A 461,373-nucleotide genomic window follows, 5' to 3' on the forward strand; every position below is an offset into this window, starting at 1 on the left:
GATACACCGCCTGCAAATTCCGGATCGGTTCCGGACTGCCGTTCATTCGATCGACGAGCTTCTCGATCTCTTCGCGAATGACCATGCTCTCACCTCATTGTTGTTCTCAAGTTGGCATGCTCTCTTCCTCCGCTGCTTCCGCGTCTTTCCCCTCGGCTTCCTCCTCCGCCAGCGCCCGGCGCAGAATCTTGCCGATGAGCGATTTGGGCAGCGTGCTGCGGAATTCATACTGCTGCGGCACCTTGTAAGCGGCCAGCCGCTCCCGGCACCACCGGTCGAGCTCCTGCTTGCCGGCTTCGCTGCCTTCCTTCAGGACGAGATAGGCCTTGACCGTCTCGCCCCGGTAAGCGTCCCGGACGCCGGCCACGACTGCCTCCACCACCTCCGGATGCTCATACAGTACCTCTTCGACCTCCCGCGGATAGATGTTGAACCCTCCGGCGATGATGAGGTCTTTTTTGCGGTCCAGCATCGTAAAAAATCCGTCTTCGTCCATCTTCCCAAGATCCCCCGTGTACAGCCATCCGTCCTTCAGCACCGCCGCCGTCTCCTCCGGCCGGTTCCAGTAGCCCTTCATCACCTGGGGCCCCCGCACGATCAGCTCGCCGACGCTCCCGGCCGGCAGCGCCTCGCCCGTCTCCGGATCCACCACGCGCGCGTCCGTATCCGGAAAGGGAATGCCGATGCTCCCCGCCTTGCGGGTGTCCCAGATCGGGTTGGCATGCGTGACCGGGGAGGCCTCCGTCATGCCGTAGCCTTCGATGAGCCGGCCGCCCGTCAGCGCCTCGAAGCGCTGCTGCACCTCCAGCGGCAGAGAGGCCGCTCCGCTTACGCAGACCGACGGCGCACGCCCGCGGAACCGCAGCGAACGGGGATCGTTCAGGAACGAGATATACATCGTCGGTGTTCCCGGGAAGACCGTCGGCCGGGTCCGTTTCATCGTGTCGAAGAGCAGTTCTAGATCAAACCGGGGCAGCAGGGCCAGCGTGCCGGCCAAGGCGACCGACTTGTTCATAAGCACGGTCAGCCCGAACACATGAAAGAACGGCAGCGCCGCGAGGTACACCTCCTGGCCCGGCCTGCACCGGTAGGCCCACAGCCGGTTCTGGATCGTCGCCGTCACGAGGTTCATGTGGGTCAGCATCACCCCCTTGGGCTTCCCCGTGGTGCCGCCTGTGTACTGGATCAGCGCGAGATCTTCGTCCGGATCGACGTTAGGCCAGCAGGGCTCGGGAGAAGCCGACTTCAGCAGCTTCAGCCACGGGTATACGCCTTCCCCGTAATCGACGCTCCGGTCGAGTCCCTGCCGCCTGGCGAAGATCGGATACAGCAAGCCTTTGGGAAAGGGCATATAGTCCTTAAGCGAGGTGACGATAATCCGCCGCAGCCCCGAAGCCTCAGCTACTGCCGCTACCCGCTTATACAGCAGGTCGAGCGTGACCGCCGTACGGATGCCCGCATCGCCGAATTGGTGCAGAAGCTCGCGGGGGGTATACATCGGATTCGTCATGACGACGATCCCGCCGAGCAGCAATGTGCCGTAATAGGCGATGACCGCCTGGGGACAGTTCGGCAGCATGATCGCCACCCGGTCTCCCGGATGAACGCCCAGATGGCGCATCGCATTAGCGAACCGGTAAGCAGCCTGCAGCAGGGCGGCATACGACATGCGGCCCCCCATGAAATCAAGCGCAGCCCGCCCGGGGTAGTCCCGGGCCGCATCGAGCAGGAACTGGGCGGCATGCTGCTTCGGATAGTCGTAACTCGGCGGCACCTCGGCAGGGTAATGGGCCAGCCAGGGCTTAGCGGACATAGGTGGGCACCTCCCAAGATAGGATGCGGTGGCTCGGACGGAGAGGAGGCGGCAGCCGTAGTGCAAGGGCGGCCTTCCCCCGCAGGGCTCCCGCACCAAAGCCAAACGTTCGCGCGGTAAAGGAATCGAAGATAGGCAAAAGCATAGAGGTTGTCCGAAAACGCTTACATTTGCTTTGTACTCCATATAATATGACATCGATCGGCAAATGATGCCAACAGAACCCTCATCCCTGTCCGCAGGTCTACATTCCTGCGGCGCTAGTGATGAGGGTCTTCCCTATGAGCGGCTTGCCCTTCGGCCGCATAATAGACGATCGCCATCGGCAGGCCGGTCGCATCCCGGCTGTCCGCCTCCGGCACCCGGCTCAGACGCTCCCTGCTGCCAGCGGCAGCGGCAGCAGCCGCAAGCACGAGCGCGTCGACGATATCGTCGCGGGCCACAAGCTTCCGCGGGTACCGCGCCATGAGCTCGGCTACGATAAGATCCGCCTCCGGGAGGAAGCCCCGCAGCACCTCCATTCGCTCCGTGAAGCCCTCCGCCGTCTTTTTGCGGCTCCGCATGGGCGCCCCTGCAAGACCCGCGAAGCTGAGCTCGGGATGGGCCTCGAAGATCCGCTGTCCGGCCGCGGGTTCCCGCTGAAGCAGGGCATCCAGCTCTCGGATCTTGGGTACCAGCGCCCAGGATTGGCGCGAGAGGCCGCGGCCGCTGAGCTCTCTGTGACTCCGATTCGCTTCCGTATAAGATGCTGCCGCGAGCACCCCCCGCACAGGCGCCGGGAATATGCTCGACGCCCGCCATGGCTTCAGCAGCCGGCGGGCCCCGCCATCGCAGGGTCGGGGCTCCGGCCCCTCCGGCAGTCCGATCGGCATATCGATCAGGAGCATCTCGGCCCCGGCATAGGACTCCCACAGCTCCTCGAGCTCCGGGTAGACCCCACCCCGCCAACGTCCGCCGCTCCCGAGCTCTATGGCGACCCAGCCGCCTGGACAGCCGTCAACTCCGGCGAAGCAGCCTTTTCGCTCCGTGCCCGTACTCTCCTTCTCCTGGTCCACATCGCCAGCACCCAGCTCCTGCCCCATGCACGCATTCTCAGGGTACAACTGCGTTGTTTTCTCCCCTATCTCCGTCAATCGCCGCTCCTCCATGCTTTCCTCCTCCATCCCTTCTTTACCGGACTGACGCCGCTTGTTCCGCTCCCATGTCCTTCTTTGCGCTTCCATTATACGACGCTCCCCCTCCCGTGTCTCCCATGTCATGACAGATGACCAGGGGCAAAGGTACAAGCAACAGGGCTCAGACACACATACAGTAGTAAGGGCATAGTGATACTCGTTGGAACGGGTTGGCCCTCCTGCCTCATGGGGGGGCTGGTCTGTTCTGCGGCCGGGTCAAGAATGAGAGAGTGGGGAGAGGATACTAATGGCCTACGGCATAGTGGATATTTCCGTCACCGACGGAGCCGATGAGACATCGGCGATACTGGTTATCGAGTGCTACAACAGTTTTCCGCATGACCTTGGCTCCATCCGAAACGGCACCTCGGTTGCCTTGAAGAATAACGGTGCGGAGCGCACGGTACGTCTTTACCGGGAACGGGGAGACGAATGCGGCTTCCCCTACCTCGAGCTCGGAGCCAGTACGGCCAAAGCGCTCGGTCTGAAACAGGGAACCCGCTACCAGATCGATTACAATGAGATGAACGACACATTGACTTTCCGGCGGGTCACACTCAGCCGGGCCAGCGTTCCGATCGATATCGGCACGAACCGCAGCACAGAACCTACCATCACCATCGGCTACTCTATCCTCAGGATGCTGGGGTTCCCCGAATCGAAGTCTTCCTACGTATCGGTCAAAAGAGGCAATACGGTTCATAAGCTGCGACTGATCGTCCCGGAGAACGAACTGGACGAAGAAGTCCGGCTCTCCCCGGCAGCTGCAGCCAAACTCGGGATTCCGGGCGGCCAAGAGCACCTGCTCGAATACAGTCAATCCGCCAAAGTCCTATATCTCGACGGCGCCACTCCCTCGGAGAGCAGCATCGCCGGAAAGCGCAGCAGGAACCGGCGTCCAAGGAATGGGGGATCCGCGGGCGCGGCGGCCCTGCCCCAGCCCTCCCTGTTCAAGAGGGGCAAAAGCGTCCGGACGCTTCGTCTGGACGGTAAGCCTGCTCCCGCCCGCCCCTCCGCAGCCCCCGGGCCGAAGGGCAGAAGATCCTCCCGTCCGAAGGGGCAGGGAGCATGGCTCAGCAGCAGCTTACTTGCTCCCCGCAAGCGCTGACCACCGCCCCTGGGCTCTGCCGCCAAACACACCGGAAGCCTTGGCCATCCGCCGTTCATCGGGGCGGACACCAAGGCTTCCGGCGTTGGATGGGGCTCCCTCTCGGCGGCCCGATGCCAGATCTGCGCGGCTTGGCAGCCCGGCCGGGTTGACAGTCGGCACCACTTAGCCGGACGAAGCGGCGGCCCGCTGCCCGAGATAAGCCAAGCCCTCACCCCTGCGCTATCCGTGCTATGCGGGATCACGGGATCAGAGCATCCGCTCCGCCGCGATCCAGCCCGGCATCGCCCTGCCGAGCGTTCCCGGCGCCGGGATACACCGCGCGCACAGATATACGCCGGACAGCCGGATCGGGCCGAGCAGATCCAGCGGGCCCTGCGCCACCTTCCCCCTTCTCCGCTGCGTATAGCGCCCGAAAGTGACGGGTCTGCCCGGCAGCAGCCTCCGCCAGATCGAGGGCAATGCCGTCTTAAGCCCAAAAAAATCCCGCCGGTCCAATGGACCAGCGGGATTCCTGTCAGGGTATTAGGACAGCTAACCTTACTGCTTCAGCACGCCCACCAGTCGCTTGGCTTCGCCGGTAGCGGTGGTGATCGTTTCGTAGATATTCACGGTCAGCGGGTAGTACTGCTCATCGGTCTTGAGATTATCGAACGTAATGAACTGCTTGCCCGAGATCACACGGTTCATGCCGGTGAACGGCAGGGTGCGGACCGAGATCAGCTTGCCGGTCGAGTCGACGAGCTCCAGCGACATCTTCGAGAAGTTGGAATCCACGACGACATGCTCTTGGCGGGTGATGTCCATCGACAGGCCGAGCTTGTACGTATACGTCATCGGCGAGTACGGATTGAGCGCGCTCGGCATGTTCGTACGGAACCCGAGTTCCCAGTCATTCAGCTTCACCTGGAACGGATAGAACGCCATGTTCTTGAGGTCCATCGTTTCCTTCTGTACGGCTACGCGGTACGAACCAAGTGTTGTAACCGCCGGAGCGGCCGTCTTCACGTCGCTAAGCTTCAGTACGAACTCCTCGTCCAGCACTTCCTCCGGCATATTGAACGCATAGCTGACGACATAGCTCGTCTGCGGCATGATCTCCGTGACCGTGCCTGCTTGGCGGCTGCCGCTGTAGGTCATGCCCGACTTCGTGACGAGCTTCGTGCCGAGGCTCGGCAGAGGGATCGGCAGTTCGCCGCTGTTCGTCAGCATGACCTTCGCGATCGCCGTCTGGTAGCCTTCGCCTTCGTTCACGTGCTGGTGCAGCTCGACGAGCGATACCGACAGGTTCGGATCGACGACGTCGCCTGCCCCCTGCAGCGGGAACGGCTTGCCGTTCTCGACCTTGACGGCCGAAGCGAACTCCGCGATGCCGTTCACGATCGGCAGCTTCATGCCGAAGCGTCCGACCGAATACGCGCTGGCCGACACTTGGCCCTTCGCGTCCACCTGCCGGAAGGTCTCCTGCGTCAGCACGTTGAACGACTTCAGCACGGTACCTTTATCCGTCGGGATCGCGAAGTGGATGTACCGCTGCTCTCCGGCTTCGAGCACAAGCGGAGAAGCTTCCACCCGCTTGCCGCTGTAGACGGTCTTATCGGTGCCTTCGACACCTTCAGTCCGGCCGTCCAGCGAGAACTCCGGCAAGGCTTCTTTCTTCGCCGAAGGGTTCTTGACGAGTACCTTCACGGTTGTGACCGGTCCGGTCGCCGTGTTGTCCGTGCTCACCGATTCGGGTGTGTACACAAGCGGGGAATCGATCGCCGGCGACAACCGGAACGGCGTCCCCCACGAGAGGGAAGCCTCACCGAATCCCGCTGCCGGGCCGCTCCACGCTTGGCCTGCTACCGGTACGGCCAGCTTCACCGTCTCCTGCTTCGGATACGAGTACCAGTCGACGGCATACCAGGCGAGCTCCGAGAGATCGAGCGGCACCCGGCTGTCGACCGTCACCATGTAGTTCAGCTCTTCCGTCGTGCCGGGACGAATCGCATGGGCATTGAACACACTGGCCTGCAGCGGATATTCATAACCGTCCGAGGTCCGCGCACGCAGCTCGAGATCCGGAATCTTCGCCACCTTGGCGGCTGTGCTTCTCATCCGGACCACGACGCCGATCTTCGTGCCTTCACTGGTCGTTTCGTTGAGCAGGCTCTTCACTTCCACCTGCAATTGATCTGTCAGATTATAGGAAGCCGTCGCAGCCGTACCGGTTATGCCGTCTGCGGCAGGCGATGTCACAGCAGCATCCGCCAGAGCCAGGCGGGCCGTATCGGGCACCGCGCCTGTCATCAGCATTGCGGTCGTCAGCAGAGCGGCCAGTGTAGTGCGGGTCCATATCTTGTTGGTTGGTCTCATGCCATAATCTCCCCTACTTGCGTTGTTGTATGCACGGCTGCCGGTGCGGCAGCCTCTTGTTGTGGCGCAGCCGTAAGCTCTGCGCTGGTACCTGCCGAGGCTAACTTCCTTGTCTCTCTCCAGATCAGCAGACCGACAATCAGCGAGAACACGCCGATCATAGTCACGAACACGCCCAGTTCACTGGTGAAGTACTTCAGCTCCCCGCCCCGGTACCCCATGCCCCGGATAAACTTGAAGAGCCAGGTCAGCGGCAGCAGATTCGAAATGAACTGAATCGGTGCCGGGAACATGATCGTGGCCACCTGCACGCCGGAGAGCATGAAGGAAGGGGACACGATCGCAGAGGTCCTCCCCGATACTTTGGCAGGCTCGGAAGCGGTCCAGCCGACCGCCATGCCCATCAGCGCGGACGTCAGCGCATAGAGGAAGAGCGGCACCAAGAACGATACCGGATCAGCGACGAAGCGGAGCCCCCCGATCTGCTTCAGCATCCCGAAGGCCAGCAGCAGCGAGATCGTATTGATCACCGCATAAGGCAGCACGCGAAGCCACAGCCCGATCGGGGAACGCAGCGCTTCTTGCAGCAGCCCCTCTTGGCGGAGCCGCGGGACGATAGAACCCGCAGCGGTCAACGTGATCGCAAGCGCCGCTACACTCACGAAGCCGATGACCATGAAGGCAATAAAGTCTGAGGTCGGATTGAAGAGCAGGCGCTGCTGCATCGAGAGCGGCGAAGCGGTGCCGAGCGCCGCTTCATCGCCCATCCCCATCACCTTGAGCTTGCCTACGGTCAGCGAAGTGTTCTCGATCGTGATCAGCTCCTGCATCCCGGAGCGGATGTTACCAACCGCCGACGGCATCGAGTTGTCGATGAGGAAGCCGACGTTGATCGATTTGCCCTGGAAGCGCAGCTGCTCCATGCCTCTGGGCAAATACACGACAGCCATATACTTCTCATTGGTCAGCAAGGTCTCAGGCGGGATGGCCTCATGGAAGACGCTGGCGACTTCCATATACTGCGAAGCATTAATCTTGTCTGTGAACTGGCGGCTGTACAGCGAATTGTCTTCATCGACAACGGCAATCTGTGCTTCATTGATCTGCCCGTTCTGAAAAATGTATCCGAACATGGCCGCCATAATCAGCGGTCCAAGCAAGACTAGAGGAATGAACTTGCTCGACAGCACATGCTTCCACTCACTGAGCTGCGACTTCATCAACATGCACCTCCGCCGTCATACCCGGCAGCAGCTTCTCCGTACGGTCTACATAGACCCGGACCTGGAACGAGTTCAGATCGGCGGTTCCTTTCTCTCGGCTCATCCGGAGCGCAGCGAACTGTGGAGCGGCCGTCACGAATTGAACTTTGCCGTCCACCACGTCGCCAAGCGCCGCGAAGTGCGTCGGCACTGCGGAGTCCGGGTGGAACTTGCTTACCTGCGTCTCATCAACGTACAGGTCATAGAACAGTTTGCCGGTTTCGAGCAGAATCACCGGTGTTCCTGCGCCGACGTTCTCGCCCGCTTTCGGTACGACCTTGACGATCTTGCCGTCGGCCGGTGCCTTCAGCGTGAACCGATCTTTCTGGATCTGCAGGGACTGCAGCAGAATATTCTGCTGCTCGAGCTGCTTCTTCAACGCGTCGATCCCGATCTTCTGGTTCGAGATATCCCCGCCGGCAAGCTCCTGCTGCTCGACTACCGCCGCTGCCCTGTCCGCCTGGAGGGTAGCCTGCTGGCGTTCCTTCTCCGTAGCGCCGTTCAGCATCTTATCCAGCACTGCCTGCTGCTGGTTCTTGGCGTTCTCGAGTGTCGCCACTTGGGAGCGCGCATTCTCGACCGCATCCCGGTGGTCTTTATAGTTGTATGGATTGTCGTCGTAACTCTCTTCCATGTTCATGAGCTGGTTATACAGCTTCACGGCATGTGTATATGACTCTTCAGCCGCGGCCACCGCCAGCTTCTGGCGTTCGATATCCTCTGCCCGCGCGCCTTCCGCCACCTGCGCCTGCTGGGTCTGCGCCTGCGACAAGCCGATCTGCGCCTGCTTGACCGCATTGCCCAGCTTGCTCTCGGCGACACGAATGCCGTCTTCCGCCTGGGCGATCTTCAGCGAGGTCACTTCGATATCCGCCTGCGCTTTCTTCAGCTGCAGATCGATATCCGTCGGGTCGAGCGTCATCAGGACGTCGCCCTGCTTCACGTTCTGCTCCTCTTTCACCGGCAGATCGATAATCTTGCCTGCCGCGCCCTGGAACGAGACGTTGACTTGTTCCGCCGTCAGAATGCTGGCCTTCTTGGCCGCGGACAGCGTCACCGCGTCCTTCCCTTCCGCCCGGAGCATATACCCTCCTCCGCCGAGTGCGAGCGCCAATACCACAATAGCCGCCACTTGTTTCTTCATTTCCTTGTTGACCCCTCTCCGATAGTTGCTGCCCTAAGCCTGACGGCACTGCAGGGCATTCATGATGAACGCGGTCGCGTGACCGACCACTGCCGCCTCGTTCTCCGAGGACGGCAGCTCCTCGCCCGCTTTGATGAAGACCGGGTCCATGAACGTGGTGACCCGTGCGAATACCAGGGTCCCGATGATGGATTGGACCGTATGCCGCAGCGAATCATAGTGAAACCATCCGTCTCTCTTGCCCTTCTCCAGGATCAGAATGAGCTGGCGCCACAACCCGTGCACGACGGATTGGACGCGCTCGAGCCGGGGACTCTGCATCATGATCTCCTGCTGAAGTATGTTGATCAGGTCCGGCTCCGCCAAGCGGAACAAAGTAAAATCCCGGATGAGCGCGCTCAAATCTTCCACGGGATGCTCCAGCGTATATTCCGTCTGCAGGAAGGCCGGCGCGAACGTCTCGAAGAGCGCGAAGAACACATTCTCCTTGCCTCCAAAGTGATAAGACACGAGCGCAAGCGCCACACCCGCTTCATCGCAGATCTGCCGCACGGTCGTCCCTTCGAATCCTTTTTTGGCAAACAGCTTCTTGGCGGCATTCAATATCTTCAGCTTGACGTCTTCCTTGCTTTCCCTGCATACGACTTCCCGTTTCAAACCGAGCCCTCCTTTGTTCCTTCGCGGCCAGGCGAATTCCACCTGGAGTTGAACGAATGTTTTGAACGTACGTTTTGAACACTTGTTCAAATGTTCTTCGGTAATTATTTTACTACTGGTTAATTCGGTATGTCAATCGAAATTATGTAGATCCGGCCATTGGCAGATTCTCACTGCCGCTCCCGGCCCGTCCGGACTGAATCAGCGGTGCCGGACGGCCAGAGGAGCCTCACCAAGCAAGATACGAGAACAGCAAAAAAGCAGAGCGCGCCCAAACGGCACTCCCTGCTTCTATGACTTACTCAACCCATCCAATCGGAAGAGGAATTCTAGGAAAAAACTAGAATAATACAAAAATGATCCATTATTTTGTTGAAGGCGGGATTACTCCATTGAGAACAACTCGAAAACCAAAATATGAGATAGACCATTTTTTCCCGGAACTAGCCCCGTACCGAAAAAAAACAATACGGCTTCATCCGGTTCGAATCACTGGAAGTATGCAAACTCCCCCGCCTGTTCCCCGCGAGTTGCTATGTGAAGAACACCAGGAGCCGCTTATCCCTATTCTTCAATTGGCCAACGCGGATTACCCGGAAATCGATTTTCCCGATGGTCGGTCTTTACTGCGTATTGTATGGTGCCCGAGGGACCATGGAGAGATCTATGAACCCTATGTCAAAGCATACTGGGGCAGTTCTTCGGAACAGAATCCTTGGAATTCGGCGATTTCACTGAACCCGGAGACCGTTATAGAGTACCCGCACATGGAGGATTTACTCGCTATGAACGAGCCATTAGCTCATTCGATTATGGAATGGCAGGAAGAACTAGGTGAGGAAGATGAAGAGGATGAGGCCATATACGAGTATCAATTAAGTGTGGCGGATGGCACCAAAGTCGGCGGATATGTAAATTGGATTCAATTTGACGAAACACCAACATGCCACTGCAGCAACGCAATGGAACATCTCCTCACCCTATCCGAAGCGGAGTTTGATGGCGGTACATACAGCCGGTGGTGTCCTGAAGAACTGGGGGATGTTTGGAATCTTCCATACCAGGAAAGGGCTGTACTCCAATCTCCTCTTGGAGTTTCACTCGGAGATATGGGGAAAATCTACGTGTTTATATGTCATACATGCACATCGAAGCCTTTACAAACGGTCTTTCAGTGCAGTTAACCCAAAGGAACAAGAAACTGCGCCTCGGCTATTTCATACCAAAATGCTACTCGGCCAGGCTGCCTCCCGCTACGGCCTCCTGGCTGCTGCACTTGCATCGGGCGAAAAAAGGAGCCCCGACATTGCCGTCAATGGGCTCCTACTTGATTACAGAAACGTATGAATTTTATCGAGTACATCCTAAGTTATGTCTGTTGGCGCTTGCCCTTCGATTCTGAGCTGCCGCGATCGCCAGTCCAGGCTCTTTACCTGATCGCAAAGAATCACACCAGTAATCGGCAGACCGGGAAGCTCAACTTCAAAAGGATAGCCCTTCTTCTGATTTGTGACCGGGCAAACAACCGCAAACCCGGCAATATGGTTAAACACTGCTGGGGAAAGAACGGTCCCCGGCCTCCACCCAGCCTGTTCATGGCCGGATTGAGGATTGAAATTGATCTTCACCAGATCACCGCGATCTGGGACACCACTGAGACTCCCCAAATTTCATTCCCTTCTGGTTTACCGAAATCAACCTTATGGTGACGGTTATCATCAGTAATCCCTGCAAGAAGCTCTTCTAAAGCTGGCTTTTGGCGTTTTGGCCGTATAACCATTTCGCGCTTCATAAGAAGCAAGTCTACCTCCGAACCATAGGTGATGTTGAGTTGCTCAGCATAAGCAACAGGGATCCTCACTCCCAGACTGTTACCCCACTTTTGCACCTTCACAGTGATCACCCTTTTCACGTGTGGTTCCCACATTATACCACGCCCGTTCCCTTTATGTTTTTGACAAAAAAAAGGAGCCCGAAGGCTTCACTTTTCATGACTGCAAAACAAAGATTTTCCGAAGCGGTAACGATATGTTATCTTTATTTTGTAGTCTTGTGTTTCAATATTACTTGGGTCCTCTTTAATGAGTGAATGTTAGATTGAAAGCACCTTTATAAGGTACATGCTCTACGGTTATGACGATTTCATTTCCATCTTGATCTTTACCTTTTCTTTTATACGCAAATTTATTCGTATTCAGCTCTGTAAGCTCAAGAACGGCACCATATTTCATTCCTTCTGAAATATGGGATCTTAGCTTATTTCCATGAACGACATCGTAATACCCATAGTCACCGCGGCTTTGTCCTGTTTTAGCATCGAAAAATTCGTATTTGTTTGTTTTAAAATCATATTTGGCCAGACCTAAAAAATTCGCATTATAATTCGAGACATCCTTACCCTTCTCATCTAACACCACTGTACCTTGCCATAAGCTGTAAGACAAAATTTTGTCCCCATCCACGTCTGTTACTACTTTTCCTGTGTAGGTTTCCAAATTCTTATCCGGGGTAGTAAAGGAAAGTTCGGTCTCATGGTAGGGAATATGATCCACAAACACCTCTGTATCCTTACCAGCAGCATCTTTGCCCATTCTTTTATAGGTAAACATATCATTTGTCAGCTTTGTGATTTCCACAACAACTTGGTAGCCCTTCGATTCGGAGATTAATCCTCTGATCTTCCCATCATTTGTAATAAAAAATGTTCCATAGTCGCCGCGGCTTTGTTTTGTCGTTTTATCGTAAAATTCATATCTGGCTGTTTCATCGTCATATTTCGCAAGACCAACAAAACTTGCATTTTCTTTTGTTAAGTCATTTTTATCTTTATCATAAACCGTGGTCCCTTGCCAATTTGTACTGTCAAGAATTTTTGCCATTTTCTGTCCTGCCGTAACTTCTCCATCTTGTTCAACATACCCATCCGCATTGGACAAGGAGGGAAAGGCCAAAAGTAGAGCGAGACTTGCAATACATAAAGATACCATTCGGTTTTTCACATGCATTCCTCCGTATATTAACTTTCTCAAAATCAGTTATATCTTCCTTCAATTCCCTTAAAAGTATTCATTACTGTTCAACAATCATCAGCAGGAGGAATAACATGTATCAATTTGTAGCACTTAATGATCAAAACTTATTAGGCGGTTCATTCTTTACAGATCCGGGAGTTGAATATGGGAAAGAAAGTGCAAAGTTTAGATTCAAGTCAAAGACGACAATCAAAATTCATGGATTTTCACGATTTATGAAGGACCTAGCGGAACAGCAATTGGATATAATGGCACGGGAGATCAGGAAACGGAAAGAGCAGCGGAAGCTTTGATCAACGAAATTAAAATGACGATACCTAGTGACTTTGAAGAAGCAGTTTTTTATCATGATTTTGGTAATAAAATCACATATGGATGCAGTAATGGGGTTTGTTATTTTAATGAAGAATTAGGTTAGGTTAAGAAAAGGCAGCCCAATTACCCGGATCAGATCACCTCAGGAGGGGCTGATCCTGTTCCCGTCAGAGCAACGGCCTCGATAATTTTAATATGCATTATTATATACACCAAGCATACAACGAATAAGGCGGAGGATTATGTACAGCGAAGTATCTAAGGGCAGGATAGAAATCAACGCCAACCTATCCGAAGTGGAAGTAAAGGAACTGCTTGCCAATCAAGACCTGGAGGTCATCCAGTTCAAGGACCCCGTAGAACCCGGCACATTTCAGCTATTAAATGATCTTTTGTTCCATGACCGGGATGACGTGGAGCTGAGGGCGTACGGCTTCTATAATAAGACATGCGATCTGAGCTTTCTCTCCTTGCTTCCTAATGTGACTCGTTTTACGGTGGATTGCATTACAGAGGTTGATCAGTTGGATGCCATCCTCCATCTTCACAAATTGAAGGACCTGCATCTTGGTATTCATCATTTGGACAGCTTTGACATACTCCATAGTGTACCTGCGACGCTCGAGAGTATCATGTTGGAACAGACGAAATCGAAGAAACCCGATCTAGTGGTTCTGGAACGGTTTAGCGGATTGAAAAAACTCTATATCGAAAGCCATACCAAGAATATCGATGTGATCGGCAAGCTTCATGGGCTGGAGGATGTTACTTTGAGGTCGGTCACAACGAAGCACCTAGAATTTTTGGCCCCGCTAAAAAAGTTGTGGTCGCTCGATATCAAGCTAGGCGGAATTCATAATTTCTCGGCCATCGAAGGAATGGACAACATCAAATATCTGGAGCTATGGCAGATACGCGGATTAAAAGATCTGTCGTTCATCTCCACTTTAACCGGACTACAATACTTATTCCTTCAGTCGCTCAGGAACGTGGAAGCACTTCCGGCATTCAACGGCCTGACTAAGCTCAGAAAGGTCCACCTGGAGCACATGATGGGCTTAAAAGATATAAGCAGCCTGGGTCATGCGCTATCGTTAACCGAGTTCACGCATTGGTCAGCAATGAATATGAGTATGGAGGATTACACTTCGTTATGGAGCAATCCAGCTGTACAAAGAGTCAAGGCTAACTTCGATAACGTTACACGGAATAAAGAGTTTGAAACCACGGCCGAACGGTACGGCAAAAAGACTGAACTGCTGTGGAGGGACGAGTTCCCTTATGAGTAAACGAATGAACTGGGCATCAACAAACCGCACGAAGAACCTTGGTACAAAGTTCAGGGAGCAGCTGCACAGCTGCTCCCTGAACATGAACGAGAATGGGACCGCAGCTTTCGGGTCATCCCATGTCCACCCCGCCCGCAATGGCTTCCGCGCTTTTTTTGCTAGTCCCCTACGCTTCTACTCTTCTACTCTTCTACTCTTCTCAGACGAATCAGCACGCTCTCAAAATCCCCCTGCTGCACAGGCAGCGACAACCCGGCATGCATCAGCTCATCGCCCCCGTACACTTCGCCCGTATCCGCGTGGCGGTAATCCGCGGCGGGATCCAGCCCTTTCAGCTTCAGCCTCTTGTAAGGCTCATTCGGTTCGGCCAGCACATTGAAGTAGCAGGCCAGCACATCCTCCCCGCTCGCCGAGACGAACATCCAGGCCGCCTCCAGTTCTTCGAACGGCGAGATCAGGCGGTAGAACCGTCCGAACTGCACGAACTCCCGCAGCTCCTTATAGAGCGCCACCTGCCGCTTCGCCAGCTCCTGCTCCTCGCCCGTGAACTTCGTGAGATCGAGCTCATAGCCGAAGTTGCCGCTCATTGCCACGTCTCCGCGCATCTGTAGCGACGTCATCCGGTGCACCTGATGGTTCGGCACCGCGGAGACATGAGCCCCCATCGCGGAGACCGGATACACGATACTCGTTCCGTACTGGATCTTGAGGCGCGAGACGGCATCCGTGTTATCGCTCGTCCACGTCTGGGGCATGTAGTGAAGAATGCCCGGATCGAACCGTCCTCCGCCTCCGGAGCAGCTCTCGAAGAGCACGTGCGGGAAGGCGGAGGTAATCCGCTCCAGCACCGAATACAGGCCGAGCATGTAACGGTGTGCCGTCTCCCGCTGGCGCTCCGGCGGCAGCGCGGCAGAGCCGATCTCCGTCATGTGGCGGTTCATGTCCCATTTGACGTAGGAGATCGGCGCACTAGCCAGCACGCCCGATACCGTCTCGACGATATAATCGCATACTTCGGGACGCGAGAGATCCAAGACGAGCTGGTTGCGGCCTTCGGAGCGGACGCGTTCCGGCACGTGCAGGCACCAATCCGGATGACGACGGTACAGCTCGCTGTCCACCGATACCATCTCCGGCTCGAACCAGAGCCCGAACTGGAGGCCGAGTCCGTTCACCCGCTGAGCGAGATCGGCGAGACCCTGCGGCAGCTTGGCCGTATCCACGAACCAATCGCCCAGCGAGGTGGTATCGTCGTTGCGCTTGCCGAACCAGCCGTCGTCGAGCACGAACAGTTCGATGCCGAGCTCCCGTCCGGATTTGGCAATATCTTCGATCTTCTCCGCCGTGAAGTCAAAGTACGTCGCTTCCCAGTTGTTAATGAGCACCGGTCTCGGCTTGTCCCGGAACTCCCCGCGGCACAGCCGGGTACGGTACAGCTCGTGATACGTCTGCGACATGCCGGTCAGCCCTTCGGCGGAATAGACCATGACCGCCTCCGGCGTCTGGAACGCCTCACCCGGCTCCAGCCTCCAGCTGAAGTCAAACGGATTAATGCCTAGGGATACCCGCGTCGTATACCACTGGTCTACTTCGACCGAGGCCAAGAAATTCCCGCTGTATACGAGGTTGAATCCATAGACCTCGCCCCGGTCTTCCGTCGCGCTCTTCTCGAGAAGGGCGACGAACGGATTCTGCTGGTGGGAGCTTGCTCCCCGGCGGCTCTCCACGGACTGCGTGCCGCTGGCCAGCGCCCGGCGCTCGATATATCGCTCCCTCGCCCACGCGCCAGGCAGCGTCAGGAGATCGAAGCGGTGATGCGGAAAGTCTACGCTGGCGCTCAGCGCACGCAGCAGGCGCAGCTCTTCGCTTCCCCCGTTGACCAGGCGGCTGCTGCGCGTGATGACATTCCGGCTCCGGTAAGCCGTATAGGCCAGCTCGACGCGCAGGCCGGTGAGCGAGTCTTGAAGCGCAATGATCAGCGTATCCGCTTCATCCTCCGTCTCGACATATGCGGACGGGAGTCCTTCCAATGCCGGCTTGCCCGGTATGATCGTATGCGATAGGTAGATCAGGTCGCTGACGGTGGTTCCGTTAGCCAGCTGTACTTGATAGGCAGGCTGACGGAAGTCCGAGTTGCCGTACCCCGGGTATTCGAGTGGAAGCGCATCGAGCGAATAACTGCGGTCCGGCGGATTCGGATTCGGAGAGAAGGCACGGTCGCGCGTGCGGATGACATGATCCATCGGCAGCGATCTTACCTTGGCTCCCCAGTATATGTGAACGAGATGCCCGCTCGGATAAATCTGGAGAATATAACTGCTGCCTCCGGCCTGCAGGTGAAATTGGCGTTGTGCCTCATGGTATTGAATGCTCATCCCTATTCTAACTCCTCTACATACGGTTTCCTTTCATGATACTGTGCGTCCGGCCGGACGCCTATGGACGGATGATCTCATTTGGGCTCCCCGTATGGAGAAATGTAGGATGTTACCCGTACGGGCCTTTTTCCGTTAAACACCAGTCCGTTGCATTCGACATTTTCATCATTACGTCTTAAGGGTATGCTATACTGGGTTATGATCTTACGGAAGAGAGGACACCTTTACGCTTATGACCGATCATCCACCGCACCAATCCTTGCTGAATTCAAAAATGCGCTCTTACCAGGCCTTATTTTCGGCTGCCACCAAGAGCTGTATCCTCATCCATTCCCTATGGATGGTCTTATTCTGGGGACTCGGCGTGCTGCCAATGGTTATCTATAATGCCTTAAGTACGGCCTTTTTCATCGGATCCTTTCTGTTTCTTCTCCAAAAACGTCCTACCCTCTGGGCACTCCTTCTCCACTTCGAGATCCGGCTGCACATGGTTCTCGCCTCCGTGATGGTAGGCTGGGGCACCGGGTTTCATTATTATTTCTTTATCCTGGTCTTCGCCACCTTCATGATTCCCATGTACGCTCGGGGGATGCGCGTCTTCCTGCTAGTATCCGACGTGGTGATTTACCTTCTGCTGTACACCTATACCGCTGTACCCCGGTATTCCATAGAACCCTTGTATATGGAGCTTCTCAACTTACATAACATCCTGCTGGTCACGATCACGATAGCCCTGCTCTCTTCGGTCTTCCACAAGCGGATTAACGAAACCGTCGGGGATCTCGAGAGTGCGGCCAGTACCGATCCGCTCACCGGGCTGCTCAACCGCAGATCGATGGTGGACAGGCTCGAGAGTGAACATGCCCGGTACCATACCCACGGAGTCCCTTACTGCATCCTCTTGTGCGATATCGACAATTTCAAAATGTTCAATGACCTGTACGGTCATGACTGCGGCGATTATGTGCTGCGCGAATGTGCCGACTCCATCCGGGCGCTGGTCCGTTCCGGCGACTCCGTATCGAGATGGGGCGGTGAAGAGTTCCTCATTCTCCTTCCCGATACCGGACAGGAAGAGGCTCATGGCATTGCCGAGCGAATCCGATCCCATCTCAGCCAGGCCGTTCATTCGTATAAAGAGCGAGAGCTGCGGATCACGCTGACCTTCGGTCTGTCCGCCTGCCAGCCCGCCGATGCATTGGCCGTATGCATCAACCGTGCGGACCAAGCCCTCATGAGCGGCAAACAGCAGGGGAAAAACTGTGTAGTCGGGCTCTGACCCGTAACGTTGCCGCTGTCCTGTCAGCTGCCTCCTGCCTTATTCCCTGTTCGGTGAACCAGGGGGTAAGGCAGTTCTTGTTGTCCCTGTACCTCCTAGCGCTTCTTCCCGCGAGACGGTACCCTGCGGTGCTGCCAGCCAGACTCCACTCTCCTTGGCTAGCTCGTAGCCCCCTTCCTTCATCCCGGACTCTTTCCCATTATCCATAGCTGCGAAATAGAGGCAGCCCCCGCCAGCATGATCGCTCCAGCCGACAACCGTGCTCTTCGAACCCGCGACCTGACTTGCACCGGCTCGTTGTGCTCCTAGCTTGGCTGGGCGCGCTATATTAAAAAAACCAGGATTCCAAGCGGTTCGCTTGAAATCCTGGCTATGGTCTTCGGGAAATAATCTTACTTGCCGAGCTGGTGAATCGGATGGCCGAGCGCGCCTTCAGCGGCGTCCATCGTGATTTCGCCCAGTGTAGGGTGGGCATGAATCGTGAGAGCGATATCCTCCAGGGTAGCGCCCATCTCGATGCCAAGTGTAATCTCCGCGATCAGGTTGGAGGCTTCGGCTCCTACAGCGAATCCGCCGACGAGAACGCCGGTGTCTTTGTTCGCGATGAGCTTCACGAAGCCGTCGGTCGCGTTCATCGACTGGGCACGGCCGTTGGCGCCGTAAGGGAACTTGCCCACTACGGTGTTGATGCCCTGCGCCTTCGCTTCGGTTTCGCTGAGGCCTACGCCGGCAATCTCCGGATCGGAGAAGACGACAGCCGGGATGACCTTGTAGTCTACAACGCTCGGCAGTCCAGCGATCGACTCTGCCGCTACTTTGGCTTCATAGGAAGCTTTGTGCGCCAGTGCCGGACCTGGAACGATATCACCGATCGCGTAGATGTGAGGCACGTTCGTCTGGCCCTTCTCGTTGACCTTGATCAGGCCGCGCTCGCCGATTTCGATCCCTGCGAGTTCGAGGGACAGATCGCCGTCGGTGTTCGGGCGGCGTCCGACCGTAACGAGGACATAGTCGGCCGTTACTTTCTTCTCTTCGCCTTTGACCGTGTACGTGACCGTTACGGAATCGCCGGACTGCTCGGAGCCCTGTGCCATCGCTTCCGTTACCACTTCCACTTCAAGCTTCTTGAGGTTGCGTGCCACGAGGGAGGACAGATCCTTCTCGAAGCCCGGCAGGATGTGGTCGGAGCCTTCGAGCACGGTTACCTTCGTACCGAACTTCGCGAACGTCTGGCCGAGCTCGATACCGATGTAGCCGCCGCCGATGACGACCATGCTCTTCGGAATCTCGCTGAGCTGCAGAGCTTCCGTCGAGGACAGGATGCGTCCACCGAACGGGAATGTCTTGAGCTCGATCGGACGGGAGCCGGTCGCGATGATGCAGTAGTTAAACTTGTAACGTGCCGTTTCGTTATCGTTGAAGACGCGGGCTTCATTCTCGTTGATGAACAGCGCCTCGCCGTTGAATACTTGAATCTTGTTGCCCTTGAGCAGCATGCCTACGCCGCCGGTCTGCTTCTTCACGATGCCGTTCTTCCACTCTTGGACCTTCGCGAAGTCGACGGATACGTTATCCGCCGAGATCCCGATGGAGGAGCTGTGCTTGGCTACCTCGTAATGGTGGGCTGCACTGATCAGCGCCTTGGATGGAATGCACCCGCGGTTCAAGCAGACGCCGCCGAGCTCGGCCTTGTCCACTATCAGTACGCTCTTGCCCAGCTGGGCGGCGCGGATGGCCGCCACGTAACCGCCGGGACCGGCACCAATGACGAGAACGTCAATTTCTACCGATGCGTCACCTACTACCATAGCGGATTACACCTCCATGATCAGCAGCTCAGGATCTGCGAGCAGCTGCTTGATGTAGTTCATAAAGTTCTGCGCCGTAGCGCCGTCGATAATACGGTGGTCGAAGCTCAGGGAGAGGGCCATGATCGGAGCGATCACAATCTCGCCGTTCTTCACGACAGGCTTCTCTGTGATGCGGCCGGTTCCGAGGATGGCCACTTCAGGGAAGTTGATGACCGGCGTGAAGAACATGCCGCCAGCCGAACCGATGTTGGTGATCGTCAGCGTGGAGCCCTTGAGTTCCGTCGGCCCGAGCTTGCCTTCGCGTCCGCGGGCAGCCAGGTCCTTGATGCTCGCTGCGATCGTCCAGATGTTTTTGCGGTCCGCATCCTGGATGACCGGCACGAGAAGGCCGTTATCCGTGTCGGTAGCGATACCGATGTTGTAGTACTTCTTGTAGACGATCTCCTGCTTCTCTTCGTCGATCATAGCGTTCATAACAGGGAACTGGCGTGCTGCTGCTACGAGAGCCTTCACGATGAACGGCAGGTACGTCAGCTTCATGCCTTTCTTCTCAGCCATCGCTTTGTTGGCACGGCCGCGCAGAGCCACGAGCTCCGTTACGTCGACTTCGTCCATCAGCGTAACGTGAGGAGCCGTGTACACGCTCTTCACCATCGCGTTCGCGATGGCCTTGCGGATACCTTTCAGCGGCACGCGCTCTTCGGTGCGGTCGCCGCTCACAGCTGCTGCTGCGGAGGCCGCCGGAGCGGATGATGCTGGAGCTGCCGTGCTTGCCGCAGGTGCTGCAGTAGCAGGAGCCGCTGCTGCGCCCGGCGTGAAGCCAAGCACGTCCTCGCGGGTGATGCGGCCGTTCTTGCCGGTCGCCGTCACTTCGGCGAGGCTCACGCCCTTCTCGCGGGCGAGTTTGCGCACGCTTGGGGTAGCCAGCACGCCGCTTGGCGTTACCGCAGGCTGGGCTGCCGCTGCAGGAGCGCCGCCTGCCATCGGCGTGTCGATCTTGCTGTTCGCGACGTTCGCCGCGATGGAGCTGCCGACCGGCTCGATGCCGCCCACAGCCGCTTCAGCTTCGGTCTTCGCTGCGGCCGGCGTTGCCGCCTCGGCTGCGCTTGGCGCTTCGCCATGGCCATGTGCCTGTTGAGGCACTTCGCCGGTAACTTCCATGATGGCGATGACGTCGCCAATCGTACAAACCGTGCCCTCGCCGACCTTAAGCTCGACGATGGTGCCTTCTACGGGAGAAGGAACTTCAACGGTGGATTTATCGTTTTGAACGTCCATCAGGATCGTTTCGTCATTGACTTTATCGCCGGCTTTTACATGCCACTTGACAATCTCGCCTTCGTGGATGCCTTCGCCCAGCTCCGGAAACCGGTACTCAAACTTTGCCATGGTCGCTCACCGTCCTTATTGATGACTTCGATTTAGAAATCCAGTACTTTGTTCAAGCCTGCGATGATCTTCGCCGCGTTAGGCAGCCACTGATCTTCGACTTGGGCGAACGGATACACCGTATCCGGCGGAGCCACACGCAGTACAGGCGCTTCCAGGTGAAGGATCGCCTTCTCGTTGATCTGCGCGATTACTTCTGCCGCGATACCCGAAGTCTTCTGTGCTTCCTGCACGACGATAGCGCGGTTCGTTTTCTTGATGGACTCGACGATCGTGTCGGTGTCGAGCGGCATCAGGGTACGCAGGTCGATGACTTCGACCTTCACGCCGCGGGTTTTCTCGATCTCTTCCGCAGCCTTGAGGGACGTATGAACCATCGCGCCGTACGTAATGATCGTAACGTCGGAGCCTTCGCGGACCACGTTCGCCTTGCCGATCGGCACAGTGTACTCGCCCTCAGGCACTTCGGCACGGAACGAACGGTACAAGTTAAGATGCTCCATGAAGAAGACCGGATCGTTGTCGCGGATCGCGGAGATCAGCAGGCCTTTCGCGTCGTAAGGGTTCGAAGGCACGACTACCTTGATCCCCGGCGTCTGTACCAGCAGACCCTCGAGCGGATCGGTATGCAGCTCGGCCGCTTTGACGCCGCCGCCGAACGGCGTACGGATCGTGATCGGCGCGTTGTACTTGCCTCCGGAACGGTAACGCATCCGGGCAGCCTGTACGGCGATCTGGTCGAAGGCTTCGTAGATGAAGCCGACGAACTGGATCTCCATGATCGGGCGGAAGCCCTGGGTCGCCATACCCACAGCCATACCGCCGATAGCGGCTTCGGCCAGCGGCGTATCGAATACGCGCTCTTCGCCGAATTCGCCTTGCAGGCCTTCCGTCGCACGAAATACGCCGCCTACCTTACCTACGTCCTCACCGAAAATTACCACGTTAGGATCACGCTGAAGCTCGACGCGCATCGCGTCTTTTATCGCTTGAATCATTGTCATTTGAGCCATGGCTGAATGTCCTCCCCTTTACGCTAAGTAATCCGCTTTTTGCTCTTCGAGATGCTGCGGTGTCGTTTCGAACATGGAATCGATCAGGCCAGGAACCGTCATTTTCTCGGTTGTTTCGGCCTTCTTGATCTGTTCTGCCACCGTGTTCTTCGCGTCTTCTACAACAGCCGCTTCTTCGGCTTCGCTCCACAGGCCCTTGTTCACCAGGAACGTGCGGAAACGGTTCAGCGGATCCTTCTGCTCCCATTCAGCCGTTTCTTCTTTCGTACGATACTTGGACGGGTCGTCGCCGGACATGGAATGCGGCAGGAAGCGGTACGTCAGGGCTTCGATCAGCGTCGCGCCTTCGCCATTGCGGCCGCGCTCGGCTGCATCTTGTACAGCCTTCACGACAGCAAGAATATCCATGCCGTCTACCTGTACGCCGGTGATGCCTGCGGCAACCGCTTTGTGCGCTACCGATTTGGCTGCCGTCTGCTTCGCGAACGGCGTCGTAATCGCATAGCCGTTGTTCTGAACCATGAAGATCGAAGGCAGCTTGAAGGCGCCTGCGAAGTTCAGCGCTTCGTAGAAGTCGCCCTCGGAGGACCCGCCGTCGCCCGTGTAAGTGATCGAGACGCGCTTCTCGCCCTTCTTCTTGAAGGCCATCGCTACGCCCATCGCATGCAGGTACTGCGCGCCGATGATGATTTGCGGCATAAGCACATGCACATCATCAGGAATCTGTCCGCCGTGCTGGTGTCCGCGGGAGTACAGGAACGCCTGGTACATCGGCAGGCCGTGCCATACGATCTGCGGCATGTCGCGGTAGCCCGGACAGATGAAATCGTCTTTATTGAGAGCGAACTCGGAACCGATCATCGTCGCTTCCTGGCCCGATACCGGCGCGTAGAAGCCGAGACGGCCTTGGCGCGTCAGGTTGACGGCGCGCTGGTCCCACGTGCGCGTGAAGACCATGCGGCGCATGAGCTCCTTCAGCTGCTCGTCGGAGAGCTTCGGCATCTCGTCCGGGTTCACGATCGTACCGTCAGTGCCGAGCACGGACAAAGGCTTTACTTCCTGCACTGCCACTACATATGACTTGTCTTGCACGCCCGCTACAGATGGCTTGCTCATAAGTATAGTCACCTCGAAGATAGAATTTGGAATTGAAGTTGGTGCTGAAGATCCTGCCCGGTGTGGAGAAAAGGAAAGAACTTCTGTTATAGTAGTATTATAAACCTGTTTTTGTGCAGAACACAAGAACTTACTTGAAAAATGCCGCATCCTTTCAGGTATATCATTGATACAGTTTTACAAAATAGATAGTACAGTTTCGCGAATTGTTAAGAAACTATTATAATACAACGGCCAAAGGAGATTTTTCCCATGGATGAAAACCTGTATCTCAAACGCACGATTGTCAAAGAACTGGTACCCTCCGCCTTCCTCGACGCCCCGAGGCCGCTGCGGATCTACCTCCCGCCCGGCTATAACGAGCTGCTCTCCTACCCGGTGGTCTACTGCCAGGATGGAGAGGATTTCTTTAATTTCGGGCGTATCGCCACAACCATGAACCGGCTGATCTATGACGACAACGTCGAACCGGCCATCATCGTGGGCGTGGACGTGGACAAATCCGTCCGTACCGCGGAATATGCGCCCGAGGGGGACCGCTTCGCCGCTTACTGCCGCTTCTTTGCGGAGGAGCTGCTGCCTTTCGTCGAAGAACGCTACCCCGTCCGAAGCTCCGCGGACGACCGGATCCTGGCCGGCGACTCCTTGGGAGGGACCGTCTCCCTTCATCTTGCCTTAGATTATCGTAGCCTGTTTTACCGGGTCCTATCCTTGTCTGGCGCATTTTTGGAGGGTACCCGAAGCCGCATAGAACAAGAACCGGATCTCTCCTGGCTGCAGATCGACATGGTGATCGGCACCGAAGAAACGGAGGTGACGACGGAGCGCGGCGCGTTCGATTTCCTGGAAGCCAACCGGCAGGCGCAGGGGCTCCTCGAGGCCAGGGGTGCCAAGCTGCATTATGAGGAAAAGCCGGGCCGCCATGTCTGGGGACTGTGGCAGCAAGAGCTGCCGGCTATGCTCAAGCGCATGATGGATTAGCCGACGCTCGCACCCGGGCACAAGCAACGCGAGGTATGTAGGCAGACAACGGCCCCCGGCACGTTGACTTAGAGGGCTTGCAGGCCTGTGGATAAAAGCGAGAAACAGCCCGGCCATCGATGGCCGGGCTGTTGTTGTATCGACAGAGCCATATGCTCACGCCAATGGCAGAGCGGCCTTCACTGAGCGTAATGGATGATGGAACGGCGCTGTTTTGCTTGCGGAGCGCCAACCCGTGCAGCGGTGCGGCATACGGAAGCGGGCGGCGGCTTCAGCCATGCCCCCCGGCAGTCCGCTTGCCGCGCGATCCCGTACCGCTTGCGAAGCTCCGCGGCCATCTCCCGCACGGCGGCCGCCTCCGGCATACGGAAGCGGGCGGAAGCTCACGCCATCCCTCCGGCAGTCCGCCTACCGCGCGATCCCGTACCGCTTGCGAAGCTCCGCGGCCATCTCCCGCACGGCGGCCGCCTCCGGCATACGGAAGCGGGCGGCGGCTTCAGCCATGCCCTCCGGCGTCTGCCGGGCGCGGATGACGCGCTTCACCGCTTCGGTGAAGCGCTCCGCCCCGCGGCCTGCCGGCTCGCCGGCGCCGAGGCCCGTAAGCTCCTGCAGCGAAGCCATGCTTCCCTCGGCCACGTCCGGATGGCCGAGACCCGCCCGGCCGGCGGCCGCGCGGTCGTAGAAGCCCCGGGCGAGCCGGGCCATCTCCGTGCCCGAGCCCTCCACAATGACGAAAGCCTGTACGACGTAAGCGTGCGCCTGCCTCCGCTGTGCGATGCCGCAGAATTTGCGCCCCCCGATAGAAAGATCGAAGTCACCCGGACAATAGGCTCCGAGGATCTCCCCTTTCTCCACGCGGCACCCGGTCTCCCGAAGCGCTTCGGCCAGGAGCAGGTACATCCGCTCAAAGTCATCGCGGAAGTCGATCTCCCCCGCCCGGCGCTTCGGCAGGATCAACGAGACGTTGACGACCCCCGGATCCAGCGGCACCGCGGCACCGCCCGAATTGCGCACGACGGCCGAATAGCCCTGCCCCTCTAACCAGGATGCGGCCTCCGCCGCTCCCGGCAGCCGCGAATCCCGCAGGCCCATGACGAAGCCCTTCGGATGCCGCCACAGGTGGCACAACGGGGCTCCCCCCTCACCTACGTGCCTGCACAGCAGCTCCTCCAGCGCGAAGTGATACAGCACATCGCTCTCCTGCAGCTCCTTCGTCCGGTCGAGGAGCAGCAGCTCCGGCCATCCGAGTCCCCCGTCTCCTCCTGCAGGCCGTTCATCCGCAAGCTCTTCTTTCATCCCATTTCCCGCCCTTTACACCAAGGTGCCCGGCTTAACCGCCTGCACGCTCGCTTTTTGTCCCCCATTGTACGAGGTGAAGGCCTTGCGATGCAAGACCCGGCCTGCTGTCCAGGCCATATAGCACAAAGAAGACCCTCTGCCGAGAGCCTTCCGTCCTGAGTCATTCCCTACCTGGTTCCTGTCTGCCCAGACGGTTCCATCTTGCTGCCGGGCTGAGCCGGGATTCAGGATTCCCGCTGGGAGGCCGCACCTTCCCCGCTCTGCAGCCCCTCGATGCTCTCGATCACCGGCTGCCCCCAAGGGGCCGACTTGACCCGGACCGTCAGATGAGCGGCCTGCTTCTCCAGTGCCTTCCCCGTTCCCTCCGGCACGTAATACCGCTCGATTCCGTAGCGGACGGAGAAGTTCTCATGAAAGCTCTCATTGAAGTTCTCATCAGAGCTGTTCCCATTGCCCTTCACCCAGCCGTACTGCACGATTCCCTTCAAAGCGGTCTCGCCTGCGGCAAGCGCAGGTTTCGACCTGTACGCCGCCACCGGCACCGAGATCCCGTCCGAGCCCGGCTTCACGACGACATAGGCTGTGTCTCCCCGCTTCGGCGGCTCTGCCTCTTTCCACAGAGTCCCCTCCAGCCGGCTGATCTCGTAGCTTAAGGTGACATAATCGCCGTAGAAGATATCCCTCGGATCGACCGGCACCGTACGAAGACGCAGTTCCTGGCCGTACCAGCCCACCGCATAGTAGGAGAGGGCGATTCCCGCGAGGACCAGCGCCTGCGCCGCGGTGAAGGCGATGATCCACAGCCGGCGCGCCCGGCCCTGCACCTTGTTAACCGGCATCGGAATCCCCTCCTTTCGCTTCGTCTAAGATTTGGTTCTTCCGCCGGTTGAGGAACCAGCCCAGTGCGAGCAGAATCAGTCCGCCCAGAATGAAGAACAGCGATTTGTCCATAAAGTCCCACGTCAGCTTGCCATAAGCCACCAGCGTGCTGCAGATGAAGAGCAGTGTGCCAAAATTGATTTTGAAACGGAATTCCTCCGCATAGCCCCTCCAGAGAACGTAGAAGGAAAAGAAGAATAGCGCGAGCAGGTACAATACTCCATGCCCGGAAGGAAGATACACGTAAGGCACGAGCAGTATCCACTCGAACGCGCTGGAGGCCCGATTCTGGCGGAATTTGCCTGCAAGCGACACCGCCAGTACCAGAATGAGCGCCGGCACGTAATACTGTGGCTCCGCCCTAAGCTCCTCCAGCATGCGGCCGTCCCATTCGGACTGGAACAGCGCCATGAAGACGGCAAAGCCGTAAGCGGCTGCCAGCGGGGCGGTCTGCAGCGCGTAGCCGCCCTCCCTTTGGCGCAGCCAGTCCCCCGCCGCATAGAGCGCCATGGCCGGAACGAACATCCAAAGGAAGGAGAGGTCTTCGGAGACGGCCCACATCAGCGAGTGCACCGTCCAGCTGAGAGCGCCGCACCACGTCAGCAGGGCGCTGTTCCACTTCATCACGGGCACATACAATGCGGCGGCCATCAAGAGGAAGGCCGCGTAGCTGAACCCGCTGAACTGCGACACGCTGTACCACTGGGCGATATCGAACAGCAGCAGGGCGAGAAGGGCGAGGTACCGGGAGCGGTACAAATAGGCAGCCGCAGCCCCCGCCAGAGCCCATAGTATGAACGAACCGGCGTGATGAGCGACGAGGTGGAACATCTGGCCGACGAGGATGATTCCTCCCCCGAACGTCATGACGCCAAGGCCGGCCAAGGCCGTAGCGAGCTTCTCCTGTCCCCGGCGGCGCAGTACTTCGGCCGATGTATAGAAGCCTCCCATGAACACCATAAGGATGAACAGCCTAAGCAGCTCCGGCAGCTCCTGCCAGTTCGCCGCAATGAAACTCAATATGCCGAGGCCGACGAGAATACTGCCCAATATGGGCAGCAAACCTGCGGCATGGCGTTTATCCTGATAGAGCGCCAGAATTCGGCTGGCCTGCTCCCTTGTGACGATCCCCTGCTCCACCCACTGCGGGGCTTCCTTCTCCACCCACTTGCGGCTCATGGTCCACTCACCTCTTGTCCCCTGCGCCTATGGAGAGGCGGCAGGCATCTTCTTGTTTTCAGTATATCCGCCGGCCTGATCAGTACCAAGTACTAACTTTCCCTAGTACCCCGCCAGCCGCCCCCGGGGGCGTGCTTTTCTGCTTGCTCCAAGACAAAGTTCCTAACCGAATTGCCCGTTTCCGGGCATCCCTCCTTATTTCTATTTACCCCGGCCTCCCTTATAATAATAAGTATTCCGTCCTCCCTGCAGGACGACCCGGAGGGATGAAGCTTTACCATGATATCCAGACGCCTCTTTGTCAAACAGATGCTTGCTTTCCTCGCTATGGCCGCCGGCAGCGGCGCCTCCGCGGTGCGCGTGTTCGGCCCGGGCTCCGAAAAGGATACCGTTCCTCACGCAGAAGCCGCCGGCGCTCCTGCGGAAGACCCCGCCGGGCCTTCCCAGCCGCTCCTGTCCCTGTTCCTGCTCAGCGACCTCCATCTCTCGGCTGTCGATCCGTCCATGGCGGATAAGCTTCACCTGGCTCTTCAGGATATCACCGGCTTCGATTCCAAAGTGGATGCGATCATACTCGGGGGCGACCTGACCGATTTCGGGCGTACCATCGAATACGAGCAGCTGCGCAAAGTGCTCGGCAGCTACAAGCTGCCTCCCGTATACGGCAATATGGGCAACCACGATTACTACGATGTCTGGCTGACGCCCGAGGGCGCTTTCTCTACCGAAACAGTGCCGAACGGCAAGACCGATGCCATGGCCCGCGCGCGGTTCCAGCAGTTTTTCGGCGGCCAGCCGAAGCCTCACCGGGACGTATGGATCGGGGGCAACCACCTGATCCTGCTGTCCCAAGAGGCGTATGTGCAGGAGCGCCCCGATGTCGGCGAAGGGGCCTGGTATTCCGACGAGCAGCTCGCCTGGTTCGAGGAAGTGATGAAGACGCACACGTACAGCCAGCCGGCCTTTGTCTTCATCCATCAGCCGCTGCCGGATCCCGGTATGGACGGGGGGACCCACCGCCTGATCCGGGCCAAGCGCTTCCGCGAGATTCTGGCGCCTTATCCCAATGTATTCGTCTTCTCGGGTCATACGCACCGGAATTTCATCGGGGAGGATCATTATAACCGGCAGAATACGTTCCACTGGTTCACCAACGCCTCCGTCGGCAAAACGCGGGCCAAGCCGGGCGGAGCGCCCGGCTCCCAAGTCCAGGGGATGCACGTGCAGCTCTTCTCGGATCAAGTCGTGGTCAGAGGCCGGGAATTCACGAACCGAAGCTGGATCGACGGCGCCTCGTGGACCGTCCCCCTGTCCCGGCCCGGGGTCCCCGCAGCCCAGTCCAAAGCTTAAGGCCCAAGGGTCCCGCTCCCCCATGCGTTTCACCGCCGCCCCGAACGGGTAATGAACCGGTTGGAGAGATCGAGCGCGATCGTAGTGCGGTCCGGCATAGACGGATATCCAAATAAGCCAAGAGAACAAGCCCGAACCGCGGACTGCTATCTTGGCTTATGGCGCGGGCGGGCCCGAAGGAGACCCTTGCCCGCTAGTACGCTGTCACATCTGCTAACTTTTAACTCCTCTTGCTTCATTTCATCTTGTCATAACTTGAAGAGGTCTCGAGATGGATGAACTGCAGCTTGGCCGCTTCCTTCGCATCCCCCGCCTTCGACCTGGACGAGACGGCGAATACCGCAAGACCTTTGCTCTGGTACTGGCGGACAAGCTCCACGCGCTTGGCTGTCCACTCATCCTGGCGCCACTCTCCGCGCCAATCCTCCCACAGGAAGCCCTGGATGTACGGAGCCGCGAGCGGAAGCGAGTCGAAAGCGCGGTTCTGGATCAGTGACAAACCGGCGAAACGGGTGTGAATCTCGCCCAGGAAGGTTACATAGGCCTTGCGCATTTGCTCTCTTGTGAGCCGATCCGGTATATATTCGTCAATATCTCCGACCGTGTCCAGGAAGAGGACAGGGAATCCTTTGTCCACCATGAGGCCGATTTCATCCAAGAGCACCTTGCGGTATGCCGGCTGCCGCAGATCCATCAGATAGGAATCCCAAGCTTTGAAATGGACGCGTGCCCCGTTCCGGAGCAAAAAATGCCCGGGCTTCAACTGATCCATCCGTATGCGGTTCCAAGCCGGCGATTCCATTACGCTCAGGTAGGCGGCGGGCAGCGTACCCGCTTTTTTCAGTGCGGCAATCTGTACAGACGTATAGTGCTGGGGCTCTATCACCGCCATCCCGTACTTCCGCAGGGAGGCCAGTGCGGACGCCGTCGGCTCCGCGTAGTAGATCTGATACGTTTTGATCTGCTGCAGAGGGCCCTTGGCCTGCGCCAGGCCGTTCCACAGCTGGAAGAATGCGGTCCCCACACACAAGGCAGTGACAGCGGCAAGTCCTTTGAACTTCATGGCGGTTCCTTCTTTCAGGTAGTTTACGGATAAGGGCGGCCGCCGTTATCAATATTATAGAGTGAACAATCTTGTTCGCTGCGGTGAAGGGAGCTGTGCACACCGCACAGATTCATTGGGATAAGGAGGGCATACGTATGAACCGTTTGGCCCTGATTGACGACGATACCGTGCTGCTGTCCGTCCTTAAGGAAGTGTTCGAGCTTCGCGGCTTGCAGGTAACGGCGTACAGCGACCCCCTCCTGGCACGCGAGGAGCTCCCTGCCGATCCGCCTCACGCCGTTCTTACCGATGGTCTGATGCCGGGTCTTGACGGCTTCGAGCTCTGCCAACAACTGCGCGGGATGGAGGGCTTCGGACGCACCCCTATCTTCATTATGAGCGCCAAGCATTCCATCGCCGAATTGTCCAAGGCCATGATGGCGGGCGCGGACGAATATATCGTGAAGCCCTTCCCGCCCGAAGAGCTTCTGAAGAAGCTGATCTCCACCTACGACAAAAAGAACAACCCCGTCCGAATCAAATCCGGCGAAGGGTAATGGAGGAATCCCCCTTTGATCTACACACAGGAACGCCGATGGATTCCCTGGGTGGAGCTTGCCGCCCTGTTCCTCTTGCTTGCGGCGGCATCGTACGGAGGGCCGGTCCGCTTCACGGCATGGACCCCCAATCCGCTCTTGTTCGCGGTCCTCTACTTTGCCCTGCGCTACGGCACCCGGCTCGGCCTGCCTGCGGCGGCGGGAGCCGCCTTGCTCCATCTCTGGGAGTACAGCCGGTCGGGCCGGGATCCGTACTTCCTCTTCAACCAGTGGAGCGAATACCAGTGGCTGGCCGTATATGCCGGGCTGGCTCTCTTCGTCGGGCATTACTCCTCCAACCAGCGCTACCGGTACCGCAGACTCGCCGAAGAGCATGAAGACCTCCAGGACCGGATGGAGACAATGGAGAAAAGCTACAGCGATCTCACGCGGGTCAAGGACGCGTTGGAGAACCGGATCGTGGGAGCCCAAGAGAGCTTGTTCACCCTCTACAAGATGGCCAGGGCCTTGGACTCCGACGACCCGGAGATGATCTTCACCGACGCGGTCCGTCTGTTCCGCGAATTGATCCATGCCGAGTCCGTCGTCATCTACCGGATCGATCCGACCGGGAAGGTGCTGCGCCTGAAGGTAACGTACGGCACCCATCCGGGGGACTATCCCGGATCCGTGTTTCTGGAGAATCCCTCCTTGTACCGCCGCGTGTGCGAGAGCCGGCTCATCCAGCTGCGGGACGCTGCCGATCCCCCGGAAGACCCGCTGATGGCAGGTCCCATCCTGGGGGAAGAAGAGGAGCTTATAGGCATTATCGGCCTGAGCGGGCTTGATTTTAAGACACTGAATAAAGCCACCGTGGATCTGTTCAAACTCATCCTCGTCTGGATGGGCGAGAGCTGTGTCAAAGCCTTCCGCGAAACCGCCAAGCGGAGGGGGGAACGCTACTTCCCGGACACCCTGATCCTGCGGCCCGAAGCATTCTACAACCGGCTCGAAGAGGAGACGCTGCGGGCCTCCGATTTCTCGCAGAAGTTCACGCTCTTCCAGCTGCCGATCGACTTCGAAGGGATCGAGACGGATGAAGCCCTGCTGGAGATCGACGGACTGCTGCGCCACACCTTGAGGAGCGACGATGTCTTAAGCTACGACGCCTTCCGCCGGGAGCTCCTGTTCCTGCTTCCGGCCACCGCGCCCGAGCTCCGGGAGCAGATCGAAGCGCGGATCCGAGGGCGGTTCGGGAAGGGAAGCCTCTCATGAAACGCACCCGTTCCTCCCTGCACCGCGATCTCCCGCCATCGGCGCCCGGCGCCGCCCTGTTCCTGCTCGCCGCCGGCGTCCTGGATGCGCTGCAGACCATCTCGCTGCCCTGGGTCCTGGATCCCCCAGGGCACCCGGGCGCGTCATCCTGGGCGTGGGCCGCGGTGCTGGGGGGGCATCTGCTGTTGTGCGCCGCCGTCTATGTCTCTTTCCAAATCTCACCCTACCGGGTGCACGACCGCGTCAGCCTCCAATGGATCTACACCCTCGGCCTGTTCCTGCCGGGAGCCGGCCTGCTGTGCGGCGGAGTGATCGTATCCGCGCTGTGGCTGACCCGCTACGACGACGATTTCTCCCGCGAATATGAGAATTATGTCTACCATGTGCCGGACTCGCTGGAATCGTTCCACGTGAATGTGCAGCAGCAGACCGCTCTGGTTCCCTTCCGCGAAATTCTGCTCGGGGGAGCCTATGGCACGAAGAAAGAAGCGATGTTCTCGCTTCTCCAATACGAGGGGGGCAATAAGGCGGTTCTGTTCCAGGAGGCGCTCCGCGACGAGGATCCGGAGGTCGTCCACTATGCGGCAGCCACGCTGAACTATCTCAACGAACAATTCATACGGGAGATCCAGCAGGGAAGCCAGGAGCTGCAGGCCGACGAAACCTCGCTCCCCTCGTGGAAGGCCCTGCTCGAAACCTACGTCCGCTATCTCGACTCGCGGCTGCTTCAGGGCGAGCTTGCTCTGGAAGTCCGTACCGCTTTGAAGCAGCTGATCCGCCGGGGAAGCGAGCGGTTCCCCTCCGAACCGTTCTTCACCGAGAAGCAGTGCTACGCGGCCCGGTCCGAAGGCGACTATGCCTTGGCCGACGCGCTCGCCCGCTCTCTGGAAACTACGGCCGAATACCGCTACGTCGCCTATCTCGCCGCGGCCGAGCGCCTGTATCACGAAGGCCGCTTCGAGGAGCTTCGCCGGCTCGCGGCGGACTGGTGGGACAGCGGCGTAACGATTCCCGAAGCATACCAATCCGCCGTCAGGCTGTGGAAGGAGATGAAAGAGACCGGTGTTCCGCAAACGGATGATACTCAGCCTCGTTATCGTTAGCGGGCTTCTGCTGGGCGGGCTTCTGCAAGTGGCGCGTTCCCCTTACTGGAACTTCTTCTCCGGAGACAGCCGCTACACGGAGACGGAATTTGCACTCGGGAACTCCTCCGGGGAGAACGCCGGCGCCGTCCCCGCGGAAGGAGAACCGCTGCGTCTTCTTCTCTTCAGCGCTCCCGGCGATACCGAAGGCCAGCATGTGAAGGCTAACCTTATCGAAGCGCTCGACCTGGCCAAGCTCCCATGGGAAGATATGGCCGCAGAGAAGCTCCCGGCCCTCGTGCCGAACCCATGGCAGGTCTTGGTCCTCACCGGCCAGAATAACGAGGCGCTGGATACCGCCGCCCTGACCCGCTATGTGGACCGCGGCGGCCGGCTGGCTGTCCTGACCCGCTTCTATGATCCCCGCCTGAACGAATTGTTCGGCATCCGGGAGAACCGGGGGTTCCTGCAGGGGACGGTCCAAGGGATCACCTCGGTGAAGCCGCTCTTTCCCGGTTACCCGGACCTGCCCTCGACCTCCCTCATGTTCTCCCATTCGATGATGGATGTGTTGCTGCTGCCGGGAAGCAAAGTGTACTTAACCGCAGGCGGCGTGCCCCTGCTGTGGACCAGCGGGTTCGGAGATGGCCGGGTGGTGTTCTGGAACTCCACGGCGGGTGTCCAAAAAACGGGCCGGGGCCTCCTCGTCCACTCCCTGGGACTCGCTGCGGACAGCCTCGTGACCGCGCAGGCGGGCATCCGCACTCTGGAGATCGACGATTTCCCTTCCCCGCCCCCTGAAGCGACCAATCCCCTCGTGAGGCAGGAATACGGCCTGAGTACGAAAGACTTCTACGAGCGGATCTGGTGGGCGGATCTGAGCCGCTTCGCCATCAAGTACGGATGGAAGTACACCGGCCTGATGATCGGCACCTACGACAGCCGGACGGCACCTCCGCTGCCTCCGCTCACCGGCGAGAATCCGGAGACCGTCCGCTTCTTCGGCTCCCGGCTTCTGAAGCTGGGCGGCGAGCTTGGCCTGCACGGATACAATCATCAGCCGCTCGTTACGCCGGAGGAGCCTCTTCCCTCCTCCCTCCAGTATGTTCCCTGGCCTAACCGGGAGGCCATGGGGGAAGGACTGGTCCGTTTGACCGCCGTCGCCGGTTCTTATTTTCCGTCCCATGACCTGCGAACCTACGTCCCCCCTTCCAATATCATGGGACCGGAAGGCAAGATGGCATTGGCCGAAGCGGTGCCTTCCGTCGGCATCATCGCTTCCCTCTATTCCGTTGAGGGAGCGGACCCCGGCTTCCTGGAACAGGAGTTCGGGGAAGATCCCGACCATAAACGGTTCTACGACTATCCGCGGATTACTTCGGGGTATTTGCTCAGTGAGGAGGACCTGTTCTTCCAGACAGACGCCATCGCCAACTTCGGACTCGTCAACCACTTTGTCCATCCGGACGATGTACTCGACGAACAGCGCTCCCAGGGCCGCGGCTGGTCCTTCCTCAGCCGCAAGTTCGAGGATTGGATGGGTCAGCTGACGCAGGCGTACCCCTATCTCCAGCCGCTGACCGTGCGCGATGCCGTCAAGAAACTGACCTTGTACCAGAACAGCCGCATTCAAACCCGGTACGGCCCGGGAAGCATTACAATCCTGGCGGAGGATACGCCTCTTCCCGCCGTCTACACGCTGCGGCTGCCGGCAGGCCAGACCCCGGACCTGCCGCAGGAGCAGGGTACGGTGCTCTCCTGGGAACCGGCTTCCGGGCTCTGGCGGATTGAAGCGAAGCAGGCAGCCCTCCGGATCAAGCTGAAGGACGGAGGAACGACACCATGAAGATCGCTCTGATCGTGGAGGGCAGCTATCCTTACGTCTACGGCGGCGTTGCGAGCTGGGTCCAAATGCTCGTCACCACGCTTCGGGAGCATGAGTTCGAGATCATCGCCATCTCCTCCTCCCGCCGGGAGATTGGCGAGCCCCAATACAAGATGCCGGTGAACGTTTCGGGGGTCCACGACGTATTCATTATGGATTACTTGGACTTGACGGAAGGCAGAGGACCGCGTCTGAGCCGGGAAGAAGCCCGCCTGTGCCTGGACTGGTTCGCCTTCAAGGAAGGCTCGGAGGGGGCACTGCCGGTGATTGCCGACCCCGCGCGGCTCGGCAATCCTATCTCCTTCCTGAAGAGCGAAGCCTTCTGGGACCTTCTCGTGGAGTCCTACCGGCAGGAGATGCCGACGAAGTCGTTCAACGCTTACTTTTGGACATGGCGCTCGATGTACCTGCCCGCCATCTTCCTGCTGCAGCAGGAGTATCCTCAAGCGGACGTCTATCACGCGGTATCCACCGGGTATGCCGGCCTGATCGCGTCCTTCCTGCGGCAGAAGCACGGTACGCCCTTCCTCTTGACGGAGCACGGCGTATATGCGCGCGAACGCGAAGAGGAGATCCTGCAGTCCGCCTGGGTCGAACCCGGCTTCAAGCAGCGCTGGATCGATTACTTCTATCACCTGTCCCAAGGCGCCTACCGGACCGCAGACCGCACGATCGCCCTCTACGGAGGGACACAGAACATTCAGCGGGACCTCGGCGTGCCGGCGGAACGCTCCCTGATCGTCCCGAACGGGGTCGATTATGAGCCGCTCTCCCAGCTTCCCTGCCGGAGCAGCGAACCGGGCATGACCATCGTCTTCGCCGCCATCGTGCGGCTCGTGCCGATCAAGGACGTGAAGACCCTGCTGTATGCCGCCCGCCTCGCTTCCCGGCAGATTCCGGACATGGAGCTCTGGATTATGGGCCCGACGGACGAGGATCCCGATTACTACCGGGAATGCCTGGCACTTGCGAAGCATCTCGGCCTGGAAGCCATCGTGACCTTCACCGGCAAGGTGCGGATCGCCGAGCGGCTGCCCCAGGTGGATGTGCTGCTGCTCAGTTCCATCAGCGAAGGACAGCCCCTGGCCGTGCTCGAAGGCATGGCTGCCGGCATTCCCTGGATCTGTACCGACGTAGGCAGCTGCAGGGAACTGCTCGAAGGCAGGGACGAGCATGATGCAGGGATCGCGGGCTATGTCGTCCCGCCGGTGAATCCGGCGGCGATGGCGCAGCGGATGGTGCAGCTGTACGAATATCCGGAGGAGCGGAGCTATATGGGACAAGTCGGACGCCGGCGGGTAGAGGCTAACTACCAGATCGGCCATTTTATCGGCATGTATCGCAAGCTGTACCGGGAGGCGGTGGACGGATGGCCGGAATAGGATTCAAGCTGCAGAAGCTCTTCCGCGAGGACTATGCCTCGCTTCAAATGAAGGCCTATGCCTACGCCTCCTTCATAGCGGCCGGGCCGTGGCTGATCTCCGTGCTGACCGTCGCGGTCATCAGCCATCTGATCCGCGAATACGCCGGACTCGGCGAGCTCGAATCCCAGCTCTTCGTCGTGACGGTATCGTACTGCTTCATCTTCTCCCAGATTCTGTCCGGCGGCTGGCAGCTGGTCGTCACCCGCTTCCTGGCGGATCACTTCTATCTCGGTAAGCTGGACATCATCACGCCCGTGTTCACCGGCATCTCCCGTCTGGTTCTGGCGGTATCGGCAGCCGCCTCCGTCTGCTTCTACTGGAACTCCCCGCTTCCCTTCAGCTATAAGCTGGTCTCGACGGTGCTGTTCCTGACGATCGGACAGATCTGGCTGTCGATGGTGTTCCTCTCCGCGGCCAAAAACTATAAGGCCATCTCCTGGGCCTTTGTGGGAGGAAGCGTGCTCTCCATTGCCTTCGTGCTGCTCCTGCTCCGGTACCCGCTGCCCTTTGCCGTCCACCGGGAAGCTTCGAATATGCTGCTCGGCTTCACGTTCGGCATGCTCATCACCCTTTGTATGCTGGCCGTAGTGCTGCTGCGCACCTTTCCATCCAGAAGGATGGAGAATCCCTACGGATTTTTGCATTACGCGGACAAATTCCCTTCCCTGCTCGTCATCGGCTTCAGCTATAACCTCGGCGTCTGGATGGACAATATCCTGATCTGGTTCGGCCCGGCAAGCGTAACGGTAGAGGATACGTTCCGCTTCACACCGGTATACGACAATGCGGTATTCCTGTCCTATCTTACGGTCATTCCCTCTCTGGTGCTCTTCGTCGTGTCGGTGGAGACCCGGTTCTATGACAAATACCGTAGGTTCTACGGATATATCATGAACGGCGGCACGCTGGAGATGATCCTGCGGGCCAAGACGCGGATGGTCGAGGTGCTCTGGCACGAAATGATCCGGATGACCAAGCTGCAGGGCATCATCACCCTGTTCCTGATCCTGGTCTCCCGGTATCTGCTGAGCGCCTTGGGCTACGACTCCCTGACCGTCGAGATCTTCCGCATCTACAGTCTCGGGGCCATGGGGAGTACGCTCATGCTCACCCTGATCTTGATGATGCTGTACTTCGAAGACCGCCGGGGAGCCTTGACCGCCTCTCTGCTCTTCTTCTCGCTGAACAGCCTGTTCACGGCCGGCGTGCTGCCGCCGGGGCTGGATTATTACGGATTCAATTATTTTCTGGCCTCCTCCATCGCCCTTGCTTACAGCGCATGGAGACTGCTCGGCTTTCTTCACCGGATCGAAGTGCAGACCTTCGTCAGCCAAGGCCTGCTGGAGCGCAGCCCCAGGGGATTCTTCACCCGTCTCGGGGAGAAGGCCCATCACTGGTTTTAAGACGCCTGTCCATCCCAAAAACCTCTTCTCTTCCGGATTCGGTCCATGTACCCGGAGAAAAGAGGTTTTTTTGGCAGGCTTGTAGGAAATTAGAGGAATTTGTCGAATACATAAGATAACGAATCCGTTATTCACTTACTCACTCTATAAGGCAAAGGTGGTTCCCTTGAATCTTGTGAATGTTCTGCTGCTCAACGTGCTGGCTCTGGCGTCTGCCGTCATGCTGTATCAACTGCCATGGCCCGAACGGCTGCACAAGGGCCAAGAGGCCAAAAGCCGCATGCTCACCGCGGCGCTCTGTGCGCTGGCTTCCTTATTCGCCTCGGCTCACCCGCTGGCGCTGGACGCTTGGCCTCCGCTCGACTTCGGCATGATTCCGCTCGCCGTCTGCTTCTTCACGGCGGGTCCCCTGTACGCTCTCGGCGCAGGCGCGCTCATGCTCGCCTTCCGGTTCGGAGCCGGCGGCCTCGAAGCCTGGACCTTCCCGGTCGTTCTCGCCCTCGTGCTGGGCGGACTATGGCTTGTCCGGCGCCGGCTCCGGAGTCCCGGCGCGCTGCTTCATCCGTTGAACGGCGCACTGCTCGGTCTCGCCGGCTCCGCCGTGATCGTACTTGCCGCCGCCGGCACCATCCTCGCCGAGGGGCAGGTGCCCCCGGGCCGACTCTACGCGCTCTGGGCGGCCTATGCCGCCGCTCAGGCCTGTGCCGCCGGGCTCGTCTCCTACCTGCTCGCCCAGACGCGTCTGCGCAGCGTCCAGCAGGGGGCCGGCCTGCGGGAGCTCGATACGTCTGCGGCAGCCGCCGAGCTGGCCGCGTCCATCAGCCGCGAGGTTCGTCCTTCCCTGACAGCCGCCAAGGGCTTCGTGCAGATGCTCGCCGGAGTGGAGCTTCCGGATACCAAGCGCCAGGCTTATGCCAAGATGGCGCAGGAAGAGCTCGACAAGGCGCAGACGGTCATCGGGGATTTCATTACCCTCTCGAAGCCGCCGCTCTCCGAGCTCGAACTGCTCGATGCGAAGCAGGCGATCCTGAAGGCGCTCGAGACACTCCAGCCTTATGCCGCCCTGCAGAAGATCGAAGTCCAAACGCAGCTGCAGGATAATCTCATCATCAGCGCCAATGCGGATCACTTCACCCAGTGCATGCTGCATCTGCTGCGCAACGGCATGGAAGCCATGCCGGGTGGCGGACGGCTGCATATCGTCGCCGCGCGCCAGAACCAGACCGTCTGTATCGACATTATCGACGAAGGGGCGGGCCTGTCTCCGGATGACGTGGGACGGCTCGGTACGCCGCTCTACACCGCCGGAAGCAAAAGAAACCGGCTCGGCATGATCGTGACCTACCGTACGATCCAGAACCTGCAGGGCCGCATCGATGTGACCAGCGAGCTCGGCAAGGGCACCTGCTTTTCGATTCTGATCCCTTCCCTGCCGGCCTCCACCTATCATTAAGAGGGCGTTGGAACCTCCTTCGTCTTCGCCGCCTTAGCCTTAGCTTCAACTTCAGCGAGCACATCCATGACTTCTCGGAAGAGAGTCAGGGATGTGTTTTTTTGTCCTTCCGGCACTTGACCGATCAGTACGGCTGCCGTATAACGGGGATGCTCGGCCGGACCGTACCCGACGAACCAGTGATTCTCGCCCGGCCGGCCGTTCTTCATCGTGATCTGGGCGGTGCCGGACTTCCCCGCCAGCTTCCACTTCGCCCGCTGCAGCGGCTGGCCGGTGCCTTCCGCCACTACCTCCTGCATCCATGCCAGCAGCTTCTTCGCGATAGCGGGACGGATGCCTTCCGCGGTCCGGGAATCCAGCGGGCGGGGCGCGAACCCCTCGTACAGCCTGCCGCCGCGGAAGCGGATCTCGCTCGCGATCCGCGGCGAGCCCACTTCCCCCTGCCGGAGCAGCGTGACGACCAGGTTGGCGGCGGCCAGCGGGGTCACCTGCACATCCCGCTGGCCGATCGAGGTCTGGGCGACCGCGCCGGCATCCTTCGCCGAAGCCGGGTTCCGGTACACGAGGCCGCTCTCTTCGCCGTCCCACTGGTGCAAGAGCCCGTACCCCGGCACCTCCCCGCTCCAGCCGACCGGCATCGTCAGCCCCAGCTTCCCGGCGTAGCGCTCCAGGGCCTCTCCGCCCAGGCGCTCCGCCACCTTGGCGAAGACGACATTGCAGGACTGCGCATACGCCTCCTCCAGCGTCAGGCGGCCGTGCCCCCCTTCCTTCCAGCAGGAGAGTCCGAAGCGTCCGAGCTCTCCCTTGCATTCGAATGTCTCGCCGGGGCGTACCGCATGGGACTCCAGCGCCGCAGCGGCGGTCACCGTCTTGAAGATCGAACCCGGCGTCGCCGCCTTCACGGTCCGGTTGCTCCATCCGCCTCCGCTAAGGTCGACATGGTCCGGGTGGAATGCGGGCCTGCTGGCCGCCGCGACCGTATCCCCGGTCTGCGCGTCCAGCACGACCACCGCCCCTTCCCGGATGTGCAGCGCCTCCATCCGCTTCTCGATCTGCTGCTGGATCTCCCCGTCCAGGGTCGTAACGACCTGCAGCGGATAATACGGGTTGTCCGGCGCGATCTTCCGCACGTCGAGTCCCGGAAGCGGGCGCTTCGTCCCGTCCGTGAACAGGGACACGGAAGTCGTCCCCAGCCCCTGCAGCCAAGGCTCGAACGTCTTCTCTAGACCGGCATTGCCGATCTTGCTCGTGAGCTGAAGCTCCCCCTTGTGGAACTGATCGGTGAATTCCTTCGTGATCCGCTCGGGATTCTGACCGATGAAGCCGATGAGCTGGCCCGCGGTCTGGTTCTCTGTGTAGCGCTGCTTATAAGGCAGGATCCTCACGCCCGGAAGTCCAAGCGTCTCCAGCAGACGTACCTGATTATCGCTCAGGGCTGCCGGAACCCCCGCTTTGCGCCAAAGCTCGGGCGATCGCAGCCCGGCAACATACGACAGCCACTCTCCCGCAGGCACTTTCAGAATCTGTGCCGCTTCTGCGTAAGCCTCCTTCGCAGGACCTTCCTCCTCCAGCTCCTGTCTGCTCACGGGGAACAGCACCAGGACGCGCAGCTCCCTGCCCGTAAGCGGCTGCAAGCGGCGGTCCAGGAAGTCGCCCCGGCCCGAATCGAGCACGATCCCTTCCGCCCGCTGAATCACGGAGTTCACGGCCAGGTCGATATCCCGGCCTCCAAAATGATGGACAGCCCCCGCCTGGATCCAAAACAAGCGGAGGTTCCACAGCAAGAGCACGGCGGTAATCCCTATCAATATGACAAACATCCGGTGTTTTTTGATTCTTGCTGTCTTCATGCCGGCGCACCTGCCGCTCTCTCGAAGGATGGGTCCATTCTCCTCTAAGTATGATCCTGCGTCTACGCATCTAAACGGAGCTCCTGCGGCGGCGGCCTTCGCGCATGCCAAAAGACGTCTTCTCCCCTGGAAGGAAAAGACGTCCTTAAACTGCTTATACATGAAACTACTTATACATGAAACTACTTAGACATGAAACTTGGTGAGCGACTCCTTCAGCGAGTTCGAGAGCTGCTCCAGCTTCTCCGAGAGCCGTACGAGGCCTGTAGAGACGCCGAGCTGCTCCGAGCTCAGCGAAGCGACCTGCTCGGAAGTAGCGGACGACTCTTCCGCCACCGCGCTGACGTTGGCCATCGCGTCGGTGAGCACGAGCTGCGAGGCTTCCAGCTGGGAGATGGACTCCGTCACCTCGTAGAGGCGCCCGATGAGTCCGCCCATCTGCTCATCCACCTGCTCGAAGATCGAGCCGGCTTCCTTCACCGAGGAGATCTGCTCCTGGAAGATCGGATAGGCCTGGGACAGCACGCCTACCGTCTCTTCGATCTCCTTCTGAATCTTGGCGGTAATCTGGCCCACGATATCAATGGACTGCTTCGACTGGTCCGCCAGCTTGCGGATCTCATCGGCGACCACCATGAAGCCTTTGCCCGCCTCTCCTGCACGCGCAGCCTCGATTGTCGCATTGAGCGACAGGATATTGGTCTGCTTGGTCATGCTGCGTAGCACATCGAGAATCTTCACGATGGAGCCCGTGCTTTCCTTCAGGTTATCTACCTTCTCGACCATCGAGCGGGTCATGGATTCCGTCGTATTCGTCTTGCCGATCAGCTCCGACATATACCGGGTTCCCTGTTTGCTCGATTGCTGCACGTCGGAGGCGGAAGTGCCCATGATCCCATTGGCTTCGACCACACTCTTCATTTGATTGGAGATCTGGTAGGTGAGCTCGTTGCCCCGTTCCGATTCCATGGCGAGCGATGTCGCTCCTCCTGCGATCTCTTCCGTCGCGACGGCGATCTCCTTCGCTGACGCCGCCGTCTTCTTCGATACGTCGGAAAGCTCTGCGGCCGTGTCCAGCACTTCCTGCGCCGAGTGATTCGTCTGCCGCACAAGCACGGTGATCTTCTCCATCATCTCATTGAAGCTTCTCCCGAGCTGACCGATCTCGTCCTCGCTCTTCACTTCCATGCGGACCGTCAGGTTACCTTGCTCGCCTTCCTTCATAAGATTGCGGAGCAGCACCAGCGGGCGGCCGATCATCCGGATGATGAAGAAGCCGATCCCCACGGCCATCACCATGGCAATGACCGCCATCACCCAGGTCATCGTGAAAATTTTCTTGGCATCCTTCACCAGCTCGTTGACCGGCATCGATCCGACGAGCAGCCATCCCGTTTTGGCGGACTTGAAGTATACGATCTGCTGGTCTTCCTTGTCACTCAGCACACTGTCCTTATCCTGGTCGAGCCGTTCCTTGGCGATGCCAAGCCCGCTGTCTTGGCCGATCAGAGCGGTGTCTACCGCCGATATCGTCAGCAAGTCGGGGTTGACAATGACCGTGCGTCCGCCCGTCCCCATATTGATCTCCGCGACCTCTTTACTCAGGGTCTCCCCTTGGATCTCCAGCATCAAGATCGCGTGTACGCTGCTCGACGATGTGTCCCTCAGCAGACGGCCCAGACCATAGGTCGGCGTGCCGCCGAATCCGATTCCGTCCGAATAGCCCTTGGGATTCGTCTCCAGCCAGAACGGCCGGCCGCCAGCCTCCACGGTCTTCTTGAACCAGGCTTCCTCCGATACCTTCTTCGTCGGCGACATGCTGCCCCCAACGGAACTGAGCAGTTCCCCCTTCTCATCGAAGAGATAGATGGCCTTCAGGGTTTTGTTCGAAAAAGCGAACATATTGAGCCGCTCGCCCAAATCCCGCCGCAGCTGGAGGAAATCAAAACTGCTCTTCTCCATAGTCGATGATTTAGCTAACGCCTCTTTAATATTTTCATCAAGCATGAGCTGCATCGAGAGATCCTCGTATACGGCATACATGAGATCGAGTTTTTGTCCCGCTTGGGCAATTGTCCCTTCGGAGGCTTCGCCTACTTTCGTCTGAATGATGCCTTTAGAAATACTATAGGAGGTAAGCCCGACCGTCAGCACGAAGAATAGAATCGATACGAAAAAAATCAAAAACAGCTTGGTTCCCACAGACTTGACCATCTGGTCTAAGCGGACCTCCCGCTTGGAGCCCACCGCTTTCAGGACGGCCGCCGTTCCTTTGATCGTTCCGTTGACCGCTCCCTTTGCCACTCTTCGCGTTTTGTCTCCGAGCCCGCTTTCCTGCAGCTTCATCCGGGCCTTACGCCCGCCCCCGGACAGCTTGGATTTCAATTTGGATTTCAATTTGGATTTCAATGATGTCCACTGGTCTTTCACATGTACCCACCCCTGTGTAAGATATATTTCATGGAAGGATAGAGAAAATCAGTCATAGCAATGTAATCGCATACAAACATTATTCGACATATTTTCTTTCTTTCCTTCCCGACCTTACAATAAATTAAGAAAATAGTCCTGATATTTTGGGCGCAACCCTAGTTCTCCTAACCCCCTTGGAAAGAGGTTCCAACGTCTCTTCTTTATATCGGGCCTCCTATCTTCAAATGTTAGATCTTGGAGCATAAAAAAAGCCGCAGCGTCCGCTGCAGCTTCGTGTTGCCTTCCTTATTGCTTGCCGAATTTTTTGCGCATCATATCGAGGGGCTTCACCGGCGCCTCCACTTTCATGCGGATGAGCTGCAGCGGATGTCTTGCAGCATCCAGCGGCTGGCCTTCCTCGCTGTGAATCTCCGGCACGGTCATCTTGAAGAACGTACCCTTCGGTCCGAAGAATTCGACCTCCTGGCCCGGCTTGAAGTGGTTGCGCTGTTGAATCAGCGCCATCCCGGTGGCCTCGTCGTATTCCATGACGACGCCGACAAAATCATACGGGGCCGCTTTCTCTTCCGGCTCGAAGATATGATCCTCGTGGCCCGGGGAATCGAAGAAGAACCCCGTATTCAGCGGCCGGTTCGCGGCCTTCTGAATTTCATACAGCCACTGCGGATTCATCTCGTAATTCTCCGGGTCGGCGAAATAAGCATCGATAGCCTGACGGTAGGCATTCACGACGGTAGCTACGTAATGCACGCTCTTCATCCGGCCCTCGATTTTGAAGGAATCTACGCCTGCCCGGATGAGCTCCGGCACCGATTCGATCATACAGAGATCCTTGGAGCTCATCGAGAACGGGTTATCCCCCTCCTGGAACAGCGGGATCTCCTTAATTCCGATCTGCGCCGCGTCATCTTCCGTCGTGAACAGGTCATACTTCCAGCGGCAGGACTGCGAGCAGCCTCCCCGGTTGGAGTCACGGTCCGTGAAGTGGTTCGAGAGCACGCAGCGGCCCGAATACGAAGAACACATCGCCCCGTGCACGAACACCTCGATCTCCATATCGACCGTTTCCTTGATCTCACGAATCTCTTCCATCGTCACTTCCCGGGCAAGTACGACACGGTCGATGCCTTCTTCCTTCCAGAACTGCACCGCTCCCGCATTCATCGTGGACTGCTGGGTGCTCAGATGGATCTCGAGCTTCGGCGCCGCCCGCTTACAGGTCTCGATGATAACCGGATCCGCTACGATGATCGCGTGGACGCCGGCATCCTGAATTCCTTTGAGATAAGCTTCGATCCCTTCGATATCCTCATTGTGGGCGTAGATGTTGGTTGCCACGAACACCTTCGCACCGTATCTCTCCGCGAACTCGACACCCTCGCGCATCTCCTCGAACGTAAAGTTGTCCGCATTGGAGCGCAGCCCGTACTGCTGACCGCCGATATATACCGCGTCCGCACCGTAGTGCACCGCGAATTTCAGCTTCTCGAGGCTGCCGGCCGGCGCGAGGACTTCCGGTTTCTCGAAGCGTACGCGCTTGCCGAGCAGCTGCTCTCTCATCAAGGTCATGATGACACCTCTCTATTCGTTCCTTGGATTTAGTACACTTGCTCTTTGAAGAAAAATCCGTAGCTCAGCTCGCGCTTCGGATCCTGGAGCGCCCGGATTCCCTCGAGCCACTCTTCCTGGAATTCGTACCCTTGCGGATCGGTCGTGTAGGCATCAATGACCTTGCGGTAGCTGCGGACTACTTCTTCGTTGTACGCCGGAGATTTCAGCAGCGACTCGACCTTGAGCGAATCGATGCCGCCTTCCATCAGTTCATGAAGGGAGTCCAGCATACACATATCGTCCGAGCTCATGATATGCGTTCCGTTCTCATCCTCATATACGGGGAAGCGCTCGCCCGGACGTTCCTGTTCGATGAGGAACAGGCCTTCCTCCTTGCCGAGTTCCTCGCGGGAGACCGTCTCGAAGCGGCCCTGATGCTCCTTGTAGTTCTGCAGCAGGCTGCGCTTCGAATGGTAGATGTTCGTAATGCCGTGCACCTGAACCTGCACTTCCATCGTACCCTGGAGCTGCCGTGCAATCTCCAGCGTCTCCTCCAGGTTCAGCTCGCGCGCGAGCACCATCCGTACGGCTCCCTTGGAGCCCCAGTAGCGCGCTGTCTCATAGTTCGTGGAGGTCATCTCCGCATTCCAGTGCAGCTTCAGGCCAGGTGCCGCCTGGCGGGCCGCCAGCAGCACCGCAGGGTCGCCGAACACAACGCCGTCCACTCCCTTCTCCTGCAGCACGGCCATATAGCTTCTCAAGTCCGGCAGCATGCGGTTATCCATAATATTGTTGACCGCCGCATAGACCCGTGCCCCGCGCGCATGGGCCCAGCCGATCAGGTCCCCGAGTTCTTCCGCGGGCACTTCGCCCGGCAGGCGCATGCCGAAGCGGTGCTCGCCGACCAATACGCTGTCTGCCCCCGCTTCCATATACCGGCGTGCTTCCTCTGCGGAGCCGGCCGGGATCAGCAGTTCCGGTTTCTTCACCATCGTACTTCCCTTCTTTTCATCCAAATGTAGCGTTACGGATTGCCGGCTTTGTTGCTCTCGGCAATATTCTTCTTGTGCTGCTCGAACGTCTCGGCGAACAGGTGGCCCATCGTGCCGTCCTTCTTCGTGACATAGAACAAATAAGCGGTTTTCTCCGGATAAAGCGCCGCTTCGATCGATGCGAGCGAAGGGCTGGCAATCGGTCCCGGAGGCAGGCCTTTATTGAGATAAGTATTATAAGGGCTGACTACTTCAAGGTCCTTGTGCAGGAGCCTCTCCTTCGGCTTGTCCAGCAAATACTGCACCGTCGCGTCGATCTGCAGGGGCATGCCCTGCTCCAGACGGTTCTGGATCACGCCGCTGACGATCTTCCGCTCCTCATCGACCACCACCTCGCGTTCGATCAGAGAGGCGATTGTGAGTACCTCATGGAACGTCAGGTTCCGCTGCTTCATCGCGTCCTGCCATCCGTCCGGCAGATCCTTCAGCCTTCTGCCCAACTCGCGTACCATCGTATCGACGATCTCCTGCGGCTTCGCATCCTTCTTCCATTCGTACGTCTCGGGGAACAAGTATCCTTCGAGCCGGTGCCGCAGCTTGCTGTCCGCCGCCGGCAGAGGAGGCATGCCTTCGGTCTTGCCCGCCGGGATATAGCTGTCCGCTGCGGCAAGGAGTGCATCGGCCTTCACGGCTTCCTGCTCCGCCAGCTTCTGCGCGATCTGCAGCACCGTGAAGCCCTCCGGCACGGTCAGCCGCAGTCCGGCTTCCTTCACCGTCTCGCCGCTGTTCAGCTTGGCGATAATCTCCTCCGCGCTAGCGCCCGGCGACCATTCGTACTCGCCGGCCTGGAACCGGCCGCCTTCCCCCTTGAGCCGGAGATACAGGGTGAAGATCCGGCTGTCGCGGATCAGCCCCTTCGTCTCCAGCTCCTCCGCCAGCTGTGCTGTGGAAGTCCCTGGCGGATAGGAGATCCGGACCGCGGAGGATGTGGAAGCCGGCGGCTTCATCGCACTGCCGATATAGAACAGACCGGCAGCCGCCGCTGCGGCCAGAATCAAAATGAAGCCCAGAACGCCCCATCCCCGGGAGCGTCTGCGCCCTGCTGTATTGTCCACGTTGCGTCTGCTGCTCCCCTTTCCCTGCTTGCCCGGCTAGAATACGCAAATATACGTTCCGTCCTATCAAAATAAAAAGAGCGGATTGTCTCCGCTCCAGGCTTCCCTGCTTGCTCCCTTCGGCTCCAGACGCGCAGCGGCACTCCTGCTGCCTTAAGCGTACCGGCAGCGGCATACAGAGCCGGGGAATTCCGGCAAGGGCCACAGGTTACAACGTATTATAGGGTTTCATCCGCCGGGAAAGTCCATTCATCGAAGAGTTCGGAGACCAGCTCCCACTCATCGTCATCGTCGATCGTCTCGAGCTCCAGCTCCCCGTCGTCCTTCGCGGCGACGCGGAAAATCTCGGGCTCGTCTTCCTTGCCCGGCTTCGCCTTCTCGAGCATGGCATAGCCCTGGCCCTTCAAGATGAGCTCGGAGGCAATCCGGTATACGACGGATTCCTGCTTCTCATCATACAAAATAATATCATCTCCGAACACGTCCCGCAACTGGCGTGTCGGCTGAGCTTCCGGTGCAGCGCTCAAGCGGTAGCCTCCTCAGCAGACAGCCTGTGCCCCGTCTTGGCGGCACAGGCTCTGTATGAATTAGGATTTGGATTCTTCTTCTTCCTCTTCGTCGAACTCTTCCATCAAGGTGTTGAACGTTTCTTCGACGATATTCCACTCTTCTTCGTCATCGATCGTATAGAGCTGCAGGTCGTCGCCGTCTTCCTCATAGCGGAACGCATACACTTCGTCGGATTCCTCTTCGGCATCGACAGGAACAACCATCATGTACTTTTTGTCCGAGCCGTCCACTTCGAATTTCATGATGACTTCGAACTCTTCTTCGTTACCTTCTTCATCCGGAATATAGATGATTTCAGGCTCTTCTTGCTGTTGTTCTTGGATTTGGTCTTTGTCTGACATGTTCCTTCACCTCTTTACCTGGAATGAGAATCCATATAGTTTTGCAAAATGAGCGCAGCCGCCATCTTGTCGATGACCTGCTTCCGTTTCTTGCGGGAGACGTCCGCCTCGAGCAGCGTACGTGTGGCCGAAACCGTCGTCAGCCGTTCATCCCATAGGTGGACGGGCATCCCTAGTGTTTCTTGCAAAGTTTGGGAGAATGCAATGCAAATTTCTCCACGGGGGCCAATCGTATTGTTCATATTCTTCGGCAGACCGAGCACAATGTCGGTTACACCGTACTGCCCTGTAATTTCCCGAAGGCGCGCGAGATCGCGTTCCTGCGTCGTCCGGCGGATCACTTCCAGCCCTTGAGCCGTCCAGCCGAGCTCGTCGCTGACTGCCACGCCGATCGTTTTGTCGCCATAATCGAGTCCCATGTAACGCATAAGTAATGCTCTCCTTGCAGCGGCAGCGGCCCAAGGCCCGCCTCCTGCCGCCAGTGCCCGCGGCTGCTTAAGATTTGTAGTTCTGGAGATAGGAGCGGACGAGTTCTTCGATCAGTTCGTCCCTCTCCCTCTTGCGGATCATGCTGCGCGCATTGTTATGGCGCGGGATGTAAGCCGGGTCGCCGGAGAGCAGATAACCGACGATCTGGTTGATCGGATTATACCCCTTCTCCTGGAGGGCATCATACACGGCGAGTATGACTTCTTTGGGCGAAGTCTCGATCTCCTCCGCTTTTACGTTAAACTTCATCGTTTTATCCATCGAACTCACGTTGAGCACCCCCTGCCATCATCTTACACTCTCTTATTCGCCATTTGTCGAAATATTCCTCTTGACAAAGCAAAAATTTTATTTGGAACCGAGCAGCCCTTTCACGCTCTGCAGCGCTTCCTGGAGCTTCGAGGCATCCTTGCCGCCCGCCTGCGCCATATCCGGACGTCCGCCGCCGCTGCCTCCGCAGCGCACGGCCACTTCCTTGATGAGCTTGCCGGCATGGTAGCCCTGAGCCACCAGGTCCGGCGTGACGGCCGCTACGAGGTTCACCTTGTCTTCGGCCGGTGCGCCGAGGACGATCACGGCCGAACCCAGCTTCGATTTCATCTGGTCGACGATGTTCCGCAGGGATTCCATATCCCCTGCCGTAACCTGAGCCGCGAGCAGCTGGACGCCGTTCACGGTCCGGACCTGACCCTCCAGGGAACCGGCTTCGATGCCGCCGAGCTTTGCTTTCAAGGACTCGTTCTCGCGGGAGAGCTCCTTGATCTGGCCGAACAGGGCGTCGATGCGCTTCGGCACGTCGCTGATGTTCGACTTGAGCAGTCCCGAAGCGTCGCGAAGCAGCTGCAGCTGGCCGTCGAGATACTGGTACGCGTTGCGGCCTGTCGTCGCTTCGATCCGGCGCACGCCCGAACCGATCCCCGATTCGCTGATGATCTTGAAGAGGCCGATCTGGCTCGTGTTCTGCACGTGGCAGCCGCCGCACAGCTCGAGGCTGTAGCCGCCGACCTTCACGACGCGGACCACATCGCCGTACTTCTCGCCGAAGAGGGCCATCGCGCCCATCGCCTTCGCTTCCGCGATCGGCTTCAGGGAGATATCGACCTCCGTCGTCTTCCAGATCTGGGCGTTCACGCGCTGTTCAATCTCCTGCAGTTCTTCGGCCGAGATCGACCCGAAGTGCGAGAAGTCGAAGCGCAGACGCTCCGGAGCCACCAGGGAACCGGCCTGATTGACGTGCTCGCCGAGCACTTCCTTCAGCGCCTTGTGGAGCAGGTGCGTCGCGGTATGGTTCTTGATGATATCCTCACGCACATCCTGCGTGACTGTCGCCTGGACGGAATCTCCTTTGCGGAGCACGCCGGCTTCCACCACTACGGTATGCACGTGCTGGCCGTGCGGTGCTTTCGTTACGTCTTCCACTTTGAGCACCGTATCGCCGGCCGTAATGTAGCCGTGGTCGCTGACCTGACCGCCGCTTTCGGCATAGAACGGGGTCACGTCCAAGATTACCTGGCAGGTTTCGCCCGTGCCCACGAGATCCACGAACTGGTTCTCATGGACAACCGCGATCACTTTAGCAGGTGTTACCAAATCAGTATAACCAACAAACTGGGTTTTAACCGTGAAGTCGGCCAGCGGCCCGCCCTGCGTCTGCATGCTGCCCGAATCTTGGCGTGCGGCACGGGCGCGGTCGCGCTGCTCCTGCATCGCGCCATCGAAGCCCTCGCGGTCGACGGTCATGCCCTTCTCGGCAGCGAAGTCTTCCGTGAGGTCGAACGGGAAGCCGTAGGTATCGTAGAGCTTGAACGCATCCGGTCCCGAGATCTGCGTAGAACCGTTCTGGCGCGCCTTCTCCGCCATCTCGCCGAGAATCGCCAGCCCGTCGGACAGCGTCTCGTGGAAGCGCTCTTCTTCCGTACGGATGACCTTCTCGATGAACTCGCGCTTCTCGACCACCTCCGGATAGTAGATGCCCATCACGTCGCCCACGATCGGCGTCAGCAGGTACAGGAACGGTTTCTCCATGCCGAGCACCTTGCCGTAGCGGACCGCGCGGCGGAGCAGGCGGCGGATGACGTAGCCGCGGCCTTCATTGGACGGCAGCACGCCGTCGCCCACGGAGAACGCCACCGTACGGATATGATCCGCGATGACCTTCAGCGCCACGTCGAACTCTTCGTTCTCCTTGTACTTCACGCCGGCGAGCTCGCAGGTCTTCTGGATCATCGGCTGGAACAGGTCCGTGTCGAAGTTCGAGTCGACGTCCTGCAGGATCGAGGCGAAGCGCTCCAGACCCGCGCCCGTATCGATGTTCTTGTTCGGCAGCGGCGTATAAGAGCCGTCCTTGTTGTGGTTGAACTGCGAGAAGACGAGGTTCCACACTTCGAGGAAGCGCTCGTTCTCGCCGCCCGGCCAGCACTCGGGATCGCTGAGATCGCCGTACTTCTCGCCGCGGTCGTAGAAGATCTCGGTACAAGGTCCGCACGGGCCTTCGCCGATATCCCAGAAGTTCTCTTCCAGCTTATAGATACGCTCCTCCGGCAGTCCGATCTTCTTGTTCCAGTAGTCGAACGCCTCGGTATCTTCGGGATACACGGTGACCGACAGACGCTCCGGATCGAAGCCGATCCACTCGGGACTCGTCAGGAACTCCCACGCCCACGTGATGACTTCTTCCTTAAAGTAGTCGCCGATGGAGAAGTTGCCGAGCATCTCGAAGAACGTGTGGTGGCGGCGCGTCTTGCCGACGTTCTCGATATCGTTGGTGCGGATGCACTTCTGGGAATTCGCGATCCGCGGATTCTCCGGTACGACACGTCCGTCGAAGTACGGCTTCAGCGGAGCCATCCCGGCATTGATCCACAGGAGCGACGGGTCGTTATGCGGGACGAGCGGGGCGCTCGGCTCGATTTTGTGTCCTTTGCTTTCGAAGAACTGCAGCCACTTGGAACGGATTTCACTGGCTTTCATGAAGGTTACTCCTTTTATTGTGGGTTTGGGGGAACAGGCCTCGCGGACCGGTCCAAAAAAAACAAAAAAACGCCCCTGAAAACAGGGACGATTTGCTCGCGGTACCACCCTGGTTATTGCGCAGCAGGCCTGCAGTCCGTGCAGCCTCTTGGCAATCTCCTTTAGACAAGACGATAACGGGTCTTGGGGCCGGCGGAGTTCGTCCGCGCTCCGAAATGAGCGTTCAGTCATTCTTCATCAGGAAGGCATTCGCAGCAAGGAACGGGACTCTCCGAGGTTCCTTAGCCTTCTCTCTGGCTAATGGGCTATGACTTACTGAATTTCATCTGCGCTTTGGGAAGATTTCATGTCAAGGTATTCCTTACCAAAGTATACCCGCCCTGGGGCAGGCATGTCAACTTGGGACCCCCTCCGGTCCGGCGGACAGCCGTGCCGCCTCTCCCCGTCTTAGGCCAAGACCGGCCTCCAATGAGCCCATGGCTTACTTCCAGGTCATCGTCGTAACGAGCCGGTGTTTGAACAAGCTGAGTATAAAATCCAGATAGTAATCCTTGCGGACGATCCACTGATACTCCTCGTGATCGTGCGCATAGAACAGCACATCCGTGATCACGTCGTTCTCATTGAATTCGTCGCGGATCCGCTTCACCGCTTTCTCGAGTTCCGCATCCGGGCGGTGCATCTTCATCCGGAATTCGATATCCTGGCCCGTCGCATCCTCCTCGATGGTGAGCAGCTCTGGGTTGTATTCATAGCGAAGCATGGAACTGCCTCCTTACCGTTCTGCATCAAAAATCGCATTCGCTTACATGACGGCCCGCTAGGTCAGGCCCGCCTTCCTTACTAACTATCTCATAGGAAGGTACGCCTTGGCAATCACCGGACGCCGATCTCTCGCTGACCGCTGCCTCACATACCGAAGAAGAGCGCTGCACAGGACAGGCTCTTCCGCAGGCAGACCGTACTTCCGCGCTCTCAGGTTGGCGTACGGCGGTGGATGTAATAGGTGAACACATGCTGCAGGATCACTTTCATTACGGCAAAGAACGGCACAGCCAAGATCAGGCCCGCAATCCCGGCGATCTCCCCGCCAACAAGCAGCGCGAATATGATGAAGAGCGGATGCATCTTAAGCGAGCGTCCGACAACCTGCGGAGAAATGACATTGCCCTCGAGGATCTGGCAGGCCGTATTGACGAGAATGACGAAGAGCAGCATTTTGACTGAGATGGTGGAAGCCACGATCAACGCGGGGGCCGCCCCGAGGAACGGACCGAGGTACGGAATGATGTTGAATACCGCCACCACGCAGGCAAGAAGCAGCGCATAAGGCATGCCGATCAGCCAGTAGCCGACATAAGCGAGCAGCCCTACGATCATGCACACTGTGAACTGCCCCCGGATGTAGTTGCCGAGCGCGGTATCGATATCCATCAGCATCGAGACGATTTCCTTGCGGTGATGGCGGGGCACGATCGCCAGCGTCGTTTTCTCCAGCAGTTGAAAATCCTTGAGAATGTAGAACGCCACGAACGGTATGATGAAGATGAGAAACAGCGTGTTGATCGTGCTCCCGATGGAATTGATGTAATTCGCAATCGCCAGCGAGACGCCGTTCTCCAGCTTCGAGAGAGATTGGTTGATCCCGGTCCGCACGCTGTCCGGCAGGAACTGCAGGTCGTTCATATTCTCTACCACGCTCTGCGCTTTGAACGCCACATCCGGCATATGCTCATTGAGCTCGGCAAGCTGGCGCACGAACATCGGAATGACATTCATCAGCACGACGGTCGTCGAGGTGATGAAGACCGCGTAGATCAGCAGGACGGCGATGGTCCTCGGCACCTTCCTTGCCCCGAGCAGGGTCACTACGGGATTGAGCACATAGGAGATGATCATCGCGATGATGAACGGCGTCAGAATCTCCTGCAAAAACTGATAAATCCCTACAAACAAAGGACGCAGCTGCTGCAGCATGAAAAGAATGATCAAGGCGAGCAGCATATAAACCATCCCGAGCAGCAGACTGTTCTTCGTAAAACGGTCCATCCTCGCCCTCCCTTATCTATTAAAAAGTCTGCGCTCTCCGGGCTGCTCGCACAGTGCCGGATACGGTCATCGCCATCTATTGGGTAAGCCTCTGCACCGGCTCATCGATCAAGCAAGCGTGCGGCACGGATTCCCTTAAAACTTCACCGCCTGTTACAGTATATGTAAGAGTTCTCCCGCTTAATCCTCCGGCCCGTCCGCGTCCCCTATCCTACATAAGCCGCCATGACCACGAATACAATGAAGGAGTAAGCCTTCGCCGCAAACTGAAAAACACCGCTCCCGCGAAGCCCGGAGGCCTGCGTCAGAAGCGGTGTCGATGACCGGAAGCCCTGAGCGGGTCCGGCATTAATTCGCGTGAACTTGCGGCATTTCTTCTTCAAAGAACAAATCATCCAGAGAGCTGAGCGTGCCGTCCTCTTCCACTTGGAAGACCGACATTTTCTCTCCGTTCACGGTCAATTCGATAAAGCAGCCCCAGCAGTAAAACTGATGGGAACCGATCTTGCCGATATCTTTGGAATTGCAATTTGGACAACGTAGCATCGGTATCACCCTATTCTTCTTTTGATTCGAAGATTTCTTGTAATGTATCGCTTGCATGGACGGGAACAATGAGTACATCTTCCCCGGCTTTCACCGGATCCGGAAGCGGCAGCCACTTGCGCCCTTCTCTTAAGTCCGTCAGGAAACCCTCGCTAAGCTCGTAACCTATTACCTTTATACCCTGATCCGCTCCGAGATAAACATCCTCGACAACCCCCAGCTGCCGGCCGTTCGCCGTCAGGACGGGGATCCCCTTCACCTTGCCGTCCCCGCAGAGCAGACTGCGGTAAGGCACTTCGTCCGGCAGCAGCTGCACGACGTCCCCGCATGGGATCATGACCGCGTCCTCGCCGAAGGCTGCGACATCCTCGGCCCGGATGCACATCGGATCGGAGTACCAGTGCTTCGTCTCCAGCAGGAGCATCCGCACCTGCCACTGATCATCCAGCAGGAGGTCTTTGACTTCGCCGGTCTGCTTCCCGGATTCGAGGCACATGACCGGCAGACCGATGACATCGCGCGCTCTTCTCAAGACTCGCTCACTCCTCTATCTAGCTGTGATTCCACGGAGCGGGAGGAGCGGATGCGTCCTGGCCTGGAACGCGCGGGCCCGGCACCGGTCCGGCAGCTAGGCCTGTCTGCGCAGACGGGTTACGATCCTCTCTACCTGCTCCGCCGCGGCTGCGACCTGCGCTTCGTCGTTGGTACGTCCGAAGCTGAAGCGGACGGCCGAAGCCGTGACCTCCTCGGGCAGCCCCATGCTGCGCAGTACGTGGGATACTTCCAGAGAACCGGAAGTGCACGCGGAGCCGCTGGCCGCCGCAACCCCCGCCATATCCAGATTCATCAGCAGGCTCTCGGTCGATACCCCGGGAAAGCTGACATTCAGGATGTGCGGGAGCCTCTCGCTCTCGTGGCCGTTGACGACATAGCCGCCGGGACCGAGACGGCGACCGAACTCCATTACCATTTCTTGACGTAGTTTTTCCAACTTTTGTTGCATTTCATACCTTGCGCCCTCAAAAATCTTCACCGCTTCTGCAAACCCGACGATGCCCGCCGTATTCTCCGTGCCGGCACGGCGCTTGCGCTCTTGAGAGCCGCCGTACAGCAGCGGAGCCACACGGGCGGTCCTTGCTATATATAATGCACCAGTCCCCTTGGGACCGCTGAGCTTATGCGCGGAAAAACTCATGAAATCGACAGGAAGGCTGCCAAGATCGATGGGAACATGCCCGAGCGCCTGAACGGCGTCGACATGGAACAAGATCCCCTTCTCTCTGGCCAGGGCACCGATCTCCTGGACAGGCTGCAGCGTGCCGACCTCGTTATTCGCGTACATGACGCTGATGAGGATGGTGTCCGGGCGCACGGCCGCTTCCACATCGCGGACCGACACCCGGCCGGCCGTGTCGACGGGCAAGTAAGTCACCTCGTAGCCGAACTTCTCCAGACGTTCGCACGCATGCAGCACCGCGTGGTGCTCGATCTGAGTCGTAATGATATGGCGCCCCCGGCCGGAGGCCGCTTCCGCCGCACCAAAGATCGCGGTATTGTCGCTCTCCGTGCCGCTTCCGGTGAACACCAGCTCCGCCGGTGAACAGCCGATGAAAGCGCTGATCCGATCCCGGGCCGCATTCAGGGCCGCGCGGGCATCCCTGCCTGCGCGGTGCGTACTGGATGCGTTACCAAAATATTCCGACAAATAGGGCAGCATGCGCTCCACCACCTCCGGGTGGACGGGAGTTGTGGCCGCATGGTCCAAATAGATAGGATTCAAGTCAAGTCACCGCATTCTCGTGAAAATTCGCAGGGTCAGATATAGAACATATAGTTGTCGCCGCTGCCCTCATCCTTGAAGTTAATGAGATCGCCCAAAGTCGTCGAATCCAGCACTTCGGCGATGCCGTCGCGGATCCGCATCCAGAGGTGTCTCTTCGCCGGATCGTCCTCTTCGGTGAAGTCTACCGGAGAGATCGGACCTTCGAGCACCCGGATCACATCCCCTGCGGAGATTTCTTCCGGGGCTTTTGACAGAATATAGCCGCCATATGCGCCGCGGATGCTTTTCACCAGTCCTGCGTTGCGCAGAGGGGCGACCAATTGCTCCAGGTAGTGCTCCGAGAGCTGATGCTTTTCCGCGATGCTTTTGAGTGAGGTAGGGCCTTCTCCGAACTTCGTCGCCAGCTCCATCATGATGGTTAGCCCGTAGCGGCCTTTGGTGGAAATCTTCAATTCAAAGCACCTCGTTTTGGATTCAAAAAGTGCAGGTTCTTTACCAGCCGCCAGGTGGCGCCGGACAAAAACCCGCCTCGAACGGATTCATCGGAGAACGACCGGCTGTGCCGGAACTTTCCCAACAATCCATACATTAGTGTATCGTTTCTATGGTAACATAAAACCTTCTATTATGGGAGAAATTCCGTGACATATTGTTGAAAATTTTTTCCGCTTTGGAGCTTGGCCCTATCCCGTGTATAATGGGAAACAGATGTACGGATGTACAGCCACAAAGCGAGGTAATGATGATGACACACAAGACACGCGTCGTATTGGGCATGTCCGGCGGCGTCGATTCTTCGGTCTCGGCTCTCCTGCTGAAGGAGCAGGGCTATGACGTCATCGGCGTGTTCATGAAAAACTGGGACGACACCGATGAGTTCGGCCACTGCACCGCCGAAGAAGATGCGGAGGATGTGCGCCGCGTCTGCGACCAGATCGGCATCCCCTATTATACGGTAAATTTTGAAAAACCATACATGGACAAGGTATTCGCTTACTTCCTCGACGAATACCGCAAGGGCCGCACGCCGAATCCGGATGTGATGTGCAACCGCGAGATCAAGTTCGGCGAGTTCCTGAACAAGGCACTCGAGCTCGGCGCCGACTATATCGCTACAGGCCACTATGCCCGCGTCGAGCATACGGACGGCATGCACCGTCTCCTGCGGGGCGTCGACGGGAATAAGGATCAAACCTACTTCCTGAACGCGCTGAACCAGTATCAGCTCTCGAAGGCCATGTTCCCGATCGGCCACCTGCCGAAGCCGGAAGTCCGCGCGATAGCAGAGAAAGCCGGCCTTGCGACCGCGAAGAAAAAAGACAGTACCGGCGTCTGCTTCATCGGCGAGCGCAACTTCAAGGAATTCCTGAGCGGCTATCTGCCCGCGAAGTCCGGCGAGATGCGTACGCTTGATGGCGAGCTGAAGGGCCGCCACGACGGACTCATGTACTACACGCTCGGGCAGCGTTCGGGCCTCGGCATCGGCGGCGGCTCCGGCAGCGGCGAGCCGTGGTTCGTCGCCGGCAAGGACCTGGAGCGCAATATCCTCTATGTGGTGCAGGGCGAGAAGCATCCGGCCCTGTACACGAAGGGGCTGCTCGCGACCGACCTCAACTGGATCGGCGGCGGGGTGCCGGCAGCTCCTCTGCGCTGCACGGCGAAGTTCCGCTACCGCCAGCCCGACCAGGGCGTGACGGTAACCTTCGGCGAGGGCGGTACGTGCGAGATCGCCTTCGACCAGCCGCAGAAGGCCGTGACGCCAGGCCAGTCGGTCGTGTTCTACGACGGCGAGGAGTGCCTTGGCGGCGCAACGATCGACAAGCTGATCATGCTCGACGAAGCGGCTGCGACGCCGAAGGCCCCGGCAAGACGCTAAGCGCGAGGAGCGCCCAAGCCAATGTGCAGGCTGGTTGAGGCATAGATTATGCTTCCCGGCAGATGGCCGGCTGCGTATAGGACACCATGAACGAGCTCTGCGAGTTCATGGTTCTGCAAAGGGCAACCCAAAAGGACAAAGCAAGCAGCTACGCGCTGCCGGCTTTGTCCTTTTTGGATTCGGGGAGGCCCGCGCCCGGCGGCGGCGGTACGGCGGGGGTGGTACGGCGGGGGCAAGCGACGCCGATCCACGCTTTCTCTGGAGCAGACGGCCAGCGAATGCCGTCCTGCGCAGCTCCTTTTTGCCAGCCCTCAGCCCCGCTCGTGACCGATCCGCCGGGTCATGCCTCTCGTGCGCAAGCTCCCTCCTCATCCCCGGCCTGACAGCGGCGGCTCCCGGTTGTCCCTCGCGCGCCGCTTCACCAGGATGCGGGTGATGCGCAGGTGGTCCATCTCCTCAATCAGGAACTCGGCCTTCTCGTTCCAATTGATGCTCTGGTGCTTCTTCGGCGGCATCTCCACCTGGGAGTAGATCCACCCGCCGATCGTATCGAAGTTGTCGGACTCGATGTTCAGCCCGAAATAAGAATTCACCTCTTCGATCAGCAGCCGGCCGTCGATCGAATACGTCTCCTCGTCCCTCCGCTCGATCTGCGGCTGCTCCTCGTCGAATTCGTCCTGGATCTCTCCGACAATCTCTTCGATAATGTCCTCGAAGGTCACAAGCCCCGAGGTGCCCCCGTATTCGTCGATGAGCAGCGCCATCTGGGACTTCATCTTCTGCATGAGCTTCAGCAGCGCGCTGATCTGCATCGACTCGGGCACCTTCAGGATCGGACGCATGACACGCTGCAGGTCCGGCGCCTCCCCGTCCGCCTTCAGCAGGTCTTTGATATGCACGAACCCGATCACGCTGTCTTTGTCGGGGTCGCAGACCGGGTAGCGGGTATGCATCTCGCTGACCGCGATCCGCTTGTTCTCCTCATACGAGCGGAAGGCATACAGGCAGACCATCTCCGTGCGGGGGATCATAATCTCCCGGGCATGCGTATCCGCAAAATCGAATATATTGTCCATCAGCGTCATCTCCGCCGCATCGATATGGCCGCTCCGGGAGCTCTCCTTCATCAGCACACGAATCTCGTCTTCCGTATGGGCGGAGGAATGCCGGTCCGAGGACCGAATGCCCGCGAGGCGGAGCATCGCGCCGGAAGCCCCGTTCAGGAACCAGATAAAAGGGTACATGAGCTTGTAGAAGCCGGCCAGCGGGACCGCCGAGAGCAGCGTAACCTGCTCCGGTTTGCGGATCGCATAGGTTTTGGGGAACTGCTCGCCCAGCGTAATGTGGAATACCGTAATCAGTGTGAAAGCGATCACAAACGAGACGGTCTGCATCACCGGCTGCGGCAGGCCAAGCGGCGCAAATAAGGGCTCTAGCACAGAAGCCACAACAGGCTCGCCGAGCCACCCGAGACCGAGCGACGTCAGCGTAATGCCAAGCTGGCAGGCGGACAGATAGGCATCCAGATTGCCGACCACCCCCTGCGCGAACCGGGCCCTGCGAGAGCCGGTTCCAGCCAGAATCTCGAGCCGCGAGGATGATACTTTCACCATGGCAAACTCGGCAGCAACGAAGAAACCGTTCAACAACACCAGAAGAAGCACCAAACTCATGTCGGTCACGAGCATCAGAGGATCGCTACTCACCCATTACCACCCATCCGCCGGGAGCGGGCGGACAGGCACACCTCCCCCCGGCTTTACCAGATTTTAACGCTTCGGCGGCGATGCCAAGGACTATTCCCGCAGCAGTATTAATACAATATAAGCGCGAACCTTGTTCCAATATGCCTGTTTTCGCACAATTAGGACAAAGTCCGGCTTGTATCCCACCAATTGAAACACCCCAAAACCGCAATGGCGGCTTTGGGGTGTTCTTGCGTTCCCTGCTTATGCGTTCATCAAGTGAGCTGAGCTTGGCTTACGCCCTCTTCGCAAGCCGGATGACGTTCCAAGACGCCTTGCCGAGTCTTGCGAACAGCCGGCCTCCGTCGAGCTTCGCGGAACCGCCGCTGTGCGGCTTCACTTTCTCTTCCTGCAGCGTATTGGCGGCTTTGAGATCCTCATGCTCGAGCACCAGATGCTCTACCACATGGTAGCCCTCGAATTGACGCAGATCGCATTCGAGCTCCAGCGCGTCGGACAGATCGCGGTTGACGGCGAAGACCGTCAGCGTCTCTTCTTCCTCGTTGTAGGTCACAGCCGATTCCAGGTGAGGCACATCCGTGAAGTCCTTGCTGTCGTACTTCGACGAGCGAATGACGGGCTTCAGCGAGACGCCGCGGCCGTAGACGGAAGCGTGCATGTACGGATAGAAGATGGTCTGCTTCCAGCTGCCGCCGCCTGTCTCGGTCATGATCGGAGCGATGACATTAACCAGCTGCGCCAAGCATGCGATCTTGACACGGTCCGCATGCTTCAGCATGGAGATCAGCATGCAGCCGACGAGCAGCGCATCCTCGAAGTTGTAGTGGTCCTCGAGCTGCGGAGGGGCGATGGTCCATGGCTCGAGCTTCTTGTCGGACTCGTGGGAGTGGTACCATACGTTCCACTCGTCGAACGACAGGTTGATCGTCTTCTTGCTGCGGTGCTTCGCCTTGATATAGTCGGCGATGGCCACCACGGATTCGATGAAGGCATCCATGTCGAGCGAGCGGGCCAGGTAGTTCCCCGGGTCATTCTCCTTGTTGCCGTAATACGTGTGAAGTGAGATAAAGTCCACGTGCTCATAGGAAAGATCCAGCACTGTAGCTTCCCATTCCGCGAAGGTCGGCATACCGCGGTTCGAGCTGCCGCAGGCCACGAGCTCCAGCGAGGAATCGTACATCTTCATCATGCGCCCGGTCTCTGCAGCGATGCGGCCGTATTCCGCCGCCGTCTTGCTGCCCATCTGCCAAGGACCGTCCATCTCGTTGCCGAGGCACCAGGTCTTGATGTTATGCGGGTCCTTATAGCCGTGCGAGATCCGCAGGTCACTGAAGTAAGAGCCGCCCGGATGGTTGCAGTATTCGAGCAGTTGGCGCGCTTCTTCCGGACCCCGGGTGCCTAGGTTGACCGCCATGTTGATCTCGGTACCGGCCTTGCGGCACCAGTCCGCGAACTCGTTCGTACCGATCCAGTTCGGCTCGACGGTCTTCCATGCGAGATCCAGGCGGCGCGGGCGCTGGTCCACCGGACCTACACCGTCTTCCCAATTGTATCCGGATACAAAGTTACCGCCCGGGTAGCGAACGATCGGCACCTGGAGCTCTCTTACAAGATCCAGTACGTCTTGGCGGAAGCCCTGCTCGTCAGCCGTCGCATGCTCCTTCTCATAGATCCCGCCGTAGACGGCGCGTCCCAGATGTTCTATGAAGGATCCGTAGATCCGCTTGTCGATCTCGCTGATGACGAACTCTTTATCCACTACCATTGTCGCTTTTTTAGGATCGGCCATGATGGGTTGTGTCCCTCCCAAGGAAAGTTATTAATATATGTATTAATAACTTAATATTATTATTTACACCTAGGGACTGTCAACCTAAATTTCATATAAATATAAACTTCTTTAAATTTCTATAGAGTGAAGCCCCTTCCCTGCTTCTCCAGCCCAAAAAGCAAATAAGCGTCCGGAAGCCCGAACGGTATTCTATAATAACTAAAAAACCGTCCGGTTGTCCGGACGGTCTAGGTATCCTTATTGCATTATGCTCAGCTTTTTCTCGTGAACAGCGAAGCTCATTCCGCCCGTAAGGTCCGCGAAGAATCACGGACGTCTATTCAGTCCATCGTGCCCGCACCCTCGCTGTCCGCGGCGTGTTCACCCACCGCCTACAGAGACGTCGGGGTTGTTCCTGAGAGTGACGGTGACGGAGGGAACCTCCCGCGGCCTTCTACTTGCGCGGGCCCCCATGGCGCTTCTCCTGGTTCTGCCGGATCTTGTCCTCCATGCCCTGGTTCGTCGCCTCGTAGAACCGGGCGGTGCGGATCGCATCGGGAAGATACTGCTGCTCGACATAGTGATTCGGGAAGTTATGGGGATACTGGTACCCCTTGTGTCCGAGCTTCTCTGCCCCCGCGTAATGACCGTCACGCAGATGCAGGGGCACCTCGGCGCTGCGCAGCCGCTCGATGGCCTGGCCCACCCGGCCGAGCGCCTGGGGGATCGCATCGGACTTCGGGCTCTCCACCGCGAACAGAATGGCCTGGGCTACCACATATTTTGATTCGGGCCAGCCGATCTTATGGTAGGCGTCCATGGCCGTGACCGCCTGCACCATCGCCTGCGGGTTCGCGAGCCCAATGTCCTCGCTGCACATGACGATCAGCCGGCGCAAGAACGTCATGGGGTCCATGCCGAGCTGCTCCACGGCGTAGACGAACCAGAACAGCGCCGCGTCGCTCGAGCCCCGCAGGCTCTTGTGGAAGGCTGAGAGAACGTCGTACTGCGTGGACTCGTCCGCCTTCAGGGTCGGCCTGCGGATCGACTCCTCCGCCACCTCGAGCGTGATGCGGATCGTGCCGTCCTGCTCGGGAGGCGTCGTTAAGGCCGCCAGTTCCAGTGCATTGAGCGCCCGCCGGATATCCCCGCCGGCCATCTTGGACAAGTGATCCAGCGCCTCTTCTTCCGCCTGGATGGGCAGGAACCCGAGCCCACGCTCCGAGTCGGCGAGGGCCCGCCGCATCGCCAGCAGCGAGTGCTCATGCGTAAGCGACTGGAGCTGGAACAGCGTCGAACGCGATAGAAGCGCCCCGTTCACATGGTGGAACGGGTTCTCCGTCGTCGCGCCGATGAAGATAATGATACCCTGCTCGACCGCCGGCAGCAGGGCGTCCTGCCTGGACGTGTTGAAGCGGTGCACCTCGTCCAGGAACAGAATGGTCTTCTTGCCGTAGAGCGAACGGTTCTGCTTCGCCTGGTCGATGACCTCCCGCACGTCCTTCACCCCGGCATCCACCGCATTCAACTTCACGAAGATGCCCGAGGTACGGTTAGAGATAATGCCGGCCAAGGTCGTCTTCCCCGTTCCCGGCGGGCCGTAGAGGAGAATCGAGGTCACCTGATCCGCTTCGATCGCCCGTCGCAGCAGCTTGCCGGGACCGACGATCTGCTCTTGCCCGATATATTCTTCCAGTGTGCGGGGACGCATCCGGTCGGCCAGCAGCCGGCCTTCCGGGCTCTGTTCCGCCGCCATGGTAAATAAGTCCATCGTTATTCACAACCTTATCCGCTTGGGATTCATGAGATGCTTCATGGAATATTCGGGGCGCCGCCGCAGCAACGGGTGTGTGCAGCCGTGTGTATCTTCCACCCCTTCCTCCATTATAAGCCCCCGCCTGCAGATTACAACGTGCAGCCCCAGGAGCGCCTCTGCGGGGGGGCATCAGAGCATCTTGCCTGCAGCGGCTGGACCGCGCATCGCACTCTCTCCTACGATGAATCATCGCCGCATTCCCTCCGGCGCCCCGCGAGCCTACGTCAAACACCCCGCCGTCCAGAGGACGGCAGGGTGTTATGACTGATTCCGCGGACCGGGCCGGCCTCAACCGGCCGGGTCCCCGCGTACGCACTATGACTTGATGCCCGCCTTCGCGAGCAGGTCGCGGACCGCGACACTGACCATGATGAGGCCGGCCACCGGCGGCACGAAAGCATTGCTTGCCGGAGGCTGCTGGGCCTTGCGGATCTCCGGCGCGTTCTCCGGTACGATCTTCTGCGTGACATCCTCGCGGGGCTTCATAGGCACTTCCGTGGAGAAGACGACCTTGACGCCCTTCTTGATGCCTTCCTTGCGCAGCTTCAGACGGATCACCCGGGCCAGCGGATCTACCGACGTCTTGGAGATGTCGGCGACCTGGAACTTCGTCGGGTCCATCTTGTTGGCGGCCCCCATGCTCGAGATCAACTTGATCTTCCGGCGCAGGCACTGCTTGATGAGGTGGATCTTGTACGAAATCGTATCGGAAGCGTCCAGCACATAATCGAGCGGATACTTGAACAGTTCCTCGTACGTCTCCTCCGTGTAGAACATCCGGAGGGCGATGACCTCACACTCCGGATTGATCTGCAGGATGCGCTCTCTCATCAGATCGACCTTCGGCTGGCCGACGGTGGTTGTCAGCGCATGGATCTGGCGGTTGACGTTCGTGATGTCGACGACGTCCTTATCGATCAGGATCAGGCGACCCACACCGGTACGGGCCAGCGCCTCGGCGGCGATCGAACCGACGCCGCCGATCCCGAGCACCGCGACCGTGCTGTTCTTCATGACTTGAAGCCCTTCCGGCCCGATGGCGAGTTCCGTGCGGGAGAACTGGTTCAGCATGGCGGAACACACTCCTTGTCGTATCGGTTATTTCGGCGAAGGCTGCTTCACGGCCGTACGGATCGACAGCTGCTCGAGCTGCTTGTCGTCTACCGTGCTTGGCGCATCCATGAGAAGGTCCGTCGCACTCGCCGTCTTAGGGAAGGCGATCGTCTCACGCAGGTTGGTGCGGCCGGAGATCAGCATCACCAGACGGTCGAAGCCGTAGGCCATCCCGCCGTGCGGCGGCGTGCCGTATTCGAAGGCATCGAGGAGGTAGCCGAACTGCTCCTTCGCTTCTTCAGGCGAGAAGCCCAGAGCGCTGAACATCTTCTCCTGCACGTCGCGCTGGTAGATCCGCATGGAGCCGCCGCCGACTTCGTAGCCGTTGAGCACGAGGTCGTACGCCTGCGCCCGGATTTGGCCCGGGTCTGTGTCGAAGAAGTGCAGGTCTTCATCCTTCGGACGCGTGAACGGATGGTGCTCCGCCACATAGCGCTTCGCTTCTTCGTCGTAGCCGAGGAGCGGGAAGTCGACGACCCATGCGAACTTGAACACACTGTCGTCGATAAGGCCCAGCTGGCGGCCGATCTTCAGACGCAGGTTGCCCAGCACATCGGCAACGACCTTCTTCGTGTCCGCGGAGAAGAGGAGCAGGTCGCCTTCTTCAGCTTCGAGGTGCGACTTCAGGGCTTCGAGCTCTTCCGGCGTGAAGAACTTCACGATCGGGCCTTTCAGCTCGCCTTCCTTGTAGGTCATCCACGCCAGGCCTTTGGCCCCGTAGCGGGCCGCATAGACGCCGAGGTCGTCAATCTCCTTGCGGCTCCACGTGCCGCAGCCCTTGGCGTTGAGCGCCTTGACTTGGCCGCCCTTCGATACGACGCTGGCGAACACCTGCACGCCAGAGCTCTTCACAATGTCCGATACATCCTTCAGCTCGAGGCCGAAGCGCAGGTCCGGCTTGTCGGAGCCGTACTTGCCCATGGCGTCGGCGTAGGAGATACGCTGGAACGGAGTAGGGATCTCGACGTTCGCCGTCTCGCGGAACAAGCGGACCACGAGCTTCTCCATCAAGTCGAGGAGCTGGTCCTGGGACAGGAACGACGTCTCGATGTCCACCTGCGTGAACTCCGGCTGACGGTCGGCGCGAAGGTCCTCGTCGCGGAAGCAGCGGGCGATCTGGTAGTAACGCTCGAGGCCGGCCACCATCAGCAGCTGCTTATAGATCTGCGGCGACTGCGGCAGCGCGAAGAATTCGCCCGGATGCACGCGGCTTGGCACGAGGTAGTCGCGCGCGCCTTCCGGCGAGCTCTTCGTCAGGATCGGCGTCTCGACGTCGATGAAGCCGTTCTCGTCGAGGTAGTCGCGGAACACCTTCGCTGCCTTCGAACGGAGCACCAGCGTGCGCTGCATCTCCGGACGGCGCAGGTCGAGGTAGCGGTACTTCAGGCGGAGCGACTCGTCAATCTCGATACCGTCTTCGATGAAGAACGGCGGGTTCTTCGCCTGGTTCAGGATCTCGATCTCAGTGATCTGCACTTCGATCTCGCCGGTCGGCAGGTTCGCGTTCACCGTCTCCGCGTCGCGCTCGACGACTTTACCGCGTACGGCAAGAACGAACTCGTTGCGGGCACGGTCTGCTGTCGCCAGCGCTTCGCCCGAGAATGCCGGATTGAAGACGATCTGGACCAGGCCGCTGCGGTCACGCAGGTCGATGAAGAGGACGCCGCCAAGGTCGCGCCGGCGCTGCACCCATCCGTTCAGGGTTACGGTCTCTCCGACGTTCGCTTTCGTCAGGGAGCCGCAATGATGCGTTTTGAGCATAGTAGTCATGGCTTGTTCTACCTCCAAGTGTTATTCGGTATGGGGAAATCTATACATTCCGGATCCGGTCCGCCAAGGTCTGCACGAAGCCGGATAGCGGTAACGTCTCTTGCTCGCCGGTCAGCATGCTCTTCACGCTGATCTCGCCTTTGGCCAGTTCGTCGTCGCCAAGGATAGCGACATAGGCGGCCTGCTGACGGTCCGCCGATTTCATCTGAGCCTTCATCTTACGGCTTAGGTAGTCCTTCTCGCCGCTGAGGCCGGCGGCCCGAACCTGCTGCAGGAGCCGTACGCATTCCTTGTCGGCGGCTTCGCCGAGGCCGATCAGATAGACGTCCAGCGGCTTCGCCGCCGGGATCTCAACACCCTGTGCGGCCAGCACAAGCAGGATGCGCTCCATCCCGAGGCCCAGGCCCACGCCCGGCTTGTCGTTGTTCCCGCCGGCGATCTGGCCGACGAGTCCGTTGTAGCGTCCGCCGCCGCCGATCGTGTCGATAGCGCCGATCCCGCCCGCTTTGTACTCGAATGCGGTGTGCGTGTAGTAATCCAGGCCGCGGACGAGTCTTGGGTTGAGGCGGAACGGAATGTCCATCGCCGTCAGGTAGTCCTGCACCGCCTGGAAGTGCGACCGGCATTCCTCGTCGAGGTGCTCGGTGATCGTCGGTGCGCCTTCGCAGAATTTCTGGTCGATCTTGCAATCGAGAATCCGCATCGGATTACGGTCGTAACGGGACTGGCAGTCCTTGCAGAGCTGGTCCTTCACGGGGGCGAAGAACTGCTGGATGTGCTCGCGGTAAGAGGCGCGCACGGACGGCGTGCCGACCGAGTTGACCTCCACCACAACATCCTTCAGACCCAGCTCCTTGTAGAAGGTGTAGCCGAGCGCGATCACTTCCGCATCGATCCCCGGGTCGACGGCGCCGAACGCCTCGATGCCGAACTGGTGGAACTGGCGGTATCGGCCCGCTTGGGGCTGTTCGTACCGGAACATCGGCCCGATGTAATACAGCTTCGTGACATCCGGTTCGCCGTACAGCTTATTCTCCACATAGGAGCGCACGACGCCCGCCGTGCCTTCGGGACGGAGCGACATGCTCCGGTCGCCCTTATCGATGAAGGTATACATTTCCTTCTCGACAATATCCGTCGTCTCGCCGACGCCGCGTTGGAACAGCTCTGTGCTCTCGAAGACCGGCGTGCGGATCTCCTTGTAATTGAATCTCAGGCACAGCTCGCGCGCCTTGTTCTCAATATACTGCCACTTCTCGATTTCACCGGGCAGCAGGTCCTGCGTGCCCTTTGGTTTCTGAATGCTCATCGTAAGCTCTGACTCCTTTCCTTCTGCTCACCTGTTTCTGCTTCTAAAAAACAAAAAACTCCCGCCCCTGAACTTGTTCAGGGACGAGAGATTGAGCTTGCAGCTAGTCTCCCGCGGTACCACCCACGATTCGAAAGAGCCCGGACACCGCCTTCGCGGCACGCCTGCTTCTCTTTCACACTTCATGCGGATAACGCCCGCCTGCGCGTGCGGCTACTGTCCGGTACCGGTAAATGGCCTTGGGCCATACGGATACGGCGGAGTTCCCCGACCGTCCTCCGGGAGGTCTTTCGTGCGATTCGCGCAAGGAAGCTTACAGCCTCGGCTTCCCTCTCTGGTATACGCAAGATTCGTACTACTCTTTCCCATCGATGGATCGACATGTTTTGGCAATGGTTAACACTCATTGTAATGATCTCTCTGCCGGAAGTCAAGCGTCCCGAACACCGAAATCGGGAACTTGGGCTCCCAACCAGGAATACGGCTTAGGATTCCGCTTTGACCGCGTTATATACGTCCCGGATCAGGAGGAATGTGTCTCCGTTGGTCAGCTCCGCCTTATTGCCGATCGCCTCGATCGTCTTCGGCTGAAGCAGCCCCTTGCCGGTCAGCACCGATACCGCGTTCTCCGGCCCGGCTTCCGCTTTCACAAGCAGCGCGATCATGTGGGCGGCGGTATCCAGCGTCAGCGGAAGCGACTTTGGATCGGAGCCCTTCGCAAGAGCTCCGGCAGGACTGCCGGCCAGAACAGCCGGTTTGAACTTGCGCATCCCTTCGAGCTGGTTCACGAACCGCTGCTGGTTGCTCTTCGCATCCAGCCCGAAGTCATTGTTGTAGCCTCCGGTAGCCAGACCGAGCGTAACCGCCACCTTCAAGCCCTCGTAGGCCTTGTGCTCCATGAACGGCTCCGGCTTCAGCGTATACGACTCCAGGACCATCCCCTGCTTCTTCAGCGTATCATGAAGCGCGGCGATGCTTTCCTTGGATGCCGCCATCTGGCGGAACGTCATCCCGTTCTCCGCTGCGATCTTGGCGGCTGCGCCGGCCGCTTCCGCCGCCGCCATGCCGACCGGAATCACGCGGGCCGTCCCGTGCGGCAGCGAGTCATACGAGGCTGCGCGCCCGACGACCAGCAGCCCGTCCACCTTCAGCGGCACGAGGCTGCGGAACGGAACCGCGTACTGCTTCGGTCCGGTAACGACCGCCCCCGTGTCCGCCGGCGACATCCGCTGGATGTCTACCGGGTAGGAACCGAATCCGACGCGGTCCCACTGGTCACGGTTCTCCAGTACATCTACGATGCTCAGGCGGTACTCGCCCTGGATATGCCGCGTCTCGCGCACATACAGCTCCGGCGCCGTGGCATCCAGTTCAATGCCGGATAGCTCCGGGTACGTCTTTCTCATATGCTCGACCACGTGCGGCAGCTCCGCCTTGGCCAGCTCGAACGCCTCTGCCTTCGACTTCGGATCCGTCCCGTCCACGTCGAAGATCTGCAGCGCATTGATTAGGATCGTATTGTCGTTCTGGCGGCCGATGTTGAGCCCGCGCATGCGGATGCGTTCTTTGTTCACGGCCGGGTAATCCTTCATATCTTTATATCCCCAGATGCTCATCTCGTTGGAACCCGTACCGGCGTCGTTATCGTCCTCCGCCCGCTGGCGCATCTTCGCCCATACGTCCGGCGTGACGTTCTTCAGCCGGAAGACGAGGGTGACGGCCATCCGCGACTTTTTGTCCCCGAGGTCCTCGCGCCCTGTCGTGTAAGGTACGCCCGCGGCCGCCGCGATATCCGCATCCTGCGTCGCATCGATCACCGATTTCGCTGCCACCGTCATCTCGCTGCCGTCCGCCAGCGTCAGCTTCATCCCTTTGACCACGGACGCGGTATCCCGCTTCTCCGTGACCGGTTCCATCGACTTCACCTGAAGCAGCACATCGATATTCTTCTCTGCCGCGACCATCCGGTTGAAGGCATTGGCCGCCGTCACGACATCGAAGGAATCCCCTTCGATCTGGCTGTACCAGGCGGAGAAGAGCCCTTTGTTCAGGAGCACCTTCTGGTGCAGCACGCCTTCTCCCGGCCCGTAGTTCATATCGAGCGAGTTCAACCATCCGAGCGTCATCAGGCCGCCGAGAATCTCCCGGTTATGCCCGTCCACGAGCAGTGTACGCTGCCCGTTCTTCGCCGCCGATACCGCCGCCGCTACGCCTTCGGGATCGGTTCCCGCCACGATGACATCATAGCTTTCCTGCGGCTTCTGTACCGTCTTCACCTTCTCGAGCTTCTGTGCCGCTCCCGGCTTGACACCAAGGCTGCGCTTCGCACTCTTGGCATAGCTGTGCAGTCCGTAAGCCCCTGCTGCAATCAGGAGCAGCACAATAGCCAGCAGCATATAGCCTTTGGAGCTTCCGCCCCCGGCCCCTTTCTTGTTCGACGCCATAACACACCTCTGCTTCAATAAGTATAAATGATAAAGTACATTCCCCGGATTCGCCGGAGTACGGCTGCCTTGCGCCGGAGTGAATTATGATCATCCCGCCTGCTTCCCGGGCTCGTTCACCGCTTGGTTCTTCCGCCAACCTGATTGTCTATATGCGCTCTCCCGTTAGTTAACCGGATCCCGAGCGTTCTCCTAGCCGGTCCCTTCTCCCTGAGCCCCCCTTCTGTTCCACGGCACCGTCAACCAGTGTAGCATATTTCCATATCGCAGGTAAAACAAACAGACCGCTTCCCGGGCCTCGTGCCGGGAACGGTCTGCCGCAGCTTACCGGTATGGTTTGCGGGGGGTCCGCTTGAGCTGCTCGCTGCCTGAAGTATAGACGCTAAGCAGTGTGCTGTCCGCCCCCTCCGCCGACAGCAGGGCCATCGCTTCGGCCGGGCTGCCGTGTCCCAGCAGCTGATCCGGCTGGGCGGCGAGGACTTCCTTCGTGGAACGGTACATGGCGTGACGGCTCCTTTGGGAGTTAGACTGAGAGATGATCATGCTCTCTCCCATTGTTCCCCAGAATCCGTCCATCCAATCCTGCGGTCAAGCCGGGGGGCTCTCCAGTATCAGTGTGACCGGTCCGTCGTTGACCAGCGACACGTCCATCATCGCCCCGAACTTGCCCGTCTCTACCGTAAGCCCAAGCTCCCGGAGCAGCGCATTGAAGCGCTCGTACAGTGGCTCCGCCAGCTCGGGCTTGGCCGCGCCCATAAAGTTCGGACGTCTGCCTTTGCGGCAGTCGCCATACAGCGTGAACTGGGAAACCGAGAGAATCTGCCCTCCGGTTTCGAGCACCGAATGGTTCATTTTGCCGTCCCCGTCTTCGAAGATGCGCAGGCCCGCAATCTTATCCGCCAAGTACTTCGCATCCGCTTCGGTATCCTCAGGGGCTATACCGACCAGCAGCACCAGTCCTTGTGCGATCCTGCCTACCGTTTCGCCCTCTACGGTCACTTGCGCCGCTTTGCTGCGCTGGAGTACCACTTTCATCGCATTCTGCCCCGCTTCTGATTCAAGTCTGGTCTTCTTCCTCCGTTCGGAGCCTCGTTCAAGCAGACCTTACGCCTGCATGATGCGCTGCACCGAATACACATCCTTCACCCGCTTGATCTTCTCCACCACGGAGTGCAGATGATCGATGTTGCGGATGAGAATTGTCATATGGATGGTGACCATCTTGTTCTTGTCCGACCGTCCCGAGACCGCCGAGATGATCGTCTTGCATTCCGAGACCACCTGCAGCACTTCATTCAGAAGGCCGCGCCGGTCGTGGCCCGTAATCTCGATCTCGACGTTATAGTTCGCCTCCACATCATCGACCCACTCCACTTCGATGACGCGGTTGCCTTCATCGCTGCATTCGGGCGACGGGATGTTCGTACAGTCCAGCCGGTGCACCGACACGCCGCGTCCCCGGGTAATGTAGCCGATAATCGTATCGCCTGGGACCGGATTGCAGCAGCGGGCGAACCGGATGAGCAGATTGTCCACTCCCTTGACCCGGACGCCCCCGGTAGGACGGCCCCGGCGCTCTTTGTCCGGCGACTTCATCTCCTTGACTTCAGAGGTCAGCTGCATGGCCTGGGCCTGGGCTTCCTCCGCTTCCCTGCGGAGCTTCTCCGTCAGGCGCGTGACGATCTGGGCCGCGGTAATGCCGCCGAACCCGACCGCCGACAGCATATCTTCCACCTCTTGGAAGTTGAACTTGCGCGCAACCTCCATCAGTTCGTCTTCCTTCATGAGCGGAGACACTTCGTAGCCGAGACGCTTCAGTTCGCGCTCGATGAGCTCCTTGCCCTTGAGGACATTCTCCTCGCGGCGTTCCTTCTTGAACCACTGGCGGATCTTCGTGCGGGCGTGGGACGATTGCGCAATCTTCACCCAGTCCTGACTCGGACCGTACGAATGCTTCGACGTCAGGATCTCGACGATATCGCCCGTCTTCAGCCGGTGGTCCAGCGGTACGATGCGTCCATTCACCTTGGCTCCGATCGTGCGGTTGCCGACCTCGGTATGGATGCGGTAGGCAAAGTCCAGCGGCACGGAACCGACCGGAAGCTCAATGACTTCCCCCTTGGGCGTAAAGACGAACACGAGATCGGAGAAAAAGTCCATCTTGAGCGATTCCACGAACTCCTGCGCATCCTCCGCCTCGTTCTGCAGCTCGATGATCTCGCGGATAAAATGCATCTTGTCCTCGTAGCTGCCCGCCGGCACATTCGTGCCATCCTTATAAGCCCAGTGTGCCGCCACCCCGTACTCGCTTGTCCGGTGCATTTCGAAGGTGCGGATCTGCACTTCGAGCGGCTCGCCCTTCGGGCCGATCACCGTCGTATGAAGCGACTGGTACATGTTCGGCTTCGGCATCGCGATATAGTCCTTGAAGCGCCCCGGCATCGGCTTCCACAACGTGTGAATGATGCCCAATGTAGCGTAGCAGTCCTTGATATTGTCCACGATAATCCGCAGCGCAAGCAGGTCGTAGATTTCGTTGAACTGCTTGCTGCGTACGGTCATCTTCTTATAGATGCTGTAAATATGCTTCGGCCGGCCGGAGATGTCGCCTTCGATGCCCATCTCGTGCAGCTTTTCCTTCACGCCGAGGATCACATCGTTGATATACTGCTCCCGCTCCGTCCGTTTCTTCTGCATGAGATTCACGATCCGGTAATACTGCTGCGGGTTCAGATAACGCAGCGCAATATCTTCCATCTCCCACTTGATGGCCGAGATACCAAGCCGGTGAGCAATCGGGCAGAAAATTTCCAGCGTCTCGTCGGCAATCCGTCGCTGCGCTTCTTCCGACTGGTGCTTGAGGGTGCGCATGTTGTGCAGCCGGTCCGCGAGCTTGATGAGGATGACGCGGATGTCCTGGGCCATGGCCACGAACATTTTGCGGTAGTTCTCGTTCTGGTGTTCTTCCTTGCTCTTGAACTTGATCTTCTCGAGCTTCGTCAGTCCGTCCACGATCATCGCACAAGTCGCACCGAATTTCTCATGCACGGTCTCCAGGGATACGGTCGTATCCTCCACCACATCATGGAGCAGCGCAGCAATAATCGAGATGGTATCCATCTGCATGTTCACGAGAATCTCCGCTACCGCCAGCGGATGCAATATGTAAGGCTCCCCGGACTTGCGGACCTGCCCGAAGTGGGCTTGATCGGCAAATTCGTAAGCTTCCCGGATTCGTTTGAGATCTTGTTCCTTCACATAACTGGATGCCTTCTCAAGAAGCTGCTCTATCCCCATCCGTTCATCCATTCCCTTAAATCGATTTTAATCCATTATGCCCCCGATGGGGGCTCTGCGTCAAGAATATGCGGGAAGAACCGACATTTTGCGCGGCCGGTGCGGAGGTCCCGAACCTTGGTCTTTCCTGCCCGGAGAGAGCAGCCCACGAGGGTCCGTGCGCTGCTGCGCTGCCCCCTACAGCTCCCGGAGCCCCTCGGCAATGAGCCTGCGCCGCTCTTCAATATAGTGGCGGATAAATTCAGGCTCTCCTTCGAACGTCGAGAAGGTCCACTTGCGTTCCGTGTCGCGGTATACGTAAGGACGAATCGATTCATGCATGCTTTTCACCACAGGGAGAATCCGCTGCTCCGTAAAAGAGGTGCGAAGCAGCCGCTGAAGCAGCGCCTTGTACTGCCTCCGCACGCTTCCATATTGCATAAGCCGCCCGGTCAGCCGGTTGTATCCCTTTATTCTCACAAGGTCGCTGCCGCAGGCTTTGCCGTAGCAGTTGCGCCCCCATGTTCCTTCGTAATCCCAAGGGATAATCCGGTACTTGCCGGTCGGCTTATGCCGGTAGACGGCGTAATTCTGGTCGAAGCCGTCGTAATTCCCCGTAAGGACCGCTCCCGCCAGCCATCTCAGGTAATTGTCGATATCGAGTCTCCGGGTCAAATAGCCGTGCAGCTCCTTGGAAGCGGACGCCCCCTTGCCGTTCAGCCTGCGGACGAACAGCACCAGTCTCCGACGGTCGGCCCCGGTGCCTATCATCTGCTGGTACCCATCGAACAGGGAAGTCTTGCGCCGGGAAGAACCCGCAGCCGTAAGGCCGAAATTCGCATGATCGTTCACCGCGTAGAACAGCGATTCCACTGCGATTCCCCGTTTACGGAAGAAGGGCTTCTCCACCCCCTCGAGCTCGAGATACACCCCCAGGCTTCGGCCATTAAGCAGGAGCTGCACATGCCTGGTCTTCGGACTCGGGACCCCGATCCATTCAAAAAACTGAAACGACAACGCGTTGCGGATCAGCGAAGGATCGTCGAATTCGGCATTATAATGGTAAGTCTTCCCTCCGCACACCACTTCATATGATCGTTTGGAATAGCTCCTCGTGTGTCCTCCGCGGTAACGTACCTTAGCATTCGCGCGCCCCCGACTCCCCGCCAGCTGGCAGCTGACGAATTTGTCGCTCCATACATCCTTCTCCAGCCGCTTCATCTGTTCCTCTCCCACCATCAGGTGCCTGACCGGCAGTTCCGCAGCCATCCCTCTTCCGCCTTTCCCGTCCGATTCCGCGAAGCGCATACGTCCCGCCTGCGGCGACCGATACAAGCAAAAAGCCTATCCCTAAGGATAGGCTTTTTGTTACTTTACGTTATGCCGGGAAGACGCCGGAGGCAACGGCAGCTGTCCTGCAGGTCGTTTCGCCCTCCGGCATACATTTTAACGACGGCCGCTGCGGTTCCCCTGCGTACGGTTGCCGCCCGTCCGGTTCCCCTGCGTACAGTTGCCGCCCGTCCGGTTCCCCTGCGTACGGTTGCCGCCCGTCCGGTTCCCCTTCGTACAGTTGCCGCCCGTCCGGTTCCCCTGCGTACGGTTGCCGCCCGTCCGGTTCCCCTGCGTACGGTTGCCGCCCGTCCGGTTCCCCTGCGTACGGTTGCCGCCCGTCCGGTTCCCTTTCGTACGGTTGCCGTCCGTCCGGTTCCCTTTCGTACAGTTGCCGCCCGTCCGGTTCCCTTTCGTACAGTTGCCGCCCGTCCGGTTCCCCTGCGTACGGTTGCCGCCCGTCCGGTTCCCTTTCGTACGGTTGCCGTCCGTCCGGTTCCCCTGTGTACGGTTGCCGCCCGTCCGGTTCCCCTGCGTGCGGTTGCCTTGGCCGCTTTCATTGCTGCCTCCACCGCAAGGATAGCAATCTCCTTGTACGTCCGCGTTCAATCCCTGTTCCTGTTTCGGCATCTCTCAAACTACCTCCTTTTAATAGAGCTAATTCAAGATATGTAGAATGCTCCCGCTCCGTGAGGGACAACCGTCAACCCTCGGCTCAAATTCCGCGTATGCCCTGACGTCCTATCAACTAAACGATTGTCCCCCAGACAAGATAGGAGTGGAATTTGGAAGAAAACTAGATTCCAGACTATACCGGTTCCAGCGTTATACATATACATATATTACGAATCGACCCCATCGACAAATGCACGGAAGCCGGTCGGCGCCCCTGCGGCAGGGTAACCGGTAAAAGCCAGCTCTTTGCTTCCGAAGCTTGTTCGATAGGAGGTTCGCAGCGAATCTATTTTGTGAGAGGGGAATGCACCATGTCTCAGAACAGCCCGTTAGGCGCACTGATCGGATCGGAGATCAGAATCAACCGCGGCGGCCCCGATGCCATCGCCGGCAAGCTCATTGCCATCCAACATGGATATCTCGTCCTCCAGACAAAGGACAGCCTTGTGTATGTCAATGCAGCCCACATCAAGAGCATCACCGATGCCCTTGGCAACAAGAGCACCAACCTGAGCGGAACGACGCCGACTTATATTATGGCCGGTTCCTTCACCGGTGTCCTGCAGCAGCTCCGTCATCAATTCGTACAGATCAACCGCGGCGGTCCCGAAAAAGTCGAAGGCGTCATTTCGGAAGTAACGGGGGAGTATGTGCTGCTGATTGTGAACAGAGAACTCGTCCGGATTCCTATCTTTCATATTAAAAGCGTATCGGTCGGCTACAAGAACGCCAACCGCAGCGGCAATCGCAGCGGGCAAAACCAGAACCAAAACCAAAACCAAAACCAAAATCAAGGTCAAGGCGGCAATCGCAGCGGGCAACAGAACGCGAACCGCAGCGGGCAGCGTAACAACAGCTCCGGCGGACAGCAGAATGCGAACCGCAGCGGACAACGCAACAACAGCTCCGGCGGACAGCGGAATGCGAACCGCAGCGGGCAGCAAAATGCAGGCCGCCGCAACCGCAGCGGACAGCAAAATGCGGGTGCCAACACCCGCAGCAAACAAAACAGCAAGTCCGTTAAAACCCCGGTCTACAGCCTCAAACGCACTTCACGCCGCTAACCCTTCTTCTCAGGGGCCGATTCTCGAATATTGTTATCTTTCGTAATTCATACACCCCCATGGAGAAGCACAGGAACTACTTCCATCCATGGGGCTTTTTTTTACTTGACTCCGGCAACCGGAAGGAGGTGTTACCATGTTAACGATGCGCTCCTATCTGAACCGGCCCGTCGAACTGCTCGTATCCGGCAAAAAAGAACCCGTCCGCGGAATTCTTGTCGATACCGGCGCCGACATCCTTGTCGTTCACGACGGCAGCCGCTTCCTCTATGTCCCCGCCCTTCACCTGCAGGAATTTTCACTTTCCACGGCCATCCCCGGATCGGATCTGTCCCCAGCCGCCTTTGTCTGGGAATCCTCGCCCGATCTTTCTTACCGCAAGGTCCTGATGCATTCCAAAGGGATCTTCAGTGAGATGTACATTACCGGTCAACAGTCGATTCATGGATATGTCACCTCGCTCATGACCGACTTTTTCGCTTTTCAGTCTCCCGTCTACCATACGGTGCTGGTAGCCATGCGCCACCTCAAGACGCTGATTCCGTACGGACCGAACATCACGCCTTATTCGATGAACCCGGCTGCGTTCCCCGTCTCTCCGAGCACCATGCCCCTATCGAGGACGATGGACCAGCAGCTCAAAAAACTCGAAGGCGAATTCGTTGTACTGAATCTTGGCGAGAAGCCGAACCATATCGGTCTGCTGAAATCGGTGGAACCTCCTATTGTCGAACTGATTACCTCGGGCGGCGCGTCGGTGTTCATGCATATCGACCATGTGAAAACCTTACACAAACCGTAATTCCCCTCGGGATTCCCCGGTATCCCCACTTAAAACGAAAGCAGGGCAGCCCCCGAAAGGGCTGCCCTGCTGTGTAGTAGCCTGCCGATCTTAGTACTGCACGAGAGAGATCACGTCGATGTCTCCCAGTTTCTCACGTCCGTTCAGGTCCTGCAGTTCAATGAGGAACGCTGCACCCACCACTTCGCCGCCCAGCTGTTTCACCAGGTTAATGGATGTGGCGATCGTTCCGCCTGTGGCGAGAAGATCGTCCGCGATAAGCACCTTCTGGCCCGGCTTGATGGCATCATCATGCATGGCCAGCTTGTCCTTGCCATACTCCAGCGCATAGTCCGCTTCTATCGTGTTGCCCGGCAGCTTGCCGCTCTTGCGGATCGGCACGAAGCCGATGCCAAGGGCCACAGCCAGCGGAGCGCCGATGACGAAGCCTCTCGCTTCCGGACCCGCGATGAGATCGATGTCCTGGCCCTGCAGGCGCGAGGCCAGTTCGCGGATGACTTCACTGTATACTTTGCCGTCGCCCAGCAGGGTCGTAATGTCTTTGAATGAGATGCCCGGCTGCGGGAAGTCTTCGATCACGCGGATATATTCTTTGAAATTCATAGGATTCCCTCCATCATTATGGTTGTGTGGTGAGCTGTGGACGACAGGATGCCCAGCAGCTCTCTTGCTGTAGTATATAGCAGTCGTTCTTCTACTTCCGAACGGTCCATCCTGCTGCGGTACAGCAGCGAGGCCGTCAGATCCTTCTTCTCCCGTACGGGAAGGAGCCGGCAATTCTCTCCCTGTACTTCCACGAATCCGAGTTCAGTGAAGACATCCAGTATAAACCGGACAATCTCCGGAGCCAGGCGCGTCCTTGCCGTCAGGCTTGGAATCGTGCCGCTTCCTTCCCCCGAGCCCGCCAGTGCCCCATAGACCAGCTTGAACTGGCTGCGGTCCGGCAGCTGGGATGCATTCTTGTCTTCCGCGCCTCCCCACGCCGCGTAATACCGCTCTGCAGCCCCGGCCTGTACGGCAACAGCATGCAGCTGCTCCAACCGTTCGGGAAGGTGATAGAGTACGATATCCCTCGCTTCATGAAGCGGAAGACTGCCGGCGAGACCGCCGGCGGGATGCAGATGCCCCTCCAGATCGCAGTACCAGAGGGCGCAGCCTTGTGCTGCCTCCCGGAGTTCGGCGGATATCCACGAACGGAACACCACGACGGCCGGCGGCAGGTGGTCATGACCCTGCGGACGGCGCTGAAGCCTCTCGCACAGGTCGGCCACCTTGCGCCCCGGCTTCGGGGTTCCCCGCCAATCGAACAGCTGAGGGTCCGTCACCTGCAGATCCTGCATCAGAATCTGGGGACGGCGCACCCCGTTCCACTCGTTAACCGAGAGCTCCCCGAGCAGATCGATCCGGGCATTCGGCGTAATCCAATCGCTCAGCGTCCCTTTGTTGAAAGCCACGGCTTCCAGAGCGGACGCCGTCTCCCCCGCTCCCTTCAGAGAGAGCTTCAGGTGCTGCTGTTCCTTGCCCATCGTCCGCAGATCGCTGAGCTTCACCCCGCGGAAGACAAAACGAGGGGAGGGATTGCCGGTGCCGAACGGACCGAGCTTCTCCAAATCCAGAATGCTCTCGAGCGTGATCTCGCTGAAGTCGCACTCGGCATCCGCTTGAAGCAGCGGCAGGAAATCCTGCGGTTGCAGCCATTCCCCGGCCAGCTGGTCCAGCCTGCGCGCGAATTCGCCAAGCTGTCCGCTGTCCAGCGTCATGCCGGCGGCCATATAGTGGCCGCCGTAATGATCCATGAGATCCTCACAGTGCGTCAGCGCTTTGTGCATATCGAAGCCGGCGATCGACCTGGCGGAACCTTTGGCCATCCCGCTCTCCCGGTCAATGCCCAGGATCACCGTCGGACGGTAGTAACGGTCGACAATCTTCGATGCGACGATCCCGATCACGCCGACGTTCCAATCTTCCTGAGCCAGAACAATGGCCCGGGGCAGTATCCCGCTCTCCTGCCGCTGCCGTTCGACCTGGGCGAAGGCTTCCTTCGCCATCTCGTCTACGATGCGCTGCCGCTCTTTGTTGAGCAGATCGAGCTCCCCGGCCAGACGCTCGGCTTCCCGGTCATCCTCTGTCGTTAGGAGCTTGACTGCCGTATCCGCGCTGAGCAGCCTGCCGCTGGCATTGATCCGGGGGCCCAGGGCGAACCCGATGTGCGTCGAGGTGACCTCGCGCAGCGGAATACCGGCGACCGCCAGAAGCGCCTTGATGCCGCTGTTCGAGGTGGTGCGCATCTGCTGCAGCCCCATCTTCACGATCATCCGGTTCTCTTCCGTCAGCGGCATAAGGTCGGCCACCGTACCGATCGCGGCATAAGGCAGGAGCTCCTCCGGCCAGCGGCCAAGGAGGGCCTGCGCAAGCTTCAGGGCTACGCCGACACCGGCCAAGTGCTTATATGGATAAGGACAGCCCGGCTTCTTCGGGTTGATCAGCGCGAAGGCTTCCGGCAGCACTTCCGGCGGCTCGTGATGATCCGTGACGATCACGTCGATCCCGAGCGACGCGGCATGCGCAATCTCCTCTACGGCGCTAATCCCCGTATCCACCGTAATGATCAGGCCTATGCCCTGCTTATGGGCCTCATTCATCGCTCCTATATTCAGTCCGTAGCCTTCGGTTACCCTGTGGGGAATATAATAATCGAACGTGCAGTCCAGCTGGCGCAGCAGATAGACCATCAGCGTTGTGGAGCTGACCCCGTCGGCGTCGTAGTCCCCATAGATCCGGATACGCTCTCCGCTCTCCAGGGCCTGGCGAATCCGGCGGACCGCCCGTTCCATTCCATCCAAAAGATACGGATCATGGATGTGATCCGTTCCCCCGTCCAAAAATTCGGCAGCATGCGTGGTGTCTGTCATTCCCCGAACCACCAGAAGACGCGAAAGCAGCGGTGAGAGACCGAGCTGCTGCGAGAGGGTCTTCACCGCTGGTTCATCCGCTTCCCCGATGTTCCATCTTGCCTTGGCTTGTAGCATGCTTGCCTTTCCTCCTCTCCCGCCGGACAGCGCCGCCGGGCATTCCTTATACAGCTTAGGTGCAATAAGACGCTTGCTTAATGAAGAAGCGTGGGAATCTCATCCTGTTCCCGGCCCGCGCTCTTGTACGGGTAGCCCGGATCATAAGGATTCACCTGTGTATGGACATCCGTCACATGGCTGAACCGCTTCATCAGCGTTTGTTTGACGATCCGGGCAATCTCGCTGCCCTCCTGGATCGTAATCCGGGGGTTCACGCTGATCTGGACGTCAACCGTAACATAATGGCCTTGTTCCTTTGCCTGAAGGGCATCCACTGCGATGACCCCTTTGACCCGCTGCACCGTCTCCAGCAGATCTGCCGCATCCTCCTGCTCCAGTACCTTCGCGGTACGGCCTGAGAGCGAATCGACGACAGCTAAGTATCCCATACGGAGCACGAAAAAAGCAATCACGATTCCCGCTGCGGGGTCGAGATACGCCGCATATTTATTTCCCAGGTAATCCCCGAGCTGCGCCCCTGCGATTCCTGTGAATGCGGCTATGGCGGTGTACCGTCCGGAGCGACGCTCCCGCATCCCCGCTGCCCGCGGCAAGTTGGTCCCCGGGCCGCTTGCGGTCCGCAGTCCGTATTGATATAAGGATTCACTGGCGAATACCGATACGATAAGAACAATGAGTGCATAAGGCCCGGGCGCCTCTACCTCCCCCGAGTATATCGTCCTTAGCGAAGACACACCGATCTCGATCCCCATCACAAGCAGAAGAACGGAAAGAACAACGCCCGATACGGTCCGGATCCGTTCCTGCCGTCCTCCAGCCTGCGAACCCAACAACGCTGCAAGCGAGCAAAGCGCGCCTGCAGCCGAATGGAGCCCGTCCGCAATCAATGCTTTACTTCCTGCCGCCATACCGGCCGCCGCCTTCAACACCGCCAAAGCAAGCGTGCTTACGATGGCGATGCGCACCGGAGCCTCAGCCTGCCTGTCACGTTCATCGGTCATGGGGTCACTCCTCCATGAAATTCAGGATCCATCTCGCTTCCGATTCATTGATAAAGGCCGCCGAAACTGCCGTTTCGAGCGGCCGATACTATGCTGGCTGCAGCGGAGTGGTGCCGATTCGTCGAATCAGCCGTTCTGTGCTGCGGCCTTGGGTTTGGATGCTAGGGATTTGCTCTTGAGCAGAAGCCAGAGCGGGCTCGCAATAATGATCGAAGAATACATCCCCGCCACGAGCCCCATAATCATGGCCAGCGAGAAAAGGCGAATCGCCTCGCTCCCCATGACGCAAAGGAGGACCGCTGCAATCAAGACGGTAAGCACGGTATTGATCGAACGGGTCATCGTCTGCCAGATGCTCTGGTTGACGACCAGGGACAGATCCTCGTACGTCTTCACTTTGGCGAACCGCATATTCTCGCGGATCCGGTCGAAGATAACGATCGTATCGTTGATGGAATATCCGACAATCGTCAGGATCGCCGCCACGAACGGAAGATTGACCTCGAGCCGGAAGATCGAGAACAAGCTGACAACGATGAACGCATCATGCAGCAGGGCCACAACCGCCGCCACGGCGAAGCGCCATTCGAAACGGATCGACACGTAGATGATAATCCCAAGGCTGGCGGCAAGTACCGCATAGATCGCCTTCACAGCCATTTCGTTGGCGAGCTCCGTATCGACGGTATTCTCTTCTTTGGACACGCCTTCACCGAAGGCGGCCTTGAAGCCCGCTTCCACCTTGCTTACTTCCTCGGCATTCAGGACATGGTCAAAGCGCATCGTTACCCGGTCGCCGGCATCGCCGCCGATGATCGGATTGCCGGCCGGCTCGAAGCCGGCTGTCTTCGTAATTTCCAATGCCTGTTCCTGGGTTACCGCCTTGCCCCCTGTGGATATATCCAGCGTTGTTCCCGCTTTGAAATCCACGCCCCGGTTCAGGCCGAACACCGCCAGGGTCAGAATTCCCAGCAGCGTAATAACGATGGAGAACACGTAGAACTTCCGGCGGTGCTTCATGAAGTCGAACTTGCTGGCATCATAGCGCATGAATCTCGGACTCCTTTACTCCAAAATACTCCGGCTTCTTAACCAAGTTGCTTCGAACCAGGAGGTGCAGCAGCCATCTGGAGAAAAAGACGTTCGTCAGAATGCTGACGAAAATCGTAAGAATCAGCGTCAGCGCAAAACCCTGAATAGCTCCCGTTCCAAGGAAATACAGGACCGCTGCAGCGATGACCGTTGTCAGCTGCGCGTCTACGATCGTCCGGAACGAGTTCTTCGAACCGGCCTTCAGCGCGGAGAACAGGCTCTTGCCGCTGCGCAGCTCGTCCTTGATCCGCTCATACGTGATGATGTTGGAGTCGACTGCCATCCCCACGCCAAGCACGAAGGCCGCAATCCCCGGAAGGGTCAAGGTCGCTTTCATTAAGTACATAACGCCCAGCATCGCCCAGATGAAGGTCACGATGGAGATCGAAGCCATGAGACCCGGCACACGGTAAATGATCAGCATGAACAAGATTATAAGAACCGAAGCGATCGCGCTCGCCTGCACCGTCTGGTGAAGGGATTGAAGTCCGAGCGATGCGCCCACGGACTGCGTATACTTCTCGGTGAGCTTGAGTGGAAGCGCGCCCAGATTAATCGTATCCGCAATCTGCTTCGCCTCTTCATATGTATAGCTGCCCGAGATCGTCGCCTTGCCGTCGGTCAGCACGTTTCGAACGACCGGTGCCGACAATTCCTTCTCGTCCAGGTAGATCGCCAGCGGCTTGTCGAGGAGCTTCTCCGTCACTTTGCGGAATTTCTCGGCGTCCTTCACCTCGATGTTGATCTGTGGACGGTTGGACTGATCGTAGCCGATCTTGGCGGCGCCCACCGCGAAATCGCTTCCCACCATCTCTTTGGTGCCGTCCGGACCGCGGAACGTCAGCTCGGCCGGTTTCTTGAGGATTTCCCTTACCTGAGCCTCGTTGGCTACGCCGGCTACCCGGACGCGAATGCGGTCCTTGCCTTCGGTCGTAACTTCCGGCTCGGCCACCTTCTGCGCGTTCGCCCGCGACTCAATGCTTCGTGCCGTCTCCAGCAGTGACGCTTGGGTCACCGGCTGTCCCGCTTCCAGCGGCTCGGCTACATACAGGATTTCAAATCCGCCCCGCAGGTCGAGTCCGAGTTTGATGCCGCCAAGCAGCGCAGGGCTTGTCAGCCCGATCGACGCGAATACGATCAGGACGATGCCGAGTAAGGCGGCCAATCTTTTGATGTCCATGATAAATCTCCCTCCACACTCAATATTCCCATTATACCTACCTGCCAAAAACGAGTCAATTTGGAATCCCTTAGGCAGGATAGGTGCGAATATCTTAGCTTAACCACAAAAAAAGAAGCCCATTCAACGGAAATGGGCACCTTTGAACGCGCTCATCGTCAGCCAATTCATAAAATTCGTTACCCGCAGAGATAAGATGTCGTTGACGATCCGGTGCAGCGGCGGTACCCCGTTCTTGCGGTACTTGTCGCTGACGCAGTCCCAGATATCTTCCGGCGTGACGTGCTCGTAGCCCAGCATATGGTATTCCTCGGCTTTGCTCCGGCACATCTCCTCGATAACAAGGCTGAGTTCGTCGTCATCCAGCCCTTCCTGCTCCGCTTCTCCCGCGAAGGCTTCCGCCCGCTCGATCAACGGGATCGACGGATCTTCCTCGTATACCGAGGGGGCGTCCGCATCCGCCGGCTCCGTTACTGCTTCTGACAGAGGAAGCGACGGCTCCTCCACTTCCTCAGGTTCGGCACTTCCTGCGGACGGCGCCTCTTCCACTTCCCCTTCGGTCAGTGCGGCGGCGGATTCGGCCTCCGCAAAGTATCTTTCCATATAAGGAACACCGCCGCCGGCGTCTCCGTTCCCGGCGGCCGCCTGGCTCCCTTCCCCTCCGGCAGCGGCAGGATCCTCGTCCGGCTCCCCTTCGCGTAGCTCTGTTCCTTCCGGTTCGTCCCTATCCGATTCCGTTCCGTTGCTGCGGTCTTGTTTCCAATCGTCTTTCTCCATCCGGTAATCCCTCCCGCGTACGCAGCTCGCTAGTTATCCTAATTCGATGTCTGGCGCGTTTTTCCTGCATGTGCACCCGTGCCCCTCCTCAAAATTATAGCATGCGGCCGGACAGGTTCCGCATATTCATGAGATAAGGATCTACGGCTTGGCCGCCCTTCCGGACCGGCTCAAGGACGACCGCCCAGCACAGCATCACATTCCCTTGGAGGGAGAAAGAGGTTATTCCCTTGACCAAACAATCGTTCATCAAAGGAACGCTCATCCTGCTGGCTGCCGGCATCATCAACCGCATACTCGGCTTTATTCCCCGTATGACCTTGCCCCGGGTCATCGGGGCGGAGGGAATCGGGCTGTACCAGATGGGCTGGCCCTTCCTCGTCGTCATCCTCACGCTGGTCACCGGCGGCATTCCGGTTGCCGTAGCCAAGCTGGTGGCTGCGGCGGAGGCGGAAGGCAACGAAGCGCGCATCCGCAGCATCTTCCGCATCTCGCTGGCCTTATCCGCGGCCCTCGGCCTCTTCTTCGGAGCAGCCATCCTCTATGCGGCCCCGTGGATTACCCGCCATGTGTTCACGGATCCCCGGGTCTATTACACGTTCTTATGCATGACCCCGATCGTTCCGATCGTGGCCGTCTCCTCCGTATTCCGCGGGTATTTCCAGGGTCGTCACAACATGATTCCTACAGCCCTGTCACAGGTGATCGAGACGATGATCCGGATCGTGACCGTACTGCTCTTCGCTTATTGGATGATTCCGTACGGCATCGAATACGCGGCAGCGGGCGCGATGGTCGGGGTCACCGTCGGCGAGATCGGCGCCATGCTGGTATTGGCCGGGATCTATCTCCACGGGCGCCGCAGCCAGCCGGGCAAACCGCGCGCCCGCATCGGCAGCAACCATGCGCCGAACCGATGGACCAACCTGAAGAATCTGCTCAAGCTGGCCCTCCCCATCACCGGCAGCAAGCTGGTAGGTTCGGGCTCCTACCTGCTCGAGTCGATCCTTATTGTGCACTCGCTTGCGGCGGCCGGCATTGCCACCGGGGTTGCCACGGCACAGTACGGCGCCCTCCAGGGCATGGTCATTCCCGTCCTGCTCCTGCCAAGCGCCTTGACATTCTCTCTGGCCATCTCGCTGGTTCCCTCGTTATCCGAGGCTGCGGCACGCGGGGATATGAAGACGATCCACATGCGCCTTCATCAATCGCTGAAGCTGGCTCTGGTAACCGGAGCTCCCTTCGCCGTATTAATGTATGTGCTGGCCGAACCGATCTGCCTCTATATGTACAATCAGCCGGGGGTGGGCGCTATGCTCCGGATGATGGCCCCGGCGGCTCTCTTCATTTATTTACAGGCTCCGCTGCAGTCCGCCCTCCAGGCGCTCGAAAGACCCGGAAGCGCCTTGCTCAATACGCTCATCGGGTCTACGGTCAAACTGGCCCTGATCTGTCTGCTCGCCTCCCGGCCGGAGTTCGGCATTCTTGGAGCCGTCGTGGCGATCACCGTGAATATTATGCTCGTGACCGTCCTGCACTGGAACAGCATGGTCCGGCTGCTGCAGTTCCGCATGCATTCCTCCGAATTCCTCAAGGTAGGGGTCAGCATGGCGGCAGCCGGGCTCTCGAGCTATTCGGTCATGTCCTCCGGCTGGCTGCCGGACGGCTTCGGCAAATTCGCATCCGCCTGCTTCACCGGCCTCGCCATCTACCTGGTTGCGGCGGTCGTGCTGCGCCTGATCGAGCGCGACGACGTATGGCGTATCGTCATGCTCGGCAAAAAGCTCGTGAAGTAATGGCAGCCGGCTTATCTTTTTTTGTCAATAAACCAGCGGCCCCGATGGTCCAGCGAGCAGAAGAACACTTCCTTGAAATCCTTGATCCCCCGGCTCTGCAGCTCGCCCTTCAGCCAGAACCGCGTCTTGGCGAGCTTCTCCAGACTGTCGTCCTGCACCTTCCCATCCATGATCAGGGGCAGCGGCAGCCCTTCGTACCGGATGGATGGCGGCGGACAGGGCGCCTGTTCCTCCTTGGCCGGTTTCTGCTGAACGGTCAGCTTGCCGGAGGACTCGAGCACCGCGAATTCCACATCCGCCACATTGAGCACCTTATTCTCCCTCAGCTGCAGGAGCAAGTCGTCCAGATTATAGCGCTGGCGCCGCATTTCTTCCCGGTTCAGCTGTCCGTGCTCGATCAGCGGGGACGGCTCGCCTTCGAACAGGCGGCGAAGCTTCTGGCTCTTCAGCGAGATGAACGCAATCATAACTTGAACAAGCACCAGCGTGAGCATGGGGACGATCCCATGAATCAACGGCTTCCGGAGATCCTCCAGCACGAATACGGCTATTTCGGCAATCATGATCGATATCACGAGATCAAACAGTGACAGCTTGCCGATCTCCCGCTTTCCCATGAGGCGCATCGTCAGGAAGACGACCACATAGACCAGCAGGGTACGGAAAAAGAGGACTAACAACACTTCCATAGCTCAACCTCCCGGCGACGGTTCCCTGCCTATTGTAGCCTCAGCAAATGGTTGTCATGCGGGAGAATTGCTGGTAAAGCCGCAGCTCGCATCCCTGTACTATTTTGCCGTACAGGCCCATACAATGGAGACAAGATCAGGTTACGGGAGGATGGGAACCATGAAAGGATCACCCCTGCTATCGGGTTTGACGTACGCCGTCTTATTCATGCTGGCCGGCACGCTGGCTGCTTCGCTGGTGCTGCTCGGCACCGAGGTGGCCGAAGGGTCGTGGCTGAGTGCCACGCTGACGGTCCATGGGCTCTCCCTGTTCATCGGTGGAATGGTGTCGGGCAGACGAAGCGGCAGCAAAGGATGGTATCACGGAGGGCTCCTCGGCCTGCTGTATACCCTCGTCATCTGGATGATCGGCTTTCTCGCTTACGATGCCGGCTTCACCCGGGAGATGCTGGTCCTCGGCGGCATCGCCCCCCTGGCCGGGGCACTAGGCGGCATGATCGGTGTGAATCTCAAGAAGTGACCGGGGAATGACGGAACATCGCAGCCCCTCCCCCGCTGCGATGAAGCGCTGCGGTGTACACTTGGATCCAGGCGCGGGGCGCGGACGGAAGCCGTACGAAACAAAGAAAGGTCCTCTCCGCTGCTGCGGAAAGGACCTTTCTTTGTTGGGCTTGCGGTATATGCCGGCGCCGTCTTGACGGCTTCAGCCTCTAGGCACAGCGCTTACTTTTTCTCTTCGCTGCCTGCGCTGCTCGTCACCGAGTTAATGGCCGAACGCTCGAACGTCATCTTCGTGACATCGTTCACACGGAGAATCACGGTGTCGTCCGTCAGCTCCAGAATCGTTCCGTGGAGGCCCCCGATCGTGACGACCTTATCGCCCTTCTTGAGGTTCCCGAGCAGCATGTTGCGGGACTTCTGCCGCTTCTGCTGCGGACGGATCAGGAGAAAGTAAAGTACGACGAACATAAGAACAAGCGGACCATAGGTATAGAGGTACGCAATTGGCCCGGTCGGCTCTGCCGCCGGAGTGCCTGCTGCTGCCAATTCCCACATATCAGAATTCCCCTTTCTCTCTTACGGATATCTATGAAACTTTGGTTAAAACCCTTTGCTGTTCTCGTCAATGCCGTAAGCCGCGAAGAATTCGTCGCGGAAATCGAGCAGCCGGTCTTCCCGGATCGCCTGACGGACCCCCCGCATTAATTCCAGAAGAAAATGCAGATTGTGGTAGGTGGTCAGACGGATGCCGAAGGTCTCGTCCGCCTTGATGAGATGGCGGATATAGGCCCGCGAATAGTTCTTGCAGGTATAGCAAGAGCAGGCCGGATCGAGCGGTCCAAAATCGTTAGCGTATTTCGCGTTGCGGATCACAAGCCGTCCTGCGCTGGTCATGATCGTCCCGTTGCGGGCAATACGCGTAGGAAGCACGCAGTCGAACATGTCGATGCCGCGGATGGAGCCTTCGACCAGGGCATCGGGCGAACCGACGCCCATCAAGTAGCGCGGCTTCTGCTGCGGAAGCAGCGGAACCGTGTAATCGAGCACCTCGTACATGAGGTGCTTCGGCTCCCCTACGCTGAGTCCACCAATAGCATACCCCGGAAAATCAAGGGAAGTCAACTCGGCCGCGCTCTGTCTGCGCAGGTCCTCGTACATGCCTCCCTGGATGATGGCGAACAGCCCTTGGTCCTCGGGCCGGCTGTGCGCCTTCAGGCAGCGTTCGGCCCAGCGGGTCGTCCGCTCCAGCGATTGCTTGGCGTAGCTGTGCTCGGCGGGATAAGGCGGGCACTCGTCGAACGCCATCATGATATCGGAGCCGAGGGCATTCTGGATCTCCATCGCTTTCTCCGGCGAGAGGAACAGCTTGTCCCCGTTCAAGTGGGAACGGAACTCGACGCCTTCCTCGCTGATCTTGCGCATATCGCTCAGGGAGAATACCTGGAAGCCGCCGCTGTCCGTCAGGATCGGCCGGTCCCAGTTCATGAACTTGTGCAGGCCGCCTGCGGCCTTGACCGTCTCGTGTCCCGGACGCAGGAACAGATGGTACGTGTTGCTCAGAATGATATGCGCATCCATCGCTTTGAGCTCTTCCGGAGCCATCGTCTTGACGGTAGCCTGCGTGCCGACCGGCATGAAGGCGGGCGTCTCGATGACGCCGTGGGGCGTATGCACGCGGCCGAGCCGTGCGCCGGACTGCTTGCAGGTTTTGATAGGTTCGTAAGTTACTGCTGGCATGATGTGGTCACTTCTTTCCATCCGTATGAGAACCGTCTCTTGCTAGAGCCGGTCAATAAATAAACATAGCGTCGCCGAAGCTGAAGAACCGGTACTTCTCCTCCACCGCTTCCCGGTATGCGGCCAGCACAGGCTCCCGGCCCGCCAGAGCGGAGATCAGCATGAGCAGCGTCGACTTCGGCAGGTGGAAGTTCGTCAGGAGCGCATCCACCGCCTTGAAGCGGTACCCCGGGTAGATGAAGATGCCGGTGCTGCCGTTGCATGCCGTCATGCTGCCGTCTTCCCGGGCCGCCGTCTCCAGAGTCCGGGCCGAGGTGGTGCCTACCGCTACGACGCGCCGGCCTTCCCGCTTCGCGGCGGTCACGAGCTCGGCCGTTTCCTGCGGCACTTCGTACAGCTCCTCGTGCATGTCGTGCGCGTCCACGGTATCCGCAGAGACCGGGCGGAACGTGCCGAGGCCGACATGCAAGGTGACATAGGCTAATTGTATACCTTTTTGTTCCAGCCTATGCAGGAAGGCTTCCGTGAAATGAAGCCCGGCCGTCGGGGCCGCCGCCGAACCCTCATGCTTCGCATACACGGTCTGGTATCTCTCCCGCTCGGGGAGCTGCTCCTTGATATAAGGAGGCAGCGGCATATGCCCGAGCCGGTCCAGCAGTTCGTTGAAGATGCCTTCGTACTGGAAACGCAGCACGCGTGCGCCCTGGTCTCCATGCTCTTCTACGGTCGCCGTCAGCAGCGGTTTCAACGGATTTGCCCCCTCGGGGGAAGACGCTTCCCCGAAATGGATGACAGCGCCCTCGCGAAGCCGTTTGCCCGGCTTCACCAAGGCTTCCCAGCGGTCTCCCTCCAGCTGCTTCAAGAGGAGGATCTCCGCCTTGGCCCCCGTGTCCGCTTTCACGCCAAAAAGCCGGGCTGGTATGACCCTCGTGTTGTTGAGCACGAGGACATCGCCGGCTTGCAGGTACTTCTCAAGGTCTTCAAATGTATGATGAGCGATCTCCCCGCTCGTCTTGCTCAGGGTCAGCAGTCTGGAAGCCGTACGGCTCGCCAGCGGCGTCTGGGCGATGAGTTCTTCGGGAAGATGATAGTCGAATAAATCCACCTGCATCGGTCTTAAACATCCTTCTATGATTGGATTTGCGCCCTGCGCGGAAGGTGGACAGCGGACTGCTTCCACCTTAGGGCTTGGCAATCGCCGTCCCTGTATAGTAGGTCTGCAGAATAGCTTTGTAGTCCAGCCCTTGCTCCGCATAACCCTTGGCTCCCCATTGGGACATGCCGAGGCCGTGGCCGAAGCCCGTCCCCTTGAAGACGAAACGTGCGTCCTCCGTAGCGGCCCGTACCTGCCCCGTTCCGTTCAATACGAACAGTGGAGCCGTACCGCCGGATTGCTGCGGGGATGCCGTGCCGCCCGCCATATACACGGGTCCTGAGCCGGGCGTACGGTTACGTACCGTACCGCCTGCCCCCTGTATAGTATACCTTCCCGTTTCCTCGATTTCAAACCGGGTCGAAGGCAAGCCGCCGAGCAGCGTGCGGAGCGAATCTGGGTAAGCCGCCTTCACGGGCTGGCCGTTCACGCTGATGCCGGTCGCCCGGCCCGAGGGCCCCCGCTCGGTCACTTCCAGGGACTGGACGCTGCCCTGAACGGCCGCGCCCAGCTTCTCCTTGAGCGTGCGGGCATCGAACGGCCCCCGAAGCCAGGTATAGGCGTTGGATTCCACCGTCTCACCGATCACGACAAAACGGTCGCCGATATCCACCTTGAACAGCGAAGGATTCCCCGCGTCGTCCACATACGGCGCCCCGCGCACGTTGGTTCCTGTCGTATTGCCTTCGTAATAAGGAAGACCTGCAGGATTCTTCTCATCCATGGCCCGCGCGTAATCGGAGCGGATATAACCCATGCGGCCGTCCGGCGTTACGATGCGGTACCACATTTTCTTGCCGCTCTGCGCTCCTTCATCCGGTGAAGCGGCGCTCTTCAGGTAGGGCACGGGATTCCCCCACACTTCGGTCGATTCCGCCGTCTTCCCGCCGGCATTGGAGTAGAACAGCGGATCGATCAGCGCGCCTCCATAGGTCAGCACTTCCCCCTGCGTCGCTTTCACGGCCTCCAGCGCCCCTGGAAATTCCACGCTGATGCCTTTATAAGCCTGGTCGGTCGTCGTGTCCGAAATATGGGCGATGCCGTACTTCATCCCCTGCTTCAGCGCATAGGTGCGTGCCGCTACGGCCTGCGCCTTCAAGGCTTCGGCCGGCCAGGCCGCCCCGAGCTCGGAGCCCAGCACCGCATACAAATACTCTTCGAACGGAAGCTCATTGATTACCGCCAGCTTCCCGTTGTGCAGGGACACTTCGATCCCGCCCCGGTAAGCGCGCTCGTAACGCTCTTCGACCTTGATGCCCGCAGGCGCGCCGCCCGCAGGCTCGGCCCAGAGCTTCGCGCCGCCGCCGACGGCATAGGCATCCGCCGGCGCTGCGCCGGACAGCCCGCTGCGCCGGATCGCGTAGCCCTGCGAGGCGTCGACGGGCGTCAGCGCCAGGCCCGGCACAGCGGCAGCGATCTGCGCCTTCAGCGCCTCGAGCGATGCCGGATCGGCCGTGCCGCCGACGAAGACGGCGTACCCGGTGCCCGTCAGCGCCGGGTCGGCGTCGAAGCCGGCCTGCCCGATGGCGGACACGGCCGCCTGCGCCTCGGTTAGGCTGGCGTAGCTGCCGGCGCTGGCGTAGTGCGGCCCGGCGACAACGGCGCCCGGCTGCTTCGCGGCCGCGGCTGCGGCGGCTTCCTTGGTCGGGAACGGACCAAGGTAAGCCCGGTAAGCCGCAGCGCCGCGCTTCGCGTGCTGCACGACGCCGGCTCCCGCGCCGCCCGCCGCCAGACGGGCCGCCTGCGAAGAGGCTTCCGCCGCCGAAGCGGTCTCCGGCAGCTGCGCGTAGTAGCCGTCGGCGTAGACGCGGACCGCGCCGCCGGCCGTGCCAGGCGCCGGCCGAGGCAGCGTCCCGCCGCCGGAGCCGCGCAGGCTCAGCTCAAGGCCCGCCTCAGCCGACAAGGTGACGGCCGAGGCCGGGCTGACGTACTTGCCCGTGTCGATGAAGAGCGCGACACGGATCCGCTCCGGCACGGGCGTAAGGGCAGGTGCAACAGCCGCCTGTACCGCCGGTATGCTGCCCGGCAGCGTCTGGCCGGGAACCAGCCCCAAGCTGCCGGTGACGGCCAGGACGGCCGCCGCAAAGGCGGCTCCTGTCCCTCTCTGCGTACGGCATACGGTCCGCCATACCGGCCGTTCCTTATTTCGTCCCTGCGGTGCGGCCGCCTCCGCTCTCCGCTCCCGCGGTCGTTTCCCTTCCCTCATGCTCTATGTTCCCCTCTCCCTTGCCCAAGGGACGGCAGGCACTTGAGCAGCCATCCCTTCGTCCCCTGGCGATATATTCGGAACTATATCGGATACATTTGGAATTATTTTCAGTAGGAATGGTTTCAGCAGGAACTGATTCCGTAGAAATTGTTCCAGTAAAATAACAATTCCCCGCTCCCGCATCGTACTCCTGCCTCCTGCTCTAGGAGCGGCTCGGCATAGGAAGCCCCAGGTGCTGGCACGCACTGGCCGTAATCATCCGCCCCCGCGGCGTACGCTGCAGGAAGCCGATCTGGAGCAGATACGGTTCGTAGACGTCCTCGATCGTCTGGCTTTCTTCGCCGATCGATGCCGCGATGGTATCAAGACCGACAGGCCCCCCCTGGAAGCTGAGGATGATCGCCCGCAGCATCTTGTGGTCAATCTCATCGAGCCCGAGCGGATCGACCTGGATGCTCATCAGCGCCGCCTGTGTAATCTCCTGCGTGATGACACCGTCGCCCTTCACCTGTGCAAAATCCCGCACCCGCTTCAACAGCCGGTTCGCAATCCGCGGCGTACCTCTCGAGCGCATGCCGATCTCGCGGGCAGCTTCCCCCACAATGCTCACCTGCAGCAGGTCCGCCGTACGCGATACAATATAGGTGAGCTCGTCGACCGTATAGTATTCGAGCCGGCTGACGACCCCGAAGCGGTCGCGCAGCGGAGCGGAGAGCAGCCCGACCCGGGTCGTCGCCCCCACCAGCGTGAACGGCGGAAGGTCAAGCCGTACCGAACGGGCGCTCGGTCCCTTGCCGATGATAATATCGAGCGCATAATCCTCCATCGCCGGGTACAGCACTTCCTCCACCGTCCGGTGCAGGCGGTGGATCTCGTCGATGAAGAGCACATCGTTCGCCTGCAGGTTCGTCAGGATAGCTGCGAGGTCTCCGGGACGCTCGATCGCAGGTCCCGAGGTCGTACGCAGATTGACGCCCAGCTCGTTGGCGATGATATTCGAGAGCGTTGTTTTGCCGAGACCCGGCGGTCCGTACAGCAGCACATGATCGAGAGCCTCCCTGCGCATCTTCGCCGCCTCGATATATACCTTCAAGTTTTCCTTCGCCTGCGCCTGGCCGATATACTCGGCCAAGTACCGGGGACGCAGGCTGAATTCCGCTACCTGGTCCTCCATCATCAGATGGGCGGAGATGATCCGGTCATCCATAAGACACGCTCCTTTCTCTTCCCTTACCCCTATAAAAAGCAGAATTCCCGCAAAGCCTCCGGTAGGCTCCCAAGGAGACCTGCCGGCGGTCCGCCGGATTCCGCCGTTCTTACCTCATCATCGAATCCTGGAACAACGCCTGCAGCGCCAGCTTGATGACGGCATCCGCCGTCTCGCCGCCCTTCAGCTTGCTCTTGATGGCACTGCCGGCCCGGTCGGCCTCCGCCTCCGTATAGCCGAGCGCCATGAGCGCCGCTTTGGCTTCGCCCCATACCCCCATGCCTTCCTGCACGGAGAGCGGTTCGCTGGGTGCGAACAGCCCCTCGTCCAATCCGCCAGTGATGGCCCCGAGCTTATCCTTCAGGTCGAGCACCATCCGCTGCGCCGTCTTCTTGCCGATGCCCGGCAGCTTCGTCAGGAACGTAAGATTCTCCTGCCGGATGGCTCCCGCAATCGTCTCGGGCTTCCCGCCGGCCAGCACCCCGATCGCGACCTTCGGCCCGATCCCGGATACATCGAGCAGCAGCCGGAACAGCGACTGCTCCTCCCGGGTCGTGAAGCCGAAGAGCAGGTGCGCGTCCTCGCGGACGTGGTAGTGGATGTACATCGTCACATCCCCGCCGCCCCGTCCGTCCTTGGAAGGCGCAACCCCGTAAGGGTTGGCACAGAAAACGCGGTACCCCACGCCGTTCACATCCAGAACGACATACTCCGTATCGCGGAATACGACAGGGCCTCTCAAAAAGTCGATCATCGTTTGTATGCTCCGTTCAATTGTTGTTGTAGGGCCGAGGAATGCGCATGGCAGATCGCCACCGCAAGGGCATCCGCCACGTCATCGGGCTTCGGCACGGCGGAGAGGTGAAGGAACAGCTTCACCATCTCCTGCACCTGCTTCTTCTCCGCCTTGCCGTAACCCACGATTGCCTGCTTCACCTGCATCGGAGTATATTCCGCGATGGGCAGGCCCTTCTGCTCGGCCGCCAGCATGAGCACCCCCCGCGCCTGGCTGACGATCATGGCCGTCGTCACGTTGCGGTTGAAGAACAGCTTCTCGATCGCAACCGCATCGGGTTTGTATTTGTCTATGAGCTGCACGGTCGCTTCGTAGACCTGGCGCAGCCTCAGGCTGTCCGACGTATGCGCCTCTGTCTGGATACATCCGTACTGTACCGGCACGAGCTTGTGCCCCTGTTTATCAATAAAACCGAATCCCACGATGGCAATGCCCGGGTCGATCCCCAAAACGCGCAAGCCCAACTCCCCCATCCGCACCGTTCCGGGAACATAGGCATCCCGAACATATGTATTCATTTCATTATAGCAGATTCTCCCCCGGATGAATACGGTTTTGGGACGCAGCCGCCCCGCTTCTTCCTTCCTTGCCCGCAAAAAACGGGGCCCCGCCCTGTGCCGGCTGCCCCGTTGTATCCGCTTCAGCTCATCGTTAGACGCTTCCGTCGCCAGCCTGCGGGACCCTCCGCACGGCTACACCTTCTGCCGCTCGCGCGGCCCCTTCATGAACTCGTCCGCATCCTGGTCCGCCTTGCTCTGGTTGCAGGCGTAGCAGGAACAGACGCAGTTGACGGGCGTCGTGTGCCCGCCCTTGGCCCGCGGAACGATGTGATCGATCGTGTCTCCGTATTCGCCGCAGTACCGGCAGATGTAGCGGTCCCGCTCCAGGATCATGACCCGAAAATCGTCGTTGCTGTACAGTCTGCGGATCATATAGGGCGTCAGCACGACAGCTGCCCGCTCTTCAACCAGCAGCACCGCCAGCGCCCAGTCGATATCCTGCATCCATCGTTTGCCGTTATTGCTGCGGCCCTTCATCCGGATGAGGCCGTCGCGGTCCTGCCGCAGCAGACGGCCGGCCCCCGGCTTCCTGCGGGCAGGCGGCACATGCACAGGCGATGCCGTATTGCGCGGCACCCGTACGGCCTGCCCCGTCTCTGCCGCCCTCCCGGACGATGAGGCGGGCGCCGGCCCGTCCTGCCCGGCCGGTGCGGAAGCCTCTGCGGCAGGGGCCGCCGGCCTGGGCGGCACAGGCGCCGTCATCGTCCCGGCTGCGGCAGCCGGACCCGGCACGGCGGCGCCCCCCTGGACGGGAAGCGCTTGCTGAATCGCCGTCAATTCGCCCATAACCGCGCCGTCCGCAGCCGGCATCAGCCTGGCCTTCGATTTTCGGCGGGTACAAGTACGGCATATGTTTTTTCTCGATCCATTCTTCGAGCGTTTGACGCCCTTGGTCGGAAATTGAAGGTAATATTTGGTCTTCCCGCATCGGCTGCAGGCTTTGTGCAGCAGGCAGTGCGCTCCCGTATCCATGGTTGTTCTCACCCTTCCGGACGATGTTCTGCCGTCCCTCCCGGGGAGCCGCAGCACGCCAGCTTTTCCCCATTATATCAGACTTCGCCGCCAGCGCCATAGGTGCGGGAGGATAAGACACCGTTCGACTCGGGCGCGGGCGGACACAAGCAAACGGACCGGCCACGTAGGCCGGTCCGCCTCATCTTCACCTTTTTGGACTTACGACCCGGGCTGCACCTGCATGACCTTCTCGGTTTCTTCCACCGCAAAGTCGCTGAGGGTGGAGAGCACGCTGTTATAGTCGTCGAGATCCCGCACGCGGATACCCTGGTACAGCTGCTTCACCGTTTCGCGGGGCAGACTGCTCTCCAGGTATTGAATATTGAGCTGGAAGAACGTACGGATCACGTTCTCTTCCCCGCCGGCCGCCGGCAAGCCGCCGAACAGGGAGAGATTCCCTTTGGCATCGAGACCGAAGTAGGCGTTGTCCTTGCACTGCGGCGAGAGGTCGTCCACTTCCTCCGTGAACAGCACCGTTCCGTCCGGTTTCACGGAGACGGTCAGGGCCGGATGATCTTTGTAATAGCTCAGAATATCCGACGAACTCATCATCCCGATCCGCTGCAGCTCTTCGCCGCATACATAAGCCTTCTTGGCAAAAGCTTCCCTCTGTCCGTCGATCCCCTTCACGAGCCCGCGCACCTCGTTCTCCTGCTGTTTTGGCTGCTGCACTCCGCGGGAGAATACCGCGCGGTCCGCCGGCCGCTCGGGCGTCAGCCCCGGCAGCGTCCGCAGGCCCATTATCCAAGCCCCCGCTCCGAACAAACCCGCCGCCAGCAGGATCAAGGCCAGTCCCAGCCATCTGCGCTGCGAGCGCAGCTTTTTTTTCCATTGCTTCTTGAGTTGGTTCCAGAAGTTAAGAAGTATCATGCGATCCCCTTCTGTCTATGGCAGCTTTTTTACTATATTTGCCACAGGGATCGACGTTTATACGTTCGGTATGTATACTTGAAGGATAATCCCATTCATGACTTATCGTCACAGGAAGGAAGGTATGATTCCATTGCATCCAATCGTCAAAGAAGTGTGGGCTTGGATCCGTTCCCTTGCCGCAGCTTTTGTCCTCACCCTGGCCATCGGGATGTTCGTATTCCAGCCGACCAAGGTGCTCGGCCATTCCATGGATCCCACGCTCCACAACGAACAGCGCATCTATGTTTCGAAGCTGTCGCACACGTTCCGCAGCGAGCCGGAATACGGTGATATCGTAATTATCGACTCGCGCGTCGAACGGGATCGGACGCTGAAGGACGACGTGCTGGAGCACCCGCTGCTCCGTCTGGTCCTGGGCAACGAAGATCCGAACATGTACGTCAAGCGCGTCATCGGCAAGCCGGGCGACGTCATTGAGCTGAAGGATGCCAAAGTGTACCGCAACGGAACCGCGCTGGTGGAACCGTATATCAACGGGACCATGCAGATCCGCGAAGAGCGTACATGGACTGTGCCCGAAGGCCACATCTTCGTCATGGGAGACAACCGGAACAACAGCCGGGACAGCCGGGATATCGGATTCATCCCGTTCGATCATGTGCTCGGCATCAAATTCTAAGGGAGGCCTCCCTCTCTTCCTGTCTCGAATGCCATGCCAAAACAGCCTGAAACGGACCCTCCTCCGCTTCAGGCTGTTTTGGCATGCATTGGCAGTCCCGAAAGTTCCGGGGGAAGGAGCTGCGCGCCCTATCCACGGCTCCTCCCCCCAGAACAGGCCTGGGCCCTGCCGGCAGTCAGGCTCCCCGCATGCCTCCGCTTCGCCCGTGCTTAATCGTTCAGCCAGGGCCTCGCTTTGCGGCTCGATTCGGCACGCTGCGAACGGCGGTTGCTCCGCTCGATGAGCGCTGCAAGAGCGGCACGCGCCTGGCTCTCACGGGAGCGCCGTTTCGGCGCAGGAGCCGGTTTGGCCGCAGCCTTCGCCCGGGCGCCCTCTTCCACCACATCCTCCAGCTCTACCTCGCGGACCGCAGCAGCGCCTGTGCTCTGCGCGATGACCGCCCGTTCCTCACCCCGTTTTCCTTTGGCGGCCGGCAGCTCGGCGCTGCCTTTGCCCTTCTTGCCTTTGCTCTTCCCGTCCTTCGGCAGATGCTCTTCCGGGTGCCCGAAAGGGGCTTCGAAGTTATACGGCAGCTCCGCCGCCGGTCCGGCCCACTGGGGAGGGAAGGGTGCGAGACCGGGGTAGCCCGGAAGGTGGGCGTAAGGGTCGATGCACGGGAACGGAGCGCCATGCATCGGCCCAGCGCCATAGCCGAAGGGTTGGGCGGCATACGGTTCGTACGAAGGTACGGGCGGAAGCCCATAGTACGCCGGGAACGCCGCATCCGGCACCGGGGGTACGGGAGGGAACCCCTCCTGCGGAAGAGCGTAGGGCAGATTCAAGGTCCCGCCGCAGCCGCAGTCTCCGGCCGGAGCCGCCCATGGTTCAACGGCCTGCGGATAGCCCGGGAAGCCGGACTGGGGCGCCGAATAGAAGGGCAGCTCGGCAGCAGGCTCAAGGTCGAAGGGAAAAGGAGCATTCGGCAGCTCGGGCTCATGCCAGTCATTCTCTTTGCCCTTGCCGTGAGGCGCAGCCATCACCTCGGCAGCAGGCATCTGAAACTGTTCGAAAGGGTGCATGGACGCCTGCGGCACGCCGAAGTCGATCGCTCCCCAATTCGGCTGCGGCGCATCGTACGCTGGCAGCACGCCCGCATTCGGCTGCGGCATCATGTCGTATGACGGCAGCACGCCCGCATTCGGCTGCGGCATCATGTCGTACGACGGCAGCACGCCCGCATTCGGCTGCGGCATCATGTCGTACGACGGCAGCACGCCCGCATTCGGCTGCGGCATCATATCGTACGACGGCAGCACGCCCGCGTTCGGCTGCGGCATCATGTCGTACGACGGCAGCACGCCCGCGTTCGGCTGCGGCATCATGTCATACGACGGCAGTACGCCCGCGTTCGCGTTGGGCATCGGAGCCGGTGCTTCTACCGCAGGCGCTTCGTACGACGGCATGGCGTTCTCATTGGGCATCGGAGCCGGCGCTTCTACCGCAGGCGCTTCGTACGACGGCATGGCGTTCTCATTGGGCATCGGAGCCGGTGCTTCTACCGCGGGCGCTTCGGCTGCCGGTGATGGCACGTTCGGCAGCTCCGGCAGTTCGAGATTCGGCGCAAGCGGCACTTCCGAGATCGGCGCCGCTTCGACGGGAAGAGGCGCTTCGGGCGTAATGACCGAGGTATCCTTCTTCGGATGGCCGGCATTCTCCGCCCCTTCGGGTTTCATCTTCGGAATATACACGACATCGCCGGTCATCAGCACGTTCGGATTTTTGAGATGCGGGTTGGCCGCCACCATATCCGACAAGGGAATACTCCATGCTTTCCCCAGCTTCCAGAGCGTATCCCCTTGCGAGACCACATGCTTGTAAAGATAGTCGGAGGGCGGGTCGATCGGCTTCGGTGCCAGGGGAATCTTCACCTTGGCCCCCACCATCAGCTCATTGGGGTCGGCAATCTGGGGATTGGCGGCAATCAGCTTCTCCAGCTCCACGTTGTATTTTTGAGAGAGCGCGTAGAGCGAATCGCCATTCTTCACAATATGAATCTTCAATGCGGTAACCTCCTTCGGTTTGCGGAAGTCCATCAGCCCGGCTGCGCTTCGCTATGTATGGTGCCCTGTCTGCCTCCCTATTCCGGGAGGCCGTACAACCCTGGACGACCAGGCTGCCCCTGGAGCACCATAACCAAATGACATTACAGTTTATGCAGCAACCTAGGCATATGACCATCCCGCCGCGAAAAAATCCCGCCCGCCTGCCGCTCTACCCCCGGTCGCCGGCTCCCTGCAGCCCGTCCTTGCCTTGGGAGGCAAGGCTTTGCGCAGCTCCTTGTCCCTTGCCCCGCACCCTCTCTCTCTCTGCCTTCTCCGCCTCGCGGCAGGCATGCCAAGAAGCCGGAGATGCTCCGGCGCCCGCATACGGTACTATCCCCCTGCTTTTATCTCCCACTCACGGTCCCCCGCTCAAGGTCTCCCGTTCACGATCCCCCGCTCTCTCGTCTGCTAGGGGCTGACGTCCTCCACTTCGACGTGGAGCACCTGCTTCAGCCGCTTGATATTGTAATACATGGCGGTCGTGCTGCGGGTAGCGGGAGCAACGACATAAAAATGCACGCGCTGCCGGTCTCCCTCGATATCCTTGATCTTCAGATGCTTCAATCCGTATTCGCTGTCCATATAGGCCACCAGCCCGCTTAATTCCTCGCTGCCCAGCGCTTCCACCTTCACCGAGACGTATTTCTCCCGCAGGCGCCGGGGACCGAGGAGCTTCACCACGACGGGGAACAAGTTCACGGCGAGCATGATCATAGCCACCGCCGTGAACGCCTCCTTGTAGAATCCCGCCCCTGCGGCAATGCCGAGCGCTGCGGACGCCCAGACCATGGCGGCCGTCGTCAGCCCGCTGATGACGTCGTTGCTGCGCCGCAGAATGGCGCCCGCCCCAATGAAGCCGATGCCGCTTACGATCTGGGCCGCCAGCCGCATCGGGTCCATCTGGGTGCGGCCGTCGATGCTGAATTTGTCGACGGAATAAATAGAAACGATCGTAATCAGGCAGCTTCCAACCGCAATGACCATGCTCGTCTTCATGCCGAGCGGCTTCTGGCGAAGCTCCCTGTCGATCCCGATGAGCAGTCCGAGGAACAGGGCAAACCCGAGTCGCAGAATCAATTCACTGTCCATTCCCATACCAGTCCCCTCTGCGATAGATTCGCTTCCCCTGCTCCCGCGGAGCGAAGGGTATCCCCATTTACCCGGTTTGTCCCGCCCTGTATCACCTCCGTGGCCCAATGCAAAAAGAGCCCGCAAAAGCGCGGACTCTTCCTCCTATAGTAACGAACGTGCTCTCGGCCTCTCTAGGAGAGCGAAGCCGGGCCGCGGTACTCGAACACGGGATAGCAGCCCATGATGCGCACCTGGCACCCGATGGCCTCGATCTCCTGGAAGGCCGCAGGCAGCAGGACCGTATCGAGGGATTCCTCGATATCGATATAAAAGAAATAGCTGCCGAGCTTCTTCTTCGTAGGCCTCGATTCGATCTTCGACAAGTTGATGCGGCGCCAAGCGAACGCGGACAGTACCTGATGGAGCGCCCCCGGGTAATCCTCCGGCAGTGTCACCAGGATGGTCGTCTTCGTCCTCTCGGCCTCCCGGAGCTTGGGCGCTTCGGGACCGACGAGCACGAAACGGGTAAAGTTGTTCTGGTGGTCCTGCACCCCGGCCGCCAGCGTCTGCAGTCGGTACAGATCACCTGCTCCCAGCGGGGCAAGCGCCGCGACTGACGGATCTTCCGTCTCCCGGACAAGCCGGGCCGCTTCGCCGTTGCTCCCTACGGGCTCGAGCTCCACATGGGGCAGATACTGCCGGAGGAACTGCTGGCACTGGGCCAAGGTGACCCCATGGGAGTACACCTTGCGAATCCGGGAGCAGGCGTCCGCAAGATCCTCGCCCTCTTCTCCCGGCAGCCTAAGCAGATTGATCGAGATGGGGTATACCCATTCGGCCTGGATCGGCAGATCCACTTCATGCACCAGCGTATCGACATGCAGGGAGACCGAGCCCTCGAACGTATTCTCGATCGGGATCACGCTGTAATCAGTCCGCCCCTGCTCCGTTGAACCGAATACATCGGGAATGAGCTTATAGTTCACGAACTCGAACGCTTCCCGGCCCAGATAGTACAGAGCCGATTCTTCGGTATACGTCCCGGGACCGAGAAGGGCGACTTTCTTCATGCGCCCACCCCGCTCTGCAGGGACTTCACCCAATCGGCCAGATCATCGCCGGACGGTACGCTAGAGGCCGTGACGCCCTGCGGCTCCGGATTCAGCCACAAGGTCGTGCACTCGATGCCTTCCTGCCGCAGCGTCTCCTTCAGATAAGCTTCCAGCTCCGCCTTGCGGGAGCTCGAACGGTCGACGAGCGTGAAGATCGTCGGACCCGCTCCGCTCAGGGCTACGCCCAGGGCGCCGTGCTCCGTCGCCTCGGCGAGGATGGCGGCCAGACCGGGCACCAGCGGAGCCCGGAACGGCTGATGCAGCGCGTCTTTCATCGCGCGCGGGATCATATCGAGCCGCCCGGTGCAGAAGGCGGCGACCAGGACCGAGGAGTGGCCGACGTTGAAGACGGCATTCTCCAGACTCTGCTGGCGCGGCAGCACCCCCCGCGCCTTCTCGGTTGAGAGCTGGAAGTGCGGGATGGCTACCAGCACTTCCAGCTGTTCGTGGGGCTCGACGCGGATATGCTCGGCCCGCTTCCCGTCCCAGAACGCGACGACCACGCCGCCGAAGAGCGACGCGCCGACGTTGTCCGGATGCGCTTCGAGCTCCGTCGCCATCTGGAACAGCTCGTCGTCGCTGAGCGGGCTGCCGATCAGGGCATTGGCGCCGGCCAGCGCGCCGACGATCGCCGAGGCGCTGCTGCCGAGGCCCCGCGTCAGCGGGATATCGCTGTACATCGCGATCTCCAGCTCGGGATGGGAGACGCCTGCCCGCTTGAACACCGACTGCGCCACCTTGTAGATCAGGTTGTTCTTGTCTGTCGGCACACCAGGCATGCCTTCGCCGATCAAGCGGATGGAAGTCCGCTCCGCAAGGGCGATATCGATCCACGCATACAGATTCAGTGCCATGCCGAGCGTATCGAACCCGGGCCCGAGATTGGCCGTGGAAGCGGGAACCCGTACGCGTACTTTCATTTTGCCGTTCTCCACTCTAACTGCTCCCCTATTCTTATATGCTACCCGATGGCTGTTAGCCCTCCACCCGGTACACGCTCTTGATTGACTTGACGGAATCCATCGAACCGAACTGCTCCAGCACTTTGTTCACAGCCGCTTTATTGGCGTCATGCGTAATGATGATGATCTCGGCGAACGGGTTCACCGCATTCGGATGCTGCAGCACCGATTCGAGCGACACGCCGTGCTCGGCGAATACTTGCGTAATCTGGGCCAGAACGCCCGCCTTGTCCTCTACATGCAGGAGGATGAAGTTCTTCGATGCGATCTGTTCGTCGGTCTTCAGCTTCTTCTCCTTGTATGGCACGAATCCGCGCCGGCCGACGATATCAAGGTTCAGGTTGCGCACAACGGCCACGAGGTCGGCCACAATCGAAGTGGCGGTAGGCAGCTCACCCGCTCCTGCTCCGTAGAACATCGTTTCGCCTACGGCTTCGCCGTGCACATAGACGGCATTGAACACGCCGTTGACCGAAGCGAGCGGATGGGATTTCTTCACCATCGTCGGCTGTACCGAGATAGAGATATGCTCATCCTGGCGCTCCGCGATGCCGAGCAGCTTCACTTCGTAACCAAGCCGCTTGCCATATGCGATGTCCTCTTTGGAAATCTGCGAAATCCCCTTCACAGATACGTCACCCAGCGCCACTTCCGCCCGGAAGCCGAGCGTGCTGAGAATCGTCATTTTACGCGCCGCATCGTAGCCTTCCACATCGGAGGTCGGGTCCGCTTCGGCGTAACCGAGCGCCTGGGCTTCCTTCAGCACTTCGGCATAATCCGCGCCCTCCTGGCTCATCTTCGTCAGGATGAAGTTCGTCGTCCCGTTGACGATGCCCATGATCTTCGTGATGCGGTCGGAAGCGAAGCTGTCCGTCAGCGTACGGATAATCGGAATGCCGCCCGCCACGGCCGCTTCATAGAATACGTCGCAGCCCTTCTCCGCCGCTTTGGCCATAATCTCGGGCCCGTGAAGCGCCATGAGATCCTTGTTCGCCGTCACGATATGCTTGCCGCGTTCGAGACCTGTGAGAATGAGCTGTTTGGCGGGCTCGATGCCGCCCATGACTTCTACGATCACATGGATATCCGGGTTCTCCACGACATCCCAAGCGTTATCCGTGAGCAGGTGCGGCGGCACGCTGATCCCGCGGGCCTTATTCTTGTCCTGCACCAGGATCTTCGTGATCTCGATTGCCGAGCCCGACTGGCTGTGCAGATCGTTCTGGTGGTTCTCCACAATCCGGACTACCCCGGTTCCAACGGTTCCAAGACCGAGCAGTCCTACATTAATCTTCTTCATGATCTTCCTCCTGCAACTGAAATTCTGTGTATTATCCCTGTCCTACGAGTCCTGCCCGGCTTACGCCATCCTGGCTGCGCAGCTTCTCGAGCAGCGAGGTCACCGTCTCGTTCATGACGGAAGTTTCTACGGAGATCACGACGTTCGCGACACCTTGAAGCGGGATGCTCTGGTGTATCGTAAGCACGTTACCTTCAAGGCCGGCGATCATCGTCAGAACCTTCGATAGAATGCCGGAGCGGTGCTCCAGATCGATCGAGATCGTAATGATCCTCTCCCGGTCAAGCTTGCTCAGCGGGAAGATGCCGTCCTTGTACTTATAGAAAGCGCTGCGGCTCAGCTCCACCTGCTCTACAGCCTCGTGCACCGTCTTCACTTCCCCGCGGGCGAGCAGCTCTTTGGCTTGCACCGTCTTGATCAGCGCCTCGGGCAGGATGTCCTGACGTACCAGGTAGTAACGTTCCATGCCATGGGGATTCCACTCTGAAGTCTCTTTGTCCGGCACTGAAACCGTCCTCTCTACGTAGACGATTGTTTTTCCTTAGTGGACATTATAACGCAGTCTTTGCCATGGTAGCAATAGGCTTTCTCCAATAAAATGTGTTAAAGTTGTAAATGGAACATGAGCCGCAAAGGAGAGAATGTCATGATTCGCGCCCGGATGCTCGCTACTGCTGTTTTGTTTCACGAAGGGGATCTTCTGATGATGAAGCGGTCGCCGAACCGCACCTTGTCGCCCGGCCTGTGGGCCGCCGTCGGAGGCCATCTCGAACCCCACGAGATCAACGACCCTGAGACCGCCGTGCTCCGGGAGATTCAGGAGGAGACCGGCCTTCTTCCTGAGGATATCGAGAATCTCCGCCTGCAGTATATCCTGATCCGGCTGAACGAGCAGGAAGTGAGACAGCAGTTCATCTATACCGCACAGACCAAGAGAAGAAACCTGAACCTCACAGAAGAGGGCGAGCTGCACTGGATTCCGCGGGCGAAGGTCATGGACCGGACGATTCCTTTTATTTTCCGCCGCGTGCTTCAGCACTATTTCGATAACGGCCCCCATCCCCATGTCTGGGTCAGTACCGCCGGCTATGACAGCGATGGGGCCGCTACGGTCCACTTTACGGAGCTCATCGACCCGCAGCAAATTTAAAAGTTCAAGGAATCCCGCCGGGTAAGAACGAAGGGATGGAAGGCGTCCTGTCTTGCTGTCCGGGCCGCGACCCGGGCGGTACGGAGCCCTTTCCTTCTCCGACTGGAAGGCCCCGTACCAGAACGGACGGCTTCCAGTCCGCCTTCTTCCGGGCATCGCCCCCCTTCCGTACAGACCGGAGGGAGGGCTTTTGTGCTACACCACCATAAGCGTAGGAGATGAGCAATCATGCACGAACGGCACGAAGAAGCATCGGAGGACAACTATGCCCTGCGGATCCGGGGCGTGCGTTATGTAAGAGAGGGCAGGGAACTGCTCGGAGGGATTGACTGGGAGGTGCGGCGCGGGGAACACTGGGCCCTGCTGGGCCTCAACGGCTCCGGCAAAACAACGCTGCTGAACATGATCTGCGGCTATACTTGGCCTACGAAGGGGAGCATCGAGGTGCTCGGGGAAACGTACGGGAATGTCGATCTCCGGGAGCTGCGGCGCTCGATCGGCTGGGTCAGCTCCTCTCTGCAGGAGAAGCTGTACGCCAGCGACAACACCGAGGCCGTCGTGCTCAGCGGCAAATACGCCACCATCGGGCTCTATGACCGGCCGGAGGAAGAGGATGTGCACAAGGCGCATGCGCTTATGGAACAGCTCGGATGCCGCCATCTCTACGGACGGCCTTACCAGACCTGCTCCCAAGGAGAGAAGCAGAAGGTGCTTATCGCCCGGGCGCTGATGGCCTCCCCCCGCCTCCTGATCCTGGACGAGCCCTGCAACGGGCTCGATCTCTTCGCCCGGGAGAACCTACTCTCCGCGGTGGAAGCACTGGCGGCAGGCAACGAGGCCCCTACGCTCTTGTATGTCACGCATCACACAGAAGAAATACTCCCCCTCTTCTCGCATACGCTGCTTCTGCGGAGAGGGGAAGTATTCGCGGCAGGACCGACCGGGGCCCTGCTGACGGCCGGCCCTTTGACAGAGTTCTTCGAGCTGCCCGTGGATGTATTGAAACGAAACGGGCGCGCCTGGCTTGCGCCGAGCGAGGGAACGGCATAAGGGCGGCGGATGAGGCGGGCCGTGACACGCTGCAGCATACGCAGCCTATCCTCTCCGGCTCCGGCTCCCCTCCCTGCCAAGCCCCTTTTATCCGTTCGCCTGCAGACGCGGCGGGAAGCCGCTGCGGGCGCTGAGCTCCTGCCACTTGCTGAGGAGCTTCTGCGCCTCCTTGCGCTGAAGCAGCGACCGGGCCAGCCCGAAGCCCTCTTCGTACGAGGCGACTTTGTCGAACCAATACAGCCGCAGCCCCGCGTTGAAGATCACATGATCGCGCTCGTTGCGGATTTCCGGCGCCTCGTCGCCCGCGATAATGCGGCGGAGCAGCTCAAGCTGCCGTTCCTTCGTGCATTTCTCCAGAGGCTCGCCGCTGAACCCGAAAGTACCCGGATCGATGGTGCTCGACTCGTCTCCCCACGGGGTCACTTTGCGGATCGCGCTGTGCTTGTAGATCGGCAGGTCTTCGGACCCTTCGATGCCCTGGACGATATATGCGGTCTCGAATCCCGATTTGGGCAGCAGATGAATGAGATGGTCCATCGCGGTCTTATGGTTGACCCCGATCATCATATTGAGCGAATGGACCGGGTTGATCACCTTCTCCACCGTATTGAGGAAGGTACGCAGGCCTACCTGCTGCCGGATATGGCGGACCCGCCCGAACGGCGGGCAGATGAGATCCGTCCAGATGAAGCCGATCCCGAGCGTGAGGAAATTCTTCTCCCATTCCTTGGCTTCCACCTCCACCTGCACGCCGAGTCCCTCCAGTAGCTCCTTCAGCGACTGGCCGAGCTTCGGCGGCAGGGATTCGCTGCCGTGCAGCACCTGCGGGAATCCGACGGAGGCAAGCAGCAGACTGACCGGGATGGTCACCGGGAAGTAGAGCCGCCCGTCATAGGGCCCCGCACAGTTCAGCGAATGGGAGAACGAGCGGTACGGCAGCGAGTATTTGCGGAACACATCGATAAAGCCCATCATCTCGTCTTCCGCTTCGCCTTTCATCCGCATCGCCATCAGGAAGGCGGCGGTCTGGGCGTCCGTCGATTCGCCTCTGGCAATGGCGTGGGCCGCAGCCACCGCTTCGTCGTAGGTCAGATGCCGGGAACCGAGCCTGCCGGTACCGACAATTTTGATCCACTGCTTCATGAGGATCACCTCCGGGAGAAATGTAATAAGAAGAAGCATGAACCGCCAGCGGACGCCGCCAAATGGAAAAAGAGCGCGTGGGTACGCGCTTAAAAAAAGAGACCCCGGGCGGCTGGCCGCCGGCTTAATTCGGCGTAATCTGGACGGCGCACACCTTGAATTCCGGCATGCGGCAGACGGGATCCATCGCCGGGTTCGTCAACCGGTTGATGCACTGGTCGCCGCCCCAGTGGAAGGGCACGAAGACCGTATCCTGCCGGATCTTCGCGGAATACTTGACCTTAAGACGGATCGTTCCGCGCTTCGAGCTCACCTTGGCACGGCCTCCGTTCACCAGCCCGATCTCCACGGCGGTATCCGGATGAATTTCCAGCAGCGGCTCCGGATATTTCGAGTTGAGCTCCGAGGTATGGCGCGTCTGCACCCCGGACAAATAGTGCTGCAGCACCCGGCCTGTCGTCAGCAGGTACGGGTATTTGCGCGTCGCCACTTCCTTCGGGTTCTGGTGTTCGACCGGCGTCAGCCTCGCCCTGCCATCCTCATGCGCGAATCCGTCCTCGAACATCCGGGGCGTGCCCGGATGCCCTTCCTCCGGACAGGGCCAGAACATCCCCTCCGACCGCTCGATCTCGGCATACGTCATGCCGTAATAATCCGCCTTGCCGCCCTTGGAAGCCAGGCGCAGCTCCTGGAAGATCGCTTCGGCGCTCCCGTAACGGAAGTAGCTTCCTTTGCCGAGCACCTCGGCAATATCGCACAGGATCTTCCAGTCGAGCCTCGCCTTGCCGGGAAGCGGACGGATCGCCCGCCGCACCAGCACGCGTCCTTCGAGCTGCGTCATCGTCCCCTCGTCTTCCAGATACGAGGAGCCCGGCAGCACCATGTGGGCCAGTTTGGCCGTCTCGGATTCGAACAGGTCGATCACCAGCAGAAAATCCAGTTTCTTCAGTGCCTGTTCCACAAGCTCCGCGTTCGGATTGGATACGATAGGATTCGATCCCAGAATGATCAGCCCCTTGATCTCCCCACGGTGGATGCTCTCCATCATCTCATAAGCGGACACACCCTTGCGTGGCAGCGAATCCTCCGGGACGCCCCATACCTGCGCGATATACGCCCGGTGCTCCTCGTTCTCGATCAGCCGGTACCCGGGCAGCTGGTCGGCCTTCTGTCCGTGCTCTCGCCCTCCCTGGCCGTTCGCCTGCCCTGTCACCGCACCGTAGCCGCAGCCCGGTTTGCCGATCTTGCCCGTCAGGAGCACCATGTTCAAGAAGTTGCGCACATTCGCCACGCCGCTGGCATGCTGCTCGACCCCCCGGGCCGTGAAGATCATGCCGGTCTCGGCGCTGCCGTACATTCTCGCCGCCTCGGCGATCAGCTGGGGAGCAATTCCGCAGAGCGCCGCCGACTCGGCAAGGGATACGCCCTTCAGGTGCTGCTCCAGCTCGGCGAAGCCGTTCGTGCGCTCCTCCACGAAAGTCCGGTCCACATAGCCCTCCTCGAGCAGTACCTTGAGCATGCCGTTCACCAGCGCGGCATCGTAGCCGGGCTTCACCCTCAGATGAAGGTCGGCGATGGAGCACGTGGCCGTTTCTCTCGGATCGATGACGATGATCTTGCAGCCTTCCTGCCTCGCCTTGCGGAACGTCTGCATAATCGTCGGCTGGCATTCGGCGATATTCGTCCCCGCCAGAATAATGCACTTGGCTAAGGGAACTTCCGAGAGCGGATTGGTCAGCCCGCGGTCGATCCCGAAGGTCAGATTCGATGCTCCGGCCGCAGCCGACATGCAGAAGCGCCCGTTATAATCGATGTGCTTCGTTCCGAGCGCCACCCGGGCGAACTTGCCGAGCAGATAGGACTCCTCATTCGTCAGCGAACCGCCGCCGTAGACTCCCACCGCATCTTTGCCGTGCTTTCTCTGAATCTCCTGGATTTCGTGGCGGATCCGCCCCAGCGCATCCTCCCAGGTAATCGGGCTAAGCGAGCCGCCGAGGCGCAGCATCGGATAACGGAGCCTGCGGTCGTCCACAGCATGCGAGTGGGCATTGAGACCCTTGACGCACAGCCTGCCATCCGTCACCGGGTCTTCCTTGTTCGGCGTTACGGAATAACGGCTGACCCGCAGCGTTTTCTCCTCATGGAGGTTCATCGTACACTGCACGCTGCAATAGGGGCATTCGGTTTTAGTGGTCGTCTCTCGTGGAGCGAGGGAGGCCTGCTGTTTTTGAAAATGTTTTAAAAAATCACTCATAGGACTCACTCACCCTTACTGTTTCCAAGGTAGTTATATTTTTAGAAATTGACGCCCGAATCCGCTGTAGCCCATTCCTTGCGCCAGCCGCGGGTCACCGCATAGAACACCAGCGTAACCACCAGGACGAGCGAAGCAACAACGAGAAAACCTGTGACATGGGAACCGGTCGCTTGTTTGAGCGGTCCGAGGATATTGTTCGGCAACAGGAACCCGCCGAGCCCCCCAGCCGCTCCGACAATCCCCGTCACCACGCCGATTTCTTTGGAGAAGCGCTGCGGTACGAGCTGGAAGATGGAGCCGTTGCCCATCCCGAGACAGGCCATCATCACGCTAGTCATGGCCAGCATCACCATGAAATTGGAAGGCATCGTCGATACCGCGAAGGCACACAAGCAGATCACCGTGTAGAGCACCATCATGAACTTCATGCCTCCGATCCGGTCCGCGATATAACCGCCGATCGGCCGGAAGAAACTGCCCGCGATGACCGTAATCGTCACGAGATACCCGATCTGGATTCGGGTCAGACCCCCATCCATCGCCTGGTCGCCATAGACATCGTAGAAGAAGATGCTGAAGTAACTGGAGAATCCGACGAACCCGCCGAACGTAATCGCATAGAAGATACTGAACCACCAGGTGTCGATATTCTTCATCACGGCAAGATAGTCGCGAATCTTTTTCGGTGCGGGCTGATTCGGAGCATCCTTGGCCATGAGGCAGTAGGCGACGAAGACCAAGAGCAGCGGAATGATCGTCATGCCGAAGACGTTATGCCAGCCGAACTTCGCAGCCAGCTGCGGACCGAAGAAGGTGGCCAGTGCCGTTCCGCTGTTGCCCGCGCCGGCGATCCCCATGGCCAGCCCTTGGTACTGCGGGGGATACCAGCGGCTTGCGAGCGACAAGGAGACGGCGAAGCTTGCTCCGGCGATTCCGAGCAGGAAACCCAGGGCCTGCACCTGGCTGAGGGACGTACCGCCGAGCCAGCCCCAGAGCAGAGGGATGACCGTGAGCCCCATCCCGATCATGCCCGCCTTACGGGAGCCGATCCGGTCCGCCAGAATCCCCATGGGAATCCGGAAGATCGATCCTCCCAGTGTCGGGATCGCCACCATCGTGGCCTTCTGGGCATCCGTCAGGTTAAAATCCTTCGTGATGTACAAGGAAAGCGCACCGCACAAAACCCAAATCATAAAACTGACATCAAAGTAGAGAAATGCTGACAGTAAACTCGGGAAATGACCTGCCTTACGAAAGTTTTTTACATCCACTCCACTAACCTCCCATAATTTTAACTCTTTCTCTGCTTTTCTGTCCAGTTCGTGTTAGGATTAATTACATGTTTATAATATACAGGCGAAAATCGGAAAGTTCAATCCCTTTTCATAAAAAAAGTTCACCTTTTGGTATAGAACCTGACACATATTTCTTATTCGGTCGCTATTATACCAATAAAAGCGAACAATTAATTATAATTATCATAATATCGTTCGTTAATTAAGCACTTTCACGAAAATAAAAGCACCAACCTCACATGTAAATTACATGTAAAAGTTGGTGCCTTATCTTCATTGGATTCTGTTACCCTATTCGTGCTCCACGAACTCGAACTCGAAGTCCCCAATCCGTATGGTTTGTCCGTCTTTGGCTCCCCGGTCTCTCAGAGCTTTGTCAATGCCCCTCTTCCGCAGGATGCGGGCAAAACGCATAACCGACTCATGAGTGCTGAAATTCGTCCGCTTGATGAGTTTCTCGATGCTAGGCGAATCGACCACGAAAGCCTCGTTATCCCGGCGGATCGTGAAGTCCTGGTCCTCATCTGCTTCGAGACGGTATACCTTGCGCTCGGTGATCTCCGGCAGCTCTTCCACGACAGGCATGTCCGGAATCGTCTCCAGAAGGCCCATCACCTTATAGAGCAGCTCCTGAACCCCGCTCTTGGCTACTGCGGAGATGCCCAGCACCGTATGCTCCTTACCAGCTTCTGACAGCTGGCGGCGGAATTCAGCCAAATTCTCCTCGGCCTCCGGAAGATCCATTTTGTTCGCTGCAATGATCTGCGGCCGTTCTTCCAGCTTGGCATTATAGAGCTTGAGCTCATCGTTAATCTTGACCCAGTCGTCGAACGGGTCGCGTCCTTCGGTACCTGCCATATCGACGACATGGAGAATGACCCGGGTCCGCTCCACGTGGCGGAGGAATTCGTGACCGAGCCCCACGCCTTCGTGCGCCCCTTCAATCAAGCCGGGCAGATCCGCCATCACGAAGCTGCGTCCGTCCCCTACATCCACCACACCGAGGTTCGGCGTCAAGGTCGTGAAGTGGTAAGCGCCGATCTTCGGCCTCGCCCCGGAGACCACAGACAGCAGTGTGGATTTGCCAACGCTCGGGAATCCGACGAGGCCAACATCGGCCAGCACTTTCAATTCGAGCACCAGCCAGCGCTCCACGCCTTCCTCCCCGTTCTCGGCAATCTCCGGCGCCGTATTGTTCGTCGTGGCGAACCGGGTGTTGCCCCGGCCGCCCCGGCCGCCCTTGGCCACCACTACTTCTTGGCCGTGCTTCGTCAGATCCGCAATGATCTCCTGCGTATCGTCATCCACCACTACGGTTCCCGGCGGTACCCGTACGATCATATCGTCCGCGTTGGCGCCGTGCTGGCTCTTATTGCGCCCCTTCTCCCCGCGGTCAGCCTTGAAGTGCTTCTGGTAGCGAAAATCGACCAGCGTCCGAAGCCCCTCATCCACGCGGAAGATGACATCTCCCCCGTCTCCTCCGTCTCCTCCGGCCGGTCCGCCTTCAGGAACATACTTCTCCCGGCGGAAGGCCACGAGTCCATCGCCGCCGTCGCCGCCCTTAACGTAAATCTTCGCTTTATCTACAAACATTGTCCTTCACCCTCTTATCGGTCACTTACGCATAACGCCACTCGGACGTCCATACAGCCTTGCCTTCCCCATACGTGCCCACGACTATCGTGCCGCCATGGCTTAATTCATTATTCAGCGCCGACTCCCTGTGCTTCAGGCGTTCGATCCTATAGGGTCCTTCGTACTGAAGCGTAACCGTCAAGAACGAGTCTCCCTCCCGCCGGTTGAACTGGAGATCGAGAAGCCCCTGACCGTCCGTGAAATCCCGCGCTTCTTCTTTGAACCCTTCCAGAGAGCGAACCAGCGCGGCCGCGGCAGCCACCGGCTCCCGAAGCTCCGGCAGACGGATTTCCTCGTTCATGGAGATCTCCAGCTCCAGTTCCTTTACTTCCGACTGAAAAGAGAGCAGGTATACGATCAGCGACGGTATGCCCAGCTTTGAGACATAGCCTTCCTGACGGACCTTCTCTTTTATTTTTTCCATTAATGGAGGAAGTTTATCATATTTTTTTAACTGGACATACGCCATGAGAATTTGAATATCATTCATCCAATCATGACGGTAATGATTGAACAACCGGAGCAGCCGGCCATCCGGGTCCGCGAGATCCGCGGCCATCCGCTCATCTTCCAGCTGTGTCAGCTCCGAATCTTCCCTTTGCCTGTAACGGACACTTTCCTGTCCCTTTGCGTTCGACATACCTTGACCTCTCCGTTCCGGTACAAGTGATATGCATAACAGTATAGCACGAGAATCTTCCCAATTCACGGTCCAGCCCGTATCTTACGGCCCCCTTGATACGAAGAAACCCCGGCGAACTTCAATCGCCGGGGTTCATATCCATGGATGGATGAGTCTTACACTTCCACCGCTGCAGCCACCGGAGCAGCTGCCACAGGGTAGACACTTACTTTCTTGCGGTCGCGGCCAAGACGTTCGAATCTCACTACGCCTTCGACTTTCGCGAAGAGCGTGTCATCGGAACCGATGCCCACGTTGTTGCCCGGGTGAATCTTCGTCCCGCGCTGACGCACGAGAATGGATCCTGCCGTTACCGTTTGGCCGTCCGCACGCTTCGCGCCAAGGCGCTTCGAATGGGAATCACGACCGTTCTTCGTGGAACCTACACCCTTCTTGGATGCGAACAACTGAAGATTTAATTGTAACATGTCTGTCTACCTCCTTACTTGTCGGATGTGGTGATTGCTATATATGCACCGTATGATTGTTGAATCGACTCCAGCATCACTGCCATACCTTCCAGCAGGAGCTGAACTTTCTCATCACGATCCGCCGGCTCCAGGGAAGGCACCTTCACATGCAGCAGCCCATGTTCCATGACCGCTTCCAGTTCCAATCCCGTCAGCGCTTCGACGGCGTTCACCGTTCCGACGGTCACAGCGGACACTCCGGCACAGACAATATCCTTGCCCGGGTCGTCGTAGAACGCGTGCCCCTCTACCCGGTAACTCGTAATCCGACCATCAGCATTTCTCTGAATCGCTATGCGAATCATCGAATTAACCTTGGATCTTCTCGATCACGACTTTCGTGTATGGTTGACGATGACCTTGCTTGCGGCGGTAGTTCTTCTTCGCTTTATATTTGAAAACGATGATTTTCTCGCCTTTGCCTTGCTTCTCCACTTTGCCGGATACGGATGCGCCGGAAATAACCGGAGCCCCTACCACGAGGCCGCTTTCCTTGGATACAGCCAGAACACGGTCAAACACAACCGCTTCGCCTTCACCTGCAGTCAGCTTCTCGATGTAAACTACATCGCCCTCTTGCACTTTGTATTGCTTGCCACCAGTTTCAATAATTGCGTACATATTGTTGCACCTCCCCATGTCTCAGACTCGCCTAAGCCAGGTGGCTTGGCCCCGAAAGACCCAGCACTTCAGACCCGCTTCGAGCGGTTACAGCATGCTATAGCAACGCACTAAAATATATTACCACAGACAATTGCCTAAAAGCAACCTTATTTTGAAGAAGCATGGAGAACCCCGCGGCCTCCGCAGGCCTGGCAGCAGAGCGGAGCCGTCGCTTCCATGCTGTCCCGCACCTTTTTGCGGGTCATCTCCACCAGTCCGAGCCGTGTCCAGCCGGCCACCACCGTCTTGGTCCTGTCTTTGCGCACTTCCCGCTCCAGCTCGGCCAGTACCCGTGCCCGGTTCTCTTCGGACTCCATATCGATAAAATCGATAATGATCAGGCCTCCGATATCACGCAGCCGCAGCAGCCTGGCAATATCCCGGGCCGCCTCCAGGTTCGTATCGAATACCGTCCGCTCCAAATCCACGGATCCGGTATACCGCCCGGTATTTACGTCGATCACGGTCAGCGCCTCCGCAGGGTCAATGATGAGATAGGCGCCGTTATCGAGCCACACTTTGCGTCTGAGGCTCATCTCCAGCTGCCGCGACGCCCCGTAATCGGCCATCGGATCGAGATCCTGCCGCAGCCGGATCCGCTCCGCGAGCCCTTGGGCGCCCGGAGAAGCCACCAGCCCGCGGATCACGTGCTGCAGCTCCTCCGAATTCACCACGAGCTCCTCCACGTCGCTCTTGAATAGATCCCGCATCAGCCGAGGCAGCATCTGCAGATCGCTGTAGATTTGGCGGGGGACCGGCCCCTTCCCGGCCCCGGCCTCCGCCAGCCTGCTCCACCGGCTGCGCAGATCATCCAGATCGGCCGCCAGCGCCTCCTCGCCTTCTCCGAGGGCCGCCGTACGGACGATGAACCCCTCGCCCTCCTGCAGATGCTTCTCGGCCATGCGTTTGAGCCGGTCCCGGTCGGAAGAGCTCTCGATCTTCCGCGACACGCCCACATAATCGGCTTTCGGCATATAGACGCCGAACCGTCCCGGAAGCGCATAATGGGTCGTTACCCGGGCCCCCTTGGTGCCTACCGGTTCTTTGACGACCTGCACCATAATCTCCTGCCCCTGCCGCACCAGCTCATGGATCGAAGGCTTCTCCTTGGGCTGCTTGTCCAGATGTGCCGGGAGCAGATCGTCAATGTAGAGGAACGCGTTGCGTTCGAGACCCACATCGACGAAGGCCGACTGCATGCCCTGCAGCACGCGCACGACCCGGCCGATATAGATGTTGCCGGCGAGCTGGCCTTGGTTCCGTCCGCCTTTATAATATTCCACAAGCTTGCCGTTCTCCAGGACGGCAACCTCGGTATGCTCTTCATCACTCTTCACAAGAATTCGTTTCATATCGGGCAGCACCTCTGCCCTATTGTACCATATCCCCCCGCCCTTAGGCGAAAACCTCCGCCACGGTACGGGCCCGGCGCGCTTCGTCAAAATAGCATTCCAGCACCTTCTGCTCCGGCACCACATGAAGGATCCCGCCCTGCCCGTCCATCACGTACACCAAATGATACCGGTCCCGCATGAACAGAGCCACAACGTCAGAGATGCGTCTGGTGCCCGGCACCACCAACGGCCCCGCAAGCACGCCGCCGGCCTGTTTGCGGTCGAAACTGGTCCCCCGGTGTACGAGAAATCGCAGGAACCGGTAAGGCAGTCCCTTGAGTTCATACCAATTCGAGTAGAACAGGAAGATGCCGATGAGCAGCCAGTTGAGCTGAAGGCCTCCCCGCTCGCTGAAGAGGTGAACCACGGAGGCGGTCACGAGCAGTCCGCTCAGGATCAGGGATACGGAAGCGGCCGCTTGGAGGGTCCGCTGGTAGGGCAGCCACAGCCCGAGCAGCACCTGCATGACTTTGCCGCCGTCCAGCGGCAGTACGGGGAGCAGATTGAAGAGCGCAATGAGCAGATTCGCACGGATAAAGTAATGCCCCCACTCCGGCGGAAGCAGGCTTAGGGAGATCAAGCCGTACGCGAGCGCCATCATCCAGAGGTTCTGCAGGGGGCCTGCCAGCGCTACCGCGAGCTCCTCCCGTGCCGGAGCCCCGCCTGTCTCCTCCACCACCGCCACGCCTCCGAAGGGAAGCAGCTGCACTTCCCTCACCCGCCAGCCGAAGCCGCGGGCGGCCGCTATATGGCCGAGTTCATGAATGAAGACGATGCCGAACAGCGTGGCCATCTCGAGCAGATACCCCGTCACCGCCGACAGCAGCAGCATGATGGAGAACAAAGGGTGAAAGCGCAGCCGGATGCCGAACCACTCGTTCCAACGGAGCCTCCGTCCTTTATTCAAACGCGATCACATCCGCGGGATTGAGCGCCTTGCCATCTTTGGACACCACGGCGAAGAACAGCGTGCCGTCTCCGGCTGCTTCCGGCGGATCCGCCACCGTCCCGATCGTCTCCCCGCCCTTAATCCAGTCGCTGGCCCGGACTGTGCCGGGCTTCAGATGGCCATAGATCGACTGGACACCGTCCGCATGCCGCAGGATGACCGTGAACCCGCTGTCCTCCTTCGTGCCGGCAAACTCCACCCGCCCCGTATCGAGGGCCGCTACCGGAGCCCCTGCGGGAGCCGAGACCAGCACGCCTCCCTGGACGGGAGTGAAGGGAGCGATCAATTTGCCCTGCTGCAGCGGAACAAAGTAGTGCTTCGGCACCGAGTCCACCTTCTCCGCTTCCTGGTGCTTGGCTGGATTCATTGCCGGAAGAAACGAAGGAATGCTTCCGAAGCTCTCCTCGTACCATGCCGCGATGGCATTCACATCCATCGACTGATTCAACTGGGTTGTGACGAATCCCTTGCCCTTCTCGGCCCAAGGATGATCCCAGCGGTACATGCCCCACACCGCGGCGAACAGCAGTCCGCTCAGCAGCAGCTTGAGCGCAAACCGGCTGCCTGCCCCATCCTGCCGCCCCCCTCCCCCGCGGCCCTCATAAGGTGGCTCTGCGCCGTAACGCGACCACTCCTGCTGCCATTTGCGGTTCCATTCGACCTCGGGATCGGGGCGCAGCTCCGGATCCCGGTCGTCCCGTATCCATGGCGGGACCGGGGCTTCTTCCCGCCCCGTCCGCGTCTCTCTCCCTGGAGCCGGTTCCCGGAGTTCGGGGAAATCCCAATGCCCTCCCTCCGGCCCCCATTCCGCACGGCGGCCCGTTCCCTGCTGCAGCCGGCGGAGCTTCTCCGACCGGCGCTCCCGAATATTGGTTCTCTTGTCCATGAACCCCTCTCCTCCTGCCGCCATCGCTTCTCCCTACCATCCTATGAGCTTGTACGTCCAAATATACGGAGGTAGACGGCTGGGGCAGCGCCGATAGGCGGGAGAGGCGGGATCTCAGGGGACATCGCCCCTGAAATACGTTTCGAGCGTGATGGATCCCCAGCCGGACCGCAGGGAACGAAGATTCTTATCGGCAAAAAAAAGGACACCCCTGCGGGTGTCCCTCGTTCTAGTCTTCATCGAGCAGCATATCGTCATGAACCTTGATGCTCATGACCAGGCCCATCGCAATCATATTAATGAGCAGGGAAGTTCCCCCGTAACTGATAAAAGGCAGGGTAATCCCCGTCAGCGGCATGATCCCGATCATCATCCCGATGTTCTGAAAGATCTGAAACACCAGCATCGAGACGATCCCGATCACAATGTAGGACCCGGAGTAGTTCTTGCAGTGCAGCGAAATCAGAATCATCCGGTAGATGAGCACGAAATACATCAGGAGCAGGGCCGAAGAACCTACGAATCCGAACTCTTCCCCCACGACCACGAAGATGGAGTCGGTATAGACCACCGGAATGAAGTTGCTGTGCACCGATGACCCGTGAAGGTACTTCTCGCCCGTCAGCGATCCGGAGCCGATAGCCCGGATTGCATTCTCTACATGGTATCTTGCATTGGAGGAAGCTTCCGCCGGATCGATCAGCGTCAGAATCCGGGGCATCCAGTGCGTGGTAATGTCTTTGGCTTCCAAATAAGCCTTCAGCGGGTCGTAATAATGCTGGAACAAGTAAAGGAATACCGCAGCAGAACCGGCGAATACCGTCGTGCCGATGAGCACGTAAGAGAGCCGCACATTGCCGATCCAGAACATGCCTAGCAGGATGACGCACAGGATAATCGCATTCCCGATGTCCGGCTGGATGATGACGAGTCCGATCGGAAGTGCAGCAAGCAGTCCTACCGGAATCACGTCCTGTACCAGCTGCAGCGTTTCCCCCCGCCGTTTGGCCATGAAGGAAGCGAGCGTTACGATCAGGACGATCTTCACCAGTTCCACGGGCTGGAAGTCAAGCCCGAAGCCGAGACGGAACCAGCCGCGGGCCCCGTTCAGATTCACCCCGAGAAAGTAAACCGCAACGAGCAGCACAATGCCCACGCCGTACAAATAATACGAAACTTTGGTGAGCACACGGTAGTCCACGATCATCGCCGCACAGAAACCGAGCAGAGAGACGACATAGATTAAGGTAAGCTTCTTCGGGTCGAACGTGAGCTCCGCATTGCCGGTCAGGGTGGCGCTGTAAACCAAAGCGGTGCTGATGGCCATGAAACAGAGCAGTAGGACAACGATGGGCACATCGATTTTCTTCAGTTTATGCAGCACTTACCTTCAACCGCCCATTCCCAGAAACTTTTTCATCTTACCGAACATACCGGCCTTCTCTTCGAGTGGCATGAGCGGCACGGTATCCCCCAGCATCCGGCGGGCGATATTACGGTAAGCGATCGCCGCCCGGGAACTCGGGTTCATGACGGTCGGCTCGCCGATGTTGGCCGCCTTGATCACATACTCGTCATCCGGCACGATTCCCAACAGATCGATGGCGAGCACCGAACAAATCTCGTCGATGTCGAGCATCTCGCCCTTCTTCACCATATTCGGACGAATCCGGTTGATGACGAGCTTCGGCGACTCGACGCCAGGCTCCTTCTCGAGCAGTCCGATAATCCGGTCCGCATCGCGCACGGCCGCATTCTCGGGGGTCGTGACGACGATGGCCTTATCCGCGCCGGCCACGGCGTTCTTGAAGCCCTGCTCGATCCCTGCGGGACAGTCGATAATCACATAGTCAAAATCGCGCTTGAGCTCGAGGATGATCTGCCGCACCGCTTCCGGCGTGATCGCACTCTTGTCTTTGGTCTGCGCTGCCGGCAGCATGTACAGTTCGTCGAACCGCTTGTCCTTCACGAGTGCCTGCGGCAGCCGGCACCGCCCTTCCGCCACATCGATGAGATCATAGATGATCCGGTTCTCCAACCCCATGACCACATCGAGGTTGCGAAGACCGATATCGGTGTCCACCATAACCACTTTCTTGCCCTGCAGGGCCAAAGCCGTCCCGATGTTGGCAGACGTTGTCGTCTTGCCGACACCGCCCTTCCCCGAAGTGATGACGATTGCTTCTCCCATAGGTTTCACTCCTACTCCCTTGAGATAAACGGCTGCACGGTCTCTTAGAGACGGGCCCACGTTTATATAAAATGAAAGATGACGGAAACGTACACTGGATGGTTAAAATTCTTCAAATTCCCTAAAATGTCAAGAATACTGGTTCAACCCGAATTTGTGCAGATGGTGGATTTTGTCTATCTCCATCTTCCCTTCCTTGACGAAGGCAAATTCCATATAGTTATCGAAGGACTCCCCAAGCTCCCATTCATCGGGCGGCCGGGAGATAACCCCGGCAATCCGCAGCTGGGTAGGCCTCATATGGGATGCGGCGATGATCGCCCGCTCGTCCCCGTCCACCCCGGCATGCGCAAGCCCGCGAAGCGAACCCATAATATATATGCTCCCGGTAGAGACAATCGTCCCCCCCGGGTTCACGTCACCCATAAACATGACGTTCCCCTCATGGGTTATCGTCTGTCCCGACCGGACCATGCCGCGAACCATCCGTACCTCTGCCGGGTCCGGTTCCGCCTTCTGCACCGTAGGGTCCAGGGTCTCGACGGACTGAATCAGCAGGTTCCCTTTGCGGGAGATAATGTCCCGGACCTGGTCCTTCTGCTCATCGGTCACCTTCCGGCTCCCCAGCTTCACATGCACGTGAATGATGGGCCCGGTCAGAATCTGCTGATGGGTTTTCTCCAGCTTGTGCTTCAGCTCGGCGAGCACCTCCGAGAATTCGCAGGTATCGTCGAGGAGGAAGACCAGCCCTTCTTTCACGCCTTTGATCGTCACATGATGTTTTGCTGCCGCCATAAACGCTCCTACCTTACTGCTTAAGATAAACGGCTGTGCCGCCCAAGGAAAGCGGACGCTCGTCCCGGCTGGCAGAGAACCGGATGCGGACTCCCATCCGGCGGCTGCTCTACCAGAAAAACGTATCATCGCCACAGCTTCCAAGGTAATGGGCAAAGGGCGGGCCGCTTCCTGGACAGACTTAAACTTCCGGCCCGGGAGCCCGCCGGCCTCCCCGCCGCAGAGCAAGGCGCCGATGCCAGCCTTCTGCGCTGCACCGCCGCCTCCGCCCGCTCCGGAATTCCGCGGGGACGCATGACATGCCGTTCTATTCCCTTAAGCCTATACATTTCGGCTTCGCCTGCCCGTTCTCCTGCTGCCCCGAAGGAAAATTATTGCGTCTCCGGCTTCGGGAATACCGGCAGACTCTCGAACAAGCGGCGCGCCGGAACGTAGATGGCCAAGGCAAACAACAGATTGATCAGCATGCTCGGCAGCATCTGGTGAAAGAACATCCATTGAAAGTCCACATGGGTCACCCGGAACAGACGGTACAGGGCGAAGAGCACCCCATCGTAGAACAGGTTCCCGATCCCGATGACCAGCATGCTGATGAGGATCGAAGAATAGATCCTCCCCTGCATCAGCCCGGCTACATAACCCGCCAGTCCCATGCCGAAAGCCACGGGACCGAGCATAGGCGAATAGTGGATAAAATCATGCAGGATGCCGAACACCAGCCCGAAAGCCAGAGCCGTATGGCGGTTCATGTAGAGACCGATATAAATGACGATAACCAGTACAAAGTGCGGAATAATCTGAATGTGGCTCTGCCAGGCTTCCGGTATGAGCCAAGGCATCAGAGTGCTTTCGAGCAAAAAGAGAAGGAAGAGAATCATCCATAATTTGGGGTATCTCATGGCGGCTACTTCGCCTCCGGCACATCAACGACGAATACCTCGCGAAGGTGCGTAAAGGATGCGAACGGCTGGATGGTCGCCACGTAGGTGATACCGAAATCCCCCTGCCGCTTCTCCACCACCTTGCCAACCTCGATGCCGTACGGGAAGACCAGGCCCTTGCCGGAAGTGATGACCGTGTCGCCGGGCTGAATGTCGTCTCCCGGTTCGATCTTGGTCATGAGCAGCAGGCCGGTGTCGGCATCGACGGTCTCGAGTACGCCGAACGACTTCTCTTCCTTGCCTTTCACCGTCAGCGCGATCGCTTTGGAATATATCCCTGCGCCCGCATCCGCATCGACGGAAGCCTTATCGTCTATTCCCGTGATGAGCTGTACATCCGAATAGAAGTTCGCCGTGGACACGACCCGACCGACCAGTCCGTTGGTGACGGAAACGACCGCCATATTGGCCCGGATGCCGTCTTTCTCGCCCAGATTGATCGTTACCATTTTCTGAGCCTGCTTATAGTCGACAACCTCCGCAATCCGGAAGTTCGTTTTGTTCATCTGCTTCTGCCGCTCGGTGAAACCAAGTGCCTCCTCCAAATCTTTGTTCTTCTCGAGAAGAGCGTTGAGCAGCGTCGCATCCCGCGCATATTTCGTTACGGTCTGACGCAGCACTTTGTTCTCCTCGTATACTGTACGAAATTCCCGGATGTCCTCGAACAATCCGGCTATGTATCCGACTGGCTTGTAGATCATTCCCTGAACCCAGGAAACCGTGTCCTTCACGAACCTCTCCGGCCATGTCTGGTAACCGCGGTTTCCGAACGTCAATCCCATCAGCGCAATGAAGAGGATCAGCCCCAGCATCAAAATGAGCAGCCTCTTATTCCCGAGTAATTTCACTTCTTCCGCACCTTCCAACCTTCCCTTCCGAATGGGCCCTGCCTGCCTGTCATGCCATGTTGCCAGCACCTTAAGGTGGAAGCCGGACGAAGTCGGTTACACCCGCTCCACCCGGCTTCTAAGGGACAATTCTTCAGCGTCTGGCTCTGGAGGTCGGACCCGAACGCGTCTTGAACAAATGGATGTTCTCGAGCGCGCGGCCCGTACCGATCGCTACGCAGTCCAGCGGGTTCTCCGCCACAAGCACCGGCATGCCGGTCTCGCGGGAGAGCAGCTTGTCGAGGTTGCGAAGCAGCCCGCCGCCGCCGGTCAATACAATCCCGCGGTCCATGATGTCCGCCGCAAGCTCGGGCGGGCACTTCTCCAAGGTTACCTTCACGGCTTCCACGATGCTGAACACCGTATCGGCGAGCGCTTCCGTGATCTCCTCCGAGGTGATCGCCATCGTCTTCGGCAGGCCGGAGACGAGGTCGCGTCCGCGGATCTCGAAGCGGGTAGGCGCGTCCATCTGGAGCGCCGATCCGATCTCCATCTTGATCGCCTCCGCCGTCCGCTCACCGATCATGAGGTTGTACGTGCGCTTGATGTACTGGATGATCGCATCGTCCATCTCGTCGCCCGCCACACGGATCGAACGGCTCGTCACGATGCCGCCGAGGGAGATGACGGCGACTTCCGTCGTACCGCCGCCGATATCCACGACCATGGAGCCGGTAGGCTCCCATACGGGAAGGTCGGCTCCGATAGCGGCCGCGAACGGCTCCTCAATCGTATAAGCGTCGCGTGCGCCCGCCTGGCGGGTCGCATCTTCCACCGCCCGCTTCTCTACCGCCGTGATGCCGGAAGGGACGCACACCATGACGCTCGGATGACGCTGGAACAGATAGCGCTGCTTCTGCGCCTGGCGGAGGAAGTACTTGATCATCGTCGAAGTCGTTTCGAAATCGGCAATGACGCCGTCTTTCATGGGGCGGATGGCACGGATGTTGCCCGGCGTACGGCCGATCATCATTTTGGCGTCGTTGCCGACCGCCTCGATGGTCTTCGTATCCGTGCGGATCGCGACAACGGAAGGCTCGCGAACCACAATCCCCTTTCCCTTGACATAAACGAGCGTGTTGGCCGTTCCGAGGTCAATCCCCAGGTCTTTCGTAAATCCACCGAACATATTTATGGTGCTCCCTTCTGTATTTGAACGCGAAATTACTCGGTATAGGTGAGATAAGCTTAAACGGCTTCACCGTTATGTAAAGACGATATGCTCTCCTTAAAAGTTCCAAGCCCGTCATAAAAACACGGCGCACACCGGCATAAGCCGACATGCTCTGCGAAGGCGGGCCAAAAAACTTGCACTTTATTATATTACATTAATCCGAGCTCCTTCAAACTTACGAAGCGCTGGTCTCCGATGACCAGATGGTCGAGCACCTCGATACCCACGATCTCGCCGGCTTCCGCCAGCCTTCTCGTCAGGGCGATGTCTTCCGGACTCGGTGTCGGATCTCCGCTGGGGTGGTTATGCGCGCATACGATAGAGGCGCTGCTCCGCTTGATCGCCGAACGGAATACTTCCCGCGGATGAACGATCGAAGCATTCAGGCTTCCCATCGAGAGCGTCTCCTGCCCGATCACATGGTTCTTCGTATTGAGGAAGAGGCAGACGAAATGTTCTTTCTGCAGATACCGCAGATCTTCCATAAGGAGAGCCGCGGCATCCTGCGGCGAGCGGATGGTTACGGTCTCGTTCATGCCGCTGCGCGCCAGGCGCCGGCCAAGCTCGATACCGGCCTGGATCTGGAGCGCTTTGGCCGCGCCGATCCCTTTGATGCCGGTCATCTGTTCCATGCTCATATCCGTCAAGCTCCGCAGGCCGCCGGCTTCGCGCAGCAGCTGCTGGGCCACATGGACCGCCGATTCCCGGTATGTACCGGTACGAAGCAGAATGGCGAGCAGCTCCGCATTGCCGAGTGCTTGCGCCCCATACTGCATCATGCGCTCTCGTGGACGATCCTCTTGGTGTAATTCGCGCAATGTCGTATTGGGCGATTCCATGATGTTCCCTTCTTTCCTCCTTCTGTAGTACGAACCATCATTATAGCATGTCCGCGTACTAAATGACAGCGACTCCCAGCCGTTCCAGAAGGCTTGACAAGAGGGATAGCGGCAGGCCCACGACATTGAAATAATCGCCTTCGATCCGGTCGATCATCGTGGCCCCGAGCCCCTGGATCCCGTACGAACCCGCTTTGTCCATCGGCTCGCCTGTGGCGATATAACGCCGGATCTGTGACTCCTTGAGCACCTTCATGAAGACCTCTGTCACCCGGTGAGACACATGCCGCTCGCCCGAATCCAGGTCGAAGCAGGCTACTCCGGTATATACCTGGTGTCTGCGCCCCTGAAGCGCGCTCAGCATGCGGAAAGCGTCCTCCTCGTCCTGCGGCTTGCCCAGCACCTGCCCATCCAGCACGACGATCGTATCGGAACCGATGACAATGCCGCTCGCCTCCTCTGCCTTACAACGTTCGCAGACCGCGCCCGCTTTACGGGCGGACAGCTCTTCTACAATCTGCGCGGGCGTCAGTCCCGGCTCCGTCGTTTCGTCGACATCGCTTACGCGGATCGCATAAGGAAGCCCCAAGGAGCCTATAAGTTCCTGGCGCCGCGGCGAAGATGAAGCCAGAATCAGTGTACGGTTGTCGGATATTGTCATAAAACAGTCCCTCGTTTCGAATAAGTTCTCGTGGCCATCCCTTTACAGCTTGCGGAAAATCCAGAACCCGAGCGCAATGCCCAGAATGCCGATCAGATTCAGCCGGATCTGCAGATCGAGATCGTAACGGACAACCAGAAGGTCCGCCTTGGGCTGCCAGGACAGCGCCACCGTCTTCGTCAGGAAGCCGAGGTACGGATAAGGTGCCAGAAGCTGGCCGATGAGCGTGCCCGCAATCAGGCAGACCATCAGCAGCACTATCAAGGTGAGCGTATTCTTCTTCAAGATGTAGGATACCTCTTTCGGACGGTAGTCAATTCACGAAAAACGCCAAAGTCAAAAATTATTATAGCATATTTTGCCTTGGCTTCATGGTGATTTTGACAGCAGGGGTGACGGGGAAAACGCTCTATCCCCCCGCCTGCCGGGGTGGGGAAAGTTGCTTGCTTACAGGGGCCCGGCCGACCTATAAAATGAGTGGAGATGAGGAAGGAGTGACAGCTTTGAAAAGCAATTGGACACGCGCCGCGCTGCTCGCGCTCGGCCTGCTGGTCCTGCCCGGCCACGCCGGTGCTGCCAAAGTGGTGCTCGATGCGGGACACGGCGGCACCGATCCCGGGGCGATCGGCGTGAACGGACTTCAAGAGAAAACGGTGAACTTCGACATCACCCGCCGCCTGCGGGACCTGCTCGCGGAGCAGGGCTACGAGGTGGCCCTGTCGAGGGAAACCGATGAATATATGTCGCTGCAGGACCGCGTAGCGTTCAAAGACGCCCAATCGGCGGACCTGTTCGTCTCGATCCACGCCAATTCCTACGGCAGCCCGGATGTGAGAGGCGCCATGGTCCTCTACTACGACGAGGCCTACCCGCAGGAAAGCTACCCGGCAAGTGCTGCCATGGAGAAGCTCACGCCGCAGAGCCGGGCCCTTGCGCAGGCAGTGCTGGATGCCTTCGTCTCCGCGACCGGCATGCAAAACCGCGGACTTGATCCGAGTGCGGTCTACGTCGTCCGCAACGGTACCATACCGAGCATCCTGGTCGAGACCGGGTTCCTCTCGAACGCCGCGGATGCCGCGCTGCTCGGCAAGGACAGCGTCCGCCAGACGATGGCCCGGGGCATCGCCGCCGGCATCGCGGCGTACCTGCCCCCGGGCACGGTGTTCCCGGACCTTACGGGACACTGGGCCCGGGAAGCGGTCCTGCGGCTGAAGGCGCAGAGCCTGGTGGAGGGCGGCGCGGGCGGCCGGTACGAGCCCCAGCGCGTGCTGACGAGAGCGGAATGGGTGACGCTGCTCGGCAGACTCTTCGACCTGCCGGCGGCTGCGGCAGGGAGCGGTTGTTCCGCCGGCGGAGCGGGCAGCACCGTCACGGGCGCGGTGTACCGCGAAAGTGCGGGCTGCGGGCCGGAGGCCGCGCGGGGGGCTGCCGCGTTCAAGGACGTGAACGCGGGGCACTGGGCTTTCGCCGCCCTGGACGCGGCGGTGAAAGCGGGCGTGCTGGAGGGCTACCCGGACAGCACGCTGCGGCCCGACCGCCCGGTGACCCGGGCGGAAGTGGCTTCGCTTCTGCAGCGGCTGGCGGGGGCAAAGCCTGCGAAGAGCCATCCGTTCCGCGACGTGCCGGCCGGCTACTGGGCCGAAGGCGCGATAGCGGGGCTTCGCCAGGCAGGCTGGATCGACGGCGTCAGCGTGTCCGCCTTCGCGCCGGAGCGGGAGATGACGCGTGCCGAGGCGGCCGCCCTGCTGGACCGCTATACGGCCTCGAAGGGCCGGAGAACCGCGGGCACGTCGTCCGGTAAGCCGACCGGCACAGCATCTGTCCCTGCGGCCTCCAAGACGGCTGCCGGTACCGCAGCCTCCAAGAACACGCAGGCTGCGGTACCGGCAAGCAGCGTCCCGGCATCGGCAGCCGCTTCAGGTGTCAAGATCACGGTGCGGTAGGCCATCTATCTGCCGCGCCGCGCTGCATCAGGTCATGCGGCCACGTAAAAGAAGCCCGCTCCCACGCTGCACCGGCTGCCGCGGCGGGAGGAACGGGCTTCTTTAGCGTTTACTGCAGAGCAGCCGCCTTCAGCAGCTCCTTCTCGGCTACGAGATACTCCAGCAGCGCCCCCTGCGCCTGCCAGAGGATCGCGTGCGACGGATTCTTCTTATACTCGTCCAGCGAAGCGACAGCGGTGTTCATCGCCTTATTCAGCTTCGGCAGCGAAGCTTTGCCTGCTTCTCCCAGCCCGTCGCTGACGGCGGAGGCCGCCCCCGTCCAAGCCTGGTGCGCCTTCTTGATCGCCTGCAGCGCTTTGTCGTCGATCGGCCCCGCCTCCGTCTCCTTCAGCTTTGCAGCCGTCTGGGAAGCCACCTGCTGCACCAGTGACGCCCCCTGCGTCATATAGGTCTGGAAGACGTCCGCTTGCTTGCCGTTCCAGCGAACCTGCTTTGCGCCCGGCACCTCGTAAGCCTTCACGATCACTTCCGTCTGCTTCGCCTCGAAGCCCTGGGCCAAGCCGAGCGCGTCATCCCGGTTGGTGGCCAGGCCTACATAGACGATATTCTTCTCGCCCAGCTCCGTGACCGCCTCCATGCCCTTCTTGCGCAGCTCGGCTGCGGCGGATTCGGCACTGGCCGCAGAGCTGAAGACCCCGCCCTGCAGAATCGTATAGGAGCGGGCAGGCAGGTCGACGGCTGCCGAGGTTCCCGGTATCGCACCGGCCGCGGCCGCCGGCTCCGTACCTGCTTGGGCTCCGGCTCCTTTGGACACAGCCCCCTGCGGCGTCATCGCCGCCTGATCTGCGGCCGGCCCCTTCGCCGGATCACCGCCCGTGAACATCGACAGTACCAGAAAACCGAAGGCGACCCCGGTAACGACCGCCCCGGTAACCGAAGCCGTGATCCTCAGCCACGAGCCCTGCCCGGGAGGACGGGTGTAATAGGCGCTGCCCTCCGGCTTCCCGGAGCGGTAGGCGGGCTCCGCTTCTTCGCGCTCTCCCGCATAACCGGTCTCTCCGTTGTATGCCGGCTTGCCCGCATTCGAGCTGCTGCGGATGAGCTTCTCCACCCGCTCGATCTCCGGATCGAACGAGCTCTGCCAGGCGCCGAATTCGCTGCCATAGCCCGGTTGGGGCTCGGCATCGGGCTCGAGCAGCAGCCAGCCCTTGGAGGAGATGGGCGGTGCGGCCGGCTCCGCTGGCTGCGGGCTGCCGGACTCCCCTTTCCGGGACAGGTCCGGGGCGCCCTCGGAGAAGGAAGAGGAGGACCTGCGTCCTTCGCCAAGCCCTCCTGTCTCCGGTCCCCGCTCTGTCGCACCCGCACTGCGCGGCTCTTCCTCCACCACCTGATATTCTTCCCTGCGCAGAGGGATCACACGGTCGCGCTCCCCTTGTTCCCGTACTCCGTCCGGCTTCGCTGTATGGTATCGGAATGTCATTTTGGCTTTAGTCATACGATCCAGCACTCCCTTGTCCCATTATCGTATTACTAGACTATGAGAGTTCCGAGAGAAGTAGAACTGGGGAATAAGCCGGCATGCAGCGGCGAAGAATAAGAGAGCACTTCATCCTGCATCATGACCCTGCATCATGACCCTGCAGCCTATCTATGCCGCTGCCGTAACAACCAAAAAACCGGCCCCTCTGCAGGGAACCGGAATTTTCAAACTTGCCTATAACCGGATGACTTTTACGCCCCCCGGGCTTCCAACGCTTTGGCCAACCCGTCGGCCGCCTTCCAGATGTCGCCCGCCCCCATCGTCAGCACCAGATCTCCGGGCTGGACGGAACCGAGCAGATAGTTCTGTACTTCCTCTTTAGTCGGTACATACGTTACGTTCGCATTGCTGTTCTGACGAATGAGCTCCACCAGCTTCGCCGAAGTAATCCCCTCGATCTGCTTCTCGCCCGCAGGGGAGTAGATGTCGGTGATGATCACTTCGTCCGCGTCGGGGAACGCCCGGCTGAACTGTTCGAACAGGAAGTAGGTCCGAGTGTACCGCTGCGGCTGGAACACGGCGACAATCCGTTTGCCAGTCGCTTTGGCCGCCAGGATGGTCGCTTCGATCTCCGTCGGATGGTGGGCGTAGTCGTCGATGACGAGAATATCGTTCACTTCTCCGAGCACTTGGAACCTGCGCTTGGCGCCGCGGAACTCCGTGATGGCTTCCGCCACCTGGGCGAAGCTCAGTCCGGCCTCCATACACGTAATGAGCGTCGCCATCGCATTGTACACGTTGTGCTTGCCGGGCACCGACAGCCGGATCGTGCCCAGCACCGCTCCGCCCCTCATCACCTCGAAGCTCACCTTGCGGTCGCCGAGCACAATATTGTGGGCGGTTACGTCTGCCTCGGAGTGGATACCGAAAGTAATGACCTCGCTCTTCACCTCGGGGATCATTTCGGCCAAGAACGGGTCATCAAGACATACGACCGCTTTGCCGTCCGTCTTCACCTGGCTCAGGAACTGGGCATAGGCCTTCTTGAGATTCTCAAAATCCCCGTCATAGTTTTCGAGATGGTCCGCTTCAATATTGTTGACGAGCGCAATGGAAGGATGGTACTGAAGGAACGAACCGTCGCTCTCGTCCGCTTCCGCAACCACCCAGTCCCCCTTGCCCGCTTTGGCGTTGCTGCCGACATTCATAATCTCTCCGCCGATGATGAAGGTCGGATCCGAACCGCATTCCTCCAGCACCAGTGCGATCATGGAAGAGGTCGTCGTCTTCCCATGCGCCCCTGCGACGGCTATCCCCTTCTTCGCGTTCATCAACCGGCCCAGCATCTGGGAACGGTGCAGTATCGGAATATTGAGTTCTCCGGCTGCCGCCATCTCCACGTTATCCTTGGACAGCGCCGTCGAGTAGACGACCACGTCCGCCCCTCTCACATTCTCCGCCTCATGTCCGATGAACACCTGCGCCCCTTTGGCAGCCAGCTTCTCCGTCAGTTCCTGCTGCGCCAGATCGGATCCCGAAACTTGATAGCCCATCTCCAGCATTACTTTGGCGATCGCGCTCATGCCGTACCCGCCAATGCCGATAAAATGGATATGCTCCGATGTATTCATGCTCGTTTCACCAGCCTTTTTCAGAATCGGATTGATGCTTCACCCAGGAACGGACGTCCCCGATCAAATATAAGGTCCCGGAGACCACGGCGAGGTCTTCCCCCTCCGCGAGGCGCTGCGTCAAGTCCAGTGCAGCCTTCCAGTCCGGCTCTACGATCACATCGACATCCGTCCGCCCCAGCTCTTCCAGCAGAGTCCGTGCCAGGGCCGCAAGGTCGGAGGCTGACGCCTTTTTATGCCAGTCGGGCTCGGTCAGGATCAAAGTATCCACTAGAGGTAGTATATGCCTGAAATAGCCAGTATGATTCTTATTCGACAGCATCCCCATCATAAAATGAAGCCTGCGGTACCGGTACGTCTCCCGCAGGGCGGCGGCCAGCATCTGCGCCCCCTCCGGGTTGTGCGCACCGTCGATAAGCAGACGCGGGGACTCCGACAGAAGTTCCAGCCGCCCCGGCCACTGGGTGCGGTGCAGCGCGTTCAGGAGCGCCTCATCATCGATGATCAGCGCATAGTACTGCCGCAGCACTTCGAGCGTCATCAGGGCCGTCGCCGCGTTCTTCACTTGGTGAGGCCCGTTCATGGAGATGACGGCATCCGGGATGCCCCGGAACACGCCATGGAACGAGAACATCTGCCGGTTCTCTTCGGAAGACAGACTCTCGTACCGATAATCGCGTCCGAGCAGGTAGAGCGTACTCTGCTTGGCCTTGGCCGCGCCAGCTACCACTTCGATCACTTCCGGCTGTTCCACCGCGCTGACGACAGGAACGCCCGCCTTGATGATCGCCGCTTTCTCTCCGGCGATCTCAGGCAGCGTCTCCCCGAGGAAGTCCATATGGTCATACCCAATATTCGTAATGACCGAGACGAGAGGGGTGACGATATTCGTGGAATCGAGCCTTCCGCCCATCCCCGTCTCCCATACGACGAAATCCGGACAAGTGATGCGCGCAAAATACTCGATGGCAATCACCGTCGATATCTCGAACATGGACGGCTGGCCGTGTTCCTCCGCCACCCGGTCGATCACCGGCTTCACTTTGTTCACGACCCGCAGCAGATCCTCATCGCTGATATTGATGCCGTTCACACGGATCCGCTCGTTGTAAGACTCGATATAAGGGGACGTGAAAGTCCCTACATCATAGCCTCCGCTGCGGATCGCCTCCGTCAGGAAGGCGCACACCGAGCCCTTCCCGTTGGTTCCGGCCACGTGGATGAACTTCAGCCGCCGGTGCGGATTCTCCAGATATTCCATCAGCTTCTCCATCCGCTCCAGCCCCGGCTTGATTCCCGCCAAGGGAATGAAGCGGACGATCCAGTCGACCGCTTCGCGCGCGGTTTCGAAAGGAGCCCCTTCCGTTACCTGCGCTTTCTCTTCCTCTTCCCTCATGCTGCCCTCATCCTTTCAGCTCGGCGATGCGTGCCGTGACTTTGTCGCGCTTGTCGGCATAGTCGGCCAGCTTCGCTTTTTCCTCTTCGATGACCTTCGCCGGCGCCTTCGCTACGAACCCTTGGTTCGAGAGCTTCTTCTCGATCCGCTCCACCTCGCCGTGCAGGGTGGAGAGCTCCTTCTCCAGGCGGGCCACTTCTTGGCCGATGTCGATCAGGCCGGCCAGCGGCAGGAACAGCTCCGCTCCCGTTACGATCCCCGTCATCGCCTTGTCCGGCGTGGCCAGGGAGGTACCGATCTCAAGCATGGATGTATTGCAGAAGCGGCGGATGTACTCCTCATTGCGCTTCAAGATCGACTCCGCCTCTTCGCCCGCCGGCTTCACGAGCAGCTCAATCTTCTTGCTCATCGGCACGTTCACTTCGGCCCGGATGTTGCGCACCGTGCGGATCATGTCCATGAGCAGCTCCATCTCGCGGACCGACCCGGCCGCTTCGAAGCCCGCTTCGTACACCGGCCAGGATGCCAGCGTAATCGTCTCTCCTTCGTGCGGGAGATGCTGCCAGATTTCCTCGGAGATGAACGGCATGAACGGATGGATGAGACGCTGTGTGCGGTCTAGCACATAAGCGAGCACGGATTGCGTCTTCTTCTTCGCCGCTTCGTCCGTTCCATACAGGGACAGCTTGCTGAATTCGATGTACCAGTCGCAGAGATCGTCCCAGATAAAGTTGTAGAGCAGGCGGCCCGTCTCGCCGAATTCGTAGACGTCGATGAGGCGCGTCACTTCGCGCACGGTTTCGTTCAGGCGGTGCAGGATCCAGCGGTCGGCCGTGCCGAGATTGCCGCTGAGGTCGATGTCTTCGAAGCGGAAGCCTTCGAGATTCATCAACGCAAAGCGCGAAGCATTCCAGATCTTGTTCGCGAAGTTGCGCGCCTGTTCGACCTTCTCCCAGCGGAAGCGCAAATCCTGCCCCGGTGTAGAGCCCGTCGAGAGCATGAAGCGCATCGCATCCGCGCCGTACTTCTCGATCACCTCGAGCGGATCCACCCCGTTGCCGAGCGACTTGGACATCTTGCGGCCTTCGGCATCGCGCACGAGCCCATGAACAAGGACGTCCTTGAACGGGATCTCGCCCTTGTACTCGAGCGAACTGAAGATCATCCGCGATACCCAGAAGCCGATGATGTCGTACCCGGTAACGAGCAGGCTCGTCGGGAAGTAGCGCTGCAGATCCCCGGCAGCCTCATCCGGCCAGCCGAGCGTGGAGAACGGCCACAGCGCGGAGGAGAACCAGGTATCGAGCACGTCTTCGTCCCGCTTCAGCTGTGCGCTGCCGCACTTCGTACACACGGTCGCATCCTCGCGGGAGACTATGGTTTCGCCGCAGCTGCCGCAGTGCCAAGCCGGAATGCGGTGTCCCCACCACAGCTGGCGGGAGATGCACCAGTCGCGGCTGTTCTCCATCCAGTGCAGGTAAATTTTCTCGAAGCGGTCCGGTACGAAGTTCGGGCCCTTGCCGGACTTCTGCACGTCTACGGAGTGGTCGGCCAGCGGCTTCATCTTCACGAACCACTGTGTCGACAGATAAGGTTCTACGACAGCCCCGCTGCGCTCGCTGTGTCCGACCTGGTGCACATGCTCTTCGATCTTGATCAGCACGCCAAGCTCTTTCATGTCGGCTACGATCTGCTTGCGGCAGTCGAACCGGTCGGTTCCCTGGTACTTGCCCGCATTCTCGTTCATCTTGCCGGATTCGTCCATGACGAGAATCTGCGGCAGGTCGTGGCGTTTGCCGACTTCGAAGTCGTTCGGATCGTGCGCCGGCGTAATCTTCACCGCTCCGCTGCCGAACTCCTTCTCCACATATTCATCGCCTACGATCGGAATCTCGCGGCCAAGGATCGGCAGCACGAGCGTCCGGCCGATGAGATGCTTGTAACGCTCATCCTCCGGATGAACCGCCACGGCCGTATCGCCGAGCATCGTCTCGGGACGTGTGGTCGCCACCACGATGAATTCTTCGCTGTCCTTCACCGGGTATTTCAGGTGATATAGCGCGCCCTGCACTTCCTTATATTCAACCTCGATATCCGATAGCGCCGTCCGGGCCGCCGGGTCCCAGTTGATGATATATTTGCCGCGGTAGATGAGTCCCTTCTCGTAGTAGCGGACGAATACTTCGCGCACCGCTTTCGACAGGCCTTCATCCAGCGTAAAGCGTTCGCGGGAGTAGTCGAGAGAGAAGCCCATCTTCGCCCACTGCTCATGAATCGTCGCCGCGTAATGATCCTTCCATTCCCATACCTTCTCGAGGAACTTCTCGCGGCCGAGATCGTAGCGGGTTACCCCTTCTTCGCGCAGCCTCTGTTCCACCTTGGACTGCGTTGCGATGCCCGCATGGTCAGAGCCCGGCAGCCAGAGGGCGTCGTATCCCTGCATCCGCTTTACGCGGACCATGATATCCTGCAGCGTACAATCGAGCGCGTGGCCGATGTGGAGCATGCCCGTTACGTTCGGGGGAGGAATGACGATCGTATAAGGTTCCGCATCCGGGCGCTGGCCCGCTTTGAAGAACTCGTTCTTAAGCCAGTAATCGTACCATTTTTTCTCGGCTTCTTTCGGATCATACTGTGTCGGCATCGTTGTTTCGGGTGCCCCCGCTGCTTTGGTTTCTTCCATTGCTGCTAACCTCCAGTAGGTATCTCAAATTTGGTCTTCGCTTTTGGTGTTTAACTTGGAATTGGGTCCGGGGTGTAACAGCGGCCGGAGGCAGATACCCCGAACGAAACAAAAAAACCCTCCGTCCGCAAAGGACGAAAGGGCTTAAGCTTCCGTGGTACCACCTTTATTCCGCAGCTTCCCCGGGACGAGTCCGAGCGGAGATCCGGCCGGGGTCCCGTGACAAAAGCACGGCTCTTGGGGCAGATAACGGCTGCAGGCCGGCCGAATCTAGGCGTTCGTTCAATTCGGCAACTCCGGGGCGACTTCGACAGGTACGTCCTGCGGAACCTTCCAGCTTCATGCCGGCTCCGCTCTCTGAAGGGTTCACTGCCTACTATTCCCTTTCCAAGTCATTAGGGGATGATCTATGCGTACTATGATAAACAATCGCAGGTAGAGAGTCAATATTTAGTATAGCCCAAAAAGCCCCCGCTCAAGCCCTTTAGGGCCGAATCGGAGGCTCTTTTTTCAAAAAATGGGTTAGAACAGGTTATACCTTCGGAATATAGACGATCTGTCCCTCGGATACGCCCACATCTCCGAGCCGGTTATGAAGCGCAAGCTCCCGCGTGCTCAGATTGTACCGCTCCGCGATGGACTCCAGCGTCTCGTTTTTTTGGACGATACACAGGCGGACCTTGCGGAACTCCTGCTGCTCATCCCTTGAGTTCAGCAGCAGGTTCTTCCACTCGACCTTCTCTGACGGGGAGACGGCCGGCAGAGGCGGCGGCTCGGGCTGGCTGCGGGTCTCTCTCCTCGCGGAGGACCGGTCGATCAGGGAAGCGACGCCGAAGGAACGCGGGGGTGCCGGCACTTCCGCAGCTGGCGGTGCCTCCGGCTCGGCAGGCTCTGCCGCAGCCCGGCCGAACGATACCTTCGGCTCGCGCGCCGCTTCTTCCGGGGGTTCTTCGGGAACCGTCCGCTCCAGCAGAAAGAACGGCTCGGCCTCCTCGGCCTCCTGCTCCTGCGGTTCCATCCAGCTTACAGGAGCCGACTCGGGAGCAGCCTCCTCATTGGCCTCAAGATCCGGCTTGGTATTGTCCGGGACGGCAGACTCAGACTCCACAGCCGGAGGAACGGCGCCCGGAGAGACATCCCCGTAGAAGGCCGGCTCCTCCGTCCGTTCCGCACGCGCTTCGTGGACGAAGAGCACTTCTTCCTCTTCGCGGTCCGAGCGCCAGGTATCCTCCTCGGGAGAAGATACCACCTCCAGTCCCCCAAGGGACAAGACCCCCGTGATGTTAAGGCTGCGGCCCGACAGCAGGTCGATATCGAAGTTGTCGATCTCTACAGCGATATCCTCTACCCGGTGCACCCGGTTGAGCGGCAGGGTAATCTCCACAGGGATCAGGTGCTCCAAGGTCTGGCCCGTGCGGTCCTGCTCGTCCACATACGTGCCGGTCAGCAGCAGATTCCCGCGCAGTAAAGCCTGCTCTCCTTGACTCAGCACCTGAATATGCGGAACCAGCTCCACCTCTTCGAGTTCCTTAATGCCGAGCACCCCTTCGGACAAATGCACACGTTCATAGATATCGAATCGCAATCCGCTTCTTTGATTCGTCAATGAAATAATCCTCCCTCCGTACGTTTACCCGCCTGTTCCGGCAGGTTCGCGAGAAGCCCAGATGAGCCTTTTTGTCTCTACAATTTATATGGCTGGGCCGGAAGGAGCATGACTACTATTTTTTCGAAAACAGAAGACGCTCATACAGCGAGCGAAAATCTTCAGGCCAGGGGGAGTCCGCTTCCACGTTCTCTCCTGTCAGCGGATGGGCAAACGTAAGGCGCTCCCCATGCAGCGCCTGCCGCCTGAACTCCCCGTCGGCCGGACCGCCGTACAAGCGGTCACCGATCAGCGGGTGGCCGAGATGCGCCAGGTGTACCCGGATTTGGTGCGTCCGTCCGGTCTCCAGCCGGAGCCTGACCAACGTGGCGTCCTGCAGCCGTTCCGCCACCTCGTAATGCGTGACCGCCCGCTCTCCCGTAGGTGATACGCGGCGGCGGGTCGCATGATGGCGGTCGCGTCCGATCGGCGCATCCAACGTGCCGCGGGCCCGCTCCACCCGCCCCTGAACAAGAGCGCAATACTCCCGGGTAATCCGCTTCTCGCGCATCTCTTCATCCAGCTTGACTTGGGCCCATTCGCATTTGGCGATAAGGACCGGGCCGGTCGTATCTTCGTCCAGCCGGTGGACCGGGCGGGCTCGCACGCGCTGCCCCGAAGCTTCGAGATGCCATGCGGCCGCGTGCAGCAGCGTTCCTTCTTCCCCCTCCTGCGTCGGATGCACCTTCATCCCCGCCGGCTTGTCCGCGACAAGGCAAAAGTCGTCCTCGTACAGCACCTCCAAGGGAAGCCATGCTCCCGCAACGATGCCGGATTCCTCGGGGAACATGCGGAGCAGCAGCCGCCTCCCTTTAACGGACGCGCTGCCGGATGCCTCCCATCTCCGCAGCCATTTCTCCCCCAAGCGCTCCAGCCAGGCCGGATCCGCTTCCCGGACGGAGGACAGCTCGGCAGGAGCCGTCCATTCCAGCCATTCGCCTCTGCGTTTCCATCCCTTCATACCTCTTTCTCCTCATCTGCCGCCAATTTCTGCTTCCTCGTCTGCCGGACATGGGCTCCTGCCGCCAGAACCACGATGAGCAGCAGAAGCGCCGCAAAGCCCCCTGCCACTGCAAGGAGCTCCAGCGTAACGCCGAAAAAACTATATCGTTTAAGCATCGTGAATTCCTCTCTAAGCTTTCTGGCCCGCTTCGACGGCCGCGCAATAGCTCTTACATTGATTCATTGATTGTATCAAAAAGCGGGGATTACCTCCAATTCCGCTCCAGGTTCCCTGCCAGAGCTGCCTCTATCTGACACTAGCAAAGTCTGGTGCATCCTCTGCCCGTATGATAGAATATGAGAGTGAAAAAGAGAAAATTCGACAGCGTATGCCTGACCCTTCGGCATCCATGCCCGCAATTCTACTAAGCACACTGCCGGCCATGCCGGCTATCATAAGCAAATGGGAGAGGACTGCATTGCATTTGATTCGCAGTATCGGATCGTTCCGGACCTGGGGCGGGATTAAGAAGACGCTGTTTTCCGTGGCGTTGTTTACTTTTATGACGTCCAGCTTTTTATACTTTACCGGTCCCGGCGGCGATATCCGCCAGAAACTCGCCGAAACCGTCATTACCACCCAGCACCGCAGCTGGGCATGGATCTTCGTCGGCGCCGAGCGCCGGGATCAACTCGTGCAAGAGACGCGGGATGCCATCGAACGGGCCTCGAAGGAGAAGCAGGACATGAGCCTGCTCAAAATCCGCGGTACCCACGGCAGCGCCCGTTCTGCAGATGAACTCGTCAAGGTCGAGGACATCTCGGGCACGTTCTGGACAGGCAAGAAAATGTATGTGTACGATCCCAAGACGATCCGGGTCATGACTCCGTCGAAGGTGGGCGAAGGCGAGAAAATCACTTCCATGGTGGACCGGACCGGAGCGGTTGCCGGCGTCAACGGCGGAAGCTTCGACGACCCCGAGGGACTCGGCAACGGCTTCGCCGCCATCGGCATGATCATCTCCGGCGGAGACATCGTCTTTACGGACCAGGACGGCAGCATTCCCCAGCATATCGTGGGCTTCACCAAAGAAGGCGTCCTGGTGGTCGGCAAGTATGATGCCTTTGAACTGAGAAAAATGGGCATCTCCGAAGCGGTATCGTTCTATCCGCGCCTCATTGCCAACGGCAAGCCGCTCATCACCAGCGGCGACGGCGGATGGGGCCGCGCACCCCGTACCGCTGTTGGCCAGAAGGCCGACGGTACGGTGATCTTCATCGTGATCGACGGCCGCCAGAAGCACAGCGTGGGCGCTACGCTCAAGGAGGTTCAGGACCTGTTCCTCAAAGAAGGAGTTATCAATGCGGGGAACCTGGACGGCGGTGCCTCTTCCGAGCTCGTATACAAGGGAGACGACGACCAAAGCCAGCTGCTCTCGAAGCCGTCGAGCCGTTATGGCGAGCGCAGACTGCCCTCCGCGTTCCTGGTGTATGACGATCCCGAATCGGTGCAGGCTATCCGGATCTGGGATGGTGTGGACAAGATCGATGCCGGTGGATCGTACGACCATCCGGAATTCCTGAAGGAACAGGCGGAGAAGAAGGCGAACCAGCCTGCGACGACGACCAAACCGGCAGCGGAGAAATCCAAGACGACGGCCGAACCGCAGCCGACGAATACCGGCAGCAAAACCACGGATCCCAAGAAATCAACGGGCACCCCGCCAACCGACTCCAAGACGGCGCCTTCGAAGACCGATCCGAAGGGGACTACGCCGGCATCCGGAGGCGGCACCGGCAAGACGGGTGGAACCGGTTCAGGCACAACAGGGAGCGGTACAGGTTCGGGCACGACGGGCACCGGTACGCAGGAGCCTTCCACGGGTAAGCCGGCCGGAGCGAATGCCTCTACCGAGGAGAAGCAGTCGGAGGATAACGGAACCGGCGGCACGACGAACGGCAGCGGTCCCCCTGCAGCGGGAACCCCGGACAGCAGCAAACCGGCGGCCCCTAGTGCGCCCGCTTCCGGTACGAAGTCCGATACCGTCTCCCCGCCAGCCCAAGGGACAGCCGGGGAGACGACCCCCGCTCCGGCTACGAAACCGGCCGTGCCGGTGGAACCGCCGCCGGCGTCCGCTCCGGTCTCCACGGGAACGGCGGCAGAAGGACAGGCCAAACCATAAACTCTTATGGTAATAGCTGAGGCATCTTCGAACTTGAACCCAAACGCACTTTAAAAGCAAAAAGGCACGGTCCCCTCCCAGATGAGGAACCCGTGCCTTTTTTTATACCCTTTTCAATGCTTCGCGATTCGCTTCTATCGTAGCTTCGATATCTTCGTCGGTATGGGCCACAGAGACGAACATGCCTTCGAACTGGGACGGCGCGATCGAGACGCCTGCATCCAGCAGCCCTTCGAAATAACGGTTGAACGCACCCAGATCGGATGTCTTCGCCGTCTCGTAGTTGATGACCGTCTCGCCGGTGAAGAACGGGCAGACCATCGACCCGACCCGGTTGATGACCGAAGCGATCCCGCGCTCCTTAGCGTTGGCTGTGAAACCCTCTTCCAGCCGTGCCGCTTTGCGTTCCAGTTCTTCGTACACGCCCGGTTCGCCCAGCAGCTTCAGCGTAGTATACCCTGCAGCCATCGCAAGCGGATTACCGGATAACGTGCCTGCTTGGTAGATCGGTCCCGCCGGAGCGATCCGCTCCATGATCTCCCGCTTGCCGCCGTAAGCGCCTACCGGCAGACCGCCCCCGATGATTTTGCCCATGCAGGTCAGGTCCGGCGTGATGCCGAAGCGTCCCTGTGCACTGTTCAAGCCCACACGGAAGCCGGTCATCACCTCGTCGAAGATAAGCAGGCTGCCATAGGCCGTCGTAATCTCCCGGAGCCCCTCCAGGAATCCTGGCAGCGGAGGCACGACGCCCATATTCCCGGCCACGGGTTCGACGATGACCGCTGCAATCTCCTCGCCGAATTTCTCGAAGGCCATCTTGATGGAGTCGGGATCGTTGTACGGCACGGTAATCGTGTTCACAGCTACGCCTTCGGGTACGCCCGGGCTGTCCGGCAGCCCCAGTGTCGCCACGCCCGATCCTGCTTTGATCAGCAGGGAATCGGCATGACCGTGATAGCAGCCTTCGAACTTGAGGATTTTGCTGCGGCCGGTATAGCCCCTCGCCAGACGCAGCGCGCTCATGGTCGCCTCCGTACCGGAGTTCACCATGCGCACGAGCTCCATGGAAGGCATCCGCTCGGTCACCAGCTTGGCCATGCGGGTTTCGAGCTCGGTCGGTGCGCCGAAGCTCGTGCCGAGCTCCGCCGTCCGCTTGACTGCTTCAATGACTTCCGGATGGGCATGACCCAGAATAAGAGGTCCCCAGGAACCGATATAGTCGATGAATTCATTGCCGTCGATGTCATAGACCCGAGAGCCTGCTCCTCGTTGGATGAATAATGGCGTCAGCCCGACGGATTTGAAGGCACGGACAGGAGAGTTGACTCCGCCCGGAATGTATTGTTTCGCTTCTTCGAAAGCCTGCGCAGACTGCGCATCGGACCGTTTACGCTGTTCTTTCATCCCTCTCACACCTTTACCGGGTAATATCCAGCAGGCAGGCGCCGGACTAACGGGGGAACGTATTCCCTTCCGATACCGGCGCACTTCGCCGCTCGATTACTTCGTTACGAGTTGTTCGTACACCGATTCGCTGAGCGCTTCCATGTAGAGCGGATCCGTATTCAAGGAACGCGTACGCTCCAGATGCAGGCCCAGCTCACGGGCGGTCTTCTGCGCTTCGATATCGAGATCGTAGAGGACCTCCAAGTGATCCGACACGAAGCCGACCGGACAGACGAGGACTTCCTTCGTCTGGCCTTCTTCCTGTAGGGTCTTCATGACCTCCAGGATATCCGGACCAAGCCAAGGCACACCGGTTTGACCCGCACTCTGCCAGCCGAACTGCCAGCGTGACAGACCCACTTCATCGGCAATCGCCTTGGACGTGGCGAGCAGCTGCTCCGGATACGGATCTTTCATCTCCAGAATTTTCTCCGGGAGGCTGTGCGCCGTGAACAGAACCTGCACCCGCTCCTTAGCCCCCTCGCCGAACTTCCCAAGCGCCTCTTCGACTCGGATGCTAAGGGCTTCGATGAGTGCCGGATGCAGATGATAGCTCTGCACGAAGCGGATCGGCAGACCGAGCGCCTCTGCCTTTTCTTTGGCACGCTTGATGTACCCGCCGACGCTCATGACCGAGTAATGCGGAGCAAGGACGATGCCCACCGCTTCCGCCACTCCATCCTGCGCCATCCGCTCTACTCCATCTTCGATGAACGGAGCCGCATGCTTCAAGCCCTGATAGCAGACGAATTCCGTATCGGGATATTTCTCGTTAAGACGGGCCTCGAGCGCCTGCACCTGCTTGTCTGTATTCTCTCTCAGCGGGAACACGCCGCCTACAATCGCTTCGTACCGGCTGCGCAGATCTTCGAGCTGTTCGGCCGTTGGCGGGTGGCCGCGGCGGATATGCGTATAATAAGCTTCGATGCCTTCCAGACTCTCCGGTGTTCCGTAGGACATGACGAGCACGCCTACTTTTTTTTGCTCATTCCCGCTCATGGTCAGACCCCGCTTTCCTGTTTGAACGCCCCTCGCGCCTTGATCGCCTCACGCGAGTAGTCGTGAATATAGTCCGTCAGTTCCTTCAGTTTCTCCAGCGAAGCTTCGGGGAAGAGGCCGTGTCCGAGGTTAAATACGTACCCCGGCTCCTGAATGCCTTCGTCAATAATGGCCTTCGCCTGCTCTTGAATCACTTTCATCGGTGCCGTGAGCACATAAGGGTCCAGGTTGCCCTGTACCGCGTAACGCGGGCCTACCCGGCGCCGGCCCTCGTTGATCGGCACTCTCCAGTCGAGGCCGATCACATCAGCTTCGATGCCCTGGAGATGGGGCAGAAGTTCGCCCGACGCTACGCCCGGGAAGTAGATCTTGGGCTGCTCCAGATGCTTCAGCTCGGCGAAGATCCGCTGGATCGTCGGCAGCACATAGACGCGAAAATCCGCAGGAGACAGTGCGCCAATCCAGCTGTCGAACAGCTGCACAGCCTTGGCTCCGGCGGCGATATGGCTCTTCAGGTAGGTGATGACCATGTCGCCCAGCTTGTCCATCAGCTGGAACCAGACCGCCGGTTCGCCATACATCAGCCCCTTCGTACGGATATAACTCTTGGACGGTTTGCCTTCGATCAGATAAGAGGCAAGCGTAAATGGCGCTCCCGCGAACGTGATCAAGGGCACCTGCAGATCCGCGCTCAGAATCTCGATTGTCTTCAGCACATGGGAGAGGTCCTTCTCCACTTGAATCGGACGCAGTCTCTCCACATCCGCTGCGGAACGAATCGGGTTGTCGATGACCGGACCGATGTTCTTCACGATGTCAAAATCGATGCCGATGGAGGCGACCGGATTCATGATGTCGGAGTAGAGAATCGCGGCATCTACGCCCAATTTGCGTACCGGCATCAGGGTAACTTCCGCGGCAAGCTCCGGCTGCTGGCAGATTTCGAGCAGGCTGTATTTTTCTTTGATTTTACGGTAATCGGGATCGTAGCGCCCTGCCTGACGCATATACCAGACGGGCAGCGTGTCTACGGATTCTTTCTTACAAGCACGGATAAACCGATCGTTATAGTTCATGAGGATTCCTCTTTTCCGCTTACTTCCATAGTCTACTTCTCATTATGCCCTATTTGAAAGCGGGTAACAACTTCCGCCCGCCGCTCTTTCCGACGAATTGTTGACATGGCTCCGCAAGAAATTCGAGCAGATCATCTTGCGGCTGAAACCGCCCCGGCATCCTATGTAAGCAGCTTGAGTATGGGTCTTGATCTGTTCAGAGCGAGAGCACTTCACCCAAAAAAACCGCCTTGCCCCCTCAGCGGGATGCACGGCGGTTCGGCCATCGGGTGTCAGGCACGGGTGATCCAGCGAGCGATATCCTTGGCGAAATACGTGATGATCATATCGGCCCCGGCACGCTTGAATCCGACCATCGTCTCCAGCACGATCGAACGCTCGTCGATCCAGCCTTGTGCCGCCGCCGCCTTCACCATCGAATATTCCGCACTGACGTTGTACGCGCAGATCGGCAGATCATAACGGTCACGCAGTGTCCGGATGATGTCCATGTAGGCCAGCGCCGGCTTCACCATCAGCATATCGGCGCCTTCCGCCACATCGGCGTCCGCTTCCCGCAGGGCTTCACGACCGTTGGCCGGATCCATCTGGTACGTCTTGCGGTCGCCGAATTGCGGTGTGGAATGTGCGGCATCCCGGAAAGGGCCGTAGAAGGAAGAGGCATACTTGACCGAGTACGACAGAATTGGCACATTCTCATAGCCTGCTTCATCGAGTCCCTGCCGGATGGCATAGACGAAGCCGTCCATCATGTTCGAGGGCGCAATCACATCGGCGCCTGCTTCCGCCTGGGAGACCGCTGTGCGGGCGAGCAGTTCGAGCGATGCGTCATTCACCACATCCGCGCGCTGCTTCGCTTCGTCGTAATGCACGACGCCGCAGTGGCCGTGGTCTGTGAATTGGCACAGACACGTATCCGCGATCACCAGCAGCTCCGGATCCCACGACTTGATCAGCCGGGTCGCCTGCTGCACGATACCGTTCGGGTCGAATGCCGAGCTGCCGTGGGCATCCTTCTCATGCGGCACGCCGAACAGCAGCACGGCCGGCAGGCCGAGAGCGGATACTTCCGCAATCTCTTCCTGCAGACGGTCGAGCGAGAAGTGGTACACGCCGGGCATCGACGGGATCTCTTCTTTGATATTCGTACCGTGCGTGACAAAGATCGGGTAGATGAGATCGTTAAGCGTGACGTCGTTCTCTCGAACCAAGCGGCGCATCGCGGCTGAAGAACGGAGACGACGGTTGCGTACTAAGGGAAAAGCCATGTTATTCTCCTCCTGACAAGGGACACCGCCGGCCAAGTAGCCGGCGGGAGCCCCCTACTCGTATAGTGAAGCTACCAAGGAAGCTACCGTAGCTTCCTTGGCCATATAATCCACCTGCAGCCCGGCTTCAACCGCCGTGTGGGCAGTAACCGGACCGATGCAGGCAATCTTGCAGCCGCGGAGCAGCTCCAAAGGCTGGGCTTCGCCCGCTTCGCGCAGAGCCTGGATCAGATTCGTGACGGTAGACGAGCTCGTGAAGGTAACCGTATGAATCGCCTTCTGTCTCAGAAGCTCGAGCACTTCAGCACCGCCCTCCGTCTCGAGCACGGTCTCATAAATGTCGATCTTCCGGACATGCAGCCCCCGGTCGCGAAGACCTGCAGGCAGGTCATCCTTGGCAATATCGGCGGTAGGCAGAAGCACCTGCTGCCCCGGCTGCAATTCACCCGCCAGCTGTTCCAGCAGAGCCGAGCCTTGGAATTCGGCAGGTACCGTCTCGACAACGAGCCCCCGCTGTTCCAGGGCAGCCGCTGTCTTGGGGCCCACGGCAGCGATACGTGCTTTCCCCATCGAACGGACATCCACCTTGAGTTCACGGAGCCGCTCGAAGAACGATTCCACGCCGTTCACGCTGGTGAAGAAGATCCAGTCGTATCCGCCAAGGTTACGCAGCGCTTCATCGCGAAGCGACTGGGCTTCCGGACGGCTCGAGGGCTGAGTCCGGATGACCGGGAACTCGACGGCTTCGCCGCCCAGCTCATCGATCTGCGCGGACAGCTCGCTGCTCTGACTCCGGGCCCGCGTAACGAGAACGCGGCGTCCGAACAGCGGCTTTTTCTCGAACCAGGCGAGCTTCTCCCGGAGCCGGACCACTTCGCCGACAATCGTAACTGCAGGTGACTGGAAGCCGGCCGCACGGACCTTCTCCACGATATCCGTCAGGGTTCCCGTCAGGGTCTCCTGCTCCATCCAGGTCCCCCACCGGATCAGCGCCACCGGCGTATCGGCCGATTTGCCCCCCTGCATGAGCTGGGTACAGATATGCTCCAGATTGGCTACGCCCATGAGGAAGATGAGGGTTCCCGACGCCTGGGCCAGGTTCTCCCAGTTCACGTTGTTATACGTTTTATTCTTATATTCGTGTCCTGTCACAATCGAGAAAGAAGACGTAAAATCTCTGTGCGTCACCGGAATCCCCGCATAGGCAGGTACGGCGATAGAGGAGGTAATCCCGGGCACAATCTCGAACAAAATATCATTCTCGGCAAGCAGCTCCGCCTCTTCCCCTACCCGTCCGAAGACACTCGGGTCGCCGCCCTTCAGACGGGTAACGGTTTTGCCTTGCAGCGCCAAATCCACGAGCAGCTGATTGATCTCCTCCTGCTTCAGCATATGCTTGTCAGGCAGCTTGCCTACGAAGATCTTCTCCGCTCCCGGTTTCATATGGCTGAGCAGCCTTGGACTTGCCAACCGGTCGTACACCACAACATCCGCTCTTTGAATCGCCTCCAGCCCCCGAAGCGTAATCAGCTTCGGATCCCCGGGCCCGGCACCCACCAAATAAACGACACCCTTCTTCAACCGAATCTCCCCCAGTCCTGACTCTGCTGCGCAGGTTCAGATATTCCGCTGCAGGCACGCGGAGGATAGAACGCTCCGTCTATACCTGCATCCCATGAAATCAGTGCCCGCCGGCTTCTCTCTATTCTTCTCTTGCTGCAGCAAGCAGCTCCGCTGCTCCCTGGGCAATCAAAGCCTCTGCGAGCTGGCGTCCAAGCTGGTCCGGATCGGTTCCGGTCCGTGTTTCTTTGAGCATCGTCTTGCCGTCCGGCGAACCGACCATGCCGGTCAGCTTCACGTGCGGTCTGCCGTCGGTCTCTTCCCCGGTCAGCTCCCCATAAGCGCCGATCGGCACCTGGCAGCCGCCATTCAAGCGGCCGAGAAAGCTGCGCTCGGCCGCAACGGCTACAGCCGTCGGTTCGTGAAGATACTTTGACAGCAGGTTCAGTACAAACTCATTATCGCTTCGGCATTCAATGCATAGCGCACCTTGCCCTACGGCAGGCAAGCACAGCTCCGCAGGAAGGTAGCTCGAGATCCGGTCGCTCCACCCGATCCGGTGCAGGCCCGCTGCCGCCAGCAGAATGGCATCGAAGCCTTCGGTCTCCAGCTTGCGCAGCCTCGAATCGATATTCCCGCGGATCGGCTCGATCACGAGATCGGGCCGGTAGTTCTGGAGCTGGGAAGCGCGCCGGAGGGAGCTCGTACCTACCTTCGCTCCCTTCGGCAGATCGTCAATGGTCTTCCCTTCCCTCATGATGAGACAGTCTCTCGGGTCTTCCCGCAGGGGCACCGCTCCCACAATCAGCCCTTCAGGCAGTTCGAAGGGCATGTCCTTCATGCTGTGCACGGCCAGGTCCACTTCCCCGTCAAGCAGCGCCTGTTCGATTTCCTTCACGAACAAGCCCTTGCCGCCGACCTTGGACAAGGTAACATCCAGAATCCGGTCTCCCTTGGTCACGATCTTCCTCAGTTCAAATTCCGCTTCGATACCGTGTTCTTTGCACAGTGCCCGGAGATGGTCGATGACCTGCCCGGTTTGCGTCAGCGCCAAAGCGCTCTGCCTGGTTCCTACCACAATGGTGCGCATGCGATTGTCAGCCCCTTTATCTGTCCTTTATCCTTATCCATCCTTTATCTTCCTGCCGGACCAGCTCTATGTATTCTCTTGTCTCTCATCCCGGCTGCTGTCTTGGGTAAGGAGCCATTCGCCGGCCCGTCTTACTCCGAAGAGCGTCGGTTCCTTCCTCAATCGCTCCAGCAGGCCCTCTCTGAGTCCGTCTCTCCCAGCCGGATTCCGCTGAAGAACTTCCAGCAGGGGCCAGTGCAGCATCTCGCGAAACATCTCCTGCCTGACCTGCGTATCCGTCTCCCCTTCGCGGACCGCCCCACGCAGATCGTGCAGCAGGTCCAGGTATGGTTCATAGGCGGCATCGAATATGTCCTCTATCTTCCGTTTGAGTGAGGCTGCGAGAGCCGGACTCGCTCCCGATGTGGAGACGGCCACGGTCAGACGGCCGCGGCGGACGACAGCCGGCACCAGGAATCCTCCGGCGCTCTGCTCATCTGCCATGGAGAACAGCTTGTCCATCTGCTCCGCTTCTTTCTTGACCTGTTCATTGACCTCGGCCTGGTCGGTCGCCGCGAACACCAGCCGCGCTTCCCCCAGCTCCGGCAGCCCGGGCCTGTATTCCTCCCGGCGAATGCCTAAGCTCCCCTCTTCCCTCCACGCTTCGAGCTGCGGCGTAACCTCCGGGGAGATCACCCATACTTTCGCTCCCGCTTCGATCAGGGAGCCTGCCTTCCGCTGTGCTACGTTCCCCCCGCCGACAATGACGCACACCCGGTTAACCATATCGAGCATGATCGGATAGTAGGCTTTGCCGCCCATCCCGCTGCCCCCTTTTGCCCCTAGGACCACTGGTGAAATGAAGTATAATAGTTTGCCAGCACAAAGTTCAAAAAAGTAATGGCAAACGCCGCCAGATTCCATTGGGCGAGCCGATTGCCCGGTGCCTTCATCCACAACCGCTGCAGAAGATAGAAGATGTATGCCAAAAATACAAACCAGGAATTAATAACTTTCGGATCGTAGAACAGCGAGGTGTCGCCCTCCAATGAAATCCAGACGATACCCAGCATGATCGTCAGCAGCAGCAGGGGGGCCCCAATAACCACAGCCACCATAGCATACTGGTCCGTCTTCTCCAAGCTCGGCAGCCGCTGCATCAACTGGCTCCACTTCTTCTCTTTGAGCTTGCGGTGCAGGAACAGGTACATCCCCGAAAAAACAGCGGATACGACGAAAGCCGCATATCCTGCGGCGGCCAGTGTAATGTGAATAAACAGCAGCTCGTCATTGATGTCCCAATGCGAAAGCGTAGGGGACATGCCCGGCTTGCTGAATATATTGAGCGCCAGCGTAGCAAAACCAAACACATTCACTACGAAAACGAACAGTTCGATTCGGATGAACCGATTGACGATCAGCGAGATCGTTACAAGCAGCCAGGAAACCAGGAAAAGCGTCTCTCCCGTCGATAAAGCCGATAAGGAGGTGTCCACCGCCAGACTGTAACCCAGGTAGACGGTCTGCAGCACCCAGACAAACAAAAGCAACCCTGCGCCCATCCGTTTGGCACTTCGGTTCGGACCGACGAAGTCCGAGAAGTAGAACAGGAGGCTCAGGGCGTAAATATAAAGAATGGCATCGTACAGCCAAGTTTGAGTGACCATGATGTTCCTTTCCGGTCAGGCTTTGGCCAGCGCATCAACAGAGGCAGGCACTCTCACTTTGCTCAGCAGTTCTTCTTTGATCCGCTCGCCGGCGGCTTCCGCTTCCTGCTGGCGCATCGCCCGTTCCACCTGTTTTTGCTCGGCCAGCTGCTCCTCCAAAGCGAAAATTGTTGTGAACATCTCGAGCGCCTCATCCCCATGACGCTCGGCAGCCATTTCTTTGATACGGACAATCGGATCCCGCAGCATCTGGTTGACAATGCTCTTCGTTAACTTGCGGATGACCTTCAATTCCCGTTCGTCGAGATCCGGCAGTTTCTTCATGAGGCTCTCCATCGTATCCTCATGAATCGAGGCAGCTTTCGTCTGCAGGGCCTGAATGACCGGTGTTACCCCCAGCGTCTTCGTCCATTGTTCGAATGCCGCCATCTCCGCCCCGATCATGTCTTCGATCTGAACCGCAGCCTTATGCCGCTCTTCCATATGCGAATTCACGAGCGATTGGAGGTTATCGATATCGTAGAGGAATACATTGGGCATATCTCCAAGCCGCGGATCAAGATCCCGCGGTACCGCAATATCAATCATGAACAGCGGCCTCGAACGACGCCGCTGCAGAATACAGGATACCTGCTCAGCGGTGAGGACGTAGCCGGACGCTCCGGTGGAGGAGATCACAATATCGGCCTCTTCGAGATGATCCAGCAGCCGGTCCATCGTGCTCGCGACGCCATCGAATTTATCCGCGAGTTCCTTCGCGCGGCCCAGCGTGCGGTTGACGACGATCACTTTGTCCGCACCGTTCGCGTACAAATGCTTGACCGTCAGTTCGCTCATCTTCCCGGCACCGATAATCAGGACCTTCTTGCCTTTATAGGTGCCGAAGATCCGCTTCCCGAGCTCGACAGCCGCGTAGCTCACCGAAACCGGATTCTCGCCGATGCCGGTCTCCGTGTGGGCGCGCTTGGCCATCGTTACCGCCTGCTTGAACAAGGTGTTGAAGAGCACCCCGGTCGTCTTCTCCTTCTGTGCCAGCAGGAACGCATCGCGGACCTGTCCGAGTATCTGGGTCTCCCCGATCACCATGGAATCGAGTCCGCTCGTTACCCGGAACAGATGATTAATGGCTTTCTCGTTCTCGTAAACGTACAGGTGCTTGTTAAATTGATCCTTAGGCACGCCGAACCACTTTTCCATAAAACTGCGCAAATGATGGCCGCACAGCTGCTGGGTGTCTACTGCCACGTACAGTTCCGTCCGGTTGCAGGTGCCCACAATCACGCACTCCATGATACTGCTTGTTGCCTTCAGCTCCTCGAGCGCCCGTGGCAAATCTCCTTCGGCGAATGCAAATTTCTCTCTGATGGCTACTGGTGCTGTACGATAATTCAGACCCGCCACGACGATATGCATGTGGTTCACCTGCCTCCTCCTTTGATGTGTTGTCATCTATTATAACATACTTGTCCGACCTGCTTCGACAAGATTTATGAACTTTTTTTGAGCATGGAGCACTCCCCCTAAATCCCCCACAAGCCTATGCTTGCGAAGCAAGTTGTGCTGTGCAAAACTCTCAGGGGTCCCAATGGACCCGCCCCCTAGCCCCCACAGTCTTCGAAGGAGGGCGTGTGCTGGGATCGCTTTTCCTCCTTGCGCGAAGACCGGCTCCGGCTAACGCCTCGCCGTCCGGACAAGGATACGCTATACGCCGTGCGGTAACATCGCAGGAACGAGATCCGGGGCACAGACGCATGGCTGCGCGGGTGCGTGCCGGGATCGCGTCCGTACCTGGGTGATGTTATGCTTCCTCGCAGAAGCATAACATCACCCAGGTACACGCTTTACGCAGTCGCAGAGCGATGGCTGCCTCGCAGCGCTCGGTGGCCGCAGGGACGGCCGACTGGCTCCTCCGGTCGCCAGCGGCCGACACCTGATGCATAGCGGCCGGCTCCCCGGCGGGAAGCGGCCCTTAGAACCTATAACGAGTTAATTTAGATCTAGTCCAAATCTTATATCTCTACAATACAACAAATCGCCTGCTGTATCATGAACGTCTAATGAAAAAAGCATGAAACTTCGTCCACTGTCCGAAAACGGCATCCAGCTTACACCCTACCATGGATCAACCTATTCGGACAGTGACCAAGGTCACGGGATGCGACAAGCCCACCGTTGTTAGTTTTTTCCCAGCCGTGAACCCGATATACAAACTAAGGCAGTTTTTTCTTCAAAAATTCGGTCAACGCCTCGTCCGCCTCGGCCATACGGTCGTTTTTCGAACCCGCTATCGATCCATTCGAAGAAACCAGCTCGCCGTACGAAGCATAAAGCTCACCATAGAGCCGCCCCGCAGCAGCCAAGGTCTGAAGCTCATCCGGCTTCAAGGGACGGCTCCCGCCGACCTGCAGGCGCAGCAGGTACTGCATCAGCGTCTGCAGGGAAGACAGCGGCGACATCTCTTCTTCTCCATAAGCAAGTGCCAGATGCCCATGGGCGAACTGCGCGGAATACAGGGCCTGACGCAAAGCGTTGAGCTCCTCGGTATTCTGACTCTCGGTACTCTCCAGCAGGTAACTGTTCAGCCGCTCCATCTGGAACAGCGATACCTGGTAGAGCAGCTTCTCTGCGGGTTCTTGGGGCGCTTTCGCACCCAGCAGTTCCGCGATTTGGAGCAGCGGCCATAGGATCAACAGGGCAACCACCGTATACATAAACCATTTCTTTCGTGTCCGCTTCATTCCCTCTCCCCTTTTTTCATGCTCCGCGGCAAGGAACTCCTGAGAGCATTGTATGGGACAGGGATAAAAGAAATAACCACGGATTGCTCCGTGGTTATCTTATGTTCATTGTTTATTATTTGACGAGTTGTTCTTGTTTCAGCGCAGGTGTTTCCACTTGCAGTTCACCCATGCCCCGAACCAATTTCTTTGCATGTGTCGTAGCCGGCTTCAGCACGGACAGCATGTGTTCGATAGCGATTTGAGGATCAACAGTCTCACCACATGTGTAGCAGTCAAGAGCTGCAAAACCTCTCTCAGGATACGTGTGAATGGAGAGATGACTTTCTGACAGCAGTACCAGTACAGTTGCCCCTTGGGGTTCAAATTGCTTGGACTGAACGGACAATACAGTTGCACCACAAACCTCAGCAGCTTCTACCATTTGTGCTTGCAGCCACTCTGCATTATTCAGTAGATCAAAATCTACTCCCCAAGTGTCTACAGCTACGTGTCTTCCGAAAGTTGAATATTCCATCTTCCGGTTCCCCCTTCCTAGGAATAAAATGTTGTAAAAATTTCATCCGCTAGGACCTACGTCATTCACTTCCCGAGGGATAAATCTCTCGCAACATAACATGTCCTGAGTGAATCCTGGTTCCTATTTTGTTTTCATCCTTGTGACTCTCGCTTGCAATCAACGAAAATAAAAATAACATCTCTAGATCAGAATTGCAATACTTTTTTCAAAATGAGCTGTAAAGTTTTGTCGAGAGATTCCAATACATGAACAAATTATGTCCGCTGCTTGTCTGTTGTGTTTAGGCATCCGCCCATCTTTAGGCCCCGCATCAGTAATTCGCTGTTCAAATCCGCCATGGAGGGACGCCCAGCGGCAAATCAAAACCCCGCAAGCCTGGGCCGCGGGGTGGGAGGTGTTATATTAGGCTTCGAGTACAAACAGGCGGTGAGTGAGCTTCTGCAGCCTCTCATCGATATGCTCGCGTAACGAGACGTCCTTCAGCTCGTTTCTTAAGTCCAGCAGTCCGTTCACCTGGAACCGGAGCGACTGGATTTCATGTTCCACATTGTTCTTGAGGAACATCTGCTGCAGCTCGCCGAGCGTATCTTTATATTCATAAATGAGTTTATCGGATAGGTCTGTTTTTTCTACGATTTTGACTACTGCACCTTGCTTGTACGTATACTCCATCGTATAAGCCGGATAAATCCGGTTGACTACGGCATCACCTTTGTATGTCGATACGGCTTTGCGCATCAAATTCACGAGGTCTTTATTCCGGATGCGGCATGTGCCCTGGCAGATGTACAAGTTGTTTTTGCGCTCGAACGACAGGTTAATTTCCTCTCCCGAATCGTCCGGCAGTACCACCTCTTGGTTTCCGTTTTCTAATACTTTGACTTGCAGGGAGGCTCCTTGATCCACAAACATCTGAATAAAACCAACCATCTCGGCTTCCGTTAACTGTAGGCAGGTTTTGACGTATTCGGTCGCTAACCTATTTGCCATAAAAATCCCTCGATTCATTTTTTTCGAACCTTGCAGCCTCAATATTTCTTCAGTTGTTCTATATACATTATACTACATATTTATTTAATATTCCTGCTGGACATTCATTGATTTTCGCCGGAATTCAGAAAATTTCGCTTTCTCCGTTGAAGAACACGAAGTAACTTCCAAATCCCTCGCTTTCCCACCCAAGTTTGTACGGTTCCCTACGGGATTCCCTTCGCTTGCAACGAGAATGGTGGGCCTGTCCTCTATAGCATCCATTACCCCGAACGAACCCTTTTGAACCGATCCAACCCGGTCCAAAAGCAAAAAAACCGTCTCCGGCGGCAGCTGCCGCAGAAACGGTTCCTAGGTTTGAAATCAGTAAATTACGCTTCCGTACCGTCCGAGGCTGCAGCCGCTTCTTCCTCAACGGCAGATTCTGCAGTCCGAGCAGGATCCGGTTCCGTTCCGGGTGGCACGTATCCGATCCGGTTCTCGATCAGGCCCCACAGCTCGTCCTTGCCGACTCCGAGCTCGGAAGAGAACAGGATCATCGGATCTTCCTTATCGGTCCCGAGCGTCTCCCTGACGATCTTCAGATGCTTCTGCCACTTGCCGCGCGGGATCTTGTCCGCTTTGGTGACAACGATGCACATCGGCACGCCGTTATGCTTCAGCCAGGAATACATGGCCTGATCGTCCTTGGAGGGCGGATGGCGCACATCGATAATGAGCAGAACGAGCTTCAGCGGCTCGCGCTCCGTCAAATACTGCTCGATAAATTTGCCCCACTTCGCCCTCTCCGTCTTGGACACCTGCGCATAACCGTATCCCGGCAAATCTACGAAGAATAAGTCCTGGTTAATCCGGTAATAGTTGAGCTGCTGGGTCTTGCCCGGCTTGGACGACGTACGTGCGAGGTTCTTGCGTTGAATCATGCGGTTGATGAGCGAAGACTTGCCTACATTAGAACGCCCTGCCAGAGCAATCTCCGGCAAGGCATCGGCAGGATATTGGCTCGGACCAACCGCACTGATGACGAATTCAGCTTGATTGACTTTCATGACATATCCTCTCTGTGAACCAGGTTACAGTATTAGACTCGGGCCGGCTTCACCAGCGCGTACTCGAGGACTTCATCCATGTGCGAGACCGGATAGAACGTCAGTTCGCTGCGCACGCTCTCGGGAATATCATCGATATCCTTGGCATTATCCTTCGGCAGAATAATCGTCCGGATACCGGCCCGGTGCGCGGCCATGGATTTTTCTTTGAGACCGCCGATCGGCAGCACCCGTCCCCTGAGGGTAATCTCGCCGGTCATCGCCACGTGGCGGGAGACAGGAATGTTCGTGAGCGCGGAGATCAGCGCCGTACCCATCGTAATGCCGGCGGAAGGACCGTCCTTCGGAATGGCACCCTCAGGGATATGAATGTGAATATCGAATTTCTCGTGAAAATCGGGCTGGATCTGGAACTGCTCCACCCGTGAACGGGTATAGCTGAAAGCAGCCTGGGCCGATTCCTTCATGACGTCTCCGAGCTTGCCCGTCAGGGTCAGCTTGCCGTTGCCCGGCATGACGGTCACCTCGATGACCAGCGTTTCGCCGCCCACCTCCGTCCAGGCGAGACCTGTCACGGACCCTACCTGGTCCCGCTCCTCGGCCATGCCGTAGCGGAATTTCGGGTTGCCGAGGAAATCCTTCAGGTTCTCCGCCTGCACATGGACGCTCGGCGCACCGCCGACGATCTGTTTGGCCGCTTTGCGGCAGATCGAGGAGATCTGCTGCTCCAGGTTCCGTACACCCGCTTCGCGGGTATACTCCCGGACCGTCTTCATTAGAGCGGCCTCGTCCACGGCGAGCTGGCTGTCTTCGAGTCCGTGATCGCGCTGCTGCTTCGGCAGCAGGTACTTCTGGCCGATGTGCAGCTTCTCGACCTCCGTGTACCCCGGAATATAAAGCACTTCCATCCGGTCAAGCAGCGGGCGCGGGATATTCTGAATGACATTCGCGGTAGTTACGAACATCACGTTCGACAGGTCGAACGGCACTTCGATATAGTGGTCGCTGAACGTCCCGTTCTGCTCCGGATCGAGTACCTCCAGCAGAGCGGATGCCGGGTCTCCGCGGAAGTCCATCGCCATCTTGTCGATCTCGTCGAGCAGAAAGACCGGATTGTTCGTACCCGCCGTCTTCATCCCTTGGATGATGCGTCCGGGCATGGCTCCCACATAGGTGCGGCGGTGTCCGCGGATCTCCGCCTCGTCCCGTACGCCGCCGAGCGAGATCCGGACGAATTCGCGCCCAAGCGATCTTGCGATGGAGCGGGCGATGGAAGTCTTGCCGACTCCTGGAGGCCCCGCCAGGCACAAGATGGGACCCTTGAGCTTCTTGACGAGCTTCTGCACCGCCAAGTACTCCAGCACGCGCTCCTTGGGCTTCTCGAGTCCGTAATGGTCTTCGTTCAGGATCTCTTCGGCCTTCTGGATATCGAGGTCGTCTTCGGTCTCCAGATTCCAAGGCAATCCGAGCAGCCAATCGATATAGTTGCGGATCACGGAGCCTTCCGCCGAAGTCGACGGCATCTTCTCCAGCCGGTCGATCTCCTTCTCGATCTTCTCGCGGACTTTCTCCGGCACGTTGTTCTCGCTGAGCTGGTTGCGCAGATCCTCCACTTCGCCGGCCCGGCCTTCCTTGTCGCCCAGTTCCTTCTGGATCGCCTTCATCTGCTCGCGCAGATAGTACTCCTTCTGGGTCTTCTCCATCTGCTTCTTGACGCGCTGTGAGATCTTGCGCTCGAGCTCCAGCACTTCCCGCTCGTTGTTCAGAATCGCCAACAGCTTCTCGAGGCGGTCTTTGACATCGACGGTTTCGAGGATTTCCTGTTTATCTTTAATCTTAAGCGACAGGTGACTGCAGATCACGTCCGCCAGACGTCCCGGTTCATCGATATCGGATACGGCCGCGAGGGTCTCCGGCGTCACTTTCTTCGATAGGTTGATATAATGCTCGAACTGGCTAAGCACCGTCCGCATGAGGGCATCAATCTCGGGGTCGGAGGTCTCCTGCTCGGGAAGCTCCTTCACCGTCACTTCGTAATACTCTTCATTGGTCAAAAATTCGGTAATCTCGGCCCGTACGACTCCCTCGACTAGGACACGGATCGTCCCGTTGGGCAGTTTCAGCATCTGCCGTACTTTGGCGATGGTGCCGACGCGGTAAATGTCTTCGGTCTTCGGTTCCTCGATGTTCACTTCCGACTGCGAGCAGAGCAGAATCATGCTGTCGTCGACCATGGCTTTCTCCAGGGCGCGAACCGACTTCTCCCTGCCTACGTCCAAGTGGAGCACCATACTCGGATATACGAGCAGCCCCCGAAGCGGCAGCAGCGGCAGACGCCGCATTTTATGTTTACTCGGTCCCATCCCGCGAGCACCTCCAGACTTAGGGTTCAATGCTGTGAATCCCATTTTAACAAAATCCATTTCAAAACACCAATGGGCCCCTTGCTCCCAGCCGGAGAAAAAAGAGAGACGCCGGACGCCCCCTTAAGGGGCATCGGCGTGCAGAATCGTAACGGAGGCGGGAGAGAGCCCATCTTGGGGCAGGGCCACCGTCTCCTCCGACAGCATAAATTCCTGGCCCAGCGCATGATGCAGCGCCTCTTCGATCGTCTCGACCGGAATGACCTGCAGTCCGTTCAGATCCGCGAAGATCTCCTGCCAGTTCTCTTTGGGGATAATGACCTTCGTCGCTCCTGCCTGGAATGCGGCCTCCACTTTGGCGATCACGCCTCCAACCGGTTTGATCCGGCCGTGAATCGAAATCTCGCCGGTCATCGCCAGGTGGTTGTCAACCGGCACCCTCCGGATGGCGGATGTGATGGCGATCGCCATCGACACGCCCGCGGACGGACCGTCGATCGGGGTTCCTCCCGGAAAGTTGATATGAAGATCGTAATCATACGGCTTGATGTTAAGCCGCCGGAGCACGGTCAGCACATTCTCGACGGAACCGCGGGCCATGCTCTTGCGCCGCAGCGTCCGGGACCCTCCCCCCATCTCCTCTTCGTCCACCACCCCGGTGATCGTGAACTTCCCAGCTCCGGTGGCCGCGGGAATCGCGGTGACCTCGATATCCATTAGGGTGCCAAGGTTCGGCCCATACACGGCCAGCCCGTTGACCAGCCCGACTTCCGGCTGGCCGGCAATCTTCTTCTCGGGCCGCGGGGGAATCTGGGAGGAGTTCACCACCCACTCGATGTCCGCCGCGGTGACTTCGCGCCGCTGGTCCGTCAGCGCCATCCCGGCTGCAAGCTGAATGACATTGACCGCTTCGCGGCCGTTGGTGGCGTATTTCTTGACCACTTCAATGGCCGGCTCGCTCACAGGGAACCCGATCTTCTGCAGTGCCTTCGAAGCAATATCCCCGATCTCGCCGGGCAGCAGCGGACGGAAGTAGATCTCCATGCAGCGCGAGCGGATAGCCGGCGGCAGCTCCTGGGGATTGCGGGTTGTCGCGCCGACGAGACGAAAGTCCGCCGGAAGCCCGTTCTGGAACACGTCGTGAATGTAGCCCGGGACATTCGAATCCTCGGAATTATAGTACGCGCTCTCCAGGAAGACCTTCCGGTCCTCCAGTACCTTTAATAATTTATTCATCTGATGCGGATGCAATTCACCGATCTCGTCAATAAACAGAATGCCGCCGTGGGCTTTGGTTACCGCCCCCGGCTTGGGCTGGGGAATCCCCGCCACCCCCATCGCTCCAGCTCCCTGATAAATCGGGTCATGCACGGAACCGATCAGCGGATCCGCTATGCCGCGCTCATCGAAGCGGGCGGTCGTCGCGTCGATCTCGTTGAACTTCGCGTCCGGACGGAACGGCGATTCCGGATTCTTCTTCGCCTCTTCCAGCACCACTCTCGCGGCGGCAGTCTTCCCGACTCCGGGAGGGCCATAGATTATGACATGCTGAGGGTTCGCCCCGCAGAGAGCGGCTTTGAGTGCCCGCAAGCCTTCCTTCTGCCCTACGATGTCTTCCATCGCCGAGGGTCTCGTCTTCTCCGCAAGCGGCTTGTTCAGGGAGATGGAACGAAGCTTGCGCAGCTTCTCCAGCTCCTTCTTCGATTCTTTATCCACTGCCGTGCGGTTCGTCTGTTGGTTCCGCAGCAAATTCCAGAAATACATCCCGATAACAATGGCGAAAAACAGCTGAACGACCATCATTACAACCGTGATACTCAAGGACATCAGGCCTCCCATCGTCGCAGCGGAACAGCATAGCTGTACAGCCGCAACCATTCAATTAATATAATTGGTAGTATTGCCCTCTCATGGAAGCATTAATCCCGCAGCGGGGAGAAACTTTTTGGGGGAAGCTACTAGAGCAGGAAGTCGGAGTGAGAATCATTGGAGCAACATGACGCAGAGGAGGAAAGATATCATGGAGAGACACCGACGCTTACGAAGATGGCTGCTGAGACTGCTGCTGGGCGGACTGGCGGCCGGGATCCTTCCCGCGTTCGAACCCCCATCGGCCGCTGAGCAAGAGCAGCCCCCTGCTATCGACCAGCTGCTGCTGCCGGAGATTCGCACGGACTACCCCGCCCTATCCCAGACGGATATCCTGATTGATGTCGGACATGGAGGCGTTGACGGGGGAACCGTATTCGATCATATACTGGAGAAGGACATTAACCTGGCGATTGCCCGCAAAACCTATGAGGCCCTGCGCAGCAGCGGTTATACCGTACTGCTCGACCGGGTGGGAGACTATGCGCTGAGCAGCGACAACCGCTGGCTGAACAATCCTTCGAGGCATATCAAAGACCTCGCCCAGCGCAGCCATCTCGCCAAAGAAGTGGAGCCCAAAGTCATGGTCTCCCTGCATGTCAATTCGGCCAAGCGGCCATCGAAGCGCGGGGCCCTGCTCATCCACCAGAAAGGAGCCGAGAGCCGTAAGCTCGCAGGCTGCCTGCAGGAGGCCTTGAACCCGCTCTACGGAACGGATACGAAACCGGTCTACGGCCGCAGCTACTACCTGCTGAAGCATGTCCGGGCGCCGTCCGTCATTGTGGAAATGGGCTTCCTGACGAATGCGGAGGACCGCAGGCTGCTGACGGAGGAGGCCTCCCAGCAGCAGATTGCCGAGCGGATTGCCGCCGGGATCCGGACGTATCTGGATGTGCATTCGCGCTGAGAACCGAACCGCAAGCAAGAGCTCTGGCAGCCCCTAATTTCGGACATGCCCAAAGAGCCGGATTCCCCTGGAACCCGGCTTCAGTACGTCTGCCTTCTCTTTTGGATTCAGGGAATCCGCATCAGCTCGGACACGGGAACAAACTGCGCCCCCTGGGCTTCCCATACCGAAATAGATTCTCTTAGCACAGCGGCCGTATGCTTGCCCGGCGGCCCCACATGGCCGATGAGCACGGTAACCTCGTGGCTTTTGACGTGCTTCTGTACTTTCATTGCCTGCTTCAAGACATGGCTCCGCGTATAGATATCGTCCATGAAGATATGGTTCTCGGCCGTCTTCACGCCCATCTCCTTGGAGAGCTTGCGGATCACACTTTTATCCGTTGTCCGGCTGTCCAGGAAGAACAGCCCCCGCTCCGCGCATACCTTAAGGATCACCCGCATCACCCGTTCGTCCGCCGTGGCTCTGGACCCCATGTGGTTGTTAATGCCGATCGCATGCGGGACATCCTCAATGGCCGCAATGACCTTCTCCCGGATCTCGTCGTCGGTTAACCGCGTCGTAATCGCTCCCGGTCCCAGCCAGCTCGCCTTCCCTTTGCGGGGCTCCATCGGGAGATGGACGAGCACCTCTTTGCCCTTCTCATAAGCCCTCTCGGCATCCGCTTTGGTCGTGGGAAGAAACGGCATGACGGCCGCCGCAAAAGGAATCGGAAGTTCAAACATCTGCTCCGTTCCGTTCATGCTGTTGCCGAAATCGTCGATCACCACGGCAATCCGTTTACGCCCCGCTTCCTCAGCAAAGCCATCCGGAGCCAAGGCCGCCGTCACCAAAAGAAGCGTCGCGGTGAGGGCGATCCATCGTTTTCTCATGCCATCCACTCCCGTCAGGTCATAGCTAATCCTTGTTGGTATGTACCATCCCTGCCTCCTTTATGCATAAAAGAAAAGCCCTGCGCGGAAAGCACCCTACTTCGGCACTCTCGCACAAGGCTTGATTCTATTCCGTCTTACACTCCGGCGTGATTCTTGCGACCCGGAATCTCCCCGGTCCGCTCGAAGTGCTCGACGATGATGTCGATTTCTTTCTTGAGCTCGCTAAGCAGATCCGCTTCCGGTACCTTACGGATCATCTCCCCGTACCGGAACAGCATCCCTTCGCCCCGCGCGCCAGCAATGCCAATATCCGCTTCCCGCGCCTCGCCGGGACCGTTCACGGCGCAGCCCAGCACCGATACCTTGATCGGCACCTTGAGCTTCGAAATGTAGGCTTCCACCTCATTGGCAATCGAGAAGAGATCGATATCGAGTCGGCCGCAGGTCGGGCACGAAACCAGCGTAGCCGCATTCGTAATGAGCCCGAAGCTCTTCAGGAGCTCGCGGCATACTTTGACCTCTTCGACCGGATCGGCACTAAGCGAAATCCGGATCGTCGAGCCAATCCCCATACTTAAGAGAGCACCAAGGCCTGCGGCGCTCTTCACCGTTCCGGAGAAGAGTGTACCGGCCTCGGTAATCCCCAGATGAAGCGGATAACGGAAAGCCGCCGCGGCTTTGGTGTAGGCAGCTATCGCCATCGGCACGTCCGAAGCCTTCAGGGAGACGATGATGTCTCTAAAATCAAGCTCCTCGAGAATACCGATGTGGTAGAGGGCGCTCTCCACCATCGCATCCGGGGTTGGATAACCATACTTCTCCAGGAGATGGTTCTCCAGGGAACCGGCATTCACGCCGATCCGGATCGGAATCCCGCGTTCTTTGCAAGCCTTCACGACCGCTTCCACCTTCTCGCGGCGTCCAATATTGCCCGGGTTGATGCGGACCTTGTCAATGCCGTTCTCAATGGCCATTAAGGCAAGCCGGTGGTCAAAGTGAATGTCGGCCACAAGGGGAATCGAGATCTGTTTCTTGATCTCTTTGATCGCTTCGGCCGCTTCTTTGTTATTGACCGTCACCCGGACGATCTGGCACCCCGCTTCTTCGAGGCGGTGGATCTCGGCGACCGTTGCGGCTACGTCAGCTGTCTTTGTTGTACACATACTCTGGATGATTACTTCATTGCTGCCGCCGATCGTCAGGTTCCCGACCCGGACCGGTACCGTCTCTGTTCTATGGAACATGTATGGTTTTCTCTCCCATGATACCAAACATCCTCCACTCCGAAGACATGTCCCGGGGGGCTCCCGGGACACCGAACCGCTTCGGATGGAGGTGCTTGGTCTTATAGTATCTCTCGCTTACGCGCTTTCTTCCTTCTTCTTCACGGACTGGGCGTCGAGAGCGGTGATTTGCGGAGCGATCTTCGCCTGTACCGCCTCTTTCGTGACGACACACTTGGAGTTCTCGCCGCGGGATGGCGCTTCGTACATGACTTCGAGCATGATGCCCTCGATAATCGCACGCAGCCCCCGTGCTCCCGTATTGCGTTTGATCGCTTCTTTGGCGATTTCCTCCAGCGCTTCCGCATCGAACTCGAGCGTCAGGTTATCCATGTCAAGCAGCTTCTGGTACTGCTTCACAAGGGCGTTCTTCGGCTCGGTCAGAATACGGACGAGTGCTGCTTCGTCCAGCGGCTCCAAAGTCGAGATGACCGGGAGACGGCCGACGAACTCGGGAATAAGACCGAATTTCAGAAGGTCTTCCGGCAGCACCAAAGAAAGGTACTCGCCCGGCTTCAGGTCGGCCTTGAGGCCGTCCGTACCGAAACCGATGACTTTCTTGCCGATCCGGCGCTTGATGATCTGCTCGAGGCCGTCGAAGGCGCCGCCGCAGATGAACAAGATGTTCGTCGTATCGATCTGGATAAATTCTTGATGCGGGTGCTTGCGTCCGCCCTGCGGTGGAACGGAAGCTACCGTACCTTCGAGGATCTTGAGCAGCGCCTGCTGCACGCCTTCGCCCGAGACGTCGCGGGTAATGGACGGGTTCTCGGATTTGCGGGCCACTTTATCGATCTCATCGATATAGATAATGCCGCGCTCGGCCTTCTCGACATCGTAATCGGCTGCCTGGATAAGCTTCAGCAGGATGTTCTCCACGTCTTCGCCCACATAGCCGGCTTCCGTCAAGGAAGTGGCATCCGCGATAGCAAACGGCACGTTGAGAATCTTGGCGAGGGTTTGCGCCAAAAGCGTCTTCCCGCTCCCCGTAGGACCGACCAGCACGATGTTGGACTTCTGAAGTTCCACATCTTCGACCTTGCCCTGCTGGGTGTTGATCCGCTTGTAATGGTTATATACGGCAACGGAGAGGGATTTCTTCGCCTGTTCCTGACCGATGACGTAAGAATCCAGAATCGCACGGATTTCCATCGGCTTCGGTACGTCTTTCAGATCGAGTTCTTCCTCATGACCGAGCTCTTCCTCTACGATTTCCGTGCAGAGTTCGATGCACTCGTCGCATATATATACGCCGGGACCGGCAACCAGCTTGCGTACCTGCTCCTGTGATTTGCCGCAGAAGGAGCATTTCAGCTGACCTTTTTCATCGTTAAATTTAAACATGGGATCACTCCTTTTCTAGGTCAAGTCACTGCGAGTGATAACCGCATCAATGAGCCCGTATTCCTTGGCTTCCGCCGCGCTCATGAAGTTGTCTCGGTCCGTGTCGCGTTCGATTTTTTCGTAAGGCTGTCCCGTACGCGCCACATATATTTCATTGAGCTTCTGCTTCGTCTTGATGATCCAGTCAGCGTGGATCTTGATGTCCGAAGCCTGGCCGCGAACGCCGCCCAGCGGCTGGTGAATCATCACTTCGCTGTTCGGAAGCGCGAAGCGCTTGCCCGGCGCGCCGGCCGTCAGCAGAAGGGAGCCCATGCTGGCCGCGAGGCCTACGCAGATGGTCGAAACGTCCGGTTTAATAAATTGCATTGTATCATAAATACCCATCCCGGCGGTTACCGAACCACCCGGCGAGTTAATGTACAGATGGATGTCTTTATCCGGATCCGCTGCCGCCAGAAACAGCAGTTGGGCAATGACCAGGTTAGCGACGTCATCGTCAATCGCGCTGCCCAAAAAGATGATACGGTCTTTGAGCAAACGCGAATAAATATCATATGAGCGCTCGCCGCGACCTTCTTGTTCCACAACCATTGGTACCAGAGTCATCTATTCCAACCCCTTTACTTCATGAAATGCAGTACGTTAAAGTGCCTTACTATCGTATTGTAGCATAAATCTTCCGCAAAAGCCCAATCCTCCCCCTAAATCCCCCTCCCGAGGGGGACCCCATGGGCTGCACCCCTGGACCCGCTGAATTGCGGGGGACCTGAGCGGACAAAGGGAGCTTCGATGGAGGGGCGGCGGAGGGATCGCGTTCGTCCGTTTCCCGTGGCTGCCTATAGGCAGCCACGGGAAACGGACACGCTGAACAGAGGGACGGGGAACGAGAAAACCGGCGGCTCCAAGCTCCGGGAGCCGCAAAGGGCTTAAGGAGCCTTTAAGAGCTTAAAGGCTTAAGAACTTAAAGGCTTAAAACTTAAAGACTTAAAAACTTAAGGGCTTCATTGCCCCTCCAAGGTCGGGGCTCGAAGCCGCAAACAACAACAACAACAACAACAACAACAACAACAACAACAACAACAACAACATCATCACACTTACAGTAAAACGATACAACCACACGCGGACGGTAAATCAGTAGAGACAAAAATGCTGCTGGGCGACACATCCCTGTCGTGGGCGGACGAACAGCAGAAAACGGCCAAACCTATGTCTTCCTATGTACTACGGGTATTTCATATGTATGGATCAGTATGGCTCAAGTGCCTATGTTCTATGTACCACATTTTGCGACACTTGAAACGATTGTGAGCAAGCTATACCGTTCCAAGCCTTGCATTTGTGCTTATCCGCGTTTTTAGGGTAAAACAAAGGCACGCTTGTGAATCACACGTGCCTTTGTCTCTTGTTCTATAGTACGCGGTAAGCGTTAGGTAACCTAAGGCTTAAGCCGATTTGCTGTTGTCAACCAGGAATGCTACGGTCTTGCGGGTAATGATGTCCGACAGCAGGGAGGACAGGTTGCCGTTGGAAGTGAAGATGCTGCGGATCTCTGCTGCAGAACGGCCGTACATGCCGGCCAGGTTCTCGAATTCCGCGTTGATCTCTTCCTCGGATACCTCGATGCCTTCCTTCTTCGCGATGGCTTCCAGAACCAGGTTGTTGCGAACACGCTTCTCGGCGTCTTCACGCATTTGGCCCTTCAGGTCGTCAGCGCTTTGGCCCGTGAACTGGTAGTACATATCAATGTTCATGCCTTGCGTACGCAGACGGTTTTCGAATTCCTTCAGCATTTGCTCGGTTTCATCAGTGATCATGACTTCCGGAATGTCCACTTGCGCGGATGCGGCGATTTTCTCTACCGCTTCGGCTTCCTTCTTGCTCTTCGCTTCGTTCTCCTTACGCTCTTGGAGCTTCGTTTGGAGATCCGCTTTGTACTCGTCCAGCGTTTCGAACTCGCTTACGTCTTTGGCGAACTCGTCGTCCAGCTCAGGCAGGTTCTTGCGCTTGATGTCGTGCAGTACAATCTTGAATACTGCTTCTTTGCCTTTCAGCTCTTCGGAGTGGTAGCTCTCAGGGAAGGTTACCGTAATATCCTTCTCTCCGCCCTTCTCAAGGCCGACTACCTGCTCTTCGAAGCCCGGGATGAAGCTGCCGGAGCCAAGCTCGAGGGAATATCTCTCGGCTTTGCCGCCTTCGAATGCAACGCCGTCCACGAATCCTTCGAAGTCGATGACAACGACATCGCCGTCTTGTGCAGCGCCTTCTTCTACCGGTACCAGCTCGGCGTGACGGTTTTGCAGTTTTTGGAGTTCTTCTTGCACTTCTTCAGCCGTAACTTCGGAAGATACGGACTCGAGTTCGATGCCTTTGTATTCGCCGAGTTCCACTTCAGGCTTCACAATAACCTTCGCTTTGAATTTCAGCGTCTGGCCTTTGGCGAACTGCTCGACATCCACTTCGGGACGGTCGACCGGCTCGATGCCCGTCTCGTTCACTGCAGCTACATAAGCATCGGGAACGATGAAATCCAGAGCGTCTTGATACAAGCTTTCCACACCGAATTTGGATTCAAAGATGGCGCGGGGCACTTTGCCCTTGCGGAAACCCGGGACGTTCACTTTTTGTACGACTTTCTTGAATGCCTTGTCCAGAGCGGCGGCCACCTGTTCCGCTTCCACTTCAATATCAAGAACTCCAAGGTTCTTCTCTATCTTTTCCCAGCTTGCTTTCATTTTATGCTTTCCCCTCCAAAAATTATCCATCGCAATTTTGTCACGCGGCAGCGCCATGAAACTGCCACGGACGAGCCTGCCCATATAACCATTCCATTATAACCATATTATAACGCCTTTTCAAGGCTTGTCCTTAAGCAGCGGCCGCAGCTCCGGCCTGCAAGCTTCACGGCCTGCGGGTAAATATGGACGCCGCGAACAGCTGCATCGTACGGTAAGCCTGCTCCCACTGGAACATGAGATCACTCGTAATCCCGTACAACTCAAAAATCTCCGCCCGGTCCCCTCCGTCGAATACCTTCTCGAGAAGGGTCAGGTGGAGTGCGGCGGCCCACAGGTCCACACAGGCGGGGTCCTGCTTCAGCATCTGCCGGTAAGCCGCAGTGCCGTAGACGAATGCAAGGAACTCGTTCCAGGTTTCGGCAGCAAAATAAGATAAGGCCGGATATTGGGTTTCGCTGATTTCCTGCACTCTTGCAATAATTTCCTGGATCTGCGACGGAAACTGGTCGAAACCCGCCGGCGTTTCTTCAATCTCCATCACGGCGGTTTCGCAGTTCTTGGCAAGCTCCAGCCGCCCGCTCACTCCCCGTTTGCGCAGCGTCTGCAGGGTCTTGAACTGGATCAAGGGATGCATCGGCCGCTCCGCGATCCATTCGAGCAGCGCGTCGTCAATGGCCGGATGGTTGAGGAATGCGAGCTGGTCCAAGGCCAGCAGCTGCTTGTCCACCGCTTCCTGGTGCATGAGATGCTCGAGCAGCTTCTCCGCATATTCCCCTTCCTCTTGCTTCCCGCTCAAATGCTGCCGCAGCAGCTCCTCTTCGCTCCACGAATCTTCTTCGTCCGTTCCCTCGCGTCCTTCGCCGTGAAAGGCGATGTCCGGGAACATCATTTGAAGCCAGTCGAGCAGCGACTGCCATTCTTCCCTTGCTTTCTCGTCTTCTGAACGGCAGGAGAGCAGAAACCGCAGCAGCCCGATCGCTTCCGCATACCGCTCGGTCTCCAGCATCCGGGTCAGCTCGAACTGATAGAATTCAACCGTCTTCGGAAACAGAATGACGTTGTCGCTTGGCTGCCCGCTCATAGTACACCGTCCTTCCCGTCTTGGGCTTTATGAAAGCCAGTGTAACCGAAATGGCAAGCGAAAGCAAAGCACCGTACCGCCTGCCGCCGGTTCCTGACCGGTGCAAATAAAGCTATTAGTCCGCATCAGATTCCTCCCGCGGTAACCGTTGGAATCCCCTTCGAACCAACCATCTGCCTGCCGCCGTACCTACCGCGATGTATACCTCTCCAGCGTATACTTGCCTCCCGATACGATATAAGGCTTGACGCGGACATGCCTCAGCGAGCCCTCCTTCAGCCTCACGGCAGCCAATGCAGCCTTCTGCCGGGGGGGCAGGACGACGGCGCTCCGGTACTGGTGCTGCTGCAGGCCGTACAAATCCGCCTTCTGCTTCAGTCCAGCCAGATACGTCCCTCGGATTTCCTTCTCGATCACAGCGGTAGCCTTGGCCGTTAACTCCTCCTCCGTCAAGGGTCGCTTCAGCTCGGATACGGTGCCCTGCACGGATACCTCGAGATCATAAACTGGCGTCCCCTGCTCCTGCGCCTCGACGATTTCATAGCGGGGGTTGCGCATCCGCAGGATTGCGATCTCTTCCCCTTCCTCTTCGATCTCAAGCCACGCCCTGTGTGTCGTCGGTTCGAGCCAGTGAAGCCCTTGGAGCTGATCCATAGGCAGCATTCCCAGAGTCTCCTGTCCCTGGATAAGATAGGCTCCGCTAATGCGCTGGGAGGCGACCGGCTCCCGACTTTTCTTCCAATACTCCTTGGTGAGCGATAACGCGGGGAGCAGCACGCAGCGGTAAGGCTCGTAGTACCCGGCCATGAAGCGGCTGAGACGGATCGGCCGGATGCTCGAAGAGGCGAAATAATTGTCTTCCGGCGAATGCAGGATCATCCCAAGCCGGGTCCGTTCGAAATTCGGGGAAGCGATGAACAAGGCCGGGATGCTGTCCCGGGTGCCGAACACCCACATCGTATACCGCATCTCGTAGTAACGGAAAAAGGATTCGAGCACATCGGCCACATTCCTCGTGCGCAGGAGCGTATCCCCGAGCAGCAGGGAGGTCACATGTCCCCAGTACAGCTTGTGCTCGGAATTCGCGTTAATGTGCGCCACCGCCTCCATATAACTCTTGCCTCGCCCTTCGGCGATCCAAGCCGGCAGAGGCTTGACATCCTGATTCCCTTCTCCCTTGGCCACCCGGGTGAAGGAAATCAGCTGAGCGTACACCACATACTGCTTAGCATCCGGAAGATAGTCGATTCCCACGGCATTCACATAGTCCAACTCGTCCACATCGTTGGCGTTCCAGCAGCCGGATAGCAGAGGGATAAGCAGAAGCAGAGCTGGCAGAAGCAGACAAGATAACCCTCTTTTCCTGATCCCGCTCACCCCTGTCCCTCCCCCACCCCGTCCCTTTTGCTCGGAACCTTGTATTTCAGTGCCTCGGGCCGCCTGCGTTCCTCTCCTCTCGGCATTCGTGTGAAGACGAAGCGAAGATCCTTCCATACCGGCGGAGAGAACGGAGTAAGGAAGGGGACGCCGAAGGAGCGCAGATTCGCCAGGTAAACCAGCACCGAGAAGGCTCCCGTGAAGAAACCGAACAGCCCAAAGACCGCCGACAGCAAAAAGATGTATATGCGGATGAGGCCCATCCCTACTCCGAAGAGGCCCCCGGAGAGGACAAACTGCGAGATCGAGGTCACAGCCGCTACCACCAATGAGGCCGGGGAGGAAAGGCCCGCATCGATAATCGCATCGCCGATGATCAGCCCCCCCACAACGGAGATCGAGGGCCCGAGCGTGCTCGGAAGGCGGATGCCCGCTTCGAAGAACAGGTGGAACATGAACATCATGAGCATCAGCTCCAGCGGCCCCGATATCGGCGTCCCCATATTCTGTACGGAGATCGTCGCCAGAAGGGAAAACGGAATCTGATCCTGATGATAGGTCGTCAGCGCCGTCCAGAAGCCTGGGAGCAGCAGCGTCACCACGAAGCCGAATCTGCGCATGAGTATACTTACATAATTGAAGGCCGGCGGCATGTGGGCATCCTCGGCGCCGGTCATTAGAAACGAGAGATTCACGGGGGCGATCAGCACGTTCGGGATCCCGTCCATCAGCAGGACGAACCGGCCGTTCATCAGGCTTTCGACCGCCATGTCCGGACGCGTCGTAATGTACATCATCGGCAGAAAGCTGAAGCCCGGCCGCTGCAGCAGCGCCTTCAGCTCCTCGTTGGTCATAAGCGCTTCGGTGTCGATGGAATGCAGGCGTTCGCGCACCTGCAGCAGGGTGCTCTCTTCAAGAAGGTCCTCCATATAGAGCAGCGCGACGCGGTTCTTGCTCCGGGTGCCGATGGTCAGCTGCTCGCAGGCCAGCTTCTCTGTCTTGAGCCGCTTGCGGATCAGCGCCACATTCACCGTCAGCTGCTCGATGAAGCCGTCCTTCGGTCCGTAATTGGTCGGTTCCGTAGTCGACTCCTGCGGCGTCCGCTCCGGCCTGTCGGCGCAATCCACGCTGTACAAGGCCCCCGAAGCGTCAAAATAGAGCAGCGCTTTGCCCGAGAAGATCCGGTCCGCCAGCGCATCTCCCGTGATGCCCGGAGACAGCCGCTCCACCGGCAGTGGAAGGCCCCGGCGGTCCTCCCTGATCCGCTCCTCAAGGCCCGCCGACAGGTTCTCGGCGATTCGTTCGAATCCCGCCAGCCCTTCGCAGTACAGCAGTACGCCTTCTTCCCCGGGCAGCCTATGCGATTGGACGTCCTGACAGCGCCCGAACAGCGCCTCCAGCCGCTCCTTATTCCACGGTTCCGTGATCACGGGTACGCCTCTCCTTTCGCTTCGGGAAGAATGCTGCGCCGAGCAGCAGCAGCGTCAGCAGCCCCCAGCCGGCGAGCGAACCCGGTAGATAGTAGGTTTTGAGCCAGTCGTAGAACAGCACATCCGGCCATGGAAACGCACAAAGCGCGAGAAGGCCGCCCGTCAGCCCCAGCAGCAGGATATCCTCCGACCGCTGCCGCTTCACCGGCAGCAGTTCAATCAGCATCGTCAGATAGGTCGATACCCGAATGAATGCCCCTGCGAACCACTGGTAAATGGACAGGAAATCCAGCCGTTCCACGTTATCACGGAAAACCACCAGCTTCCACTGCTCGAAGGCGGGGTACCGCTGTTTGGCGGCCTCCACAGGGCCGAACTCTGCGATGGAGCCCGTCACGGGGCCCAAGGTCAGTCCCACGAGGATCACCACGAGCAGAGCCAGATGCCACCACCGGATCGAGGTGCGGATATGATGCTGTAAGAAGACGAACAGGACCACTTCAGCCTGTGCCCCCAGCGAGAGGGTCATACCATGAAGAAACGGTTCCGTCCCTTTCTCAAGCACAGGGAGGAGCAGCGTATAATCCTTGTTCGGCACATTGCCGAAGGCCACGAACCAGCCCAGGAGAACAATGACAGGCAGCAGAATGCCTGTCATTACCGCAATACAGAGCATGCCGGAGCGGGCTGCCACAAAGCACAGAAGCAGCAGCAGAACGGCCAGCGACAGCACGGGCGTCTCAGGCAGATAGGACACCGTCGACCAGACCACCGTGTCCTTCACCGTAACGAAGACCGCCAGCAGCAGGTACAAGATGAGCAGCAGACGAAGCAGGCCGGAGACAGCCCGGCCGGTCCGCTCCCGGATCCACTCCAGCAGCGGACGTCCGCCGCTGCGCTTCACGATGACGATGAGGCAGACGGTCCACAGCAGGAGGACGGGCAGACACACCAAGGCGGAGAGCCAGGCGTCCCGGCCTGCCGTATCGAGCACGGCCGGGATCACGAGCACGTGGTTCATCAGCCCTACCGACGCCATAAGTATCATCGCCACCTGTAGCATCGAAATCCCAGTAACCATCTGCCTCCGCCTTCCCGCTGCGCTATCCATAAAGTTCCTCTTACCGTGTAGGATGCCGGAATCGTGAAATTCCTATGCGTCCCTCATGACGTGAGCACAGTTGTTCCCCCGATCTCCTAGCAAAAAGAAAGAAAAGCAGCCGGGATGCTGGTTCTCAGCATCCCGGCTGCAGGGATTCGGTCGGCATATGTAGATATGTAGCCAAAATAAAATCAATTAGTTCTAGTTCATATTCATGGCCGCTTGGATGAGCTGGGCCTTAATGTTCGGGTTCTGGTCGATGAATGCGTACATACGGTCTACCGCATCCTTGTTCTGCAGGTAGTCCTTCTCTTTCTTGATCATCTCTTTGGACCACTTCAGCAGATTGGATTCGGCGGCACCGAGACGGTTGAGCGCGGTGTGCAGACCCGTATCTTCCACCAAACGCTCCATGGTCTCCTGGTTGACAGTACCGAGCAGCTTGGTTGCTGCAAGCTTCTGCTCGAAGTCCTTGTTCGTTTGTTCAAAGTGTTCTTTGGCTTCTTTATATTCTTTTTGCTGTTGAGACAACGTTTTTTTCATACGTATATCCACCTTTGCGTGTTTGATGATCCCTTGCGCTCTTCAGATAGTGTAACTTTTCTTCGACGGTTTGTCCATTTCTTCGCCAAGTTTTTGGGCGGAGGGACGGGGAAGGACAGACATGTTCGGCATCCCGGCCGCATAACCTTTATCATCTTGCTGTCGCATGCAGCCGTAGGGCCGAGACATTCTAGAGAGCAGAGAGGATGAAGGCTATGTGTGGAATCACGGGATGGATCGATTGGAACAAGGATTTGACCCAGCATCCGTCCGTTCTCGAGAATATGACGGATACGCTGGCGCCGCGCGGCCCGGATGCGTCCGGAACCTGGATTGTACCCCGCTGCGCGCTCGGCCATCGCCGCCTCAGCGTCATGGACCCTGCGAACGGCGCCCAGCCGATGACGCGCAAAGTAGGCGAGAACACCTTCGCCCTTGTGTACAACGGCGAGCTGTATAACGCCCCCGAGCTCAAGAAGGAGCTCGAAGGCCGCGGCCACCGGTTTCGGACGACCTGCGACACGGAGGTGCTGCTTGCGGCTTTCGTCGAATGGGGGCCGGGATGCGTGGACCGCTTTAACGGCATCTTCGCATTCGCCGTATGGAACAACGAAGAGCAATCGCTGTTCGCAGCCCGGGACCGGCTTGGCGTCAAGCCGTTCTTTTATGCGTATACGGAAGGCCGGCTGCTGTTCGGTTCGGAGCCGAAGGCGATTTTGGCGCATCCGGACTTTCCGGCCCAAATCAACGGGGAAGGCCTCGCAGAGATCTTCGCCGTCGGTCCGGCCCGCACGCCGGGGCACGGGATCTACAAGAACCTGTCCGAGCTGAAGCCCGGCCATTGCCTGTCGCTCGATGCCAACGGCCTGCGCATCCGCGCCTATTGGAAGCTCGAGAGCAAGCCCCACGAGGATGATGTGGAGGGGACGGCAGCCAAGGTGCATGAGCTGCTGCAAGATACCGTCATACGCCAGCTCGCCTCGGACGTCGGCGTCTGCACCCTGCTCTCCGGAGGCCTGGACTCCAGCGCGCTGACCTCCTTCGCCGCATCGTACTACAAGGAAGAGGGACTCGGCGCGCTCCATACGTTCTCCGTCGACTACGTGGACAACGACAAACACTTCAAGGCAAACGCCTTCCAGCCGAACGCCGATGCCCCGTGGATCCAGCGGATGACAGACCATCTCGGAACGGTGCATCACCCGATCGAATTCGATACGCCTGAGCTCGTCGATGCGCTGCGCAAGGTAGTCAGCGCCCGCGACCTGCCGGGCATGGCCGATGTCGACGGCTCTCTCTACCTCTTCTGCCGCGAGATCAAAAAGCAGGCGACCGTTGCCATCTCGGGCGAAGCGGCCGACGAGATCTTCGGAGGCTATCCCTGGTTCCACCGCGAGGAAGCGCTGAACGCCGACACGTTCCCTTGGTCGCTCGCCACGCCGGACCGGGTGAACTTGCTCTCCCGGGACTTCGTGGACTGGGTGAAGCCGGAGCAGTACGTCAAAGAAAGATACCGTCAGGCCCTGTCGGAGGTCCCCCGGCTTGCAGGCGAGAACAAGCAGCAGAACCGGATGAGGGAGATGTCTTACCTGAATATCACCCGTTTCATGCCGACGCTGCTCGACCGCAAGGACCGCATGAGCATGGCCGTGGGCCTGGAAGTCCGTGTTCCGTTCTGCGACCACCGGCTCGTCGAATACGTGTGGAATATCCCTTGGGAGATCAAGACGAGCGGCGACCGGGAGAAGGGCATTCTGCGCAAAGCGCTTCGCGGCATCCTTCCCGAGGATGTGCTGACACGCAAAAAAAGCCCCTATCCGAAAACGCACAACCCGAACTATCTGGCTGCGGTCCGTTCGTGGGTGCTCGACATTCTGGACGACTCGTCCTCCCCGCTGCTGCAGTTCATCGACGTGGCCAAAATCCGGGCATTGGCCGAAGACGACGGCGGAAAGTTCGATCTCCCCTGGTTCGGCCAACTCATGACCGGCCCCCAGCTGTTCGCCTATCTGGCGCAGGTGGATACGTGGCTGCGCCAATACAAAGTCGCGATCCGGTAAATCGTGCACCGGCCGGCGTATACAACAGGGAAAACCCGCAGCGATCACCACTGCGGATCAAGCTTCCCCAGCTTCAGCCTGCGGTATGGATGCCGCAGGCCTTTTTGCGTACGGCCACGCACAGGAGCGGCCGTACGGCTTCAACCAGATGCGGGCTCTTGCGCCAGCGCAGCCATCAGCTTCCGCAGGGCCTGCCCCCGGTGGCTGAGGCGGTTCTTCTCCTCCATCGACAGCTCGGAGAGCGTGCGGCCGAGCTCCGGCACGAAGAACAGGGGATCGTAGCCGAAGCCTCCTCCGCCCCGCGGCTCGCTGGTGATGGCACCTTCGCAGGAGCCTTCGACTTCGGCGACAGGCCGTCCCGCCGCATCGACCAGCGCCATAGCGCAGACGAAGCGGGCAGAGCCCAGCAGCGCCGGGCCGCCCTCCGCAGCCGGAGGCAGGGTCCCGAGCCGGTCAAGCTCCGCAAGGAGCTTGCGGTTGTTCGCGGCATCATCCGAGGGCTCGCCGGCATAACGGGCCGAATAGACGCCCGGCGCCCCGCCGAGCCGGTCGACGCAGAGCCCGGAGTCGTCGGCCAGCGCCGATACGCCGAGATGCCGGGCGACCGCCTGCGCTTTGATGAGCGCGTTGGCGGCGAACGTCTCCCCGTCTTCCGGAATATCCGGAATCGACGGATAATCCAGCAGGCTCTTCACCGCGATGCCCCGCTCCCCGAAGAGCACGGCGAATTCCTTGACCTTCCCGGCATTGCGGGTCGCGAGGACAACCTCATTTCCGAGCTGCCGCATGGGAAGCCCCCTTGATCTTGTCCGCGATCGGGCCAAGCACCCGCTTCTGCTCCTCGATCAGCCCCAGGATCCCGCCTTCGGCCAGCCCGAGCAGCTCGTCGAGCTCCCGCCGGGTGAACGGCGCTTCTTCGCCTGTGCCCTGTACTTCCACGAAGGCGCCGCCGCCGGTCATGACGACGTTCATATCGACCTTCGCCTTCGAATCCTCCTCGTAGTTGAGGTCGAGGTAAGGGGTCTCCCCGATCACGCCCACGGACACGGAGGCAAGAAAGTCATTCACCGGGAAGCGGCTCAGGTTCTTCTCGCGCGAGAGCTTGTCCAGCGCGAACACCATCGCTACGAAAGCGCCGGTGATCGAAGTTGTACGGGTGCCCCCATCAGCTTGGATCACATCGCAGTCGAGCGTAACGGAACGCTCGCCGAGCGCTTCCAAGCTGACGACGCTCCGCAGCGCCCGGCCGATCAGCCGCTGAATTTCCATGGTGCGGCCGCCGAGCTTGCCCCTTGCGGCTTCACGCTGGTTGCGGACGTTGGTAGCACGCGGCAGCATGGAATACTCCGCCGTGACCCAGCCCTTGCCCTGCCCCTTCATGAAAGGCGGCACCCGCTCCTCCACCGTGGCGGTGCAAATGACTTTGGTATCTCCCATTTCGATCAGAACCGAGCCTTCGGCATGTTTATTATAATGGGCGGTAATCGTTAGAGGTCTCGTTTGATCCGCTTGGCGTCCATCGTTTCTCATGTGCTTCCTGCACCCTCCTTTAACTTGACGATTCCCATTGTAACAGAGGCCCCACCGAATTCCAAACCGCATCTCCCGCTCCCCCGCGGTACAAAAAGCGCCTTTCTGCAGGGATCCCCCGCGAAAAGGCGCTTGTATCCGAATACTTGCCTGTGTCACCCCGTTAGAGCTTGAGCGGGTTGACGGCCGCCGGTCGGGCTACCGGCTTCGCATAATTCTGGTTGTCCGAGGCGCTAACCTTCGCTTCCCCGTTCACCAGAATCTGCACCTTCGCCCCCGCTCCCGCATTCTCCGTCAGCGAGAGGACGACGGCCTTCAGCGCTTCCGCAGGCGCCTTCTTGTCCTTACCGAGCATGGACTCCGAGAAGTTGACCGTAATGAGATCATCGGCCCGGCTGACCTTGAGCAGCTGCGCCCCCTGCATGACGGCGGTCAGACCTTTCTTCTGGTCCGGTCCGGCAATCAGCTGTTCCACTACAGCTTCGTCGATCTGGTCCGTCCGCTTGACAAGACGGGTGACAGGCACGTAATAGTTGAACTCCTCTTGGTTCTGGTTCAGGAAATACAGCGTAACCGGCGTCGATTGGCCGTATTCCACTCCATCCGGCTTCTCGAGATTGATGCCCATCGCCCGGGTCAGCGTATCGTCCACCGGTGTGCCGCCGACCGGCATTTCCGTGATCGCCTTGCCCTCGACGCGGATCCGCACTTTCTCGACCGATGGGAAATTCGTCAGCGTCCAGGTGAGGCCCTCCAGAATTTTCCGTTCGTCCGCGAGGTTATAATCATTGAACATTTTGGAGAAATCAACAGTAGCCAGTTTTTGTTCCTTGTTGATGTCGATATCCTTCACCTCGGTCCCCTTCGGCAGGAGACTGGTGAAGCCCGCGGGCAGCTGTCCCTGCACCGCACCCCCGTCCACCATGTACTCCAGCGCCCGGCGGGCAGTGCTCTCGGTCTTTTCCACCTGAAGCGCAATCGGTGCGACGAAGCCTTTCTCATCCTTGGCGTAGATTGTGATCTGCATGGGATTCGCAATCGTCTGGACGGTCGCCTTGCCGCTGGTCGGCACGGCTTCCATTCCGGTCGTCTGGGGAGGATCGATCTGCAGGGACTGGTTTTTGGATTCCAGCAGCGAGCAGCCGGATGTCAGCAGGACGACCAGACCGGCGGCAGCGGCAAGACGGGTCCATTGGTACTGTTTCATGGCGTTTCCTCCTTGGGTTACGGGGTGTTGTCCGTTTTACTTCATGTATACGGGGAAGAGACAAGTTTATGACAAGTATTTGTGCCAAGCCCTCCCTGCCGGGCCCTCTGCAGCCCCGGGTATTCTTGATTTGGAACGGATCCGGCGCCTATAATATAGATGTGTTTTTCCAAAAAGAGGTGAACGGCCATGGAAAACCGTCTGCATGAACGCATTCCGGAAGCCTGGTACAAGCAGGCGTGTTACCAGTCGCCGGATTGGCTGTGGTTCGTGGATCATGATGGAAGTGAACCCTTGGGGGTGGCGCCCGCCGAGAATGCCGGCGCCCCTCTGTCCGGCTGGGTCTATCCCGCAGACCTTCCGGTGCTGGAGCGTGCCTGTCTTCTGCTGGCGCACGACCGCATACGGTTCACGCTCTCTTTCCGGGTGGTGCTTCGCAGCGGAACGCTATTGTGGCTCGAGGGCAAAGGGTACCCATCGGACGAAGATGGGCATGCGGTGATTGCCGCGCGGGATATTACGGCTTACAAGGAGCAAGAGGAACGCCTGAGCCGTCTGGCTTATTATGATGCGCTGACGGGTCTGCCCAACCGCAGGCTGTTCCAGGACCGCTTCATGCAGGCCCTGTACATGGCTAGACGCTATCATCATAAACTGGCCGTGCTCTATCTCGATATGGATGATTTCAAACAGGTGAACGATACATACGGCCATGCGGCGGGGGACAAGCTGCTGACCGTCGCGGCTTCCCGTCTATCCCACTCCATCCGTGAGCCGGATACCGTATGCCGCCTGGGCGGGGACGAATTCGTGCTCCTGCTCCAGCAGTTCGAGGAGCGGGAAGATATTCTAAAGATCGGCCGGCGCATCGTCGAAGTGATGGGACACCCCTTCGAGATCGGTGGCCGGAGCATCCGCATCACCTGTTCTGTCGGAGCTTCGTTCTATCCGGAGGATGGAGGGGATCTCGATTCGCTCCTGCAGGGGGCGGATGCCGCCATGTATGCATCGAAGCAGCACGGCAAGAATCACATGCAATGCTTCTCAGAACCGTAAGGAGGCCTTCAGTCCATGAACCCCTACAGCTTGAACAGCAAGAAGGTTGAAGAAGCTTCCCGGGCCTGGCTTCAGGAACGGGGCGTTACGGTACAAGATATTACGGAGCTCACCTTCCTCCTGCAAGAAGCTTATTATGAGACATTGACTCTCGAGGAATGCCGCCTGAGCGTAGAACAGGTTCTCTCCAAGCGGGAGGTACAGAATGCCATCCTGACTGGAATCCAGCTCGACAGGCTGTCGGAGGAAGGCAAACTCGACTCCCCCCTCCAGGAGATGGTCGAGCATGATGAAGGCTTATACGGCTGCGATGAGATCCTTGCCTTATCGATCGTCAACGTCTACGGCAGCATCGGCTTCACGAACTTCGGCTATATCGACAAAGTGAAGCCCGGCATTATCGGACGGCTGAACGACAAGAGCGGGCCGCGCAAGCACACGTTCCTCGATGACATCGTGGGTGCGGTAGCCGCCGCGGCCGCCTCCCGGATTGCCCACCGCAAGCAGGCGGAGAAGGAATTGGCGCTGGAGCCGGCGACCTGACCGCAGGCTCGGACTTTCAGCGGCATGGGGGTTGAGCCCCGCGCATAAGAGGCATAAAAAAAGACGTCTAGGGCCCCAAGGGGCTCTAGACGTCTTTTGGTTTATTAGACCAAACCTTTATACCAAACGATTAGGACTGGACGGCTGTATCCGTGTCAACGGCTGCGGATGCATCCGTATCTGTCGTAGTCTCAGCAGCTGTGTCAGCCGCTGCATCGGTCGAAACGGCCGCTTCCCCGGATACGGCAGAGGCGTCTGTTGTCGTTTCTGTTGTCGTTTCTGTTGTCGCATCTGTCGTGTCGGCTGCAGCATCAGCAGCGGTTTCTTCCGTAGCAGCCGCTGTCTCGTCTACGATGACAACGCTCTGGGATTCCGGCTCCCACTGCACGTCGGCTTTCAGCGATTCGCTAACGAATCGGACAGGAATTACAGTGGAGCCGTTCTCGATCTGGGCCGCCACTTCGAGTGCCACTTCTTCGCCGTTCACGACAGCCGTCGTGCTGCCGATGAAGAGCTTCACTACGGTGTCGCCGCGCGTCACGGTAACGGAGCGCTCTTCCGCGTTCCAGGCTACCTCCGCCTGCAGGGACTCGGCGATCGCACGGAAAGGCACCAGCGTGCTGCCGTCTTTAATGAAAGGAGCCACTTCGAATTTCGGCTCTTCGCCGTTGACGAACGCTTTGATGCCATCCGCTTGGCCGAGTTTCTTCTGGAGCTGGGCCAGCTTCTTGTAGAGCTGCAGGTTCTTCAGGTCCGCCTTCAACGCTTCCTTCTGCACTTCTACAGCCGTTGCAGCATCTCCCTGCTCAGCGAGTTCCGCCGCCAGCGAAGTCAATTCGGCAGAGCCTTGCACTTCCTTGCCGTACTTCTCCAGCAGGGCGCCAAGCACGGCACCGGACGGCTTGTCCTTGTTCTTCTCATAAGCGCGCTGCAGACCCGGAGGGACTTTGCCTTTGCCCTTCCCCTTGCCTTCTTCGCCATAAGTGACGCCGGTTACTGTAGCCGCAGCCTCGTCCTTCAGCTTGACCTTAACCTGCTTGTCCTTCTCGGCACCGCGGGCTTCCTTCTTGCTCTCCTGCTTCTGGCTGCTCGCCCCCTGGGAGTGGCCTTTTCCTTCTTTCGGCGCTGCAGCAGCGACTGAAGCGATCATGGAGGCAGCAACAACGGACGACAGTACAGTGAAAGTCAGCTTCTTCATATTCGTATAATTCCCCCTAGGATGTATGAGTGCCTTGCTGTGGGTCTATGATATATCATTCGACAAGCATTTGTCGATTGGGTGGGTTCAATTACCTAAGTGGTCGAAAAATATCGAAAAAAATAGGAATGCCCCCATAAGGGAGACATTCCTATTCTCAGCGCGGCCCGGAAGAGCAGCCGGAAACGCCTTTCTTCTATTGAAGCGGCGCCATCGTATCGGCAATGGCCTGCAGTTCGCCGTGGGAGAGACCCTTGGCCGAAGTCAAGGCCATGAACGTGTCCTCTACTTTGAAGTAGAGCGTATCCTGCCCACCGGCCGTTACAAACTTGCCGGTGCCCGTCTTCAACTTCACATCCTGCTCTTTCTCCACCGTTCCCGCCGGCTTGATCTCCGTAGCAGATTCGGTCACGCTCATTTTGGCAAAGCGGAGCGTCACCTGCTTCTGTCCGCCGCCCACTTGATCGAACTTCTCGTCAGCTGTGCCCTGCTGCGGAATATAGACCTTGCCGAGCCCCTGGATCTTCGCCACGTCCGCGATCGCTTTGCGGTCGGGATCGCTGTAGGTGATCGGCGTCAGGCTGACGGTTTGGGCAGGCTTCTCCGCGGCGGCGTCACCCTTCTGCCCTTCCTTCGCCGGATCGGTCGCAGCACCTGTGCCCCCTGGCGTCTGGGTCTGCTGGTTGTTGTCTGTCGCTGGCGGAGCGGCTTCATCCTTGCCGCATCCCGTCACGAGGGACAAGGCCAGAACGGCTGCTGCGAGCCAGGCTGCTGTGCGCCGGCCGGTGTGGGTCTGTGTACTGGGTTTCATTGTGGCACCTCCGGTTGATTGATGAAGTGATGGTTTATTTTTCCCGCTAAGGAGCAAAATATCCACCCTTCTTCTCTTACCCGTCCCAACGCCTCGCTTCCCACCCAAATCCAGGAAGGGCCTTCTAATAGGATCTTCTACCTGGAAAGCTTCGGATCCATCTCTCCCTTAACCAACCCAGCTATTCGGGGCATACTAGCCCTACAGCAAGGTGCGATGCGCGGCCGAGTAATCCCATTCGCTGGTGCTCCGGTCCGCCCAAAAAAGAGCAGGGCATCCTCGCCCAGTTCCGGCATGAGCCAAAAACCAAGCTTGGACGCCCTGCCCCTTCCTATAGAAGGAACGGTTCCCCTAGACGGAGCGGAACCGCACGATTCCGTTCCGCTCCGTCTCCTCCAGTTGTCCCGCTTCCCGGAGCCAGATCAAGTGCGCCAGCGTCTCCGCCAAGGCGAAGCGCAGCTGGTGCAGCGTCAGCCGGTTGCCGAACGCGGCCCGGCACACCCCGTAGGCCGTGTCTCCCGTTCCGAGGAGGCCGCGCATCGTGTGCAGGCGGTCTCCATGATGCGCGATGAGCTCCTGTGCCCGGCGCGATACCTGTGCGAACGGCTCCCGGTGGCCCGGGAATGCGATACGCACCTCATATCTCGAGATCTGCTCCAGACTGGCCAAGTAGCTGGCCAGCGGATTCTCGTCGATCCCGCCAGGCAGGTAGCTCACGTTCGGCGAGATCTGCGGCAGCACATGGTCCCCGCAGAACATCGTCCCGCTCTCGCGCCGGTAGAAGACGAGATGCCCTGCGGCATGTCCCGGGGTCTCCATCGTCTCGTAGAGCTCGTCACCCAGCCGGAACGGCTCTCCGGCACGGATCACCGTCACCTCCGGCTGGGGCGACACGGACGGGACGAACCCGTCCATGTGCTCCCGCATCGGCTCCTCCAGCTCTTCCGGCAAGCCGTGCCGGCGGAACAAGGCCATCAGCATCCCCGTCATCGGCTGATCGACCCCCCAGAGCAGACGCGCCTGCGCGAGGCCCGTCTCGGAGAGGAAGACCGGCGCGCCGGTGCGCTCCTGGAACCAGCCGGCGAGGCCGTAGTGGTCCGGGTGGTGATGCGTCAGCACGATGCGCTCGATCTCCCCCCACGCGATGCCGCGCTCCGCCAGCACGGTCTCCCACAGGGTCTCCGCCGCCTGCGTACGCAGGCCAGGATCGATCAGCGTCCAGCCGGAGGCTCCCGGCACAAGATAAGCGTTCACCCACCGCAGCGGGAACGGCAGGGGCACTTTGACCTGCAGCACCCCGTCATGGGAGGTCACCGGCGCCGCAGCGCCGCCTGTATGCAGTCCTTCCGTCATCCTTCCGTTCTCCTCCGTCCCACGAAGATCATCCGCTTGGACTGCGCGGCTTCGTACGGTCCCGCATCGTAACCTCCGTAGACGGCATCCACTTCGAGGCCGGCCAGCTCCAGCATCTGGAGGAACCGGTCCTGCGCAATCAGGCGCACTTGTTCCTCGTATACCCTCTCCGGGCTTCCTTGCTGTGGATCCCGAAGCACGATGGTCTTTTTGACGAAGCCGTCATGAATGCGCCGCGTCTCCTCGATGCGCAGTCCTTCTTCCTCGCGCACCGAAGCGGGAACCAGATGCGCCTCCACATAGGCCGGGTTCAGAAAATCGATAATGAACCGGCCTTCCGGCGCAAGCAGCCGGTGAATCTCACGCAGCACCCGCATATTGTCCTCCTCGTCATCGAAATAACCGAAGGACGTGAAGAGATTCACTACCGCATCGTACGGCCCCTCCAGCGGCACATCCCGCATATCCCCGCGGAGCCAGCGGACCTCGCCTTCCGGGTCCCCCTTCACCGCTTCTTCCAAGAGCACCCCGGACAGATCAACGCCCGTCACCCGGAACCCGAAGGAGCGCAGCGCCATCGAATGGCGGCCCATCCCGCAGCACAAGTCGAGCACTTCCGAGCCTTCCGGTAGCTCCAGCCATTCCATCATCCGGCGCACTTCCTCGTAGGCGCCCTGCATATCGCGATGCTTATAGACGAGCAGGTAATCCTGCCCGAAGCTTTTTTCATACCATTGTTCCTGTCCCATGACGCGTAGGATTCCCCTCTCCCGACAAACTAAGCCCTATTGTACCAGATTTGCCTTCCCTATAGGAACTCCCTTCCTGCAGGGACCCGGGTGCAGCCGTGCCTCCCGGCAGCGGAATTCCCTGATGCGGGATCAGCAAGAATAGGTTACTATAGGATTAACCGACTAAGGCACCCGGATTTGGAGGATAAACGCATGGCACAAAAGGAACAGACGACCATCGAACAGCGGATCGCCGGCCGCAAGCATAAAGAAATCTTCGAGAGCATCCGGCGCACGGGAACGGTCTCGAAGATCGAACTGCTCGACAAGAGCGGGCTTACCGGAAGCACGTTGACCCGCACGCTGGAAGAACTGACGGCCCAGGAGCTCATCCTGGAGGCAGGGTTCGGGGAGTCGACCGGCGGACGCCGCCCGATTCTCTATGAGATCAACCCCCATTACGCCTACGTGTTCGGGCTTGATATATCCAGGATCCACTCGAGGCTCATTCTCTTCGACCTCCGCATGAACAAGCTCGAAGGCCGGCGCTGGACGATGACCGAGGAGCTCACCCCGTCCCTGCTCCTGGACGATATCGCCCGCACGGCGCTTGCGATGCTGGAGCGGCACGCGATCCCGCACGACAAGGTGCTCGGTCTCGGGCTTGGCGCCGTAGGCCCCCTGGACCGTGCTGCCGGCTCGCTGATCGAACCGCTCCACTTCCCGACCGGCGGCTGGGGCCACCTTAGCATCGCACCCTACCTCGAGCAGCGGCTCGGCTTCCCCGTGATCCTCGAGAACGGGGCGAATGCCGCCCTCATCGGCGAATCGTGGTCCGACCGCGAGCGGGATTACCGTCATATGCTGTACATCCATGCCGGCGTCGGCCTTCGCTCGGCCATGATGACCAACGGCCAGGTCGTCTACGGCGCTGTCGATATGGAAGGGTCCATCGGACAGATGATCGTCCAGAGTGACGGTCCCCGGCTGTGGGGCCAGGGCAACTACGGCGCACTCGAATCCTATGCTTCGATCCCGGCGCTGGAGCACCAGGCCCAGTCACTGCTGAAGCAGGGACGCGACAGCCTGCTGCAGCGGCTCGAGCCGGATCCCGAGCGGATCACCTTCACCCATCTGCAGACGGCGCTGCAGGAGAACGACCCTCTGACCGTGGAACTGTTCACGCAGGCAGCGACCTTCTTCGGCATTGGCCTGGCGAACCTGCTCAACATTCTTCACCCCGAGAAGGTCATCCTGGGCGGCCCCCTGATCAGCAGCTATCCCGGCTTCTTCCATACCGCCACCCGGGTGGCCATCCAGCGCACCTACTATTATCCGACGTACCAGGTCGTGTTCAGCCACGGCTCTCTCGGCGAGGAAGCGATCGTAACCGGCTCCGCACTGCTCGTCGTGAACCGGCTGACAGCCCACTAACCCCGGGCACAGCGAGCAACTTGACTGTACCTGTTAAACCAAAGCACCGCCCCATCTCCAGACCCGGAGATGGGGCGGTGCTTTGTTGGCTTCCGGACCGCCGGGAAGGCGGCCGGTATCTACAGCGAGGCTTACGCCGATGCTTCGCCGGCCTCGTCCTCTGCCACCGGTTCGCCCTTCAGCTCCTGGAAGAATTGGACGAGCTTGCCGTGCTTGCGCAGCGACTTCTCGTGGATTAGGTTCAGCTTGCCGTTGTCGAGCACGCCGAACCTCTCCACCAGCTCCTCGTTCTCATGGGTCCAATCGAACCCTTCGAAGATGCTGAGACATGAGGTCCAGTTCTTCGTATACTTCCCGTCCGTGAAGAGGTAGCGGTTCGCATAGAGCGCAATGCTCTCCTGCATCGCACGGGCGGACGAGCTGAACTGCGGCAGTCCCGGCTGCTCGGGCATCAGCGGAATGAGCGTCGTGTAGAACTGGTGGAGGATCTCGATGTACTGCGAAGGATCCTGCTTGATCCGGCGCGCCAGCTCGTAAGACGGCTGCATCTTGCCCGTGAAGAGCATGGTGGCCGTCGAATAGAGCCACGAGAACGACGTGAAGTTCTTGTTATAGGCCGTAAGGTTCGCACGGCGCTCCACACCGGCCCCCTTCAGGAACACGTTATGGTCCACCGCCTGCTGAATCACTAGGTTCAGCGGATCGATCGAGTCGAACGAATGGCCGAGCTCCTTGCTCACGAGCTGCACTTTGGAGTTGATGTCGCCGAAGAGCTGCTTCTCTTCCTCTTCGGTGAGCCCGATGTAGATCTGCACGGCCAGCTCGCTCTCCATGAGCTCCAGCCGTCGGCGTTCGAGCTGCTCTACCTGGCCTTCGAGCTGCTCGAGCTCCGCTGCAACCTCCGCATCTTCCGGCAAGCGGCGCGCCTTGACTTTCATGGCCGCCAGCTTCCGCTCCAGGGAGCGCGATTCCTTCAACATCTGCTCATTGACGTAGCCCAGCGCCAGAATCCGGTGCTGCCCGTCTAGGATGCTGAGCTTCGAGCCCGGCCGCAGGAACAGTCCGTCTTCGGTCTTCGCCAGCGAGCTGACATCCCGCAGGCTCAGCGTAACCGGTCCGAAGAAGACCCGGTCGAGCTCGCGCTCCTGCAGGTAGTTCGCGATCTTGCGGCGCTGGCCTCCGCTGAGCTTGCGCTGGACCATCGGATCGATGGCCGTATAGTTGAGCAAATCTTTGACTTCCACGGGAACCGTAGCCAGACCGTAGCGGTCACAGAACGGATGTATCGTCATTTGCAGGTTTAAGCCGTCCATTAGCTGGCATCCTCCTCGGAACCGGATTCGTAAGGATCCTGATCGGAGCGGATCAGGAACAGGTGGTGCTCGTCATAGAAGTCACGGACGAATTGGTACGCCTTCATAATGCGGGAGCGCCTAGGCAGACGGTCCTTCTCGTCACCGGTGTAGATCGCATTCCAATCGATATGCGGAAGGATCTTCAGAGCGTGGTCCAGCGCGTATTTATTGAATGTGCCCGTCTTCGTCACTTCATCGTGGAAGAACATCGCGAGGGCGATCTGCAGGTTCTCGGACCAGCACAGCTCGCCTTTCTCCGGTTCCGGCAGGTACTTCAGCAGACTCTCAAAATACAGGGACGCCAGCTTCAGATGCTCTTCGATATCCTTGTCCTGGAAGTAGTATCCATTATTGCGCGCTGCGGACTTCAGGCGGCCTTCGAACAGCCCGATCATCACCTCGATCAAGAGATGATACGAGAACAGATACTCCGGCCCCTTGCCCCGCTCCGTGAACATATCTACCGGAATGCGCTTCATGACAGGGGCGTCTTCGGCCAGACGCGAGGCCAGCACATGATAGAACCGGCGCTGCTCGCGGAGCACGGCCAGATTGCCGCCGATCTTGCGCGGGAGCTTGTTGATGTCCGAGAACAGCTGACGTTCTTGGCGGGCATTGATATCAAGGTAGATCATGGTAGACATAGGGAAAGAGTAGAGCTTGCTGAGCTTCGCGCTGATCTCTTCCATCCGGTCGTATTCGCGCCGGTCCTTCGCCCGTGCCATAGCGCTCTGCAGCGTTTCCATCAAGCGGCGGAAAGCGGCCAGGCGGTGCTGCCCGTCGACAACGTAAAGCTTCTCGATCGCCTGAAGGCGGTATACCTTCGCAGTGTTGTCATACTCCCCTGCCCCGCGTGCGGACAGAATGATGCCCGGGAAGTAGATGCCCTGCCCATGGTCCAGATAGAGCATGATATAATCCATCATCTTGGACAGGTTCTGCGGCACGATGGCCCGCTGCACTTCCAGATCCACCTCATAGATGGCGAACAGCTTGCTCATGGGCAGCGTGGTGGAGAGCGTCGTTTGGCCGAACGTGCGGGATTTCACGCCGGGAATTTCTATATAGGATGACGCTTTCTGCTCCGCCAACAGCTCGGAAAGAGATGAAATTTGATCCATAACCGGTTCCTCCTCGTTTCAACTCATAGTGAGGCATTTGTTGATCCATTTTACTATAATAGGTTCATATAATTCCATTATACACCGATTATGGCCGAAACATTCAGCACGGATACAGAAAATCCAATACAAAATCCCAGGTCAAACTCCCATACAGCCCCCTACTTTTCCTTTACACTCACCGGAGCTTCGTTTTCTGCTGAAGCTGCAGGAACCGGTCTACCGCCTGCGCCCGGGAGCGGACGCCGAACTTCTCGTAGATCCGCCTCAAATAGTTGTCCACGGAACGCTTGCTCATCCGGATCTCCCGGGCGATCTGCTCGTTGGTCGCCCCCGCGATCACCATCGTCATGAGATGCACTTCGTCCTCGGTGAGCGGCTGCGCCTCTTCCGGTCCGGAGGCGAAACGGATCTTGCGGAAATAATCCTGCGGCAGCAGGGTCTGTCCGTGAAGAACGGCACTGACCATCAGCTTGATGACCTCCGGGCTCGATTCCTTGCTGAGGATGCCGCTTACCCCGATGCGGATGAAGTGGGTGTACAGCTCCGAGATGTCTACGCCCGTAAAAATGATAATATGCACGGACGGATAGCTTTCCTTGATGCCGGCAGCCAGTTCGTCGCCAAGACGGTCCGGCAGATGAAAATCAAGCAGCACCACGTCGGGGAGCTCCCGCCCGATCGCTTCAAGGCATCCGGCACCGGTGCCCTCTATGCCGATGACCTGTATATTCTCCAGCCCGCGCACCAAATCGGCGGTGGCCTGCGCTATCAGCGGATGATCGTCCACAATCAGGACTTTTTTCGTGTTGTTCATACGGCATGTACCTCTTTCACGGGAATCTGTATCGTTACTTCCACACCGCGGCCCGGCGAGGATACCAAGTCGAAGGTACCCTCCAGGAGCAGAACGCGGCTGCGCATCTGCAGCAGCCCGAGGCCCGGGGAGGCGATGCCCCTGCCGGCGCTCTCCGCTGCGCCCTCCGGATCAAATCCGGCTCCATCATCACGGTAGTGCAGGCGGATGCATCCTTCCTCCGCCTTCAATTCGAGGCGGATCCGGGTAGCCCCGGCGTGTTTTCTTGCGTTGTTAAGGAGCTCCTGCGCCAGACGGAACATGCCTGTCTGCATGGCGAGTGGCAGCCCTTCGAGCCGTCCCGCCCCGTCGGCATGGAACTCCACCTCCGCCTCCTGCATGCCGCTCTCCAGGCCGACCAGCTTGTGCAGCGCGCCGGCCAGTCCCAGACGGCCCAGCTGCAGCGGATTGAGCTCGAAGAGGGTCTGCCGCAGATTCTCGTTCATCAGCTCGAGGTGGCCTACGGCACTGGCCGCAAGCCTTGACTCTTCCGAGCCTTCGGGCAGCTTCCCCAGCAGGGGCAAGAGCCGGCTCCGTACGAAGAGAAGGTCCTGCACCGTCGTATCGTGAAGATCCGAAGCAAGCCGCAGCCGCTCCCGCTCCTGTCCTTCGGTCAGCGCCCGGCGCAGCAAGCCGCAGCCCTCTTCGCCAGGCAGGCGGGCCGCCAGCTCCTGCAGGCTGAGCGACAGCCCCCTCGCCAGCACGATGTTCTCCAGCGCAAGCTTCAGGGAAGAGAACAGCAGCCCGAGCTGTTCCCCGGCTTCCCGGGAGCAGCGCAGCTCCCTCCCGGGTCCCTTCAGGATCACATAACCGGACAAGGGGCCGTCCTGCAGAAGGGGACTGCACACATACCCGCTGTGTACGCCGGATTCGGCCGCCTCCAGAGCTTGCGCCGCCTCGTCCGCCCCCATGCCTTCCCCGATGAATTCAGCCTGCATCTGCGCGCCGTGTCCGGCGTAACGGAGCAGCACGCCGGCCCCCCCGCCAAGGAAGCCGGCGATCTGCCCGAGCAGCGGCCTCAATGCGCCCAGCCCCCCAGCTTCCTCTCCCGGCGCGCGGCCGGCCGCCTCGATCTCACGCAAGGCTTCCCCCAGCGTCCGGCTTCCGGCGGGAGCGGTCCGGGACTCCACCGCTTTCCCCCGCAGAAGCAGGATCAGCAGCAGGGTGAAGGAACACGCGCCGGAGAGAAGCGTATGCAGTCCGGACCCTCTGCCCAGGAGCCAAGGCAGGAGGCTCAGTCCGGCGGGCACCGCCGCAAGAACGGCAAGAAGCCGCAGAGGCTGAATCTCCGCGTCCCGCCTATCGTACGCGGAGTCCCGCGGACTGGGACTGCCTGTTAACTTATGGAAGTGGAGAATGAAGCCCCCCAGCGCGAAGGCTCCTGTCGCGAGGACGGCACCATACCAGAACAGCTCCCCCCTTGCGGCGGCCCCCTTCGGCTCCAGCGCCAACATGAGGGCCATTCCGGCCCCCGCACATAGGACTAACAGCATGGCTATACACCACGTGTACCCCTTATTTATGATCGTTCGACCTCCGGATCAACTTACGCTTTTTGCGCTTATGTACAATCTAAGATGTTGTGTTGCACAAATAACGTTTCGTTGTGTCATTATAACATGATGCACAAACCTTTAATATAAGAATGTCTATCTCCTGGCCCCTAAGTCTTCCTTCGAAGCCCCAATGGAGCAGCATCTTCATGCCAAGGCCCGGCGGATCCCCGGAATGAGCTTAAGCGCTTATCTTCTGACGCAGGTTCCCCCGCTCCCCATCCTATGGCGGCCCGACGATATCGCGTAAGCGATTCCATAATATGGAACGCTTGACATTCCTGCTCAGGCCTTCGCAGCCTCAGCCTCTCTCTATGGTACCATGTCCTCTCCGCAAGAAAAAGGGCCATTCCTGCTCCTTCCCCCGTTTATCCCAGAATATACTTCGGAGGCTGTTCGGCCGGAATGTCCGCATGCCTCAGCATGCGCGGCCCAATGAATGCTGACTTTCCGTAAAGCGTACCCGGAGAGAGCTCATCTTCTATTTTAGAATTAAGGATGAAGAGGCAGGATTTGGGAAGCCCGTATCGAATATGCGAGGTACAGAGGAGGGAATCTCTTCTTAAGCAAACGAACTTCCCGGCATGTGAACCCTTGACTACCACCGCAGAAAGGAACGATGCCGCTCATGCAGCCTTCCCGAGTCTCCGCCCCTTCCGGCAGGCCCCGCCGTGGAGCCGCTCTGTATCTGTCGCTGCCCATCCTGGCCTGGGCGCTGTACGATTTTGCCAATACGATCTTCGCCAGCAATATCATTACGATCTTTTTTCCGTTCTATCTCAAAGACACGATCGGCGGGAGCGAAACCGCGAACCAGATTGCGGGCACGTTCATCACGTATACGAATGCGCTTTCAAGCGTGTTCCTGGTTCTGCTCTCTCCCCTCTACGGCGTTTGGATCGACCGGACCGGCCGCAAGAAAGCCTACCTCGTCCCATTCACGCTTGCCTGTGTCGTCTCTACCGCCTTGATGGGGGCGGCTGCAGGGTATTGGCAGACGGACCGTACGATCGCCGGGCTGCCCCTTCCTCTGGCCGCCGTGCTGCTTCTGTTCATGATCGCGAAATTCACGTACAATTCGTGCCTCGTCTTCTACGATGCCATGATCTCGGATCTGGGCCGGGAACGCGAAATTCCGCTGATCTCGGGCTTCGGTGTAGCGACCGGCTATATCGGCACCCTGGTGGGCCTGTGCGTCTACCCGCTCGTCGGCGAGAACCTATACCACCGTTCCTTCCTCCCGAGCGCCCTGCTCTTTCTGCTCTTCTCGCTGCCGATCTTCCTATGGTACAAGGAGCCCCGCCCGGAGTCCGCTCCGGGACCGAAGCCTTCCTTCTTCAGCGGCTACCGGGAGATCGCAGCGACGTTCAGGGAAGCCAGGGACTACCGGCCCCTGTTCCTGTTCATGATCGCTTACTTCTTCTTCAACGACGCGGTGGCTACCGCCATTACCGTGATGGGCGTCTATGCTACGACCGTGATCGGATTCACGGCCAAGCAATTCATCCTGCTCTACCTCGTCTCCACAGTCTCCAGTATTATCGGCTCGTTCGCGTTCGGCTACGTCACCCGGAGCCTCGGGTCCAAACGGTCCGTCAGCCTCGTGGCGCTGGTCATGATCGCCGCCATCGCGCTGGCTTCGCTGGCCTTCAGCGAAGCCGTATTCTGGGCGGCGGGAAGTCTATACGGCGTAGCTATGGGAGCGATGTGGGTCGCCTCCCGGACGATGATCGTAGAGCTGAGCCCGCCGGACAAACGCGGCCAATTCTTCGGCCTCTTCGCCTTCTCCGGCAAGGTATCCTCCATTGTCGGTCCCCTGCTCTACGGCTCCGTCACCTGGGCCCTGGCCGGGTACGGGAACATCGCCAGCCGCATCGCACTGGGTTCACTGCTCGTGCTCGTCATGATCGGCCTGCTGTTTCACCTGCGGGTCCCTTACGGGCCGAAGCGGTCCTCGTAACGCCGGATAACAGGCGGCCCCGGAGCAGCAAGCAGGCCTGGGCCGGCGGCATGCGATCCCATGTTAGGAAGAGTGAGGATAGCCCCTGTTATACCGATTCTAGCAGCTGCCGCAATCTAGCAAAATATGCGCTTCACTCCCTCCAGCCCCCATTCCCTCCAAGTCCGGCATGCATATGCTGATACACAAGGAAGAGGAGTGAACAAGCCATGCCGCGCATCCTGGTCCCTCCCCCCGGGAATAAACGGCAAACAGCCTTCCCGTTAGACCCCGGGAAGGCTGTTCTTTGGGGGGCGCCGGGATGTTCCGGCCGTCCTACTGGCTCTCTGCCTTCTGATTCAGCCAGAAGACGCCGGTCGGACGATAGCCTTTCTCTTCGATCTCAACGAAATCGACCCAGTCCCACTCGCTGATCTTCTTCAGCGCTTCGCCGGTAGCGATGCCCTCCAGCTCGGTGATGAAGAAGTTCTCCCTCTGCTTCTCCCCCAGAATCTTCCGGATGAGATCCTTATCGGTCTGGAACCAGCTGTAGGTCGTACGCTCGTCGGTCTTCTTCTCTTTGTAGCTTTCGGCATAATACTGGGTAATCTGGACGCCGAGCTCATCAAGCGATTCCGATCTCAGCTCCGAATCCAGCAGGGACCTATCCGCCTTCGCCGTAATGGCAAAATGGTACTTCTGCGAATCCGAAGCCTCCTTCAGCTTCCGGCTCTGCCCGGTCTTATACAAGTCTAGCGCTTCGCGGGAGTTGATCCGCAGATAATCGCCCTTCACCGGCAGGATATTCTCCACGGACTCGTACCAGACCGGGAAGAAGGGCAGCGCGTCGGGGTCCAGCGGAATCTTCGTTTTCCATGAGGCCTTCTCCGCCCCGCTCCACTTCAGCGTGCTGAGCCGGTCGTCCGTCGCCGGCAGATCCGTGAGCTTCGACCCCGGCATATAGCTGGTATACCGGACCTGCGAACTTAACGCTAGCGACGGGTCGCCCGTGCCGGCCTTGCGCCAGGCCGAATAGAACCGGTAAGGCTTGCCTCCGAGCAGATCCACCGCCCCGGTTACGGTCACCCGCACAGCTTCGCCCTGCTTGTCTCCCGCGGGGATCAGATCGAATTTGGCACCCGGCAGCGTCGTCGCCAGGACGGCGCTCTTCAGCTCATTCTCCACATCCGCCGTCATCTTCAAGGCCGGCACGTAAGTGAATACTTCTTTATTCTTCTCCCTCTCACGCAGCTTCTCCTTGGTCCACTCCACGGAAGTGTCCACCGTCAGATATCCTTCATCCATCCGCTTCGACTCCAGCTTCCCTTGGGCGGGAAGATCCCAGTTCGCCGCGTCCCCATTCGTGAACTCCGCTGTCTCGGCCAGTGCGCTCGTCCCGAACAGCAGCTGCAGCGACAAGAGGGCGGCCATGGTTCCTGTTTTTTTCATGAGCAGCTCCTTCGTTATGAATAGAAATAATTGGTAATTATAATTCCAGTATACTCCATACTTGCCAGCGATTCAAGAAATCTCCCTTCGCTGCTTCCACCACCCCAATCCTTCACTCCCGTGCATAAATTGCCTTCCTCCGGCAAAAAATGGGTAAGTCCACGATACGACAGGAGGCACACGATCCATGACACCGAATAACAACCAAGACCAAGACATGACGCTGACCAACCGGCAGGGCCATCCCATTACGGATAACCAGAATATCCGCACGGTGGGCAGCCGCGGTCCGTCCACGCTCGAGAATTACCACTTCATCGAGAAAATCTCGCACTTCGACCGCGAGCGCATTCCCGAGCGCGTAGTTCACGCCCGCGGAGCCGGAGCGCATGGCTACTTCGAAGCTTACGGCAGCGTAGGCGACGAGCCGGCATCGAAGTATACCCGGGCCAAGCTGTTCCAGGAGAAGGGCAAACGCACCCCGCTCTTCGTGCGGTTCTCTTCCGTGGTCCACGGCGGGCACTCGCCCGAGACGTTCCGCGACCCTCGCGGCTTTGCGGTCAAGTTCTATACCGAGGACGGGAACTGGGATCTCGTCGGCAACAACCTCAAGGTGTTCTTCATCCGCGATCCCCTGAAATTCCCGGACATGGTCCATGCGTTCCGCCCCGATCCGGTGACGAACCTGGCGAATCCCGAACGGTTCTTCGACTTCGTCTCGAACTCCCCCGAGGCGACGCACATGGTCACCTTCGTATACTCTCCTTGGGGCATCCCGGCGAACTACCGCCAGATGCAGGGCTCCGGCGTCAATACATACAAGTGGGTCAATAAGGACGGCGAAGCCGTACTCGTGAAGTATCACTGGGAGCCGCTGGGGCAGGGGATCAAGAACCTGACCCAGAAGGAAGCCCAGGCCATCCAAGCCAAGAATACGAGCCATGCTACACAGGACTTGTATGAAGCGATCCAGCGCGGCGACTACCCGGAGTGGGAGCTCTGTGTGCAGATCCTCAGCGACGACGAGCACCCGGAACTTGACTTCGATCCGCTCGATCCGACGAAGCTGTGGGATCACGAGAAATTCCCGTTCTTGAAGGTCGGCAAGATGGTGCTGAACAAAAATCCGGAGAACTACTTCGCCGAAGTCGAACAGGCTGCCTTCGGCACCGGCGTGCTCGTCGACGGGCTGGACTTCTCCGACGACAAGCTGCTCCAGGGCCGCACCTTCTCGTATTCGGATACCCAGCGGCACCGTGTGGGAACGAATTACCTGCAGCTGCCGATCAACGCGCCGAAGACGCGGGTAGCGACGAACCAGCGCGACGGGCAGATGGCCTTCATCGTCGACCGGGCCCCGGGCCAAAGCCCGCATGTCAACTACGAGCCGTCGACGATCGGCGGGCTGAAGGAAGCGGCGCCATCCGGCAAGGAGCATGAACCGGCGTACAACGCGAGGCTCGTCCGGGCCAAGCTCGAGCGCACGAACGACTTCGGCCAGGCTGGCGACACGTACCGCAAGTTCGAGGACTGGGAGCGCGACGAGCTCATCGCGAATCTGGCGGCGGACCTCAGCGTATGCCGTCCGGAGATCCGCGAGCGCATGATCTCCCACTTCACGCAGGCCGACGCCGACTATGGCAGGCGGGTATCGGAAGGCGTCGCAGCTCATCTGGCGAGCTCGCCCCACCTCGGTTCCGTCTCCTCCCAGGAAGGCGCCGCAACCGCCAAGAATGCGGGCAAAGGGACGGACGGCTACTAAGCTCCGCCCGTCCCCGCTCCACCCGGCCTTCCCCTGCCGCGTCCGCGGGCACGCTTCACCGACCACCGCCAGACAAAGAAACTCTTGCATGCGGGAGCCCAAAATGGTTACAATAAAGACCGCTTTGCAAGGAGGTGTGCCTTATGGACGTGCAGCAGGAAGAAACAAAACCTGAACTAAAACCAACCGTCATATGGAAATGCAAGAATGCGGACTGCAAGGCATGGGTCCGTGAAGAGTTCGCCGCAGCCGAATACCCGGAATGCCCGATCTGCAAGGGACCGACGATCCGGAGCTACAAGCATCTGCCGGCGGTAGCCAAGGCCAAGAAACCCAGAAAAAAAGCATCGAAGTAACGTAACCGCAGCGGGGTCACCGTAATCCCGGGCAGGTTCTGACGGCTCTCCTCTTGGAGCCGGCGGATCTGAGCCTGCCCGTATTCATGACCGCCGGGCCCGCCGTGCAGCACTCTATACCCGGGTGAGAGCGCTCCGGGCCCGCCAACCACAAACCAAAGAGCCTTTTTCGAACGCTTCCCGGAAGGGAGGGCGCCGAAAAAGGCTTGTTGTGGTTTACGGTGTGCGTGGTCAGATCTGCAGTTCCCCAAGCTTGATAAGCTCGACTACAGCCTGCGAACGGCCCTTTACGTTCAGCTTTTGCATCACGTTAGAAATATGGTTACGCACGGTTTTCTCGCTGATAAAAAGCTGCTGCGCGATATCCTTCGTCGTTTTGTCCTGCACCAACAGTTCAAAAACTTCGCGTTCGCGGCTTGTGAGTAAGAACTTGCTCTTGTGATCGCTGCCCAAGTGTCACCCCTCCTTGCCTGGGTTTTTGTATCATTACAAGGTCTAGGGATACAGTCAAATCCAGTTTATGAAAAGAGGAATGCGGTGGTGCGTCCATACGGATAAAATGGGCGGTCCCTGCGGAATTTTGTCTCCGCCGCTGTCCTGCGGCCGGTGCAGACGCTTTCGCAGCAAAAAGGAGCAGGTCCCATGGACCCGCTCCTCTTGCTTTTAGAGCAGATAACGCAGATAGATATAACCGGTGGAGAGCACGATCGACAGCAGCATCAGCGGAAGACCGTATTTCATGTAGGTGAGGAACTTCACCGGATGCCCTTCTTTGCCCGCGATCCCCGCTACAATCAGATTGGCACTGGCGCCGATCAAGGTACCGTTGCCGCCGAGGCAGGCGCCGAGCGCCAAACTCCACCACAGCGGCTCCAGGTTATCCATGCCCCGGACGCCCATCTCCTGGATCATCGGAATCATGGTCGCTACGAAGGGGATGTTGTCGAGGAAGGCCGAGGCGATGGCGCTCAGCCACAGGATCAGCATCGAGGTCGCCACCGGATCCCCGCCGGTCAGCAGCATCGCCTGCTCGGCCATGCTGGCGACCACGCCGGTGTCGACGAGCCCGGAGACCAGAACGAACAGCCCGACGAAGAAGAAGATCGTCGTCCACTCGACTTTCTCGAGAGCCTTCTCCATCTTGTGTTCGCCGGTGAAGAGCAGCAGCCCGAACGCGCCCGCGAGCGCCACCGTGGCCGACTCCAGATGCAGCAGCTGGTGCAGGAAGAAGCCGAGGATCGTCAGCCCCAGGAAGACAAGAGAGAGCCGCAGCAGCTTCCGGTCCGTAATCAGCGGGGCGGCCTCCACCGCCATGACCATCCTCATCCGCTCGGGGGTGGTAACCAGCGACCGGCGGAAGAGAACCACGAAGATCGGAAGGTATACGAGCAGGATGAGGGCCGAGATGGGCGCCAGGTTATAGATGAAGTCCATGAAAGATAATTCTTCGACGGCGCTCCCTATCATGATATTGGGCGGATCGCCGATCAGCGTGGCGGTGCCGCCTACGTTAGAGGCCATAATCTGCGTGATAAGATATGGCAGCGGGTTCACCTGCAGCTGCCGGGCGATACTGAAGGTGACAGGCACCATGAGCAGGACGGTCGTCACGTTGTCCAGAAAAGCGGAACAGACCGCGGTAAGCAGCACCAGGTAGATCATAATCCGCACGGGATTCCCGCCCGCCTTCTGTGCGGCGATGACGGCGATGTAGGCGAACAAGCCGGTCTCGGCTGTAATCCCTACCAGGATCATCATGCCGATAAGCAGGCCGAGCGTGTTAAAGTCGATATGGTGCAGTGCCGTCTCCTGCGTGACGATCCCGAAGACGATCATGAGGACGGCCCCGAGCATGGCCACGATGGTCCGGTGGATCTTCTCGGAGATGATGAGCGCGTAGATCAGCAAGAAGATCACGATTGCCGCGTATGCTTGTTGTTCCATAACAGCCTCCCTTAGTTAAAGTTAATGTAATCAGTATCCCCTGCAGACAAAAAAAGCCTGCCCCGCCGGCTGCTGCAAAAAGACGCAGCAAGGCCGGGGTGACAGGCTCCTCCAATAAAAACAGTATGGGATTGTACAAGGTACTACGCTCCGGCTCGCCCAAGGTTTCAAGCGGGCCGAATTATTTTTTGCGGCAGACGTAGACGAAGGCAGGCGGCACGTTCAGCGGAACGAAGCGGATCGCCTCGATCTCGAATGCCCGGGTGAGCAGGGAGCGCATCTGCAGGGAGTACTGGAAAGCGATGAAGCTGCCGCCCGGCCTCAGGGAATCCACAATCTCCCTGAGCAGCCTCGCCCTAAGCTGCGGCGGGAAGTTGAAGAACGGCAGGCCGCTGATTATCGCGTCGAGCCCCTCCACCCCCTCGCGGGACATGGCCTCCTGGATCAGGCAGGCATCCGGGTGGCAAGTGAACGACGGGAACCGCTCCTTGAGCTGGCTGCGCAGCGCAGGCTCCCTCTCGAAGAGCATGACCTTGGCCTCCCGGCCGGCCGCCTGCTCGATATACTTCGTCAGGGCGCCCGTTCCGGCGCCAAGCTCCGCCACGTGCCGGGTCTTATCCCAATCGAGCGAACGGGTCATCGCCTGCGCGAGATACTTGGAGCTCGGCATGACGCTGCCCACTTCCTTGGGAGATTGAATGAATTTATGTAAAAAGACCAGCTTCTCCTGGACGATAGCGCTCAAATTCATACGAACCGTTCCTCCTCACTCAATTATTACTAGGTTACCCAATCTTTCTTTAGATAGAAGCGGGAATTTCCTGAATATTTTCTTAAGCGAGGGGGACTGCTGACGCCGGAACCGGACAGAACCGCGCCCCTGGGGTACGGTCCTGCCGCCTCGTATGGTTAGGTCTGAAGGCAGGAACTCATGCTGTCTACGAAACGGATCAGCCTCTCTCAACGCTCATGGATTCGAGCTGGGCCGTACAGTATTTGCAGCGGGTGGCCTTGCGCGGAATGTCGGACAGGCACTCGGGGCATTCCTTGATGTTTCCTTTCGGATCGGGCTTCGCTTCCTCTTTGCGCCGCAGCCGGTTGAGCTGCTTCACCGCGATGAAGATGACGAACGCTACAATGAGGAAGTCGAGCATGGTACTGATGAACAAGCCGTAGTTTAACGTGGTTATTTTGTTGGTTTGTGCCTCTGCCAAGGTAGGATAATGCGCCCCGTTCAATGCAATATACAGGTCTTTGAAATTGACCTTCCCGAGCAGCAGCCCGATGGGCGGCATGACGAGGTCGTTCACGATCGAAGTCACCACTTTGCCGAAGGCGCCTCCGATAATTACCCCGATCGCCAGCTCGATCATATTCCCCTTGATCGCGAACTCTTTGAATTCCTTAATAAACTTAGACGCCATGAAACGTTTTCTCCCTTCACATTTCCAGTCATTCCCTAAGAAGTATCTTCTATTGTACAACACGGAGGGGACAAGGGTAAACGTCACCCGTTTCTCCACGGCTGCCTCCCTGCATCCCAGCATAAAAATCCCCGAAGCCTCCGCCCCGGGGATCGACCTTGCGCACCTTCCGCTTACTTGCCGATGAACTGCTGCGTGAACATTTTGCCGCACGGACCTCCGTTCACGATCCCGATGCCGATATGCGTGAAGTCCTTATTCAGAATATTCGCCCGGTGGCCCGGGGAGTTCATCAGCGCCGTATGCGCCGCTTCCACGCCTTGGTTGCAGGCGATGTTCTCGCCGGCGGTCCGGTACGTGATGCCGAACTTCTTCATCATATCGAACGGCGAACCGTAAGTAGGCGATTGGTGGGAGAAATAATTGTTATTCACCATATCCTGGCTCTTCAGACGGGCCACCTTGGACAGCGGCAGATCGACGGAGAGTGCCGGCAGGCCTGCTGCAGCTCTGGCTTGGTTGACCAGCGTCACCATCTGCTGTTCCTCGCTCGTGAGCTGGTAGCCGGATGGCTGAGGCGCCGGGGCAGGTGTTGGTGTTGGCGTCGGTGCAGGTGTTGGCGCCGGTGCTGGGGCAGGCTTCTTCGGAATCTTGAGATTGCCGTAAGCCCACAGGATGGACTGAAGCGTATCATTGTCGACCGCACCCGTCACCGGAAGTCCGTAGGCCTTCTGGAACAGCTTCACGCCGTTCTCGGTAACCGGGCCGTATGTACCGGTAATCGTACCGGAGAAATAGCCCAGCGACTTCAGCATCCCCTGTACCGCATAGACGTCCGGGCCTTGAGAGCCCCGTCCGAAGGCGAAGACCGTGCCGGATGCCGTCACGCCGATGATCAGGCACAGAGCAAGCAGGAACGCCGTTTTCTTCTTGTGCAGCTGTTGAAACATGGTTAGAAACCTCCCTGTACATAGGTCAAGATGGATAGTCCGCCGCCCGGCTCCGGGATGCTCCGTTTCCGGCGCCCGAAGGGACGGAGGCTGCGTTTGCGGGCAGGGCAAAGGCGCGTCCGAAACGGCTACTTCCATCTTCCCCCGCACTTCCCCTTTTTATCAAAATTTCTGAGAAGGGGGCCACCCCATACCCATTCCCTTTCTACTCTACTCTCTGCTTGGTTCCTACCTTACCCAGAACAAAAACAGGGTGGAAAACAAGCTCCACCCCGAAAGTTTATAATCTATCCAAAAAGCCCCCAGTCCGGCACAAGCGTGCCGAAGCGGGAGCCCACAAGAGCGGATGCGCATTATCCCTTGCGGCGCATCAAGGATACGAGCAGCGATGCGGCGCCGAGCACCACGGCCAGGACCGACAGATAGAGCGGGGTCTGCGAAGGCGCCCCCGCAGCCGGCTGTGCTCCGGCGGCTGCTGCGGCCGGAGCGGTCGCATTGCCGTGGCTGTCCGCCGCGGCGCCTGCCGGCTTGGCGTTCACTTTCGTCACCGAAGCCGGCTTGTCGGCGCCTTCGGCACCCGTCCACTCGACGACGCTGCCGTCCTTGTAGGTCTGGTAAGCTTTCCACGAGATCGCGGCCGCATTGTCCGCCACCTTGCCGGACATATAGAACTCGCCGAACTCGGTCGGGCCGAGGCCTTCACCGCTGGCGGTCCAGACGACGCCGGTGATCTTCTTGTCCGCGTCGCGCTTGACTTCATAAGTCCAGCCCGGTTTCGGCTCGAAGCGGGATACTGTCACGGCATCCAGCGGAAAGCGGACTTCCACCTTCACTGTAGGCACGTCTTTTTCTGTAGGCACGCGCACCGCGAACTTCTCGTACGTCCCCTGTATCGTTTCTTTCGGAAATACCGTCACATGGGCGCTGGCGATACTTCCCCCGAGCAGGGTCATCAGCAGTCCCGCCGCAAGCGCGCTCTTCATTCGATTCATCGTGGTCTTCCCCCTCATGTTCTCTCTTCACGCTCATCTTATCCAAAGTAACTGTACTGTAAATGCGCGAAGAAGAAAATGACTCGACCGGGCTATTCTCCGGGGGAAGTATGACCGATCTGTGTCAGCCCGTGCCTAACCGCATAGGCGGTCAGCTGCACCCGGTTCTCAAGCGACAGCTTCGCCAGGATGTTCTTGATGTGGTTCTTGACCGTATGCTCGCTGATCACCAGCGTCAGGCCGATCTGCCGGTTGCTCTGTCCGCTCGCGACACAGCCGGCAATCTCCCGTTCGCGGGCCGACAGGACGGAGGGCGCCGGATCTCCCTGCGCGGGCACCTGTGCCGGGCGGAACGAGTGGAACAAGCGGTCGGCCAGTCCGCGTGAGACTTCGCTCTCGTCACCCAGCAGCCCGCGGAGATAAGCCATCCACTCGTCGGGGTCCATATTCTTCAGAAGATACCCTTGGGCTCCGCAGCGCACGGCCGTGAAGAGATCCGCGACATCATCGGATACCGTGAGGATCACCACCCGGATGTGGGGGTGGAGCGCCTTGATCCGCTTCGTCGCCTCCAGTCCGTTCATGCCGGGCATCTGAAGATCCATGAGCACGAGGTCCGGCAGCAGCGTGCCGCAGGCCTGCACTGCCTCTTCTCCGCCTTCCGCTTCCCCAATCCATTCGAAGCCCGGTTCCCCTTCGAGCAGCTGGCGTATCGCCCGCCGGGACAACGGATGGTCATCTGCCACTAGTACTCGGTAATTCATCGTCTCTCCCCCTCCATACGCTCTCTCCTCCGGCCGGTCAGGGTAATCGTAAGGCCTTCGCCGTCCTCTCCGCTCATGACACAATCCGCTCCCAGCTCCCGGGCCTGCTTGCGTATGAGCCGGAGGCCGTAGCGTCCCGCCTTGTCCGCGGCCCCGGGCGCCAGGCCCAGACCGTTATCCGCAATGCGCAGATGCCAGCCGGAACTGCCCTCTTCCCCGCTGACCAGCTCCAGCGAAGCGTGGTCGGCGAGCGAATGCTTCCGGATGTTCGTGAAGGCCTCGCGGATGATGGAGAACAGCGGGACTTCCGCCGCAGGGGGCAGGGCGCCGCCCTCCATATCGATGCGGTGCTCGACCCCGATGCCGGTGAGCACGCTCCACTCCTCCAGCCAGGTCTGCAGCCGGGCCACGAAGGTAGCGCTCTCCTCCGGCAGCGTCCGCAGGTTGAAGATCGCCTGCCGCAGATGGTGGTCGATCTCCGACACGGCCGAACGGGCTTCTTCGAGCTGCCCTTTCTTCAGCTGCACGTTCAGGAAGAACAGGGTCTGGGCGATGTTGTCGTGCAGCTCGCGCGCCAGCCTCTCCCGCTCCTCGTATACCGCATGCCGGGACTGTTCCCGGGCCAGCCGCAGATTCATCGCCTCGATCCGGCGGAACATCCAGGTGGCGAACAAGTAGGAGAGCAGCAGGGTCAAGAGCGTAATGTACACATTGCCCACTTCCATCGACAAGCTCTCCAGCAAATAATCGTGCCGTACATATTCGAAGCCGCCGATCAGCAGCGGGGGCAGTAGAATCGTAAGCACCTTCAACATTTTCATCGACATGTTGGCATCACACTTTCCGTTATACTGAGCGGCCTTCACTCCGCGCCTTTCTCTCCGGGCCGCGGCCGCATCGCTCCCGTGCCGGACGGGCAGACTATCGTCATTCGCCGATCTCTGCCTGCGGCAAAAGTACGGGTGTCCGGGCTATGCCCTTCATTATACACCCCAGGTCAGCCCCCTTACGAGTCAGTCATAAAAATGGGCAGAGCTAGTACTTTTCTAACATATGTCAAGTACGATAAAGCATGATCCCCATCCGGACAGGATTCTCTGTACATCGCCTTGTCCCTCATCACCGCTGCCAAAGGAGCTCTCTTATGAATAATACGGCCCAGCCGTTCCGGGCGCAGCAGGACCGCGCCCTCTCCATCACCAACTATGCTTCGACGAAGCGGCAGAGAACGATCGCCCTTGGCCTCTGCGTCCTCTTGGCGGGCGTCGTCGCCTTCACCCTGCCGCATGCGCGGACCGCAGCACTCGCGGTCCAGCCGTTCCTGCCCGCCTTCATCGCGGCGGTCTTCTTCTGCGAGCTGGTGACCGGGTACCTGATACTCAGCGAGTTCGTGGTGACCCGCTCGCTTCCGCTGCTCGTGCTGGCCTGCGCTTATCTCTTCACGGGCCTGATCACCATCCCGCATATCCTCACCTTTCCCGGCGTCTTCTCCGAGAAGGGGCTGCTCGGTGCCACGACGCAGACAGCGACCTGGTTCTGGGTGTTCTGGCACAGCGGCTACCCTCTGATCGTCATGGGCTATGCGGCCTCCGACCGGTGGTATGGACAGGTGCAGCTGGGGCAGAAGGCAGTCCGCCTTCTGATGCCCCTGGCCCTTCTCGGCGTAGCCCTCCTGATCGCAGGGCTGACCCTGCTGGCCCTGTACGGCACAGAGCACCTGCCTACGATCATCCAGAAGGATAACTTCCGCATCCTGATCACCTCGGGCGTCGGCCCCATCGTATGGCTCCTCAATCTGGCCTGCTTCCTCTCCCTGCTGCTTATGCACAGGGGTCGGACCGTGGTGAACCTGTGGTTGACCGTAGCCGTGCTCGCCATGCTGCTCGACGTCACGCTCACCCTGTTCTCCGGCAGCCGCTACAGTATCGGATGGTACGTCGCCCGCCTGAACAGCATCCTGTCCGCTTCGCTCGTCCTCGGCACGCTGCTGTACGAGTTCCGCAGCCTCTATTACCGGATCGTGCAGCAGGAGCGGATCTTCCGGACCGTATTCGAATTCGCCGCGGTCGGGATTGCCCGGATCGACCTTGCCAGCAAGCCGATCGAAGCGAATCAGGCGTTCCAGCATATGCTCGGATTCAGCGAGGAGGAACTGCAGAGCCGGCATATCCCTGACCTAACGCACCCTGAAGACATAACGAAGGACGAGCTCCTGATGAAGGAGCTGCTCGAAGGCAAACGCAAAAATTATTCTGTCGAGAAACGGTATTTCAACAAGGAAGGCCGGCTCGTCTGGGGCAACTCGATCGTCTCGCTGGTCCGCGGCGTATATGACGAACCGGAGTTCTTCGTCGGGATGGTCGAGGATATCACGCGCCGCAAGGAATACGAGGAGCAGATCAAATTCCAGGCTTACCATGACGCACTGACTTCCCTGCCGAACCGGATCCTGTTCACTGACCGGCTTAACCTGGCCCTGATCCAGGCCCGGCGCAACAACGAGAGGCTCGCGGTCTGTTTCCTCGACCTCGACGGGTTCAAGCAGGTGAACGACACGCTGGGCCACGATATCGGCGACGGACTGCTGCAGGTTGTCGCCTCGCGGTTGACCGACTCCGTGCGCAAGGGGGATACCGTCGCCCGGATGGGCGGGGACGAATTCACGATGATTCTCCCCGAGCTCTCCGATCTGTCGGATGCCAAAGTGGTCGCGGACAAGGTGCTGCAAATCTTCGGCTCCCCCTTCGACATCGAAGGCCACGCCGTGAGCGTCACCACTTCCGTCGGCATCGCCCTCTACCCTTATCACGGGGAAGACGTCCAGTCGCTGATGAAGTATGCGGATATCGCTATGTACCGCGCGAAGACGCAGGGCAAGAACCGGTATGTGCTGTACGATCCGCTGCCGGAGGCGTGAGAAGCGGAACTGTCCCTTTCCCGGACAGGAAGAAGAAAATGCGAGGGAGGCACTTGGTGCCTCCTGGGCTGCGGGCTGCGGCCCCCTTGGTAATCCAGCCGGAAGCAAGAGGCGACCATTGGGCAGCAGGGGGATTGACAGGGGACGCCGCATGATGTATTTTTATTTTAGTACCAGGTACTATATTCAGGTCATTAATACAGATTGTCCGATTCACCATCCTATGGTTAGAGGTGATCTTATGTCCACCGGTATATTTCCCGCTGCCGCCCCTTACCGGCCGCGGATTACGGCCATCGGCAGCTATACGCCCGAACGCCGCCTGACCAACGCCGACTTGGAGCGAATGGTCGAGACGAACGACGAATGGATCGTCCAGCGCACCGGCATCCGGGAGCGCCGGATCAGCGCACCGGAAGAGACGACGAGCGGGCTTGCGATCCAGGCGGTGCAGAACCTCGTCGACCGTTACGGCGCAGCCCTGGACGATGTCGATCTGTTGATCGTCGCGACCAGCACGCCCGACTTCGCGTTCCCCGCTACGGCGTGCTTGGTGCAGGCCCACTTCGGGATCTCGGCCACCTTGGCCTACGACATCAGCGCCGCCTGCGCCGGCTTCGTACACGGGCTGCATACCGCCTCCGGCCTGATCGCCTCGGGGCTGCACCGCAAAGCCCTGATCATCGGCGCCGATGCGCTCTCGAAGATCACGGACTATACCGACCGCTCCACGTGCATCCTGTTCGGCGACGCCGCGGGAGCCGTCCTGCTGGAGCGGGACGAATCGGAGCAGGCGCAGAGCTCGCTGATGGCCTATACCCTGGGCACCGACGGCCGGGGCGCCCCGCACCTGTACCGCGCCGTGACGGCGGAAAGCTGGAACGGCCAGCCGCTCCCTCCTGGCGGGAAGCTCGTGCAGAACGGCCGGGAGGTGTACCGGTTCGCGGTGCAGACGGTCCCCCGGGCTTCGGCCGAGCTGCTCGAGGCGGCGGGCTTGTCCGCCGATGAGGTGGACTGGTTCGTCCCCCACAGCGCGAATCTGCGCATCATCGAATCCGTCTGCGAGAAGCTCGGCATCCCGCTGGAGCGGACACTGCACACCATCGAGGATTACGGCAATACTTCGGCGGCGACCATCCCGCTGGCGCTGGACCTGGGCGTACGCAGCGGCAAGTTCAAGGAAGGCGACAAGCTGCTTCTCTTCGGCTTCGGCGGCGGCCTCGTGTACGGCGGGCTGCTGCTCCGGTGGCAGGAACTGCAGGCCCGGCCGTAAATCACGGCCTGCCTGCTGCAGCTCCACCCAAAAGCCGGCCCGTGTACAACAGGGCAGCATCGGGCGGAACCCGGCAGGATTCCGGCGTTATGCCGGGCAACCCCAAGATGACTCCTGCAGCGACCAGCGGCTGGGAGTCATCTTTGTTCTTCTAAGTACCCTCTTCATCAAAAGCTCGCACGGGTGTCTGCGCAGCGCCTCACGCCTCCTGCTTCAGCAGGAATAGCGCAGCCAGACGGTCCACTCCATCGCTCATGGCCAAGAAGAATACATCTCTGACCCTGGGGCTTGGCGTAAGCAGGTACGTATCGCGGAACTGCCTGACCGCTTCCCGCTCCATGCCGATCGCCTCGCGCAGACCCTCCCGGTACGAGACGGCATGGGATTCGGACGGCTCGATCTCCGGCTCCACCCCTTTCAGCTCCACATACAGCCCGCGGACCATAGCAAAATGCCCCCTGGCCTGCAGCAGCAGCCTCTCCAGCTCTTCGGCCTCCGCTTCCCCGGGAGCCAGCTTCCCCAGGGCGGAATAAATGCGAATCGAACCTGCAATATGGTTGAGACTCCACTGCAGACTCTCAAAAAAACGGAGCACATCCCGGTATTGCAGCTTCATGGCGGTGGCCAGACGGCTCGAAGCCTCCAGCGAATACGTCTTCATGCGGCCTTCTCCCCTTTCCCCTTGGCAGGAACGATGCTCCTGCCCTACCTAACCAGGATATTCGCCCAGCCGCATCCTTGCTACCGGTATGGCTTGTCCTTGAGAAAAAATAGTCCTGCAGCGGACATCCGCTGCGAGAGGGAACAGCCTGAAGAGGACGATTCTATAAAAAATCGTCCCGGTGCCCACCAGGCCCTCCTCACCTCTTGAACCGCACACGTCTGCTGAGCCAAGGCGCACCCGGCACGCCGCGCCTCGTTTTGCGGATGCGCAGTCCGACCATCTTAACCGCCAGTGCCCGTTGGTACCCGGCCATGGTCCGGACCGCAGCAGACAGCTCGCTTGCCGTCGCCGGCGAGGTATCCACCACTTGCGCCATGCTCTCCAGCATGCGCGCCAGAGCCCTCTGGCTTCGGGCCAGAGAATGAAGAAGATGCAGCTTCACCTTGTTCTCTTCCTCGGTCCAGTTCATTTGGAGTCGTCTCCCCCGTAGGAGAAGAAGTCGCCGTCGCCGCCTCCGCCCAGTCCTTGGCCGCCTCCATCTTCCTGGCCGGCAAGCAGTAATTGCATGTGGCGGGCCAGCGCCTGCTCCATCTTCGTCATGGAATCGATAACTTCAAGAATCTGTTCATGCACCTCAATGGTCGTCTTCACCTGTTCCCCGTGATCCCGGAAGTGCTCCTCCGAGAGATGCCCGCACAGCCACTGGCACGAACGCGCCGCTTCAACGGCTTTGGCCTCCAGGATCAGCGAGATGTTATACTGAAATTTCGATGCCGACTGCAGCATATGATAGTAACTGTCTTTTCTGCTCACGTTCTACCCCTCATTTCCCAGGTACTCACCCGGCAGCCGCCCGGTTGAAGATCATATCTACTCTTCATCCTCCGGAATCTCCACGAGCTTCGTTATTACCGCTATATGTTCCGCCAGAGCCTCCTCCAATTCCGCCAGTGAACTGAGATAAGCGGCCAGATTCTTGGCTACGCCCAACGAATGCTCTGTCAGCGCTTCAATCCCCTCGAATCCCGGATTCTGCGGCGGAATACTATGGGTCAGCTGGGCCATACGTACGGCCACATGACGCTTCGCTTCGAGAATATTGGCCATCTCCTGCTGGGAGGAGGCCATGTGTTTGACAATCTGGGTTACCTGCTTGTGCATGGAGCACCTCCTCATTGAACTGCCTCTCCCGCCAACATATGCGATTCTTTGCCGCAAAGTCCCGCGAATATCAGCCCAATTCAGATAAAATCATGGGGATCCGCGTTCCACTTCCGGATGAATTTCTCCCGGTTGGTCCGCAGAAGGGACTGTACCTTCTCCTCCCGCTCCCGTTTGAAGCTGGCGCTGCCTTGGTGATAGACAAAAGCATCCCCTGCGATTTTGAGCTTATAGCCCGCCTGCCGGGCACGATAGCAATAGTCGTCGTCCTCGAAGTGGCCTGGGGAAAACTGCTCGTCAAGCTCACCGATCCGCTCCATAAGCTCCCGCCGGAACAGAAAGCACAGGCCGACGACCCGAAGGGTGTCCCGCCATTTACGGCTGTCCGGCCGGTTCATTCGCTCCGCCGTCTCATCGATGGTCGTGAAGGTCTCCTTCATCTGCTGCTTTCCACTCGCATAGTTGCTCATGGGCCCTACAATCCCCGTATCCTCGCTTCCATACAAGCACCGCATCAGATTGTCGATCCCGCCCCGGGTCACCTGGGTATCGTTGTTGAGCAGAAGCAGTGCATCCCCCGAGGCCAGCCGCATACCAAGATTGCACGCCGCGGGGAACCCCCGGTTGTCGGGCAGCGAAATAAGCTTCACGCCACTGCGGATACAGAGCCCGAGCGAATCGTCATTCGATCCGTTGTCGACGACAATCGTCTCATGAGGAAGCTGCACATGCCGGGAGATGGACTGCAGGCAGGCATCGAGCAGGGGCGCCCCATTGTAATTCGGAATGATGATGCTGACGCTTTGCATCATTCCCCACCTCCTGCGTAGTCTCGTTTGCGTAGGGTATCTTCATAGAACAAGCGGACACCGGCAGTATCCCCGGCACGACGGAGCGCTTCGATGTGATCCCCTAGGATGAGCCCGGCGACCGGCGAAGACCTGCCCCGGTTGGTCCGGCGCCGCTTGTTGCCTCGGATCACATTCACCCGGCCGGCAGCCGCGACCTTCAGTCCGGACAGGATCGCAAGGGCTTGCGCCTTCGGCGGAACGGACAGCGCCCCCGCCCCCAGCGTCTCCACCGTCCGGCGGGAGAGCGCATGCGGGATCGCGGTAAGTGAACTAGCGGCCAGCTCCGGCCGGTTCAGTCCCAGATTGAGGAACTGCTTCATCACGCTCACCCCATCCTGCCGGGGGAAGCTGCCCAGATACGGAGTGATGTCATTCAAGGCGACATCCAGACCACTCTCCACCCCCCACACGAACGAAACGAGTTCCTCCGCAGGGACGGGAATGTCCCCATCCAGGAACAGTAGTATGTCAGCCCGTGCCAGCTTCGCTCCAAGCGACCGCCCCACATCATGCCCAAGTGCTTCCGGACAGGATACAACCACCGCCTGCGAAGCGTGACGAGCCCGGGCCGCGCTGCCGTCCGTCGACCCGTTCACGATGACATACGTCTCCGACACCATCAGCCTGTTCACCTCTGCGAGCACCCGGCTGATCGTATCCGCTTCGTTCTTGGCCGTGATGATCACCGCGACCGACTTCGGTGTCGGCAGCGGCACCCAATCGGGCGCCCTGCGGCCCAGCGCACGGAAATAGCCAACCAGGTAGCTCCTGGCCATGCTATGGTAACGCGCACCGAGCGCTTGGGCGCCGCTGTCCGCCAGTCCCAGCTGCCTCACCCGGGCTGCCCAGCAGGCATTCAGCCGCTGCCGCAGCTCCGGCTCCGCAAGCCCCATACTCCCGGCCGCATCCTGCTCGCCCCAGCGTCTGCTAGGCCCATCCGCCCGGCTGCCCATGCGCAGCTGCCGCGGGGGACGCTTCAGCAGCGGGGACGCCGGCGCGGCAGTCCGGCGCCGCGGGCGCCTGCCGGCTGCGGTCCCCGTCCGGGATGCTTTGGGCCGGCCGGACGGCACGGCCCGCTTCGCGCGGCGGCGCCGTCCGTGCGCTGCCGACACGGCAGCCCGCCGCTTCACTTTCACCCGCTTCCGGCGGGTTCCCGCTTCTTGCCGGATGACGCTGCGGCCCGCAGCCTCCGGCCTTGCGGACATCGCTGCACCGTCCACCGGTCCGCGCAGCCGCCTGCCCGTTTGCTTAGCACTGACCCGCACCCATTCCATCGTCCATCACCTCACTGCATGTCGCATCCGGTTCAGGTCGGTGAACCCGCCGCGCATATCGGTCGCCTCCGTAAGCCAGGCTACCGCTTCCAAATGGTCGCCCACGATGAGCCGGCCCACCTCGTCCTGCCCCTCGGCGGCGCCGCGTCTGCCCCGCAGGCGGTTCAGCTTCCCTACCGGCACCAGCGCTGCAGGTTCCACGCGCAGGCCGTGGTGCACGGCCATCGCCTGCGCCTTGGGGGGAACCGCCAGCGCTTCGGCGCCGACCGCTTCCAAGGCCCTGCGAGAGAGGGCATGCGGTACCGTCGTCAGGGAAGCCCCCCGCAGGTCCGGCCGGCCCAGAGCCAGATTCAGCGCATGCTTAGCCAGCACCACCGGATGTGTGTGCCTCCTGCGCAGGGGGCCCAGATAGGCATTGAGCGCGACATCCGTGCCGCTGCCCACCGCGCGGATGAAGGGCCTCAGCTGCCGGGCAGTGAGCACCATGTCCGCGTCAAGGAAGAGCAGGATATCCCCTGCCGCATGCCGGGCCCCGATGCTTCGGCCTACATCATGCCCAAGCGCTTCTTCGTAGAAGAATACCCGGGCTCCCGCACGCTCGGCGATCTCCCGCGAACCATCGGTCGATCCGTTGACAACCACAAGAATCTCGAGGAGCGACGGCTTCAGCTTCTTCACCTCGCGGAGGAGTGCCGGCAGGGTAGAGCCTTCGTTCATCACCGGAATGATGACGGAGACCCTCGCCAGCGGTGACGCCGGCCGGACGAGACTCCGATGCGCGGCCCTGCTCCCCGAAGGATCTCGCCGCCCCGCCGTTCGTCGATGCATCGGTCTCCGCTTCATCGGCTTCCGTCTCACCGCTTTCCGTTTCACCGGTCTCCGTTTCATCCGTTCCTCCCCCTTCCCGTCGGCCTGACGGATCTTCCTGTGCTCTATCCTATGCTCGCCCGCAGGAAGGGGTTAAGGCTGAAGCACAGCTTCCTCCAAAAGTCGTGTGCCGGCTTGTCCTACTTCGCCCCTCTTCAACTAACCTTCCCGTTCGGGGTCGAGGAGCGGACGAGACCCGCCCCTTGACGGAGGGGCGCTGCCGTCACTCCGCTCTCCCCTCAAACACAACTTGCAGCAGTTCGGACAGACGAACTTCGTACGTGTGGAAGCGAAGCGTCCGCTGCATCCCGGCCAGGGCAATCCGGCGCCGGTGCTCTTCATGCTCCAGGTAGTAATCGAGCTTCTCCTTCAGCTCGTCTGTCGAGCTGAAGGTTTCGATCTCCTTGCCCGGCACATAACTGCGGGGCAGATCACTGCGCCAGTCCGTCATGACAAAAGCTCCGCACGCGCTCATCTCGAAGATCCGGTTGTTGATCGACAGCGGGGGAACTCTTGCCGCATTGAGCGGTTCGTGTTCTGTGCTCCGGTGAAAATTCAGGCAGACTGCCGCACCGTTATAGTAGGCGTTCGTTTCCCCGGGGCTCAACCAGGACGGGATTCTCAGAGTATCCTGGCGGATGGAGGATGCCAGCAATCCATACTGCTTCAGCCGGTCCCATCCCCATCCGGAGATCGCCGTCTTCTTGCCCGCGAGATACGGAGCCATTTCATCGACGATCTCCAGCCGTACAGAATAGGCCGTGCCGATGAACAAGATATCGGAGCGGTACCGCTCGGAGACCGCTTGCGGATAGAATAGATTCCTGCCGGCTGCCAGCGGCATATAGTACGAACGGGCGCAGCCATGACGCTGCAGAACCGGTGGACAGCTGCTGTCCACCGTGAAGACGTACTCGAAATGAGGAGCGATCTGGATATCCAGATCAATCCGGTAGGGCGAGTCAAAAAACCACACCGCCGTAGGAATCCCCCGCTCGCGAAGGGCCAGCATCGCCTTCAGCAGCGCCTCTTCCTGGCGATCCAGAACGAGCACGAGATCGAGAGGATAGGCTGCGACGAACCTCTCGAGTTCCGACGCATCCGCGAACACGTAGACTTCCTTAGCGATATTCATCAGCCCGGCAGTCACTCCATGGTCGATGGTGGCCATGCCGCAGTGCAGCAGGCCGATACGCTTTCTCCACACAGTAGACCTCTCCTGCATGTGCATTAGCTCCCTCCCATGACAGGACGGCCGCTGTCAGACTCCCCCAGGCCACCCTAGTCATGAACGATAAACTTCATTACTTTATCAAACTCCCCATCCCACTCCGGGTGAACCCTCGATGTCTCGAGCGCTCCCTGAACGACCCGTCTGCGCAGTTCATGGTCCGTCAGCCCCTGGATCACGCGGTCCGCCACACTTGCGGCCGTCGGCTCGGTTAACAGACAGTTGACGTTGTCCTTGAGCAGCCATGTTTTCCAACGGGACGTGTTGGTTACGACAGGACAGCCGCTGGCCATGAGCTCAATCGGCAGATAGGACGTATGCCGCGTCATCATGAGCGACAGACCCAGGTCGCAGGAGCGGTAGAACTCTCCCGTCTGCTCATAAGGCAGCCGCTCCAGATTGGAGATGATGCCCTCCATCCCGTACTGGGCGACATCCCAGGGCCCGCCGGCGCTAATGATCTCCACCCGGTCGCCCATCTGCTGCTTCACCCGGCGCAGAGCCTCGATCCCGGTCTCAAAGCAGTTGCGGATCCCAAAGGGGCGGCCGTAGAACACAATGCGGTACCGTTCCTTCTCCCCGATGGGCGCCGTCCCGGGATAGAAGATCCGCCGGTCAAAAGCAGGTGTGAAGCCGATCGCCCGTCCGCCGAACTCGTCATAGCTTTCTTTGAGCGCCATGGTGTTGCAGACAGCCTTGAAACCGAAGCGGTATGTTGCTTCCGCCAGACCGAAGATGGTTCCCGCCGGATAGAAGTACGGTTCGTAGTCCTGCATAAAGTAAAGCTTCTGCCGGACTCTGTTGAACTTCAGCAGCGGATACGCCGTCTGCCAGGCCGTGCAGAAGGCCATATCGTGCGCAGGAATATGGGAGAGCGTGTAATCTTCATTGGCTACGGCATAAAAACTGCTGTCCGCCAAAAGAGGGAAGGCTTCGGCAATCAGCTGGGGCTGGTTCGTTACTTCAGCTACGCCTACGATCGCAAACGAATTGCGGATTCCGTGCCGGCGGGCCAAATAATCGGCAAACCGGAAGATCGTATGAATCCCGCCGTAGAAGGCGTAGATGAAGTGCGGAATGAACCAAAGTGCCGTGCGGTACTCTCCACCCGGGGTAAGCCGCTGCATGAGATTAATGCTCTCCTGCAGCTCCGCCGCCGTATAATCATACGTACGCGCATGGTAGGCCGCATCCTCAAAGTAACGCTCGACTACGATGCGTCCCGGTTCTTGCACTGCGGGAGGTGCGGCGGGCTGCGGCCGCAAAGGATTCAGCCACCGCCGGCTTCGCTTCAGCCGTCTCCGTTTGCCTCTTGCGCCCTGCCCGCGCTTATTCAGCAGGCGCAATTCTCTGCGGATTGCCTGTTTCAACTGGCCTACGGTACGAAACCGGGGACGAAGCTTGAGGAGCTTTCCCGTAACCCGTTTCAGCCTGCTTGTGGAACGGGGCCGGACGGCCAGCTGCCTTCTTATGACCCTCACCCGCCTTACTCCTGGACGGGAAGCGTTCTTGGCGGAACGCCTCTTTACTGTTCTCATCACCATCACTCCTGGCTCATGAATTCCCTGCCAGTGTATTCCGACCCAACCATGAGAAATACGGACATTCGGCTAGAGAACGCGAAAAGGGCGCGCCCGAGGCCCGCCCTTCCGTACGATGACTGCGACGAACATACCTCTTATTACGCCTTCCTCGCCCCTCTTTTGCTATAGCCACTGCGTACTTGGCAGCTTGTCCCGCCAGACTTGAGCGCCAGGCTGCAAAGGAGCCACTCCGGCCTGTCGGCCATGGAGCGGTTCCTGCACCAAAAAAGGAATCACACCGGCTGCAGCTGCAGCTGCTGCTCCCCTTCCTGCAGCCCTTGGGCGTAGCCCTCGCCGAAGCCTTCGTTATACGCCAGATTGAAGGCCTTATTATAAGCCGCCGTGTAGCCGCTCCCCTTACGCCCGGTCCTTCTCCGGACCTTACCGGCCTTTCTGCGCCGCAGTCCACCTTTGCCCCGCCGTCCGGCCTTGGCAGCCAAACTTCGCGGCCTGCGCCTGGTTGCCGTTGCGGAACGCTTCCGCGCTCTGCGCATCGTCCGGCCGGCCCCCTGTCTGGCCTTCAAGCCTTTGCGGGACCTGGCCCCGCCCGGGTTCCGGCCGCGTTTCTTCCTCTTCTTCATTCCCGCTCCTCCTTGCCTGCGCCCGTCTGCATACTATAACGTATGCAGGAACAGGAAAAACGCTCGGACGGCAGGAGCCTATTTCGTGGTGGGGGCACAGCCGCTCCTACCCGAACAGGAGACGGAGCATCTGGGCGAGCCGCTGGGGATACGTATGCTCGGTCATAGTCCGCCTCAGCGCATTCAAGGCGATAGTACGCCGCTCTTCCTCACGGTTCAGATAGTAATCGATCTGATGCACGAGCTCTTCCGGCGACCCGTAGGTGACAATCTCGAGGCCCGGGGTATAAAACCGCGGAAGGTCACTTCTCACATCGGTAAGCAGCAGCGTCCCGCAGCCGGCGATCTCGAAGGTGCGGGGGTTCGGTGACACCGCCCCGACCAGACGGGAGTTGTTATTATACGTCGCGTCGTCCACCGCCCGGTGCAGATTAATAGCTATCTTGGTACCGTTATAATAGGCTGCCGTCTCTTCCGCTCCCATCCACTTGTTCAGCCGGATTTTGGAGCCGAGGGTATGGAAATGCCGGAGCCGGTCCCACCAAATTCCCGAGATATAGGTGTGCCGTCCGGCCAGATAAGGCGCCACCCGGTCGAACAGTGCCACCCGGTTCCAATAGGCGGATCCGATGAAGCTGACTTCCGAGCGGTACTCCGCAGGCACAGGCTTCGGGCGGAAGATCTGGGCATTCGAAGCAAACGGCATATAATGGACATCCGCGCAGCCATGCTGCCTGTAGAACTCCACGCATTCGAGCTCAAGGGTGAACACGGTATCGTAGTGAGTGACAATGGGCAGGGTGAGATCCGTATAATAGGGATCGTCTGTCAGCCATACCGCCGTTCGGATGCCAAGCTGCCGAAGGGCGTCGACCTTGGATACGGCCAGGTTCAGGCCGTCTAGGGCCAGCATCAGGTCGGGACGGGCCCGTTTTGCCGTTTCCGTCAGATTATGGGTAGGATTCACTACGATCAGTTCCCTTACCAGTCCCCTCATCCCGGTGATTATCGACTCATCCAGAGGGGAATAAGGGAAGCCCTTGCCCGATGTCACGTACATCACCCGGATATCCCACCATCCCGGCGGGCTGTCCGGGAGCTGCCTCAGCACCGCATCACAGCGTCCGAGGTGATACCCGCTGCTGCGGCCAAGTTGGTACCCCTGTTCCCATCCCCGCCCCCAGCCTCTCCGGTAACGTTCACGGACCGGCTTGCGTTGTGCTGTTTTACCGGGCATGTGCTTCTCCTCCTTCTCTCTAATATCCCAATAGCCGTAAGAGACGGTTGATTCTGTAATGGAACGCATGCTCTTGCAGCGTCCGCTGCAGGCCCTGGTAGGCCAGGACTCGGCGCTGTGCGTCATGCTGCAGGTAATACTCTATCTTGTCTGCCAATTCACCGGGCGAGTGATATATATCCAGATCCTTGCCCGGCTTGTAATAGGCGGTCAGATCCTCCCGCACATCGGTCAGCTGCAGCGTACCGCATGCTGAAATCTCATATGTCCGCGGATTAATGGACCGGGCGGGAAGCGCCCGGGCGTTCCGGTTATCCCCGGCCGCATCGGTTCCGCGATGAAGGTTAATGACGATCTTCGCCCCGCTGTAATATTTCACCGACTCCTCGATGGGAATCCATCCTGGCCGGACGCTCCGCTTCAGCAGCGCAAAATGACGCATCCGCTCCCAGAGGCCGCCGCCAATGAACACCCGCTTGCCCGCCAACAGCGGGGCAAGCCGGTCGAACACCTCGATCCGGTTCCAGAATCCCATGCCGATGAAGCAGACATCGCTTCGGTACTTATCTTCTACCGGTACCGGCCGGAAGAGGGCCGTATCGACGGCCAGAGGCAGATACTCGACGCAGGAACAGCCGAGCGAGCGGTAGAAGTCCAGACAGCTCAGTTCGTGAGTAAAAACGGCATCGTACTGGGGTGCGATGGAAGCCGTGTCATTCGTAAAGTAAGGATCATCCGCGAACCAAACCGCCGTCCGGATGCCCAGCTTCCGGATCCCCTTGATCTGCTGCAGATGGTCCGCCGGGAAGACATGGAGCCCGTTCATCACCAGCACGAGATCCGGCAGGTGCTGGCGGGCCAGCTCCAGCATCCCGGCCGGCGTACCGGTCACGAGCTCCGATACGATGGACTTCAGGGCAGCAGCGATCCCTCCGTCTATCGCGGGGAACCCTTGAGGGATAAAGAGCACTTTCATCTTCCGGACAGAGACCGACGGCGGCAGAACAGCGCTGCGCACCGCCTGGCAGCGGCCCAGATGATATCCGTCGGCATAACCTTGCGGGCGGCCGGCGCGAAGTCCCGCCGCACGGCCTGCCACAGCCCTTGCCGCACTTTTACTCGGGCGCACCCCGATCCCCTCCTTGCTCCCGCTTCGGTTAACTACCGAAATTTGGTCGTCCAGTCGAAGCCGATAGCCGGATCGTCATAATCAATCCGGTATTCGTCCGGCTGCTTGGGGTCATAGGCCATATTGGTGAAATACACGATGGTCGCCGGCTTGCCGCCCAGCACCCGGTAGCCGTGGGCTACGCCCCGTGGAATGAACAGCAGATACACATTGTCCTCCCCCATATAGAAGGCGTTGGTGACGCCGTAGGTCGGCGAATCGGGCCGCATGTCGTGCAGTACGACTTGAGCATGCCCGCTAGGGAAGAACCAGATGTCGTCTTGCAGCTTGTGATAATGAAATGCCTTGATGACGCCCGGGAACGACATGGACAAGGACGCTTGACCGAAACGGCCAAAAATCTCGTCATCCTCCCTAAGAATCTCCATAAAATAACCCCGGTCATCGTTGTGCTTGACCAAAGACTTGCGCGCTACCCCTTCGATGATCTTCATTGCTCTCGCTCCTTCTCTCGTTGTGGAAGTAAGTCCTCCTGCAGGAACGATGCCAAGGCGGACTTCCAGTCTCTCATGGGAGAAAATCCGCTTCGCCGCAGTCCGAGATCCCGGAAAGCGGAATGCTGGGGCCGAGGAGCCGGCAGCGTAAAGCTGCTCGAGGGCACCGGGCGCACCTGCGTGCCGGTACATCCGGCAAGCTCCAGGATCGCTTCGGCGAAGGCCGATCGGGAACAGAAGCCCCGGTTAGCCGTATGGTATACGCCGTAGCGGCCTGATCCCAGCATCTCGCCGATGCAGGCGGCCAGGTCGTACGTATACGTCGGCGAGCCGAACTGATCGCCGACAACCGTTAACTCCTGACTCTTCTCCGCGAGGGAAAGCACCTTCGTTACGAAGTTGTTCCCCTCTCTGCCGTAGAGCCAAGACGTCCTCGCGATATAACTTCTCGGGCACACGGCCCTCACCAGCTGCTCGCCGAGCAGCTTCGACCGGCCGTAGACGCTAAGCGGGTTCGTCTGATCTTCCTCCGCATAGGGCTCCCCCTTCGTACCGTCGAAGACATAGTCGGTGCTGACATACACCATCTCCGCCCCGGCAGCTTCGGCCGCCATCGCCACATAACAAGAGCCAATCGCGTTGATCCGGTAGGCATCCGCTGTGTCGGTCTCCGCTTGGTCCACTTTCGTGTAGGCGGCGGCATGCACGACAGCATCCGGTGCCTCGGCACGAACGATCCCGTATACCGCCTTCTCATCGGTGACATCCAGCTCCTTGCGGGTATAAGCGGCACACGTATGGTCCTCTCCAAGCACCCGGATCAGATCCCAGCCAAGCTGTCCTCCTGCACCTGTGATCAGCACTTTCATGGACGGTTGCCCTCCAGCAGCCTGCGCCACCAAGATGGGTTCTCCAGATACCAGGCTACCGTCCGCTTAATCCCGCTCTCGAGCCCGTGCTGCGGCTTCCAGCCCAGCTCTCCCATGATCTTGGCCGGATTGATCGCGTATCTGCGGTCATGTCCCAGCCGATCGTCCACGTAAGTCATCAGCGACTCCGGTTTGCCGAGCTCTCCGAGAATCGCACGCACAATATCGAGATTCGTCCGTTCGTTGTGGCCTCCAATATTGTACACTTCGCCCGGGACTCCCCGTTGAATCACCAGATCAAGGGCAGAGCAGTGATCCTCCACATAGAGCCAGTCACGGATGTTCAGCCCATCGCCGTATATCGGAATCGGCAGATCCCCAAGCGCCCGGGTAATGATCGTCGGGATCAGTTTTTCCGGAAATTGATACGGGCCATAGTTATTCGAACAGCGCGTAATGAGAACCGGGAACCCGAAGGTCTCATAATAAGCACGGGCAAGTAAATCAGACCCCGCCTTACTGGCTGAATAAGGAGAGTTCGGAGCCAGCGGCGTGTCTTCAGTGAAATATCCCTCATCACCGAGTGTCCCGTACACTTCGTCGGTAGAGACGTGCACGAACCGGCCAATCCCGGCTCTCCTGGCCTCCTCCAGCAGACACTGCGTGCCCAGCACATTCGTCCGGACGAAGGCCCCCGGATCGAGAATGCTCCGGTCCACATGGGACTCGGCAGCAAAGTGAACGACGAGATCCACGGCTTCTTCCGCAAATACGCGTGCTACCGAAGCCGCATCCGCAATGTCGCCTTGAACGAACCTGTAGTTCGCCGCATCCTGGACATCTGCCAGATTCATCGAATTGCCTGCATAGGTTAACAAGTCAAAGTTCACGACACGGTCTCCCCCATGCCGCTGCAGCCAGTATCGAATGAAATTCGAGCCTATAAATCCCGCTCCTCCGGTAACGAGAAGAGTTCTCATGATTGTTCACGCTCCATCAGCCGAAGGCCCGCTTCCAGCAGTGACCGGTGGGTCCCCGCATCGGTCCACCATCCGCTGAGCATGCTGTAGCCCAGAAGCCCCTGCTCCGCATAGGCGTTATTCACATCCGTGATTTCCAATTCTCCGCGGGCCGACGGTTGTAATGTCTTGATAATATCGAAGACATGAGCATCATACAAATACATGCCGGTTACAGCATAGGTGGTCGGAGCCACCTGCGGCTTCTCCACGATGCGCACGATCCGGCCGCCGGCCAGCTCCGGAACGCCGTAACGCCGGGGGTCGTCTACCTTCTTCAGGAACACGTGGGCCCCCTCTTCCTTTCTCTCAAAACGTTCGGCCGCTTCCTTCAATGAGTCGTCGAACAGATTGTCGCCGAGGAGCACCATCAGCTTCTCGCCCGGCTTAACGAAGCTTTCAGCCAATCCAAGCGCCTCGGCGATGCCTCCCGCCGCCTCCTGGATCCCATAGCTTACCTTCATGCCCCACGGCTTCCCGCTGCCGATATAATCGGTGTAAAGACCCGCAGACTGCCTGCCGGTCACCAGCATCACTTGTTCGATCCCAGCTTCCGCCATTTTGTCCAATGCATAATGGATCATAGGGTACTTACCGACGGGCAGCAGATGTTTGTTCACGATATTCGTCATCGGCCTCAGTCTCGTACCGGTGCCTCCCGCCAAAATTACGCCTTTCATCGCGCTTCCCCTTTCCGCATTCATGATGATTGTTTATCGATGATGAATGAATGCCATAGTGCTATGATATGCACCCTCCGTCATAGTCTAGTGGACGAATACCGCCTCCAGGCATAAATTGGCGGATGCCCCCTTCGCCCATACCAAAGAGCCGCCCCCCTTAGGGAGACGGCATCCAGTAAGACACGCTTCATCGATTATCCCTTATACTTCAAAAACAACTCGATTGCGTCCGCATCGAACTTTTTATCCTTGGGGGCAAGCAGGCCTAGTCCGTGATGGTACGGGGTGCTGTGAAAGCTTATCGCCAGTTTCGTTTCGGCCAGAAAGTCTTCTACAGCTGTCATCACGCCGTTGCGCGGACCGAATTCATGCAGGGCATGATAACTGCCTGCGTTGACTCCGCCTTCGGGCACCAATGAGCTTAGGCCGCGGACTATTCCAAGCCTGGCATACGGATGCCGGAATGCGGGAGGAACCGTCTCCGGAAAATAATAGAGGTCCCGCCGGCCATACGGCCAGTCGATATCATGGAGGAAGACGAGCGGGAACTTCCCGCTTCGAAGCGCTTCCCTCTCGATTGCCTTCAGTTCGTGATAGACGGTAAACCAGTTATGATCCCCGTCGATGAAGACTGCATCATAATCCCTCAGCTCCGGAAGCACATGCAGGCTGTAGTCCCGTAAGTAGTTAAACCGCCCTTGGTATTCCGTCTTGAACTCCTCCCATGGCGGGAAAACGCCGGGATCGATCACAAGCAGTTTACCATTAGCCTCATGGCAGTATGCCAACAACTGCCTTGTGTTCTGCCCGTCCAGCGCCCCGATCTCGACCAATCTCCGGACCTTCTTCTTCCGCAGCAAAGGCAGGACTACCTCATTCCAAAAAATAAACAATTTCTCATACCCCCTTCGTTCATTAAACCCTTTGGTCGTCTATCGTGAAATAACGCTGTATTGCGGGCCAAACTTCACTGTGCGATATAACAGTAGAGGGCGTGCCCATCCCGGTGATCGCCGCAAGAACGGCTGCAGCTCGGGTCGGGACGGTAATCGTGCCCTGATGGGTTACAGCTATAATATTCATTTACTTCTACTAAGCTTGTATCTTCGTCCAGTCAATTCTCAAAATAGACATGGGTCCCTAAGCAGCAACAAAACCTCAAGCTCCTGCTAAAGTGCAGGGCTTGAGGTTGTATTTGGGCTTGAGGCTGTATTTGAGCTTGAGGCTGATAGAGCAATTGCTTCTTACTTGGCTGTCCTGCCCATAGCAATCCAGTTCACATAGCCTTCGCACTCTGGCGAGAAGCCGCTGCGAACAATCTCCAGGATCGCGCTCTCGCGTCCTTTCGACTTGATGACCGCGTAGCAGTCCTGGTGGCTCGTCGTAGCAACAAGCGCATAATGCTCATCAGCGAATGGCTGGTCAAAAGTTATGCCCACTTCTACCTTAGCCGCTTCATCTGAGAACAGGAACAGGCTGAGCCCGAACTGCTGCAGAGGGACTGCGGCTGGCGGGATGATCGCCGGTGCTTCGCCGACTTCCTGCTTTGGCAGCATGACGGCTGCTTCAGCTTCCAGCGTCTCTGCTGCTTCTTCTGTATGGGCTGCCTGCTCCAGAGATTCCCCAAGGAAACCGGCATCCATAGACGCATCTTCCTCGGCCGCAGCCTCCGAGCTTGCAGCAGACAAGGTCTCCGGGGATCCCGTGTCTTCCCATTGCGCTTCGGTGAGCTCCCGCGTCAGGACTTCAAGCTCCGCCGACACTTCTGCCTCAGCCGTATCGGCCGCTTTCGTCTCTTCGACTGCCGCCGGTTGCGGCAGCGGCACATCCGTCACAGCCGTCACAGCCGACTCCAGAGCCTGAGCCGATGCCATCCCCGCCCGCGCTCCGAGCAGTGCCTGCAGCGAAGGCTCCAAATGCAGCAGGGAGATGCTGCCCGGCAGCAGGTGGTAACCGGAAACAGATTCCTGCTTGATGTGCAGACCGTCGATGGAACCGTCCGTAATATGCGTGCCGGAGACCGAGGCAAGAGCGAGCTTGTCGCCAGTGACGGATCCGCTGGCAAGCTTCTCCGTCGTTACGGATTTCGAAGCCATCTTATCGCCGGTTACCGAGCCGGACGCCAGCTTCTCCGCCGTCACCGACTTCGTTCCGAGCTTCTCTGCGGTTACCGACTTCGGTGCGAGTTTCTCTGTCGTTACCGATTCGACCGCAAGCCGCTCTGTGGTCACCGAAGCCAAGGCAAGCTTCTCTGTAGTAACCGTCTCGTCAGCCAGCTTCTCTGCGGTCACCGACACGGCAGCGAGCTTCTCCGCCGTCACCGATTCGGCCGCAAGCTTCTCTGCCGTAACGGATTCCGCTCCCAGCTTCTCCGTCGTCACCGACTCCGCGGCCAGCTTCTCCGCCGTCACCGACACGGCAGCCAGCTTCTCGGCGGTCACGGATTCCGCCGCAAGCTTCTCGGCCGTAACAGATTCCGCTCCCAGCTTCTCCGACGTCACCGCCTCCAGTGCCAGCTTCCCGGCTACCACCGACTCCGCGGCCAGCTTCTCCGATGTGACCGCCTCGGCCGCCAACTTCTCGGCCGTCACCGCCTCGGCCGCCAGCTTCTCCGTCGTCACCGACTCGGGTGCCAGCTTCTCCGTCGTGACGGACTCCACAGCCAGCTTCTCGGATGTGACCGCCTCGGCCGCCAGCGTGCCGGAAACCACCGCCTCAGGTGCCAGCTTCTCCGTCGTCACTGCTTCCGGCGCCAGCTTGGCGGTGACTACCGACTCCGCCCCAAGCTTCTCCGCCGTCACCGCTTCCGGTGCCAGCTTCTCGGTCACCACCGACTCCGATGCCAGCTTCTCCGTCGTCACCGCCGATGCGGCCAGCTTTCCTTCCGATACGGACTCCGGTGCCAGCTGTTCTGCCGTCACCGACTCACCCGCCAGCTTTGCCGTAGTCACCGACTCCGCCGCAAGCTTCTCCGTCGTGACCGAATCGGCAGCCAGGATCTCCGCCGTGACCGACTCCGTCGCAAGCTTCTCGGTGATGACCGCCTGGGGTCCGAGCTTCTCCGTCGTCACCGACTCGGCCGCAAGCTTCCCTGTCACCACGGACTCCGATGCCAGCTTCTCGGTCGTCACCGCTTCCGCTCCGAGCTTCTCCGCCGTCACGGACTCGGCTGCCAGTTTCTCGGCCGTCACCGCTTCCGCGGCCAGCTTCTCCGACGTCACCGCCTCCGGCGCCAGTTTCCATGTCACCACGGACTCCGCTGCCAGCTTCTCCGACGTTACCGATTGCGCTGCCAGCTTCTCCGTTACAACCGACTGGAATGCGAGCTTATCCGCGGTCACCGACTCCGTTGCCAGCTTCTGCGATGTGACCGCCTCGGGAGACAGCTTCTCGGCCGTCACCACTTCGTCCGACAGCTTCTCCATCGTCACGCTTGCCGCAGCCAGCTTCTCGGCCGTCACTGCTTCTGCAGCGAGCTTCTCCGCTGTAACCGACTCCGATGCCAGCTTCTCCGTCGTCACGGCTCCCGGAGACAGCTTCTCCGCCGTCACGCTTTCTTCGGCCAGTTTCTCCGCCGTCACAGCACAAGATGCAAGCTTCTCCACCGTTACGGCTTCCACGGACAGCTTCTCCGCCGTGACCGCCTCCACAGCCAGCTTCTCTGTCGTCACGGACTCCGCAACCAGCTTCTCTCTCGTCACGGACGCCGAGGCCAGCTTCTCTTCTGTTACCGACTCCGCCGCCAGCTTCTCCGCCGTGACCGCATTCGCCGCGAGCTTCTCCGCCGTCACCGCGTCGGGCGCCAGCTGCTCTCCGCCAACAGCCCCCGTCGCCAGATGGGACCCTGTAACGGTACCTAGTGCAATCCGGCTGCCTTCCACGGCCCCCTCAGCCAGGTGCTGGTTCCGCACGGCTCCAGCTGTAAGATGCAGCGAGGTCACTGCCCCTTCGGCAAGCTTCTCGGCCGATACGGACGCATTCTCCAGCTTATCACGGGTTACAGCCCCGGTTGCCAGCTGCTGGGACTTCACGGCTGACTTGGCCAGATGCGCGCTGCCTACCGATCCTGGGGATAAGTGCTCGGACTGTACCGCTTCCCGGGCCAGCTTCTCCGAGGTTACGCTGACATGGGCCAGCTTCGCGGAAGTCACTGCAAGGTTCGTCAGCTTGTCGGTCGAGACCGATTCCACCGAGAGCTTCGACGTCGTGACGCTCTGATTGCCCAGATGCATGGAATGCACGAGATTCTCCGTCAGATGCTGGGACTGCACCGATCCATTCGCCAGATGTACAGCTGTCACCGAACGGTCCTGCAGCTTCTCGGCCGTGACGCTGCGGTCCTGCAAATGTTCGGAGTCTACGGCTCTCGGCCCCAGGTGGCCCGCCTGCACGACCTTGGATTCCAGGTGGACGGAGAGCACCGATCCCGGCGCCAGATGCCCCGCTTGCACAGATTTCGGGGAGAGCTTCAGTGAAGTCACTACCCCATTGCCCAGCTTCTCCGTCGTAACGGCACCGTCAGACAACTGGGATGTGCCGATGCTCGACGGCACGATTTTCTCTGCGGACACAGCATGGGAGGCCAGGTGGTTTCCCTCGATCCCTCCCGCCTGCACATGCCTGCCTTCGACACTGGATTCGGTGAGGTGAATGCTCTGAACGGCATTCTTGGACAGTTTGCCGGAGGTTACGGAACCGTCCTTGAGCTGTTCGGACTGCACTGCTTCATCAGCCAGGTGAAAAGCTTCGATCTGCTTCGAAGCGATATTCGTCCCGCGTACACTGCCGGGGGCCAAATGATCATGGACGATCGAACTCAGCTTGAGATGTTCGGAAGCGATGCTCCATGCCGCCAGCTTCTCTTCGGTCACGGATTCATTCGCAAGCTTCTCCGTCGATACCGCACCGTCGGCCAGCTGGGAAGAACCGACACTGGACGGAGCAATCTTCTCGGCCGACACGGCATGGGGGCTCAGGTGGCGTCCCTCGATCCCTCCGGTCTGCACGTGCCTGCCCTCGACACTGGATTCACTCAGATGCTTGCCCTGAACGGAGTTCTTGGCCAATTTACCGGAGGCCACGGAGCCATCCCTGAGGTGGAGAGACTGCACGGCATCTTCTGCCAAATGATAGGACTCTACCTGCTTCGATGCGATATTCGTGCCCCGGACGCTGCCTGGAGCCAGATGATCATGCAGAATCGTCTTCAGTTTGAGATGCTCGGCAGCGACACTCCACGGCGCCAGCTTTTCCTCGGTCACCGCTTGGAGGGCCAGTTTCTCGGTTGTAATCTCACCGTCGGCAATCTTTGGCGCGGTGACCGCCCCATCCCGAAGTTTATCGCTGCCAACCGCCCCGTCGGCCAGCTTCGCCGTATTCACGCTGCCATTGGCGAGCTGCGCGCTCTGGATGGCTCCGCTTTTGATTTTGTCCGAGGTAATCGATTGATACTGGATCATCTCGCCAGATATCGCCTCGTCGGCGAGATGCTTCGCATGAATCGAGCCGTCGGCAATCTTCATCGCGTCAATCGTCTTATCGGCGAGTTTCTCCGAAGTAATGCTGCTGTCGAGCAGCTTCTCGCCGGATATCGAGCGGTCGCGCACCTTATCCGACGTGACGGCGCCGGGAGCCAGGATATCCTCGGTTACCGAACGGGGAGCGAGCTTCTGCCCGGTAATGGAGCGGTCAGCCAGCTTGGTGCTGTCCACTGCGTAATCCGCGAGGTTCTCCCGGCTGACTCCCCCGCGCCTGATCCGGGTGCCGTCTACGGCATAACGGGCAATCTTCTCCGTAGTCACCGACTCATCGCCGAGATCGTCGGTATACACATTCGCTCCCTGGAATGCCCGCCGGTTCTCCGGCTTCGGCTGGATCGTCAAGAGTCCGGGCACGGGCGGTTCCGCCGGCAGCACCGTCGGTTTCGATACTGCGGCCCTTTTCGGCGGCGTTGGAATTTCCTCGGGTTCTACGACGCTCTCCGCCTCGCTGTAATTAAACTCCTCTTCGGCTGTCTCCGGCGTCAGAACCTGCGATATAGAAGCATCTTCCTTAGGTACTCCCCGAGCCCCCAGCTTGCTTGGCTTCTCATCCAGCCAGCTGAGCTCATTGATATAGGTTCCCATACGCTGCGTGCGGGGTTTATACTTGCCGACTGAGCGGCGGCTGTCCTTTTTCATGAGGGTCCTCCTAAATATAAATTCATGGGCTCTTATGCGATCAGGCAGGGTGTCTTGAGCCTGCGGTCATTGATAACATATGCATATACCTAGGAAGTGGTCATTCGCCTTCTGCAAAATAGGCTGAAAGCCAGCTAAAAGCCCGTGCCTCCCCCATGGTTCCGGGCTATCGCTGCCGCACGGCCGGTCCCTGTGACGGCTCGGCCGCGCTCCGCCTCAAGCCGCCTCCCCAGACGGGAAGCGAGACAGCCGGCGCTCCTCCAATATAAGAGCTTCTTGTGACAAGCTCCGCAGGTTCCCTCTTGATGCCATGCCAAAAAAGCATCCGGCCTCCTCCGGAGAGGAACGGATGCTTCCACTTTGATATACTGCAGATGCCCCAAGGTCCCGCTGAGAACGGAGGGCGACCTTGCATGGCTGCCTGTCAAGAAGGTCAGCAGCCTACTCGGGTGTGCCCCAGGTCCCCGGCCTGCCGTGCCTAAGCTCCTCATACAGGTCCAGCCACCGCTCGGCAGTCCGCTCCCACGTAAAATGCTCCCTCACCCGCTCCACACTGTGGATCCCCATGCGGTAAGCGGCGCCTTCGTCCCGGAGCAGCCAGGATAGACGGTCCGGCAGCTCCTCATGGATCGAGGTCAGCTGGACGGTCAGGCCCGTCACGCCTTCCTCGATAATCTCCGGGATCCCTCCGCAGCGGGTCGCGACCACCGGCACACCGGCCGCCATCGCCTCGACGTTCACGAGCCCGAACGCTTCCCTGCGCCCCGACGGCACCACCAGCACATCCGCGAGCCGGAACCAGTCCGCGATCTCGTTGTGAGGGACATACGGAATGAAGCGGACCGGCAGCTTCATCCGCTTCGCCATCCGGTGGAGCCGTCTCACGTAAGGTGTCGTCCGCTTCGAGCCGTAGAAGGCGCTTCCCACGATGACAAGCACCGTATCCGGCACCTCCGCCAGAATGCGGGGCATCGCCTCCATCACGTGGTGTACGCCTTTGATGGGAATCAGCCGGCCGATATAGAGCAGAATCCGCTTCCCCTGCAGCCCAAGCTGTGCGAGCATCGCTTCCCGGCGCACCGCTTCTTCGCCGTGCCAGCGGGAAGCGAACTTGCCTGTATCCACGCCGAGATGGTTGACGACCAGCTTGTCTCGGGATCCCGGATCCCTGCGCTCCATCTCCTGCCGGATGAATTCCGAGTTGACGACGATCCGGTCCGCAGCCGCGAGGCAGCGCCTCAGCTCCCCCAGCCGGATATGCGGCCGGGAGACGAAGGTGACCGAATGCAGCGACAGGACAATCTTCGCCCCGGGGTGACGGCGGCGCAGATACCGGACGAACCGGGGCCGGTTCTCCACCTGGATGATGTCCGGGCGCAGCTTCTCGAGCCGGCGGGAGATACGGCGGATGTATCCGCGGGGGGAGGGCGCCGGCACCCGGGCATACCTCACTCCCCCGCGGATTTCTTCCGCCGGGAGCACCCGGCTTCGGCGTCCCAATACCGCCAGCCGGAGCCCGCGGCCGACCCGGGCCGCGACTTCCTCTACCACCAGCTCTACGGAACTGCTCCGGCTGGACGGGATGACGAAAGATCCCGGTGTTACGACAGCCACATCGATCCGCGGTTTCATGCGCAGCCCCTCCTCCTACATGCGTTCGCATACTGCAGTATATTCAGCAGGGAACGCAGACGGATGGGCCCTTCGTCCATAGGCCGGCGCCCAAATTGGGAAGTGATGGACGCCGGGCTTGCTCCCTCTTCCGATTTGGGCGCCCCGGTCCCTGAGAGCCTGTCCCAGCTCTTCCATGCGTGGATTCGCACCGCTATCCGCTCCGGCCGCCGGGCAGGTTCATGCTCCAAGATGTCTCCCGGCCAGAGCCCTGGCCCTCAGCCAGGCAGATGGCAGGACAGCTCGGAGCAAAGCACCGGCCGCCCTACTCCGCCAGTTCCTTGTAGCGGAAGCAGTCTAACGTATGGTCCATCACCATCCCCGTCGCCTGCATGAACGCATAACAGATCGTCGATCCGACGAAGGTGAAACCTCGCTTCTTGAGATCCTTGCTCATGGCGTCCGACACCGGGGTTTGCGCCGGCACGTCGCGAAGCGTGCCCCAGGCGTTCCTTATGGTTTCTCCGCCTGTGAACCGCCAGATATACCGGTCGAAGCTGCCGAACTCGTCCTGCACCCGAAGGAAAGCCTGCGCGGAGGCAACGGCTCCCCGGATTTTGAGCCGGTTGCGGATAATGCCGGGGTCGGCCAGGAGCTCCCCGATCTTCTCTTCGCCATAAGCCGCAACGACCCCCGGATCGAAGCCGTCGAATACCTCACGGTACCTCTCTCGCTTCTTCAGCACCGTATACCAGCTCAGTCCCGCCTGAGCGCCTTCCAGAATCAGCATCTCGAACAGCTTCCGGTCATCGTGCACCGGCACGCCCCATTCTTGGTCGTGATATTCCTGATACAGCGGGTCTTCGTTGACCCACCCGCAGCGGCATGTCATAACAGCCTGCGCCTCCTCTTCTAATTCCATCCTGGGAACTCTCCGGCCGACCTTCTACGACATTCTCCCTCTCCTGAAGCCTATTGGGCTGATCTCCCGTATAACGTATAATAACATCAAGATATTCCCCGCGGCGAGAACCCAAGAGAGGAGCCGGAAGCTCATGAACGAAGAATGGAGCGTATACGAACACCAGGTAAGCCGGCAGCTGGAGCGGTGGCGTGCAGATCTGCTGAAGCCGCCGGGACGGCTGGAGCGGACATCCAAGGCGTTGCAGACGCGCGTGAACCAGGCGATCCCGGAGAAAGTGCATGCGGCCATCACCTCCACGGTCAAAGGGATTGTGCAGACCGCCTTGTTCTCCATGGATTATATTCCGAAGAGCGATCCTGCCGCCGGGCTGTCCCTGGCCCTGCGCGACAAGGCTGCGGAAGAGAAGCTCGCCTTCTACAAGAAGCTGGCCGCCGCCGAAGGCGCCGGGGCCGGGGCCGGCGGGTTCCTGCTCGGCATGGCCGACTTCCCCATCCTCATCGGGATCAAAATGAGGTTCCTCTTCGAGCTGGCTCATATCTACGGCCATTCCACCTACGACTACCGGGAGCGGCTGTTCATCCTTCAGATCTTCCAGCTCGCCTTCTCGGGCCGGGAGGCGCGGCCTCCCTTGTATGAAGCGGTCGCCGCCTGGCCGCGGACGGTGAAGTCCCTGCCTCCGGCGAGCAGCTATGCGGAGCATATCGATTGGCGCAAGCTGCAGCAGGAATACCGCGATACGATCGATTTTCGCAAAATGCTCCAACTCGTGCCGGGCATCGGTGCGGTAGTCGGCGCCTGGGCGAATTACGGTCTGCTCGAAGAGCTCGGCGGGACGGGAATGAACTGTTACCGTCTCCGCTGGCTGGAGGAGGCCGCGCAGCGCGGGCCGCTCCCCCGCTCCACTGGGGGGTGGCTCGAAGGAACAACGATCGAAGACACGACGATACAGAAAGAAGGCGATCCCCCTGAAGATCAGCAAACGTGACGCGGAACATTATGAATGGGGCGCCGGCTGCGACGGATGGCATCTCGTGAAGCAGCCCGGGCTCAGCGTCATCCATGAACGGATGCCCTCCGGCACCGAAGAAGTGCGGCATTATCACGGAGTGTCGCGGCAATTCTTCTTCATGCTCTCCGGATGCGCCGAACTCGAGGTGGACGGTACGGTGCATGTTCTGTACCCGCAGGAAGGCTGTGAAGTCGCCCCCCTCGTGCCCCACCAGATCAAGAACACATCGGGCGAAGCGGCCGAGTTTCTCGTCATTTCCCACCCGCAGTCGCGCGGCGACCGGGTGGAGGCGTAGGGGAGGCTGCCTAGTCTGGTTAGAGTGCGCAGGGATTCCGATCGCTTCCCCCCGCAGAGATTGATTACCCGTCCTCTATTCTGGAGGGCAGCCAGGAATCAAATGCACGGACGGGGTGCACCCTATAACGGACAGCATCCCTTCTTGTGATCGATTACAAGATCGAGTTCTGTGAGATATATAATCCTGGATTATAAAAAAAGAAACGCCCGTTCTATACGGACGCTTCTTTGGCTAACCTTTGTATTAATACGTAATCGTCACGATTCTTGTCGCATCGTTATACTTGACGTCGGCACCGAGCACCTCCGAGAGCAGCCGGACCGGAATCAGCGTCAACTCGTTCTCCAAGCGCGCGGGCGCACCTGTCGTGTACTCCTTGCCGTTGATCTCGTAAGCGCCCCGTCCGGTGAAGAACGTCACCGTCCGTCCGTTCTTCGTGTACACGGCCGCCTTACGGCTGTCGTCCCATGTCACCGTGGCGCCCAGCGCAGCGGACAAGTCGCGTACCCACAGGTACGACGAGCCGTCCAGCAGGAACGGCGCGCGCTTCATCGGGAAGCGGAGACCGTCCAGACTGTATTGGTCGTTGTCCAGCTTGAAGGTGACCACATGCTTGGCAGGTACCGGAAGCTGCGCCTGCTTCACATAAGCCGCCGCGTCGGAGTGAAGCTTAGTCTTGCCGATCCCGTCCGCCGGCTCCGTGCGGAAGCTCCACGACTTCTCCAGTACCGACGGCACTCCGTTACGGGACACGTTCAGCTTCACGTATGCCTTATACTCCATATCAGGCTGCAGCGGTGCGGCAGGAATCAGGATCGCCGCGTTCTTCAGGTGATCGTCATTGGCAGCTGAATTCTTCAGCAGCTCCACCTCGGCCCCAGAGGCGTCGGTCAGCTTCGCACCGGCCAGTTCCACGGCCGTAATATTCGCCCCGTCAGCCACAGCCATCAGCGGGTAGCCTACCGGGTATTTGGCTGCCGTGTGCATCCGGATCGGATCCGGGTCTTCATAGCCCTCGAAATTCACCGGCACGTAAGGATCCCCGGGAGCGGGCGATACGACGAGATTCAGGTCTCCCGTTTCATCGCCGAACCCGAACTCCATCACCACGTAATCCCCCACCATCTCGATGCCGAGATCCCGGGCGTCCGGATTCAGGAACGGGGAGCGGTGATAAGGGGCATCGAAGAGCGAGTCGATCGAATCGATCAGCGTGCCCGTATGGAACGAGACATCTTCGCCAATCCCTTTGTAATACCCGGCATAGACAGAACGCTCACCGGGCCCTTCGCCGATGAATCCGGGCAGGCCCGCCTGCTGCTTGTGCAGCGACAGGCCGCTGTTCGCCGCCTTATTGCCGGCCAGATACGAAGCATGCAGTTTGGCGGCCAGGGTCAGGTTCGCATTGAGCTTCAGCGGCTGCAGTCCGTATAAGATCCGGTAGTCGTTAATGGCCTGAAGCCCGTCCTGCTGGTTCTTCCCATAGTCCGCTTTGACCTCACTCACGGCATTCTCCGCCACCCGGAAGGTCCAGGAGCTATTGATCGCTTCATAGCCGTCGAACTGCAGCGTTACCTCAACGGTATGCTCTCCCGAAGCCAGCGGTTCGGACGGCGTATAGATGTAGCTCATCTCCTCCCCGTCCAGCGTGCCGGCGATCATCCGTCCGTCGACCTTCATGTTGAAGGCACTGAACCGCTGGGCGGCGTCGGTCTCGCCCACATCGAAGCCGATAACGGGCTTCTGGATCCCCACCGTTCCTTTGGGATAGGCGGCATAAGAGAACGAAGCCGCATCTACAGAAGGAGCAGGCAGCACCCACACCGTCATCGCAAGGGTCAGGCTCAGCAGCAGCTTGCCTGCCCGGTGATTCTTCATTCGGAACATGTCAGCAGTACCTCCATCGAGTAATAGTAGGATTGATTGATATAAATTCTGTGCGGTCTACCTACATGTACGAGTCCCGCCTACAAAAAGTTCTGCGCCCAGCGAAATTTCCCTGCCGGGTCCGGCTCTCCTGCCGCAAGCAATATCTGGGCCGCTTACCGGTTATGTATATACAGGTCCCGATCCAGAGTCCCGAGTCCCGGACAGGATGCAGGCTATCTGGTGCCCATACGGGGTTGACAAACCGGCCGTTCTGGATTACCTTTAATTCAAGATATATAGTATGATCGCAATGAGCAGGAGGCATCACCCCATGACAGAAGAACTGGACGAATCGCTGCATTTGTTCATCGTCTTATCCCGGGCCAGCGAATGGGTCATGGCTCATGCCCACCGGGATATCCGCCGGCACGGCCTCAACCCGACCGAGTACGGGGTGCTTGAGCTGCTGTATCACAAGGGGCCGCAGCCGCTTCAGCAGATCGGCAGCAAGATTCTCATGACGAGCGGCAACATTACCTATGTCGTCGACAAACTCGAGGACAAAGGGCTCGTGAAACGAAGACCCAGCGAAGAAGACCGCCGCGTTTCTTATGCCGAGATTACAAGTCTTGGGCGCTCGTTCCTGGACCAGGCGTTCCCTGCACACCGCGAAGCCATTGCAGATGCTGTATCCGCCCTCTCCGCGGAGGAGAAGAAGATCGCCATCGCCCTGCTTCGCAAGCTTGGTCTGGCCGCCCAGGAGCAGTTCAAATACGGAGGCGGGACAGGGGCCCCGAAGCCGTAGCAGGGGGGTGTCCCCGCCGGCTTCCCTGGCGGAAGCCGGATCTGTCCTGCCGGCTGGTGCTTTGCCAGTTATTTATCTTAGTTTTAAGAGATTAATCCGATATCTGAGGAGGAACAAGACTATGCAAATTCTCATCTATCCCCCATCCATGCAGGCCGCCGGAGCTTTCGACGGAGGCCGCATCACCGAGCGGAAGCCGATCGGGTTCCCCGGCGAAGGCTAGGTCGTCCGCCGCGTCGGCCCTCTCTTCTACTGGGCCTGGGCGCAGGCCCAAGAGGAAGGCTATATCGGCCTGCACCCGCACCAAGGCTTCGAGATTATGACCTATGTGCTCCAGGGCCGCGCCGAGCACGGCGATACGCTCGGCACCCGCAGCACGGTCGGCCCCGGAGGGGCGCAGATCATGCAGACGGGCTCGGGCGTCTCCCATGAGGAACGGTTCATCGGACCGGACATGGAGGCGTTCCAGATCTGGTTCGAGCCGGAGATCCAGGCCGCGCTGCGCAGGCAGCCTACCTACAGTCAGGTCGAGCACGAGGAGTTCCCGGCCGAGTCAAGGGAAGGCTATGTCCGTAAGACCGTCATTGGCGAAGGGTCGCCGGTAGAGCTCGTTACGGACGTGCTCATGTGGGATGTGGCGATCGAGCCCGGCGGCACCTACCGCCATACCATCGCCGCCGGCCGTACGCTGGCGGCCCTCGCCGTCCGCGGCGGCGGATCGGTGCATGCGGCAGACGTGCCCGGGAAGACGGACAGCTTCCGCGAGCAGGACTTCCTGCTGCTCTACTCGCATGAGGATGCGGAAGCGGTGATAGACTCTCCTGCAGATACCGGGCTGCGGCTGGTTCTGATCGAAGTGCCGTCGAGTGTGGACTATCCCCTGTATTCCAAACGCTGATCGCCGCCCGTTCCCCTACCGCTGAATCTCAGGGTAACCGGAGCCCCCTTCTGTAGGCCGGCCTCACGGCACAACAAACGCCCCCTATCCTGCCTTCTTGGCGGGACAGGGGGCGTTTGTTGTGATATGGAGCGCTGTAAAAGACTTTCTTACTTATCCAGCGTCCGGGAGCCGGCGCCGGGCTTGAACTTGTCTTTGCGGGCTTTGGTTACTTGGCCCCCCACTGGCAGCCCCGTCTCTTCCGGCTTGATCCCGGTATTGGCCTGCACGAGAATCTCATCGAACTTGTCGCTGTGCTCCTGCGTTACCTTCGCGCTCGAGGTCAAGAGCGTACCGATGATCGCCCCGAGGAAGCCGAGCGGGATCGAGACGATCCCCGGGTTCGCGTACGGGAAGAGCGGCGTGCCGACGAGGATCGCCTTGCCCGCTTCCGGCGCCCAGACGCTCGGCGAGAAGAAGACGAGCAGCAGGGCGGAGAGGAGGCCCGTGAGCATCCCGGCCACGGCGCCCGCCGTGTTGAAGCGGCGCCAGAAGATCGTGAAGAGAATGACCGGCAGGTTGGCGCTCGCCGCGATGGCGAAGGCTACGCTGACGAGGAACGCCACGTTGAGCTTCTGGGCGAACAGGGACAGGAGGATCGACAGGACCGCCACGCCCACCGAAGCATAGCGGGCCACTTTCACCTGCTCCTTCTCTGTCGCCTGCCCCTTGCGCAGGATGCTGCTGTAGAAGTCATGGGAGAACGCCGACGCGGCGGATAGTACGAGACCGGTAACAACCGCCAGAATGGTGGCAAAAGCTACAGCCGAGATGAAGGCGAAGAAAAAGTCGCCGCCGAGGGCTCTGGCCAGCAGCGGCGCCGCCATATTGCCGCCCTTATCCTGCGCGACGATGGCGTCATAGCCTACGAACGCCGCCGCGCCGAAGCCGAGGAAGATCGTCATGATGTAGAAAGCGCCGATCAGCCACGTGGCATAGACGACCGAGCTGCGTGCCGTCTTGGCGTCCTTCACCGTGAAGAAGCGGATGAGAATGTGGGGCAGCCCTGCGGTACCGAGGACCAGCGCCAGGTTCAGCGACAGCGTATCGAGCGGCACCTTGTACTTGTTGCCGGGATTCAGGAAGCTGTCCTGCAGAGGCGTGGCGTTCTTCATCGCTTCGAACATCGTGACGAGCGAGAAGTCGAACTTCGCGAATACGATCAGGGAGATGATGAACGTACCGGCCATGAGCAGCATCGCTTTCGTGATCTGGACCCAAGAAGTCGCCGTCATGCCGCCGAACACGACATAGACGGTCATCAGGACGCCTACGATAAGGACCGACACGGTATAGTCCAGGTTGAGCAGCAGCTTGATCAGGGAGCCTGCCCCGACGAGCTGCGCGATCATATAGAAGATCGATATCGCAATCGTATTGAGCGCCGCAATGCCGCGGACCCGCGAGTTATTGAACCGGGCGGCGATCATGTCGGCCATCGTGTATTTGCCGAGGTTGCGGAGCGGCTCGGCCACCAGATACAGTACCACCAGGTATGCCACGAGGAAGCCGATGCTGTAGAAGAAGCCGTCGAAGCCGGCCAAGGCGATCGTCCCCGCAATCCCAAGGAACGAAGCGGCAGACATATAATCGCCCGCAATAGCGAGGCCGTTCTGCCATCCGGTCAGACTTCCCCCGCCGGTGTAGAATTCGCTGGCGGTGTTCGTTTTCTTAGATGCATAGTATGTAATGATCAAGGTCAAGCCTACAATGCCGAGAAACAGCAAGAATGCGGTCGCGTTCATGGAATCCCTCCGTCAGCTATGAGTATATCGGTTCAGCCCTCTTCTCTCTTACACATGCTCCTCCCGGATCTCGTCGATCATGCGGTCGTAATCGGCGGCTTTGCGGGAGTACAGCATGCAGAGCGCCCACGTCATGATGAACTGCGAGAAGGCAAAAATCCATGCCCATGTGACCGGCCCGGCAGCAGGCTGGTTCAGCACCTTCGAATAGGAGGTAAGCAGGGGCAGCGTGAAATAATACGCCAGAAAAAACAGGCTCAGCGGCAGGAGAAACTTCTTCTTCCTTGCCATCAGAGCTTGGAACCGGGGGGTGCGGGCAATGTCCGCATAGCGCTTGACTTGGGCTTTCATAACATCTCCTCCGTTTCAAAATGGGCATTATTGGGTAGTAAGCGCTTTCAATTGTAATCATTCTTATTATATCGTTTCACCGCAGCGGCCGTCTAGGGGTAAAAAAATGCACAGCCCGGGGGCTGTGCACTAGGGACCCTGATCCCCGCTTAACTATACAGGCCAAGCTTCCTTGCGGTAAGCCATGTCCCAGAACATATACTCGTAGCGGCTGCTCGTCACAAAATGGCGTTTCATCCGTTCGCGGTCTCCCGCAGATGCCGTCTCCGCCAGCTCATCGAGCCTAGTGATCTGCTCCTCCACGAGCTCTCTGAACCAGTCGCCCCCGTAGGCGGCGATCCACTCACGGTAGATCGGTTCTTCGGGCGTGCAGCCGGCCAGCCGCTCGCCGATCTCGTAATACAGCCAGTAGCACGGCAGGATCGCCGCGACAATGTCGCCGAGCCCTCCCGCATAGGCGGCCCGCAGCATGTGCGAGGTATAGGCATAGGCGGTCGGTGCAGGTTCGAAGGCCGCGCGTTCCTCTTCGGTAATGCCCAGCTGCCCGGCGAATTTCTCGTGCAGCGACAGCTCCGCCCCGTACGTTCCCTGGGCGTGGACGGCCATCCGGTTCACGGTAAAGAGGTCGTCCGCCTTCGCGGCCCCCAGTGCTTGGACCCGGGCGAATTGGGACAAATAATACGCGTCATTGAGCACATAATGGCGGAAGGCATCGAGCGGCAGGGTGCCGTCGCCGATCCCCCGCACGAACGGATGATCGAAGCTGGCCTGCCAGCTGGCATCTGCGGCTTCCCGGAGTTCTTGCGAGAATGTCATGTGAATGTACCCTCCAATAGGCGGTAGTATAGTCTTGGCTATCCGGCTGCTCTGCAGAGGCAGCTCTCGGCTTTGGGTCCCGGTGGTCCTCCCGGCGGCAGCCCCGCCCGGCCCGTGGCTGCCCTCCGGCTAACGGACATCCGTGACCGACAGGAAGGGCAGATGACCGCCGAGCAGCAGTCCTGCGGTCCAGACCGCCACGGCGGCGGCCGCCAGGATGGCATCGCTTGCCGACCAGCCGATCACGTAGTAATAGGTTCGCCGGCTGTCCGAGGAGAAGCGCTTCGCCTCCATGGCGACCGCGATCCGCTGCGCACGCCGGATGCTCTGGGCGAGCAGCGGGATCGCATGCCGCTTGATCGAGTCGACCCATCCGCGGATTCCCTTGGCGCGCTTCACGCCCCGCACCTTCAGCGCCATCTGAAGCGCCTGATACTCGGAGACGACCATCGGCAGCAGCCGGAGCGCCGCCATGAAGCTGTAGGCATAGCGGGCCGGCAGCCGCGTCTGCTGCATCAGCGAATAGAACAGCCTCACGGGGCTCGTCGTCAAGCCGAACAGCAGCCCGAGCACCGCCATGTTGACGGTCTTGAGGCCGATATGCAGAGAACGGAAGAAGCTCTCCTCCGTGATATGAACCAGTCCCCACTGCAGCCAGGTCGTCTCTCCCTTGCCGAAGAAGAGCATCGAAGTCGAGGAGGAGACGAGCATGAGCAGGAAGGGCAGGGAGAGCAGCAGCAGCCGGCGCGCCGGCAGCCCCGTTGCCGTATAGAACAGAAGCAGATGCATCCAGGTCACGTGCAGGAGCACGTTAATGTTATGGGTGAAGAGAACCGCGAGGAACATCAGCACGGATAACCCGATCTTGAAGGCGGGGTTGGCCCGGTGCAGCCAGGTCTCGCGGAACGTCCAGGTCAGCGGCAAAGCGGTTCAGTCTCCTTTCCTGCAGAACGCCGTACGGAATGGGAGGCCCTGTAGGCTTCCGGAGATATCTCCGCCGTCAGGGCGCCTCCGCGCACCTCCCACACCCGCGTGGCGAACCGCGCTACAATCTCGGGATCGTGGGTCACCATCACGATGGCGCTTCCCCCTCTCCTCCACTCCTCCAACTTCTCCAGAAGGGCGAACGTGTTCGCCGCATCCTGGCCGAAGGTCGGCTCGTCGAGAAGCAGCAGCCGCCTCGCCTTGCCCGTGGCCGAGGCCACGCTGAGCCGGCGCTTCTGGCCGAGGGAGAGCTGGTAAGGATGCAGGTCCCCCTGCTGCTCGAGACCGTACCACTTCAGCAGCTCTTCCGATTGGGCCCGTACTTCGGCCTCCGGCAGCCCCTCCTGCCGGTAGGCCCAGGCCACCTCGTCGAAGACGGAGTGGGTCACGAACTGCAGCTCGGGGTTCTGGAACACATACGAGGCTTCGTCCCTTACCTCATCGAAGCCTCTAACGGAGCATGTGCCGAGCGTATAGCCGCCCTGCGTCGGGATCAGCTGCATCAGCGCCTGGAGCAGCGTGCTTTTGCCTGCCCCGTTCTCCCCCACGATGGCGATCCAGTCATCCGCGAACACGTCGGCCGCCGGCACCTGGATCTTCTGCTCCCGTCCATGGAATCCGCGGAACTCCCGGAGGCTCGCCAGAGGCTGGACTCCAGCGGCCCCGCGGAAGGCGGACACCCCTTGGCCGGGCAGCCTGCCCGGCTGCAGATCGTAATCCTCCCATACGCCAGGGTACCAGATGCCGTATTCGCGGAGCTCGCTGCGGTGCTCGCGGAATACGGTCTGCGGCGGCCCGTCGGCCAGGATGCGGGCATCCGGGCCGAACAGCACGACCCGGTCGACGAAGCCCGCCAGCTCCTCAATCTTGTGCTCGACGATCAGCACCGTCTTGTCCCGGGTCAGCTCCTTGACCGTCTCCCACACCTCGCCCGTCCCTTCAGGGTCGAGCAGGGATGTCGGTTCGTCAAGGAACCACACGTCCGGTTCGAGCGCAAGCAGCGAAGCGATCGCAAGCCTCTGCTTCATGCCGCCGGAGAGGGAGGCGATCGGCACGTGGATGTCTTCCAGATGCAGCCCGACCCGCTTCAGATATATGCGGATCCTCTCCTCCATCTCCTCCCGGGGAACCCGGAGATTCTCCAGCACGAAGGCCAGTTCCTCATCCACGAAGGGCATGCAGAACTGGGTTTCGGGGTCCTGGAACAGATAGCCCCATGCCTCTGGAATGAGAAGGCTGTCGGCCTTCATCGGCACTTCGATGGACTGCGGGATCAGGCCCGAGAACACCTGCAGCAGAGTGGACTTGCCGCATCCGCTTGGGCCCAGCAGCAGCACCTTTTGCCCGCGCGGCACCTCCAGGGTCAAATCTTCGAACAGCAGCGGGGCGCTGCCCGGGAATTTGAGCCGCAGCCCTCTGACGGCGGCCGCAGTCTCCCTAGGCTCCGGCACCCTTACGCTGCCGCCGTTCGCTATTTCATCCTGCATGCCGTTCATTAGAGCGTCTTCTTCCGGTCGAGGGCTTGATAATCGCGGGCGCTTGCCGGACGCACGAGCTGGGTCACTCCCGTTTTCTCCAGCGCCTTCACGATGACATAAGCCAGCGGGCCGGTCAGCAGGAACGCCCCGATGAGCCGGAAGACGATGTAGAGAGTGAGGTTCCAGGTCTCGAGCTCGGAGAGATACAATTTGAAGTAATCATAAACAATCGAGCCCAGTCCCGAGGCCACTCCGGCCAACCCGGCCACGAGGGCCGTATGGCGCTTATATCCGAAGGCAGCGAAGACCAGCTCGGCCAGCAGGCCCTGCACCAGTCCGTATGTGAAAGCCTCTACGCCGTATGCGGAGCCCATGATCATTTCCCCTGACGCAGCCGCAGCCTCCGCCAGGAAGGCTACGCCGGGCTTTCTCAGGATGAGGAAGGCCGCCGTACCGGCAATGAACCACATGCCGTAGCCGATCTGCTCGAGCTGAAAGCCCGGGAGCTTAAGCACGTTATATACTTCGTTCCATAACCGGTACACCACAGCAAACACTACGGCAATGACGACCGTGACGAGAATATCCGTGAGCTTCAGACCTTTTGACACGATGAATCCACTCCTTTAGAAGTATAATAATAGAAGAAGCTGAAGCGGCGATGCCGGAGCGGGTATGACAGCAGGGGCGCAAGCGGCGGCAAATAAATCAAAAAAGCCGCCCCCGATGCTCGGAAGCGGCCTTGTAAGCACATAAAAGATCAACAGCGTGCTACGCACTCCACTTCCCTACGCTGGTATCATCCAGATCAGGTTCAGAGGGTTTAGGATCTATTGATCCAATCTCAGCCTGTGCGGCTCCCCTAGTGACATTTCTCATCTTATCACGAAAGACCCATTTGTCAATGAGATTTCATCTTTCTGAATATTTAAAAAAGTACACGTACCCCCTAGCCTTCTCTACCTGATTCTGGTACACTAATTCTTGCTCGCTCTTCACGGATTCTGCACACGTCAGAGAGTACTTCATCAGGGACCGCGGCATCTAACATTGGAAGCGCTATCTTTAAAGAGAAAGAAGGAACGCGACGAATGAATGAAACCGTAACCGTACCGTTTGAATCTACTCCTCCTTTCCTGACAGGGCTCACCGCCGAGATGGTGTCGAACTGCTCCTACTGCACGATGATTTCCCCGGATCCCGCCTACCGCACGCCTGTATCCTGCACGAAGCTGTCGGGCTCTTGCTGTCCGATTCTCGTTAACCTGGCAACCTGCCTGACCTGCGGCGAGTACAAGAACACCTGCGGGACTGGCGTAACGTTCGACGTCTAAGAGATACAGAGCGCCGATACCGGCTGGCCGGACTTCTTCCTGCCGCCCCGACACGAGTCTTCACCGCTGCTGCTCCGCCACGGCCGCATCCGCAAGGCGCCGCCTGATCCGGAGCTCTATTCCGATATCATCCGAGTCCAGGCTCCACGCCACGATGCCAAGCCTCCACAGGGGGCTTTTCGTGCTGTCCGGACACGTTTCTTGGTTGATTTGTGGCCTCTCTTATGTCAAGATAAGCGTTAGATTCCGAATACTTACATTCAAAGAAACAGGTGAACCCAGAAGCATGAAGATATCGTTCTTTCGGCTGCTGACTGAGCTTTCGTCCCGCAAGTCGGTGTCGCAGCTCACCGGCGCCTTTGCCAAGTCCAGGGCCTCCCGCTCCCTCATTCCCCATTTTGCCAAAACATACGGCATTCCGGTAGAGGACGCGGAGAAGGCCGTCCATGAGTACGCCTCGCTCAACGACTTTTTTACCCGGCGCCTGAAGAGCGGCCTGCGGCCAGTAGATGCGTCGCCGCAGACCATGGTGTCCCCGGTCGATGCCCTGATTACCGGTATGGGCCCCATCCGGGAAGGATCCATCGTGAACGTGAAGGGACAGGACTACACGATCGAGGAACTGCTCAACCACAGTCCCCGGATGGTGAATTACAAGAACGGCTTCTATTATGTACTGTATCTCAGTCCGACCGACTACCACCGGATTCACTCGCCCGTGGACGGCACGATTATCGAGAAAGAGCATGTTCCGGGCAAAGTGTATCCGGTCAACGACTTTGGCCTGAAGCATATGCGGCGGGTCCTAAGCCGCAACGAACGCCTCATTACCTACGTGGAGCACGAGGGCGGCGAAGTGGCCGTCGTCAAGGTAGGCGCCCTCAATGTCTCCTCGATTCAATACGTCGCTCCGCTGCCCGACCTTCTCGAGCGCGGAGGAGAGCTTGCCTACTTCGAATTCGGCTCCACTGTGGTTCTGCTCACCGAGAGCGGGACGTTCGAGAGCCGCAGCGATCTGGCGGAAGGCAGCAAAGTCCGTATGGGCGAGAAGCTCGGCATCTTCAAGCGCCGGGAGTAGCCTCCTCTGCCCTGCGGCATGTCCCATCCTACCTCACCCGGCCGCAGGTCTTGCCTGCGGGGTGCGGCCTGTTTGTCTTCGCCCTGGCTTCACATGCGGTGCATGCGCGCCGAACTGACCGAGAGGAGCCCTGTCCATGCAGATCCAATCCGGGGCCGCCGCGGGCCCAGCCGCGAAACCGGCGCCCCAGCCGGATGTCCGGCCGACCTTATTCCGAATCTTGTTCGCTATCTCGCTCGTCCACTTGTTCAACGATACGATCCAATCGGTCATTCCCGCGATTCTGCCGATCATCAAGGACTCGATGAAACTCTCCTACATGCAGTCGGGGATCATCGTCTTCGCGCTGAATATGACCGCCTCCGTCATGCAGCCGGTCGTCGGCCTGTATTCCGACCGAAAGCCTATGCCGTATATGCTGCCCGTCGGGATGGGCCTTACCTTCCTCGGCGTGCTGGGGCTCGCTCTCGCCCCAAGCTATCCGCTCGTGCTGCTCTCCGTCCTGTTCATCGGCCTGGGCTCAGCCGTCTTCCATCCGGAAGGCTCCCGCGTCGCCTACATGGCCGGCGGCTCGCGCCGGGGACTGGCCCAGTCGATCTTCCAGGTCGGCGGCAATACCGGCCAATCGCTGGCATCGATCATGACGGCCCTGGTCTTCGTGCCGCTGGGGCAGTTCGGCGCGATCTGGTTTACGGCGGTAGCGGGCATTGCCATCGTCGTCCAGCTGTACATCTCCCGTTGGTACGCCGGGTACCTGTTGGCCCATCCGAGACCGGCCAAGTCGGCCGTGGCCCGGAAGATCGACCCTCTGCGGCGCAGGCAGATCTCGTTCGCCATCGGGATGCTGATCTTCCTAGTCTTCGCGAGATCCTGGTACCATGCGGGGATTACGATTTATTATCCGTTCTATCTTATGGAGAAGTTCAGCCTGACGCTCGAACGCGCCCAGCTCTACATCTTCCTGTTCACGGCCGCCGGCGTGCTCAGCACGTTCCTCGGAGGCCCGCTCTCCGACCGGATCGGCCGGCGCAACGTCATCTTCTTCTCCATGCTGGGCTCGGCGCCGCTGGCGCTCGTGCTGCCGTATGCCAATGAGTTCTGGACTTACGTCATTCTGCTCGTCAACGGATTCATCATCCTCTCGAGCTTCTCGGTCACCGTAGTCTACGCCCAGGAGCTCATCCCCGGCAAGGTCGGAATGGTCTCCGGCCTGATCACGGGGCTCGCCTTCGGGCTCGGCGCCCTCGGAGCAGTCGGGCTCGGCGGACTGATCGACCGGCTGCACCTGCCCTTCGTCATGCAGCTTGTGAGCTACCTGCCGCTGATCGGGCTGCTGACCTTCTTCCTGCCCCGGGACCGGACGCTGAAGGAATGGTCAGCCGAATCCGGCACTGCTTAGTCCGGCGCCTGCAAGACGTAAGCTCAGGCAGGCGGGCCGCTAGTACACAAAAAGCCGCGAAACGTGCGCATCCTGCGCTTCGTTTCGCGGCTTTTCCCTATGTCGCTGCGGCATCTGCTCGAGAGATAGCGACCGTCCCCGGAGCCTCACGGGGTCCGCAGGCCCATCGTCTCCTCGAGCACCCGGCCGAGCAGCACCCTCGGCTCCCCCTTCCGGCTGAGTTCTTCCACTTCCAGCCAGCGCCCTTGGGGGATTCGCAGGAAGGCAGCCACCACCTCCGGACAGAACTGCGTGCCGCAGCAGCGTTCGATCTCCGCTCTCGCCTCCGCATAGCCCCAGCCTTTGCGGTAAGGCCGGTCGGAGGTCATCGCGTCATAGCTGTCGCACAGGGCGAAGATCCGGGCGTACAGCGGAATCTCAATCTCGCGCAGCCCGTAGGGATACCCTCCCCCGTCCCAGCGTTCGTGATGATACCGGACGACATCCAGCGAAGGGCTCAAGAAGGCGATATGCTTCAGCATGCGATAGCCGATTTCGACATGGCTTTTCATGACCACCCACTCTTCCTCGGTCAGCTCCGCCGGCTTCAGGAGAATGGCATCCGGCACTCCGATCTTCCCGACGTCATGAAGCAGGGCGCCGCGAGCCAAATACCCCAGCTCCTTATCGGTCAGCCCCAGCTCCATTCCCAGCCGCAGGGCATACGATGTCACCCGGAAGGAATGGCCGTGTGTTTCGTTATCGCGTGAATCCAGCGCCGAAGACAGCGCCTGCAGCGACTCGTCATACGTCCGCTCGATCCGGCTCACCATATCGCGAAGTTCCCGGTTCTTGCGGTCGATCATGCCCGCGGAATTGCGGTACACATGATGAAGCGCCAGAAACAGGCCGAGCATACCGAGTACGATGATCGTCATCAAGATGCCCTCGAGCCAGCCGATCTGGCGGTTCTGCTCGCTGATATCCCGCTTTACTTCGATTATGCCTGCCACTTGGCCATCCTCCCGCTGGATTGGCATCCACAGGTGAAGGATATGACCGGCCAGACGCTCTTGCACCACTTGGGCATTCGTCGCCGCTTTCTCGAGGCTGCTCCGCATCGCTGCTTCGACCTCCAGCCCGATCGCCTCCTTGTTGTAAGAAAACACGATCCGGCCCGACGGATCATAGAAATTCGCGTCGAGGATAGAGTACAGGTCAAAGTGCATCCTGACCAGCGGCAGCATCCGGTCGTAGCTCTGCAGAAGGTCGGCTGAAGTCTCCAGCTTCCGCAGCCCCTCCGCCCCGGTGGGCTCCAGCTCTGTGCTCCCCGCCGTCGCCCCTGCAGGAGCTTCCGGGAAGATGGCCGCCAGCTGCGGCAGCTTCGCAAAATGCTTCACGATGGCCGCCCTCGTCAATTCAACGGTATATCTCGTAACGAAGCTGCTGCAACCCCATAGGGTTACTGCCGACAGCATCACGCCGATAAGGCAGACCGAGAATCCCAGCGTTATCGTAAACCTCCGGCAGGGCGTGAGCACATAGGAGGTGTTCTGGCCCATTTCCCTTTCCTCCGTTTCATGATGGAGCCGTGACAGCCGGCAGCATGGTATCGTGATGGTATTCCAATTCGCGGTGTTTCCAAGTCCAAGGAAATATTCGACCCCCCGAGGCGGTTTTCCTGCCGGAACCCTAACTTCTTTGGAGGAGCCGCTCCCCCGCGAGGGCCATCCGGCGTACGCCTTCCCGGATTTCCGCTTCGGTCAGATGCGGGAAATTCAAGTACAATCCGTACCGGCGGACGCCGCCATGCTCCGTCACCGCTTCCGACCAGCGGACCCCCTCCCCGGCGCATGCGCTCCGGTAGGCGAGATACGCCTCCTCTTCCCCGCGCCACCAACCGAACAAATGCAGGCCCGCGTCGCTCTCCGTCCATTCCAGGAGGGAGCCGAGCTGCCCTTTGGCCGCTTCCGCCAGCAGGTTGAACTTGCGGCCGTACGTCCGCTTCATCCGGCGCAAATGCCGCTCGTACGCTCCGCCGGCCATGAATGCGGCGAGCGCTTTCTGCTCGAGCAGGTTGACCGGATACGGCTCGTACAGCGCCTGCGCACTGACGAAGGGCCCGACCAGCGGCTGGGGCAGGACCGCGTAGCCGATGCGCGTGGGGGGGAGCAGCGACTTCGTAAAGGACCCTACATAGACGACCCGCCCCTCCCCGCCGAGCACCCGCAGCGGTTCGAGACTTTTGCCACCGTGGCGGAACTCGCTGTCATAATCGTCTTCGATGATGACAGCCCCCTGCGCGTCGGCCCACTCCAGCAGACGCTGCCGCCGCTCCAGCGAGAGCACCGCGCCGGTCGGGAACTGCCGCGTCGGCGTCACGAAGAGCACCCGGGCGTCCCACAGCGCCGGCACGATGCCTTCGCTGTCGACGGGCGCGTCGATGCACCGCCCTCCGGCGGCGCGGATGGCCCGGCGGAAGCCGCCGTAGGCCGGCGTCTCCGCCACGGCAGCCTCGCCCGGGCCGATCAGCAGCTGCGCCAGCAGCGCAATCGCCTGGCCGGAGCCCCCGGTAATGGCGATCTGGCCCGGCTCGGCCGCCATGCCGCGGGCTCGGCGCAGGTACTGGGCGATCGCCTCGCGCAGCGGGGCCCAGCCCTGGGCCGGCTCGTCCCGCAGGCGTGCCGCGGGCTCTTCCCGGACCGCCGCGTGCAGGCACCGGTTCCATTCTTCGCGCGGGAATCCGGTGAGGTCCGGCGCGAAGTAGTGGAAGTCGATGCACCCGGCGGCGGCAGGCGAGCTTGGAGCCTCGCCGCCGTGTATCGGTTCCTTCGGCGGGGCACCGAGCCTGCGGCTCCACGGGGACAGCGGGTATGCCATCTCCCCCAGCGGCCCGGCGGCTGGCACGGCCGCGGCTCCGGCGCGCAGGGTCCGCCGGAAAGCGACATACGTGCCGCTGCCGGCACGGCAGTCGACATAGCCTTCGGCCGACAGCATGTCGTAGACCTGGTTCACCGTGCCGCGGGAGAGGCCGTACTCCCCGGCCAGCTCCCTAGTGGAGGGCAGGCGCATACCGAACCCCAGCACCCCGCCGACGATCCCGTCCCTCAGCGCGTGGTAGAGCGCCAGGAGCTTCGTGGGATAACGGTCCAGGTTCGAATGATAGGAGATATGAAAATGCATCAGGTCGGACTCCTTCAAGTGGTCTATTCTTTCTAATCATAATTGGATCTTTTCGCTTGTCAATCCGAACGGTATGATACCCCATATCACTTCATGCCAGTGTTCCTGGTCATCCGAAAGGAGCTTCAGCCATGACATTATCGTCTTCTCTCATCCATGTGGTGACCGCAGGTCCCGCCGATCTGGACGCGGTGGCCCCGCTGTTCGATGCCTACCGCCAGTTCTACGGCCAGCCCTCCGATCCGGAGGGAGCTAGGGCCTTCCTGCAAGGGCTCCTGCAGCGGGGCGACTCCGTGATCCTCCTCGCCTATGAGGCGGGCAGCCCGGAACCGGCCGGCTTCACCCAGCTCTACCCGGTCTATTCCTCCGTCTCCATGAAGCGTCTGTGGACGCTGAACGACCTGTATGTGCGGCCGGAGGCGAGAGGCCGCGGCGCTGCGGCGCTGCTCTTGGAAGCCGCCGAACGGCTGGCCCGGGAGAGCGGGGCCAAAGGACTCCAGCTCGAGACGGCCCCGGACAACCGGACGGCCCAGCGCTTGTACGAACGGATGGGCTACGTCCGCGACGATGCGTACTATCATTATTTCCGCAGCACCGAGGAGGAGGAATAATCCCATGAGCATGAGACGCAAGGAGTTTTCCGTAGAGGAACAGGGAGAAATCGAGGCTTTTCTGAACGAAATGTCGTATGGTTACCTGGCTACCGAGGGCGCCGACGGCTGGCCCCATCTTACGCCGTTGAATTATGCCTATTACCGGGGGCACATCTACTTCCACGGGTCTAGGGCCGGCAGCAAAATGAAGGAGATCGCCTCCTCGAGCAAGGTCAGCTTCGCGGTCTCCAAGGAATTCGCCATCGTTCCTTCTTACTACACGGATCCGCGTCAGGCCTGCCCCGCTACAGCCTTTTTCAAATCCGTCCACATCCGCGGCACCGCCGAGCCGGTCGAGGATCTGGACGAGAAGGCGGGGGCCCTCTCGTCCATGATGGAGAAGCTGCAGCCCGAGGGAGGCTATGCGCCGATCTCCGCCGAAGACCCCGAGTACCGCGGCGAGCTGCGCGGCGTCTCGGTTGTCCGCATCACAGTCAGCGAGCTCACCGCGAAGTTCAAGTTCGGGCAGAACTTGACCGAGGAGCGCCGCACCCACATCGCAGACGCCCTGACGGAACGCGGACGCCCGGACGACGCCGACACGGCCGAGCTCATGCGCAAGTACTGTCCTTTCCATCAGAGCTGATCGCCGGAAGCGATCACCGTATGACAAGCCGGCCCCATCCGCAGCAGTCATGAGCTGCGAAGGTACCGGCTGTTTGGGTATACAGGATACGATGGCACTTCGAACCTGTTCACGACAGCATCCAGGGGGCCGGCATCCGGTCCAGCTTCCGCCTCAGTCTCCACCGTCTCCGCAATCTCCGAACTTCTAGCGGTTCAGGCCGCCCGGGTCCCGGTTATCCCCGGGCACGTCTGCAAGCGAACCGCGCCTCTGTCCTCGGTGACACCGTAGACTAGAGGCAAGGCCTCTCCCGGCCGCCAGGCCGGCCCGCTCCAGCCCCGTAGTCCCCCCCCCTCCTGCGCCTGCCGATATGCCGCCTCCGCTTTTCTTCCAGCCCAAAAAACGCTATGCTAGTACATAAATAACGAACACCGGATGGAGGCACACGGATGAACCCGACTGATCTTACTCTCATCACCGAGAAATTGCCGGAGTGGCTGGAGGAAAGCCGCAAGTACACGGTACTGGGCAGGCCCGCCTCCTACATTCCCGAACTCGCCTATGCGCCGGCGGATGCCCTGGGCGTCACCGTGATGGGGGCGGGCGGCACCGAGATCACCCTGGGCGACTGCGGGCTTTCCTTCACCATGCAGAGCATCTCCAAAGTGTTCACCCTGCTGCTCGCCCTCATGGATCACGGCGAAGAAGGGGTGTTCCAGAAGGTAGGCATGGAGCCGACCGGCGACGACTTCAACTCGATGCTGAAGCTCGAGCTGGTACCTCCCGGCATCCCGTTCAACCCGCTGATCAATGCGGGGGCCATCGCCATCTCCTCGCTGATCCACGGCGTGTCGCAGGCGGACAAGCTCAGCCGTATACTCGCCTTCTTCCGCGAAGTGTCCGGCGACCCGGAGCTGACCTATAACGAATCGGTCTACCAGTCCGAATCCGCCACGGCGCACCGTAACCGGTCGCTCGCTTACTTCCTGAAAGACAACCACGTGCTGGACGGAGACGTCGAGGAAGTGCTCGACTTGTACTTCAAGCACTGCTCCATTGAAGTGACCTGCAGGCATCTCGCACGCATGGCCTTGGTGTTAGCCCTGAACGGCAAGGATCCGGAGACCGGACGGGAACTGATCCCCAGGCGCTATGTCGCCATCGCCAAGACGTTCATGATCACCTGCGGCATGTACAATGCCTCCGGCGAGTTCGCCATCCGGGTCGGCCTGCCTGCGAAGAGCGGCGTGTCCGGAGGGATACTCGCTATCGTGCCCGGACAGTACGGCATCGGCGTCATCGGCCCCGCGCTGAACCACAAGGGCAACAGCACGGCGGGTGTCCACCTCCTGCAGACCATGTCGGAGGCCATGGACTGGGGAATCTTCTAGAGTCACACTCCTATAGGCAGACAAGCGGCGGCGATCGTTTCCGGTTATAGAACCGGGGAGGCCGCCTTGTTTTATTGGGTGAGAATCGACGTGCTCCGTCGAAAGCAGCCTCCGTCTTTTTTCCACCCATGTCAAAAAAGGCCCCGGGACTCCAAGTCCCGGAACCGATTCTGTGCCAGCCCTATAGCTGTGCCTAAAGTGAAAAGTGCCCTATTGCCGGTCAGCTGACGCCTTTGTTCTTATTATAAATATCGAAGCCTACGGCGAGCAGCAGCACTAGGCCCTTGATGCCCTGCTGCCAGTCGATGCCGAGGCCGACGAGGGACATCCCGTTGTTCATGACGCCCATGACGAGGCCGCCGACCATCGCGCCGATGACCGTCCCGATCCCGCCCGAGGCGGATGCGCCGCCGATGAAGCAGGCTGCGATCGCGTCGAGCTCGAAGTTCACGCCGGCCTTCGGCGTGGCGGAGTTCAGACGCGCCGCGAAGATGAGGCCCGACAGGGCCGAGAGCACGCCCATATTGACGAACACCCAGAACGTGATCCGCTGCGTCTTCACCCCGGAGAGCTTCGCCGCTTTCTCGTTGCCGCCGAGCGCATAGATGTGGCGCCCGACAATCGTCCGGTTCATCACGAACGTGTAGATCACGATGAGCACGAACAGCAGAATGAGGATGTTCGGAATCCCTTCGTACGTTGCGAGCACATACGTGAAAATGTTCAGCACGGCGGCCATCGCAACCAGCTTCACCGCGAACAGCGTGCCGGATCCCACTTCGAAGCCGTACTTCATCTGCGTGCTGCGCTTTCTCCATTCGGAGAAAATAAGGATCAGCGACAGAACGATACCGATAATGATCGTCAGCATGTGAATCTTGCCGCCGAACGCATCAGGCAGGAAGCCGGAGGAAATCTTCTGGAACGCCTTCGGGAACGGCGCAATGGACTTGCCCTGCAGCACGATCATCGTCAAGCCGCGGAAGAGCAGCATGCCCGCCAGCGTCACGATGAACGACGGGATTCTCACATACGCGACCCAGAACCCCTGCCATGCGCCCACCAGCGCGCCGATGAGAAGCGAGATCAGCATCGCAGGCACGAAGTGCATCTGCATATCGACCATCAAGATCGCGGAGACCGCCCCCACGAAGGCCGCTACGGAACCAACCGACAGGTCAATATGTCCGGTGATGATGACGAGCAGCATGCCGATCGCCAGTACGAGAATGTAAGAGTTCTGGAGAATAAGATTCGTAATATTCAGCGGCTTGAGCAGAATGCCGTCCGTTAGAATCTGAAAAAACACCATGATGAACAGCAGCGCGATCACCATGCCGTACTGCCGGATGTTGCCCCGGAAAAGCTCCTTTACCGTATTCATGCCCTACCCCCTGGTCTTCGTCATAAATTTCATGAGCTTCTCCTGCGTCGCCTCCGCACGCGGGAACTCTCCCGTCATCCGGCCCTCGCTCATGACATAGATCCGGTCGCACATCCCGAGCACCTCCGGCAGCTCCGAGGAGATGATGAGCACGCCCTTCCCTTCACTGGCCAGCTGCTGAATGATCGTGTAGATCTCGTACTTGGCCCCGACATCGATCCCGCGGGTCGGTTCGTCCAAGATGAGCAGATCGGGCTGCGTGAACATCCACTTGCTGAGCACCACCTTCTGCTGGTTGCCCCCGCTGAGGTTCCCCGTCTTCTGCAGGATGCTCGGCGACTTGATGTTCATCTTCTTGCGGTAGCTCTCCGCCTCGACCACTTCCCGGTTCTCGTCCACAACGCCGCGCTTCGAGATCTTGCCGAGGTCCGCCAGCGTGATGTTCTGCTTGATATTATCCATAAGGACCAGGCCGTAGTGCTTGCGGTCCTCCGTCACATAAGCGATGCCGCTGCGGATCGCCTCGGGAATGCTGCGCAGCCCGATCTCCCGGCCTTCCTTGATCATCGTGCCGCTGATCTTCTGCCCGTACGACCGCCCGAAGATGCTCATCGCCAGCTCCGTGCGGCCCGCGCCCATCAGTCCCGCGATGCCCACAATCTCGCCCCGGCGGATCTGCAAGTTGATGTCATGGAGCACCTGCCGGTCGCTCTGCTGCGGATGGAACACGTTCCAGTTCTTGATCTCGAAGATCGTCTCCCCGATCTTCGGCTCGCGCTCCGGATACCGCTGGGTCAGGTCGCGCCCGACCATGCCTTTGATGATGCGGTCCTCTGTAATATTGTCCTTGCGCATATCGAGCGTCTCGATCGTCCGTCCGTCCCGCAGGATCGTGATGGAGTCCGCCACCTTCGAGATTTCGTTCAGCTTATGCGAGATGAGGATCGAGGAGATCCCCTGCTTCTTCAGCTCGAGCAGCAGCTGCAGCAGGTTCTCGCTGTCATCCTCGTTGAGTGCCGCTGTCGGCTCGTCAAGGATGAGCAGCTGTACGCGCTTCGCCAGCGCCTTGGCAATCTCGACGAGCTGCTGCTTGCCGACACCGAGCTGGCCGATCTGCGTGTTCGGGGACTCGTGCAGGCCTACCTTCTCCAGCAGCTCCTTTGTCCGCACGAACGTTTCGTTCCAGTCGACCACGCCGCCCTTCGCCCGTTCATTGCCGAGGAAGATATTCTCCGCTATCGACAGGTACGGGATCAGCGCCAGCTCCTGGTGAATGATGACGATGCCCAGGTTCTCGCTCATCTTGATGTCCTTGAACTCGCAGACGCTGCCTTTGAACAGGATGTCGCCCGTATACGATCCGTGCGGATAGACCCCGCTCAGCACCTTCATCAAGGTGGACTTGCCGGCACCGTTCTCGCCCATGAGCGCGTGGATCTCGCCCTCCCGCACCTGCAGGTTCACCCGCTCCAGCGCCTTCACGCCGGGGAACTCCTTCGTTATGTTCTTCATCTCCAGGATGATGTCCGTCAATTCTCTCACCACGCCTTCTCTATGATCCGGCCCCAGGTCCCTCGCCCACAAAAGGGATGGGGCGACAGGGACCGGCCGCCGTCACTCCATCCCTTGCTTTGTACCTCAGCCCGGCTGTTTTATTTCGCCAGCTGATCCTTCGTGTAATAGCCGCTCGCTACCACAATCTGTTCATAGTTCGTCGCGTCTACGGATACCGGCTCGAGCAGGAAGGAAGGCACCACTTTCACGCCGTTGTTGTAGGTCTTCGTGTCGTTGACTTCTGCTTCTTTGCCCTTCAGCACCGCATCGGCCATCGCCACGGCCTTCTTCGCCAGCTCTCTCGTATCCTTGAATACCGTCTGCGTCTGCTCGCCGGCGATGATCGACTTCACGGAAGCGAGCTCTGCGTCCTGCCCGGTGATCACCGGAAGCGGCTTGCTGCCGGAGCCGTAGCCTACGCCCTTCAGCGAGGACAGGATCCCGATGGAGATGCCGTCATACGGCGAGAGGACCGCGTCCACTTTCTCCGTCGCATAGTTCGCGCTCAAGAGGTTATCCATCCGCGCTTGTGCGGCTGCGCCGTCCCAGCGCAGGGTCGCTACCTGCTTCATGTCCGTCTGCTTGCTGCGCACCACGAGCTTGCCGGAATCGAGGTAAGGCTTCAGGATCGACATCGCGCCGTCGAAGAAGAAGTACGCGTTGTTATCATCCGGGGAGCCTGCGAACAGCTCGATGTTGAATGGCCCTTTGCCTTCCTTCAGGCCCAGCTTCTTCTCGATATAGGAAGCCTGCTGCACGCCGACCTTGAAGTTGTCGAACGTCGCATAGTAAGCCACATGCTCGCTCTTCTTGATGAGACGGTCATACGCGATGACCTTGATGCCCGCCGCATTCGCCTTCTCGAGCGCGTCTGTCAGCGCTTCGCCGTCTACGGCCGCGATCACGAGCACCTTCACGCCTTTGGTGATCATGTTCTCGATCTGGGACACCTGGTTCTCGACCACGTCCTCCGCATACTGCAGGTCCGTCTGGTAGCCGAGCTTCTCGAACTCCTTCACCATGTTGGCGCCGTCGCTCACCCAGCGCTCGGACGACTTCGTCGGCATTGAGATGCCCACCTTGCCACCCTTGCTGTCGCCGCCGCTGCTGCTTCCGCCGCTCTCCGTCTTCTGGGCACTGCCGCCTGCCGGCTCCGACGCGCCGCCACCCCCGCATGCTGCCAGACTGAACAGCAGGACCAGGAACATCATCATTGAGACCGCTTTCTTCATCCTTAGAAATCCCCTCTCTACAGGTACATGAAGTATTGTTTTGCTATGTCTTCACTCTACCATCCCGTCCGGGCGGGAGTCTTTTGACAGAACCGCACACTTTTTATACAAATCCGACTTTTGGGTTGCTCATTCTATGCATTTGACATGACATACACAAAAGCCCAAAGGACAACCAGTCCCTGGGCTTATAATCCAATGCTTCATAATGATCTGGGAAGATGCTTTTACCTTAGATACCCCATTTACATGCCATGACATCATATTAAGAGGTTTTGTACGACAATGGAAATGTAGGAAACAGGGTATGCACCATCTTCATCCCTCCCCAGTTTTTAAAGAGCTGGCTTGTCATATTTTCAATTTCTTGTACCGTCTTAAGGGAGCATACGCTTTCACTGCTTTGGGGAAAGATGATGTATAGGATCCCGTCCTCAACTCCGCCTGACTTGGGACTCGGATTCATTTTTAATTTTTCCGCGAGAGCAATTGATCCGATTCCCACTGAATCCCCCGGCCATACGTCCCCTAGAATGGCATAGCTCCATTCTTTGTTCTTTGTGTTGATTACAACACAAAAGTCTCCCAGTTTGGCGCCCAGCATGTGGAAGGCGGGAAGTGCAATATAGGGAATGACCAATGCGTCCAGATACCTGTGGGGATCGCTCGAAGGCAATTTGCAGTTGTTTAAGGCTGTTTTCGAAATATAGTATCCTTCGGCTGGATCTTGCTTGCCTTGCTTTAAAGGAGTTCCGGATTCATCGGTAGCCAATCCCCACCAATACCCCTCAATGCCAGCTGTGCTCAAGAAATCAAGGGCTGCACTAGAATTTTGGTGATAGGTTTTGTGAGCACCGGCACCCGTAACGGCCAACTTACTGACAAAGAAGATGGGGCTTACCCCGTTGCCGTTACTCTCCTTCCACACCTTGATGGGTGCTTGCAGGCCGGTATCGTATATGGTCTTATATGCTATCTTGTAAGGCGTGGCTGCAAAAGATGACGAATGACTGGGAGCTGTAGGAGATTGTATACGTACGCTGCCTTTGGGATTTACAGTCAGCTTCTGTCCTGCGATTACCTTCTCATCCCCAAGCTTATTTAACTCCATAATGGTTGACTTGGGTATCCCGAGCTTAGCAGAGATGCTATCGAGAGTGTCTCCTATTTCTACCGTATAGGTTGCTTCGTCTGTAGGACGTATAGAGAATTCCAGCGGCGTGACGCCGTTCAGCGGTTGTTCGGTTCCCCCTGTAATGTGACTGTCAAAAAAAGGCGGGTGGCCGGCTTGGGAGCTGGCTGACGGTATGGTTGGGCCGGCGGAATCTACCCTGACATCTATATACAGCACTTGACCTAAATATACTTCATCATTAGTTAGGCCATTTTGCTGCATAATGACTTGTTTGGTCGTGTGGAACATCTGGGCGATGGAGCCCAAATTTTCCCCCGGCTGGACAATATGCTTCTTCCGTTCCCTTGAAGGATCGACTGGAATATATAACTCTTGTCCTATATAAATCACACCATTGTATATAGCGTTTACTTGAACTAATGTTTCTATAGGGACCCCGTATTTACGGGAAATCAGGAAAACAGTATCGCCTCTTTGAACGATGTACCGCATCATCCTTCCTCCTTGTACCCTTATATGTCAATATTGTAATGTCTTTTAAGCAGATATTGGGCTTGAGGCCATCCGCCCCACATCTTGAATGCATTGTGACCTGCTATATTTATTTCCTCAACACTTGAAATTGGCTTCACTCCTTTGGTGGTGTTTGGGAATATAATATAAACGACACCGAAAGGCTCAAATCCATTAAGGGGGTTCGGTTTAATCCCTGTAATGTCGAGTTGTTTGCCAAGATGGACCGAACCTTCACCGATATGTCCTGAGAACCTAGTCCCCTCTGTCAGTACGGTGTTGCTGTGCTTAGGACCCCAATCTGCACAAATCGCATACGTTGCTTTTTTGGTTCTTGTATTTATAACCACACCGTAATCTCCGAGTCTCCCCCATTCGGTATTATGCGGCAGAACATAAAACGGGACGTTTTCACTTCTGATACAATTCTGGCACTTAGCTCCGCAGATTGCGAAGCATCCCGTCTGCTCCACTGCCATTTTACTCATGAAGAAGAAGGCCGCTCTAGAGACATAGATGGGAATGGTGACCTCTTTATTAAGTATTCTCTCTTTAAATACAGCAATCGAGTGACCCGGCATATCAGGGAGCCAGGGTTGACCAGGAATGGGCTTCGTCTCTTGAGGAGGGAGCACAGGACTAGACGGACTTGAATCCACCTCGTCACTACGCCACTCCTCACTTCCGCTCCATTCCCCCGATGGAAGGGTACGGGAAGTCTTTCTAGACTTAACCATATTCAGAGGAGTATCGGGGATCATCAATGGTTGCCCTGGTCTAACGAAAGGAATGGTCAATTGATTGGCGGCCATCAGCTGATCCGGAGTTAGTTGGAACGCTTGACAAATTTGAAAGAACGCATCCCCCGGACGTACGGTATAAATCATCTAACCAACACCTCCATAGGAAATATACTTCGGGGGAATTTCATTTATTCAAATTTATTCATCATTATACAAATAATACCATAATCACATCCACGGTATTGCCTGTCTTATCATTCAGGATCCCGCTACTCCCCCAACCCAGATAAATAAGATTACAGGATTGAGCCCTGGCGAGATATCCATTCTTAGATATGCAAAAAACAGACGGATCATTCGATCCGCCCGTCCGGGTACACCGCGCCTCTGCGGTACTGGTTGGGGGAGACCCCCATGACCTTCTTGAACGCCGTGCTGAAGTAATGCTGCGACTCGTAGCCCGCCCGCTCCGCGATCTCGCCTATGCTGAGATCCGTGCCGCCGAGCAGCTGGACGGCCAGATGAATGCGCATCTGCGTCACCAGGGACACGAACGGCATGCCGAGCTCCTGCTTCAGCAACCGGCTGAGGTACACCGGCGACATCTGCAGCTCCGCCGCCGCAGACTCCAGCGTGAGCGCCCCCTCCGTGAAGTGGTCGCGGATATACTGGCGCGCCCGCCGCACGATCGGGGAGATCTGTGACTCCTCATACACCTTCGTGCGGCAGAGACGGTAGGCGGCCGCTACCTCGGTGACGCTGTGCTCCACCTGCTCGAAGCGCAGGTGGACGGTCAGCTTGAGGAACTCCTGCACCGCCCGCTCGATCTCCGCATAGACGCTCTCCGGCACGGCTTCCCACAGGCACACGACCAAGAGGCCCATGCCGTCGCGGAACATCGCATGGAGATAAGGCTCCAGCAGCTCCGACACGATATTCTCGATGGCAAACAGCAGCAGCTGCCGGTCGCTCTCCTTCATGAGCCGCTGGGGCGCGGACGATTCCGGCCAGCGGATGACGCCGAGCTGGGCCGGCACCGCAGCAGGCAGGTCCAGGAAGTGCAGCTGCTCCAGGATTTCCTCCTCAGTCATCGTGCCTTCGATCCACTCGAGGCAGAAGCGTTCCCGAAGCAGCGGGAAGTTCTTCGTGATCTGCTTCGAGGCCATCGCCAGATAGCCATGCTGCTTCTCGGCGGATTCCAGCTTCCGCCTGACATTCCCAAGCACCGTATGCAGCTGCTTCGGGTCGGCCGGCTTCAGGATATAATCATCCACCTCGAGGCGGATCGCTTCCTGGGCGAAGACGAATTCGTCATGCCCCGTGATGACGATGATCCGGCTCTCCGGCAGCTGCTCCCGCACCCGCTTCATGAGCTCGATGCCGTTCATGATCGGCATGTTAAGATCGACGAGCAGCACCTGGACTCCGTGTTCGAGCGCCAACTCCAGCGCTTCCTCGCCATCTTCGGCCTCAGCCGCCACGGTCATGCCAAGCGATGCCCAATCGACCGCATCCCGGATGCCCTCGCGGATCACGGGCTCGTCGTCGGCTATGAGCACTTTCCATACCGTTTCCATTGCGCCATTATCCCCCTTCGCTTGTACGCCTTACCGGCTGCAGCCCGTCCCGCAGCAGCGGGTGGACGATCGTCACCGTCGTGCCCTGCCCCGCTTCGCTCTCGACCGTCAGCCCGTACGATTCGCCGAAGGCGAGCTGAATCCGGGCCTGGACGTTCATCATGCCGTAGCTTGCCGGCTCGCGCGGTTCCCCCTGCTCCTGATCCGTCACAGGCCGGGCTGCCAGCCGCTCCTGCAGCGACCCGAGCCTCTCGGCCGTCATGCCCGCTCCGTCGTCGCGGACCCGCAGGAGCAGCATTCCCCACCGCTCCTCCGCCTCGACGGCGATGTGCCCCGGTCCCCGCCGCTCCTTGATCCCATGGTAGATGGCATTCTCGACAATCGGCTGCAGCACGATCTTCAGCACCGAGACGTTCATGAGACGCTCCGGCACATCGATCGTGTAGTTCAGCTTGTCCTTATACCGCGACTTCTGAATGGTCAGGTAAGAGCAGATGTGCTCGATCTCATGGGCCAGGAAGATGCGGTCGCCGCCTTTGCTGAGGCCGATGCGGAAGAGCCGGGACAGCGACTGCACGACTTCGGCGACATCTTCGGCCCCTTTTTTGCGGGCCATCCAGTGGATCGTATCGAGCGTATTGTACAAAAAATGCGGCTTGATATGCGCCTGCAGGCTCCTCAGCTCCGCCTCCCGCTTCTGCCGCTCCTGCCGTTCGGTGAGCGTAAGCAGCTTGTCGATCTGCGCGATCATGGTGTTGAAGCTGCGTCCGAGGTTCCCGACCTCGTCCATCCGGTCCCCGCGGTACCGCACGGTGAGATCCCCTGACTCTGCGATCCGCATGAACGACATGAGCTGCACGATCGGGCGGGAGATCGAGTGGGACAGGTAGTAGGAAGCCGCCAGCCCCAGCAGACAGACGATGAACACGAAGCAGACCACATAGAACCCGATCTCCTGCGCCTCCTGCGCCGACTCCTCCATGGAGAACACCCCTACTGTCGTCCAATTCGTGAACGGCGATTCCCGGTAGATGAACTGCAGCTTCTCTCCGCCGACCTCTTGCGAGAAAGTGCCGGAGCCATGGTCCCCGAGCCACTCCGCCGGAATCCGGTTCACCAGAGGGCGCGGCGGCGCATAGATGACATCCCCTTGATCGTCGATGATCGTGAGATAGCCGGTTTTGCCGAGCCGTACGTCCTTGGCCGTCTCCGCGATCACCCGCAGCTTCAGGTCGATGAGGACGACCCCTTCCACCGCTTGGGTCTGCGGATCGAGGATCGCCCGGACGGCCGACACCACCTCGCTGTCCTTATAATTGACGTGGGTCGTCACGTTCCTGCCGTGCGGATGCCCCACCATGGTGAAAATCCCCTTATTCTCCACCGCCTGCTTATACCAAGCCTCCTCCGTCAGGCTGCGGCTCGAACGGGCATACATTTCATTGGAAATATAGTCCCCCTGCGCGTTCACCACCAGCACGCCGGCCACCTCGGGATACAGCGTCGTGAAGCCCTGCATGAACTGCCGGATCTCGTACGCTTCCTCCGCCGCACCGCGCTGGGCCTCCCCTCTCCCTTGTTCGAGGAACCGCTTCACCTGCGGCTGGAACGATAGGAAATACGTGATATTCTGCATATTCCCCGCGTACGATTCCAGCGTCTTATTCACCTTGCCGATGAGCTGCAGCGTATTCTCGCTCACCTGCTTCTCGATGATCCGGTCCACCGTCCACAGAATGCTCCCCCCGAGCGCCACGGAAGGCAGAATGATGATGAGCAAAAAGTGGAGAATGAGCTTCGAGCGGATCGGCAGATCGTTCATCCGGTACCTTCCCGGGTTCGGCCTCCACCTGGCCAGCATGCGCCCTATGCCGTTATTTCGCATAATATTGCTCCACATTCTCGGCGGTCACGACCGTAATTCCTGTGTCGACATGCTGCGGCAGCGCAGGCAATGGCGATGGAGTTCCCCCGTCCTGCTCCCCCACCCCGTGATGCCGATGGAAGAGGAACTGCAGGGACCAATACCCCATGTTCCATGTGCCCTGCGCCAGGGTAGCCGAGATCGTGCCTTCCTTCACCCTGTCGAGCGTGTCCTTGTCCGTATCGAACCCGATGATCTTCACCCGGCCGTCAGGACCGCCTGCTTCCTTCACGGCTTCGCCCACGCCTACGGCCCCGTTCGCTTCCGTTGCGAAGATGCCTCCGACCTCCGGGAAGGCCTTCAGGATATCGGCCGCCGCCAGCCTCGAATAGATCCGGTCGCCGCGCCCGTCCTGGACGGACACAACCCGGATCGCCGGAAACTCGCGGGTCAGCGTGTCGACGAAGCCCCTTTTGCGCTCCTCGTGATTCTGCTGGCCCGGCAGCGTCACCACCGCCGTCTCGCCGCTCCCTCCGAGCAGCTCCGCCATTTTTCGTGCCGCCGTGACGCCTGCGTTGTAATTGTTCGTGGACAAAAAAGAAAGCGCCTTGCTCTCCGGCGCGCCCGAATCGAACAGCACGACGGGAATCCCGGTGTCCACCGCCTTGTTGATCGCCGCCGTCAGCTTGTTCGGATCCATCGCCGACAAGGCAATCCCTTCCGGCTTCTTTGCAATCACCTGCTCCAGCACGGTGATCTGCTCGTGCACGTCGTACTGCGTCGCCCCGCGGTATTCCACCGACACGTTCAGCGCCTGGGCGGCGTCCTCGAAGCCCTTCAAGGAGGACTTCCAGTATTCCATTCCGGATTGGAAAGTCACCATGACATACTTCTCGCCGATCTCCCCGCGAAGCCCCTCATGGGCGCCTCCGGCGGAAGACGATACTTCCCGTGTATGATACTGAACGACATACAGAATGAAGGTGCCGATCAGGAGGGCATAAATCCACAGCAGCTTTTTCATAAGATGAATTGAAACCCCTTTCAATGAAATCCGGATGCCGTGCGAACGATAAGGTACCGGCCCTCATTGTAGCGCCTTCCGGGCTGCGGGGCAATGAGGAAACGCGTGGATGTCCCATCTAATACAAGATAAACGGCTTCGCCGTCCTTTCGGGACGATGCGCGTTTAGGAGATAGATAAGATTACGGGATCGAGCCCTGGCGAGATATAAGTTCTTATATATCAAAGAAGCACCCCCGAGTGGAGTGCCCATTGTGTGATCATCATACGTATGGATCATAGCGCCAATCTCAAGGAGAAGCATGGCATGCGTTGGACGACCTTACATGGTTTTGAGAAGGTCACGTTGCAGGCGATGCTAGTTTTTGCATCCATGAATTTTAAGAAATTAGCCGTCTGGCTTTGAAATTCTGGCGGCACGTAGGCTTACTTGTTCACTCTTAAGGCAGCTTCAGTTCCTTGATCTCTCCGCCTGCCGCCGAGATGAAGAGGAGCCGATCCCCATAAGCCCATGCGCCGGCGACCGCATCGGCCACCGCTAAGCGGAGCTCGCCGCTGCCGCCCAGGATCTTGAGTCCGTAATCGCCTCCCTCGGCAAGGTTGCAGAGAATGGTGCCGTTCAAGAACTGGACGCTGACTATGCCATCCCCCAACACCAGTTCGTCCGCTCTGGATGATTCCGCCTTGTATAACTTCAGGGTGTCGTGCGTACCTGGTGAGGTATAGAACAGATTGCCGTCCACGACCTCGAACATCAGGACTCCTTGATCGGATTGCTTCTCTTCGCCTGATCCGTCCAGTTGGGCTGAGTACAGAAGTTGATCCCCGGATTTTACATAATAGAGCTTGTTATCGATAATCTTGAAGCTTTGCACATCTGCGTCCACCACGCGTACGGTCTTGTTCGTCTTGAGATTGACCCGGTAGATTCGATTCAGGCGGTCCGGCTGGTCCGGGTCCGGAGAAGCCATTACATACACCTCATCGCCGATAACCGTAGTTGAAGTATCGCCGCTGTAAGAACGACCACCGTCATTGGAAGAAATATGCCAGCCGTAGTAGAGCTTCGGATCCCCTGCGGCATGATCGTAAGTCCTCTGCTCTCCTTGGGGCATGAGGTACAATCCTCCCGCCTGCGGCGGTACTCCATGGCTGATCACCAGCGTTCCTAAGGAGGTTTCCCTGTAATCCAAATATCCCTGTTGCTCTACATTCCCCTTGCCATCCGGACCCACCCTGCCATATACGTCCGATCCCATAATGGCTCCGCCGCTGTGGTAAGAGAAATGCAGCTCCTCTTTCACTACCCGGAACCTCAGCGACTTGTTGATCCCGTAGCCCGTATCGGCCTTATAGGAATAAACCGGCTCTCGAGCCTTCAAGTCCGTTTCCGGGCTGCGGTAGATGTGATAGTACTTATCCTTGAGCTCGGTGTAATAATAATACCCTTTGAAAAAAGCCACTTCCTGTTCCCCTGCCGATGCGGGAAGGTTCAAGACCTCCACCTTCGGATTATCGGAAGTGATCGAAAGTCCCGCCACGGCGTCCCAGCGGTAATCCCAGCCGAATTCGTCATGAGCGAATTTCCAGGTCAACGGGAAGTACGTGATGTTGTTGAATAGGAGAAGCGGATACGCTTCTTTGGCATTATCCACCTCTTTGCCGTTGATCGTTACCGGGAAAAAGGGTACGGCGGCTTTCGCCGATGCACGACTGCGGGTGTCCGAGGCATAAGGCGCGTACGAGGAGGTGACGCTTCCTTTACCGATGCTCAGCCCCTTCTGGGCGCTCCACCCTGTCTCCAGGCCGAGCAGCCGGCTGTCATACCAGGTGATCGGAACATAAGTGATATCCTTGTATACCAGAAGCGGGTACTGTCTATATTCACTCTTTACCTCGCTGCCGTTGAACTTCACGGTGAACTTCGGCAGTGTAACTGTAACATGGGAATCCTCCGCCCAGCCCTTGCTCGGAAACCCGACCAGACTCAACCCCACTACCGTGGCTGCGATTGTCATTGTCATCTTGCTTTTCACCTGATCTCGCTCCTTTCGCCTGATCTCGCTGTACTTCAGACGCAGGCGTTGGAGCTTTTGTTTCGGCAGGGCCGGAATTGAAGTTTGCAAAAAAAGAACCGCCGGTGTAAGCACCGACGGCCCTTCGCAAAATCCTTATACGATCCTGTAGCCTTTCCCTTCAATAGCATCCCGGATCGAGTTCATATCCACACGGCTTTCGTCATATTCCACCCGTACAGTCTGGCTTGCCAGATCCACCTGTCCCTCGGCCCCGATATTCCGCAGTGCACCTTCCACGGAATCCGCACAGCTCTCGCAGGTCATGCCCGCTACCCTCAATCTGGCTTCACTCACTCGTTCTTCGCTCCTTTGGCTTGCTTGTTTTTTCCACCATGCCTTAGTGTAGCTCGAAGGGCTCTTCCCCATTCATCGGGTCGGACAGGAATTGGTACCTGTACCTGCACCATCTGCCGATACGTTCCCGGTGAGGAAATTGAGCTTGAGCGGTGCGCCGTAGGTTACTGTGAATCGGCGCGATTGCTTCTGAGCACGCCGCAACCAAAAAAACCGTCAGCCCAAATGGCCGACGGTCCCTACTTCATCTATGTTACTTCAGATCCTGCATCGCCACATGGTCCATGTCGGAGAACTCTTGATTCTCACCGGCCATAGCCCAGATGAAGGTGTAGTTGCTTGTGCCTACGCCGCTGTGGATCGACCAGCTCGGGGAGATCACGGCCTGCTCGTTGCGCAGGACCACGTGGCGGGTTTCGGTAGGCTCGCCCATCAGGTGGAACACGACGCCGTCTTCCGGCATATCGAAGTACAGGTATACTTCGGAGCGGCGGTTGTGCGTGTGGCATGGCATCGTATTCCACATGTTGCCCGGCTTCAGCAGCGTCATGCCCATTACGAGCTGACAGCTTTGTACGCCGTTCAGGTGGATGTATTTGTAGATCGTACGCTCGTTGGAGTTCGTGATCGAACCGAGATGCGCCGGCTCCGCTTCGGAGATCGCGACCTTCTGGGTAGGGTAGTTCTTGTGCGCCGGCGTGGAGCTGAGGTAGAAGCGGGCAGGATTCGCCGCATCCGCGCTCTCGAAGAGCACTTCCTTGTTGCCGAGGCCCACGTACAGGCAGTCTTTGCTGTCCAGCGCGTACTCCGTGCCGTCCACCGTGACTTTGCCTGCCGCGCCGATGTTGATGATCCCGATCTCGCGGCGCTCGAGGAAGTAGTCCGCCCCCATATCATGCTTGTCGGCTTCGAGCTTGATCGGCTCTCTCGTCGGAATGACGCCGCCCGTAATGAAACGGTCCACGTGGCTGTACACCAGGTTGAGCTGGCCTTCTACGAACAGGCTCTCGATCACATATTCGCTGCGCAGACGCGCGGTATCGTACGTTTTGGCTTCTGTCGGGTTCGTGGCATAACGGATTTCCATAGACATGAATGATTCCTCCCGGGTATGTAATGCTTTCATGAGTTCATTATAATACGAATGTTCATTTCAGTTCAAATAAAATATATGTGAACCTATTCGAACCGATCTAAGCATAGCAAGCGGCCGGTCAGAACCCGGCTGCCGCCCGAGCGGTATCCCGCTGTTCACCCCCGCTGAATCCGTACTCCCGCCGCCGCGTACCTCGCCGCCGTGTCTTCCGCCAGTCCCTCGTCCGTTACAATCGTCCCGATCTCGCCCAGCTTCGCGAAGGTCATGAGCGCCGCCTTGTCGAACTTGCTGTGGTCGGCCACGCAGAACGCTTCCTTCGCCGAAGCGATCATCGCCCGCTTTTGTTCCACATGCGAGTGGGTGAATACGGTGAAGCCGTATTCCGTATGGATGCCGGTCGTCGACAGGAACGCCTTCTGCACATTGAGCCGGCGCAGGAACGCGCCCGCCTCTTCGCTCACGAGCATGTTGCGGCTGCGGAATCCGCCCGGCACCACGAGCCGGATCTGATCTTTCTTGATCAGTTCGGCGATAATATAGAGATCATTCGTGATGACGGTCAGCGGCGCGTTATCCAGCATCCGGGCCATCTCGAGCGTCGTACTGCCGCTGTCGAGCGCGATGATATCGCCCCGTTCGACAAAACGCAGCGCCGCCACGGCCGTGCCGTGCTTCTCATCCGAATGGCGGCCGGTCGCCGGCTGGCTGCCGAGCAGCCCGGAATACCCTTCGTTCGCGAGGACGGCTCCCCCGTGGGTACGGTGAAGCAGGCCTTTTTCCTCCAGCTTCTCGAGATCCTGGCGGATCGTCTTGCCGGTAACCTCCAGCCGGGCGGCCAGATCCGCCACCGACACCTCGCCGTGCGCCATGAGCAGCTCCATGATTTTTTCGTACCGTTTGATGGCTGTCACTACCCAGCGCACTCCTCTCCGTCTTAGGTCTAGCAGACTCTCCGGACTCTCAAATGAACCCAAATGAACCATACCGCACCCTAGTGCCTCCTATGGTAACACAGCTTGCAGCCCAAATCCATGATAAATGCCAAAACGACCGTGACGCTCCCCAGCTAAAGTGCTATAATATGGGCTAGTTAAAATCGAGTACAAATCCAGAAGATCGATGGAAGGATGGACCGTCATGAACCCTCTTGCCCAAAAGCTGAATGAGACGATTTCCAAGGAGGCTCCGCATGTGTACGACATGCTCTCCGATCTCGGGAAGCAGATTTATTTTCCAAAGGAGGGCATTCTGAGCCAATCCGCCGAAGCCAAGGCGAAGGCTAAGAAATTCAACGCAACGATCGGTACGGCGCTCGAGAACGGCCAGCCTATGCACCTGAAGGTCATCCAAGATACCCTGTCCGCGTACAACCCGAAGGACATTTATGAATATGCCCCTCCGGCGGGCAAGCCGGAACTCCGCACCGCCTGGCGCGCGAAGATGATCGAAGAGAATCCGTCGCTGAAGGGCAAAAGCCTTGGCAACCCAATCGCGACCAACGCCTTGACCCACGGCCTCAGCATCGTGGCCGACCTGTTCGCCGGCCCTGGCGACGCCGTGGTGATCCCGGACAAGAACTGGGAGAATTACGAGCTGACCTTCGGCATCCGCCGCGGAGCGGAGATCGTGACCTATCCGCTGTACGACAGCGGGCGCCGCTTCAATGCCGAAGCGCTGAAGGAAGCGCTCCTCGCGCAGAAGTCCAAGGGCAAGGCCATCGTCGTCCTCAACTTCCCGAACAACCCGACAGGCTATACGCCGGATGCCGAAGAAGGACGGTCCATCGTCGAAGCCATCCAGGAAGCGGCGGAAGCCGGCATCAACGTCGTAGCCGTAACAGACGATGCGTACTTCGGCTTGTTCTTCGAGAAATCCCTGCAGGAATCGCTTGCGGGTGCCCTCTCTAACCTGCATGAGCGTGTACTGTCGATCAAAGTGGACGGCGCGACGAAGGAAGAATATGTATGGGGCTTCCGTGTAGGCTTCATCACCTATGTCGGCCAACCGGAAGCGACGCTCGCCGCACTGGAGCAGAAGACGATGGGCATCATCCGCGCCACGATCTCGAGCGGTCCGCACCCTTCACAGACCTTCGTGCTGCACGCCCTGAAGTCCCCGGACTTCCCGAAGCAGAAGCAGGAGAAATTCGACATCATGAAGGGCCGCGCCAACAAGGTCAAAGCCCTGCTCGATTCCGGCAAATTCGGAGATGTATGGGACTACTACCCGTTCAACTCCGGCTACTTCATGTGCCTGCAGCTCAAGACCGTCGATGCTGAGACGCTCCGCGTCCACCTGCTCGACAAGTACGGGATCGGCACGATCGCCCTCGGGGCAACCGACCTGCGCGTCGCCTTCTCGTGCATTGAAGAAGAGAACCTCGAAGAGCTCTTCGAGACGATCTATCAAGGCGTGAAGGATCTCGGCAAGGTATCGGTGTAGCCGATAGCAGCGGGCCGGCCGGTAGATGAGCCGTCACGTGCGAACGGAATAACAACAAAAAGGAGTAAAGGACTCGTCGTCCTTTACTCCTTTTTTGTTGTTGCGCAGGGTTGCTGCGCGGGCTGCAAAAGAATCTCCCTGCAGCCAGCCGGGCTTCTGCTGTTCTCCTGCCGCTCCGCAAGTCTCCGGCCTTGGAACTTACGGCCAGCTTGCTTGCAGCTTGCACGGTTCAACGGTGCATTCCCCGAAGCTGCCCTGTCTGTCTCCCCTAGCACACCCCGGTTTCTACACCTATGCCGTGCTTGCCGTAGGCCGGACGACCATTTCGCTCACAAGAACATCGTCCGGGAGCTGCTGGCCGGCGGCCGCTAGACATACAAACGGCTTTAGGCAGTTTCAGGCTATGCAGAACCGGCAGGGGGGCCGCTTCTACTCTGCCGGGGAGCAGGCGCAGACAGCCCAAGCGGCATCCCCCGAAAATTCAGGAATGCCGCTTGTCGTGCTCTTGGGACAGGAGCGCTTTATTCCCCCGCCCCCGTATATCTCTCCGCCAGCCGGAGCAACTCTTCTTTGCCCCTGCTGCCGGTCAGCTCCAGCACGATAACCTGCCCATCGCCCGTCTTGTAGGCCAGGTGGAGCTGATTCTCTCCTTCGGCAGCCAGGAACAGGCCCAGCTGTCGGTCGGTCTCGATCACTCTCTCCCACCCGCCGACATAGTTCATAGATAGCGTATGCGACTTCCGGACGGCTTGGGTCATAGGCAGATCCAGACTCTGCCGGACCACCGTCCACTCGCCTCCCTGCTCATAGAGATCATAGACCCCGCCGAGCCACGGAGCCTCCTTCGGCGAACCCGGTGCCGCTCCACTCCCGGGCCCGGCAGCCGCAGGTACGACAGCAAACGAACGAAGAGGCGCCTCGCCCGGAGAAGACGGCCGCAGATAAGGATTAAGTGACCGTCTGGCCTCCTCCAGTGACACTGCTTTCCAGGCTGCCGAACGGTTCTCGAGCACCTCCCGCAGAAGTTCCCTCAGCACCGGTCCCTCCTTCCCCGGCTGCGCAGGACTCTCGCCGCTCTCCGTCACCTTGACCGGGATGCCGTTCCAGCGGGTCTCGTATACGGCCGCCGCGCTTACCGTTACTGCGGCTATCAACAGAAGTCCCAGCGCTATCCCCCCTGCCCTGCGGGTAGTCCGGCCCAGCCCGCGCGTCACGCCAGCTGAGGGATTCAGGCCATCCCTATGCGAGTGCAGGGCATGTATTCTCCGCATGACGCGGTCCGTGACATCGACCTCCGGCAGTTCGGTTCTTCGCAGCTCCTTCTCCAGCTCATTGCAGTTCGTATCGATGCCCATATCCCTTTTCCCCCTCCCGTATTCTCTGCTCCTTCACCTTGGCTCTCACCCGTTCGAACCGCTTGCGTGCGGCAGCCGCACTCGATCCCAGCAACCGGCCGATGTCCTCGAAGGACCGGTCCTCGAATACCCGGAGAATCAGGATCTCCTTCTCCTTGGCGGACAGCCCCTGCAGAAGCTCCAGCTGGCTCTCTGCGCTTCCGCTGTATACCGCTTCGGCACTCTTCTCTTCGGATCGGCCTCCGAGCAAAGGCATAAGCAGACGCCAGCGCTGCTTTCGCCGGAGCAGACTCCGGCAGTGGTTCGAAGCGATAGCATACAGCCACGTGCCGAACGAGCCGTCATACCGGTACGACTCCAGATGAAGATACGCTTTGAAGAAAATCTCCTGGAGGGCATCCTCCGCTTCCAGCCGGTCGCCGAGCATCCAATAGCAGAATCTATGGATTCGCCGCTGATACTTGCCGATGACCCCGGCAAAGGCATCCGGTTGGCCTCCCCGCACCTTCGCAAGCAGCCCGTCCACGTCCCATTCGTCTCCCGGCTCCATCCTTGGCCGCCTCCCTTCTCTTTTTGAACCAAGCTTCACCTTATATAACTCCCGGCGCACCCAGAATGTGACATAGTGACAGGCAGCACAAAAAAGACCAAGCCGTATTGCTCCCTGCGGCTTGACCTTCGTTCGCCTGGGCCACGGCTCTATCCCCGTCTGGGGTCCAGCCCGTTGTCGGACCTTCGGCTGTTTTGTATTCCTTCTGCGGACGGCATAATGGAGGAAAAGGTACCGAAGAGGAGATGAGAATATGAATAAAACGATAATATCTTCCCTGCTTTCCGCCATACTCGCTGTAAGCGCTGTCGGTGTCTCCATGCCTGCTGCTTCCGCCGCCCCTGCTGCAGCACCCGCCGGCAGCAATGAAGGCAGCAATATCCCCGCCTCCAAGGAAGCAGGCAAGACCGTCCTGCCCGCGCTGGACCTTGCCTTGGTGAGCCGAGCCATGGCCGGGCTGCCCAATAAGGATGCTACGGCGGCCCTCGTCTTCGTGGGAACCCCGTCGGAGAGCTGGATGGGAGCCTCGGGCGTATCGGATATCCGCACGAAGACGCCCGCCCGGGCGGACGGGCGATTCCGCATCGGCAGTATCACCAAGGTCTTCACCGCGGCCGTCGTTCTCCAGCTCGCCGCCGAAGGCAAGGTCGATCTGGAGCAGCCGATCCAGACCTATCTGCCGGGCCTGCTGCCCGAAGCTTATCCGCCCGTCCGGGTAGGCCAGCTGCTCAATCATACGAGCGGCCTTCCCAGCCCCAAGCTGCCCGAGGGTATCAAGGAATCGGATCTGCCGGGCATCCACTGGACCCCGAAGGAGGTCGTAGGGCTGGCCGTGAATCAGCCCATGGAATTCGAGCCGGGAACCCGGCAGCATTACGTCAATATCAATTACTTCCTGGCCGGTCTGCTCATCGAGGAAATCACGGGGAACACTTACGAAACGGAAGTGGAGTCCCGCATCATTGCTCCTCTCCACTTGTATGACACCTACCTGCCGGGCAGCGATATCCGGATCCTCGGGACGCACGCCATGGGGTACCAAGCGGTAGAGCAAGACGGCGTGACGCAGCTCGAGGATGTGACCGAAGGCAGCCAATCGTTCACCTGGGCCGCCGGTCAGATCATCTCCACCACCTCGGACCTCGATAGCTTCATGACTGCGCTATTCGGCGGGCATGTGGTTCCTGCAGCTCAGCTGGAGCATATGTTCACCGTACCGGAAGTACCCCTATGGAGTGCGGACGGTAAGGATGCGGGGCCGGCGACGATGAGCATGGGAATGTCCCGCGCCGTCATCCAGGGCATCGCCTTCTGGGGCAAGACGGGGGCGAGGCCCGGCTACGCGAACGGCATGTTCGCCACCCGCGATCTCGAGCGGCGTGTCGTCTATTCCGTGAATTCGACAGATGCCAAGGGAGCCGGCGAGAACAAGCTCGGGCTGCGGATCGCGATGTCCGCCTTCGGCGCCCAGCCCAAGCCTGCGCCTTAATCCCACCACAATATGAGATAGCCGGCTTCACCGATCAGCTCTTCTAATGCCTCCAGGCTGCCCACGCCCTGATCGACAATATCGGGGCAGAATTCGTATAGTTCCTGGCAGAAGGCCGGGAGATCATCCGGGATGTGCAGAAGATCGAAGCCTACCGTATCATTGGAAGCTTCCAAGATCCGGATACCATAGCGAGCATGGAACGACTTCAGCTTGCGGATAATTTCTTCCGTCGTCATGTCGTAGTTGCCCGCGTCCGTTCCCGCATGCTCTACGATGGCGAATGGATCGCTGCCAGGGCCGATCACCACTTCGGTACCTTTCCTCCCCTCTCGATGAGAGGCGTAATGCCTGGTTCCCGCGAAGGCCACCAGTCCCGGCCCGAGCTTAGCCTGAAGCCCGTAGACCCAGCGCAGGGCCTCGGCATGGTCCGCGATGACCGACAGGCAGCCCGTGTTCCGGTTACTGCCATACCACGCCTTAGTCACATAGGCTGCCGGCTCTTCACCGCTCAGCTGCTTCAGCACCTTCGCGCCTTCTTCTATCGTACGTATCTCACCCTTCCCGGCAAAAAACTCGGGCGACCCGCGCCGGAACGCCGTGAGGCTCCCGGCAGGACATGGCCATCCTTACCGCTCCAGCCATGATGATCTTTCATATATCCGATCAGCCATGCACCGCCCCAAACGATGAACGTTAGGGCGATCCACATCGTCATTGTCCACGTCGTCATTTCTGTTCTCCCATCCCTAAGTCGTCTAACCAACAAAGACCCTCCCGGCTCCATCTGCCGGAAGGGTCTTCTGCTGCCAAATGTCCTACATCAACCGCCGCCGCCGCAGCGCCGCATTGCGGTCGCGGCAGGCGCCGTGCAGCCCGCCGGGACGCCAGCGGTCATCGTCGTCATCGAGATACTCCTCGTAGTCCTCCAGCAGCGTATCGGTTACCGGTTCCTGCTTCTCGTCGATCGGCATGCCTCGTTCATCCTCCCTGCACGCTGGACCCAATCCGGTCAGATCAACAGATTGAACAGATTCGGATCCTTGTTGATTTCGCTGAACTGCAGGCCGCGCTGGATCATCCGTTCGGTCAGCGGGCCGTAGTCGTCCTTGTGCTTGAGCTCGATACCCACCAGCGCGGGCCCGTTCTCTTTGCTCGTCTTCTTCGTGTACTCGAAGCGCGTAATATCGTCGCTGGGGCCGAGCACATATTCGAGGAATTCGCGCAGGGCGCCGGCGCGCTGCGGGAAGTTCACGATGAAATAATGCTTCAGTCCTTCGTAGATCAGCGAGCGCTCCTTGATCTCCTGCATCCGGTCAATATCATTGTTGCCGCCGGAGATAATGCAGACGACCGTCTTGCCGGCGATCTGCTCGCGGTAGAACTCCAGGGCGGCAACCGTGAGTGCGCCAGCCGGTTCCGCCACGATCGCATTCTCGTTGTAGAGCTCGAGGATGGTCGTACATACCTTGCCTTCGGGCACGACGACGATGTCGTCAACGACGCTGCGGGTGATGCCGTACGTGAGCTCGCCGACCCGCTTCACCGCGGTGCCGTCCACGAACTTGTCGATCTCGCCGAGCGTGACGACCTCGCCCGCTTGGAGCGACTGGGTCATCGACGGGGCGCCGGTCGTCTCGACACCGATCACCCGGGTCTGCGGCGAGATGCTCTTGACGTAGCTGCCGACGCCCGAGATCAGGCCTCCGCCGCCGATACCCGCGAAGACAAAGTCCACCTGCTCCCGCAGGTCGTTCATCAGCTCGAGGCCGACGGTTCCCTGCCCGGCCACTACCTTGTGGTCGTCGAACGGATGGATGAACGCGACGCCTTCCCGCTGGCCGTAAGCCACTGCCTCGCGCAGCGCATCGTCGAACGTATCGCCTGTCAGCACCACTTCGACGAAAGCCCCGCCGAACAGCTTCACCTGCGAGATCTTCTGCCTCGGTGTCGTCGCCGGCATGAAGATGTGTCCCGGAATGCCCAGTGCTTTGCAGGAGTAGGCCACGCCTTGGGCATGGTTGCCCGCGCTGGCGCAGACGACGCCCTTCTGCAGCTGCTCCTGAGAGAGACCGCGGATCATATTGTAGGCGCCGCGGATTTTGAACGAGCGCACGACCTGCAGATCCTCCCGCTTCAGATAGACATTGCAGCCGTAGCGTTCGGAGAGGATAAAGTTCTTCTGCAGCGGGGTATGCTGTACGACGTCCTTGAGCACATGGCTGGCTACGAGGATATCTTCAAGTTTGATGGGATTCGGATTCATGTGAGCGGATTCGTTCATAACGCGGGTTCCTCCAGCCGTTCCATATTTCATGTAGATGTCGGTTCATGCGAATTTCTATTCATTATACACCGAACCCTCCCCGTGTCCACCTTTTCCGCCCGATTCCCGGTGCCCATTTCCCCTGACATGGCAGAACAGCCCTCCCCGGGTGCCTAAGCGGCACCGGAAGAAGGCTGTTCCCGGCAGTTCTGCCTATTCTATAGGGAGAGAACCGTCTCTATCCAACTGGAGCTTATTGGATAATGAGCGTGTTCACTACGGAATTCTTGCCTCTCAGCTCGATGGAACGGCCGTTCACGAGCAGGCTGAGGTCCCCGGAGATGTAGAGATTGTTCGATACATTGTAGACGGCCGTCTGCGTCCCGCCATTCACCGATTGGTTGATGCTCACGGTGGCAATCTCGCCCTGGTTGTTCAGCGTGTAGCTGTTCAGGGTGCCCGTTACGCTGAAGTCGGAAACCGGGTTTGTCGTACCGTTCGCCAGCTTCGTCACTTCGACGTAGATTGCTTTGGAATTATACGTACGGATCATCACCTGGTCGCCGGCCAGCAGCGCGGATGCCGCTACACGTGCGCCGTTGCGGAAGATGAACGCACCTGCATCCAGCTCCACATTCACCGTCGTGTTGTTCGACAGCTTCACACCGATCACGTTGTTGCTTACGGCTGCCGTAACGGTCCCTTTGACGGATGCCTGATCCGGCAGCTGGGTGCCTGTACGGTCGAGCAGGGCAGCCAGCTCGGCACGGGTGACCGGCTTGTTCGGACGGAACGTGTTGTCCTCGTAGCCGTCAATGAGGTTCTTCTCGATCGCTACGGCGACATAGCCTACCGCACCGGCCGGGATCTGCGACGCATCCTTGTAAGGCAGCTTCGCGTTCATCTTCGTCTTCGCCTCACCCTGCAGCTTCAGCGCTTTGACGAGCAGCGTCGTCGCCCACAGGCGGTCCGCTTCCTTCTCCGGCTGCACCATCGTATCCGTCTCGGTGAAGAGGTCGTTCTGCAGCGCTACCGATACGTAACCCACCGCCCAAGGATATTTCGCTTCGAGCTTGTCGCTGTCCTTGAAGTTGAGGTCGGCTGACTTCGCTTCCGCCGATTCGGCTTGGTCGCGCAGGCCCATCAAGCGGACAGCTGCGGTAATCGCCTCGATACGGGTAATCGTCTTACGCGGTTGGAAGGTGCCGTCCTCGTAACCTTCGAATACCTGCTTGGAGGCCAGGGAGGCGATGTAACGCTGAGCCCATTCGACGTCGGAGCCTTTGAGATCGTCGAAGCTCAGTTTAATGTTGACGTTCACATCTTTGGAAGCCTTTACATTCCATGTCTTGTCATTATGCTTATTATCATTCTCATGCCCTTTGCCCTTGGAATCGGCAAAAGCCGCAGTAGAACCCCCCAGTACCATGGCCAGGGTCAAACCGGAAATAACGGACTTCTTGAATGTCTTCTTCATCGTCATTCTCCTCTTATATGAAGTTGGGGTTAAGTATGATGGAACTTGATTCAGAACGACCTTCGCGAAGTGTTCCGTGCTATACTACAGGATTTCGCCGGGGCGGAATGCTTTTGGGGGGTGCTTTTGATCGGGTACCGTAAAAATGTTAGACTGGTCTTCAGATACGCCAAGCGCCGCTCTGTCGGAGGCTTGGCGAGTAAGGGGAGCGTGGAACGGCAGCAATGAAGAAAAAAAGAAGCATGTTAACCGTCGGACTGCTCCTGCTCGCCTTGGTGGCTGTGGCCGCTGTAGCTTCGGTGATGTCCGGGCGGTTCGGCAGCAGCCCTCCGCAGACCGCGGCCGAACCTTCGGTAAAGGGGCAGAGCGACGGCGGCCGAACGGCGGGAACCTTGCCGGACGGACAAATGGATTCGGCCGGTACGGCCAAGGAAGCGGATCTTCCGGAGGAGAAAGTCGACATCGCCGTGATCGGCAGCGAGCTCGAAGGGCTCTACCTGGCGCGCGCCGCAGCGGATGAGGGTCTCAAGGTCAAGATCATCGATCCCCGGCCGGCCTTCGGCGGGCAGGTGCTCCAAGGCGAGATGCTCTTCCTCGACGAAACCCGGGATGAGCAGCACCGGCTGATGGTCCAGGGACGGGCGAAGGAGCTCTTCGACGGATTCCGGGCGGGCAAGATCCGCAAGCTGTCCGAATTCGGGCAGTATTTTGACAAATTGAAGAAGGACATACCGGTGGAGCAGGGCGTGAAGATCGATGCCCATCGGCTGACCGCAGGCAAGTTCGGCGGTGAGAGCAAGCTGGCGAGTCTCGATTACACGACAAAGGACGGCGCCAAGAAGCGCCTTACGGCCGCTTACTTCGTGGAGAACACCGATTACGCCGCGATCGTCTCGAAGCTCCAGGGCGCCGTACGGATGCCTGGCCTCGAAGCGTTCTATGGCCAGAAGGACATCGAGTACATGAGCGCCGGGTATATGATGAAGTTCAAGAATGTCGACTGGGCCAAGTTCCAGAGCAGCTTCGAGGCCATGACACCCAAGGAGCGCAGCGCCAAATACGGCTACGGCTCCGTCGACCACAGCTATGCCATCGGTCTCTCGGGCATGACCTCGAAGTACAAGCCGTCCAGCGACAGGCTGTTCCTGCGGGGCTTCAATGCCGTGCACCAGCGGGACGGCGAGGTGCTCATCAATGCCTTCCTCGTCTACACGGTGAATCCCGCCGATGACCAGTCCGTAGCCGAAGCCATGGAGCTGGGCAAGAAGGAGATGCCGCTGCTTCTGGAGCACTTCCGCCGCAACATCACCGGGTGGGAGCATGCTGAGTTGAACGGCTATCCGAGCTATCCGTATATCCGCGAATACAATCATTACGAAACGGATTATGTGCTGAAGGTGTCCGATATGCTCGGAGCCAGGATGTTCTGGGATAACGTCTCGATCGGCGGCTATCCGCTGGATCTCCAAGGAACCTCCGCGAACAAATGGGGCATCGAGATGGGCCGCCCCGACAAATACGGGATGCCGCTGCGCAGCTTCCTGCTGAAGAACTATGACAACGTCATTCTCGCCGGCAAGAACGTCGGCTCCTCCGCCATCGCTTACGGCAGTGCGCGGATCCAGCCGAACACGAGTCTCGCGGCCGAGTCCATCGGCGTAATTCTCGGACAGATTCAAGGCAAGAAGACGCTGCGGGACGTGGGCGAAGCGGATATGCCGGCCCTGCACGCCTACCTGGCGAGCAAGTATGCGATCAAGCTTACCGGCGTTACCGGCCGCAGCAAGATCGAAGGCTGGACCGCAGAGGAGATCGCGAAGCTCGATACCGGGGAGATCGTATATCCATCCTATATTCAAAAAAGGAAGAAATAAGCAGCATTCAAGGGATTTCCAAGGAATACCGAAGGTTCCGCATCGCTCATACTGTATAGAGCGGTGTGGAGCCTTTTTTAGCGATCCTAGAATGTATATCTCGCCTGAGCTCGACCCCGTAATCTGCTATTTTTTAATAAACGCGCATCGTCCTTTCAAAGGGATGCGAAGCCGTTTTTCTTGTTTTTGACAGAGCTTCCCTGCCTGCAGTACAATCAATTAGTTCAAACCTTAAATTATTCAATCAATGAACTATTAAAAGGTTAATACATTAGGGGACACCGCGTCCCCTGCAGCCTTGAGAATCTGGAGGTTTCCCCTGCATGCTTGAACCTTCTTCCCGCTCCGAGATCGAAAAATGGACCCGGCTGACGATGCGCCGCTGGTTCGCGGATATCGGCAGCGCTTTGCGCAGCAATCTCTCCAGCCAGCAGTACTACGTGCTGGAGGTGCTTCGTGCCGACGGTATACGCCGCTCCTCCGAGATCGCCGATACGCTGCAGATCTCGATGCCGGCCGTCACCAACCTGGCCAACAAGCTGGTGGCCGGCGGCTTCGCCGAACGGGTCCCGCTGGAGTCCGACCGGCGGGTCGTACAGCTGCGAATTACCCCGAGGGGCTTGGAGGCCCTGGAGGAGCTCGATGAGAAGGCGGCGGTCCAGGTCGGGCGGATGTGGAAGGGACTGGACGCCGCCGAGACGGCCGAGCTGACCCGGCTGCTCCGCAAAGCCATGGAATATCGAGAATAAGGCACTGCCATACAAAAGGAGAGATCAACCCATGTCTACCCCGCTTCCCCCGCTTGAGGGCCGGGACAAGTCGATTGCGTTCTGGCCGGTCATGATCGGTATTTTTTTCGGCTCGTTCCTGGCCATCCTCGGCGTCTCTACTATTAATGTGGCGATTCCCGTATTGATGGAAGACTTCGACACCGGTCTCGATATGGTCCAGTGGACCCTGACCGGCTTCATGCTCGCTACAGGGATCATCGCCCCGATCACGGGCTACCTCGGCGACCGCTTCAGCACCAAGCGCCTCTACGTCCTCGCGCTGGTCGGCTTCACGCTGATGTCGGGCCTCTGCGCCGCCGCGTGGAACATCGAGTCGCTGATCGCCTTCCGCATTCTGCAGGGCGTCTTCAGCGGCATGGTCATGCCGACGACGATGACCATCATCTATCAGGTCATTCCGAAGGATCGCCAGCCGTTCGCCATCTCGATGTGGAGCTTGTCGGCCATGCTCGCCCCTGCGCTCGGCCCCACGATCGCCGGCTGGCTGATCCAGCTGTTCGACTGGCACTCGCTGTTCTTGATGAACCTGCCGTTCGGCCTCATTGCCGTCTATGTCGCCATGCGTAACATCCCGTACTACCGGATGGCGCAGCCGAAGACCTTCGATCTGTCGGGCTTCGTTACCGTCGTCCTCAGCAGCGCCTCCCTGCTCGTAGCGTTCAGCAATGCGCACGCCTGGGGCTGGACGTCCTGGCAGACGCTGTCGCTGATCGGCATCGGCCTCCTCTCGCTGGTCCTCTTCGTCCGCCGGGAGAACCGTGTGGCGGAGCCGCTGCTGAATCTGAAGGTGCTCCAGTATCCCCGGTTCACGTATACCTTGATTCTTAGCTGCATCATCACCGTCAGCTTGTATTCGGGCACTTACCTCACGCCGGTGTTCCTCCAGAACATCCAGCACGTCAGCGCGCTCGACACCGGGCTCATTCTGCTTCCGGCTTCGCTCGCTATGGCGATCTTCATGCCGATCACCGGCAAGCTGTACACGAAGATCGGCCCGATGCCGCTCGTGATCACGGGCATCCTTCTGATGGCGGTAGGCACACTCGCTATGGCGCATCTGTCGGTCGGCGTATCGCACACGTATATCATCCTCTGGATGACCGTCCGCAACATCGGCATTGCCCTGTCCACGATGCCCGCATCGAACGCGGGGATGGAAGTCATCCCCCGGGAGCTCTCGGGACATGCCTCTTCGGTCAACAACTGGATCCGTCAGGGCCTCGGGTCGTTCTCCATCGGCCTGTTCACCTCGATGCTGGCATCCCGGGTCAACGTGCACTCGGCCGATCTGGCCCAGAGCGGTGCCGTAGCCCAGACGGCGATCGGTCCTGAGGCCTTCACGATGAGCGTCAACGATGTGTACTGGGTAGCCACCATTGTCGTGCTGATCGGCCTGCCGTTCACGCTGATTTTGCGCCGCAAGGACAGCCAAGGCGGCAAGGGCAAGCGGATACCCAAAGGCGGCCTGCAGAAGGCATAAGCGGCTGTGCAGAGCATTCGATACGGCTAAACCAGCCGGGACGCTTAGTCCAGCTAAGATAAACGCGCATCGTCCTTTAAGGACGATGCGCGTTTATAAAATAGATAAGATTACAGGATCGAGCCCTGGCGAGATATACATTCTTATCTATCCAAAAAGAAGAAGCCTGATTCCCAAGTGGGGATCAGGCTTCTTCTTTGGGTTGGCATACAGAGTGCCGGGGCAGGTGCGACTGCGGATGAGACCATTCCCAGCCGGACTACAGGCCGCCCGGGGACACCGGCGGTCAGAACGGCTTCCGGAGCCGGAAGCCCACGCGGACGCCCTTCTCTTCGAAGTGGAGATCACGGATGGACGCCGCTTGCGGCAAATAGCTGTTGAGCTCGGCCTGCAGCGGGTCCAGCTCCCACATGCCCGCTGGCAGACGGAATCCCCGGATCTCCGTCCCGGTGTGGACGGCGGTAAGATAGGGATCCTGCCAGACGAGGTCAAAATACAGACGCCCCTCCGCCTCCCAGCGGTCCCGGTAGAGCAGCCTTACGTCAGCGGACAAGGCGGCCCCTTCCAAGTGGAAGGCGGCACCAGTCATTCTCACGTTCGGAGATACCTGGGGCCTGGCGGCCACCGCCTTTTTCAGCAGATCGTTCACTTCCCCTTCGGTCAGGACCACCTCAAGCTTCCGGCTGCGGATCATGTCTGCCGCCTTCTCCTTCAGCGGGAGCTCCGAGTACGTCAGATCCAGCGGCTGCTGCGGCCGCACGAACCATAAGAGCAGCGCTGCAACGAACACGAGCAGCACTCCCGCCAGGAAGAATGTCCTCACCAGTACCCTCATGGCTCCTGCGCCCCCCTAGGCTTTCGGCTTGTCCTGCTTCTCCTTCAGCCAGCGCGGAGCGCCTTTGTTCTTGCGGTCACGCTCCCGGTCGGCCTTGCGCTTGTCCGGCGCCGGCTGCGGAGTCCGCGGCCCGCGGGCTGCCGCTCCTGCCGGCTTCGCAGCCGGTGTGCTCCCGGCACTCCGGACCTCGGACCGCCTGGCCGTGCCGGTCTGCCCTGCCCCCGCGCCCTGCGGGGCACCGGGAGTCCGCGGATCCGCCTGCCCTTCGGTCCGCGCGGCTGCCCGCGCTTCGGCCCGCGGCGCTCCCGCCGACTCGGCGGGGGTTCCGGTCCGGGACACGCGCGCTTCCCGCGCACCGCCCTCGCCCGGCACCCGCCGCTCAACCAGCTTGCGCTTGCTGCTCTCCTGCCGGATCGCGCGCTCCTGCTCGGGATCGATCAGGCGGCCGTGCGACATCATGCGCCGTTCGATCGTAATGCCGAGCGCCTTCTCGAACTTCTCCATAATGAACTGCTGCCTCGGCGTGATGATCGACACGGCCATCCCTTTGCGGCCCATCCGGCCCGTCCGGCCCACGCGGTGCACATAATGATCCGCGTCGATCGCCGGATCCAGGTTGATGACGTGCGTCACCTGCGGCAGATCCAGGCCGCGGGCAGCCACGTCGGTGGCAAGCAGCAGTTGGAAGCGGCCGGCGCGGAAGCCCTGCATCGTACGGGCCCGCTCCTGCTTGAACGAGTCGCCGTACAGTCCTTCGACCGACAAGCCAGCATACTGCAGCTTCGATACCGCCTCGCCGATGTTGTCCGTCTCGTTGATGAAGACAATCGCCGCACGCGGATTATACAGGCGTACGAGCTTGCGGAGCGTATCGATCTTCTCGCGCTCTTCGCTCACGAAGTACACATGCTCAAGCGTCTCCGAGGTTCGCTGCGCCGGATTCACCCGCACGTATTCCGGCTCGTTCATCCAGCGGTCGATGACCGCCTGGATCGGCGGAGGGAACGTCGCGGAGAAGAAGAGCAGCTGGCGGTCGCGCAGCATGCCCTTGAACAGCGCCTCCACATCCTGCATGGAGCCGAGCTCGAACACCTGGTCGACTTCGTCCACGACCACCGTCTTGATGCCGTGCAGCTTCAGCTTGCGCTGCTTCACGAGCTCCTGTACCCGGCCCGGCGTGCCGACGACGATCTGCGGCTTCGTCCGCAGCTTCTCGATCTGGCGGTCGATGGAAGCTCCGCCGATGAGCTGCTGGACGCGAAGACCCGTGCCCTTCGTCAGCTGCTCCACCGTCTGTACGATCTGCATCCCGAGCTCGCGGGTCGGCACCAGCACCAGCGCCTGCACTTCCCGCAGGTTCTCATCTAACTTCTGCAGCACCGGCAGCACATACGCGAGCGTCTTGCCCGTGCCTGTCTGCGACTGGGCGACTAGGTCCTTGCCCGCCAGCGCCGGCGGAATCGCGTCCGCCTGGATCGGCGAAGGCTCGGTGATCTCGAGCTCCTCCAGCCGGTTCACGTAATGGGGATTAATATGTAAAGATGCGAATCCCGTAGTCATGCCATCATCCCTTCTCTTTCCTTGCCATGCTCCTAGTATACCAAAATCGGGAAGGTTTTTCTCGCCGGGGCTCAAAGGGGGATATGATGGGCGCGAGAAAGGGGCAGGAAGGAATACAAAAAAAGGCATCCGCGGATCGCCAGGCCCTGATCCGGAGCAGAGGCAGCGCCCTCCCGTCCGGCTGCCGGGCCGTTACCGGAACAGGCACAGCCCCACCGTACCGCTGTCCAGGCAGCAAAAAAGAGGGCGCCGCACGGCATCCCTCTTCCAAGATGAACTTCACTCGTTATCCTTCGTTCAACGTAACCCTGGTGTGCAGAAGTCCGGACAAATGCCCATTCTCCAGAAGCACGCGAGCACAATTCCCTCAGGGAATCGACTTCAAGGCGAGCTGATACATGAACTCGTGGGCCGATACGGGCTTGCGCCCCGGTCCCCAGCCCACCTTCTCCCGGTAGCCGCCGAGCAGCCCTTGGGCAGCCAGGGCCTCTTCGGTCACTTCCGCTGCCGCTTCGGCGTCAGGCGAGACGTACATGGCGTCGGCCGGGCAGTACAGCTCGCACATGAAGCAGGTCTGGCAGTCGCTCTGCCGGGCGATGACAGGGACGCCATCCGCCCCCTTGTCGAAGACATTGGTCGGGCATACGTCCACGCAGCGGTTGCACTGGACGCAGCGGGACTCGCTGATAAGCTCGATCACTGCACGACCGCCTCCTTCCCGAGCGGTTCGGGCCGGACCCATACGCGGTCGAGCCCGCCGGAGCGCAGCCGGTACTGCTGGCGGCTGTCCAGCTCGGGAAAGTCCTCGCGCTTGTGCATGCCCCGGGTTTCGGTGCGGGCCAGCGCGGAGCGGTACATCCAGCGGGCCGTGGCCGTCATAGCGGCCGCTTCGCGCGCGCCGACCGCGGATGTGCCCAGCTCCGCCGCACCGCTGCGGATATCGCTCCATACCTCGTCAAGCCGTCCGAGCGATCCCTGCAGACCCGCTTCCGTGCGGAACAAGTTGCGGTCGTATGGCATGACTTCTTCTTGTACGGCGCGGACATGCTCTTTTGCACGGTTCGGATGCTCTCCTGTCCTCTTCGCGGTCAGCGTCGTGGAGGACAGGCCTCTGAGCTCGCGCCGGCCGGCCTGCGGTCCCAGGCTGCGGGCATAGGCGGCCGCCCCTTCGCCGGCGAAGGAACCCGAGGACATCGCCCACGCCGCATTATGGCTGCCGCCTCCGGTGAAGCCCCCGCAGATGAGTTCCCGTGTAGCCGCATCCCCGGCCGCATAGAGCCCCGGCACCTCCGTGGCGCAGCTCTCGTCCACGATACGGATCCCGCCCGTACCGCGTACCGTGCCCTCCAGGCGCAGCGTCACCGGGAAGAGATCCGTGAACGGGTCGATGCCCGCCCGGTCGAATGGCAGGAAGAAGTTCGTCTGCCCTACGCGCAGCAGCGGCCTGACCTCCTCCGGCGCCTTGTCCAGACGCGCGTAGACCTGCCGGTTCTGCAGCAGCTGGCGGGCGATCACCGACCGGCCGCGCGTCGATCCCGCCCCTTCCACTTCCGTCCCGTCCTCATAATAGAAGGTGGCATAGCGGTAATACGCCGTCTTCGTCACGGAAGAGAATGTCGGCGAGAGGCCGTAGGCATTCGAGAACTCCATGCCGGACAGGTCAGCTCCGGCCTCCGCCGCGAGCAGGTACCCGTCCCCGGTCAGCACATTGGTGCCGAGCGCTTTGCTCAGGAAGGCGCAGCCGCCGGTAGCGATAATAACAGCTCCGGCCCGCACCTCCCAGCTCTCTCCGGTCTGGGTACGGACGCCCCGGGCCCCCCCGATGCCATGATCGTCCCCGAGCAGTTCCAGGGCGGGACTATGGTCCAGGATCGTCACGCCCGCTTTCTGCACAAGCCTGCGCATCAGCTTCATGTACTCGGGTCCCTGCAGTCCCCGGCGGTAGGCTTGGCCCTGCTCGTCCTTGGGGAACGGGTAACCGAAGCCGCTCAGCCGGTTCATGTTCTCATAAGTCCGCTCGAGCACGCGGTTCATCCAGCTATTGTCCGCTAGCTGGCCTCCGAGTCCATACCGGCTCAGCTTCGCCTCTTCCCGCGCCTTCGCTTCGGGCTGCACATACCATACGCCCGTCCCGGACGGGGCCGTTGCGCCGCTTGTGCCGCAGTAGCCTTTATCGGCCAGCACCACTTTGGCTCCCGAAGAGGCCGCCGTCAAGGCCGCCCAAGTCCCCGCAGGTCCGCCCCCGATTACGAGCACGTCCCCCTCCAGCCGCAGGCCTGCCCTCTCTCTTGCTTCTGCTCCGGTTATCGTCATCCATCTCATCCTCCTTCAGGAAGTCCAAGCGAGTCATAACAAAAAAAAGAGGCCCCCTCCAGTTCAAAGGGTGCCTCCGTACAAACGGTGGGCGCTGTCCGCCATCCACTCTATCCCCTCCTTAAGGGAGGGGATATAAATAAGAGACATCCCGCCGATCGGCCGATGTCTCCAGGTGTCTGGTAGAGTCGTATTATAATTCATACTTCATTCATAGGAATAAAAGGATTTTAGCATCCCCTCGCCGCGTCTGTCAATCCCCCTGATTTCTTGGCCGACAACTCCCCTCAGTAAAGCCAGAAGCAGGAAAATCTGCAATGATTCGAAAGACCTTGCAAAAATGCTATTAAAAATCCATTCCCCCCATCCGATAAAATTCCTAAAGAAACCAATTACCGATACTAAAGATATATAGATGAAGGGCGGGTATCTCTATGAACGTCGAAAAAGCCGAGTATATCATCTCCCACAACCACCGCCGCATTGAACAGCTGATCACCACCTTCGGACTCCGGCTGTCGGACCCCGTTGTCGTCGAACTCAGCCAGGAGATGGATACGGCCGTGGTGTACCTTCAAAAGATGCTTAAAGCCGCCCGCCCGTCGCGGCGGTGCGGCTCGGTACGCCCGGGCTGTTGGCACTTCGCCGGTTTGCTCGAAGAAGTGGCGGCCGAAGTAGGCTGACGCACCCGCCCAGGGGGAGGCGCTCTCCCACAGAAGAGGCCCTGTAGATCGCAGGGCCTTTTTTGTTATGCTCAGACATTCACCTCTAGTTACCATAATAGAAAAAGTATGGTCGCTTCTCCCCATTCCCTATACAATGAAGGCATGCAAGACCATCACTGCTTCTGCCTGAGGAAGGAGTCCGCCCAATGGAAGCTCAAATCATTGCGCTCAATATCGCATTGCCCGAGAAGCTGGATTACCGCGACCGCGAAGTGATCACAGGCATTCGCAAGTCGCCCGTGCACGAGAGTCTGCCGCTGCGACGGGAAGGAGTGGAAGGCGACGGTCAAGGGGACCTCGTGCACCACGGGGGACGGGACAAAGCATTGTGCGTCTATCCTTACGGTCATTACTCGTATTGGGAAAAGGAACTGCAGCAGCCTCTGCCCTATGGCGCTTTCGGTGAGAACTTAACCCTGCGCGGTCTCGACGAACAATCGGTCTGTATCGGCGATATCTTCCGGCTCGGCTCCGCCCTCGTACAGATCAGCCAGCCGCGCCAGCCCTGCTTCAAGCTGTCGGTCCGCTACGGGCGGACCGATATGCCGCTGCTCATGCAGCGGTCCGGCTTCACTGGATGGTATTTCCGCGTGCTGGAAGAAGGGAACATAGAGGCGCCAAGCCCGCTTCCGCTGGTTGAGCGGCCTTATCCGGCATGGCCGGTAGCCGAGGCCAACCGCATTATGCATGGGGACCCCGGCGATCTCGAAGGGGCCGCCGGACTGCTGGAGGTTCCCGCCCTGTCGGTGAGCTGGCGGAAGACGCTGGAGAACCGGCTGGCGGGAAGCCGGCCGGATTCCGACGCCCGGCTGTACGGTAGCTCCTCGTAAGCTGCTCCGCAGCCAGCGCCAAGAGCCCTGCTACGGTTCGCAGGGCTCTTGGCCTAACCATCCATGGCTGATGCGCCGACAGAGCGGGCCTTTGCTTCAGGCTCCAGAGCACCGCGAGCCCTTGCGCTGCACACCGCCCTGGGCAGCAGGGCCACAGTTCAGAAGAGCCGCTCCATCAGGCCCGGCTCTTCTCCAACTCCCGGCGGCCCTCCGCCAGCTTGTCCGTGATCCAGGCGAATACGGCATCGAGCGCCCGCTCGTCTTCTTCTTTCGGAAACCGGTGGTCAAGCCCGTCATACAGTTCCATCCGGTATTCCTTGCCTGCCGCTTCGAGCGCGGTCCCCAGCTTGCGGGCCTGTTCCACGCTTACCTGCGTGTCCGCCGTGCCGTGCACGATCAGCACCGGTACGCGGATGTCCCCGATCCAGTACACCGGCGACCGGTCCTCGTACGCTTCCGCCTGTTTGCGCGGATGGCCGACGACCCGCTTCAGCATCCGCCTCAGGTCGACCCTCTCTTCGTACGTATCGAAGAGGTCGCTGACGCCGCTCCAGGCGACGACGGGGCCCGCCTGGTCGCACTCCCGTGCGGCGAGCAGCGCCATGAGTCCCCCGCGCGAGAAGCCGATCAGCGGGACGGGACCGGGTGCCACCTCCGGAAGCGACTGGACGAGCGAGATCGCGCCGCAGACGTCGTGGCGGTCCTCCCCGCCGAAGTCTTCGCGTCCTTCTCCGCCTTCGTTGCCGCGGTAGAACGGCGCGAAGACCGCATAGCCGCGGCGGGCCATCGAGAGAATGCGGCGCTTGCGCACCATGCCCACTTTGCGGATCCCTCCGCGGCAGAAGATCAGTCCCGGCACGGGAACCCCACCCTGCGGAACCGCCAAGTAGCCTTTGACCTGCAGTCCTTGACTGGCATAGGTGAGCAGATGCAGCCCAATGCCTTTGACCGGGCTGCGGATCTCCTCGCGGCGAATCAGCGTGCCGTCCGACAGACCTGCTGCCGCCCCGGTTTCTTCGATCGTTTCCGTATGCATCCCAAGCCCCCCTGCTTTTGACATCCCCTCGCCCCGGCAGTACACTAGGAATTAGTATGACCGGAACGAAAGGTGGTCTTTCATTATGAACCCTCAAGCCCTCGACGAATTCGAAGGCCTTGTCTCCAAATTCAGCGAGCTGCTCATCGGCGACACTTCCGCCGAGCATATCGAGAAGATCAAGATCTGGGCGGTATACAGCCATATTCACAGAACGATGCCGGCCCTGACCAGCCATTGGAATCAGCTTCATCCCGGGATCAAAGCCGAGATGCGGACGCTGTTCGAAGAAGTCCGCAGCCTGAACCAGAAGCTGAAGGAGGATAATCAGAAACCGCAGGACGGACAGGAAGGATCGGGATCCGCGGCCGCTCAGGAATCCTGATTGGAGCATCCCTGTACCTCTGTGCCTGTACCGAACAGCCAGCCCTACACCATACATACCCTCAGACCGGAAAAGCAAACGCATTCCGGTCTTTTTTTCATACCGCCGCGAAAAAGCTGTCAGAATCATGCGGCCGTCGGCATCTATCCCTACAGGAGCCAAAACAGACGGGAAGGAGGAATCGCGATGCGGACCGTATCGGACTCAAAGGAAGAGCAGACAGCGGAGCGAGAGGAGCAGGCTTCGGTCTCCTCAGCCTCTGCCGAAGAAGAGAACGGCGCCCTCTTGGACCGGGCCCGGCACGGGGATGCGGAAGCCTTCGGCGAGCTGATGCACCGGCACCGCACGCAGGCTTACCGTCTCGCCAGCTCCCTGGCAAGGGACGCCCACCTGGCGGAGGATATCGTCCAGGAGGCCATGCTGCGCGCCTTCCTGCGCCTCGGTACGCTCGCGGACCCCAGCCGCTTCGTCCCCTGGCTGCAGCGGATCGTGCGCAACGAGGCTTATATGAAGCTGCGCCGCGGCGGGCCTTACGCCAAGGAGCAGCCCTTGGCCTCCATGTGCGGCGGAGATTCTGGCGCCGGCGCTTCGGCAGAGGAAGCCGGACTGCTCGACCGGCTCCATGCACAGTCCGGCAAGCATGCGGATCCGGAGCAGCCCTACGTTCTGCCGGAGGCGTCCCTGCTGCGCCGGGAAACCCTGGATACGGTGATGGGGCTGCTCGGCTGCCTGACACCGAAGGAGCGCTGCATCCTGGAAGCCGCCGTACTCGAAGAACTGTCTCCGTCCCAGCTCTCCACGCGCTTCGGCAGTTCCACGGCCGCCATCTACAAGGTTCTCTCCCGCTCCCGTCAGAAGCTCCGGGAGGCCCGGCTGGACCAGCGGATCAGCCAGTATACGGAGGCGCGCCGGGACCGCGGCTGCCCTCCCCGGCGCTCTCTGGATGCAGGCAAGCTTATTTTTTGAATGACCCCGACTGAGCACTGTTCTTGCTAATCCCAATGGAGAGGATGATGGATACTAATGGAAGTTACATTAAAGGAAACCCAGGAGCAAACGCCCCCCTGCATGACGTGGACCAGCGCCGCCCAAGCGATCTGGAATGTGGTCCGGTATACGGACCGGGGAGAACTGACACTGACCGAGGTCATGGGATATACCTCCCACGCCTTCCGGATCAATATCAATCCAGCCAATGTGGATGTGGCCGGCCCTACTTCGTTCCCTTGGCAGCGCCTCTTCTCGGAGGGCCTGGCCCAGCTGGGCTACCGCAGCGCCTGCGCCGAGTCGGCCCCCCTGACGCCGCCGACCGACGATGAGCTGGAGAAGGCACTGGTGCTCGCCCAGCGGAGCATTGACCGCGGCATCCCCGCCATCGCGTGGGATCTCTTCATTCCCGAGTTCGGCGTCCTGTATGGCTACGATGACGAGAAGCGGGAGTTCCAGGCCCGGGATGTGCAGCAGGACGGGACGCTGCCCTATACCCTTCTCGGCAGAGGCCGGATCGGCGAATTATTCGTCCTGACGATAGAAGAGCCCCTTCCCCTCACGCTGGACCGGCGGGCTATGCTGCCCGGAGCACTGAATATGATCATCCGCCACGCCAAAGAAGACGACAACGGTGAGCACGCATGCTCTCACCGTAACGGGCTGGCGGGCTACGACGCCTGGATCGAAGCCCTCGGCAGCGGGAACGTCAGCCCAATGGGCAACGCTTACAATGCCGCTGTCGTCTGCGATGCCCGCTTCCATGCCGCAGCGTTCCTCGGCGGGCTGGCGGACGTCTGGACCGGGGATTCCCCGCTGCACGGGACGGTCCGGCGCCTTGCCGGCGAAGCGGAAAGACACTACCGCCGGGTTCACCGTGCGCTGGCCGGCCTGCTGCCGCTCTTTCCTTTCCCGCAGGGGGGAACGCCGAACGATCCCGCGGTTGCGGCTGAGGCCGCCGGTCTGCTGCGCGAAGCCCAATCGGCCGAAGCGCAAGGCGTAGCGCTGCTGGAGGAGCTGCGGGCCGCGCTGCATGCGGACGCACCGGCGGGCGGTAAGCAGCGGCGGTAAGGGCGCTGAGCCCAGGCCCACCGGCACGCCGCTATCGGCATTAGTCCATGGCACGAGCACGCCTCCATCAGCATTTGCACGGGCACGCTGCCCTCAGCATTAGTCAACGGCACCGGCTCGGCGCCATCGGCATTTGCACACGGCACCGTACACTGCCATCGGCATTAGTCCACGGCACGGGCACGCCTCTGTCAGCATTTGCATGGGCACGCCTCCGTCAGCATTTGCATGGGCACGCCTCCAACGGTACACCGCCCAAGACAACACTGCGCACCGCAGCGGAGCCGCAAGGGAAAGGTACCGCCCCCAGGCACCGTCGCTTCGCACCCCGCCACGCCCCATATGCAAGCGCAGCCCTACGGCTTTCTCCCGCTTACGCACAATAGCCGGGCCTGTTCAGCCCCAAGTGCTTTTCCTTGGGCTGAACAGGCCCGGCTTCTCTTTTTGCCGCCCGTGCTCACTTCTTGTTGAGCAGCTTGAACGCCACCCGGTCGAAGAGGCCCGGGAACAGCTGGAACATCTTCACTCCCGCTGCTCCTACCCACGGCAGGTTAATCTCCGGGGTGCGCCGCTCGATAGCCCTCAGCATCCGGTCGACGACCACTTCGGGCTTCAGCATGAACCATTTGATGTTCTTGACGTACCCGCCGCCCGGATCGGCCCGGTCAAAGAACGGCGTATCGATCGGACCGGGATTAACCGCCGTCAGGTAAACGCCCGTACCGACCAGTTCCTGCCGCAGGCTGTTCGTCAGTCCGAGCACCGCATGCTTCGTCGCCGAATACCCGCTGGATTTGGCCGATCCGATCTTCCCCGCCATCGAAGCGATGTTGACGATATGCCCGCTGCCTTGGCCCAGCATCGCCGGAAGCACCGCTTTCGTGCAGCGCACGGTTCCCATATAATTCACATCCATCATGCCTTCGAACTCCTCCAGCGGCGCGTCCACGAAACGGTCGAATACGCCGTAACCGGCGTTATTAATGAGAACATCAATGCGGCCGTATTCGGCAAGCACCCCTTCCATGACGCGGCGGACCTCCTCCGATGAAGTTACGTCGAGCACGTGGATGCCATGTCTGCCCCGGATCGACTTCGCCGTCTCGGCAAGCTTCGCTTCGGAGCGTGCCATGAGGACGGGCACCGCCCCCCGCTCCGCCAGCTTCTGCGCCATCAGCGCCCCGAGCCCGCTCGATGCCCCGGTAATCACGGCAATTTTCCCTTCCCAGTTCATGCTCTGCCTCCTCAACCGCTCCTATTCTCTACTCCATTCTACCCTCTATCCTGCCGATAACCAAATAGGCTGCCTTCTCCCCGGGGGAAAATGCAGCCTTAGCGATAAGTCGGATAGGATGGAGAACGGCAGGAACAGGGGAAATCAAATTAACCGATCAATACTTGAATATCCAGCTCGCCGATGCCTTCCATAATGAGAGGAATCGTCAGAGCCTTCTTCGATTGCTTCGCTGCCTGCAGCATTAGTTTTGGAGGCGTGATATCCACGACTACGCCCTGGTTGAAGAGCATCGTGCTCGCATTGCCGCTGATCATGTTACCCAGCTCAGAGATCGCGCTCTTGCTCATCTCGTCCATCTCGGTAACGGAATAGCCGCCCATCATAGCGGAGACGACCTTCTTGGCTACATCTTCGTGCAGTCCGAATACGATATCTCCTTCCATTTGGCCCGTCATGCCGATTTGAATCCAGATATAATTCTCGTCGATCACGACTTCTTTGACTCCAAGCTCACCTGTGGATGGGCGAACATTTGCCACCTGCTCTATGACTACGCGGGCCGATTCCAGAAACGGATTAATAAGTTCTGCCTTCATATGATGACCGGTCTCCTTTTTAGGCGATTCTACTTTTTAGTTACCCTTAAGCACTATATTGTTATTCCATTATACCTATTATCGGCACATCCGCATAGTTTGTTTATGGGTCTTTGGGTAGAAAAGCCTGGAAAAAGAGACTTGTATAATGATGTCGTTGCCGGGGGCAGCGGCGGATCGTGCATCATGATGGCATGGTTATCGGATACATGCTGCACCAGAGGTGTTCAGCAGATTCATACGGAAGCTCCTTTCCTAATGTCACGTGTCATGACCGGAGAACAGGCGGTTATTTCGCGCGCCGTCGCGGCATACTAGGCCCAGCAAAATAGACGGGAAACCCGACGTCGGCGTCAGCGGTGACGACAGGGGCAGCAAGCCGACATGCCGTTGTCTTCCGTCGACGCATGCTCCAAGCCAGCAGCGCAAGATATGCTCCCCCAAGAAGAGCTCCGGAAACCGCAGCCCCCGGTTAAGCTTGGGACTCCCAGCCGTAACTGTCATAGACTACGCCGCCGCGCACATGGTTCACGGCCAGCCTGACATGGGCAATCGTATCGTCGGGGAGAGCATCCAGCGGGACCCACAGCAGCTCCGAGCATTTGTCCGGCTCCTTGTTGAAGGGTTCGCCCTGCCAAGACTTCACGGTAAGAAAAAAATCGATCCACTCCCCCGTATCCGACCAGCGGTGCAGGACAGTAGCTACTTCGAGCGCATCCGCATCCACCTCTACGCCCACTTCTTCGAGCGCTTCCCGCCGGGCGGCCTGCCGGACCTCTTCCCCGCCGTCCAGTTTGCCGGCGACCAGACTCAGTCTGCCGTCCTCGTATCCCGTGTTGCAGCGTCTCAGCATCAGCAGCTGCCCTTCCTTCACGAAGAGCAGATATACTGCGCTGTGGACCCTGAACCAAGTTTGGCTCATCATCGCACCTTCTTTCCGCTTCGACTATTCGCACATCCATCCGCGAGGTTTCGACATCCTTCTTCATATGTATTCCCATGCGGAAGCATCCATTCGGAGGAATGATCCAGAGATCAGACGTGTCCGGGGGAACAATATTCTGCCCAGGCTCGGCACGCTGCCTTGCTGTGTAAGCCCCAAGCCCGAGCTTTCCGGACACATCCACCTGTCACAGCTCCCATTTACATCCGCATTCCGATGCCGTTGCCCGACGTATACCGCCGCAGTCCCCTATGGAATACCCCGGTGCCGATGGCCGCGAGCAGCAGCGCCATCCCCAGCGCCTGCAGCGTAAAGCCAAGGTCGGCCTCCCGCAGGAGCCCGATTGGCAGATATGAGATGAAGCCCGCGGGGATGACGGTGAACAGAATCAGCCGTCCCCAGCCGCTGAAGATACCCGTCGGGTACGTGGAGAAGGCGAGAATCGCCTGGAACAGCTGCTGCCCGATCCCTTCCGCCTGGCCGATGTAGAAAGCCAGAGACTGCACAGCCACGACGAAGAACAGCAGGATCAGCATTGCGATGAGCAGCGCCAAGGCGAACCTGAGGAGGCCGCCCGGGGACAGGCTGCCGAACATGCCGTACAATATCAGCGCAAACAGCACATCGCCGATCGCGGACAAGGACATCCGCGACACGAGCAGGTGAAGCAGGACCGGCTTCGGCTGGGCCAGGTACACATCGAGCTGGCCTCCCGCTACCAGGGAGGCCAGCCGGTAGGCGTTGCCGAAGAACACGGCCGACAGACCGAACCCGCCCGCGCTCACCGCCCACATCATCATGACATCCTGCATCGTCCAGCCGTTCACCACGGGGAAGCGCTGGAAGTACAGCCCCCAGAACAGGATCCAGACCGTATTGTTGAGCATCATCATGCCCGCCGTCATCAGGAAGCTCATCCGGAACTCCATCGCTCCCGCGAGATTCAGCTTCCAACAAGTCCATACCCAAGCGGCAAGCCCTCTAGCCCGGTTTCCTCCCATGCCGCCTCAGCCCCCATTCATATTCAGTTTGCGTACGCCGCGGCCGTACAAGATGGATACGAGCACGGTCAGCACGACAATCCAGCCGAGCTGGATCAGCAGCATGGAGGGCAGATTCACGCCCTGCCAGTCGACAGCCGTCTTGGCCGGGAAGTACAGCACGGCCTGCATCGGCAGCCAGCGGCACACCTCCTGCAGCCTCTCCGGGAACAATTCGAGGGGCATCAGCATCCCACCGACCGTGAAGAGCAGCTTGTGGTACACGAACTCAAGCCCCCGCGTCTCTTCTACCCAGAATGCGCAGAGCGCCAGCATCATGTTCATGAGGAAGTTGACGGTCACCGCACCGATGCCCACCAGGAAGAATCCCGCCCAGCCGAGACCGAACTCCGGCCATCCGAACACGGCCACCCCCAGCGTACAGCCCACGGCCAGATTCACGAGCACCCGGACGGCCACTTCGCTGATGTAGGAGGCGTAGTGATAGCCGATATAGCTGAGCGGACGGGTGAGCCGGTACGCGACGTCGCCGCTCTTCACCTCCTCCTCCACCCGGGTCGTCAGGCTGGGGAACGCCATCGCCAATGATTCGGCGAAGAGGATGTACCAGAGAATGCCCTCCAGGCTGTAGCCCGCGATGGTCCCGCTGCCTTCTCCGCGGTAGGTCGTCTGCCACAGCTGGAGGAAGATGTACATGATGATGACGAGAAAGATCGTCCGCAGGAGAAAATCGGCCACATACGCTACATGGTTGCGCAGAGAGATTTGTCCGACCGCCGCATATTTAAGCACTTTAGCCCGCATGGATCCCGCCCCTCTCCCGTTCGTAAATGTGCGTAATCACCGCCTCCATCGGCGGGTCCTCGACCGTGATATCCGATACGCGGTACGCTCCGACCAGATGGGTCAGCACCTCCTGCGTGGAGACGGCGGCTGTATCCACGGCGAGCTTCAGGACGGCTGCGGTCTGCTCCAGCACTTCCACGCCCCGGTAGGAGAACGGCTTCCCGGGCTCCATGAGCTGCAAGGAGATCGTCTTGCCCGTAAGCAGGTCCCGCTTCATGGAGTCGACCGTATCGTCGAATATGACTTCGCCATAGTTAATGACGACGGCCCGGCGGCACAGGAGCTCGATATCGCCGGGATCGTGGGACGTCAGGAAGACGGTCGTGCCCTCTTCCCGGTTCATCTCCAGGATGAGCTCGCGGATCTTCGCCTTGACGACAACATCGAGGCCGATGGTCGGCTCGTCGAGGAAGAGAATCTGCGGGCGGTGCAGCACCGCCGCGGCGATCTCGCAGCGCATCCGCTCGCCGAGCGACAGCTTGCGCACCGGTGTATGCAGGTAAGGCTCCAGCTCGAAGCGCCGGACGAGGTCGTCGCGCCGGGCGTAATAATCGCTGCGCTTCAGTTCATAGATGCGGCTCATGAGCTCGAACGAGTCGGCCGCCGGCAGGTGGTACCACAGCTGCGACTTCTGGCCGAACACCGAGCCGATCTTGTAAGCGAGCCGGCTGCGGTCCGTCCAAGGGCAGAGGCCGAGCACCTCGGCGGTTCCGTCCGACGGATGGAGGATGCCGGTGAGCATCTTGATCGTCGTCGATTTGCCCGCCCCGTTCGGGCCGAGGAAGGCGAGCGTCTCCCCCTGAGCGACCTCGAGATTGATGCCGCCCACCGCCACCTTCTCCGCATAGCGGGGCCGTACCAGGGAACGGAGGCTCGCCGCGAGCCCTTCCTCCTTCCGCTTGACGGAGAAGCGTTTGCTGAGATCCTGCACTTGAATACAAGCCATACCCATACCGTCCGCACTCCTCTCGTTCTATTGCGATTGCTGGGGGCGCCGATGCTTGGGGGAGCGACTCCTCTGCTCCGATAAAGCAAGATAAACGGCTTCGCTGTCCTTTAGGGACGATGCGAGTTTATAAGATATATAAGAAGACAGGATCGAGCCCTGGCGATATACATTCTTAGTAGAGTAAAGGGCTGGCTCCCCAGCCCCTCCTCATCAAACCGGACGTGAGGTTTTCCCTCATCCGGCTTTCCGATGTTCTTCTTCCTTCAGCATGCGGATCTTTCCTTAGACTGCAAGTTTCCTAAGTCCGGCTAGTCTGGCTGCCATGCCTGGCCCCCTCCGACTCCCTTCCCGCAGCTCCCCCCTTCGCCTTTCGGGCTTATAGGCTCGCTTGTTACGAAAAAAAATTTTCGTGCAGGGTAGGGTCTCCCTAGTTCCAGACACAACGTTCCCGACATGCCGCTCCCCTTACACCGGAAGGTTCTTCCGCGCTGCGATTCCAAGGTCTTCACGCGTTCCATGGCCTTCGCCCAAATACACGGGGCTCGGCTCCTTCTTGTCCTTAGCAGGTGCTTTTTGACGATGCGGCAGGATTCACTTCATGTTACGGCCTGTCGGTTTGCTCGCTCCCTTTGCAGGGTTACTTTGTCACAGGGCTTCAGCCTTAGGATCTCTCCACCAGCTGCCTGTCAGCTACGAGGCGACTTGGCTCTTACCTCGACCGGACTTGCACCGGCTCGTTGTGCCTAGCTTGGCTAGGCGCGCTATATCAAAAAAAGACCTCGTGCATCCCCGCCCTGCCGGCGAGGAACTTGCACGAAGGTCTTTTATCCCTACGGTGTAGCGCCCCTATTGGACCGCGCCGGCTTCGCTTGGTTCGCCCGGATGAAGGCTGGTGCAGCCTGTCATGCGTCGGATCCCTAGAAGCCCTTCCCCAACAAAATCGCAATATCTTACATGGGATATTACCACGGGATGTAAGGATTGGCAATACTGGATTTTGTTAGTTGGTTGACTGCCGCAAGCTATCAAGTGCTCCCTGCTGTTCTAGCGTGCTATACCTGGGCCGCAATCTCCTCTTTGAACTGCAGCAGCGCTTCGTCCGTATCCGCCGTGTAGCCGCACTCTAGCCCGACATAGCCGTCGAACCCCGTATCGCGGATCGCCCGGAGGATATTCACGTAGTTCAACTCGCCTGTCCCCGGCTGATTGCGCCCCGGGTTGTCGGCGATATGATAGTGGTTGATCCGGGACGCATGGGCGGCCGCATTGCGGATGACATTACCCTCGGTGATCTGCTGGTGATAGACGTCGAAAACGAGCTTCACCCGGGAGCTGCCAACCCGGTCGATGATCTCGGCCGACTCCCCGGAAGCCTGCAGGAAGTGGCCCGGATGGTCGACGAGCCCGTTCAGCGGCTCGACCTCCAGCACGATGTCCGTCGATTCGAGCAGCCCGGCGCACCGCTTCAGCGTCTCGACCATGGCGGCGCGCTGCTCCTCGCGTGAGACGCCTTCGCGGACGCTGCCCGTCTGCGTGATAATCGAGCGGCAGCCGAGGATCCGGCACGCCTCGATCGTCTCCTGCAGGCCGGCGAGATAGTCTTCGCGCTTCGCCGGGTCGACGAGGTTGAACTCCTTGGTGCAGGTGGCGATGATCCCTGCGCCGATCTTCTCCTGCTCCCGCGCGAAGACGCTGAGGTCGCCGAGCTGCCACCAGGCGTACAGCTCCAGGCCGCCGAAGCCGTGCTCTTGGATTTTGCGGAGATGGTACAGGGCATCTTGGCCCGGGTAAGCGCCGATACACAGCGAATACTTCATGGGGGGTCTCCTTTGGAGTGCGTGTTGTGGTAAGGCTGGTAAGATCCGGACTATAGGATCATGGCCAAGCAGGGGGGGCCCCGGCGCTTCGCCGTTCTTACTCCTGCGGCTTATGGATGGTACCGAGGAAGAGCAGACTGCCGGTCTCCGAGCTCTGGATGGCGAGCAGGAAGGGGCGGTTGACAGTCATGTGGAAGGATTCACCTTCAACTTTCTCTGCTGATACCTTGACTACAGCAATGGAAGTCACCGCCGCCGCCTCCGTGCCCTGCTCGTCTACACGGAGATAGGTCTTGTGGGCGACCTCGGAGATCATAACGGGCTTATCCGATATGCCCTTGAAGTCCGCGCGGTCCCCGAAGGCTTCCCTCATTCCCAGGCCCTGCAAGGAGGGAATAAGATCATAGGAGGCTTCCTGCTTCAAGCGCGGAAGCTCGATCGTCCCTCCGGCATCAGGCATCTGCCGTGTCCAGAACGCCGCATCGTTCCACAGCTTCTCCTGCAGCCCCGCAAGGCTCCAGCCTTCGTCCGGGAGCACAATCAGCATGTTGATCTTATCCCCTTGATACGGCAGGCGGATGGCCTGATACCCGTCTTCCCGCTGATACGCGAACCTGCCGCTTTGCTTCATCATCATCACTTCAGCGGGTGCGTCCGGAGAGGAATAGAAGGGGGCCTGTTCGGTATCCCCCTTCAGGAAGGGCAGTGCCCAGGTTCCGTGGAAGTACACCGCGTTGATCAGATACATAACCTGATCCTCGGAGATCGGCGCCTGGACGATGCCCTGGATCTTCTCCTCCGTGCGCCTGCGCACCCACTCGTTGATGGTATCGGCAGCTGAGTCCTTGGTGAAATCCAGTACGGACACTTCCCCGCCGTATTCCTCCCGATTGCGATTGATGAATTCCTCCCGGACAGGGAAGCCTTCCCGGATCCAGACGGAGTTCGCGATGTTCAGCCGGTTCCCCGTCCCTGAATGCTCCAGCAGGTCCTTCAGCACCCGGCTGCCCCGGCTCCACTCTTCCAGGTTCATCCCTTCCGCCTGCAGCACCCGGCCGATCTCCTGCCGCGTCGTCCCCTCCGCGCCGTGATAGACCATGGAAAGCGCCGAAGCCACGCTGTACGGAGAGACGAATACGTTCTCGGCCTGGTGCTCCGCGGACAGCTGCCGGTGCAGGTTAAGGCTGAAGGCATTCTGTGCGGTAACGACGGCCCTGTTCAGATCGGACAGTCCTAAGGTGCGCTTCGCCTCCGAGGAATCGAACGCCGCGGGCGCCCCCCTCCCCTCTGCTCCCCCCTGCTGCCCCGGCACACCATCTGCCTGAGTCACAGGCTTGCCGCCGCAGGCTGCCAGAAGTGCTGCCGCCGTCAACGTCAAAGCCAACGTCCCTGCCAGCGCCCTTTTCCTGCTCCGTATCCTCTTCCCCTTCATGCCCCTCGCCTCTTTCCATCCATTTTTATCCATATGGACGCAGCAGCATTGCCAGAGGTTGCATAAGACAGGGAAGCCGCTTACTCCTGCGGCTTGTAGATCGAGCCGAGGAAGAGCAGGCTGCCGGTCTCCGCGCTCTGGATCGCAAGCAGGAATGGACGGTTGACGATCATATGGAAGGGCTCATCCTGGGGCGGGGCCGAGCCGGTCATCCCGATAGAAGTGACAGCCGCCGCTTCCGTACCTTCCTCGTCCACCTTCAGGAAAGTCTTGTGCTTCACCTTACTGATCGAGAGCGGCGTATCGGAGACCCCTTGGAAATTCGCTTTGACGGGATCGAAGGCTCCCGGCATGCCAAGCGCGGACAGGGCGTCATTCAGGTCGTAGTCCCCCTCCAGCTGGAACCTTGGCAGCTCCAGCGTTCCCAGCAGCGGAGGCATCTCCTTGCGCCAGAATCCGGTATCCATCCACAGCTTCTCCTGCACTTGTTCCAGCGTTGTCCCTTCATCCGGCAGTACGATCAGCATATGCAGCCGGCCGCCTTCGTAAGGGAGGCGGACTGCCTGGTAACCGTTCTCCCGCAGGTACGGATAGCTGCCGCCTCCATGCAACAGAGGCACGGACAGAGCAGGCCCGTCCGGCGTCGGATGGAATTCGCCTTGCACCGTAGCTTTCTTCTCGAAAGGATCGGACCAGCGCCCGTTGAAGTAGACGGCGTTAACCAAGTACATGAGGATGCTGCCGGGAATGGGATCGTCGACAATGGCCGGAATCCGGCCCCCGGTGTTCTTCTTCACCCAGTCGTTGATGGTCCGTGCGGCCTTCGGCTCGCTGAAGTCCAGCTCCTTCACCTCGGCTCCGTAGCTCTCCCGGTTCCGCTCCAGGAAGCTCTCGCGGAGCGGAATGCCCTTGCGGGACCAGACCGAATTCGCGACGTCCAGCCGCACCGCTTCCCCGGAATGCTCCAGCAGGTCCTTCAGACTCAGACTCCCCTTGTTCCATTCGTCCAAGGGAAGGTCCGCGGCGTGCAGCACCCGGCCGATCTCGCCGCGCGTGCCCCCTTCCGCCCCATGGTAGACCATGGATAATGCCGCGGCCACGCTGTAGGGCGACAAGAAGACATTCTCGCCCGGGTGCTCCTCCGCCAGCCGGCGGTGAAGCTGGAGCCCGAACGTATTGTGGCCGGCCGCGATCCGGGGATCGAGCTCCTCCACGCGGTGGCTGCGCTTCTCCACCGCGGCTTCCGCCCGGCGGTCCCCATCCTTGCCGCAGCCGGCAAGCAGCAGTGCAGCCGCCGACATCAGGATGAGCAGACCTTGGGTCAATGTATATGTACGCGTTTTCTTATCAGGCATATTCAGGGCGCCTCTCTCTCTTCTTCCTTTCCTTAACGGGCCGGCAAGAAGAATTGTTGCATAGGAGCAGACTCCTGAAGAGTCAGCCTGAGGGGTCAGCCCCACTGGCTGCGGATCCATTCGACCTCCCGCCGGAAGTGGTCGCCGCTTGTGTGGTGCCCGTTGAACGGGAACACATGAATCTCCTTCGGCACGGTGATCCGGTTGTACACCGCATAGACGGTCTCCGGCAGGCAGACTGTATCCTTCAGCCCGACGGAGACGAAGACGGGAGCGTGCAGCCGGGACGAGAGATGCAGCAGGTCAAAATACCCCAAGGTCTGCAGCACCTGATCCAGGTGCTCCGGATGCCGCGATACGAACTTGGCCGCTTCGGTCAGCGAGCCGGTCGAATTCAGGATGCCGTAGTCCATGTGGCACAGGTTCGGCAGATCGGCCAGCACCAGCGCCGGCACCGCACTGAGCGCGCCCGTCAGGAGGGCCAGGCCGCCGCCTTGGCTCACGCCCGCCGTGATGATGCGCTGCCCGTCCACCTCCGGCTGCGCCGCCGCCCATTCCACGGCCCGGACCGCATCGACGGCGGCCGCCCGGTAATAGCTCTGGCGGGGATCGAGCAGCCCCTGCGTGATCCAGCCGGAGCTCATGCCGTGCGTCTGCGGCAGCGCATTGCCGCTCTCGCCGCCCTGCCCGCGGACATCGACCGCGAAGACCGCGTAGCCCATCAGCAGCCAGGGAGCATGCTGCTCCGGGTAGCCCTTGCTGCCGGTATAGCCGTGATACAGCACGACGCAGGGCAGCTTCTCCGGCTGGGGCTCCGCCGTGAACGCGGGCAGCAGAAACCAGCCGTGGAGCGGCGTGTCGTCGTAGCCTTCATAGACGACCCTATAGGTGCGGATGTAGGGAGAGAGGCTCTGCGCCTCCTCCCTGCGGGCATTCAGCGGCCTGCCCGCCGACTCCTCCAGCGTCTCCTGCCAGAATGCGTCCAGATCTTCCGGCGCTTCGGTCTGCGCCGTGAAGCCTTCGAGCTCGCGGATCCGTTTCTCGATATGATTCATGCTCCCCCGCCTCCCTGCCGCCCCAGGTCTCTTCCAGGACCTGGCACTCCGGCATTTTCCCTCAGGGTAATCGAATCCCGGCGGCGGTGTCAATGGAGAGAATGCCAGTAAAGTTTGGAGAGCATGAGAAGACCGTTTAGAGCATGACAAGACATCCCGGGCCGTCAAATCACGTAATCCAGGACCTCTTCATAACGCAGGTAAGTACGGGCCTTCGCCGGAGCCGGCGTATAGATATGAAAGGAGAGCGCCCGGGACTCTCCCGGGTTCACAAGCTGATGGATCTGGTTCTTGGGGGCATAGAAGAAGCTGTGCTCCGCAACCGCCGCTTCTCCTCTCTGGTGCGGATACCCGTAAGAATCCAGCCGGAACATCCGGTTGACCAGCATCCCCTGGACTAAGAACATACAGCCCACCGCATCCCCGTGATCGTGGATGAACGTCTCTTTGCCGGCAGGCAGGTGAATCAGCACCGCTTCCGCTTCCTCGCTGCGGACGATCGATGTTCTTCCGTATGGGAGCGCATGGGGCTCGGAGATATACGGCTCCAGCCGCGACAGCGACAGATCGAGCCCCTGCATCAGCACCCTCAGTTCCTTCGGCGAGGCCTGCGACAGCCCCGACAATCCTTTCTCCACCTGCTGGATCCAGTTCATCTGGTGTCCTCCGCTCTATTCATTAGTTTTTCTTACCGGTTCCATAAGTTTCTCTTATGCTTTAGATACCACCACATTATGCGCTCGCCCGAAAGGAAGTTCCTGCCGAAGCGGTGCTTTGAGCGGATCCAGCGTCTTATTTTTTGGGGGGAAGGACAACCGATGGACTCCACAGCGTGCACGCCTTGCAGACTTCACCTTCCAGCAGTTCCTTCCTCGCCGCCGGCGGTACGCTGCCCGGGCGGATCTGCCTCTTAAGGAAGTTTTAAGGTTCGGGCTCCGGAATCCTTAAGATTTGGCGCCTATACTTACGGAAGAGCAAGAGAGCGCACGGACGCCATCCCCGTGAATTGTCCGCTCTCCCGGGCCCATGGTATGCTTGCACGTAAGCGTGAGCGCTGTCCCCCCTTCGAAGAGAAGGACGCGCCTAGGAAGTACGGCAAGCCGTGAACCACCCGCGGATGTAAAGAAATCTGTTACAGGAAGGAGAGGGGACCCTTACATGGCCCAGCCTGCCATTCTTATCGTCGACGACGAGAAAGACATTATCGACCTCATCGAGATCTACCTGCGCAATGAAGGCTATCGCCTGCTTCGGGCGTCGAACGGACTGGAAGCCCTCAGCCTCCTGGAGAAGGAGGATGTCGACCTGATCGTCCTCGACCTCATGATGCCGAAGATGGACGGCATCGAAGCGTGCCTCAAGATCCGCGAAACCCGCAACATGCCCATCATCATGCTCTCCGCCAAAAGCCAGGACATGGACAAAATTCTCGGCCTCGGCACCGGCGCCGACGACTACATGACGAAGCCCTTCAATCCGCTCGAGCTTATCGCCCGGATCAAATCCCAGCTGCGCCGCTATACCCGGCTGAACGTGGCCGCCCCGAACCGGGAGCATGAGATTGAGGTCGACGACCTGACGATCAACACGGCTACCCACGAGGTCAAGCTGGACGGCCGGGAGATCCGGCTGACCCCCCGCGAATTCGCGATTCTGGAGCTCCTTGCGCGCAACCGCGGCACGGTTTGGAGCATCGAGCGGATCTATGAGACCGTCTGGAAAGAGACGTATCTCGATTCGGACAACACCGTCATGGTACATATCCGCAAAATCCGGGAGAAAATCGAGGACAATCCTCGCAAGCCGCGGTTCATCAAAACGGTATGGGGAGTGGGATATAAAGTTGAATAAGCCCGTCAAAATCAAAGGGCCCCGAAGGCCCCTGCTGGACCGGTTCCCGTTCCGCATATTCCCGTTCACCCTGCTGCGCGGCTTCCTGTTGTTCCTGGCCGATCTCTACCGGATGGCCAAGGTCCAGGTGGAACGCAGCGTCCGGCTGCAGCTCGTACTGACCTTCGGCGTGTGCCTGCTCGCCTCCCTCCTCTTCTATACGATCTCGTCGGCGGTCTTCGGCCAGATCAACAAAGGCACCGTGATCGACTATTCCTTCGGGATCAACCGGATCGACTACGAAGCCCGGAACCTCGTGGAGCTGCTCGAACCGGTGGAGCCCGAGGGCGGGGAAGAACCGTTCCTTCCGGAGGAACCCGGCACGAGCGTAGGTGAGGAAGAGAGCGGCCAGAAGGTGCCGGCCGAACCGGCGCCTCAGGGGGGCAGCAGCTCTCACCCGGCGGGAGGCGGAAGCACGGCCCAGCCGGTACCTGGGCAGAACGCAGCTGGCGCGGGCGCGGCCCCGCAGGCGCCGGCCGCAGGAGCAGCGCCTCCCGCAACGGCGGCCGGCTCGGCAGTGCCTGCGGTGCCGGCCGTTGGAGCATCGCCCGCGGCGGCGGCCGGCTCGGTACCTCAGGCGCCGACTGCAGGAGCAGCGCCCACCGCGGCGGCTGGCAGCCCGTCCGTGCCGGCGGTACCTGCAGCCGCTGGCACGGTCCCGCAGCCGCTGTCGACGCCAAGCGCACCAAGCGTGCCGGCTGCTCCGCCGCCGGCCGTGTCCGCACCCAGCAGCACGACGGCGCAGCCGGTACCGGATGCCGAAGCGGAGCAGCGCCGGCTCGAGCAGCAGGAGCGCAAGCAGCGGCAGTTCCTCAGTACGGTGAAGCGGCTCGCTTCGAACGACAAGTATAAGACCGTAATTACCGACCTGGAGGGCCGGGTCGTGTTCCGCAGCGAGAACGCTCCGGAAACCTATGTCGATGTGCACAGCGTCATCCGCAATGCCATGGACGCCCGGAACCGCAGCGATGAGGAACGGACCGAATTCTCGAGCTTCTATCCCGTCACCTACAACAACCAGAAGTCCTATCTCATCGTTACCGGGATTCCGCAGCCGGTGATCTCATACAGCAAGGGAACGAGCCCGCTGTCGATGCTCAGCGCCTTCGCCGTATTCATCTTCCTCTTCTACTACCTCACCCAGCGCAAAATGAGGTATATCGAAGAACTGGCGGGAGGCCTGCGCATAATCGCCACCGGCAATCTCGACCACCGGGTGATCGAGCGCTCCAAAGACGAGCTCGGCTCCCTGGCCAAGGATATGAACCAGATGGTGGCCGACCTGCAGCACAAAATCGAAGAGGAGCGGCGCTCCGAGCGGTCCAAGAACGAGCTCATCACGAACGTATCGCATGATCTGCGCACCCCCCTGACTTTAATCATGGGGTATCTCAAGCTGCTCCACGACCGCAATTACGAGTCGCCCGAACAGGCCGCAGGCTATGTCGGCATCGCCTACAGCAAAGCCGAGAAGCTGAGGGGCTTGATCGAGGACCTCTTCGAGTATACGAAGTATTCGAGCCAGGACGTGCCCCTGCACAAAAAAGGCGTTGTTCTGAACGAGGTGCTCGAACAGCTGCTCGAGGAGTATGTCACGCTGAGCGAAGAGCAGCAGCTGACGCTGATCCGCAGCATCCCGAGCGAACGGCTCAACGTACGGGTCGACGTGGAGCAGATCATCCGCGTCTTCGAGAACCTGCTCGGCAACGCCGTCAAATACAGCCCGAAGCCCGGCGTCATCTCCGTCGGGATGGCGAGGGACCGCAGCCATGCCATCGTGCGGATCAGCAACAAAGCCGATGCGCTTACCCGCACCGAGCTCGAACAGCTCTTCGACCGCTTCTACCGTGTCGACTCCGCCCGCACCTCGAGCAACGGCGGCTCGGGTCTCGGCCTTGCGATTGCCAAAAGCATCGTGGAATCGCACGGCGGCAGCATCTGGGCTGAATCCGAGAAGGATGAAATCCATCTGTATGTCAAGCTGAAGCTGATGGAATAACGGAAGCCCCCGGCCTCCCTTCACAAGGGAAGCCGGGGGCTTGTCTGTGCTTGCCCGCGCTACGGGCGGAAGGTATACTGACACTGTCACGGATCAAGCCGTGCAGCGTTAGAGAGGATGGTAGGCACAATGCCGGGATTTTTGCTGGATTTGGATGGAACACTGTACCACGGGGATCACCCGATTCCGTATGCCGCCGAATTTATCGAATGGCTTAAGGGGCGGGGCTACCCTTATTTATATGTAACGAACAATTCGTCCCGGACGCCGGAGCAGGTAGCGCAGCATCTGAGAAGAACGGGCATCGAAGCCGGGGCGCACGAGGTGCTGACCTCCTCCCAGGCTGCGGCCCTCTACATGAAAGACGCCGGACTTCCGCAAGGGCCCGTGCTGTATATCGGCGAGGAAGGGCTGCGGCAGGCGCTGACGGATGCCGGATTCGAAGCGGTCGCTGCCGGTGAGGACACGCAGCCCGAGACAGCCGCGGCCGTCGTGCAGGGCATCGACCGCAGCTTCAGCTACGGCAAGCTGCTGGCCGCCGTGCGGCACATCCGGCGCGGAGCCCGGTCCGTGCTGACCAATCCGGACCACCTCCTGCCGTGGAACGGCGAATTGACGCCCGGAGCCGGCTCCATCGCGGCCTCCATCGAGCGCGCCAGCGAGACGCCGCCGGTCGTGATCGGCAAGCCGTCGCCGATCATCATGAAGTATGCCGTAGAACGGCTCGGACTGAGCCCGGGCGACATCTGGGCTGTGGGCGACAACCTCGGCACGGATATCCGCGGCGGGGCCGATGCCGGCTGCCGTACGTCGCTCGTGCTGACCGGCCTCGTTACCGAAGCGAACGCCGCCGAGCAGATCGCCCGCGCAGGCGTGGAGCCGGAGCTCGTCTGCAGGCACCTCATGGAACTTGCCGAGCGGATCGGCTAGCCCCGCGCAGGCGGGCAGCCGCGCATCGGCCGGTTCTTCCTGCCGGCACCTCATGGAGCTTGCCGAGCGGATCGGCTACCCCCGCGCAGGCGGGCAGCCGTGCAGCAGCCGCATCCTCCTGCCGGCACCTCATGGAGCTTGCCGAGCGGATCGGCTACCCCCGCGCAGGCGGGCAGCCGTGCAGCGTCCGGATCTCCGCGATCCGGCGCAGATGCACATTCGCATGCCCGGCCATCTGCTTCATGAGCCGGCCTGCGCTTTCTTCGCCCCCTCCGGCTGTGACCACGCTGCGGGCCAAGGCGCCCGGCACATGCCGGCAGACCGACAGCACATGCTCGCGCACCAGGCGGAACAAGGCCGCCTCGGTGCCGATGGGCCGGTCCGCGTAGCGCATCCCCTCGGCCCAATCATCCTGGCTGAAGCCCGGGCTGCGGTATTCCCGCCCGGGTTCCCTCGATGCCAGCGCGAACTTCAGCTTATGCAGGGCAGCCAGCTCCAGATCCACCACATGCAGCACCTGCTGCCGGATACTCCAGCCCCCTGCGGCGGCGGTCCAGTCCAGCTGCGCCTCATCCAGGTCCGCCAGCACCGTCTCCAGTTCCTTGGGTCCCCCTTCGAACAACGCCACAATCTCGTCCTCCCCCGGAAACAGCTCCTGCCAATAGGCCGCCCGGTAGCCCTCAGGGGTATGCACCGTCAAGGTACGCCAGCAGCCCGGCTCGGATTCGTCCGAGCAGCGGACGCCAGCCCCGCGGACCCTTGCTTCCAAACCGTCCAGCCCTCCCGGTTCTGCCGGAGCGGGAAGATAGAACCGTCCGCCGGGCTCTACGGAGCGGGCACCCTCCGCCGCATGGCAGGCGTGCGTTCCCTTCTCTCCCATCAACAGGGCATACGCTCCTCCGGTCATTCGGAGCATCGCCCATCCTTCTCCATCCGCTTCCCGCTCCCATCCCAGCACATCCGCATACCAACATGCGGCTTCTTCGGCCTTCGTCACCTTTAGCAACAGATCCGCCTTGCCCATCCGAACTCCCCCGCTCCTGCCACAAAAAATATGGTTCCGATCAATGATAATCTCCCAATATGCCCATACTTGTAAGGATGACCAGTCCGGACATCACACTATCCAGCCTCACGGAGGGTCTTCCTTGTATGAATAAAACGCTATTGCTTCTGGCCGTACTGGCGGCATCTGCGCTGCTCTGGGCCGGCATAGCCGCCGACCGCCATGTGCAAGCCCCGGCCTCCATTTTCCCGGCAGCCCAGAACGTTACGGCCGCCCGCCTCGTCTCCGGCAGCGGTGAAGAAGGGATTCCGGGCAGCTCGGCTGAGCTGGATCTCCAGCTCCATGATGCGAACCGGCTCGAGCTTGCCCGCATCCTATACTGGCTCTCCCAGGGTACGCTGCAGGGAGGCTTCAACCGCAGCCCTCTCCCTTCCGGCGGGCCGCACCAGCTCATCATGGAAACGGTAGACGGAACCCGGCTTACGATTACGAATGCAATCGACCGGATTGCCATCCCGACAGGGGACAGCTGGATCAGCACGGGGGTCTCTGTCCCGCAGACGGTGAATGTACAGATGAATGACAAGACGGCCCGCATCACAGCCCCCGATCTCAAGCGGTGGATGGAAGAGACGCTCCCGAAGCGAATGGAAGAAAGCCGGCAGGAGCCCGAGTAATCGGTGCCTCTGACCGGCTTTCTTAGGGTTTCGGATCAAGAGCGTAGGCTTCGGATCACCACCGCTCTCCCGCGGAAGCCGGCTTAACCGCCGGGCTGCCGCTTCATCCGCGGGCGAATCGGGCGGGAAGCAGGCGCTCATAGGCTTTGCAACGGCCTCTGCCCTCAGCAGCAGAAGGGCCAAGCCCGCTACACCGCCGGTTTCACCTCCATCGCTCCGCTCTCCTCGGGGACTTTGCGGCGTTCCACCATGAAGTAATAGAGGCCCGTCTTCGGGTCGGCCACCTCTTTCGATTGGACCACGGCTCCGCCATCGAGCAGGTTCATCCGCTTGACGGAGGCGTCATACACTCTTCCGGCATACACCTTAACGGTATGCCCGCTCTCCGCCTTCGCCGTGAAGCTCATGGAGTCGAACGGGACATCCACCGAGCTCGACACATGGTAGTCCTCTCCCCGGAACCACCTGTACCCCTGTTCGCCCTTCGTGATGCTGCCCACCCCCAGAGCGCCTGCAGGCGCCCCGGATTCCGGCGTGTAGAAGACGAAGGTTTCGGCCTCATCCTTCTCCACGGACAGCAGCTTTCCTTTTTCCGCCGCGAGCCCGGCTTGCACCGCTTCGTCCACTGTCGGGTGCCAAGCCTCCTTCGCGTCCGTCGCCCCGCCGGTCTGACCGGCCGCGCCGCTGCCCGGCTGCTGCGCCGGTTTCTTGTCTGCCGTACAGCCCGCCCCGAAGGTCAATAGAACCGCCAGCAGGAGGAGCATGATGCCTTTTCTCATCTTCATCACCCTTTCGTCTGGATCCCGGGTCTTTACCCCGAGATGGAGTCATTGCAAGAGCTTATAGTAGAGTCTATGCGGTGTTGTCCGTACTCTTACTTACCCAAACTCTGACTTACGCCATAAGACGAAGAATCAATGAAAAAAGTATCAATGGAAAATGGGGGCACGCCGGCGTAAAGGGCACGCCCGGATCACCGGATCATGCTCGGCCAGACGACCAGCGAAGCGCGGTCGGTCTCGGCACCGAGCGACCGAAGCGGTTCGGCAGCAGGGTGCTCCAGAATAGGGATGCCGTCCCAGACATCCACCACGAGCTTGCGGATGCCCGGCCGCCCCAGATAGGCCGACGCGAATCCCTTGACGACCCCGGCGAAGGCATCCGCCTCCAAGACGAACCCATCCTCCCTCGGCATCGTATACACCCGCCGGCCGTTATTCTCGCTCCAATAGAGCCAGCGGCCGCCATAGAGGAGCAGATCGCAGCCGCTCTTGCGGGCGAAGGAGATGTCTTTGGCCGCAGGCCAGCGCACTGTGAGGCCGAACGGATTGGCGGGATCTGCGGACGGCAGCAGCAGCACGCCGGAAGCGGCCTCTTCCCCGGCCGCTGGCCGCCGCAGGCTCTCCACCATATCCGCGGCGGCATACTGCATCGCAGGAATATCGCGCACCCAGAGGCCGCGGGTCAGCATCCCCCAGCTCTCGAGCTGCCTCAGCGTGCCGTACACGGCATCCCAGCCCCACGGCAGCTGCGCTTTCACGAGGTCCCGGGTCAGGAGCCCCCAGCCGCCCAGAAGTCCCTTCACCCAAGCCGCCAGGGAGGCGCGGAGGTCAAGCCCGGCCGGATCGGGCGCTTCCAGCGCATACCAGCGGCCGGGAGTGGACGGATACCGCGGTGCTGCACGCGGTGTTCTGGCCTTAGCGGCGCTGCGGCTCCCCCCGCTTCCATGCTGGCGCAATGGGGAGAATTGGTCGCTCGACACCCATCCTTCCCAAGCGAGCGCGATGAGCTCGTCCGTCACCTCGGAGGGCAGCCGGTCCGACTCCCGGGCGAGCGCCGTAACGAAGGAAGCGCCCTTCTGCCGCAGCACCTCCAGCAGCCGCGGCACATCGCCGCCTTCGGAGCGGGCCGGCAGCAGCGGCCTATACAGCTCTGCCGCCTCCGCGAGGAAGAAGGCGACCCGCCCTTCCTTCTGCTTCGGCTCTTTGCGGCCCATCCACACCACTTCGCCGGAGGCGCACAGCCCGTCGAGCAGCTCCTTGCGGTAGTCGGTCAGCCGCAGGGGGAACACGGTTCCCTCCCATTCGGAGAGGGGCAGGAAGCAGCCCTGCAGCCTGCCGATGACCTCGCGCAGCCCTTCCTCCCCGCGCAGGCGGCTCGCCGGCCATACATGCTGCAGCTCCAGCAGCCGCGCAAGGTACCGCTCGCCGGCAGCCGGCTCCGAACGGCTGCGCATCGCGTGCACCGCCTGCCGGATGCGGCGGGACTGCGCCTCCCGCGAGACCCAAGCGTCCGGCTCGCCGCCTGCTTCGCTGCCCGGAGCAGGCTCGATCCGTCCCTCTTCCGCCCAGACGGCGGCCGCCTCCGCCGCGATAGCCGGCTTGATGCCGTAGCGGGCCGCCAGCCCCCGGACGGTGAACGGCTCGGCGCTGCCCTCCACCGAGCGGGCGAGCACGAACCGCAGCGCCAGCGGATCGTCGAGGAGCCGCGCATAGGTCTGCGCTTCCTCGGTCGGGATCCAGCGCCGCTCGCCGGCGAGCCGTACGGCAGCCGCCCGCCCTTCGGCCTCGAGCGCGGCCAGAGCCGGCTCCACGCCGGCCTCGGGGGCCCCTGCGTCCGCGGCGATCTCGGCGAGGCTGCGGTCGCCCCGCCGCTTCAGGTAGCGCAGCAGCTCGCCGGGCTGCTCCGCATCGAAGCCTTCCTCCGCCGGCCCTCCGTCAGCCCCCTCCTCCGTGAGCAGCGCCTGTACCGCATTCTCGCCGAACAGGGCGCCGGCAAGCGAACGGTCCATGCCGAGCAGCTGCAGCTGCAGATCCCGGGACACCGCATCGGATTCATAGATTTGTGCACCCGCAAAATCCGCCAGGAAAGCGGCCGCGAATGGGGAAGGGAAGGCATTCTCGCAGACGGTCCACTCCGTGCGTCCCTCTTCGATGCCGAGCAGCACCGCCTTCAGCCCTGCCGCATCGAGTTCCTCCTCGAGGCATACGCGCATCGCTTCGCCCAGGAAGGGGAACCGCTCCGCATAAGGCAGCGCCTCCCGGAGAAGCGATTCGCTGCGCATCCGCTTCTTCCACGCCGGCATCCGCTTGAAGCTGCGCGGCAGCAGCAGCGATGTCTCCGCGAGCCGCCGGAAGACCGAGCCGAACAACGGCGATGCCGGGACCGCCTGGCGGAGAATCGACTCGATGTTCCCGGAGTGGACGCTGCGCACCAGCGCAATCACCCCCTCCATCGCCGCCCCTCCGACATCCGGCCAGACGAACTGGATGCCGTTGTCCCTCGTACTGGCGTAGAGCCGGTATGGCAGCTTGCTCTCGAAGAGGTGCTGGAGAGCGAGCTGCCAGGTCCGGTTCAGCTTGCGGCCGAAGGGACTGTGAAGAATAAGATAATGCTGCTTCATCTCATCCTGGAACCGTTCGGCGACGATCCTCCGGTGCGTCGGGAGTACGGAGACGGCCTTCTGCGAGCGCACCAGCCCGAGCAGCTCGTCGGCACTCCGCGCATCCATCGCATATGACGTGCCGAGCCACTCGGCCGTATCGGCCTGCGCTTCCCGGTCCAGCCGCTGCTCCAGCTCCTCGAGGAAGCGGCCGATCTCGAGCGACAGCTCCAGGGTGCGCCCTTGCCCCTCCCCCCGCCAGAATGGAATCTCGCTGAAGGATTCGCCCGCTTCCGTGACGTAGACGCGGTCGCCGGCGATCCGCTGGATTTTCCAAGAGGAAGTGCCGAGCTGGAACACATCGCCCACCCGGCTCTCGTGGATGTACTCTTCATCCAATTCGCCGATGTGTATGCGGGAGTTCGCATGATGCACCGGATACGCCGAGCCCTGGGGGATCGTGCCCGCGCCCATGATAGCGGCCATCGCGGTGATGCTGCGGGGCGCCAGCTCGCCGCTCTCCCGGTTCCAATCCAGCAGCGGCTTCACGAACGGATAATAGCCGGAGAGCACTTCGAGCACCGCCTCGAACCGTTCCCGCGGGAAGCTGTGGTAGCTGTCGCTGCGCCGCAGAACGGTGAACGCATCATCAGCGGTCCATACTCCGCCTGCGACCATCGCCGTAATCTGCTGGCACAGCACGCCGAGCGCCTCCCGCGGAATGCGGATTTCTTCGATCTCGCGCCGGCTTACCTTGGCGGCCAGCACGGCGCATTCGGCGAGCAGGCTGCGGCTGCGGGCCAGGATAATGCCTGTGCTCACATCCCCCACGCCGTGTCCCGCCCGGCCGATCCGCTGGATGCCCGAGGCGGCGCTCTTCGGCGAGTCGATCTGCAGCACGAGATCGATATGCCCCACATCGATCCCGAGCTCCAGCGACGAAGTCGCCACGAGACAGCGCAGTTCGCCGGCCTTCAGCGCCCGCTCTACCTCCAGCCGCTGCTCGCGGGAGACGCTGCCGTGATGGGAGCGGGCCATCTCGTAGCCGACATGGTCGTTGAGCCGCAGGGTCAGACGTTCGCACAGGCGGCGGTTGTTCGTGAAGACGAGCACGGACCGCGCGCCTTCCATCAGCTTCACAATCCGCTCGGTCAAGGGAGCCCAGAGCGCCTCCTGCCGGTCCTGCGTGATCGGCGCCTGCTCCGGCATCGTCACGGAGAGCCGGAATACTTTGTCCATGCGGCTCTCGATGATCCGCACGTCCCTGGGCCGCAGCCCGTCGCCCCCTGCGGAGCCGGACGGATCCGCATCCGCTCCCGCTTCCCATCCGCCGAGGTATCGGGCGACCCGTTCGATCGGCCGCTGCGTCGCCGACACTCCGATGCGCTGGGGCGTCCGCCCGCAGAGGGTCGTAAGCCGCTCCAGGGTCACCGAGAGATGCAGCCCCCGGTCGCCGCCGGCCAGATCGTGGATCTCGTCCACGATGAGATGGCTGACATGCTTCAGCATCGCCTTGCCCTTCACGGAAGTCAGCAGAATATACAGCGACTCCGGCGTCGTCACGAGCACATCCGGCGGCTGCCGCAGCATGGCGGCCCTTGCCCTCTGCGTCGTATCGCCGGTCCGCACGCCTGCGCTGAGGCCTGGCCAAGGCAGGCCGAGTCTCGCAGCTTCCGCCTGCAACTCGGGAATATAGCCCATCACATGGTGATGGACATCGTTATTGAGCGCCTTGAGCGGCGTGATGTAGAGCAGCCGCACCTTCGCTTCCGGCGTCTCCTCCGCTTCCTTCGCTTTGATGATCCAGTCCAGACACGGCAGCAGTGCCGCCAAGGTTTTGCCCGACCCGGTCGGCGCCGCGATCAGCACGTGCTCTCCCGCCTGCAGCGGGCCGAAGGCCTGCACCTGCACATCCGTCCCTTCCCCGAAGCGTCCGTGGAACCAGGACGCCAATACCGGATGCAGCCCGCCGACGCCCGTCTCCCTCCAAGCTTCCACCTTGCAGCTCCCCTTTGATCTAGTTATCGGTGATGGAATATATGTTCGTTCCTTTTATCATAGCAAAGGAGGGGATATTTACCAAGAGTCGGGGCAGCCATGCTCATCATGCCCATCCCCCACGGAAAGTATAGTAAGATGGGGAAAATGGACCTTTCCTCCCTCCCCCCTTACCCGCGTTCCCTTACATAATATAATAATCGCAGCTCCATGCCCCGCCCGCTCTCTGCCTGCTGCTGTCTCCTCTTCGCAGGCACGCCTATTGACTATCACGCCGCGTGATAGCTTATCTTGATCTCGAGGAGGTGCTCCCATGAAGCATACCGTGAAAGAAGTAGCCGCCCTCTCGGGCGTCAGCGTGAGGACGCTGCATTATTACGACGAGATCGGCCTGCTGAAGCCGCAGCGCGACGCAGCGAACGGATACCGCTATTATGGGGACGACGAGCTGCTCAGGCTGCAGCAGATCCTCTTCTTCCGCGAGCTGGACTTTCCGCTGGATTCGATCCGCCGCCTGATCGACAGCGAAGCGTTCGACCGGATCGCGGCGCTCGAGGAGCACCGGCTTCTGCTGGAGCTTCGGGCCGAGCGCCTCCATACGTTGATGAAGACGATCGATGGCACCATCGGTCAATTGAAGGGAGAGGGAAGCATGAACCGCGACGAACTCTATGAAGGATTCGACAAAAGCAAGCAGGAGCAGTACGAACGCGACCTCATCGACCGGTACGGAAAGCACGCGGAGGAGCGGATCGCCGAGAGCAAGATCCGCAGCCATACTTGGAAGAAGGAAGATTACGACCGGGTCAACGAAGAATATGCCCGGCTGAACCGGCTGCTTACTTCCGTTCTGGAGCAGGGTCTTCCTCCGGAGAGCCCGGAGGCGCAGCAGGTTGCAGCCGAACACTACGGCATCGTATCGCGCTTCTATACGCCGACCCGCGAGATGTATGCCGGCCTCGGCGACCTGTATACGGACCATCCGGATTTCCGCAAACTGTACGATGCCTTCCATCCCCATCTAGCCGAGTACTGGCGGGACACCATGAAAGCCTATGCCGACGCCAGCTTAAGCTAATGACGGAGCATTAGGGCAGGAAAGGCTCCCTGCCCTAACGCATCAAGCCCCCAAGTTCTGCATGGGGGCTTGCCGGCATGCAGCCGGCTCGGCATCTGCCTCCGGCACCCGCTGGAAGAAACTGCGGACCCTGCCTGTTAATAAGATGAACGCCATGGGAAAACCTAACGGGGATCGTACGCATAGATACTGCTTCACTATTGCTTCATTACTGCTCGTTACTATGGAGGTTGAACGCAATGGCTCAATCCAAGACCTTGAAACCCCCGTTATTCGGCAGCTCCAAGGAAGACCCCTCCTTCTCCGAAGACCCGGGCGGATCGGGCAGCAGTCCCGGCGGCTCCTGGGTGCTGATTGCGGGACTGCTCATCGCCATGCTGTTCTCGGCGCTGGAGGGCACGATTGTCGGCACGGCGATGCCCCGGATCGTCGGCGAGCTCGGCGGCCTCAGTCTCATGACCTGGCTTACGACTGCCTACATGCTGACTTCCACCACCGTTGTCCCCATAGCCGGCAAGCTGGCGGACCTGCTCGGACGCAAGTCCGTCTATGTCACCGGCCTACTGATCTTCATGGTCGGCTCCGTCCTGTGCGGCGCAGCCCAGAATATGACGCAGCTGATCTGGTACCGGGCGCTGCAGGGCATCGGCGGCGGCGTCATGATGCCGATGGCCATGATCATCATCGGCGACATGTTCACCGGCAAGCAGCGTGCGAAGTGGCAGGGCGTGTTCGGGGCCATCTTCGGTCTCGCTTCGGTCATCGGTCCGCAGGTCGGCGGCTGGATCGTCGACTCCCTGAACTGGCACTGGGTGTTCTATATCAATCTGCCGGTGGGGATCTTGGCGACGCTGCTCATCGCGCTGGGGCTCAAAAGCCACAAAGCGACCGGCCCCGTAAAATTCGACATTGCCGGCATGGCCACCATGATTGTCGGCGTCGTCTCCCTCCTCCTGGCGCTAAGCTTCGGAGGCGGCCAGTACGACTGGGGCTCCTGGCAGATCATCGGCATGTTCGTGCTGTCTCTGGCAGCGCTCACCGCCTTCGTACGAATCGAGTCGACGACCCCCGAACCGATCCTGCCGGTCCGTCTGTTCCGTGACCGGACCTTCTCGATCATCAACGCCATCGGCTTCCTGATGAGCATCGGTATGTTCGGGGCCATCATGTTCGTGCCCCTGTTCATGCAGGGGATCGTGGGCATCAGCGCTTCGGCCTCCGGTACGGTGATGACGCCGATGATGGTCACGATGATCCTTGCCAGCATTATCGGCGGGCAGCTCGTGCTGAAGATCGGCGTCCGGACACAGATGACGGCCGGCATGGTGATCATGGCGGGCGGTTTTTTTCTCCTGACCACCTTGGGGATGGAGACGACCAAGCTCTACGCCAGCGGCATTATGCTCGTGATCGGTCTCGGTATGGGTCTCGTCATGCCTCTGCTGACGTTGACTCTGCAGGAGCACTTCCCTAAGTCCGAGATCGGCGTTGTGACTTCTTCGAGCACCTTCTTTCGGCAGATCGGCGGCACCTTCGGCATGACGCTGCTCGGCGTCGTCATGAACAGCCGCTCGGATACACTGTTATCGGCGAATCTGCTTCCTCTGCTGCACGGTCTTCCTGCAGGGGCCTCGGGACTCGAAGAGACCGTCACCCATATGGTGCACACGAACCCGCAGGGGCTCTATTCCTCGCTGCTGAATCCCGAGTCGCTGTCCCAGTTCCCGCCCGAGCGGCTGAGCGGCATCGTGCCGGTCATCAAAGCCTCGCTTGTCGATTCCCTGCATGCCGTATTCTGGACGGGTCTCGCCTTCGTGCTGCTCGGCGCTCTGCTCACCCCGTTCCTCGGCCGCATCGCCATATCGGGCCGATCGAAGGAGGAGGCACCTGCAGAATAACAGGGGGAGTAGGCGTGTCTTGCATACGTCCATTCCCTGGAGAGTTGGCTCTTCCACTCTTGTGGCGAGGGGCTCGGCAGACTCGTCCCAAGCGGGATGCTGCAGCCCCCCAATAAAGTGCAAGTGCAAAAAAAAGCAGAAAGACCTGTAACTCCTGGTCCTTCTGCTTTTTGGGCATGATCCGTTAGGAGAGCGTCTGCCGTCGCATCCGCGTTCATTCACACCAGCCGCTCCGTACAGCAGGAGCTTCGGCACGCAGTCCGCATCTGCAATCGCCCGGTTCAATCGGAAGCTGCAGCCCGCCGCTCCAGTCACCCCACTTATGCAGGGCTTAGCTCATTCCCATGCGGTCAGGCTGGCCGCTCACTCCAGCGGTATGCCCCTCTCGCCCAGCCTGCCTGCCCGGCTGTCGGCTAGCAGACGCTCCAGCCACCGAAGCTCCGTCTCCGCATGCTCGAGCCGGCCCTTCATGATATGAAGCACGCTCCGGGGCACCTCCGGGATATGCTCTTCATAGACTTCCTGCAGATGCTTGACGCTGCACCGCTGCTCCTCTACTTTCGTCTCGAGGATATCCGCGATCCGCTGCGAATCCCCGTGCCGCGCGAACACCAGCGCCGCATACATCGGATGGAACACCGCTTTGGGGTCTTCGAACTGCCCGAGCAGCAGCTGGCCGAACAAGCTCCGTCCTTCCCCGGTAATCCGGTAGACGGTCCGGTCCGGTCGCCCGCCCTCGCTTACGACTTCGGCCGCTTCCACATGGCCGGACTTCCTCAGCGTATCGATCGCATAGTAGAGCGAGCCCTCCTGCATCTTGACGTAGTTGAGCATCGCCCTTTCTTTCATCTTCTGGCGCATCTCGTACGGATGGCTATCGCCTTCCATCAGCAGCCCCAGAATCACGAGCTTCATAGACACGGACATCTCCCCCTTAGTGACCTTGAGGGGACGGACGGTCCTGATTCCCGCCGCTGCCCGGAGCTCCGCCGGCAGGGATCTCCAGCTTGGCCCGGCCCATGAGCAGGATGAAGACCAAGGCGATCACGGCCATGACGATCGAGACCTGGAACACGTAAGCGATGGAATCCGCCATGCCCATAATCAGCTTCTCCAGCACCGGCTTCGGCACCTGGGCCTGGAACTCCGGCGAGAGAAGTACCCGAGGATCAGCCGGGGCCTGCCCGCCCGAACTCGGCAGCGTCTCTGCCAGCCGCTTCTGCAGAGAGGAAGCTTGCAGGCTTCCGAGCACGGTCAAGCCAACGGCCGAGCCGATCGAACGGAAGAACGACACGAGCGAGGTGACAATTCCCCGGTAATGAAACGGCACCCCGTGGATCGAGGAGACGGAGGTGACCGGGAATCCTGTTCCGATCCCGAGGCCCATCAGCACCATGTACACTGTAATGAGCCATCTCGGCGTGTCTACAGAGATCATGCTGAGCATAATGGTGGCGAGCAGGAGCAGCACCACGGATCCCAGCATGATATTGCGGTAAGGCATCCGGCCGATGAAACGGCCGCCGATCGCGCTGCTGGCCACGACGCCGAGCATCATCGGGGTCAGGACCAGACCGGCACTGGTCGCCGAGCCTTGGAATACCCCCTGTACGAACAGCGGGATATATGTGGCGGCCGCAATCATCAGCGCCCCGTAGAAGAAGCTCGCACCCATACTGGCCGTGAACACCCGGTTGCCGAACAGTTCGAGCGGAATAATAGGCGCCGACGCCCGGCGTTCGGCAACCAGGAAGAGAATGAAGAACAGCACCGCCACAACAAACAGGCCGACAATCTGCGGGGAGCCCCATGCGTATTCCTTGCCCCCCAGTTCCAGACCGAACATCAGTGCAAGGGCCGAGACAGCGAAGACGACCGTGCCGAGCCAGTCGATCTTCTGGTTCGGGTTGCTCGGCAGCACCGGATGGTAGAACATCGAGATGAGAATCAACGACACGATGCCGAGCGGCAGATTGATATAGAAAATCCATGTCCAATTCACGTTGTCCGTAAAATAAGCGCCGGCGAGCGGACCGAGTACGCTCGAGATGCCGAAGACGGCGCCGAACAACCCCTGCATCTTCCCCCGCTTCTCCGGAGGGAAAATATCGAAGACGATCGCGAAGGTGATCGGCATCAAGGCGCCGCCGCCGATCCCCTGCACTGCACGATAAATAATGAGCTCGGTCATGGTAGACGAGGTCCCGCATAGCGCGGAGCCGATCATGAATACAACGAGCCCGATCAGGAAGAAGAGCTTACGGCCGTACATGTCGCCCAGCTTGCCGAAGATCGGCATCGAGACGACATTGGCGATCAAATACGCGGAGAAGACCCATACGTAATACTCGAGCCCTCCGAGCAGACCGACAATCGTCGGCATCGCCGTGGAGACGATCGTCTGGTCCAGCGAGGCGAGAAGCAGCCCCAGCATGAGACCGGCCACCGTCCACGGAATATTCGATTGCTTGGATGAAGACAGCGAAACTTGGTGAGACAAAAGACATCACTCCTATGTAAATCGGGTATAAGGCTGCAGAGAAACGTTCCGTAACCTCCATTCATTATACTCAAATTTGAGTAATAAACAAGAGGAGCGAATCTCTTCATCCAATCTTCACCTACCGTTCCCTCTTCTAGTTTGCCCTGAACCCGGAAGTATCATATAATGGAATTGTGCGACAAATTGTATTTATATTAAATACATACCTGATAAATTTTCGTTATTTATGAAGACGTTCTCAGCGCGCACGTTCACACCTTGGGAGAGGAGGAACGACGTGAATCTCAATCAATTGGAAACCCTAATAACGATCTCCAAAACCATGAGCTTCCGTAAAGCGGGCGAACTGCTCAATCTGACCCAACCGGCCGTCTCCGCCCAGATCAAGAGCCTGGAGGACGAGTTCAAGACGACGCTGATTGACCGCAACCAGCCCGTTACCTTGACCGACAGCGGCCAAGTCTTCCTGGAGCATGCGGAGATCATCCTGCAGACAGTGGAGGATCTCAAACAGCGCCTTTCCGATCTTCACCTGACGCCCCAGGGACATATCGATCTGGGTACCACAACTTCCATTGCCATCCAGATTCTGCCGCGGGTTTTGTCTTACTTCCAGAATCAATTCCCGCTGATCAAGACGACGATCCATTCCATGACGACCTCGCAGATCATGCAGAATGTGGAGAACGGATCGATCGACATCGGCATCACCTACCTGTTCGACAAGCATCCGGCACTGGAGAGCTCGGTCCTCTACTACGACACCTTCGAGCTCGTCGTCTCGCCGGACCACCCGCTGGCGCAGTACGGCCATGTGCCGATCGAGCGGCTCCATGATCTGCCTCTGATCATGCTGTCGCCGGAGACCGCTGGCCGCCGCTTCGTCGACCAGATTCTGAAGCAGCTCTATATCACGCCGCAGGTCGTCATGGAGCTGTCGTCGAGCGAGGAAGTGAAGCGGATGGTCGAGCTCAATCTCGGCGCCGCCATTATCTCCAAGCTCTCCATCCAGAGCGAGCTGCGGCTCGGCACTCTGAAGATGATCAAGGTCAACGAGCTCGAGATATCCCACCCTGTCGGCGTGGTCTACAAGTCGGGCCGCTATCTCAGTTCGGCGCTGCACCAATTTTTGCTCGATCTCAAAGGCATGCAGGAAATTCAATTCATAGGTTCGGAGTGAGGAGAAGACCATGAAATTCGATTTGCATACCCATCATGAACGCTGCGGCCATGCCGTAGGCACAATCCGCGATTATGTCGAAGCCGGCATCCGGCACGGACTGCAGGTGATCGGCATATCGGACCATTCCCCTTACTTCGCGAGCGCCGTGGACCGCGAACAGCCGGGAATTGCCATGGCGAAGAGTGAGTTCGCCCGCTATATCGAGGAAGTGCAGAAGCTCAAAGCGGAATATGCCGGCCGGATCGACGTGCTGCTCGGCGTGGAATCCGACTTCTTCCCGGAGCATGCCGAGGTGTACCGCAAGGTATACGACCAGTATCCGTTCGACTATATCATCGGATCCGTGCACCTGTCGGGCGGCGCCAGCATCTTCAACAAGAAGCGCTGGAACGGGCTGAGTGAACGCCAGAAGGTGGAGCAGAAAGATCTGTACTATCACCTCATCGAGCAGTCGGCCCGCAGCGGGATGTTCCAGATTCTCGGCCACATCGATGCCATGCGCGGCTTCTACCCGGCCTTCTCCGATATCCAATCGGATGCGGTTGACAAGACGCTGAAGACGATTGGGGAATACGATATCGCCATCGAGATCAACACGTCCGGCAAGACCAAGGACTGCGGTGGCTGGTATCCGATCGACGCGATCCTCGAGCGTGCCCTGCATTTCGGCGTGAAGGTGACCTTCGGTTCCGATGCCCACAAGCCCGAGCGCGTCGGCGACGATTGGGAAGATGTAGCGGCCCGGCTCCAAGACATCGGCTTCCGCGACTGGGTCTATTTCAAAGAGAAGCAGATGGTGAAAGTCGCGCTGTAATCCCTATCATCCACTCAAGTAAGAAGAGAGAATCGAGCCTTGGTAAGATATAAATGCCTAGATTTCAAAAAAAGCTGCCTTTGAGCGCCGGAAATGTCCGTGCGCCCCAAGGGCAGCTTTTTGGACTTGCAAAAGCGTGGGTTCGCGCTGCCAGCAGCACTGTCCAGGAAAACCGTCCGCCCGGCGGGGCCTTCATGCCAGTGCCCCATACCCCAGCCGGTGAAGCTGCTCCGCAATCACCTGGTATCCCTTGGCATTCGGGTGTATGCCGTCTGCGGAGAGAAGCTCCCGTTCCCTGCCCTCGAACAACGCATATACCGACGCGAACTGAACCGAACCGCCCGCCAGGCTGCCGAGGAGCCGGTTGCACCGCTTCACCCATTCGGCGGCCTCCGGCACCGAGGGCAGCGGGTTGTAGAGCAGTGCGGCCCGGATGACATAAGGCCCCGATCCGTTCTTCAGCCTCCGGATGGCCTGCAGCAGCTCCCGGTAGTCCTCATGGCACCGGTCGAGCGCTTTGGCCAGTCGGCCGGCATTCCGGTCCACCGCATAGAGCTTCGCCGCATCGATCAGGTCATTGCCTCCCGCTGTCAGCGTCAGAAGCTCCGCCTCCCCCACCATATAGCGAATCCGGGGGCTTTGCTCCAGAAGCCCTAGCAGTTCACCCGTCGTGGCGCCCGATATGCCCACCGCCTTGCGCTCCAGCGGACGGTTCAGCGCTTTCTCGGCCAGGTGCCCATAAGCCGCCACCAGCCCGCCGCTGAAATAAGCGCCTCTGCCGGCGGTCAGCGAGTCCCCGAGCGCCACATAGCGGATTCGCCCCGTTCTTCCCTGCGAAGTCGTCATGGCTTCCGCCGCGCAGTCCCGCGGAGGCCGGGCGGCTTCTTCCGGGTGCGTACGGAGGCAGTCTTGACCGGACCGCCGCCGAGGCCCCCTAGGCCGCCGAAGCCTCCGAAGCCCCCCATGAGCTTGAAGATCGGGCCGAACTGCCGGGCGATGTTGTACATCTTCTGAACTTTGCCCATCGTGGCGAGAATTCCGTCGAGCCCTCCGAGCTGGCCGAACCAATCCGCCGAGGCTGCTCCTCCCCCCGCGCCGCCCGCCGCCCGCTCCGGCTGAGGGGCGCCGCCCGCTGGTTCCGCCGCTTCCCCGGCTTCCCGGACGCTTGCCCCTGGCTGCGCATAGCTGAAGGGAAACCCCGCGCCGAACGGCGTATAGAGCCCTTCAACATCCGGTGCCGCATACCGGGGACGTGAAGGCTTGACGGCAGGCTTCGCTTGTTGGCGCGGCGGCCGCCGCAGCTCTCGTGCGCCCGCTGCACTGACGGTGGAGCTTCTCCGGGAAGCTGAACGTTTGGTCCTCTTCATCTCGATCCCTTTCCTTTCTTCTTGGCCTGAGGCCCTGCGGCGCCTACGGTGCGCAGTGCCTACTTGTCTATACTTTAGCGTATGTCGCACCGCCCGCTTCGGAACTGGGTACCTGAACCGGAGGCGCAACAAATGGGTATTCCCCCTCAGCTCCCGCCGCATGCCTGCCCCCTCCCGTGAGCCAACGCAAATAAACCGCATTCCTCCGCCGTCAGGCGATCCAAGGAATACGGTTTATTCGGGTGTGGTGGTGTGGAATGAAAGACATTCATCCAGCTTGGCGGTGCGTTCGCCGGGCAGAAGCGCACTCTGCGCCGGCGCTGCGGGCAAGCTGGCCCCCGCGTTCCTGCCGCAGCGGTGTGCGCCGGTTCCCCGGCTGCCGTACCGCCGCTTCCTTACGTTCAGTCGATTTGAATCGGAGCCGGCAGAATGCCGGCCGCCGGCAGCTCACCTCCCAGCACCCGCGCGAGGGCCTTCATCGCGAACGGGGTGTTTTCATAGCAGGCCAGATAGACTGGCACGCGGCCCAGGACCGACAAGTCCGACGGAATCCGCACGGAGGCGACGGTCAGCCGGAGCTCCGGCACTCCCGCCAGCTCACGGATCAGCTCCGCCTGCTTGGGCTCGAGGGCGGCATTGTAGCTGATCGCTACCGCCTGGCCCCCTTCGCGAGCCAATGCCAGCACCCGCTCCCGTTCCTCCGCTGTCGGCTGGACGCCGATACGCTCCTCGCGGACCGCGAAACCCAGCTGCGCGAGCCAGTAGCCGAGCGACTCCTTGCGGCCCAGCACCTCGTCGACCTCGGAGCCGACGCGCACCTCCGGCCAAATGACGAGCACGCGCTTGCCTCGCTCGAGCGGCTGCAGCTCGCCGGCCACGAGCGTGATGCTCGCTTCGCCGATCCGCTCCGCGAGGGCCAGCGACGCCTCCGTCGCCAGCGTGCTGCCGGGCTGAGGCACTGCCGCACGCGCTGCCGCATGGGCGGCACGGCGCGCCTTCAGCGCCAGCAGCCGGTCGACCGAGCGGTCGATGCGCTCTTCCGTGAGGCGGCCGTTCTCCACGGCGGCGATCAGCGCGTTCAGCGCCGACTGCTGCAGCTCGAGGCGGTGCGAGACGAGCACGAGATCCGCGCCGGCCTCCACGGCGAGCACCGCGCCTTCCCCTACGCCGTAGTGCTTCGCGATGGCGTTCATCTCGAGGCAGTCCGTCACGATGACGCCTTCATAGCCGAGCTCCTCCCGCAGAAGCCCGGTCAGCACGCGCGGCGACAGCGTCGCCGGCAGCCGCTCGGGTTCTACGGCCGGGAACAGCAGGTGCGCCGTCATGACGGCATCCACCCCCTGCCGGATCGCTTCGCGGAAGGGCGCGAGCTCCAGCCGGTCGAGCCGCTCCCTTGCATGCGGCACCGACGGCAGCTCGTGGTGCGAATCCTGCGCGGTATCCCCGTGGCCCGGGAAGTGCTTGACCGTGGCCGCCACGCCTTCTTCCTGGCAGCCGCGCACCGCTGCGGTCCCGAGGCGCGAGACCAAGTCCGCGTCCCCGCCGTACGAGCGCACCCCGATCACCGGATTCAGCGGGTTGTTGTTCACATCGAGCACCGGGGCGAAGTTCATATTAATGCCCATTGCCCGCAGCTCGGCGGCTGTCACCCTTGCTGCCTGGTAAGCAGCATCCGCATCCCCGGTCGCTCCGAGAGCCATGGCACCCGGCATGACGGAGACGCCCCGTTCGATGCGGGTGACCATCCCTCCCTCCTGGTCGATCGCGATGAGCAGCGGCACCCCGCTGCCCTCCGCTGCATACTCCTGCAGCTTGGCCGACAATGCGGCGGCCTGCGCCGGCTCCACCAGATTGCGGCGGAAGTAGATAATACCGCCCAGTCCGCCTTCGCGGATCAACCCCTCAATGCCTGCATCCGGCTCCGTGCCGGGAAATCCGCACATGAGCAGCTGGCCGATTTTTTGCTTCAGACTAAGATTACTGCGCTCCATCATAAGCCCCCTCCGGTTCATTTTCTCCGGTCCCCGGTCTTCCGCGGTCCCGGAACTCCGAAGGCGTCATGCCTTCGTATTTGTGAAATACCTTCGTGAAATACCGCCGCTCCGCGTAGCCGGCCAGCTTGCCGATCTGCGTAACGCTCTTGTCGCTGGTAAGCAGCAGACTCTTCGCCAGCTCCATCCGCTCCCGGGTCACATACTCCAGGAATGTCTCCCCATGCTGCTGCTTGAACAGTAAAGAGAAGTAAGAGTTCGAGATGCCGAGATGCTGCGCCAGCTCCTCCAGCCCCAGATCGCGGGAGAGCCCCTTCTGAATGTATTCCCGTGCCGTCGCCATGAGCACCTCGGGCGACTTGCGCCGCGCCTGGCCGGTCTGCATGCATTCGCGTACTAGAATCAGCACGCAGTCCATCAATTCCTTGACGCTCATGCTGCGTTCCAGTTCGCCCATGACCCGCTGCTCCTGCAGCGAGTCGAGCAGACCGATCGCCCGCATCTCCCGCAGCAGATGCAGATTCAGGAAGTGCAGCATCTGTTCCGCGCGCATCCCGTGCTCCTTGAGCAGACGGCTGAGCTCCTCGAGCGCCGCGTCCACTTTGGGCTGCTCGCCCTGGGTCAGGCCAGTTACGAGCCGGTCGGCCAGACTCCAGAACGAATGGCCTTGGGGATCCGCCTCCGGCACCTCTTCGTAGAGCAGGATCGCCCGCTTCTCCAGGGCCAGCTGGAGGCTGCGCTGCAGCTTCTTGTATGCATCGGCGAGCCCTTCGGCCGAAACCGGCAGAGGATACACGCCGACGCTGACCGAGAGCTTCACATACCGGCGGACGGCTTCCTGCACTTCCTTGGACCACGCCTCCAGAAGAATGGAAGGCACGGCCTCGGTACCCGGCAGCGGGATCAGAATACACCATTCCCCTTCGCGGGTGAGAAGGACCGCGTACTCGGCCAAGTCCGTGCGCAGCGCTTCCTGCAGCACGTTGCGCACCGCAAAATGAACCAGCTTCCGCTCCCGTTCGTCCTGGCGGATAATCTGCGAATAATCGTCCAGATCGATCAGGAGCATCCAATACTTCTGATCGAGCCAGGCCCGGTCTTCTTCCTCCTGCAGACGGTGCAGCGGAAACGACGTGTAGTCCATGAGCAGGTCGAGCAGAATCTTCTCGTAGGCCATCTCGGAGAGCTCGCGCCACTTCGCCATTTCTTTCAGCTTGCTGAGCTTGGCCTCTTGTATCTCGGCGGCCAGCCCCTGCAGAATATTCTCCAGCTCCTCGTAGTCGATCGGCTTCAGAATATATTCCCTCGCCCCATACTTGACCGCAGACCGGGCATAATCGAACTCCTGGAACCCCGTCAGCATGAGGATCTCACCCGTATAGCCCGACTCCCGAAGCCTCCGGAGCAGCTCGATGCCGTCCATTACCGGCATGCGGATGTCCGAGAGGATGAGATCCGGCCTCAGCTCCTCTGCCAGCTCCAATGCCTTCGCACCGTTGCCGGCCGTGGCGATAATCTCGATACCGAGGCTTTCCCATGGTATGACTTTTTCCAAATTCCGCACGATATGAATTTCATCGTCCACCAGCATCGCTTTGACTTTCATGCTCATCACCCGCTTGTTCCTTTTGGTATCGTACAGCGGATCAGCGTCCCTTGCCCCAGCGTGCTGCATATCATCATTCCATAACGGCTGCCGTATTGAATCTTCAGCCGGTCCGCCACGTTCGGAATGCCGAGCCCGATGCGTTCTCCGCCTTCCTCCGCGTTCTCCGAGGCCCTGATCCGGGACCCCGGCGTACCGTGGAACCGGTCCAGCACCTCATGACGTATACCGGAGCCGTTATCCTCGATCCACAGGACGACGGCTTCTTCCGTCTCCTCTGCCCGGATGCGGAGCATCCCTCTGCCCCCGCCTGAGCCTGCATGCAGCTCGGGATCGATCTGTTCTTCATTGAATTTTTCTTCATTGAACTTTTCTTCATTAAACTTTTCTTCAATGCCGTGCTGGATGCTGTTCTCGAGCAGCGGCTGCAGCGTGAGCTTCAGGATCGGCACCTGACTGAGCTCCGCCGGCACGTCGATCTCATAGTCGAACAGCTCCTCGAACCGGTACTTCTGGATCTCGAGATAGTTGCGCACATGGTCGATCTCCAGGGACAGCGGGATCTCCTCCTTCTGGATAAAGCTGACCCGCAGGAGCGTACCGAGCCGCTGCACCATCCGGCTGACCTTGCGCCCTTCGTTCTGCGCGGCCAGCGCATTGATCGATTCGAGCGTATTGAACAGAAAATGAGGCTTGATCTGGGCCTGCATCAGCATCAGCTCCGCCTTGTTCTTGCGGTCCTGCTCCAGCTTCACTTCCTTGATCAGCGTCTCGATGCGGTCGACGAGGGAGTTGAAGCCCCGGGCGAGCACGCTGGTCTCATCCTTGCTGCCCGGCTCCACCCGGATGCTGAGATCGCCGATCTCCACTTTTTTCATCGAGCTCACCACATAGAGAATAAAGCGGATAATCCGGTTCACGAAGAACAGGTTGTACAGCAGCGCACTGATCAGCGTCAGTGCCGTAATCGCCGATATCCACTGCAGCACCTGCTCCGTGCGCCCCGACAGGTAAGCCCACGGCGTAACCGATACGATGCTCCAGTTCATCTGCCCGAAGTCTTCGAGCTCCAGATGATGAGTGGAGACAACGCTTTCCACACCGTCGAACTTCATTTTCTTGCTTTGGTACTCTTCGCCGAGCAGGACGGGGGCCGAAGCATGTCCGTCGATCGACTGCCCGGCGAGCTCCTCCTTGTTGTCCACCATGATCAGCCCGTCCCCATTGACCATCATGAACCGGACTTCCCTGCTGTGCGATGTGCCAAAATAGTTGAAGATCCGGTTCAATTCATGGAACTGGAACTGCTGCAGAAGAATGCCCCGGTTGTCGAGCGTATACTTGTCGTTGATGACCCGCACTACCGTAAAGAGGGGCTGCATGCCCGTCCACTCCGGCGCTTCGTGCGGACCGAGCCACCGGGGCGGCCCGTTCAGCGTCATCACCTCCCGGAATACCGGATGCTTCACGAGCCCTGTATAAGGAATCCGCTGGTACCCGATCTTGCCCTGAGAGAACGATTGCCCATTGAAGCTGTACAAGGACACCGCATAAGCCGGCGTGTAGGACAGGAATGTCCGCTGGAGCAGCCGTTCGTATTCGGTCTGCGCGACCGGATCGATGGCCTCCCGCTGGCCGAGCACCTGCTGGATGTCATCGCGCAGCATGAAATCTTCCGAGAAAAAATTCGCTTCCTTGAGCACATAGTTGATGTTGCGTCCTACGGCCTTCAAGGTGAACTCCGATTGTTCGGCGTAGTTCTGTTCGATAATGTGCTGGGACAACAGATACGTGATGGCGCCAAGCACGAACAACGGCGCGATGATGAACGCCATGAATGCCGTGAATACTTTGATGCGTAGATTCATCGCACGCGCTTCTTCCTTTCGCCCGGCGCCCGTCACTTCACCTGTCCCCAGGACGGGAAGACCGCGGGGAATGCGGTGCTCCCTATCCCTTTGTACTGCCCGCGGTTACGCCTTCGATAATTTTCTCCTGCAGGAAAGCATACACAGTCAGTACCGGAACGACGCTGAACATGATCGACGCAGCCAGGCCTCCGTAGTTCATATTGAATTGGTTCATGAATGCGACCATCCCCGTCGGCAGGGTCCGCAGCTTCTCCTTCGAGAGGAACAGGTACGCCATAACGAACTCGTTCCAGTTCGAGAGGAAGTTCAGGATGAATACTGTGACGAGAGCCGGAACGGTCAGCGGCAGGATGATTCTCGCGAACAGTCCGAAGGCGGTCAGCCCGTCCATGACGCCCGCTTCCTCAAGGTCCGCCGGAATGGACTTCATGAAAGCGGACACGATGAATACCGTGAGCGGCAGTCCGAACGTCACGTACGGGAAGATGAGGGCAAAATGTGTGTTGTACAGACCGAGGTCGCGCAGCCAGACGAACAGAGGCAGGATCAGCGTGCCGCCTGGTACGAGCAGGGCGAGCAGAAGCGCCGCATTCACATATTTGTTGACGCGTCCGAGCTGCATCCGGGTGATCGCATAGCCCGCCGCAGAGGCGAACAGGATGGTCACCACACTTGCCACTATACTAACATAGAAGGAGTTGAAAAAGTACGTGGAGATCTTGGCGCCCGTCCAGGCCGCAACGTAGTTATCGAACGTGAATTGCTGCGGCAGGCCCCAAGGATTCGTGATGATTTCCTTGTTCGTTTTGAAGGAAGAATTCAGCACCCATACGAGCGGATACAGCGTCAGCAGCAGGTACACCCAGAGGACCCCGTGGGACAGCCCCTTTTTCCATGTCGATGTCATTTTATGCGTCAGCCTCCCCGATTTTTTTGGATATCACATTGAAGATCAGGGTCAGGGCAAGCGTGAACAGGAAGATGAGCAGCGCAATGGCGTTGGCATATCCGTAGTCGTTGAGCCGTGTTCCCTGCTTGATCATATAGGTAGCGAGCACTTCCGTCAGTCCCGCAGGACCGCCGTTGGTCATTACCATGACGATGTCGAGCGCTTTCATCGCACCGGTAATCGAGAGCAGGATGATCACCATAATGACCGGCTGAATCAGCGGCAGCGTAATGTGCCAGGCTTTGCGGAATCCGCGGGCTCCGTCGAGCTCCGCCGCTTCGAAGACTTCCTTCGAGATGCCGAGGATGGCAGCCAGCACGAGCACCACATAGAAACCGACCCACTGCCAGCCGTTGGTGATCAGCACCGACAGCATCGCCGTCTTGTCTTCGGCCAGCCACGTATGCGTCCACTCCGTGAAGCCTGTGGAGCGCAGCATCTGGTTCAGGAGACCGATCTCCGGATGATAGATGAAGGACCACAGAATCCCTACGACAGCGGTGGAGAGAATGCTCGGTACGAAGACGAAGGTCTTGTAGAAGCCCTTAAGGCGGGAGATCCCGGAGATCAGGATGCCGAGGAAGACGATAATCGGAATTTGGATAAAGACGGAGAAGAGGATAAAGTAGGAATTGTTGCGGAACGCCTGCCATACTTTCTCATCGGAGAATGCCTGGATAAAGTTGTCTACCCCGATAAATTCCGGCGTATTGACGCCGTCCCAGCGGGTGAATCCGTATTGGACGGACTGGGCAAGCGGAATAAGGAAGAACATGATATACAGGGCCACCGTAGGCAGAATAAAAAGCATGTATGTGAGCGGATTTTGCATCGTTTTTTTCATATGGAAACCTCCTGTGGGACACACCTGGCACCCTGCGGTAACGTTCCGCCCTGCGGCGGGAACACCTTCCAAAGTCGGTGAACCTGATAATGGGTAGTACCGGATGAGCGGCTGCTGCGCAGGGCACTGAATGCGGTGCCATGCTTCTATCCGAATGGACATGCTTCTCTGTATACGAACGGAGCGCTGGAGAGCAGTGCCGGGGAATCCCGAATCCCGAACGCACTGCGGCCGCCTTCGTACGGAATGCCGCCTCCGGAGGGGAGAACGGCTATCTGTACGATATAAGGCAGCCCGCGGCGCAGGGCCTTCCGGCGCTGTGTCCGTGCCTGCTACTGTCAGGCGGCGGCACCTTGCGGCTTCCTTGTTCACATGACTGCTGTTTCATGATGGAATTCGTTTTTCAATTTCTTTATCCTTACTTTTCCGTTCTTACTTTTTGGTTTCTTTATTGGCCGTTTCTTGTGCTTTCTGCACCTTCTCTACGACCTGCTCGGCTGTAGCCTTGCCGCCGATCATCTCCTGCATGCTGACTTCAAGCGCTTCGCGCACTTTGGCCTGGATCACGGAGTCGAATGCCGGGAACTGCTTGTTGCCCGCTTCTTTGAGGATTTCCCCTACAATCGGATTCACGCCGGACAAGTCGGAGAGCTTCAGTGCTGGAAGGAATCCGGATTCTTTCAGCTGGCGCTTCTGCATTTCTTCGCTGTACATCGTTTTGATGAATTCTTTGACGGCCTTCTTCTCGTTATCGTTCAGCGTAGCGGAGAATCCGTAGCCGTTGGAGAAGGAACCGTTGATGAGACCGTCGCCTTTGCCGCCGGTCGCGGGGAAGTTGAAGAACCCTACGTCGTTTGGAATCTTGGATTTCTCGGGATCCACAACGGCCGCATTGGCCCACGATCCGTCGAACAGCATAGCCGCTTCGCCTGCGCGGAATTTGTTCTGCTGCTCAGCGTACTTCAGACCAAGGTTGCCTTCCTGGAAGTAGCCCTTCTTCACGAGCGTCTCGAACTTCTTGAAGCCGTCAAGCACATCAGCATCGGTCCACTTCCTGCTTCCATCGACGAAGCCGTTCACGGACTCGGCGCCCGCCGTACGAACCCAGAGTGTGTTCATCAGCATGTTGATCACCCAAGCATCGGAGGAGGCGAACGCCAGCGGCGTAATGCTTTTCGCTTTGGATTTCTCCGCTACCGCTACGAACTCTTCCCATGTTTTGGGCACTTCCACGCCGAGGTCTTTGAACACTTTCTTGTTATAGAAGATCCCTTCCACGAAGCCGGCCGTCGGCAGACCGTAGATCTTGCCGTCCACCGTGAACTCATCGAGGTTCAGGAACTTGTCCTTCAGTCCGAGCTCGGAGAGGAGCGGGGTCAAATCCAGCAGACGTCCCGCTTTGACGAACTTCTGCGTATCCGTACCGCCGAAGAGGTCGAAGATGGTCGGCGGTGTGCCCGCTGCCATCTCGGCAGGCAGTTTCTCGAAGCGGTTGACTTTATCCTCTACGCCTTCGAGTTCCACCTTCAGGCCCGGTACATTCCCTTCCATCCGCTTGGCAACGTCTTCAAGCAGCTTCAGCCGCAGCTTCGCGTCATCGCGTACTTGAACGTGACGGAGCGAGACGGTGAATGGTTTTGCTTCGCCTGATTTGCCGGCATCACCACCCGTTTTTCCCGCTGTGTTCGGCTCGGAACCACAGGCTGTCAAACCGGATACGAGCATGGCCGAAGCCATGAGCGTGGATACTGTCTTTTTCATTGAGACCCCTCCGTAAGGAACTTGAATTTTGGGATTAGCTTTACAAGTTTGATTATAGTATGTGTCTCCTAGAGCCCGGCAGGGTATGATTTCGACAAAGAGGGGGTAAATTTCTCTACTGTGGTGAAAGCGATTTCAATAAAAATTGAAAAAAAGCCCCCGCTTTCAGGGGCTCCAAAACCGTTAATCTTCTGCAAGTAACGGTTTTCTTGTCGAAACATCTTATACTTTAAATCTATCAACCCGGCTCTGCAAGTCCTGGGCCATATTCGAGAGCAGTTCCGAAGAAGAGGCAATTTCCTCCATTGTTGCAAGCTGCTGTTCTGTCGCAGCGGAGACGCTCTGGGTCTCCGAAGCCGACTTGCCTGCGATCGAGGCCATGTCGTCCATGGCTGTCATTACTTCTGAAGCGCCTTGGAACAATTGGGTCGAGGAGACGGACACCTCCTGAATCTGGCGGCTGACCTCAGCGACCAGGTTACTGATCTCCTCGAACGATTCTCCGGCGTGATGTACGGCTTGGATGCCCTCCACGACCTCCCGGCTGCCGAGCTCCGTCTTCTGGATCACCTGGCCGATCTCCTCCTGGATGCTCTTCACCAGGTCGCTGATCTGCCGGGCCGATGCCGAGGATTGATCCGCCAGCTTCTTCACTTCGCTCGCCACAACGGCGAAGCCTTTGCCGTGTTCACCTGCACGGGCCGCTTCAATCCCCGCATTCAGAGACAGCATATTCGTCTGGGCGGAGATTCCCGCGATCACATTGACGATATTCCCGATGAGCTGCGAGTGACTGCCAAGCGAACTTACCGATGCCGTCAGTTCGTCAAATACCGTGCGCAGCCGGTTGATTTCCTTCACTGCGGTCTGGATCGACTGGTCGCCCTCCGCCGCCTTGTCTGTCGCGAGGACAGCGGAAGAAGTCACCGTTTGGGCGCTAAGCGCAATTTGCTTAACACCGTCCACCATCTCGTTCACCGTCTTCGCCGTGCCTTCCACCCGGCGGGACTGCTTATCGGAATCTTCGGCCATCTGCTGCACGGATGACGCCACATGCTCGGTGGCTGTGCTCGTCTGATCCGCGCTGGCATGGAGCTCTTCCGATGAGGTTGCCAACAGGATTGACGTATCTTTGACGCCGGTAATCAGCGAGCGCAGATCGCAGGTCATCTGGTTCAGCGAATCTGCCAGCATCCCTATCTCATGCTTTGCTTTCACGTTGACATTCACTGTGAGATCGCCTTGCGCCACTGCTTGCGTGATCCCGACGAGCTGCACGATCGGCTTGGTGATCCGGCCCGAGTAGAACCATCCCGCTGCTCCGGCCAGAAGAAGGGCCAGCACCAGCAGCAGAATGCCGTTGTGGATCAGCTGAGTGCCTTCCGCCATGACCGTATCGTAATTTTTCTCGCTGAAGACCACCCAACCGGTCAAGGGATCCTGTTTGTACGAGACCGCCATCACGCTGCCGCTCTCGTTCGTATACTGCTCCGTTGCTTTCCCGCCTTGGCTTCCGTGCTGGAAATAGGCAGTGTCCTTGATATCCTTCTGGAGCATTTCGGCATTCGGATGAGCCAGGATTTTGCCGCTGCGGTCCGCGATGAACGCCGTCCCCCCGTCTACGGAGAAATCCTTGGCGAATTGGCTGAGCATATCGAGGGTCATGGTGCACTGTACGACGCCCACGATCTCGCCTGAGGCGCCGCGGACCGGGAGTACGATATTAATACTCTGCTTCTTGGTCGTAGTGCTGATGACGACATCCGAAACCACAAGGTCGCCCTTTTGGAGCACCTGCTTGAAATAATCCCGGTCCTTGTTGTTCCCAAGCTCGGTGTTCGTGTTCTTGACCAGCTGCTGTCCGTCCGGCGCCGAGAAGACGAGGGACTGGAGCTCCGGATTCACCTTCCCTGCCGCGATCAGCAGATTCTTCACTTCCGGCTGCTTGCCCGGCTGATATTCTTTGAGGTTATTGTTTTCGGCAAGCACTCGCAGAAGCTCCGCCTTCTGGCGTACCAGTGACGTCACTTTCTCCTGCGCCTGCTCTGCGCTTTTTTCGTTAATCGTATAGGCATCAGACTGCAACTTCCCGTTGGTCGTAGGAAGGCTGTACGCTGCAAAAGCGAGCAACGGCAGAAGGCTTATCAGCATCATGACTAGAATTAGCTGCTTTTTCATTCGATGTTCCCCCATCTGTTCGATTGGATTCGGATACTGGTTCCTTCCTTATCTATCGGCAGTCCGGAGGGTATTGTGAAGCACAGCTCTAAGGGAGCTTATGGGGCATATAGGCCGCTCATTCCCAGCCCGAGGGATGGAACGGCCCGCTCCAAGCACAAGCCTAAGGGCGGCCCTCCGAAGAGAAGCCGCCCTATAGACCAGTAACCTATCCTGCTAGTTTTCGCACACTGCACAAAGCAGCTACATCAACTTGTCGATTTCGTCCTTCAGCGATTCGGACTGCGGTCCGAAGATGACCTGAACCGCACCTTGGCCGAGCCGCATGACGCCGGCAGCGCCGAGCGCTTTGAGCGCCTTGTCGTCGACGGCCTTGTCATCCTTGACTACCAGACGCAGGCGGGTGATGCAGGCGTCGAGACCTACCACATTGTCGGCTCCGCCAATTGAGGTCAGCACGCTGCTGGCTTTGTCGCGCAGCGCCATGCCTTTGCCGCCGGCAGCGGCAGGAGCAGCTTTGCCCGTATCGGCCGCGGCCCCATTGCCTGCCGGCTCATCGTCCTCGCGGCCCGGCGTCTTCAGCTTCAGCGCCACGATCCCGACGCGGAATACGACATAGTACAGAACGGCGAACACGAGACCTACCGGGATGATCAGCAGCGGATTGGTCGCCAGCTGGTAGTTGATCAGATAGTCCAGCAGACCGGCAGAGAAGCCGAATCCGTGCTTCACATCCATGATGTACAGGATATAGCCGGAGATCCCCATCATCACCGCATGGAAGCCATACAGCACCGGAGCGACGAACATGAAGGCGAACTCGAGCGGTTCCGTGATCCCTGTCAGGAAAGAGGCGAATGCCGTACCGAACATGATGGAAGCCACGGCTTTGCGCTTCTCCGGCTTCGCGGTATGCACGATAGCCAGCGCCGCGGCAGGCAGGGCGAACATCATGATCGGGAAGAAGCCGGTCATGAACATTCCCGCGGATTTGTCCCCTTTGAAGAAGCGGGTCAAGTCCCCGTGTACCACCTGGCCGGCCGCATCGGTGAAGTCACCGATCTGGAACCAAGCGATGGAGTTCAATACGTGGTGAAGCCCGAACGGAAGAAGCAGACGGTTGCCGATCCCGAAGATCAGTGCGCCGATCCCGCCAAGCCCGACGATCCAGCGGCCGAACTCGTCCAGCATGTTCTGTACGGGACCCCAGATAATGCCGAATACGATACCCACGATAACCATCGCCAGCGACGTGACAATCGGAACGAACCGCTTGCCGCTGAAGAACCCGAGCCAATCCGGCAGCTTGATATTGTGGTACTTCTTGTAGAAGTAAGAAGCGAGCACGCCCGCAAGAATCCCTCCGAGCACGCCCATATTGAGCTTAACGTCCTTGCCGATCATCTCGGTGAACACGCCCGGTACCTTGGACAGGACGCTGGTCAAGACGAGGTAAGCGATTACGGAGGCGAGGGCAGCTACCGCATCGCCGACCAGGCCGATGGCAATCCCCACCGCGAAGATCAGGGGTAGGTTGTCGAAGATCGCCGAGCCCCCGGCATTCAGGAACGGGGCGATATACTGGTTGAGGAATCCGCCTGCGCCCGCTCCCATATGGAAGTCTTTGATGTAGTCAATATTGCCAAAACGCAGCAGGATGGCCGCCGCGGGAAGCACGGCTACGGGAAGCATGAGCGCCTTGCCGATTTTTTGTAAGGATGCCAGCATGAGGGTCAACCCTTTCGGATGTTGGATGTGTAGGTAAAATGCTGAATAAAGTCCGGTCTACGTCTGCGGCTTGACGGTCACACGAAGGATCCCCGTATCCCCGGCCTGAACGGCTCCCATCTTGACCACCTCGAGGCCAGCGACAGCTTCTTCTTGATTCGCCATGACAACCGGCGTGATCAGCGGATAACCTGCCGCCCGGATCGCCTCCATGTCAAACTCGATGAGCGTCTGTCCGGCCTTCACCGTATCGCCGCTGGCTATGAGCGCGTTGAAGCCTTCCCCCTTGAGGGCTACCGTATTGATGCCGATATGCATCAGGACCTGGACGCCGGTAGCATGCTCGAGGATCAGAGCGTGGCGGGTTTTGATGAGATGGGCCACGGTTCCGTCGAACGGCGCCACTAGCTTGCCTTCAGAAGGTTCTATCGCGAGTCCTCCGCCCATATGGCCTTCCGCGAAGGCCGCATCCGGCACCTGGCTCAGCGCAACGGCCGAGCCTGACAACGGCGAGGCGATGTCAAGCACGTTCGCTTTACTCTTGCCACCAAACAATTTCGATAACATGGTTTGTTCCTCCTTATAAGTTAGCGCTGCGGCGGTGCACAGGTTAAAAATAGCCGGTACAGGTGCATCACCATGTAGCCGATCTCATCCTCGGGCACATCCTCGCCCAGCCGTTCTTGAATGAGCTCTCCGAGTTCCGAAGCCAGGAGATATTCGCGGGGATACGCCTCCTGAAAGCTCCGCATGAAGGGATTCGGCACGGCTTTCTTCTGGGCAATCCGGTCGACGGCCGACCGCAGATGGGTGACCAGCCTGATGTAATCCATGCTGTCCCTGGACATGCGTCCTCCGAGTCTCTCCTCCACCTGTTCGACCAGCTCGCCGACCAGACTGGACATCTTGACGAGATGTCCGACCGACACATCGGAGACGGCCGAATGCACGTGGAAGGCGAGGAAGCCGATCTCATCCTCCGGCACGTCAATCCCGAAGCGCGTGGAGATGGTCTCCGCTGCGCTGCGAGCAATCTCGTATTCCTTCGGGAAGCACATCTGCGTCTCCTGAAGGAACGGATTGACGATATCCATCCCGTTGCGCAGCCGGTAGACGGCAAATTGGATATGGCTCGGGAGCGCAAAGTATACTTTATTATTGACCGGCTGCTCGAATTGTCCTCGCATACTGTCTATAATTTTTTCGGAGATCGCAATCACATCGGGATCAATGCCTTCAAGCAGCTTCTGATACTCGCTGAGCTCTTCGCGGTCATCAAGGCGAAACCGCTTCTCGATCCGCGGATCCTGAGACTCGATGGTTCCGCTTCCTTTTGAGGCAAAACCAAGGCCTTTGCCGAGCAGCACGCATTCTTTGCCGGTTTCGGGATCAAGCGCCATCAGCACATTATTGCTGATGACCCTCTCGATTCTCAGCGGACGGTTCGTTGTCAAGGTTGTCACACCACCTTTCACAGATGTGGATGTTCTGGATGCGGAAACAACAAAAAGAGCCAGAAAAAAGACGGATTCTACTCCATAGTCTTTTCCTGGCTCATGCCCTTTAATCGGTAACACGCCAAATGTATTCGATTACAATGTCATCATAAAGGATAAGGCGCCGATTAGTCAATAGGGATACTTTTTTATTATTCAGGGGATAAAATACTCCATTGCCTCCCCCAAGCCCCCATCGTTCTTTGCCGGTCTGCTCACTCGCGAACCGCTCCGGGGCCTCTATGCCGACCTGAATTTCTCATTCCCTTTTGGGCCTATTTATGGCACAATGAAATAGGCTTTTGCCCGCTAACCGAAGACAAGTCACTCATTCATTCCCTGTCATGTCAGCAGCATTTACTATACAGAAAAGCGGAGGAACACCCCATGCAGTACATCATCTACGACTTGGAATTCACGGTGCAGCGCAAACAGCACCAGATCGCCGAGATCATCGAGATCGGAGCTGTCCGGGTGAAGGAAGTGGACGGCGCGGCCGCCATTATCGACACTTTCCAAACCTTCGTGAAGCCAACCAAGCAGCCTACGCTCACCCCTTCTACCGTCTCCTTTACCGGCATTCGGCAGGAAGATGTGGCCGGTGCCCCGCAATTCCGGGAAGCCGTCAAGGCATTCACCGCCTGGATGGGCGAAGAGGATTACTATCTGTGCTCCTGGGGTCCCGACGACAAGATGCAGCTTCTGCGCCAAACCCGCGAACTGCAGATGGAACTCGATTGGATCCGCAATCACAACAATCTGCAGAGCCAGTATTCCCGGATGATCAACCCCGAGGTTTACAAGCAGGTGGGGCTGAAGCGCGCGCTGGAGATCGAGGAAATCACGCTGCAGGGCCAGCAGCACCGGGCGCTCGACGATGCTTATAATACGGCCCAGGTCTTCGTGAAGCGGTATGCCACCTTCCAACTGGAGCGGAACCTGGCTTCCGAAGAGCTGCTCTATTCCACGGAACTCGTGTATTCCGAAGGCGAGGCTTCCCACAATCCTTTTGGCGCCCTGGCCAAACTGCTGGATACCGGAACATCGTCCTGAGCATTCCCTTTGGTTTCCCTTGTTCCCCAAACCTGTCCCCTAGGACAGGTTTTTTTCGCTATTTTCCTTTGCCGGCTGCAACCTTTAATCCCCCTCCTGCGTCTCTAGAAGCATCTACACCCTAGGAGGAAAAGCATGCAGGAATACATAACGATGGCGGAAGCCCTAAGCGTACGGGCCGCCATCTCCCGGAGAATGCAAAGTCTGATGCAGGAGCGGATGATGAACAGCACGACGGTCATCGAGAAAGGCGAGCAGGCGGAGTATCCAACGCGCACGGTAGACCTGATCACCGAAGAGCTGGAGAAAACCGCCGCGGATTACCGGACGCTGGACGTCTTGATCGCGAAGGCCAATATTACGCATACGATCCGCTGGAACGACCGGGATCTCACCGTGCTTGAAGCGATCGAACTCGCGAAGCAGACCCGTGCCGAGATCAACATGCTGATCCCGCTGGGCTCGAACAAGAAGATCGAGAGGCATATGCCGCGGGGCGGACACGGGGACAGCAGCCGGACTCTCTTCACCGTTGCCCTGTACGATCCGGAGGCTTACAGCCGTGCGGCCCAGAAGAAAGAACGCGAGGCCGTGAAGCTGTCCTCCCTCATCGAACAATCGAATCATGCCCACAAGGTGCCTTTTGATGCCTCGGCTTACATGGGCTAATGGGCTAGGGCCGTGCTTGCCGCCGGCTCCGAAGAACGGACGGACTCCCTCCGGGCTTGGGAGCCGGTGACAACCGGCAGAAGAAACGGGAGAGTGCGGGCAGCCGTTTGTTGTTTGTCGGATACAAACAAATCTATACCTTCCCAAGAGCGGAATCCATGAGCCCACGGGTAACGGATCACGTCTTACGCCTGCACCTGATTACCTTTGACGGACTTCAACTTCAAAAAATAATTCGCCCCGTCCCCGTCTTCTTTCTACGCCTCCTATCCGGTTCGCATCCATATACAAAGGCGGGAGCCCGCTGCAGACCGACAATTCATCGGCTGCAGCGGGCTCCCGCCTTTTGGCGTTCCGTCGCTTTTCTTGACGCTGAACTTATGCGCGGCCGCGCAGCGTCTCCGCGGAAGCAGCTACTTTGCCTACCGCTCCGCCAATCTCGCGCACCACATGCTCCAACGTATCCATCTCGGACTCCATATGCACGGTCCGGTCGATATTGTTCTGCATGGAATCCATAATCCCCATGAATACCCGGCGGGCTTCCGCCGCTTCTTTGCGGGAGGTCTCCACCACCTGCTGCACTTCGCTGATCGAACGTACCACATTGGTGTTGTACTTGTCGGACTGCGACACAATATCCCCGATCCGGGTCAGCGTGCTCTTCGTGTCTTCCGAGAGCTTGCGCACCTGATCCGCTACGATAGAGAAGCCTCTGCCGTGCTCGCCGGCGCGTGCCGCTTCGATCGCTGCATTCAAGGACAGCAGGTTCGTCTGCTCCGCGATGTCCTGCACGATCGTCACGATCTCCTTGATCTGGCCCGTCAGCTCGCTGAGCTGGCCGATCGTCTCCTGCATGTGATCCGCCCGGTCATGGATCGCATGGATCTTGGTCTCCAGCGAATTCAGACGCTCCTGGCCGCTACCGGCCAGACTCTGGCTGGCTTTCGACTGCTGTACGGTCTGCTCCAGCGCTTCCTTCATATCCCCGCTGCTGGCGATAAGCCCTTCCACCGAATGGCTGCTGAGTTCCGTCACTTGGGATAACTCTTCGCTAATCGTGCGCAGATCAGTGCGGTAGCGCTCATACTCGAGCTCGCGCTGGCGCAGATTTTCTTTCTCGTAAGCTTCGAGCACCAGCTGCTGCTCGAAATTCAGCAGCTTCGTCACGATCCCGGAGATCACAATGCTCTCCTCACGGTCCTGCACATGCGTTTGAATGACTTTCAGGAAAGCATTCTGCAGATTCTGGAACGCGCCTATATACCATTTGGGTTCCAAACCGATCCGCTGGTGAATCAGTGCGATCTTGATCCGTTTCTCGATGAAGCTCCGGTCGATCTGACCGCTGAAGAGCTCCGTCAAATGAACCTTCAGCGTCTGGCGCAGTCGCTCCACGGAGCTGTTATCGCTAATGATCTGCTCGAGCTTGCCGACCTTCAATACAGCATCATAGAACTGCTGCACGATCCAGTCGATCTGCCCGGCCATCAGCGGCTGAACCATTTTGATCACCCGCAGATCCTGCTCGGTGAATTGAATCATGTTCAGCTGGGCATCAAGCTCGCGGTCGTTCAGCGAGAAAGCAACCGGCAGCCGGCTCATCTGATCCTGCTTCAGGAATAGATCGTGATGCGCCGGCTTCGAATCCTTCTTCCATCCGAACCATCCGGCCACCGTGCTGAATGGACATTTGCTCATTGGGGCTCCTCCTGTTGACATCACCCGCAGCCGCCCTCCCTTGGCGCTCCTGCTCCAAGGCACCGAAGGGGATGCGCGGGACCGTCATATTGTATACGGAGAATATCGGCAGGAGGAGCGGTACATGTTAGAGGGGAGACCCCGCATTTGATTACCATCGCGGCACCGCCAAGTCGGGCTACAGCTCGGGTACCGCCCGCACGAATTTGTATCCGACCCCATGCACGTTGATGATGTATCGGGGAGCGGCCGGATCCGGTTCGATCTTCTTCCGCAGATTGCTGATATGTACGATAATGGTGCGCGAGTCATTGAAGCACTCCTGCCCCCAGATCTCGCGGAACAGCTCCTCGTGCGTGAACGTCTTGTCCGGGCTCAAGGCCAGGAAGCTCAGCAGATCGAACTCCTTGCGCGATAGCGGTACTGCCCGCCCTTCCACCGTGACCGACCTCGACAGCCGGTCGATGCCGATGGGGCCTACCTGTATCTTCATCCCGCTCGGGTCCCCATCCCCGGCCAACCGGGGCCGCCGGAGGTTCGCCCGCACCCGGGCAACGAGCTCATTCGGGGAGAACGGCTTCGTAATATAATCATCCCCTCCCAGGTTCAGTCCGTTGATCTTATCTTCCTCCTCCTTCTTGCAGCTCAGAAACAGAATCGGCGCCGAGGTAATCTCCCGCAGCTCCCTGCAGATCTCGAATCCGCTTCGGTCCGGCAGCAGCACGTCGAGGATCGCCAGATCCGGCCGCTCACGGGCGGCCAAGGCCACCGCTTCCTCCCCGCTCCGGGACCAGACGACCCGGTATTCGTTTCGCTCCAGATATTTTTTTATAATCTCGCCGATCTCCTTGTCATCTTCAACCAGCAGTATCGTTTGTCCTGACATGAAGTTCACCACCACTTGTCTTCATACTTTTTTCTTCTGCATACCTAAGCGCGTCCGTCCCGGTGACCGGAAGGGTGAACGTGATAACGGTCCCCTTGTCCGGTTCGGACCACTCGACCCAGATGCGGCCGCCATGAGCCTCCACGATTTCTTTGGATATCGACAGGCCGAGACCTCCGCTGGTTTTGCCGCGGGAAGCCCGGCCGGAGTAATACCTCTCGAATACATACGGCAGATCTTTGGGATGGATGCCGCGGCCGGTGTCCCGGACGCTGCAGCGCATCTCGTGCCCGTCGTCGGTCACGAGCACCCCGATCCGGCCGCCGCTGGCCATGAATCCCATCGCATTGAAGATGAGATTGCTGAACACCTGATGAAGCCGGTCCAGGTCCGCCTCTACGATTCCATAAGCATCCCTGTCCGCAGCCTCACCGGTACGCTTCACCGTCAACTCATAAGCGATCCCCGCATTGCGCGCATCGAGCTCGTACCTGCCGAACAGCAGGGAAGCCAGATGGTTGATCGAGATCCGACCCAGCTTGAACTTGACCTGCCCCGCTTCCAGCTGCGAGAGCTGGAACAGATCCTCGATAAGCCGGTCCATGCCGAGCACCTTGCTGTGGATGAGGCGGACATACCGCTCTCTCTCCTCTTCCGAATCGACCATCCCGTCCAATATGGCTTCGAGGTAGCACCGGATGGTCGTGAGCGGCGTACCCAAATCGTGCGAAATATTGCTGAGCAGCCTGCTGCGGGAAGTCTCCAGGCGGGACAGCTCCTCATTCTTGCGTACGAGCTCCCCGTTGGCGGCTTCGAGCTCGGCACTTCTCTCGAGCACCTTGCTGTGCAGGCCGCTGTTCAGCTTCGTGAGCGCGGCGGTCAGCTGCTCTTCCTGGACATAGGTGCGGGAGAGCTTGATAGAGAGAAGTACGGACTGGGAGAAGACGAAGAACAGCAGACCAAAGGCCGACAGCGTATCCCGGGACACAGCGAGCTCATGGGCGTAGAGCATATCGCTGATGACGGTGGCGAAGAACAGCAGGCAGGTGAACAGTAGAACCCGCGCACCGGCCCTGCGCCGGACGGCGGCTTTGGCGACAATCGAGATGATATAAAGAGAACCGCCGCAAATGATGAGCTGCAGCACGATCAAAGTAGTAGTGTACAGCACGGGGGGCAGCAGAATCACCAGTACGGCGTAGGCGGCCGGCAGCAGCATAAACAGCAGCGTGCGGCGCGGAGAGCTTTCTTCCGGGAACGAATGGGTGATGTATTGGATAAACAGCGGCAGAGAGACAGCGGCCGTCAAGTATTCGAGCTCCAGCTGCAGTTCGCCGGTAAGCCCGGGGAACACCTTGACGAGCAGCACTTCGCCGAGCAATGTCATCCGCAGGGCGTAGAGAAGGCAGAAGGCTCCGAAATAGAGCATCGACCAGGACTGGGGCCGCGCCGTATACAAGCCAAGATGGTACAGTCCCATAATCAACAGGGAACCGATCAACAGCGCATCGAAGCCTACGGCCAAGTCTTCCGACCGGTGAACCGGCGTCATATCCCCAAGCTCGATGGCCTGCCGGAGGCCGCCTTTGGCATGGGCGAAATTCGCGACCTGAAACACGATATCCAGTTCGCCGCCTTGGGGATGGAAGACCGCCATCGCCTGTGCATATTGCGGTCTCGAGGCAGCCCCGGAGACTCCGACCGTACCGGCCGAAGCGACAGCCGTCCCTCCGACCCACAGCCGGTAGGCGCTGTTCACGGGCGGAATCCGCATTGCGAGCAGCGTGCGGTCGTCTGTACCCGGCGGAAGCAGTACACGCAGCCGATAGGTGGCGTAGCCTTGCCCCGGCCGTTCTCCGTCCGGGGACGGCATGCCCTTCCAGGTGCCGGGAAGTACGGCGTATTCTTCCGGCCGGAGACCCGATTCCCGGAAGTCTTCCGGGGTAAGCAGCTTCCCCCAGTACATCTCCCACTCCCCGCTCAGGGGCACGCCGCCCCGGCGAAGCGCTTCGGCTTCGTCCAAGACCAGCACGCCTTGCCGGGCTTTGGCCGGGGCATCATCCTCCCGCCAAACCGGCAGCCTCCCCGTCCAGACCAACCCGATGAAGAGGGCCGCCAGAAGCGCGATGGCAACGTAAGGCCTTAAGGTCCTGCTGAACATGCGGCTCGTTCAACTCCCTCCAGCGTATTCTATCGCATGGCGTAACCAGCGGGACCTTTTCCAACCATTGGTATCATAATTCGATGCTTTTTTGTAAATTCCTTCAAAAAACAACAACCAAACGCAAAGAACCCCTCTTACAGCCGGAAGCATAAGCTTCTTCCTGCAGAGGGAATAAGTGCGGGCTTCAGACCGGCGTCCCGCTGCCGCCGCTTTGCTTGGCGGTAACCGAAAGCCAATCCGTCCGGTAGAACCGGATACACAGCGCCAAGGCGAATGCAGCCAAAAAAGCATACAGCGAGAACCAGGCGCCCATACTACCGAGCCCCGCCACAAAGGTAAGCCCGTAAGCCAGAGGAACGAAGAGCAGCCAGTTCAGAACCAGCGAAACGCGAAGCAGGAAGGTCGTGTCACCGACGCCCCGCAGAGCGCCCGCATAATAATTCAGCAGCCCGTCGAACAGCTGAAGGTAGGCGGAGGCCATAATCAGCCTGCCGGCAAGCTCGTAGACCGCCGCATCCCCGGTATACAGCCGGGCGACTTCGACCGAGAAGACCAGCTCGGCCGTACCCAGCACCAGCAGGAACAAGCTGCCGAGCACGGCGACGTCCCCGCCCATCCGTCTGGCACCGAGCGGATTCCCGCGCCCGATCTCCTGGCCGACCAGAATCGTGGCCGTGGCGCCGAAGCCGAAGGCCGGCATGAACCCGAGGCTCATGACGTTCAGCGCAATCTCGTTGGCGGCGAGCGCTTCGGTTCCGAGATGTGTGATGAACATTGTGAATACGAACATGGCCAGCGACATCGCCAGCTCCTGGACCCCAAGCTTGCCGCTCTCGCCGATAAGGAGGCGGGCTTCCGCCCGGTCGACGGTCACCCTTCGTCTCGTTCCGTAACGGGCGTGCAGACGGACGAAGTATACGTAAGCGCTGCCGAGCAGGCCCAGCGCTTCACCGAGGAGAACGGCCAGCCCCGCCCCGGAAAGCCCGAGCTCAGGCAGGCCCCAGTGTCCGTAGGTGAGCGTATACGTGAAGAAAATCATAGCCGCATTCGCCGCAATCGTCATCACCATGGGGGTCCGCGTATCGCCGATGCCCCGGAAGAAACCGTGCAGGATGAAGCTCAAGGTAAAGCAGGCGACAGCGAACAGCCGGAACCGCAGGTAGTCTGAGCCTGCCGCCACCAGCTCCGCCGAACCGCCCATCAGCTTCAGGAGCAGACCGGGGGCCAGCCAGCCGGCAAGCACGGCAAGCAGGGCGACAGCGAATCCCACGTAGAGCGCGATGTACGTCCGGCGCACCGCCTGATCCATCTGGCCGGCCCCGTAATTCTGGGCCACGAGATAGTTGACGGAGTGGCCGAAGCCCGAGCAGGCCGCCCATGCGTTATAAGCGATGATATTCGATACGCCGACGACGGCGATGACCAGAGCGCCCATTCCTCCGACCATCATCAGGTTAATCGTTCCGGTCACCGTACCGGAAGCGAACGAGATAATGGAGGGGAGGGCGAGGGTCAGGATGAGTCTCCAGTTTTTGGTCCATTCGGCAAAGTGGCGCAGCATGGCGGAAGGTCCCGTTCCTCTCTAGAAATATACAACTCCTCCCATTGTGCCTGAAACCTTCCGGGCGAACAAGCAGGAATTGGTAACTTCCCCGGCGCAAGTAGGAACAGGATACCGGACCATGTTGTGGAATGAACCGGGGCAAGGCCCCAAACTCCGCCGATGCTCCGAATTCTATGGGACCACAAGCTAGACAGAAAGGGGGCAGGAACCCGAATGGACAACCCGCTGAAAGAAGTAACCCGTGACTTGCAGGAGCTGCAGCGCCGCTATGCCGGTCTCGGAATCCGCTTCGAGCAGCTCGAACGCCGGCTGTCCGACATGGAAGAGCGGATGGAGCAGCTCGAGGACCGGGCCGAAGGTCTGCCTTCACGCCTTACGAAGGAGTCCGCCCTTCCGGTTTGAGCGCGGTGACCCGCAGCCGGCGGTAATCCGCCGTGTATTCTCCGCCGTCGTACAGCGCCGGTCTCACGATTCTCTCGCAGCGGGCGTATGCTTCCTCCCGCTGCTCCTGTGTCAGCCCCGTGAAGAACATCCCCGCGAACGCATCCAGCCAGTTCCGCAGCCCCTGCTCCCCGTCCCCCAGCGGCGTCGGCCGGTCGTACAGCTCCGCCGTACGGACGCAGAATCCTTGGGCTTCGAGCAGCGAAGCATAGTCGCCGACACTTGGGAAGTACCAGGGATTACGCTCCTCCGCCCGGATCCCATACGGCTGCAGCGCCTCGGAGATCCCCCGGTAAATGGCCTTGATATTCCCCCTGCCCCCGAACTCCACGACGAGCCGGCCGCCCGGCCGCAGGGCGAGCCACATCGATTCGGCCGCGGCCCCCGGCCGCAGGATCCAATGCAGCGCCGCACTTGAGAACACCGCATCGTAAGCTGCCTCCCCGTCTGGCAGCCGGAAGGTCTGCGCGTCCCCGCACCGGAAGTCCAGGGATGGATACTTGGCCGCAGCCTGTACGATCATCGCTTCCGAGCTGTCGATCCCGCTCACATGCGCTCCACTCCCCGCAATCTCCGCGGCCAAATCCCCTGTACCGCAGCCGATATCGAGAATGCGTTCCCCCGCCTGCGGGTTCAGCCATTCGATGAGACTCCTGCCCATACGGGATACGTATCCAATCTTATTGTCGTAATGACCCGCGTTCCATGAGTTGCCAGCCCCGTTTGTCGCCATGCCAACCATTCCCTTCGCTTTTATATTTTGAATTATCTTACAGATTATCTTATAAGTACAATATATAAAAGTAATGTATTATATAGTTTTTACCTATAATTTAACCCACTGAAGAAGATCCTCCCTGCTTATTGCCGCGAAACCAAAGAATTAGGGAGCATGGACCCGTAGGAGCAATCCCCGACTGGACTGAAAGCCTGGCTCCACAGATGGGGGAATGGCGGAGGACACCCATTGTACGTACCTTCTCTTGACCTAGTCCAAACTTAGTTTCGGCGGTTTACGCCCAAGCCTTCCTTTATTGAAAGTAGAGGTTACTTGGGTTCATGCGCACACCGACCACTGGAAATTTTTATATGATGTCCAACTGTTCCACACCTGGCATCCGTGCTATAATAAATCGAATGCGACAGGCAGGTGATCTCATCATATGCAGAAAATTCCAGTCATCCGCGATAAAAAGAACTCCGATATCACGATCATTCCGTCTGATGAGGTTGTGAAGATCGAGTGCATCCGGGACAAGGAGTTCATTATCCATACCATTTCCGACAAGTACTACTGGGCCGCCTCGCTTGAAGTTTTCGAGGAGTGGCTGTATGAGGAAGGCTTCCGGCTCATCGACCAGATGAACGTGGTCAATATGAACCACGTGACCGAGTACGAACCCCGCAAAGGTGTCGTTACGCTCCGCTCCGGTTCGTCCCCCAGATATAAGACCGCTTCCGCCGCGTGGATTCATGGCGAGCATATCACCAACGTCCGCAGCCTGCTCGGCAAGATGAAAGAACTCGATAAGGGCATGCCTCCAAGCACGGAAGGGGACGAGCTCTTCGAGACCCTGCTCGCGCAGGAAGAAGACCACCGGTTCGCCCGGTCCTATGCCATGATCAAAGCCCTGTATGAGAAGAAAAAAGCCGAGCTGCTTCTTGAAGAGAGCGAGCTGCGCTACAAATCCCTCTTCGAGCATAATCCCGACCCCATCTGTTCCCTGAACCTGAACGGCCTGCTGACCAGCGTGAATCCGGCTATGTTCGAGGTGATCGGCTACCCGGAGAATGAATTGGTGCACGGGACCATCGAACGGCTCATTGCGCCCGAGCATTACGGGAGATGGCTGCAGCACTTTCAGGAGACGCTTAACGGCTCCACGCCGCACTACGAGATTACCTTCATTCACAAGAACGGGTATGGCGTAGAAGCCAGCGTGCTGAATTTCCCGATCTTCGTAGGCAAGCAGATTGCCGGTGTCTATATGATCGGACAGGACATCAGCGACCGCAAGCGGGCCGAAGAGATGCTGATCCGCTCCGAGAAGCTGTCCGTTGTCGGCCAGCTTGCCGCAGGTGTAGCGCATGAGATCCGTAATCCGCTCACATCCCTCAAGGGCTTCGTCCAGCTGCTGCAGGGCAAGATCAGCGGTTATGACAACTACTTCGATATCATGATGGAGGAGCTTGACCGCATCAACTTTATCGTCAGCGAATTTCTCGTCATCGCGAAGCCGCAGTCCGTGCGGTTTCTGAAGAAGGATCCCGGGGCTATCCTGCAGAATACCCTCATGCTGATGGGCTCACAGGCTTTGATACATAACGTGGATATCCATACGCATATCGATCCCGACCTCCCCTTGATCCTCTGTGACGAGAATCAGATCAAGCAGGTGTTCATCAACATCTTGAACAACTCCGTAGACTCCATGCCGTCCGAAGGCGGACAGATCCACATCGCCTTCCTTTCCTCCGATGACGGCAGGGTGCTCATGCGGTTCACCGACCAGGGATGCGGCATTCCGGAGGACCGTCTGCCGAGGCTCGGAGAGCCCTTCTATACGACGAAGGAAAAAGGAACCGGCCTCGGCCTGATGGTTACGTTCAAAATCGTCGAAAACCACGGCGGCAGCCTGAAGTTCTACAGCTCCCCCGGGGAGGGAACGACCGTCGAGATTTTCTTCCCCGCCGTTGTTCCGGGGGAAACGCTGGCCGTATAGACAGGAAGTCCCTCTCCTCTGCCGGCGATGTCCTTCACTCCCCCCTCTTCCGCACGCCAATCAGCCTGCCGTTCCCGTGCAGGAGCATGCAGGCTGATTAACGTATGGCGGATACGTGGATGTATCACTCCATAGTACGGGTACGGACCCTACGGGTATGGAGAATACGGATAGTACGGAACGGGCGCGGGAACAGGCAGCGGCACGATCCATGGCGCCCCTCCCCATGGCCCGTATTGGGGACCCATAGTGCGGATATCCATATTGGGGACCCCATCCATGGGGCCTCCGTGCCAAGGCCGCCGGTATCCGGCAGGAACGGGCGCGGATGGCGAATTCTTCTGCATAGGCACATACCTCTCTTCAGGTTATAATCGGGTATTACGCCGTTTCTTCTTACACTTTATATGTGGGGAAAGCCCGGAGGTACCTGCCTACCGGGACAATGGGGTATCTGCCTATTCCCGCTCACTACAATCCAACGGAGGTAACTATTCATGGCCATTCTAGTCACAGGCGGAGCCGGCTATATCGGCAGCCACACCTGCGTTGAGCTTCTCCAGGCGGGAAGATCGATCGTTGTTGCAGACAACCTGTCGAACAGCAAGACCGATTCGCTGCAGCGCGTACGCGAGCTCACCGGCAAGGACTTCCCCTTCTATGAAGTGGACCTGCTCGATAAGACAGGCCTTGCCCGAATTTTTGCCGAGAATGAGATCGAAGCGGTCATCCATTTCGCCGGCCTCAAGGCTGTCGGCGAATCCGTAGCCTTCCCCCTGCGCTACTACGAGAACAACATCACCGGCACACTGAATCTGTGTGAAGCGATGCAGCAGCACGGCGTGAAGAAGCTGGTATTCAGCTCCTCGGCTACCGTCTACGGCATGTCCGAGCAGGTACCGATCACGGAGTCTTCGCCCCTGTCCGCCACGAACCCGTACGGCCGCTCCAAGCTCATCGTCGAAGAAATCCTGCGTGATCTCTACGTCTCCGACAACACCTGGAGCATTGCCCTGCTCCGCTACTTCAACCCGATCGGTGCCCATCCGAGCGGACGGATCGGAGAAGATCCGAACGGCATCCCGAACAACCTGCTGCCTTACATCAGCCAGGTTGCCGTCGGCAAGCTGAAGGAGCTCCGCGTCTTCGGAAGCGACTATCCGACGGGGGACGGCACGGGCGTACGCGATTATATCCACGTATGCGATCTGGCCGCAGGCCACCTGCGGGCGGTCGAGAAGGTGCAGTCCACTACCGGCGTAGATGCCTATAACCTCGGCACCGGCAAAGGTTACACCGTGCTGGAGGTCATCCGTGCCTTCGAGCAGGCTTCCGGACAGCCCGTCCCTTACGCCATCGTCGACCGCCGTCCCGGCGATGTAGCGATCTGCTACGCCGACCCGGCCAAAGCCCGCGAGCAGCTGCAGTGGACCGCCGAGCGCGGCATCGAAGAAATGTGCGCCGACGCCTGGCGCTGGCAGTCCGGCAACCCGAACGGATATTGATCTCGTCCGCAGATCCGCAGCGGGCTTGGAGGCGAGGCTGCGCATGAGCTCTTCGTCCGGCAGCTGCCTGCCGTACACGCCCCAAGAACACCAAAGAAGCCTCCGTTATGGAGGCTTCTTTGGTGTGTGCCTGCGTGGTCTCTTCGCTGCTCAAGCAGACGTTCCGCGGATCCCGGCCAAACGCTCCACGCAGAGAGCGCTCTGGCGCTGCGGACGGAGAAAGAAAATCCTCCATGCCGGAGGATGAGGTCGAGGCTGCGACAACCCATGGGCGCCTTGAGCTCGGCATACCGGGAGACGGACTCGCGGGCTCCCTCTCTACCGGTTGAGCAGGCTGCCTACATAGCGCAGAAGCTCGTTCGCTGAAGATGTCGTGTATCCGTGCTCTTCCACAAGACGCTTGATAACTTCGTTGATCCGCTTGAGCTGGTTGCCGTCCGGCGTCTTCGTGGAGGTCGTGATCTTCACGATATCCTTGAGATCGGTGAACAGCTTCTTCTCGATCGCCTCCCGCAGACGCTCGTGGCTGCTGTAATCGAACCGCCGATTCTTGCGGGAGTAGGAGGACATCCGGATCAGGATTTCCTCGCGGAACGCCTTCTTGGCATTCTCCGAGATGCCGATCTGCTCCTCGATCGACCGCATCAGGCGCTCATCCGGATCCATCTCCTCGCCGGTGAGCGGATCCTTGATTTTGGCCCAGTTGCAGTAGGCTTCAATGTTGTCGAGGTAGTTGTTGAAGAGGGTCTTCGCCGACTCGTCGAAGGAGTAGACGAACGCCTTCTGCACTTCCTTCTTCGCCAGTTCGTCGTATTCCTTGCGCGCGACCGAGATGAAGTTCAGGTACCGCTCCCGCTCTTCCTTCGTGATCGAAGGATGCTGGTCGAGCCCATCCTTGAGCGCCCGCAGCACATCCAGGGCATTGATGAATTCGAGATCGTGACGGATCAGCGCGCTGGAGATCCGGTTGATGACATACCGCGGGTCGATCCCCGACATGCCTTCTTCGAGATACTCGTTCTGCATTTCCTTCAGATCCGCTTCCTTGTAGCCTTCGACCTCCTCGCCGTCGTACATCCGCATTTTTTTGACGAGGTCCATCCCCTGCTTCTTCGACTCCTTGAGCCGGGTCAGGATCGAGAAGATCGCTGCGGCACGGAACGAATGAGGGGCGATATGCACATGCTTCATGTCGCTCTGCTGGATAAGCTTCGTGTAGATCTTCTCCTCTTCCGTCACCTTGAGGTTGTACGGAATCGGCATGACGATCATCCGGGACTGCAGCGCCTCGTTCTTCTTGTTGGCGATGAACGATTTGTACTCGGATTCGTTCGTATGCGCAATAATCAGTTCGTCGGCGGAGATCAGCGCGAAGCGGCCGGCCTTGAAATTCCCCTCCTGCGTCAGGGAAAGCAGGTTCCACAGGAACTTCTCGTCGCACTTCAGCATCTCCTGGAACTCCATGATCCCCCGGTTCGCCTTGTTGAGTTCCCCGTCGAAGCGGTAGGCGCGCGGATCGGATTCCGAGCCGAACTGGGTGATGGTCGAGAAGTCGATGCTGCCGGTGAGGTCCGCAATATCCTGGGACTTCGGATCGGACGGACTGAACGTACCGATGCCGACCCGGTTGTCCTCGGAGATCAGCACCCGCTCGACCAGCACATCCTCGATGCGTCCCCGGTACTCGTCACGGAGACGGATTTGGCACGAAGGGCACAGGTTGCCTTCGATCTTGACCCCGAGCTCCTGCTCCACTTCGGGACGCAGCTCGTGCGGAATGAGATGCAGCGGCTCTTCGTGCATCGGGCAGCCCTGGATGGCAAAGACCGCGCCGTCATCGGTCCGGGAGAACTGCTCCAGCCCCCGCTTCAGCATCGTTACCAGCGTGGATTTACCGCCGCTGACCGGCCCCATGAGGAGCAGGATCCGTTTGCGCACTTCGAGGCGGCGGGCGGCGGAGTGGAAGTATTCTTCCACCAGCTTCTCTACGGCGGAATCCAGGCCGAAGATTTCCTTATCGAAGAAATTGTACGAGCGGCGCCCGTTCTCTTCGGTGATGCCTTGCGAGGCAATCATCTCATACACCCGTGCATGCGCCGTCATGGCCAAACGCGGATTCTCGCGGAGCTTCTCCACATATTCGGCGAAGGTCCCAACCCAAGCCAGTCTTTCGGTTTCCGTGCGGTGGTCGGCGATTTTTTTGAATAAGCTCATGATTCTAACCTCCTAAGGGTTTTGCCAAGCAAAACCTACTTCGAAAGCGTCGGCCCGCCCGAAGCCGTACCGCGGAGATCCGCCCAGGTACGACCGGGACAACCCGCTGTTGTACATCTGTTGTCAAAATGGCCTTGGGGTCGTCTCCGGCAGCTGCTGAGGGAAAGACGGCATCGGCTGCGGTGGTGGATACCGGCGGCAGTACTTGCTTGGACAGCATCGGCGTGAGTTTCCTATGGATGACAGCGCGTCAGGTTACTTTACAACCCTCTTCAAGATCTGAAGTGTATTAAATACCTATGCAGGAAGAGGGACGAAGTTGCCCGAAATTTTAGACAAAATCAATAAAAGGAATCGGGCGCCGGCCAACCATCCATATATTCCCTGGCATCCCGTGGAAGCTCATAACAAACACCCCTGAGGCGGCTGCCTCAGAGGTGCTCTTAGCTTATTAGGCCGGAATACGCCGCCGCTTGCCTGCGCACTCCGTCTTCAGCAGCAGCGGGATACTTTGCCGCCTTTGGCATTATACCGGGCGTCCTGGGCTTCGCGGAAGAACGCCTCCCGCGTCTGGACCGGGAGCTCCGGATGGCTCTCCCGCATATGCTTCACATACGTTTCATAGTTCGGTACGCCGACGAGCAGGTCCAGGAATTGCTGACGGTACTGCAGCACGGTTTTGACGCGTTCAAACATAGGTGGTCGCCTCCCTGCCGTCGCCTCCGCGCGGAACGTAAGGCGCCTCGTGGATCTCCATCTGTCCCTTGGTCAATACACGATACCATGTGCGCAGGGCGGCCAACAGCACGAGCACTACGATGATCATGAACAGCCCGCACAGCGCGGCATCCACATAATCGTTGGTGATAATCTGCTGCATCTGCCCCATGTTCTTGGCGGGTGCGAGCAGCTTGTCTGCCTGCATCGCTTCCTTATATTGGGATGCATGGCTCAAGAAGCCGATCTTCGCCAGCGGATGGAACAGCTTCTGCCAGCCGGCCGTCATCGTCACGATCAGCAGCCAAACGGTTGGCAGAAGCGTGACCCATGCGTATTTCTTCTTGCCCATCTTAAGCAGAACCGTCGAACCGAGAATGAGCGCCAGGCCGGCGAGCATCTGGTTGGCGATCCCGAACAGCGCCCACAAGGAGTTGATCCCTCCGAGCGGATCCACCACGCCTTGATACAGGAAGTATCCCCACCCTGCGACGCACAGTGCGGTGGCGATGACGTTGCCGAGCGTCGACTCGGTATTGCCAAGACGCTTCGAGGCACTGCCGAGAATTTCCTGGATCATGAACCGGCCGACCCGGGTACCGGCGTCGATCGTCGTCAAGATGAAGAGCGCTTCGAACAGGATGGCAAAATGGTACCAGAACGCCATCAGCGCCTTCCCTCCGATCACGCCCGAGAGGATATGGGCCATGCCGATCGCAAATGTCGGTGCGCCCCCGGTCCGGGAAAGAATCGTGGTCTCTCCCACGTCCTTCGCAAGGCCCGTCAAATCATCCGGCGTAATGGTGAAGCCCCAGGATGTCAGTTTCGCTGCGGCCTGCACGGCATCGGTTCCGATGGCCGCCGCCGGCGAGTTGATCGCGAAGTAGGCGCCCGGCGTGATGACGCAGGCTGCGATGAGCGCCATGATGGCCACGAACGATTCCATGAGCATCGCACCGTAGCCGATCGGCTGTGCATGCGACTCGCGTTCGAGCATCTTCGGCGTCGTGCCCGAGGAGACCAGCGCATGGAAGCCCGACACCGCGCCGCAAGCTATAGTAATGAAGAGGAACGGGAACAGATTGCCCGCGAACACCGGCCCCGTGCCGTCCACGAACTGGGTGGTGGCCGGCATTGCCAGCTCCGGCATGACTACGAAGATCCCGAGCGCCAGACCAACGATCGTCCCGATCTTCAGGAAGGTGCTCAGATAATCGCGCGGGGCGAGCAGCATCCAGACCGGCAGCGCGGAAGCAATGAAGCCGTAGGCAATCATCATCAGCGCGATCGTTTCGCCGCTGAAGGTGAACATCGAGGAGAGATACGCGGACTCGGCCACATATTTGCCGGCGATCAAGGAGCCCATCAGCAGCACGAGACCGATAATCGAAGCCTCCACGACTCTCCCCGGCCGGATATAGCGCATGTACATGCCCATGAGCAGGGCGATCGGAATCGTGGCGGCGATGGTGAACATCCCCCACGGAGAGCCGATCAGCGCCTTCACGACCACAAGGGCCAGGACCGCCAGCAGGATTACCATGATCCCAAGGATACCCACCATGGCGATCGCGCCGGCCACCGGGCCAAGTTCGTCCTTGATCATTTCGCCGAGCGATTTGCCGCTCCGTCGGGTGGAAGCGAACAGGATCACGAAGTCCTGTACCGCGCCGCCCAGAATTACGCCGATCACGATCCACAGCGTTCCCGGCAGATAGCCCATCTGCGCGGCCAGCACGGGACCGACCAGCGGCCCCGCTCCGGCGATCGCCGCGAAGTGGTGCCCGAACAGCACCCATTTGTTCGTCGGGACATAGTCCTTGCCGTCGTTCTTCAGCTCCGCCGGCGTCTTCCGGTTGTCGTCGAGCCCGAACACCTTGCGGGCCAGGAACCGGCTATAGAACCGGTAGGCTACCGCATAGCAGGACACGGCGGCAACAACCAGCCACAGCGCGTTGACCGTCTCGCCTTGGTTCAAAGCTACCGCAGCGAACGCAAAAGCGCCAAGCACGGACACGAGCCCCCATAAGATGATGGATTTTACACTTCTGGACACAGCATTCCCCTCCGTAGATCTGGTATTGATAGCGTTTGCAATTATATATCTACCAGTATAAACGGTTTTTCCCTCCGAAGGAATGCTCCGGGCGCAACATGTCCCGGCCGCCTTCCAACGTGTCAAATTTCGAGCTTATAACGCAGTTCCTTGACATAATTACGGCTTACCGGCACCGTACTGCCAGCCTCATCATCCATTCGCACGTCGTAAGCGCCGTTCACCCACGACTTCAATTCGGTGATAGCCGCGAGGCGGACCAGATAGCTCTTATGACACCGAAAAAAACCGTGCGGCCCCAGCTTCTGCTCCAGCTCCTGCAGCGTATAGGCGACCGGATAAGCTCTCCCGCCGCTGTGGACAAGCACATGCTTGCCCTCTTTGCCGATATAGAGAATCTCGCCCGGAAAGACATACTTGATGCCTCCCTCTACCTCAAGGGCCAGCTTGACACTGCTGCCGGACGAGGCGGCCCTATACGGCAAGGGGGCAGCGGTCTTGCGCAGCTCCCGGAACACCCCCGCCACGTCCTCCTCGTCATACGGCTTCAGCAGGTAGTGAAAAGCCCGGAGCCTGAAGGCTTCCACGGCATATTGATCATATGCCGTGGAGAATACGATCCGAAGCCCCGGCTGCAGGTCCGCCAGGAGCTCGGCGACCTGCCTGCCACTGAGGTCCGGCATATCCATATCAAGGAAGAGCAGGTCAGGCCGCTCCTCCTGTACCCGGCGGATCGCCTCCATACCGCCCGAAGCCGTAATAACCCGCTCGACGCCCGGTGTCTGCCCGGTTAAGTAAGCGAGTTCCTCCCTCGCCGGCGCTTCATCGTCCGCAATCACCACCGTATAGCCCATAGTCCCTCTCCTTTCATTGGCCCTGCGCTTCCTTGCTCCATGTCCGGTCCCCGCGCTTCGACTCATCCCATGGAATACGGAAGGCGATCCGCGTCCCCCGCCCGGGTTCGCTGCGGATCTCCAGCGGCTTCTCCGTCCCGTAATGGTACCCGAGCCGCTGGGCAATGTTCTCGAGCGCGATGCCGGCGTGTTCCTCCCTTCCCGTGCGGGATACGCCGGTGTCCATCCCGCTGCCGTTATCCTCCACGGTCACTTCGATGCTCCGGCCGCCGCCGGATGACGCCTCCCGGATGCCGATGCGGATGAGGCCCGGCCGGCCGCTGTTGCGGGTGCCGTGGAGGATCGCATTCTCCACCAGCGGCTGGATCGTGAACGGCGGAATGAGCCGCTCGAGCACCCGCTCGTCGATCTCCGTCACGAGCTGCAGCTGATCGCCGAGCCTGGCTTGGGTCAGGCTCAAGTACGAGGTGACGAGCGACATCTCCTCCCGGATCGTTACCAGCGTTCGGGAAGAATTGTTCAGATTGGTCCGCAGGAACCGGGAGAGATGCATGACCAATCCCCGGGCTTCATCCGGTTTGGTCCGGATATACGACTTCACCGTATTGAGGACGTTGAACAGGAAGTGCGGGCTCATCTGCGCCTGCAGCGAACGGATCTCCGCATCGGCGAGCAACTGCGCCTGACGCTCCGCTTCCACGAAGGCATACTGCTGCGACAGCAAGCCCGCCAGCGTCTGGAGCATCCGGCGGCGGGATGGGCTGTCCTCCCTGCTCCGCTCATAGTACAGCCGGAATGCTCCCAGTCTCTTCTTGTTCTGCAGCTCTAAGGGAAGATCGATATAATGGGCTGTCTTCCTCCCCTCATGGGCTCTCTCCTCGCTCCCCTGGCAGAAGGAGACGCCCACCGCCTTCGTCTCCTGGTTCAGCGTCCGGGCGGCCTCCACCACAGCCTGTTCGAACGGAAGACGCCACAGGGGCATCGTCAGATCCGCAATATGAAGCGCCTTGCGGGCATGCTCCGTGCCGATCCGGTCCTCCTCGCTCTCGATCGTCTGATAGAGCACGAAGAACAAGGCGACCCCGATCGAATTGGCCGCCGTCTGCGGCCCGATGATCAGCGAGACCAGACTGAGCGTATCGTGCCAAGGGCGGACCAGCAGCAGAATCAGCGCCATCTGCAGCAGTTCGGCCAGCAGGCCTGCCAGGAAAGCCAGCCGGACCGCTGAGGACGACGCTCTGCGCAAGCGCTTACGAAGCGCTCCGCGGCAGAGCCCGGCCAGCAGGCCCTGCAGCAGCGGGGCGATCATGCACGCGACCGCGACGAACCCGCCCAGGCTGTAGCGGTGCAGGCCCGCGATGCCGCCTACGAGCAGGCCGATCCACGGCCCCCCGAGCAGACCGGCAATCACCACGCCTACCGTCCGGGAGTTGGCGATCGCCGAAGCGCCGGAGATGTCGCCAATCCAGGGTGCCGGTCGGTAGCTGTAATCCGTGACCGCGACGCCGGAATAGGTGCCGAGCACGGCATACAGGCTGAAGAAGAGGACGAAGCGCCACGGAGAGTTCCCGTCCCCTCCATAGCTCATATACCCTCTCATCCACCGGCTCCGCGAGAAGACAAAAGCCAGAGCGATCAGGAACCCGACCCGCTCCAGCATATCGACCAGCAGATGAAACATCGGTTACTCCGTCTGCGGCAGCGGCTGCTGCGCCGGCACCGCCACGCCCGCATGCTCCCTGCCGTACGATACGGCCGAGAGCCACTCCTGCAGGCGCAGGATCGTGTAGCGGCTGCGCACGTACTTCGCGTAACGCAGGCTCTGCTCCACGAGCTCAGGCTCCACGCCGAGCTCCGCTTCCGTCACCGGACCGCCGGCCCGGCCGAGCCAGTCCGCGAGCTGCTCCGGCGCCGGCACGCTGCGGCAGACGGCCTGCACGGCGTCCCAGCGCGAAGCGAGGCGCTCGCCGAGACCCCGCAGCAGCGCTTCGCGGCTCGCGGGCTCCAGCTCCGCGGCATTCTCCGCGCGCACCTGGTCCGCCAGCGGGCCGTACGCCTGAGCGATCGCCGCCTCCGCTTCTGCAGGCGACAAGAATACCGGGTCGCACAGACGCCGCAGAGCCGCCGTTCGGACCGTCTCGGCGTCCAGCTCCGCCGCCTGCGCATACAAGCCCGCCATGCGCACCGCTGCGGCGCCTACCTTGGCGCCGTGCAGCAGCGCCCGGCGGCGGGCCTGCAGGAAGCGCATCTCCCAGAAGTGGGAGAGGTGGTGCTCCGCGCCTGACGCCGGACGGGAGTGGCCGACGATCAGCATCGAGATCCCGGAGAGGATGAGCCCCTCCATCAGACGGCGCTGGCCCTCCTCGGAGCCGGCCGCGATCTCGTCGACATGGTCGATGCACCGCGCCAGCGCCTGGCGCGTCATCTCCGCGGCAAGCTCGCACACGTGCTCGTCCAGCAGCACGCGGCCGAGCTCCCAGTCCGCGAGCGACGTATACTTGCCGAGCATGTCGCCGAAGCCTGCGGCGGTCATGACCTGCGGCGCGCCCGCGAGCAGCGCCAAGTCCGCGAAGACGGCTTCCGGGGCGCAGGCCGGGATCGTCTGCTTGAAGCCGCCGAGGATGAGCGGCGCGCCTACGGAAGCGAAGCCGTCGACCGACGAGGCGGTCGGCACGCTGAGGAACACGCGGTCTGTCTTGAACGCCGCGAAGCGTACGATATCGTGGATCGTGCCCGAGCCCACGGCGACGATCGCCTGCGACGCGGCGTCCACGTGCAGCAGCAGCTGCACGATGGCGCGCTCGTCCGCGGCGAGCTCCCCGTGCTCGTCTTCGGTGAGCACGACCAGCTTGGCCTCGAGCTGCGCCTCCCGGCAGCGCTCCAGCAGCGCCTCCCCGGCGGCCTCGGCCGTGCGCCGGTCACACACGAGCAGCAGCGAGCGGAGCCCCCGCTCCTGCGCATAAGAAGGCAGCACCGCCAGCGCGCCGCGGTCGATCACCACGCGGCGGATGGGCACCGCGTGGTCCTTGCCGCAGCTCTCGCAGTAGAAGCTGCGGCCGAGCCAAGGGTCAATGTCCCCCGCCTGCCCTAGCCCCAGTCCTTCGGTGTGCTCCAGTGGTATGCCATGCTCCATATCCATCTTCATCCGGCTCCTCTCTCTATTCCGCAATGGCTGCGGTCTGTTCTCTCTTCTTGCAGTTCATCCGGCAGGCATCCGGTTCGGCTTTCTCCTGCAGCCTTCCTTCCGCCCCGAACCCGCATACTCCCCTATTATACCAAATCTATCCTTGGAGATCTGTGCTATAATGGCTTGTGCGAACAAAAGTCGAACAGAAGTCGAAGAAAAGTCGAACGGAAAGGAGCGGTCCCTGTGGCCATCAAAAGCGAAACGGAGCTCTATGCCCCGGTGAAAGCCTACCTGGAGGAGCTCGGCTACAGTGTCCGCGGCGAAGTGCGCCACTGCGATGTGGTCGCTATCCGCGGCGAAGAGCCGCCCGTGATCGTCGAGCTCAAGCGCAGCTTCACGATCCCCCTGCTGCTCCAGGGGATCGACCGCCTGCGCCTCTCCCGCTCCGTCTATGTCGCGTTCGAGCGGCCGGCCAAGGGCAAAGCGCCGCACAGCGCTTCCTGGCCGGAGCTGCGCAAGCTCTGCAGCATGCTTGGGCTCGGCATGATCACCGTGCAGTTCTACAAGACGAGAAAGCCCCGCGTCGATGTCGAATGCCATCCGCTCGAGGGCGGTGCACTCTATCCTTCCCCCGCTCCTCCAAGGCACAGCAAATACGCCGCAGGCAAGCTGCTCCAGGAATTCCAAGAGCGCAAGGCGGATTATAATATCGGCGGCAGCACCAAGCGCAAGCTCGTCACCGCCTACCGGGAGAAATCGCTGCACTTGGCCGGCCTGCTCGGAGAGCTCGGCCCCATGAGCCCAAGGCAGCTGCGCTCCCTGACCGGATACGCCCAAGCGGCGTCCATCCTCCAGAAGAATTACTATCTCTGGTTCCATCGCGTGGACCGGGGTGTCTATACGCTGAGCCCGGAGGGAGAGGAAGCGCTGAAGACCTTCGCGCATGTAGTTGACGGCTTGCTTCCGGCGGATGCGATACAGGGATAGAGCGCCTTCCAGGCAAAGCATGCCAGGAGGCCCGGTGTTCTCCATCCTGCGTTCTCACCCGCCTGTCTCCCATCCTACCCTTATTATCCGCGGCGGCTGCCCTCCTACAGTCTGAGAACATACGGAACAGGCCGGAGAGGGCATCATGCCCTTCCCCCCGCCTGTCCTCTCCGCTGCTGTTATCCTTGCTGCCTTTTTCGGCTGCTATTGCTTCCCCGCCGCCAGCTGTCTCTGGCGCTTAACCAGGTCCTTGTGAATCCAGATCGCCGCCAGCGCCCCTTCCCCCATCGCGATGCTGGTCTGCTCCGCATGGATGCCGACATCTCCCGCCGCCCATACGCCGGGAACGCCGGTCATCTTCGTGCGGGGGTCCGTGACGATGTGCTTGTTCTCGAGGCGCTCAATGCCCAGAGGCATCGCCCAGTCGGTCATGACCCGGTTGCCGCCGAATGCGATGAAGGCCCTGTCCCCTTCCAGGATGCGTCCGTCCTTAAGCCGTACCCCATGGAAGGCAGCTTCTTCTCCGCCCACGATTTCCTCGATTTCTTCTTCTATATATATGATTCCCCTGGCTTCCATCGCTTCCCTCTTGCCGCTCCCGACCACCGTACGCTCGTGATTCACATAGGTGATCCGGTCGGTCCAGTAGCTCAGGGCCATCGCCATGCCCGAGCCGGCTTCGCCGGAGCCGAGAACGATCGCATGGCGGTCCATGACCTCGAACCCGTCGCAGTCGGGGCACACGTAGATGCTCCGCCCCAGACGCTCCTCCAGACCCGGGAGAGGCGGGAAACGGTCCATCACACCGGTGGCGATGAGAAGAGTGCAGCCTTGCATCGCTCCTCCGCTGCCTCCCATCGCCACTTGGAACCGGTCCCCCGATTTCGCCGCAGCAATCACTTCTTCTTCCAGGAACTCGACGCCCAAGGCTTCCGCATGACGGCGTCCGCGGTCGCGAAGCTCGGGGCCGGACACGCCGTCGGGCCAGCCAAGCAAATTATGATAGTTTCCGCATAAGGCGGAGCGCCCCCGCTCCTTATCGATCACCAGCACCTTGTGCCGGTACCTTCCCAGCTGAATGGCGGCCTGCAGCCCGGCTATCCCGCCGCCTACAATGATGCAATCGTACATTGCCTTATGCTCCTTTCCCTTCGCTCGTTAATAGTATAGCTTCCCAACCTTCTCCATCCTTCATACCCTGCGCAGCCGGGCCCCAAACAAAAGAAGGCCTTCTCCGGGAATCGGAGAAAGCCGTTATTCTCTTGCTCTAGAGCTTGGTACCTGCGGTCCCCCGCGGGGTCGGCCTCTGTGGGGACAAGGCCGGAGAGCGTCCCGTCCCCCCGCCGGCTCCCTTAGTGCTCAGCAGCCCCACCAGACCGATCTGCAGCAGGGAAGCTGCCGCGAGCACCCAGGGGAGCGCCCCGCTGCCTGCGTACTTCATGAGGCCGAGCAGGGCCAGGATCGAGACGACCCTCCCTCCGTTCAGGAACACCTCCCGCATGACGACCGACTCTACTCGCAGCTGGCCTTTCAGCGGCAGCCTGCCGATCATCCGGAAGTAATACGAGGTGATCGTATTGCCTTGGAGCGGCGCACAGACGGAGTAGATCACCATGAATGCAATGACCGTGAACAAGGTCATCTTCCAGATAAGGAAGAAGGTAGCGATCAGAAATCCGGCGGTCGAGACCACGACGAACCTCACCGCCTTCTCCTCGCTGCCGTACCGGGAGAGGAACAAGCTCGTCCCAATAGACAGGCTCGCATACAGGACCCCTAAGTAACCGACCAGGTCCTCCCGGCCTACGAGCTGGAAGAGCAGGATGTTCGGCAGGAACAGCATCATCCCTTGGAACAAGCCCATCACGCCGAAGGCATACAGGGAGTTCAGCCAGGCACGGTTGCGCTGCATGAGCAGCCCCGCGAATCTCAGATAATAGGCTTTGTGGTGGGAAGGCTTCATCGGAATCCTCATCGAGACCACAGTAGCCAGCAGGAACATGAAACAGGCAGTCCCAAAGACGAGCGTGTACCCCTGAAGCCCGTTATTACGGGCGATAAGGAAGCCAGCGAGCGCCGGGCCGATCAGTCCCCCGAGTGTGAAGAGCACCGTATTCACGGCGAGATAACGGATCCGGTTGCCCTCTGTCGATACATCGTACATCAAGGTCAAGTAACCGGCCCAATAGAAAGCGCTGGAGATGCCGTTCAATATAGCGAACATCACATAATACTCAGCCACCCGTTCTCCTGCGAAGACCACCCCCAGGTAGAACGCAGCCGTCATCGCAATGCCCAGCCGGTAGGTGACCATCCGGTCCCTGCGCTTGATGAGCCAGCCGCCGAGCGCAAAGGCGAACGGCGCCACCGCATAGGTTACCGCATAATACATGCCGTTGACCGCCAGGCTGTGCGTCAGACGCCATAAGTACAGCGTCAGGAACACGCCCGACATGGATGCCCCGAACTGGAAGCAAAAATGGATAAACAGCGATACTCCCGCTTCCTTCGACAGCCTCCGCTCGAGCGGGACCGCCTCCCGCCCCATGCTCCATCGTTCCCTGGCCCTGCTCCACAGCCTGCCCACACCATACACCCTCTCCATCAGAGTCCGTTTCTCTTCTTACTCCCCAGCACCCTGAGTTGAAACGTTGCAATTGTATCTTTCTCCCTATTCTACTCCTGCCCTCTCCCTTTGTTAAACGCCAAAAAGCCCCAGCCGGGGGGCTGAGGCTTCGTTTGGTAAGACCAGGCGGGGATATCCGCGGCGAATCGCTGTTATTTCTTCGCTTTCAGGTTATCCCAAGCTTTTTGGAAGTCCGTGTACATTTGATCTTTGTTGACTTTGCCTGCAACATAAGCCTGCAGCGTCGCACCCAGCTCGTTCGTTACGCCATCCGGGTATTTAGGCCAGTTCCAGCTCAGCGTCTTGCCTTCTTTGCTGTACTTCATGAGGTCGGTAGCGATCGTGCCGAGGTCCTTCTCGTCCGCCGTGATGTTCGTGAACGCCGGAATGAACTTGAATTCCTTCGTCATGTACTGCTTGCCGATATCGGAAGTTACGAGCCAGTTCAGGAAGTCCTTCGCTTCTTTCTTCACCGCAGAGTTCTTGTTGACAACCCAGTTGTTCGGAACGCCGATGAAGAGCTTGTCGTTCGCTGCCGCATCTTCGTTGATCGGCATCGGAAGCACGCCGAGCTTCAGGTTCGGGTTGATCTTGTCGATCTGTACTTGAGTCCAGTTACCCTGCTGCATAATAGCCGCTTTGCCGCTTGCGAAGTTAGTGACTTGGGTGTTGTAGTCCGTCGTCAGCGGGTTAGCCTGGCCGTACTTCAGCGTCAGGTCCATCAGCTTCGTCCACTCGTCGAACACAGGTCCGCCGAATTTTTGGGAGCCGTCATACAGGCCGGCGATGTATTTGTTCGGATCCGCTTGACGGGCCATCGCGACGTTCAGGTTATGAATGCCGAGGATCCACCATTCGCCGTAGCCGTTGGAGAATGGCGTGATGCCTGCCGCCTGGAGCTTCTTCGCCGCATCTTCGAGCTGGGAGAGCGTCTTCGGCGTTTCGGTGATGCCTGCTTTTGCGAACAGCTCCTTGTTATATACGAAGCCGTAGCCTTCGATATTCATCGGCATACCATAGAGCTTGCCGTCTTTGGTCATTGGTTCTTTTGCAGCCGGAACAACGTCCTTCAGCCAAGGCTGGTCGGACAGGTCCTCGAGGTGCTCCATCCATGTATCCATCTCGCGGTAGCCGCCGACGTTGAAGATATCCGGCGCATCGCTGGAAGCAAACTTTGTTTTGAGGGCCGCGCCATAGTCCGCGCCGCCGCCGACCGTTTCGATCTGCAGCTTCACGTTCGGATTCGCCTTCTCGTATTCATCTTTGAGGCGGTTGAGCGCTTCGTTAATCTCCACTTTGAATTGGAAAATTTTCAGCGTAACCTGTTTGCCTCCTGCATCCTTTCCGCTGGCAGCCGGGGTCTGCTCTTTGTCTGTATTCCCGCCGCAGCCTGCAGCCAGTCCTGCAAGGAGAACCGCGCTCAGCGAAAGGGCTGTTGCCTTCTTGAATCCTTGTTTCATGGGTGTACCCTCCCTTTATTGGTAGACTCTGTTGATGTTCACGAATAGTGTGTCTACAATTCCCATTATAAATTCTGGCAGGTGAACCCAACACCGAGGATATTGAACAAAAAGGTGGAACAAATTGACCACGCTTTCATTCAGCGGGTTCAAAAGAGGACAATTCTCCCCCTTTTTTTGAAGCTCGGATGATCCCTCACTCACAAGTTTAGTAACCGCTATGTACTAGATTGAATCGGCAGCGCTCCGCTGCTCTCCATACAAAAACCGGCCCCGAGGCCGGTCTATGCGAAACTATTCATCGCCTTCCCCCGGCGGGAATCCCTCCCGCCGGGTCTGGGTTTGAGTGACGATTACAGCCCATGATCAGCCCTTGACCGACCCTGCCGTAATCCCTTCGATGATATGGCGCTGCATCGCCAGGAAGAAGATGACGATCGGGATGATTCCGAGCACAAGGGCCGCGAGTGCGAGGTCCCACTGCTTCGTGTACTGCCCGAAGAAGGTGTTCGTTGCCAGCGGAATCGTCTTCAGCGTCGGATTCTGAAGGATCAGGAACGGCAGAAGGAAGTCATTCCAGATCCAAAGGGAATTGAGCAGAATAACCGTAACGCCGATCGGCTTCAGCAGCGGAAGCACGATGCGGAAGAACGTGCCGTAGGTGCTTGTTCCGTCCACCACTGCGGATTCTTCGATCTCCATCGGGATCGATTTGATGAACCCGTGGAACATGAAGATGGAGAGCGGTGCTCCGAAGCCGATATAGCAAATCACAAGACCGAAGATGCTGTCGAACAATCCGACGGTCTTCGCTACGCGGACCAGCGGGATCATGATCGACTGGAACGGGATAACCATTGCCGCGACGAAGACCAGGAACAAGAGGTTGTTCAGCTTGTTCGGATGGCGGACCATCCGGTAGGCTGCCATGGCACTCAGGAAGGCAATCGCCAGGTTGGCGATAACCGTGATGATCAGGGAATTCGTGAGCACCGTAGGGAACTTCAGAATCTTCCACGCTCTGACGAAGTTATCCCACATGAGGGTGGCCGGCAGGGACGTCGGATCGGTGAGCAGGTCCGCGAACGTCTTGAACGAGTTCACGATGACGAAGTAGAACGGAACCAGGAACACGAGGCCGAGCAGTACCGCAATAATCTCTAGGCTGAATGTACGGATGGAATAACGCGGTGTTTCCATTACACTTCAACCTCCTTGCTTTTCGTGATGCGCACTTGAATGGTGGTAATGATCGCTACGACAATGAAGAACAGGAAGGCTTTCGCCGTACCGAGACCGAAGCGGTTGTTCTGGAACGCTTCCGTGTAGATGTTGAGCGCGACGGATTCCGTCGACTTGAACGGTCCGCCCTTGGTAAGCGACAAGTTGAGGTCGAACATCTTGAAGGCGTTCGAGATCGCCAGGAACAGACATACCGTCACGGCCGGCATGATCAGCGGCACAATGATCTGGTAGAGCAGCTGCCAAGGCTTGGCGCCGTCAAGCTGCGCGGCTTCCATGATATCCTTCGGCACATTCATGAGTGCGGCGATATAGATGACCATGAAGTAACCGGCTGTCTGCCAGGCGAAGACGATGACGATGCCCCAGAAGGCCGTTATTTCGTCCCCGAGCCAAGGAAGGTTGAAGAACGGAATGTTCGTGAGCTGCCCGATCGCCGGGAAGCCCTTCACGAAGATAAACTGCCAGATGAAGCCGAGCAGCAGGCCGCCGATCACGTTCGGCAGGAAGAAGACGGTACGCAGGGTATTGCGCAGCTTCAGCGGACGCGTCAAGATCAACGCGACAGTGAAAGCCAGTACGTTCGATATGATCACGGCCGCGACCGAGAACCGGACGGTGAACCAGAAGGATTTCATGAAATCCGGATCATTGAACAAGATTTGTTTGAAGTTATCTAGACCGCTCCACGATACTTTGCCCGAGACCCCATTCCAGTCAGTGAACGAGTAATACATCCCGAGGAAAAAAGGCACGATCACAATCAACGCAAAGCAGATGAAAGCTGGTCCGACAAACACGAGCTGTTCGAGCCAGTCTGCCGATTTTCGTCGATTCATCGTATGTTCCTCCTTTAAAATTCGCACTTTTTTTTACTTTGCTTTTTGTCTATAGTACAGAGTATACAAAAAAGAGCCCCTCTCCCAACACTGAGAATGATGAACCGTTAGGTGTAAAATATTGACCTTTCGTCCGGGAGACGCGGGGAAGGAGACCGGTGTGGGCCGAAATTCGCTTCGTTTCAAATTAATTGTAGTTTTACTGATTGCAACCATTGCTCCTATCGTAACGTCCATGATCGTGACGAATGCTTATACGAAGCAGTCCGTGAAAGAGAAAGCGATCCAGGAAAACACCAATCTGCTTGTGCAGAGCCGGATCAATCTCGTCAATCACATGAATCAGCTCGTCGATCTGTCTTTCAGTGTCTATAAGAATCCGTCATTCATCCGTCTGATGGATCTCGGCTTCCGGGGATATCAGAGCGAGGCGGAGATCAAGAACCTGATCCGCACCATTGCCGTCAACCGGGAAGTGTTCCAGGTATACATGAACCTGCTCGACCGCAATCCCGGGGAAGACCGGTCCTTTCTTCTTACCAACAACACGGTCATCCGGCCGAGCCCGGAAGTCAGCATGCCGCTCAATCCGAGAATCCGGCCGGGTTCTTATGAAGCGGTGGTAGAACCGACCCATACCAGCCATGATTACGGACTGGCGCTTTTACCTTACTTTACCCCCAGGGAAGTTCTGTCTATACACCGGGCCATCTACCGGGTTCCTTCCATGGAACTTATCGGCAGCCTGTCGGTGGACTTCTCCCTCGACACCCTGTCGGGGCTGATTTCCCAGCTTCTGAATGAGCAGGAGGAAGCGTACCTGCTCGACAACGAAGGAACCTTGATCTACTCCAGCATTCCCGGCATGAAGCACGGCCACAAGCTGAATGAGCCTTGGGTGGAGCCGATGCTGCTGTCCTCCGCCGCTCACGGGACGATGGAAGATCCGACAAGCATCCACCTTTACGAGAAGATCGAAACCTCTTATATGAACTGGTATTTGGTCAAAAAAGTTCCCTATGAACAACTTTACCGCGGCGCAAGAGAGTTGACGCAGATCCAATTCGTTATTTTGGGCGTCCTGCTGCTTGTGGTAGCCGGATTGACGCTCTGGGTCTCGGTGCGCTTCACTCGTCCCATCAAGGAACTCATCGGGTATATTAATATCATCCAGACCGGGCAGCTGGATGTGGACATTCAGGTGCGGACCAAGGACGAGATCGGCATTCTCGCCCGCCGCTTCCGGCTCATGATGGATACGATCAACGACCTGATTACCCGCGAATATAAGCTCGGGCTCGCTAATAAGACGAATCAACTCAAAGCGCTGCAGGCTCAGATCAACCCGCATTTCCTGTACAACTCCCTGCAGTCGATCGGCACACTGGCCCTTCAGCATCAAGCGCCGAAGGTGTATCACCTCATCTCCACGCTCGCGAAGATGATGCGCTACAGCATGAATACGAGCGAGAGCCTGGTCTCTCTGCGCAAGGAGGTAGAGCATGTCAAAGCTTATCTCGAGCTGCAGCAGCAGCGCTTTGAGAACGAACTCACGGTCGGTTATCATATAGAGGAAGGAACTTACGATTGCATCCTGCCCAAGATGACCCTCCAGCCGCTGGTCGAGAATTACTTCAAGCACGGGTTCGATCCCCGCGAGAATCCCGGAGAGCTTCTGCTCACCTCCAGGCTGCTCGAAGACGGACGGATCGAAGTGACCGTAGAAGACAACGGGCGCGGCATGAGCGAAGAGGCGCTGAAAGAGCTCCTGCTCCGCTTGTCGCAGGACGACCCCGTGTCCGACCCCGCCGAAGAAGGCTCTGTGGGAGAAAGCATCGGGCTGAAGAACGTCAAGAACCGGCTGGCCCTTCATTTTAACTTGGATGCGGAGCTCCTGCCGGAACACCGCCAACCTACCGGACTGCGGATTACCCTCCGCTTTCCGTCCATACCGCTAGGAGGAAAGACACCGTGATTGCCATCATCGTAGATGACGAAAAGCATGTCAGAGAAGCCATCAAACTGCTGGTCCCCTGGGAATCCTTCGGCATCGCCAACATTCTCGAGGCCCAAGACGGGCTCGACGCGGCCGATTTGATATTGGAGCATAAACCCCAGCTGATCTTCACGGACATGATGATGCCGCTGCGCAGCGGCACCGAGCTGCTCGATTGGCTCCAACTGAACTACCCCGAAGGCAAGACGATTGTCATCAGCGGACACGACGACTTTGAATTCGTCCGCCATACCGTCAAGTCCGGCGGTATTGATTACATCCTGAAGCCCATCGATGCGCAGCAGCTCTATAATGCGGTGGATAAGGCAGTAACCGCATGGAAGCGGGATGAAGCCGACCGGCTTCTGCAGACCGAGAGGAACATCGAGCGCAACCAATTCAAGCCAGTGTACTGGGAGAAGATGCTCTCCGGCCTGACAGCGGAGCCTGCCGGGTATGAAGCCTGTTCCCTGGCGCTCCAGCAGGAGTTCGGGCTGGGACAGAGTACCCGGGAATGCCGGGTCGCCATCCTCAGCCTGGATACGATGAGCTCCATCCTCCGCGGAAAGTTCGACCGCAATACGGATCTGCTGTATTTCTCCCTGACCAATATCGCGAACGAGGTGCTCAAAGAAGGCCGGCGTACCGGAATCGCTTACCGCAACTGGAACAGCGACAACGAGGTACTGGTCCTGCTGTATGAAGAGCTTCCGGCGTCGGAGGAGCTCCTGCAGAAGATCCAGCGCAGTCTGCTGGCCGTGCTGGGCAGCACCCTGGATGTGGGCCTCTCCCTCACCCATGCCTTCCCTTCGGGGCTGCCGGCTGCCTATGATGAAGCACGCAGGGCCCTGCGCGGACGCAATCTGCTGTCTAGAACGAAGGGGGTCCATGTCTTCAGCCTCCCGGGCGCTGCCTCGGCCAAGCTGCTCTCCTTCTCGGCGTATGCCGAACCCGTTCAGCTCGCCGTCCGCAGCGGAAGCGCCGACCAGATCCGCCGTGCTGTCGGCGAGTGGATCGCCGCGGTTCGCGAACTCCCCTCCATCGACGTAGAGCAGCTCGAGATGTGGCGGCACGAGTATACCGCGATCAAGAACCGCTGGGTCTCGGAGCTGCTTGGTGAGTCCTCTGCCCCGGCCCCCGCCGGCGGCAGCGACCGTTCGCCCTTCATCGTTCCGCTGGACGAGCACGGCGCCCTCTCCCTGGAGCAGTGGGAAGGGCAGCTTACGGTGAACCTGATCGAATTGTCCCGCCAGCTGTTGACGCAGCAGCATCAGGACAGCAATGTGATTTTTGAAATTTCCAAATACATTCAGAACCATTACCATCAGGACATCACCCTGCAGGAAATTGCCGGACATTTTTTCTTGAGCCGCGAGTATATCTCCCGCAAATTCAAACAGGAGTTCGGCGTGAACCTCTCCGATTATGTCAGCGGCATCCGGATCGACAAGGCCAAGCTGCTCCTGCTCAATCCCCACCTTCGCATCTCACAAGTCGCCGAAATGGTCGGGTATGAGGATGAGAAATATTTCAGCAAAGTGTTCAAGAAGATGGTGGGCAGTTCACCGAACGAATACAGGAAGGTGAACCCGTCATGAATACCCCCTTGGAGCCGGGGATACGGGGCAGTGGAATCCGTACCGGCGAGCCGGGAACCCGCAAGAAACGCAGAACTTATCTCGCGTTATTCCTGTTCTGGCTGCTTCTGGTTGGCGGCGGCGCCTTCGGAGCCAAGCTGTATACCGACCATCTGCGCGCACAGATCGCAAGTGATATTGCCGCCCAGACGGATGAGAGACTCAAGGCGGTGCAGCAGGGCTACGAGAGCCAGATCTCCCAGCTCAAAGACACCCTCACCGGCGATATGGCCAAGCTGCAGACGAAGATCGATTCCGTGAACGAACTCTTGGCGTTCACCAAAGACAGCGCGAGCACCAAGACCGATAACAGCAACCAGTTATACACCCAGCTCTCTGATCTACAAAAGAAACTGGAAGAGCTGCAAAAGCAGCTGGATGCGCTGCAATGATAAAAGGAAGTGAACTCCAGACATGAATCCCGCTCAGGGCATCAACCGCCTGATGCTGCTGGCACTGGCTCCGTTTCTCGGGGGGATGCTCTTTCTTACGCTCACCGCGCTTCCCATCGACCTGCCGGAGCGGACGCTGCCTGCGGCGGCCGAGCCCGGTCTCCGGGAAGGAATGGAGACTACCCTGTCTCTGCTGGACCGCAGCCGTACGGATGCCGCACTGACACGTACGACCGTTCAGAACTACTACGAGCTGTATGCCCAAAGTACAGCCGTCGCCTCCTCCATGGTGAAGACGGCGGCTGCCGCCGCCAAGCGTCCCGCAGCCGTCTTCGATTCCCGCTTCGGCGCTAAGCTCGGAACAGGCCCTTCCCGGGCCGCAGCGTCGCCGAATGTGGATCTGAAGCTGTACACTTTCCAGGAAAGCCAATATACCGGCTATGCGCTGAAAGTCTCGCTCCCCTCCGATCAAGGGATGAGGATGGTGCTGGGCAAGGATGAGGTGGGTGGCAGCGAGACCACGCTTGAGGCGGTGAAGCGCTACGGGGCGGTGGCCGGGGTGAATGCCGGCGGCTTTGCCGACGACGCCAAGACCGGGAAGCGGTACCCGCTCAGTACGACCATGGTCGGCGGCAAGTATGTATATGGCTTCGAGCCCACGTTCGAAGACCTCGCTTTCATTGGGCTGAACAAAGACCGGAAGCTCATCGGCGGCAAGTTCTCGAGGCAGGAGGATCTCGACAAGCTGCAGCCGGAATTCGGCGCCACCTTCGTACCCGTTCTGCTGCGCGGCGGGGTCAAGCAGCCGATACCTTCCCAGTGGCTGACCTCGCCAGCACGTGCGCCGCGGACGATTGTAGGCAGCTTCAAGAACGACCAGCTGCTCTTCCTCGTGACGGATGGCTATGACGAGAACGGCAATTCGGGAGCAACCCTTCCTGAGCTGCAGGACAAGCTCCTCGCCTTGGGGATCCAGGATGCCTACAACCTGGACGGCGGCGGCTCCTCGACCTTGATCTTCGACGGGCAGGTCATCAATCATCCGTCGGATGGCCGGCTGCGGCCGCTCTCCACCCACTTCTTATTCTTTCAGTGAGATGCTAGCCGAATTGTTCACAGATTTATAAGTTTTCTTTTGGAACATCGTTGGTTATAATATAGGGCGGAGGTGCTGCCGCATGTCAGCTACATTTTGGATTATGATGACCATTTTCCTGCTGTTCATCGTTGCGATGCTTACAGCCGCTTATAACGAAGATAAGACGAAGGGTCTGTAAACGGCAGCCTGCCTCGGCCTGCCGGGGCGGACACAACGAATAGGCTGGAACCGTAACGGCATGAGCGAAGAATATTCTATCGCTCATGCCGTTATGTTCCAGCCTATTTTTTTGATTCCCGTATTTGCGCATGCATTTCAAAGCTCGTACTCTGGAGTAGTTCAGGATCTCCTTCCAATGCGGACGTCCGCCTTCACTTCGGCCTCGCTGCCCCGAACGGACTCCCACCGCACCCCGCACAGCCCGAGCTGCTTCAGAACCTCTTTGACTTCCAGCTTCACCTTCACCGTACTTTCAGTTCTCATATGGCTTCCCATCCCTCTTCGATCTTTTTCTCTACCCTACAACGGTACTACCCGAGCGATTCTTTCAGGAGAACCGTCTTCTCTTTTGATCCTATTTTAACACACCTTCCGTTACAGCATCGTTACAAATCCGCCGTAACCCCTTTTTTTCCTTTCTTCCTGCAGAGCAACTTTAGTCCTATTCCTGCAGACCCATCCTCCTGCCGCCATGACAAATACCTTGTCGCCCCCCTTTGGCTTAGCAAAAAAGCACCGCCGCTTTCCCCACCGGCAAGAGGCCGGGGGAAAAACTGCAGTGCTTTTTAGCGTACATTCGATGAGTGCCACAGAGAGATCTATCCGTTATTCTTCAGAAGATGCATCTCGCCCAAACATTCGGCACATATATGACGTTCCTTAAAGTCGCTGACGTGATCCATGGAGCCGCAGAAGACGCAGCGCGGCCGGTACCGCTCCAAGATAATATGATCTCCGCTCACCAAAATTTCGACAGGATCTCCTTCGTTCATTTGGTATCGTTTGCGCAGCGACTTGGGAAGCACAATTCTTCCCAGTTGATCGACCTTTCTTACTACACCTGCCGGTTTCATCATCAATTCACCTCACTTTTCACACATGCCTTGAGTTCCCCTACATAGGATTCGACACTGTGATGAAAATTCCTTCCCCAATCCGCCAGATTTCCTCAGAACATGCCGCTTTCTTCAAATAAGCGGCTCTACAGGATAGGCTTCAGCGCTGGCTGGGGCTACCGCAGGCCTTGAAATCCGGTCTGTCTCAGTCCTTCGAACAGGACAATCGCCGCAGAGTTGGAAAGGTTGAGCGAACGTACAGCCTCCGTCATCGGCATCCGCATCAGCTGCTCCGGGTGGGCCGCCAGGATGTCGGGGGAGAGTCCCTTCGTTTCTTTGCCGAACACGAGAAAATCGCCGTCACGGAACTCGATATCCGTGTAGAGCTTCTGCGCTTTGGTTGTAGCGAAGAAAAACCGGGCGTCCGGGTATTGATCTTTGACCTCCTGGAACGAATCATGATACTCCAGCTTGACGCTGTGCCAGTAATCGAGGCCTGCCCGTTTTAATGTGCGGTCGTCCGTGTCGAAGCCTAGCGGACGTACGAGGTGAAGCCAAGTTCCCGTAGCGGCGCAGGTTCGCGAGATGTTCCCGGTATTTGCCGGAATTTCTGGTTCTACCAATACGATATGAAAAGCCATGTCGCCTTTCCTCTCTATTTCTGCAATTTTAACACAGTTTTTACCTTTTCTTAATACGAAGATGATAGTGGCTTGAGATAATAACTTTATCCTAGTGTTACACAAAAGGAGATTATTCGGAATGATGAAGAAGAAAATTCTTGTCGTTGACGATGAACCTTCGATCTCGATGCTCATAGAGTTCAATTTGAAGCTTGTCGGATTCGAAGTTCACTGCGTCTATGACGGCGAGGCCGTATTTGGCGCCATCCAACATTTCCGTCCGGATCTGATCGTGCTCGATCTGATGCTGCCTAAGATGGACGGCATTCAAGTGTGCCGGAAGCTGAGAAGCCAGAACAATCTCGTCCCTATCATCATGCTGACCGCTATGCAGGATCTCACCGACAAGATCGCGGGGCTCGACAACGGGGCGGACGATTACATGACGAAACCCTTCAGTCCGCAGGAACTGATCTCCCGCATTCAAGCCATCATCCGGCGCATTCAGACCCTGCCTTCTACCTCTGAGAATACACCATTAACTATAGGCCAGATTGTCGTCCAACCAGACCAGCGGGAGGTCAAGGTCAAAGGCCAGAATATCGACCTGACGCCGAAGGAATTCGATCTGCTGCTCTTCCTGTGCAAGCACCGGGGCAAAGTCCTTAGCAGACAGCAGCTGCTGCATGGCGTTTGGGACTATCACTTCCTCGGCGATACCCGGATCGTCGACGTGCATATCTCGCATTTGCGTGACAAGATCGAGACGAACGCACGCAATCCCGAATATATTGTAACGATTCGTAACGTCGGTTACAAACTGACGGAGCCTGCCGTCAAAGAAGTCCTCGTCCAAGGCTAACCTCCTCCTCCGCTCTCCCCTTGCCGCCCCCGGCTCCCCTATCGGATCGCGCGGGCAGGCCTGTCCTTGGGCCCGCCCCGAACAACCTGCTGTGTCCTCGATTATCTCCCCGCACGAACAAGCGCACTGGATCCCAGATGCGCTTGTTTTTTTCGCCTCTCTGTCCTTACGGCATCACCGGTCGTCCTCCATCCGGACGCTAACAAAAACAGCCTCCCTGCAGCACCGTTGGGTAGGTCCTGCGGAAGACTGCTTGTCCTCTTAGCCGTTGCGCTGCTGGAACTCTTTCATGAATTCGGCAAGCGACTGGCAAGCTTCGTGCGGCACGGCATTGTAAGCGGAAGCACGGATGCCTCCCACACTGCGGTGACCGGCCAGGCCTACAAAGTTATGCTCCTTCGCTTCCTTCACGAACTGCTTCTCGAGCTCCTCGCTGGACAGACGGAACGTGACGTTCATGATCGAGCGGCTGTCCGCATCAATGTTCCCCGTGTAGAAGCCGCCTGAGCTGTCGATGACGTCATAGAGCAGCTGGGACTTCGCCACATTGCGTTTTTCCATGGCTTCCACGCCGCCTTGTTCCTTCACCCATTTCAATACCAGGTTCACCATGTAGATGGAATGCACCGGCGGGGTGTTGTAGAGAGATTGATTCTTCGCATGTGTCGTGTAACGAAGAATCACAGGCAGGTGCTTCGGTTCCTCCTGCAGGAGATCATCCCGGATCACGGCTACCGTCACGCCGGAAGGACCGAGGTTCTTCTGGGCGCCTGCATAAATCATCCCGAACTTGCTCGCATCGATCGGCCGGCTGAGAATGCCGCTGGTCATATCTCCGATGAGCGGGATCCCGCCCGTATCAGGAATGTCCGACCACTGCGAACCTTCAATCGTATTGTTCGTCGTCATGTGTACATAAGCCGACTTCGGATCAATAACGATGTCACTCGCTTTAGGGAGACTTCTCCACTTGCCTTCCTTATTGGAAGCCGCAATGGAGGCTTCTCCAACGATTTGAGCCTCCTGGTAAGCCTTCTCCGAGAAGCTGCCTGTAATCAGATAGCTTCCTACCGTACCCGGCTTCAGGAAGTTCAATGGAATCTGGGCAAACTGCATGCTGGCTCCACCGCCGTGGAAGAGCACTTGATACCCAGATTGGATTCCGAGCAATTCAAGCAGGAGGGATGCTGTTTCCGCATTCAGCGCTTCGTATTCTTTGCTCCGGTGGGAAATCTCCATGAGAGACATGCCGATGCCGTTATAATCGACGAATGTCTCCTGTGCTTGCTGCAGCACTTCCAAGGGAAGCGCGGCGGGACCTGCATTGAAATTATAAGCGCGCTTAGTCACGATTAAAACACCCTCGCTTTTCATATGATATGGATATGATAGCAAAGGTTGCCGCGTATCATCAAGTGTAAGTTTCTTGAACAGAGAGGAGCAATGTGCCATGGAGTCAACACTGCGCCTCTTCGCAGCTGTCGGACTGCCGGGGGAACTTAAAGCGAGCCTGGGGGAATGGATGCATCGGATGAAGGGTACGGTTCCCTTCCGCAAATGGGTGCATCCGGAGGATCTACACATTACGCTGCAGTTTTTGGGAGAAGTAGGTGCTTCAAGAAGCCGAGAGATTGAGCAGGCTTTGGAGGTGACGGCGGCCCGTTCTCGTCCCTTCCAGCTGCAGTTAGGGTCCATTGGCACATTCGGTAAGACATCGGCCCCTTCGATCTTATGGGTTGGACTAAGCGGTGAATTGGAGGAACTGCGTGTACTGCATGAGCAGGTGGAGAAAGCGATGTCGGGCGTGGGATTCCAAGCGGAAGAACGAAAGTTCCAGCCTCATATTACGCTGGCCAGAACCTATCAGGGCATACATAGCTGGGACCGCGAACAACAGATCAACACCTCCCTGCCGGAAGCTTGTCTAGTTCCGTGGCAGACAGATCAATTGATACTGTATCGAAGCCGTCTTGGGCACCAGCCGATGTACGAACCTGTGCGGATCTACGCGTTGAACCATGCGGATGAATGAGTCCTGTAAGGAGGAAGTGGGGAAACGAATACGGCTGCACAGAGCCGCATTATTCGGTCTCGCCGGCTAATGTGGTTCCACTGTTGAGATCGGAGGATACGGCGGAAAAGACATTGGGGTCAAGCGTAATGGCCTCCAGCGCTCTGGCTGTATTGATTCCCAGCTGACGCAGAGTATGGAGAATATCTAACGGGATGCTTGTTTCCATAACTACCCCACTCTCTTCATTGTCCTTCGGAGGAACAAAGCGTTGTCGATCCTCATACCCATTTTATCCGAATTAAACCATTTTTTGATGATCTAAAATAGCCAATTTATATAGAAAAGTTAATTGTGATATGCGTAGTAAATGCGACCATAGAAGCAAAAACAAGGGCAATACGCAGCCCTTTCTATCTTGCTTGTTCGTAAGTCACTGCTTGTCTTGTCTTCAATTGTCGAACGATCTTCCGGAGCGAATCTTTACTGAGCCCCAACTCATTAAACTCCTGGATAATCTGAACCCATTCCTGATCGAGCTGCTCTTGTTTATCAGCCGAGTCGTGAAGAATCAGGGTCTGCACGTTGACTCCAAGCACCGGCGCCAGCTTACGAAGGAATTGAATGGATGGATTCGACTGCAGGTCCCGTTCGATGGAGCTTAGGTAGGATTTGGCTACACCGGCGCGGGCGGCTAGTTCTGTCAGTGACATCCGTTTTTGGTGTCTTAATTTTTGAATGCGAGCTCCTATCATTACTGATTCCTCCCTATAATATAATGAACCTTATCTCTAAGATATAAAGTGCTGGAAACATACTAATTGTATCATAAGCGGATACAAACTGTATCTTTGTATAGAAAATTTTATTATTTCGGCGACCCCTGGCCATATTCTAAAATTTGTAATCTCCTTCTTCACAAACGATGATACGTACTGTATAATCAGGTTCATATCCAAAGATTCAACAGAATTCGACATTATGATGCAGTGCTGAGGCAGCGGCAACTTGACGGAGGGAACAATGGCATGATCAGAATTGGGGACAAAATCGCTCTTCTCAGAGAAAAGCAGGCGCTAACACAGGAGGATCTTTCCAGGAAGCTGGACATCTCCCGTGCTTCACTCTCTCATTATGAGAAGAATCGACGGGAGCCCGACTATGAGACCATCGTAAAGATTGCGGACTACTTTAAAATTTCCATTGACTACTTAATGGGGAGAACGGAAGACCCGCACAGCGTTCTGGATCCGGAAGTCAGGGATTTTGTAGACAGTCTGGAACTATCCGATGAAAAAATCATGGGTACCTTCTCCTTAACCATAGACGGCAAGAAGCTAACCGTGCAGGAAGCCAAGAGATTCATAGCTTTCGTAAGAGCCGAAAGATCGATCTGACCGGAGAACCGGCTCAGATCTCTTTGGCGTGCATGCCCTTATCATTGGGCATTAATACCTATGTATTCTTTAGTTATAAGGAGTGGTTGTATAAATTCCCGCTACGAGGACATACTGGGCAATTAAAGGATGGGTGAATTGGGAAGGGTCTTGTTCACCGGCTGCCCGGCTTGCTCCAAGGATGAGGATTCCATGACTTTCAGGAGGATTTCGGTCACTCGGTGGGGTTGAATGCCGAGCTGCTGCATCATCTGACGGATATCTACGGAAACGGTATGGCTCATCATGTTCTCTCCTACTGTGCTGTAATTCGAGATAATGCAGGGCAATTATCACTGCTGAATCATTACCCGGATGCATAAACATTGAATCACAGAATCATATACTTATTGTATCACACACCGGATACGAAATGTAACTGGGTTTTGAAGGATATTTCTGTTAAGTTTTTAACATTTTCATTTCAAATTCCGTAACCAATCTTCACAAAACGCGATACGTAATGTATAATTTACTTAGTTCTTTCGACAGGTTTGTTGAACGATCTCCCACGCTGTTCTCTATAGATAACACGTTTATGAGACCATCGTATCAGTGCTATACATAACCTTTGGAAGACTAAAGTATAATTATTGCTATCATGGACAGGTCAATGGACCTACCGAGCAATCCGAAGTGCCTATGCAAGGTTTCAAACCTCACGCTCTAGGAACTGGGATACTGAATATGATGGACGGGGTGGGAACAATGGGGCAAATAGGCAATCGAATCGCTTTACTAAGGGAAAAGCAGGCGATGACCCAAGAAGAACTGTCTTTAAAACTCGACATCTCTCGTGCCTCCCTCTCGCATTACGAGAAAAATCGACGGGAACCCGATTATGATACGCTTCTTAAGATCGCCAACTTCTTCAAAGTCTCGATCGATTATCTTCTGGGACGCACACAGGATCCCGAGATGGTGCTTGATCAGCAAGTAAGACAGTTCGTGGAGAGCCTCGAACTTTCCGACGACCGGATTCTCCAGCACTTTTCTCTAACGATCGACGGCAAACAATTAACTCCTGAGGAAGCCAAGCGGTTTATCGCCTTTGTCCGCGCCGAGCGCTCCTTTTGACACAACAAAAAAAGCCTCTCAGAGCCCAAGGGCCTGAGAAGCTTTTTTTGTTGTGTTCCGCCCGATATCTTTTTACTTTGACCCCGTCCTCTATCCCGCTTCCTTCTGCCGAAGACCCAGCAGCAGCCGGTAGAGCCTCTTCAATCTGCTTCGGTTCAGCAGCAGCATGCATGTCATCAACACAAGACGAAGCCCCGAAGCGAAGACTTCGGGAGAGGGGAGAAAGTGTGTTACAGCTAGAAGCAGCAAAAGGGCCACATTCCCCCCAAGGAGCCGCGGCTGCATCTGAATGTCCAAGTATGTTCTCGTATGCAGGATACGCACACCCCACATGATCACAAAAGCCCCCATATTCGCCCAGGCGGCCCCCATTGATCCGATCGCTGGGATAAGCAGAAGATTGAGCCCTATGCTCGCAGCCGCCCCTATGACCGAACTCAAGAAGGCTCCTTTCGTCTGCTTGGTAATCATGTAGGTGATCCCATAGAAGCTGGATAAGCCTACGAAAAATGACCCTGCCAGCAGAACGCTCGCATATTTCCATGAAGTATAGTAGTCCGGGGCGGCCATGACCACCAGCAGCGGCTTGAGGAGTAACAACAGAACCGCAATACCGGTGCACAGCATGACGTAATAAGTCTGAAATACATCCGAGAACAGCCGGTCCTTTTGGGGCTCGGCATACATCTGGATTGCACCGGGCTGCCATGCCATATGAAACACGGTAGTCATCAGGGCTACAATACTGGCAAGCTTCATCCCTACCGCATACAAGCCTACTTCCCCCGCCCCTTCAAAGGCATAGATCAAATAGCGGTCGACAGCCTGGATGACCCACCAGGCCATCAGATTGGGCAGGAGTGGAATCGAGTACGACAGGAGCTGCTTAGCATAGGTCCAACGGACAGCTGAGGGGCTCAGCTGCTTCCATAACCTGCCCCAGAAGATCAACAGAAGCAGTGCTGCCGTCTGGCTCAAGAGCAAAGAATACAAGAACCCATCGATCCCCAGCCGCTCCACGGCCAGGAAATATACGGCACCTGCGGCTGTACCGGCCGTCGTAACCACGTCGGACAGGACAAAGGCCTTCGTGTTCCCCAATCCGCGTATTACTTGCTTGCAGAAGGCGGCTGCCAGCGAGGCCAGCACCAGCAACAGAATCAAGCCGTCCCGGTTCTGCAGCAGATGACTCGCACCGAATGCAGACTTCCACGCCAAATAGACAAGAATACTCAACAGGGCACCACACGTCGCAAGGGCCAGTCCGGTTGTAATATATCTTGTCTTTTCTTCTAACCTATCTTGCAGGTCTAGTAGATGCCGGTACAGGGCATCCGAGATTTGCAGGCCGATGAGAGGCACGGCGATGACCGTTATCGTGTTCACCAGTTCGATGAAACCATAATCTTCCGTGGAGAGCGTTCGTGTGTATAGCGGGAGGAGCAAGAAAACGATGAGTTTGGAACCGAGGGTACCAAGCCCATAGAGGAATAGATCCGTGACCAGCCTCCTGTATTTCGGGTTAGCCATGCGTGTGCTCCGTTCCGCGCTTATGGCTGTTGTCACCCTGAGGAGCGGAGACTTGCAGCTCCCCATCTCCTTTATCCTCCAACATCATCATCGCTTCCGCCCCAAACTCACCCATAAAAATAGCGATTTTGGGAGAATAATTGTACATATAGCAGGTGATGTTCAGAAAATAAGCCGCCGCTCCGACATGCAGACGGGAGGTAACGACAACCTCCGCAGCCGCCAGAATCTTAAGCTTGTCTTCAAAATACCTGGCCGTGCAATACGTGACTTCCATCCGATGGGCATACCCAGCAAGCAGGTCATAGAGCTTACGGCCGCACTTCTCGTCATAACTGGAATCCGCATTAAGAATCTCGATACGCTCTATACCATGCTGCCTTGCAAGACGGAGGCAGAGGTCCACTACCGGCGTAAGCCGGTTTCCAAGCGTCGTTGCCCCGTATTTCTCCAAATTCCTCCATGCCAATACCAACGTACGGCTCTTTCTCGGCGGGTCCCCTACTGGCGGGCTATATGTCCGAAGGAGCTCATGAGCGGGATCGTCGATCCGCTCCACCTTATCTTTATGGAATAGGGTCCAGGAACGGCCCTGCCGGTAAGAACGCTCATCCCGGAACGACACGTAGCAGCTCGCATTCAGTAAAGCCACTGTTCTGGCCCGTCTGCTCCAAGACGTCAGGTTGCCTATGCCTACTCCGACGTAGGCTATCGGTTTGCCTGACAACAGAGCCAGCATCATGGGCCTGAATAACCCGTCACCGTCTTCATCGGTGAAACAAGTGCCTCCGCCCCATAAAACCAACGAACTCGAAGAGACCGCCTGCAGAAACATACGGATATTACGAAACCGCCGGCCTCTGCTCCAACGGTACACCGTGATCGCCGGAGAAATCCAAGGGATAGCTTCGCCATAAGAAACTAGATTCAGCTTCAAATGAAGCGGTTCCAGCTTGTCCAGAATGCTGCGGAGCATCAGATCGTCCCCGAAGTTGTTGACCCCGTAATAACCGACAAGCGTGACTTCACGGGATTCCCTAAGTAATTGTTCCAACCTTGGTGTCATCATGTCCGTTCTCCTGCAGTTGGCGTGGGTATCTAGGTTAGTTCAACATAATCATGCCTTGGAATTGAATATCCACGATCAACGGATCCGTATTCACGACTTCCGGGTAAGCATTGATTTGAAGTTTTTTCCCGCTCATCCTCGGTGCCGAAATCACAATTCCGGTAGAGCCTGTCTCCTTTACCAATTCGGCTTTCAGCTCCGTCTCATTCCAGGTGAGCCGGAACAGTTTGGAGTAATGCGTGATTCCCTTCTTGACTACCACGTGCAAATGGCCATCGGCGTATACGCCCAGCGGGATCGTCTCGGACCAGAGACTTTTTGCCGGCTTGCTGCCCAGATTAAGCAGCGTGTGACACTGCGTCATCGGAACCGAGAAGCTGGGCTTGTCCACATAGACGCATTCCCCTTTGTTCCCGTAGATCGTATTGCCTGACACGGACACCATCTTGGATTGCTCCAGCAGGATCCCATGACTTTTGTTATCGCGGATCATATTATCCTTGATCTGGATGCTGTTGCTGTCGCCTGCCAGGCAAATGCCAGCTCCCGAATTGTTCGTAACGACATTGCCGCTGATGAGAGCATCGGACATCATGTTCCCCGCATACCGGATCCCGCCCGAGCCGCAGTTCATGACGTTGTTTCCTATGATCGTCGCTTTGTTCCCTTGGTTATCATTGGAATATTCAAAATGAATCCCGTAATTGTGGCAGTTGCGAATTTCATTGCCCATAATAGCAATCTGTTCGGCATCGATGACATAGATTCCGGAGTTCAGCCCGTTGTTGGGGTCATTCTGTACCCCGTCGATGATGTTCCCCGTAATGGAGATGTTCCGGCAGTTATCTTCCACATGGATAGCCTCATATCTGCAATCCTTGATAATGTTTCCAATAACGGACACCCGGCTAGCGCCTGCCAACCCGATTCCGAACCCTGCCGTGTCTCCCGTTCCCTTCCCTGCCGGGACTGAAATGTAGTTATTGGAGATGATGATATTGCTTGCCGCTTCATAGGCAGATTTTTTGGTTCCGGTAATCGGGCTGTTAATTTCGATCGCATCGCCGTATATATCAATAAACCGGTTGCCGATAATCTTCAGATCCTCAAGATCATCCGCATTATAATTGGTAAGCACGCCATAGGTTACCGCTTCAAAAATACAATCCTGAATGAGAATATGCGCAATGCCTTTGGCATTCATGTCCACGGCTTGCGATTTGATACCCGTAAACTTGCATGAGCGGATTTCAATATGCTTGGCGTTTCGTGCTAAGTTAATATTATAGCCCGCATTCTTGTTCTGGTTCTCCAGCCATAACTCTTCGATGGATACATTGCTCCCGTCGATGCTGATCATGCCAACTTCATTACTGTCAGGCTTGACCACTTTCGCGTTGCCCTTCAGTATCGTATTGCCGCCGATAAACAGGCGCGAAGTAATGAGATAGGTCCCGGCCGGCAGATAGACCGTTCCTCCGCCTGCCTTCGTGCAAGCATCGATCGCTTTCTGAATGGCCGGCTGGTCGTTCGTTGCCCCATTGCCCACCGCACCGTATTTCATCACATTATATACATCATCTTCCACAGCTGCACTTGCCGCAGCAGGAACGGGAGCAAGCCACTTGGACGTTGCCAGGGAGAGGCCGCCCAAACCGATCATGCTGAGAATGGCTCTTCTGGACAATTTCTTGTTATCTTCGCTACTCATTTATTTATCCCACCCAACATATGGTAGTCCCTTCTTCGTATAGTATTTACTATCGGAGCATATGCTCAATCACTTTAGTTTAATTTTTGCATACTATGAATAGTACTAGGAAAAAAGGAGGTGATGGCATATGGACTATACGGTAGAGAATGTGCGGGACCCTAAATATGGTGCCTTGGGGGACGGAAATCAAGATGATACGTCCGCTATTAATAAAGCCCTGCGCGCTGCGGAAGCCAGCGGCGGCGGAATTGTGTATTTGCCCCAAGGCGTGTATAAAATTTCAGGAGTCCTGAGAATTGGCTCGAACACGATTGTTCGAGGAGCCGGTACGGGGAGCCTTCTCTTCAACAGCAACCCGGCGAACGGAACCCTTCTCCAAATCAACGGTAATCATATTGCCGTTGAAGAGCTTACGATACGCTATGATACACCTCAAGTGGGCATCGGCATCTTTTGGGCAGCCAATACCTTCCACACCTCGATTAGAAACTGTACCTTCACGGGAGCTACGGCTCAGGCCATATACTTGGACAGACCTGGCATCAAACATGTCTCGATTACGGATTGCCGCTTTGACGGCGTCATTTACGGCATACTTACCAATCTGAATGCGAACGACCTATCGGATCTTCGCATCCTCAATAACCACTTTGTGAACATCAGCGGAGACGGCATTGAAATTAACAGCCCGATCCAGATGATGGGCGTTAACCGTGAACCCTTCGATGCGGCCTATAACATTACCATACACGGCAACTACATTTCCTGTCCACCCGAACAATCGTCAAGCGTGAATGCCGGATTCGGCATTGGCATTGCAGGGGGCACCTACATCTCCATCACGGGCAATGTGATCGCCAATTGTCGGCAGCAGGGCATTCATATCGAAGATAACGCTTCGCATATTAACATTACAGGAAACACCATTCATGATATCGGCAGCAACCCGGACTTGGCAACCAATTCCGGAATCTATGTGATTCACAGCGACTATCTCTCGATCAGCAGCAACACGTTCCGCAAGTGCGGCGATTATGGGATTCAACTGGACTTCAGTGTGAACGAACAAGTGAATGAAGTCGTGGTGACGAGCAACCTGATCACGGAATGCCGAGCCGGCGGCATTCGTATCACCGGTGACACCTACAGCGACTTCCATATAGCTGACAATATCGTCAACCGCAATGGAGGCAGTGGCCTCAGCATTGCCGGTCAGCCGATAGGCCTTAAAGTTCTGAACAATACATTTCGTAACAATGCAGCGTACGGAATTCAACTCGCCAACGGCGGATTTCTGAGTGAGTTTTCGGGCAACAGCCTGTACAGCAATACGTTGGGGCCGTTCTCTTTCGAGGCGGCCCAGTCGAGGATTCCCGTTCCGATGAAAGATCAAAATAATCATGTAACGGCAGCCGTCAACGCAAGCTATACCCCTTGGGTCGATGCTCTCTCCCTGGGCAAAGCGGCAGAAGGTCTGCTCTGCCTGATTGCCAAGCAGGGCCCGCTCAGCAAAACGGATTTGTATCGCGTCGCCTGGAACGGCACAGCATTGACGATCACTAAAATCAGACAGGACTATATTGGGGCAATTGACCTGGTTACCCCCAAGATGCGGGGATCCTACCTCCAAGTTCAAGCTTACCGCCCTGCTTCCAGCGGAACCATCGTTGAATTTTCTATCCAATTCTTCGGCACCATTCTCATGGGCTGAAGGCCCGGACACATAAAAAAGGCGAAGGTTCCCTACTCGGGTTCCTTCGCTTTGAACGGCTTATATGAAATTAGGGTAAAAACGAATCGATTGCCTCAACAGCAGTCAAAGGCACATCCCGGTAGCCGCCGATTACCATCATCGCCGATTCCCCAAGCGGGGTGACTCCCGGCTGGTTCCGATTGCCCAGTTCCGAAGTACCAATCGATGCCCACTGATTTGTTCCGGGACTGAATACCTCTCCGAATACTTCTTGAGCGGCACCACCTAAGATTACCCACTTTCCTTGTACGACTGCGGAGGTGGCGTGCATACGCAAAGTGGATAACGGGGCTTCGGTGTTCCATGTCTGGGTCTCGAACTGGTATGACAGTACTTCGTTCGTCGGTTTCACTGCGCCGTAAGCACTCGGTGCACCGCCGGCAATCAGCAACCGATGATTGATCACAGCCGCCGTATGACCAAAGCGCGGAGTAGGCATCTTCGCTATTACCTCACGATTCCCATTGTTCGGATCGAACGTGAATACGCTGTCCAGGGTGACCCCCGAAGCATGATAGCCGCCGGCCACCACGATTTTGCCATCCCATACGGTAACGGAAGGATCATAGATATCGCATACTACCTCAGGCAGTACAGTCCACTGGTCAGTGCCCGGTTCATAGATTTGAACGGGAAGCGGCTTCCCCGTACGAGGCTCATAGCCTGCAATGATATAGAGAAGGCCATTCAGCGAGACTGTCTTGAGATGAACGCCAGGCACCGGAATGTCCGCTTTCTTCACCCATGCATTGGTCGTAAGGTCATAAGCTTCCACCGCTGCCGTATATCCCGCTATAGAAGAATCTTCACCGCCAACCGAATAGATGAATTCCCCTATCCGTTCTACTCCCTGCCCATACCTGGCTTGGCTCATGGAGGCTTTCGTCTCCCAGACGCCTTCGGCAAAAACGCCGGTTGAGCTGAAAACAGTAGTGAATTGAAGGATAACCAATAATAGGACCGTATAAAGGCGGGTAGTATACTTCTTCATGGTGCAGCCCCTTTCACTTCGCTGTTCTCACGGTTCATGTATGCAGGGTAGGAGTAGATTGTCTGAATCCTTATAACTTATCTTTATGCTGTCTTATGATAGTTAGTCCTACATCCCGAGCAACTTCTCACGATATAGGGGATTACCCTCAAAAACAGCCGGTGAAACAGGGATTCTACGATTCTTGTGACGCTGCAAACAGTAGACTTAAGACCCAGGATAAAACGCGAGATTCGAATGTTATGACTCATTATATGATACGTATTGTATCGAGTCAAGAACCATTCTGTAACTTTTTTCCTAGATAGGCCTTCAAATAGGAAGCGTACTTCCGGGCAGCCTCCCCAGTCATATGAATCCCGTCCGCCGTCTCGTACTCATCCGGATTCGGTGTAGGGACCCATGAGTAGCGGTCTGCAGGAAACTCGGCATTCCAATGGGCGCGAAGCGCTGTGGAGCGGACCGATTCATGAAGACTGCGATGGGATGGCGGCTCGAACAAGACGACCTGAACGCCCTTCGCACGCAGTGCGTCAACCGCCTGCTTGAGTTCCAGCGTAACCGTCTTGAGTATCTCCGCTTCCGGTACGACACTGTGCTCTTGCGCATGACGGGCCAGCTCCGAAGCGAGAATCGCCGGGTCTACGCTGCCTCCCGCTTCGGCTTCCTTGCCGGCCCCTCCCTTCACCCATTCTTTGAACAGGATGACAGGCTGATACTCGGTCCGGAAGGCGGCGAACGTTCCCTTGACGCCGCTGGCAACCGGCGAAGTCAACTTATGGACGAACTCCTTGTCTTCCCCGCGCAGCATCGTGTCATTCATTTCTACAAGTACCGTGGAAGGCAATGTTCCCTTGCTGTGCAGCATGATCTGTAATCCTGTCAGGGCGCCCCCTCCCGCAAAGGCAATATTGGCATACTCTGTACCCAGGTATTCCGGGAGAAGGCGGTAGGCCATCGAGGAGCCGGTGATCACATGCTTCACGGTTTCTTCCGCATACAGATAACGCTCGGCCTTAATCACGTTATTCTGCCATTGGTTTGTGCCGCTCCCCCCATGGACGACCCCCGTCCCGATTACGGTGGCGAAGCCCACCGTAAGGATAAGGAATGAAGCGAGCGACTGCATGATCAGTCTAGAACTGGAAGTAGATGAATTCACCGGCATCCCCACTATTTAACAGAATTAAGAAGAGCATGATTCCATAGCACACAGGCTCCAGCTTGCGTCCCCAAGACTGGCCCTTGCTTTGTCTGATCAGATATACCATATGATACATAATCACTGGCAGCGAGTAGATCAGAATATACAACACTTTACCGAAATCAACGCCCCTATGAATATTCGTAATCAAAGAGCTCACGTAGAGAACGACGTGATGAAATTCTGGCAGCTTGAATAGCAGCCAGCCTACCGTCACAAACGTGAACACTAACAGCATGTACAGTCCCTTCAGCAGCCCGGCACGCCAGCTTCTTACGGGAACAGCCTCACTGGTCGCCGCAATACGCCCCGCTACCTCCGGAGGAATCGTGCCCAGAGCGGCTGAATTCGCTCTTTTCTTTTTCAGCCAAGCTTGGACGGCTCTTTCGATCGCCAGAGCTCCCCCATGCCACGCCCCCCATATAGCATAACTCCACGCCGCCCCATGCCAGAGACCGCCCAGCACCATAACCAGGAAGAGGTTGATGTATGTCCGGGTTCTGCCTTTGCGGTTTCCGCCCAGTGCGATATACAGGTACTCCTTTAGCCACGTCGACAAGGAAATATGCCATCTTCTCCAGAACTCGCCAAGCGTGGTAGAGATGTACGGGAAGTTGAAGTTATGCGGCATCCGGTATCCGAACAGCGCAGCCAAACCGAGGGCGATCAGAGAGTAGCCCGCGAAGTCGGCGAAGATCTGCATGGAATAGCCGAAGAGCATGGCGGCCAGCGTAAAACTGGATTCCAATTGAAAGTACGGGTAAGCAATCCAGAACGTCTGGTCCTTCATATTGTCAGCTACGACCATCTTCAGGAAGTAGCCCATGATCAGCAGCTTGAACGCGGAGTCCCACGGTATTTCATTCATGAGTTTACGCTTAATCTGCGGCAGGAAGTCATACGCCTTCACAATCGGACCTGCAACAAGCTGCGGGAAGAAGGCTTTGAAGAAGGTAATGATGAACAAGTGCTTGCCGAAGTTCTTCTCTATCGAGATCCTTCCCGTCCCCTTCTGCTTCTCTCTATAGACATCCACCACTAGGCTGATCCCTTGAAAGGTGAAGAACGAGATTCCCAGCGGCAGCGGCAATCCAGACAGCCACATGGCAATATCGCCTTCATGCCCGAACAGCGATTGGTAGACCAGATTCGAATATTTGAAGAAAGCCAGAATGGCTAGATTCACTACGACGCCAAGCGCTGCCCAGCGAAACCTGTGTTCCCCCTTACCATAGAAGACACCGTAACTGGAAACTGCGTTGATCAGAATAGAAAGGAGAAGCAGCAGCAGCAATACGGGCTGATGGTAACCGTAGAATACCAAACTGGCGGTGATCAAGATCGGGATCTGCAGTTTATGCAGAGCAGGAATATAGTACAAACCAAAGGTAATGATCAAGAGTACAAAAAACTCCCAGCTGTTAAACAGCATATTTCATGCCTCTCCTTAGACTGGGGCCAACGCCCATAGCTGCGCCCCAGAAATTAAGATAAAAACAGCTATCCCCGTAAAAACCGCCGCCTCAATCCATACGTCCACCATCTGCTGCCAAGACACCGAAAGGAAAACGAATCTCGATTTTATCGCGCGCTTCACGGGAAACGGTTCATCCCACGCTGTTACTTCCACTCACGAATTTGCTTTACTACCTTCGCCGGCGAGCCTGCCACCACACACCCGGCGGGCACGTCCTTCGTAACGACCGCTCCCGCCGCCACCACAGCACCATCGCCAATCGTGACGCCCTTAAGGATGATGGCCTTGCACCCAATCCAGACCCGATCCCCAATCTGCACTGGAGCAGTGGACGGTAATCCGTCTATGGCGTGAAAGTCCGTATCCATAATGGATACATCCCACGATATCGCACAGTGACTGCCTATGGATACCCGCTGCTTGGACATGATTTCTGTCCGCCGGTTAATATACGTACCATCTCCAATGGATATTTCCGCCCCCGGAGCATCCAAGTAGAACCCCACGTTCTGAAATAGCATGACTTTCCGTCCAAGCTTGAGCGTGGTTCCTTTGGCCCCGCTGCGGGTCACTCTTCCACAAACGCGAAGCCACGGTCCGCAGGACTCCGTCCGGAGCCGGAACAGGAATCCGAGGCCAAGGCGGTAAGCGTATCTTACGTATTGTCCGACTGGTCTTTTCGACATAACCTTCTCTTCTCTTCTCTCTGACAACGCAGACATTGATTTTAAAAAAGAAAAGAAGGGGCTTCGCCCCCTCTCCTTATGCCAGATCGCTCTTGGCATCATTGACATGAAGCTGCGCGCTCTTGATGGTATGAGTCCAAGTGTGGTAGTAGCTCGAGTTTTTGCCGTAAGAATTATCGATCAAAATATTAGGTTTGTCCATCAGGCACGATAAAATGTGTCCATGCAGCCTGGAGGTTTGGATCACTCGGTACGAGCTGAACAGCTCGATAGCCTTCTTCAGCAGGTAATCCGTATAGTTGTACCAGAACACGCCCACCGGCAGGCTGTTGCCGGCCATGCGCTTCACGGTGTACATCTTCGAGAACAGCTTGGCTACTTTGTTATCGAACGGGGTGAAGAGCGTCTGCCAGTCCAGCGTGTCGGCAGCCTTGCCCACTTCGAGATTCGCCTGCCCGTTGCCGGCTTCCACATCCGTACGCAGGAAGTACAGCGTATCCTTCTGCGTCTGCTTCGGGTTTGCAATCGGCCAGAGCTGGTGAGCCATGTCCGGAGAAAGGTATACGTTGCAGCCGGTGAACTTCTTCAGTGCCAGTTCATAGCACAGCGTATCCCTTAAGTACACGTGAAGGTCACGGTGCTTGTTGAAGATGGCCGCGGTCTTGTCGTATTCTTTCTCGCTCTTGTAGTAAATCGTCTGCGGCATAACCACGACCCGGTGGTTCGGATAGTTCTTCACGACCATTTCACGCAGTCTTTGGTGCGCCGGATAGATGTCACCGAAGTTGCCGCCGCCGTGCAGAACGATGATGCAGTCCGAAGGAATCTCGGTCCCCTCTTTGAAGTCCAGCACGCTGTACCGGGCGCGGACGTTAATATTGTAATCCTTAAAGAACTCTTCGGTCCCCTTCATGATCAACATGTCGCCGCCGTTGCTGTGAACGGGATAGTCAATGTAATACACCTGCGACCCTTGCGGGATCACTTTCAGAATATCCTTCAGCTTTTCCTTCAATTCATCCATTGGATGAATGTTTTTCGCGGTTTTCATGAGGACGATCTCCTTTACCCGATATCTTTTGTTTAACCGTCTGGATCATAAAAGTGAAGTCACCCTTGTCATACACAATCGCTCTCAGCGGAACTTTAAACACCCGAGGAATCTGGAACAAAGTAATGGCGAGCCGGACCACGGCCCCGATCACTAACGCGAGCGAGAGGCCGAACAAACCGTACATCGGAGCCAAGACAAAGAACAGGCCAACGGTAATGCTGATCGCGATCAACTGCCGGATCAAGACGAGATCCGGGCGTCCCATGGCGTTGAAGGAGGATGCCAGCACCCAGGACCCTCCCCCGATGATGCATTCGATGGACAGGAGGTAGAAGGTGGAGCTGGCCTCGAGAAACTGCGGACCAAACAGCAGCCCGAGCATAAACCTTCCGATAATCATGCTTGGAATGACCACAATAGCCATCACCGTCATGGAGATCCGGAAGGCACGTGCGACCAAGCGGATAATCTTGTCATTCTCCATCCCCGTCACCTTGGGGAACATGACATTGCTTATGGCCGTCTGCACCGTATTGAAGACACGCGAGAGGGCGAAAACAACCGAGTACAGCCCAAAGTCCCGTGGTGTCAGCAGCGCTACGATAATAATCTTATCGAACTGGTTATACAACGTCCCGAGCAGCTCCATGCCATACACTTTGAGTCCATAGCTGAACAAAGGTTTGGCGGCGGACCGGTCGATGGTCCTTCCCTTGTTGCCCAAAGTGAGATAAGGCCTTAAGCTCACGGCGGCATAGATCACGACAAGAAGCGTCGTCAGCAGAAACACATTCGTTGATGTAGTCAGCGTCAATGACCCCAGCAGCCAAATGGCAATCAAGCCAACGACATTAAACAAGGGGACGTTCAAGCGAATACCGTTATAAATATTGAATTTGTCCATGCTCTGGGCTATAGCCGAGAGCAGATTGACAGCCAACAGCATGGGGATCGTCAGCACCGTGTAAACCTGTGCGAGGCGCACGGCCGTAGCGGAGTACTCGCCGAGCCACACCGGCAGACCGAACCAAGCTATCACACCGGCGACCAAGCTGACCGGTATCTGAAACCATATCGACATTCGCAAGTAATCCGGCGCCCTGCTGCTGTCCTGTTTTAGGTTGAATATCAAGGATGTCGGAAGGCCAAACCCCACAAGGCCGGATATAAACGTAGGCCAGAAAAGAATCGCCGAAAGCTCTCCCTTTCCCTCTACGCCAAGCATCCGGGCGGTAATAATGGAGGTCAGCGTCGTGATCAGCAGCATAGAGAAATTGGTAAAGCTGGTACGAAGAATAGTACCAGCCATTCCCTTCCCCTGAAATACTTTTTTGATTATCATTACGCTCATAGCTGAATTCTCCACAAACTTGCTGTCCCGTTATCTATAGTACTCACCCATCCGAACGATACATATCGTATCGTTTTCTATATATTTATACAATACATTCCGGAGACCGTCAACGCATTTCCGTTAGCTGCTATGCTCCCTTGTAAGAACGAAGAACGCCTGCTATCGCTCCGTTCCCATAGAGAATCTTGACCATGAGCTTCACTCTGCTTCTTACATTAAAGAAAGAGAACAGAAGCGCGACGCCGGCCAATGCGATTTTGACATTGGATTTCACGAAGACATTCGTCTTCTTCTCCGAACGGATCGCATCGCTTACGCCCTGCCAGTAAATACGCCGCAGGAACCACTTCTTCGTCGAACGGTCCTTTGCGATTTTGTGTTTTACCGGTGCATTCGGTGTGTAATACACTGTATACTTCTGACGAAGTCTGCCGATCAGCTCGCTCTCTTCGTTGGACAACAGGTTCGTTCCTACGCGTCCCAGGTCCACACGGAAAGGTTTGAACTCTTTGAACATGCTGAGCCGGAAGGCGACATTCGCACCGAATGGAATCGCCGGTGCTTTCATCTCCGTGAGCCGGTCGGAATAGTCCAAAATTGTATACAGCGTCTTATACTCATCGGGCAGCCAGTCGGGTTCTCCGCCTTCCCAGATCGGGTCGATTCGGCCTCCAACCACGCCTACGAGCGGGTCGCTCTCGAACACATCGAGAAGCCCCTTGATCCACTGTTTGCTGGCGATGGCATCATCATCCAGGAAGAGAATATACTCCCCTCTCGCCTCACTCATAGCCCTATTGCGCGCATAGGACAATCCCAGATTCTCTTCATAGATATATCGAACTTGGGATGGATGAGATTCGCTAAATTTACCCACAAGCTCTGCCGTATGATCCGTTGAGCGGTTATCCACAACAATGATCTCGAATGCAGCCGGATCGAAATCCTGATCTAATCCACTCCTGATTGCAAGTTCCAGATCATTCGCTCTGTTGTACGTGCAGATGGCAATGGTTGCCTTCATCGAACTCTCTCCATTTCCTTAGGTTTCTTAGACGGGTTTGCTTTGTTCCATAATCTCGGACCACTCAAGGTACAGACGAATATTATCCTCTTCCACGAGCTCGCTGCCTCTTTGAACCTCAATATACTCCAGGTCCGTAGTAGCACGAATCGCGTGGCGTCCGCCCACTGGAATGATCAGTACATCCCCGGCTTTCACTTTGCGATAGTTCTCGTCAAGAATGAATTCACCCTCGCCCGATACGATCGTCCACACTTCACTGCGCTTCAAGTGAAGCTGGTAGCTGATGTTCTTGCCGGCTTGTACGCACATGCGCTTCGTAAGAATTTCTTGCCCTTCGGCAAACTTCTTGTAATCGAGTACACGGTAAGATCCCCAGCGTCTTTCTTCATACATCGGACGCTGTTCCATGTTCTTCAGCATATCCTTTATTCGAGGACTGGCATTTTTTTCGGTAACGAGAATGCCGTCCGGACTAGTCGCTACAACGACGTTGTCGAGACCCAGCACGACAACGGGAATATCGAGCTCGTTCACAAGGTGGGTATTCGTGGAGCAAGGCGAAATCAGACCTTTCCCGATCTGATCGGTGTCCATCTGCTCGGTCAATGTGTTCCAAGTACCAAGGTCTTTCCAGTACCCGTCATACGCAGTCACTACGAGCTTCTCCGCTTTTTCTACGATCTCGTAGTCAAAGCTGATTTTAGTCATTTTGTCGTATTGCTTGACCATTTCTTCATATTGAATCGGATACCCTTTATTGATCAGGTGGTTGATCATATAATCCAACTTGAAGGCGAAGACGCCGCAGTTCCACAGCGCGCTGTTCTCGATCAGTGCCTTCGCCGTCTCTTCGTCCGGCTTCTCCGTGAAGCGGTCGACGATATGATAGTTCGTACCGTTCACATTCGACTCACTGTCGCCTTTAGGTACGATATACCCGTACTTTTCCGAAGGATAAGTCGGCGTTACCCCCATCAGAGCCAAATCAGCGTTCGTACGGAGTACGAGCTCTTCCAGCTCATTGATTTTGCTGAAGAAGGCTTCGTCGACATACGGGTCGACCGGAAGAATCGTTACGACCTCGTTCAGGCTGACGCCGACGATGGAATAAAGGTAAGTGGCAGCAAGCGCAATCGCAGGGAACGTATCTCTGCGTTCCGGCTCGACAATAATCGGCGCTGTCCCCAATTGGCTTTGGATCATTTCGACTTGGGCCTTGCTCGTCGCCACGAAGGCCGAGTCGGACAAACCGGCTGTACCGAGCTGACGCCATACCCGTTGAACCATGGATTCCATCTCATTGTCCGGGTTTACCAGAACCTTAAGGAATTGCTTCGATCTTGAATCGTTCGACAGGGGCCACAGACGCTTACCGGATCCTCCAGATAACAGTACGAGTTTCATGCTACCACTCCTTTTATATATGTTTTATGTTTAGTTGTTTACAGGTTCTCTATAGTGTCTCGTCATGCTCGGACGGCCGACGGAATAATAACTGAAGTTGGTTTTCTCGATCTGCTCCTTGGAGAAGACATTCCGCCCGTCGATGAGGATCGGCTGCTTCATCAGCGCTTCTACCTGGATCAGATCCAGATTCTTGAACTCATCCCACTCGGTCAGAAGGCAGACCGCATCGCATCCGGTAGCCACTTCGTACGGCTCATCGCACCAGTCGATGGTATCTTGCTGGACCGCACGCTTGAAGTTAGACATCGCGATAGGATCATATGCGCGTACCCGGGCTCCCGCCGCGACCAGCGCTTCGACGATATCGATTGCAGGCGCATCGCGGATGTCATCGGTATTCGGTTTGAATGCCACTCCCCAAATCCCGATCGTGCGGCCGCTCAGTTCGCCAAGCGATTCTTTCAGCTTTGCAATTACGTTGAAACGCTGGTCCGTGTTCACGTCGACCACAGCCTTCAGCAGCTTGAACTCATAATTGACATTGCCGGCGATCTGAATCAATGCCCCCGTATCCTTCGGGAAGCAAGAGCCGCCGTAACCGATGCCCGCCTGCAGGAACGACGAACCGATCCGCTTGTCGTATCCCATGCCTGCAGCGACCTTCGTCACATCCGCTCCGACCTTCTCGCAGATGTTCGCGATCTCGTTAATGAAAGAAATCTTGGTGGCCAAGAAGGCATTCGAAGCATACTTGATCATCTCCGCACTGCGGATATCGGTAATGATGATATTGTCGGTCAATGGCTGATGCAGGCGGGTGATCTGCTCCTGCGCCTTCGGGCTGTCCGAACCGATGATGATCCGGTCGGGGTTCAAGGTATCCTTGATCGCCGAGCCCTCTCTCAGAAACTCCGGTACGGAGACGACGTCAAACGGGTGCGCAGTGAGCTCTCCGATGATACCCTTAATTCTTTCGTTCGTTCCCACCGGTACCGTGCTCTTGGTCATCACGACTTTGTAACCGTTCATTGCCAGGGCAATATCGCGGGCTACCTGATCGACATACTGCAGGTCGGCTTCCCCATTCGGAAGAGGAGGTGTGCCTACGGCGATAATAATGACTTCCGAACGCTCTACAGGTCCTGTCAGATCATCGGTGAAGGACAACCGGCCTTCAGACGTATTCTTCGCGATAAGCTCTTCCAGACCGGGCTCGTAGATCGGTACTTCGCCGCGGTTCAGACTTTCGATCTTTGCCTTCATTTTATCTACACACACGACTTCATTGCCAAGTTCAGCAAAGCAAACGCCGGATACCAAGCCAACATAACCTGTACCAATCACAGTGATTTTCATGAAGCCACCCTCTATCCTATGTTTTTTTATATTTAGCTTTTATCGAAAGCCCTGCTAACCTGGGCAGCAGGCCTGTTCTGATAGATCTCGCTGAGCTGCAGCGCAATGTTCTTCCAATCGAGTCTGGCCAAGATCTGCTCGTATACTGGCTCCACTTTATCCGCCTCGACCCGCCGTACCTGTTCCATGGCTGTCTCGAGCAGCTCCCCCTTTTGAGGATCGTAAATTGATGCGATCTCCGGAGTGAAATACTCGTCGACAAACGGCGTTTTAGGAATCACAATCGGCTTCTTGAAACTAAGAGCGAGAATCGCCGAACCGGATGTCGTTATTTCCTGGAAGGGAAGCACGAACGAATCGCACATCGAGATAATGTCCGCCACTTCTTCATCCGGAACAAAACGAAGGTCCAGAATGATCTGATGCTGTCCCTGATACCGGCTCAAATACTCTTCCATGTCCTTGGTCGGCTTGCCGGCGATAACCAGGTACGTATTCTCGCTTTTGATGCGGTTGAACGATTCCACGAGCTGCTGCACGCCTTTGTAGGGCTTGATGGCCCCGATAAAGAGATAGACGTACCCGTCCTCCGGAATGCCGTACACCTCACGGTAGTTCTTTCCCTGATGCTGATATACGCCTTGATAATGTCCGTGCGGAATGACCGCAATCTTATCCGGATTCGCGCCGAATACTTCAACCACTTGCTTTTTGATAAAGTGGCTGGCGGTCACGCATTTGCTGCACAGCATAATGAATGTTTTTCTTACCAGCTTTTCCAGCCGCGGGAATTTATGCTGATGCGGATACAGATTGTGAATAGTCCAGATTAGAACGACACCTTTCATCCGGAGAAACGAAAATACCAGCACCATAATCAAGCTTCTGACCAGGAACAAAAGCAAATTATTGTTCTGGTAAAGCGGATGAATCCAGTGTACATGGAGCACATCGCCCCGTTGCAGCTTGCTGAACTGCTTTCTTTTCACATCATTGACTTCCAAACCAATACCCTCAAGCGATTCGGAGAGCAGTTGATTGTACATGTTCGTATCGTTATATTTGGGTCCCATCCAAATGCGCATAGCGTCCTCCATTAATACTCGCCTGTATACTTAGGCATTGATAGCGTCCCTGGTTTGGGCGGCTTCCGTTCTCGGACTTTCGAGCACCCTGCCGAGGATCAGCGAGTAGACTTCCAGATGTCTTGCTGCCAGCGCACTTGTTGTGAACAGGTGGCAGTGCTGCAGGCAGAGCGCATGAAGCTCTTCCTTTTGTTCCTTTGTTTTGTCGAAGTAAGAACGGATCGACCGCTCGATTGCACCGGCATCTCCGGGCTTGAACAAGCAATCTTCCGGCTTCGTCACAACGTCGGGAATCCCGCCTACCGTAGAAGCAAACACTGGGGTGCCGACCTGATACGATTCGATAATGACACGGCCGAACGGTTCATCCCAAGTGGAAGGTACGATGCTGATATCCACTTCCCCCATCAGCCTGCGCGCTTCCGCAGGAGGCACTTTGCCCGTGAACTGGAAGCGGTCGTCATTGGCGCATTCCTTCAGCAGTTGGTCTTTCATGCCGCCCTCGCCGCAAATGTACACCTTCTGAACGATAGACCGAGGCAGGTTTTTGACAGCCTCAACCAAATACTGAACACCTTTTTCCGATTCCAACCGGCCGAAGCAGCCGAGTACCAAGCTGCCCTCGTTCACTTTCTTAGGAGATACTCGGATTTCCCCATCCACTGCATTGGGGACGACGTACTTGTGCGACGGGCCGAATAATCCCGCTTGTACGTGTTTGTTCAAGATATGGCTGGAGATGCCAATGACGGCCGAGACGCCCCGGCTGTACTTCATTGGGAGCTGCTTATACAACCCCTTGATCACCGGATGAATATCTGTTGTACTCATCGGTGACATAAGGGAGTAATCCCTCAGCGTATGAATGACGGGAATATTCAGTTCGGATGCTACCTTCCACACCCCGGTACCGAGTCCTGATAAATTCTGCGTATGGATCAAATCCGGTTTGATCGCACGCAGTACCCGTCGAACCTCGGCAATCTGGAGCGGGTTGTAAATATCAATCAATCGTCTGGCTACCTTGCTCAGGCTTCCCTTACTCTTCGAATCGCCAAGCCAGTACAGGTTGTTATGAGGCAGCCGGATGACCTCCACACCGTTCACTTGGTCTTGGATCACTCCTGCGGAACGGCTTTGTGCCCCTACGGTGATGACACTTACCTCCATCCCCCGATGGGACAGGGTTTCGGCCAAGATCTGGGTCGATATCTCCGCTCCGCCGATAATATCCGGCGAGTACAAACTGTTCATGATGACAACTCTCATAAGCGTGGCTCCATTCTTGGATATTGCGCCTGGGGCACGGAACTAACCGAGAAGCGCTGTGTCTGCACTAACGGCAACTCCGCAACAGGCTCAAAGAATCCGCCGCGGATCAGTCCGATCAACAGCCAAAAATCTATAAAAGCGTACGAATCAAAATTCATTACGGCCGACAAGCAAATGGCAAATACGAATTTGCTGTATTGCGTGGAGCAGCTTCTGAAGATCGATACCAGAAAACCGAAGAACAATACGACACCGATGAACCCTTCTTCACTGAACAGCTTAGAATACAGGTTTCTGGAAGTCGCCATATCGGGTGTTCGCATCACCATATCGCTGACTTCCCGGAACTTCAAGCCGACATCGAAGTACTGGAGCAGCGTGTCTGCGAATTCCCTGTAATAGAAGCCGCCGCCGAGTCCTGTGAGCGGATGCCTGGCGAACTCGATGAATCCGATCATCGGGAATACAAAGCGGACAAAGAAGGAATTATCGGTTCTCATTAAATAGTCGATGCTCAGGTTATCGAGATTAAACCGATGCGTGTAGTATCCGCTGACTCCGAAGGATTTGATCAAGAACGGAACCAGGATGAAGATGAACGAGAACATGAGTGCCATGACGACAATCATCTTCACACGCTGCTTGCTGTTGATTAACATGTAGATAAAGAAAGCGATCAGGATTACACCGTAGGCGTAGGCTGAGAACGTCATAATGAGAAGCAGGGCCAAGGCGATAACCATCCATGACTTTTTATTCTGCTTGCTGCAGAGATAATAAATCAAAAGGCCGCCGGTGATCATATGCAGCGCAGCCCAGGAAGGCTCGCCGGAAAGCATCTGAATCCGGTTATGGTATACCTGCTCAGAGAACAACGAGGTAAGTGTCTTGGAGAACCCGTTATGAACGAGGAATGCATCGAAGAATTGCATGAAACCGGCTATTATGGCAGGGACAAATGCAATCATTAATGCTTTATTCATCGACTGAGTGCCGTCGGCCTGATCTTTGATATGTTGCCCGGCATACAGCGCCACACGATAAATCGAAATCCCGATCACCAGCGTCAGCATATGCTTGATACTGCTGGATAAATCATTATATACGGCTGCCTTGATTAATGAATTGCTCGAGCTGTATATAAAGAAAGCGATAAGAAAGAAATCGCCCTGATGAAACCGGAATCTTTCGAAGAGCAGCAGCATGGAAGCCGCAAACATAGGAAAGATTGCTATCGGCCGATACACCGAAAACTCGAAATAAGGCAAACTGTCGTAGGTCAATACGGCAATCCCTATAAAAAACAAAGTAAAAATGAGCGATTTCATCAGAGGCACCACACTTATATCTAATTTCTGTTGCTGCTAGACCAAGATGAGCTGCAGCTTCTCCTTCGTTACTTCACTGCTGAAATGTTGAGACACATAGTCGATCGAATTCTTCGACATCGACTGGTTCATCTCGGCATTGTTGAGAAGCTGGAGTATATTCTGCACCATATCGTCGTCATTCTCGCTGATAAACAAATCTTTCTGATGGCTTGCGTTGATCCCTTCCACTCCGATGGCATTCGTTACGACTGGGATGCCCCAAGACATGGCTTCCACAATCTTCGTCTTGATCCCTGTCCCAAAGAGCAGCGGGGCGATCATTAACGCCGAATCCATCACAGTCTTCTTAACATCATTCACTTCCCCTGTGACAATAACGTCCGGATATTGTTTCTCTAATTGCAGAACTTCCCGGGTAGGATTCTTCCCTACGATATAGAATTTGGCGTCCGGTTGATACTGCTTTACCTTGGGCCAGATCTTCTCGCAGAAGTAAAAGACCGCTGAGCAGTTGTGCGGAATATCCATTTTCCCGACGAACACAATTTTGTTCGGATCATATGGCCTGATTTCTATGGCATCGCCGTAAACCGGATCGATCTTCATCGGAATGCCATGGCACGATTCATGCCGGACAATATCTTTGAAGTGCTCCGCTTCCTTAGGCGAAGTGAAAATAAGATGATCAAACCGGCCGGCAACGGACTGTTCATATTTCTCCAACAACCGGCTTTCAAGACGGATCAGCGCCTTCTGAACAAATTTCAGCTCTACCGCACCCCGTGTGAACTTGGGCAGCTTGTTAGCAAACCCGCCGAACACGGAAGGGATGTACTTGAACCACTCGAGCTGCCTCTGATACCGGAGGGACAGCAAGTCGTCGTAGCTAAGGATGGTTTGGGCCGTATGCTCTTCCGTATACTCCGCCACCCGCACCATATCGTAAATGACATAAGCCGGGTTTTCCTTCTTAATCGTCTCTGCGATCAGGCGGTGATTCTTTTTGCTGTAATATATGGAAACCTGCAGCGGCCATTTGCGGAGAAGCAGCGAATACACCAAGGCATTGTAGGCCTTCTCCATAAACTTCGGCGGATCAATCGTGATAATCTTGTCGATCAGCTTGGGCTTAGCGCTCAGGTACTTCGGATCATCCACGAAAGAAATGTTGATAATTTCGCTGTCCGGATGTATCTCCTTAATTTGGGTGAGATACTGGGAGAGCAGATTCTTTCGTCCATCGGTGTTGGGGAATGGAAGCCTGTTGGTAATAAAAATGATTTTCTTCATTGGAGACCTCCGGTAAATGTCAAAATGCGTCTTTCGATCCCAACAGCACCTTCACCGTTTTGAAAATGATCTTTATATCAAAGAACAAATTACGGGTTGCGATGTATTTCAAATCCAGTTCGACCATTTCTTCAAATCCGAGCTGGCTTCTTCCGCTAACCTGCCATAGCCCTGTGCAGCCGGGCGTAACGGAGAGACGCTGTTTGTGGTAGTTCGAGTATTCCTTCACTTCTCTTGGAAGCGGCGGACGGGGACCTACAAGACTCATATCGCCTCTAAGTACATTCCACAGTTGAGGAAGTTCATCCAGGCTTGTTTTGCGGATAAAGCGTCCGATTCGGGTAATCCTCGGATCGTTTTTCATCTTAAACATATGACCGCTGACTTCATTCTGGCTGAGCAGCTGTGCCAGGAGTTCCTCCGCATTGGATACCATGGAACGAAATTTAAACATGTGGAACAGCGCTTCGTTCTTGCCTACACGCTGTTGTTTGAAGAAAACGGGGCCTTTCGGGTCTTCAAGCTTGATGAGAATCGCGAGGATAAGAAATAACGGTGCTGTAATTACCAGACCGACAATCGCGCCTGCAATGTCGATCAAACGCTTCATGGCCAGATACACATTATGTCCGTACCCTTGATTGAGAGCTGCGGTTGAATAATATTCTCCGGTTTCCAGGGTTTTGCCCTCTTCTGATAAATTCGGAACGCTCATTGGAATCCTCCTCTACCCGATTGTTTCGGCTGCATCTTCTATTGCGACCAGTTCTTCCAATGCTTTCAAGAGCGGCTGGTTCAGTTCTTTGTTCTGAAGGGCAAAGTCCAGGTTGGTAAGAATGTATCCGAGCTTCTCGCCTACATCGTACCTGATGCCGTTATAATTGTAGGCATATACTTTCTCTGCTTCGCTGAGTTTCTGGATGGCATCCGTCAGCTGGATCTCTCCGCCCGCGCCTTCTTCATGCAAGGCCAGGAAATCAAAGATACGAGGAGTAAGAACGTAACGGCCCATGATGGCGAGGTTGGAAGGGGCTTTGCCCAGCGGGGGTTTCTCGACCAAATTCTGCACTTCATACAGGCGTCCATTTCGTACCGAGGTATCTACGATTCCGTACCGCTGCGTTTCTTCCAAGGATACCGGCTGTACCCCGATCACCGAGCTTTGCGTCTTCTCATACTCTTGAATAAGCTGCTTCAGGCATGGGGTTTCACCATGAACGATGTCGTCGCCAAGCAAGACGGCGAATGGCTCGTCTCCGATGAATCTTCGTGCGCACCAGATCGCGTGACCAAGACCCTTTGGTTCCTTTTGACGGATATAGTGAATCTCTACACGGGCCGAACGTTGAACCTCGCGGAGCAGATCCATTTTGCCTTTATCCTCGAGATTCTTCTCGAGCTCGAAAGCATGGTCGAAGTGATCCTCGATAGCCCTTTTTCCTTTGCCCGTTACGATAATAAGATCTTCAATTCCCGATGCCACGGCTTCTTCCACGATGTATTGGATGGTCGGCTTGTCTATGACGGGAAGCATTTCTTTGGGCATTGCTTTGGTTGCAGGCAGAAACCGCGTACCAAGACCCGCTGCAGGAATGATGGCTTTTCTAATTTTATTCATGGTTTTCTACCTCCACGTTTGTAGGCTCGACGCCCATCCTTATCTTTTCTCTCCGATACGAATCGTATCATAAAAGATACCAGTTATGCTTTCTTACCGCTAGAACTTAAAGCAACACGAAGTGAAGCTCTACTCGGCGCAATGGTCCTCCAGTCCTCCCAGACTTCCACTCTACGGGCTGCGAGCGACGTATGCAATCACCCAGTCTCTTGTGCATCAAGACTGCATAACTTGTGCTTCTATGAGGCGCCAGCAGCTTTCTTGTCAAAGTAAGCCAGCTGCCGGTCTATCTGCATCTTTACAAGCTTTCATGCAAATGAGGGCATTGAACCCTTCCTCACGCCACACCCTTGACGACTCGCGTCTAAGGCGGTGAACCCACAGCATGGCCGAGTGCCTACAGTGATAAAGGTACAGTAGGCATTACCTGTAAAAAGTACGGAACATCTAGAAATTATTGATTGGCCGCAACGGCCGGCGAATCGGTACGATTGATCGTAGAAGTAGGCTTGCTCGAATTCATGTCGATCTTCGTGGCTTTCATGACCACGGCCAATGTCGGCAGTTGAAGGACATGTTCCACATCCGCTTCGGTCCGGATCGTGTCATCCATGTACTCAATAACAAATACCACACCTGTTGCCAAGACGAGAGATACGATAAACCCGATCAAGGTGTTCAGAATATGATTCGGCTTCACAGGCGTCGGATTCACCAGGGTTTTGGCTTCGTTCAATATCGTAACGTTGTCGACTTTCATAATGGGGGGGATTTCGGCTTTGAACACTTCCGCCACCGCATTAACGGTTTTGGCTGCGCGTTCGTAGGAGGTGTCCTGCATAATGAGTGTCATCACTTGGGTGTTGTTAACGGAGCTGACCTTGATCTTGTTCAATAATTCTTCGGCAGTGAGCTTCAAGTCGGGATATTGCGCTACGACTTTATCCATGATAGCCGGTGTTAAGATGATTTCCTTATACGTATTGATTAATCGGATGTTCATATCAATGTCACCGACGCTAGGCGCATCTTTAAGCTCGCTGGATTTGTTGACGATAATTTTGTTGGAAGCTTCATATACCGGCTTAACGTAGTAGTAACTAAAAAAGCCTGATCCTACACTTGCGACAAGCACAAACGCCAGAATATACCATATTCGCTTTAGAATCATTCTTCCGTACTGCTTCAGTTCCATAATGATCCTCCATCCGATTTTTTATTTGTTAGTTATTTTCATATGTTTTCATAAAGTGACATGTTGAGATACGAAGTGTATCGAAACACACTTTAAATTTATGATACATAATGTATCCTGTCAAGTATTTTTTGGTAAATCCGACGTGGTTCCTTCAGATTCTCCTTTTTTCGATGAGATTCATGCACCGTACTAGATGCTGTCAAGCAGAAGACTGTATTTTTCTATCGATTGCTCTTTCTTTAAATAAGATTCGAGATAAGTTCGCCCATTTAGTCCCATTCTGCGAAGTTCCGACGGATCGGTAGCGGCCATGGCTTCAATGGAGGCTGTAATCCCATGGTAATCCTGAGGTTCGACCACATAGCCGGACTCGCTTTCCATAATGAGACGATGAGCTTCGCTGCCGCTCTCCAGTACCCCGAGAATCGGTTTGCCCGAAGCCATGACGCCGTAGATCTTACTTGGGACCGAAACCCCCTTAATGCCCTTCTGGTTCACTACGAGATGCACATCCGCCGCGTTGAGCGAGTAACGGATATAATCCTTCGGCTGGTAAGGCAGGAACTGTACATTCTTCAGACCGTGCTGCTTGACGAACTGCTGCATACCGCCTTTTACCGCGCCCTCTCCGATAAACACAAACGCGATCCGGTCGTCATGCTCGAAATGCTTGGTTACGTTGATGATATTCTCAAGATCATAATATAATCCCAAGTTCCCAGAATACATAACGACAAAGCGGTCTGTCAGCCCATTCTCCTCTAGGAATGCTTTTACTTGAGGATGGTCTTTGGACAGCGGGATAATCTCGTTCTCCTCGGTCCAGTTATTAATGACGGAGTTCTCCGGCACATGGCGGTGACCGAAACGGTTCGCCAGCGTCTCCTGCATATCCCGCCCGACGGTTACAATGTGGTCGGCTAATTTACAGTTAATGTTATCCACCGACCGGGCCAGGCTGTACATCCACTTCTGCTTCGTGAAGCTTACGGCCTCCGCCTGCTCGGGATTGAAGTCTTGAATATTGTACACATGTTTGGTTCTCTTCAGTACCTTGCCGATCGTTCCGATTAAGCCGCCGAGGACTGGCGGAGAAGAGATCGTATAGACGATATCGGTTTTCTTCTCGATCAGCATAGCCCAGGTAGCCAGGAAGAAATAACTGGTAATATAGCGAAGACGGCTCCACTTGCTGCTTTTGTCAAGAACAGGGAGTTTGATTCTTACGATTCGGATATTCTCTAGATAATCAGTGACGAACATGTTGTCCTGTTCCGACTTCTGACCGGCATATCCCGGCTGTGCAGCGATTACCGTAATATCGAATTTGTCCTGTAGATGCAGGCAAAGGGACGTCATCAACTGTCCCGTCGATGCAAAGTCCGGATAAAAATAATTGATCACAAATACGATTTTTTTCTTCATGGCTACCTCATATCCTCGAATCTGTATTTCTTGAAGCGGGCCGGCGAGCCGATATGGACCTCACTGGCCCCCACATCCTTGGTAACCGTACTGCACGCGCCGACGACCCCCATCTCATGGATGGTAACCCCCGGATAAACAAAGGCGCGGCTGGCGACCCAGGCGCCATCCTTTAGCACGATCGGTTTCGTTATCAATCCAAAGTGGGGATCGTCCATTCGGTGCGAGCCTGTGCACAGATAAGCCTGTTGGGAGACCACGCACTGCGCTCCGATTTCGATGCGGTCCAGACTGTAGAATTCCGCATAATCCCCTACCCAGGAGTGCGCGCCGATGCTAACTTTCCAAGGGTATGTAAATCTTGCAGTAGACCTTACACGAACTCCCTCGGCAATTTGCGCGCCGAATGCTTTCAGCAAGAATCTCCGCCAGCCGTACATGTTGTGCAGCGAGAACCGGAACAGGCTCCCCTGTACCAGCCACCACAAGAGAACGATCAGTCCGCTGCGTCCTCTGGAATAGCCATCCTGATTATACAGATCTAGCCGTACTATATTTTTCATACGACTGCCATAGCTCCTCATATATGTCGGTTGTTTTTTGTACGTAAGCTTCCCGCGAGAACTCCGTCTCCACAAGCAGCCGGGCATTCTCGCCCATGGCCCTGTAATCCGCATCCAGTACGCTTGCGATCCCTCCGGCGAGAGCTTCATGGTTCTCGGCAGGGACCAGGAGGCCGGTCGTATCCCGTACCATTTCGGGCACTCCCCCTACGTCGGTAGCCACTACCGGCAGCCCCGCCCTCATAGCCTCCAGAATGACCGTAGGGAAGATATCGTAGACGGACGGCAGAACGAACAGATCCGACTGTCTCAGCAGCTCTGGGACATCCCTGCGCAGCCCCAGGAAGTGAAGCGTGCCGTTCAGCCCGAACCGCTCGGCCATATCGATCAGCTTTTGCTTGTATTCCTTCTCATAATCGAATGCCACATCCCCTACAATCAGGAAGTGACAGTCTCTGCCCTGCTTTCGGAGCAGGTCTGCAGCCTGGATGAAATATTCCATCCCTTTCATGGGAGACAGACGGGCAACGGCAATGACGATCTTTGCGTCCGCCGGGATTCCAAGCTCCATACGGATATCCCCCGGTCCAAGCGGAAGCAGTTCTTTCTTAAAATCAATGCCGTTGTAAATCTTCAGCAGCTTATGGGAGACGGTTGAGCCCCAGTTGAACATCACCTTGCTCCGCTCGCAGAGAACGATCACCTTATCGTTAAAGTAGTGGTTGAGGTAACCTACCATCTGATAGGCGAACAAAGGCTTTCTCGGCAGCTCATGTACCGTCTGCACCGCGGGGATGCGCATTAATTTCGCGGCAATATTCCCGCCCATCAGCTCCATCTTATGCGAATGCACGATATCGATCTTATGCTCGCGGATCACACGCATTACCGTACGGATCGTCACCCACAGCTTAGCCGTGTTGCGAAGGTAGTATCCCAGGTCCGTAGGCTTGCCGAACACGGCCAGCTTCCCGAACAATACGGTTGCACCTGCCGCTTCATACTTGGCCACGTAAGGACTTGGTCCGGGAAGCAGTACAAAAGCGCGGTATCGCGCCCGGTCAAGACCTTCGACCAGCTGCAGCAGCACCGTATCCACACCGCCGACCTGGCTGGCATAGGGCTGAATATATAAGATATGCTTCACAAGATACTCCCCCTTCCCGGGTAATCTTAATCGATACACCGACCAAACTAGTTCTATATTATTGTCTGGCGACAGGCGCCCGTGCCTCCTGCCATATCATCTTCTGTTCGAGCGGCAGTTTGGGCTCGCTCGGCTTTTTCTTGTATGCGGCCATCAGCATAATATAGAACAGCGGGGCGTCGAGTACGGGTTGCGAAATCAGCAGTGTCAGGAACAGCGGTGTAACCGCAACGAGATACTGCGCTTTGTCCTCCACCCAGAACACCGTTGCAAAATAAATGATAAGGACGAGCAGAATTCCTATGATCCCGATCATATAGCTGGAGGAAAGCAGATTGATGCCCAGCTGGTCCGCATTGTTGTATCCCTCATTGTACATTCCCGTGCCGAACGGATTCTCCATAAACAAGCGAAGCCCTTCCCATGTGGCATCCGACCGGTCCGTCACCGAAGCCCCCAGTTTCTCGGACTTATCATTCAGTCCTATGAACGGAGCAAAGAAGGCGGCATAGAACATAAAAGCAAAAATCATAATTGCTTTCAGGCCCCTTCGGTTGAAGAAATACCGCATGGCTAGTGCGACGAAGTAAATCGCCAGTCCGGACGTGGACAATGTAGCCCCAACTCCAAGGAACAGCACAATTTGAATCCACTTCCTGTCCAGGTTGTAGGATTCAAGCGAAAAGATGGCCCAGATCAAAAAGGCCTGGAAGATACCGGCTTCGCGGAACAAACCAAGCAGCCTCGGCAGATTAAGCCCAGGCATCTCAATAAAGCTGTATAAAATGGTAAACGGGAAGTAGGTTTTGCCCGTTTGGTCGTACGTCTCTACATTAATTTTGAACAAGTAGAGGGACTCCCAAGGAACTACGGTCGTCAGAAGCAAGCTGATATAGTAAGAAATTACAAAAGCCATCAGCGTGAAAATAAATCCGCGAAAATATTTCTGATTGGCCCTCTCATCGCTCAAAACCAAGGCAAAGGAAAAGAGAATGACGATATGTGCGACGGCCGCTTTGATCACGAACTCGAAGTGCATACCGCCTTGTACTCCCGCATGAGCAAAGAAATACACCCACATCACGATACTGACTACCAGTACAAACTGAATGTGTCGCGTGAAGCGCACATTTTTTAGAATAGATTGCTCTACCATGTGGAAGTAGACCGCCCCCAAACTCAGCACCATGGCCAAGCTTGACAGGTTCTGTCCGAAAGCGGTCGGCCGCATCATGAAAGTAGCGATAAGAAGCAGCAAGACCTTAACTCGCAGCAGCATGGTCTACTCCTTTCATGTAGTTGAATTACGCACCCAACGTCTTGCCGTATTTATCCATAAAAAATCGTGGTTGGATTAACTCGCGATAATGGTTCTGGTTCGTGTTCAGCTTCTCGGCCAGCTCGGTCCGGTGACGAAGAGCATAATTGATCTGCTCAGCCAGATCGGTTACCTCTTCCGAACGGAAGACCAATCCCAACTGATAATGATCGATCGTAAAGCCGATCTCTCCATGATCCGGTCCGATAACCAACTTATTGCGAACGACGGCCTCCGTCAGAGGTCCGCTTTGTCCCGTAAACATTTTCCGGTACGGCAGCACGATAAGATCGGCGGATTCAAAGTAACTGGAAACCGCCTCATCATCAATATACCCGAGTTCCGTAATCACTTGACAATGGGAAGGAAGTCTCATCTTCCAAGCTTCAATGTCCTCGCGGGTAAAGTGCTCCTCTTTTCCTGCGATCACCAGGGTTGCAGGTTCCTCCACCTTTGCGAAAGCCTGCATAAGCAGATCCAACCCTTTATCATACCGGGTACCGCCGAAGGCCAAGAGATACGGCCCCGGAGCGGCTTCCCACCTGCTTTGAAGCTGCCGGTCCTGATCGGGATTGCCGTGCTGGGGGTGCAGCTGGGGGTACAGGATACTTTCGACTGTTCCCCTGCCGGACGAGCGTACCCGTTCGATCGTGTAGCGCTTGGTATATTCTCCATGCACGATAAGCTGGCGAATGACGCCAAGCCCCAGAAAAAAAGAAAGCGCCCGCTGCTTGCTCGGTCGTGTAGGGTACCAGTGCATAGTAGCGGTGCAGGTCAATCCGAGTAGCAAGGGCCAAACCAGAAGCAGCGGAATCAGCAGACAGTCGAGATACAAGAGATGAAGCTTTCCATATCCCTGCTTCTTGCAGTATCGGACCAGCCTGTACAACATCAGTGTCCGTCCCAGTACAGCAGGCAGCCTTGGGGGTGTCGGATCCATCACCAGCATGGAGATTCCGGCCTCCTCCAAGCTCTTCGCTTGTTCCGGTTCCATCGATGTCGTCGCATAGCAGCAGACCGCATCCGGATCTCTCTCGCGCACCCCTTGAATGGCAGCCAAGTTGTAGTAAAAGTGGTGCCCATCATTCGATGTATCGAAGAATAAAATTTTTTTACTCATATAGCCTCACTTTTGTGCCTGCTGAGAAAGCGGTTAATGGCTTCCACGTTAGCTTCCACCATATGTTCCATCGTATACCGTCCGGCAATCTCCAAGCTCCGGGCGCCGAATCCGGCTCTGCGCTCAGGAGACTCCGCCATGCTGCGCAGCGCTGATGTAAGGGCAACTTGATCATCTGCAGGGATCATATATCCGTTGACGCCCTCTTCGATGAGATCATGCGCCGCTCCTGCCATCTCGGTCGAGATCAGCGGCAGGCCGAACATGAGTGCCTCGTTCAATACCAAGGCCCACACATCATATCGCGTCGGAAGCACGAAAGCATCGGATACTTTATAATACTCTATTAATTCTTCCTTTTGCAAAAAGGGAAGAATCACGACATTCTCCACTCTATTCTCCTGAAGGTAGGATCTGTACTCGGCTTCCTGCGGCCCCCCTCCGATGAGCAGCAAACTCGCATCGGGGTCATTCAGCTCATGGAACGAACGAAGCAGCAGGTCCAGTCCTTTTCTGTCAATAAATTGACCCACCGACAAAAAGACGGTTCCCTTCAGGCCATGCTTGAGCTTCAGTTCTTTCGCCCGAGCGGGAGACAGAGGCTTCAGCTGTTCAGGGGAATAATAAACCGAACTCAGCGGATACTCGTGGATCTGATCCGCCTTGGCTCCATAATAGGTTAGATAGTTCGTGCAGTTCTTTCCCGATGACAGCCAGAAAGAAGCGCTCGAGATCAACCCTCTCTTCAAGTTGCGTTTGAACCGCGATTCCTCTGGGGCAGGAAATCCCCCGTCCGAGTTCAAGATGAAGGGAATCCGCCTCATGCGAAGCCATTGGATGGCCATCATCTCCGTCGGTGAACTGTAGCATCCCATCATATAGACATCGAATGGATTACGCTGCAGTTCTTTCCATACGGAGAAGTTCAAGTGCTTATCGAGACCGAAAGTCCGGCCGGGAAGAAACTTGTATTGAAAACGGCGGCCGAGTCCATCCACCTTCCACTCCCGGTTGGCTTCGTTCTTCGCTTGAAACCAAACGGTCAAGTCGCAATGCTTGCCGAGCTCATTGAAAAAATCGACCCGGTAGGGACTTGGTATATTGGTCATGAACATCACTTTGGGTTTCACACAGCCTCTTCCCTTTCCCTTTTACGCAGTTTGCCGAATCGAAGAGACATCATCTCCATACCGAACAAAAGCACGCCCATCACAATCAGAACAATGGTTCCGGAAGCCGCCAGCTGCAGCAGCAGGGAGATCAGCGTACTCGCCGAAGGGCCTCCCGTCCAATAGATCCACAGTCCGCTGAGTATAAATAAGCATACGGGCGGAACCAAGGTGTGGAGCAACAACTTCCATTTCAGAGCCATCAACTTGATCTCAATAAACAACCTTGCCCCTATGCCGATGGGGAATCCAAGCATGCGCGAGAAGGCCGCCCCCGGAATTCCGAGAAGTGGCACAAGCAGCAAGCTTCCCAGCAGCGTAGCCGCACTGGTTCCAAAGTTGATCCCCGTGTTTAACTTCACATACTCCGTGCCGTTCAGGTAATAAAAAGCTACGATGGCGACGGTACCTGAAGCTACGCCGACGACCAAAAGTCTCAATAGCGATGCAGCCTGAACAGCAAATTCAGGCGAAATCCAAATGGTCAGTATGCTGTCAGCGTACAACAGCATGGGCACACTGAGGGAAGTCACCGCCAAGATGACAACCTTATTAGCGAAAATATACACTTTCTTAAGCTGCTCGAGATTCCCGGTTTCACGAAGAGAACTGAACTTCGGAAATAGGAATGCTCCCGCAGCGGCCGGAACCTCGTGCAGTTTGGCAGCCAGCTGCATACAGACCGAGTACACGCCAAGTGCCGCGGGTCCAAGAGTTGAGCTGATGATCACACGGTCGATCTGGGTATAGATCACACTGCTGATGACTTGCAGCCATGAGTACATGCCGTACCCCAGAACAGTCCTCGATGCCTCTCTGTCCCAACGGGGCGTATAGATCAGCTCCGGACTCATCCTGCGGCCGATCGCATATTGGAAAGCTGCGGCACACACGGACATCAGTAGCATCAAAACGACAAGTCCGAGCAGTTTGAATCCGAGATAAACGAGCACCACGCTCATCAGGTTGGTGATGACATTAACGAGCATGTTCGTCTTATTCAATACGTCATAACGGTGATGTGCCATGCATACGGCAGCAAACACGCTGCTGATAATCTTGACTCCGACGACGGCTCCCAATACCCTTGTCGCCTCAACAATTTGTTCGCCTGTCTCCCCTGTTACATTCTGGAATAAAAACAGAAGGCTGGGGCCAAGCAGGTATAGCAAGAGCGTGGTCGCAGACCCGATTGCTATACATAACGCCATGGTGAAGCGGAGTACACGGTTAAAAGAAGCATAATCATTGGTTTCGAGATAAGCAGACCCGAATTTGACTACCGAGCTGCTGACTCCAAGGTTGGTTACACTGAGGATCGCTATAATGGAACCCATCAGAATCCAGCTTCCATAGAATTCGGCGCCCAGCATCTTCAGCAGCAGAGGAGTAATCAATATCGTAATCATCGGATTCACAATAAATTCCATCGCACTGTAAGTCAAATTCTTGAAGTCACGAGTCTTTCCCATATGCTTGGCCTTACTGAGAATTGCTTTTAGCGCGTTAGCCATCCCATTGCCCAGGATTAGCTTAATGCCATTGCATTGATGTAGCGTGCTTCGGCCTGAACGCGTTTCAGGTCTTCATCAACCATCATGTGCACGAGCTGCTGGAAATTCACTTCGAGTTTCCAACCAAGTCTTTCCTTAGCTTTGGTGCAGTCGCCGATCAGAAGATCTACTTCAGCCGGACGGACAAATTTAGGGTCCAGCACCACGTAGTCTTCATAGTTGAGACCCACATACGAGAATGCCACTTCCAGGAATTCACGAACCGAGTGCGTTTCTTCCGTGGAGATGACAAAATCCTCCGGTGTATCCTGCTGCAGCATCAGCCACATCGCTTTGATGTAGTCACCTGCAAATCCCCAGTCGCGGAGCGCATCCAGGTTGCCGAGACGGAGCTCGTTTTGCAGTCCCAGTTTGATGCGGGCAACAGCGTCCGTAATTTTGCGTGTTACGAATTCCAGGCCGCGGCGAGGGGATTCGTGGTTGAACAAAATACCGGAGCAGGCGAACATATCGAAGCTCTCACGGTAGTTGACTGTAATCCAGTGACCATATACTTTCGCAACGCCATAAGGGCTGCGCGGGTAGAATGGAGTCGTTTCTTTTTGGGGAACTTCCAGCACTTTACCGAACATCTCGCTGCTCGAAGCTTGATAGAAGCGAGCCGTCGGCTTCACGATCCGTACTGCTTCCAGCATGTTTGTCACGCTGAGTGCGGTGATGTTGCCAGTAAGGATCGGCTGGGGCCAGGAAGCCGCCACATACGATTGGGCTGCCAGGTTGTATACTTCGTCGGGATCGGAAATGCGTACGGCTTCGATCAAAGAAGGCAGGTCCGTCAGATCGCCCGAAATCCACTCGATTTGATCTTTGATCGCCTGTACATTCTCGTAGTTCGGCGTGCTTGTTCTGCGGCGCAGTCCGTAGACCTTGTAGCCTTTCTCAAGCAAAAACTCCGCCAAATACGATCCGTCTTGACCGGTAACCCCAGTAATAAGTGCTGATTTCATGTGTATATTCCCCCTATATGTTCGTGAGTGTTCTCAGATGCTGCTGTGTTTGCAAAAACCATTCATAAGTGGATGCCAGACCTTCGTCCAGCGAAATATTCGCTTTCCATCCCAGGCTGTTCAGCTTGGTTACATCAACCAGTTTGCGTGGCGTGCCATCCGGCTTGCTCGAGTCGTATACGACATCGCCCGTATAACCTACGATTGCCTGGATCTTCTCGGCCAACTCACGAATCGAGATATCGTCACCTACGCCGATATTCACAATGTCGCTCTCATTGTAAGTATTCATGAGATACACACAGGCATCAGCCAAGTCATCCGCGTGGAGGAACTCTCTGCGCGGAGTGCCCGTACCCCACAGCTCAACCACGGGTTTCCCCTCCGCCTTCGCTTCATGAAACTTGCGGATCATGGCTGGCAGCACATGCGAATTCTTCAAGTCGAAGTTATCGTTAGGACCGTAGAGATTCGTAGGCATCACCGAAATGTAGCTTGTACCGAACTGCCGGTTATAGCTCTGACACATCTTGATCCCAGCAATCTTGGCGATAGCATACGGCTCGTTCGTAGGCTCCAGAATACCGGTCAGCAGATCCTCTTCCCGCATAGGCTGCGGTGCAAACTTCGGATAGATGCAGGTACTTCCCAGGAACATCAATTTCTTAACGCCGTTCTTATGCGCCGAATCGATGACATTCGTTTGAATCATCAGATTATCCCTGATGAATGTAGCTGGGTATTCATTATTCGCTACGATACCGCCCACTTTTGCAGCAGCAAGGAATACATATTCGACTTGCTCCGCTGCGAAGAATGCATCTACCGCACCCGGATCACGAAGATCCAATTCCTGCGAAGTTCGGTACACCAGGTTGTCGTAACCTTCAGCCTGCAGCCTTCTGATGATAGCCGAGCCGACGAGTCCACGATGACCGGCAACATAAATCTTAGAGCCCTTGTTCATTCCGCTCACCTCTATTGGAGTATCGTAAGGCCCGGCCAAAGTGCCGCAGATCCGGGCCCTACGGAATATAATGATTGGTATTTATCCGATCACATCGATTAATTTATGGTTGGCCAGCGTTTCCTTGATGGCATTCAGAACAGGCTGGCGAAGTTCTTTGGATTTCAAAGCAAACTGCAGTGTTGTCAGGATAAATCCGAGCTTCTCGCCCACATCATGACGCGTGCCCTCAAAATTATAAGCATATACACGCTGCAGCTCGTTCAGCTTCTGGATCGCATCCGTCAACTGGATCTCGCCGCCCGCACCAAGCTCCTGAAGGGACAGGATATCGAAGATTTCGGGAGTCAGGATATAGCGGCCCATAATAGCCAAATTGGATGGAGCCGTACCGAGAGCAGGCTTTTCCACGAACTTTTGAACTTCGTAGAGTCTGCCTTGATTGCCGGCAGGATCGATAATCCCGTACCGGTTCGTTTCCTCGTCCGTTACCTTCTGAACACCGATTACCGACGATCCTGTTTGCTCGTACTGCTCGATCAGCTGCTTCAGGCACGGCTTTTCAGCCGATACGATATCATCTCCGAGAAGTACAGCGAAAGGTTCGTTGCCGATGAATTTGCGCGCAGTCCATACGGCATGTCCAAGGCCTTTCGGTTCTTTCTGACGGATAAAGTGCAGCTCCACTTTAGAAGAACGGCGAACTTCTTCAAGCAGCTCAAGCTTGCCTTTTTCGTTCAGGTTATGCTCCAGCTCATGCACATGGTCGAAATGATCCTCGATGGCCCGCTTGCCCTTCCCCGTCACGATGATGATATCTTCGATTCCGGATTCAACGGCCTCTTCCACAATATATTGGATGGTAGGCTTGTCTATGATGGGAAGCATCTCTTTGGGCATAGCTTTCGTAGCGGGCAAAAACCTTGTTCCGAGTCCTGCTGCGGGAATAATTGCTTTTCTAACTTTTTTCATTTGGTTTCCCTCCTACTCTTATCTGTATCTAAGACAAACCTACACTCCTGCACTGCTTTTATGTTGAGATAAAAAAGCTAGCTATATTGTCTTTATCATGCCAAAACAATATAACTAGAATTTTTATTAGTTAGGAGAGAGGGCATTCAACCCAACCTCACATCACACCACCGACGATAGACGTCTAAGGCTTCATAGAGCCCACAGCATGATCGAGTGCCTACAGTGATAAAGGTGCAGTAGACATTACCTGATACCAGGGGCTAAACGGCCCTAGCGTTCGGAACGGCGATTAGTATTGGTAAGCGTAGGTTCCCGCTTCTTTTTTGTTCACATTGTTCAAGACAACGCCGAGGATACGGCCTTTGGCGTGCTCCAGATTGCTCTTCATTTTCTTAACGGCCTCACGTTTCACCTTGCCGACATCGATGACAATAACTACGCCGCAGCTGTGGCCGGCTACCAATTGCGCATCCGGCAGACTGAGAGCCGGAGGAGTGTCGATGATAACTACATCATACTTATTCTTGGCGAATTCGATGAATTGGACCCATCTTTCGGATGAGAGCAGTTCGGAAGGATTGTGGGGAATAACGCCCGCGGATATCATTTCTAAATGAGGAATGTGTGTTTCGGTGATCAATTCCTGGGCCGCGTACTGGGCTGCCAGCAGGTTTGAGAGTCCGACACGATTCGGACGGTTAAACATATTATGAACATTAGGCCTTCTCATATCGGCATCCACGATGAGCACTTTTTTCTCGGCCTGGGCGTAGGCAACAGCCATATTTACAGCGGTTGTCGTTTTCCCCTCCGCCTGCTGTGTGGATGTCACCATAATGACCTTGTTATCGTTCTCTACCAGGGAAAAATCGATATTGGTTCTTAGTGTACGATAAGATTCACTGATGGGGGACTGTGGATTGGCTTCCGTGATGATCACGTTATTTTTACTGTTTTGCTGTGGCATAAGGAATCTCTCCTACCTTTCGACCGCTTGGGAATGGTTGCAGGGTGATATCTTTGCGTTTTACCGTGGGTACGGCGGCTAAAACCGTCAATCCTAGCAGTTCCTCTACATCCTTCTCATTCTTAACGGTATGTTGGAGCGTGTGATGGAGAAACGCGAAGCCGATGCCAAGCAGCAGGGTAACCAGTACGCTGACCAGAACATTCAACTGCGTGTTCGGCAGCACCGCTTTGGCAGACTTCTCTGGATTGGCCAGTCCCAATACATTAATGTTATTGACTTTCATGACATTCTCAATTTCTTTCTGGAACGTATAGGCAATGGCATTCACAGTTTCAGCAGCCCGTCTATAATCCGTATCCCGGATCACAAGCGTCATGACCTGAGAATCGGAAGATTGCTTGACTTCGAGCTTCTCGGCCATTTGTTCCGGGGTAAGCATGAATTCCGGATATGCCGCAGCCACTTTCTCCAGCACAGCCGTAGTACGAATGACTTCCGTGTAAGTCTTGATGAGTTTCAAGTTGGTGTTAATCGTGCTGATGTCTACTCCGTCTCCCTTGCCCTCGTTATTGATTAGAAGCTTAACCGAGGCTTGGTAGACGCGGGGCAAATACTGGACACTTACGAGAGCGGTACATAGACTGGCGACAAGGGTCACTCCCAGTATCAACCCTATGTATCTCCGAAGTATTTGCAGGTAATGTTTTACTTCCATGGTGGATCCCCCTGGGAATTTTCAGAAAATTTTCATGATGTTTTCAAAAAAAACCAAACCATTTCCTCGCCGGTCGAATCGGTTCAACCGTCTCTATATTTTGGTTCCGCACGACGAGAGATGCTCTGCTGATAAACCCTTCTACGTAGTCCGCTCCGAGGTGCTCTCCGATATATTCGTAAGCATTGGGCAAATTAAAACAACGGCCTGTTTCGTGGTGGGCATCCGAAGCAATAAAATGGGCACAGTGTTTTCGACATAAATCAAGACTGAACTTTTGGATTTTCTTCCCGAATAATCCGGTAATCGAGTGAGAAGTAACTTGAGACAGTGCTCCTTCTCGAATGAAATCATAAAGCAGTGAAGGTTGTTGGAAGATGGCCCGATTGCGCTCCGGGTGAGCAATTATAGGAATATAATTCGCAGCCACAAGCGAAGATATGGTCTGCCTTGCGGCAGCGGGTACGTACGAAGAGGGAAACTCCAGCAATAAATATCTGGAATCAGCGAGTGGTACTAGCTTGCCGTTCTCCAGATCCTTCATTAACCGCCCGAACCAGCGTACTTCCTGACCCGGAAGCACCTTAACTGTCATTCCGCGTTCTTGAATCCTCTGGTTGACCTCGTCTACCGAGCGCCGTATAACCTCAGACTCGTTAATAAACGTTCCATTGGCGTGATGCGGAGTAGCAATTAATGTCGTTACACCCAAGGATTCGGCTTGCCTAACCATACGCAGCGTCTGTTCCATATCCCGTGCCCCATCATCCAGAGCGGGGAGGATATGATTGTGAATATCAATCATTCATGCGTCCACCTCGGAATTACGAAATACTTATACCACGTGATCAATTAAGCTGCGCGGCTGTTCTATATCCATCATTGTGTAGGCATGTTTGGCTTCTTCATAGAAACGTTCGAACAGGTCCGTACGATTCCGGATTGCAGCAGCCAGTTGGTCTTTCTTCCACGCGCTAAGCTGTGGCTTGGCTGTGTATTGAAAAGAGGTGCCGGACCTGCTACTCTGGACTAGTACAGCTTCAAGCTCTACTGTCTGTTCCTGAAACGGTAAGGCAAAGGAGCAAAATACCTCGGCCGATACCGGGAAGTTCAGCTCCGACTGGAATTCTATCTGTTCCGGACTGATCGACAATAAAGTCACTAGAGCCTTGGAACTGCTGACTTTCATGGAATTAATTTGTGAAATATACATCTCTGAGGCCAAGTTCATCTTCAAGACAACCGGAGAGGAATGATACATTCTTGTCTCAATCATGGGGATTACCTTCCTTCTCTTGTAGCGTTGACTGTTCAGTTATGCTCTCGATAAAAAAATGTCGTTTAAAGTTACATTATGTATCGTAATCCACACTCTAAATTTATGATACAAAGTGTATCTTGTCAAGGACTATTTTTACTTCTGTCGAGATCTGGTTGAAAAGTGAATTCTGCCACAGAAAAAAGGCATTCCTCATGAACAGTACGACAAAATCAAGCAAATTCCGACAACACTGGATAACCAGCAGTGATACGGATTGGCACCTCGTGTCACCCTGCAGCCGGCCTCATTTCCCTATTACCAATTCAGAAGACAGCCTCATTTCAAAAAAGAGGCATGGAGCATGTTTCAATTACTCTCGCATGAGGTAATCTAAAGATACGTCGAAAAAATCGGCAATATTCTTTAAAGTTTCATAATCGGGATGCCTTCTGTTATTCTCGTAATGTGAAAGCGCTGACCTGGAAATCCCTATACATACGGCCAGCTCTTCTTGGGTCAATTGTCTTTCTTCTCGCAGTAAGCTGATTTTGTTACCATACTTCACGATCCTTGTCCTCCTTGGCAATAGTTAAGTACACACCCCACCCACATTAGTATTATAGCGAATTTTGACGGAAGATACAATTCGTATCGCTACTATTCCATAAAATTGGCACGAAATAATGTAGATTTACGTCTCTTTTGTATGAAATACGACTTCCTTCCCGGCGCTGAGAAGGCTCAGATTCCTTTCTGGGCGTCTTAACGCCCTCGTCTGTCTAAACAGACCTTCCCAAGGAGTAGCCTGCTCCTAGCATAACGAAAAGCACCCAAGAGGCTTCCCTTCCCACTAGTTGCTTCCTATTATAATGCAAACCGCTGATCACGCTTTCTTATTAACCAACAACAATAAAAAGCTCCCTTGCATGCAAGGGAGCTTTGTGAACCGATAGATGTTGTTCTTACAGATCGAAGTACAGGGAATACTCGTGCGGATGAATACGGATGGAAACCGCTTTGGCTTCGCCGCGCTTCAGACCCACGTAGTTATCGATAAAGTCCTTCGTGAATACGCCGCCTTCTGTCAGGAACTCGTAGTCAGCCTCAAGTGCGTCAAGCGCCTCGTCAAGCGTTCCAGGAACACTGCGAATTTCGCTCTTCTCCGCATCGGACAGATCGTAGATGTTCTTGTCGAGAGGACCATAGCCCAGTGCGCGCGGATCGATCTTCTTCTTGATGCCGTCCAGACCTGCAAGCAGCATCGCTGCGAAAGAAAGGTAAGGGTTAGCTGTGGAGTCCGGTGTACGGAACTCGATGCGGCAGCCTTTAGGTGTAACGGCAGCTACCGGAATACGAACAGCTGCAGAACGGTTGCCTTTGGAGAAGACAAGGTTAACCGGTGCTTCGTAACCAGGTACGAGACGCTTGAATGAGTTCGTGCTTGGGTTCGTCAGAGCGATTAACGCTGGAGCGTGGTAAAGAATACCGCCGATGTAGTGCAGAGCCATTTCGCTCAGGTTAGCATAGCCGCCTTTTTCATAGAAAAGAGGGGAATCGCCATTGAAAATCGACATGTGCACATGCATCCCGCTGCCGTTGTCTCCGAAGAGCGGCTTCGGCATGAAGGTAGCTACCTTGCCGTATTGTCTTGCCGTGTTTTGAACGATATATTTGTATTTCATCAAGTTATCTGCTGTTTTGGTCAGCGTATCGAAACGGAAGTTGATTTCGCCCTGGCCTGCTGTCGCCACTTCGTGGTGGTGACGTTCGATGCGAAGACCGGACTCCATCAGCAGTCGACACATTTCGCTACGAATATCCTGCTGCGTATCTGTAGGACCTACAGGCACATATCCGCCCTTGTGGCCTACTTTAAAGCCCAGGTTGCCGCCTTCTTCTTTGCGATTCGAGTTCCAGTGAGCCTCTTCGGAATCAACGAAGTAAGAAGACTTGTTCTGGCCGCTCTCGAAACGAACTTCATCGAAAATGAAGAATTCGGATTCCGGAGCAAAATTCGCAGTCGTACCCACGCCGGTTTGCTGCAGATACTCTTCAGCTTTTTGAGCGATGCTGCGCGGGTCGCGTTCATAACGTTCACCGTCAGGAGTATGGATGTTACACATAATTACGAGGGTTGGATGAGCTGTAAACGGATCGATAAAGCAGGACTCCGTATCTGGCATCATGACCATGTCGGACTCTTCGATGCCTTTAAATCCCGGGATCGAGGAACCATCAAATGCTACGCCGTTCTCAAAAGTTGCTTCTTCAACTTCAGAAGCCGGCAAAGAAATGTGGTGTGCTCTACCGCTAAGATCGACAAAACGGAAATCAACCCACTCGATGCCTTTTTCCTGGATGGTGTTTAACACGTTTTGAACTGACATGGACTACCTTACCTCCTAATTTCCGAACATTAACGTCCGTTCGGTCTCACATTGTTCAAGTTTTTGTTAATCATGTTGCTATTATAAGACTTTTCGGGAAAGTTCGTCAATACTTATGTAAGGTATTTTTTATCGAGGTGTGAGATATGCTCACACTGCAATCATATTTTCACCATTCCGACAAAAAGCAGACTTGACTCCCTTCAGCATGAAGGTTTTCAAGTCTGCTCTATTTCTTTTATCCACCCTGCTATCCGATCAGCACAGAGTCTTTCTTCGTATCAAAACGCTTGCCGCACAAGGGAGCGAGCTTCTCAAGATCTACCATCAGGCGGGCGAATTGATCCGGGAATAAGGACTGGACTCCGTCTCCGGTCATGGAATTATCCGGATCGGTATGCATCTCGACGATTAATCCATTGGCCCCGGCAGCCACAGAAGCTTTGCACATCGGTTCTACAAGTTCCCGGCGGCCGGTACCATGGCTCGGATCCGAGATCACAGGCAGATGGCTGAGCGTCTGCAGCGCCGGGATGGCGGCCAGATCCAGTGTATTGCGCGTGTAGGACTCGAAAGTGCGGATGCCGCGTTCGCAAAGCATAACGTTCGGATTTCCGCCGGCGAGGATGTATTCTGCCGCGTTCAAAAACTCGTCGTACGTGGAGCTGAATCCACGTTTGAGCAGAACAGGTGTCTGGATGGTTCCCAGCTTCCGTAGGAGGTCGAAGTTCTGCATGTTGCGGGTACCTACTTGAAGAATGTCCGCATACTCTGCACAAATATCGACATATTCGGGCGTCATGACCTCGGTAATCGTCAGAAGACCGTGCTTCTTCCCCGCTTCCGCCATCATGACAAGGCCCTCTACCCCCGTCCCTTGGAAGCTGTAGGGACCTGTTCTAGGCTTGAACGCTCCACCCCGCAGCACCTGTGCCCCTGAGGCCTTCACAAGACGCGCAATCTCGTCGATCTGCTCCGGCGATTCTACAGCGCAAGGTCCGCCCATGATGACCAGCTGCTCCCCGCCGATCGTGACATCACCAATGCGGATAACCGTATCATCCGGATGGAAATCTCGGCTCGCCAGTTTATACGACTTCGAGATCTTGACGACCTGCTCCACGCCGGAGAGCTGGCGAAGCTGCTCGGCCAGTACGGGATTCGCTTTTCCGATAATACCGATGATCGTCCGGTCCACGCCTCTGGACACATGAGCCGTTACGTCGTGCTTCTCGATATGCTGGACCACTTCCGCGATACGCTCTTCGCTTACTGTTCCGGACAGAATTACGATCATATTGGAACACTCCCTTGGGGACAAGTTTTCTATTACACATAAACGCTTCGACGCTTATACGCTTTTAAGCACTAAAGTAATTTTACACCCTACCGCCTGTCCCCGTCAATACTATATCCGAAAAAGAAATAAGCCCCGATGTCTCGAGGCTTATCCTATGCACATCTACCACGGCAATGCCGGCCGGCTACCCATTGGCGCCAGAAGCCAGAAACTGCTGTTCTTTGCGCTTCTTGCGTTTTTCTTTTCTTCTGCCGTCAAACCATACAAGCAGCCATTTGACCGGAAAGAAGAGGATCAAGCCAAGGATGATGCCATCGACAACACCGCCGACAAACAATTTGAGATTAAAACGGATAAACGAGTCAAGCCAGCCCGGCAGCCTTTCGAGCAGTTCACCTTTGATGCCGTGCGGCAGCAGCATTCCCCCCACCGCCCGGTGCACGAAAGAAAAAGGGATATAGATGATCTTGCCGAACATGAAGCCGAGCAGCGCCGCGGCCATACTGGCCCTCAGCATGTAGACGAAAGGAAATATAAGGAAAAAGGCCAGACCTGCCGTCGGAAGCGTGAACATCTCGATGGCCAGACCGATAGAGAAACCGAGTGCCACCATGGTAGGCCCACCCTTGGCACGTGTCAGCAGCAAGTACTTATATCTGAACCATCGCCCGATGTTCCGAAGCCGAAAATGTTGTTTCGCCATTGTCTTCATTCGCTGCCGTTCCTTTCCTCCCGCACGTGCTTCTTTACTCCGCCCGCGATTTCAACTTCGGCGTGGGAATCAATCGATCCAAGTTGGCCGTGCGGCGAATTTCCCATGTCTCCGGTTTCGCCGGGTCATACTGTTCCAAATACGTAATGACTTCTTTGGTAATGGGTGTCGGCGTCGAAGCGCCCGACGTCACTCCTACACGGCGGACCGGAACAAGCCACTCCCTGCGGAGTTCCGTAATATCGGCGATCCGGTATGCCTTGACCCCGGCAATCTCCTCGGAGACTTGGGCCAGGCGGTTGGAGTTGTTGCTCCGCGGATCCCCGACGACAAGAATGAGATCGGCCTCTTTGGCCTGTTCGGCTACCGCCTCTTGGCGCACCTGGGTAGCCAAGCAGATTTCATTGTGAATCTCAGCATGCGGATACCGTTCGAGGATTCGCTTCATAATATGCTTGATATCCCATTGGCTCATGGTCGTCTGGTTCGTAATCAGAACGCGGGAAGACTCGACTTGCAGCGCATCGATCTCCTCGGTTCTCTCGATCAGATGAACATAATCCGGCGCAATTCCGATAGCCCCTTCCGGTTCCGGATGGCCCTTCTTGCCGATATAGATGATGTGGTACCCTTCGGCCGACTTCTCACGGATGAGATCATGTGTCTTCGTCACGTCCGGGCAGGTTGCATCCACTACCGTCAGCCCTTTGTCCCGGGCGCGCCGGCGTACTTCAGGAGAAACGCCGTGCGCCGTGAAGATAACGGTTCCCTTCTCCACCGTGTCGAGAATCTCCAGCCGGTTCGGCCCGTCTAGCGTAATGACGCCCTCCTTCTCAAAGAAATCGGTCACATGGGCATTATGTACAATCATGCCCAATATATATATAGGCCTTGGCAGATCCAGGTTTTTTGCCGTCTGCATGGCCAGCGCCATGGCATCGACCACCCCGTAGCAGTAGCCCCGGGGAGAAATCTTAATAACGTCCATTGTGCACCTGCCTGTCGAAATATAGTCTCTTGTGTCTATTATACCTGATTCCCACCCTGTAGGGAATGCCTCTCCGCCTGGGAAGCTTCGGTATCGATACACGAGGAAACCGGGAGCCAGATCGTGAAGGAAGTCCCTTCGTCTTTGAGGGTGCGGACTTCCACAGATCCGCCGTGCTCATCGATGATCCATTTGGCAATGGATAGCCCGAGACCGGTCCCGGCCTTCTGGCCGCGGGACGGATCCGCACGGTAAAAGCGTTCGAAAATATGGGGGACCTCCTTCTTGTCCATCCCCATTCCCGTATCTTCGATCCGGATCCCCACTTGATGGCCGTGTACCACCGTATCCAGCAGGGCATAGCCCTCTTCAGTGTATTTGAACGCATTCTCGATAAAGATAAATAACAGCTGCTGCAGATAATCGCCATTCCCTTGGACACAGAGTCCCTGAAGACCTGCAAAATTCCCTGTTCGAAACTCCGCCGTCCGGGGCAGCAGCTGCGCTTTGCGGGCCACTTCCTCCAGAAGAGGCTTCAGAGCCACTTCCGTCTTTTCCATCTGGAAACCGGCATCGGCTCTTGCGAGCGAGAGCAAGTCATTCACGAGACGGGACATCCGCTGCGCTTCGCCCGAAATATCCTGTATGGCCTCCATCGAAATCTCCAGCTGCATGGCTCCTGGGGCCTGCGCACCCTCCCGGACGCCGTTCCACATTTTCTGAAGGAGATCGACATTGCCGCGGATCGTCGTCAGCGGAGTCCGCAGCTCGTGAGAAGCGTCGGAGACAAACCGGCGCTGGGCACCGTAAGCCTCTTCCATCTCCGTATAAGCCGCTTGCAGCCGCTCCAGCATGCCGTTAATCGTCCGCGTGAGCTCGCCGATCTCATCGTTCGGTCCGAAGTACTCGATCCGCTTGTCGAGATCGATCCCCTTCTCGATCCGGTTCGTCGCCATGATAACCTGCTCGATCGGACGCAGCGCCTTGCGGGCCAGGAACCAGCCGACGGAAGCGGCGAGCAGGATGGACAATAGAGCCGTGACCGTCAGAATCAATCGAAGCATGGCGAGCAGCCGCTCGATATCATCGATCTCATACACCGCCTGCATGATGCCGATCACGGGCTCGCCGGGCAGGGCCAGTCCGCTGACAGTAACCGGGGTGGAGTACATCAGGAAGTGAACGTTGTTCATTTGAATTTTGCCGAACCGGCATTCGTTGTTCACAATGCACTTAATCTCAGTGACCTTGAGCTCAGGCAGCTCCAGCCCGGTTTCCGCCAAGCTGGGAGAGAGCGTTTTGCCCCCGTCTTCCAGACTGACCACCTGAAAATATAAATTATTATAGCGAAGCTGGTCGCGTACATTTAGTTTGAAGGAATAGCCGTCATATTGGATCCGGGTTCGGAGCACATCTGCCGTCCGCTGCAGATCCGGCTTCAGGGAACTGAAGTAATAGTAGTAAAGGAAGAAGTAAAGCCCTACTCCCAGCAGCAGAAGTGTAGCCGACAATATCGCCGTGTACCACAGGGTAAGGCGAAGACGGATGGACATCTCAGGCCTCTCCCCTCAGCACATACCCGGCTCCGCGAACCGTCATAATGATACGTTTGTGCCCATGCTCCTCGGTCTTCTGGCGAAGCAGCGCAATATATACCTCCAGCACATTGGACTCTCCGCTGTAATCGTATCCCCATATTTTCTCCATGATGATATCGCGGGAGAGCACGCGCCGCGGGTTCTGAAGAAACAGATGGAGCAGGTCGAATTCTTTGGTCGTCAGTTCGATCAGGGTATCGCCCCGGAAGACCTCCCGGGTATCCAGATCCATGAACACGTCGAGATACTGGAGCTTATTGGCGGCGAGTTCTTCCTTCTCCGATGCCTTGCGGCGCAGCAGCACCCGGACCCGGGCGAGCAGCTCCTCCAGAGCGAACGGTTTGACGAGATAGTCGTCCGCCCCGAGATCCAGCCCCTTCACCCGGTCCGACACTTCGTCCTTGGCTGTGAGCATCAGCACCGGCACCTTGGACCCTCCCTCCCGGATCCGCCGCACCACTTCCCAGCCGTCGAGCTGGGGCATCATGACATCGAGCACGACTGCATCCGGTTCATTCTCAAGAATTTGCTTGAGCCCATCCATGCCATGGTTGGCCGTGAGCACCGTATAGCCTTCGAAGGCCAGGGAACGGCGCAGCATGGAAGTGATTTTTTCGTCATCGTCGATGACCAGTATTTTCTCTCTCATCCGAATGGTTACACCTGCCTCTTCCCTTATTGTACCAACAATCTTTGCCTCAATACAAAAAAGAAGCAGAGCACTTGCCTTACTCCGCTCCGCTTCTTAGTATGGGCTTCTCCGTTACGGTTTACTGCTGCTTCTTCTGCCCTTCGAGAAGCACGTTTCGGTCACCGATCGTCACTTCCACCGGCACCTTCTTGCCTTCGCGCATCACACCGAGCGTCGCCTTGTCGCCGACTTTCAGCTTTTTGATCGCTTCCTGCGTTTCTTTCGTATTCTTAACTTTCGTTCCGTTGACATCGACAATGACGTCATAAGGACGAATGCCGGCTTGGAATGCAGGGCTTCTGCGCTCTACCTGGGTAACGATCGAGCCTTCGGTATTCTCCAGTCTCAGTTCGGACACCCAGTCCTTGTCGATCTCGTCAAGCGCTACGCCGATATAAGGAATCGGTTCTTTGGGAATCTCCACATTGTTCTTCAGGTTATCGAGCACCGACGAAATCGTGCTTGTCGGAATCGCGAAGCCGATCCCCTGCGCCTGGGCGCTGACGGCCGTATTGATCCCGATGACCTCGCCGTTCATGTTCAGCAGCGGACCGCCGGAGTTTCCGGGGTTGATCGAGGCGTCAGTCTGCAGAAGATGCTTGTAATGCCGCGTGCCGCTGCTGTCCGGAATGTCGATCGGACGTTCCTTGGCACTGAGGACGCCTACAGTCACCGTGTGGTCGAATCCGTAAGGATTGCCGATCGCCACTACCCAGTCCCCTTCATTCACCGAATCCGCACTGCCGATCGGCAGCGTCGGGAAGTCTGTATCCCCTTCGATCTTCAGGGCCGCAAGGTCGAGATCATAGCTGTTGCCGAGCAGCTTCGCCTTGTAAGGCTCATCTCTGCCTTTGACATATACGTTGATTTCATCCGCACCGTCGATCACGTGCTCGTTGGTGAGAATATAGCCGGACTTTTCGAAGATAAACCCAGTTCCCATGCCGCCCGGCTGCAGTTGGCCGGAGCTGCCGTCTTGGCCGTTCGGCCGCTGCGGTACCGCCTCGTCTCCGAAGAATTGGCGGAAGAATGGATCGTTAAAGAGCGAATTGCCTCCTTGGCCGCTGGTTGCCTTCGGCTTGACGAGCGTTTCGATCTTCACTACGGCAGGCCCGGATTGCTGTACGATGGACGAGATGTTGTCGGGACGCACAACGCCGCCAAGTGCGGTGGGTACTACCCCACCGTTGTTCGCCGGCGAAGCAATGGAAGCTGTGCCGGATCCGCTGCCTGCCATAACTCCCTGCGTTCCAGTGAACAGGTTCATCTTGTCGGACGCCACCATCAGGGAGCCCACCACGACTACGCCTGCCATAAAAGCGGCGAAGATACTCCGGAAGCCGGCGGCTTTCTTCTGCGGCTGGCCTACCTGCCAATTTCCCATCGGCCGGTCCGAACCTCCCGGTTCATCCCCCTGTCCGAAAGCATAGGACCGCAGCGGCTTCGGCGGAGTCACCTCAACAGGAGCACTGCCATTGCTGTCGCTGGAGACCGTGCTGCTCTCGGCCGGCTTATACGGGCCATAAGAGAAATAATGCGATGCCCGCTCTTCACTCGCCGCCTCTTCTCCCGGACCTTGGCCGGTATCTTCCCTGTTATGTTTCGAATCCTCCTGCTCAGGACGGAACCGGTTATGGAAAGGATTGCGTTCATTGTTATCCATAGGTCAAGCCTCCATTCGATTTCTGTTTCGATTTCTGTTTCGATCTCTTGAATTAAGTGTTATAAGAGTGCGTTCTCTTGCGTTCTTGTTATGTTCTTATATTGCACTCTTAACCTTAAGGAAACCTTAAAGAAACCTAAAATGGAGGTAAAATAGAGAAGGGCGCCCTACCCTGCTTGACACTATGGAACGGAGGAGAAAAGCACTTCCTAACTTGCACTGCATCCCTGCATTAGATGAAGGAATCCGTTCTTCAGACTTCACACCCCCGGCCCGGTACGGCCACGCCATCTCTCTTAACCGGGAAAGGAAGCCTCCACCTTCCGCAGCAGCGCTTCGGCTTGGGATACCCACTTCGGTTCGACTGCTGCGTCCTTGTCTACCGGCTCCTGGAACTGGTCGATGAGAGCGCCGAATGTCATTCCTTTGGCCTCCGGATCCAAGCCTTCATTATATAGATGTTTGAGCACGAACGGCTGGCCGAGCCGGATGACCGCATCGGTCGCGTCCGTATCGCCGTCAAGCACGCCATGGGTCACCTGGAACGGAATGCGCAGCCACACCTTTTGCCCTTCCTCCAGGGAGCGGTCAAAACTGCCGTGCTCATAGTCCCAATTGCCACCGAGTGTAAACTGATTTTCGTGCAGACAGCTGCGCACCTGCTCGAACGCCTCTTCGCGGTTCACCAGCGAGGAATTCAACGGGATCATTCAGGGTCATCTCCTTTGGTAACGGATCGTATGAATACCGATCTCCTTAGATATCCTATAGAATGAACGCCGCAGTTAAAAATTATCCCCAATCCTTCCAATGAGCGCGAAACCTCCCATGTTTTTTCGGGTTTTCAATCACCCTGTTCTTATGTGATGAAATCTCACGTATCTCGTTGACATAAATTCCACGGAAACCGTATAATGAAGGGCAGAACTCTTCTATATTGTACGGATCAGGAGGGATTGGCCTCATGGATTTGGCTACATTAGCCAGCGGGCTTGACACGATCTGGGTTGTCCTCACCGCAGCCATGATATTACTCATGGAAGGCGGCTTCGCCTTACTCGAAGCAGGCTTCGTCAGACAAAAGAACGCGGTCAGCATCATTATGAAGGTCTTTGTTGACATCGCTTTCGGCGCATTGATCTTCTACTTCTTCGGATTCGCCATTATGTACGGGAAGGATCTTGGCGGCTTGATCGGCACCAGCGGCTTCATGCTCGGAGGCGACCTTGCCCACATCAACCTGACCATCTCACACGAAACCTACTGGCTGTTCCAATCCGCATTCGTCATAGCCGTCATCTCCATCGTATCGGGCGCGGTAGCCGAGCGGATCAACTTCCATGCCTACATCCTGTTCACGATCGCCATGACTGGACTCATCTACCCGATTGCCGGGCACTGGGTATGGAGCATCGGAGGCTGGCTGGGAGCGCTGGGCATGATTGATTTTGCCGGCTCTGCCGTCATTCATGCGCTTGGAGGCTTCGCCGCCCTCGCCGCAGCCATCATCATCGGTCCCCGGATCGGCAAATTCTCCGAGAACGGAACCGCGAACATCGTCCCTCCGTCGAACCTCCCGCTCGCTTCCGTCGGCGCCTTCATCCTCTGGTTCGGTTGGTTCGGATTCAACTCGGGCAGCACGCTCAGCGCGACCAACGGCTCGATCGGCCATATCGCCATTACCACCATGCTCGCCGCTTCGGCCGGCGGAGCAACCTGCATCCTCTTCACCATGATGCGGTACCGCAAAGCCGACCCCCCGATGGTCATCAACGGCTCTCTGGCCGGTCTGGTCGGAATTACAGCTGGATGCGCTTTTGTCAGCGACGGAGCGGCTATCCTGATCGGAGCCGTGTGCGGGATAGCCATGGTCTTCGCAACAGAATATCTCGAGTCCAAACGCATCGACGATCCGGTCGGCGCATTCGCCGTCCATGGGATCAGCGGAAGTATCGGCACGCTGGCTGTAGGCTTGTTCGCCAAGCCTGAGCTGATCCAAGGAGTGGGCAAAGGGTATACGGGCTTGTTCTACGGGGGCGGGTTCAACCTGCTCGGCGTACAGGCACTGGGACTAGCCGTCATCGCCGTCTGGGGCTTCGCCACCGCATGGGTGGTGTTCAAGCTCATCGGTCTTCTCGTCCCGGTCCGCGTATCCAGAGACGAGGAACTCGTCGGCCTGGATGTGGGCATCCACGGGGTGCCGGCTTACAGCCAGGACACGGACTTCATTGAACTCGGACAGCTCAAGAAATAAAATAACATAACAAACACCGGTCCCTGGCTAGGGACCGGTGTTTTGCTGTCTACCGTTAGGAATTCAATTCTCTTTCCAGTTCTTCCGTGATCGTAATCGTATCCGCCGGATTGCCATTCAAAATGGTACGGGCATTCTCGATCTCCATGCGCAAGGCCCGGATTTGTTCCATAGGGCGCTTTACATAATGGATGTATTCGACCGCCAAATGATGGTCCGGCCTTTTCCCTGTAAACATACGTCTCAAAGCTGACATGTTTTGATAGCTTCTTTCTTCCATCATCCGCTTTTTCTCGTATCGTTCGATTACCTGTTCGATTTCTGAGATTTGTTCTTCTTTCCGGGCAATGTAAGCCTCCAGAAATGGATAAACTTCGGCTGCTTTCCGCTCCTTCACACGCATCGGGCTCCCTGCTAACAAAGCATTTAGCATGATCTATCACCTATCCCATAATGTTAACAATAATCACTGTAACCTTATTTTACACCAAAACAATAGCTTTGGAAACCAACAATTTTGTTCGGTTTTTCCCCTTTCCCCGCATTCAAGCTGTCACCAAGCCGCATAAAAGCCCTAAGGAATCTTGTCCTTAGGGCTTGCTATTCCCCATCCGCTCACTGATTGTTCGGGAAATGCCTATCTTGTTTTACCTTGAAAGTTGGGTTTGAGGTTGGAAGCCGCTGATCAAAACAGCAGTTCGGTCTTCAGGGTGTTCCACAGCACTTCGTTGAGCTTGCCTGAGCCCTCCTTGACCACGAATACATTCAGGGTTCTCTTGCCCCACTCCCTGTATACCTGATCCTTGGTCTCAAAGTACAAATCGATCCGTCGGCCTTTAATCGCCCCTCCGGTATCCGCTACAACTCCGTAGCCGTACCCCGGAATATAAAGTACGGTTCCAATCGGAAATACGGCAGGATCGGCGGCAATGGTCGAGAAAGCCCCAACGTCCCGTGTCACCCTCAATCCGGAGTAGGTAACTCCGTATTCGGGATGTCCGGGATTTTTGCCGGTGGATTCGATCCCCGCGTAGTAGCCGGTGGCCGTCACTTCCACCGCCTTGAACTGCTTCAGATCTTGGCCTCTGTGAGGAAACAGCTTATAGCTCGTCCGCCGTGCTTTTTCACCTGCGGCACCCGCAGCGCCAGAAACCGGCTTTGCTTCGGGTTCGTCTTTGGCGGATCCAGGCCGGGTGACGTCCTGTACATCGCCTTGTACATGCGGGACAACCCCCATGACCGTTACGGACGGCTCCCGTGCCCCTTGGGAACGATCCTTCACGAATGGCGGTTCTTGTTCAAACCACATCCATACGGACAGCATCATCGCAATGCAACAGATCCATAAGACATGGTTTGCGGTTTTCGATAACATAAGTTTGTTTTAAACCTCCCCTTACTTAAGAGGCTATCCACTGGAAGCCCCTGCTATACATCCAATCATGGAAGCCTTTGTCAGCGCCCGGCATCTACCGGGCATTCTTCCTCGCTCCGCAAGAAAGTGTCCTCACCTTACAAAAGATGTTATATCCGGCACGGGAGAGACTTTTATCTAAATACCCAACCGCGGAAGAGAAGAAACAAAGCAAGAAACTTGCTTCATCCGTCTCTTAGTCACCAAACAAAAAAAGCCGTCCGTCCCGGCACTCCTTCGAGTAACCGGGCCAGACGGCTTCGCCGTTAGCGTTTATTGAATTTTTTTGCTGCGGATATCTTCGAGAATCAGTGCTGCTACGTCATCGAGACTTTGAGCACCAAGGTCTCCCTGACCGCGGCGGCGCACGGACGCGCCTCCGGACTGTACCTCATTCTCCCCTACGACGAGCATGTAAGGAATCTTCTCCAGCTGTGCCTCACGAATCTTGTAGCCCAGCTTTTCGTTGCGAAGATCCGCTTCTACGCGAATGCCCGCCTTCTGCAGCTTCGCTTCCACTTCCTTGGCATACGCTTCGAAGTTCCCGGACACCGGCAGCACTTTGGCTTGTACCGGACATAACCAGGTCGGCAGGGCCCCTGCAAAGTTCTCCAGGAGGAACGCCGTCATCCGCTCCATCGTCGAAATAATGCCGCGATGGATAACCACAGGCCGGTGCTTCTGCCCGTCCGCTCCCACATACTCCAATTGGAAGCGCTCCGGCAGGAGGAAGTCCAGCTGTGCGGTCGACAGCGTCTCTTCTTTCTTTAGCGCGGTCTTGATCTGCACGTCGAGTTTCGGGCCGTAGAACGCCGCTTCTCCCTCCGCCTCAAAGTAGGGGAGCCCAAGCTCTTCCACGACTTCCTTCAGCATACGCTGGGACATTTCCCACATCTCGTCGTTCTGGAAATACTTCTCCGTATCCTTCGGATCCCGGTAAGATAGACGGAACCGGTAATCGGTGATGCCGAAGTCCGCATAAACCTCGCGGATTAGGTTCACGACGCGGGCGAACTCTTCCTTGATCTGATCGGGACGGCAGAAGATGTGGGCATCGTTAAGCGTCATCGCGCGTACGCGGTGAAGGCCGGTCAGGGCTCCTGACATCTCATAGCGGTGCATCGTGCCGAGCTCGGCGATCCGAACCGGAAGATCGCGGTAGCTGCGCATATCGCTCTTGTACACCATCATATGATGCGGACAGTTCATCGGCCGGAGGACGAGCTCTTCATTGTCCATAACCATCTTCGGGAACATGTCTTCGCTGTAATGCTCCCAGTGGCCGCTCGTCTTGTACAATTCCACATTGGCCAGAACGGGCGTATAGACGTGATTGTAGCCGAGCCGCTCTTCGAGGTCCACGATGTAGCGTTCGAGAGTCTGGCGCACTTTGGCTCCATGAGGCAGCCAAATCGGCAGCCCTTGCCCTACTTCGTTCGAGAAGGTGAACATCTTGAGCTCGCGGCCGAGCTTGCGGTGGTCGCGCTTCTTCGCTTCTTCGAGCAAGTGCAGATGCTCTTCAAGCTCGGACTTCTTCGCGAACGCCGTGCCGTAGATCCGCTGCAGCATCTTGTTCTTGGAGTCGCCGCGCCAGTAGGCGCCGGCCACGCTGAGCAGCTTGAATGCTTTGATCCGTCCGGTGGAAGGCAGGTGAGGTCCCCGGCAGAGATCGAAGAACTCGCCCTGGTCGTAGATCGTCAGCTCCGCCTCTTCAGGCAGGTCGCGGATAAGCTCCAGCTTCAGAGGATCTTCGAGTTCGGTGAAGATCCGGATCGCTTCCTCACGGGAGACGACCCTGCGGGCAATCGGAAGGTTCTCGCCGGCAATCCGCTCCATCTCTTTCTCGATCTTCACCAAATCTTCCGGCGTCAGCGAATTCTCCATATCGATATCATAATAGAAACCGTCCTCGATCACCGGCCCGATCCCCAGCTTCACCGTCTTTTCCCCGTAAATTCTTTTGATCGCTTGAGCCATCAGATGGGCGGTGCTGTGACGGTAAACCCCAAGGCCTTCTTCGCTGTCGAGGGTGATGATGGCCACCTCGGCATCCTCCTGGAGCTTCGTACTCAAGTCCACCAGTTTGCCGTTGACTTTGCCGACCACCGCGTTCTTCTTGAGGCCCGAAGAGATCGAACCTGCCACCTCATCTACTGTCGTACCTTCTGCATATTCGCGCACTGCGCCGTCAGGAAACGTTACTTTGATTGCCATGATCCATAATCCTCCATATGTGAAATATACAAAAAAGCGCATCATCCCAGAAGGGACGAGGCGCTCGGCTCGTGGTTCCACCCTATTTCAATCCGCCGCCATCCTCTCCTGCTTACCGCAGGCATGCAGCGAATCCTCAAGACATCCGGTAACGGGAATGACCCGGTGATATTTACTTGGTGAGCCAAAGAGCAGCTCCCGTTCCATATCACGGCTACAAAGGGGTAAGGATCTGTCGTGGACTGAAGGGGCTTGCAGCCGGGTCCCCTCTCTCTGGGCAGTACTTCAGTTCCTCATGTCTTTGATTGTCGCCTTATCCTTTATTATATTCGGCAGTCGTTGAGCGGTCAAGGCTGTGGCACATCCGGCAGTACCCGCACAGCTCTACGCGGTTTTCGAAGATCTGCCGGATCGTGTGGATAATCTGAAGTTCCGGCTCCCGCGTGTGGATGAAGATTTTACCCGGAGAAACGGTGATCAGCGTGGAGACGATCATATCCTCGAAGTTCATGTCCTTCTCGAGCATCTGGGCCGTTACCACCGTATCGGTTTCCTCCGTATCGATAATCTCCATCCGCTCATTCATCAACAGGAAGTCGGCCCCGCCTTTATGGAGCAAATGAACGATGGGCACCTTGGCCTCCTGGATATAGACGAAATACTGCAGCAGCGAGATGAATTCCTGGTACTGCTGATCCATGACGAATTCGTCCACGGCATACTCCGCGATTTCCTTCAGTTCCTCGCGATAGGCACGGAGCCTGAATGTCAGGAGGCCCTCCAGGTTCAGCGTGGTATGTTCCTGCAAAAAATCCTTTATTTCCTCGGCTATTTTTTCCTTGCGGCGCGAATAAGCTTTATCATAGGCAGCGGTATGAGGAACTTCCGGCGCAGGAGTCCCGTTCGCCCCCAGCATCCGGTCGCAGTAGGCCATGATCCCCTCGACCTCATCATCGCGTTTATAACTGAACTCCTGTTTGATCATGCTTCGAAGCAGCGCACGCTCTTCCTCATGGAGCACATACTCCGCAAGCACCTGCGCCGCTTCGGCGAATACGGCCTCCCCGTCAATATGGAGCTGGAAGGCGGGAAGTTTACCGGAGATCTCAATCTCATGCATGCCTTCCCTGCCGTTCAGAGCGATATGGATTTTGTCTGTATTATGTAGCAGTTCGCCCGAACCCGATAGTTCGCGGCGGAGCCGGTCTGCCTGTGCGTCCGTACGTTTCAGCAAATTCACCGTAAACAGCTTCATCCCCATCCACTCCTTTCAGACCTTGCCTCTGTTAAAGTATATGGCCCATGAGTCGCATATATACAAATATCAAGCCGTCCATGGTATAGTAATATATGAGATTAACACCACGAAATTGGAGTAAATCCTCTGGTTTTTGATGCGACGCATCAAGCGAGACTGTCACGCCGGAACCGGCGACAGCTTAACGGATATCGGGGCGCAGCCGATATGCCGGTTGCTGCCGCATCCGTTTGCGCAGCGACATCCGGATGGAACCTGGATTACATTCCCGCCGATATCCGGGGACCTCATATGCTATGGTTGTTTGCCGGGCTGCTCATCGTGGAAGCCGTCTACGCTCTTCTGAGCCGCGGCAAGAATTATGGTGATCTGCGGCGGAGCGCCGTTGTCCCTTTGTCTTATTACCACATTTCCGTACATTAGTCCCTCGTTCACAACGCTGTTTCTTCCCATTCTCGCCTCCATCTTTTATTTTCAGCGCCGGAAGCTCCTTTTTTTGCTGCGGGCTCTTACGGGCACCGGGCCGGAGATGCGGCACTCCGGAAAGCAGCGGGAATGCTGAGGGAGAGATCGCAGCGTTCAACCGCTTGCCCGCACGCTATGGAGGGGAAGAGTTTGCGTCTAGTTTCCGGGGACGGAGCTCACGGAAACGATAGCTGGGAGCAGACACGGATAGCGGAGCTCCGGCATGAAGAGCTCGGCGGGAATCCCATGACGGTCTTCATCGGACTTCACACCTTTACAGCAGGCACTTCCAAGGAAGCATTGTTCGAAGGGCCGACAGAGCTTTATACGAAGTAAAACATAGGGGACGCAACCGGATGGTCGTGCATGGGAATGAAGTCATGACACTGACGTCTTAGAAGGGCGTCTTTTTTTGATGTCCATGATACAAATTGTATATTTTTTTAGGCCCTCCCCTTTCGTTGGGACCTATTTTATGATACTATTTGTATCATAGGTACAATTCTTCTAGGAGGCTCCGACATGCCGTACTCGACGACCCGCTATAGAGTGACGAAGGGCGACCATCTCATTCATCTGCATAAAAATCTTTATTTGAACCGCAATGATCCCAATTATTACCAGAAGGTGATCAATTACCTCGACAGACGCTCACCAGAGGCGCACTACCGGCTCGGCCAGCATTTCGAATTCGAAGGCCGGCGGGACAAGGCCTTGTTTCATTATAGAGAAACGATGCGAACCCACCCATCCCCCTATTACTATCTGGCTTCCGGCTCGATCCGCCGCCTGGAGAAGGAATTGGGGGCAGCGGAATCCGCAGCGCAGGCGAGCCCAGCGCTCAGAGCCAAGCCGGCAGTTCCCCTGTTCATGAAGGTACTGCTGCTCGCCCTGCTCTTCATCAACCTTCTGCTGGCTGGCCTCTTCTACGGTCCGGCGGCGATCTCCAAAGTCGTATCGGTCTGGAGCCCTGCCGGCGTAGGCAAGGCCGTTACATACGAAAGCGTGGAAGTTCCCTACCTGCTGCATATCCCTTACGGCACACCGCATGAAGAAGTGGAAGAACTGCTGCACGACAGAGCGGTACAGCTGTCAGAGGGCCATCCGAAGAACAGCATCGTCATCTTCGGGGTTGCTTCTCCTGTTGCAGGCAAAGGCGCCGTCCCGCTGACGGACGAGTCCTGGAAAGACAAAGCCTTCGTCGTAGCGGAGTATCAGCCAGGCATTGATTCATCCGTCAAAATCCGTTTCCTGCAAGCGGAGCTCCAGAAGCTCCGCACGGAAGCGGGAGCCAATCTGGTGCGTACCGCTCTGGAAGCCTACCGCGGCGAACAAGGCACTTACCCTGCTGCCTTGACCGTCCTGCTCGGCTCCTATCCGTCCAACTATATTTCTTTCCTTCCTGAGGAAGCCCTGTCCGGTTCGTCCGAGGTTAGGGCTTTTTTTGATGGCAGCGGCGGATGGGTATATAACGCGGCGGCCCCTTCTCCGGCGGAAGCCTTCTATCCTAACGTGAGGGCCGAATCGGCAACCGGTGCGAATTCTTCTTCCTCTTTCTCGGCAGCATCCTCTGGGGCCCTGACGGCTCTTGCCGCACCTTACCGTCCCGCCACGCTCGAGGTGATTCAGGATCAGCATCTGATCCGGTTCACGGTGGGGGAAACGGTGTTGGCAGCGTTCCCTGTAGGTCTCGGGGCCCAGGGAACGACGCCGAACGGCCGCTTCGCGGTTGGAGAGCGCGTCCTTGAACCACAGGGCCGCCAGGAGGGCATCTATGGCTCTGCAGCCCTGGGGATGGGCCGTCTGGCCGTGCACGGCACGCCAGACGAATCGTCGATCGGTCAGGATGCCTCTCAAGGCTGCATCCGGATGGCGAATGAAGATATCGCCTTGCTATATCCTCTGGTTCCGAGAGGGACGCAGGTTGTGATCCGTGCCGCCGAGGCCACGGCGACGGAAGGGGATAACGCGGCGGCCGGCCGGCCAATGAGGACCTCCCTTCCCGCACAAGCCCTGCTCCCGGCCGAATCCCATCGCTCTTCCCTTGTACCTGCTGCCGGAACGGAGACTGCGCCTGGCCGCATGTTCCACTGGCTCGGGTAGAATAAGTATGCTATGCCAAAAACACAGCCCCGGGAGGGCTGTGCTGCAGCGATTCCTATGGACATGCCTTCAGCAGCCTGCTGAAGGCATTTTTTTGTTCAAGCCGGGGCCCTTCCTTTAAGTTCGGGCGTACTCCACTTGGCTGCCGCCCTTCCCGTACTGCGCCCACAGTTCTTCATACAGCCGTACGGTCTCGTTCACGTAAGCCTGCCGGGAGAATTCGCTCTCCATCAGCTTTTGGCCGTTCTGCCCCATCGTTCTATAATTCATGGACAGCAGGGACGCCACAGCTTTGGCCAGAGCTTCGTGATCGAACACCGGCGTCATCAGCCCATTGTCCGGACGGACCATCTCCGGTACGCCCCCGACATCGGTAGATACCACGGGCAGTCCCGCTCTCATCGCTTCCAGAATCGCCGTGGGGAAGGTATCGTAGACGGAAGAAAGCACGAATACGTCCGCTTGCTTCAACAGATCGGGGACATCACGGCGCAGTCCGACAAAGTGGACCCGGTCTGTTACATTCAATTCTCCGGTCAAGGCGAACAGCTGCTCTTTGTACACCTTCTCATGCTCGAAGGTGGCGTCGCCAACGATTACAAAATGCCCTTGGTGCCCCTCCCGCTTGAACGCCGCGGCTGCCCGGATCAGCGTCTCGATCCCCTTCTCGGGCGCCAGCCGGGCCACGGTCATCATCAGAGGGACCTCTGATGAGAGGCTAAGCTGCTCTCGGATCGGATTGAATCCGCTTCCAGAATCAGTCTCCGAGAACTGGATGCCGTTATAAATTTTGCGGAGCTTGCCCGATTCCTTGCCGAACCACCGGAACATCACCTTACTCCGCTCGCACAAGACAACGACGGTGTCGTTAAGTATATGATTGAGCAGCCCTACCATCTGATACGCCGGGAGCATACCCCGCGGCAGTTCGTGCACAGTCTGTACCGCTGGAATGCCCTTCAGCTTCGCCGCGATGTTCCCGCCCATGAGTTCCATCTTGTGCGAGTGCACGAGATCGATCCGGTGGGTTTTGATAATATGCAGTACCGTCTTCACTGTGCTGACCAGCTTCAGTGCATTATCCCAATAGTACCGGTAGCTGGTCGGCTTGCCGAACACAGCCAGCTTGCCGATAAAGACTTTGACCCCGAGGCTCTCATACTTCTCCACATAGGGACTATGCCCTGCAAGCAGAACAAACGGCTGGTATTTCGTCCGGTCCAGGCCTTCAATCAGCTGCAGCAGTACCGTATCCACGCCTCCAACCTGACTTGGATATGGCTGAAGATATAGAATGTGTTTCACTAAGAAATCCCCAGCTTTCCATTTTTTTGATTTATGGTACTAACCTAACATCCATTAGTTCTCTAGTCAATACTTGGATAACTAAAGGTTCTTTTAGATTTGGTTCCATAAAAAAAGACGGCCGAAACCTCTTTCGGCCATCTTCTGTCTTGAGTCTTAGTTCTGCATGATAAAGTCGTTCTCCACCTGTACCGTCTCATCGTCGAACATGCGGAGAATCTCATACTTCGTATTCCGCTGGGCAGGTATCTTGCCCGCTTCGCGAATAAGCTGGAGGGTGGAAGAGATGTTCACCTTGTGCGTCGTTCCTGCAGCGGATACCACGTTCTCTTCGATCATCGTCGAACCGAAGTCATTGCAGCCGTAATGCAGTGAGAGCTTGCCTACTTCAGGCCCCATCGTAACCCAGGAGGACTGGAAATTCTTGATGTTATCGAGCATGAGACGGGAGATCGCCACATTCTTCAGATAGTCCTCTGCTCCAAGCTTCTCTGCCTTCAGGTTGGTATTCTCAGGTTGGAACGTCCACGAGATGAACGCCAGGAAGCCCGGGACCGGAAAGCCGCTGGCCAAAGACAAATCTTGCTGCTCCCGAATCCGCAGGAAGTGCAGCGCCCGCTCCTCATACGATTCGCCGAAGCCGATCACCATCGTGCCGGTCGTATGCATGCCGACTTTGTGGGCCGCATGCATAACGTCCATCCAGTCGCGCCACGAACCTTTGAGCCGCGAAATCTTGCGCCGCGTCCGATCGTCGAGAATCTCGCCGCCGCCGCCCGGCAGGGAGTCGAGTCCCGCTTCATGCAGCGCGCGGATGACCTCTTCTAGGGAGAGGCCGGAGAGCTCCTTCATCTTCATAATCTCTGCCGGAGAGAACGAGTGCATGGTAATATCCGGGAAGCGTTTCTTGATCTCCCGAAGCAGATTGGTATAGTAGGAGAATGACAATTCCGGATTCACTCCGCCCTGCATGAGGATCTCGGTTCCCCCGACATTGATCGTCTCCTGAATCTTTTGGAATATGACTTCATCCGGCAGCACGTAGCCTTCCGGCGATCCCGGCGCACGATAGAAAGCGCAGAACCGGCAGAATACGTCGCAGATGTTCGTGTAGTTTATGTTGCGTCCGATCACGAAAGTGGTCACCGGCTCGGGATGGTGCTTCAGCATGATCTGGTTGGCCGCGTGGCCCATTTTCTCAATCTGGTCGGATTCGTACAGCGTTATGCAGTCTTCGACGCTAAGCCGTCCGCCTGCCAGTACGGAATCCAAGATACGATCGATGGAACTCATCGCATTTCATCTCCTTTTATACTCCTCATCGTACCACAAACCGCTCCGTCCCCGCCATACAAAAAGCCCGCAGGAAGCGGCTTCCCGCCCTCCCCCGGGCATTTTGCAAACTTTATGTGAACTCCCCGGAAGCGCCGATTCCTGTAAGATACCCCAACCGGCAGGTGCGTATTGATCAGGAGGCCAAACTCCTCATCTCTCCGGATGGAACAAGAGTGAGTGTCCCGCTCGCACGGTTGACGCAGCTTGCGCTGCCGATCAGGGAGCGGGAAGCAGACGCTGCTCCCGGAGCAGATTCAACGTAATCGCCTTAGCCTCCGATCCGCTCCCTTTCAGATTCGTAACGAAGACGTAACTGCGTTTCTCTCCCGTCAGAAAGCCGACATACCAGCCCAGCCCGTAATCCGACAGCCGTGTCCCCGTCTTGCCGTAGAGCGTATACGTGTCGCCCTCCTCTTGAATCATCATCCGCTTCACGGTCTTCATAACCTTGCCATCCACAGGCAGCTGCTCCCTCGCCAGCTTCTCCATGAACTCGAGCTGTTCCAGCCCGGTAATCTTGAGGGTACTGTCCAGCCAGAAGCGGTCGATGCCTCCGCTGAGATCCCGGTTGCCGTATGACAGCTTATCCAGTCCCTCCTGCATGTGCTCCGTTCCGATATCCCGGGCCATCGCCTGGTAGTACCAGATCGCCGACTCCCTCATGGCGGAGCCGAGGGTGTGGTCGCGGTTCCAGCTCTCGAACTCCCGCTCCACGCCGTCCCACCGTTTCACGTCATATTCATCCCGAACCGCCCCGCTCTGAAGCCCGATCAGGGCATTCGCCACCTTGAAGGTCGATTCCGGGGTCAATGGAGTCTCGGCCCGCGGCCGGTTGTAGACGTAGGTATCCCCGCTGTGAAGATCCTTGATGAGGAACGTTCCGGTACGTCCCGCAAAATAGGAGTCCGCCTGTATTTTTTTCACTTGAACGGGGCGCCCGGCTCCCTCCGTACTTCCATTATCTTTGGCTGCCGCCGCCTGCACCGCTGCCGCTAGCAGCAGAACCAGCAGCGTCAAGGTCATTCGTTGGCCCACCGTCTTCTCCCCCTTATCCGAACCCGGTCTTTGCCTATATGGTAACAAGACTCATTATAGAGCGGCATTCAAGCGCGGAACATGGACGGAGACTGACGTTTGGCTGATAAGTCCGGACGACCGGGATGATGCAGCAGAGGAGCCCCCCTTCCTGCGGGAGCTCCTCTGCCTTCTTATCTATGATATAGACTGGATCCTCAGCCGAGAACCGGGGTGCCGCTCTCGATCTCCTGCTTGGCCAGATCGATGGCCCGGGCCAGATCGGCAATCAGATCGTCGGCATGCTCGATGCCGACGGAATAGCGCAGCAGCTTCTCATCGACGCCCACCTGGCGGCGGATCTCCTCCGGAATATCCGCATGTGTCTGTACCGCCGGATAAGTCATCAGCGACTCGACGCCGCCCAGGCTCTCTGCGAAGGCGATCAGCTTGATGTGCCGGAGTATCGGCTCGATCGTGCGGGCATCCTTCATCTTGAAAGAGAAGATCCCCGTGTTGCCCGACGACTGCCGGTTCTGAATCTCATGCCCCGGATGGGACGGGAGCGCCGGGTAGTAGACGGTCTCGACATCCGGATGCTCCTGCAAGAACGCCGCGATCTTCGTCGCATTGTACTGGTGGCGTTCCATCCGGAGCGCCAGCGTCTTCATGCCGCGCATGAGCAGCCAGGAATCCTGCGGGCCCAGCACTGCGCCGATCGAATTGTGCAGGAACGCCATTTCCTCCGATAACTCCTTGCCCTTCGTCACGATGAGTCCCGCCAGCACATCATTATGTCCGCCCAGGTACTTCGTGGCGCTGTGGATAACAATATCGGCCCCAAGCTCGATCGGACGCTGGAAGAACGGCGTGAGCAGCGTGTTGTCAACGATCGTGAGAATGCCCTTCTTCTTCGCCCACGTACACACGAGCTCAATGTCGGTCACCATCATCAGCGGGTTCGTCGGCGTCTCGATCAGTACCGCTTTCGTTCCCGGCTGCACGCCGGCTTCCAGCGCGTCGAGATCATTCGTATCCACATACGTGGCTGTGACGCCAAAGCGGGACATGATCTTCTCAAGCAGACGGTACGTACCGCCGTACAGATCCAGGGATACGATGAGATGGTCGCCTTGACGGAACAGCGCGAAGATGGTCTGCAGCGCGGCCATTCCGGAAGAACATGCAAAGCCGGCATCGCCGGATTCGAGCTCCGCGATGGCAGTCTCCAGCACGCTGCGCGTCGGGCTCTTGGTTCGGATATAGTCGAACCCGGTGCTCTGGCCAAGCTTCGGATGACGGAACGCCGTAGAGTTGTAGATCGGGAAGGATACGGCGCCGGTTACCGGCTCTTCGATGGATCCGATCTGAGCCAGGCGGCTTTCGATTTGCAGCTTGGGCTGCTGTTTCTGTTCCTCGTTTGTACTCATATGACATACTCTCCTTTGTACAGGTCATAAGGCGTTTCTTGATAGACATAGTAGTTGAGCCAGTTGGAGAACAGCAGATTCGCATGCGCCCGCCACGTATTGAGCGGATTCCTCGACGGATCGTTGTTCGGATAATAGTTTTTGGGAACGGCAATATCAAGCCCTTTGTTCACATCACGGTCGTACTCCGCCTTGAGCGAACACGCGTCGTATTCCGAATGACCGGTGACGAAGATCTGCTTGCCGTCCTTGGTGGCGACGATGTACACGCCTGAATCCTCGGACTCCGACAGAATCTCCAGCTCCGGATGCTTCAGGATATCCTCGCGGCGCACTTCGGTGTGCCGCGACTGCGGGACGTAGAACGCTTCGTCGAACCCGCGCAGCAGCTTCACATTCGGCTTCGAGATCGTGTGCGGGAAGACCCCGAACATTTTCTCTTCCAGCCCATACTTCGGAACCCCGTAGTGATGGAACAAGCCGGCCTGCGCCGCCCAACAGATATGAAGCGTTGAAGTGACATGCGTGCGGGACCAGTTCATGATCTCGGCGAGCTCGTCCCAATAGTTCACATGTTCGAAGTCGAGCTGTTCCACAGGAGCGCCGGTGATAATCATACCGTCCAAATACTCGTTTTTGACGTCCTCGAAGGTTTTGTAGAACTGGTCGAGATGCTCGAGCGACGTGTTCTTCGAGGTATGCGTCTTCGGGTGCAGCAGAATGAATTCGACCTGCAGCGGAGTGTTGCCGATCAGCCGCAGCAGCTGCGTCTCCGTCGTTTCCTTCGTGGGCATGAGGTTCATGATCGCAATCCGCAAAGGACGGATATCTTGCTGAAACGCCACGCTTTCGTCCATGACGAAGATATTCTCGTTAATCAGCACTTCTTTGGCGGGCAGTTGATCTGGTACTTTAATGGGCATCCGGGTTCACTCCTTCTTGGGATCGATTCGTTGTTTCCCGCACTCTGCGAGGGAGAAAGGCCTGCATTTGCAGCAAAAAGACCTTCCCCGCGCGCGACGAGAAAGGCCTTTGTATGTTACATCGTCCTCTCTCTCATCTATCAGAAGCTATTACGCCTCCGCAAGAATTAGCACCGTGCAATGCCTTCGCTTCTGTCTGTGTCTGTTGACTGTCTGCAAAGGATTGTCGGTTGCCGGGTATCATCGGGCTAGTCCCTCAACCTGCTCTTGATAAGAGTGTGAAACCGAATCTATTCAGTTGTTTTTGGATAATAATACTGTAATCGAAAAGAAAGCGCCCGTCAAGGGGGAGTTGAATGCCTCTCCCTACTATCTTTGGCCCTTTTTGGAGCTCTTTCGCACCTCAAATGCGTGCTGATCATACCTTGTAGAAAGGCCTGAAAAGTGCATTGTGTTCTGGAAAATAGCGAGTTATACTAGACAAGGGTTCGACATTTTTTTTAGGCAAAGGGGTGCGATCAATCGAATGGACGGAGACCCGAGGAGTCGCTTCTGCGTTCAATTAAAGCTGCATATTCCGAATGGAACCCGGCCCCCTGCCTACGTTCGATTCTGCCATCCGCCTGCCCTTCGCAGCCGTATATCCGGTTGGTGTACAAGGTAAGGATTTCGCAGTCTGCCGCATGCGGTACGGGTCGTGTTCCGGTTTCGGCAACACGAAAGGGTGAGACCTATGAAGGCACGCTTGGTGCAGGACGGCATATTTACATTGGTGGAAGACATTACCCAGACCGTGGTTCCGCCGCATCACGGATTCTACTGGATCGACGCCGAGCCGGAGGATCTGGAGCTGCTCCAGCCCTTGTTCCATCTTCATGAACTGGCTGTAGAGGACGTGCTCACGGAAGAGGAGCAACGCCCGAAGATCGAACTGTACGACACGCACTATTTCATTGTATTTAACTCCATCCGCTTTGATGACGAAGAAATTTTCCTGCGTGCCCTGAATATCTTTCTCGGCAGGCATTACATCATAACGATTACCCGGCAGAAGATCAACGAGATCCGTGCTCTGAAACCGGTCCTCTGGGAAGAGGAAGTAACGGCTCCCGACCAATTCCTCTACCACCTGATTGACCTCATCGTCGACAATTATACTCTGGTCGGCGACCGGATCGACGCGAAGATCGAGAAGCTCGAAGAAGAGATCCTGATGCATACGAAGAAGTCGCACCTCAACGAGATCATCGGTCTGCGCAGTGAAATCCTGTGGCTCAAGAAGGTCCTGAATCCGCAGCGCGAGGTGATCGCCACGCTGGGCCGCAAAGAGCTCAAGCTTGTCTCCGAGCCGCTCAAGAAATACTTTGGCGACATCTATGAGAATGCGGTCAAAATCTCCGAGACCTTCGATACGTTCCGGGATCTCATGGGCAACTTACGTGAGGCCTACCAGTCTTCGCTGGCCAACCGGGCGAACGAAATCATGCGCGTGTTCACAGCGCTCACTACCATCTTCATGCCTCTGACATTCGTTACCGGCGTCTATGGGATGAATGTGCAATATATCCCCGGAGCCCAGTCCCACTGGGGGGGCATCATGGTCATTGTCAGCATGATCGCTCTGGGCTTCGCCATGTTCTGGCTGTTCCGCAAGAAGGATTGGCTGTGAAAGGCAGGCAGGACATCAGATCCGTTTGACCCAAGGTTACGCTTTATGCTTATGCAGGCAGCCCCGGCTCTCCGCCCAGGAGACCGGGGCTTCTGTCATGCCCGCATACGGCCCCGTGGCTGCCGCCACGCCTTGGGTGCGGACATAAGCAAAGACCGGGAAGATGCTCCTCCCGGTCTTTTGCGCTCCTGCTTCACGGGCCGCGATGACGATGCACAGGTATGCATCGTCATCGCGGCTGCTTGTTTTGCTTACGAAGCGGCATGCTGTTCCGCGTTCGCTCTGCGGTACTTCATGCGAAGCAGGCGCAGCCATTCGTAAGCCCGCTCGTTGTCTTTGGCGGAGAGCTCCTCGCCCTTATACACCGCCTGCAGGACCGGCTTCAGGTACCGGTCTCCCTGCAGCTGGAAGGCCTGCCAAGCCGCGGCGATCCGGCTCTCTTCCACTTCCTCCAGCATGGCCTTGATGTAGGCCTCCAGATCGTAACCGTCCCGGTCCAGCTCTTCGAGCCAGAGCAGCAGGTTGCGGCGCTGAATCTTCGTCTGCTCCTGCACGGCATCCAGCTTCTCTCCCCGTTGTACCGCCTCGAGGATCCGGAGCTTCACCTCCTGCTTATCCGCTTCAGCCTTGCGCTTGCGCTCCTTCTCCTGCAGCAGCCAGGTGTTCAGCTCCGCCGGGTCTACAGCCGACTCCACCCACGTCAGCGGGAAGCTGCCCGCACGGTCCCGGCCTCCGGTGATCCCGAGGATCGCCGCGCCGTAGGAGGCTGCTTTGGTCTTGCCGAAGCCCGGCAGCTGCAGCAGTTCTTCTTCCGTCTGCGGGACGAATGCGGATATCATCTTCAGCAGACGGTTGGTCGCCACGATGAACGGCGCCTTACCTTCCTGTGTCGCCTGCTTGAACCGCCACTGGCGCAGCGCTTCATAGAGATCATCCTGCGAGTGCCGATCGCTGTAGAAGTGCAGCGGCTGCATGTAGGCGAGGCGGCCGTCGAGGGCACTGAGCTCGCTGACCTGTATCTCGAGCATCGGGGCATAGCCTTCGCACTGCTTGGCGAATACGCGTTCCCGGAACGTCTGCATCATGCCGTTCCACTCGCTCCCCTCGTACCAGGTCTCGGCCGCTCCGAGTCCTTCGTCCGGCGACTCATTCCACATGACAATCCACGTGCCTTCGCTTTCGCCGATCGTTACCTGAGCCGTGTGTACTTCGCCTTCCGCCGTCGTTCTCTCCATGCTGTTCAGAAACATCAAATTCATACTCATTCATCCTCCTGAGGTGTGGTTTTCCAAACCTGAACTGGACGCTGCATGAAGGGGAATCTGCTCCGCTGCCTTCTCTGTACCGGGGCGCGCTGGCCCAGCATGGATCAGGAAAAGAGGCGCCGGCTTTTCTTGGATGTACGCAAAAAAAGCACCTCCCCACTATGCATGGGAGAGGTGCTTCCTCATTCCGTTCCGTTCAAACTTTGAAATTATTACCATCTTAGCATAGCGCAGGAAGACCGTCAAGCAGGAATTGGATAATTTGCCGATGCGCGGGAATGCTATGAGCGCAGAGCTCTTACACCCTTCAGGAGGAATAACGTCCATGGACAAGGACCTACCGGACCGCGACGAAGACGGGTTCATCGACCAGGCCCCTCACCAAAAGTATACAGACCTCGCGACCGTCGAATCCCAGCGCAACGACCTGACGGCCGAAGAGTTCCCCGAGGGTCCTTATGGCAGCGATCTGCTCAGCGAAACTCTGGGCAAAAGCACGCCGTGGCGGGACGACCAGCGTTCCCAGAACCGCTTTACTTACGAGAACCGCGAGCTGCATGCAGGCATGTCCCGGGAATACCCGGGCGCCCATCCGACCCACGATTCTTCCGGGGACGATCACGTGGAGGAATAAGACACGCGCCCTGCCCAGAGATGGGAGCATACGGCCCCCAAGGCTCCAGCCACACACAAAGACAGGCTGACCGCCCTCTCGGACGGTCAGCCTGTCTTCTATCATGCGGCGCGATTAGATCTTCAATACGCCGCCCGTGCTTGCATTGGTTACGAGCTTGGAATAGCGGGCCAGATACCCGGTCTTCACCTTCGGCTCGAAGCCCTTCCAGTTCGCGCGGCGCGCTTCCAGCTCTTCGTCGCTGACTTCGAGCTGGATCGTACGGTTAACCAGGTCGAGCTCGATGATATCGCCGTCGTTCACGAAGGCAATCGGACCGCCCTCAGCCGCTTCCGGCGAGATGTGGCCGATGGAGATCCCGCGGGATGCGCCGGAGAAACGTCCGTCGGTGATCAGGCCGACCTTCGCGCCGAGGCCCATACCCACGATCTGCGAAGTCGGAGCGAGCATCTCAGGCATACCTGGGCCGCCCTTCGGACCTTCATAGCGGATAACCACTACATGGCCTTCTTTGACTTTGCCGTTCGCGATGCCTTCGAGCGCCGATTCCTGGGAATCGAAGCAGATCGCAGGCCCTTTGTGGTAACCGCCGACGGACTTGTCCACCGCGCCGACCTTGATGATCGAGCCGCCTGGAGCCAGGTTCCCGAACAATACGGCAAGTCCCCCCTCTTGCGAGTGCGGGTTGTCCAGCGGATGGATGACATCCTTGTCGAGAATCTCGCAGCCGGCCACATTCTCGGCCAGCGTCTTGCCCGTTACGGTAATGCAGTCGCCGTGCAGCGCGCCCGGCTTCTTGAACAGCTCGTTGAGCACTGCGCTGACGCCGCCCGCATTGTGCACGTCTTCGATATGATAATCGGAGGCCGGAGCGATCTTCGCGAGATGCGGTACGCGCTTCGCCACTTCGTTGATACGCTCGATCGGATATTCGAAGCCCGCTTCATGCGCCAGAGCCAGCGTATGGAGTACGGTGTTCGTCGATCCGCCCATCGCCATATCGAGTGCGAATGCATTGTCGATCGCTTCGATCGTCACGATATCACGCGGCTTGATGTCGAGCTTGATCAGCTCCATGAGCTGCTTCGCGGACTTCTTCACGAACTCCCTGCGGTCTTCGGAGATCGCAAGAATCGTGCCGTTGCCCGGCAGCGCAAGGCCAAGACCCTCGGCGAGACAGTTCATCGAGTTCGCCGTGAACATACCCGAACACGATCCACATGTCGGACAGCCGTACTGCTCGAGCTCGAGCAGCGACTTGTCGTCGATCTTGCCGGCCTGGTAGGCACCAACGCCTTCGAATACCGAGGAGAGAGAGATCGAGCGGCCGTCGCTCGTCTTGCCCGCTTTCATCGGACCGCCGGAGACGAACATCGTCGGGATGTTGACGCGCAGCGCGCCCATCATCATGCCTGGCGTGATCTTGTCGCAGTTCGGAATACAGACCATGCCGTCGAACCAGTGGGCAGCGACGACAGTCTCGAGGGAGTCCGCGATAATCTCGCGGCTCGGCAGCGAGTAGCGCATGCCGATATGCCCCATGGCAATCCCGTCATCCACGCCGATGGTGTTGAATTCGAATGGCACGCCGCCCGCTTCGCGGATCGCTTCCTTGACGATCTTGCCGAACTCCTGAAGGTGGACGTGACCCGGTACGATATCGATATAGGAATTGCACACCGCAATGAACGGCTTGTCGAAATCCTCTTCTTTTACACCCGCTGCGCGAAGCAGACTGCGGTGAGGTGCGCGGTCGAAGCCCTTTTTGATCATGTCGCTTCTCATCTTAGCCTTGGCCATTGCTCTGTAATCCTCCGTTTCTGTACCTATGAATCATTAGAAAAAATGACATATGGTGTCGCTTCCTACGATTGTACCATGTTTCCCCGGAATTGACTACGAATCGGAGGCATGTTCATCCGCATTTCACCCACCCAATTGGAGGAAACTACATCGGCGCCTGCCGCCTGCCTATGCGGCCCCCTGCGGTTTTTGCCACGTCTTCGTCCAATCTGTTATAATGATGCGGTTGGAATATCCGCGGCAGCCGGCCCTAGCCGCCGCTGCGGGAGGAACGGAGGAACCCGACCATGTCGGAATTTGACTATCTATACGACGGCACGGAAGAAACAACGACCCGCTTCGTCTGCGTGGTAGGGGAGTCCCTGCGGCGCTTCGATCTCGCCATCACTACGACGAACCGGTTCTACGGCAAGAAGCTGGTAACGGACCTGCAGACGGGCAAGACCTGTGTCATCGGTCCGGACGATCTCGAGGAAGAAGGGTATCTCGAGCACGCCTACAAGATCACCGAGGAAGAGGCTGCCGAACTGCGCGAATTCCTGAGCGAAGTGATCGGACCCATCAACTTTACGGATATCTAGGCAGTCCCGTGTTTCCCTGGGTCCTCGGGGACTCCGGGCACAAATCAAAAGCGCACCGCCTTCTTTCAAAGGCGAGTGCGCTTTTATTTGTATCCGTCCATCCGGGGACACCCCGTTCAGGCCTTACAGGCTGCCCCGGTGCCGTGTCCACTATGTAGTGCGACACGCCCCATCCAGATTTTACCTCTTCACGAGATCCTCGCGCACCGGCGTGAAGGAATCGAGCAGCGCGCTCGGCACAAGCGCCCGGCAGCCATGCTTCGCACCGCTTGGGATATAGATCGTCTCGCCTGCGGCCACCACGTGCTTCTCGCCGTCGATCGTGAACTCGAGACGTCCCTTGAGACAGTAGGACAGCTGCTCGTGAGGGTGGCTGTGGATATAGCCCTCCGCCCCTTCCTCGAAGTGCACTTCCATCATCATGATGCCTGCACCCGGCTCAAAAATCTTGCGCCGAACCCCCGGCTCGGCATTCTCCCATACGTTAATGTTGCTCATATCCGATTCTCTCCTCACGTAAGACGAATGGTTATTCGCGGACCTTCTCGTAGAACAGCCGGAACAAGATGTTCTGGTCGTAGTTGCCGAAGCCTTCCCCATAGATCGTCAGACCGCCGACGTTGGCCGCATCCTCCGGCACCGAAAGACGCAGCGCCCACTGCTTGCGCCGGATATCCAGCTGGTGGAGCGTGACGTCCGACACCTTGTACCCGTCGATGAACGTGCCTTCGCCGTCGATGCGCAGCACTTTCAGCAGACCGTATTGGTTGCAGTCGATATTCCACCACTCCGGGGTATACTTGCCCTTGCGGCCGCCGAAGTCCCCTGGCGAAGTCCAAGCCCCGAGAGGCACGCCATTGAGCGCAAAGTGAATGTCCGACGGCCAGTCATTGTTGCTCGCCGGCGCTTCCGAGCCGAGCTCAAGCGAGACCTCCAGCTTCGTCGGCACTTCATTGCCGAGCATGTAGTTCGGCACCTTGTACTCGATATAGCCCTGCCCGAACCAGAGAATCCGCGCATCAAAACGCTCCGGTGACAGGAAAAAGCGGGGATCGTCGTATTCGCCGATCAGCTTCTCCTTGGTGGCCAGACCGCAGGTGGGCTGGATCTCAAAATCGGTATAATGGCCTACGCCGATCTCGGTTTCGTAGTAGGACTGCTGGACGTGGTCCCCCTGTGGAAACTCGATCTGCAAGGACTCCACATTCAGGGAGCACACCTTCTGGGCACCCCCTTTGCCGGGGAACATCTCCGTCTTGATGAGCTCGGCGCGCTCCAGCTTCTTGATATGCATCGTCATGATCGCCGAGCTGAGTCCGAGAGCACCGGCGAGTTCCTTGACATTCATGGGCTTGACCGCGAGCAGACGGATCATCTGCAGACGGACGCCGCTGGCCAGCGCTTCATAAACCGGCAGCGATTTCTCGGATATATCCAGTTTCATTGCGGCTCCACCCCTAAGTCTCCCAAGGGAAGGTCGTCGTGAGCACGCCGGCGAAGCTCCTGCTCTGCTCCCGCCTCAGCCGGCGCATCTCCGCACGCGCTTCGGCCGTCTCGAACAGCTTGCGTTCTTCCTCGGATTCCGGCATCACCTGCGGGACGGAGACCGGCCGCCCCTCTTGGTTCAACGCTACGAAGGTAAGGAAGGACGTCGCCGCGATCTTGCGGCTGCCCGACAGCAGATCCTCCGTCGACACTTTCACGAACACTTCCATCGAGCTGCGGCCTGTCCAGGTGACGTAAGCTTCGAGGCAGACCGAATCGGTCGGTCGTACCGGCGATAGAAAATCGACGGAATCCGTCGAAGCGGTCACGACGTTGCACCGGCAGTGCTTGATGGCCGCAATCGAGGCAATATCGTCGATATATGCCATCAGCTTGCCGCCGAACAACGTATTGTGATTGTTGACGTCGGTAGGGAAGATCCCGGATGTTTTGTAGCATCGTGATTCCCTGGCATATCTTTGCACCCAGTCCCATACCTCCCAGCAGCCGGAAACAATTGAAGTAAATTTCATCCAGATGGCCTGTTTTTGTCGTTATCATACCGAAAACGCCCAACCAAATCAATAGCCTCTCCGGCAGATGCCTCCTAAGAGACGGCCGTTCCGATCCAGCGCAGCTCGCCGAGCAGCCCCTTGAACTCCAGCTCGACGAACTTGCTGCGCACCGTATCCGTATCCGGATTCCAGCAGCTGTCTTCGACAGAGCAGGCCACCGGCGCATCGCAGCGGATCCGCGCCAGATCCCGGCACAGGTGCAGCATCTCGAGGTCCGCCGCAATTTTGGCACGAACGCCCTTCGGCAGATTGTCCAGGTTCTCGATAATGCCCTCGATGCTGCCGTACTCCAGAAGCAGCTTCACGGCCGTCTTCTCGCCGATTCCCTTCACGCCCGGGTAATTGTCGCTGGTATCGCCGATCAGCCCCTTGAGATCGATGAACTGCTGCGGGGTCAGCCCCTTCTCCAGCAGCAGCGCCTCCGGCGTATAGACCGCGTAGTTCGACGCGCCCTTCTTCATGATAATGACGCTCACCTGCTCGTTCACCAGCTGCAGCATATCGTGGTCGCCGGTAAGGACCATCACCTGCATCTGTTTGCCGAAGCACTCCGCCAGCGTTCCGATACAGTCGTCCGCTTCGTACCCCTTGAAGCCGATATTCGGCACGCCGAAGCTCTCTACCGCCTGCTTCACCAGATCGAACTGCGGCAGCAGCTCGAGCGGGGCTTCGGGACGGTTCGCCTTGTAGCCCGAATACTGCTCCGTACGGAACGTCTTGCTCCCCATATCCCAGCAGCAGATGACATGCGTCGGTTTGAAGGTCTGGATCGCATCGAGAAAATATTTGAAAAAGCCGTAGACGCCGTTGGTCGGTACGCCGGCGGACGTCTTGCGGATATAACCGCCGTAGGCGTTCGCGTAGTAGCCCCGGAATAACAGGGCCATTCCGTCGACAATCAGCAGTTTGCGTTGTTCTTCCATCATCGCAGACAATCGCACTCCCATAACTAAAAGATAGTCCCATTATACCATAATCCGCCCCTCCCCCCTGATTTTTTTGGCGGAGCTGCCGGCTGGTAACCTCTTCCTGCCTTCATGGAACGCTGCAGGGACCAAAAGCTGGATGCCTTGGGAAAGAAGGGCTGACCGCAGGACGGACGGCGTCTCCCTGCCGGCAGAAACGGACACGCTCCGTCCCTATGCCCGCTTCGCTTAGAACGCTAACGATTCGCCGGGCGAACCGTTAACCCCGCTGCCTATTCGATACGGCAGTCCGCTTGGCCCACGCAGGAGCCTGCATACGTTGGAGGCAGCATACGTCAAACACCCCCTTTCCGTAAGCCGTGGGCGCAAGTCGCACGCTCCGGGTCAACGAAAAGGGGGTGTCCCTGCTTACAGCAGCTCCCTCCGGTGCTGCAGACGGTACTGCATCGGCGTCGTGCCGAGTTTGCGCTTGAACACGTAATGCAGGTAATTGCTGCTCGAGAAGCCGCAGCGCAGGGCGAGCTGCTCCATCGTGAGATCGCTCTCCGCCAGTTCGCTGCAGATCCGGCCGAGGCGGACGCCCTCGATATACTCGCTGAACGTGCTCCCTGTCCTCTCCCGGAAGATCCGCTGCAGCTGCCGTGGGGAGATCTGTACGCGCTCCGCCACCACTTCGAGCGTCAAGGGGGCCATATAATTGTCCTGGATGAACTGCACGGCGAGTCCGTAGCGGTAGTGCTTCATGTCACGGGACGGGAGATGGGGCTGGGGCGGCGCATCGTATCCGCGGGTCATGCGCAGCAAGATCTGGACGATCGCCTGCTTGATCGCGGTCATCACGCCCGGCTGATTCTCGTGCCATGCCCGGTAAGCGGCCAGGAAGCATTCCATCGCCTTGTACTTGTCGGCGGCGGGCCGGGCCGGAAGCTGCTCCAGCTGGCGGATGCAGGCCTGCGCTTCCCTACGCTCCCAATCCTCGCCCCACTCCCCAGCTGGAGCATCCGGCTCCCCGAGCGGACGGATGTCCAGATGCAGGCAGAGTTCATCCATCGCTTCGCCGGCGTCCGCTTCCTGGTAATGCAGCAGGCCGGGCCCCGTCAAGTACATCTGCCCCTCGTGCAGCGAATAGGGCTCGCTGCCCAGGATGACCTTCCCTTTGCCTCTCGGAATGAAATGAAACTCATAGTCCGAGTGCTTGTGGAACGGAACCGTCCTTCCCGGCGGGAAGGTCGTATGATGAAAGCGCAGCATGCGGATGCCGTAGCCGCCCCACCGGAACTGCACGTCGAGCCGGTCCAGCGCGCTCGGATTCTCCAGCATGAGCTCGTAAGGATACGGCTTCGAGGCGGATCGGGGCTGGCCGTTCATGAGCGGAGATCGCTGAGGGAGATCGCCGAGCCGGAGGAGGCCGACCGGTTCGCCGCTTCCATCAGCCGGGTCAGGTCCAGCGCCAGCGCCACGTTCTCTTCCGCCTTCGTATTCTCCTGAATATGGCCTACCCACTGATCGAAGGCGGAGAGCCTCTCCTGCGGAAGCTCCTGAACCGTCCACTCCTGCTCTGCCGCTCCCCCCGCCGCCTGGGAACGGAGCAGCAGCCGGTTGTCGTGCGAAGAGAACAACAGGCTCCCCTTCGTCCCGTGCACTTCGATCACGAAGGGCGAGAACGCGTTCACGAAGCCGGCCTCCACAACTGCGAGCGCTCCGTTCGGATAGCGCAGCACGGCCACCACGTTGTCTTCGACCTCACGCCCCGTGATATACCCGTAGTGGGCGGATACGCTCTCCGGCTCGCCCAGGAACAGCCGGGCCAGATACATCGGGTGGCAGCCGAGGTCGATCATCGCGCCTCCACCGCACGCTTCCCGGTCGAAAAAGTGGGCGGGAAGCCATCCGCCTGGCGATTGCTCCGTGGATACCGCGCCGTTGTGGGACAAGCGCGTGCGCACCAGCGTCAATTCGCCGAGCAGCCGGCGGGAGAGAATCTCCTGCACCGCGAGCGTATAGCTGTGGTTCAGGCGCGGCAGGGATACCGTCAGCTTGACCCCGGCCGCCTCCACCGCCTCCAGGATCTCCGCCGCCTCCTTCAGGGTTGGCGCGATGACTTTTTCCGTGAAGATATGCTTGCCCGCACGCGCTGCGGCCACCATCACCCCGCGGTGAAGGTTCGTGGGCGTATCGACGATGACCCCATCGATCTCCGGCAGAGACAGAAGCTCCTCCAGGTTGTCGTAGAACGGCACCCCGCGGGCTTCGGCCTCCCTCCGTCCGCGTTCGGGCTGTTCATCCCATACGGCCGTAATCTGCGTGCCGGGGTGTTCGTCCGCCTGCTTGGCATAGTCTTTGGCATGCACGTGCCAGAAGCTCAGCATGGCTACTCGAATCATGGGCTCATCCTCCTTTCCTGCCGCCGTTTAATCGAAATACACCGTTTGGCCCGTCTTCGACGATTCGTAGATCGCCTCGAGAATCTGGGAGACCACCAGCGCTTGACGCGGGGTCACCACCGGCTCCGTATCGTTCAAGATCGCATCGATCCAGCAGCGCATCTCGGTATCCTCCGCGTTCTCCGTCTTGCCGTCATAGAAATCGACGCCCTTGGCTCCGAGTTCCACCTTGTGGGTATAAAGCTTGCTGTGCTTCTCGCCGTTCAGCCGGAGGCCGTCTTCCATGTCCGCCCCGCCTTCGGTGCCGCTCAGCGTACACTTTGCTTCCTTGACGTCCAGCGTATTGAGCGCCCAGCTCGACTCCAGCATGATCGTCGCCCCGTTCTTCATCACGATCATGCCCATCGCCGAATCCTCGACTGTGAACTTCGCCGGATCCCAAGGTCCCCAGGCATTGGCCGCCTTCTCCTTGGACGACAGCTTGTGGAATGCGGTACCGAGCACCACCTTCGGCTCGTAGTTATCCATCATCCACAGGGTGAGATCCAGCGCGTGCGTCCCGATATCGATCAGCGGGCCTCCGCCCTGCTTCTCCCCGTCGAGGAACACGCCCCAAGTCGGCACCGCCCTCCGCCGGATGGCGTGCGCCTTGGCATAGTAGATTTCGCCGAGGTCGCCGTCTTCGCAGAGCCGCTTGAGGTATAGACTGTCCGGACGGTAGCGGTTGTTGTAGCCTACGGTAAGCTTCCTGCCCGTACGCTCGGCCGCTTCCAGCATCCGCTGCGCATCCGCAGCCGTCTTTGCCATCGGCTTCTCGCTCATGACATGCTTGCCTGCCTCGAGCGCCGCTACAGAGATATCCGCATGGGAGTCGTTGGGCGTACACACATGCACCACATCAATGGAAGCGTCTTCAAGAAGCTGGGTGTAGTCCTCGTACACCTTGGCTCCTTCACTTCCGTATTTCTCCGCCGCCTGATTCGCCCGCTCTACGATAATGTCACAAAAAGCGACAACCTCTACCCGGTCCTGCTTGGCCAGCGCCGGCAGATGCTTGCCGTTCGCAATGCCGCCGCACCCGATGATTCCAATCCGAAGCTTCTTAGACAATGATATTCCCTCCTGTTATGTAGATGATATGCCTTTATCGTAACAGAATTGCCGGGGAGTGGATATTGCAAATTGGCGACAAGGCAGAGTCAGATTTTGCGACACCGATCCATACCGAAGTCATCAAAAAAGAGCCGTTCTCTCTCCACGAGAAAGATACGGCCCCTCACCATGACTATGAATTCGCGCTGTCCCGCTGACCGGCTTCCTGCAGAAAGATTCCAATACGCCGTACGGCTTCCTGCAGCCGCTCCTCTTCCTGAACAAGCGCAATCCGGACATAGCCCTCGCCATCCCGTCCGAAGGCATCGCCCGGGATTACGACAACGCCTGCGGAATATAGCATTTCCCGGGAAATCTGTCGAGATGTCCACCCGGCCGGAATCGGAGCCCAGATGAACATCGTGGCCTTCGGCTTCGGGATATCCCAGCCTGCCGACCGCAGTCCCTCCACCACCAGATCGCGCCGCCGCTGGTACAAGCCGGCTACGGAGACGCTGCCCGGCAGCATGTCTTCCTCCAGGGCAGCGATGCCAGCCTGCTGCACCGGCAGAAATACCCCATAATCGATATTCGACTTCAGCATACGCAGCGCCCGGACCGCATCCGGCTGCCCGACCATGAAAGCAATGCGGCAGCCGGCCATGTTGAAACTTTTCGACAAGGAGTGGAATTCGACAGCGACCTCCTTGGCCCCTTCGATCTCGAGAATGCTTGGCGGCCGGAAGCCGTCATAAGCCATCTCGGAATACGCTGCGTCGTGGACGATCAGCAGGTCATAAGTCTTCGCGAACCGCACAAGCTCCTCGAAGAACGGCTGCGTGGCCACCGCAGACAGCGGATTGCTCGGGTAGCCCAGCAGAATGAACTTCGCCCTGCGTGCCGTCTCCTCCGGAATATCGCCGAAGTTCGGCAGGAACCCGTTCTCTGCGCGCAGGGGCAGAAAATACGGTTCGACACCGGCCAGCACGAGGCTCGCCGCATAGATCGGATAGCCCGGGTCCGGCACCATCACCGTATCGCCCGGATCGGTGACCGCCATCGCCAGATGGGCTAGACCGTCCTGCGACCCCATCAGCGTCACCACTTCCCGCTCGGAATCGAGTTCCACGCCGAACCGGTGGCGGTACCACTTCGCCACGGCCTCCCGGAAGGGAAGGCTGCCCTCGGAGGTCGGGTAGCCGTACTGCCCCGGATCGTTCACCGCTGCAGCCAAGGCCGCGCGCACCCGCTCGGACGGTCCGCGGTCGGGGCTTCCGATCCCGAGGTCGATGACATCGACGCCCTGCTCCTGTACCTCCTTCTTCCACTGCGCGACTTCAGAAAAAATGGCCGAACCCAGTTCGGCCAAACGCTTCGATTGCCATTTCGTCATAGTCTATCCAACCTCTTTTTATCTAGAATGACACGCTTGCGCGGCCCCGCTGACAGGTTATCTGCGCAGATTCAGGCCCGGCACCTCATGAACCTCCCTCATCATCACGAAGAGGAATGCGGCCAGAAGCAGATAGGCAGCCCCATAAGCCCAGCGGGCAGAGGCAGGAACATCGTAATAGGCATCGTTCTCAAACTTGGTGTATTCCACCTGGCAGTGGATCATCAGATACAGCCCATCTTCCTTCTGCTGCCGCTCCAGCCGCGTAACGTGCGTACGCTTGATGAGGCCCTGCTCCATCATAGGGATCGTACCGGTAAAATCGAGCCCTTCCCAGTACACCTTCACGTGCTGCTGGCCCTCCAGATCCGAGTAGGTCAGGAAAGGCAGGTCGCGCTTATGCTCGGGTCCCGGGATGAGATAGCCCTGCTCGATCAGCGGCTCGGCAGCCACTTGGAAGCTGGCATTCATGACGCGAGTCTCGGCCGCCTTGCGCTTGCCCACGAATTTCTTGTAGAGATCGTAGGCGAACATCGCCCAGATGATGAAGAACAGAATGGACTTCAGATAGTAGATCACCACAAGCCCGCCTACCAAGCCAACCAGCCACAGCCAGCGGGTGATGGCCGGAACAATTTTACCGCCATCAAGGGGGTAAATCGGCAGAAGGTTGATGAGGTTCAGAAAGAAACCAACGTAGGCTAATGAATACAGCAAGGCACTACCCATTTGCTGCGCCGAAAAATAAAACAGCAATGCTCCTATAGTCCCTAATACCGGCCCGCCAAGTGAGATGAACGCTTCAGTCGAAGCATCTCTCGGATGACGCTTCATGCTGGTTGCTGCTCCAAGAAAAGGGATGAACACGATAGCGGTAACGGGCATCCCTTTTATTCTTGAAGCCACGACATGCCCCAATTCATGTATAAAAATGAGGATGACGAACCCCACAGCAAACTGCCAGGGGAAGAGCAAGGCATAAGCTCCTATGGAAAGCAGCATGGTGAGAAAAGCCGTCCCCACCTTGCCAAACTTTACAAACTTAAACAGATATATGGCCGCAGCACCGATATACCACAGCGGAGTCTGCTTCTTTGGTTTCTGTCGCTGCTGCAACAGGCTTCACGCTCCTCGACTTGCTTGGATTAACCCCGGGTGCCCCAGGCTTCCTCGTACTGGTCGGCTTTGAAGCCCACCGTCACCCGGCTGCCGCTGATGACTACCGGCCGCTTGATCAGCTTGCCGTTCGACGCGAGAAGCTCGATCTTCTCCTCTTCGCTAAGCACGGGCAGCTTATCTTTCAGGCCGAGCTCCTTGTATACTTCGCCTGAGACGTTGAACCACTTCTTGATCTCAAGGCCGCTCCTCGGGATGATCTCCCGGAGTTCCTCCACGGTCGGCGGCTGCTCCACGATATGGACCAGCTCCAGTTCCCATCCATGCTCCTTGAGCCATTTGACCGCACTTCGGCATGTGCTGCACGAAGGATACTGATATACTTTAAGTGTAGAATCGTTCATGGTGCGGGATACCTTCCTTATCGTCATTAGCATAGTCTTGCTCTTCATTTTCCATTATACCGATGAACGGCTTCCCCCTGCAAATAAGCCGGCTCCGCTGCTCCGGGCGCTTGAAAAACCGCGCTTCCCCTAAGATAATGGGAGAAGGAACCGGGCCATGGGCGGAGCGAGCTGCAAGGCCCGGCTCGGCCTCCCCCATGCCCGCCGGTTCTCTCATCCCGCACAATAAGGAGCCCCTCATGATTTATGCCATTAAACTCGTCTACAGTTTCCTCTTTCCTCCCGGCCTCTTCATTCTGATCCTGCTCTTCCTCGGCGCATGGCTGTACTGGCGGGTCCGCCGCTCGGCCGGTGTGCTGCTCGGGGCGGCAGCTCTGCTGTTCTACTTCGTGTCCATTCCCCTCACGGGAGAAGGACTCCTGAAGTCGATCGAGGACGGGTACGATCCGCCGAAGGCCGTGGAAGGCGATGTGTATGTCATGCTTACCGGCGGGGGCATCAGCGGTACGCCGGACATCAGCGCCACGGGCCACCTCAGCGGCTCTACCCTTCACCGGGTCGTCGCCGTCTCCGAGCTGTATGCCAAGAAGCCGCTGCCCATTCTCGTCTCAGGCGGACAAGTCTATGAGGACACCGCGAATGAAGGCCGGCTCTCGAAGCAGAAGCTGATCGCCCTTGGCGTGCCGGAGAAGGCCATCCTGCTCGACGACGCCTCCCGCACGACCCAGGAGAACGCCCGGAACTCCAAGGTGCTGCTGGAGCAGCACGGCTTCAAGAAGCCCATCCTCGTGACCTCAGCCTTCCACATGGCCCGCTCCATCAAGCACTTCGGCAAGCAGGGTGTGCAGGTGCTTCCTTACCCCGTCGACTACAAAATCAGCCGGTACGACGGCGCCATGACCAGCCGTCTGTGGATTCCGACCACCGGCGCGTTGGATTCGTTCTCCCTTGCGCTCAAGGAATACCTCGGCAGGCTGCAGTAACCCCTTGGGCATGGGGGGGACGAGCTGCGCCCCCCTCAAGACTGCAAACAAACAGGCCGTATCCGGACTCCCTGGAGTCCCGGATACGGCCTGCTGCGCTTCTTCCCCGCGTTCAGCCCCTGCATGCCGCCGCAGGTATGGCGTATGAAGCGCATCGATGAGAGACCGGCCAGAGTCGCCCGGGGGAAAGCGCATGCCCCGTTCCTTCGGGCGTGAGCAGCTTCGCCCGGGGAATGCCTCGCTGCCAGCGCCGTGCCGTGCGGATAAGGCTGAATAGGATCCCTCCGTATCTTGAATCACCAGAGCCGTCACGCGGATCTCGCCCATGCGGCCCGCATAGTTTTCGCCGCCCATCAATAAAGCATGGTCCGATGTGCTCGCCCTACTCCGTGTCCGTCCTGCCTCTTCGGCGGACAGTCGGGCCGCTCCTTCATTTTCATCTGGGTGGAGTGGCTGCCCTCGAAAGTTCCTACTTACCGGAACGACAAACAACCACAAGCCAGATGTCTGTGGTTGGATGTTATCGGATGGAGCCTATACCCGGGAAAGGACATATCATCCCCTCCTCCTCTGGCACAAGCGCTAAACGGGTTACCTGAAACAGAAAGGGCAGACCGCTCCCGATTCCTCCCTCCACAGGCAGAGACTTTATGCGCTATTGGTTAGCTGCATAAAGATTTATCGGGAAGAATGGTCTACCCTGCGTAACCTTACATTCCTTAAGAAAGCAAGTCGAGTGTATCACAAAACTCCATTCGTTAATGAACCCATATTCGAAACTAATCGGGCGCTTGGCCTTCCAAGACTTGAAGCAGTTCCCGCAGGTCATCGGGCAGCGGCGCTTCGAACTCCATCCACTCGCGGCGCACGGGATGGGTCAGTCCGAGCAGACATGCGTGCAGCGCATGGCGCTGCAGCCCTCCATACACACCCTCTGCCTCTGGAAGGCCGTACATCTTGTCGCCGAGCAGCGGATGGCCGAGGTGGCGCATATGGACGCGGATCTGATGCGTGCGCCCCGTCTCCAGCCACAGCCGGACCAGCGTCGCCTCCGCAAACCGGCGCTCCACGCGGTAATGGGTGACCGAACGATACCCTGAAGGGGTGACGATACGGATATGAGGCGCCTCTGGGTCGCGGTCGATCGGCTCATCCACCGTCCCCTCGTCCGCTTGAAGCCGTCCGTGGACGAAGGCGAGATACTCTTTTTTGAGCCCGGTCGTCTGCATTTCTTCGGAAATCTGCTGGTGCACGTAAGGATTCTTCGCCACCGCCAATGCGCCGGACGTCTCCTGGTCCAGCCGGTGGATCGGCCGAAAGCGGAAGCTCAGCCCCTTCTCCTGCCAGTAATGCACGACGCCATTGGCTAGCGTCTCCGTGTAGTGGCCGTGCGTCGGATGCACGACCCTTCCGGCCTCCTTGTTAAGCACGAGCAGCTCGTCATCCTCATAGAGAATGTCCAGCGGCATCGGCTGGGGCAGGATATCGTCCGAGGCTTCGACTTCCATCCGGACGGCGACCCGGTCCCCCGGCTGCACCTTCACGGTGATGTAGCGCCGTTCGCCGTTCACGGTGATGCCCTCTTCCGTCAGCTTCAAGCGGGAGAGGAGCTTGCGGGAGAGCCCCATGCGGTTCTGCAGGACCGTCCGGAGCAGCATGCCTTCGTCCTCCGGCGGTACGATGTATTCGAGCGGTTTGTAGTAGGTCATGATTTGCGCCGGAACACCTCGGCACTTCTCACATATTCCACATCCGGCACGCCGGCGCGGTGGTTGGCTACCCGGGCAACCGTGAAGAACAGGTCCGAGAGCCGGTTGAGATAACGCCTCACCTCATCGTTGATCGGCTGAGTCCGTGCCAGTGTCACCACGCGGCGCTCGGCCCGGCGGCATACCGTACGGCACACGTGGAGCGTCGAGGAAGCAAGCGAGCCTCCCGGCAGAATGAACCGCTGGATGTCCGGCGTCTCCGCGTCGTACTTGTCGATCCACGCTTCGAGGCGGTCGACCATCGCTGCGGTGACTTTGTAAGGACGCAGCTCCTGCTTCAGCAGGGCGAGATCCGAGCCGCAGTCAAAAATCTCATGCTGGATCTCCAGCAGGTCTGCGGCGAGATCCGCATCGCGCTGCGGGTCGAGGAACCCGATCGCCTGGCCCACGAAGCAGTTCAGCTCATCGGTCGTGCCGTAAGCCTCCACCCGGTCATCATCCTTGTCGACGCGTCCTCCGATCACGCCGGTCTGGCCGGCATCGCCGGTTCTTGTATAAATGCGCATCCGTAATCTCCTCCCTCAGGTAAGCATGGCAGCTTCTTGTTCCCGTATCATCTCATAGAACCGTTCCATATCCAAGTGCAAGCGCACATGCTCCGCGAGCCGGTCGAAAGCGGCTTCCCGCCGTTCGGCGAACCGCAACTCGGCCGGCAGCGGAGACAGCCCCCGGCTCTCCCGGATGCGGTTCAGCCAGGCACGCCGAAAATCGTCATTATGCAGCACGCCATGCAGGTAGGTCCCCCAGCAGCGGCCGTCCGCCGTAGCGGCGCCGTCGGGCACACCGGCGGCGGAGCCTGCGGATTCCTGGAGGAGGAACGGATGCTCCACCGGCTCCAGGAACGTCGTCCGGCCCATGTGAATCTCATAGCCTTCTACCCGGAAGCCGCCACCGTAGAGGTGCGATACGCCGGAAGCCTGAACCGTCCGCTTCTCCGCCGCAAAGACAGTCTCGGTCGGCAGCAGGCCAAGTCCGTCCAGCCGCTCCCGGTCGGATTCGACCAGCTCCGGATCGAGCAGCCTTGTCCCCAGCATCTGGTAGCCCGCGCAGATCCCGGTGACGAAGCCCCCTTCCGCCGCATAGGCGAGCAGCTTGCGGTCCAGGCCGCTCGAGCGCAGGAAGAGCAGATCGTCGACCGTGTTCTTGCTGCCGGGCACGATCACGGCATCGGGCTGCCCGAACTCCTCCGGCGACGTGACGAACCGCAGACGTACATCCGGCTCGAAGGCGAGCGGGTCGGCGTCCGTGAAGTTCGAGAGGCGGGGCAGGCGCAGCACCGCGATGTCCAGGGTGTCCGCCGGCAGCTTGCCGGCAGGCTGGCTTCTGGCGGCCTCCGCGAGCCTGCGCTCCAGCGAAGCCGAATCCTCGTCCTCGAGGCCGAGCTGCGGAAGGTACGGGATCACGCCGAGCACCGGAATGCCCGTACGCGCCTCCAGCCAGTCGATCCCCGGCTGCAGCAGCGTCACGTCCCCCCGGAACTTGTTGATGACGAAGCCCCGTACGCGGGCCCGCTCCTCCGGCGAGAGAATCTCCAGCGTACCGACGATCGAAGCGAAGACGCCGCCCCGGTCGATATCCGCGACGAGCAGCACCGGCGCGTCCGCCCAGCCGGCCAGACGCATATTCACGATATCCCGGTCCTTCAGGTTCACCTCGGCAGGGCTTCCTGCACCCTCCATCACGACGACGTCATGTACGGATCGCAGCCGGGCCAAGGCTTCCTTGACCACCCCTTCCGCCTCGGGAAGATAGCGCTCACGGTACGTGCGAGCGTCGAGATCCTGGTACGGCTTCCCGTGGACGACGACCTGCGCTACCATGTCCTTCTTCGGCTTGAGCAGGATCGGGTTCATATCGGTCGTCGCCGGAATGCGGCAGGCGTCGGCCTGCATGCCTTGGGCCCGGCCGATCTCCTTGCCGTCTGGCGTCACGTAGGAGTTCAGCGACATGTTCTGCGACTTGAACGGCGCCACCCGGCGCCCGTCCTGCAGCAGGATGCGGCAGAAGGCTGCGGTCAGCAGGCTCTTGCCGACATCGGAGGCGGTACCCTGCAGCATGACGACGGCGCCTCGGCGGCGGAATGCTGCCGCTGGATGCAAGGCCCCGGCACCGAAGCGGGCTGCCGCACCGGGCGCTGTGTCCAAGCCGGCCGTCTCTCCAACCGCAGTTTCCGCTTGGAACCCGGTGCCGGCCGCTGCCGCCACCCCCGCAGCCTCAAGCTCTGGGAGCTCCGCGTGCTGCTGCGCTTTGTGCAGAACTTCCGCCATCACGGCGAGCAGGCGCCGGTTCTGCTCCGGCAGCTTCACCGCGAGCCGGACGAAGGAGGCATCCAAGCCCGGGAACAGCGAAGCGTCGCGGATCAGAATCCCCCGCCGGCCCATCGCCGCCTGCAGCTCACTTGCGGTCCATCCGAGCGGCCGCAAGGAGCACAGCACGTAGTTCGTGCGGCTGTCCCAGGCGAGCAGGCCCAGCTTCCGCAGCGCTGCCAGCAGCTTCTCGCGCGCGGGCGGCAGCCAGGCCCGAGTCCGCTCCTCGTAGGCGCGGTCATCCAGCACCGCGGCCCCGATCCACTGGGCGAAGGCGTTGACGCTCCAGGGCACCTGGAGCTCCTTCATCGCCTGGATCCGGTCCGGATGCGCCACCGCATACCCGAGACGCAGACCCGGAATCGCGTAGAACTTCGTCATCGAACGAAGGACGATCAGATTCGGATTCGAAGCCGCCGCCTTCGCCAGCGACAGCTCTTCCTCTTCCGGCAGGAAGTCGAGGAAGGCTTCGTCGACGACCGAGGCCGGGCCGCCTTCCGCCAGCCTCTCCCGGACAGCCTGAGCCAGCAGTCCCCCTGTCGGGTTGTTCGGCGACCCAAGGAAGAGCAGGTCGCAGCAGGCCGCCGCTTCTTCCAGATCTTCCAGCTGCAGCCCGAAGCCGTGCTCTTCATGTAATGGAATATCTCTCACGGCACCGCCTGACTTCAACACCGCATCCTCGTATTCCTTGAACGAGGGCCGGGCCAGTCCCGTCACGGCCGGCCGCAGCACGCGCACGGCGAGATCGATCAGCTCCGCCGCCCCGTTGCCGACCAGGATGCACTCCGGGGCTACGCCGTGCTTCGCCGAGAGCCGGCGCCTAAGTTCTCTCACCGCCGGATCGGGATAGGCTGCCGCTTCCTTCCAGCGGGAGCGCAGAATATCCCCTACAGCCTGAGGCGGGCCGAACGGATTCATGTTCGAGCTGTAATCCAAAAAGTCTTCCGGCGCCAGGCCGTACGTCTCCGCCGCCGTCTCCAGGTCGCCGCCGTGCCCGTATTTCTCCAACATCCCCTTCGCCTCCTAGTAGCTCACAATGCCGACCCATAGGATCAGCAGGAGCGTCTCGATCCCTTCGTTGATGGCGCCGTAGGTGTCGCCGGTCAAGCCGCCCAGCTTCCGGTGCAGCAGCACGCCCAGCAGCGCGCATCCGGCTGCCGCCGCCGCAGGCAGAAGCAGCAGCGCCCTAACCGGCGGGGTGCCTCCCGCTCCCGCCTGCACGAGCCCCCAGCCGGCGGCTAACGTCAGCGCTGCCGCCAGCAGCACAGCCCCCGCCAGGTGGCGGAAGCCGAGGCCCGCGAACAGGCTGCCCATACCGCCTCCCTCGGCCTGCCGGGCATAAGGCCAGCATACCAGCGCAGCCGCCATCGCGCAGCGGCTCCACAGGAGCACGAGGGGCAGCACGGCCAGATCGCTCCAGCCGCTCCCCCTTCCGAGCAGCGCCGCCAGCAGCGACCACTTCAGCAGCAGCACCAGCATGCAGACGACGACACCCATCGCCCCGACCCGGCTGTCCTTCATAATCTCCAGCATCCGCTCCCGCGGACGGTGGCTGAGCACCCCGTCCGCCGTATCCATCAGTCCGTCAAGATGCAGCGCGCCGGTCAGCGCCACCCATAAGGCGAGCAGCACGGCCGCCGCCGGGAGCGCCGGCAGCACACCCTGCAGGAGCGCTCCCGACGCCCACAGCAGGGCGCCCAGCACCGCGCCGACAAGCGGATAGAAGATGACGCTGCGGCGGAACACGGCGTCCGTATAGTGAAGCGTTACCGGTACCGGAAGCCTTGACAAAAATTGAAAAGCGGCCGCAGCCGCCGTGCCTATCCCGCGTATGTAATCCAAAGCAGTGCGCAAACCAATCCCCCCGCTGCAATATAGCTCACCTTGTACAGCAGCCCCGCCGTGCGCGGAATATCTTCCCGCCCCAGCGGCCGCAGCGGCCAGCCCATCCGGGCCCGTTCGCTCACCCGGCCATGGTACACGTTCACGCCGCCCAGCTCGATCCCGAGCGCCCCGGCCACGGCCGATTCGGGAATGCCGCTGTTCGGGCTCGGATGCCGGCGGGCGAAGATCCGGACCGCCTCCGCCGACCGCCGTGCGGACAGCCCAGGCGTCAGCCAGGCTGCCGCCACGAGCAGCAGTCCCGTCAGCCGGGCCGGCAGCCAGTTCAAGACATCGTCCCACCGCGCCGATGCCCAGCCGAAGTGCAGGTACTTGTCATTCTTGTAGCCCACCATCGAATCCAGCGTATTCGACGCCCGGTAGAGCATCGCGAGCGGGGCGCCGCCGAGCAGGGCGAACACCAGCGGCGAGACGAAGGCATCGACGATGTTCTCCGCCACTGTCTCCACGGTGGCCCTCGTAATCTCCGGCTCGTCCAGCCGCGTCGTATCGCGGCCGACGATATAGCCTACATACTTGCGCGCTTCGTCCATCTCCCCGGTATGAAGCGGACGGTAGACGAGCATCGCCGCGTCCTTCAGGCCCTTCACCGCGATCGTCGTGGAGATCAGCCAAGCGGAGGCCGCATAGCCGAGCCAAGGGTTCACGGCGTCCGCCAACCGGCAGACGGCCCATACCGCCGCATAGGCTGTCGCAATCGTCGTCAGCGTGAGCGCCGCACCGCGCAGGCGTACCGTCCCTCGACTCCCGGGGTCTACGCCGGCTCCCGGGTACAGCCGCTTCTCCAGCACACGAATCAGCCGCCCGATCCACACCACCGGATGCGTCAGCCACCGCCACTGCGGATCGCCGATCACCCAGTCGATGACCAGGGCAGCGAGAACGATTAGCAGCATTTCCTGCCATCCGTATTCCAGCACTTCCGCTCCCCCATCTTCTTGTTGCATGCCTGCCGGCCTGCCTTTCCCTTCGCCCGGCAGGCTCCAAGCTTTATTCCCGGTAAGCCAGCGCCTTAAGTTCGAGCGGAATCCCGGCTGTTACCAGGAACACCTCATCCGCCGCCCGCGCTAGCCGCTGGTTCATCCGTCCGGAGAGGTCGCGGAAGATCCGTCCGAGCTTGTACTCCGGCACCAGTCCGTACCCGACCTCGTTGGTGACCAGGATCACAGGCCGGTCGACCCTCTCGAACACCTGCGCCAGCTCCTCGATCTTCTCCTCGAGCAGCCGCTGCGACTGCGGCTCGGATTCGTTGCGCAGAAGCCAGTTCGACAGCCATAAGGTCAAGCAGTCGACCAGCACAACCGGTTGGTCTGCCTCCGCCAAGCGTTCGCTAAGCTTGTATGGCTCCTCCACCGTCGTCCACGGAAACGCCTGCTCTTCCCGGCTGCGCCGGTGCAGGGCAATGCGCTCGCGCATCTCGTCATCATACGCCTGCGAAGTCGCGATGTAGAGCCCGCTCCCGCCGAGGCGTGCCGCATGGCGTTCCGCGAAGCCGCTCTTGCCGCTTCGGGCGCCTCCGGTGACGAGCACGCGCAGCGGGCGCAAGGCTTCTCCTGCGCCGCTCATACGCCCGCAGGCGACTCCCCGGCCGCCTGCGAAATGCCGGCGGACCCGAAGGTCGCCATCTCGCGCATGAGCTTCAGCGCGGCTTCGACCAGCGGGAAGGCCAGCACCGCGCCGGTCCCTTCGCCGAGGCGCATGTCTAGGTGCAGCACCGGCTGCAGCCCGAGCTCCGCCAGGAGACGGGCATGGCCCTGCTCCTCGGACAGATGCGAGGCGATCATATAACCGGTGCTCAGCGGTGCGAGCCTGGCGGCGATCAGCGCGGCAGCCGACGAGATGAAGCCGTCGATGACGACCGGCACCCGCCGGGAAGCCGCTCCGAGGATGACGCCGGCCAGCCCGGCGATCTCCAGGCCGCCGACCTTCGCCAGCACATCCAGCACGTCGTCCGGATCCGGCTGGTTGACCGCCACCGCCCGGCGGATCACCTCCTGCTTATGGAGCAGCCGGGCGTCATCGATGCCGGTGCCCCGTCCCGTTATCCCGGCTGCCGGATCTACCCCGGTCAGCACGCTGAGCAGCGCGCTGCTGGCCGTCGTATTGCCGATGCCCATCTCGCCGGTAGCGAGGAGGGTGAACCCCTCATCGGCGAGACCGCAAGCCACGCGGATGCCGATAAGCACCGCCTGGGCCGCTTCCTCCCGCGTCATCGCGGGACCGGCGGCCATATTGGCTGTGCCCATCCGCACCTTGTGCGAGCGCAGCTGCGGGTGCGACAGTTCGGCGTTGACGCCGATGTCCACGCACACGACTTCCGCCCCGGTGTGACGGGCCAGGACGTTGACGGCCGCGCCGCCTGTGAGGAAATTCATTACCATCTGAGGCGTCACCTCCGCCGGGAACGCGCTGACCCCTTCTTCGCACACGCCGTGGTCGGCGGCCATGACGACCACGGCCTTACGGCCCGGCTCCGGCAGCGCTGTGCCGCGCACTCCCGCCACCTGCCGCGCAATCGCCTCGAGCCGTCCCAGGCTTCCCGGGGGCTTCGTCAGATCATCCAGCCTCAGCGCCGCTTCAGCCATGGCTCCCTCATCCAGCGGGCGAATATCCGCCAGCACGCTTTGCAGTTCCTTCTCACTCATGGGCCATCCTGCCCCTTCCCAGTATAATTTGCGGTACCCCGCTATCCGGATGCGGCAGCACATAGGGCCTTGTTCCGTATACCTCTTGTATTCCTTCCGGCTGCAGCACCTCAGCCGGCGTCCCCAGGCCCCGGATGCGCCCACCCTGCATCAGGAGCAGCCGGTCGCAGTATTGCGAGGCCAGATTGAGATCGTGCAGCACAGAGACGACCGTCATGCCGCACTCCTCTTTCCACGCGGATATCCGGTCCATCATCTCGAGCTGGTAGCCGATATCGAGGAAGGTCGTCGGCTCGTCCAGCAGCAGCAACTTCGGCTCCTGGGCCAAAGCCCGGCCGAGAGCCACCCGCTGCCGTTCCCCCCCGCTCAGCGCATCGGCCGAGCGGTCCTGCAATTCTTCGAGCTTCAGCCAGGAGAGGATGCGTTCCACCAGATCCGTCCCGTCTTCTTTGTCGTCGCCGAGCCAGTTCTGATATGGATACCGCCCCATCTCCACGACTTCCCTCACGGTGAAGCCAAGCGGCGGCAGGGCATCCTGCGGAAGCACGGCAAGCAGCCGGGAGAGCTCCTTGCGGGAATACCCGCCCACGGGGCGGCCGTCCAGCTTCACGGATCCCCCGTCCGCCGGCTCCACACCCGAGAGCAGATGCAGCAGCGTCGATTTGCCGCTGCCGTTCGGACCTAAGATCCCCAGCCACTCCCCGGCATGTACCTCAAAACCGATCCCATCCAGCACCGTGCGGTTCCCGAACCGTTTGCCGAGCGCCTCCACGCCAATCGCGATCATTCCGCGCCCTCCTTCTGCGCTTCTATTAGGAAGCGTTGTCTGCCTATATCGGCCCCTATCAGTCACTGTATATGGATTCCCCTTCTGAACGGGCCGCCCCTGCTGCGTCCGCTACCCCCGCACCGCCTGCTTCCGCCGGCGGAGCAGGTAAGCGAAGAACGGAGCACCCAGGAACGCCGTCACGACGCCCAGCGGAATCTCCGTGGGCGAGAGCAGCGTGCGGGCCAGCGTATCCGCCCAGAGCACGTAGACCGCCCCTCCGATCATAGAGAGCGGAAGCAGCAGCCGGTAATCCGGTCCGGCGAGCAGCCGCAGCAGATGCGGCACGAGCAGCCCGACGAAGGCCACGACGCCCGCCACAGAGACGGCTCCTGCCGTGATCAGGGTCGATGCGGCCAGTATGACGAGCTTCGTCCGCTCTACGTCGACGCCGAGATGCGCCGCCTGCCGCTCGCCCAGCGAGAACAAATTGAGCGCCCTCCCGTAAGCCAGGAGCACAACGGACCCGACCACAAGATAAGGAATCAGGATCAACGCATAAGACCAGCCCCTCATCGTCAAACTGCCCATCATCCAGAACACAATCTCATTGACGACCTCACCGGACATCGATACCAGGAAGGACACCCAGGCGCCCAGGAACGCCTGCATGACGACGCCTGCGAGGAGCACCGTTTCCATCCGCAGCCTGCCTTCCGTCCGGGCGAGCGCCAGCACCGCCCAGAGCGTCAAGCCTCCTGTTACAAAGGCAGCGGCAGGCACAGTCCACTCGCCGAGCAGCGCATACTGCAGACCGAAGAGGATCAGGAATGCGGCACCTACCGAGGCCCCCGAGGAGACGCCAAGCGTATAAGGATCGGCCAGAGGGTTGCGGAGCACCCCTTGGAACCCTGCGCCGGCCAGCGCCAACGCAGCTCCGACGAGACAGCCGAGCGCCATGCGGGGCAGCCTCACCTTCCAGATGATCTGTCCATGCGCGGTGCTCCACGGGAGCGGTGCACCGTCGCCGGCTCCGAACAACTCATGCAGCAGAATGCCCCATACATGGCGCAGCGGAACGTGAACCGTGCCGAGCGACAAGGCTGCGGTCGCCGACAGCAGCAAGACAAGCAGCGCCCCTCCGATCCACAGTCCCAGCCTGAGCTTCATTTATTTCACCCGTTCCGGGTAGATGCCCTTGGCGATCTCCACGAGCCCCTCCGTAATGCGGGGGCCCGGACGGGAGGTCGTGTCTTTGTCGACGCCTGCCAGCTTGTTGTTCTTCACCGCTTCGATCTGCTCCCACCCGCTGCGGGAGCGGATGATTTCATCCAGCGTCTTGCCCGATTCGTCATCGAGCAGGTTCTTCGGATAGAGGATGACCTGCGGGTTGTCCGCAATGACCTTCTCCTCGTTGATCTTCATGTAGCCCTTCTCTCCGGAGGCCACGTTGATTCCGCCCGAGATCGTAATGAGCTCGTCCAAGAACTCGCCGGAACCGACAGTCCACCCAGGGGAGAACTCCATCAGCACCCGGCGCTTCTCCTCCGGCTTCAAGTCCTTCACCGCATCCAACACCTGCTGCCGTTCCGCCTTCATCTTATCGACGACCCCCTGTGCCTGTTCCTGGCGGTCGAAGATTTGCCCCATGATCAGGATGTTCTTCATGACATCGTCGACCGTCTTCGGTTCTACCTTGAAGAGATTCACCTTCAGCCCGCGGAGCTTGTTCACCGCCTCGGTCTTCATCGACACGCCCGTCATGACCAGATCCGCCCCGGAGGCAACGAGCGCCTCCTCATTGGGCTTCACGATGCTGCCGAGCTTCGGTTTGCTCTTCGCCTCCTCGGGGTAATCGCAAAAATCCGACACCCCGACAATCCGGTCGCCCAGCCCCAGGGCGAACAGAATTTCCGTTTCGCTAGGCGAAGTAGAAGCCACATGCTCCGGCGCCTTCTCGAAGGTAAACTCCTGACCTGTGGCATCCTTCAATTTCAGCGGGTAAGCCGTCCGCTCCGCAGCAGCCCCCGGCTTGCCTGCCGGGCTCTCCGCCTTCGGAGGCTCCGCGAGCTCTCCCTGGCCCGGTACCGGCGCCTTATTGCCGCAAGCAGCCACTGTTCCCGCAAGTGCCACACTGAGCACGGTACCCAGCCATTTTTTTCTCCAAGCGTTCATAAGCTCACTCCCTATTCTTCTTCCTAATACAGATTCATACAGAGCCATACAGATCCAGCCTG

The 461,373-nt window shown here is 58.3% G+C and carries 405 protein-coding genes, 3 pseudogenes, 2 riboswitches and 1 other annotated feature (1 of these 411 cut by a window edge); of the genes and pseudogenes, 86 read left to right on the forward strand and 322 right to left on the reverse strand.

The annotated features are described in order from the left end of the window. From O9H32_RS05790 to O9H32_RS05800, 3 genes are all read right to left on the reverse strand, one after another. Positions 1–85, reverse strand: the beginning of a protein-coding gene (locus tag O9H32_RS05790; protein WP_269864939.1) for an SCP2 sterol-binding domain-containing protein. It extends 239 nt beyond the left edge of the window; 85 of the gene's 324 nt are visible here — the first part of the coding sequence; it begins with the start codon at positions 83–85; its stop codon lies beyond the left edge, outside the window. 21 nt (positions 86–106) lie between these two features. Further along, positions 107–1,813 carry an AMP-binding protein gene (locus O9H32_RS05795; RefSeq protein WP_269864940.1) on the reverse strand — a complete coding sequence of 569 codons (1,707 nt, stop codon included), beginning with the start codon at positions 1,811–1,813 and terminating at the stop codon, positions 107–109. A 260-nt stretch (positions 1,814–2,073) separates the two neighbouring features. Continuing rightward, positions 2,074–3,036: a DUF429 domain-containing protein gene (locus O9H32_RS05800; protein ID WP_269864941.1), complete on the reverse strand. Its 963-nt coding sequence runs from the start codon at positions 3,034–3,036 to the stop codon at positions 2,074–2,076. Between the two features lie 199 nt (positions 3,037–3,235). On the opposite strand from O9H32_RS05800, the gene O9H32_RS05805 reads away from it, so the two are divergent. Continuing rightward, positions 3,236–4,096, forward strand: a complete 861-nt coding sequence (locus tag O9H32_RS05805) for a hypothetical protein (RefSeq protein ID WP_269864942.1) — start codon at positions 3,236–3,238, stop codon at positions 4,094–4,096. Positions 4,097–4,345: 249 nt separating this feature from the next. Here O9H32_RS05805 and O9H32_RS05810 read toward each other — a convergent pair whose 3' ends face one another. From O9H32_RS05810 to O9H32_RS05830, 5 genes are all read right to left on the reverse strand, one after another. Next, positions 4,346–4,558 (reverse strand): hypothetical protein, encoded by a 213-nt coding sequence (locus O9H32_RS05810; RefSeq protein ID WP_269864943.1) that lies wholly within the window; start codon positions 4,556–4,558, stop codon positions 4,346–4,348. A 78-nt stretch (positions 4,559–4,636) separates the two neighbouring features. Then, entirely contained in the window at positions 4,637–6,454 is a 1,818-nt protein-coding gene (locus tag O9H32_RS05815) for a hypothetical protein (RefSeq protein WP_269864944.1), read from the reverse strand. Then, on the reverse strand, positions 6,451–7,674 hold the full coding sequence (locus O9H32_RS05820) for an ABC transporter permease (protein WP_269864945.1): 1,224 nt from the start codon (positions 7,672–7,674) through the stop codon (positions 6,451–6,453). The genes O9H32_RS05815 and O9H32_RS05820 overlap by 4 nt, the downstream gene beginning before the upstream one ends. After that, positions 7,655–8,860, reverse strand: a complete 1,206-nt coding sequence (locus tag O9H32_RS05825) for an HlyD family secretion protein (protein ID WP_269864946.1) — start codon at positions 8,858–8,860, stop codon at positions 7,655–7,657. The genes O9H32_RS05820 and O9H32_RS05825 overlap by 20 nt, the downstream gene beginning before the upstream one ends. A 33-nt stretch (positions 8,861–8,893) precedes the next feature. Then, positions 8,894–9,517: a TetR/AcrR family transcriptional regulator gene (locus O9H32_RS05830; RefSeq protein WP_269864947.1), complete on the reverse strand. Its 624-nt coding sequence runs from the start codon at positions 9,515–9,517 to the stop codon at positions 8,894–8,896. Positions 9,518–9,873: 356 nt separating this feature from the next. Here O9H32_RS05830 and O9H32_RS05835 point away from each other — a divergent pair, with 356 nt between their 5' ends. Continuing rightward, positions 9,874–10,701, forward strand: a complete 828-nt coding sequence (locus O9H32_RS05835) for a hypothetical protein (RefSeq protein ID WP_269864948.1) — start codon at positions 9,874–9,876, stop codon at positions 10,699–10,701. A gap of 180 nt (positions 10,702–10,881) precedes the next feature. Here the strand turns inward: O9H32_RS05835 and O9H32_RS05840 are convergent, their stop codons facing one another. The 3 genes from O9H32_RS05840 to O9H32_RS05850 all read right to left on the reverse strand — a co-directional run bounded on the left by O9H32_RS05840 (position 10,882) and on the right by O9H32_RS05850 (position 12,516). Then, entirely contained in the window at positions 10,882–11,145 is a 264-nt protein-coding gene (locus O9H32_RS05840; RefSeq protein ID WP_319946927.1) for a type II toxin-antitoxin system PemK/MazF family toxin, read from the reverse strand. Then, the gene (locus tag O9H32_RS05845; protein ID WP_319946928.1) at positions 11,142–11,429 is read right to left on the reverse strand and encodes an AbrB/MazE/SpoVT family DNA-binding domain-containing protein; all 288 of its coding nucleotides are present in this window, start codon (positions 11,427–11,429) and stop codon (positions 11,142–11,144) included. The genes O9H32_RS05840 and O9H32_RS05845 overlap by 4 nt, the downstream gene beginning before the upstream one ends. 166 nt (positions 11,430–11,595) lie before the next feature. Continuing rightward, positions 11,596–12,516 (reverse strand): DUF4822 domain-containing protein, encoded by a 921-nt coding sequence (locus O9H32_RS05850; protein ID WP_406627260.1) that lies wholly within the window; start codon positions 12,514–12,516, stop codon positions 11,596–11,598. Positions 12,517–12,620: 104 nt separating this feature from the next. On the opposite strand from O9H32_RS05850, the gene O9H32_RS05855 reads away from it, so the two are divergent. Together O9H32_RS05855 and O9H32_RS05860 are read left to right on the forward strand one after the other, a co-directional pair. Further along, on the forward strand, positions 12,621–12,842 hold the full coding sequence (locus O9H32_RS05855; protein WP_269864951.1) for a hypothetical protein: 222 nt from the start codon (positions 12,621–12,623) through the stop codon (positions 12,840–12,842). A 264-nt stretch (positions 12,843–13,106) separates the two neighbouring features. Next, entirely contained in the window at positions 13,107–14,153 is a 1,047-nt protein-coding gene (locus O9H32_RS05860; protein WP_269864952.1) for a hypothetical protein, read from the forward strand. A gap of 182 nt (positions 14,154–14,335) precedes the next feature. On the opposite strand, the gene O9H32_RS05865 is transcribed toward O9H32_RS05860, so the two are convergent. After that, a complete protein-coding gene (locus O9H32_RS05865) occupies positions 14,336–16,528 on the reverse strand; it encodes an alpha-galactosidase (RefSeq protein ID WP_269864953.1) in 2,193 nt (730 codons plus the stop codon). A 343-nt stretch (positions 16,529–16,871) separates the two neighbouring features. Here O9H32_RS05865 and O9H32_RS05870 point away from each other — a divergent pair, with 343 nt between their 5' ends. Beyond that, entirely contained in the window at positions 16,872–17,810 is a 939-nt protein-coding gene (locus O9H32_RS05870; protein ID WP_269864954.1) for a GGDEF domain-containing protein, read from the forward strand. Between the two features lie 392 nt (positions 17,811–18,202). Here O9H32_RS05870 and lpdA read toward each other — a convergent pair whose 3' ends face one another. Genes lpdA through pdhA form a run of 4 tightly spaced genes read right to left on the reverse strand, consistent with a single transcriptional unit; the run spans position 18,203 to position 23,139 of the window. Beyond that, positions 18,203–19,618: a dihydrolipoyl dehydrogenase gene (gene lpdA, locus O9H32_RS05875; protein WP_269864955.1), complete on the reverse strand. Its 1,416-nt coding sequence runs from the start codon at positions 19,616–19,618 to the stop codon at positions 18,203–18,205. Positions 19,619–19,624: 6 nt separating this feature from the next. After that, positions 19,625–21,010, reverse strand: coding sequence for a dihydrolipoamide acetyltransferase family protein (locus O9H32_RS05880; protein ID WP_269864956.1), 1,386 nt, complete (start codon positions 21,008–21,010; stop codon positions 19,625–19,627). 32 nt (positions 21,011–21,042) lie between these two features. Continuing rightward, the gene (locus O9H32_RS05885; protein ID WP_269864957.1) at positions 21,043–22,023 is read right to left on the reverse strand and encodes an alpha-ketoacid dehydrogenase subunit beta; all 981 of its coding nucleotides are present in this window, start codon (positions 22,021–22,023) and stop codon (positions 21,043–21,045) included. Between the two features lie 18 nt (positions 22,024–22,041). Further along, complete coding sequence (gene pdhA / locus O9H32_RS05890; RefSeq protein ID WP_269864958.1) at positions 22,042–23,139, reverse strand: pyruvate dehydrogenase (acetyl-transferring) E1 component subunit alpha; 1,098 nt, start codon at positions 23,137–23,139, stop codon at positions 22,042–22,044. 252 nt (positions 23,140–23,391) lie between these two features. Between pdhA and O9H32_RS05895 the strand changes: the two genes are divergently transcribed. Continuing rightward, the gene (locus O9H32_RS05895) at positions 23,392–24,120 is read left to right on the forward strand and encodes an alpha/beta hydrolase (RefSeq protein ID WP_269864959.1); all 729 of its coding nucleotides are present in this window, start codon (positions 23,392–23,394) and stop codon (positions 24,118–24,120) included. 179 nt (positions 24,121–24,299) lie between these two features. Here the strand turns inward: O9H32_RS05895 and O9H32_RS05900 are convergent, their stop codons facing one another. The 4 genes from O9H32_RS05900 to O9H32_RS05915 all read right to left on the reverse strand — a co-directional run bounded on the left by O9H32_RS05900 (position 24,300) and on the right by O9H32_RS05915 (position 27,477). After that, positions 24,300–24,485: a hypothetical protein gene (locus O9H32_RS05900; protein WP_269864960.1), complete on the reverse strand. Its 186-nt coding sequence runs from the start codon at positions 24,483–24,485 to the stop codon at positions 24,300–24,302. 43 nt (positions 24,486–24,528) lie between these two features. Beyond that, on the reverse strand, positions 24,529–25,416 hold the full coding sequence (locus O9H32_RS05905; protein WP_269864961.1) for a lipoate--protein ligase family protein: 888 nt from the start codon (positions 25,414–25,416) through the stop codon (positions 24,529–24,531). Between the two features lie 227 nt (positions 25,417–25,643). Next, entirely contained in the window at positions 25,644–26,258 is a 615-nt protein-coding gene (locus O9H32_RS05910) for a GDYXXLXY domain-containing protein (RefSeq protein WP_269864962.1), read from the reverse strand. Next, positions 26,248–27,477, reverse strand: coding sequence for a DUF2157 domain-containing protein (locus O9H32_RS05915; RefSeq protein ID WP_269864963.1), 1,230 nt, complete (start codon positions 27,475–27,477; stop codon positions 26,248–26,250). Before O9H32_RS05915 ends, O9H32_RS05910 begins: the two co-directional genes overlap by 11 nt. Before the next feature lie 279 nt (positions 27,478–27,756). On the opposite strand from O9H32_RS05915, the gene O9H32_RS05920 reads away from it, so the two are divergent. Beyond that, positions 27,757–28,827: a metallophosphoesterase family protein gene (locus O9H32_RS05920; protein ID WP_269864964.1), complete on the forward strand. Its 1,071-nt coding sequence runs from the start codon at positions 27,757–27,759 to the stop codon at positions 28,825–28,827. Positions 28,828–29,062: 235 nt separating this feature from the next. On the opposite strand, the gene O9H32_RS05925 is transcribed toward O9H32_RS05920, so the two are convergent. Further along, on the reverse strand, positions 29,063–29,890 hold the full coding sequence (locus tag O9H32_RS05925) for an endo alpha-1,4 polygalactosaminidase (protein ID WP_269864965.1): 828 nt from the start codon (positions 29,888–29,890) through the stop codon (positions 29,063–29,065). Positions 29,891–30,027: 137 nt separating this feature from the next. Here O9H32_RS05925 and O9H32_RS05930 point away from each other — a divergent pair, with 137 nt between their 5' ends. The 7 genes from O9H32_RS05930 (at position 30,028) to O9H32_RS05960 (ending at position 38,930) form a co-directional block, all read left to right on the forward strand. Further along, positions 30,028–30,429: a response regulator gene (locus O9H32_RS05930; RefSeq protein ID WP_269864966.1), complete on the forward strand. Its 402-nt coding sequence runs from the start codon at positions 30,028–30,030 to the stop codon at positions 30,427–30,429. A gap of 15 nt (positions 30,430–30,444) precedes the next feature. Next, positions 30,445–31,683: a hypothetical protein gene (locus tag O9H32_RS05935; protein WP_269864967.1), complete on the forward strand. Its 1,239-nt coding sequence runs from the start codon at positions 30,445–30,447 to the stop codon at positions 31,681–31,683. Next, positions 31,680–32,786, forward strand: a complete 1,107-nt coding sequence (locus tag O9H32_RS05940; protein ID WP_269864968.1) for a hypothetical protein — start codon at positions 31,680–31,682, stop codon at positions 32,784–32,786. The genes O9H32_RS05935 and O9H32_RS05940 overlap by 4 nt, the downstream gene beginning before the upstream one ends. Then, positions 32,761–34,611, forward strand: a complete 1,851-nt coding sequence (locus tag O9H32_RS05945) for a DUF2194 domain-containing protein (RefSeq protein WP_269864969.1) — start codon at positions 32,761–32,763, stop codon at positions 34,609–34,611. The genes O9H32_RS05940 and O9H32_RS05945 overlap by 26 nt, the downstream gene beginning before the upstream one ends. Beyond that, the gene (gene pelF, locus O9H32_RS05950; RefSeq protein ID WP_269864970.1) at positions 34,608–36,032 is read left to right on the forward strand and encodes a GT4 family glycosyltransferase PelF; all 1,425 of its coding nucleotides are present in this window, start codon (positions 34,608–34,610) and stop codon (positions 36,030–36,032) included. The genes O9H32_RS05945 and pelF overlap by 4 nt, the downstream gene beginning before the upstream one ends. Beyond that, positions 36,020–37,477, forward strand: coding sequence for an exopolysaccharide Pel transporter PelG (pelG, locus tag O9H32_RS05955; protein WP_269864971.1), 1,458 nt, complete (start codon positions 36,020–36,022; stop codon positions 37,475–37,477). Before pelF ends, pelG begins: the two co-directional genes overlap by 13 nt. A gap of 175 nt (positions 37,478–37,652) precedes the next feature. Beyond that, positions 37,653–38,930 carry a sensor histidine kinase gene (locus O9H32_RS05960; protein ID WP_269865389.1) on the forward strand — a complete coding sequence of 426 codons (1,278 nt, stop codon included), beginning with the start codon at positions 37,653–37,655 and terminating at the stop codon, positions 38,928–38,930. Here O9H32_RS05960 and O9H32_RS05965 read toward each other — a convergent pair. The 16 genes from O9H32_RS05965 to cymR all read right to left on the reverse strand — a co-directional run bounded on the left by O9H32_RS05965 (position 38,927) and on the right by cymR (position 56,071). Further along, on the reverse strand, positions 38,927–40,780 hold the full coding sequence (locus tag O9H32_RS05965; protein WP_269864972.1) for a peptidoglycan D,D-transpeptidase FtsI family protein: 1,854 nt from the start codon (positions 40,778–40,780) through the stop codon (positions 38,927–38,929). The genes O9H32_RS05960 and O9H32_RS05965 overlap by 4 nt on opposite strands. Positions 40,781–40,966: 186 nt before the next feature. Then, positions 40,967–43,126 (reverse strand): methyl-accepting chemotaxis protein, encoded by a 2,160-nt coding sequence (locus O9H32_RS05970; RefSeq protein WP_406627269.1) that lies wholly within the window; start codon positions 43,124–43,126, stop codon positions 40,967–40,969. 372 nt (positions 43,127–43,498) lie between these two features. After that, complete coding sequence (locus O9H32_RS05975; protein WP_269864974.1) at positions 43,499–44,782, reverse strand: peptidase U32 family protein; 1,284 nt, start codon at positions 44,780–44,782, stop codon at positions 43,499–43,501. A 29-nt stretch (positions 44,783–44,811) separates the two neighbouring features. Then, complete coding sequence (locus O9H32_RS05980; protein ID WP_269864975.1) at positions 44,812–45,756, reverse strand: peptidase U32 family protein; 945 nt, start codon at positions 45,754–45,756, stop codon at positions 44,812–44,814. A 32-nt stretch (positions 45,757–45,788) separates the two neighbouring features. Further along, positions 45,789–46,871 (reverse strand): endolytic transglycosylase MltG, encoded by a 1,083-nt coding sequence (gene mltG, locus O9H32_RS05985; protein WP_269864976.1) that lies wholly within the window; start codon positions 46,869–46,871, stop codon positions 45,789–45,791. Positions 46,872–47,089: 218 nt separating this feature from the next. Further along, positions 47,090–47,398, reverse strand: coding sequence for a DUF1292 domain-containing protein (locus tag O9H32_RS05990; protein WP_269864977.1), 309 nt, complete (start codon positions 47,396–47,398; stop codon positions 47,090–47,092). Positions 47,399–47,458: 60 nt separating this feature from the next. Then, positions 47,459–47,782: a DUF1292 domain-containing protein gene (locus O9H32_RS05995; RefSeq protein WP_269864978.1), complete on the reverse strand. Its 324-nt coding sequence runs from the start codon at positions 47,780–47,782 to the stop codon at positions 47,459–47,461. A 14-nt stretch (positions 47,783–47,796) separates the two neighbouring features. Beyond that, on the reverse strand, positions 47,797–48,210 hold the full coding sequence (gene ruvX / locus O9H32_RS06000) for a Holliday junction resolvase RuvX (protein ID WP_269864979.1): 414 nt from the start codon (positions 48,208–48,210) through the stop codon (positions 47,797–47,799). Between the two features lie 67 nt (positions 48,211–48,277). Further along, on the reverse strand, positions 48,278–48,541 hold the full coding sequence (locus tag O9H32_RS06005; RefSeq protein ID WP_269864980.1) for an IreB family regulatory phosphoprotein: 264 nt from the start codon (positions 48,539–48,541) through the stop codon (positions 48,278–48,280). Positions 48,542–48,619: 78 nt separating this feature from the next. Then, positions 48,620–51,241 carry an alanine--tRNA ligase gene (gene alaS / locus O9H32_RS06010; protein ID WP_269864981.1) on the reverse strand — a complete coding sequence of 874 codons (2,622 nt, stop codon included), beginning with the start codon at positions 51,239–51,241 and terminating at the stop codon, positions 48,620–48,622. Positions 51,242–51,722: 481 nt separating this feature from the next. After that, the gene (locus O9H32_RS06015) at positions 51,723–52,004 is read right to left on the reverse strand and encodes a hypothetical protein (protein ID WP_269864982.1); all 282 of its coding nucleotides are present in this window, start codon (positions 52,002–52,004) and stop codon (positions 51,723–51,725) included. Between the two features lie 212 nt (positions 52,005–52,216). Next, positions 52,217–53,290 carry an AI-2E family transporter gene (locus O9H32_RS06020; RefSeq protein ID WP_269864983.1) on the reverse strand — a complete coding sequence of 358 codons (1,074 nt, stop codon included), beginning with the start codon at positions 53,288–53,290 and terminating at the stop codon, positions 52,217–52,219. 348 nt (positions 53,291–53,638) lie between these two features. Continuing rightward, positions 53,639–53,836: a hypothetical protein gene (locus O9H32_RS06025; RefSeq protein WP_014371928.1), complete on the reverse strand. Its 198-nt coding sequence runs from the start codon at positions 53,834–53,836 to the stop codon at positions 53,639–53,641. A 10-nt stretch (positions 53,837–53,846) separates the two neighbouring features. Continuing rightward, the gene (locus tag O9H32_RS06030; protein ID WP_269864984.1) at positions 53,847–54,368 is read right to left on the reverse strand and encodes a PRC-barrel domain-containing protein; all 522 of its coding nucleotides are present in this window, start codon (positions 54,366–54,368) and stop codon (positions 53,847–53,849) included. Between the two features lie 96 nt (positions 54,369–54,464). Next, on the reverse strand, positions 54,465–55,616 hold the full coding sequence (locus O9H32_RS06035; RefSeq protein WP_269864985.1) for a cysteine desulfurase family protein: 1,152 nt from the start codon (positions 55,614–55,616) through the stop codon (positions 54,465–54,467). Between the two features lie 35 nt (positions 55,617–55,651). Further along, entirely contained in the window at positions 55,652–56,071 is a 420-nt protein-coding gene (cymR, locus tag O9H32_RS06040) for a cysteine metabolism transcriptional regulator CymR (protein WP_269864986.1), read from the reverse strand. A 287-nt stretch (positions 56,072–56,358) separates the two neighbouring features. Between cymR and mnmA the strand changes: the two genes are divergently transcribed. Then, entirely contained in the window at positions 56,359–57,495 is a 1,137-nt protein-coding gene (gene mnmA, locus O9H32_RS06045) for a tRNA 2-thiouridine(34) synthase MnmA (protein ID WP_269864987.1), read from the forward strand. Between the two features lie 368 nt (positions 57,496–57,863). Here mnmA and O9H32_RS06050 read toward each other — a convergent pair whose 3' ends face one another. From O9H32_RS06050 to O9H32_RS06105, 12 genes are all read right to left on the reverse strand, one after another. Then, complete coding sequence (locus O9H32_RS06050; RefSeq protein ID WP_269864988.1) at positions 57,864–59,201, reverse strand: hemolysin family protein; 1,338 nt, start codon at positions 59,199–59,201, stop codon at positions 57,864–57,866. A 274-nt stretch (positions 59,202–59,475) separates the two neighbouring features. Next, positions 59,476–60,990, reverse strand: coding sequence for an arabinosylfuranosidase ArfA (arfA, locus tag O9H32_RS06055; protein ID WP_269864989.1), 1,515 nt, complete (start codon positions 60,988–60,990; stop codon positions 59,476–59,478). Between the two features lie 436 nt (positions 60,991–61,426). Beyond that, on the reverse strand, positions 61,427–62,743 hold the full coding sequence (locus tag O9H32_RS06060; protein ID WP_269864990.1) for a replication-associated recombination protein A: 1,317 nt from the start codon (positions 62,741–62,743) through the stop codon (positions 61,427–61,429). A gap of 360 nt (positions 62,744–63,103) precedes the next feature. Then, entirely contained in the window at positions 63,104–63,859 is a 756-nt protein-coding gene (locus O9H32_RS06065) for a tRNA threonylcarbamoyladenosine dehydratase (RefSeq protein WP_269864991.1), read from the reverse strand. Positions 63,860–63,886: 27 nt separating this feature from the next. After that, the gene (gene aspS / locus O9H32_RS06070) at positions 63,887–65,671 is read right to left on the reverse strand and encodes an aspartate--tRNA ligase (RefSeq protein ID WP_269864992.1); all 1,785 of its coding nucleotides are present in this window, start codon (positions 65,669–65,671) and stop codon (positions 63,887–63,889) included. Positions 65,672–65,711: 40 nt separating this feature from the next. Beyond that, positions 65,712–66,980, reverse strand: a complete 1,269-nt coding sequence (gene hisS / locus O9H32_RS06075; protein ID WP_269864993.1) for a histidine--tRNA ligase — start codon at positions 66,978–66,980, stop codon at positions 65,712–65,714. 485 nt (positions 66,981–67,465) lie between these two features. Next, positions 67,466–69,424: an FAD-dependent oxidoreductase gene (locus tag O9H32_RS06080; RefSeq protein ID WP_269864994.1), complete on the reverse strand. Its 1,959-nt coding sequence runs from the start codon at positions 69,422–69,424 to the stop codon at positions 67,466–67,468. A 324-nt stretch (positions 69,425–69,748) separates the two neighbouring features. Next, complete coding sequence (locus O9H32_RS06085; RefSeq protein ID WP_269864995.1) at positions 69,749–69,925, reverse strand: hypothetical protein; 177 nt, start codon at positions 69,923–69,925, stop codon at positions 69,749–69,751. 87 nt (positions 69,926–70,012) lie between these two features. Beyond that, a complete protein-coding gene (gene dtd / locus O9H32_RS06090) occupies positions 70,013–70,459 on the reverse strand; it encodes a D-aminoacyl-tRNA deacylase (protein ID WP_269864996.1) in 447 nt (148 codons plus the stop codon). A gap of 69 nt (positions 70,460–70,528) precedes the next feature. Then, positions 70,529–72,721: a RelA/SpoT family protein gene (locus O9H32_RS06095; protein WP_269865390.1), complete on the reverse strand. Its 2,193-nt coding sequence runs from the start codon at positions 72,719–72,721 to the stop codon at positions 70,529–70,531. Positions 72,722–72,898: 177 nt separating this feature from the next. Then, on the reverse strand, positions 72,899–73,969 hold the full coding sequence (locus tag O9H32_RS06100) for a CotH kinase family protein (protein WP_269864997.1): 1,071 nt from the start codon (positions 73,967–73,969) through the stop codon (positions 72,899–72,901). A 177-nt stretch (positions 73,970–74,146) separates the two neighbouring features. Continuing rightward, positions 74,147–74,659 (reverse strand): c2 calcium-dependent domain-containing protein 4C-like protein, encoded by a 513-nt coding sequence (locus tag O9H32_RS06105; protein ID WP_269864998.1) that lies wholly within the window; start codon positions 74,657–74,659, stop codon positions 74,147–74,149. Positions 74,660–75,015: 356 nt separating this feature from the next. Here O9H32_RS06105 and O9H32_RS06110 point away from each other — a divergent pair, with 356 nt between their 5' ends. Continuing rightward, complete coding sequence (locus O9H32_RS06110; RefSeq protein ID WP_269864999.1) at positions 75,016–75,768, forward strand: hypothetical protein; 753 nt, start codon at positions 75,016–75,018, stop codon at positions 75,766–75,768. 136 nt (positions 75,769–75,904) lie between these two features. After that, entirely contained in the window at positions 75,905–76,570 is a 666-nt protein-coding gene (locus tag O9H32_RS06115) for a DUF2642 domain-containing protein (protein ID WP_269865000.1), read from the forward strand. Positions 76,571–76,660: 90 nt separating this feature from the next. On the opposite strand, the gene O9H32_RS06120 is transcribed toward O9H32_RS06115, so the two are convergent. From O9H32_RS06120 to O9H32_RS06145, 6 genes are all read right to left on the reverse strand, one after another. Further along, positions 76,661–77,173: an adenine phosphoribosyltransferase gene (locus tag O9H32_RS06120; RefSeq protein ID WP_269865001.1), complete on the reverse strand. Its 513-nt coding sequence runs from the start codon at positions 77,171–77,173 to the stop codon at positions 76,661–76,663. Beyond that, positions 77,170–79,599: a single-stranded-DNA-specific exonuclease RecJ gene (recJ, locus tag O9H32_RS06125; RefSeq protein ID WP_269865002.1), complete on the reverse strand. Its 2,430-nt coding sequence runs from the start codon at positions 79,597–79,599 to the stop codon at positions 77,170–77,172. The genes O9H32_RS06120 and recJ overlap by 4 nt, the downstream gene beginning before the upstream one ends. Before the next feature lie 77 nt (positions 79,600–79,676). Beyond that, positions 79,677–80,603 carry a cation diffusion facilitator family transporter gene (locus O9H32_RS06130; protein ID WP_269865003.1) on the reverse strand — a complete coding sequence of 309 codons (927 nt, stop codon included), beginning with the start codon at positions 80,601–80,603 and terminating at the stop codon, positions 79,677–79,679. Between the two features lie 126 nt (positions 80,604–80,729). Next, positions 80,730–81,653: a protein translocase subunit SecF gene (gene secF, locus O9H32_RS06135; protein WP_269865004.1), complete on the reverse strand. Its 924-nt coding sequence runs from the start codon at positions 81,651–81,653 to the stop codon at positions 80,730–80,732. Next, the gene (gene secD, locus O9H32_RS06140; RefSeq protein WP_269865005.1) at positions 81,643–82,875 is read right to left on the reverse strand and encodes a protein translocase subunit SecD; all 1,233 of its coding nucleotides are present in this window, start codon (positions 82,873–82,875) and stop codon (positions 81,643–81,645) included. Before secD ends, secF begins: the two co-directional genes overlap by 11 nt. A gap of 123 nt (positions 82,876–82,998) precedes the next feature. Continuing rightward, positions 82,999–83,205 (reverse strand): post-transcriptional regulator, encoded by a 207-nt coding sequence (locus O9H32_RS06145; protein ID WP_269865391.1) that lies wholly within the window; start codon positions 83,203–83,205, stop codon positions 82,999–83,001. Positions 83,206–83,882: 677 nt separating this feature from the next. Between O9H32_RS06145 and spoVB the strand changes: the two genes are divergently transcribed. Next, positions 83,883–85,448, forward strand: coding sequence for a stage V sporulation protein B (spoVB, locus tag O9H32_RS06150; RefSeq protein WP_269865006.1), 1,566 nt, complete (start codon positions 83,883–83,885; stop codon positions 85,446–85,448). 11 nt (positions 85,449–85,459) lie between these two features. Here the strand turns inward: spoVB and O9H32_RS06155 are convergent, their stop codons facing one another. Next, positions 85,460–86,137, reverse strand: coding sequence for a DUF421 domain-containing protein (locus O9H32_RS06155; protein ID WP_269865007.1), 678 nt, complete (start codon positions 86,135–86,137; stop codon positions 85,460–85,462). 160 nt (positions 86,138–86,297) lie between these two features. On the opposite strand from O9H32_RS06155, the gene O9H32_RS06160 reads away from it, so the two are divergent. Next, on the forward strand, positions 86,298–86,657 hold the full coding sequence (locus tag O9H32_RS06160; RefSeq protein ID WP_269865008.1) for a TIGR04086 family membrane protein: 360 nt from the start codon (positions 86,298–86,300) through the stop codon (positions 86,655–86,657). 203 nt (positions 86,658–86,860) lie between these two features. Here O9H32_RS06160 and yajC read toward each other — a convergent pair whose 3' ends face one another. The 9 genes from yajC to O9H32_RS06205 form a co-directional block, all read right to left on the reverse strand. Next, positions 86,861–87,193: a preprotein translocase subunit YajC gene (yajC, locus tag O9H32_RS06165; RefSeq protein WP_269865009.1), complete on the reverse strand. Its 333-nt coding sequence runs from the start codon at positions 87,191–87,193 to the stop codon at positions 86,861–86,863. Positions 87,194–87,238: 45 nt separating this feature from the next. Further along, a complete protein-coding gene (gene tgt, locus O9H32_RS06170; RefSeq protein ID WP_269865392.1) occupies positions 87,239–88,378 on the reverse strand; it encodes a tRNA guanosine(34) transglycosylase Tgt in 1,140 nt (379 codons plus the stop codon). 49 nt (positions 88,379–88,427) lie between these two features. After that, on the reverse strand, positions 88,428–89,486 hold the full coding sequence (gene queA, locus O9H32_RS06175) for a tRNA preQ1(34) S-adenosylmethionine ribosyltransferase-isomerase QueA (protein ID WP_269865010.1): 1,059 nt from the start codon (positions 89,484–89,486) through the stop codon (positions 88,428–88,430). Between the two features lie 70 nt (positions 89,487–89,556). Beyond that, on the reverse strand, positions 89,557–91,734 hold the full coding sequence (locus tag O9H32_RS06180) for a SpoIID/LytB domain-containing protein (RefSeq protein WP_269865011.1): 2,178 nt from the start codon (positions 91,732–91,734) through the stop codon (positions 89,557–89,559). Positions 91,735–91,939: 205 nt separating this feature from the next. After that, on the reverse strand, positions 91,940–92,944 hold the full coding sequence (gene ruvB / locus O9H32_RS06185; protein ID WP_269865012.1) for a Holliday junction branch migration DNA helicase RuvB: 1,005 nt from the start codon (positions 92,942–92,944) through the stop codon (positions 91,940–91,942). Positions 92,945–93,053: 109 nt separating this feature from the next. Beyond that, complete coding sequence (gene ruvA, locus O9H32_RS06190) at positions 93,054–93,698, reverse strand: Holliday junction branch migration protein RuvA (protein WP_269865013.1); 645 nt, start codon at positions 93,696–93,698, stop codon at positions 93,054–93,056. After that, positions 93,695–94,198 (reverse strand): crossover junction endodeoxyribonuclease RuvC, encoded by a 504-nt coding sequence (ruvC, locus tag O9H32_RS06195; protein ID WP_269865393.1) that lies wholly within the window; start codon positions 94,196–94,198, stop codon positions 93,695–93,697. Before ruvC ends, ruvA begins: the two co-directional genes overlap by 4 nt. Before the next feature lie 234 nt (positions 94,199–94,432). Further along, complete coding sequence (locus O9H32_RS06200) at positions 94,433–95,272, reverse strand: HNH endonuclease (protein WP_269865014.1); 840 nt, start codon at positions 95,270–95,272, stop codon at positions 94,433–94,435. 201 nt (positions 95,273–95,473) lie between these two features. Continuing rightward, on the reverse strand, positions 95,474–96,184 hold the full coding sequence (locus O9H32_RS06205) for a BofC C-terminal domain-containing protein (RefSeq protein WP_269865015.1): 711 nt from the start codon (positions 96,182–96,184) through the stop codon (positions 95,474–95,476). Between the two features lie 124 nt (positions 96,185–96,308). On the opposite strand from O9H32_RS06205, the gene lepB reads away from it, so the two are divergent. Then, on the forward strand, positions 96,309–96,866 hold the full coding sequence (lepB, locus tag O9H32_RS06210; protein WP_269865016.1) for a signal peptidase I: 558 nt from the start codon (positions 96,309–96,311) through the stop codon (positions 96,864–96,866). Between the two features lie 209 nt (positions 96,867–97,075). Here lepB and O9H32_RS06215 read toward each other — a convergent pair whose 3' ends face one another. The 7 genes from O9H32_RS06215 to O9H32_RS06245 all read right to left on the reverse strand — a co-directional run bounded on the left by O9H32_RS06215 (position 97,076) and on the right by O9H32_RS06245 (position 103,858). Further along, positions 97,076–98,905: a LysM peptidoglycan-binding domain-containing protein gene (locus O9H32_RS06215; RefSeq protein WP_269865017.1), complete on the reverse strand. Its 1,830-nt coding sequence runs from the start codon at positions 98,903–98,905 to the stop codon at positions 97,076–97,078. 211 nt (positions 98,906–99,116) lie between these two features. After that, positions 99,117–99,302: a hypothetical protein gene (locus tag O9H32_RS06220; RefSeq protein WP_269865018.1), complete on the reverse strand. Its 186-nt coding sequence runs from the start codon at positions 99,300–99,302 to the stop codon at positions 99,117–99,119. A 53-nt stretch (positions 99,303–99,355) separates the two neighbouring features. Continuing rightward, positions 99,356–100,036, reverse strand: coding sequence for an MgtC/SapB family protein (locus tag O9H32_RS06225; RefSeq protein WP_269865394.1), 681 nt, complete (start codon positions 100,034–100,036; stop codon positions 99,356–99,358). A 173-nt stretch (positions 100,037–100,209) separates the two neighbouring features. Next, on the reverse strand, positions 100,210–101,088 hold the full coding sequence (gene pheA, locus O9H32_RS06230) for a prephenate dehydratase (RefSeq protein ID WP_269865019.1): 879 nt from the start codon (positions 101,086–101,088) through the stop codon (positions 100,210–100,212). Continuing rightward, positions 101,085–102,050, reverse strand: a complete 966-nt coding sequence (gene thrB, locus O9H32_RS06235; protein ID WP_269865020.1) for a homoserine kinase — start codon at positions 102,048–102,050, stop codon at positions 101,085–101,087. Before thrB ends, pheA begins: the two co-directional genes overlap by 4 nt. A 55-nt stretch (positions 102,051–102,105) precedes the next feature. Beyond that, the gene (locus O9H32_RS06240; RefSeq protein ID WP_269865021.1) at positions 102,106–103,392 is read right to left on the reverse strand and encodes a homoserine dehydrogenase; all 1,287 of its coding nucleotides are present in this window, start codon (positions 103,390–103,392) and stop codon (positions 102,106–102,108) included. A 31-nt stretch (positions 103,393–103,423) separates the two neighbouring features. After that, entirely contained in the window at positions 103,424–103,858 is a 435-nt protein-coding gene (locus O9H32_RS06245) for an ACT domain-containing protein (protein WP_269865023.1), read from the reverse strand. Between the two features lie 180 nt (positions 103,859–104,038). Between O9H32_RS06245 and O9H32_RS06250 the strand changes: the two genes are divergently transcribed. Then, the gene (locus O9H32_RS06250; protein WP_269865025.1) at positions 104,039–104,542 is read left to right on the forward strand and encodes an NUDIX domain-containing protein; all 504 of its coding nucleotides are present in this window, start codon (positions 104,039–104,041) and stop codon (positions 104,540–104,542) included. Positions 104,543–104,770: 228 nt separating this feature from the next. Continuing rightward, positions 104,771–105,592, forward strand: a complete 822-nt coding sequence (locus tag O9H32_RS06255; RefSeq protein WP_269865026.1) for an ABC transporter ATP-binding protein — start codon at positions 104,771–104,773, stop codon at positions 105,590–105,592. A gap of 87 nt (positions 105,593–105,679) precedes the next feature. On the opposite strand, the gene O9H32_RS06260 is transcribed toward O9H32_RS06255, so the two are convergent. The 20 genes from O9H32_RS06260 to O9H32_RS06355 all read right to left on the reverse strand — a co-directional run bounded on the left by O9H32_RS06260 (position 105,680) and on the right by O9H32_RS06355 (position 124,739). Beyond that, on the reverse strand, positions 105,680–106,735 hold the full coding sequence (locus tag O9H32_RS06260; protein ID WP_269865027.1) for an anthranilate phosphoribosyltransferase: 1,056 nt from the start codon (positions 106,733–106,735) through the stop codon (positions 105,680–105,682). A gap of 124 nt (positions 106,736–106,859) precedes the next feature. Then, positions 106,860–108,989, reverse strand: coding sequence for an assimilatory nitrate reductase catalytic subunit NasC (nasC, locus tag O9H32_RS06265; RefSeq protein ID WP_269865029.1), 2,130 nt, complete (start codon positions 108,987–108,989; stop codon positions 106,860–106,862). A 41-nt stretch (positions 108,990–109,030) separates the two neighbouring features. Beyond that, positions 109,031–110,263: an MFS transporter gene (locus O9H32_RS06270; protein WP_269865031.1), complete on the reverse strand. Its 1,233-nt coding sequence runs from the start codon at positions 110,261–110,263 to the stop codon at positions 109,031–109,033. 315 nt (positions 110,264–110,578) lie between these two features. Beyond that, complete coding sequence (gene obgE / locus O9H32_RS06275; protein WP_269865034.1) at positions 110,579–111,880, reverse strand: GTPase ObgE; 1,302 nt, start codon at positions 111,878–111,880, stop codon at positions 110,579–110,581. Between the two features lie 25 nt (positions 111,881–111,905). Beyond that, positions 111,906–112,562, reverse strand: a complete 657-nt coding sequence (locus O9H32_RS06280; RefSeq protein WP_269865035.1) for a Spo0B domain-containing protein — start codon at positions 112,560–112,562, stop codon at positions 111,906–111,908. A 158-nt stretch (positions 112,563–112,720) separates the two neighbouring features. After that, positions 112,721–113,032 (reverse strand): 50S ribosomal protein L27, encoded by a 312-nt coding sequence (gene rpmA / locus O9H32_RS06285; protein ID WP_269865036.1) that lies wholly within the window; start codon positions 113,030–113,032, stop codon positions 112,721–112,723. A gap of 14 nt (positions 113,033–113,046) precedes the next feature. Further along, positions 113,047–113,379: a ribosomal-processing cysteine protease Prp gene (locus O9H32_RS06290; RefSeq protein WP_269865037.1), complete on the reverse strand. Its 333-nt coding sequence runs from the start codon at positions 113,377–113,379 to the stop codon at positions 113,047–113,049. A gap of 4 nt (positions 113,380–113,383) precedes the next feature. After that, a complete protein-coding gene (gene rplU / locus O9H32_RS06295) occupies positions 113,384–113,695 on the reverse strand; it encodes a 50S ribosomal protein L21 (RefSeq protein ID WP_269865038.1) in 312 nt (103 codons plus the stop codon). Positions 113,696–113,708: 13 nt separating this feature from the next. Further along, positions 113,709–113,794: a sequence feature (ribosomal protein L21 leader region), on the reverse strand. 50 nt (positions 113,795–113,844) lie between these two features. Then, a complete protein-coding gene (locus O9H32_RS06300) occupies positions 113,845–115,089 on the reverse strand; it encodes an Rne/Rng family ribonuclease (RefSeq protein ID WP_269865039.1) in 1,245 nt (414 codons plus the stop codon). A 43-nt stretch (positions 115,090–115,132) separates the two neighbouring features. Beyond that, entirely contained in the window at positions 115,133–116,038 is a 906-nt protein-coding gene (locus O9H32_RS06305) for a M50 family metallopeptidase (RefSeq protein WP_269865040.1), read from the reverse strand. After that, a complete protein-coding gene (locus O9H32_RS06310) occupies positions 116,031–116,966 on the reverse strand; it encodes a M23 family metallopeptidase (RefSeq protein WP_269865041.1) in 936 nt (311 codons plus the stop codon). The genes O9H32_RS06305 and O9H32_RS06310 overlap by 8 nt, the downstream gene beginning before the upstream one ends. 229 nt (positions 116,967–117,195) lie before the next feature. Beyond that, on the reverse strand, positions 117,196–118,350 hold the full coding sequence (locus tag O9H32_RS06315) for an FtsW/RodA/SpoVE family cell cycle protein (RefSeq protein ID WP_269865042.1): 1,155 nt from the start codon (positions 118,348–118,350) through the stop codon (positions 117,196–117,198). Between the two features lie 6 nt (positions 118,351–118,356). Next, the gene (gene minD / locus O9H32_RS06320) at positions 118,357–119,157 is read right to left on the reverse strand and encodes a septum site-determining protein MinD (RefSeq protein ID WP_269865043.1); all 801 of its coding nucleotides are present in this window, start codon (positions 119,155–119,157) and stop codon (positions 118,357–118,359) included. A 129-nt stretch (positions 119,158–119,286) separates the two neighbouring features. Next, positions 119,287–119,952: a septum site-determining protein MinC gene (gene minC / locus O9H32_RS06325; protein ID WP_269865044.1), complete on the reverse strand. Its 666-nt coding sequence runs from the start codon at positions 119,950–119,952 to the stop codon at positions 119,287–119,289. 371 nt (positions 119,953–120,323) lie between these two features. After that, the gene (gene mreD / locus O9H32_RS06330) at positions 120,324–120,851 is read right to left on the reverse strand and encodes a rod shape-determining protein MreD (protein ID WP_269865045.1); all 528 of its coding nucleotides are present in this window, start codon (positions 120,849–120,851) and stop codon (positions 120,324–120,326) included. A gap of 5 nt (positions 120,852–120,856) precedes the next feature. Next, positions 120,857–121,741, reverse strand: a complete 885-nt coding sequence (mreC, locus tag O9H32_RS06335; protein WP_269865046.1) for a rod shape-determining protein MreC — start codon at positions 121,739–121,741, stop codon at positions 120,857–120,859. Positions 121,742–121,874: 133 nt separating this feature from the next. Then, positions 121,875–122,909 carry a rod shape-determining protein gene (locus O9H32_RS06340; RefSeq protein WP_269865047.1) on the reverse strand — a complete coding sequence of 345 codons (1,035 nt, stop codon included), beginning with the start codon at positions 122,907–122,909 and terminating at the stop codon, positions 121,875–121,877. A gap of 194 nt (positions 122,910–123,103) precedes the next feature. Continuing rightward, entirely contained in the window at positions 123,104–123,793 is a 690-nt protein-coding gene (gene radC / locus O9H32_RS06345; RefSeq protein WP_269865048.1) for a RadC family protein, read from the reverse strand. Positions 123,794–123,851: 58 nt separating this feature from the next. Continuing rightward, the gene (locus O9H32_RS06350; RefSeq protein WP_269865049.1) at positions 123,852–124,454 is read right to left on the reverse strand and encodes a Maf family protein; all 603 of its coding nucleotides are present in this window, start codon (positions 124,452–124,454) and stop codon (positions 123,852–123,854) included. Between the two features lie 42 nt (positions 124,455–124,496). Continuing rightward, positions 124,497–124,739: a DUF4321 domain-containing protein gene (locus tag O9H32_RS06355; RefSeq protein WP_269865050.1), complete on the reverse strand. Its 243-nt coding sequence runs from the start codon at positions 124,737–124,739 to the stop codon at positions 124,497–124,499. Between the two features lie 218 nt (positions 124,740–124,957). Between O9H32_RS06355 and O9H32_RS06360 the strand changes: the two genes are divergently transcribed. Further along, positions 124,958–126,397, forward strand: coding sequence for an N-acetylmuramoyl-L-alanine amidase (locus O9H32_RS06360; RefSeq protein ID WP_269865051.1), 1,440 nt, complete (start codon positions 124,958–124,960; stop codon positions 126,395–126,397). A 109-nt stretch (positions 126,398–126,506) separates the two neighbouring features. Here the strand turns inward: O9H32_RS06360 and O9H32_RS06365 are convergent, their stop codons facing one another. The 7 genes from O9H32_RS06365 to O9H32_RS06395 form a co-directional block, all read right to left on the reverse strand. Continuing rightward, the gene (locus O9H32_RS06365) at positions 126,507–127,892 is read right to left on the reverse strand and encodes an SPOR domain-containing protein (RefSeq protein WP_269865053.1); all 1,386 of its coding nucleotides are present in this window, start codon (positions 127,890–127,892) and stop codon (positions 126,507–126,509) included. A 236-nt stretch (positions 127,893–128,128) separates the two neighbouring features. Continuing rightward, a complete protein-coding gene (gene murC / locus O9H32_RS06370; RefSeq protein WP_269865054.1) occupies positions 128,129–129,508 on the reverse strand; it encodes a UDP-N-acetylmuramate--L-alanine ligase in 1,380 nt (459 codons plus the stop codon). 7 nt (positions 129,509–129,515) lie between these two features. Continuing rightward, positions 129,516–130,904 (reverse strand): bifunctional folylpolyglutamate synthase/dihydrofolate synthase, encoded by a 1,389-nt coding sequence (locus tag O9H32_RS06375; RefSeq protein ID WP_269865055.1) that lies wholly within the window; start codon positions 130,902–130,904, stop codon positions 129,516–129,518. 7 nt (positions 130,905–130,911) lie between these two features. Further along, positions 130,912–133,587, reverse strand: coding sequence for a valine--tRNA ligase (locus O9H32_RS06380; RefSeq protein WP_269865056.1), 2,676 nt, complete (start codon positions 133,585–133,587; stop codon positions 130,912–130,914). A 532-nt stretch (positions 133,588–134,119) separates the two neighbouring features. Further along, positions 134,120–135,193: a LysM peptidoglycan-binding domain-containing protein gene (locus tag O9H32_RS06385; protein WP_269865057.1), complete on the reverse strand. Its 1,074-nt coding sequence runs from the start codon at positions 135,191–135,193 to the stop codon at positions 134,120–134,122. A 115-nt stretch (positions 135,194–135,308) separates the two neighbouring features. Then, positions 135,309–136,193, reverse strand: a complete 885-nt coding sequence (locus tag O9H32_RS06390; protein WP_269865058.1) for an RluA family pseudouridine synthase — start codon at positions 136,191–136,193, stop codon at positions 135,309–135,311. Further along, positions 136,190–136,351, reverse strand: a complete 162-nt coding sequence (locus O9H32_RS06395; RefSeq protein WP_269865059.1) for a hypothetical protein — start codon at positions 136,349–136,351, stop codon at positions 136,190–136,192. Before O9H32_RS06395 ends, O9H32_RS06390 begins: the two co-directional genes overlap by 4 nt. 302 nt (positions 136,352–136,653) lie before the next feature. Between O9H32_RS06395 and O9H32_RS06400 the strand changes: the two genes are divergently transcribed. Continuing rightward, positions 136,654–138,357, forward strand: coding sequence for a phosphodiester glycosidase family protein (locus O9H32_RS06400; protein ID WP_269865060.1), 1,704 nt, complete (start codon positions 136,654–136,656; stop codon positions 138,355–138,357). Between the two features lie 102 nt (positions 138,358–138,459). On the opposite strand, the gene hemL is transcribed toward O9H32_RS06400, so the two are convergent. The 15 genes from hemL to lonB form a co-directional block, all read right to left on the reverse strand. Then, positions 138,460–139,761 (reverse strand): glutamate-1-semialdehyde 2,1-aminomutase, encoded by a 1,302-nt coding sequence (hemL, locus tag O9H32_RS06405; protein ID WP_269865061.1) that lies wholly within the window; start codon positions 139,759–139,761, stop codon positions 138,460–138,462. A gap of 96 nt (positions 139,762–139,857) precedes the next feature. Then, on the reverse strand, positions 139,858–140,802 hold the full coding sequence (gene hemH / locus O9H32_RS06410; RefSeq protein WP_269865062.1) for a ferrochelatase: 945 nt from the start codon (positions 140,800–140,802) through the stop codon (positions 139,858–139,860). 2 nt (positions 140,803–140,804) lie between these two features. After that, a complete protein-coding gene (gene hemE / locus O9H32_RS06415) occupies positions 140,805–141,878 on the reverse strand; it encodes a uroporphyrinogen decarboxylase (RefSeq protein ID WP_269865064.1) in 1,074 nt (357 codons plus the stop codon). A gap of 272 nt (positions 141,879–142,150) precedes the next feature. Continuing rightward, positions 142,151–143,146, reverse strand: a complete 996-nt coding sequence (hemB, locus tag O9H32_RS06420) for a porphobilinogen synthase (protein ID WP_269865066.1) — start codon at positions 143,144–143,146, stop codon at positions 142,151–142,153. 54 nt (positions 143,147–143,200) lie between these two features. Continuing rightward, positions 143,201–144,727 (reverse strand): uroporphyrinogen-III C-methyltransferase, encoded by a 1,527-nt coding sequence (gene cobA, locus O9H32_RS06425; RefSeq protein ID WP_269865068.1) that lies wholly within the window; start codon positions 144,725–144,727, stop codon positions 143,201–143,203. 121 nt (positions 144,728–144,848) lie between these two features. After that, positions 144,849–145,796, reverse strand: coding sequence for a hydroxymethylbilane synthase (gene hemC / locus O9H32_RS06430; protein WP_269865069.1), 948 nt, complete (start codon positions 145,794–145,796; stop codon positions 144,849–144,851). A gap of 66 nt (positions 145,797–145,862) precedes the next feature. After that, positions 145,863–146,597, reverse strand: a complete 735-nt coding sequence (locus O9H32_RS06435) for a precorrin-2 dehydrogenase/sirohydrochlorin ferrochelatase family protein (protein ID WP_269865070.1) — start codon at positions 146,595–146,597, stop codon at positions 145,863–145,865. Positions 146,598–146,617: 20 nt separating this feature from the next. Beyond that, complete coding sequence (ccsA, locus tag O9H32_RS06440) at positions 146,618–147,442, reverse strand: cytochrome c biogenesis protein CcsA (RefSeq protein ID WP_269865072.1); 825 nt, start codon at positions 147,440–147,442, stop codon at positions 146,618–146,620. Between the two features lie 15 nt (positions 147,443–147,457). After that, complete coding sequence (gene hemA / locus O9H32_RS06445; protein ID WP_269865395.1) at positions 147,458–148,855, reverse strand: glutamyl-tRNA reductase; 1,398 nt, start codon at positions 148,853–148,855, stop codon at positions 147,458–147,460. Positions 148,856–149,652: 797 nt separating this feature from the next. Beyond that, positions 149,653–150,180 carry an S-adenosylmethionine decarboxylase gene (locus O9H32_RS06450; RefSeq protein WP_269865074.1) on the reverse strand — a complete coding sequence of 176 codons (528 nt, stop codon included), beginning with the start codon at positions 150,178–150,180 and terminating at the stop codon, positions 149,653–149,655. Positions 150,181–150,295: 115 nt separating this feature from the next. Then, on the reverse strand, positions 150,296–150,697 hold the full coding sequence (speD, locus tag O9H32_RS06455) for an adenosylmethionine decarboxylase (RefSeq protein ID WP_269865076.1): 402 nt from the start codon (positions 150,695–150,697) through the stop codon (positions 150,296–150,298). Positions 150,698–151,102: 405 nt separating this feature from the next. Continuing rightward, positions 151,103–151,690: a non-ribosomal peptide synthetase module gene (locus O9H32_RS06460; RefSeq protein ID WP_269865078.1), complete on the reverse strand. Its 588-nt coding sequence runs from the start codon at positions 151,688–151,690 to the stop codon at positions 151,103–151,105. 371 nt (positions 151,691–152,061) lie between these two features. After that, positions 152,062–152,739: a ribosome biogenesis GTP-binding protein YihA/YsxC gene (gene yihA / locus O9H32_RS06465; RefSeq protein ID WP_269865079.1), complete on the reverse strand. Its 678-nt coding sequence runs from the start codon at positions 152,737–152,739 to the stop codon at positions 152,062–152,064. A 32-nt stretch (positions 152,740–152,771) separates the two neighbouring features. Further along, positions 152,772–155,102, reverse strand: a complete 2,331-nt coding sequence (gene lon, locus O9H32_RS06470; RefSeq protein ID WP_269865081.1) for an endopeptidase La — start codon at positions 155,100–155,102, stop codon at positions 152,772–152,774. A 123-nt stretch (positions 155,103–155,225) separates the two neighbouring features. Continuing rightward, the gene (gene lonB, locus O9H32_RS06475) at positions 155,226–156,929 is read right to left on the reverse strand and encodes an ATP-dependent protease LonB (RefSeq protein WP_406627262.1); all 1,704 of its coding nucleotides are present in this window, start codon (positions 156,927–156,929) and stop codon (positions 155,226–155,228) included. A 193-nt stretch (positions 156,930–157,122) separates the two neighbouring features. Between lonB and O9H32_RS06480 the strand changes: the two genes are divergently transcribed. Next, positions 157,123–157,878 (forward strand): N-acetylmuramoyl-L-alanine amidase family protein, encoded by a 756-nt coding sequence (locus tag O9H32_RS06480; protein ID WP_269865085.1) that lies wholly within the window; start codon positions 157,123–157,125, stop codon positions 157,876–157,878. A 107-nt stretch (positions 157,879–157,985) separates the two neighbouring features. Here the strand turns inward: O9H32_RS06480 and O9H32_RS06485 are convergent, their stop codons facing one another. The 10 genes from O9H32_RS06485 to O9H32_RS06530 all read right to left on the reverse strand — a co-directional run bounded on the left by O9H32_RS06485 (position 157,986) and on the right by O9H32_RS06530 (position 169,651). Continuing rightward, positions 157,986–158,750, reverse strand: a complete 765-nt coding sequence (locus O9H32_RS06485; RefSeq protein WP_269865086.1) for a divergent polysaccharide deacetylase family protein — start codon at positions 158,748–158,750, stop codon at positions 157,986–157,988. 137 nt (positions 158,751–158,887) lie between these two features. Next, positions 158,888–159,997: a flavodoxin-dependent (E)-4-hydroxy-3-methylbut-2-enyl-diphosphate synthase gene (gene ispG / locus O9H32_RS06490; protein WP_269865088.1), complete on the reverse strand. Its 1,110-nt coding sequence runs from the start codon at positions 159,995–159,997 to the stop codon at positions 158,888–158,890. Positions 159,998–160,114: 117 nt separating this feature from the next. Next, a complete protein-coding gene (gene clpX / locus O9H32_RS06495) occupies positions 160,115–161,380 on the reverse strand; it encodes an ATP-dependent protease ATP-binding subunit ClpX (RefSeq protein ID WP_269865089.1) in 1,266 nt (421 codons plus the stop codon). A gap of 15 nt (positions 161,381–161,395) precedes the next feature. Beyond that, positions 161,396–161,986 carry an ATP-dependent Clp endopeptidase proteolytic subunit ClpP gene (clpP, locus tag O9H32_RS06500; protein WP_269865091.1) on the reverse strand — a complete coding sequence of 197 codons (591 nt, stop codon included), beginning with the start codon at positions 161,984–161,986 and terminating at the stop codon, positions 161,396–161,398. A gap of 839 nt (positions 161,987–162,825) precedes the next feature. Further along, a complete protein-coding gene (tig, locus tag O9H32_RS06505) occupies positions 162,826–164,115 on the reverse strand; it encodes a trigger factor (protein WP_269865092.1) in 1,290 nt (429 codons plus the stop codon). Between the two features lie 166 nt (positions 164,116–164,281). Beyond that, positions 164,282–165,199 carry a hypothetical protein gene (locus O9H32_RS06510; protein WP_269865093.1) on the reverse strand — a complete coding sequence of 306 codons (918 nt, stop codon included), beginning with the start codon at positions 165,197–165,199 and terminating at the stop codon, positions 164,282–164,284. Positions 165,200–165,388: 189 nt separating this feature from the next. After that, positions 165,389–166,576: a Ger(x)C family spore germination protein gene (locus O9H32_RS06515; RefSeq protein ID WP_269865094.1), complete on the reverse strand. Its 1,188-nt coding sequence runs from the start codon at positions 166,574–166,576 to the stop codon at positions 165,389–165,391. Beyond that, complete coding sequence (locus tag O9H32_RS06520; RefSeq protein WP_269865095.1) at positions 166,573–168,006, reverse strand: spore germination protein; 1,434 nt, start codon at positions 168,004–168,006, stop codon at positions 166,573–166,575. The genes O9H32_RS06515 and O9H32_RS06520 overlap by 4 nt, the downstream gene beginning before the upstream one ends. Next, positions 167,984–169,117 (reverse strand): endospore germination permease, encoded by a 1,134-nt coding sequence (locus tag O9H32_RS06525; RefSeq protein WP_319946929.1) that lies wholly within the window; start codon positions 169,115–169,117, stop codon positions 167,984–167,986. Before O9H32_RS06525 ends, O9H32_RS06520 begins: the two co-directional genes overlap by 23 nt. 192 nt (positions 169,118–169,309) lie before the next feature. Further along, entirely contained in the window at positions 169,310–169,651 is a 342-nt protein-coding gene (locus O9H32_RS06530) for a hypothetical protein (RefSeq protein WP_269865098.1), read from the reverse strand. Between the two features lie 215 nt (positions 169,652–169,866). On the opposite strand from O9H32_RS06530, the gene asnB reads away from it, so the two are divergent. Continuing rightward, on the forward strand, positions 169,867–171,711 hold the full coding sequence (gene asnB, locus O9H32_RS06535; protein ID WP_269865396.1) for an asparagine synthase (glutamine-hydrolyzing): 1,845 nt from the start codon (positions 169,867–169,869) through the stop codon (positions 171,709–171,711). 140 nt (positions 171,712–171,851) lie between these two features. On the opposite strand, the gene O9H32_RS06540 is transcribed toward asnB, so the two are convergent. From O9H32_RS06540 to O9H32_RS06550, 3 genes are all read right to left on the reverse strand, one after another. After that, on the reverse strand, positions 171,852–172,499 hold the full coding sequence (locus O9H32_RS06540) for an XTP/dITP diphosphatase (protein WP_269865099.1): 648 nt from the start codon (positions 172,497–172,499) through the stop codon (positions 171,852–171,854). After that, positions 172,480–173,241: a ribonuclease PH gene (gene rph / locus O9H32_RS06545; RefSeq protein ID WP_269865100.1), complete on the reverse strand. Its 762-nt coding sequence runs from the start codon at positions 173,239–173,241 to the stop codon at positions 172,480–172,482. The genes O9H32_RS06540 and rph overlap by 20 nt, the downstream gene beginning before the upstream one ends. Positions 173,242–173,404: 163 nt before the next feature. Continuing rightward, positions 173,405–174,448 carry a GerMN domain-containing protein gene (locus O9H32_RS06550; RefSeq protein ID WP_269865101.1) on the reverse strand — a complete coding sequence of 348 codons (1,044 nt, stop codon included), beginning with the start codon at positions 174,446–174,448 and terminating at the stop codon, positions 173,405–173,407. Positions 174,449–174,637: 189 nt separating this feature from the next. On the opposite strand from O9H32_RS06550, the gene O9H32_RS06555 reads away from it, so the two are divergent. Together O9H32_RS06555 and O9H32_RS06560 are read left to right on the forward strand one after the other, a co-directional pair. Beyond that, positions 174,638–175,504, forward strand: a complete 867-nt coding sequence (locus tag O9H32_RS06555) for a sensor domain-containing diguanylate cyclase (protein WP_269865102.1) — start codon at positions 174,638–174,640, stop codon at positions 175,502–175,504. Positions 175,505–175,519: 15 nt separating this feature from the next. After that, entirely contained in the window at positions 175,520–176,047 is a 528-nt protein-coding gene (locus O9H32_RS06560; protein WP_269865103.1) for a phosphatidylglycerophosphatase A family protein, read from the forward strand. A 130-nt stretch (positions 176,048–176,177) separates the two neighbouring features. Here the strand turns inward: O9H32_RS06560 and O9H32_RS06565 are convergent, their stop codons facing one another. From O9H32_RS06565 to O9H32_RS06580, 4 genes are all read right to left on the reverse strand, one after another. Beyond that, the gene (locus O9H32_RS06565) at positions 176,178–177,245 is read right to left on the reverse strand and encodes a copper amine oxidase N-terminal domain-containing protein (RefSeq protein WP_269865104.1); all 1,068 of its coding nucleotides are present in this window, start codon (positions 177,243–177,245) and stop codon (positions 176,178–176,180) included. Positions 177,246–177,441: 196 nt separating this feature from the next. Continuing rightward, on the reverse strand, positions 177,442–178,056 hold the full coding sequence (locus O9H32_RS06570; RefSeq protein WP_269865106.1) for a hypothetical protein: 615 nt from the start codon (positions 178,054–178,056) through the stop codon (positions 177,442–177,444). Between the two features lie 351 nt (positions 178,057–178,407). Beyond that, positions 178,408–179,409 carry an MBL fold metallo-hydrolase gene (locus O9H32_RS06575; RefSeq protein ID WP_269865108.1) on the reverse strand — a complete coding sequence of 334 codons (1,002 nt, stop codon included), beginning with the start codon at positions 179,407–179,409 and terminating at the stop codon, positions 178,408–178,410. Beyond that, positions 179,406–180,158: a class I SAM-dependent methyltransferase gene (locus tag O9H32_RS06580; RefSeq protein WP_269865110.1), complete on the reverse strand. Its 753-nt coding sequence runs from the start codon at positions 180,156–180,158 to the stop codon at positions 179,406–179,408. The genes O9H32_RS06575 and O9H32_RS06580 overlap by 4 nt, the downstream gene beginning before the upstream one ends. Positions 180,159–180,353: 195 nt before the next feature. Here O9H32_RS06580 and O9H32_RS06585 point away from each other — a divergent pair, with 195 nt between their 5' ends. Then, complete coding sequence (locus tag O9H32_RS06585; RefSeq protein WP_269865112.1) at positions 180,354–181,574, forward strand: ROK family protein; 1,221 nt, start codon at positions 180,354–180,356, stop codon at positions 181,572–181,574. A 131-nt stretch (positions 181,575–181,705) separates the two neighbouring features. Here the strand turns inward: O9H32_RS06585 and O9H32_RS06590 are convergent, their stop codons facing one another. The 4 genes from O9H32_RS06590 to O9H32_RS06605 form a co-directional block, all read right to left on the reverse strand. After that, a complete protein-coding gene (locus tag O9H32_RS06590) occupies positions 181,706–182,887 on the reverse strand; it encodes a DNA sulfur modification protein DndB (RefSeq protein WP_269865114.1) in 1,182 nt (393 codons plus the stop codon). After that, entirely contained in the window at positions 182,887–184,050 is a 1,164-nt protein-coding gene (locus O9H32_RS06595; RefSeq protein WP_269865116.1) for a DGQHR domain-containing protein, read from the reverse strand. The genes O9H32_RS06590 and O9H32_RS06595 overlap by 1 nt, the downstream gene beginning before the upstream one ends. A gap of 178 nt (positions 184,051–184,228) precedes the next feature. Beyond that, positions 184,229–184,867 carry a response regulator transcription factor gene (locus tag O9H32_RS06600; protein WP_269865117.1) on the reverse strand — a complete coding sequence of 213 codons (639 nt, stop codon included), beginning with the start codon at positions 184,865–184,867 and terminating at the stop codon, positions 184,229–184,231. Then, complete coding sequence (locus O9H32_RS06605) at positions 184,864–186,369, reverse strand: sensor histidine kinase (RefSeq protein WP_269865119.1); 1,506 nt, start codon at positions 186,367–186,369, stop codon at positions 184,864–184,866. Before O9H32_RS06605 ends, O9H32_RS06600 begins: the two co-directional genes overlap by 4 nt. A 718-nt stretch (positions 186,370–187,087) precedes the next feature. On the opposite strand from O9H32_RS06605, the gene O9H32_RS06610 reads away from it, so the two are divergent. Further along, positions 187,088–188,419 carry an MFS transporter gene (locus O9H32_RS06610; RefSeq protein ID WP_269865122.1) on the forward strand — a complete coding sequence of 444 codons (1,332 nt, stop codon included), beginning with the start codon at positions 187,088–187,090 and terminating at the stop codon, positions 188,417–188,419. A 315-nt stretch (positions 188,420–188,734) separates the two neighbouring features. Here O9H32_RS06610 and O9H32_RS06615 read toward each other — a convergent pair whose 3' ends face one another. Continuing rightward, on the reverse strand, positions 188,735–189,847 hold the full coding sequence (locus O9H32_RS06615; RefSeq protein ID WP_269865123.1) for a hypothetical protein: 1,113 nt from the start codon (positions 189,845–189,847) through the stop codon (positions 188,735–188,737). Between the two features lie 220 nt (positions 189,848–190,067). Between O9H32_RS06615 and O9H32_RS06620 the strand changes: the two are divergent. Continuing rightward, positions 190,068–191,609 (forward strand): annotated as a pseudogene (locus O9H32_RS06620) (catalase); the annotation flags it as partial. A 143-nt stretch (positions 191,610–191,752) separates the two neighbouring features. Then, positions 191,753–191,965: a cold-inducible protein YdjO-related protein gene (locus O9H32_RS06625; RefSeq protein WP_269865125.1), complete on the forward strand. Its 213-nt coding sequence runs from the start codon at positions 191,753–191,755 to the stop codon at positions 191,963–191,965. Between the two features lie 231 nt (positions 191,966–192,196). On the opposite strand, the gene O9H32_RS06630 is transcribed toward O9H32_RS06625, so the two are convergent. The 8 genes from O9H32_RS06630 to O9H32_RS06665 form a co-directional block, all read right to left on the reverse strand. After that, positions 192,197–192,418 (reverse strand): helix-turn-helix domain-containing protein, encoded by a 222-nt coding sequence (locus O9H32_RS06630; protein WP_013920180.1) that lies wholly within the window; start codon positions 192,416–192,418, stop codon positions 192,197–192,199. A 210-nt stretch (positions 192,419–192,628) separates the two neighbouring features. Next, on the reverse strand, positions 192,629–193,909 hold the full coding sequence (locus O9H32_RS06635; RefSeq protein WP_269865127.1) for an ArsB/NhaD family transporter: 1,281 nt from the start codon (positions 193,907–193,909) through the stop codon (positions 192,629–192,631). A 181-nt stretch (positions 193,910–194,090) separates the two neighbouring features. After that, positions 194,091–194,660, reverse strand: coding sequence for a class I SAM-dependent methyltransferase (locus tag O9H32_RS06640; protein ID WP_269865128.1), 570 nt, complete (start codon positions 194,658–194,660; stop codon positions 194,091–194,093). 199 nt (positions 194,661–194,859) lie between these two features. Next, complete coding sequence (mscL, locus tag O9H32_RS06645; protein ID WP_269865129.1) at positions 194,860–195,333, reverse strand: large-conductance mechanosensitive channel protein MscL; 474 nt, start codon at positions 195,331–195,333, stop codon at positions 194,860–194,862. Positions 195,334–195,506: 173 nt separating this feature from the next. Beyond that, a complete protein-coding gene (locus O9H32_RS06650) occupies positions 195,507–196,283 on the reverse strand; it encodes a CAP domain-containing protein (RefSeq protein WP_269865131.1) in 777 nt (258 codons plus the stop codon). 353 nt (positions 196,284–196,636) lie between these two features. Then, entirely contained in the window at positions 196,637–197,275 is a 639-nt protein-coding gene (locus O9H32_RS06655) for a YcnI family copper-binding membrane protein (RefSeq protein WP_269865133.1), read from the reverse strand. Between the two features lie 92 nt (positions 197,276–197,367). Next, positions 197,368–198,039, reverse strand: coding sequence for a response regulator (locus O9H32_RS06660; protein ID WP_269865134.1), 672 nt, complete (start codon positions 198,037–198,039; stop codon positions 197,368–197,370). Continuing rightward, positions 198,036–198,866: a sensor histidine kinase gene (locus O9H32_RS06665; RefSeq protein WP_269865135.1), complete on the reverse strand. Its 831-nt coding sequence runs from the start codon at positions 198,864–198,866 to the stop codon at positions 198,036–198,038. Before O9H32_RS06665 ends, O9H32_RS06660 begins: the two co-directional genes overlap by 4 nt. A gap of 317 nt (positions 198,867–199,183) precedes the next feature. Here O9H32_RS06665 and O9H32_RS06670 point away from each other — a divergent pair, with 317 nt between their 5' ends. Together O9H32_RS06670 and O9H32_RS06675 are read left to right on the forward strand one after the other, a co-directional pair. Then, positions 199,184–200,956 (forward strand): diguanylate cyclase domain-containing protein, encoded by a 1,773-nt coding sequence (locus O9H32_RS06670; RefSeq protein WP_269865136.1) that lies wholly within the window; start codon positions 199,184–199,186, stop codon positions 200,954–200,956. A 241-nt stretch (positions 200,957–201,197) separates the two neighbouring features. Continuing rightward, positions 201,198–202,229 (forward strand): ketoacyl-ACP synthase III, encoded by a 1,032-nt coding sequence (locus O9H32_RS06675; RefSeq protein WP_269865137.1) that lies wholly within the window; start codon positions 201,198–201,200, stop codon positions 202,227–202,229. A gap of 199 nt (positions 202,230–202,428) precedes the next feature. Here the strand turns inward: O9H32_RS06675 and O9H32_RS06680 are convergent, their stop codons facing one another. From O9H32_RS06680 to O9H32_RS06775, 20 genes are all read right to left on the reverse strand, one after another. Further along, entirely contained in the window at positions 202,429–202,890 is a 462-nt protein-coding gene (locus tag O9H32_RS06680) for a hypothetical protein (protein WP_269865138.1), read from the reverse strand. Positions 202,891–203,089: 199 nt separating this feature from the next. Next, positions 203,090–203,362, reverse strand: coding sequence for a hypothetical protein (locus tag O9H32_RS06685; protein ID WP_269865139.1), 273 nt, complete (start codon positions 203,360–203,362; stop codon positions 203,090–203,092). Further along, the gene (locus O9H32_RS06690; protein WP_269865140.1) at positions 203,359–203,706 is read right to left on the reverse strand and encodes a hypothetical protein; all 348 of its coding nucleotides are present in this window, start codon (positions 203,704–203,706) and stop codon (positions 203,359–203,361) included. Before O9H32_RS06690 ends, O9H32_RS06685 begins: the two co-directional genes overlap by 4 nt. Positions 203,707–203,763: 57 nt before the next feature. Next, a complete protein-coding gene (locus O9H32_RS06695; protein ID WP_269865141.1) occupies positions 203,764–204,054 on the reverse strand; it encodes a nucleoside-diphosphate sugar epimerase in 291 nt (96 codons plus the stop codon). Between the two features lie 80 nt (positions 204,055–204,134). Continuing rightward, a complete protein-coding gene (locus O9H32_RS06700; RefSeq protein WP_269865397.1) occupies positions 204,135–204,863 on the reverse strand; it encodes a glycosyltransferase family 2 protein in 729 nt (242 codons plus the stop codon). Beyond that, a complete protein-coding gene (locus O9H32_RS06705) occupies positions 204,863–206,179 on the reverse strand; it encodes a glycosyltransferase family 2 protein (RefSeq protein WP_269865142.1) in 1,317 nt (438 codons plus the stop codon). The genes O9H32_RS06700 and O9H32_RS06705 overlap by 1 nt, the downstream gene beginning before the upstream one ends. A gap of 6 nt (positions 206,180–206,185) precedes the next feature. After that, positions 206,186–207,067 carry a glycosyltransferase family 2 protein gene (locus O9H32_RS06710; protein WP_269865143.1) on the reverse strand — a complete coding sequence of 294 codons (882 nt, stop codon included), beginning with the start codon at positions 207,065–207,067 and terminating at the stop codon, positions 206,186–206,188. Between the two features lie 202 nt (positions 207,068–207,269). After that, positions 207,270–208,253 (reverse strand): CgeB family protein, encoded by a 984-nt coding sequence (locus O9H32_RS06715; protein ID WP_269865144.1) that lies wholly within the window; start codon positions 208,251–208,253, stop codon positions 207,270–207,272. Between the two features lie 74 nt (positions 208,254–208,327). Next, entirely contained in the window at positions 208,328–209,815 is a 1,488-nt protein-coding gene (locus tag O9H32_RS06720; protein ID WP_269865145.1) for a rhamnosyltransferase WsaF family glycosyltransferase, read from the reverse strand. Between the two features lie 278 nt (positions 209,816–210,093). Continuing rightward, entirely contained in the window at positions 210,094–210,441 is a 348-nt protein-coding gene (locus O9H32_RS06725) for a hypothetical protein (RefSeq protein WP_269865146.1), read from the reverse strand. Between the two features lie 106 nt (positions 210,442–210,547). After that, complete coding sequence (locus tag O9H32_RS06730) at positions 210,548–211,678, reverse strand: CgeB family protein (RefSeq protein ID WP_269865147.1); 1,131 nt, start codon at positions 211,676–211,678, stop codon at positions 210,548–210,550. 19 nt (positions 211,679–211,697) lie between these two features. After that, on the reverse strand, positions 211,698–212,807 hold the full coding sequence (locus O9H32_RS06735; protein ID WP_406627263.1) for a CgeB family protein: 1,110 nt from the start codon (positions 212,805–212,807) through the stop codon (positions 211,698–211,700). Between the two features lie 32 nt (positions 212,808–212,839). Next, positions 212,840–213,301 carry a dTDP-4-dehydrorhamnose 3,5-epimerase family protein gene (locus tag O9H32_RS06740; protein ID WP_269865148.1) on the reverse strand — a complete coding sequence of 154 codons (462 nt, stop codon included), beginning with the start codon at positions 213,299–213,301 and terminating at the stop codon, positions 212,840–212,842. Beyond that, positions 213,298–214,170 carry a dTDP-4-dehydrorhamnose reductase gene (gene rfbD / locus O9H32_RS06745; RefSeq protein WP_269865149.1) on the reverse strand — a complete coding sequence of 291 codons (873 nt, stop codon included), beginning with the start codon at positions 214,168–214,170 and terminating at the stop codon, positions 213,298–213,300. The genes O9H32_RS06740 and rfbD overlap by 4 nt, the downstream gene beginning before the upstream one ends. Beyond that, positions 214,167–215,150, reverse strand: a complete 984-nt coding sequence (gene rfbB / locus O9H32_RS06750; protein WP_269865150.1) for a dTDP-glucose 4,6-dehydratase — start codon at positions 215,148–215,150, stop codon at positions 214,167–214,169. Before rfbB ends, rfbD begins: the two co-directional genes overlap by 4 nt. Then, positions 215,147–215,869: a sugar phosphate nucleotidyltransferase gene (locus tag O9H32_RS06755; protein WP_269865151.1), complete on the reverse strand. Its 723-nt coding sequence runs from the start codon at positions 215,867–215,869 to the stop codon at positions 215,147–215,149. Before O9H32_RS06755 ends, rfbB begins: the two co-directional genes overlap by 4 nt. Before the next feature lie 197 nt (positions 215,870–216,066). Then, the gene (locus O9H32_RS06760; protein ID WP_269865152.1) at positions 216,067–216,765 is read right to left on the reverse strand and encodes a class I SAM-dependent methyltransferase; all 699 of its coding nucleotides are present in this window, start codon (positions 216,763–216,765) and stop codon (positions 216,067–216,069) included. 351 nt (positions 216,766–217,116) lie between these two features. Then, positions 217,117–222,051 carry a WIAG-tail domain gene (locus O9H32_RS06765; protein WP_269865153.1) on the reverse strand — a complete coding sequence of 1,645 codons (4,935 nt, stop codon included), beginning with the start codon at positions 222,049–222,051 and terminating at the stop codon, positions 217,117–217,119. Positions 222,052–222,492: 441 nt separating this feature from the next. Beyond that, positions 222,493–223,683 carry a glycosyltransferase family 4 protein gene (locus tag O9H32_RS06770; protein ID WP_269865154.1) on the reverse strand — a complete coding sequence of 397 codons (1,191 nt, stop codon included), beginning with the start codon at positions 223,681–223,683 and terminating at the stop codon, positions 222,493–222,495. A gap of 304 nt (positions 223,684–223,987) precedes the next feature. Further along, complete coding sequence (locus O9H32_RS06775) at positions 223,988–224,554, reverse strand: DNA-3-methyladenine glycosylase I (protein ID WP_269865399.1); 567 nt, start codon at positions 224,552–224,554, stop codon at positions 223,988–223,990. A gap of 163 nt (positions 224,555–224,717) precedes the next feature. Between O9H32_RS06775 and O9H32_RS06780 the strand changes: the two genes are divergently transcribed. Together O9H32_RS06780 and O9H32_RS06785 are read left to right on the forward strand one after the other, a co-directional pair. Then, positions 224,718–225,572: an EcsC family protein gene (locus O9H32_RS06780; RefSeq protein WP_269865155.1), complete on the forward strand. Its 855-nt coding sequence runs from the start codon at positions 224,718–224,720 to the stop codon at positions 225,570–225,572. Further along, the gene (locus O9H32_RS06785) at positions 225,553–225,891 is read left to right on the forward strand and encodes a cupin domain-containing protein (RefSeq protein ID WP_269865400.1); all 339 of its coding nucleotides are present in this window, start codon (positions 225,553–225,555) and stop codon (positions 225,889–225,891) included. The genes O9H32_RS06780 and O9H32_RS06785 overlap by 20 nt, the downstream gene beginning before the upstream one ends. Before the next feature lie 246 nt (positions 225,892–226,137). Here O9H32_RS06785 and O9H32_RS06790 read toward each other — a convergent pair whose 3' ends face one another. Continuing rightward, positions 226,138–227,781 (reverse strand): stalk domain-containing protein, encoded by a 1,644-nt coding sequence (locus O9H32_RS06790; RefSeq protein WP_269865156.1) that lies wholly within the window; start codon positions 227,779–227,781, stop codon positions 226,138–226,140. Positions 227,782–228,094: 313 nt separating this feature from the next. Here O9H32_RS06790 and O9H32_RS06795 point away from each other — a divergent pair, with 313 nt between their 5' ends. Further along, complete coding sequence (locus tag O9H32_RS06795) at positions 228,095–228,568, forward strand: MarR family winged helix-turn-helix transcriptional regulator (RefSeq protein WP_269865157.1); 474 nt, start codon at positions 228,095–228,097, stop codon at positions 228,566–228,568. Between the two features lie 121 nt (positions 228,569–228,689). Then, positions 228,690–229,466 (forward strand): annotated as a pseudogene (locus O9H32_RS06800) (pirin family protein). Positions 229,467–229,615: 149 nt separating this feature from the next. On the opposite strand, the gene O9H32_RS06805 reads toward O9H32_RS06800, so the two are convergent. The 6 genes from O9H32_RS06805 to O9H32_RS06830 form a co-directional block, all read right to left on the reverse strand. Next, positions 229,616–231,250, reverse strand: coding sequence for a solute symporter family protein (locus O9H32_RS06805; protein ID WP_269865158.1), 1,635 nt, complete (start codon positions 231,248–231,250; stop codon positions 229,616–229,618). A gap of 48 nt (positions 231,251–231,298) precedes the next feature. Next, positions 231,299–231,601: a DUF485 domain-containing protein gene (locus O9H32_RS06810; protein ID WP_269865159.1), complete on the reverse strand. Its 303-nt coding sequence runs from the start codon at positions 231,599–231,601 to the stop codon at positions 231,299–231,301. Between the two features lie 153 nt (positions 231,602–231,754). After that, positions 231,755–232,417 (reverse strand): thiaminase II, encoded by a 663-nt coding sequence (tenA, locus tag O9H32_RS06815; RefSeq protein ID WP_269865160.1) that lies wholly within the window; start codon positions 232,415–232,417, stop codon positions 231,755–231,757. A 129-nt stretch (positions 232,418–232,546) separates the two neighbouring features. After that, positions 232,547–233,341, reverse strand: coding sequence for an energy-coupling factor transporter transmembrane component T family protein (locus O9H32_RS06820; protein WP_269865161.1), 795 nt, complete (start codon positions 233,339–233,341; stop codon positions 232,547–232,549). Further along, positions 233,332–234,888, reverse strand: coding sequence for an ABC transporter ATP-binding protein (locus O9H32_RS06825; protein WP_269865402.1), 1,557 nt, complete (start codon positions 234,886–234,888; stop codon positions 233,332–233,334). The genes O9H32_RS06820 and O9H32_RS06825 overlap by 10 nt, the downstream gene beginning before the upstream one ends. Positions 234,889–234,896: 8 nt before the next feature. Continuing rightward, positions 234,897–235,490, reverse strand: a complete 594-nt coding sequence (locus O9H32_RS06830) for an ECF transporter S component (protein ID WP_269865162.1) — start codon at positions 235,488–235,490, stop codon at positions 234,897–234,899. Between the two features lie 157 nt (positions 235,491–235,647). Continuing rightward, positions 235,648–235,753, reverse strand: a riboswitch (TPP riboswitch). 217 nt (positions 235,754–235,970) lie between these two features. Here O9H32_RS06830 and O9H32_RS06835 point away from each other — a divergent pair. The 3 genes from O9H32_RS06835 to O9H32_RS06845 all read left to right on the forward strand — a co-directional run bounded on the left by O9H32_RS06835 (position 235,971) and on the right by O9H32_RS06845 (position 238,690). Beyond that, complete coding sequence (locus O9H32_RS06835) at positions 235,971–236,213, forward strand: hypothetical protein (protein ID WP_269865163.1); 243 nt, start codon at positions 235,971–235,973, stop codon at positions 236,211–236,213. 286 nt (positions 236,214–236,499) lie between these two features. Beyond that, positions 236,500–237,291, forward strand: coding sequence for an archaetidylserine decarboxylase (gene asd, locus O9H32_RS06840; protein ID WP_269865164.1), 792 nt, complete (start codon positions 236,500–236,502; stop codon positions 237,289–237,291). A 136-nt stretch (positions 237,292–237,427) separates the two neighbouring features. Continuing rightward, the gene (locus O9H32_RS06845; RefSeq protein ID WP_269865165.1) at positions 237,428–238,690 is read left to right on the forward strand and encodes an MFS transporter; all 1,263 of its coding nucleotides are present in this window, start codon (positions 237,428–237,430) and stop codon (positions 238,688–238,690) included. Positions 238,691–238,836: 146 nt separating this feature from the next. On the opposite strand, the gene O9H32_RS06850 is transcribed toward O9H32_RS06845, so the two are convergent. Together O9H32_RS06850 and pdxR are read right to left on the reverse strand one after the other, a co-directional pair. After that, positions 238,837–240,231: an HD-GYP domain-containing protein gene (locus O9H32_RS06850; protein ID WP_269865166.1), complete on the reverse strand. Its 1,395-nt coding sequence runs from the start codon at positions 240,229–240,231 to the stop codon at positions 238,837–238,839. A 130-nt stretch (positions 240,232–240,361) separates the two neighbouring features. Continuing rightward, positions 240,362–241,852: a MocR-like pyridoxine biosynthesis transcription factor PdxR gene (pdxR, locus tag O9H32_RS06855; RefSeq protein ID WP_269865167.1), complete on the reverse strand. Its 1,491-nt coding sequence runs from the start codon at positions 241,850–241,852 to the stop codon at positions 240,362–240,364. A gap of 152 nt (positions 241,853–242,004) precedes the next feature. Between pdxR and O9H32_RS06860 the strand changes: the two genes are divergently transcribed. The 3 genes from O9H32_RS06860 (at position 242,005) to glsA (ending at position 244,461) form a co-directional block, all read left to right on the forward strand. Then, positions 242,005–242,463: a GNAT family N-acetyltransferase gene (locus tag O9H32_RS06860; RefSeq protein WP_406627270.1), complete on the forward strand. Its 459-nt coding sequence runs from the start codon at positions 242,005–242,007 to the stop codon at positions 242,461–242,463. Between the two features lie 10 nt (positions 242,464–242,473). Beyond that, positions 242,474–243,091, forward strand: coding sequence for a pyridoxamine 5'-phosphate oxidase family protein (locus O9H32_RS06865; protein ID WP_269865404.1), 618 nt, complete (start codon positions 242,474–242,476; stop codon positions 243,089–243,091). Between the two features lie 428 nt (positions 243,092–243,519). Next, complete coding sequence (gene glsA / locus O9H32_RS06870; protein ID WP_269865169.1) at positions 243,520–244,461, forward strand: glutaminase A; 942 nt, start codon at positions 243,520–243,522, stop codon at positions 244,459–244,461. A gap of 220 nt (positions 244,462–244,681) precedes the next feature. On the opposite strand, the gene mmsB is transcribed toward glsA, so the two are convergent. The 8 genes from mmsB to O9H32_RS06910 form a co-directional block, all read right to left on the reverse strand. Then, positions 244,682–245,845 (reverse strand): multiple monosaccharide ABC transporter permease, encoded by a 1,164-nt coding sequence (gene mmsB, locus O9H32_RS06875; RefSeq protein WP_269865170.1) that lies wholly within the window; start codon positions 245,843–245,845, stop codon positions 244,682–244,684. A gap of 3 nt (positions 245,846–245,848) precedes the next feature. Next, positions 245,849–247,378 (reverse strand): multiple monosaccharide ABC transporter ATP-binding protein, encoded by a 1,530-nt coding sequence (gene mmsA / locus O9H32_RS06880; RefSeq protein WP_269865405.1) that lies wholly within the window; start codon positions 247,376–247,378, stop codon positions 245,849–245,851. A gap of 119 nt (positions 247,379–247,497) precedes the next feature. Further along, the gene (chvE, locus tag O9H32_RS06885; protein ID WP_269865172.1) at positions 247,498–248,631 is read right to left on the reverse strand and encodes a multiple monosaccharide ABC transporter substrate-binding protein; all 1,134 of its coding nucleotides are present in this window, start codon (positions 248,629–248,631) and stop codon (positions 247,498–247,500) included. 265 nt (positions 248,632–248,896) lie between these two features. Beyond that, positions 248,897–250,258, reverse strand: coding sequence for a LysM peptidoglycan-binding domain-containing protein (locus O9H32_RS06890; RefSeq protein WP_269865173.1), 1,362 nt, complete (start codon positions 250,256–250,258; stop codon positions 248,897–248,899). Between the two features lie 20 nt (positions 250,259–250,278). Further along, complete coding sequence (locus tag O9H32_RS06895) at positions 250,279–251,166, reverse strand: LysM peptidoglycan-binding domain-containing protein (RefSeq protein ID WP_269865174.1); 888 nt, start codon at positions 251,164–251,166, stop codon at positions 250,279–250,281. Positions 251,167–251,375: 209 nt separating this feature from the next. Continuing rightward, positions 251,376–252,599, reverse strand: a complete 1,224-nt coding sequence (locus O9H32_RS06900) for a response regulator (protein WP_269865175.1) — start codon at positions 252,597–252,599, stop codon at positions 251,376–251,378. 7 nt (positions 252,600–252,606) lie between these two features. Beyond that, positions 252,607–254,460 carry a cache domain-containing sensor histidine kinase gene (locus O9H32_RS06905; RefSeq protein WP_269865176.1) on the reverse strand — a complete coding sequence of 618 codons (1,854 nt, stop codon included), beginning with the start codon at positions 254,458–254,460 and terminating at the stop codon, positions 252,607–252,609. 13 nt (positions 254,461–254,473) lie between these two features. After that, positions 254,474–255,487 (reverse strand): substrate-binding domain-containing protein, encoded by a 1,014-nt coding sequence (locus O9H32_RS06910; RefSeq protein ID WP_269865177.1) that lies wholly within the window; start codon positions 255,485–255,487, stop codon positions 254,474–254,476. A gap of 283 nt (positions 255,488–255,770) precedes the next feature. Here O9H32_RS06910 and O9H32_RS06915 point away from each other — a divergent pair. After that, positions 255,771–255,893 (forward strand): annotated as a pseudogene (locus O9H32_RS06915) (transposase); the annotation flags it as partial. A 34-nt stretch (positions 255,894–255,927) separates the two neighbouring features. Here the strand turns inward: O9H32_RS06915 and O9H32_RS06920 are convergent. The 4 genes from O9H32_RS06920 to O9H32_RS06935 all read right to left on the reverse strand — a co-directional run bounded on the left by O9H32_RS06920 (position 255,928) and on the right by O9H32_RS06935 (position 259,866). Next, positions 255,928–257,511, reverse strand: a complete 1,584-nt coding sequence (locus tag O9H32_RS06920; RefSeq protein ID WP_269865178.1) for a DUF5050 domain-containing protein — start codon at positions 257,509–257,511, stop codon at positions 255,928–255,930. A 147-nt stretch (positions 257,512–257,658) separates the two neighbouring features. After that, positions 257,659–257,859: a heavy-metal-associated domain-containing protein gene (locus O9H32_RS06925; protein ID WP_014370947.1), complete on the reverse strand. Its 201-nt coding sequence runs from the start codon at positions 257,857–257,859 to the stop codon at positions 257,659–257,661. A gap of 253 nt (positions 257,860–258,112) precedes the next feature. Continuing rightward, positions 258,113–258,946, reverse strand: a complete 834-nt coding sequence (gene kduI / locus O9H32_RS06930; RefSeq protein ID WP_269865406.1) for a 5-dehydro-4-deoxy-D-glucuronate isomerase — start codon at positions 258,944–258,946, stop codon at positions 258,113–258,115. Between the two features lie 164 nt (positions 258,947–259,110). After that, complete coding sequence (locus tag O9H32_RS06935) at positions 259,111–259,866, reverse strand: DeoR/GlpR family DNA-binding transcription regulator (RefSeq protein ID WP_269865180.1); 756 nt, start codon at positions 259,864–259,866, stop codon at positions 259,111–259,113. 226 nt (positions 259,867–260,092) lie between these two features. Here O9H32_RS06935 and O9H32_RS06940 point away from each other — a divergent pair, with 226 nt between their 5' ends. Continuing rightward, entirely contained in the window at positions 260,093–261,397 is a 1,305-nt protein-coding gene (locus O9H32_RS06940) for an aminotransferase class I/II-fold pyridoxal phosphate-dependent enzyme (protein ID WP_269865181.1), read from the forward strand. 521 nt (positions 261,398–261,918) lie between these two features. Here the strand turns inward: O9H32_RS06940 and O9H32_RS06945 are convergent. Together O9H32_RS06945 and O9H32_RS06950 are read right to left on the reverse strand one after the other, a co-directional pair. Next, on the reverse strand, positions 261,919–262,752 hold the full coding sequence (locus O9H32_RS06945; protein ID WP_269865182.1) for a hypothetical protein: 834 nt from the start codon (positions 262,750–262,752) through the stop codon (positions 261,919–261,921). Beyond that, entirely contained in the window at positions 262,727–263,302 is a 576-nt protein-coding gene (locus tag O9H32_RS06950; protein WP_269865183.1) for an RNA polymerase sigma factor, read from the reverse strand. The genes O9H32_RS06945 and O9H32_RS06950 overlap by 26 nt, the downstream gene beginning before the upstream one ends. 253 nt (positions 263,303–263,555) lie before the next feature. Between O9H32_RS06950 and O9H32_RS06955 the strand changes: the two genes are divergently transcribed. Beyond that, the gene (locus tag O9H32_RS06955) at positions 263,556–264,791 is read left to right on the forward strand and encodes a serine hydrolase domain-containing protein (protein ID WP_269865184.1); all 1,236 of its coding nucleotides are present in this window, start codon (positions 263,556–263,558) and stop codon (positions 264,789–264,791) included. On the opposite strand, the gene O9H32_RS06960 is transcribed toward O9H32_RS06955, so the two are convergent. The 4 genes from O9H32_RS06960 to O9H32_RS06975 form a co-directional block, all read right to left on the reverse strand. Further along, entirely contained in the window at positions 264,788–265,318 is a 531-nt protein-coding gene (locus O9H32_RS06960) for a DUF4253 domain-containing protein (protein WP_269865185.1), read from the reverse strand. The genes O9H32_RS06955 and O9H32_RS06960 overlap by 4 nt on opposite strands. Before the next feature lie 291 nt (positions 265,319–265,609). Further along, complete coding sequence (locus O9H32_RS06965) at positions 265,610–265,798, reverse strand: hypothetical protein (RefSeq protein WP_269865186.1); 189 nt, start codon at positions 265,796–265,798, stop codon at positions 265,610–265,612. 5 nt (positions 265,799–265,803) lie between these two features. Next, on the reverse strand, positions 265,804–267,075 hold the full coding sequence (gene ilvA, locus O9H32_RS06970; RefSeq protein WP_269865187.1) for a threonine ammonia-lyase IlvA: 1,272 nt from the start codon (positions 267,073–267,075) through the stop codon (positions 265,804–265,806). Positions 267,076–267,310: 235 nt separating this feature from the next. Continuing rightward, entirely contained in the window at positions 267,311–268,534 is a 1,224-nt protein-coding gene (locus O9H32_RS06975) for an S-layer homology domain-containing protein (protein WP_269865188.1), read from the reverse strand. Positions 268,535–268,758: 224 nt separating this feature from the next. On the opposite strand from O9H32_RS06975, the gene O9H32_RS06980 reads away from it, so the two are divergent. The 3 genes from O9H32_RS06980 to O9H32_RS06990 all read left to right on the forward strand — a co-directional run bounded on the left by O9H32_RS06980 (position 268,759) and on the right by O9H32_RS06990 (position 272,679). Then, on the forward strand, positions 268,759–270,408 hold the full coding sequence (locus O9H32_RS06980) for an FAD-dependent oxidoreductase (RefSeq protein ID WP_269865189.1): 1,650 nt from the start codon (positions 268,759–268,761) through the stop codon (positions 270,406–270,408). Between the two features lie 323 nt (positions 270,409–270,731). Then, positions 270,732–271,157, forward strand: coding sequence for a MarR family winged helix-turn-helix transcriptional regulator (locus O9H32_RS06985; protein WP_269865190.1), 426 nt, complete (start codon positions 270,732–270,734; stop codon positions 271,155–271,157). Positions 271,158–271,188: 31 nt separating this feature from the next. Next, positions 271,189–272,679, forward strand: a complete 1,491-nt coding sequence (locus O9H32_RS06990; protein ID WP_269865191.1) for an MDR family MFS transporter — start codon at positions 271,189–271,191, stop codon at positions 272,677–272,679. 286 nt (positions 272,680–272,965) lie between these two features. Here O9H32_RS06990 and O9H32_RS06995 read toward each other — a convergent pair whose 3' ends face one another. From O9H32_RS06995 to O9H32_RS07010, 4 genes are all read right to left on the reverse strand, one after another. After that, positions 272,966–273,514: a hypothetical protein gene (locus O9H32_RS06995; protein WP_269865192.1), complete on the reverse strand. Its 549-nt coding sequence runs from the start codon at positions 273,512–273,514 to the stop codon at positions 272,966–272,968. 15 nt (positions 273,515–273,529) lie between these two features. After that, entirely contained in the window at positions 273,530–275,074 is a 1,545-nt protein-coding gene (locus O9H32_RS07000) for a DEAD/DEAH box helicase (protein ID WP_269865194.1), read from the reverse strand. Positions 275,075–275,441: 367 nt separating this feature from the next. Then, positions 275,442–275,774: a 4Fe-4S dicluster domain-containing protein gene (locus O9H32_RS07005; protein WP_269865195.1), complete on the reverse strand. Its 333-nt coding sequence runs from the start codon at positions 275,772–275,774 to the stop codon at positions 275,442–275,444. Continuing rightward, positions 275,771–277,387, reverse strand: a complete 1,617-nt coding sequence (locus O9H32_RS07010; RefSeq protein ID WP_269865196.1) for an FAD-dependent oxidoreductase — start codon at positions 277,385–277,387, stop codon at positions 275,771–275,773. The genes O9H32_RS07005 and O9H32_RS07010 overlap by 4 nt, the downstream gene beginning before the upstream one ends. 434 nt (positions 277,388–277,821) lie before the next feature. On the opposite strand from O9H32_RS07010, the gene O9H32_RS07015 reads away from it, so the two are divergent. Further along, positions 277,822–278,070, forward strand: coding sequence for an aspartyl-phosphate phosphatase Spo0E family protein (locus O9H32_RS07015; protein ID WP_269865198.1), 249 nt, complete (start codon positions 277,822–277,824; stop codon positions 278,068–278,070). 188 nt (positions 278,071–278,258) lie between these two features. After that, positions 278,259–278,942: an MOSC domain-containing protein gene (locus O9H32_RS07020; RefSeq protein WP_269865199.1), complete on the forward strand. Its 684-nt coding sequence runs from the start codon at positions 278,259–278,261 to the stop codon at positions 278,940–278,942. Between the two features lie 175 nt (positions 278,943–279,117). On the opposite strand, the gene O9H32_RS07025 is transcribed toward O9H32_RS07020, so the two are convergent. Further along, a complete protein-coding gene (locus tag O9H32_RS07025; RefSeq protein ID WP_269865202.1) occupies positions 279,118–279,978 on the reverse strand; it encodes an alpha/beta hydrolase family protein in 861 nt (286 codons plus the stop codon). Positions 279,979–280,063: 85 nt separating this feature from the next. Between O9H32_RS07025 and O9H32_RS07030 the strand changes: the two genes are divergently transcribed. From O9H32_RS07030 to O9H32_RS07040, 3 genes are all read left to right on the forward strand, one after another. Next, positions 280,064–280,363, forward strand: a complete 300-nt coding sequence (locus O9H32_RS07030) for a DUF2573 family protein (RefSeq protein WP_269865203.1) — start codon at positions 280,064–280,066, stop codon at positions 280,361–280,363. 186 nt (positions 280,364–280,549) lie between these two features. Continuing rightward, on the forward strand, positions 280,550–281,329 hold the full coding sequence (locus O9H32_RS07035; protein ID WP_269865205.1) for an RNA polymerase sigma factor: 780 nt from the start codon (positions 280,550–280,552) through the stop codon (positions 281,327–281,329). A gap of 57 nt (positions 281,330–281,386) precedes the next feature. Then, positions 281,387–282,421: a hypothetical protein gene (locus tag O9H32_RS07040; protein ID WP_269865206.1), complete on the forward strand. Its 1,035-nt coding sequence runs from the start codon at positions 281,387–281,389 to the stop codon at positions 282,419–282,421. Between the two features lie 457 nt (positions 282,422–282,878). Here O9H32_RS07040 and O9H32_RS07045 read toward each other — a convergent pair whose 3' ends face one another. From O9H32_RS07045 to O9H32_RS07095, 11 genes are all read right to left on the reverse strand, one after another. Beyond that, on the reverse strand, positions 282,879–283,655 hold the full coding sequence (locus O9H32_RS07045) for an SDR family NAD(P)-dependent oxidoreductase (protein WP_269865207.1): 777 nt from the start codon (positions 283,653–283,655) through the stop codon (positions 282,879–282,881). A gap of 149 nt (positions 283,656–283,804) precedes the next feature. Next, positions 283,805–284,254, reverse strand: coding sequence for a chemotaxis protein CheX (locus O9H32_RS07050; RefSeq protein ID WP_269865208.1), 450 nt, complete (start codon positions 284,252–284,254; stop codon positions 283,805–283,807). Positions 284,255–284,726: 472 nt separating this feature from the next. Continuing rightward, entirely contained in the window at positions 284,727–285,179 is a 453-nt protein-coding gene (locus O9H32_RS07055; protein ID WP_269865209.1) for an NUDIX hydrolase, read from the reverse strand. Between the two features lie 218 nt (positions 285,180–285,397). Continuing rightward, the gene (locus tag O9H32_RS07060) at positions 285,398–286,198 is read right to left on the reverse strand and encodes an ABC transporter permease (protein WP_269865211.1); all 801 of its coding nucleotides are present in this window, start codon (positions 286,196–286,198) and stop codon (positions 285,398–285,400) included. A 6-nt stretch (positions 286,199–286,204) separates the two neighbouring features. Further along, positions 286,205–287,002 carry an ABC transporter permease gene (locus O9H32_RS07065; RefSeq protein WP_269865212.1) on the reverse strand — a complete coding sequence of 266 codons (798 nt, stop codon included), beginning with the start codon at positions 287,000–287,002 and terminating at the stop codon, positions 286,205–286,207. Continuing rightward, a complete protein-coding gene (locus O9H32_RS07070; RefSeq protein ID WP_269865407.1) occupies positions 286,992–287,990 on the reverse strand; it encodes an ABC transporter ATP-binding protein in 999 nt (332 codons plus the stop codon). Before O9H32_RS07070 ends, O9H32_RS07065 begins: the two co-directional genes overlap by 11 nt. Positions 287,991–289,045: 1,055 nt before the next feature. Next, on the reverse strand, positions 289,046–289,810 hold the full coding sequence (locus O9H32_RS07075) for a TIM barrel protein (protein WP_269865213.1): 765 nt from the start codon (positions 289,808–289,810) through the stop codon (positions 289,046–289,048). A gap of 97 nt (positions 289,811–289,907) precedes the next feature. Further along, complete coding sequence (locus O9H32_RS07080) at positions 289,908–291,194, reverse strand: serpin family protein (protein WP_269865214.1); 1,287 nt, start codon at positions 291,192–291,194, stop codon at positions 289,908–289,910. Positions 291,195–291,322: 128 nt separating this feature from the next. After that, on the reverse strand, positions 291,323–292,597 hold the full coding sequence (locus O9H32_RS07085; RefSeq protein WP_269865215.1) for a serpin family protein: 1,275 nt from the start codon (positions 292,595–292,597) through the stop codon (positions 291,323–291,325). A 95-nt stretch (positions 292,598–292,692) separates the two neighbouring features. After that, positions 292,693–293,652, reverse strand: coding sequence for an acetylxylan esterase (locus O9H32_RS07090; protein WP_269865217.1), 960 nt, complete (start codon positions 293,650–293,652; stop codon positions 292,693–292,695). A gap of 164 nt (positions 293,653–293,816) precedes the next feature. Beyond that, positions 293,817–294,308 (reverse strand): cysteine dioxygenase, encoded by a 492-nt coding sequence (locus O9H32_RS07095; RefSeq protein ID WP_269865219.1) that lies wholly within the window; start codon positions 294,306–294,308, stop codon positions 293,817–293,819. 502 nt (positions 294,309–294,810) lie between these two features. Between O9H32_RS07095 and O9H32_RS07100 the strand changes: the two genes are divergently transcribed. From O9H32_RS07100 to O9H32_RS07110, 3 genes are all read left to right on the forward strand, one after another. Beyond that, positions 294,811–295,503: a response regulator transcription factor gene (locus O9H32_RS07100; RefSeq protein ID WP_269865221.1), complete on the forward strand. Its 693-nt coding sequence runs from the start codon at positions 294,811–294,813 to the stop codon at positions 295,501–295,503. Beyond that, positions 295,496–297,541: a sensor histidine kinase gene (locus O9H32_RS07105; RefSeq protein WP_269865222.1), complete on the forward strand. Its 2,046-nt coding sequence runs from the start codon at positions 295,496–295,498 to the stop codon at positions 297,539–297,541. The genes O9H32_RS07100 and O9H32_RS07105 overlap by 8 nt, the downstream gene beginning before the upstream one ends. 129 nt (positions 297,542–297,670) lie before the next feature. Beyond that, positions 297,671–298,471, forward strand: coding sequence for an HAD-IIA family hydrolase (locus O9H32_RS07110; RefSeq protein ID WP_269865223.1), 801 nt, complete (start codon positions 297,671–297,673; stop codon positions 298,469–298,471). Positions 298,472–298,625: 154 nt separating this feature from the next. On the opposite strand, the gene O9H32_RS07115 is transcribed toward O9H32_RS07110, so the two are convergent. Further along, the gene (locus O9H32_RS07115) at positions 298,626–299,495 is read right to left on the reverse strand and encodes a DinB family protein (RefSeq protein ID WP_269865224.1); all 870 of its coding nucleotides are present in this window, start codon (positions 299,493–299,495) and stop codon (positions 298,626–298,628) included. A gap of 128 nt (positions 299,496–299,623) precedes the next feature. Between O9H32_RS07115 and O9H32_RS07120 the strand changes: the two genes are divergently transcribed. Beyond that, complete coding sequence (locus O9H32_RS07120) at positions 299,624–300,154, forward strand: hypothetical protein (protein WP_269865226.1); 531 nt, start codon at positions 299,624–299,626, stop codon at positions 300,152–300,154. A 188-nt stretch (positions 300,155–300,342) separates the two neighbouring features. On the opposite strand, the gene O9H32_RS07125 is transcribed toward O9H32_RS07120, so the two are convergent. Next, positions 300,343–300,939 carry a hypothetical protein gene (locus O9H32_RS07125; protein ID WP_269865228.1) on the reverse strand — a complete coding sequence of 199 codons (597 nt, stop codon included), beginning with the start codon at positions 300,937–300,939 and terminating at the stop codon, positions 300,343–300,345. A 188-nt stretch (positions 300,940–301,127) separates the two neighbouring features. Beyond that, positions 301,128–305,534, reverse strand: a complete 4,407-nt coding sequence (locus tag O9H32_RS07130; RefSeq protein ID WP_269865229.1) for a DEAD/DEAH box helicase — start codon at positions 305,532–305,534, stop codon at positions 301,128–301,130. A gap of 313 nt (positions 305,535–305,847) precedes the next feature. On the opposite strand from O9H32_RS07130, the gene O9H32_RS07135 reads away from it, so the two are divergent. Further along, on the forward strand, positions 305,848–306,612 hold the full coding sequence (locus O9H32_RS07135) for a MerR family transcriptional regulator (RefSeq protein WP_269865230.1): 765 nt from the start codon (positions 305,848–305,850) through the stop codon (positions 306,610–306,612). Positions 306,613–306,986: 374 nt separating this feature from the next. Then, the gene (locus O9H32_RS07140) at positions 306,987–308,510 is read left to right on the forward strand and encodes an MDR family MFS transporter (RefSeq protein WP_269865408.1); all 1,524 of its coding nucleotides are present in this window, start codon (positions 306,987–306,989) and stop codon (positions 308,508–308,510) included. A 363-nt stretch (positions 308,511–308,873) separates the two neighbouring features. Here O9H32_RS07140 and O9H32_RS07145 read toward each other — a convergent pair whose 3' ends face one another. Both O9H32_RS07145 and O9H32_RS07150 read right to left on the reverse strand, forming a co-directional pair. Next, positions 308,874–309,431 (reverse strand): PadR family transcriptional regulator, encoded by a 558-nt coding sequence (locus tag O9H32_RS07145; protein ID WP_269865231.1) that lies wholly within the window; start codon positions 309,429–309,431, stop codon positions 308,874–308,876. A 13-nt stretch (positions 309,432–309,444) separates the two neighbouring features. Next, positions 309,445–310,944 (reverse strand): MDR family MFS transporter, encoded by a 1,500-nt coding sequence (locus O9H32_RS07150; protein WP_406627271.1) that lies wholly within the window; start codon positions 310,942–310,944, stop codon positions 309,445–309,447. 346 nt (positions 310,945–311,290) lie between these two features. Between O9H32_RS07150 and O9H32_RS07155 the strand changes: the two genes are divergently transcribed. Beyond that, complete coding sequence (locus O9H32_RS07155; protein WP_269865234.1) at positions 311,291–312,193, forward strand: LysR family transcriptional regulator; 903 nt, start codon at positions 311,291–311,293, stop codon at positions 312,191–312,193. A 10-nt stretch (positions 312,194–312,203) separates the two neighbouring features. Next, positions 312,204–313,010, forward strand: coding sequence for a histidinol-phosphatase (locus O9H32_RS07160; RefSeq protein WP_269865236.1), 807 nt, complete (start codon positions 312,204–312,206; stop codon positions 313,008–313,010). Between the two features lie 192 nt (positions 313,011–313,202). Here O9H32_RS07160 and O9H32_RS07165 read toward each other — a convergent pair whose 3' ends face one another. The 12 genes from O9H32_RS07165 to O9H32_RS07220 all read right to left on the reverse strand — a co-directional run bounded on the left by O9H32_RS07165 (position 313,203) and on the right by O9H32_RS07220 (position 328,759). Continuing rightward, positions 313,203–313,856, reverse strand: a complete 654-nt coding sequence (locus O9H32_RS07165) for an SGNH/GDSL hydrolase family protein (protein WP_269865238.1) — start codon at positions 313,854–313,856, stop codon at positions 313,203–313,205. Continuing rightward, positions 313,853–314,377: a hypothetical protein gene (locus tag O9H32_RS07170; RefSeq protein WP_269865240.1), complete on the reverse strand. Its 525-nt coding sequence runs from the start codon at positions 314,375–314,377 to the stop codon at positions 313,853–313,855. Before O9H32_RS07170 ends, O9H32_RS07165 begins: the two co-directional genes overlap by 4 nt. Positions 314,378–314,778: 401 nt before the next feature. Further along, positions 314,779–316,368: a beta-N-acetylhexosaminidase gene (gene nagZ / locus O9H32_RS07175; RefSeq protein ID WP_269865409.1), complete on the reverse strand. Its 1,590-nt coding sequence runs from the start codon at positions 316,366–316,368 to the stop codon at positions 314,779–314,781. Beyond that, positions 316,355–317,980 carry a response regulator gene (locus tag O9H32_RS07180; RefSeq protein ID WP_269865241.1) on the reverse strand — a complete coding sequence of 542 codons (1,626 nt, stop codon included), beginning with the start codon at positions 317,978–317,980 and terminating at the stop codon, positions 316,355–316,357. The genes nagZ and O9H32_RS07180 overlap by 14 nt, the downstream gene beginning before the upstream one ends. Then, the gene (locus O9H32_RS07185; RefSeq protein WP_269865242.1) at positions 317,980–319,842 is read right to left on the reverse strand and encodes a cache domain-containing sensor histidine kinase; all 1,863 of its coding nucleotides are present in this window, start codon (positions 319,840–319,842) and stop codon (positions 317,980–317,982) included. The genes O9H32_RS07180 and O9H32_RS07185 overlap by 1 nt, the downstream gene beginning before the upstream one ends. Positions 319,843–319,924: 82 nt before the next feature. Beyond that, complete coding sequence (locus O9H32_RS07190; protein ID WP_269865243.1) at positions 319,925–320,752, reverse strand: carbohydrate ABC transporter permease; 828 nt, start codon at positions 320,750–320,752, stop codon at positions 319,925–319,927. A gap of 1 nt (position 320,753) precedes the next feature. Next, a complete protein-coding gene (locus tag O9H32_RS07195; RefSeq protein WP_269865245.1) occupies positions 320,754–321,638 on the reverse strand; it encodes a carbohydrate ABC transporter permease in 885 nt (294 codons plus the stop codon). 432 nt (positions 321,639–322,070) lie between these two features. Next, positions 322,071–323,399 carry an extracellular solute-binding protein gene (locus tag O9H32_RS07200; protein ID WP_269865246.1) on the reverse strand — a complete coding sequence of 443 codons (1,329 nt, stop codon included), beginning with the start codon at positions 323,397–323,399 and terminating at the stop codon, positions 322,071–322,073. 222 nt (positions 323,400–323,621) lie between these two features. Then, complete coding sequence (locus tag O9H32_RS07205) at positions 323,622–325,577, reverse strand: methyl-accepting chemotaxis protein (RefSeq protein WP_269865247.1); 1,956 nt, start codon at positions 325,575–325,577, stop codon at positions 323,622–323,624. A 243-nt stretch (positions 325,578–325,820) separates the two neighbouring features. Further along, positions 325,821–327,305, reverse strand: coding sequence for an N-acetylglucosamine-specific PTS transporter subunit IIBC (gene nagE / locus O9H32_RS07210; protein ID WP_269865248.1), 1,485 nt, complete (start codon positions 327,303–327,305; stop codon positions 325,821–325,823). Between the two features lie 57 nt (positions 327,306–327,362). Further along, positions 327,363–327,872, reverse strand: coding sequence for a PTS sugar transporter subunit IIA (locus O9H32_RS07215; protein WP_269865249.1), 510 nt, complete (start codon positions 327,870–327,872; stop codon positions 327,363–327,365). Between the two features lie 20 nt (positions 327,873–327,892). Further along, positions 327,893–328,759 (reverse strand): BglG family transcription antiterminator, encoded by an 867-nt coding sequence (locus O9H32_RS07220; protein WP_269865250.1) that lies wholly within the window; start codon positions 328,757–328,759, stop codon positions 327,893–327,895. A gap of 429 nt (positions 328,760–329,188) precedes the next feature. Here O9H32_RS07220 and O9H32_RS07225 point away from each other — a divergent pair, with 429 nt between their 5' ends. Together O9H32_RS07225 and O9H32_RS07230 are read left to right on the forward strand one after the other, a co-directional pair. After that, positions 329,189–329,854, forward strand: a complete 666-nt coding sequence (locus O9H32_RS07225; RefSeq protein WP_269865251.1) for a 3'-5' exonuclease — start codon at positions 329,189–329,191, stop codon at positions 329,852–329,854. A 135-nt stretch (positions 329,855–329,989) separates the two neighbouring features. Further along, positions 329,990–330,523, forward strand: a complete 534-nt coding sequence (locus tag O9H32_RS07230; RefSeq protein WP_269865252.1) for a hypothetical protein — start codon at positions 329,990–329,992, stop codon at positions 330,521–330,523. 378 nt (positions 330,524–330,901) lie between these two features. Here O9H32_RS07230 and O9H32_RS07235 read toward each other — a convergent pair whose 3' ends face one another. From O9H32_RS07235 to O9H32_RS07250, 4 genes are all read right to left on the reverse strand, one after another. After that, positions 330,902–332,224, reverse strand: coding sequence for a globin-coupled sensor protein (locus tag O9H32_RS07235; RefSeq protein WP_269865253.1), 1,323 nt, complete (start codon positions 332,222–332,224; stop codon positions 330,902–330,904). Between the two features lie 178 nt (positions 332,225–332,402). Then, positions 332,403–333,110: a response regulator transcription factor gene (locus tag O9H32_RS07240; RefSeq protein ID WP_269865254.1), complete on the reverse strand. Its 708-nt coding sequence runs from the start codon at positions 333,108–333,110 to the stop codon at positions 332,403–332,405. Continuing rightward, positions 333,082–335,271 carry a sensor histidine kinase gene (locus O9H32_RS07245; protein ID WP_269865255.1) on the reverse strand — a complete coding sequence of 730 codons (2,190 nt, stop codon included), beginning with the start codon at positions 335,269–335,271 and terminating at the stop codon, positions 333,082–333,084. Before O9H32_RS07245 ends, O9H32_RS07240 begins: the two co-directional genes overlap by 29 nt. A gap of 187 nt (positions 335,272–335,458) precedes the next feature. Next, positions 335,459–336,835, reverse strand: a complete 1,377-nt coding sequence (locus tag O9H32_RS07250) for an MATE family efflux transporter (protein ID WP_269865256.1) — start codon at positions 336,833–336,835, stop codon at positions 335,459–335,461. A gap of 216 nt (positions 336,836–337,051) precedes the next feature. Here O9H32_RS07250 and O9H32_RS07255 point away from each other — a divergent pair, with 216 nt between their 5' ends. Then, the gene (locus tag O9H32_RS07255; RefSeq protein ID WP_269865257.1) at positions 337,052–337,240 is read left to right on the forward strand and encodes a hypothetical protein; all 189 of its coding nucleotides are present in this window, start codon (positions 337,052–337,054) and stop codon (positions 337,238–337,240) included. On the opposite strand, the gene O9H32_RS07260 is transcribed toward O9H32_RS07255, so the two are convergent. Further along, positions 337,212–338,012 (reverse strand): class I SAM-dependent methyltransferase, encoded by an 801-nt coding sequence (locus tag O9H32_RS07260; RefSeq protein WP_269865258.1) that lies wholly within the window; start codon positions 338,010–338,012, stop codon positions 337,212–337,214. The two genes, O9H32_RS07255 and O9H32_RS07260, sit on opposite strands and share 29 nt — an antisense overlap. A gap of 430 nt (positions 338,013–338,442) precedes the next feature. Here O9H32_RS07260 and O9H32_RS07265 point away from each other — a divergent pair, with 430 nt between their 5' ends. From O9H32_RS07265 to O9H32_RS07275, 3 genes are all read left to right on the forward strand, one after another. Next, the gene (locus O9H32_RS07265) at positions 338,443–340,002 is read left to right on the forward strand and encodes an ATP-binding protein (RefSeq protein ID WP_269865259.1); all 1,560 of its coding nucleotides are present in this window, start codon (positions 338,443–338,445) and stop codon (positions 340,000–340,002) included. Positions 340,003–340,499: 497 nt separating this feature from the next. After that, entirely contained in the window at positions 340,500–341,507 is a 1,008-nt protein-coding gene (gene galE / locus O9H32_RS07270; RefSeq protein WP_269865260.1) for a UDP-glucose 4-epimerase GalE, read from the forward strand. A 107-nt stretch (positions 341,508–341,614) separates the two neighbouring features. After that, positions 341,615–341,836, forward strand: a complete 222-nt coding sequence (locus tag O9H32_RS07275) for a hypothetical protein (protein ID WP_269865261.1) — start codon at positions 341,615–341,617, stop codon at positions 341,834–341,836. Here O9H32_RS07275 and O9H32_RS07280 read toward each other — a convergent pair. The 6 genes from O9H32_RS07280 to O9H32_RS07305 form a co-directional block, all read right to left on the reverse strand. Beyond that, on the reverse strand, positions 341,826–343,721 hold the full coding sequence (locus O9H32_RS07280; RefSeq protein WP_269865262.1) for a PrkA family serine protein kinase: 1,896 nt from the start codon (positions 343,719–343,721) through the stop codon (positions 341,826–341,828). The genes O9H32_RS07275 and O9H32_RS07280 overlap by 11 nt on opposite strands. 492 nt (positions 343,722–344,213) lie before the next feature. Then, positions 344,214–344,417: a YbdD/YjiX family protein gene (locus tag O9H32_RS07285; RefSeq protein WP_269865263.1), complete on the reverse strand. Its 204-nt coding sequence runs from the start codon at positions 344,415–344,417 to the stop codon at positions 344,214–344,216. Further along, positions 344,410–346,494 carry a carbon starvation CstA family protein gene (locus O9H32_RS07290; RefSeq protein ID WP_269865264.1) on the reverse strand — a complete coding sequence of 695 codons (2,085 nt, stop codon included), beginning with the start codon at positions 346,492–346,494 and terminating at the stop codon, positions 344,410–344,412. The genes O9H32_RS07285 and O9H32_RS07290 overlap by 8 nt, the downstream gene beginning before the upstream one ends. A 122-nt stretch (positions 346,495–346,616) precedes the next feature. Next, the gene (locus O9H32_RS07295) at positions 346,617–347,348 is read right to left on the reverse strand and encodes a LytR/AlgR family response regulator transcription factor (protein ID WP_269865265.1); all 732 of its coding nucleotides are present in this window, start codon (positions 347,346–347,348) and stop codon (positions 346,617–346,619) included. A 13-nt stretch (positions 347,349–347,361) separates the two neighbouring features. Beyond that, positions 347,362–349,029, reverse strand: coding sequence for a LytS/YhcK type 5TM receptor domain-containing protein (locus tag O9H32_RS07300; protein ID WP_269865266.1), 1,668 nt, complete (start codon positions 349,027–349,029; stop codon positions 347,362–347,364). A 3-nt stretch (positions 349,030–349,032) separates the two neighbouring features. Further along, positions 349,033–350,487, reverse strand: coding sequence for a sn-glycerol-1-phosphate dehydrogenase (locus O9H32_RS07305; RefSeq protein WP_269865267.1), 1,455 nt, complete (start codon positions 350,485–350,487; stop codon positions 349,033–349,035). Between the two features lie 231 nt (positions 350,488–350,718). Here O9H32_RS07305 and O9H32_RS07310 point away from each other — a divergent pair, with 231 nt between their 5' ends. Beyond that, complete coding sequence (locus tag O9H32_RS07310) at positions 350,719–351,462, forward strand: DUF2161 domain-containing phosphodiesterase (RefSeq protein ID WP_269865268.1); 744 nt, start codon at positions 350,719–350,721, stop codon at positions 351,460–351,462. A 204-nt stretch (positions 351,463–351,666) separates the two neighbouring features. On the opposite strand, the gene O9H32_RS07315 is transcribed toward O9H32_RS07310, so the two are convergent. From O9H32_RS07315 to O9H32_RS07335, 5 genes are all read right to left on the reverse strand, one after another. Then, the gene (locus O9H32_RS07315; RefSeq protein ID WP_269865269.1) at positions 351,667–352,593 is read right to left on the reverse strand and encodes an NAD(P)/FAD-dependent oxidoreductase; all 927 of its coding nucleotides are present in this window, start codon (positions 352,591–352,593) and stop codon (positions 351,667–351,669) included. Between the two features lie 136 nt (positions 352,594–352,729). Next, entirely contained in the window at positions 352,730–354,067 is a 1,338-nt protein-coding gene (locus O9H32_RS07320; protein WP_269865270.1) for an MFS transporter, read from the reverse strand. A gap of 173 nt (positions 354,068–354,240) precedes the next feature. Continuing rightward, positions 354,241–355,548, reverse strand: coding sequence for an ABC transporter substrate-binding protein (locus O9H32_RS07325; RefSeq protein WP_269865271.1), 1,308 nt, complete (start codon positions 355,546–355,548; stop codon positions 354,241–354,243). Positions 355,549–355,914: 366 nt separating this feature from the next. Then, positions 355,915–356,748, reverse strand: a complete 834-nt coding sequence (locus O9H32_RS07330; protein ID WP_269865272.1) for a carbohydrate ABC transporter permease — start codon at positions 356,746–356,748, stop codon at positions 355,915–355,917. Then, positions 356,748–357,629, reverse strand: a complete 882-nt coding sequence (locus O9H32_RS07335) for a carbohydrate ABC transporter permease (protein WP_269865273.1) — start codon at positions 357,627–357,629, stop codon at positions 356,748–356,750. The genes O9H32_RS07330 and O9H32_RS07335 overlap by 1 nt, the downstream gene beginning before the upstream one ends. Positions 357,630–357,864: 235 nt before the next feature. Here O9H32_RS07335 and O9H32_RS07340 point away from each other — a divergent pair, with 235 nt between their 5' ends. Genes O9H32_RS07340 through O9H32_RS07355 form a run of 4 tightly spaced genes read left to right on the forward strand, consistent with a single transcriptional unit; the run spans position 357,865 to position 362,750 of the window. After that, a complete protein-coding gene (locus tag O9H32_RS07340) occupies positions 357,865–359,604 on the forward strand; it encodes a cache domain-containing sensor histidine kinase (protein WP_269865274.1) in 1,740 nt (579 codons plus the stop codon). Next, a complete protein-coding gene (locus tag O9H32_RS07345; RefSeq protein WP_269865275.1) occupies positions 359,601–361,223 on the forward strand; it encodes a response regulator in 1,623 nt (540 codons plus the stop codon). Before O9H32_RS07340 ends, O9H32_RS07345 begins: the two co-directional genes overlap by 4 nt. Beyond that, the gene (locus O9H32_RS07350) at positions 361,220–361,654 is read left to right on the forward strand and encodes an ABC transporter C-terminal domain-containing protein (RefSeq protein WP_269865276.1); all 435 of its coding nucleotides are present in this window, start codon (positions 361,220–361,222) and stop codon (positions 361,652–361,654) included. The genes O9H32_RS07345 and O9H32_RS07350 overlap by 4 nt, the downstream gene beginning before the upstream one ends. 22 nt (positions 361,655–361,676) lie before the next feature. Beyond that, the gene (locus tag O9H32_RS07355) at positions 361,677–362,750 is read left to right on the forward strand and encodes a phosphodiester glycosidase family protein (protein ID WP_269865277.1); all 1,074 of its coding nucleotides are present in this window, start codon (positions 361,677–361,679) and stop codon (positions 362,748–362,750) included. A gap of 342 nt (positions 362,751–363,092) precedes the next feature. On the opposite strand, the gene O9H32_RS07360 is transcribed toward O9H32_RS07355, so the two are convergent. The 3 genes from O9H32_RS07360 to trmL form a co-directional block, all read right to left on the reverse strand. Further along, positions 363,093–363,236: a hypothetical protein gene (locus O9H32_RS07360; protein ID WP_269865278.1), complete on the reverse strand. Its 144-nt coding sequence runs from the start codon at positions 363,234–363,236 to the stop codon at positions 363,093–363,095. A gap of 335 nt (positions 363,237–363,571) precedes the next feature. After that, positions 363,572–363,826, reverse strand: coding sequence for an AbrB/MazE/SpoVT family DNA-binding domain-containing protein (locus O9H32_RS07365; protein ID WP_269865410.1), 255 nt, complete (start codon positions 363,824–363,826; stop codon positions 363,572–363,574). A gap of 158 nt (positions 363,827–363,984) precedes the next feature. Then, positions 363,985–364,449 (reverse strand): tRNA (uridine(34)/cytosine(34)/5-carboxymethylaminomethyluridine(34)-2'-O)-methyltransferase TrmL, encoded by a 465-nt coding sequence (trmL, locus tag O9H32_RS07370; protein ID WP_269865279.1) that lies wholly within the window; start codon positions 364,447–364,449, stop codon positions 363,985–363,987. A gap of 121 nt (positions 364,450–364,570) precedes the next feature. Between trmL and O9H32_RS07375 the strand changes: the two genes are divergently transcribed. Continuing rightward, positions 364,571–365,293, forward strand: coding sequence for a response regulator transcription factor (locus O9H32_RS07375; RefSeq protein ID WP_269865280.1), 723 nt, complete (start codon positions 364,571–364,573; stop codon positions 365,291–365,293). Between the two features lie 261 nt (positions 365,294–365,554). Here O9H32_RS07375 and serC read toward each other — a convergent pair whose 3' ends face one another. After that, the gene (serC, locus tag O9H32_RS07380) at positions 365,555–366,643 is read right to left on the reverse strand and encodes a 3-phosphoserine/phosphohydroxythreonine transaminase (RefSeq protein ID WP_269865281.1); all 1,089 of its coding nucleotides are present in this window, start codon (positions 366,641–366,643) and stop codon (positions 365,555–365,557) included. 100 nt (positions 366,644–366,743) lie between these two features. On the opposite strand from serC, the gene thpR reads away from it, so the two are divergent. After that, complete coding sequence (gene thpR, locus O9H32_RS07385; protein ID WP_269865282.1) at positions 366,744–367,325, forward strand: RNA 2',3'-cyclic phosphodiesterase; 582 nt, start codon at positions 366,744–366,746, stop codon at positions 367,323–367,325. 49 nt (positions 367,326–367,374) lie between these two features. On the opposite strand, the gene O9H32_RS07390 is transcribed toward thpR, so the two are convergent. Together O9H32_RS07390 and O9H32_RS07395 are read right to left on the reverse strand one after the other, a co-directional pair. Beyond that, positions 367,375–367,533, reverse strand: coding sequence for a hypothetical protein (locus tag O9H32_RS07390; protein WP_269865283.1), 159 nt, complete (start codon positions 367,531–367,533; stop codon positions 367,375–367,377). A gap of 184 nt (positions 367,534–367,717) precedes the next feature. Beyond that, entirely contained in the window at positions 367,718–368,059 is a 342-nt protein-coding gene (locus tag O9H32_RS07395; protein ID WP_269865284.1) for an XRE family transcriptional regulator, read from the reverse strand. Between the two features lie 273 nt (positions 368,060–368,332). Here O9H32_RS07395 and O9H32_RS07400 point away from each other — a divergent pair, with 273 nt between their 5' ends. Further along, entirely contained in the window at positions 368,333–368,701 is a 369-nt protein-coding gene (locus tag O9H32_RS07400) for a helix-turn-helix domain-containing protein (protein ID WP_269865285.1), read from the forward strand. A gap of 122 nt (positions 368,702–368,823) precedes the next feature. Here the strand turns inward: O9H32_RS07400 and O9H32_RS07405 are convergent, their stop codons facing one another. Continuing rightward, entirely contained in the window at positions 368,824–368,985 is a 162-nt protein-coding gene (locus tag O9H32_RS07405; protein WP_269865286.1) for a hypothetical protein, read from the reverse strand. Positions 368,986–369,448: 463 nt separating this feature from the next. Here O9H32_RS07405 and O9H32_RS07410 point away from each other — a divergent pair, with 463 nt between their 5' ends. Continuing rightward, positions 369,449–369,817 (forward strand): helix-turn-helix domain-containing protein, encoded by a 369-nt coding sequence (locus O9H32_RS07410; RefSeq protein ID WP_269865411.1) that lies wholly within the window; start codon positions 369,449–369,451, stop codon positions 369,815–369,817. Between the two features lie 90 nt (positions 369,818–369,907). Here the strand turns inward: O9H32_RS07410 and O9H32_RS07415 are convergent, their stop codons facing one another. Genes O9H32_RS07415 through O9H32_RS07425 form a run of 3 tightly spaced genes read right to left on the reverse strand, consistent with a single transcriptional unit; the run spans position 369,908 to position 374,127 of the window. Then, complete coding sequence (locus O9H32_RS07415; protein ID WP_269865287.1) at positions 369,908–371,347, reverse strand: lipopolysaccharide biosynthesis protein; 1,440 nt, start codon at positions 371,345–371,347, stop codon at positions 369,908–369,910. Further along, entirely contained in the window at positions 371,340–372,416 is a 1,077-nt protein-coding gene (locus tag O9H32_RS07420) for a polysaccharide pyruvyl transferase family protein (protein WP_269865288.1), read from the reverse strand. The genes O9H32_RS07415 and O9H32_RS07420 overlap by 8 nt, the downstream gene beginning before the upstream one ends. A gap of 34 nt (positions 372,417–372,450) precedes the next feature. Next, positions 372,451–374,127, reverse strand: coding sequence for a right-handed parallel beta-helix repeat-containing protein (locus O9H32_RS07425; protein WP_269865289.1), 1,677 nt, complete (start codon positions 374,125–374,127; stop codon positions 372,451–372,453). A 130-nt stretch (positions 374,128–374,257) separates the two neighbouring features. Between O9H32_RS07425 and O9H32_RS07430 the strand changes: the two genes are divergently transcribed. Next, positions 374,258–375,841: a right-handed parallel beta-helix repeat-containing protein gene (locus O9H32_RS07430; RefSeq protein WP_269865290.1), complete on the forward strand. Its 1,584-nt coding sequence runs from the start codon at positions 374,258–374,260 to the stop codon at positions 375,839–375,841. 70 nt (positions 375,842–375,911) lie between these two features. Here the strand turns inward: O9H32_RS07430 and O9H32_RS07435 are convergent, their stop codons facing one another. The 39 genes from O9H32_RS07435 to O9H32_RS07625 all read right to left on the reverse strand — a co-directional run bounded on the left by O9H32_RS07435 (position 375,912) and on the right by O9H32_RS07625 (position 418,433). Continuing rightward, complete coding sequence (locus tag O9H32_RS07435) at positions 375,912–376,874, reverse strand: Kelch repeat-containing protein (protein WP_455072782.1); 963 nt, start codon at positions 376,872–376,874, stop codon at positions 375,912–375,914. A gap of 274 nt (positions 376,875–377,148) precedes the next feature. Next, positions 377,149–378,003, reverse strand: coding sequence for a hypothetical protein (locus tag O9H32_RS07440; protein WP_269865292.1), 855 nt, complete (start codon positions 378,001–378,003; stop codon positions 377,149–377,151). 7 nt (positions 378,004–378,010) lie between these two features. After that, positions 378,011–379,510, reverse strand: a complete 1,500-nt coding sequence (locus tag O9H32_RS07445; protein WP_269865293.1) for an MBOAT family O-acyltransferase — start codon at positions 379,508–379,510, stop codon at positions 378,011–378,013. Between the two features lie 188 nt (positions 379,511–379,698). After that, complete coding sequence (locus O9H32_RS07450; RefSeq protein WP_269865294.1) at positions 379,699–380,241, reverse strand: acyltransferase; 543 nt, start codon at positions 380,239–380,241, stop codon at positions 379,699–379,701. A gap of 76 nt (positions 380,242–380,317) precedes the next feature. Continuing rightward, on the reverse strand, positions 380,318–381,292 hold the full coding sequence (locus tag O9H32_RS07455; protein ID WP_269865295.1) for a polysaccharide pyruvyl transferase family protein: 975 nt from the start codon (positions 381,290–381,292) through the stop codon (positions 380,318–380,320). Then, the gene (locus tag O9H32_RS07460) at positions 381,258–382,646 is read right to left on the reverse strand and encodes a lipopolysaccharide biosynthesis protein (RefSeq protein ID WP_269865296.1); all 1,389 of its coding nucleotides are present in this window, start codon (positions 382,644–382,646) and stop codon (positions 381,258–381,260) included. The genes O9H32_RS07455 and O9H32_RS07460 overlap by 35 nt, the downstream gene beginning before the upstream one ends. 130 nt (positions 382,647–382,776) lie before the next feature. Beyond that, entirely contained in the window at positions 382,777–383,673 is an 897-nt protein-coding gene (locus tag O9H32_RS07465; RefSeq protein ID WP_269865297.1) for a glycosyltransferase, read from the reverse strand. A 27-nt stretch (positions 383,674–383,700) separates the two neighbouring features. Continuing rightward, positions 383,701–385,080 carry a sugar phosphate nucleotidyltransferase gene (locus O9H32_RS07470; protein ID WP_269865298.1) on the reverse strand — a complete coding sequence of 460 codons (1,380 nt, stop codon included), beginning with the start codon at positions 385,078–385,080 and terminating at the stop codon, positions 383,701–383,703. 30 nt (positions 385,081–385,110) lie between these two features. Next, positions 385,111–386,439, reverse strand: coding sequence for a UDP-glucose dehydrogenase family protein (locus tag O9H32_RS07475; protein WP_269865299.1), 1,329 nt, complete (start codon positions 386,437–386,439; stop codon positions 385,111–385,113). A 32-nt stretch (positions 386,440–386,471) separates the two neighbouring features. Next, entirely contained in the window at positions 386,472–387,524 is a 1,053-nt protein-coding gene (locus O9H32_RS07480; RefSeq protein WP_269865300.1) for a glycosyltransferase, read from the reverse strand. Positions 387,525–387,554: 30 nt separating this feature from the next. Continuing rightward, on the reverse strand, positions 387,555–388,793 hold the full coding sequence (locus O9H32_RS07485; protein WP_269865301.1) for a glycosyltransferase family 4 protein: 1,239 nt from the start codon (positions 388,791–388,793) through the stop codon (positions 387,555–387,557). Next, complete coding sequence (locus O9H32_RS07490) at positions 388,790–390,124, reverse strand: O-antigen ligase family protein (RefSeq protein WP_269865302.1); 1,335 nt, start codon at positions 390,122–390,124, stop codon at positions 388,790–388,792. Before O9H32_RS07490 ends, O9H32_RS07485 begins: the two co-directional genes overlap by 4 nt. Before the next feature lie 36 nt (positions 390,125–390,160). After that, a complete protein-coding gene (locus O9H32_RS07495) occupies positions 390,161–391,417 on the reverse strand; it encodes a glycosyltransferase (protein WP_269865303.1) in 1,257 nt (418 codons plus the stop codon). Between the two features lie 19 nt (positions 391,418–391,436). Beyond that, entirely contained in the window at positions 391,437–392,132 is a 696-nt protein-coding gene (locus tag O9H32_RS07500) for a sugar transferase (RefSeq protein WP_269865304.1), read from the reverse strand. Between the two features lie 12 nt (positions 392,133–392,144). Next, positions 392,145–393,035 (reverse strand): UTP--glucose-1-phosphate uridylyltransferase GalU, encoded by an 891-nt coding sequence (gene galU, locus O9H32_RS07505; protein WP_269865305.1) that lies wholly within the window; start codon positions 393,033–393,035, stop codon positions 392,145–392,147. A gap of 454 nt (positions 393,036–393,489) precedes the next feature. Then, on the reverse strand, positions 393,490–394,230 hold the full coding sequence (locus O9H32_RS07510) for a YveK family protein (protein ID WP_269865306.1): 741 nt from the start codon (positions 394,228–394,230) through the stop codon (positions 393,490–393,492). A 192-nt stretch (positions 394,231–394,422) separates the two neighbouring features. Then, on the reverse strand, positions 394,423–395,658 hold the full coding sequence (locus O9H32_RS07515; protein ID WP_269865307.1) for a glycosyltransferase family 4 protein: 1,236 nt from the start codon (positions 395,656–395,658) through the stop codon (positions 394,423–394,425). A gap of 2 nt (positions 395,659–395,660) precedes the next feature. Then, a complete protein-coding gene (locus O9H32_RS07520; RefSeq protein WP_269865309.1) occupies positions 395,661–396,221 on the reverse strand; it encodes a WcaF family extracellular polysaccharide biosynthesis acetyltransferase in 561 nt (186 codons plus the stop codon). After that, complete coding sequence (locus O9H32_RS07525) at positions 396,190–397,368, reverse strand: glycosyltransferase (protein ID WP_269865310.1); 1,179 nt, start codon at positions 397,366–397,368, stop codon at positions 396,190–396,192. The genes O9H32_RS07520 and O9H32_RS07525 overlap by 32 nt, the downstream gene beginning before the upstream one ends. Before the next feature lie 58 nt (positions 397,369–397,426). Continuing rightward, positions 397,427–398,647 carry a hypothetical protein gene (locus tag O9H32_RS07530; RefSeq protein ID WP_269865311.1) on the reverse strand — a complete coding sequence of 407 codons (1,221 nt, stop codon included), beginning with the start codon at positions 398,645–398,647 and terminating at the stop codon, positions 397,427–397,429. A 25-nt stretch (positions 398,648–398,672) separates the two neighbouring features. Continuing rightward, positions 398,673–399,806, reverse strand: a complete 1,134-nt coding sequence (locus tag O9H32_RS07535) for a glycosyltransferase (RefSeq protein WP_269865312.1) — start codon at positions 399,804–399,806, stop codon at positions 398,673–398,675. Beyond that, on the reverse strand, positions 399,803–400,936 hold the full coding sequence (locus O9H32_RS07540) for a glycosyltransferase family 4 protein (RefSeq protein ID WP_269865313.1): 1,134 nt from the start codon (positions 400,934–400,936) through the stop codon (positions 399,803–399,805). Before O9H32_RS07540 ends, O9H32_RS07535 begins: the two co-directional genes overlap by 4 nt. Beyond that, the gene (locus O9H32_RS07545) at positions 400,933–402,489 is read right to left on the reverse strand and encodes a lipopolysaccharide biosynthesis protein (protein ID WP_269865314.1); all 1,557 of its coding nucleotides are present in this window, start codon (positions 402,487–402,489) and stop codon (positions 400,933–400,935) included. The genes O9H32_RS07540 and O9H32_RS07545 overlap by 4 nt, the downstream gene beginning before the upstream one ends. 14 nt (positions 402,490–402,503) lie before the next feature. Then, a complete protein-coding gene (gene gmd / locus O9H32_RS07550) occupies positions 402,504–403,496 on the reverse strand; it encodes a GDP-mannose 4,6-dehydratase (protein ID WP_269865315.1) in 993 nt (330 codons plus the stop codon). Positions 403,497–403,509: 13 nt separating this feature from the next. Further along, positions 403,510–404,463: a GDP-L-fucose synthase gene (gene fcl / locus O9H32_RS07555; protein ID WP_269865316.1), complete on the reverse strand. Its 954-nt coding sequence runs from the start codon at positions 404,461–404,463 to the stop codon at positions 403,510–403,512. An 81-nt stretch (positions 404,464–404,544) separates the two neighbouring features. Continuing rightward, a complete protein-coding gene (galU, locus tag O9H32_RS07560) occupies positions 404,545–405,435 on the reverse strand; it encodes a UTP--glucose-1-phosphate uridylyltransferase GalU (RefSeq protein ID WP_269865317.1) in 891 nt (296 codons plus the stop codon). A 292-nt stretch (positions 405,436–405,727) separates the two neighbouring features. Further along, entirely contained in the window at positions 405,728–406,405 is a 678-nt protein-coding gene (locus tag O9H32_RS07565) for a CpsD/CapB family tyrosine-protein kinase (RefSeq protein WP_269865318.1), read from the reverse strand. Continuing rightward, positions 406,386–407,123, reverse strand: a complete 738-nt coding sequence (locus tag O9H32_RS07570; protein WP_269865319.1) for a YveK family protein — start codon at positions 407,121–407,123, stop codon at positions 406,386–406,388. The genes O9H32_RS07565 and O9H32_RS07570 overlap by 20 nt, the downstream gene beginning before the upstream one ends. A 43-nt stretch (positions 407,124–407,166) precedes the next feature. After that, positions 407,167–407,928 carry a tyrosine-protein phosphatase gene (locus O9H32_RS07575; RefSeq protein ID WP_269865320.1) on the reverse strand — a complete coding sequence of 254 codons (762 nt, stop codon included), beginning with the start codon at positions 407,926–407,928 and terminating at the stop codon, positions 407,167–407,169. Positions 407,929–407,958: 30 nt separating this feature from the next. After that, entirely contained in the window at positions 407,959–408,399 is a 441-nt protein-coding gene (locus tag O9H32_RS07580; protein WP_269865321.1) for a hypothetical protein, read from the reverse strand. A 355-nt stretch (positions 408,400–408,754) separates the two neighbouring features. Beyond that, complete coding sequence (locus O9H32_RS07585; protein ID WP_013920409.1) at positions 408,755–408,949, reverse strand: helix-turn-helix domain-containing protein; 195 nt, start codon at positions 408,947–408,949, stop codon at positions 408,755–408,757. A gap of 397 nt (positions 408,950–409,346) precedes the next feature. Continuing rightward, the gene (glnA, locus tag O9H32_RS07590; RefSeq protein ID WP_269865322.1) at positions 409,347–410,771 is read right to left on the reverse strand and encodes a type I glutamate--ammonia ligase; all 1,425 of its coding nucleotides are present in this window, start codon (positions 410,769–410,771) and stop codon (positions 409,347–409,349) included. Positions 410,772–411,021: 250 nt separating this feature from the next. After that, complete coding sequence (aroF, locus tag O9H32_RS07595; RefSeq protein ID WP_269865323.1) at positions 411,022–412,068, reverse strand: 3-deoxy-7-phosphoheptulonate synthase; 1,047 nt, start codon at positions 412,066–412,068, stop codon at positions 411,022–411,024. Between the two features lie 187 nt (positions 412,069–412,255). After that, positions 412,256–412,783 carry a DUF2062 domain-containing protein gene (locus O9H32_RS07600; protein ID WP_406627266.1) on the reverse strand — a complete coding sequence of 176 codons (528 nt, stop codon included), beginning with the start codon at positions 412,781–412,783 and terminating at the stop codon, positions 412,256–412,258. 34 nt (positions 412,784–412,817) lie between these two features. Further along, positions 412,818–413,771 (reverse strand): 4-hydroxy-3-methylbut-2-enyl diphosphate reductase, encoded by a 954-nt coding sequence (locus O9H32_RS07605; RefSeq protein WP_269865325.1) that lies wholly within the window; start codon positions 413,769–413,771, stop codon positions 412,818–412,820. Positions 413,772–413,809: 38 nt separating this feature from the next. Then, complete coding sequence (locus tag O9H32_RS07610) at positions 413,810–415,324, reverse strand: sensor histidine kinase (RefSeq protein ID WP_269865326.1); 1,515 nt, start codon at positions 415,322–415,324, stop codon at positions 413,810–413,812. Position 415,325: 1 nt separating this feature from the next. After that, positions 415,326–416,018, reverse strand: coding sequence for a response regulator transcription factor (locus O9H32_RS07615; RefSeq protein WP_269865327.1), 693 nt, complete (start codon positions 416,016–416,018; stop codon positions 415,326–415,328). Positions 416,019–416,139: 121 nt separating this feature from the next. Beyond that, a complete protein-coding gene (locus O9H32_RS07620) occupies positions 416,140–417,723 on the reverse strand; it encodes a S1C family serine protease (protein ID WP_269865328.1) in 1,584 nt (527 codons plus the stop codon). A 296-nt stretch (positions 417,724–418,019) separates the two neighbouring features. Next, positions 418,020–418,433, reverse strand: a complete 414-nt coding sequence (locus O9H32_RS07625; RefSeq protein WP_269865329.1) for a YugN-like family protein — start codon at positions 418,431–418,433, stop codon at positions 418,020–418,022. 254 nt (positions 418,434–418,687) lie between these two features. Between O9H32_RS07625 and O9H32_RS07630 the strand changes: the two genes are divergently transcribed. Next, on the forward strand, positions 418,688–419,977 hold the full coding sequence (locus O9H32_RS07630; protein WP_269865330.1) for an ammonium transporter: 1,290 nt from the start codon (positions 418,688–418,690) through the stop codon (positions 419,975–419,977). Positions 419,978–420,032: 55 nt separating this feature from the next. On the opposite strand, the gene O9H32_RS07635 is transcribed toward O9H32_RS07630, so the two are convergent. The 5 genes from O9H32_RS07635 to O9H32_RS07655 form a co-directional block, all read right to left on the reverse strand. After that, positions 420,033–420,410 (reverse strand): hypothetical protein, encoded by a 378-nt coding sequence (locus O9H32_RS07635; protein WP_269865331.1) that lies wholly within the window; start codon positions 420,408–420,410, stop codon positions 420,033–420,035. A gap of 252 nt (positions 420,411–420,662) precedes the next feature. Further along, positions 420,663–421,352, reverse strand: a complete 690-nt coding sequence (locus tag O9H32_RS07640) for a 3D domain-containing protein (protein ID WP_269865332.1) — start codon at positions 421,350–421,352, stop codon at positions 420,663–420,665. A gap of 312 nt (positions 421,353–421,664) precedes the next feature. After that, on the reverse strand, positions 421,665–423,605 hold the full coding sequence (gene thrS, locus O9H32_RS07645) for a threonine--tRNA ligase (protein WP_269865333.1): 1,941 nt from the start codon (positions 423,603–423,605) through the stop codon (positions 421,665–421,667). A gap of 313 nt (positions 423,606–423,918) precedes the next feature. After that, on the reverse strand, positions 423,919–424,860 hold the full coding sequence (locus O9H32_RS07650; protein ID WP_269865334.1) for a putative sporulation protein YtxC: 942 nt from the start codon (positions 424,858–424,860) through the stop codon (positions 423,919–423,921). A 297-nt stretch (positions 424,861–425,157) separates the two neighbouring features. Next, positions 425,158–425,328 carry a hypothetical protein gene (locus O9H32_RS07655; RefSeq protein ID WP_269865335.1) on the reverse strand — a complete coding sequence of 57 codons (171 nt, stop codon included), beginning with the start codon at positions 425,326–425,328 and terminating at the stop codon, positions 425,158–425,160. A 150-nt stretch (positions 425,329–425,478) separates the two neighbouring features. Here O9H32_RS07655 and O9H32_RS07660 point away from each other — a divergent pair, with 150 nt between their 5' ends. Beyond that, positions 425,479–425,664 (forward strand): hypothetical protein, encoded by a 186-nt coding sequence (locus O9H32_RS07660; protein WP_269865336.1) that lies wholly within the window; start codon positions 425,479–425,481, stop codon positions 425,662–425,664. A gap of 186 nt (positions 425,665–425,850) precedes the next feature. Continuing rightward, on the forward strand, positions 425,851–427,431 hold the full coding sequence (locus O9H32_RS07665; RefSeq protein ID WP_269865337.1) for a L,D-transpeptidase: 1,581 nt from the start codon (positions 425,851–425,853) through the stop codon (positions 427,429–427,431). Between the two features lie 117 nt (positions 427,432–427,548). On the opposite strand, the gene O9H32_RS07670 is transcribed toward O9H32_RS07665, so the two are convergent. The 5 genes from O9H32_RS07670 to metA all read right to left on the reverse strand — a co-directional run bounded on the left by O9H32_RS07670 (position 427,549) and on the right by metA (position 433,438). Continuing rightward, entirely contained in the window at positions 427,549–428,736 is a 1,188-nt protein-coding gene (locus O9H32_RS07670; protein ID WP_269865339.1) for a glycosyltransferase family 4 protein, read from the reverse strand. Positions 428,737–428,892: 156 nt separating this feature from the next. Beyond that, a complete protein-coding gene (gene mqnC, locus O9H32_RS07675; RefSeq protein ID WP_269865340.1) occupies positions 428,893–430,029 on the reverse strand; it encodes a cyclic dehypoxanthinyl futalosine synthase in 1,137 nt (378 codons plus the stop codon). Between the two features lie 258 nt (positions 430,030–430,287). Beyond that, positions 430,288–431,094: a class D beta-lactamase gene (gene blaOXA, locus O9H32_RS07680; RefSeq protein WP_406627272.1), complete on the reverse strand. Its 807-nt coding sequence runs from the start codon at positions 431,092–431,094 to the stop codon at positions 430,288–430,290. A 209-nt stretch (positions 431,095–431,303) separates the two neighbouring features. Next, complete coding sequence (locus O9H32_RS07685; protein ID WP_269865342.1) at positions 431,304–432,515, reverse strand: aminotransferase class I/II-fold pyridoxal phosphate-dependent enzyme; 1,212 nt, start codon at positions 432,513–432,515, stop codon at positions 431,304–431,306. After that, positions 432,512–433,438, reverse strand: coding sequence for a homoserine O-acetyltransferase MetA (gene metA, locus O9H32_RS07690; protein WP_269865343.1), 927 nt, complete (start codon positions 433,436–433,438; stop codon positions 432,512–432,514). The genes O9H32_RS07685 and metA overlap by 4 nt, the downstream gene beginning before the upstream one ends. Before the next feature lie 130 nt (positions 433,439–433,568). Beyond that, positions 433,569–433,715: riboswitch (SAM riboswitch) on the reverse strand. 456 nt (positions 433,716–434,171) lie between these two features. On the opposite strand from metA, the gene corA reads away from it, so the two are divergent. After that, positions 434,172–435,107, forward strand: coding sequence for a magnesium/cobalt transporter CorA (gene corA, locus O9H32_RS07695; RefSeq protein WP_269865344.1), 936 nt, complete (start codon positions 434,172–434,174; stop codon positions 435,105–435,107). A gap of 36 nt (positions 435,108–435,143) precedes the next feature. On the opposite strand, the gene O9H32_RS07700 is transcribed toward corA, so the two are convergent. Both O9H32_RS07700 and O9H32_RS07705 read right to left on the reverse strand, forming a co-directional pair. Then, positions 435,144–435,422 (reverse strand): hypothetical protein, encoded by a 279-nt coding sequence (locus tag O9H32_RS07700; protein WP_269865345.1) that lies wholly within the window; start codon positions 435,420–435,422, stop codon positions 435,144–435,146. Next, positions 435,359–436,366 carry an HRDC domain-containing protein gene (locus O9H32_RS07705; protein ID WP_269865346.1) on the reverse strand — a complete coding sequence of 336 codons (1,008 nt, stop codon included), beginning with the start codon at positions 436,364–436,366 and terminating at the stop codon, positions 435,359–435,361. The genes O9H32_RS07700 and O9H32_RS07705 overlap by 64 nt, the downstream gene beginning before the upstream one ends. Positions 436,367–436,697: 331 nt before the next feature. Between O9H32_RS07705 and O9H32_RS07710 the strand changes: the two genes are divergently transcribed. Further along, positions 436,698–437,006: a hypothetical protein gene (locus tag O9H32_RS07710; RefSeq protein ID WP_269865347.1), complete on the forward strand. Its 309-nt coding sequence runs from the start codon at positions 436,698–436,700 to the stop codon at positions 437,004–437,006. A gap of 114 nt (positions 437,007–437,120) precedes the next feature. On the opposite strand, the gene ilvD is transcribed toward O9H32_RS07710, so the two are convergent. Beyond that, positions 437,121–438,806, reverse strand: coding sequence for a dihydroxy-acid dehydratase (gene ilvD, locus O9H32_RS07715; RefSeq protein ID WP_269865348.1), 1,686 nt, complete (start codon positions 438,804–438,806; stop codon positions 437,121–437,123). A gap of 290 nt (positions 438,807–439,096) precedes the next feature. Between ilvD and O9H32_RS07720 the strand changes: the two genes are divergently transcribed. Beyond that, positions 439,097–439,390, forward strand: coding sequence for a DUF3055 domain-containing protein (locus O9H32_RS07720; RefSeq protein ID WP_269865349.1), 294 nt, complete (start codon positions 439,097–439,099; stop codon positions 439,388–439,390). Between the two features lie 180 nt (positions 439,391–439,570). Here the strand turns inward: O9H32_RS07720 and O9H32_RS07725 are convergent, their stop codons facing one another. The 10 genes from O9H32_RS07725 to O9H32_RS07770 form a co-directional block, all read right to left on the reverse strand. Further along, complete coding sequence (locus O9H32_RS07725; protein ID WP_269865350.1) at positions 439,571–439,888, reverse strand: cupin domain-containing protein; 318 nt, start codon at positions 439,886–439,888, stop codon at positions 439,571–439,573. 31 nt (positions 439,889–439,919) lie between these two features. Further along, on the reverse strand, positions 439,920–440,834 hold the full coding sequence (locus tag O9H32_RS07730; RefSeq protein ID WP_269865351.1) for an ArsR/SmtB family transcription factor: 915 nt from the start codon (positions 440,832–440,834) through the stop codon (positions 439,920–439,922). 13 nt (positions 440,835–440,847) lie between these two features. Then, on the reverse strand, positions 440,848–441,408 hold the full coding sequence (locus tag O9H32_RS07735; RefSeq protein WP_269865352.1) for an acyl-CoA thioesterase: 561 nt from the start codon (positions 441,406–441,408) through the stop codon (positions 440,848–440,850). A gap of 74 nt (positions 441,409–441,482) precedes the next feature. Then, a complete protein-coding gene (locus O9H32_RS07740) occupies positions 441,483–442,376 on the reverse strand; it encodes a 5'-3' exonuclease (RefSeq protein ID WP_269865412.1) in 894 nt (297 codons plus the stop codon). A gap of 408 nt (positions 442,377–442,784) precedes the next feature. Continuing rightward, a complete protein-coding gene (locus O9H32_RS07745; RefSeq protein ID WP_269865353.1) occupies positions 442,785–443,744 on the reverse strand; it encodes an AraC family transcriptional regulator in 960 nt (319 codons plus the stop codon). Next, positions 443,741–444,760 (reverse strand): Gfo/Idh/MocA family protein, encoded by a 1,020-nt coding sequence (locus O9H32_RS07750; protein WP_269865354.1) that lies wholly within the window; start codon positions 444,758–444,760, stop codon positions 443,741–443,743. The genes O9H32_RS07745 and O9H32_RS07750 overlap by 4 nt, the downstream gene beginning before the upstream one ends. Positions 444,761–444,787: 27 nt before the next feature. Continuing rightward, positions 444,788–445,870, reverse strand: coding sequence for a Gfo/Idh/MocA family protein (locus tag O9H32_RS07755; RefSeq protein WP_269865355.1), 1,083 nt, complete (start codon positions 445,868–445,870; stop codon positions 444,788–444,790). A gap of 175 nt (positions 445,871–446,045) precedes the next feature. Continuing rightward, complete coding sequence (locus O9H32_RS07760) at positions 446,046–447,245, reverse strand: aminotransferase class I/II-fold pyridoxal phosphate-dependent enzyme (protein WP_269865356.1); 1,200 nt, start codon at positions 447,243–447,245, stop codon at positions 446,046–446,048. A 57-nt stretch (positions 447,246–447,302) separates the two neighbouring features. Further along, a complete protein-coding gene (locus O9H32_RS07765) occupies positions 447,303–448,361 on the reverse strand; it encodes a site-2 protease family protein (protein ID WP_269865357.1) in 1,059 nt (352 codons plus the stop codon). 29 nt (positions 448,362–448,390) lie between these two features. Next, positions 448,391–448,765 (reverse strand): arsenate reductase family protein, encoded by a 375-nt coding sequence (locus tag O9H32_RS07770; protein ID WP_269865358.1) that lies wholly within the window; start codon positions 448,763–448,765, stop codon positions 448,391–448,393. 239 nt (positions 448,766–449,004) lie between these two features. On the opposite strand from O9H32_RS07770, the gene O9H32_RS07775 reads away from it, so the two are divergent. Continuing rightward, positions 449,005–449,748 carry a YdcF family protein gene (locus O9H32_RS07775; RefSeq protein WP_269865359.1) on the forward strand — a complete coding sequence of 248 codons (744 nt, stop codon included), beginning with the start codon at positions 449,005–449,007 and terminating at the stop codon, positions 449,746–449,748. Positions 449,749–450,527: 779 nt separating this feature from the next. Here the strand turns inward: O9H32_RS07775 and O9H32_RS07780 are convergent. The 10 genes from O9H32_RS07780 to O9H32_RS07825 all read right to left on the reverse strand — a co-directional run bounded on the left by O9H32_RS07780 (position 450,528) and on the right by O9H32_RS07825 (position 461,311). Continuing rightward, positions 450,528–451,457 carry an RluA family pseudouridine synthase gene (locus O9H32_RS07780; protein ID WP_269865360.1) on the reverse strand — a complete coding sequence of 310 codons (930 nt, stop codon included), beginning with the start codon at positions 451,455–451,457 and terminating at the stop codon, positions 450,528–450,530. Next, positions 451,454–452,023 carry a cob(I)yrinic acid a,c-diamide adenosyltransferase gene (locus O9H32_RS07785; protein ID WP_269865361.1) on the reverse strand — a complete coding sequence of 190 codons (570 nt, stop codon included), beginning with the start codon at positions 452,021–452,023 and terminating at the stop codon, positions 451,454–451,456. The genes O9H32_RS07780 and O9H32_RS07785 overlap by 4 nt, the downstream gene beginning before the upstream one ends. Positions 452,024–452,038: 15 nt before the next feature. After that, the gene (locus O9H32_RS07790; RefSeq protein WP_269865362.1) at positions 452,039–454,834 is read right to left on the reverse strand and encodes a cobyric acid synthase; all 2,796 of its coding nucleotides are present in this window, start codon (positions 454,832–454,834) and stop codon (positions 452,039–452,041) included. Positions 454,835–454,846: 12 nt separating this feature from the next. Next, positions 454,847–455,677, reverse strand: coding sequence for an adenosylcobinamide-GDP ribazoletransferase (gene cobS, locus O9H32_RS07795; RefSeq protein ID WP_269865363.1), 831 nt, complete (start codon positions 455,675–455,677; stop codon positions 454,847–454,849). Beyond that, complete coding sequence (gene cbiB / locus O9H32_RS07800) at positions 455,644–456,672, reverse strand: adenosylcobinamide-phosphate synthase CbiB (RefSeq protein ID WP_406627267.1); 1,029 nt, start codon at positions 456,670–456,672, stop codon at positions 455,644–455,646. Before cbiB ends, cobS begins: the two co-directional genes overlap by 34 nt. Before the next feature lie 43 nt (positions 456,673–456,715). Continuing rightward, positions 456,716–457,291 (reverse strand): bifunctional adenosylcobinamide kinase/adenosylcobinamide-phosphate guanylyltransferase, encoded by a 576-nt coding sequence (cobU, locus tag O9H32_RS07805; protein WP_269865364.1) that lies wholly within the window; start codon positions 457,289–457,291, stop codon positions 456,716–456,718. Continuing rightward, positions 457,288–458,370, reverse strand: a complete 1,083-nt coding sequence (cobT, locus tag O9H32_RS07810) for a nicotinate-nucleotide--dimethylbenzimidazole phosphoribosyltransferase (RefSeq protein WP_269865365.1) — start codon at positions 458,368–458,370, stop codon at positions 457,288–457,290. The genes cobU and cobT overlap by 4 nt, the downstream gene beginning before the upstream one ends. After that, positions 458,363–459,157 carry an ABC transporter ATP-binding protein gene (locus tag O9H32_RS07815; RefSeq protein ID WP_269865366.1) on the reverse strand — a complete coding sequence of 265 codons (795 nt, stop codon included), beginning with the start codon at positions 459,155–459,157 and terminating at the stop codon, positions 458,363–458,365. Before O9H32_RS07815 ends, cobT begins: the two co-directional genes overlap by 8 nt. A 111-nt stretch (positions 459,158–459,268) precedes the next feature. After that, positions 459,269–460,306: a FecCD family ABC transporter permease gene (locus tag O9H32_RS07820; RefSeq protein WP_269865367.1), complete on the reverse strand. Its 1,038-nt coding sequence runs from the start codon at positions 460,304–460,306 to the stop codon at positions 459,269–459,271. Then, positions 460,307–461,311, reverse strand: coding sequence for an ABC transporter substrate-binding protein (locus O9H32_RS07825; RefSeq protein ID WP_269865368.1), 1,005 nt, complete (start codon positions 461,309–461,311; stop codon positions 460,307–460,309). Positions 461,312–461,373: the final 62 nt, after the last annotated feature.

This window comes from Paenibacillus caseinilyticus, assembly GCF_027533645.1.
In the GTDB taxonomy this organism is placed as follows: Bacteria; Bacillota; Bacilli; order Paenibacillales; family NBRC-103111; genus Paenibacillus_G; species Paenibacillus_G caseinilyticus.

Bases quoted from the DNA above. Each gene is read 5' to 3' on its own strand.
- O9H32_RS05795 (WP_269864940.1), bottom strand. From the start codon at position 1,813: ATGTCCGCTAAGCCCTGGCTGGCCCATTACCCTGCCGAGGTGCCGCCG.
- O9H32_RS05800 (WP_269864941.1), bottom strand. From the start codon at position 3,036: ATGGAAGCGCAAAGAAGGACATGGGAGCGGAACAAGCGGCGTCAGTCC.
- O9H32_RS05805 (WP_269864942.1), top strand. From the start codon at position 3,236: ATGGCCTACGGCATAGTGGATATTTCCGTCACCGACGGAGCCGATGAG.
- O9H32_RS05815 (WP_269864944.1), bottom strand. From the start codon at position 6,454: ATGAGACCAACCAACAAGATATGGACCCGCACTACACTGGCCGCTCTG.
- O9H32_RS05820 (WP_269864945.1), bottom strand. From the start codon at position 7,674: ATGAAGTCGCAGCTCAGTGAGTGGAAGCATGTGCTGTCGAGCAAGTTC.
- O9H32_RS05825 (WP_269864946.1), bottom strand. From the start codon at position 8,860: ATGAAGAAACAAGTGGCGGCTATTGTGGTATTGGCGCTCGCACTCGGC.
- O9H32_RS05835 (WP_269864948.1), top strand. From the start codon at position 9,874: ATGATCCATTATTTTGTTGAAGGCGGGATTACTCCATTGAGAACAACT.
- O9H32_RS05855 (WP_269864951.1), top strand. From the start codon at position 12,621: ATGTATCAATTTGTAGCACTTAATGATCAAAACTTATTAGGCGGTTCA.
- O9H32_RS05860 (WP_269864952.1), top strand. From the start codon at position 13,107: ATGTACAGCGAAGTATCTAAGGGCAGGATAGAAATCAACGCCAACCTA.
- O9H32_RS05865 (WP_269864953.1), bottom strand. From the start codon at position 16,528: ATGAGCATTCAATACCATGAGGCACAACGCCAATTTCACCTGCAGGCC.
- O9H32_RS05870 (WP_269864954.1), top strand. From the start codon at position 16,872: ATGGTCTTATTCTGGGGACTCGGCGTGCTGCCAATGGTTATCTATAAT.
- lpdA (WP_269864955.1), bottom strand. From the start codon at position 19,618: ATGGTAGTAGGTGACGCATCGGTAGAAATTGACGTTCTCGTCATTGGT.
- O9H32_RS05880 (WP_269864956.1), bottom strand. From the start codon at position 21,010: ATGGCAAAGTTTGAGTACCGGTTTCCGGAGCTGGGCGAAGGCATCCAC.
- O9H32_RS05885 (WP_269864957.1), bottom strand. From the start codon at position 22,023: ATGGCTCAAATGACAATGATTCAAGCGATAAAAGACGCGATGCGCGTC.
- pdhA (WP_269864958.1), bottom strand. From the start codon at position 23,139: ATGAGCAAGCCATCTGTAGCGGGCGTGCAAGACAAGTCATATGTAGTG.
- O9H32_RS05895 (WP_269864959.1), top strand. From the start codon at position 23,392: ATGGATGAAAACCTGTATCTCAAACGCACGATTGTCAAAGAACTGGTA.
- O9H32_RS05900 (WP_269864960.1), bottom strand. From the start codon at position 24,485: ATGCCGGAGGCGGCCGCCGTGCGGGAGATGGCCGCGGAGCTTCGCAAG.
- O9H32_RS05905 (WP_269864961.1), bottom strand. From the start codon at position 25,416: ATGAAAGAAGAGCTTGCGGATGAACGGCCTGCAGGAGGAGACGGGGGA.
- O9H32_RS05910 (WP_269864962.1), bottom strand. From the start codon at position 26,258: ATGCCGGTTAACAAGGTGCAGGGCCGGGCGCGCCGGCTGTGGATCATC.
- O9H32_RS05915 (WP_269864963.1), bottom strand. From the start codon at position 27,477: ATGAGCCGCAAGTGGGTGGAGAAGGAAGCCCCGCAGTGGGTGGAGCAG.
- O9H32_RS05920 (WP_269864964.1), top strand. From the start codon at position 27,757: ATGATATCCAGACGCCTCTTTGTCAAACAGATGCTTGCTTTCCTCGCT.
- O9H32_RS05925 (WP_269864965.1), bottom strand. From the start codon at position 29,890: ATGAAGTTCAAAGGACTTGCCGCTGTCACTGCCTTGTGTGTGGGGACC.
- O9H32_RS05930 (WP_269864966.1), top strand. From the start codon at position 30,028: ATGAACCGTTTGGCCCTGATTGACGACGATACCGTGCTGCTGTCCGTC.
- O9H32_RS05940 (WP_269864968.1), top strand. From the start codon at position 31,680: ATGAAACGCACCCGTTCCTCCCTGCACCGCGATCTCCCGCCATCGGCG.
- O9H32_RS05945 (WP_269864969.1), top strand. From the start codon at position 32,761: ATGATACTCAGCCTCGTTATCGTTAGCGGGCTTCTGCTGGGCGGGCTT.
- pelF (WP_269864970.1), top strand. From the start codon at position 34,608: ATGAAGATCGCTCTGATCGTGGAGGGCAGCTATCCTTACGTCTACGGC.
- pelG (WP_269864971.1), top strand. From the start codon at position 36,020: ATGGCCGGAATAGGATTCAAGCTGCAGAAGCTCTTCCGCGAGGACTAT.
- O9H32_RS05965 (WP_269864972.1), bottom strand. From the start codon at position 40,780: ATGAAGACAGCAAGAATCAAAAAACACCGGATGTTTGTCATATTGATA.
- O9H32_RS05970 (WP_406627269.1), bottom strand. From the start codon at position 43,126: ATGAAGCTGCAGGAAAGCGGGCTCGGAGACAAAACGCGAAGAGTGGCA.
- O9H32_RS05975 (WP_269864974.1), bottom strand. From the start codon at position 44,782: ATGACCTTGATGAGAGAGCAGCTGCTCGGCAAGCGCGTACGCTTCGAG.
- O9H32_RS05980 (WP_269864975.1), bottom strand. From the start codon at position 45,756: ATGGTGAAGAAACCGGAACTGCTGATCCCGGCCGGCTCCGCAGAGGAA.
- O9H32_RS05995 (WP_269864978.1), bottom strand. From the start codon at position 47,782: ATGTCAGACAAAGACCAAATCCAAGAACAACAGCAAGAAGAGCCTGAA.
- ruvX (WP_269864979.1), bottom strand. From the start codon at position 48,210: ATGCGTTACATGGGACTCGATTATGGCGACAAAACGATCGGCGTGGCA.
- alaS (WP_269864981.1), bottom strand. From the start codon at position 51,241: ATGAAAGCCAGTGAAATCCGTTCCAAGTGGCTGCAGTTCTTCGAAAGC.
- O9H32_RS06015 (WP_269864982.1), bottom strand. From the start codon at position 52,004: ATGCTTCGCTATGAATACAACCCAGAGCTGCTCACCATCGAGGAGGAT.
- O9H32_RS06020 (WP_269864983.1), bottom strand. From the start codon at position 53,290: ATGGACCGTTTTACGAAGAACAGTCTGCTGCTCGGGATGGTTTATATG.
- O9H32_RS06025 (WP_014371928.1), bottom strand. From the start codon at position 53,836: ATGCTACGTTGTCCAAATTGCAATTCCAAAGATATCGGCAAGATCGGT.
- mnmA (WP_269864987.1), top strand. From the start codon at position 56,359: ATGATGATGACACACAAGACACGCGTCGTATTGGGCATGTCCGGCGGC.
- arfA (WP_269864989.1), bottom strand. From the start codon at position 60,990: ATGGCCGATCCTAAAAAAGCGACAATGGTAGTGGATAAAGAGTTCGTC.
- O9H32_RS06060 (WP_269864990.1), bottom strand. From the start codon at position 62,743: ATGGACTTATTTACCATGGCGGCGGAACAGAGCCCGGAAGGCCGGCTG.
- O9H32_RS06065 (WP_269864991.1), bottom strand. From the start codon at position 63,859: ATGCTGAACCAGTTCTCCCGCACGGAACTCGCCATCGGGCCGGAAGGG.
- aspS (WP_269864992.1), bottom strand. From the start codon at position 65,671: ATGACTACTATGCTCAAAACGCATCATTGCGGCTCCCTGACGAAAGCG.
- hisS (WP_269864993.1), bottom strand. From the start codon at position 66,980: ATGAGCATTCAGAAACCAAAGGGCACGCAGGACCTGCTGCCCGGTGAA.
- O9H32_RS06080 (WP_269864994.1), bottom strand. From the start codon at position 69,424: ATGGCGTCGAACAAGAAAGGGGCCGGGGGCGGAAGCTCCAAAGGCTAT.
- O9H32_RS06085 (WP_269864995.1), bottom strand. From the start codon at position 69,925: ATGTACCGTTCCACGAAGGAAGTCCTCGCCGCCCAGCCGGATCAGCTG.
- dtd (WP_269864996.1), bottom strand. From the start codon at position 70,459: ATGAAAGTGGTACTCCAGCGCAGCAAAGCGGCGCAAGTGACCGTAGAG.
- O9H32_RS06095 (WP_269865390.1), bottom strand. From the start codon at position 72,721: ATGGGGATAGAGCAGCTTCTTGAGAAGGCATCCAGTTATGTGAAGGAA.
- O9H32_RS06100 (WP_269864997.1), bottom strand. From the start codon at position 73,969: ATGGCTGCGGAACTGCCGGTCAGGCACCTGATGGTGGGAGAGGAACAG.
- O9H32_RS06105 (WP_269864998.1), bottom strand. From the start codon at position 74,659: ATGCCGAAACAGGAACAGGGATTGAACGCGGACGTACAAGGAGATTGC.
- O9H32_RS06110 (WP_269864999.1), top strand. From the start codon at position 75,016: ATGTCTCAGAACAGCCCGTTAGGCGCACTGATCGGATCGGAGATCAGA.
- O9H32_RS06115 (WP_269865000.1), top strand. From the start codon at position 75,905: ATGTTAACGATGCGCTCCTATCTGAACCGGCCCGTCGAACTGCTCGTA.
- O9H32_RS06120 (WP_269865001.1), bottom strand. From the start codon at position 77,173: ATGAATTTCAAAGAATATATCCGCGTGATCGAAGACTTCCCGCAGCCG.
- recJ (WP_269865002.1), bottom strand. From the start codon at position 79,599: ATGCTACAAGCCAAGGCAAGATGGAACATCGGGGAAGCGGATGAACCA.
- O9H32_RS06130 (WP_269865003.1), bottom strand. From the start codon at position 80,603: ATGACCGATGAACGTGACAGGCAGGCTGAGGCTCCGGTGCGCATCGCC.
- secF (WP_269865004.1), bottom strand. From the start codon at position 81,653: ATGCGCTATGATGCCAGCAAGTTCGACTTCATGAAGCACCGCCGGAAG.
- secD (WP_269865005.1), bottom strand. From the start codon at position 82,875: ATGGACATCAAAAGATTGGCCGCCTTACTCGGCATCGTCCTGATCGTA.
- O9H32_RS06145 (WP_269865391.1), bottom strand. From the start codon at position 83,205: ATGTGCCGGAGCAAAGCCGAGGAATACCATATGCTGGGCTACGAGCAC.
- O9H32_RS06155 (WP_269865007.1), bottom strand. From the start codon at position 86,137: ATGGAAGTGTTGTTAGTCCTCTTTTTCCGTACCCTGCTGGTCTATGTG.
- O9H32_RS06160 (WP_269865008.1), top strand. From the start codon at position 86,298: ATGAAAGGATCACCCCTGCTATCGGGTTTGACGTACGCCGTCTTATTC.
- yajC (WP_269865009.1), bottom strand. From the start codon at position 87,193: ATGTGGGAATTGGCAGCAGCAGGCACTCCGGCGGCAGAGCCGACCGGG.
- queA (WP_269865010.1), bottom strand. From the start codon at position 89,486: ATGCAGGTGGATTTATTCGACTATCATCTTCCCGAAGAACTCATCGCC.
- O9H32_RS06180 (WP_269865011.1), bottom strand. From the start codon at position 91,734: ATGAGGGAAGGGAAACGACCGCGGGAGCGGAGAGCGGAGGCGGCCGCA.
- ruvB (WP_269865012.1), bottom strand. From the start codon at position 92,944: ATGGATGACCGGATCATCTCCGCCCATCTGATGATGGAGGACCAGGTA.
- ruvA (WP_269865013.1), bottom strand. From the start codon at position 93,698: ATGATCGACTTTTTGAGAGGCCCTGTCGTATTCCGCGATACGGAGTAT.
- O9H32_RS06200 (WP_269865014.1), bottom strand. From the start codon at position 95,272: ATGGATACGGGAGCGCACTGCCTGCTGCACAAAGCCTGCAGCCGATGC.
- O9H32_RS06205 (WP_269865015.1), bottom strand. From the start codon at position 96,184: ATGATACTTCTTAACTTCTGGAACCAACTCAAGAAGCAATGGAAAAAA.
- lepB (WP_269865016.1), top strand. From the start codon at position 96,309: ATGATTCCATTGCATCCAATCGTCAAAGAAGTGTGGGCTTGGATCCGT.
- O9H32_RS06225 (WP_269865394.1), bottom strand. From the start codon at position 100,036: ATGGACAGTGAATTGATTCTGCGACTCGGGTTTGCCCTGTTCCTCGGA.
- pheA (WP_269865019.1), bottom strand. From the start codon at position 101,088: ATGAAGAAAGTCGCCCTTCTCGGTCCCGGGACGTATACCGAAGAATCG.
- thrB (WP_269865020.1), bottom strand. From the start codon at position 102,050: ATGAAAGTACGCGTACGGGTTCCCGCTTCCACGGCCAATCTCGGGCCC.
- O9H32_RS06240 (WP_269865021.1), bottom strand. From the start codon at position 103,392: ATGAAGAAGATTAATGTAGGACTGCTCGGTCTTGGAACCGTTGGAACC.
- O9H32_RS06245 (WP_269865023.1), bottom strand. From the start codon at position 103,858: ATGGAACGTTACTACCTGGTACGTCAGGACATCCTGCCCGAGGCGCTG.
- O9H32_RS06250 (WP_269865025.1), top strand. From the start codon at position 104,039: ATGATTCGCGCCCGGATGCTCGCTACTGCTGTTTTGTTTCACGAAGGG.
- O9H32_RS06255 (WP_269865026.1), top strand. From the start codon at position 104,771: ATGCACGAACGGCACGAAGAAGCATCGGAGGACAACTATGCCCTGCGG.
- O9H32_RS06260 (WP_269865027.1), bottom strand. From the start codon at position 106,735: ATGAAGCAGTGGATCAAAATTGTCGGTACCGGCAGGCTCGGTTCCCGG.
- nasC (WP_269865029.1), bottom strand. From the start codon at position 108,989: ATGAGTGATTTTTTAAAACATTTTCAAAAACAGCAGGCCTCCCTCGCT.
- obgE (WP_269865034.1), bottom strand. From the start codon at position 111,880: ATGTTTGTAGATAAAGCGAAGATTTACGTTAAGGGCGGCGACGGCGGC.
- O9H32_RS06280 (WP_269865035.1), bottom strand. From the start codon at position 112,562: ATGTCGAACGCAAAGGGACAGGAAAGTGTCCGTTACAGGCAAAGGGAA.
- rpmA (WP_269865036.1), bottom strand. From the start codon at position 113,032: ATGTTACAATTAAATCTTCAGTTGTTCGCATCCAAGAAGGGTGTAGGT.
- O9H32_RS06290 (WP_269865037.1), bottom strand. From the start codon at position 113,379: ATGATTCGCATAGCGATTCAGAGAAATGCTGATGGTCGGATTACGAGT.
- rplU (WP_269865038.1), bottom strand. From the start codon at position 113,695: ATGTACGCAATTATTGAAACTGGTGGCAAGCAATACAAAGTGCAAGAG.
- O9H32_RS06300 (WP_269865039.1), bottom strand. From the start codon at position 115,089: ATGAAACGAATTCTTGTGAAGAGTGATGAAGAGCATACCGAGGTTGCC.
- O9H32_RS06310 (WP_269865041.1), bottom strand. From the start codon at position 116,966: ATGGACAAGAGAACCAATATTCGGGAGCGCCGGTCGGAGAAGCTCCGC.
- minD (WP_269865043.1), bottom strand. From the start codon at position 119,157: ATGGGAGAAGCAATCGTCATCACTTCGGGGAAGGGCGGTGTCGGCAAG.
- minC (WP_269865044.1), bottom strand. From the start codon at position 119,952: ATGGCGGCAGCAAAACATCATGTGACGATCAAAGGCGTGAAAGAAGGG.
- mreD (WP_269865045.1), bottom strand. From the start codon at position 120,851: ATGAGATACCCCAAATTATGGATGATTCTCTTCCTTCTCTTTTTGCTC.
- O9H32_RS06340 (WP_269865047.1), bottom strand. From the start codon at position 122,909: ATGTTCGGTGGATTTACGAAAGACCTGGGGATTGACCTCGGAACGGCC.
- radC (WP_269865048.1), bottom strand. From the start codon at position 123,793: ATGGAATCGCCCAATACGACATTGCGCGAATTACACCAAGAGGATCGT.
- O9H32_RS06350 (WP_269865049.1), bottom strand. From the start codon at position 124,454: ATGACAATATCCGACAACCGTACACTGATTCTGGCTTCATCTTCGCCG.
- O9H32_RS06365 (WP_269865053.1), bottom strand. From the start codon at position 127,892: ATGACTAAAGCCAAAATGACATTCCGATACCATACAGCGAAGCCGGAC.
- murC (WP_269865054.1), bottom strand. From the start codon at position 129,508: ATGAATACATCGGAGCATATCCATTTTATCGGCATTGGCGGGTACGGC.
- O9H32_RS06375 (WP_269865055.1), bottom strand. From the start codon at position 130,904: ATGAGGGAAGAGGAAGAGAAAGCGCAGGTAACGGAAGGGGCTCCTTTC.
- O9H32_RS06380 (WP_269865056.1), bottom strand. From the start codon at position 133,587: ATGGAAGAAACCAAAGCAGCGGGGGCACCCGAAACAACGATGCCGACA.
- O9H32_RS06390 (WP_269865058.1), bottom strand. From the start codon at position 136,193: ATGAAGGGATGGAAACGCAGAGGCGAATGGCTGGAATGGACGGCTCCT.
- O9H32_RS06395 (WP_269865059.1), bottom strand. From the start codon at position 136,351: ATGCTTAAACGATATAGTTTTTTCGGCGTTACGCTGGAGCTCCTTGCA.
- hemL (WP_269865061.1), bottom strand. From the start codon at position 139,761: ATGAAAGAACAGCGTAAACGGTCCGATGCGCAGTCTGCGCAGGCTTTC.
- hemH (WP_269865062.1), bottom strand. From the start codon at position 140,802: ATGAGCGGGAATGAGCAAAAAAAAGTAGGCGTGCTCGTCATGTCCTAC.
- hemE (WP_269865064.1), bottom strand. From the start codon at position 141,878: ATGAACTATAACGATCGGTTTATCCGTGCTTGTAAGAAAGAATCCGTA.
- hemB (WP_269865066.1), bottom strand. From the start codon at position 143,146: ATGGCTTTTCCCTTAGTACGCAACCGTCGTCTCCGTTCTTCAGCCGCG.
- hemC (WP_269865069.1), bottom strand. From the start codon at position 145,796: ATGCGCACCATTGTGGTAGGAACCAGGCAGAGCGCTTTGGCGCTGACG.
- O9H32_RS06435 (WP_269865070.1), bottom strand. From the start codon at position 146,597: ATGGGCGGCAAAGCCTACTATCCGATCATGCTCGATATGGTTAACCGG.
- ccsA (WP_269865072.1), bottom strand. From the start codon at position 147,442: ATGGTCACTCAAACTTGGCTGTACGATGCCATTCTTTATATTTACGCC.
- hemA (WP_269865395.1), bottom strand. From the start codon at position 148,855: ATGCATATCGTCGTGGCGGGTCTGAATTATCGTACAGCACCAGTAGCC.
- O9H32_RS06450 (WP_269865074.1), bottom strand. From the start codon at position 150,180: ATGAAGCGGACACGAAAGAAATGGTTTATGTATACGGTGGTTGCCCTG.
- speD (WP_269865076.1), bottom strand. From the start codon at position 150,697: ATGGAATATTCAACTTTCGGAAGACACGTAGCTGTAGACACTTGGGGA.
- O9H32_RS06460 (WP_269865078.1), bottom strand. From the start codon at position 151,690: ATGGCAAATAGGTTAGCGACCGAATACGTCAAAACCTGCCTACAGTTA.
- yihA (WP_269865079.1), bottom strand. From the start codon at position 152,739: ATGAAAGTCAATCAAGCTGAATTCGTCATCAGTGCGGTTGGTCCGAGC.
- lon (WP_269865081.1), bottom strand. From the start codon at position 155,102: ATGGGACCGAGTAAACATAAAATGCGGCGTCTGCCGCTGCTGCCGCTT.
- lonB (WP_406627262.1), bottom strand. From the start codon at position 156,929: ATGTCCTTGAGTATCACGGTTGTAATGATGGTCGTTCAGCTGTTTTTC.
- O9H32_RS06480 (WP_269865085.1), top strand. From the start codon at position 157,123: ATGGAGAGACACCGACGCTTACGAAGATGGCTGCTGAGACTGCTGCTG.
- O9H32_RS06485 (WP_269865086.1), bottom strand. From the start codon at position 158,750: ATGAGAAAACGATGGATCGCCCTCACCGCGACGCTTCTTTTGGTGACG.
- ispG (WP_269865088.1), bottom strand. From the start codon at position 159,997: ATGTTCCATAGAACAGAGACGGTACCGGTCCGGGTCGGGAACCTGACG.
- clpX (WP_269865089.1), bottom strand. From the start codon at position 161,380: ATGTTTAAATTTAACGATGAAAAAGGTCAGCTGAAATGCTCCTTCTGC.
- clpP (WP_269865091.1), bottom strand. From the start codon at position 161,986: ATGACTCTGGTACCAATGGTTGTGGAACAAGAAGGTCGCGGCGAGCGC.
- tig (WP_269865092.1), bottom strand. From the start codon at position 164,115: ATGAAAGCAAGCTGGGAAAAGATAGAGAAGAACCTTGGAGTTCTTGAT.
- O9H32_RS06510 (WP_269865093.1), bottom strand. From the start codon at position 165,199: ATGAGCGGGCAGCCAAGCGACAACGTCATTCTGTTTCCGAAGACGGTT.
- O9H32_RS06525 (WP_319946929.1), bottom strand. From the start codon at position 169,117: ATGGATAGCGCAGCGGGAAGGCGGAGGCAGATGGTTACTGGGATTTCG.
- O9H32_RS06530 (WP_269865098.1), bottom strand. From the start codon at position 169,651: ATGAAAAAAACGTTGTCTCAACAGCAAAAAGAATATAAAGAAGCCAAA.
- asnB (WP_269865396.1), top strand. From the start codon at position 169,867: ATGTGTGGAATCACGGGATGGATCGATTGGAACAAGGATTTGACCCAG.
- O9H32_RS06540 (WP_269865099.1), bottom strand. From the start codon at position 172,499: ATGCGGCAGCTCGGAAATGAGGTTGTCCTCGCGACCCGCAATGCCGGG.
- rph (WP_269865100.1), bottom strand. From the start codon at position 173,241: ATGAGAAACGATGGACGCCAAGCGGATCAAACGAGACCTCTAACGATT.
- O9H32_RS06550 (WP_269865101.1), bottom strand. From the start codon at position 174,448: ATGAAACAGTACCAATGGACCCGTCTTGCCGCTGCCGCCGGTCTGGTC.
- O9H32_RS06555 (WP_269865102.1), top strand. From the start codon at position 174,638: ATGGAAAACCGTCTGCATGAACGCATTCCGGAAGCCTGGTACAAGCAG.
- O9H32_RS06560 (WP_269865103.1), top strand. From the start codon at position 175,520: ATGAACCCCTACAGCTTGAACAGCAAGAAGGTTGAAGAAGCTTCCCGG.
- O9H32_RS06565 (WP_269865104.1), bottom strand. From the start codon at position 177,245: ATGAAGAAGCTGACTTTCACTGTACTGTCGTCCGTTGTTGCTGCCTCC.
- O9H32_RS06570 (WP_269865106.1), bottom strand. From the start codon at position 178,056: ATGAAACCCAGTACACAGACCCACACCGGCCGGCGCACAGCAGCCTGG.
- O9H32_RS06575 (WP_269865108.1), bottom strand. From the start codon at position 179,409: ATGACGGAAGGACTGCATACAGGCGGCGCTGCGGCGCCGGTGACCTCC.
- O9H32_RS06580 (WP_269865110.1), bottom strand. From the start codon at position 180,158: ATGGGACAGGAACAATGGTATGAAAAAAGCTTCGGGCAGGATTACCTG.
- O9H32_RS06585 (WP_269865112.1), top strand. From the start codon at position 180,354: ATGGCACAAAAGGAACAGACGACCATCGAACAGCGGATCGCCGGCCGC.
- O9H32_RS06590 (WP_269865114.1), bottom strand. From the start codon at position 182,887: ATGGACGGCTTAAACCTGCAAATGACGATACATCCGTTCTGTGACCGC.
- O9H32_RS06595 (WP_269865116.1), bottom strand. From the start codon at position 184,050: ATGGATCAAATTTCATCTCTTTCCGAGCTGTTGGCGGAGCAGAAAGCG.
- O9H32_RS06600 (WP_269865117.1), bottom strand. From the start codon at position 184,867: ATGAACAACACGAAAAAAGTCCTGATTGTGGACGATCATCCGCTGATA.
- O9H32_RS06605 (WP_269865119.1), bottom strand. From the start codon at position 186,369: ATGGCCCTCATGTTGGCGCTGGAGCCGAAGGGGGCCGCCGCAAGGGGG.
- O9H32_RS06610 (WP_269865122.1), top strand. From the start codon at position 187,088: ATGCAGCCTTCCCGAGTCTCCGCCCCTTCCGGCAGGCCCCGCCGTGGA.
- O9H32_RS06615 (WP_269865123.1), bottom strand. From the start codon at position 189,847: ATGAAAAAAACAGGAACCATGGCCGCCCTCTTGTCGCTGCAGCTGCTG.
- O9H32_RS06625 (WP_269865125.1), top strand. From the start codon at position 191,753: ATGGACGTGCAGCAGGAAGAAACAAAACCTGAACTAAAACCAACCGTC.
- O9H32_RS06635 (WP_269865127.1), bottom strand. From the start codon at position 193,909: ATGGAACAACAAGCATACGCGGCAATCGTGATCTTCTTGCTGATCTAC.
- O9H32_RS06640 (WP_269865128.1), bottom strand. From the start codon at position 194,660: ATGAATTTGAGCGCTATCGTCCAGGAGAAGCTGGTCTTTTTACATAAA.
- mscL (WP_269865129.1), bottom strand. From the start codon at position 195,333: ATGGCGTCTAAGTTTATTAAGGAATTCAAAGAGTTCGCGATCAAGGGG.
- O9H32_RS06650 (WP_269865131.1), bottom strand. From the start codon at position 196,283: ATGTTTCAACAGCTGCACAAGAAGAAAACGGCGTTCCTGCTTGCTCTG.
- O9H32_RS06655 (WP_269865133.1), bottom strand. From the start codon at position 197,275: ATGAATCGAATGAAGAGCGCGCTTGCGGCGGGACTGCTGATGACCCTG.
- O9H32_RS06660 (WP_269865134.1), bottom strand. From the start codon at position 198,039: ATGAATTACCGAGTACTAGTGGCAGATGACCATCCGTTGTCCCGGCGG.
- O9H32_RS06665 (WP_269865135.1), bottom strand. From the start codon at position 198,866: ATGTCGATGAAAATGTTGAAGGTGCTTACGATTCTACTGCCCCCGCTG.
- O9H32_RS06670 (WP_269865136.1), top strand. From the start codon at position 199,184: ATGAATAATACGGCCCAGCCGTTCCGGGCGCAGCAGGACCGCGCCCTC.
- O9H32_RS06675 (WP_269865137.1), top strand. From the start codon at position 201,198: ATGTCCACCGGTATATTTCCCGCTGCCGCCCCTTACCGGCCGCGGATT.
- O9H32_RS06680 (WP_269865138.1), bottom strand. From the start codon at position 202,890: ATGAAGACGTATTCGCTGGAGGCTTCGAGCCGTCTGGCCACCGCCATG.
- O9H32_RS06685 (WP_269865139.1), bottom strand. From the start codon at position 203,362: ATGAACTGGACCGAGGAAGAGAACAAGGTGAAGCTGCATCTTCTTCAT.
- O9H32_RS06695 (WP_269865141.1), bottom strand. From the start codon at position 204,054: ATGCACAAGCAGGTAACCCAGATTGTCAAACACATGGCCTCCTCCCAG.
- O9H32_RS06700 (WP_269865397.1), bottom strand. From the start codon at position 204,863: ATGCAAAGCGTCAGCATCATCATTCCGAATTACAATGGGGCGCCCCTG.
- O9H32_RS06705 (WP_269865142.1), bottom strand. From the start codon at position 206,179: ATGGAATGGGTGCGGGTCAGTGCTAAGCAAACGGGCAGGCGGCTGCGC.
- O9H32_RS06710 (WP_269865143.1), bottom strand. From the start codon at position 207,067: ATGAAACGGAGACCGGTGAAACGGAAAGCGGTGAGACGGAAGCCGATG.
- O9H32_RS06720 (WP_269865145.1), bottom strand. From the start codon at position 209,815: ATGAGAACAGTAAAGAGGCGTTCCGCCAAGAACGCTTCCCGTCCAGGA.
- O9H32_RS06725 (WP_269865146.1), bottom strand. From the start codon at position 210,441: ATGAAGAAGAGGAAGAAACGCGGCCGGAACCCGGGCGGGGCCAGGTCC.
- O9H32_RS06730 (WP_269865147.1), bottom strand. From the start codon at position 211,678: ATGCCCGGTAAAACAGCACAACGCAAGCCGGTCCGTGAACGTTACCGG.
- O9H32_RS06740 (WP_269865148.1), bottom strand. From the start codon at position 213,301: ATGAAGATCATCGAAGGGGTAGCGCGCAAGTCTTTGGTCAAGCACAAC.
- rfbD (WP_269865149.1), bottom strand. From the start codon at position 214,170: ATGAAAGTGCTGATCACAGGTGCAGGAGGACAGCTTGGCTGGGATCTG.
- rfbB (WP_269865150.1), bottom strand. From the start codon at position 215,150: ATGAGAACTCTTCTCGTTACCGGAGGAGCGGGATTTATAGGCTCGAAT.
- O9H32_RS06755 (WP_269865151.1), bottom strand. From the start codon at position 215,869: ATGAAAGGCGTAATTTTGGCGGGAGGCACCGGTACGAGACTGAGGCCG.
- O9H32_RS06765 (WP_269865153.1), bottom strand. From the start codon at position 222,051: ATGAAAAAGGACAGCCGCCGCTCAGTCGGCAAGTATAAACCCCGCACG.
- O9H32_RS06770 (WP_269865154.1), bottom strand. From the start codon at position 223,683: ATGAAACCGCGGATCGATGTGGCTGTCGTAACACCGGGATCTTTCGTC.
- O9H32_RS06775 (WP_269865399.1), bottom strand. From the start codon at position 224,554: ATGACATGCCGCTGCGGGTGGGTCAACGAAGACCCGCTGTATCAGGAA.
- O9H32_RS06780 (WP_269865155.1), top strand. From the start codon at position 224,718: ATGAACGAAGAATGGAGCGTATACGAACACCAGGTAAGCCGGCAGCTG.
- O9H32_RS06790 (WP_269865156.1), bottom strand. From the start codon at position 227,781: ATGTTCCGAATGAAGAATCACCGGGCAGGCAAGCTGCTGCTGAGCCTG.
- O9H32_RS06795 (WP_269865157.1), top strand. From the start codon at position 228,095: ATGACAGAAGAACTGGACGAATCGCTGCATTTGTTCATCGTCTTATCC.
- O9H32_RS06805 (WP_269865158.1), bottom strand. From the start codon at position 231,250: ATGAACGCGACCGCATTCTTGCTGTTTCTCGGCATTGTAGGCTTGACC.
- O9H32_RS06810 (WP_269865159.1), bottom strand. From the start codon at position 231,601: ATGAAAGCCCAAGTCAAGCGCTATGCGGACATTGCCCGCACCCCCCGG.
- tenA (WP_269865160.1), bottom strand. From the start codon at position 232,417: ATGACATTCTCGCAAGAACTCCGGGAAGCCGCAGATGCCAGCTGGCAG.
- O9H32_RS06825 (WP_269865402.1), bottom strand. From the start codon at position 234,888: ATGCAGGATGAAATAGCGAACGGCGGCAGCGTAAGGGTGCCGGAGCCT.
- O9H32_RS06835 (WP_269865163.1), top strand. From the start codon at position 235,971: ATGAATGAAACCGTAACCGTACCGTTTGAATCTACTCCTCCTTTCCTG.
- asd (WP_269865164.1), top strand. From the start codon at position 236,500: ATGAAGATATCGTTCTTTCGGCTGCTGACTGAGCTTTCGTCCCGCAAG.
- O9H32_RS06845 (WP_269865165.1), top strand. From the start codon at position 237,428: ATGCAGATCCAATCCGGGGCCGCCGCGGGCCCAGCCGCGAAACCGGCG.
- O9H32_RS06850 (WP_269865166.1), bottom strand. From the start codon at position 240,231: ATGGGCCAGAACACCTCCTATGTGCTCACGCCCTGCCGGAGGTTTACG.
- pdxR (WP_269865167.1), bottom strand. From the start codon at position 241,852: ATGCATTTTCATATCTCCTATCATTCGAACCTGGACCGTTATCCCACG.
- O9H32_RS06865 (WP_269865404.1), top strand. From the start codon at position 242,474: ATGAGACGCAAGGAGTTTTCCGTAGAGGAACAGGGAGAAATCGAGGCT.
- glsA (WP_269865169.1), top strand. From the start codon at position 243,520: ATGAACCCGACTGATCTTACTCTCATCACCGAGAAATTGCCGGAGTGG.
- mmsB (WP_269865170.1), bottom strand. From the start codon at position 245,845: ATGAATACGGTAAAGGAGCTTTTCCGGGGCAACATCCGGCAGTACGGC.
- chvE (WP_269865172.1), bottom strand. From the start codon at position 248,631: ATGAAGAAAGCGGTCTCAATGATGATGTTCCTGGTCCTGCTGTTCAGT.
- O9H32_RS06890 (WP_269865173.1), bottom strand. From the start codon at position 250,258: ATGCGGTACATCGTTCAAAGAGGCGATACTGTTTTCCTGATTTCCCGT.
- O9H32_RS06895 (WP_269865174.1), bottom strand. From the start codon at position 251,166: ATGATTTATACCGTACGTCCGGGGGATGCGTTCTTTCAAATTTGTCAA.
- O9H32_RS06900 (WP_269865175.1), bottom strand. From the start codon at position 252,599: ATGGAAACGGTATGGAAAGTGCTCATAGCCGACGACGAGCCCGTGATC.
- O9H32_RS06905 (WP_269865176.1), bottom strand. From the start codon at position 254,460: ATGCTGGCCAGGTGGAGGCCGAACCCGGGAAGGTACCGGATGAACGAT.
- O9H32_RS06910 (WP_269865177.1), bottom strand. From the start codon at position 255,487: ATGAAAAAGCTGCTGTGGATTTATGCCCTCCTGATCGGCACCTTCATT.
- O9H32_RS06920 (WP_269865178.1), bottom strand. From the start codon at position 257,511: ATGACAATGACAATCGCAGCCACGGTAGTGGGGTTGAGTCTGGTCGGG.
- kduI (WP_269865406.1), bottom strand. From the start codon at position 258,946: ATGGAAATCCGTTATGCCACGAACCCGACAGAAGCCAAAACGTACGAT.
- O9H32_RS06940 (WP_269865181.1), top strand. From the start codon at position 260,093: ATGAACCCTCTTGCCCAAAAGCTGAATGAGACGATTTCCAAGGAGGCT.
- O9H32_RS06945 (WP_269865182.1), bottom strand. From the start codon at position 262,752: ATGGGCATCGATACGAACTGCAATGAGCTGGAGAAGGAGCTGCGAAGA.
- O9H32_RS06950 (WP_269865183.1), bottom strand. From the start codon at position 263,302: ATGGAGCCGGGAGACGAATGGGACGTGGACGGGCTGCTTGCGAAGGTG.
- O9H32_RS06955 (WP_269865184.1), top strand. From the start codon at position 263,556: ATGAATAAAACGATAATATCTTCCCTGCTTTCCGCCATACTCGCTGTA.
- ilvA (WP_269865187.1), bottom strand. From the start codon at position 267,075: ATGAACGAATCCGCTCACATGAATCCGAATCCCATCAAACTTGAAGAT.
- O9H32_RS06975 (WP_269865188.1), bottom strand. From the start codon at position 268,534: ATGAAGAAGACATTCAAGAAGTCCGTTATTTCCGGTTTGACCCTGGCC.
- O9H32_RS06980 (WP_269865189.1), top strand. From the start codon at position 268,759: ATGAAGAAAAAAAGAAGCATGTTAACCGTCGGACTGCTCCTGCTCGCC.
- O9H32_RS06985 (WP_269865190.1), top strand. From the start codon at position 270,732: ATGCTTGAACCTTCTTCCCGCTCCGAGATCGAAAAATGGACCCGGCTG.
- O9H32_RS06990 (WP_269865191.1), top strand. From the start codon at position 271,189: ATGTCTACCCCGCTTCCCCCGCTTGAGGGCCGGGACAAGTCGATTGCG.
- O9H32_RS06995 (WP_269865192.1), bottom strand. From the start codon at position 273,514: ATGAGGGTACTGGTGAGGACATTCTTCCTGGCGGGAGTGCTGCTCGTG.
- O9H32_RS07000 (WP_269865194.1), bottom strand. From the start codon at position 275,074: ATGACTACGGGATTCGCATCTTTACATATTAATCCCCATTACGTGAAC.
- O9H32_RS07010 (WP_269865196.1), bottom strand. From the start codon at position 277,387: ATGACGATAACCGGAGCAGAAGCAAGAGAGAGGGCAGGCCTGCGGCTG.
- O9H32_RS07015 (WP_269865198.1), top strand. From the start codon at position 277,822: ATGAACGTCGAAAAAGCCGAGTATATCATCTCCCACAACCACCGCCGC.
- O9H32_RS07020 (WP_269865199.1), top strand. From the start codon at position 278,259: ATGGAAGCTCAAATCATTGCGCTCAATATCGCATTGCCCGAGAAGCTG.
- O9H32_RS07025 (WP_269865202.1), bottom strand. From the start codon at position 279,978: ATGCATACGGAAACGATCGAAGAAACCGGGGCGGCAGCAGGTCTGTCG.
- O9H32_RS07030 (WP_269865203.1), top strand. From the start codon at position 280,064: ATGAACCCTCAAGCCCTCGACGAATTCGAAGGCCTTGTCTCCAAATTC.
- O9H32_RS07035 (WP_269865205.1), top strand. From the start codon at position 280,550: ATGCGGACCGTATCGGACTCAAAGGAAGAGCAGACAGCGGAGCGAGAG.
- O9H32_RS07040 (WP_269865206.1), top strand. From the start codon at position 281,387: ATGGAAGTTACATTAAAGGAAACCCAGGAGCAAACGCCCCCCTGCATG.
- O9H32_RS07045 (WP_269865207.1), bottom strand. From the start codon at position 283,655: ATGAACTGGGAAGGGAAAATTGCCGTGATTACCGGGGCATCGAGCGGG.
- O9H32_RS07050 (WP_269865208.1), bottom strand. From the start codon at position 284,254: ATGAAGGCAGAACTTATTAATCCGTTTCTGGAATCGGCCCGCGTAGTC.
- O9H32_RS07055 (WP_269865209.1), bottom strand. From the start codon at position 285,179: ATGATGAGCCAAACTTGGTTCAGGGTCCACAGCGCAGTATATCTGCTC.
- O9H32_RS07060 (WP_269865211.1), bottom strand. From the start codon at position 286,198: ATGGGAGGAAACCGGGCTAGAGGGCTTGCCGCTTGGGTATGGACTTGT.
- O9H32_RS07065 (WP_269865212.1), bottom strand. From the start codon at position 287,002: ATGCGGGCTAAAGTGCTTAAATATGCGGCGGTCGGACAAATCTCTCTG.
- O9H32_RS07070 (WP_269865407.1), bottom strand. From the start codon at position 287,990: ATGGCTTGTATTCAAGTGCAGGATCTCAGCAAACGCTTCTCCGTCAAG.
- O9H32_RS07075 (WP_269865213.1), bottom strand. From the start codon at position 289,810: ATGAAGTATTCGCTGTGTATCGGCGCTTACCCGGGCCAAGATGCCCTG.
- O9H32_RS07085 (WP_269865215.1), bottom strand. From the start codon at position 292,597: ATGCCTGATAAGAAAACGCGTACATATACATTGACCCAAGGTCTGCTC.
- O9H32_RS07090 (WP_269865217.1), bottom strand. From the start codon at position 293,652: ATGAATCATATCGAGAAACGGATCCGCGAGCTCGAAGGCTTCACGGCG.
- O9H32_RS07095 (WP_269865219.1), bottom strand. From the start codon at position 294,308: ATGAACTGGATCCAGCAGGTGGAGAAAGGATTGTCGGGGCTGTCGCAG.
- O9H32_RS07100 (WP_269865221.1), top strand. From the start codon at position 294,811: ATGGCCCAGCCTGCCATTCTTATCGTCGACGACGAGAAAGACATTATC.
- O9H32_RS07110 (WP_269865223.1), top strand. From the start codon at position 297,671: ATGCCGGGATTTTTGCTGGATTTGGATGGAACACTGTACCACGGGGAT.
- O9H32_RS07115 (WP_269865224.1), bottom strand. From the start codon at position 299,495: ATGGGCAAGGCGGATCTGTTGCTAAAGGTGACGAAGGCCGAAGAAGCC.
- O9H32_RS07120 (WP_269865226.1), top strand. From the start codon at position 299,624: ATGAATAAAACGCTATTGCTTCTGGCCGTACTGGCGGCATCTGCGCTG.
- O9H32_RS07125 (WP_269865228.1), bottom strand. From the start codon at position 300,939: ATGAAGATGAGAAAAGGCATCATGCTCCTCCTGCTGGCGGTTCTATTG.
- O9H32_RS07135 (WP_269865230.1), top strand. From the start codon at position 305,848: ATGAAGCATACCGTGAAAGAAGTAGCCGCCCTCTCGGGCGTCAGCGTG.
- O9H32_RS07140 (WP_269865408.1), top strand. From the start codon at position 306,987: ATGCTGTTCTCGGCGCTGGAGGGCACGATTGTCGGCACGGCGATGCCC.
- O9H32_RS07150 (WP_406627271.1), bottom strand. From the start codon at position 310,944: ATGCTGGGGCTGCTTCTCGCCTCGCTGGACCAGACGATCGTCTCCACG.
- O9H32_RS07160 (WP_269865236.1), top strand. From the start codon at position 312,204: ATGAAATTCGATTTGCATACCCATCATGAACGCTGCGGCCATGCCGTA.
- O9H32_RS07165 (WP_269865238.1), bottom strand. From the start codon at position 313,856: ATGACGACTTCGCAGGGAAGAACGGGGCGAATCCGCTATGTGGCGCTC.
- O9H32_RS07170 (WP_269865240.1), bottom strand. From the start codon at position 314,377: ATGAAGAGGACCAAACGTTCAGCTTCCCGGAGAAGCTCCACCGTCAGT.
- nagZ (WP_269865409.1), bottom strand. From the start codon at position 316,368: ATGGAGCGCAGTAATCTTAGTCTGAAGCAAAAAATCGGCCAGCTGCTC.
- O9H32_RS07180 (WP_269865241.1), bottom strand. From the start codon at position 317,980: ATGAGCATGAAAGTCAAAGCGATGCTGGTGGACGATGAAATTCATATC.
- O9H32_RS07185 (WP_269865242.1), bottom strand. From the start codon at position 319,842: ATGAATCTACGCATCAAAGTATTCACGGCATTCATGGCGTTCATCATC.
- O9H32_RS07190 (WP_269865243.1), bottom strand. From the start codon at position 320,752: ATGACATCGACATGGAAAAAGGGGCTGTCCCACGGGGTCCTCTGGGTG.
- O9H32_RS07195 (WP_269865245.1), bottom strand. From the start codon at position 321,638: ATGAAAAAAACGATGCAAAATCCGCTCACATACATGCTTTTTATTCTG.
- O9H32_RS07200 (WP_269865246.1), bottom strand. From the start codon at position 323,399: ATGAAAAAGACAGTATCCACGCTCATGGCTTCGGCCATGCTCGTATCC.
- O9H32_RS07205 (WP_269865247.1), bottom strand. From the start codon at position 325,577: ATGAAAAAGCAGCTAATTCTAGTCATGATGCTGATAAGCCTTCTGCCG.
- nagE (WP_269865248.1), bottom strand. From the start codon at position 327,305: ATGCTGGCATCCTTACAAAAAATCGGCAAGGCGCTCATGCTTCCCGTA.
- O9H32_RS07215 (WP_269865249.1), bottom strand. From the start codon at position 327,872: ATGTTATCGAAATTGTTTGGTGGCAAGAGTAAAGCGAACGTGCTTGAC.
- O9H32_RS07225 (WP_269865251.1), top strand. From the start codon at position 329,189: ATGCAGTACATCATCTACGACTTGGAATTCACGGTGCAGCGCAAACAG.
- O9H32_RS07230 (WP_269865252.1), top strand. From the start codon at position 329,990: ATGCAGGAATACATAACGATGGCGGAAGCCCTAAGCGTACGGGCCGCC.
- O9H32_RS07235 (WP_269865253.1), bottom strand. From the start codon at position 332,224: ATGAGCAAATGTCCATTCAGCACGGTGGCCGGATGGTTCGGATGGAAG.
- O9H32_RS07240 (WP_269865254.1), bottom strand. From the start codon at position 333,110: ATGTCAGGACAAACGATACTGCTGGTTGAAGATGACAAGGAGATCGGC.
- O9H32_RS07245 (WP_269865255.1), bottom strand. From the start codon at position 335,271: ATGTTCAGCAGGACCTTAAGGCCTTACGTTGCCATCGCGCTTCTGGCG.
- O9H32_RS07250 (WP_269865256.1), bottom strand. From the start codon at position 336,835: ATGCTGCGCCACTTTGCCGAATGGACCAAAAACTGGAGACTCATCCTG.
- O9H32_RS07255 (WP_269865257.1), top strand. From the start codon at position 337,052: ATGGACAACCCGCTGAAAGAAGTAACCCGTGACTTGCAGGAGCTGCAG.
- O9H32_RS07260 (WP_269865258.1), bottom strand. From the start codon at position 338,012: ATGGCGACAAACGGGGCTGGCAACTCATGGAACGCGGGTCATTACGAC.
- O9H32_RS07265 (WP_269865259.1), top strand. From the start codon at position 338,443: ATGCAGAAAATTCCAGTCATCCGCGATAAAAAGAACTCCGATATCACG.
- galE (WP_269865260.1), top strand. From the start codon at position 340,500: ATGGCCATTCTAGTCACAGGCGGAGCCGGCTATATCGGCAGCCACACC.
- O9H32_RS07275 (WP_269865261.1), top strand. From the start codon at position 341,615: ATGGAGGCTTCTTTGGTGTGTGCCTGCGTGGTCTCTTCGCTGCTCAAG.
- O9H32_RS07280 (WP_269865262.1), bottom strand. From the start codon at position 343,721: ATGAGCTTATTCAAAAAAATCGCCGACCACCGCACGGAAACCGAAAGA.
- O9H32_RS07285 (WP_269865263.1), bottom strand. From the start codon at position 344,417: ATGTTTGAACGCGTCAAAACCGTGCTGCAGTACCGTCAGCAATTCCTG.
- O9H32_RS07295 (WP_269865265.1), bottom strand. From the start codon at position 347,348: ATGGGCTATACGGTGGTGATTGCGGACGATGAAGCGCCGGCGAGGGAG.
- O9H32_RS07300 (WP_269865266.1), bottom strand. From the start codon at position 349,029: ATGTTTCATCTGCTGGTCGATATGCTGGAGCGGGTCGGGTTCCTGATC.
- O9H32_RS07305 (WP_269865267.1), bottom strand. From the start codon at position 350,487: ATGGATATGGAGCATGGCATACCACTGGAGCACACCGAAGGACTGGGG.
- O9H32_RS07315 (WP_269865269.1), bottom strand. From the start codon at position 352,593: ATGTACGATTGCATCATTGTAGGCGGCGGGATAGCCGGGCTGCAGGCC.
- O9H32_RS07320 (WP_269865270.1), bottom strand. From the start codon at position 354,067: ATGGAGAGGGTGTATGGTGTGGGCAGGCTGTGGAGCAGGGCCAGGGAA.
- O9H32_RS07325 (WP_269865271.1), bottom strand. From the start codon at position 355,548: ATGAAACAAGGATTCAAGAAGGCAACAGCCCTTTCGCTGAGCGCGGTT.
- O9H32_RS07330 (WP_269865272.1), bottom strand. From the start codon at position 356,748: ATGGAAACACCGCGTTATTCCATCCGTACATTCAGCCTAGAGATTATT.
- O9H32_RS07335 (WP_269865273.1), bottom strand. From the start codon at position 357,629: ATGAATCGACGAAAATCGGCAGACTGGCTCGAACAGCTCGTGTTTGTC.
- O9H32_RS07340 (WP_269865274.1), top strand. From the start codon at position 357,865: ATGATCGTGACGAATGCTTATACGAAGCAGTCCGTGAAAGAGAAAGCG.
- O9H32_RS07350 (WP_269865276.1), top strand. From the start codon at position 361,220: ATGAATACCCCCTTGGAGCCGGGGATACGGGGCAGTGGAATCCGTACC.
- O9H32_RS07355 (WP_269865277.1), top strand. From the start codon at position 361,677: ATGAATCCCGCTCAGGGCATCAACCGCCTGATGCTGCTGGCACTGGCT.
- O9H32_RS07360 (WP_269865278.1), bottom strand. From the start codon at position 363,236: ATGAGAACTGAAAGTACGGTGAAGGTGAAGCTGGAAGTCAAAGAGGTT.
- O9H32_RS07365 (WP_269865410.1), bottom strand. From the start codon at position 363,826: ATGAAACCGGCAGGTGTAGTAAGAAAGGTCGATCAACTGGGAAGAATT.
- trmL (WP_269865279.1), bottom strand. From the start codon at position 364,449: ATGGCTTTTCATATCGTATTGGTAGAACCAGAAATTCCGGCAAATACC.
- O9H32_RS07375 (WP_269865280.1), top strand. From the start codon at position 364,571: ATGATGAAGAAGAAAATTCTTGTCGTTGACGATGAACCTTCGATCTCG.
- thpR (WP_269865282.1), top strand. From the start codon at position 366,744: ATGGAGTCAACACTGCGCCTCTTCGCAGCTGTCGGACTGCCGGGGGAA.
- O9H32_RS07390 (WP_269865283.1), bottom strand. From the start codon at position 367,533: ATGGAAACAAGCATCCCGTTAGATATTCTCCATACTCTGCGTCAGCTG.
- O9H32_RS07395 (WP_269865284.1), bottom strand. From the start codon at position 368,059: ATGATAGGAGCTCGCATTCAAAAATTAAGACACCAAAAACGGATGTCA.
- O9H32_RS07400 (WP_269865285.1), top strand. From the start codon at position 368,333: ATGATCAGAATTGGGGACAAAATCGCTCTTCTCAGAGAAAAGCAGGCG.
- O9H32_RS07405 (WP_269865286.1), bottom strand. From the start codon at position 368,985: ATGAGCCATACCGTTTCCGTAGATATCCGTCAGATGATGCAGCAGCTC.
- O9H32_RS07410 (WP_269865411.1), top strand. From the start codon at position 369,449: ATGGGGCAAATAGGCAATCGAATCGCTTTACTAAGGGAAAAGCAGGCG.
- O9H32_RS07415 (WP_269865287.1), bottom strand. From the start codon at position 371,347: ATGGCTAACCCGAAATACAGGAGGCTGGTCACGGATCTATTCCTCTAT.
- O9H32_RS07420 (WP_269865288.1), bottom strand. From the start codon at position 372,416: ATGATGACACCAAGGTTGGAACAATTACTTAGGGAATCCCGTGAAGTC.
- O9H32_RS07425 (WP_269865289.1), bottom strand. From the start codon at position 374,127: ATGAGTAGCGAAGATAACAAGAAATTGTCCAGAAGAGCCATTCTCAGC.
- O9H32_RS07430 (WP_269865290.1), top strand. From the start codon at position 374,258: ATGGACTATACGGTAGAGAATGTGCGGGACCCTAAATATGGTGCCTTG.
- O9H32_RS07435 (WP_455072782.1), bottom strand. From the start codon at position 376,874: ATGAAGAAGTATACTACCCGCCTTTATACGGTCCTATTATTGGTTATC.
- O9H32_RS07440 (WP_269865292.1), bottom strand. From the start codon at position 378,003: ATGCAGTCGCTCGCTTCATTCCTTATCCTTACGGTGGGCTTCGCCACC.
- O9H32_RS07445 (WP_269865293.1), bottom strand. From the start codon at position 379,510: ATGCTGTTTAACAGCTGGGAGTTTTTTGTACTCTTGATCATTACCTTT.
- O9H32_RS07450 (WP_269865294.1), bottom strand. From the start codon at position 380,241: ATGTCGAAAAGACCAGTCGGACAATACGTAAGATACGCTTACCGCCTT.
- O9H32_RS07455 (WP_269865295.1), bottom strand. From the start codon at position 381,292: ATGAAAACCGCGAAAAACATTCATCCAATGGATGAATTGAAGGAAAAG.
- O9H32_RS07460 (WP_269865296.1), bottom strand. From the start codon at position 382,646: ATGAGCGTAATGATAATCAAAAAAGTATTTCAGGGGAAGGGAATGGCT.
- O9H32_RS07465 (WP_269865297.1), bottom strand. From the start codon at position 383,673: ATGAAGGCAACCATTGCCATCTGCACGTACAACAGAGCGAATGATCTG.
- O9H32_RS07470 (WP_269865298.1), bottom strand. From the start codon at position 385,080: ATGAAACTCGTACTGTTATCTGGAGGATCCGGTAAGCGTCTGTGGCCC.
- O9H32_RS07475 (WP_269865299.1), bottom strand. From the start codon at position 386,439: ATGAAAATCACTGTGATTGGTACAGGTTATGTTGGCTTGGTATCCGGC.
- O9H32_RS07480 (WP_269865300.1), bottom strand. From the start codon at position 387,524: ATGCGCATTTGGATGGGACCCAAATATAACGATACGAACATGTACAAT.
- O9H32_RS07485 (WP_269865301.1), bottom strand. From the start codon at position 388,793: ATGAGAGTTGTCATCATGAACAGTTTGTACTCGCCGGATATTATCGGC.
- O9H32_RS07490 (WP_269865302.1), bottom strand. From the start codon at position 390,124: ATGAAATCGCTCATTTTTACTTTGTTTTTTATAGGGATTGCCGTATTG.
- O9H32_RS07495 (WP_269865303.1), bottom strand. From the start codon at position 391,417: ATGAAGAAAATCATTTTTATTACCAACAGGCTTCCATTCCCCAACACC.
- O9H32_RS07500 (WP_269865304.1), bottom strand. From the start codon at position 392,132: ATGAGCGTTCCGAATTTATCAGAAGAGGGCAAAACCCTGGAAACCGGA.
- galU (WP_269865305.1), bottom strand. From the start codon at position 393,035: ATGAATAAAATTAGAAAAGCCATCATTCCTGCAGCGGGTCTTGGTACG.
- O9H32_RS07510 (WP_269865306.1), bottom strand. From the start codon at position 394,230: ATGGAACTGAAGCAGTACGGAAGAATGATTCTAAAGCGAATATGGTAT.
- O9H32_RS07515 (WP_269865307.1), bottom strand. From the start codon at position 395,658: ATGAAGAAAAAAATCGTATTTGTGATCAATTATTTTTATCCGGACTTT.
- O9H32_RS07520 (WP_269865309.1), bottom strand. From the start codon at position 396,221: ATGAAAAATATAGTACGGCTAGATCTGTATAATCAGGATGGCTATTCC.
- O9H32_RS07530 (WP_269865311.1), bottom strand. From the start codon at position 398,647: ATGCTGCTGCGAGTTAAGGTCTTGCTGCTTCTTATCGCTACTTTCATG.
- O9H32_RS07535 (WP_269865312.1), bottom strand. From the start codon at position 399,806: ATGAGTAAAAAAATTTTATTCTTCGATACATCGAATGATGGGCACCAC.
- O9H32_RS07545 (WP_269865314.1), bottom strand. From the start codon at position 402,489: ATGGCTAACGCGCTAAAAGCAATTCTCAGTAAGGCCAAGCATATGGGA.
- gmd (WP_269865315.1), bottom strand. From the start codon at position 403,496: ATGAAATCAGCACTTATTACTGGGGTTACCGGTCAAGACGGATCGTAT.
- fcl (WP_269865316.1), bottom strand. From the start codon at position 404,463: ATGAACAAGGGCTCTAAGATTTATGTTGCCGGTCATCGTGGACTCGTC.
- galU (WP_269865317.1), bottom strand. From the start codon at position 405,435: ATGAAAAAAGTTAGAAAAGCAATTATTCCCGCAGCAGGACTCGGAACA.
- O9H32_RS07565 (WP_269865318.1), bottom strand. From the start codon at position 406,405: ATGCCACAGCAAAACAGTAAAAATAACGTGATCATCACGGAAGCCAAT.
- O9H32_RS07570 (WP_269865319.1), bottom strand. From the start codon at position 407,123: ATGGAAGTAAAACATTACCTGCAAATACTTCGGAGATACATAGGGTTG.
- O9H32_RS07575 (WP_269865320.1), bottom strand. From the start codon at position 407,928: ATGATTGATATTCACAATCATATCCTCCCCGCTCTGGATGATGGGGCA.
- O9H32_RS07580 (WP_269865321.1), bottom strand. From the start codon at position 408,399: ATGATTGAGACAAGAATGTATCATTCCTCTCCGGTTGTCTTGAAGATG.
- glnA (WP_269865322.1), bottom strand. From the start codon at position 410,771: ATGTCAGTTCAAAACGTGTTAAACACCATCCAGGAAAAAGGCATCGAG.
- aroF (WP_269865323.1), bottom strand. From the start codon at position 412,068: ATGATCGTAATTCTGTCCGGAACAGTAAGCGAAGAGCGTATCGCGGAA.
- O9H32_RS07600 (WP_406627266.1), bottom strand. From the start codon at position 412,783: ATGAAGACAATGGCGAAACAACATTTTCGGCTTCGGAACATCGGGCGA.
- O9H32_RS07605 (WP_269865325.1), bottom strand. From the start codon at position 413,771: ATGGACGTTATTAAGATTTCTCCCCGGGGCTACTGCTACGGGGTGGTC.
- O9H32_RS07610 (WP_269865326.1), bottom strand. From the start codon at position 415,324: ATGTCCATCCGTCTTCGCCTTACCCTGTGGTACACGGCGATATTGTCG.
- O9H32_RS07615 (WP_269865327.1), bottom strand. From the start codon at position 416,018: ATGAGAGAGAAAATACTGGTCATCGACGATGACGAAAAAATCACTTCC.
- O9H32_RS07620 (WP_269865328.1), bottom strand. From the start codon at position 417,723: ATGGATAACAATGAACGCAATCCTTTCCATAACCGGTTCCGTCCTGAG.
- O9H32_RS07625 (WP_269865329.1), bottom strand. From the start codon at position 418,433: ATGATCCCGTTGAATTCCTCGCTGGTGAACCGCGAAGAGGCGTTCGAG.
- O9H32_RS07630 (WP_269865330.1), top strand. From the start codon at position 418,688: ATGGATTTGGCTACATTAGCCAGCGGGCTTGACACGATCTGGGTTGTC.
- O9H32_RS07635 (WP_269865331.1), bottom strand. From the start codon at position 420,410: ATGCTAAATGCTTTGTTAGCAGGGAGCCCGATGCGTGTGAAGGAGCGG.
- O9H32_RS07640 (WP_269865332.1), bottom strand. From the start codon at position 421,352: ATGTTATCGAAAACCGCAAACCATGTCTTATGGATCTGTTGCATTGCG.
- thrS (WP_269865333.1), bottom strand. From the start codon at position 423,605: ATGGCAATCAAAGTAACGTTTCCTGACGGCGCAGTGCGCGAATATGCA.
- O9H32_RS07650 (WP_269865334.1), bottom strand. From the start codon at position 424,860: ATGAAGCTGTTTACGGTGAATTTGCTGAAACGTACGGACGCACAGGCA.
- O9H32_RS07655 (WP_269865335.1), bottom strand. From the start codon at position 425,328: ATGGAGGCGAGAATGGGAAGAAACAGCGTTGTGAACGAGGGACTAATG.
- O9H32_RS07665 (WP_269865337.1), top strand. From the start codon at position 425,851: ATGCCGTACTCGACGACCCGCTATAGAGTGACGAAGGGCGACCATCTC.
- mqnC (WP_269865340.1), bottom strand. From the start codon at position 430,029: ATGAGTTCCATCGATCGTATCTTGGATTCCGTACTGGCAGGCGGACGG.
- blaOXA (WP_406627272.1), bottom strand. From the start codon at position 431,094: ATGACCTTGACGCTGCTGGTTCTGCTGCTAGCGGCAGCGGTGCAGGCG.
- O9H32_RS07685 (WP_269865342.1), bottom strand. From the start codon at position 432,515: ATGAGTACAAACGAGGAACAGAAACAGCAGCCCAAGCTGCAAATCGAA.
- metA (WP_269865343.1), bottom strand. From the start codon at position 433,438: ATGCCCATTAAAGTACCAGATCAACTGCCCGCCAAAGAAGTGCTGATT.
- corA (WP_269865344.1), top strand. From the start codon at position 434,172: ATGAAGGCACGCTTGGTGCAGGACGGCATATTTACATTGGTGGAAGAC.
- O9H32_RS07700 (WP_269865345.1), bottom strand. From the start codon at position 435,422: ATGGCTGCGCCTGCTTCGCATGAAGTACCGCAGAGCGAACGCGGAACA.
- O9H32_RS07705 (WP_269865346.1), bottom strand. From the start codon at position 436,366: ATGAATTTGATGTTTCTGAACAGCATGGAGAGAACGACGGCGGAAGGC.
- O9H32_RS07710 (WP_269865347.1), top strand. From the start codon at position 436,698: ATGGACAAGGACCTACCGGACCGCGACGAAGACGGGTTCATCGACCAG.
- ilvD (WP_269865348.1), bottom strand. From the start codon at position 438,806: ATGGCCAAGGCTAAGATGAGAAGCGACATGATCAAAAAGGGCTTCGAC.
- O9H32_RS07720 (WP_269865349.1), top strand. From the start codon at position 439,097: ATGTCGGAATTTGACTATCTATACGACGGCACGGAAGAAACAACGACC.
- O9H32_RS07725 (WP_269865350.1), bottom strand. From the start codon at position 439,888: ATGAGCAACATTAACGTATGGGAGAATGCCGAGCCGGGGGTTCGGCGC.
- O9H32_RS07730 (WP_269865351.1), bottom strand. From the start codon at position 440,834: ATGAAACTGGATATATCCGAGAAATCGCTGCCGGTTTATGAAGCGCTG.
- O9H32_RS07735 (WP_269865352.1), bottom strand. From the start codon at position 441,408: ATGAAATTTACTTCAATTGTTTCCGGCTGCTGGGAGGTATGGGACTGG.
- O9H32_RS07740 (WP_269865412.1), bottom strand. From the start codon at position 442,376: ATGATGGAAGAACAACGCAAACTGCTGATTGTCGACGGAATGGCCCTG.
- O9H32_RS07745 (WP_269865353.1), bottom strand. From the start codon at position 443,744: ATGAACGGCCAGCCCCGATCCGCCTCGAAGCCGTATCCTTACGAGCTC.
- O9H32_RS07750 (WP_269865354.1), bottom strand. From the start codon at position 444,760: ATGATTCGAGTAGCCATGCTGAGCTTCTGGCACGTGCATGCCAAAGAC.
- O9H32_RS07760 (WP_269865356.1), bottom strand. From the start codon at position 447,245: ATGACGAAATGGCAATCGAAGCGTTTGGCCGAACTGGGTTCGGCCATT.
- O9H32_RS07770 (WP_269865358.1), bottom strand. From the start codon at position 448,765: ATGAACGATTCTACACTTAAAGTATATCAGTATCCTTCGTGCAGCACA.
- O9H32_RS07775 (WP_269865359.1), top strand. From the start codon at position 449,005: ATGATTTATGCCATTAAACTCGTCTACAGTTTCCTCTTTCCTCCCGGC.
- O9H32_RS07780 (WP_269865360.1), bottom strand. From the start codon at position 451,457: ATGACCTACTACAAACCGCTCGAATACATCGTACCGCCGGAGGACGAA.
- O9H32_RS07785 (WP_269865361.1), bottom strand. From the start codon at position 452,023: ATGCGCATTTATACAAGAACCGGCGATGCCGGCCAGACCGGCGTGATC.
- O9H32_RS07790 (WP_269865362.1), bottom strand. From the start codon at position 454,834: ATGTTGGAGAAATACGGGCACGGCGGCGACCTGGAGACGGCGGCGGAG.
- cbiB (WP_406627267.1), bottom strand. From the start codon at position 456,672: ATGCAACAAGAAGATGGGGGAGCGGAAGTGCTGGAATACGGATGGCAG.
- cobU (WP_269865364.1), bottom strand. From the start codon at position 457,291: ATGAGCGGCGCAGGAGAAGCCTTGCGCCCGCTGCGCGTGCTCGTCACC.
- cobT (WP_269865365.1), bottom strand. From the start codon at position 458,370: ATGAGTGAGAAGGAACTGCAAAGCGTGCTGGCGGATATTCGCCCGCTG.
- O9H32_RS07815 (WP_269865366.1), bottom strand. From the start codon at position 459,157: ATGATCGCGATTGGCGTGGAGGCGCTCGGCAAACGGTTCGGGAACCGC.
- O9H32_RS07820 (WP_269865367.1), bottom strand. From the start codon at position 460,306: ATGAAGCTCAGGCTGGGACTGTGGATCGGAGGGGCGCTGCTTGTCTTG.
- O9H32_RS07825 (WP_269865368.1), bottom strand. From the start codon at position 461,311: ATGAACGCTTGGAGAAAAAAATGGCTGGGTACCGTGCTCAGTGTGGCA.